General features: G+C 70.9%; 404 protein-coding genes, 7 pseudogenes and 2 riboswitches (2 of these 413 running past the window's edge). Of the genes and pseudogenes, 208 read left to right on the top strand and 203 right to left on the bottom strand.

Features of this window, described 5'->3' with window-relative positions:
- Nucleotides 1–68, top strand: the 3' end of a protein-coding gene (locus OHT77_RS05315; protein ID WP_328826807.1) for a GlxA family transcriptional regulator. Its footprint begins 880 nt before the window's first position; the window shows 68 of its 948 coding nt (coding positions 881–948); the start codon falls outside the window, past its left edge; its stop codon occupies nt 66–68.
- 14 nt (nt 69–82) lie between these two features.
- On the opposite strand, the gene OHT77_RS05310 is transcribed toward OHT77_RS05315, so the two are convergent.
- Complete coding sequence (locus tag OHT77_RS05310) at nt 83–646, bottom strand: TetR/AcrR family transcriptional regulator (protein ID WP_328826806.1); 564 nt, start codon at nt 644–646, stop codon at nt 83–85.
- A complete protein-coding gene (locus OHT77_RS05305) occupies nt 643–1,005 on the bottom strand; it encodes a DUF1304 domain-containing protein (protein ID WP_328826804.1) in 363 nt (120 codons plus the stop codon). The genes OHT77_RS05310 and OHT77_RS05305 overlap by 4 nt, the downstream gene beginning before the upstream one ends.
- 255 nt (nt 1,006–1,260) lie before the next feature.
- Here OHT77_RS05305 and OHT77_RS05300 point away from each other — a divergent pair, with 255 nt between their 5' ends.
- Genes OHT77_RS05300 through OHT77_RS05280 form a run of 5 tightly spaced genes read left to right on the top strand, consistent with a single transcriptional unit; the run spans nt 1,261 to nt 5,581 of the window.
- Nucleotides 1,261–2,967, top strand: a complete 1,707-nt coding sequence (locus OHT77_RS05300) for an ATP-binding protein (protein WP_328826803.1) — start codon at nt 1,261–1,263, stop codon at nt 2,965–2,967.
- Nucleotides 2,964–3,374, top strand: coding sequence for a roadblock/LC7 domain-containing protein (locus tag OHT77_RS05295; RefSeq protein ID WP_328826802.1), 411 nt, complete (start codon nt 2,964–2,966; stop codon nt 3,372–3,374). Before OHT77_RS05300 ends, OHT77_RS05295 begins: the two co-directional genes overlap by 4 nt.
- Nucleotides 3,371–3,742, top strand: a complete 372-nt coding sequence (locus tag OHT77_RS05290) for a DUF742 domain-containing protein (RefSeq protein WP_328826801.1) — start codon at nt 3,371–3,373, stop codon at nt 3,740–3,742. Before OHT77_RS05295 ends, OHT77_RS05290 begins: the two co-directional genes overlap by 4 nt.
- Nucleotides 3,723–4,331 (top strand): GTP-binding protein, encoded by a 609-nt coding sequence (locus tag OHT77_RS05285; RefSeq protein WP_328826800.1) that lies wholly within the window; start codon nt 3,723–3,725, stop codon nt 4,329–4,331. The genes OHT77_RS05290 and OHT77_RS05285 overlap by 20 nt, the downstream gene beginning before the upstream one ends.
- Nucleotides 4,328–5,581: a cytochrome P450 gene (locus tag OHT77_RS05280; protein WP_328826799.1), complete on the top strand. Its 1,254-nt coding sequence runs from the start codon at nt 4,328–4,330 to the stop codon at nt 5,579–5,581. The genes OHT77_RS05285 and OHT77_RS05280 overlap by 4 nt, the downstream gene beginning before the upstream one ends.
- A gap of 106 nt (nt 5,582–5,687) precedes the next feature.
- Here OHT77_RS05280 and OHT77_RS05275 read toward each other — a convergent pair whose 3' ends face one another.
- The 3 genes from OHT77_RS05275 to OHT77_RS05265 all read right to left on the bottom strand — a co-directional run bounded on the left by OHT77_RS05275 (nt 5,688) and on the right by OHT77_RS05265 (nt 10,036).
- Nucleotides 5,688–6,719: a 7-epi-alpha-eudesmol synthase gene (locus tag OHT77_RS05275; RefSeq protein WP_328826798.1), complete on the bottom strand. Its 1,032-nt coding sequence runs from the start codon at nt 6,717–6,719 to the stop codon at nt 5,688–5,690.
- Between the two features lie 175 nt (nt 6,720–6,894).
- A complete protein-coding gene (locus OHT77_RS05270; protein WP_328826797.1) occupies nt 6,895–8,526 on the bottom strand; it encodes an amidohydrolase in 1,632 nt (543 codons plus the stop codon).
- 19 nt (nt 8,527–8,545) lie between these two features.
- On the bottom strand, nt 8,546–10,036 hold the full coding sequence (locus OHT77_RS05265) for an APC family permease (protein WP_328826796.1): 1,491 nt from the start codon (nt 10,034–10,036) through the stop codon (nt 8,546–8,548).
- 133 nt (nt 10,037–10,169) lie between these two features.
- Here OHT77_RS05265 and OHT77_RS05260 point away from each other — a divergent pair, with 133 nt between their 5' ends.
- On the top strand, nt 10,170–10,901 hold the full coding sequence (locus OHT77_RS05260; RefSeq protein WP_328826795.1) for a TetR/AcrR family transcriptional regulator: 732 nt from the start codon (nt 10,170–10,172) through the stop codon (nt 10,899–10,901).
- A 4-nt stretch (nt 10,902–10,905) separates the two neighbouring features.
- Nucleotides 10,906–11,373: a pyridoxamine 5'-phosphate oxidase family protein gene (locus OHT77_RS05255; protein ID WP_328826794.1), complete on the top strand. Its 468-nt coding sequence runs from the start codon at nt 10,906–10,908 to the stop codon at nt 11,371–11,373.
- Nucleotides 11,374–11,382: 9 nt separating this feature from the next.
- On the opposite strand, the gene OHT77_RS05250 is transcribed toward OHT77_RS05255, so the two are convergent.
- Nucleotides 11,383–12,822 (bottom strand): FG-GAP repeat domain-containing protein, encoded by a 1,440-nt coding sequence (locus tag OHT77_RS05250; RefSeq protein ID WP_328826793.1) that lies wholly within the window; start codon nt 12,820–12,822, stop codon nt 11,383–11,385.
- A 170-nt stretch (nt 12,823–12,992) separates the two neighbouring features.
- Between OHT77_RS05250 and OHT77_RS05245 the strand changes: the two genes are divergently transcribed.
- On the top strand, nt 12,993–13,385 hold the full coding sequence (locus OHT77_RS05245) for a VOC family protein (protein WP_328826792.1): 393 nt from the start codon (nt 12,993–12,995) through the stop codon (nt 13,383–13,385).
- A gap of 25 nt (nt 13,386–13,410) precedes the next feature.
- Here the strand turns inward: OHT77_RS05245 and OHT77_RS05240 are convergent, their stop codons facing one another.
- Nucleotides 13,411–13,713, bottom strand: a complete 303-nt coding sequence (locus tag OHT77_RS05240; protein ID WP_266777878.1) for a DUF4235 domain-containing protein — start codon at nt 13,711–13,713, stop codon at nt 13,411–13,413.
- A 213-nt stretch (nt 13,714–13,926) separates the two neighbouring features.
- Between OHT77_RS05240 and OHT77_RS05235 the strand changes: the two genes are divergently transcribed.
- Nucleotides 13,927–14,925 (top strand): cation diffusion facilitator family transporter, encoded by a 999-nt coding sequence (locus OHT77_RS05235; RefSeq protein WP_328826791.1) that lies wholly within the window; start codon nt 13,927–13,929, stop codon nt 14,923–14,925.
- A gap of 78 nt (nt 14,926–15,003) precedes the next feature.
- On the opposite strand, the gene OHT77_RS05230 is transcribed toward OHT77_RS05235, so the two are convergent.
- The gene (locus OHT77_RS05230; RefSeq protein WP_266777882.1) at nt 15,004–15,453 is read right to left on the bottom strand and encodes a nitroreductase family deazaflavin-dependent oxidoreductase; all 450 of its coding nucleotides are present in this window, start codon (nt 15,451–15,453) and stop codon (nt 15,004–15,006) included.
- A gap of 504 nt (nt 15,454–15,957) precedes the next feature.
- Here OHT77_RS05230 and OHT77_RS05225 point away from each other — a divergent pair.
- Both OHT77_RS05225 and OHT77_RS05220 read left to right on the top strand, forming a co-directional pair.
- On the top strand, nt 15,958–17,181 hold the full coding sequence (locus OHT77_RS05225) for a cytochrome P450 (protein ID WP_328826789.1): 1,224 nt from the start codon (nt 15,958–15,960) through the stop codon (nt 17,179–17,181).
- Between the two features lie 13 nt (nt 17,182–17,194).
- Entirely contained in the window at nt 17,195–17,386 is a 192-nt protein-coding gene (locus OHT77_RS05220) for a ferredoxin (RefSeq protein WP_328826787.1), read from the top strand.
- Nucleotides 17,387–17,452: 66 nt separating this feature from the next.
- Here OHT77_RS05220 and OHT77_RS05215 read toward each other — a convergent pair whose 3' ends face one another.
- Nucleotides 17,453–18,322 (bottom strand): sigma-70 family RNA polymerase sigma factor, encoded by an 870-nt coding sequence (locus tag OHT77_RS05215; protein WP_328826786.1) that lies wholly within the window; start codon nt 18,320–18,322, stop codon nt 17,453–17,455.
- Between the two features lie 68 nt (nt 18,323–18,390).
- Here OHT77_RS05215 and OHT77_RS05210 point away from each other — a divergent pair, with 68 nt between their 5' ends.
- Entirely contained in the window at nt 18,391–19,065 is a 675-nt protein-coding gene (locus tag OHT77_RS05210; protein WP_328826785.1) for an FMN-dependent NADH-azoreductase, read from the top strand.
- Nucleotides 19,066–19,067: 2 nt separating this feature from the next.
- On the opposite strand, the gene OHT77_RS05205 is transcribed toward OHT77_RS05210, so the two are convergent.
- Nucleotides 19,068–19,619 (bottom strand): TetR/AcrR family transcriptional regulator, encoded by a 552-nt coding sequence (locus tag OHT77_RS05205; RefSeq protein ID WP_328826784.1) that lies wholly within the window; start codon nt 19,617–19,619, stop codon nt 19,068–19,070.
- Nucleotides 19,620–19,749: 130 nt separating this feature from the next.
- Here OHT77_RS05205 and OHT77_RS05200 point away from each other — a divergent pair, with 130 nt between their 5' ends.
- Nucleotides 19,750–20,208: a nuclear transport factor 2 family protein gene (locus OHT77_RS05200; protein ID WP_328826783.1), complete on the top strand. Its 459-nt coding sequence runs from the start codon at nt 19,750–19,752 to the stop codon at nt 20,206–20,208.
- 9 nt (nt 20,209–20,217) lie between these two features.
- Nucleotides 20,218–20,751: a flavoprotein gene (locus OHT77_RS05195; protein WP_328826782.1), complete on the top strand. Its 534-nt coding sequence runs from the start codon at nt 20,218–20,220 to the stop codon at nt 20,749–20,751.
- A gap of 9 nt (nt 20,752–20,760) precedes the next feature.
- Here the strand turns inward: OHT77_RS05195 and OHT77_RS05190 are convergent, their stop codons facing one another.
- Genes OHT77_RS05190 through OHT77_RS05170 form a run of 5 tightly spaced genes read right to left on the bottom strand, consistent with a single transcriptional unit; the run spans nt 20,761 to nt 25,457 of the window.
- Nucleotides 20,761–22,080: an alpha-glucosidase/alpha-galactosidase gene (locus tag OHT77_RS05190; protein WP_328826780.1), complete on the bottom strand. Its 1,320-nt coding sequence runs from the start codon at nt 22,078–22,080 to the stop codon at nt 20,761–20,763.
- Between the two features lie 40 nt (nt 22,081–22,120).
- Entirely contained in the window at nt 22,121–22,939 is an 819-nt protein-coding gene (locus OHT77_RS05185) for a carbohydrate ABC transporter permease (protein ID WP_369191468.1), read from the bottom strand.
- Nucleotides 22,936–23,898: a carbohydrate ABC transporter permease gene (locus OHT77_RS05180; protein ID WP_328826778.1), complete on the bottom strand. Its 963-nt coding sequence runs from the start codon at nt 23,896–23,898 to the stop codon at nt 22,936–22,938. The genes OHT77_RS05185 and OHT77_RS05180 overlap by 4 nt, the downstream gene beginning before the upstream one ends.
- 22 nt (nt 23,899–23,920) lie before the next feature.
- Nucleotides 23,921–25,216 (bottom strand): ABC transporter substrate-binding protein, encoded by a 1,296-nt coding sequence (locus tag OHT77_RS05175; RefSeq protein WP_328826777.1) that lies wholly within the window; start codon nt 25,214–25,216, stop codon nt 23,921–23,923.
- Between the two features lie 10 nt (nt 25,217–25,226).
- The gene (locus OHT77_RS05170) at nt 25,227–25,457 is read right to left on the bottom strand and encodes a hypothetical protein (protein WP_328826776.1); all 231 of its coding nucleotides are present in this window, start codon (nt 25,455–25,457) and stop codon (nt 25,227–25,229) included.
- A 258-nt stretch (nt 25,458–25,715) separates the two neighbouring features.
- Between OHT77_RS05170 and OHT77_RS05165 the strand changes: the two genes are divergently transcribed.
- The gene (locus OHT77_RS05165) at nt 25,716–26,687 is read left to right on the top strand and encodes an aldo/keto reductase (protein ID WP_328826775.1); all 972 of its coding nucleotides are present in this window, start codon (nt 25,716–25,718) and stop codon (nt 26,685–26,687) included.
- Between the two features lie 14 nt (nt 26,688–26,701).
- Here OHT77_RS05165 and OHT77_RS05160 read toward each other — a convergent pair whose 3' ends face one another.
- Nucleotides 26,702–27,481 carry a phytanoyl-CoA dioxygenase family protein gene (locus OHT77_RS05160; RefSeq protein WP_328826774.1) on the bottom strand — a complete coding sequence of 260 codons (780 nt, stop codon included), beginning with the start codon at nt 27,479–27,481 and terminating at the stop codon, nt 26,702–26,704.
- 578 nt (nt 27,482–28,059) lie between these two features.
- On the opposite strand from OHT77_RS05160, the gene OHT77_RS05155 reads away from it, so the two are divergent.
- Nucleotides 28,060–29,871, top strand: a complete 1,812-nt coding sequence (locus tag OHT77_RS05155; RefSeq protein WP_328826773.1) for a ricin-type beta-trefoil lectin domain protein — start codon at nt 28,060–28,062, stop codon at nt 29,869–29,871.
- 2 nt (nt 29,872–29,873) lie between these two features.
- Here OHT77_RS05155 and OHT77_RS05150 read toward each other — a convergent pair whose 3' ends face one another.
- The 4 genes from OHT77_RS05150 to OHT77_RS05135 all read right to left on the bottom strand — a co-directional run bounded on the left by OHT77_RS05150 (nt 29,874) and on the right by OHT77_RS05135 (nt 33,968).
- Complete coding sequence (locus tag OHT77_RS05150) at nt 29,874–30,371, bottom strand: universal stress protein (RefSeq protein ID WP_328826772.1); 498 nt, start codon at nt 30,369–30,371, stop codon at nt 29,874–29,876.
- A gap of 16 nt (nt 30,372–30,387) precedes the next feature.
- Nucleotides 30,388–31,638, bottom strand: a complete 1,251-nt coding sequence (locus OHT77_RS05145; RefSeq protein ID WP_328834162.1) for an arsenic transporter — start codon at nt 31,636–31,638, stop codon at nt 30,388–30,390.
- A gap of 69 nt (nt 31,639–31,707) precedes the next feature.
- Complete coding sequence (locus tag OHT77_RS05140) at nt 31,708–32,442, bottom strand: DUF4232 domain-containing protein (RefSeq protein ID WP_328826771.1); 735 nt, start codon at nt 32,440–32,442, stop codon at nt 31,708–31,710.
- A 113-nt stretch (nt 32,443–32,555) separates the two neighbouring features.
- Nucleotides 32,556–33,968 (bottom strand): serine/threonine-protein kinase, encoded by a 1,413-nt coding sequence (locus OHT77_RS05135; RefSeq protein WP_328826770.1) that lies wholly within the window; start codon nt 33,966–33,968, stop codon nt 32,556–32,558.
- A 46-nt stretch (nt 33,969–34,014) separates the two neighbouring features.
- Here OHT77_RS05135 and OHT77_RS05130 point away from each other — a divergent pair, with 46 nt between their 5' ends.
- Nucleotides 34,015–34,557, top strand: a complete 543-nt coding sequence (locus OHT77_RS05130; RefSeq protein WP_328826769.1) for an RNA polymerase sigma factor — start codon at nt 34,015–34,017, stop codon at nt 34,555–34,557.
- A gap of 16 nt (nt 34,558–34,573) precedes the next feature.
- On the opposite strand, the gene OHT77_RS05125 is transcribed toward OHT77_RS05130, so the two are convergent.
- Nucleotides 34,574–36,949 carry a SpoIIE family protein phosphatase gene (locus OHT77_RS05125; RefSeq protein ID WP_328826767.1) on the bottom strand — a complete coding sequence of 792 codons (2,376 nt, stop codon included), beginning with the start codon at nt 36,947–36,949 and terminating at the stop codon, nt 34,574–34,576.
- Between the two features lie 256 nt (nt 36,950–37,205).
- Between OHT77_RS05125 and OHT77_RS05120 the strand changes: the two genes are divergently transcribed.
- Nucleotides 37,206–40,298 (top strand): glycoside hydrolase family 2 TIM barrel-domain containing protein, encoded by a 3,093-nt coding sequence (locus OHT77_RS05120; RefSeq protein WP_328826766.1) that lies wholly within the window; start codon nt 37,206–37,208, stop codon nt 40,296–40,298.
- Between the two features lie 67 nt (nt 40,299–40,365).
- Here the strand turns inward: OHT77_RS05120 and qcrB are convergent, their stop codons facing one another.
- Together qcrB and sigJ are read right to left on the bottom strand one after the other, a co-directional pair.
- Nucleotides 40,366–41,862, bottom strand: a complete 1,497-nt coding sequence (qcrB, locus tag OHT77_RS05115) for a cytochrome bc1 complex cytochrome b subunit (RefSeq protein ID WP_328826765.1) — start codon at nt 41,860–41,862, stop codon at nt 40,366–40,368.
- Nucleotides 41,859–42,797 (bottom strand): RNA polymerase sigma factor SigJ, encoded by a 939-nt coding sequence (sigJ, locus tag OHT77_RS05110; RefSeq protein WP_328826764.1) that lies wholly within the window; start codon nt 42,795–42,797, stop codon nt 41,859–41,861. Before sigJ ends, qcrB begins: the two co-directional genes overlap by 4 nt.
- Before the next feature lie 191 nt (nt 42,798–42,988).
- Between sigJ and OHT77_RS05105 the strand changes: the two genes are divergently transcribed.
- Nucleotides 42,989–44,602, top strand: coding sequence for a DHA2 family efflux MFS transporter permease subunit (locus OHT77_RS05105; protein ID WP_328826763.1), 1,614 nt, complete (start codon nt 42,989–42,991; stop codon nt 44,600–44,602).
- Nucleotides 44,599–44,952, top strand: a complete 354-nt coding sequence (locus tag OHT77_RS05100; RefSeq protein ID WP_328826762.1) for a hemerythrin domain-containing protein — start codon at nt 44,599–44,601, stop codon at nt 44,950–44,952. The genes OHT77_RS05105 and OHT77_RS05100 overlap by 4 nt, the downstream gene beginning before the upstream one ends.
- Before the next feature lie 342 nt (nt 44,953–45,294).
- Here OHT77_RS05100 and OHT77_RS05095 read toward each other — a convergent pair whose 3' ends face one another.
- A complete protein-coding gene (locus tag OHT77_RS05095) occupies nt 45,295–45,984 on the bottom strand; it encodes a 2OG-Fe(II) oxygenase (protein ID WP_328826761.1) in 690 nt (229 codons plus the stop codon).
- A 29-nt stretch (nt 45,985–46,013) separates the two neighbouring features.
- Nucleotides 46,014–46,511 (bottom strand): methylated-DNA--[protein]-cysteine S-methyltransferase, encoded by a 498-nt coding sequence (locus OHT77_RS05090; protein ID WP_328826760.1) that lies wholly within the window; start codon nt 46,509–46,511, stop codon nt 46,014–46,016.
- 137 nt (nt 46,512–46,648) lie between these two features.
- Here OHT77_RS05090 and OHT77_RS05085 point away from each other — a divergent pair, with 137 nt between their 5' ends.
- A complete protein-coding gene (locus OHT77_RS05085; RefSeq protein WP_266777933.1) occupies nt 46,649–46,894 on the top strand; it encodes a hypothetical protein in 246 nt (81 codons plus the stop codon).
- A 3-nt stretch (nt 46,895–46,897) separates the two neighbouring features.
- Nucleotides 46,898–47,275, top strand: a complete 378-nt coding sequence (locus OHT77_RS05080) for a toxin Doc (RefSeq protein ID WP_266777935.1) — start codon at nt 46,898–46,900, stop codon at nt 47,273–47,275.
- A 573-nt stretch (nt 47,276–47,848) separates the two neighbouring features.
- Here the strand turns inward: OHT77_RS05080 and OHT77_RS44985 are convergent.
- Nucleotides 47,849–48,703 (bottom strand): annotated as a pseudogene (locus OHT77_RS44985) (helix-turn-helix domain-containing protein); the annotation flags it as partial.
- Between the two features lie 162 nt (nt 48,704–48,865).
- On the opposite strand from OHT77_RS44985, the gene OHT77_RS05070 reads away from it, so the two are divergent.
- On the top strand, nt 48,866–49,744 hold the full coding sequence (locus OHT77_RS05070; RefSeq protein WP_328826758.1) for an oxidoreductase: 879 nt from the start codon (nt 48,866–48,868) through the stop codon (nt 49,742–49,744).
- 387 nt (nt 49,745–50,131) lie between these two features.
- Nucleotides 50,132–51,757, top strand: a complete 1,626-nt coding sequence (locus tag OHT77_RS05065; protein WP_328826757.1) for an RICIN domain-containing protein — start codon at nt 50,132–50,134, stop codon at nt 51,755–51,757.
- A 15-nt stretch (nt 51,758–51,772) separates the two neighbouring features.
- On the opposite strand, the gene OHT77_RS05060 is transcribed toward OHT77_RS05065, so the two are convergent.
- The 5 genes from OHT77_RS05060 to OHT77_RS05040 form a co-directional block, all read right to left on the bottom strand.
- The gene (locus OHT77_RS05060; protein WP_328826756.1) at nt 51,773–52,750 is read right to left on the bottom strand and encodes a 2-hydroxyacid dehydrogenase; all 978 of its coding nucleotides are present in this window, start codon (nt 52,748–52,750) and stop codon (nt 51,773–51,775) included.
- 104 nt (nt 52,751–52,854) lie between these two features.
- Nucleotides 52,855–53,553: an alpha/beta fold hydrolase gene (locus tag OHT77_RS05055; protein WP_328826755.1), complete on the bottom strand. Its 699-nt coding sequence runs from the start codon at nt 53,551–53,553 to the stop codon at nt 52,855–52,857.
- 46 nt (nt 53,554–53,599) lie between these two features.
- Nucleotides 53,600–54,265, bottom strand: coding sequence for a cyclase family protein (locus OHT77_RS05050; protein ID WP_328826754.1), 666 nt, complete (start codon nt 54,263–54,265; stop codon nt 53,600–53,602).
- Nucleotides 54,265–55,860: a purine-cytosine permease family protein gene (locus OHT77_RS05045; protein WP_328826753.1), complete on the bottom strand. Its 1,596-nt coding sequence runs from the start codon at nt 55,858–55,860 to the stop codon at nt 54,265–54,267. Before OHT77_RS05045 ends, OHT77_RS05050 begins: the two co-directional genes overlap by 1 nt.
- 211 nt (nt 55,861–56,071) lie before the next feature.
- A complete protein-coding gene (locus OHT77_RS05040; RefSeq protein WP_328826752.1) occupies nt 56,072–56,623 on the bottom strand; it encodes a hypothetical protein in 552 nt (183 codons plus the stop codon).
- Between the two features lie 359 nt (nt 56,624–56,982).
- On the opposite strand from OHT77_RS05040, the gene OHT77_RS05035 reads away from it, so the two are divergent.
- Entirely contained in the window at nt 56,983–57,420 is a 438-nt protein-coding gene (locus OHT77_RS05035) for a protease inhibitor (protein WP_266777951.1), read from the top strand.
- A gap of 172 nt (nt 57,421–57,592) precedes the next feature.
- On the opposite strand, the gene OHT77_RS05030 is transcribed toward OHT77_RS05035, so the two are convergent.
- Entirely contained in the window at nt 57,593–57,967 is a 375-nt protein-coding gene (locus OHT77_RS05030; protein WP_266777953.1) for an STAS domain-containing protein, read from the bottom strand.
- Nucleotides 57,968–58,228: 261 nt separating this feature from the next.
- Nucleotides 58,229–59,728 carry an MFS transporter gene (locus tag OHT77_RS05025; protein ID WP_328826751.1) on the bottom strand — a complete coding sequence of 500 codons (1,500 nt, stop codon included), beginning with the start codon at nt 59,726–59,728 and terminating at the stop codon, nt 58,229–58,231.
- Between the two features lie 302 nt (nt 59,729–60,030).
- Between OHT77_RS05025 and OHT77_RS05020 the strand changes: the two genes are divergently transcribed.
- Nucleotides 60,031–60,417, top strand: a complete 387-nt coding sequence (locus OHT77_RS05020) for an ArsR/SmtB family transcription factor (protein WP_328826750.1) — start codon at nt 60,031–60,033, stop codon at nt 60,415–60,417.
- A 33-nt stretch (nt 60,418–60,450) separates the two neighbouring features.
- A complete protein-coding gene (locus tag OHT77_RS05015) occupies nt 60,451–60,951 on the top strand; it encodes an SRPBCC family protein (RefSeq protein WP_328834161.1) in 501 nt (166 codons plus the stop codon).
- 38 nt (nt 60,952–60,989) lie between these two features.
- Here OHT77_RS05015 and OHT77_RS05010 read toward each other — a convergent pair whose 3' ends face one another.
- The 4 genes from OHT77_RS05010 to OHT77_RS04995 all read right to left on the bottom strand — a co-directional run bounded on the left by OHT77_RS05010 (nt 60,990) and on the right by OHT77_RS04995 (nt 67,142).
- On the bottom strand, nt 60,990–63,806 hold the full coding sequence (locus OHT77_RS05010; RefSeq protein ID WP_328826748.1) for an NHLP bacteriocin export ABC transporter permease/ATPase subunit: 2,817 nt from the start codon (nt 63,804–63,806) through the stop codon (nt 60,990–60,992).
- A gap of 1 nt (nt 63,807) precedes the next feature.
- Nucleotides 63,808–66,030 (bottom strand): NHLP family bacteriocin export ABC transporter peptidase/permease/ATPase subunit, encoded by a 2,223-nt coding sequence (locus OHT77_RS05005; protein ID WP_328826747.1) that lies wholly within the window; start codon nt 66,028–66,030, stop codon nt 63,808–63,810.
- Nucleotides 66,027–66,833: an HlyD family efflux transporter periplasmic adaptor subunit gene (locus OHT77_RS05000; protein WP_328826746.1), complete on the bottom strand. Its 807-nt coding sequence runs from the start codon at nt 66,831–66,833 to the stop codon at nt 66,027–66,029. The genes OHT77_RS05005 and OHT77_RS05000 overlap by 4 nt, the downstream gene beginning before the upstream one ends.
- A 93-nt stretch (nt 66,834–66,926) precedes the next feature.
- Nucleotides 66,927–67,142, bottom strand: coding sequence for a type A2 lantipeptide (locus OHT77_RS04995; RefSeq protein WP_328826744.1), 216 nt, complete (start codon nt 67,140–67,142; stop codon nt 66,927–66,929).
- Nucleotides 67,143–67,900: 758 nt separating this feature from the next.
- Between OHT77_RS04995 and OHT77_RS04990 the strand changes: the two genes are divergently transcribed.
- Complete coding sequence (locus OHT77_RS04990; RefSeq protein WP_328826743.1) at nt 67,901–69,265, top strand: S1 family peptidase; 1,365 nt, start codon at nt 67,901–67,903, stop codon at nt 69,263–69,265.
- 85 nt (nt 69,266–69,350) lie between these two features.
- Here the strand turns inward: OHT77_RS04990 and OHT77_RS04985 are convergent, their stop codons facing one another.
- Nucleotides 69,351–71,489, bottom strand: coding sequence for a SpoIIE family protein phosphatase (locus tag OHT77_RS04985; RefSeq protein WP_328834160.1), 2,139 nt, complete (start codon nt 71,487–71,489; stop codon nt 69,351–69,353).
- A 234-nt stretch (nt 71,490–71,723) separates the two neighbouring features.
- Between OHT77_RS04985 and OHT77_RS04980 the strand changes: the two are divergent.
- Nucleotides 71,724–72,305: pseudogene (locus OHT77_RS04980) on the top strand (LuxR C-terminal-related transcriptional regulator); the annotation flags it as partial.
- Here OHT77_RS04980 and OHT77_RS04975 read toward each other — a convergent pair.
- The 4 genes from OHT77_RS04975 to lanKC all read right to left on the bottom strand — a co-directional run bounded on the left by OHT77_RS04975 (nt 72,228) and on the right by lanKC (nt 78,799).
- A complete protein-coding gene (locus OHT77_RS04975; RefSeq protein ID WP_328826742.1) occupies nt 72,228–74,165 on the bottom strand; it encodes an ABC transporter ATP-binding protein in 1,938 nt (645 codons plus the stop codon). The pseudogene OHT77_RS04980 and the gene OHT77_RS04975 sit on opposite strands and share 78 nt — an antisense overlap.
- Nucleotides 74,165–75,943, bottom strand: coding sequence for an ABC transporter ATP-binding protein (locus OHT77_RS04970; protein WP_328826741.1), 1,779 nt, complete (start codon nt 75,941–75,943; stop codon nt 74,165–74,167). Before OHT77_RS04970 ends, OHT77_RS04975 begins: the two co-directional genes overlap by 1 nt.
- 88 nt (nt 75,944–76,031) lie before the next feature.
- The gene (locus OHT77_RS04965; RefSeq protein WP_266777975.1) at nt 76,032–76,151 is read right to left on the bottom strand and encodes a SapB/AmfS family lanthipeptide; all 120 of its coding nucleotides are present in this window, start codon (nt 76,149–76,151) and stop codon (nt 76,032–76,034) included.
- A 47-nt stretch (nt 76,152–76,198) separates the two neighbouring features.
- The gene (lanKC, locus tag OHT77_RS04960) at nt 76,199–78,799 is read right to left on the bottom strand and encodes a class III lanthionine synthetase LanKC (protein ID WP_328826739.1); all 2,601 of its coding nucleotides are present in this window, start codon (nt 78,797–78,799) and stop codon (nt 76,199–76,201) included.
- A gap of 220 nt (nt 78,800–79,019) precedes the next feature.
- On the opposite strand from lanKC, the gene OHT77_RS04955 reads away from it, so the two are divergent.
- The 6 genes from OHT77_RS04955 (at nt 79,020) to OHT77_RS04930 (ending at nt 85,636) form a co-directional block, all read left to right on the top strand.
- The gene (locus OHT77_RS04955) at nt 79,020–81,464 is read left to right on the top strand and encodes a SpoIIE family protein phosphatase (protein WP_328826738.1); all 2,445 of its coding nucleotides are present in this window, start codon (nt 79,020–79,022) and stop codon (nt 81,462–81,464) included.
- A gap of 80 nt (nt 81,465–81,544) precedes the next feature.
- Nucleotides 81,545–81,829: a hypothetical protein gene (locus OHT77_RS04950; RefSeq protein WP_328826737.1), complete on the top strand. Its 285-nt coding sequence runs from the start codon at nt 81,545–81,547 to the stop codon at nt 81,827–81,829.
- Nucleotides 81,830–81,919: 90 nt separating this feature from the next.
- Nucleotides 81,920–82,987, top strand: coding sequence for a glucose-1-phosphate thymidylyltransferase (locus OHT77_RS04945; RefSeq protein ID WP_328826736.1), 1,068 nt, complete (start codon nt 81,920–81,922; stop codon nt 82,985–82,987).
- Entirely contained in the window at nt 82,984–83,955 is a 972-nt protein-coding gene (gene rfbB, locus OHT77_RS04940; RefSeq protein WP_328826735.1) for a dTDP-glucose 4,6-dehydratase, read from the top strand. Before OHT77_RS04945 ends, rfbB begins: the two co-directional genes overlap by 4 nt.
- Nucleotides 83,955–84,836 (top strand): dTDP-4-dehydrorhamnose reductase, encoded by an 882-nt coding sequence (gene rfbD / locus OHT77_RS04935; RefSeq protein ID WP_328826734.1) that lies wholly within the window; start codon nt 83,955–83,957, stop codon nt 84,834–84,836. Before rfbB ends, rfbD begins: the two co-directional genes overlap by 1 nt.
- Nucleotides 84,833–85,636 carry a class I SAM-dependent methyltransferase gene (locus OHT77_RS04930; RefSeq protein WP_328826733.1) on the top strand — a complete coding sequence of 268 codons (804 nt, stop codon included), beginning with the start codon at nt 84,833–84,835 and terminating at the stop codon, nt 85,634–85,636. The genes rfbD and OHT77_RS04930 overlap by 4 nt, the downstream gene beginning before the upstream one ends.
- Here the strand turns inward: OHT77_RS04930 and rfbC are convergent.
- The 5 genes from rfbC to OHT77_RS04905 all read right to left on the bottom strand — a co-directional run bounded on the left by rfbC (nt 85,626) and on the right by OHT77_RS04905 (nt 90,905).
- Complete coding sequence (gene rfbC, locus OHT77_RS04925) at nt 85,626–86,234, bottom strand: dTDP-4-dehydrorhamnose 3,5-epimerase (protein ID WP_328826732.1); 609 nt, start codon at nt 86,232–86,234, stop codon at nt 85,626–85,628. The genes OHT77_RS04930 and rfbC overlap by 11 nt on opposite strands.
- Before the next feature lie 78 nt (nt 86,235–86,312).
- On the bottom strand, nt 86,313–88,280 hold the full coding sequence (locus tag OHT77_RS04920; RefSeq protein ID WP_328826731.1) for a glycosyltransferase family 2 protein: 1,968 nt from the start codon (nt 88,278–88,280) through the stop codon (nt 86,313–86,315).
- 137 nt (nt 88,281–88,417) lie between these two features.
- On the bottom strand, nt 88,418–89,011 hold the full coding sequence (locus tag OHT77_RS04915; RefSeq protein ID WP_328826730.1) for a hydrolase: 594 nt from the start codon (nt 89,009–89,011) through the stop codon (nt 88,418–88,420).
- A 38-nt stretch (nt 89,012–89,049) separates the two neighbouring features.
- Nucleotides 89,050–90,447, bottom strand: a complete 1,398-nt coding sequence (locus OHT77_RS04910) for an MFS transporter (protein WP_328826729.1) — start codon at nt 90,445–90,447, stop codon at nt 89,050–89,052.
- Complete coding sequence (locus tag OHT77_RS04905; RefSeq protein ID WP_328826728.1) at nt 90,444–90,905, bottom strand: MarR family winged helix-turn-helix transcriptional regulator; 462 nt, start codon at nt 90,903–90,905, stop codon at nt 90,444–90,446. The genes OHT77_RS04910 and OHT77_RS04905 overlap by 4 nt, the downstream gene beginning before the upstream one ends.
- 121 nt (nt 90,906–91,026) lie before the next feature.
- Here OHT77_RS04905 and OHT77_RS04900 point away from each other — a divergent pair, with 121 nt between their 5' ends.
- Nucleotides 91,027–91,530 carry a metallophosphoesterase family protein gene (locus tag OHT77_RS04900; RefSeq protein WP_328826727.1) on the top strand — a complete coding sequence of 168 codons (504 nt, stop codon included), beginning with the start codon at nt 91,027–91,029 and terminating at the stop codon, nt 91,528–91,530.
- A gap of 149 nt (nt 91,531–91,679) precedes the next feature.
- Here OHT77_RS04900 and OHT77_RS04895 read toward each other — a convergent pair whose 3' ends face one another.
- Entirely contained in the window at nt 91,680–92,786 is a 1,107-nt protein-coding gene (locus OHT77_RS04895; RefSeq protein ID WP_328826726.1) for an XdhC/CoxI family protein, read from the bottom strand.
- Between the two features lie 248 nt (nt 92,787–93,034).
- Here OHT77_RS04895 and OHT77_RS04890 point away from each other — a divergent pair, with 248 nt between their 5' ends.
- The 3 genes from OHT77_RS04890 to OHT77_RS04880 all read left to right on the top strand — a co-directional run bounded on the left by OHT77_RS04890 (nt 93,035) and on the right by OHT77_RS04880 (nt 97,775).
- Entirely contained in the window at nt 93,035–95,002 is a 1,968-nt protein-coding gene (locus OHT77_RS04890) for a translation factor GTPase family protein (protein WP_328826725.1), read from the top strand.
- Nucleotides 95,003–95,087: 85 nt separating this feature from the next.
- A complete protein-coding gene (locus tag OHT77_RS04885; protein ID WP_328826724.1) occupies nt 95,088–96,944 on the top strand; it encodes a cellulase family glycosylhydrolase in 1,857 nt (618 codons plus the stop codon).
- Nucleotides 96,945–97,121: 177 nt separating this feature from the next.
- Nucleotides 97,122–97,775, top strand: coding sequence for a TetR/AcrR family transcriptional regulator (locus OHT77_RS04880; RefSeq protein ID WP_328826723.1), 654 nt, complete (start codon nt 97,122–97,124; stop codon nt 97,773–97,775).
- On the opposite strand, the gene OHT77_RS04875 is transcribed toward OHT77_RS04880, so the two are convergent.
- Nucleotides 97,772–98,758: a helix-turn-helix transcriptional regulator gene (locus tag OHT77_RS04875; protein WP_328826722.1), complete on the bottom strand. Its 987-nt coding sequence runs from the start codon at nt 98,756–98,758 to the stop codon at nt 97,772–97,774. The two genes, OHT77_RS04880 and OHT77_RS04875, sit on opposite strands and share 4 nt — an antisense overlap.
- A gap of 101 nt (nt 98,759–98,859) precedes the next feature.
- Between OHT77_RS04875 and OHT77_RS04870 the strand changes: the two genes are divergently transcribed.
- Nucleotides 98,860–99,258, top strand: a complete 399-nt coding sequence (locus tag OHT77_RS04870; protein ID WP_328826721.1) for a VOC family protein — start codon at nt 98,860–98,862, stop codon at nt 99,256–99,258.
- On the opposite strand, the gene OHT77_RS04865 is transcribed toward OHT77_RS04870, so the two are convergent.
- Nucleotides 99,255–100,481, bottom strand: a complete 1,227-nt coding sequence (locus tag OHT77_RS04865; protein ID WP_328834159.1) for a glycosyltransferase — start codon at nt 100,479–100,481, stop codon at nt 99,255–99,257. The genes OHT77_RS04870 and OHT77_RS04865 overlap by 4 nt on opposite strands.
- Before the next feature lie 178 nt (nt 100,482–100,659).
- On the opposite strand from OHT77_RS04865, the gene OHT77_RS04860 reads away from it, so the two are divergent.
- Entirely contained in the window at nt 100,660–102,618 is a 1,959-nt protein-coding gene (locus OHT77_RS04860; RefSeq protein ID WP_328826720.1) for an RICIN domain-containing protein, read from the top strand.
- Nucleotides 102,619–102,683: 65 nt separating this feature from the next.
- On the opposite strand, the gene OHT77_RS04855 is transcribed toward OHT77_RS04860, so the two are convergent.
- Nucleotides 102,684–103,025, bottom strand: a complete 342-nt coding sequence (locus OHT77_RS04855) for a hypothetical protein (RefSeq protein WP_443048199.1) — start codon at nt 103,023–103,025, stop codon at nt 102,684–102,686.
- Nucleotides 103,026–103,030: 5 nt separating this feature from the next.
- Nucleotides 103,031–104,647, bottom strand: coding sequence for an aa3-type cytochrome oxidase subunit I (gene ctaD / locus OHT77_RS04850; RefSeq protein WP_328826718.1), 1,617 nt, complete (start codon nt 104,645–104,647; stop codon nt 103,031–103,033).
- Between the two features lie 105 nt (nt 104,648–104,752).
- Between ctaD and OHT77_RS04845 the strand changes: the two genes are divergently transcribed.
- Together OHT77_RS04845 and OHT77_RS04840 are read left to right on the top strand one after the other, a co-directional pair.
- The gene (locus OHT77_RS04845; protein ID WP_328826717.1) at nt 104,753–105,274 is read left to right on the top strand and encodes an RNA polymerase sigma factor; all 522 of its coding nucleotides are present in this window, start codon (nt 104,753–104,755) and stop codon (nt 105,272–105,274) included.
- A 132-nt stretch (nt 105,275–105,406) separates the two neighbouring features.
- Nucleotides 105,407–106,306, top strand: a complete 900-nt coding sequence (locus OHT77_RS04840; protein ID WP_328826716.1) for a CU044_5270 family protein — start codon at nt 105,407–105,409, stop codon at nt 106,304–106,306.
- Here the strand turns inward: OHT77_RS04840 and OHT77_RS04835 are convergent, their stop codons facing one another.
- Together OHT77_RS04835 and OHT77_RS04830 are read right to left on the bottom strand one after the other, a co-directional pair.
- Entirely contained in the window at nt 106,307–107,155 is an 849-nt protein-coding gene (locus OHT77_RS04835) for a bifunctional 5,10-methylenetetrahydrofolate dehydrogenase/5,10-methenyltetrahydrofolate cyclohydrolase (RefSeq protein WP_328826715.1), read from the bottom strand.
- Nucleotides 107,156–107,176: 21 nt separating this feature from the next.
- Nucleotides 107,177–107,261: riboswitch (ZMP/ZTP riboswitch) on the bottom strand.
- A 278-nt stretch (nt 107,262–107,539) separates the two neighbouring features.
- Nucleotides 107,540–107,905, bottom strand: a complete 366-nt coding sequence (locus tag OHT77_RS04830) for a nuclear transport factor 2 family protein (protein WP_266778027.1) — start codon at nt 107,903–107,905, stop codon at nt 107,540–107,542.
- A 170-nt stretch (nt 107,906–108,075) separates the two neighbouring features.
- On the opposite strand from OHT77_RS04830, the gene OHT77_RS04825 reads away from it, so the two are divergent.
- Nucleotides 108,076–108,372 (top strand): hypothetical protein, encoded by a 297-nt coding sequence (locus OHT77_RS04825; protein WP_266778029.1) that lies wholly within the window; start codon nt 108,076–108,078, stop codon nt 108,370–108,372.
- Between the two features lie 78 nt (nt 108,373–108,450).
- Here OHT77_RS04825 and OHT77_RS04820 read toward each other — a convergent pair whose 3' ends face one another.
- Entirely contained in the window at nt 108,451–110,205 is a 1,755-nt protein-coding gene (locus tag OHT77_RS04820; RefSeq protein ID WP_328826714.1) for an ABC transporter ATP-binding protein, read from the bottom strand.
- Between the two features lie 180 nt (nt 110,206–110,385).
- On the opposite strand from OHT77_RS04820, the gene OHT77_RS04815 reads away from it, so the two are divergent.
- From OHT77_RS04815 to OHT77_RS04805, 3 genes are all read left to right on the top strand, one after another.
- Entirely contained in the window at nt 110,386–111,474 is a 1,089-nt protein-coding gene (locus OHT77_RS04815; protein ID WP_328826713.1) for an S-(hydroxymethyl)mycothiol dehydrogenase, read from the top strand.
- A complete protein-coding gene (locus OHT77_RS04810) occupies nt 111,474–112,103 on the top strand; it encodes an MBL fold metallo-hydrolase (RefSeq protein WP_266778035.1) in 630 nt (209 codons plus the stop codon). The genes OHT77_RS04815 and OHT77_RS04810 overlap by 1 nt, the downstream gene beginning before the upstream one ends.
- Nucleotides 112,104–112,189: 86 nt before the next feature.
- Nucleotides 112,190–113,104 carry an SDR family oxidoreductase gene (locus OHT77_RS04805; RefSeq protein WP_328826712.1) on the top strand — a complete coding sequence of 305 codons (915 nt, stop codon included), beginning with the start codon at nt 112,190–112,192 and terminating at the stop codon, nt 113,102–113,104.
- Between the two features lie 9 nt (nt 113,105–113,113).
- Here the strand turns inward: OHT77_RS04805 and OHT77_RS04800 are convergent, their stop codons facing one another.
- Nucleotides 113,114–113,641, bottom strand: a complete 528-nt coding sequence (locus OHT77_RS04800) for a hypothetical protein (RefSeq protein ID WP_328826711.1) — start codon at nt 113,639–113,641, stop codon at nt 113,114–113,116.
- 50 nt (nt 113,642–113,691) lie between these two features.
- On the opposite strand from OHT77_RS04800, the gene OHT77_RS04795 reads away from it, so the two are divergent.
- Complete coding sequence (locus OHT77_RS04795) at nt 113,692–114,495, top strand: SDR family NAD(P)-dependent oxidoreductase (RefSeq protein WP_328826710.1); 804 nt, start codon at nt 113,692–113,694, stop codon at nt 114,493–114,495.
- On the opposite strand, the gene OHT77_RS04790 is transcribed toward OHT77_RS04795, so the two are convergent.
- The gene (locus OHT77_RS04790; RefSeq protein WP_328826709.1) at nt 114,469–115,869 is read right to left on the bottom strand and encodes a pyridoxal phosphate-dependent decarboxylase family protein; all 1,401 of its coding nucleotides are present in this window, start codon (nt 115,867–115,869) and stop codon (nt 114,469–114,471) included. The two genes, OHT77_RS04795 and OHT77_RS04790, sit on opposite strands and share 27 nt — an antisense overlap.
- 78 nt (nt 115,870–115,947) lie before the next feature.
- Nucleotides 115,948–117,432, bottom strand: a complete 1,485-nt coding sequence (proP, locus tag OHT77_RS04785) for a glycine betaine/L-proline transporter ProP (RefSeq protein WP_328834158.1) — start codon at nt 117,430–117,432, stop codon at nt 115,948–115,950.
- A 334-nt stretch (nt 117,433–117,766) separates the two neighbouring features.
- On the opposite strand from proP, the gene OHT77_RS04780 reads away from it, so the two are divergent.
- On the top strand, nt 117,767–118,465 hold the full coding sequence (locus OHT77_RS04780) for a L,D-transpeptidase family protein (RefSeq protein WP_328826708.1): 699 nt from the start codon (nt 117,767–117,769) through the stop codon (nt 118,463–118,465).
- 32 nt (nt 118,466–118,497) lie between these two features.
- On the opposite strand, the gene OHT77_RS04775 is transcribed toward OHT77_RS04780, so the two are convergent.
- The 4 genes from OHT77_RS04775 to OHT77_RS04760 are packed head-to-tail and all read right to left on the bottom strand — an operon-like array spanning nt 118,498 to nt 122,997.
- Nucleotides 118,498–119,697 (bottom strand): Gfo/Idh/MocA family protein, encoded by a 1,200-nt coding sequence (locus OHT77_RS04775; protein WP_328826707.1) that lies wholly within the window; start codon nt 119,695–119,697, stop codon nt 118,498–118,500.
- A gap of 59 nt (nt 119,698–119,756) precedes the next feature.
- On the bottom strand, nt 119,757–121,100 hold the full coding sequence (locus OHT77_RS04770; RefSeq protein WP_328826706.1) for an ABC transporter substrate-binding protein: 1,344 nt from the start codon (nt 121,098–121,100) through the stop codon (nt 119,757–119,759).
- 10 nt (nt 121,101–121,110) lie between these two features.
- Nucleotides 121,111–122,064 carry a carbohydrate ABC transporter permease gene (locus OHT77_RS04765; protein WP_328826705.1) on the bottom strand — a complete coding sequence of 318 codons (954 nt, stop codon included), beginning with the start codon at nt 122,062–122,064 and terminating at the stop codon, nt 121,111–121,113.
- A 15-nt stretch (nt 122,065–122,079) separates the two neighbouring features.
- Nucleotides 122,080–122,997, bottom strand: a complete 918-nt coding sequence (locus OHT77_RS04760; protein WP_328826704.1) for a carbohydrate ABC transporter permease — start codon at nt 122,995–122,997, stop codon at nt 122,080–122,082.
- Between the two features lie 171 nt (nt 122,998–123,168).
- Here OHT77_RS04760 and OHT77_RS04755 point away from each other — a divergent pair, with 171 nt between their 5' ends.
- Nucleotides 123,169–124,329 (top strand): ROK family transcriptional regulator, encoded by a 1,161-nt coding sequence (locus OHT77_RS04755; protein WP_328826703.1) that lies wholly within the window; start codon nt 123,169–123,171, stop codon nt 124,327–124,329.
- A gap of 112 nt (nt 124,330–124,441) precedes the next feature.
- Nucleotides 124,442–124,606 (top strand): hypothetical protein, encoded by a 165-nt coding sequence (locus tag OHT77_RS04750; RefSeq protein ID WP_266779712.1) that lies wholly within the window; start codon nt 124,442–124,444, stop codon nt 124,604–124,606.
- A 139-nt stretch (nt 124,607–124,745) separates the two neighbouring features.
- Here OHT77_RS04750 and OHT77_RS04745 read toward each other — a convergent pair whose 3' ends face one another.
- Together OHT77_RS04745 and OHT77_RS04740 are read right to left on the bottom strand one after the other, a co-directional pair.
- Nucleotides 124,746–126,110, bottom strand: coding sequence for a S1 family peptidase (locus tag OHT77_RS04745; RefSeq protein WP_328826702.1), 1,365 nt, complete (start codon nt 126,108–126,110; stop codon nt 124,746–124,748).
- A gap of 130 nt (nt 126,111–126,240) precedes the next feature.
- On the bottom strand, nt 126,241–127,236 hold the full coding sequence (locus OHT77_RS04740) for a hypothetical protein (protein ID WP_328826701.1): 996 nt from the start codon (nt 127,234–127,236) through the stop codon (nt 126,241–126,243).
- 25 nt (nt 127,237–127,261) lie between these two features.
- On the opposite strand from OHT77_RS04740, the gene OHT77_RS04735 reads away from it, so the two are divergent.
- The 3 genes from OHT77_RS04735 to OHT77_RS04725 are packed head-to-tail and all read left to right on the top strand — an operon-like array spanning nt 127,262 to nt 129,018.
- On the top strand, nt 127,262–128,113 hold the full coding sequence (locus tag OHT77_RS04735; RefSeq protein WP_328826700.1) for a type 1 glutamine amidotransferase domain-containing protein: 852 nt from the start codon (nt 127,262–127,264) through the stop codon (nt 128,111–128,113).
- A 10-nt stretch (nt 128,114–128,123) separates the two neighbouring features.
- A complete protein-coding gene (locus OHT77_RS04730) occupies nt 128,124–128,510 on the top strand; it encodes a PPOX class F420-dependent oxidoreductase (protein ID WP_328826699.1) in 387 nt (128 codons plus the stop codon).
- Between the two features lie 37 nt (nt 128,511–128,547).
- On the top strand, nt 128,548–129,018 hold the full coding sequence (locus OHT77_RS04725) for a DUF1003 domain-containing protein (protein WP_328826698.1): 471 nt from the start codon (nt 128,548–128,550) through the stop codon (nt 129,016–129,018).
- Between the two features lie 107 nt (nt 129,019–129,125).
- On the opposite strand, the gene OHT77_RS04720 is transcribed toward OHT77_RS04725, so the two are convergent.
- The 3 genes from OHT77_RS04720 to OHT77_RS04710 form a co-directional block, all read right to left on the bottom strand.
- Nucleotides 129,126–131,912, bottom strand: coding sequence for a hypothetical protein (locus OHT77_RS04720; protein WP_443047923.1), 2,787 nt, complete (start codon nt 131,910–131,912; stop codon nt 129,126–129,128).
- A 196-nt stretch (nt 131,913–132,108) separates the two neighbouring features.
- A complete protein-coding gene (locus OHT77_RS04715; protein ID WP_328826697.1) occupies nt 132,109–132,522 on the bottom strand; it encodes a Zn-ribbon domain-containing OB-fold protein in 414 nt (137 codons plus the stop codon).
- A gap of 162 nt (nt 132,523–132,684) precedes the next feature.
- Nucleotides 132,685–133,359: a TetR family transcriptional regulator gene (locus OHT77_RS04710; protein ID WP_328834156.1), complete on the bottom strand. Its 675-nt coding sequence runs from the start codon at nt 133,357–133,359 to the stop codon at nt 132,685–132,687.
- Nucleotides 133,360–133,562: 203 nt separating this feature from the next.
- On the opposite strand from OHT77_RS04710, the gene OHT77_RS04705 reads away from it, so the two are divergent.
- From OHT77_RS04705 to OHT77_RS04695, 3 genes are all read left to right on the top strand, one after another.
- Nucleotides 133,563–134,693, top strand: coding sequence for a substrate-binding domain-containing protein (locus OHT77_RS04705; RefSeq protein ID WP_328826696.1), 1,131 nt, complete (start codon nt 133,563–133,565; stop codon nt 134,691–134,693).
- Between the two features lie 58 nt (nt 134,694–134,751).
- Nucleotides 134,752–135,588: a hypothetical protein gene (locus OHT77_RS04700; protein ID WP_328826694.1), complete on the top strand. Its 837-nt coding sequence runs from the start codon at nt 134,752–134,754 to the stop codon at nt 135,586–135,588.
- An 87-nt stretch (nt 135,589–135,675) separates the two neighbouring features.
- On the top strand, nt 135,676–136,332 hold the full coding sequence (locus tag OHT77_RS04695) for a peptidoglycan-binding protein (protein ID WP_328826693.1): 657 nt from the start codon (nt 135,676–135,678) through the stop codon (nt 136,330–136,332).
- Nucleotides 136,333–136,583: 251 nt separating this feature from the next.
- Here OHT77_RS04695 and OHT77_RS04690 read toward each other — a convergent pair whose 3' ends face one another.
- The 5 genes from OHT77_RS04690 to OHT77_RS04670 all read right to left on the bottom strand — a co-directional run bounded on the left by OHT77_RS04690 (nt 136,584) and on the right by OHT77_RS04670 (nt 143,191).
- A complete protein-coding gene (locus OHT77_RS04690; RefSeq protein WP_328826691.1) occupies nt 136,584–136,958 on the bottom strand; it encodes a hypothetical protein in 375 nt (124 codons plus the stop codon).
- A gap of 365 nt (nt 136,959–137,323) precedes the next feature.
- Nucleotides 137,324–138,247, bottom strand: a complete 924-nt coding sequence (locus tag OHT77_RS04685; protein WP_328826689.1) for a MurR/RpiR family transcriptional regulator — start codon at nt 138,245–138,247, stop codon at nt 137,324–137,326.
- A gap of 67 nt (nt 138,248–138,314) precedes the next feature.
- The gene (locus OHT77_RS04680) at nt 138,315–140,045 is read right to left on the bottom strand and encodes an ArnT family glycosyltransferase (RefSeq protein WP_328826688.1); all 1,731 of its coding nucleotides are present in this window, start codon (nt 140,043–140,045) and stop codon (nt 138,315–138,317) included.
- 92 nt (nt 140,046–140,137) lie between these two features.
- The gene (locus OHT77_RS04675; RefSeq protein ID WP_328826687.1) at nt 140,138–142,066 is read right to left on the bottom strand and encodes a phosphatase PAP2 family protein; all 1,929 of its coding nucleotides are present in this window, start codon (nt 142,064–142,066) and stop codon (nt 140,138–140,140) included.
- 225 nt (nt 142,067–142,291) lie between these two features.
- On the bottom strand, nt 142,292–143,191 hold the full coding sequence (locus tag OHT77_RS04670; protein WP_328826686.1) for an N-acetylglucosamine kinase: 900 nt from the start codon (nt 143,189–143,191) through the stop codon (nt 142,292–142,294).
- Nucleotides 143,192–143,485: 294 nt separating this feature from the next.
- On the opposite strand from OHT77_RS04670, the gene OHT77_RS04665 reads away from it, so the two are divergent.
- From OHT77_RS04665 to OHT77_RS04640, 6 genes are all read left to right on the top strand, one after another.
- The gene (locus OHT77_RS04665) at nt 143,486–144,619 is read left to right on the top strand and encodes an ROK family protein (protein ID WP_328826685.1); all 1,134 of its coding nucleotides are present in this window, start codon (nt 143,486–143,488) and stop codon (nt 144,617–144,619) included.
- A gap of 277 nt (nt 144,620–144,896) precedes the next feature.
- The gene (locus OHT77_RS04660; RefSeq protein ID WP_328826683.1) at nt 144,897–146,219 is read left to right on the top strand and encodes an ABC transporter substrate-binding protein; all 1,323 of its coding nucleotides are present in this window, start codon (nt 144,897–144,899) and stop codon (nt 146,217–146,219) included.
- 124 nt (nt 146,220–146,343) lie between these two features.
- On the top strand, nt 146,344–147,258 hold the full coding sequence (locus OHT77_RS04655) for a carbohydrate ABC transporter permease (RefSeq protein WP_328826682.1): 915 nt from the start codon (nt 146,344–146,346) through the stop codon (nt 147,256–147,258).
- A complete protein-coding gene (locus OHT77_RS04650) occupies nt 147,255–148,157 on the top strand; it encodes a carbohydrate ABC transporter permease (protein WP_328826681.1) in 903 nt (300 codons plus the stop codon). The genes OHT77_RS04655 and OHT77_RS04650 overlap by 4 nt, the downstream gene beginning before the upstream one ends.
- A 2-nt stretch (nt 148,158–148,159) precedes the next feature.
- A complete protein-coding gene (locus OHT77_RS04645; RefSeq protein WP_328826680.1) occupies nt 148,160–149,878 on the top strand; it encodes a hypothetical protein in 1,719 nt (572 codons plus the stop codon).
- A 51-nt stretch (nt 149,879–149,929) separates the two neighbouring features.
- A complete protein-coding gene (locus tag OHT77_RS04640) occupies nt 149,930–151,762 on the top strand; it encodes a hypothetical protein (protein WP_328826679.1) in 1,833 nt (610 codons plus the stop codon).
- A gap of 6 nt (nt 151,763–151,768) precedes the next feature.
- Here the strand turns inward: OHT77_RS04640 and OHT77_RS04635 are convergent, their stop codons facing one another.
- On the bottom strand, nt 151,769–152,446 hold the full coding sequence (locus OHT77_RS04635; protein ID WP_328826678.1) for a nucleoside/nucleotide kinase family protein: 678 nt from the start codon (nt 152,444–152,446) through the stop codon (nt 151,769–151,771).
- Nucleotides 152,447–152,562: 116 nt separating this feature from the next.
- Between OHT77_RS04635 and OHT77_RS04630 the strand changes: the two genes are divergently transcribed.
- Nucleotides 152,563–152,958: a YybH family protein gene (locus OHT77_RS04630; protein WP_328826677.1), complete on the top strand. Its 396-nt coding sequence runs from the start codon at nt 152,563–152,565 to the stop codon at nt 152,956–152,958.
- A 5-nt stretch (nt 152,959–152,963) separates the two neighbouring features.
- Here the strand turns inward: OHT77_RS04630 and OHT77_RS04625 are convergent, their stop codons facing one another.
- Nucleotides 152,964–153,839, bottom strand: a complete 876-nt coding sequence (locus OHT77_RS04625; RefSeq protein WP_328826676.1) for an LLM class flavin-dependent oxidoreductase — start codon at nt 153,837–153,839, stop codon at nt 152,964–152,966.
- A gap of 161 nt (nt 153,840–154,000) precedes the next feature.
- Here OHT77_RS04625 and OHT77_RS04620 point away from each other — a divergent pair, with 161 nt between their 5' ends.
- Both OHT77_RS04620 and tmpA read left to right on the top strand, forming a co-directional pair.
- Complete coding sequence (locus tag OHT77_RS04620) at nt 154,001–154,612, top strand: TetR/AcrR family transcriptional regulator (RefSeq protein ID WP_328826675.1); 612 nt, start codon at nt 154,001–154,003, stop codon at nt 154,610–154,612.
- 120 nt (nt 154,613–154,732) lie between these two features.
- Nucleotides 154,733–156,391, top strand: a complete 1,659-nt coding sequence (gene tmpA, locus OHT77_RS04615) for a 2-trimethylaminoethylphosphonate dioxygenase (RefSeq protein ID WP_328826674.1) — start codon at nt 154,733–154,735, stop codon at nt 156,389–156,391.
- A gap of 2 nt (nt 156,392–156,393) precedes the next feature.
- On the opposite strand, the gene OHT77_RS04610 is transcribed toward tmpA, so the two are convergent.
- Complete coding sequence (locus OHT77_RS04610) at nt 156,394–157,167, bottom strand: GntR family transcriptional regulator (protein ID WP_328826673.1); 774 nt, start codon at nt 157,165–157,167, stop codon at nt 156,394–156,396.
- Nucleotides 157,168–157,207: 40 nt separating this feature from the next.
- The gene (locus OHT77_RS04605) at nt 157,208–157,600 is read right to left on the bottom strand and encodes a DUF5997 family protein (protein ID WP_266778108.1); all 393 of its coding nucleotides are present in this window, start codon (nt 157,598–157,600) and stop codon (nt 157,208–157,210) included.
- A 58-nt stretch (nt 157,601–157,658) separates the two neighbouring features.
- On the opposite strand from OHT77_RS04605, the gene OHT77_RS04600 reads away from it, so the two are divergent.
- Nucleotides 157,659–158,432 (top strand): LysR family transcriptional regulator substrate-binding protein, encoded by a 774-nt coding sequence (locus tag OHT77_RS04600; RefSeq protein WP_328826672.1) that lies wholly within the window; start codon nt 157,659–157,661, stop codon nt 158,430–158,432.
- 97 nt (nt 158,433–158,529) lie between these two features.
- Here OHT77_RS04600 and OHT77_RS04595 read toward each other — a convergent pair whose 3' ends face one another.
- Nucleotides 158,530–158,907: a BlaI/MecI/CopY family transcriptional regulator gene (locus OHT77_RS04595; protein WP_328826670.1), complete on the bottom strand. Its 378-nt coding sequence runs from the start codon at nt 158,905–158,907 to the stop codon at nt 158,530–158,532.
- A 392-nt stretch (nt 158,908–159,299) separates the two neighbouring features.
- Here OHT77_RS04595 and OHT77_RS04590 point away from each other — a divergent pair, with 392 nt between their 5' ends.
- From OHT77_RS04590 to OHT77_RS04575, 4 genes are all read left to right on the top strand, one after another.
- Nucleotides 159,300–160,640 carry an aminomethyl transferase family protein gene (locus tag OHT77_RS04590; RefSeq protein WP_328826669.1) on the top strand — a complete coding sequence of 447 codons (1,341 nt, stop codon included), beginning with the start codon at nt 159,300–159,302 and terminating at the stop codon, nt 160,638–160,640.
- A 138-nt stretch (nt 160,641–160,778) separates the two neighbouring features.
- A complete protein-coding gene (locus OHT77_RS04585; RefSeq protein WP_328826668.1) occupies nt 160,779–161,651 on the top strand; it encodes a methylenetetrahydrofolate reductase in 873 nt (290 codons plus the stop codon).
- Nucleotides 161,648–162,556: a formyltetrahydrofolate deformylase gene (gene purU / locus OHT77_RS04580; protein ID WP_328826666.1), complete on the top strand. Its 909-nt coding sequence runs from the start codon at nt 161,648–161,650 to the stop codon at nt 162,554–162,556. The genes OHT77_RS04585 and purU overlap by 4 nt, the downstream gene beginning before the upstream one ends.
- Before the next feature lie 221 nt (nt 162,557–162,777).
- Nucleotides 162,778–163,641: a bifunctional 5,10-methylenetetrahydrofolate dehydrogenase/5,10-methenyltetrahydrofolate cyclohydrolase gene (locus OHT77_RS04575; RefSeq protein WP_328826665.1), complete on the top strand. Its 864-nt coding sequence runs from the start codon at nt 162,778–162,780 to the stop codon at nt 163,639–163,641.
- 345 nt (nt 163,642–163,986) lie between these two features.
- Here the strand turns inward: OHT77_RS04575 and OHT77_RS04570 are convergent, their stop codons facing one another.
- Nucleotides 163,987–164,727, bottom strand: a complete 741-nt coding sequence (locus tag OHT77_RS04570) for an SDR family oxidoreductase (RefSeq protein ID WP_328826664.1) — start codon at nt 164,725–164,727, stop codon at nt 163,987–163,989.
- A 104-nt stretch (nt 164,728–164,831) separates the two neighbouring features.
- Here OHT77_RS04570 and OHT77_RS04565 point away from each other — a divergent pair, with 104 nt between their 5' ends.
- Together OHT77_RS04565 and OHT77_RS04560 are read left to right on the top strand one after the other, a co-directional pair.
- Nucleotides 164,832–165,398, top strand: coding sequence for a TetR/AcrR family transcriptional regulator (locus OHT77_RS04565; RefSeq protein WP_328826663.1), 567 nt, complete (start codon nt 164,832–164,834; stop codon nt 165,396–165,398).
- Between the two features lie 293 nt (nt 165,399–165,691).
- Nucleotides 165,692–166,669 (top strand): hypothetical protein, encoded by a 978-nt coding sequence (locus OHT77_RS04560; RefSeq protein ID WP_328826662.1) that lies wholly within the window; start codon nt 165,692–165,694, stop codon nt 166,667–166,669.
- Nucleotides 166,670–166,694: 25 nt separating this feature from the next.
- Here the strand turns inward: OHT77_RS04560 and OHT77_RS04555 are convergent, their stop codons facing one another.
- Nucleotides 166,695–167,537: an SDR family NAD(P)-dependent oxidoreductase gene (locus OHT77_RS04555; protein ID WP_328826661.1), complete on the bottom strand. Its 843-nt coding sequence runs from the start codon at nt 167,535–167,537 to the stop codon at nt 166,695–166,697.
- Nucleotides 167,538–167,596: 59 nt separating this feature from the next.
- Entirely contained in the window at nt 167,597–167,956 is a 360-nt protein-coding gene (locus OHT77_RS04550) for a nuclear transport factor 2 family protein (RefSeq protein WP_328826660.1), read from the bottom strand.
- Nucleotides 167,957–168,071: 115 nt separating this feature from the next.
- On the opposite strand from OHT77_RS04550, the gene OHT77_RS04545 reads away from it, so the two are divergent.
- From OHT77_RS04545 to OHT77_RS04535, 3 genes are all read left to right on the top strand, one after another.
- On the top strand, nt 168,072–168,569 hold the full coding sequence (locus OHT77_RS04545; protein ID WP_328826659.1) for a winged helix-turn-helix transcriptional regulator: 498 nt from the start codon (nt 168,072–168,074) through the stop codon (nt 168,567–168,569).
- A 164-nt stretch (nt 168,570–168,733) separates the two neighbouring features.
- The gene (locus OHT77_RS04540; protein WP_405881438.1) at nt 168,734–171,085 is read left to right on the top strand and encodes an FdhF/YdeP family oxidoreductase; all 2,352 of its coding nucleotides are present in this window, start codon (nt 168,734–168,736) and stop codon (nt 171,083–171,085) included.
- 134 nt (nt 171,086–171,219) lie between these two features.
- Nucleotides 171,220–172,683, top strand: a complete 1,464-nt coding sequence (locus OHT77_RS04535; RefSeq protein ID WP_328826657.1) for a hypothetical protein — start codon at nt 171,220–171,222, stop codon at nt 172,681–172,683.
- Nucleotides 172,684–172,729: 46 nt separating this feature from the next.
- On the opposite strand, the gene OHT77_RS04530 is transcribed toward OHT77_RS04535, so the two are convergent.
- Nucleotides 172,730–174,061: a glycoside hydrolase family 16 protein gene (locus OHT77_RS04530; RefSeq protein WP_328826656.1), complete on the bottom strand. Its 1,332-nt coding sequence runs from the start codon at nt 174,059–174,061 to the stop codon at nt 172,730–172,732.
- Nucleotides 174,062–174,882: 821 nt separating this feature from the next.
- Here OHT77_RS04530 and OHT77_RS04525 point away from each other — a divergent pair.
- From OHT77_RS04525 to prcB, 3 genes are all read left to right on the top strand, one after another.
- Nucleotides 174,883–176,379, top strand: coding sequence for a hypothetical protein (locus OHT77_RS04525; protein ID WP_328826655.1), 1,497 nt, complete (start codon nt 174,883–174,885; stop codon nt 176,377–176,379).
- A gap of 88 nt (nt 176,380–176,467) precedes the next feature.
- Nucleotides 176,468–177,415 carry a lysylphosphatidylglycerol synthase transmembrane domain-containing protein gene (locus OHT77_RS04520; protein WP_328826654.1) on the top strand — a complete coding sequence of 316 codons (948 nt, stop codon included), beginning with the start codon at nt 176,468–176,470 and terminating at the stop codon, nt 177,413–177,415.
- Between the two features lie 72 nt (nt 177,416–177,487).
- Nucleotides 177,488–178,342: a proteasome subunit beta gene (prcB, locus tag OHT77_RS04515; RefSeq protein ID WP_328826653.1), complete on the top strand. Its 855-nt coding sequence runs from the start codon at nt 177,488–177,490 to the stop codon at nt 178,340–178,342.
- A gap of 543 nt (nt 178,343–178,885) precedes the next feature.
- Here the strand turns inward: prcB and OHT77_RS04510 are convergent.
- Together OHT77_RS04510 and OHT77_RS04505 are read right to left on the bottom strand one after the other, a co-directional pair.
- Entirely contained in the window at nt 178,886–179,572 is a 687-nt protein-coding gene (locus OHT77_RS04510) for a phosphatase PAP2 family protein (protein ID WP_328826652.1), read from the bottom strand.
- Nucleotides 179,569–180,174 (bottom strand): phosphatase PAP2 family protein, encoded by a 606-nt coding sequence (locus OHT77_RS04505; RefSeq protein WP_443047921.1) that lies wholly within the window; start codon nt 180,172–180,174, stop codon nt 179,569–179,571. Before OHT77_RS04505 ends, OHT77_RS04510 begins: the two co-directional genes overlap by 4 nt.
- Nucleotides 180,175–180,441: 267 nt before the next feature.
- On the opposite strand from OHT77_RS04505, the gene efeU reads away from it, so the two are divergent.
- The 3 genes from efeU (at nt 180,442) to OHT77_RS04490 (ending at nt 185,138) form a co-directional block, all read left to right on the top strand.
- A complete protein-coding gene (efeU, locus tag OHT77_RS04500) occupies nt 180,442–182,466 on the top strand; it encodes an iron uptake transporter permease EfeU (RefSeq protein ID WP_328826651.1) in 2,025 nt (674 codons plus the stop codon).
- 92 nt (nt 182,467–182,558) lie between these two features.
- Nucleotides 182,559–183,830 carry an iron uptake transporter deferrochelatase/peroxidase subunit gene (gene efeB, locus OHT77_RS04495; RefSeq protein WP_328834154.1) on the top strand — a complete coding sequence of 424 codons (1,272 nt, stop codon included), beginning with the start codon at nt 182,559–182,561 and terminating at the stop codon, nt 183,828–183,830.
- A 147-nt stretch (nt 183,831–183,977) separates the two neighbouring features.
- Nucleotides 183,978–185,138 carry a HoxN/HupN/NixA family nickel/cobalt transporter gene (locus OHT77_RS04490; RefSeq protein ID WP_328826650.1) on the top strand — a complete coding sequence of 387 codons (1,161 nt, stop codon included), beginning with the start codon at nt 183,978–183,980 and terminating at the stop codon, nt 185,136–185,138.
- Between the two features lie 6 nt (nt 185,139–185,144).
- Here OHT77_RS04490 and OHT77_RS04485 read toward each other — a convergent pair whose 3' ends face one another.
- The 4 genes from OHT77_RS04485 to OHT77_RS04470 all read right to left on the bottom strand — a co-directional run bounded on the left by OHT77_RS04485 (nt 185,145) and on the right by OHT77_RS04470 (nt 189,489).
- Nucleotides 185,145–186,104, bottom strand: a complete 960-nt coding sequence (locus OHT77_RS04485) for a hypothetical protein (protein ID WP_328826649.1) — start codon at nt 186,102–186,104, stop codon at nt 185,145–185,147.
- Between the two features lie 10 nt (nt 186,105–186,114).
- Nucleotides 186,115–187,587, bottom strand: coding sequence for an APC family permease (locus OHT77_RS04480; protein ID WP_328826648.1), 1,473 nt, complete (start codon nt 187,585–187,587; stop codon nt 186,115–186,117).
- Nucleotides 187,588–187,809: 222 nt separating this feature from the next.
- Nucleotides 187,810–189,213, bottom strand: a complete 1,404-nt coding sequence (gene sthA, locus OHT77_RS04475) for a Si-specific NAD(P)(+) transhydrogenase (protein WP_328826647.1) — start codon at nt 189,211–189,213, stop codon at nt 187,810–187,812.
- A 69-nt stretch (nt 189,214–189,282) separates the two neighbouring features.
- The gene (locus tag OHT77_RS04470) at nt 189,283–189,489 is read right to left on the bottom strand and encodes a hypothetical protein (protein WP_328826646.1); all 207 of its coding nucleotides are present in this window, start codon (nt 189,487–189,489) and stop codon (nt 189,283–189,285) included.
- Nucleotides 189,490–189,676: 187 nt separating this feature from the next.
- Here OHT77_RS04470 and OHT77_RS04465 point away from each other — a divergent pair, with 187 nt between their 5' ends.
- Together OHT77_RS04465 and OHT77_RS04460 are read left to right on the top strand one after the other, a co-directional pair.
- Nucleotides 189,677–191,512 (top strand): glycoside hydrolase family 15 protein, encoded by a 1,836-nt coding sequence (locus tag OHT77_RS04465; protein ID WP_328826645.1) that lies wholly within the window; start codon nt 189,677–189,679, stop codon nt 191,510–191,512.
- 135 nt (nt 191,513–191,647) lie between these two features.
- A complete protein-coding gene (locus OHT77_RS04460) occupies nt 191,648–193,135 on the top strand; it encodes an esterase (protein WP_328826644.1) in 1,488 nt (495 codons plus the stop codon).
- 64 nt (nt 193,136–193,199) lie between these two features.
- Here OHT77_RS04460 and OHT77_RS04455 read toward each other — a convergent pair whose 3' ends face one another.
- The 3 genes from OHT77_RS04455 to OHT77_RS04445 all read right to left on the bottom strand — a co-directional run bounded on the left by OHT77_RS04455 (nt 193,200) and on the right by OHT77_RS04445 (nt 199,018).
- Nucleotides 193,200–195,932: a SpoIIE family protein phosphatase gene (locus OHT77_RS04455; protein ID WP_328826643.1), complete on the bottom strand. Its 2,733-nt coding sequence runs from the start codon at nt 195,930–195,932 to the stop codon at nt 193,200–193,202.
- Nucleotides 195,933–196,008: 76 nt separating this feature from the next.
- A complete protein-coding gene (locus OHT77_RS04450; RefSeq protein ID WP_328826642.1) occupies nt 196,009–198,552 on the bottom strand; it encodes a SpoIIE family protein phosphatase in 2,544 nt (847 codons plus the stop codon).
- Between the two features lie 241 nt (nt 198,553–198,793).
- Nucleotides 198,794–199,018 (bottom strand): hypothetical protein, encoded by a 225-nt coding sequence (locus OHT77_RS04445; RefSeq protein ID WP_328826641.1) that lies wholly within the window; start codon nt 199,016–199,018, stop codon nt 198,794–198,796.
- A 283-nt stretch (nt 199,019–199,301) separates the two neighbouring features.
- Here OHT77_RS04445 and OHT77_RS04440 point away from each other — a divergent pair, with 283 nt between their 5' ends.
- On the top strand, nt 199,302–200,483 hold the full coding sequence (locus OHT77_RS04440) for a cytochrome P450 (RefSeq protein WP_328826640.1): 1,182 nt from the start codon (nt 199,302–199,304) through the stop codon (nt 200,481–200,483).
- 52 nt (nt 200,484–200,535) lie between these two features.
- Here OHT77_RS04440 and OHT77_RS04435 read toward each other — a convergent pair whose 3' ends face one another.
- Nucleotides 200,536–201,030, bottom strand: a complete 495-nt coding sequence (locus tag OHT77_RS04435) for a MarR family winged helix-turn-helix transcriptional regulator (protein WP_266778176.1) — start codon at nt 201,028–201,030, stop codon at nt 200,536–200,538.
- A gap of 93 nt (nt 201,031–201,123) precedes the next feature.
- Between OHT77_RS04435 and OHT77_RS04430 the strand changes: the two genes are divergently transcribed.
- On the top strand, nt 201,124–202,398 hold the full coding sequence (locus tag OHT77_RS04430) for a multidrug effflux MFS transporter (RefSeq protein ID WP_328826639.1): 1,275 nt from the start codon (nt 201,124–201,126) through the stop codon (nt 202,396–202,398).
- A 72-nt stretch (nt 202,399–202,470) separates the two neighbouring features.
- Here the strand turns inward: OHT77_RS04430 and OHT77_RS04425 are convergent, their stop codons facing one another.
- A complete protein-coding gene (locus OHT77_RS04425) occupies nt 202,471–203,265 on the bottom strand; it encodes an SDR family NAD(P)-dependent oxidoreductase (RefSeq protein WP_328826638.1) in 795 nt (264 codons plus the stop codon).
- A 584-nt stretch (nt 203,266–203,849) separates the two neighbouring features.
- Between OHT77_RS04425 and OHT77_RS04420 the strand changes: the two genes are divergently transcribed.
- A complete protein-coding gene (locus tag OHT77_RS04420; protein ID WP_328826637.1) occupies nt 203,850–205,916 on the top strand; it encodes a hypothetical protein in 2,067 nt (688 codons plus the stop codon).
- On the top strand, nt 205,913–207,454 hold the full coding sequence (locus OHT77_RS04415) for a hypothetical protein (protein ID WP_328826636.1): 1,542 nt from the start codon (nt 205,913–205,915) through the stop codon (nt 207,452–207,454). Before OHT77_RS04420 ends, OHT77_RS04415 begins: the two co-directional genes overlap by 4 nt.
- Nucleotides 207,455–207,486: 32 nt before the next feature.
- Here OHT77_RS04415 and OHT77_RS04410 read toward each other — a convergent pair whose 3' ends face one another.
- The 3 genes from OHT77_RS04410 to OHT77_RS04400 all read right to left on the bottom strand — a co-directional run bounded on the left by OHT77_RS04410 (nt 207,487) and on the right by OHT77_RS04400 (nt 211,830).
- Complete coding sequence (locus OHT77_RS04410) at nt 207,487–208,143, bottom strand: response regulator (protein WP_266778186.1); 657 nt, start codon at nt 208,141–208,143, stop codon at nt 207,487–207,489.
- Nucleotides 208,140–209,450 (bottom strand): sensor histidine kinase, encoded by a 1,311-nt coding sequence (locus OHT77_RS04405; RefSeq protein WP_328826635.1) that lies wholly within the window; start codon nt 209,448–209,450, stop codon nt 208,140–208,142. The genes OHT77_RS04410 and OHT77_RS04405 overlap by 4 nt, the downstream gene beginning before the upstream one ends.
- 142 nt (nt 209,451–209,592) lie before the next feature.
- Complete coding sequence (locus OHT77_RS04400) at nt 209,593–211,830, bottom strand: MMPL family transporter (protein WP_328826634.1); 2,238 nt, start codon at nt 211,828–211,830, stop codon at nt 209,593–209,595.
- Between the two features lie 164 nt (nt 211,831–211,994).
- On the opposite strand from OHT77_RS04400, the gene OHT77_RS04395 reads away from it, so the two are divergent.
- Nucleotides 211,995–212,854 (top strand): IS5 family transposase gene (locus OHT77_RS04395; protein ID WP_443048198.1). Its coding sequence is split into 2 segments (ribosomal slippage): nt 211,995–212,343 and nt 212,343–212,854, totalling 861 coding nucleotides; the frame shifts between segments, so codons are not numbered across the junction.
- Between the two features lie 199 nt (nt 212,855–213,053).
- Here the strand turns inward: OHT77_RS04395 and OHT77_RS04390 are convergent.
- Entirely contained in the window at nt 213,054–213,947 is an 894-nt protein-coding gene (locus OHT77_RS04390) for an MBL fold metallo-hydrolase (RefSeq protein ID WP_328826633.1), read from the bottom strand.
- 115 nt (nt 213,948–214,062) lie between these two features.
- On the opposite strand from OHT77_RS04390, the gene OHT77_RS04385 reads away from it, so the two are divergent.
- Nucleotides 214,063–214,956: a LysR substrate-binding domain-containing protein gene (locus OHT77_RS04385; RefSeq protein ID WP_328826632.1), complete on the top strand. Its 894-nt coding sequence runs from the start codon at nt 214,063–214,065 to the stop codon at nt 214,954–214,956.
- Here the strand turns inward: OHT77_RS04385 and OHT77_RS04380 are convergent.
- A pseudogene (locus tag OHT77_RS04380) lies at nt 214,847–215,203 on the bottom strand (hypothetical protein); the annotation flags it as partial. The gene OHT77_RS04385 and the pseudogene OHT77_RS04380 overlap by 110 nt on opposite strands.
- A 212-nt stretch (nt 215,204–215,415) precedes the next feature.
- Between OHT77_RS04380 and OHT77_RS04375 the strand changes: the two are divergent.
- Both OHT77_RS04375 and OHT77_RS04370 read left to right on the top strand, forming a co-directional pair.
- Nucleotides 215,416–216,609 (top strand): PP2C family protein-serine/threonine phosphatase, encoded by a 1,194-nt coding sequence (locus OHT77_RS04375; protein ID WP_328826631.1) that lies wholly within the window; start codon nt 215,416–215,418, stop codon nt 216,607–216,609.
- A 278-nt stretch (nt 216,610–216,887) separates the two neighbouring features.
- Nucleotides 216,888–218,315, top strand: a complete 1,428-nt coding sequence (locus OHT77_RS04370) for an alkaline phosphatase family protein (RefSeq protein WP_328826630.1) — start codon at nt 216,888–216,890, stop codon at nt 218,313–218,315.
- Between the two features lie 38 nt (nt 218,316–218,353).
- On the opposite strand, the gene OHT77_RS04365 is transcribed toward OHT77_RS04370, so the two are convergent.
- A complete protein-coding gene (locus OHT77_RS04365; protein ID WP_328826629.1) occupies nt 218,354–219,217 on the bottom strand; it encodes a fructosamine kinase family protein in 864 nt (287 codons plus the stop codon).
- Nucleotides 219,214–219,780 carry an AAA family ATPase gene (locus tag OHT77_RS04360; RefSeq protein ID WP_328826628.1) on the bottom strand — a complete coding sequence of 189 codons (567 nt, stop codon included), beginning with the start codon at nt 219,778–219,780 and terminating at the stop codon, nt 219,214–219,216. Before OHT77_RS04360 ends, OHT77_RS04365 begins: the two co-directional genes overlap by 4 nt.
- 123 nt (nt 219,781–219,903) lie before the next feature.
- Here OHT77_RS04360 and OHT77_RS04355 point away from each other — a divergent pair, with 123 nt between their 5' ends.
- Nucleotides 219,904–221,133, top strand: coding sequence for a PP2C family protein-serine/threonine phosphatase (locus OHT77_RS04355; RefSeq protein WP_328826626.1), 1,230 nt, complete (start codon nt 219,904–219,906; stop codon nt 221,131–221,133).
- A 21-nt stretch (nt 221,134–221,154) separates the two neighbouring features.
- On the opposite strand, the gene OHT77_RS04350 is transcribed toward OHT77_RS04355, so the two are convergent.
- The 3 genes from OHT77_RS04350 to OHT77_RS04340 form a co-directional block, all read right to left on the bottom strand.
- A complete protein-coding gene (locus OHT77_RS04350) occupies nt 221,155–224,034 on the bottom strand; it encodes a hypothetical protein (protein ID WP_328834152.1) in 2,880 nt (959 codons plus the stop codon).
- 141 nt (nt 224,035–224,175) lie between these two features.
- Nucleotides 224,176–225,435 (bottom strand): hypothetical protein, encoded by a 1,260-nt coding sequence (locus tag OHT77_RS04345; RefSeq protein ID WP_328826624.1) that lies wholly within the window; start codon nt 225,433–225,435, stop codon nt 224,176–224,178.
- The gene (locus OHT77_RS04340) at nt 225,435–226,823 is read right to left on the bottom strand and encodes a hypothetical protein (protein ID WP_328826623.1); all 1,389 of its coding nucleotides are present in this window, start codon (nt 226,821–226,823) and stop codon (nt 225,435–225,437) included. The genes OHT77_RS04345 and OHT77_RS04340 overlap by 1 nt, the downstream gene beginning before the upstream one ends.
- A 127-nt stretch (nt 226,824–226,950) precedes the next feature.
- Between OHT77_RS04340 and OHT77_RS04335 the strand changes: the two genes are divergently transcribed.
- The 3 genes from OHT77_RS04335 to OHT77_RS04325 are packed head-to-tail and all read left to right on the top strand — an operon-like array spanning nt 226,951 to nt 229,071.
- Nucleotides 226,951–227,373, top strand: a complete 423-nt coding sequence (locus tag OHT77_RS04335; RefSeq protein ID WP_328826622.1) for a hypothetical protein — start codon at nt 226,951–226,953, stop codon at nt 227,371–227,373.
- The gene (locus OHT77_RS04330) at nt 227,370–227,648 is read left to right on the top strand and encodes a hypothetical protein (protein ID WP_328826621.1); all 279 of its coding nucleotides are present in this window, start codon (nt 227,370–227,372) and stop codon (nt 227,646–227,648) included. Before OHT77_RS04335 ends, OHT77_RS04330 begins: the two co-directional genes overlap by 4 nt.
- Nucleotides 227,649–227,694: 46 nt before the next feature.
- A complete protein-coding gene (locus OHT77_RS04325; protein ID WP_328826620.1) occupies nt 227,695–229,071 on the top strand; it encodes a hypothetical protein in 1,377 nt (458 codons plus the stop codon).
- Between the two features lie 2 nt (nt 229,072–229,073).
- Here OHT77_RS04325 and OHT77_RS04320 read toward each other — a convergent pair whose 3' ends face one another.
- Both OHT77_RS04320 and OHT77_RS04315 read right to left on the bottom strand, forming a co-directional pair.
- Nucleotides 229,074–229,655: a hypothetical protein gene (locus OHT77_RS04320; RefSeq protein ID WP_443047919.1), complete on the bottom strand. Its 582-nt coding sequence runs from the start codon at nt 229,653–229,655 to the stop codon at nt 229,074–229,076.
- 209 nt (nt 229,656–229,864) lie between these two features.
- Complete coding sequence (locus OHT77_RS04315; RefSeq protein ID WP_328826618.1) at nt 229,865–231,064, bottom strand: alpha/beta hydrolase; 1,200 nt, start codon at nt 231,062–231,064, stop codon at nt 229,865–229,867.
- Between the two features lie 203 nt (nt 231,065–231,267).
- Between OHT77_RS04315 and OHT77_RS04310 the strand changes: the two genes are divergently transcribed.
- Entirely contained in the window at nt 231,268–231,933 is a 666-nt protein-coding gene (locus tag OHT77_RS04310) for a TetR/AcrR family transcriptional regulator (protein ID WP_328826616.1), read from the top strand.
- Nucleotides 231,934–231,987: 54 nt separating this feature from the next.
- Here the strand turns inward: OHT77_RS04310 and OHT77_RS04305 are convergent, their stop codons facing one another.
- The 6 genes from OHT77_RS04305 to OHT77_RS04280 form a co-directional block, all read right to left on the bottom strand.
- Nucleotides 231,988–232,452 (bottom strand): hypothetical protein, encoded by a 465-nt coding sequence (locus tag OHT77_RS04305; protein ID WP_328826615.1) that lies wholly within the window; start codon nt 232,450–232,452, stop codon nt 231,988–231,990.
- Between the two features lie 19 nt (nt 232,453–232,471).
- Nucleotides 232,472–233,215 carry an SDR family oxidoreductase gene (locus tag OHT77_RS04300; protein WP_328826614.1) on the bottom strand — a complete coding sequence of 248 codons (744 nt, stop codon included), beginning with the start codon at nt 233,213–233,215 and terminating at the stop codon, nt 232,472–232,474.
- Nucleotides 233,208–233,921, bottom strand: coding sequence for a TetR/AcrR family transcriptional regulator (locus OHT77_RS04295; protein WP_328826613.1), 714 nt, complete (start codon nt 233,919–233,921; stop codon nt 233,208–233,210). Before OHT77_RS04295 ends, OHT77_RS04300 begins: the two co-directional genes overlap by 8 nt.
- A 157-nt stretch (nt 233,922–234,078) precedes the next feature.
- Nucleotides 234,079–235,380, bottom strand: a complete 1,302-nt coding sequence (locus OHT77_RS04290) for a ThuA domain-containing protein (protein ID WP_328826611.1) — start codon at nt 235,378–235,380, stop codon at nt 234,079–234,081.
- 25 nt (nt 235,381–235,405) lie between these two features.
- Nucleotides 235,406–237,628: an RICIN domain-containing protein gene (locus tag OHT77_RS04285; RefSeq protein ID WP_443047918.1), complete on the bottom strand. Its 2,223-nt coding sequence runs from the start codon at nt 237,626–237,628 to the stop codon at nt 235,406–235,408.
- 56 nt (nt 237,629–237,684) lie between these two features.
- Nucleotides 237,685–239,055, bottom strand: a complete 1,371-nt coding sequence (locus OHT77_RS04280) for a ricin-type beta-trefoil lectin domain protein (RefSeq protein WP_328826609.1) — start codon at nt 239,053–239,055, stop codon at nt 237,685–237,687.
- A 305-nt stretch (nt 239,056–239,360) separates the two neighbouring features.
- Between OHT77_RS04280 and OHT77_RS04275 the strand changes: the two genes are divergently transcribed.
- Nucleotides 239,361–239,870 carry a hypothetical protein gene (locus OHT77_RS04275; protein ID WP_328826608.1) on the top strand — a complete coding sequence of 170 codons (510 nt, stop codon included), beginning with the start codon at nt 239,361–239,363 and terminating at the stop codon, nt 239,868–239,870.
- On the opposite strand, the gene OHT77_RS04270 is transcribed toward OHT77_RS04275, so the two are convergent.
- The 4 genes from OHT77_RS04270 to mgrA all read right to left on the bottom strand — a co-directional run bounded on the left by OHT77_RS04270 (nt 239,824) and on the right by mgrA (nt 243,898).
- Nucleotides 239,824–240,717, bottom strand: coding sequence for an alpha/beta fold hydrolase (locus tag OHT77_RS04270; RefSeq protein ID WP_328826607.1), 894 nt, complete (start codon nt 240,715–240,717; stop codon nt 239,824–239,826). The genes OHT77_RS04275 and OHT77_RS04270 overlap by 47 nt on opposite strands.
- Nucleotides 240,718–240,819: 102 nt before the next feature.
- Complete coding sequence (locus OHT77_RS04265) at nt 240,820–241,527, bottom strand: NPP1 family protein (RefSeq protein ID WP_328834150.1); 708 nt, start codon at nt 241,525–241,527, stop codon at nt 240,820–240,822.
- A 273-nt stretch (nt 241,528–241,800) separates the two neighbouring features.
- Entirely contained in the window at nt 241,801–242,802 is a 1,002-nt protein-coding gene (locus OHT77_RS04260) for a Dyp-type peroxidase (protein WP_328826606.1), read from the bottom strand.
- 52 nt (nt 242,803–242,854) lie between these two features.
- Entirely contained in the window at nt 242,855–243,898 is a 1,044-nt protein-coding gene (gene mgrA, locus OHT77_RS04255; RefSeq protein ID WP_328826605.1) for an L-glyceraldehyde 3-phosphate reductase, read from the bottom strand.
- Between the two features lie 261 nt (nt 243,899–244,159).
- Between mgrA and OHT77_RS04250 the strand changes: the two genes are divergently transcribed.
- From OHT77_RS04250 to OHT77_RS04230, 5 genes are all read left to right on the top strand, one after another.
- Nucleotides 244,160–244,597: a Fur family transcriptional regulator gene (locus OHT77_RS04250; protein ID WP_328826604.1), complete on the top strand. Its 438-nt coding sequence runs from the start codon at nt 244,160–244,162 to the stop codon at nt 244,595–244,597.
- Nucleotides 244,598–244,633: 36 nt separating this feature from the next.
- Nucleotides 244,634–246,847 carry a catalase/peroxidase HPI gene (gene katG, locus OHT77_RS04245; RefSeq protein ID WP_328826603.1) on the top strand — a complete coding sequence of 738 codons (2,214 nt, stop codon included), beginning with the start codon at nt 244,634–244,636 and terminating at the stop codon, nt 246,845–246,847.
- A 134-nt stretch (nt 246,848–246,981) separates the two neighbouring features.
- The gene (locus OHT77_RS04240; RefSeq protein WP_328826602.1) at nt 246,982–248,589 is read left to right on the top strand and encodes a serine/threonine-protein kinase; all 1,608 of its coding nucleotides are present in this window, start codon (nt 246,982–246,984) and stop codon (nt 248,587–248,589) included.
- A 9-nt stretch (nt 248,590–248,598) separates the two neighbouring features.
- Nucleotides 248,599–249,051: a flavodoxin family protein gene (locus OHT77_RS04235; RefSeq protein ID WP_328826601.1), complete on the top strand. Its 453-nt coding sequence runs from the start codon at nt 248,599–248,601 to the stop codon at nt 249,049–249,051.
- Nucleotides 249,052–249,151: 100 nt separating this feature from the next.
- Nucleotides 249,152–249,388 (top strand): chaplin, encoded by a 237-nt coding sequence (locus OHT77_RS04230; RefSeq protein WP_266778253.1) that lies wholly within the window; start codon nt 249,152–249,154, stop codon nt 249,386–249,388.
- Nucleotides 249,389–249,442: 54 nt separating this feature from the next.
- Here OHT77_RS04230 and OHT77_RS04225 read toward each other — a convergent pair whose 3' ends face one another.
- A complete protein-coding gene (locus OHT77_RS04225) occupies nt 249,443–250,126 on the bottom strand; it encodes a hypothetical protein (protein ID WP_420309642.1) in 684 nt (227 codons plus the stop codon).
- 258 nt (nt 250,127–250,384) lie between these two features.
- Here OHT77_RS04225 and OHT77_RS04220 point away from each other — a divergent pair, with 258 nt between their 5' ends.
- The 8 genes from OHT77_RS04220 to OHT77_RS04185 all read left to right on the top strand — a co-directional run bounded on the left by OHT77_RS04220 (nt 250,385) and on the right by OHT77_RS04185 (nt 257,940).
- Nucleotides 250,385–251,305 (top strand): SGNH/GDSL hydrolase family protein, encoded by a 921-nt coding sequence (locus OHT77_RS04220; RefSeq protein ID WP_328826600.1) that lies wholly within the window; start codon nt 250,385–250,387, stop codon nt 251,303–251,305.
- A 117-nt stretch (nt 251,306–251,422) separates the two neighbouring features.
- A complete protein-coding gene (gene pgm / locus OHT77_RS04215; RefSeq protein WP_328826599.1) occupies nt 251,423–253,063 on the top strand; it encodes a phosphoglucomutase (alpha-D-glucose-1,6-bisphosphate-dependent) in 1,641 nt (546 codons plus the stop codon).
- Between the two features lie 98 nt (nt 253,064–253,161).
- On the top strand, nt 253,162–255,054 hold the full coding sequence (gene nhaA / locus OHT77_RS04210; protein WP_328826598.1) for a Na+/H+ antiporter NhaA: 1,893 nt from the start codon (nt 253,162–253,164) through the stop codon (nt 255,052–255,054).
- A 152-nt stretch (nt 255,055–255,206) separates the two neighbouring features.
- Nucleotides 255,207–255,371 (top strand): 50S ribosomal protein L33, encoded by a 165-nt coding sequence (gene rpmG, locus OHT77_RS04205; RefSeq protein ID WP_328826597.1) that lies wholly within the window; start codon nt 255,207–255,209, stop codon nt 255,369–255,371.
- 125 nt (nt 255,372–255,496) lie between these two features.
- Nucleotides 255,497–255,745, top strand: a complete 249-nt coding sequence (locus tag OHT77_RS04200; RefSeq protein WP_026150279.1) for a type B 50S ribosomal protein L31 — start codon at nt 255,497–255,499, stop codon at nt 255,743–255,745.
- Nucleotides 255,742–255,864, top strand: coding sequence for a type B 50S ribosomal protein L36 (gene ykgO, locus OHT77_RS04195; RefSeq protein WP_014669332.1), 123 nt, complete (start codon nt 255,742–255,744; stop codon nt 255,862–255,864). The genes OHT77_RS04200 and ykgO overlap by 4 nt, the downstream gene beginning before the upstream one ends.
- Before the next feature lie 174 nt (nt 255,865–256,038).
- Nucleotides 256,039–256,869, top strand: coding sequence for a PP2C family protein-serine/threonine phosphatase (locus OHT77_RS04190; RefSeq protein WP_328826596.1), 831 nt, complete (start codon nt 256,039–256,041; stop codon nt 256,867–256,869).
- Between the two features lie 96 nt (nt 256,870–256,965).
- A complete protein-coding gene (locus OHT77_RS04185; RefSeq protein WP_328826595.1) occupies nt 256,966–257,940 on the top strand; it encodes an MASE1 domain-containing protein in 975 nt (324 codons plus the stop codon).
- A gap of 31 nt (nt 257,941–257,971) precedes the next feature.
- Here the strand turns inward: OHT77_RS04185 and OHT77_RS04180 are convergent, their stop codons facing one another.
- Nucleotides 257,972–259,108 (bottom strand): PP2C family protein-serine/threonine phosphatase, encoded by a 1,137-nt coding sequence (locus OHT77_RS04180; RefSeq protein WP_328826594.1) that lies wholly within the window; start codon nt 259,106–259,108, stop codon nt 257,972–257,974.
- Nucleotides 259,109–259,294: 186 nt separating this feature from the next.
- On the opposite strand from OHT77_RS04180, the gene OHT77_RS04175 reads away from it, so the two are divergent.
- On the top strand, nt 259,295–260,023 hold the full coding sequence (locus OHT77_RS04175) for a hypothetical protein (protein ID WP_266778274.1): 729 nt from the start codon (nt 259,295–259,297) through the stop codon (nt 260,021–260,023).
- On the opposite strand, the gene OHT77_RS04170 is transcribed toward OHT77_RS04175, so the two are convergent.
- The 6 genes from OHT77_RS04170 to OHT77_RS04145 form a co-directional block, all read right to left on the bottom strand.
- Nucleotides 259,989–260,522 (bottom strand): TerD family protein, encoded by a 534-nt coding sequence (locus OHT77_RS04170; RefSeq protein ID WP_328826593.1) that lies wholly within the window; start codon nt 260,520–260,522, stop codon nt 259,989–259,991. The genes OHT77_RS04175 and OHT77_RS04170 overlap by 35 nt on opposite strands.
- A 107-nt stretch (nt 260,523–260,629) precedes the next feature.
- On the bottom strand, nt 260,630–261,691 hold the full coding sequence (locus OHT77_RS04165; RefSeq protein ID WP_443048197.1) for a M20 family metallopeptidase: 1,062 nt from the start codon (nt 261,689–261,691) through the stop codon (nt 260,630–260,632).
- Between the two features lie 197 nt (nt 261,692–261,888).
- The gene (argG, locus tag OHT77_RS04160; protein WP_266778278.1) at nt 261,889–263,334 is read right to left on the bottom strand and encodes an argininosuccinate synthase; all 1,446 of its coding nucleotides are present in this window, start codon (nt 263,332–263,334) and stop codon (nt 261,889–261,891) included.
- A gap of 147 nt (nt 263,335–263,481) precedes the next feature.
- A complete protein-coding gene (locus OHT77_RS04155) occupies nt 263,482–264,483 on the bottom strand; it encodes an ABC transporter substrate-binding protein (protein WP_328826591.1) in 1,002 nt (333 codons plus the stop codon).
- 64 nt (nt 264,484–264,547) lie between these two features.
- Nucleotides 264,548–265,609: an ABC transporter permease gene (locus tag OHT77_RS04150; protein ID WP_328826590.1), complete on the bottom strand. Its 1,062-nt coding sequence runs from the start codon at nt 265,607–265,609 to the stop codon at nt 264,548–264,550.
- Nucleotides 265,606–266,424 (bottom strand): ATP-binding cassette domain-containing protein, encoded by an 819-nt coding sequence (locus OHT77_RS04145; RefSeq protein WP_328826589.1) that lies wholly within the window; start codon nt 266,422–266,424, stop codon nt 265,606–265,608. The genes OHT77_RS04150 and OHT77_RS04145 overlap by 4 nt, the downstream gene beginning before the upstream one ends.
- A gap of 159 nt (nt 266,425–266,583) precedes the next feature.
- Here OHT77_RS04145 and OHT77_RS04140 point away from each other — a divergent pair, with 159 nt between their 5' ends.
- Nucleotides 266,584–267,618, top strand: coding sequence for a LacI family DNA-binding transcriptional regulator (locus OHT77_RS04140; RefSeq protein ID WP_328826588.1), 1,035 nt, complete (start codon nt 266,584–266,586; stop codon nt 267,616–267,618).
- A 39-nt stretch (nt 267,619–267,657) separates the two neighbouring features.
- Here the strand turns inward: OHT77_RS04140 and OHT77_RS04135 are convergent, their stop codons facing one another.
- Nucleotides 267,658–267,873, bottom strand: coding sequence for a DUF4177 domain-containing protein (locus tag OHT77_RS04135; RefSeq protein ID WP_019056094.1), 216 nt, complete (start codon nt 267,871–267,873; stop codon nt 267,658–267,660).
- A gap of 274 nt (nt 267,874–268,147) precedes the next feature.
- Between OHT77_RS04135 and OHT77_RS04130 the strand changes: the two genes are divergently transcribed.
- Together OHT77_RS04130 and OHT77_RS04125 are read left to right on the top strand one after the other, a co-directional pair.
- Complete coding sequence (locus OHT77_RS04130) at nt 268,148–268,810, top strand: DUF6629 family protein (protein WP_328834148.1); 663 nt, start codon at nt 268,148–268,150, stop codon at nt 268,808–268,810.
- A 122-nt stretch (nt 268,811–268,932) separates the two neighbouring features.
- Nucleotides 268,933–269,199 (top strand): DUF6959 family protein, encoded by a 267-nt coding sequence (locus tag OHT77_RS04125; protein ID WP_328826587.1) that lies wholly within the window; start codon nt 268,933–268,935, stop codon nt 269,197–269,199.
- Nucleotides 269,200–269,211: 12 nt separating this feature from the next.
- On the opposite strand, the gene OHT77_RS04120 is transcribed toward OHT77_RS04125, so the two are convergent.
- Entirely contained in the window at nt 269,212–270,681 is a 1,470-nt protein-coding gene (locus OHT77_RS04120) for an L-fucose/L-arabinose isomerase family protein (protein ID WP_328826585.1), read from the bottom strand.
- A 51-nt stretch (nt 270,682–270,732) separates the two neighbouring features.
- Nucleotides 270,733–272,031 (bottom strand): MFS transporter, encoded by a 1,299-nt coding sequence (locus tag OHT77_RS04115; protein ID WP_328826584.1) that lies wholly within the window; start codon nt 272,029–272,031, stop codon nt 270,733–270,735.
- A gap of 219 nt (nt 272,032–272,250) precedes the next feature.
- Between OHT77_RS04115 and OHT77_RS04110 the strand changes: the two genes are divergently transcribed.
- A complete protein-coding gene (locus OHT77_RS04110; RefSeq protein WP_328826583.1) occupies nt 272,251–276,180 on the top strand; it encodes a glycosyl hydrolase in 3,930 nt (1,309 codons plus the stop codon).
- Here the strand turns inward: OHT77_RS04110 and OHT77_RS04105 are convergent.
- Nucleotides 276,139–277,164, bottom strand: coding sequence for a LacI family DNA-binding transcriptional regulator (locus tag OHT77_RS04105; RefSeq protein WP_328826582.1), 1,026 nt, complete (start codon nt 277,162–277,164; stop codon nt 276,139–276,141). The genes OHT77_RS04110 and OHT77_RS04105 overlap by 42 nt on opposite strands.
- Nucleotides 277,165–277,322: 158 nt before the next feature.
- Here OHT77_RS04105 and OHT77_RS04100 point away from each other — a divergent pair, with 158 nt between their 5' ends.
- Nucleotides 277,323–278,009: a TetR/AcrR family transcriptional regulator gene (locus tag OHT77_RS04100; protein WP_328826581.1), complete on the top strand. Its 687-nt coding sequence runs from the start codon at nt 277,323–277,325 to the stop codon at nt 278,007–278,009.
- A gap of 36 nt (nt 278,010–278,045) precedes the next feature.
- Here OHT77_RS04100 and OHT77_RS04095 read toward each other — a convergent pair whose 3' ends face one another.
- The 4 genes and pseudogenes from OHT77_RS04095 to OHT77_RS04080 all read right to left on the bottom strand — a co-directional run.
- Entirely contained in the window at nt 278,046–279,125 is a 1,080-nt protein-coding gene (locus OHT77_RS04095) for a CocE/NonD family hydrolase C-terminal non-catalytic domain-containing protein (RefSeq protein ID WP_328826579.1), read from the bottom strand.
- 133 nt (nt 279,126–279,258) lie between these two features.
- Nucleotides 279,259–279,648 (bottom strand): annotated as a pseudogene (locus tag OHT77_RS04090) (CocE/NonD family hydrolase); the annotation flags it as partial.
- Between the two features lie 227 nt (nt 279,649–279,875).
- Nucleotides 279,876–280,607: a GPR1/FUN34/YaaH family transporter gene (locus tag OHT77_RS04085; RefSeq protein WP_328826578.1), complete on the bottom strand. Its 732-nt coding sequence runs from the start codon at nt 280,605–280,607 to the stop codon at nt 279,876–279,878.
- A 338-nt stretch (nt 280,608–280,945) separates the two neighbouring features.
- A pseudogene (locus OHT77_RS04080) lies at nt 280,946–281,047 on the bottom strand (hypothetical protein); the annotation flags it as partial.
- Between the two features lie 250 nt (nt 281,048–281,297).
- Here OHT77_RS04080 and OHT77_RS04075 point away from each other — a divergent pair.
- Both OHT77_RS04075 and OHT77_RS04070 read left to right on the top strand, forming a co-directional pair.
- Nucleotides 281,298–281,504 (top strand): annotated as a pseudogene (locus OHT77_RS04075) (RNA polymerase sigma factor); the annotation flags it as partial.
- 205 nt (nt 281,505–281,709) lie between these two features.
- Entirely contained in the window at nt 281,710–282,042 is a 333-nt protein-coding gene (locus OHT77_RS04070) for a sigma factor-like helix-turn-helix DNA-binding protein (protein ID WP_328834146.1), read from the top strand.
- Here the strand turns inward: OHT77_RS04070 and OHT77_RS04065 are convergent.
- Nucleotides 282,035–282,889 carry a chitosanase gene (locus OHT77_RS04065; RefSeq protein WP_328826577.1) on the bottom strand — a complete coding sequence of 285 codons (855 nt, stop codon included), beginning with the start codon at nt 282,887–282,889 and terminating at the stop codon, nt 282,035–282,037. The genes OHT77_RS04070 and OHT77_RS04065 overlap by 8 nt on opposite strands.
- A gap of 363 nt (nt 282,890–283,252) precedes the next feature.
- On the opposite strand from OHT77_RS04065, the gene OHT77_RS04060 reads away from it, so the two are divergent.
- Nucleotides 283,253–283,687: an NUDIX domain-containing protein gene (locus tag OHT77_RS04060; protein ID WP_328826576.1), complete on the top strand. Its 435-nt coding sequence runs from the start codon at nt 283,253–283,255 to the stop codon at nt 283,685–283,687.
- Between the two features lie 13 nt (nt 283,688–283,700).
- Here the strand turns inward: OHT77_RS04060 and OHT77_RS04055 are convergent, their stop codons facing one another.
- Nucleotides 283,701–284,288 (bottom strand): ester cyclase, encoded by a 588-nt coding sequence (locus OHT77_RS04055; RefSeq protein ID WP_328826575.1) that lies wholly within the window; start codon nt 284,286–284,288, stop codon nt 283,701–283,703.
- 47 nt (nt 284,289–284,335) lie between these two features.
- A complete protein-coding gene (locus OHT77_RS04050) occupies nt 284,336–285,400 on the bottom strand; it encodes a medium chain dehydrogenase/reductase family protein (RefSeq protein WP_328826574.1) in 1,065 nt (354 codons plus the stop codon).
- A gap of 151 nt (nt 285,401–285,551) precedes the next feature.
- On the opposite strand from OHT77_RS04050, the gene OHT77_RS04045 reads away from it, so the two are divergent.
- The 3 genes from OHT77_RS04045 (at nt 285,552) to OHT77_RS04035 (ending at nt 286,941) form a co-directional block, all read left to right on the top strand.
- Nucleotides 285,552–286,199, top strand: a complete 648-nt coding sequence (locus OHT77_RS04045; RefSeq protein WP_328826572.1) for a TetR/AcrR family transcriptional regulator — start codon at nt 285,552–285,554, stop codon at nt 286,197–286,199.
- 62 nt (nt 286,200–286,261) lie between these two features.
- Nucleotides 286,262–286,432 (top strand): hydrophobic protein, encoded by a 171-nt coding sequence (locus tag OHT77_RS04040; RefSeq protein WP_266779645.1) that lies wholly within the window; start codon nt 286,262–286,264, stop codon nt 286,430–286,432.
- A gap of 134 nt (nt 286,433–286,566) precedes the next feature.
- Nucleotides 286,567–286,941, top strand: coding sequence for a PRC-barrel domain containing protein (locus OHT77_RS04035; protein WP_328826571.1), 375 nt, complete (start codon nt 286,567–286,569; stop codon nt 286,939–286,941).
- An 84-nt stretch (nt 286,942–287,025) separates the two neighbouring features.
- On the opposite strand, the gene OHT77_RS04030 is transcribed toward OHT77_RS04035, so the two are convergent.
- The 7 genes from OHT77_RS04030 to OHT77_RS04000 form a co-directional block, all read right to left on the bottom strand.
- Complete coding sequence (locus OHT77_RS04030; protein WP_328826570.1) at nt 287,026–288,630, bottom strand: fused response regulator/phosphatase; 1,605 nt, start codon at nt 288,628–288,630, stop codon at nt 287,026–287,028.
- The gene (locus OHT77_RS04025) at nt 288,620–290,077 is read right to left on the bottom strand and encodes a sensor histidine kinase (protein WP_328826569.1); all 1,458 of its coding nucleotides are present in this window, start codon (nt 290,075–290,077) and stop codon (nt 288,620–288,622) included. The genes OHT77_RS04030 and OHT77_RS04025 overlap by 11 nt, the downstream gene beginning before the upstream one ends.
- Nucleotides 290,078–290,095: 18 nt before the next feature.
- Nucleotides 290,096–291,154, bottom strand: a complete 1,059-nt coding sequence (locus OHT77_RS04020; RefSeq protein WP_405881472.1) for an ATP-binding SpoIIE family protein phosphatase — start codon at nt 291,152–291,154, stop codon at nt 290,096–290,098.
- A complete protein-coding gene (locus tag OHT77_RS04015) occupies nt 291,151–291,489 on the bottom strand; it encodes an ATP-binding protein (RefSeq protein WP_443048196.1) in 339 nt (112 codons plus the stop codon). Before OHT77_RS04015 ends, OHT77_RS04020 begins: the two co-directional genes overlap by 4 nt.
- An 80-nt stretch (nt 291,490–291,569) precedes the next feature.
- The gene (locus OHT77_RS04010) at nt 291,570–291,941 is read right to left on the bottom strand and encodes an STAS domain-containing protein (protein WP_266778343.1); all 372 of its coding nucleotides are present in this window, start codon (nt 291,939–291,941) and stop codon (nt 291,570–291,572) included.
- A complete protein-coding gene (locus OHT77_RS04005) occupies nt 291,938–292,705 on the bottom strand; it encodes an STAS domain-containing protein (RefSeq protein WP_328826566.1) in 768 nt (255 codons plus the stop codon). The genes OHT77_RS04010 and OHT77_RS04005 overlap by 4 nt, the downstream gene beginning before the upstream one ends.
- Before the next feature lie 156 nt (nt 292,706–292,861).
- Nucleotides 292,862–293,221, bottom strand: a complete 360-nt coding sequence (locus OHT77_RS04000; RefSeq protein WP_328826564.1) for an STAS domain-containing protein — start codon at nt 293,219–293,221, stop codon at nt 292,862–292,864.
- Nucleotides 293,222–293,394: 173 nt separating this feature from the next.
- On the opposite strand from OHT77_RS04000, the gene OHT77_RS03995 reads away from it, so the two are divergent.
- The gene (locus OHT77_RS03995; RefSeq protein ID WP_328826563.1) at nt 293,395–293,871 is read left to right on the top strand and encodes an ATP-binding protein; all 477 of its coding nucleotides are present in this window, start codon (nt 293,395–293,397) and stop codon (nt 293,869–293,871) included.
- 11 nt (nt 293,872–293,882) lie between these two features.
- Here the strand turns inward: OHT77_RS03995 and OHT77_RS03990 are convergent, their stop codons facing one another.
- The 3 genes from OHT77_RS03990 to OHT77_RS03980 all read right to left on the bottom strand — a co-directional run bounded on the left by OHT77_RS03990 (nt 293,883) and on the right by OHT77_RS03980 (nt 295,368).
- On the bottom strand, nt 293,883–294,746 hold the full coding sequence (locus OHT77_RS03990; RefSeq protein WP_328834145.1) for a SigB/SigF/SigG family RNA polymerase sigma factor: 864 nt from the start codon (nt 294,744–294,746) through the stop codon (nt 293,883–293,885).
- A gap of 181 nt (nt 294,747–294,927) precedes the next feature.
- A complete protein-coding gene (locus OHT77_RS03985; protein ID WP_328826562.1) occupies nt 294,928–295,137 on the bottom strand; it encodes a hypothetical protein in 210 nt (69 codons plus the stop codon).
- A gap of 60 nt (nt 295,138–295,197) precedes the next feature.
- Nucleotides 295,198–295,368 carry a hydrophobic protein gene (locus OHT77_RS03980; protein WP_266778353.1) on the bottom strand — a complete coding sequence of 57 codons (171 nt, stop codon included), beginning with the start codon at nt 295,366–295,368 and terminating at the stop codon, nt 295,198–295,200.
- A gap of 365 nt (nt 295,369–295,733) precedes the next feature.
- Here OHT77_RS03980 and OHT77_RS03975 point away from each other — a divergent pair, with 365 nt between their 5' ends.
- From OHT77_RS03975 to OHT77_RS03940, 8 genes are all read left to right on the top strand, one after another.
- Complete coding sequence (locus tag OHT77_RS03975; RefSeq protein WP_328834144.1) at nt 295,734–296,414, top strand: HemK2/MTQ2 family protein methyltransferase; 681 nt, start codon at nt 295,734–295,736, stop codon at nt 296,412–296,414.
- Nucleotides 296,395–296,607 carry a CDGSH iron-sulfur domain-containing protein gene (locus tag OHT77_RS03970; protein WP_266778355.1) on the top strand — a complete coding sequence of 71 codons (213 nt, stop codon included), beginning with the start codon at nt 296,395–296,397 and terminating at the stop codon, nt 296,605–296,607. The genes OHT77_RS03975 and OHT77_RS03970 overlap by 20 nt, the downstream gene beginning before the upstream one ends.
- The gene (locus tag OHT77_RS03965) at nt 296,604–297,620 is read left to right on the top strand and encodes an iron-containing redox enzyme family protein (protein ID WP_328826561.1); all 1,017 of its coding nucleotides are present in this window, start codon (nt 296,604–296,606) and stop codon (nt 297,618–297,620) included. The genes OHT77_RS03970 and OHT77_RS03965 overlap by 4 nt, the downstream gene beginning before the upstream one ends.
- A 120-nt stretch (nt 297,621–297,740) precedes the next feature.
- Nucleotides 297,741–298,904, top strand: a complete 1,164-nt coding sequence (locus OHT77_RS03960; RefSeq protein ID WP_328826560.1) for an AI-2E family transporter — start codon at nt 297,741–297,743, stop codon at nt 298,902–298,904.
- A gap of 138 nt (nt 298,905–299,042) precedes the next feature.
- Nucleotides 299,043–300,008 (top strand): LLM class F420-dependent oxidoreductase, encoded by a 966-nt coding sequence (locus OHT77_RS03955; protein WP_328826559.1) that lies wholly within the window; start codon nt 299,043–299,045, stop codon nt 300,006–300,008.
- A 7-nt stretch (nt 300,009–300,015) separates the two neighbouring features.
- Complete coding sequence (locus tag OHT77_RS03950; RefSeq protein WP_328826558.1) at nt 300,016–300,684, top strand: HAD family hydrolase; 669 nt, start codon at nt 300,016–300,018, stop codon at nt 300,682–300,684.
- A 90-nt stretch (nt 300,685–300,774) separates the two neighbouring features.
- A complete protein-coding gene (locus OHT77_RS03945; protein WP_328826557.1) occupies nt 300,775–301,263 on the top strand; it encodes a flavin reductase family protein in 489 nt (162 codons plus the stop codon).
- Between the two features lie 346 nt (nt 301,264–301,609).
- Entirely contained in the window at nt 301,610–302,749 is a 1,140-nt protein-coding gene (locus tag OHT77_RS03940) for an ATP-binding protein (RefSeq protein ID WP_328826556.1), read from the top strand.
- Between the two features lie 35 nt (nt 302,750–302,784).
- Here the strand turns inward: OHT77_RS03940 and OHT77_RS03935 are convergent, their stop codons facing one another.
- A complete protein-coding gene (locus OHT77_RS03935) occupies nt 302,785–304,032 on the bottom strand; it encodes an outer membrane protein assembly factor BamB family protein (RefSeq protein ID WP_328826555.1) in 1,248 nt (415 codons plus the stop codon).
- Between the two features lie 227 nt (nt 304,033–304,259).
- On the opposite strand from OHT77_RS03935, the gene OHT77_RS03930 reads away from it, so the two are divergent.
- Entirely contained in the window at nt 304,260–306,320 is a 2,061-nt protein-coding gene (locus tag OHT77_RS03930) for a GH92 family glycosyl hydrolase (protein WP_328826554.1), read from the top strand.
- Here the strand turns inward: OHT77_RS03930 and OHT77_RS03925 are convergent.
- The gene (locus tag OHT77_RS03925; protein WP_328826553.1) at nt 306,309–306,791 is read right to left on the bottom strand and encodes a winged helix-turn-helix transcriptional regulator; all 483 of its coding nucleotides are present in this window, start codon (nt 306,789–306,791) and stop codon (nt 306,309–306,311) included. The two genes, OHT77_RS03930 and OHT77_RS03925, sit on opposite strands and share 12 nt — an antisense overlap.
- Nucleotides 306,792–306,885: 94 nt before the next feature.
- On the opposite strand from OHT77_RS03925, the gene OHT77_RS03920 reads away from it, so the two are divergent.
- From OHT77_RS03920 to OHT77_RS03895, 6 genes are all read left to right on the top strand, one after another.
- Complete coding sequence (locus OHT77_RS03920) at nt 306,886–307,380, top strand: PaaI family thioesterase (protein ID WP_328826552.1); 495 nt, start codon at nt 306,886–306,888, stop codon at nt 307,378–307,380.
- A gap of 179 nt (nt 307,381–307,559) precedes the next feature.
- Nucleotides 307,560–308,354: a helix-turn-helix transcriptional regulator gene (locus OHT77_RS03915; RefSeq protein ID WP_328826550.1), complete on the top strand. Its 795-nt coding sequence runs from the start codon at nt 307,560–307,562 to the stop codon at nt 308,352–308,354.
- A gap of 158 nt (nt 308,355–308,512) precedes the next feature.
- Nucleotides 308,513–309,739 (top strand): cysteine desulfurase-like protein, encoded by a 1,227-nt coding sequence (locus OHT77_RS03910; protein WP_328826549.1) that lies wholly within the window; start codon nt 308,513–308,515, stop codon nt 309,737–309,739.
- A 212-nt stretch (nt 309,740–309,951) separates the two neighbouring features.
- A complete protein-coding gene (locus OHT77_RS03905) occupies nt 309,952–310,839 on the top strand; it encodes a sugar phosphate isomerase/epimerase family protein (RefSeq protein WP_328826548.1) in 888 nt (295 codons plus the stop codon).
- Nucleotides 310,840–310,984: 145 nt separating this feature from the next.
- A complete protein-coding gene (locus OHT77_RS03900) occupies nt 310,985–311,833 on the top strand; it encodes a sugar phosphate isomerase/epimerase family protein (RefSeq protein WP_328826547.1) in 849 nt (282 codons plus the stop codon).
- A 280-nt stretch (nt 311,834–312,113) separates the two neighbouring features.
- The gene (locus tag OHT77_RS03895) at nt 312,114–313,130 is read left to right on the top strand and encodes a sugar ABC transporter substrate-binding protein (RefSeq protein WP_328826546.1); all 1,017 of its coding nucleotides are present in this window, start codon (nt 312,114–312,116) and stop codon (nt 313,128–313,130) included.
- Between the two features lie 234 nt (nt 313,131–313,364).
- Here OHT77_RS03895 and OHT77_RS03890 read toward each other — a convergent pair whose 3' ends face one another.
- Genes OHT77_RS03890 through OHT77_RS03875 form a run of 4 tightly spaced genes read right to left on the bottom strand, consistent with a single transcriptional unit; the run spans nt 313,365 to nt 317,372 of the window.
- Complete coding sequence (locus OHT77_RS03890) at nt 313,365–314,384, bottom strand: Gfo/Idh/MocA family protein (RefSeq protein ID WP_328826544.1); 1,020 nt, start codon at nt 314,382–314,384, stop codon at nt 313,365–313,367.
- Complete coding sequence (locus tag OHT77_RS03885; RefSeq protein WP_328826543.1) at nt 314,381–315,382, bottom strand: Gfo/Idh/MocA family protein; 1,002 nt, start codon at nt 315,380–315,382, stop codon at nt 314,381–314,383. The genes OHT77_RS03890 and OHT77_RS03885 overlap by 4 nt, the downstream gene beginning before the upstream one ends.
- Nucleotides 315,383–315,413: 31 nt before the next feature.
- The gene (locus tag OHT77_RS03880; protein ID WP_328826542.1) at nt 315,414–316,175 is read right to left on the bottom strand and encodes an SDR family oxidoreductase; all 762 of its coding nucleotides are present in this window, start codon (nt 316,173–316,175) and stop codon (nt 315,414–315,416) included.
- Between the two features lie 18 nt (nt 316,176–316,193).
- Nucleotides 316,194–317,372, bottom strand: coding sequence for a phytanoyl-CoA dioxygenase family protein (locus OHT77_RS03875; RefSeq protein WP_328826541.1), 1,179 nt, complete (start codon nt 317,370–317,372; stop codon nt 316,194–316,196).
- A gap of 108 nt (nt 317,373–317,480) precedes the next feature.
- Here OHT77_RS03875 and OHT77_RS03870 point away from each other — a divergent pair, with 108 nt between their 5' ends.
- Nucleotides 317,481–318,527, top strand: coding sequence for a LacI family DNA-binding transcriptional regulator (locus tag OHT77_RS03870; protein ID WP_328826540.1), 1,047 nt, complete (start codon nt 317,481–317,483; stop codon nt 318,525–318,527).
- 24 nt (nt 318,528–318,551) lie between these two features.
- Here the strand turns inward: OHT77_RS03870 and OHT77_RS03865 are convergent, their stop codons facing one another.
- The 5 genes from OHT77_RS03865 to OHT77_RS03845 form a co-directional block, all read right to left on the bottom strand.
- On the bottom strand, nt 318,552–319,124 hold the full coding sequence (locus OHT77_RS03865) for a YbhB/YbcL family Raf kinase inhibitor-like protein (protein ID WP_328826538.1): 573 nt from the start codon (nt 319,122–319,124) through the stop codon (nt 318,552–318,554).
- A complete protein-coding gene (locus tag OHT77_RS03860) occupies nt 319,121–319,714 on the bottom strand; it encodes an isochorismatase family cysteine hydrolase (protein WP_328826537.1) in 594 nt (197 codons plus the stop codon). Before OHT77_RS03860 ends, OHT77_RS03865 begins: the two co-directional genes overlap by 4 nt.
- A gap of 98 nt (nt 319,715–319,812) precedes the next feature.
- The gene (locus tag OHT77_RS03855; RefSeq protein ID WP_328826536.1) at nt 319,813–321,570 is read right to left on the bottom strand and encodes an MFS transporter; all 1,758 of its coding nucleotides are present in this window, start codon (nt 321,568–321,570) and stop codon (nt 319,813–319,815) included.
- Between the two features lie 32 nt (nt 321,571–321,602).
- Nucleotides 321,603–322,049 carry a MarR family winged helix-turn-helix transcriptional regulator gene (locus OHT77_RS03850; RefSeq protein WP_328826535.1) on the bottom strand — a complete coding sequence of 149 codons (447 nt, stop codon included), beginning with the start codon at nt 322,047–322,049 and terminating at the stop codon, nt 321,603–321,605.
- A gap of 132 nt (nt 322,050–322,181) precedes the next feature.
- On the bottom strand, nt 322,182–322,598 hold the full coding sequence (locus OHT77_RS03845; protein WP_328826534.1) for a hypothetical protein: 417 nt from the start codon (nt 322,596–322,598) through the stop codon (nt 322,182–322,184).
- 134 nt (nt 322,599–322,732) lie between these two features.
- On the opposite strand from OHT77_RS03845, the gene OHT77_RS03840 reads away from it, so the two are divergent.
- The 4 genes from OHT77_RS03840 to OHT77_RS03825 all read left to right on the top strand — a co-directional run bounded on the left by OHT77_RS03840 (nt 322,733) and on the right by OHT77_RS03825 (nt 329,328).
- On the top strand, nt 322,733–323,995 hold the full coding sequence (locus OHT77_RS03840; protein ID WP_328826533.1) for a sensor histidine kinase: 1,263 nt from the start codon (nt 322,733–322,735) through the stop codon (nt 323,993–323,995).
- 50 nt (nt 323,996–324,045) lie between these two features.
- Nucleotides 324,046–324,627, top strand: coding sequence for a response regulator transcription factor (locus OHT77_RS03835; protein WP_328834143.1), 582 nt, complete (start codon nt 324,046–324,048; stop codon nt 324,625–324,627).
- A gap of 271 nt (nt 324,628–324,898) precedes the next feature.
- A complete protein-coding gene (locus tag OHT77_RS03830) occupies nt 324,899–326,170 on the top strand; it encodes an MFS transporter (protein WP_328826532.1) in 1,272 nt (423 codons plus the stop codon).
- A gap of 35 nt (nt 326,171–326,205) precedes the next feature.
- The gene (locus tag OHT77_RS03825; RefSeq protein ID WP_328826531.1) at nt 326,206–329,328 is read left to right on the top strand and encodes an ATP-binding protein; all 3,123 of its coding nucleotides are present in this window, start codon (nt 326,206–326,208) and stop codon (nt 329,326–329,328) included.
- On the opposite strand, the gene OHT77_RS03820 is transcribed toward OHT77_RS03825, so the two are convergent.
- Entirely contained in the window at nt 329,309–330,094 is a 786-nt protein-coding gene (locus tag OHT77_RS03820; protein ID WP_266778415.1) for an ABC transporter permease, read from the bottom strand. The two genes, OHT77_RS03825 and OHT77_RS03820, sit on opposite strands and share 20 nt — an antisense overlap.
- Nucleotides 330,091–331,059, bottom strand: a complete 969-nt coding sequence (locus OHT77_RS03815) for an ATP-binding cassette domain-containing protein (protein WP_328826530.1) — start codon at nt 331,057–331,059, stop codon at nt 330,091–330,093. The genes OHT77_RS03820 and OHT77_RS03815 overlap by 4 nt, the downstream gene beginning before the upstream one ends.
- 232 nt (nt 331,060–331,291) lie before the next feature.
- Between OHT77_RS03815 and OHT77_RS03810 the strand changes: the two genes are divergently transcribed.
- The gene (locus tag OHT77_RS03810) at nt 331,292–331,738 is read left to right on the top strand and encodes an SRPBCC family protein (RefSeq protein WP_328826529.1); all 447 of its coding nucleotides are present in this window, start codon (nt 331,292–331,294) and stop codon (nt 331,736–331,738) included.
- 14 nt (nt 331,739–331,752) lie between these two features.
- Here the strand turns inward: OHT77_RS03810 and OHT77_RS03805 are convergent, their stop codons facing one another.
- Nucleotides 331,753–335,829 carry a discoidin domain-containing protein gene (locus OHT77_RS03805; protein WP_328826528.1) on the bottom strand — a complete coding sequence of 1,359 codons (4,077 nt, stop codon included), beginning with the start codon at nt 335,827–335,829 and terminating at the stop codon, nt 331,753–331,755.
- Between the two features lie 222 nt (nt 335,830–336,051).
- On the opposite strand from OHT77_RS03805, the gene OHT77_RS03800 reads away from it, so the two are divergent.
- The 11 genes from OHT77_RS03800 (at nt 336,052) to OHT77_RS03750 (ending at nt 348,699) form a co-directional block, all read left to right on the top strand.
- Nucleotides 336,052–338,181, top strand: coding sequence for a glycoside hydrolase family 27 protein (locus OHT77_RS03800; protein ID WP_443047915.1), 2,130 nt, complete (start codon nt 336,052–336,054; stop codon nt 338,179–338,181).
- Nucleotides 338,182–338,255: 74 nt separating this feature from the next.
- Nucleotides 338,256–339,548, top strand: coding sequence for an ABC transporter substrate-binding protein (locus OHT77_RS03795; RefSeq protein ID WP_328826527.1), 1,293 nt, complete (start codon nt 338,256–338,258; stop codon nt 339,546–339,548).
- Between the two features lies 1 nt (nt 339,549).
- Nucleotides 339,550–340,485 (top strand): carbohydrate ABC transporter permease, encoded by a 936-nt coding sequence (locus OHT77_RS03790; RefSeq protein ID WP_266778425.1) that lies wholly within the window; start codon nt 339,550–339,552, stop codon nt 340,483–340,485.
- Nucleotides 340,485–341,333 carry a carbohydrate ABC transporter permease gene (locus OHT77_RS03785; protein WP_328826525.1) on the top strand — a complete coding sequence of 283 codons (849 nt, stop codon included), beginning with the start codon at nt 340,485–340,487 and terminating at the stop codon, nt 341,331–341,333. Before OHT77_RS03790 ends, OHT77_RS03785 begins: the two co-directional genes overlap by 1 nt.
- Nucleotides 341,330–343,393, top strand: coding sequence for an alpha-galactosidase (locus OHT77_RS03780; RefSeq protein ID WP_328826523.1), 2,064 nt, complete (start codon nt 341,330–341,332; stop codon nt 343,391–343,393). Before OHT77_RS03785 ends, OHT77_RS03780 begins: the two co-directional genes overlap by 4 nt.
- 67 nt (nt 343,394–343,460) lie before the next feature.
- Nucleotides 343,461–344,234: an SDR family NAD(P)-dependent oxidoreductase gene (locus OHT77_RS03775; protein ID WP_328826522.1), complete on the top strand. Its 774-nt coding sequence runs from the start codon at nt 343,461–343,463 to the stop codon at nt 344,232–344,234.
- A gap of 34 nt (nt 344,235–344,268) precedes the next feature.
- Nucleotides 344,269–345,042, top strand: coding sequence for a FadR/GntR family transcriptional regulator (locus OHT77_RS03770; protein ID WP_266778433.1), 774 nt, complete (start codon nt 344,269–344,271; stop codon nt 345,040–345,042).
- A complete protein-coding gene (dgoD, locus tag OHT77_RS03765) occupies nt 345,039–346,184 on the top strand; it encodes a galactonate dehydratase (RefSeq protein WP_328826521.1) in 1,146 nt (381 codons plus the stop codon). Before OHT77_RS03770 ends, dgoD begins: the two co-directional genes overlap by 4 nt.
- Entirely contained in the window at nt 346,181–346,999 is an 819-nt protein-coding gene (locus tag OHT77_RS03760; protein ID WP_328826520.1) for a hypothetical protein, read from the top strand. The genes dgoD and OHT77_RS03760 overlap by 4 nt, the downstream gene beginning before the upstream one ends.
- A gap of 45 nt (nt 347,000–347,044) precedes the next feature.
- Complete coding sequence (locus OHT77_RS03755; RefSeq protein WP_328826519.1) at nt 347,045–347,692, top strand: bifunctional 4-hydroxy-2-oxoglutarate aldolase/2-dehydro-3-deoxy-phosphogluconate aldolase; 648 nt, start codon at nt 347,045–347,047, stop codon at nt 347,690–347,692.
- Nucleotides 347,689–348,699, top strand: a complete 1,011-nt coding sequence (locus tag OHT77_RS03750; RefSeq protein WP_328826518.1) for a sugar kinase — start codon at nt 347,689–347,691, stop codon at nt 348,697–348,699. The genes OHT77_RS03755 and OHT77_RS03750 overlap by 4 nt, the downstream gene beginning before the upstream one ends.
- 40 nt (nt 348,700–348,739) lie before the next feature.
- Here OHT77_RS03750 and OHT77_RS03745 read toward each other — a convergent pair whose 3' ends face one another.
- The 8 genes from OHT77_RS03745 to OHT77_RS03710 all read right to left on the bottom strand — a co-directional run bounded on the left by OHT77_RS03745 (nt 348,740) and on the right by OHT77_RS03710 (nt 361,603).
- The gene (locus OHT77_RS03745; RefSeq protein ID WP_328826517.1) at nt 348,740–350,467 is read right to left on the bottom strand and encodes an MOSC and FAD-binding oxidoreductase domain-containing protein; all 1,728 of its coding nucleotides are present in this window, start codon (nt 350,465–350,467) and stop codon (nt 348,740–348,742) included.
- 115 nt (nt 350,468–350,582) lie between these two features.
- The gene (locus OHT77_RS03740) at nt 350,583–353,564 is read right to left on the bottom strand and encodes a glycoside hydrolase family 2 TIM barrel-domain containing protein (RefSeq protein WP_328826515.1); all 2,982 of its coding nucleotides are present in this window, start codon (nt 353,562–353,564) and stop codon (nt 350,583–350,585) included.
- Between the two features lie 58 nt (nt 353,565–353,622).
- Nucleotides 353,623–356,352, bottom strand: coding sequence for a glycosyl hydrolase-related protein (locus OHT77_RS03735; RefSeq protein WP_328826514.1), 2,730 nt, complete (start codon nt 356,350–356,352; stop codon nt 353,623–353,625).
- 29 nt (nt 356,353–356,381) lie between these two features.
- Nucleotides 356,382–357,188, bottom strand: a complete 807-nt coding sequence (locus OHT77_RS03730; protein ID WP_328834141.1) for a carbohydrate ABC transporter permease — start codon at nt 357,186–357,188, stop codon at nt 356,382–356,384.
- 77 nt (nt 357,189–357,265) lie between these two features.
- Nucleotides 357,266–358,213, bottom strand: a complete 948-nt coding sequence (locus OHT77_RS03725) for a carbohydrate ABC transporter permease (protein WP_266778448.1) — start codon at nt 358,211–358,213, stop codon at nt 357,266–357,268.
- A gap of 7 nt (nt 358,214–358,220) precedes the next feature.
- Entirely contained in the window at nt 358,221–359,555 is a 1,335-nt protein-coding gene (locus OHT77_RS03720; protein WP_328826513.1) for an ABC transporter substrate-binding protein, read from the bottom strand.
- Nucleotides 359,556–359,811: 256 nt separating this feature from the next.
- A complete protein-coding gene (locus OHT77_RS03715; protein WP_328826512.1) occupies nt 359,812–360,819 on the bottom strand; it encodes a LacI family DNA-binding transcriptional regulator in 1,008 nt (335 codons plus the stop codon).
- Between the two features lie 130 nt (nt 360,820–360,949).
- Nucleotides 360,950–361,603 (bottom strand): ROK family protein, encoded by a 654-nt coding sequence (locus tag OHT77_RS03710; RefSeq protein WP_328826511.1) that lies wholly within the window; start codon nt 361,601–361,603, stop codon nt 360,950–360,952.
- Between OHT77_RS03710 and OHT77_RS44980 the strand changes: the two genes are divergently transcribed.
- From OHT77_RS44980 to OHT77_RS03700, 3 genes are all read left to right on the top strand, one after another.
- Nucleotides 361,533–361,799, top strand: coding sequence for a carboxylesterase family protein (locus OHT77_RS44980; RefSeq protein ID WP_443047914.1), 267 nt, complete (start codon nt 361,533–361,535; stop codon nt 361,797–361,799). The two genes, OHT77_RS03710 and OHT77_RS44980, sit on opposite strands and share 71 nt — an antisense overlap.
- Before the next feature lie 140 nt (nt 361,800–361,939).
- Nucleotides 361,940–362,536 carry a hypothetical protein gene (locus OHT77_RS03705; RefSeq protein ID WP_328826509.1) on the top strand — a complete coding sequence of 199 codons (597 nt, stop codon included), beginning with the start codon at nt 361,940–361,942 and terminating at the stop codon, nt 362,534–362,536.
- A gap of 178 nt (nt 362,537–362,714) precedes the next feature.
- Nucleotides 362,715–363,629 (top strand): expansin EXLX1 family cellulose-binding protein, encoded by a 915-nt coding sequence (locus tag OHT77_RS03700; RefSeq protein WP_328826508.1) that lies wholly within the window; start codon nt 362,715–362,717, stop codon nt 363,627–363,629.
- A gap of 10 nt (nt 363,630–363,639) precedes the next feature.
- Here the strand turns inward: OHT77_RS03700 and OHT77_RS03695 are convergent, their stop codons facing one another.
- Nucleotides 363,640–364,518, bottom strand: a complete 879-nt coding sequence (locus OHT77_RS03695; RefSeq protein WP_328826507.1) for a helix-turn-helix transcriptional regulator — start codon at nt 364,516–364,518, stop codon at nt 363,640–363,642.
- 83 nt (nt 364,519–364,601) lie between these two features.
- Here OHT77_RS03695 and OHT77_RS03690 point away from each other — a divergent pair, with 83 nt between their 5' ends.
- Nucleotides 364,602–365,300 (top strand): SDR family NAD(P)-dependent oxidoreductase, encoded by a 699-nt coding sequence (locus tag OHT77_RS03690; RefSeq protein WP_328826506.1) that lies wholly within the window; start codon nt 364,602–364,604, stop codon nt 365,298–365,300.
- Nucleotides 365,301–365,435: 135 nt separating this feature from the next.
- The gene (locus OHT77_RS03685; protein ID WP_328826504.1) at nt 365,436–367,214 is read left to right on the top strand and encodes an FAD-binding dehydrogenase; all 1,779 of its coding nucleotides are present in this window, start codon (nt 365,436–365,438) and stop codon (nt 367,212–367,214) included.
- A gap of 73 nt (nt 367,215–367,287) precedes the next feature.
- Here the strand turns inward: OHT77_RS03685 and OHT77_RS03680 are convergent, their stop codons facing one another.
- Together OHT77_RS03680 and OHT77_RS03675 are read right to left on the bottom strand one after the other, a co-directional pair.
- Nucleotides 367,288–367,944 carry a maleylpyruvate isomerase N-terminal domain-containing protein gene (locus tag OHT77_RS03680; protein ID WP_328826503.1) on the bottom strand — a complete coding sequence of 219 codons (657 nt, stop codon included), beginning with the start codon at nt 367,942–367,944 and terminating at the stop codon, nt 367,288–367,290.
- Nucleotides 367,945–368,003: 59 nt separating this feature from the next.
- Nucleotides 368,004–368,729, bottom strand: a complete 726-nt coding sequence (locus OHT77_RS03675; protein ID WP_328826501.1) for a TetR/AcrR family transcriptional regulator — start codon at nt 368,727–368,729, stop codon at nt 368,004–368,006.
- A 211-nt stretch (nt 368,730–368,940) separates the two neighbouring features.
- Between OHT77_RS03675 and OHT77_RS03670 the strand changes: the two genes are divergently transcribed.
- The 3 genes from OHT77_RS03670 (at nt 368,941) to OHT77_RS03660 (ending at nt 372,725) form a co-directional block, all read left to right on the top strand.
- On the top strand, nt 368,941–371,172 hold the full coding sequence (locus OHT77_RS03670; protein ID WP_328834140.1) for an MMPL family transporter: 2,232 nt from the start codon (nt 368,941–368,943) through the stop codon (nt 371,170–371,172).
- 156 nt (nt 371,173–371,328) lie between these two features.
- Entirely contained in the window at nt 371,329–371,793 is a 465-nt protein-coding gene (locus OHT77_RS03665) for a MarR family winged helix-turn-helix transcriptional regulator (RefSeq protein ID WP_328826500.1), read from the top strand.
- On the top strand, nt 371,793–372,725 hold the full coding sequence (locus OHT77_RS03660; RefSeq protein ID WP_328826499.1) for an NADP-dependent oxidoreductase: 933 nt from the start codon (nt 371,793–371,795) through the stop codon (nt 372,723–372,725). The genes OHT77_RS03665 and OHT77_RS03660 overlap by 1 nt, the downstream gene beginning before the upstream one ends.
- A 15-nt stretch (nt 372,726–372,740) precedes the next feature.
- Here OHT77_RS03660 and eno read toward each other — a convergent pair whose 3' ends face one another.
- A complete protein-coding gene (gene eno, locus OHT77_RS03655; RefSeq protein WP_328826498.1) occupies nt 372,741–374,024 on the bottom strand; it encodes a phosphopyruvate hydratase in 1,284 nt (427 codons plus the stop codon).
- Between the two features lie 93 nt (nt 374,025–374,117).
- Here eno and OHT77_RS03650 point away from each other — a divergent pair, with 93 nt between their 5' ends.
- On the top strand, nt 374,118–374,984 hold the full coding sequence (locus tag OHT77_RS03650; protein ID WP_328826497.1) for a winged helix-turn-helix transcriptional regulator: 867 nt from the start codon (nt 374,118–374,120) through the stop codon (nt 374,982–374,984).
- A 98-nt stretch (nt 374,985–375,082) separates the two neighbouring features.
- On the opposite strand, the gene OHT77_RS03645 is transcribed toward OHT77_RS03650, so the two are convergent.
- Entirely contained in the window at nt 375,083–375,859 is a 777-nt protein-coding gene (locus OHT77_RS03645) for an SDR family oxidoreductase (RefSeq protein WP_328826496.1), read from the bottom strand.
- Nucleotides 375,860–375,987: 128 nt separating this feature from the next.
- On the opposite strand from OHT77_RS03645, the gene OHT77_RS03640 reads away from it, so the two are divergent.
- The gene (locus tag OHT77_RS03640; protein WP_328826495.1) at nt 375,988–376,617 is read left to right on the top strand and encodes a DUF3887 domain-containing protein; all 630 of its coding nucleotides are present in this window, start codon (nt 375,988–375,990) and stop codon (nt 376,615–376,617) included.
- Between the two features lie 23 nt (nt 376,618–376,640).
- Complete coding sequence (locus tag OHT77_RS03635) at nt 376,641–376,874, top strand: PLDc N-terminal domain-containing protein (protein ID WP_328826494.1); 234 nt, start codon at nt 376,641–376,643, stop codon at nt 376,872–376,874.
- Nucleotides 376,875–376,899: 25 nt separating this feature from the next.
- On the opposite strand, the gene OHT77_RS03630 is transcribed toward OHT77_RS03635, so the two are convergent.
- Nucleotides 376,900–377,649 carry a MerR family transcriptional regulator gene (locus OHT77_RS03630; protein WP_328826493.1) on the bottom strand — a complete coding sequence of 250 codons (750 nt, stop codon included), beginning with the start codon at nt 377,647–377,649 and terminating at the stop codon, nt 376,900–376,902.
- 47 nt (nt 377,650–377,696) lie between these two features.
- Here OHT77_RS03630 and OHT77_RS03625 point away from each other — a divergent pair, with 47 nt between their 5' ends.
- Complete coding sequence (locus OHT77_RS03625) at nt 377,697–378,161, top strand: DUF6194 family protein (protein WP_328834139.1); 465 nt, start codon at nt 377,697–377,699, stop codon at nt 378,159–378,161.
- 28 nt (nt 378,162–378,189) lie between these two features.
- On the opposite strand, the gene OHT77_RS03620 is transcribed toward OHT77_RS03625, so the two are convergent.
- The 5 genes from OHT77_RS03620 to OHT77_RS03600 form a co-directional block, all read right to left on the bottom strand.
- Nucleotides 378,190–379,347, bottom strand: a complete 1,158-nt coding sequence (locus OHT77_RS03620; protein WP_328826492.1) for an MFS transporter — start codon at nt 379,345–379,347, stop codon at nt 378,190–378,192.
- 137 nt (nt 379,348–379,484) lie between these two features.
- Nucleotides 379,485–380,378 (bottom strand): dihydrodipicolinate synthase family protein, encoded by an 894-nt coding sequence (locus tag OHT77_RS03615; protein ID WP_328826491.1) that lies wholly within the window; start codon nt 380,376–380,378, stop codon nt 379,485–379,487.
- A 50-nt stretch (nt 380,379–380,428) separates the two neighbouring features.
- The gene (locus OHT77_RS03610) at nt 380,429–381,772 is read right to left on the bottom strand and encodes an aminotransferase class I/II-fold pyridoxal phosphate-dependent enzyme (protein ID WP_328826490.1); all 1,344 of its coding nucleotides are present in this window, start codon (nt 381,770–381,772) and stop codon (nt 380,429–380,431) included.
- 98 nt (nt 381,773–381,870) lie between these two features.
- Nucleotides 381,871–383,049, bottom strand: a complete 1,179-nt coding sequence (locus OHT77_RS03605; RefSeq protein ID WP_328826489.1) for an aminotransferase class V-fold PLP-dependent enzyme — start codon at nt 383,047–383,049, stop codon at nt 381,871–381,873.
- Between the two features lie 127 nt (nt 383,050–383,176).
- Complete coding sequence (locus OHT77_RS03600; protein WP_328826488.1) at nt 383,177–384,070, bottom strand: LysR family transcriptional regulator; 894 nt, start codon at nt 384,068–384,070, stop codon at nt 383,177–383,179.
- Between the two features lie 101 nt (nt 384,071–384,171).
- Here OHT77_RS03600 and OHT77_RS03595 point away from each other — a divergent pair, with 101 nt between their 5' ends.
- A complete protein-coding gene (locus tag OHT77_RS03595) occupies nt 384,172–384,777 on the top strand; it encodes a TetR/AcrR family transcriptional regulator (protein ID WP_328826486.1) in 606 nt (201 codons plus the stop codon).
- A 34-nt stretch (nt 384,778–384,811) separates the two neighbouring features.
- Here OHT77_RS03595 and OHT77_RS03590 read toward each other — a convergent pair whose 3' ends face one another.
- Nucleotides 384,812–385,477, bottom strand: coding sequence for a TMEM175 family protein (locus tag OHT77_RS03590; protein WP_328826484.1), 666 nt, complete (start codon nt 385,475–385,477; stop codon nt 384,812–384,814).
- A 173-nt stretch (nt 385,478–385,650) separates the two neighbouring features.
- Between OHT77_RS03590 and OHT77_RS03585 the strand changes: the two genes are divergently transcribed.
- Nucleotides 385,651–386,064 carry a DUF6069 family protein gene (locus OHT77_RS03585; protein WP_328826483.1) on the top strand — a complete coding sequence of 138 codons (414 nt, stop codon included), beginning with the start codon at nt 385,651–385,653 and terminating at the stop codon, nt 386,062–386,064.
- Nucleotides 386,065–386,088: 24 nt separating this feature from the next.
- On the opposite strand, the gene OHT77_RS03580 is transcribed toward OHT77_RS03585, so the two are convergent.
- The 3 genes from OHT77_RS03580 to OHT77_RS03570 all read right to left on the bottom strand — a co-directional run bounded on the left by OHT77_RS03580 (nt 386,089) and on the right by OHT77_RS03570 (nt 389,379).
- Nucleotides 386,089–386,889: an inositol monophosphatase family protein gene (locus OHT77_RS03580; RefSeq protein ID WP_328826482.1), complete on the bottom strand. Its 801-nt coding sequence runs from the start codon at nt 386,887–386,889 to the stop codon at nt 386,089–386,091.
- Nucleotides 386,890–387,243: 354 nt separating this feature from the next.
- Nucleotides 387,244–388,245, bottom strand: a complete 1,002-nt coding sequence (locus OHT77_RS03575) for an alpha/beta hydrolase (RefSeq protein WP_328826481.1) — start codon at nt 388,243–388,245, stop codon at nt 387,244–387,246.
- Between the two features lie 210 nt (nt 388,246–388,455).
- On the bottom strand, nt 388,456–389,379 hold the full coding sequence (locus OHT77_RS03570) for a zinc-binding dehydrogenase (RefSeq protein ID WP_328826479.1): 924 nt from the start codon (nt 389,377–389,379) through the stop codon (nt 388,456–388,458).
- Between the two features lie 167 nt (nt 389,380–389,546).
- Here OHT77_RS03570 and OHT77_RS03565 point away from each other — a divergent pair, with 167 nt between their 5' ends.
- The gene (locus OHT77_RS03565; RefSeq protein ID WP_328826478.1) at nt 389,547–389,783 is read left to right on the top strand and encodes a hypothetical protein; all 237 of its coding nucleotides are present in this window, start codon (nt 389,547–389,549) and stop codon (nt 389,781–389,783) included.
- Nucleotides 389,784–389,785: 2 nt separating this feature from the next.
- Here the strand turns inward: OHT77_RS03565 and OHT77_RS03560 are convergent, their stop codons facing one another.
- Complete coding sequence (locus OHT77_RS03560; RefSeq protein ID WP_328826477.1) at nt 389,786–390,202, bottom strand: winged helix-turn-helix transcriptional regulator; 417 nt, start codon at nt 390,200–390,202, stop codon at nt 389,786–389,788.
- A 214-nt stretch (nt 390,203–390,416) separates the two neighbouring features.
- Here OHT77_RS03560 and OHT77_RS03555 point away from each other — a divergent pair, with 214 nt between their 5' ends.
- The 3 genes from OHT77_RS03555 to OHT77_RS03545 are packed head-to-tail and all read left to right on the top strand — an operon-like array spanning nt 390,417 to nt 392,789.
- Nucleotides 390,417–391,136 carry a metal-dependent hydrolase gene (locus OHT77_RS03555; protein WP_328826475.1) on the top strand — a complete coding sequence of 240 codons (720 nt, stop codon included), beginning with the start codon at nt 390,417–390,419 and terminating at the stop codon, nt 391,134–391,136.
- Complete coding sequence (locus OHT77_RS03550; RefSeq protein ID WP_328826474.1) at nt 391,133–391,708, top strand: helix-turn-helix domain-containing protein; 576 nt, start codon at nt 391,133–391,135, stop codon at nt 391,706–391,708. The genes OHT77_RS03555 and OHT77_RS03550 overlap by 4 nt, the downstream gene beginning before the upstream one ends.
- A gap of 19 nt (nt 391,709–391,727) precedes the next feature.
- Complete coding sequence (locus OHT77_RS03545; protein ID WP_328826473.1) at nt 391,728–392,789, top strand: threonine aldolase family protein; 1,062 nt, start codon at nt 391,728–391,730, stop codon at nt 392,787–392,789.
- Nucleotides 392,790–392,882: 93 nt separating this feature from the next.
- Here OHT77_RS03545 and OHT77_RS03540 read toward each other — a convergent pair whose 3' ends face one another.
- Entirely contained in the window at nt 392,883–394,283 is a 1,401-nt protein-coding gene (locus OHT77_RS03540) for a glutamate decarboxylase (protein WP_328826472.1), read from the bottom strand.
- A gap of 285 nt (nt 394,284–394,568) precedes the next feature.
- On the opposite strand from OHT77_RS03540, the gene OHT77_RS03535 reads away from it, so the two are divergent.
- Nucleotides 394,569–395,228 (top strand): MSMEG_1061 family FMN-dependent PPOX-type flavoprotein, encoded by a 660-nt coding sequence (locus OHT77_RS03535; protein WP_328826471.1) that lies wholly within the window; start codon nt 394,569–394,571, stop codon nt 395,226–395,228.
- Between the two features lie 125 nt (nt 395,229–395,353).
- On the opposite strand, the gene OHT77_RS03530 is transcribed toward OHT77_RS03535, so the two are convergent.
- A complete protein-coding gene (locus OHT77_RS03530; RefSeq protein ID WP_328826469.1) occupies nt 395,354–395,953 on the bottom strand; it encodes a TetR/AcrR family transcriptional regulator in 600 nt (199 codons plus the stop codon).
- A 181-nt stretch (nt 395,954–396,134) separates the two neighbouring features.
- Here OHT77_RS03530 and OHT77_RS03525 point away from each other — a divergent pair, with 181 nt between their 5' ends.
- Nucleotides 396,135–397,055, top strand: coding sequence for an NAD(P)-dependent oxidoreductase (locus OHT77_RS03525; RefSeq protein WP_443048195.1), 921 nt, complete (start codon nt 396,135–396,137; stop codon nt 397,053–397,055).
- Nucleotides 397,056–397,115: 60 nt separating this feature from the next.
- Here OHT77_RS03525 and OHT77_RS03520 read toward each other — a convergent pair whose 3' ends face one another.
- Together OHT77_RS03520 and OHT77_RS03515 are read right to left on the bottom strand one after the other, a co-directional pair.
- The gene (locus OHT77_RS03520) at nt 397,116–397,616 is read right to left on the bottom strand and encodes a cupin domain-containing protein (RefSeq protein ID WP_328826467.1); all 501 of its coding nucleotides are present in this window, start codon (nt 397,614–397,616) and stop codon (nt 397,116–397,118) included.
- A gap of 36 nt (nt 397,617–397,652) precedes the next feature.
- Entirely contained in the window at nt 397,653–398,600 is a 948-nt protein-coding gene (locus OHT77_RS03515; protein WP_328826466.1) for an NADP-dependent oxidoreductase, read from the bottom strand.
- Between the two features lie 207 nt (nt 398,601–398,807).
- On the opposite strand from OHT77_RS03515, the gene OHT77_RS03510 reads away from it, so the two are divergent.
- Both OHT77_RS03510 and OHT77_RS03505 read left to right on the top strand, forming a co-directional pair.
- Nucleotides 398,808–399,791 (top strand): helix-turn-helix domain-containing protein, encoded by a 984-nt coding sequence (locus tag OHT77_RS03510; RefSeq protein ID WP_328826464.1) that lies wholly within the window; start codon nt 398,808–398,810, stop codon nt 399,789–399,791.
- A 119-nt stretch (nt 399,792–399,910) separates the two neighbouring features.
- The gene (locus OHT77_RS03505; protein WP_266778544.1) at nt 399,911–400,975 is read left to right on the top strand and encodes a LacI family DNA-binding transcriptional regulator; all 1,065 of its coding nucleotides are present in this window, start codon (nt 399,911–399,913) and stop codon (nt 400,973–400,975) included.
- On the opposite strand, the gene OHT77_RS03500 is transcribed toward OHT77_RS03505, so the two are convergent.
- The 4 genes from OHT77_RS03500 to OHT77_RS03485 are packed head-to-tail and all read right to left on the bottom strand — an operon-like array spanning nt 400,938 to nt 405,571.
- Nucleotides 400,938–402,329 carry a glycoside hydrolase family 32 protein gene (locus OHT77_RS03500; RefSeq protein WP_328826463.1) on the bottom strand — a complete coding sequence of 464 codons (1,392 nt, stop codon included), beginning with the start codon at nt 402,327–402,329 and terminating at the stop codon, nt 400,938–400,940. The two genes, OHT77_RS03505 and OHT77_RS03500, sit on opposite strands and share 38 nt — an antisense overlap.
- Nucleotides 402,326–403,186 (bottom strand): carbohydrate ABC transporter permease, encoded by an 861-nt coding sequence (locus tag OHT77_RS03495; protein ID WP_328826462.1) that lies wholly within the window; start codon nt 403,184–403,186, stop codon nt 402,326–402,328. The genes OHT77_RS03500 and OHT77_RS03495 overlap by 4 nt, the downstream gene beginning before the upstream one ends.
- A gap of 13 nt (nt 403,187–403,199) precedes the next feature.
- Nucleotides 403,200–404,165 carry a carbohydrate ABC transporter permease gene (locus tag OHT77_RS03490; RefSeq protein WP_328826460.1) on the bottom strand — a complete coding sequence of 322 codons (966 nt, stop codon included), beginning with the start codon at nt 404,163–404,165 and terminating at the stop codon, nt 403,200–403,202.
- Nucleotides 404,162–405,571, bottom strand: a complete 1,410-nt coding sequence (locus OHT77_RS03485; RefSeq protein ID WP_328826459.1) for an extracellular solute-binding protein — start codon at nt 405,569–405,571, stop codon at nt 404,162–404,164. Before OHT77_RS03485 ends, OHT77_RS03490 begins: the two co-directional genes overlap by 4 nt.
- A gap of 181 nt (nt 405,572–405,752) precedes the next feature.
- Here OHT77_RS03485 and OHT77_RS03480 point away from each other — a divergent pair, with 181 nt between their 5' ends.
- Complete coding sequence (locus tag OHT77_RS03480) at nt 405,753–407,342, top strand: glycoside hydrolase family 32 protein (RefSeq protein ID WP_328826458.1); 1,590 nt, start codon at nt 405,753–405,755, stop codon at nt 407,340–407,342.
- Between the two features lie 85 nt (nt 407,343–407,427).
- Here OHT77_RS03480 and OHT77_RS03475 read toward each other — a convergent pair whose 3' ends face one another.
- The 5 genes from OHT77_RS03475 to OHT77_RS03455 form a co-directional block, all read right to left on the bottom strand.
- Nucleotides 407,428–408,393 carry an SMP-30/gluconolactonase/LRE family protein gene (locus OHT77_RS03475; protein ID WP_328826457.1) on the bottom strand — a complete coding sequence of 322 codons (966 nt, stop codon included), beginning with the start codon at nt 408,391–408,393 and terminating at the stop codon, nt 407,428–407,430.
- 185 nt (nt 408,394–408,578) lie between these two features.
- A complete protein-coding gene (locus OHT77_RS03470; protein ID WP_328826455.1) occupies nt 408,579–409,466 on the bottom strand; it encodes a helix-turn-helix domain-containing protein in 888 nt (295 codons plus the stop codon).
- 166 nt (nt 409,467–409,632) lie between these two features.
- Nucleotides 409,633–410,700, bottom strand: coding sequence for an adenosine deaminase (gene add / locus OHT77_RS03465; protein WP_328826454.1), 1,068 nt, complete (start codon nt 410,698–410,700; stop codon nt 409,633–409,635).
- A 49-nt stretch (nt 410,701–410,749) separates the two neighbouring features.
- Nucleotides 410,750–411,532 (bottom strand): SDR family NAD(P)-dependent oxidoreductase, encoded by a 783-nt coding sequence (locus OHT77_RS03460; protein WP_328826453.1) that lies wholly within the window; start codon nt 411,530–411,532, stop codon nt 410,750–410,752.
- A gap of 55 nt (nt 411,533–411,587) precedes the next feature.
- Nucleotides 411,588–412,121, bottom strand: coding sequence for a DinB family protein (locus tag OHT77_RS03455; protein WP_328834138.1), 534 nt, complete (start codon nt 412,119–412,121; stop codon nt 411,588–411,590).
- Nucleotides 412,122–412,501: 380 nt separating this feature from the next.
- Here OHT77_RS03455 and OHT77_RS03450 point away from each other — a divergent pair, with 380 nt between their 5' ends.
- On the top strand, nt 412,502–412,975 hold the full coding sequence (locus tag OHT77_RS03450; protein ID WP_328826452.1) for a cytidine deaminase: 474 nt from the start codon (nt 412,502–412,504) through the stop codon (nt 412,973–412,975).
- 139 nt (nt 412,976–413,114) lie between these two features.
- On the opposite strand, the gene OHT77_RS03445 is transcribed toward OHT77_RS03450, so the two are convergent.
- Complete coding sequence (locus OHT77_RS03445) at nt 413,115–413,999, bottom strand: LysR family transcriptional regulator (RefSeq protein WP_328826451.1); 885 nt, start codon at nt 413,997–413,999, stop codon at nt 413,115–413,117.
- A gap of 133 nt (nt 414,000–414,132) precedes the next feature.
- Between OHT77_RS03445 and OHT77_RS03440 the strand changes: the two genes are divergently transcribed.
- The 3 genes from OHT77_RS03440 to OHT77_RS03430 are packed head-to-tail and all read left to right on the top strand — an operon-like array spanning nt 414,133 to nt 415,707.
- Complete coding sequence (locus OHT77_RS03440) at nt 414,133–415,158, top strand: alcohol dehydrogenase catalytic domain-containing protein (protein WP_328826450.1); 1,026 nt, start codon at nt 414,133–414,135, stop codon at nt 415,156–415,158.
- Nucleotides 415,155–415,370, top strand: coding sequence for a hypothetical protein (locus OHT77_RS03435; protein ID WP_328826449.1), 216 nt, complete (start codon nt 415,155–415,157; stop codon nt 415,368–415,370). The genes OHT77_RS03440 and OHT77_RS03435 overlap by 4 nt, the downstream gene beginning before the upstream one ends.
- A 4-nt stretch (nt 415,371–415,374) precedes the next feature.
- Entirely contained in the window at nt 415,375–415,707 is a 333-nt protein-coding gene (locus tag OHT77_RS03430; protein ID WP_328826448.1) for a DUF4387 family protein, read from the top strand.
- Nucleotides 415,708–415,794: 87 nt separating this feature from the next.
- Here the strand turns inward: OHT77_RS03430 and OHT77_RS03425 are convergent, their stop codons facing one another.
- Nucleotides 415,795–416,748, bottom strand: coding sequence for a cobalamin-binding protein (locus OHT77_RS03425; protein WP_443047908.1), 954 nt, complete (start codon nt 416,746–416,748; stop codon nt 415,795–415,797).
- Between OHT77_RS03425 and OHT77_RS03420 the strand changes: the two are divergent.
- From OHT77_RS03420 to OHT77_RS03390, 7 genes and pseudogenes are all read left to right on the top strand, one after another.
- Nucleotides 416,747–417,118: pseudogene (locus tag OHT77_RS03420) on the top strand (acyl-CoA dehydrogenase family protein); the annotation flags it as partial. The gene OHT77_RS03425 and the pseudogene OHT77_RS03420 sit on opposite strands and share 2 nt — an antisense overlap.
- Nucleotides 417,115–418,167 (top strand): enoyl-CoA hydratase/isomerase family protein, encoded by a 1,053-nt coding sequence (locus OHT77_RS03415; RefSeq protein WP_328826447.1) that lies wholly within the window; start codon nt 417,115–417,117, stop codon nt 418,165–418,167. The pseudogene OHT77_RS03420 and the gene OHT77_RS03415, both read left to right, overlap by 4 nt.
- Before the next feature lie 618 nt (nt 418,168–418,785).
- Nucleotides 418,786–420,378, top strand: a complete 1,593-nt coding sequence (locus tag OHT77_RS03410) for an NAD(P)-binding domain-containing protein (RefSeq protein WP_328826446.1) — start codon at nt 418,786–418,788, stop codon at nt 420,376–420,378.
- A 5-nt stretch (nt 420,379–420,383) separates the two neighbouring features.
- Nucleotides 420,384–421,517 carry an alpha-hydroxy acid oxidase gene (locus OHT77_RS03405; protein WP_328826445.1) on the top strand — a complete coding sequence of 378 codons (1,134 nt, stop codon included), beginning with the start codon at nt 420,384–420,386 and terminating at the stop codon, nt 421,515–421,517.
- A complete protein-coding gene (locus OHT77_RS03400; protein ID WP_328826444.1) occupies nt 421,514–422,911 on the top strand; it encodes a cytochrome P450 in 1,398 nt (465 codons plus the stop codon). The genes OHT77_RS03405 and OHT77_RS03400 overlap by 4 nt, the downstream gene beginning before the upstream one ends.
- Nucleotides 422,912–422,924: 13 nt before the next feature.
- Complete coding sequence (locus tag OHT77_RS03395) at nt 422,925–424,202, top strand: cation:proton antiporter (RefSeq protein ID WP_328826443.1); 1,278 nt, start codon at nt 422,925–422,927, stop codon at nt 424,200–424,202.
- Between the two features lie 404 nt (nt 424,203–424,606).
- Nucleotides 424,607–425,746 carry a hypothetical protein gene (locus OHT77_RS03390; protein ID WP_328826442.1) on the top strand — a complete coding sequence of 380 codons (1,140 nt, stop codon included), beginning with the start codon at nt 424,607–424,609 and terminating at the stop codon, nt 425,744–425,746.
- Between the two features lie 138 nt (nt 425,747–425,884).
- On the opposite strand, the gene uvrA is transcribed toward OHT77_RS03390, so the two are convergent.
- Nucleotides 425,885–428,353: an excinuclease ABC subunit UvrA gene (gene uvrA / locus OHT77_RS03385; protein WP_328826440.1), complete on the bottom strand. Its 2,469-nt coding sequence runs from the start codon at nt 428,351–428,353 to the stop codon at nt 425,885–425,887.
- Nucleotides 428,354–428,596: 243 nt separating this feature from the next.
- Between uvrA and OHT77_RS03380 the strand changes: the two genes are divergently transcribed.
- The 5 genes from OHT77_RS03380 (at nt 428,597) to OHT77_RS03360 (ending at nt 435,304) form a co-directional block, all read left to right on the top strand.
- Entirely contained in the window at nt 428,597–429,616 is a 1,020-nt protein-coding gene (locus OHT77_RS03380; RefSeq protein ID WP_328826439.1) for an MDR family NADP-dependent oxidoreductase, read from the top strand.
- A gap of 29 nt (nt 429,617–429,645) precedes the next feature.
- The gene (locus OHT77_RS03375; protein WP_328826438.1) at nt 429,646–430,086 is read left to right on the top strand and encodes a MerR family transcriptional regulator; all 441 of its coding nucleotides are present in this window, start codon (nt 429,646–429,648) and stop codon (nt 430,084–430,086) included.
- A gap of 451 nt (nt 430,087–430,537) precedes the next feature.
- Nucleotides 430,538–431,359: a TauD/TfdA dioxygenase family protein gene (locus OHT77_RS03370; protein ID WP_328826437.1), complete on the top strand. Its 822-nt coding sequence runs from the start codon at nt 430,538–430,540 to the stop codon at nt 431,357–431,359.
- The gene (locus OHT77_RS03365; protein ID WP_328826435.1) at nt 431,360–432,817 is read left to right on the top strand and encodes an MFS transporter; all 1,458 of its coding nucleotides are present in this window, start codon (nt 431,360–431,362) and stop codon (nt 432,815–432,817) included.
- Nucleotides 432,818–433,009: 192 nt separating this feature from the next.
- On the top strand, nt 433,010–435,304 hold the full coding sequence (locus OHT77_RS03360) for an FUSC family protein (protein ID WP_328826434.1): 2,295 nt from the start codon (nt 433,010–433,012) through the stop codon (nt 435,302–435,304).
- A 45-nt stretch (nt 435,305–435,349) separates the two neighbouring features.
- Here OHT77_RS03360 and OHT77_RS03355 read toward each other — a convergent pair whose 3' ends face one another.
- Nucleotides 435,350–436,213 (bottom strand): LysR family transcriptional regulator, encoded by an 864-nt coding sequence (locus OHT77_RS03355; protein ID WP_328826433.1) that lies wholly within the window; start codon nt 436,211–436,213, stop codon nt 435,350–435,352.
- Between the two features lie 93 nt (nt 436,214–436,306).
- Between OHT77_RS03355 and OHT77_RS03350 the strand changes: the two genes are divergently transcribed.
- On the top strand, nt 436,307–437,044 hold the full coding sequence (locus tag OHT77_RS03350; RefSeq protein ID WP_328826432.1) for an SDR family oxidoreductase: 738 nt from the start codon (nt 436,307–436,309) through the stop codon (nt 437,042–437,044).
- Between the two features lie 17 nt (nt 437,045–437,061).
- On the opposite strand, the gene OHT77_RS03345 is transcribed toward OHT77_RS03350, so the two are convergent.
- The gene (locus OHT77_RS03345; protein WP_328826431.1) at nt 437,062–437,655 is read right to left on the bottom strand and encodes an NADPH-dependent FMN reductase; all 594 of its coding nucleotides are present in this window, start codon (nt 437,653–437,655) and stop codon (nt 437,062–437,064) included.
- A 112-nt stretch (nt 437,656–437,767) separates the two neighbouring features.
- Between OHT77_RS03345 and OHT77_RS03340 the strand changes: the two genes are divergently transcribed.
- The 9 genes from OHT77_RS03340 (at nt 437,768) to OHT77_RS03300 (ending at nt 447,825) form a co-directional block, all read left to right on the top strand.
- Complete coding sequence (locus tag OHT77_RS03340) at nt 437,768–438,604, top strand: helix-turn-helix domain-containing protein (RefSeq protein WP_328826430.1); 837 nt, start codon at nt 437,768–437,770, stop codon at nt 438,602–438,604.
- A gap of 160 nt (nt 438,605–438,764) precedes the next feature.
- On the top strand, nt 438,765–438,911 hold the full coding sequence (locus tag OHT77_RS03335) for a hypothetical protein (RefSeq protein ID WP_328826429.1): 147 nt from the start codon (nt 438,765–438,767) through the stop codon (nt 438,909–438,911).
- A 63-nt stretch (nt 438,912–438,974) separates the two neighbouring features.
- The gene (locus OHT77_RS03330) at nt 438,975–439,421 is read left to right on the top strand and encodes an ATP-binding protein (protein WP_328826427.1); all 447 of its coding nucleotides are present in this window, start codon (nt 438,975–438,977) and stop codon (nt 439,419–439,421) included.
- Between the two features lie 296 nt (nt 439,422–439,717).
- A complete protein-coding gene (locus OHT77_RS03325; protein WP_328826426.1) occupies nt 439,718–440,782 on the top strand; it encodes an LLM class flavin-dependent oxidoreductase in 1,065 nt (354 codons plus the stop codon).
- A gap of 112 nt (nt 440,783–440,894) precedes the next feature.
- A riboswitch (SAM riboswitch) is annotated at nt 440,895–441,004 on the top strand.
- Nucleotides 441,005–441,235: 231 nt separating this feature from the next.
- Nucleotides 441,236–442,870, top strand: a complete 1,635-nt coding sequence (locus OHT77_RS03320; protein ID WP_328826425.1) for an ABC transporter substrate-binding protein — start codon at nt 441,236–441,238, stop codon at nt 442,868–442,870.
- A complete protein-coding gene (locus tag OHT77_RS03315; protein ID WP_328826423.1) occupies nt 442,867–443,949 on the top strand; it encodes an ABC transporter permease in 1,083 nt (360 codons plus the stop codon). The genes OHT77_RS03320 and OHT77_RS03315 overlap by 4 nt, the downstream gene beginning before the upstream one ends.
- Nucleotides 443,950–443,952: 3 nt before the next feature.
- Complete coding sequence (locus OHT77_RS03310; RefSeq protein WP_328826422.1) at nt 443,953–444,933, top strand: ABC transporter permease; 981 nt, start codon at nt 443,953–443,955, stop codon at nt 444,931–444,933.
- On the top strand, nt 444,926–446,602 hold the full coding sequence (locus OHT77_RS03305; RefSeq protein ID WP_328826421.1) for an ABC transporter ATP-binding protein: 1,677 nt from the start codon (nt 444,926–444,928) through the stop codon (nt 446,600–446,602). Before OHT77_RS03310 ends, OHT77_RS03305 begins: the two co-directional genes overlap by 8 nt.
- Nucleotides 446,599–447,825 (top strand): dipeptidase, encoded by a 1,227-nt coding sequence (locus OHT77_RS03300; RefSeq protein WP_328826420.1) that lies wholly within the window; start codon nt 446,599–446,601, stop codon nt 447,823–447,825. The genes OHT77_RS03305 and OHT77_RS03300 overlap by 4 nt, the downstream gene beginning before the upstream one ends.
- A gap of 108 nt (nt 447,826–447,933) precedes the next feature.
- On the opposite strand, the gene OHT77_RS03295 is transcribed toward OHT77_RS03300, so the two are convergent.
- From OHT77_RS03295 to OHT77_RS03285, 3 genes are read right to left on the bottom strand one after another with little or no spacing between them, the layout of a single operon-like run.
- Nucleotides 447,934–448,938 (bottom strand): DMT family transporter, encoded by a 1,005-nt coding sequence (locus tag OHT77_RS03295; protein ID WP_328826419.1) that lies wholly within the window; start codon nt 448,936–448,938, stop codon nt 447,934–447,936.
- Nucleotides 448,925–450,478 (bottom strand): class I adenylate-forming enzyme family protein, encoded by a 1,554-nt coding sequence (locus OHT77_RS03290; protein WP_328826418.1) that lies wholly within the window; start codon nt 450,476–450,478, stop codon nt 448,925–448,927. The genes OHT77_RS03295 and OHT77_RS03290 overlap by 14 nt, the downstream gene beginning before the upstream one ends.
- Nucleotides 450,469–451,512, bottom strand: a complete 1,044-nt coding sequence (locus tag OHT77_RS03285; RefSeq protein ID WP_328826417.1) for an FkbO/Hyg5 family chorismatase — start codon at nt 451,510–451,512, stop codon at nt 450,469–450,471. The genes OHT77_RS03290 and OHT77_RS03285 overlap by 10 nt, the downstream gene beginning before the upstream one ends.
- A 202-nt stretch (nt 451,513–451,714) precedes the next feature.
- On the opposite strand from OHT77_RS03285, the gene OHT77_RS03280 reads away from it, so the two are divergent.
- Nucleotides 451,715–452,743, top strand: a complete 1,029-nt coding sequence (locus OHT77_RS03280; RefSeq protein WP_328826416.1) for a helix-turn-helix transcriptional regulator — start codon at nt 451,715–451,717, stop codon at nt 452,741–452,743.
- A 100-nt stretch (nt 452,744–452,843) separates the two neighbouring features.
- Here OHT77_RS03280 and OHT77_RS03275 read toward each other — a convergent pair whose 3' ends face one another.
- A complete protein-coding gene (locus tag OHT77_RS03275) occupies nt 452,844–454,028 on the bottom strand; it encodes a serine/threonine-protein kinase (protein ID WP_328834136.1) in 1,185 nt (394 codons plus the stop codon).
- A 308-nt stretch (nt 454,029–454,336) separates the two neighbouring features.
- Here OHT77_RS03275 and OHT77_RS03270 point away from each other — a divergent pair, with 308 nt between their 5' ends.
- On the top strand, nt 454,337–456,171 hold the 5' portion of the coding sequence (locus tag OHT77_RS03270; RefSeq protein WP_328826415.1) for a discoidin domain-containing protein. The gene runs 1,267 nt beyond the window's last position; only the first 1,835 of its 3,102 coding nucleotides appear in the window; the start codon lies at nt 454,337–454,339; its stop codon lies off the right edge, out of view.

Here is a 456,171-nt window from a genome sequence, read left to right as displayed (position 1 = left end):
AGCACCTGCACGCGGCGATCGGAGTGTCCCCGCAGGCGTACCGCCGCACGTTCCAGGAAGCCCGCTGACCCCTGGGCCTCCGTCACCGGCTCATGTGCAGCGTGACCAGCAACTGCCATACCTGGTCGGCGATCTCCTCCGGCGTGCCCTCCAACAGCCCGTGCAGCCAGTCGGCTAGGACCCCGCCGAACGTACCCGCGACGGCCGAGGCGACCAGCGGGGCGTCCGCCGCACCCGCGAGCTCCCGCTCGCGCAGGCTGTAGGCGCGCAGGTCCCGGTGCAGCACCCGGCCGAGCGGGCCACCGCCGCCGGGGCTCAACAGGGCGCGGTACAGGGCCGCGTGGGGCAGGAGTCCGGCGAAGAACTCCGGCAGCGCGGGCGGCGCGTGCACCGGATCGGGCCGGCCGCGCCACGCGTGCAGCGCCTCCACCGCCTCGCGTACGACATCCGCGCAGGCGTCCACCGCAAGCGCTTCCAGGCCGTCGTAGTGGACGTAGAAGGTGGCCCGGCCGACCCCCGCGCGACGCACCAGGGCGGCGACGCCGACCTCCGCCAGGGGGTGTTCGGCGCACTCGTCGAGGAGGGCCTGGCGCAGCCGTGCCCGGGTGCGGGCGGCCCGCCGGTCCTCGGGCTCGGCGCGGCTCACCGGGCGATCAGGAGGGCGGCCAGGGCGACCGCGCCGGGCAGTGCCTGGGCGAAGAGGATGCGCCGGTTCGCCGTCACCGCGCCGTAGACGCCCGCGATCACGACGCAGCCGAGGAAGAACACCTGGGCGCGGAAGCCCGTCGGGTCGGCGGCGATCAGGCCCCAGACGAGACCCGCGGCGAGGAAGCCGTTGTACAGCCCCTGGTTCGCCGCCAACGGGGCGGTGGCTCTTGCCATTTCGGGGTCGAAGCCGTGCAGTCCGCGGCCGGGCTTCTTCGTCCACAGGAACATTTCCAGCACCAGGATGTAGACGTGCAGCGCGGCCACCAGTCCGACCAGCACGTTCGCGAGCGTTTCCATGATCGATGGGCTCCTCATAGTCGTGGACAGGTGTCCACTATAGCTGGACACCTGTCCAGGTCGAGGCTTCTCGGACCGTGACGGAACCCTCACTTCCGCACCGCCTCGAGGTTGATCTTTTACGGTTCAAACCCGATAAGCTCCCGTGCGGCGCAGCGAGTTGGCGTGATCGTGACCGGTCGGCCCGTGGTGCGTCCTCCTGAGTGCGGTCTGTCCTCGCACCCCCGTACGTTCGTGTCGCTTCGAAGGATGCAGATGGAACTCGCCACTCCGCCACCGGCGGCGCGGGCCCCTGGCGCCTGGTACGGCTGGTGGCTGATGCCGTTGGCTCTGGGGGGTGGGACGGTCGCCGCCACGTTCACGAGCCCGGAGCGAATAACCGCGGCCGCGGCCGGAGCGGCGGCCACGGCGGCCAGCGCCGTGTGCGTACGACTGCTGGTCCGGAGCCGGGCTCAACTGCGCCGTTCTGAAAGCGATTTCCGCACCGCGCAGGCCGAGCACTCCCAGCAGTGGCAGCAGCATGTGACGGTCCTGGAGCGGAAGTTCAGCGCCGACCGTGCCGCGCTGGAGGCGCAGCTGACCGAGCACTCCGGCGTGTACGAGGTGCGACTCGCGGACCTGACCGGCGCCTACGAGGCCCAACTCGGCGAACAGGCGCGGGCGTTCGAGCAGCGGCTGACCGACCAGGCCGCGTCCTACGAGGCGCAGCTCGCCGCCCAGGCCGAAGTGTGGCAGGAGCAGCTGGCCCACCAGCTCGCCGCCGTGGCCCGGCTCGCCGACGAGCAACTCCCGAAAGCGCTACGGCAGTTACGTGCCGGTGACGCCATCGACGACCTGCTCCCGGCCGCGAGCCAGTGCGCGAAGGTCAGCGCCGAGCTCCAGGCCGAACTGCGCAAGGTGCTGCGGACCTCGCTCATCGGCGTCGAGGAGGAGTTCAACCGCTCCACCTCCGCCGAGCAGGCCGTCATCAGCATCGGCAACCGCATCCACGTACTGACCAGCAAGTTGCGCGGCCGGCTGCACGAACTCCAGGGCGAGCACGGGCAGTTGCCCGCCGTCGCCGGTGGTCTGATGGAGCTGGACCAGGAGATCGGCCCCGCCGACTGTCTCGCCGCGAGCATCGGTGTGCTCGGCGGCTCGGACCGGCCCGGCCGGCAGTGGCAGGAACCGCAGCGACTGCTCAGCGTGGTGCGCGGCGGCATCGGCCGCATCAAGGACTTCCACCGCGTCGAGGTACGCCATCTGCCCGAACTCGGCGTCGACGGCGGTCTGGTGGACCACCTCACGCTGATCTTCGCCCACCTCCTCGACAACGCGGCCCGCTACTCGCCCCCCACCGAGCCGGTCGTCGTCTCCGGCAAGGAGGTCCCGAACGGCGTAGGCATCGAGATCCAGGACTCCGGCAAGGGCCTCAGCGAGGAGGCCAAGCGCGAGGCGGAGCAGGCCCTCGCGGGCACCGGAGCGGGACCCGGACTCGGCGGTGTCTCGGAGGACGCCAGCATCGGCCTGCGCGTCGTCGGCACCCTCGCCCGCCGCTACGGCATCCGCGTCACCTTCGCCGACTCGCCCTGGCTCGGCACCTCGGTGGTCGTCGTCGTACCGCACAAGTTCTTCAGCCGGCTGCCCGCGTCCGCCCCGACCGGAACCACGTCGTTCCAGGCCGCCGCGACCGCCGCGATGACACGTGTCCCGGACGACGGGACCCCGGCCGAGGCCGCAGCGGCGGAGGACACCACACCCGGCGGACTGCCCAGGCGCCGCAGCAGGCGCGGCGATCCCGCGCGGGACCAACAGGCCGTGCGCACCGGCGAGATGGCCGTCTCCGCCGTGCCGCCGGACGCCTCCTTCGCCGGTCTGGCGGCCTTCGCCACGGCCGGCCGGGAGACCCCGGGGGAGGAACCGGCGTCCGCGGGCCGCGAGTTCACCGAGCACAGCACTGAAGAGAGCGACGAGTCCACATGAAGCAACAGGGAACCGACGTGAGCTGGGCACTCCGCGATCTGGTGGAGAGCATCCCGGAGATCCGCTTCGCCCTCGTGGCCTCCAGCGACGGCAAGGCGATCACCTCGTTCGGCGCGGAGGACCCCGACGACGTGGACCGCTTCGCGGCCGTGGTGGCAGGCCTGCAGGCGCTGGCCCAGCCGGTCGCCGAACAATTCCCCAAGTACGCCGGGCAGTTGAGGCTGGCGATGATCGAGGTCGACGGCGGCCATCTCTTCGTCGTCCGCGCCGGCGTGGAGACGTATCTCGGCGTACTGGCCCGGGAGGGCCTCGACCAGGGCCTCCTCGGACACCAGATGCGGGACCTGGCCCGCAGGATGGGTGAACTCCTCGGCACCACCGCGCGCCTGGAGGAGCACTCTGGATGAGTGCTCCCCGCCGGCCGACCGATCCGTCCGGTCTGGAGCGTTACTACGTCCTCACCGGCGGACGCAGCGGACCGGGCGGCGCGGCGTCGAGCCTTGACGTGGCGACCCTCATCGTCTCCCGCGCCACGCCCGTCCCGGGCATGCAGCACGAGCACGAGGAGATCCTCCGGCGCTGCCGCCAACCGCTGTCGGTGGCCGAACTCGGAGCCCACCTCGGACTGCCCTTCAACATTCTCGCGGTGCTGCTGGCGGACCTGCTGGAGGCAGACCGCGTCGAGGCCCGCCACCCCGTCCCGGCGCAGGGTGCCGGTCGCGGGCCCGACCTCGCGCTCCTTGAGGAGGTACTCAGTGGACTTCAAAGGCTTTGACCGGCCCGGGTTCCCGGCCGGTGGCGGCACCCGCTCGGTGAAGGTGATGATCGCCGGCGGTTTCGGCACCGGGAAGACCACGATGGTCCGCTCGGTCAGTGACATCAAGCCGCTCACCACCGAGGAGACCCTCACCGAGGCGAGCGCGGGCGACGACCGTCTGATCGGGGTGACCGACAAGACGGAGACCACCGTCAGCCTCGACTTCGGCAAGATCGTCATCAGCGACGAACTCGTCCTCTACCTGTTCGGCACGCCGGGGCAGGAGCGGTTCTGGTTCCTGTGGAACGGCCTGTTCAAGGGCGCGCTCGGCGCGGTCGTCCTCGTGGACACCCGCCGGCTCGCGTCCAGTTTCCGGGCGATCGAGGAGATGGAGCGCCAGGACGTGCCGTTCGTCATCGCGCTGAACATCTTCCCCGACTCCCCGAAGTTCCCGGTCGACGAGATCAGGGACGCCCTCGACATCTCCCCGGACATCCCGGTCGTGGCCTTCGACGCCCGCGTCCGTGCCTCCAGCCGTGACGTACTCGTCGCGCTGATACGGCACTTGAAGGACCGCTCGGCCGTCGGCGCGGTGGAGCCACGATGACCGAGCAGGCTGTGAACGGCCCGGATGCCCCGCGCGGCTGCCCCGTCGCGCACGGTGCGGGCGACGGCCTCACCCGGCTCTACGGCCCGGAGGCGGCGACCGATCCGCGCGGCATCTACGAGCGGCTGCGCGAGGAACACGGCTCCGTGGCACCGGTGTTGCTCGAAGGCGATGTCCCGGCCTGGCTGGTCCTCGGGTACCGCGACAACCGGCGGGTGCTGGACACGCCCCGGCAGTTCACCCGGGACGCGCGGATCTGGCGGGACTGGCGGGAGGGGCGGGTCGCGGACACCTCGCCGATCATGCCGATGGTCGGGTGGCGGCCCGACTGTGTCTCCCAGGACGGGGAACCGCACCGTCGGCTGCGGGGTGCGGTGACCGACGGGTTGCTGGCGGCGTCCGGGCGGGGGGTGCGGCGGCACGCGGCGTACTTCGCCAACAAGCAGATCGACGCGTTCGTGGACGCCGGCCGGGCCGACCTGGTCGCGGACTATGCCGAGTATCTGCCGATGCTGGTGCTGACCCGGATTCTGGGGCTTCCCGCGGGGGACGGGAATCGGCTCGTGGAATCCAGTGCGCAGGTTCTCAAGGGTGGGGAGGACGCCCTGCTGCACAACGGCCGCATCATCGAGATTCTCGGTGAACTCGCCGAGCGCAAGCGGGCGGAGCCGGGTTCCGACTTCACCACCGCGCTTCTTCAGCATCCCGCGGGGCTCGATGCGGAGGAGGTCGTCATGCATCTGCGGCTGGTGCTGATTGCCGCGCATACGACCACCAGCAATTTGTTGGCTCGGGTGTTACAGCGGATTCTGACTGATACCTCGCGGCTTTCCGGGCTGGTCAGTGGGCAGTTGACCGTCTCGGCCGTGGTGGAGGAAGTCATGTGGGACACACCGCCGTTGGCCGTGCTGCCGGGGCGGTTCGCCACGGCGGATCTCGAACTCGGGGGGCATCGGATCGAAGAGGGGGATCTGCTGGTCCTTGGGCTCACCGCGGGGAATGTCGATCCGGAGGTCCGGCCCGATGCGGGGGTGTCCGTGCAGGGCAACCAGGCGCATCTGGCGTTCAGTTCGGGGCCGCACGAGTGTCCGGGGCAGAGTATCGGGCAGGCGATTCTTGAGGTGGGAGTGGATGCGTTGCTGCATCGGCTGCCGGGGTTGCGGTTGGGGGTGGCGGTCGAGGAGCTGACGTCCACGGCGTCCACGTGGGAGTCGCGATTGGATGCGCTGCCTGTTGAGTTTGCCGTGTGAGTCGGTGGTTCTTCGGGTGCGGGTGAGTGGGGGCTGGGCGCGCAGTTCCCCGCGCCCCTGAAGGCGGGCCGGCTGCCGGGCCCTTGGCCGGGCAGCCGGCCTTGGATCAGACGGCCAACAGATCGTCCACTGAACCCTTGCCTGCCAGTTCCGCTGTGACCGCCGGGCCTTCTTTTCCTGCCGTGTATCTGCCCGAGACCAGTGCCCACTCGTAGTTGCCGTTGATCCAGTGCTGGATGGCCTCCACGCCCTGGCGGACGCGGACGCGTTCGTCCTGGGTGAGGCTCAACTCGTCGCACATCTGCGGGACTTGGGCCTCCAGCTCCAGGTACTCGGTGAGGCGGGCGTTCGTCATGCGGTAGGCCTCGTCGGCCGCTGCCTCCCAGGACAGGCCGCGCTCCCGGTGGAGCACGGCTATCAGGTTGTGGCCGTCTCCCCGGCGCCGCTCGCGCTCGAAGGAGTGGATGTCGTTCATGAAGCCGATGGTGTCGGCGGCCAGGTCACGCATGCGCTCCATCAGCGGATGGGCCTGCACCTGGGCCGGTACCTCGAAGCCCCGGCTGCGCTCGCCGGCGTCGATGCTGTGGTGGATGCCCACCGTGCGGCGGCGGAACTCCGTGTACTCGGCGAGGTCCAGCGTGCCCGCGATGCCCCGGGCCGCGAGGTCGACCTCCTCGCAGTGCGCCACCAGGAACCGGCCCCAGGACGCGGCGAACCGGGTCCGCCAGGTCAGGGACATGCCGTCCGAAAGGTGGTCCCACACCTGCGCCCAGGCCACCGTGATCGGGCAGACCACCCGGGGCCTGCTGCCCGTCGGACGCAACGGCGTGACGATCAGCTCCCGCGCCACCTCGAGTACGCGGTCGGCGCGGTCCGGCCGGCTCGCGTCGAACTGGTCGTCGAAGAGGAACGCCAGCGAGAACCAGTTCATCAGGACGACCATGTCGGCGGGCGACGCGTGCGGATAGGTACGGGCCGCGGCCTGCGGGAGATCCCACGACCGGTACTCCTCGAACCCGGCCTGGCTGCGCACCAGACCCATGTCCCAGATCCAGCGCAGATGCCGGGCCCGGGCGTACTCCAGGTGATCGCTGACGGGGGTGTCGAAGGGGAGGTCGAAGGTGACGTCCTGAGGCATGCGCTTTCCTTTCGGGAGACGGACACGGAGTCCCCCCTGCGGTCGGGCGGCCCTTTCGACCGCCCGCGCCCTCGAACTACGCCTCGTGGTGCGCGAGTTGGCCCCAGAAGCGGTGCGAGACTGCCCAGAGCCTAGATGATCTACGCCGCGTCCCGATCGTGATCCCCGTTACTGCTCATGCCTCCTGAGCTGCGTACACTTCCTTGCCGCCCACGTAGGTAAGCGCTACCCGCGTCTCACCGATCTCCTCCGGCGGAGCGGCGAACGGGTCGCGGTCCAGGACCACCAGGTCCGCCAGCGCCCCTGCCGTGACGCGCCCGGTGTCGTCCAGGTGGTTCGCGTAGGCCGAACCCGCCGTGTACGCCGTGAGCGCCGCCGCGAGGTCGAGTCGCTCACCCGGCAGGAACACCGGCCCCGCGCCGCCGGGTTCGACCCGGTTGACGGCGACATGGATGCCCGCAAGCGGGTCGGGGCTGCTCACCGGCCAGTCGCTGCCTGCCGCGAGCCTCGCCCCGGAGCGCAGGAGCGACGCGAACGGGTACTGCCACAGGGCCCGTTCGGGCCCGAGGAACGGAATCGTCAGCTCGTCCATCTGCGGTTCGTGCGCGGCCCACAGCGGCTGGATGTTCGCCACCGCGCCGAGCCGCGCGAAGCGCGCCACGTCGTCCGGGTGCACCACCTGGAGGTGCGCGAGATGCGGTCGGGTGTCGCTCGGTCCGTTCGCGGCCCGTGCCGCTTCCACGGCGTCCAGGGCGTCCCGTACGGCCCGGTCGCCCAGTGCGTGGAAGTGGCACTGGAAGCCTAGCGCGTCCAACTCGGTCACGTAGGAGGGGAGTTGCTTGGGGTCGATGAAGCTGGTGCCCCGATTGGCCGTGGCGCAGCCGCACTTGTCGAGATAGGGGTCGAGCAGGGCGGCCGTGCCGGTCTCGGCGACCCCGTCCAGCATCAGCTTCACGCTGCCCGCGCTGAACCGGCCGTGGGTCAACCGGGCCCGCCGCTCGACGAGTTCGGGGATCTGCTCGGCGCCGCGCTCCCGGTCCCACCACAGCGCGCCGACGACCCGCGCGGTGAGCGAGCCGTCCCGGGCCGCCGCGAGATACGCGTCCGAGGGATCGTCCATCCCCAGGAACTCCCCGACCAGGGCGTCCTGCCAGGCCGTGATGCCGAGCGCGTGCAGATGCCGCTGGGCGTGCAGCAGCGCGGCGAGCCGGTCGGCCTGGGTGGCCGGCGGGGTCAGGCGTCCGACGAGCTGCATCGCTCCTTCCTGGAGCGTCCCGGCCGGTTCCCCCGACGCGTCCCGCTCGATGCGCCCGTCCGCCGGGTCGGGCATGTCCCGTGTGATGCCCGCGAGTTGCAAGGCCCGGCTGTTGACCCACGCGCCGTGATGGTCCCGGTTGGGCAGATACACCGGGCGGTCCGGTACGACCGAGTCCAGCAACTCCTTGGTGGGCGTGCCCCCTTCGAACGCCTCCATCGACCATCCGCCCCCGGTGATCCACTCCCGCTCGGGATGCGCGTCGGCGTAGGCCCGTACGGCGGCGATCGTGTCCTCGGCCGTCTTGGCCCGGGTGAGGTCGCACTGGGTCAGCTCCAGTCCCGCCGGCACCGGGTGCACATGCGCGTCCTGGAAGCCGGGCAGCAGCAACCGCCCGGCCAGATCGACGACTTGGGTGTCCGGTCCGGCGAGGTCGTGCACCTCGGCACGGCCCACGGCGGTGATCCGGTCCCCGGTGACGGCCACGGCGGTGGCGGTGCGGCCCTCGGGGGTGAGGACGGAGCCGTTGGTGAAGAGGAGGTCTGCGTGCATGGTTCGTATCCTTGCGGGGTCAGCGGGAGGTGGCGAGGAGCTGCGGTGCGTCGGCGTCGGTGCCTCGGCCGGAGTCGAAGTAGGGGGATCTGCGCACCCACTTCGCCCACGCGGCGGCCAGGAAGCCGGACGCGATCATGGCCAGCGGGGTGAGCAGCAGGAACCAGCCGTTGTCCGCGCTGACTTCCAGGTGGTCGGTGGAGGTGTAGAAGGACCAGCCGAGGTAACCGCCCAGCGCCAGCAGTGAGATGGCGCTCAGCGTGGGCAGCACGACCGCGCGTATGCCCTGCCGCCAGTCCTCCTTGAGGAGCGAGCGGAAGCGGACGGCGGCGGCCAGCGCGGTGAGGGCGTAGGAGAGGGCGACGACGATTCCCACGGCGTTCACCGTGGCCATGATCATGTCGGCGAGGCGGGGGATCACCAGCGCCAGGGCGGCGACTGCCGTCGCCAGCGCGCCGATCAGGAGGGTGCCGAGGGCCGGAGTGCCGTAGCGGGCGCTGACCTTGCCCCAGACCGGGTCGAGGGTGCGGTCGCGGCTCATCGCGAACATGCCTCGGGCGGTGGGGATGACACCGGCCTGGAGGGAGGCGACCGCCGAGAACATCAGGGCGACCAGGGGGAGCGCGGCCAGTGGCTGGGAGGCGAGGCGGTCGCCGAAGTAGGCCAGGCCCTGGGCGCCGTGGCCCGCCAACTCGTCCTCGGACAGCACCCGTTGGAAGGCGATCGAGCCGAGCAGGAACAGGCCCAGCATCGTCACGAGGGTGATGAGGCCGGCCCGGGACGCGTCGCGTGGGTCGCGTATCTCCTCGTTCACGGTGAACGCGGCCTCGAATCCCCAGTAGCAGAACACCGACAGCAGCAGGCCCTGCGCGAGCGCCGACGCCGAGGGGATCGCGAACGGGTCGAACCAGCTGAGGCTGAAGGCGTGCGGGCCGGTGACGATGCCGTAGGCGCAGAAGCCGAGGAGGACGGCGTACTCGAAGATCAGCAGGCCCGTCTGGAGGCGGGCGGCGGTGCGGACGCCGGTCACGGCGGTGAGGGTGACGGCGACGAGGATCAGGATGCCTATGGCCGTCGTCTGGGCCGTCGAGTCCGGGTCGAGGGTGAGGCCGGCGACCCGGTGCACTCCGGCCTCGCCGGCCAGCTGGATCATCGCCGAGCCGGTGACCGCCGTGGTGTACGCGAGGAACGCGATCGTGGCGACGATGTTCACCCAGCCGACCAGGAAGCCCAGCCACGGAGTGAGTGAACGGCCCACCCACACATAGCCGTTGCCCGCGTTCGGCTCGACCCGGTTGAGCCGGGAGTAGGCGCCCGCGATGCCCAGGATCGGCAGGAACGCGAGCAGCATGATGGCCGGCAGATGCAGCCCGACCACCCCGGCGGTCACGCCAAGACCGATGCCGATGCTGGTGGTCGCGGCCGTGCTGGACGCGGCGATGGCGACGCCGTCCAGCAGACCGAGGGACTTGCGCAGTGCGGGCCCCGACGGGGGTGGCGTGTCGTTCATGGCGTGCTCTCCGCTCGCACCGGGGGGCCCGGACGGCCCCGGTGAACGCACATGAAACTGCCCGCGCACTTAACAGGTCAACGGTGTTGTCGTAAGGTGCGGACACCCGGACGGACCATCGAGGAGGTGCCGTATGAGCGAGCGAGTCGTCCCGGCCGCCGCCCGGCAGCGCAGGCGCCCCACCAAGCAGGGCGTCGTCCTGTCCGAGGAACTGATCGTCGAGACCGCCCTCAGGCTCATCGAGGAGCACGGGACCGAGGCACTGTCCGTACGGCGGCTCGGGCGCGCCCTCGGCGCCGATCCCAGCTCCCTGTACCGCTACTTCCGGCACACCGACGAGCTGATGCTCGCCGTCGCCGACGAACTGATCGGCCGGACCCTGCGCACCTGGCGGCCCACCGGCGACTGGCGCGCCGACCTGCGGGAACTGGGCCTGCGTGTGCACGCGGGGGCGCTCGCGCACCCCCGGGCCGCGGTGCTCAGCTCCTACCGGGTGACCGGGCGGGTGTACGAGATCCAGGCCGTGGAGACGATTCTCGGGGTGCTGCGCGGGGCCGGGTTCCCCGACGTCGAGGCGGTGCGGATCTACCACGCCTACGTCGACCAGGCCCTCGCCTTCGGCGCCCTGGACTCCGCGAACACGGCGCTGCCGAAACCGGCCCGCGAGGCGGAGGCGGCCGTATGGCAGGCGACGTACGCGCGGCTGCCCGCCGACACGCATCCGCACATCGCGGCGACGTCCCGGCATCTGGTGGCCACCATGCGGCACAGCTCCTACCCGGCGGCCCTCGATCTGCTGCTCAGCGCGGCGGCGGCACGCCTCGCCGAGATCCGTGCGGCTGCGGGGGACCGGGCGGCAGACTGAGGCCATGACACCAGAGCCCGCGCGCACCGCGAAGCAGCGCAAGCAGGACACGCTCCGTCGGCTGGAGGAGGACGAGGACGCCTGGGTCGCCACCGCTGGCGAGGACGGGGGAGCGCCCTATCTCGTACCGCTGTCGTTCGTGTGGGACGGCGCGACCCTGCTGTTCGCGACCCCGGCCGCGAGCCCCACCGGCCGCAACCTCGTCTCCACCGGCGTCGCCCGGCTCGCCGTCGGACCGACCCGGGACGTCGTGATCATCGAGGGCACCGTCGTGACGCTGACGGCGGACGAGCTGCCCGAGGAGGACGCCGAGATCTTCGCCGCGAAGACCGGCTTCGATCCGCGCCAACTCGCCACGCCCTACCTGTACTTCAGGATCCGCCCGCAGCGCGTCCAGGCCTGGCGCGAGGCGAACGAGCTGAAGGGGCGGGACCTGATGCGCGACGGGGAGTGGCTGCCGGCGGCCGACTGAGCCCGCGCGCTACGAGGAGCGCGGGGCGAAGTCCGTCGTCGTGAACGTCGCTTTGTTCGCGGGTGTCGTGCCGGCGGTGATCCACCAGCGCGTGGGGCGCTCGCCGTAGGTGCCGAACCTCGTGTCCGCGCCCCAGTTCAGGACCAGTTCGTCCGTGCCGTCGCCGTCGAAGTCGGCGGCCCCCGCGGGCCGGGCGTGCCGCCACTTCGCCGGGGTCTTCGTGCCGTCCTCGGTGGCGGGCCCCTCACGCAGGACCGTGGTCCGCCGGGTGCCGTCGATGAGCGTGGCGCCCTCGTAGGTGGCGACGAGGATGCCGTCACGGCCGTCGCCGTCCGGGTCGGCAGAGACGTAACCACCGGGGCCGTACTGGGTGCGCGCCGACTTCGGCGCCTCGGGGAGCCGGTTCGTCACCGGACTGCCGCCCGCGCCGGGATACACCGCGAGCGAACCGTCGACGTCGGCCGGCTCGGTCTCGTAGCCCGGTTCGTCGTTACGGCTGCCGTCGTCGCCCACGGCCACATCGCGCCGCCCGTCACCGTCGAAGTCACCGAACGCGTGCGCGTTGCCGCTCCGCAACTCCTGCCCCTGAGCCGAGAGTTGGGCGCCCTTGCGGGCGGTGTAGAGCGTGTTGCCGGACTGCTCGCCGTCGCTCACCGCGTGCATCAGGAGCGAGGTCGCGCGGGGCGTGCCGGACGGGGCGATGGCGTCGGCGGTCAGGTCGCCGTCCGACCACGGGAGGCTCGTGTCGGTGCGGGCCGGTGTGCCCGAGCGCGAGAACGGGCCGTACAGCACCACCAGGGACGACTGGTTGTACGCGAAGCCCGCGAGGTCGTGGTGGCCGTCGCCGTCGAAGTCGCCGCGCACCACGGACTCGACTCCCAACTTGGTTGCGCTCTGCGGGAGGTGGACGGGGGTGGCGGCGGTCTTCGCGGTCGGTCCGCCGGGGCCGCCCCACGTGATGTACGGGAGCGTGCGTGGGGCGGTGACGTTGTTGTCCGACGTCATCGCGCCCTGGACGGTGGTGACGAAGTCCGGGAAGCCGTCACCGTCCAGGTCGGCGGTGGTGAGGTCGGCGGCGGACAACGAGCCCTTCGGCGACTGGAGTTGCCTCCCCGGTGCGGGCAGGCCCAGGTCGTCACGGCCGTAGACCGTACGGGTCGACGGGTCGAGGCCCTTGGCCGATCCGTAGACCACGCCGACGCGTTCGTCCGTCGCGCCCTCACCGCCACCGACGACGATCGGCACCACGAGGTCGCGGTGACCGTCGCCGTTGATGTCGTCGGGGTCCTCGGAACCCTTGCCCGGAGCGGGAGTTCGGCTCGCGCCCGCCGTCGTCGGCTCACCCGGTGAGGGCGACGACCCGCGGGTGGAGGTGCCGCTGCCACAGCCGGCGAGCGGAGCGAGAGCGGTGCAGACGGCCAGGGTCACTACGGCGATACGGGGCTTCACCCGTCCCACTCTCGCATCTCGCGTCACAGCCGAACCAGACCGTCCGCGCGGTTGTTGCACGTTCGTTGATCGACTCCGCTTCTCGGCATCAACTCGCCGAAGCGGGATATCCGTTGGATGCGTGGCAACCGGAATCGACGCTTGCGCGCCCCAATCCTCGGAGGAACACAATGGCACTGGTGAATGCGAGCTTCTTGGTGCTCGACGCGGTCGATCCGGAGAAACTCGCCGTGTTCTACACGGAGTTGCTGGACGGCGAGCAGACCGACATCAGCCTGGACCAGGTGGAGATCCGGGGCGCCGACGGGACGCGGCTGGCGTTCCGCCGGGACCTGAGCGCCACCCCGCCGCTGTGGCCGCGCTCCGAGAGCAACCAGCAGGTCCACCTGGACTTCCTGGTGGAGGACCTGGACGAGGCCGAGCGCCGGATAGTCGGCCTCGGCGGACGCCCGGTGGAGACCAAGGACCTGCCGGGCCCGCACGAGGAGCGCATCTATTCGGACCCGGCCGGGCACACCTTCACCCTCCGCCCGGTGCCCGGCACTGTCGCCGAACAGCTCTGAGCAGAAGCGCTCCCGGGCGGCCGGCTCACTCCCGGCCGCTCTTGTCCTTCGCCGGCCAGATCCCGGTCGAACGCTCGATCGCCTTCGCGCCGGTGCGGTCCGCCGCGCTGCGCGCCACCGCGAACAGAGCGCCCTGGAGCGCGGAGGCGAGCAGGATCTCGCCCCAGCCGCGGTCCCGGTCCAGCGCGTCGGGGGCGTTGTCCTCGTGCCGTATCGCCTTCCACGCGGTCCGGAAGGCACGCCCCGCGAGGGCGCCGCTCACCAGGCCCAGGACCAGACCGACGGGCTTGTAGACGAGGGGGAGTTTCTGCTTCTTGGTCTTGGCCACGGGGATCTCCTTCTGCGGACGAGCGGACCGGCACCCCGACGGTGTCACCGAAACCGGGCCTTCGGTAGAGGGTGTGAGCAGCACCTTCAGGGGCAGTCGGCGAAGATGAGCGACGCACCTGCCGACCAAGAGTCTGACCGCAAAAAGGATCACGAAACCGACGAATTCACGGACCGGGAGTCCGAGGGCGCGCCGGGTCGTGAATCCGAGGGCGTGACCGACCAGGAAGCCGACGACCCGGCGGACCAGGAGTCCGACGCCGCCGCGGACCGCAAGACCCGGATCACCGTCCTCGTCGCGCTCGCCGCCAACCTGGTGATCGCGGCCGCCAAGGCCGTCGGCGGACTGATCGCCGGATCACCCGCGCTGCTCTCCGAGGCCGCCCACTCCGTGGCCGACAGCCTCAACGAGGTCTTCCTCCTCGCGGCCCTGCGCCGCAGCCGCCGCCCCGCCGACGACCGGCACCCCTTCGGGTACGGCAAGGAGCGGTTCTTCTGGTCGCTGCTCGCGGCCGTGGGAATCTTCGTCATGGGCGCCTGCTTCTCCGTCTTCCAGGGCGTCGAGGCCCTGCGCAACGGCGCCGAGGAGACGTCCACGGGCTACATCGTGGGCCTGGTCGTCCTCGTCGTGTCCCTGATCGTGGAGGGCATCTCCCTGCTGCGGGCCCTGCTCCAGGTGCGTGCCCAGGGCGGCGGCATGGAGGCGCTGCGCGACCCCGCGCTGCGGACCGTCGTCGCCGAGGACGGCACCGCCGTGCTCGGCGTGACCCTCGCCATCATCGGCATGGTGCTGCACATGATCACCGGCCAGGTGGTGTGGGAGGCGTCCGCGTCGATCGCGATCGGTGTGCTCCTCGGCTACGTCGCCTACCGGCTGGGCCGGGATGCCCGCGACCAGCTCATCGGCGAGGCCGTGGACCCCGAACTGAGCGACAAGATCAGGGAGTTGCTGGCGGCCGAGCCCGAGATCGACAGCGTGGAAGCGCTGTTCACGATGCGGATGGGCCTCGACTCGACGATGGTCGCCGCCCGGATCGACCTCGTCCCCGGCATGGACAGCGAGCAGGTCGAGGAGGTCTCCGTGCGGATCAAGCGGTCTCTCGGCCGGGCGGTGTCCGAGGCCGGCGAGATCTTCCTGGACATCACCGACCGGCCGGCGGAGCGGGAGGCACGGGAAAGCCCCGCCGCGACGGGGGAGCGCGGCGGGGCCTGAACGTCGGGTGCCCGACGCGTAGGGCTTCATGCGCCCGGGAACGAGAAAAGTTCGCCGGGCCCGGTCAGCCTCCGGGACTCAGCTGCCGTCGGCCGGTTCGAGGACGAACACCGGGATCTGGCGGTCCGTCTTCGTCTGGTACTCGGCGTACGGGGGGTACGCGGCGACCGCCCGCTCCCACCACGTGGCCTTCTCGTCGCCGGTGACCTCGCGGGCCGTGAGATCCCACTTCTGCGGCCCGTCCTGCAGCTCGACGTGCGGGTCGGCCTGGACGTTGAAGTACCAGACCGGGTGCTTGGGCGCGCCACCCTGCGAGGCGACGACGGCGTAGACCCCGTCGTGCTCGACCCGCATCAGCGGCGTCTTGCGGATCTTCCCGCTCTTGGCGCCCACCGTCGTCAGCAGGATGACGGGCATACCCGTGTCCGCCAACGTCGTCCCCTTGGTGCCGCCGGAGCTCTCGTACAGCTCGACCTGGTCGCGTACCCACTGCGACGGGCTGGGTTCGTACTCACCCTCAAGAGGCATGTCATTCGTCCCATCTCGCGTTCTACGGCTGTCTAGCACCGAGATTCAACACCAGCCGGTGCGTGATTCATCCATACCTCGGCTCTCTTCGGCCATGCCCCCTCCACCGGGTGACGACCCGGGCGGCGAACGCACGGAAAAGATCCACGACGACATGCCCGCGCTCGGCGAGATCCGGCTGACCGCCGGGACCACCGGACGGCCGTATCGAGCCAGGTTCGTTTCTTTACCCCACTGCCCGGGGTCTGTTGACCGTCCGTCATCGCGTGGCCAAGGGCGGCCGCGCCGGGTCCCTGGCCTCCGCAGGGGCGGACGGAGGGACTCCGCTCACGGGTGCGCGACACCCGGCCGTCGTGTGCCGGTGATCGCCGATCATGGCCCGGACCATCAGGTTCGGCCAGATTGTAGGTACCACCGATCTGGCCGAACTTCCGGTGGCCCCATAGGTGCCTCGGGCATCTAATGAAGATCGGCACGACGCACTCTTCGTCTGCGAGGTCTTCCATGACGGATCTGACGGATCTGACGGAATCGAAGGACCGGACCGAACCCGTCGCCTTCCCCCAGGACCGCACCTGTCCCTACCACCCGCCCGCCGGCTACGACGCCCTCCGCGCCAACCGCCCCCTCTCCCGCGTCACGCTCTTCGACGGCCGCGAGACCTGGCTGGTCACCGGACACTCCACCGCCCGCGCGCTGCTGGCCGACCAGCGGCTGTCCTCCGACCGCACCCACCCCGACTTCCCCGCGACCAACGCACGGTTCGCGGCGGTCCGGAACCGGCGGGTCGCGCTGCTCGGCGAGAACGACCCCAAGCACCGCACCCAGCGGCGGATGATGATCCCCGCCTTCACCGTCAAGCGCGCCACGGTGATGCGGCCCGACATCCAGCGGATCGTCGACGAACGGCTCGACGCGATGATCGCGCAGGGCCCGACCGCCGACCTGGTGTCCGCGTTCGCGCTGCCCGTGCCGTCGATGGTGATCTGCGCGCTGCTCGGCGTCCCGTACGCCGACCACGAGTTCTTCGAGGCCCAGTCCCGGCGTCTGCTGCGCGGGCCGAGGGCCGAGGACAGCCAGGACGCCCGCGACCAACTCGACGCGTATCTGGGCGCCTTGATCGACCGCAAGCAGCAGGAACCCGGCGAAGGACTGCTGGACGAGCTGGTGCGCGAGCAGCTGAGCGAAGGGGCCCTGGACCGCACCGAGTTGATCTCCCTCGCGGTCATCCTCCTCGTCGCCGGCCACGAGACCACCGCCAACATGATCTCCCTGGGCACCTTCACGCTGCTGCGTCACCCCGAGCGGCTGGCCGAACTCCGCGCGGATCCCGACCTGTTGCCCGATGTCGTCGAGGAGCTGATGCGGTCGCTGTCCATCGTGGACGGGCTGATGCGCATCGCCCTGGAGGACATCGAGGTGGACGGCACGACGATCCGGGCGGGCGAGGGCGTGCTCTTCTCGACCGCGGTCATCAACCGTGACGAGGCCGTCTACACCGACCCGGACGACCTGGACTGGCACCGGCCCACCCGGCACCATTTCTCCTTCGGCTTCGGCATCCACCAGTGCCTCGGCCAGAACCTGGCCCGCGCCGAACTGGACATCGCCCTGCGCAGCCTCTTCGACCGGCTGCCCACGCTGCGACTGGCCGTTCCGGCGGAGGAGATCCCCTTCAAACCCGGCGACACGATCCAGGGGATGCTGGAACTCCCCGTGACCTGGTAAGAGGCTGCGCCCCATGCACACGGAAATCCACATCGACAAGGACGTCTGCATCGGGGCCGGCCAGTGCGCGCTGGCCGCCCCGGGCGTCTTCACCCAGGACGACGACGGGTACAGCATGGTGCTGCCGGGCAAGGAGCACACCGACGACCCCATGCTCAAGGAGGCTGCCCGGGCCTGCCCGGTGAGCGCGATCACGGTGGACTGAGCGGGTTCGCCCTGCTCGTGGGGGTGGCCGGTCCGTCAGGTGCGGCCACCCCCACACCCGAGCCGATCACCCCAGCAAGCCCACCTCGACCCCGCGCAACCCCTCCCGCCCCGCGACCACTTCGTACGTGGCGACGCGCCCGCCCTCGACCCGCACCCGGAGCGCGAGCAGCAGCCGTCCTCCGGGAGCGACCACGATGCCCACGTCCCCGTCGACGAGGGCCACGGCCGCGGACCGCGTCCGCTCCCGCAGCAGCACCGTCCCCTCCGCGACCGCCCGGGCACCCCGCAGCTCCGCGGCCACGCCCGGCGGCAGCACGGCCGGGTCGGCACGCCGGACGACATCGGGGGCGAGCACGTCGAGGAGCGCGCCGAGGTCACCGCCCCGCGCGGCGGACAGGAACGCCTCGACGACCTCCCGGTGCCGGTCGAGTTCGGCGCCCGGCACCACCGGCGTGCCCCGCACCTTGTGCCGGGCCCGGCTCGCGAGCTTCTTCGCGGCGGGCAGGGACCGGTCCAGGACCGCCGCGACACGGTCGAACGGCACCGCGAACAGATCGTGCAGCACGAACGCGACCCGCTCGGCGGGACCCAGCGTGTCCAGCACCACCAGCAACGCGAGCCCCACCGAGTCGGCGAGCACGGCCTCGTCCTCGGGCAGCTCACCCGCGGCCGGCTCCGGCAGCTCGTCGCCGTAGGGGTCCTCCCGCCGGGACGCGCGGGAGCGCAGCATGTCCAGGCAGACGCGGGAGACGACCGTGGTCAGCCAGGCGGTCAGGTTGTCGATGCCGTCGCCGCCGGTGCGGTCGAGCCGCAGCCAGGCCTCCTGTACGGCGTCGTCCGCCTCGCCGGGCGAACCCAGCATCCGGTACGCCACCGCCCGCAGCCGTCCGCGCCGCTCCTCGAACCGCTCCGCCAGCTCGTCGTGCCCCCGCATGGGTCACCTTTCCTCGTCGTGCTCCGTCACCTGTCCGACGTACCGGAACCGACCGAGGTGACCACACCATGCTGCTCCACATCGACTCCAGCGCCGACCCGACCGCCGACTCCGTGACCAGGCAACTCACCGAGGGCTTCGCCCGCGCGTGGCGCACCGCGCACGGTGCGGCGGACCACCGTCACCGCGATCTGCTGACGGACCCCGTGGCGCCACTCGGCCCGGCGTACACCACCCTCGGCCGCCGCGTGGAACGCGAGGGATTCGTCCCGCCCGCCAAGGTCCCCGCCCTGATCGAGACCGCCGCCGAGCGCCACGAGTGGGCGCTGACCCTGCCGCTGATCACCGAACTCCTGGGCGCCGACACGCTGTTGCTCGGTGTCCCCATGTACAACTTCTCCGTGCCCGCGCCCCTGAAGGCGTGGATCGACCGCGTCACCTTCCCCGGCGCGCTCACCGACCCGGACACCGGCGAGAGCCTCCTGCGGCACACCCGCGTGATCGCGGTCATGGCACGCGGCGGCGGCTACGGCCCCGGCACCCCACGCGAGCACTTCGACTTCCAGACGCCTTACCTGCGGGCCTACTTCGGCAACCTGGGCGTCCCACCGGAGAACCTCCACCTCGTCGCCGCCGAGCTGACCCGGGTCGACGTCCTGCCCCAACTGGCCGGTCTCGAAGGCCTCGCGGCGGCCTCCCTCGACCGGGCCCGCGCCGAGCTGACGGAACTCGCCGCCGCCTGAGGTCAGTTGAGGCGCGACAGGGCGAGAGCCGCCTCGCGCGCCTCCGCCGCCGGCTCCGTGGTCCCGGTGATGCCCGCCGTGACCATGGCGCCCTCGGCCAGCAGGAACAGCTGCCCGGCGAGCGCCTCGGGCAGCCCCGCGTCCGCCATCAGACCGGCGAGATATGTCCGGAACGCCCGCTTGTGCGACCGCACTTGGGCCACCACCCGTTCCGAGGTCGCGCCCAGCTCGCCGTACGCGTTGATCCATGCGCAGCCGCGGAAGTCGGCCTCGCCGAACCACTGCTCGAGCCAGTCGAAGACGGCCGGGATCCGCTCCCGCGGGTCGGTGTGCCGTGCGACGTGCGCGGCGAGGCGTCCGCGCCAGCGCAGGTCACGCCGTTCGAGATACGCCTCCACCAACTCCTCCTTGGCGGGGAAGAGTTGGTAGAGCCGCTTGAGGGAGAGTCCGGACGCGGTGCGGACCGCGTCCATGCCGACGGCCTGGACGCCCCGCCCGTAGAACAGCTCCTCGGCGGCGTCCAGCGCCCGCTCCCGGGCGACCGCGCTGTCCATGACCGGCACCACTCGACACCACTCCTCGATCGACTGCTCCTTGACTGGAGAACGGGCGTTCTCTACGTTAGCAGTCACCTCGGAGAACGCACGTTCTCCGCCCTGTGAAGCCGAGTTCCCGGAGACGACCATGGCCGACCGCCCGCCCCTCCCGCCCTTCACCCGCGAGACCGCCGCCCAGAAGGTCCAGGCCGCCGAGGACGCCTGGAACACCCGCGACCCGCAGCGGGTGGCGCTCGCCTACTCGGAGGACTCCGTCTGGCGCAACCGCGACACCTTCGTGACCGGCCGCGCCGAGATCGTCGCCTTCCTCACCGCGAAGTGGGCGCGCGAGCGCGAGTACGCGCTGCGCAAGGACCTGTGGGCCTTCGACGGCGACCGCATCGCCGTCCGCTTCCAGTACGAGTGCCAGGACACCGACGGGCAGTGGTGGCGCTCCTACGGCAACGAACTGTGGGAGTTCGACGCGCACGGCCTGATGACCCGCCGCGAGGCCAGCATCAACGACCTCGCCATCCAGGAGGAGGACCGCCGTCTCTTCGGGGCCCGGCCCGAGGAGGAGCGCGGCCGGTCCTTCCCGCTTCAGTAGGCTCCCCGGATGACCGAACAGAACTCCAAGCCCTTCCTCTACGTCGTCGTCTGCGCCGCCGGGATCGCCGCGGGCGTCGGCCGACTGATCGCCGCCGCACAGGAGTTGGGCTGGGAGGTCGGGGTGATCGCCACCCCGGTCGCCGCGTCCGGCTTCTTCGACGTCGGTGCCGTCGAGGCGCAGACCGGCCGCCCCATCCGGTCCGCCTGGCGCACCCCCGGTGATCCGCGTCCGTTCCCGCCCCCGGACGCCGTGCTGGTGGCGCCCGCCACCTTCAACACGATCAACAAATGGGCGGCCGGCACGGCGGACACCCTCGCGCTCGGCACCCTGTGCGAGGCGTACGGCCTCGGCGTCCCGACCGCCGTACTCCCGTGTGTGGGCGAGGCGTTGGCCGCCCATCCCGCCTACCGGGCCAGCCTGGTACGGCTCGGCGAGATGGGTGTGAGGTTCGGGGAGCCGTACTCCGGCGAGGTCCAGGAGGACGGCGGGCGGCCGGAGTTCGGGTGGGAGGCCGGGCTGGCCCTGCTCCACCGGGCCTAGTCGCCGGCGTCAGTGGCCGAGCAGGGCCCGCAACTCCGGTTGCAGCAGGTCCCCGTGGGCCTTGACGAGGTCGTCGCACAGGTCCCAGATCCGCTCGACCGGCAGGGCCGCCGCCGTCGCCGGGTCGGCCATCGCCGCGTGCCGGATGTGGCGCGGGTCGCCGTCCGTGGCCGCGCGGACCACCAGGTCGGTGACGGAGACGTAGGCGCTGTTGAGGGCCGCGCACTGCGGGGGCAGGGCGCCGACCCGGGTCGGCTGCACGCCCAACGCGTCGACCAGGCAAGGGACTTCGACGACCGAGTCGGCGGGGAGGTTGTCGATGAGCCCGCGGTTCGGGACGTTGCCGTAGATCGTGCGGGGGGTGCCGGTCGTGATGCTGTGGATGATCTGCGGGGCGTACTCCAGCGTGCCCTCGACGGGGAGCGGGGTGCCGGAGGCGAGGGCGTCGCGGGTGCGTTCGTAGCTCGCGGTGTTCTCCTCGATGATCTCCAGGTAGGCGCCGACGGGGAGCCGTAGCCGCTCGATCTCCTCGGGGTGGTGCAGATACCAGGGGACGTACTCGGCGGAGTGCTCGCTCGTCTCGGTGGGGTAGTGGCCGAGTCTGCGGTACATGTCCACGCGGACCCGGCGCAGAAGTTCGGGGTCCTTCGCGATCGTCTCGTCGAGGAGCGGGTGGAGGTTCTGCCCGGCCCGCTCGAAACGCAGCACCCACGCCTGGTGGTTGACCCCCGCGGCCAGATACGTGACCTCCTCGAAGGGGACGCCGATCAGCTGGGACAGGTCGTGCATCGTCCAGTACACCGAGTGGCACAGACCGGTCGCCTTGAGGGCGGGGGAGATGCGGCTCAGGTAGAGCAGGTTCATCGCCATCGGGTTGGTGTAGTTCAACAGATGGGCGTCCGGGCAGAGTTCGGCCATGTCCTCGGCCAGCGACCGCAGCAGCGGGAAGGTGCGCAGGGCGCGGAAGATGCCGCCGATGCCGAGGGTGTCGGCGATCGTCTGGCGCAGGCCGTAGCGGGCCGGGACCGCGAAGTCGGTGCGGGTGGCCTCGTTCATGCCGACCTGGACGATGTTGACGACGAAGTCGGCGTCCGCGAGCGCCGCCCTGCGGTCCAGGTGCGCGGTGATCTCCGGCTCGGCGCCCCGCACTTGGGCGATGTGGCGGGCCGCGCCCTCCGCCGTCGCGAGCCGGTCCGGGTCGATGTCGTGCAACGCGACCCGGGCGCGGGCGAGTTCGGGGAAGGCGAACAGGTCGGCCAGCAGGCCCTGCGTGAACACCACACTGCCGGCGCCGACGAAGGCCACCTTCACAGCGCTGCCGTCTGTCATCAAGAACCTTTCGGAGAAGACGAGTTGGAGAAGGGGCGGCTCAGCCCTTGAGTCCGCTGGACGTCAGCGACTGGATGAACGTCTTCTGCGCCAGCAGGAACGCCACCAGCACCGGCAGCACCGTGATGACGTTGCCCGCCATCACCGCCGACCACTGGGTGTGGTGCTGCCCCTGGAACGTCGTCAGGCCCAACTGGAGCGTGTACCGGGTGTCGTGGTTGATCGCGATCAGCGGCCACGACAGGTCGTTCCAGGTGGACAGGAAGGTGAGGACGGCGACCGTGGCGAGCGCGGGCCGGGCCAGCGGCATCACGATGGAGAACAGCACCCGCAGCCGTGAACACCCGTCGATCCAGGCGGCCTCCTCCATCTCCCGGGGCAGCGCGAGGAAGAACTGCCGGAACAGGAACACCGCGAACGGCGTCACCAGCGACGGCAGGATCAGCGCGCCCAGCGAGTCGATCAGCCCGAACCACTTCATCACCAGGAATGTCGGGATCATCGTCAGCTGGAACGGCACGACCATCGTCGCCAGCATCAGCCCCAGCAGCAGCCGCGACCCGGCGAACCGCATCCGGGCGAACGCGTACCCGCCGAGCGACCCGAACAGCAGATTCGACACCACCGCGACCGACGCCACGATCAGCGAGTTGGCGAACCAGCGCGGGAACATCGCGTTGCCCAGCACATAGCGGTAGCCGCCCAGGTCAATTCCCTTGGGCCACAAGGCCGGTGGGAAGCGGTTGATCTCCGCGTTCGACATCACCGAGCTGAGCAGCAGCCACACGAACGGCAACGCGAAGCACAACGCCAGCGGCGCCAGCACCAGATGCCACGCACTCATCCGCCGCGCGCTCATCGGACGCCTGCTTCCGTACGGCCCTGCCGCCGCCGTACGACCCGCAGCGCGCCGCCCGCCACCAGCAGCGCCACCGCGAGGACGTAGGCCGACGCGGCGCCGTAGCCCGCGGTGAACATCTGGAAGGCCTGCTGCCAGACGAAGTAGACGATCACCGTCGTCGAGCCCAACGGGCCGCCCTTGGTGGTCACATAGATCAGGTCGAAGACCTGGAGCGAGGTGATGAACTGCCACAGCAGCAGGAACACCGTCACCGGCGTGAGCGCGGGCAGGATCACATGGCGCAGCACCTGCGCGCGGCCCGCGCCGTCGATGCGGGCGGCCTCGACGAGTTCGGGCGGCACGTCCTGGAGCGCGGCCAGATAGACGACCACGCAGAAGCCCACCCCGCTCCACAGCGAGATCAGCACCAGCAGGTACAGCGCCTGGTCCGGGTCGGCGAGGAACCCCTGCGCTGAGATGCCGAGATGGTGCAGCAGCGCGTTGGCGACGCCGAACTCCGGGTCGAGGATGAACGAGAACAGCACGCCCTGCGCCGTCGCCGACACCACGAACGGGATGAACACCAGCGTGCGGTACAGCCCGATGAGCCGGATCCGGCGGTTCAGCGCCAGGGCCAGCGCGAGGCCGCCGACCAGGCTCAGCGGCACGTACAGGGCCGCGTACAGCAGTGTGTTGCCCACCGCCGTACGGAAGGTGGGGTCCTGGGCCAGGGCGCGGTAGTTGTCGAGGCCGACCCAGCGGCCGGGGGTGACCAGGTCGTCGGCGCGGAACGACAGCAGCAGCGACCAGACGACGGGCACGACGCTCAGCCCGAGAATCACCACGACGGACGGAGCGATGAACGCCCAGGCGGTGGACCGCTCTCGGCGGGCGCGACGGCGGGCGTCGCGGCGCGCGGCCTGGGCGGTCGCGGCGGGCTGCGCGGGAAGGGTGAGAGCGCGGGGCAGTGTGGACATCGGGTCTCCCGGAAGGGGGAAGTCACCTGGGGATCAGCAGGGCCGCGTCGGCCTTGTCGGCACAGGAACGGAGCGCCTTCTCGGGGGAGTCCCGGCCCAGCAGGACCGAGACGATCGCCTCGCCCAACGCCTGCGAGATCTGCGGATACGCGGCGTGCACGGGCCGCACCCGGGCCGAGCGCAGGGTGTCGGTGAAGACGTCGAGCCCGACCGTCCGGCCACTGTGCTCCCGCCACTCCGGCCGGGCCGCGGTGCCCGTGCTCAGCGGCAGACCGCCCGCAGAGATGTCCCACCGCACGTCCTGCGCGGGCGAGTTCATCCACTGCACGAACTCCACGGCCGCCCGCGACCGGGCCGAGCCGTTGTCGAAGACCGTCCACGTGTCGGGCCCGGAGATGGTGACCGCGTGCCCGCTGTACGTCGGCAGCGGGACGACCCCGTAGTCGATCTTCGCGGTGATGATGTCGGGGAGTTCCCAGGGACCGGTGGCGACCATGGCCATCCGGCTGTTGAGGAACACCTGGTAGAGCTGCTCGCTGCCGGGCTTGGTGTCCAGGTACACGCTCTTGTCGTGGCCGAGTCGGGCGAGCGTCGTCAGGGCCCGCACGCCCTGGTCGGCGAAGCCGATGTGCTTGCCGTCCGGGGCGACGACCTCGCCGCCGAGATCCCACAGCATCGGCCACAGCCGCCACACCGTGTCCTCGTCACCGACGGCCGGCCAGCCGGTGCCGAAGACACCCCGGTCGTGGTCGGTCAGCTTCCGCGCGGTGTCGGTGAACTCGTCCCAACTCCAGCCCGGCTTCGGGTAGTCGAGCCCGGCCTGCCGGAACAGCTTCTTGTTGTAGACGACGGCCAGCGAGTCGAGCACCGCGGGCGCGGCCCGCACCCGCCCGTTGACGGTGACCGCGTCCCGTACCGGCTTCCAGAAGGAGTTCCACGGCGTCGGCCCCTCGCGCATCGCGGACGTCAGATCGACGACACGCGGGCTGCGCGCCACGCTCGCGAGGTCCGAGCCGAAGATGTAGGCGATGTCCGGATAGGACCCGGCGGCCAGCGAGGCGGTCACCTTCTGGAGCATCGCGTCGGCCAGCACCCCGCCGCCACCCGCGTCCACGCGGATCTTCGGATGGGTCCGGTTGAACGCGTCGACCAGCGCCTCCACCGCCTTGCGGCCCGTGTCGGCCTGCCCGTGCCACAGCTCCACGGTCACCCGCCCGTCCGCACCGACCCCGTCCGACCCGCCGCCCGCACACCCGCTCGCGGCCCCGATCGCGGCAGCCCCGAGCAGCAGCCCTCGGCGTGACATCCCGTTCCCCATCACAGCCTCCTCACCGCACCGTGCGGACGTGGTCGACGCTGCCGGGAGTCGACCGGTTCGCCGACGGGGCGGGGCTCTTCGACGGCGTGGCGCTGCTGGACGGTGCCGTGCGCGACGGCTGTTCCGGGGCAGCGCTGTTCGAGGTTCCGCGCGAGGTCAGGACCGCTGCGGTCGCGACGGTGCCGGTCAGGACCACGGCCGTCCCGGGACCTTCGACGCGGGAGACACCCTTGGCGGGCATGTCCGCTCCATCAATCGCGGGTACGACCCCGCCTCGGACCGGATGGAGCCGCGGTCCTGGCGACTGTGGCCGGGCTTGGAACCTGTCCGCTACCGGCTGGGCGCACCTCTGCGTACCGCGCCGCACGCGCGGGCACGTCCAGGATCAAAGCGCCCGGCCGCGCCACTCGTCAAGGGTGCGCGCACACGCGCCGCTTCGAGCACCCACGAAGTCGTACGCTCCGAAGCGGTACCGAACTCGAAGGCAGGAGCAGCAACGATGCAGTACGTGAAGCTCGGTTCGACCGGCCTGGACGTCTCGCGGATCTCGCTGGGCTGCATGACCTACGGCCTCCCGGACCGCGGCACCCACGAGTGGACCCTCGACGAGGAGGCGTCGCGCCCCCTGATCAGGCAGGCGCTGGAGGCCGGGATCAACTTCCTCGACACCGCGAACGTCTACTCCGACGGCACCAGCGAGGAGATCACCGGCAGGGCGCTGAAGGACTTCGCCCGCCGTGACGAGGTCGTGCTCGCCACCAAGGTGCACGGCAGGACCCGCCCCGGACCCAACGGCGCCGGACTCTCCCGCAAGGCGATCATGTCCGAGATCGACCACAGCCTGGAGCGGCTCGGCACCGACTACGTCGACCTCTACCAGATCCACCGCGCCGACCCGCACACCCCCGTCGAGGAGACGATGGAGGCGCTGCACGACCTGGTGAAGGCGGGCAAGGTCCGCTACATCGGGGCGAGTTCGATGTACGCGTGGCAGTTCGCCAAGCACCAGCACGTGGCCGAGCGGCACGGCTGGACGAAGTTCGTGTCGATGCAGAACCACTACAACCTCCTCTACCGCGAGGAGGAGCGCGAGATGCTGCCGCTCTGCGCCGACCAGGGCGTGGGGGTGCTGCCGTGGAGCCCGCTGGCGCGCGGTCGGCTCACCCGGGACTGGGGCACCACCACCGAGCGCAGCAGCACCGACAACTTCGGCAACCGCCTCTACCAGGACGGCGACCGCGCGATCGTCGAGGCGGTCACCCGGATCGCCGGCGACCGGGGCGTCCCGCGCGCCCAGGTGGCCCTCGCATGGCTGCTGCACCAGAGCACGGTGGCCGCGCCGATCGTCGGCGCGGCCAAGCCGCAGCACATCGAGGACGCGGTCGCCGCCGTCGAACTGGAGCTGAGCGACAAGGAGTTGGAGGAGCTGGAGGCGCCCTACACCCCGCACGCGATCAGCGGGCACTCCTGATCCCTGACGGACCGTCAGTGCGGGCCGTGCGGTGCGAACTCCGTGCCGCACGGCCCCGCGCCGACGCTCTCCGCGAGCGGCACCCGTTCGCCGCTCATCGAGATCGTGCGGTAGAAGCTCCCGATGCGGTCGGCGGAACGGCCCACGTAGTGCCCGATGAACGAACGGCGGAAGCGGTCCGCGCTGTGATTGGGCTGCGAGCCGTGCACCAGGCTGCCGTTGAAGAACAGGACGTCCCCCGGTGACATGTCGACCGGCACGGGCGTGAGCCCCGGCGGCGGTGGCACGTACTCGCGCGCGAAGGACACCCCGGCGTCCGCCTCCTCCGGACAGAACAGATCCATGCGGTGGGTGCCGGGCACGACCTCCAGGCCGCCGTTCTCCCGGTCGATCTCGTCGCAGGCTATCCACGCGGCCACGCAGGTGCCCGGCTCGGCCCGCAGATAGAAGTTGTCCTGGTGCAGCGCCTGACCGCGCGCCCCGGGCGGCTTGAAGTAGAACATGCTCTGCGCTGCGAGCACTTCCTCGCCGAACAGCCGCTCCAGGACGGTCCGCAGGCGTTGGTCCAACAGGAACCGCAGGGCGAGGTCGCTGATCTCGTGCGGGTGCATCACCCGCGGATGGGTGCGGAGGGGATCGTCGGAAACGCTCGGCGCGAAGTGCCCGGGAACCGGTCCGGCCGCGTGCAGCGCCGTGAACTCCGCGCAGAGCCGGTCGATTTCGTCGTACCTGAACAATCCGCGCGCGACCGTGAACCCGTCCTCCTCGAACGCGCCGATGTCCGTGGCCGTCATACGGGGACCTCCTCGGTGAGATGTCACTCCACGGTCCCAGGAGGAGCGGCGCGTGCCTATTGGTTCGGCATGAACTTCGTCATCGGGTGCGTTGTGGAAGTCGCCGACTGCCGCGACGCCGCCGTCCCGTTCGGCAAAGCACCGGGCCGCCGGAACATGACCTGGGAAAACCGGAGGAAGAGCGTCCTGGTGTCGGTCGTGCGGGGTGGTCCCGGTGGCCCCTGGTCAATGGTTTCGGGATTTCCCGTGTGGATGGGACGGCAATCCCTTTACGGGCCTGTTTGACAAGACGTCAAATAGTGGGGCCCGGACCGCAATGCACAAAACTGAGGCAGACCTTGTTACGCCTCGCTGACCTGTGCAAAGGTGTGCCTGTCGGCGCGCGGGCACATAGATGATTCCCCTCCGCGCGCTCGAGGCCGCTCCCGTACGTCACCCCCCTTGCTTCAAAAGAGCTGCCCCCAGGCGGACGTCCGGGATGCCATCCATCGGACGGGTGGACTTTGTCGACCTGTCGACGGGGTCGCATACCCGCCGGTATGGACCGAATTCCGCGTTTCACCTGGAGGAATGCAGCCGTGAAGGACGCCGGTCCCTCGAATTCCCCTAGTTCCGCTCACCACTTCGAAGTGACCGACGAGCAGCTCAGCGCCGAGCTGAAGAAGTGGACGGGGACGACGCCCGCGCTGCAACCCGTCGGCGAACTGCTGGACCGGCACTGGGAAGCGGCCTTCTCCTATGCGCGGCTGTGCACCGACGGACCGCACCACGCCGGAATGCTCACCACGGCCGCATTCACCCGGCTCTTCGGGGAATCCCTGCGGCAGTCCGGACCGACCGCCGCCTGGCGCCCCCAAGTCCTCGTCACCGTCCGCCGGATCGCCGCGGAATGGGTCGCCGACCGCCGGCAGGACATGCTCCACCCCGATCTGCGCTCGGCGGCCGGAGAGGGCGACCGGGCCGCCGCCCGGCTGCTGCCGGTGCCCGAACGGCGCCTGCTCTCCAGGGCGTTCCAGCGGCTGCCCCAGTCGGCCCGCACCCTGCTCTGGCACATCGAGGTCGAGTCCGAGCCGTTCGCGATACCCGCCGGACTGCTGGGCCTGGACGAGGAGGGCGCCGAAGTCGAACTCGGCCGCGCCCGGGGCCGGTTGCGCGAGGAGTGTCTGCAGGTCCACCGCGAACTCGCGCAGGACGACGAGTGCCAGCGCTACATCCGGCTGCTGGACGTCACCTTCCGGCGCGGCGGCGCGGAGGTCGACCCGGACCTCGCGATGCACCTCAGCGTCTGCAAGCACTGCCGGTACACCGCCGACCAGTTGAACCAGTTCAACGCCGGGCTCGGCATCGCGCTCGCCGAAGCGGTCCTCGGCTGGGGCGCGCGCGCCTACCTGGAGGTCAGGGTCGGCAGCCGCCCGCTGCCCCCCGAGGTGCCCGTCGCCGCCGGCGAACTCGCGGTGCGGCCCGGCCCGCGGCGCGGCGAACTCAGATCGGCGCACAAGGCCGCCCGCCGGGTCCGCCGCCGCAACCTCGCCGTGGCCGTGCTGACCGTGAGCGGCCTGGTCGTCCTCCCGCTCGTGCTGTGGTCCATCGGCGGCTCCGGCGGCGGCAGGACCGGCACCGAGAGCAAGTCGGCGGGCGCCGCCGGCACCGGCAAGGAATCCGCCAACCCGTCCTGGGTCGGCAAGAACGACACCACACAGGGCACGCTCAGCGGCCGGCTGCACAACGTCGAGTCCGGCCTGTGCATCGGCGTCGTCGGCAACAAGCCCCTCCAGGGCGCCGAGGCCGAACTGCAGAGCTGCTCCTCGGCGGCCGGCCAGCAGTGGTCGTACGAGACGGACGGCCAGCTGCGCAGCACCGCCGACCCCGGTCTCTGCCTCGACTCGCACCTCGCCTTCGAGGTCCAACTCGCTCCCTGCACGAGCGCGTCCTCGGCGACCGGGAAGAACATCCGCTACGACTTCACGCTGCAGGGCATCCTCGTACCGCGCTGGAACCAGGACCTGGCGCTGACCCCCGCCTCCACCGCCGGCGGCGGCGCGCTCGTCCTGAAGACGCGGGCGGACGGTTCGGCGCAGCGCTGGGTCTTCGACACGTCGAAGGCGGACCCGCAGATGCAGGTCGTCAACTGGGACACCGACAGCACCGGCTCGCCGGCGCCCACCACCAAGTCGGCCGCCCCGGTGCCCGTCAAGACCCCGAAGGCCACGCCCACTCCGACACCGACGCCGACCGCGTCGACCCCGCGGACGACGCCCACCACCGCGGCCCCGACCCTGGACTACTGCGACTACTACCCCTCGTACTGCGCGGGGGGCGGCCAGGGCGGCGGTGGCTGGGGCGGCGGCGGTGGCGGCTACGGCGGTGGTGGCGGGCACCGCGGCCACTGATCTCAGGGGTGGTGGTGCGGCGGCGGTGGCGGCGGCATGGTCGAGATCCCCGGCGCCGCCTCCGGCCACACCAGCAGCACCGGACAGGGCGCGTGATCGACGGCGAACCGTACGGCGGGCCCGAGACTGTGCGGGCCGAGCCGGGCCCGGTCGCCGTCGCGGGCCAGCACCAGCAGATCCGCGTCCCCGGCGGCGGCCACCACCTCGCGCTCGACCCGCCCGGTCCGCTCCATGCGGGTGCACGGCCGCCCCAGCCGCTCGGCCGCCGCGTCCAGCAACTCCGCGGCCGACGTGCTGCCCAGGTCCTCCAGCCGGGTCCCGGGATCACGCGCGGGACCACCCCGGCCGAGCAGCCCGGCGAACGCCCCGTGCGCCACGCCGGGCACGTCAGGCCCGCTGACATGCAGCAGCACCACCTCGTCCGCCTCCGGCGCATGCGTCCGTACGGCGTCCACGCAGGCGGGCCATGTGCCCTCGACCAGCCAGGCGATCACACGCATTCGGCCTCCCTCGGTGTCAGAGAACCTGGAGCGACACCCACAGTGCCACCACCGCGGGGACGAGCGCCGACGGCACGGCGATCAGCCCCAGCTTCGTGAACTCCTTGAGATCCACGTCGTGTTCGTGCTGATGCACGATCCGCCGCCACAGCAGCGTCGCGAGCGAACCGGCGTAGGTCAGGTTCGGCCCGATGTTCACCCCGAGCAGCACCGCGAGCACGGCCCCGGGTCCGGCCTGCGCGGTGAGCGGCAGCAGGACCAGGACGGCCGGCAGGTTGTTGATGAGGTTCGCGAGTACGGCGGCCAGTGCGGCGATCCCGAGCAGGGCCGCGATGCCGGTGCCGCCGGGCAGGAGGTGCCCGAGCGCGTCCGAGAGCCCGTTGTCGACCACGGCCCGCACCACGATGCCGAGCGCCAGCACGAACGCCAGGAAGGACGGCGCGGCGGCCCGCACGACCGTCAGCGGGGTCGCCTGCCGTCGTAGCATCGCCCGCCCGGCGAGGACGAGCGCGCCCGCGAGCGCGGCCCACGCGGGGTCGATGCCGATCGCCGAGGTCAGGACGAACCCGGCGAGGGTGCAGGCGACGGTCGCCAGAGCGAAGACCGGCAGCTCGGGCTTGTCGCCGGAGACCGGTGAGGGGGCCGCCGCCGAGAGGTCGCGGGCGAAGAAGCGCCGGAACACCAGGTACTCGGCGCCGATCGCCACCAGCCAGGGCAGCACCATCAGGCCCGCGAAGCGGGTGAAGCTCAGGCCGCTCGCCGCGAAGGCGAGGAGGTTCGTGAGGTTGGAGACCGGCAGCAGCAGGGAGGCCGTGTTCGAGAGGTGCGTGCACGCGTAGACGTGCGGCTTGGGACGGACACCCATCCGGGACGCCGTCGCGAACACGACCGGCGTCAGCAGCACGATGGTGGCGTCCAGGCTCAGCACGGCCGTGATCAGCGAAGCCAGCGCGAACACGGCCGTCAGCAGGCGGCTCGGGCTGCCCTTCGCCCACTCCGCCATCCAGGCTCCGCAGGCCCGGAACAGCCCCTCCACATCGCAGAAGTGGGCGAGCACGAGGACCGCGGCGAGGAACCCGACGACCGGGCCGAGCTGCTCGGCCTCGGCCCGCGCGTGGTCGAGCGAGATCGCCCCGGTGGCCACGGCGATCCCGGCGGCCGGGACCGCCATCACCGCCTCCGGCCACCCGAAGGGACGGACGACGGCCCACACGAGGACGGCGACGAGCAGAACGACGGAGAGAGTCTCCGCGAGGGGGGTGTTCAGGGGACGGTCCTCCAGGACGCGATCAGTGGTGCACGCCCATGAAACCAGGCCGGACCACGAACTCCGGGGTCAGGCGCCCGTGCCCGCGCTGAACACCGACAGCCGGACCGAGGACGAGTTGCCCGACACCGGCACCGTGCCGTTCGTCCACTTCACCTTCAGCGGGTCCTTCTCGTCCGGCGGGGTCACCACCAGCGTGGCGGGCGTCGCCGTCTTCGCACCGCTGATCTCCGGGTTGGAGAACGACAGCCCGGCCCAGGCGCTCTGGCCCGGCTTCAGCGTGACGGTGGTGACGGTCGTGCCCGTCTCGCGCTGCGGGTCCGGGCCCAGCTGCTGGCCGGACGCCCTCGCGAACGCGGCGCCGGGATAGCCGCGGACCGTGCAGGTGCGGCCGGACGCGTTCGTGAGGACGATCGGGAAGTTCTCCTGCCCGGCGCCCGGGTCGTTGCCGCCGACCTTCGCGTTCAGTTCGGAGGTGTGGCACCGGCTGCTGCTCGCCGTGCCGGAGTTGGTGCTCGTACCGCCGGAGCCGGAGGACGTGGAGGTCGAGGTGGAGGAACCCGACGCGGTCGGGTGCGATCCGGTGCTGGCACCGGTGCCGGTGTCGGTGCCGCTCGACGTGGCGGCCGGCGTGCCGGAGCCGTCGGCCGTGGTGTCGCCGCCCGCGGGCGCCGCCGTACCCGACTCGGTCTGCGGGCTGCTCACCGTGCCGCTGCCGTCGCCGCAGGCCGTCGTCAGGCCCAGTACGGCGACGGCGCTCACGAGCAGGGCCGCCCGGCGCAGGGACTGGGACGAGTTAGCCATCTTCGACACTCCTGGAAGTTCTTCGCTCAGCGCCTCGCGCGCTGTCATAGGGGTCCGATGCGGGCACGCGCCGAAAAGTTCGCGGGATCAGCGGAATTCTTCTCCGACAGTGATCAGGTGACCCGGAGCGAGCGGAGTATGCGTGCGGTCGCGTCACCGCTGTGCTGCCGGATCTGTACGTAGACCTGCGGCTGGGCCGCGCCGCCGACCTCGCGGAGCGCCGTCTCCGAGAGGGTGCCCGTGGAACCCGAGCAGTCGCTCCAGGTGCGGATCGTGCCGCGCCAGGTCGCGCTCGAGTAGGCGCGGCTGCCGTCGTAGCGGCACCCGGAGTGGGCGAGGCGGTCCACCTCCGTCGTCACGCTGCCGTGCTCGCTCACGCCGATGAACACGCCGTTCACGTCCGACGACAGGTCCGACCACTGGGACAGGTCGTCGGCGACGGCAAGCCCCGGCTCGTGCCCCGCCTGGAGACCGAGGGCGTGCGGATCCCAGCCCGAGTCGCGCAGCTGACGGCCCCAGGAGGCGGGCACCTCGGCGGAGACCCGGCCCGTGGTGTCCTTGACCCGCAGGCTGGAACTCCCCGACGGGGACGAGGGCAGGTTCAGCACCGCGACGCCCGCGCCCGCGGCCACCACGACGAACAGCCCCGCCATCAGCGCGAACCCCCGGTGGCGGCTGCGCGGCTTGTCCGCCGGGATCTCGCCGGCCAGCCGACTGCGCGGCTGCTGCGCCGGGGCCTCCCCGGCCAGCCGCTCCAGCTCCTCCGCGAACTCCCGCGCCGTCGGCCAGCGCCGCTCCCGGTCCGGCTCCAGCGCGCGCAGCACCGCCCGCTGCACCTCCGGGGACACGTCCGGCCGCAGCCGGTCCGGCGGTACGACCTGACCGGGCGCGCCCGGGACCGTGCCGGTGAGCAGCTCGTAGGCGACCGCGCCCAGGCTGTACACGTCGGCACGCTCGTCGATGCCCGAGCCGGGCTGGGCCTGCTCCGGCGGCTGGTAGCCCGCGGAACCCGCGGCCAGCGTGAGGCCCGACGCGTGCGCCAGGCTCTTGGCGAGCCCCAGGTCGGCGAGCAGGACCCGGCCGGTGCCGTCCGGGGTGGTGCGCAGCAGCACGTTCGTCGGCTTGATGTCCCGGTGCACGATCCCCGCCTTGTGCAGCGCGGCGGCGCCCCGGGCGGCCAGCGCGGTCAGCCGCAGCGCCTCGGCCACGGGCAGCGGACCCGCGGCGAGCAGATCGGCGAAGGTGCCGGCGTCGGCGTACTCCATCACGAAGTACGGCCGTCCGTCGGGCAGCTCTCCGATGTCGTAGACCTGTACGACCCTGTTCGAGTCGGCCCTGCGCAGCAGCCGGGCCTCGGAGAGGAAGCGTTCGACGACGTCGAGGCGGTGGGCCCAGTTGTCGGCGAGGACCTTCACGGCCACCGGGGCCTCGAGGACGTCGTCGTGCGCGAGCCAGACCGTGCCGAACGCGCCGGTGCCCAGGCGGCGTTCAAGGCGGTAGCGGCCGATCTGTTCGACGGAGTGCATAGGACTATCATGCCTGCTCGGAGATCGAGGCGGAGGAGTGGATCCAGTGCGCGAAGCGGCGCTGACCGAAGACCTGGCCAGGCGTGCCGCGGCCGGTGACCCGGTGGCACTGGACGAGCTGCTGCGGACGATCCAGCCGGAGGTCGTACGGCGCTGCGGGCGCTTCCTGCCGTGCCGCGAGGACGCCGAGGAGGCGGCCCAGGACGTGCTGCTCCAGGTCGCCCGGAAGATCGGCACGTTCGAAGGGCGCAGCCTCTTCAGCACCTGGCTCTACACGGTGGTCGCCAACGGCGCCCGGCAGAAGTACCGCGAGCTGAAGCGCCGGGCCGCCGAGCAGCCCGCCGTGATCGACGTGAGCCAGCACGTCGACCCGCGCACCACGAGCGTGATCGCCGGGTCGAAGATCGACCTCCTGGAGGCGCTGGAGCGGCTGGAGCGCGAGCAGCCGCACCTCGTCGCGCCGCTGGTGTACCGGGACATCTGCAACCTGGAGTACGCCGACATCGCCGAGCGCCTCGGCATCCCGCTCGGCACCCTCAAGTCCCGGCTGCACGAGGCCCGCCGCCAGGTCAGGCCCTGGCTGACCTGACCTGTTCCGCTACGGCTCACAGCTCGTCGAAGAGGGACAGCTCCGCCCAGATCGTCTTGCCGTCGGTGGTGTGCCGGCTGCCCCAGCGCTGGGTGAGCTGGGCGACCAGCAGCAGACCGCGTCCGCCCTCGTCCCAGGTCTTGGCGCGGCGCAGGTGCGGGGCGGTGTGGTTGGTGTCGGAGACCTCGCAGATCAGCGTGGCCGCGTCATGGATCAGCCGGAGCCGGATGGGGTGCGCGCCGTAGCGGATGGCGTTGGTGACCAGCTCGCTCACCACCAGCTCGGCCGTGAACCCGGCCTCGCTCAGGTTCCAGGCGTCGAGCTGCTCGACGACCTGCTTGCGGATCGGCGCGACGAGCGAGGGGTCGGCCGGGATGTCCCAGGTCGCGACCTGTTCGGCGGGCAGCCCCTGGGTGCGGGCCACCAGCAGTGCCACGTCGTCGGCGGCTCCGCCCGGCGGGAGCACGGCGTGCAGGACGCGGTCGCAGGTCTCGTCCAGGGAGTCCGAGGGCGCGTACAGGGCGTCGAACAGCAGCCGTTGACTGCCGTCGAGGTCCCGGTCGCGGTTCTCGACCAGCCCGTCGGTGTACAGCGCGAGCACGGTCCCCTCGGGCAGCTCCAACTCCGTCGACTCGAAGGGGAGTCCGCCCAGACCGAGCGGCGGGCCCGCGGGCAGGTCGACATGCTCGGGCGGGCCGCCGGGCCGGATCATGATGGGCGGCGGATGACCGGCGCGGGCCAGCGTGCAGCGGCGGGACACCGGGTCGTACACCGCGTACAGACAGGTCGCGCCGACCTCGCCGGGACTGCCCTCGCCGCCGGCCTCCGCGGAGAGCCGTACGACCAGGTCGTCGAGGTGGGTCAGCAGTTCGTCCGGGGCGAGGTCGATGTCGGCGAGGGTGCGGACCGCCGTGCGCAGCCGGCCCATCGTCGCGGAGGCCTGGATGCCGTGGCCGACGACATCCCCGACGACCATGGCGACGCGCATCCCGGACAGCGGGATCACGTCGAACCAGTCGCCGCCGACCCCGGCACGCGCCGCCGGCAGATACCGCGAGGCGGCCTCCAGGGCGGCGGTGGGCGGGAGTTTGCGGGGGAGCAGGCTGCGCTGGAGGGCGAGCGCGGTCTCGCGTTCGCGGGAGAAGCGGCGGGCGTTGTCGATGCAGACGGCGGCGCGGGCCGTGACCTCCTCGGCAAGGAGGACGTCGTCGGCGGTGAAGGGGTCCATGCGCCGGTACCGGGTGAGGACCGCGACGCCGAGGGTGACGCCGCGGGCCTGGATCGGTACGGCCATCGAGGAGTGGATGCCGTACTCCTGGACGCGTTTCGTGCGGGTCCTGTCCCAGGCGAGCCAGAGTTCGAGGGCCCGGCCGGAGGCGACGAGGGTGCGGCCCGCGACCAGCGCGTCGGCCTGCGGGGAGTGCTCCGGGTACAAGTTGAGCTGGCCCGGCTTCGCCACGGCCTCGGGGCTGCCCTCCTGCATCGACTGGTGGGCGGCCCGACGGAGTCTGATGGGTGCGGTGATCGCGGTGGGGGGCTCGCCGCCGTGCTCCTGCGGGTCCAGCAGGTCGATGCTGACGAAGTCTGCGAGCGCCGGCGCGCAGACATCCGCCAGCTCCTGGGCCGTACGGGTGACGTCGAGGGTGGTGCCGATGCGGACGCTCGCCTCGTTGACGAGCTGCAGCCGCTCCCGCGCGAGGTAGTTCTCGGTGAAGTCGTGCGCGGCGAGACACACGCCCCGCACCCGGCCCTCGGCGTCGGTGATCGGCGCCATCCGGGCCAGCCAGGCGTGCGCCGCGTCCTCGCCGCCGGTGCGCATGTAGATCTGGAAGTCCTGGGCGGTGCCGGAGGTGAGCACGTCCAGCATGTGCTGCTCCAGCTCCGAGCTCGCCGTCTTCCCGCCGATCTCGGTGATCCGCAGCCCCTTGACGCGCTCCTCGGGCAGTCCGATCACGTCGGCCATCGCGTCGTTGACCCGGCTCAGCCGCAGCCGCTCGTCGTAGACGGCGACGGCGCACGGCGACTGGATCAGCGCGGCCGTGGCGAGCGGGTCCTCGGCGGTGCGGGGGCCGCCACCCTCCAGCGGGGTCACGATCAGCCAGTCGCCCGGGCCGCCGCCCGGGGGGCGCCGGTGGTGGGCCAGCAGCCACACGGGCAGCGTGTGGCCGTCGCGGTGCCGCAGGGTGACCGTGCCGTCCCAGCGGGCGCCCGTGATCGCGGGCAGCGCCTCGGCGCCACCGGCCAGCAGCCGCACGGCCGGGCGCCCGACGACCTCGTCCGCGGTGTGGCCGAGGAGCCGCCGGGCTCCCTCGCTCCACCCCGTCAGAGTTCCGGCATCGTCGATGACAACCCGCGCCGTCGCGGCATCGTCGAACGGGTAGACCGGACTCATCGTCGCCACTCCATCGCGCACACTCACAGTGAACAGACCCGTCACTTGTGTTCCAGCCTAGTGCGTCCCGGTGCCGCGCGGACGAGAACCCCCAGGGCTGGGGAGCGCGGTCGGCGAGGGAGAAATCCGGCCGAAGTGACCGACAGGGCACCTGTCCGTCCCCGCACCCTTGACGGCCCGGCGTGGCACCCCGTCAGAATCTGTTCGGTCACGATCAGTTGTGAGTACTTCTGGGCCCTGATGAGGGAGAGCCGCCATGACGGTCACTCGCAGATCGGTTTTGATCGCTTCCACGGCCGCGCCGACGGCCGCTTCACTTCTGTCCTCCACGACCGCGCACGCCGCCCCGACGGCCGCCACCGGCCGCCGCACGGTCCCCCTGCGGGACGGCTGGCGTTTCGCGCTGGTCAACCCCGGCGGGATCACCGACCCGACCGGCGCCTACGCCGAGGCCGCCGCGCCGGACTACGACGACTCGACCTGGCGCCGGGTCGCCGTTCCGCACGACTGGAGCATCGAGCAGACCCCCACCACGGCGAACGGCACCACCAGCGGCACCGGCTTCTTCCCCGGAGGCCTCGGCTGGTACCGCATCGCCTTCACCCTGCCGCCCGCCGTCGCCGGCAAGCGCGTCTCGATCGAGTTCGACGGCGTCTACATGGACTCGTACATCTACTGCAACGGCACCGAGGCCGGCCGCCACCCCTACGGCTACACCGGCTTCGCCCTCGACCTGACCGACCTGGTGCACACCGACGGCACCACGGAGAACGTCATCGCGGTGAAGGTGCAGAACCAGCTCCCCAGCAGCCGCTGGTACTCCGGCAGCGGCATCTACCGCGAGGCCCGCCTCGTCCTCACCGAGCCCGTGCACGTCGAACGCTGGGGTACGTACGTCACGACCCCGGACGTCACCGCCGACCGGGCCGTCGTTCAGGTGCGGACGGCCGTGCTGAACGAGTCGGGCACCGCGAGCGAGGTCGAGGTCAGATCGCGGGTCGTCGACCCTGGTGGCCGGACGGTGGCCCGCACCCACTCCACGGTCACGGTCGCCGACCGCAGCACCGAGAGCCATGAACTCACCGTCCCCAAGCCCAAGTTGTGGGACATCGGGACCCCGGACCACCGTTACACCCTGGAGACCGAACTACGGGTGGCCGGCAAGACGGTCGACACGTACAGCACGCCCTTCGGCATCCGCACCTACCGCTTCGACCCCGACGAGGGCTTCTCCCTCAACGGCACCCCCACCAAGATCAAGGGCGTCGACCTCCACCACGACCAGGGCGCGCTCGGCTCCGCGATCAGCTTCGATGCCGTGCGCCGCCAGCTGGCCATCATGAAGTCGATGGGCGTCAACGCCTTCCGCACCTCGCACAACCCGCCCTCGCCGCAGATCGTCCAGGCCTGCGAGGAACTGGGCATCGTGATGATGGTCGAGGCGTTCGACTGCTGGCACACCGGCAAGACGACCTACGACTACCACCGGTTCTTCGACGACTGGTGCGAGCGCGACGCCACCGAGATGGTCCTCGCCGCCCGCAACTCGCCCGCCGTGGTGCTGTGGTCCATCGGCAACGAGATCCCCGACTCCACCTCCACCGCCGGTCTCGCGATGGCCGACCGCATCATCGGCGCGATCAAGGCGGCCGACGCCGGCAGACCCCTCGTGATCGGCTCCGACAAGTACCGTTCCGTGCCGGCCAAGGGCTCCGCCGCCGACCTCATGCTCGCCAAGCTGGACGGGCTCGGCCTCAACTACAACACCGCCAAGTCGGTCGACGGCCTGCACGCCGCCTATCCCCACCTGTTCCTCTTCGAGTCGGAGTCCTCGTCCGAGACCTCGACCCGGTCCACCTACCAGGAGCCGGAACACCTCAACACCGGCGAGAACCACACCCCGGGCAGACGCGCGACCTCGTCCTACGACAACAACCTCTCCTCCTGGACGATGAGCGGCGAGTACGGCCACAAGAAGGACCGGGACCGGAAGTGGTTCGCGGGCCAGTTCCTGTGGTCCGGCATCGACTACATCGGGGAACCCACGCCGTACAACGTGTTCCCGGTCAAGGCTTCCTTCTTCGGCGCCGTCGACACGGCCGGCTTTCCGAAGGACATGTACCACCTCTTCCGCAGTCAGTGGACGAGCGAGCCGATGGTCCACCTGGTGCCGATGAGCTGGAACCACGAGCCGGGCGACACCGTCGAGGTCTGGGCCTACGCCAACGTCGACACCGTCGAGCTGTTCCTCAACGGAAAGTCCCTCGGCACACGGGAGTTCGACACCAAGAAGACCACCGACGGCCGCACCTACCTGGAGACCACCGAGGCCACCGGCGACGACAAGACCTTCACCACCGGCCCCTACCCCGGCAGCTACACCAGCCCGAACGGCAGCGCGGGCAGACTCCACCTGAGCTGGAAAGTCCCCTACGAGCCGGGCGAGTTGAAGGCGGTCGCGAGCCGTGGTGGGAAAAGGGTCGCGACGGACGTCCTGCGCACCGCCGGACCCGCACACGCCGTACGCCTCACCGCCGACCGCAAGTCCTTCGCGGCGGACGGCCGTTCACTGGTCTTCGTCACCGCCGAGATCGTCGACGCCCACGGTGTCGTGCTGCCCGACGCCGAGGACCTGATCGCCTTCGACGTGAAGGGCGGTTCCCTCGCCGGTCTCGACAACGGACGCGAGGAGAGCGCCGAGCGCTACCAGGCGAGCAACCGAACCGCCTTCCACGGCAAGGCACTTGCGATCGTCCGGTCCGGTACGTCGGCGGGTGCGCTGAAGGTGACGGCACGTGCGGAGGGGCTACGCACGGGCACGGTCACGGTCCGTACGACACCCGCCCGGGACGTGGCACTCACCCCGCCCCCGCGCTTCGAGGCCGACCATCCCGCTCCGCCCAACTACCCGTACGCCGACGCCAGTTACTCGGGCCGCCCCGACACCCTCCCGGCCGCCATGCTCGACGGCGACGCGGCCACCGGCTGGTCCAACGCCTTCGCCAAGTCGGCCACGGCACTGCTGCCCGCCTTCAACGGCGCGCGCGGAGAGGACTGGGTGTCGGTGGACTGGGGGAGGAGCCGCTCCTTCGACCGGGTGGAGGTGTCGTTCACGGTGGACGCGACGCACGCGCTGCCCGCGACGGTGACGGTCACGGTGTGGAACGGACGCGCGTGGGCGCCGGTCAAGGGGGCCGCCGTCGACTGGGCCACGGCTTCGGACGCGCCGACCGTCATCAGCTTCGGCGCGGTGCGTGGATCACGGCTGCGGTTGACGCTGACGAGCAGCCATCCGGGGACACCTCAAGGGGCCCTGCGGATCAGCAAGTTGGAGGCACCGGCGGGGTAGGGAAGCCGTTGGCGGCGCGGACGGGCACGTGGCCTGTCCGGGCCGCCGACGCGATGGAGCCGCTGAACTACGGCTCGCGCTCCACGAGTTCCCTCTGCCGCTTGTGTGCGGTCAGGGTGTGCAGTTCGGCCTGGTCGAGCGGCCGGTGCAGTTCCACGTACTCGCCGTGCGGCAGGCGCTTGATGAGGCCTGTCTCGCGGCCGTGCAACACCAGTTCCGCGTCGCGGAGTTGGAGGCCCAGGCAGATGCGGCGGGTCACGACGAAGGCCAGCGCCGGTACGACGAACACCGCCACCCGTACCGCCCACGTCACCGTGTTGATCGACAGGTGGAGGCGGGTCGCCACGATGTCGTTGCCGCCGCCGGCCAGGAGGATCAGGTAGAGGCTGATCCAGGCCACGCCGATGCCGGTGCGGGTGGGGCGGTTGCGGGGGCGGTCCAGGAGGTGGTGCTCGCGTTTGTCGCCGGTCCGCCAGGACTCCAGGAACGGGTAGACGCCGATGAGGACCAGGAGGAGCGGGAAGACGACGATGGGGATGAGCACGCCGAGCACCAACGTGTGGCCCCGGAGGGTGACTTCCCATCCCGGCATGACCCGGACCAGGCCCTCCGCGAAGCCCAGGTACCAGTCCGGCTGGGCACCCGTCGAGACCTGGTCGGCGCGGTAAGGGCCGTAGGACCAGACCGGGTTGATCGAGGCCACCGCCGCCAGGGCGGTGAGGGCGCCGAAGACCAGGAAGAAGAAGCCGCCCGCCTTGGCGAGGTAGACCGGCATGAACGGCGCGCCCACCACGTTGCGTTCGGTGCGGCCGGGGCCCGCGAACTGGGTGTGCTTGTGGTAGACGACCAGGAGGACATGGACGACCACGAGGGCCGCCATGATGCCCGGGATCAGCAGCACGTGGAGCGAGTAGAAGCGGGACACGATGTCGTGGCCCGGGTACTCGCCGCCGAACAGGAACATCGAGAGGTAGGTCCCGACGATCGGGACCGACAGCAGCGCGCCGTCGACGAAGCGCATCCCCGTGCCCGACAGCAGGTCGTCCGGGAGCGAGTAGCCGAAGAGACCCTCGAACAGGCCGAGGAACAACAGGGTCCAGCCGAACAGCCAGTTGAGCTCGCGCGGCTTGCGGAACGACCCCGTGAAGAAGTGCCGCATCATGTGCGTCAGCATCGCCGCGATGAACACCAGCGCCGCCCAGTGGTGCAGCTGCCTGACCAGCAGCCCGCCCCGCACGTCGAAGCTGAGATGGAGCGTCGAGGCGTAGGCGTCGGACATGCGGATGCCGTTGAGGGGGACGTAACTCCCGTGGTACGTCACCTCGTTCATCGACGGGTGGAAGAACAGGGTGAGGTAGATGCCCGTCAGGATCAGCACCACGAAGCTGTACAGACAGATCTCGCCGAGCAGGAACGACCAGTGGTCCGGGAACACCTTCCGCAGATACTGCTTGCCGAGGGTGTGGATGCCGAGGCGGCCGTCGAACCAGTCGGCGACGCGTTCGCCCCGCGAGGCGCCGGGAGTTGAGGAGGCGGGCGTCGAGGACTCGGGTGTCGTGGTCACTGGCCCTCCTCGTCCTTGTGCACGTGCGTGAGCTTCTCGGGGTTGGTCACGATGTAGACCCCGGACACCTGGTCGCCCTCGGGCGTGAGGTCCATGACCATCACCGCGTACGGCGCGTCGCCGTCGAACAGCACGGCCGCGTCGTCGCCGTTGACCCGTCGGTAGGTCAGCTCCAGTTCCTGTGGGCCGCGGCGCCGGTTCGCGAACGAGTTGATGAGCCGGACGGCCTTGTCCCGCCCGTGCACCGGGCGCAGCCCCGCCGGTTTCCGGTTGCCGCCGCTGTCGGTCCACACCGTGACGTCCGGCGCGAGGATCTCCATCAGCGCGGCGATGTCCCCGCCGACGGCGGCCCGCACGAACCGCTCGGTCGCCTCCCGGCGCACCCGGGGATGCGCCTCGTACAGCGGCCGGCGCGCGTGCACATGGCCCCGCGCCCGGTGCGCGAGCTGCCGTACGGCGGCCGGGGTGCGGTCGATGATGTCCGCGATCTCGGTGTGGGCGTACCCGAACACCTCGTTGAGGACGAAGACCGCGCGCTCCAGCGGGGTCAGTGACTCCAGGACGACCAGCATGGCCATCGACACCGACTCGGCGCGCAGGGCGGGGTCCTCGGGGTCTCCGTCGGCGGTCTGGTCGACCAGCGGCTCGGGCAGCCACGGGCCCACGTACGTCTCGCGACGGCGGCTGATCGTGGCGCGGCGCTGGAGCGCGTGGTTGACGGCGATGCGGACGAGATAGGCGCGCGGGTTGGTGATGGTGGCCAGCGGGGCGCGCCGGGCGCGGGCCGTCCAGGACAGCCAGGTCTCCTGGAGGACGTCGTCGGTGTCGGCGACGCTGCCCAGCATGTTGTAGACGAGGCCGAACAGCAGCTCGCGGTGGTCCATGAAGACAGTCGTCGCCTCATCGTCGACAGCGATCCCGGAAGTCTCGGACATGTATGCGCCTCCCCAGTGCCGTGCTCACTACTGCGAGGGGTGGCGGGGCGCGGAATGTGACGCGCGACGGCCTGAATGTGACGTACGTCTCGGGAAAACGGGGCCGTGTCACACCCGTCGACGGCCCGGCCCTCTTGAACGCGAGTCCGGTGCACAGCCGGACCCGCAGTCGGACGTAAGGAGTCGACCTCGTGTTCAAGAAGTGGCACGGCAACCCCTGGGCGATCCTCATCACGCTCTCGCTCGGGTTCTTCATGACCCTCCTCGACCTGACGATCGTGAACATCGCGATCCCGCAGCTCGGCGAGGACCTCGACGCGTCCCTGGACGAGATCCTGTGGGTCGTCAACGCCTACACGCTGGCGCTGGCCGTCCTGCTGATCACCGGCGGACGCCTCGGCGACCTGCGCGGCAAACGCAATCTGTTCGCCGCCGGAGTCACCGTCTTCACCCTGGCCAGCCTCGCCTGCGGCCTCGCACAGGACCCGGCCCAGCTCATCGGGTTCCGCGCGGTGCAGGGCCTGGGCGCGGCCCTGCTCATGCCCCAGACCTTGTCGATCATCGCCGAGGTGTTCCCGGCCGACCGGCGCGGTGTCGCGATGGGCATCTGGGGCGCCGTGGCGGGCGTCTCCGGCGCGCTCGGCCCGATCCTCGGCGGGGTGCTGATCACCCATCTGTCCTGGCGCTGGATCTTCTTCGTCAACCTGCCCATGGGCGCGCTGGTGCTCGTCCTCACCATGGCGATCATCCCCGGCTCCCGGCACACGGTACGGCGCCGCTTCGACACCCTCGGCGTCATCCTCGCCTCAACTGCCCTGTTCTGCCTGGCCTTTGGACTGACCGAGGGGCAGCGCTACGACTGGAACGCCTGGATCTGGAGCCTGTTGGGCGCGGCCGGTGTCGTCTTCGCCGCGTTCCTGCTGCACGAGCGCGGCCAGCAGGACGGTGAACCCCTGGTCCCGTTCACGCTGTTCAAGGACCGGGACTTCTCCCTCATCAACTTCGTCGGCGTCACCGTGTCGTTCGGCGTGGTCGGGATGTTCCTGCCGCTGACGATCTACCTGCAGTCCGTGCTCGGCTTCAGCGCGCAGAAGGCGGGGCTCGTGCTGCTGCCCGTCGCACTCGGTTCGTTCGTCATGGCCGGGCCCGCCGGGGCGCTCGCGGACAAGGTCGGCGGCAAGTTCATCCTGATGGGCGGGCTGCTCGCCTGGGCGGGCGGACTGGTCTGGTTCGTCGGGGTCGCGGACGTCGGCACGGGCTGGCTGACCGTCGCGTTCCCGCTGTTCCTCACGGGGCTGGGCGTCGGCTGCACCTTCGCGCCCATGGCCACGGAGGTCATGCGCAATGTGCCGCCCCGGCTCGCGGGCGCCGCGTCCGGTGTCACCAACGCGCTCCGGCAGGTCGGTTCGGTGCTCGCCGGTGCGGTGATCGGGGCGGTGCTCCAGGCGCAACTCGCGTCGTCCCTGACCGAGCAGGCTCGGGCTCGGGCCGGTCAACTCCCCGCCGCCTACCGGGAGTCGTTCGTCGGCGCGTTCTCGAAGGCCGAGTCCGACGTCAGCGCGGGGCAGCAGGGCGGTGCGCCCGCCGGGGTGCCGCGCGGTGTCGCCGAGCGGATGCGTGCCCTCGGGGACCAGGTGTTCGGGCACGGCTTCGTCCATGCGATGGGGCCCGCCGTGTACGTCGCCGTCGCCGTCCTGCTGGCCGGCGCGCTCGCCTGTCTCGCCGTACGGCGGCACAACGGGCCGTCCGCCAATCCGCATGCCCTGCCCATGTCCGAACCCGAGTTGGAGGAAGCGGCGCGATGAGTATCGACTTCACGGCCATGTACGCGTCCCACGATGCGTTCCGGCGCGATCTGGAGCGGCTTGCCTCGGCGGTCTCTCAGAGGCGGGCGTTCACCTTGCCGGTGCGTGCGGGGTGGGACAACTTCAAGCATCAGCTGCATGTCCATCACACCGCCGAGGACAGCGACTTGTGGCCCCGGGTTCGGGAGCGGGTTGCGGGGCGAGGACGGGATCTCGCGCTGCTCGATGACATGGAGGCGGAGCACGTATTGATCCGCTGCTGGACGCCGTCGACGCTGCTCTTGCCGAGCGGGCCTCCGAACTGCCTGACCTTGTGCGGGCGTTGCTTGCGACGCTTGATGATCACCTGAAGCATGAGGAGGACAGGGCGTTGCCGTTGATGCGGGAGGCGTTGACCGGTGGGGACTGGGCGGCGTTTACCGGGCGGGTGCGGAGGGAGCAGGGGGTGCGGGGGGCTGCGGTGTTCGTGCCTTGGCTTGTTGACGGGGTGTCGGGGGAGGAGCGGGAGAGGGCGCTGGGGGCTTTTCCCGCGCCGGTGCGGGTGCTCAACCGGGTGTTCTGGGAGGGGAGTTATCGGCGGCTGGGGCTGTGGGGTGGGTAGTCGGGTGCGGCGGCGTGGGGGCTGGGCGCGCAGTTCCCCGCGCCCCTGAAAGCAGGACCGGCTTCGCCGGTCCGCTTTCGGAGCGCCGGCCTCACGTTGCGTCGTGGAACACCAGGCCCAGGGCGTGACGCTTGCCGGAGCGTACGGTGCTCACCCCGTGGCGCATCGGGCCGGTCGACCAGCCGCGTTTTGTTCTCACCGGGCGGTCTCGGGTGGTGAAGACCAGGCCGTGGCCCTGTTGGAGCGGGGTTGCGGTGGCTCGGGACTGGGCTCGGGGGCGTTGTTCGACCATGAGGAACTCGCCGCCGGTGTAGTCGGTGCCGTACTCGTCCAGGCCGATGACGACCTGGAGCGGGAAGACCAGCTCGCCGAAGACATCGCGGTGCAGGGCGTTCCAGTCGCCCTCGCCGTACCGGAGGAGGATCTGTGCCGAACGGTCCTGGCCGGCCGCGTGGCACTGGGCGAGCCATTCGTCCAGGTCGTCCGGCCAGGGGGACGGGCGGTCGAGGCGGGCCGCCCAGTCCCGGGCGATCGGCAACAGACGCGGGTAGAGCGCGGCGCGCAGGGCGGCCACCGGTGCGGGCAGGTCGTGGGTGAAGTAGCGGTACTCGCCGGAGCCGAAGCGGTGGCGGGCCATGTCCACGGTGGTGCGGAACAGCTCCGGCTTCTCGTACAGGGCTGTCAGGTCGCGGCACTCCGCGGGGGTCAGCAGTTCGGCGGTCGGCGCGCTGCCGTACTCGTCCAACTCGGCTGCCAGGGCTGACCAGTTGGTGCGGTCCATTGCTCCTCCTTCCGGGTCCCGGGTCCGCGTCAGCCGAGCATCGGCTGCAACGCGCCCTCGTGGGTGAGGAGGTGGACCTTGCGCTCGACTCCGGCCGCGTAACCCCGCATCGAGCCGTCCGCGCCGATCACCCGGTGGCACGCGCGCACCAGCAGCAGCGGGTTGGCGCCGAGCGCCGCGCCCAGTGCCCGGACCTCGGCGCGCGGCACGCCCAGGCGCTCGGCGAGGGCGCCGTAGGTCGTCGTGGTGCCGTACGGGATCTCGTCGAGGGCCTGCCAGACGCGCTGCTGGAACTCCGTTCCCTCGGCGGCCAGCGGGAGGTCGAAGCGGGTGAGGTCTCCGGCGAAGTACGCGGACAGCTGGCGGGCGGCCTCGGTGAAGGCCTCGTCGTCGCGTCGCCAGTCGGCGGGGACGGTCGGCTGGTCCGGCATGGTCAGGGAGGTGAGGGTGGTGCCGTCGGCCGTCTTCTCGCCGGTCAGGAGCAGCGCGCCCACGGGGCTGTCGATGAGTGTGCAGACCGTGTTCATGGAGACGAGTCTGCTCCGCGGAGGCGGTCATCACCGGCGGGATTCGGACATGGTGTTGGGGCCGGTTCGGTACCGTCGGGTGTGCCTCTTGACCTGGGGGTATTTACGGGTAAGTACCCGAGCGGTACCGTGTGGGCATGCCAGCTCTCAACGTGGAGTTCAGCGATCGCGAGCTAGAGGACCTGCGGCAGATCGCCAAGGAGCGCGGTACGTCGATGAAGGCGCTGGTGCGTGAGGCCGCCGCCGCCGACATAGCCCGGCACCGGGCGCTCCAGGAAGGGGCCGAGGCCTTCCGCCGGTTCTTCGCCACGCACGCCGACGAGTTCGCCGCCGCGTTCCCGGACGACGAACCGGCGACCAAGGGCGAGGGGCGGGTCGCCTGACGCATGCCGGACGCCATCCATATCGACGTGCCCTGGCTGCTCCAGCGTCATGAGGAAGTCCTGCCGGACCAGCCCACCATCAACGACTTTTCGGCGTTAGTAGCTGCCGTCGCCCGGCACCGCGTCGACCCGCCCCGCCTCGGCGTCGACTCCGACCCGGCCTGGCGTGCCACCGCCCTCCTGCACACCCTCGCCCTGCTCAAGCCCCTGCCCTCGGCCAACGCCCGCTTCGCCTGTGCCACGGCGGTCGCCTACATGTTCGTCAGCGGCGTCGGCATCGACCCGCCCTACGGCGCGCTCGTCGACCTCGCCCGCGATCTGATCTCCGGCAAGACGGATATCTACGGAGCGGCGGACCGGCTGCGGTCCTGGCAAATCTGAGGGGAGGTCTCACGAATAGGCCTCACTGGGCGGGTCCGGCTAGCGGTCCTCGTCACGGCGAGCGGTCTCGTCGCGCTCCAGCGGGATTCCCCGCGGGGGTGCTTCGCCGCCGGCCACGGCCCGGCCGTCGCCCTGGCGGGACGTCTGGGCCGACGTGTCCCGCAGGTCGTCGGGCAGGTCGTCCCGCAGGTCATCCTGGCGAGAGGGCTCGCCGCGCGCCGTCCGCAGTTTTCCCTCCGGGGGCGTTTCGCTGGACGGCGCCTGTGAGTCTTCCTGCCGGGGTGGAGTGCCGGACGCGGCCCGTGAAGCTTCCTGCCGGGGTGGAGTGCTGGACGCGGCGCGTGAGTCTTCCCGCCGGGGTGCAGCGCTGGACGCGCCGCGTGAGTCTTCCTGGCGGGGTGGAGTGCTGGACGCGGCGCGTGAGTCTTCCCGCCGGGGTGGAGCGCCGGAAGCGCCGCGTGAGTCTCCCTGCCACGGTGGAGTGCTGGACGTGGCCCGTGAGTCTTCCTGCCGGGGTGCAGCGCTGGATGCGCCGCGTGAATCTTCCTGCCGGGGTGGCGCGCCCGACGCGGCCCGTGAATCCTCTCGCCATGGTGGCGTGCCGGGCGCCGTCAGGCTGCCCAGCAAGCCCAGTAGTTCCGCGCTCCGGCTCCCGGGCTCCGCGTGGAAGACGACCAGGCTCAACGCGTCCGTGCCCGGGATCTCGAACTTGTTCGACCGGAGTTCGAAGTCACCGACCAGCGGGTGGCTGAGGAGACTGGTCCGGCCGAGCATGGGCCGTACCTCGTGGCGGCTCCACAGGTACCGGAAGCGGTCGCTGCGTACCGACAGCTCGCCCACCAGCTCCACCAGCCGGGGATCGTCGACGTCGGGCCCGATGTGGCCGCGCAGGGTCGCCACGCCCTCGGCGGTCAACTCGTCCCAGTCGCGCCGCAGTTCGTGTTCGGCGGGGTCGAGGAACACCGCCCGCAGCAGGTTCACACCCGGTGTGTAGTTCGGGGACAGCGCCGTGCACAGCGCGTTGGCGGCGAGGCAGTCCGTGAATCGGTTCTGCACGTACGCCGGGTGCCCGGACCAGGTGTCCAGCAGCTCGCGGACGCTGGCCGGTACCGCCTCGGGCCGCCTCGCCCGCCTGCGGGACACGGCCGGCCGCTCGGGCTGCGCCAGGCTCAGCAGGTGGGCGGTCGCGGAGGCGTCGAGGCGCAGCACCCGGGCCAGCGCCTCCAGCACCTGCACCGACGGGTTGCGGTCGCGGCCCTGCTCCAGCCGGAGGTAGTAGTCGGAGCTGATCCCGGCCAGCAGGGCGACCTCCTCCCGGCGCAGCCCCGGCACCCGGCGCAGCCCGCCGCCGCTCAGGCCCACGTCCTCGGGCCGGACCCGCTCACGGCGGGCCCGCAGAAACTCGCCGAGCGCGTTCTTGCTGTCCACGTCACCACCGTAGGTCCGAATCCTCCGCGGTGCGTGTCCCTGTCACTACCAGGAACATCCGGGTACTGCCTGCCCGGCCGGGACAGGCGCAGTGTCGATGGCAGGACCGGACCGCACACCGCGGATCCCCCTTGGTCCACCCTCATCGAAAGGCGCGCCATCATGGCCGACACCGTCTCCGGCGGCACCCTCACCCCCGCCGAGGGCCTCACCCTCACCCGCATGGGATACGGCGCCATGCAACTCGCCGGCCCCCACGTCTTCGGCCCGCCGAAGGACCGCGCCGAAGCGGTGGCCGTCCTCCGCGAGGCCGTGGAGCGGGGCATCACCCACATCGACACCAGCGACTTCTACGGCCCCGTCGTCGTCAACGAGATCATCAGGGAGGCCCTCCACCCCTACCCGGACGACCTGCACATCGTGACCAAGGTCGGCGCCCGGCGCGGCGCCGACGGCGGCTGGATCATGTCCCGGCACCCCGAGGACCTCAAGGCGCAGGTGTACGACAACCTCCGCAACCTCGGGCTCGACGTCCTCGACGTGGTGAATCTCCGGCTCGGCGCGCAGGACACCGCCGACGAGGAGTCGATCGGGGAGAAGTTCGGTGCCCTCGCCGAGCTGCGGGAGGCCGGGCTGATCCGGCACCTCGGGCTGAGCACGGTCTCCGCCGCCCAGCTGACCGAGGCCCAGGCCATCGCGCCGGTCGTGACCGTGCAGAACCTGTACAACCTGGCGAACCGGCAGGACGACGCCCTCGTCGAGCGCTGCGCCGCGGAGAACATCGCGTTCGCCGCCTACTTCCCGCTCGGCGGCTTCACCCCGCTCCAGTCGAGGACCCTCTCCGACGTCGCCGCCCGGCTGGGGGCCTCGCCCCAACAGGTCGCGCTGGCCTGGCTGTTGCAGCGGTCGGCGACCACCGTGCTGATCCCCGGCACTTCCTCCCGCGCGCATCTGCGGGACAACATCGCCGCGGCGGACCTGGTGCTGCCCGACGACGTGATCGCCGAACTCGACGGCATCGGGCGCGCGTTGGCAGCATGAGGGGAGGGCGGGGGTGGGCCGCCCCCGCCCTCGGGGCCGCCGACCGAGGGCGGGAGGAGCAGGGTCGGCGGCCGATTGGCGCGGGAGAGCCGCCGTCCGGCGCTAGGCCTCCGAGAAAGGCCGATTCCAGTGGACCCCGGTGAGCGGTGTGCCGGGAGCGTGCGTGACGCACCGGTGTGTGCGCGTGGTTCACACGGGGCGCATGGAAAGTCGAAAGCCCGTGCAGGTGAAGCGAGTTGGCACCGCCTCTGACTTTCTTTCAATGGGAGGGATGTTACCCAAGCGCCTTGTTGGGTTCCGTGGGTTGTGCGAGGGTGAAACACCCGCGCGGGGGCAATGCCGGGGCTCATTGAGCTGTTGATGAACCGAATCCGAGGAATCCACTCCGTGTCCATCCCTCACCCCCCTCGTCCTCCTTACCCGCCGCCGGACGGCGGGGCCCCCGAGGAATCCGACGAGACCCTGGCCGCCCGGCTGCGGGGCCGCCCGGAGGGGGAGGCCGCCCATTCGGTCGCCCTGCTCATGACACGGCACTGGCGGCCGGTCCAGGATTACGCGGGCATCTGCCTCGACGCCGAGGGGGCCATTCCCGCGATGGCCGCGGCGGCGGCCTTCCACCAGGTGTTCGACCGGCTGACATTCGGTGAACACGGAGTGGCCCTGCGGCCCCGACTGCTGCTGACCGTGCGCGACACGCTCCGGGAGTGGTCCACGGAAGAGCGAATATCGAGTGTCCTTCCCGATCTGGAGAAACCCTCCGGGGGCCGCGCCATGCGGGCCGCGAAGTCCATGACGGCGGAAAATCGGAAGCTCGCGGAGCGCTCTTTCCAGACGCTTCCGCCGCTCGCCCAGTGTCTGCTGTGGCACACCGAGGTGGAGGCCGAGTCGATAACCGTGCCGGCGGCCCTGCTCGGCATGGACACCGACAACGCGTCGGCCGCTCTCCAGGAGGCGCACGAAAAATTCCGGCAGGGCTGTGTACGCGCCCACCGGGAACTCGCGCCGACCCAGGATTGCCGCTACTACAACCGGCTCCTCGACGCCCCGATTCGCCGCGGCGGCACCCTGCTCCCCGATGTCCAGCAGCATCTGACGCAGTGCCGCTACTGCCGTTTCGCCGCCGAACAACTCGGCTATTTCGAAGGCGGCCTGGGCGTCCTCCTCGCCGAGGCGGTACTCGGCTGGGGAGCCCGCCCGTACCTCGCGTCGCGGCCGGGACGCGTCGGGCACGACCCCCAGGCCAAGGCGGCCTCCCGGCACGGCGGGCACACCGGCGGCGGCACGGGACGGCACCGACTGCTGTCCCGCCTCCCCGCGCCCGGCCGCCGGATCGTGGACGCGGTCCGCTCGTCCCGGGCGCTGTTCGCCGGCGTCGGCCTGGTCGGTGCCGGGGTCGTCACGCTGGTGCTCGCCGTCGGCCTGTGGCCCGGCCACGGCGGCGGCACCGCCGGTCCCGTCGCCTCCAGCACCACGAACAGCGGCTCCGGACACGTGTCGTCCTCGGCACCCGGCACCGCCCGGCTCCCCGCCGCACCCCAGCGCACGCGGCTGCGCAACGCCGCCGCCGACCTGTGCCTCGACATCCAGGGCACCGTGAAGGCAGGCGCCGGCACCAGCCTCGCGGTGTGCTCGTCGGGCGCGACCCAGCAGTGGTCCTACGACACCGACGGGCTGCTGCGCAGTGCGGCGGACCCCGCGCTGTGCCTGGACTCGCACGCCGACGCCGGTGTCGTCGTCCTCGGCACCTGCGCCGACGCGAAGGCCGCGCGCGGCAACGATGTCCGCTACGCCCTCACCGCGCAGGGCGAGTTGCTGCCCCGCTGGAATGCGGGGCTGGCGCTCACCTCCACCAGCAAGGACCCGGGGGCGGTGATCGTCCTCAAGGTCCGCGACCACTCCACGGCGCAGCGCTGGCTGACCAACGGGGTGACGGCCAGCCCCGGTTCACTGTCGATCGCCGGCACGGGAGCGCCGTCGGCGCGGCCCGCGAGGGTCTCGGACCGGATCGGCTGAGGACTGTGGACCCGTTCAACTGACGACGTCGGCCGGGGCTTTGCCGGTCAGATGGTCGGCGGCGTTCCGCACGGCGGCGAGCGCGATCCGGAGGACCGTCTCGCGGGTCACGCCGCCGACGTGCGGCGAGAGGACCACGTTCGGCGCCTTGAGCAACCGCAGGGCGGGGGTGGGCGGTTCGGGGTCGAAGACGTCCAGGCCCGCACCCGCGAGGGCGCCCGCTTCGAGAGCGTCCGCCAGGGCGTCCTGGTCGATCAGGGCGCCCCGCGCGGTGTTGATGACGAACGCGGTCGGCCTGAGCAGCGCGAGCCGCTCCGCGTCCAGGAGATGCCGGGTCTCGTCGGTGAGCGGGGTGTGGAGGGTGACGTAGTCGGAGAGGCGGAGCAGTTCGTCGAGGGGGACATGACGGGCGCCGCCCAGCCGCGCGGTCGTCTCCTCGGGGACGGGGCGCCGCCCGGCGTAGACGACGGTCATGTCGAACGCGGCTGCCCTGCGGGCGACTTGCTGCCCGATCGCGCCCAGGCCCACGATGCCGAGGGTCTTGCCGGACAGCTCGGTCAGGGAGCGCTGGAGTCGTGGGAGCGCCCAGTCGCCCTGGGCGAGGGCGGTGTGCGCGGGGACGATCTGCTTGGCCAGCGCCAGCATCAGGGCGAAGGTCTGCTCGGCCACGTTCTGCGCCTCGGCGCCGCTGGAACCGATGGTGCAGACGACCACTCCCTGGGCGCGGGCGGCATCCAGGTCGACGTAGTCGAAGCCGTGGCTCGCGCACTGCACCAGCTCCAACTCCGGTGCGGCGACGATGTGTTCGGCCGTCACCGGGGAGAGCGCGGTGATGATGACGTGTGCCGCGCGCAGCGCCTGGGGGTCCTCGCCGACGGTCTCGACGACGGTGACGTCCACCCCGTCGGGCAGCAGCGTCGCCAGGCCGGCTCCGGCTGCGCGACCGCCCATGTGGGGTGGGACGACGGCCAGGACGTTCTTCGTGGGGGGCATGCGGAGTCCTTGAGGAGAGGGGCGGGGCTTTCGTCGCCGAGCATGCACGACCGGCGGCGGCGTCGGTGAGTGGGCTCGGGTCAGGACGACCGGTGGGCGTGGGCTCAGGAGGATCTGGCGGCCGATTCGCTTAGCACGCGGGCCAGTTCACGGGGCTGCGAGAACATCGGCCAGTGGCCCGTGTCCATCCGGACCAGCTCCCAGCGCCCGCTCCCGACGAGTCCGTCCACCGGGGGCATCAACTCGTCGCCGTCGAGCAGGCACTTGACGTAGGTGGCGGGGAGGTCGGCCAACGGGTGGGCCAGGACGGCCGGTTCGGTGAGGGAGGCACCCGGGTGCGCGGTCCCGTCGGTGACGATGCGCGTGATCTGCTCGTCCGTGAGGCCCTGCCCCGCGTAGTCGGCGGGGTCCAGGGGCGGCCAGGCCCCGCCGTGCTCGTCGAGCGTCTTCCTGATGTGGTCGCTCGGGAAGCCGTCCAGGAACGACGTCCCGTCGACCGGCACGTTCGCGTCGACGAACACCACCCGGGCCAGCCGGTCGCCGATGCGCTCCGCCGCCTGGCCGACCGGCACGCCTGAATAGCTGTGGCCGACCAGGACGACGTCCCGTAGACCGAGGCGCTCGACCTCGTCGACGATGTCCCGCACATGGGTCCGCTGCCCGGCCGGGACCCCCTGCTTCTCCGCAAGACCGGACAGGGTCAGCGCATGCGCCTCGTGCCCGGCCGCGCGCAGCTCGGACACCACCTCGTCCCATGCCCACGCCCCGAGCCACGCCCCCGCCACCACCACGAATCGAGTCATGCGCCCAACGTAACCGCCGGGTCCGACAACGACCTTCGCGGACCGATCAGACCGCCCGCGCCACGGCCCGTACCGGCGCTCCGTCCGCCCCGGGCAGCCGCAGCGGGAACAGGAACAGCTCCATGTCCGGGAGTCCCACCAGCTGATCGAGACCGGTGAGGTTCTCGGCGATCACCCCGCCCGCGCCGCACAGCACCCGGTGCGCGGGCAGGCCGAAGTCGGCCGTCCCGTCGCCGGGTTCGGGCGTCGGGTCGACACTCAGGGCATCGACGGCGACCGTACGGACCCCGGCCGCGACGAGCGCTTCGGCCGCCTCCGGGGTGAGCCAGGGGTGGGCGAGATAGTGGTCGGTGCCCCAGTGCGCCGACCAGCCCGTGGCCAGCAGGAGGAGCGACCCCGGCCGCAACTGCCGTAGCGCGGGCGCGAGCAGGTCGGGGGCGATCGGCGCGCGGTCCGGCAGGCCCCGTACGTCGGCCACCACCGCGTGCCCGGCGAAGCGGTCCAGGGGGAGTTCGTCGAGGCGGGGCCACGCGTCGTCCACGTGGTAGGGGGCGTCGACATGGGTGCCGGACTGCGAACCCATGTGCAGCCGAAGGACGTTGACGCCGTCCCGGGGTGCGCGCAGGGCGACCGAGACCTCGACGGCCGGGTCACCGGGATACACGGGCATCCCGGTGACCACGGGCACCGACAGGTCGAACCAGCCCGGCATCAGCCGGCCTCGGCGGCCACGACGGGTGCCTCGATCGCCGCGCCGGGACCGGTGATCGGCGGCACCGGGACCTCGACGGTACGGGCCAGGCGCGCGCCTTCCGGTCCGTACGCGGCACGGGGTTCCGGGAACAGCCGGAGCAGACCCAGGAACAGCACGGCGGCCACGGCGAGTGAGAGCGGCAGGCTGATGTCGACGCCGTTGGCGAGGTCGCCGAGCGGGCCGACGAACTGGCCCGGGATGTTGGTGAACAGCACACCGACGACGGCGGCCACCCACCAGGCGGTCATCCCGCGCCAGTTCCAGCCGTGCGCGAACCAGTAACGCCCGCCGCGCTGACGGCGGTTGAAGACCTGGAGCGCGTCCGGGTCGTACCAGCCGCGCCGGGTGTAGAAGCCCAGCATCATCACGACCATCCACGGTGTCGTACAGGTGATGATCATCGTGGCGAACGTCGAGATCGACTGCACGAGGTCGAGGCCGAAGCGTCCGATGAAGATGAAGGCGATGGACAGGACACCGACCAGGAACGTCGCCTGCACCCGGGACAGCCGGGGGAAGACCGAGGAGAAGTCGAGCCCGGTGCCGTAGAGCGAGGTCGTGCCCGTCGACATGCCGCCGATCAGGGCCAGCAGACAGACCGGCAGGAAGAACCAGCTCGGTGAGATGGCGAGGAGCCCGCCCACGAAGTCGGGGGCGCCGGGGTCGACGTACTTGGGGGCCTTCGTGGCGATGATGCTCGCGGTCGCCAGCCCGAAGACGAACGGCAGCAGGGTCGCGATCTGGGAGAGGAAGGCGGCGCCGACCACCTTGCGGCGCGGGGTGTTCGCGGGGATGTAGCGCGACCAGTCGCCCAGGAACGCGCCGAAGGACACCGGGTTCGAGAGCACGATCAGGGCGGCGCCGATGAACGACGGCCAGAACAGCGACTGGGTCGCCGCGTCCGCCGAGGACGTGAAGACACCGGCGTACGACGGGTCGAAGTCACCGGCGAAGGCGATCGCGCCGAGCAGGAACAGGACCGTCGCGGACATCACGGCGATCTTGTTGACGAACAGCATGAACCGGAAGCCGTAGACGCACACGGCGAGGACGAGCACGGCGAACAGCGCGTACGCGACGACGTAGGAGAGCGTGCTCTGCTCCAGGCCGAACAGGCGGTGCGCGCCGCCGACCAGGGCGTCGCCGGAGCTCCACACCGAGATGGAGAAGAAGGCGACGGCCGTGAGGAGGGACAGGAACGAGCCGACGACCCGGCCGTGCACGCCCAGGTGCGCGGAGGAGGCGACGGCGTTGTTCGTGCCGTTGACCGGGCCGAACACCGCCATCGGGCAAAGGATCAGCGCGCCGACGACGACTCCCAGGAGCGTGGCCGCGAGCCCCTGCCAGAAGGAGAGGCCGAACAGGATCGGGAAGGCGCCCAGCACACAGGTGGAGAAGGTGTTGGCACCGCCGAACGCGACCCGGAACAGGTCGAGCGGGGTGGCGGTGCGGTCCGCGTCGGGGATGCGCTCGACGCCGTAGGTCTCGACCTCGGTCAGGGACTGGCTCGGCGCGGCGGGGGAGGAGGCGGGCTGCTCGGACGAGGAGGACAAGGGAGGCTCCAGCGGGGGACGGCGGTGGAGCGCGTTGTAGCGCGGTGGCGGTGGGGACGGGCGTCACGCGCGCGGGGTGGGCGGGGTGAGCGGATGCCGTCCTCAGGGTGTTCGCCGACGCTATGGCGGCCGTGACACCCGCACCAGAGGACGGTTCATCCATCTTTCGTGCCGTGGGTGGAGGAATCATCCACCCCGGAGTCGTGCGGAGTCAGTCGGAGTCGCCCGGGGCGTCCTCCGGTTCGGCGTCGGGGCCCTGGGCGCGGACGCGCTGGACGTGTTCGAGGGAGTCGCGCAGTTCGCCGAGCCAGTCGTCGGTGTTGCGCTGGACGAGCCGGACGCACCAGGCGAGCGCGTCGCTGCGGCTGCGGGCGACGCCGGCGGCGATGAGGGTGTCGAGGACCTGGCGCTCGGGCTGGCGCAGCCGGGTCATCACGGGCGCGGCGATGTGCGTGAACAGAGAGCGCTCCCCGGCGCACTCCACACCCCACGAGACCTTCCTGCGGAACCGGTGCTCGGCCTCACGCGCGAGGGCGATCCGGGTGTCCCGGGTGCGCTCGCGGAACTCCTGGACGCGGCCCTGGACGGCCGCCTCCTTCTCGGCGTCCGAGACGCCCTCGGCGAGCTTGGGCGCGGGGATGCGGCCGATCACGGTGACCTCCTCGCGGTCGACCGTGACCTCGACCAGCTCCTCGAACAGGTCGTCGGGCAGACGGCCGGTGAACCAGCCGCGAAGCTTCTCCTGCTGCTCTGTCGTAATCATGTAATTACCATTACTCGGCGACAGAGCGAACGCAAGGGACCGCGGCGGAGTGTGCCGAGAGCTGAAACGGAATGTTTCGGGACTGTTTCAGGACGATTGGCGAGCACGGGTAAACCGGCCATCCGACCCGCTTCGACGATCAAGAACCGTGTGGTTACCGGGTCGACGTGTTCGAATTCCGTGACTTCACGCCACTGATTCAACACGCAAGGTTACTGAAACCTGTGGGTGGGATGTGAGTTTCCGCGAGGGACTCGGCAGAGTGGCGCCCGCCGGTCCGGCACCGACCGAGCGGGACCGGCACCACTCCGAACCGATCGCATCGTGATCGGTTCGCATCGAGCGGAAGGATGCACACAATGCGGAACACCGCGCGCTGGGCAGCGACCCTGGGTCTGACGGCCACCGCCGTCTGCGGACCCCTGACCGGGTCCGCCCTCGCCACCCAGGGAGCCGCCCCGGCCGCGCTCTACGCCCCCTCGGCCCTGGTGCTCACCATGGGCCACGGCAACGACGCCGCCCTCGCCACACCGGAACGCGCGGTGACCCTCACCTGCGCGCCCACCGCCTCCGGCACCCATCCGGCAGCCGCCGAGGCCTGCGCCGAACTGCGCGGCATCGGGGGCGACTTCGACGCCCTGACGGCCCGGGACGACGTGCTCTGCAACAAGCTCTACCACCCCGTCGTCGTGACGGTCGACGGCGTGTGGCAGGGCCGACGCGTCTCCTACGAGCGCGTCTTCTCCAACGAGTGCGTGAAGGACTCCTACGGATACGGAGGCGTCTTCACGTTCTGAGAGACCGGGGTCGCACCGTCTCCGTGAGCAACAGGGAGGGTCCGTAGCTGGGGAGTGCGTGCCCCTGTCGCGGAGTACTGCGATCCCGCACCAGGGGTCGGCCGGGCGGTGTGGGGTCGCCCGCGCCGGCCCCTGGCATTGTCATGACCCGGCCGCTTCCCGCCTTGGCTCATTACGGCCGTTCGGCCCGGGCCGGCAGCACGCGCAGCGGCGGGAAACGGCCGAGCAGTCCCGAGGCGCGTAACAGCCGGTCGATCCGCGGTCCGTCCGAAACGATACGCAGCCGGCCACCGCGCTCCTTGGCCCGCCGCTCGGCCCGGCACAGCACCCGCAGCCCCGAGCAGTCGAAGAACTCGACGGGCCGCAGATCCACCAGCACATCGGGCTCCTCGACCGCCGTCGCCGCGTCCAGGTGCTCCACGACGAAGCCGGCCGTCGCCATGTCGATCTCGCCCGACACCTCGACCACAGTGAAGGGGCCCCCGGACCGCGTACGGGCACAGGAGTTGGCCGCGGGGCTGTCGCGTTCGTCCGCTTCCGCTGTCATGGCCGCTCCACCTCGGCACGGGGCGTATTCGGTCTCGGTAGTTACCCCGGAGGGGGCCCGAGCATCCCCGACACGCCGTCCGCAAGATCTGGTTCACCCGAGAAGGTGAATTTCGGTTCTGGAGGTTGACTTCCGTCCGGTCGTCACTTCGACGAAGAGCCGTCATGTGCAAGAGGACCTGAAAGAAGAGGGGCCGCCGTCTCCCTGCGGACGGCGGCCCCTCGGTCCGTGCGGCTCAGGCCCGGGCCCGGGCGGAGCCGGTCACATGTGGACGACGGGTGCGGCGTCCTCGTCCTGCTGCGGGACCCCGCGACGGTAGAGCACCAGCGCGATCAGCGTGCCCGCGGCGAAGAAGCCGGCCGACCACCAGAACGCGGTGGTGTAGCTCTCGATCGTCGCCTGCGCCTGGACCAGCTTGTTGCGCGCGTCCTTCCCGGCCAGGTAGTCGGTCGCGGCGCTCGCGGCCAGCGTGTTCAGCAGCGCCGTACCGATCGAACCGCCCACCTGCTGCATGGCGTTGACCGTCGCCGAGGCGACACCCGCGTCCTCGGCGGCCACTCCGCCCGTCGCCAGCTGCATCGCCGGCGGCATCACCATGCCGAGGCCCGCGCCGATCACGATCAGCTGCGGCAGCACGTGGCTCACGTAGGACGAGCTGACGCCGATGTCGGTCAGCCAGGCCATGCCGACCATGGCGATGGCGAAGCCCAGCGGAATGACGACCTTCGGGCCGAGCCGCGGCACGAGCATCGTGGTGCCGAGCTGCGCCATAACCATCAGGGCACCGATCATCGGCAGGAACGCGACACCGGTCTTGGTCGGGCTGAAGCCCAGGTTCAGCTGGAGGTAGTAGGTGAGGAAGAGGAACACACCGAACATGCCCGCACCGGTGATCAGCACGGCGAGGAACGAGGCGCCCCGGTTGCGGTCGAGCAGGATGCGCAGCGGCAGCAGCGGGTGCGCGGCGCGGTTCTGCCACCAGGCGAAGGCCGCGAGCAGCAGACCACCGGCGATCAGGAAGCCCCAGGTCTGCGGTGAACTCCAGTCGTGCGTCTCGGCGTTGGAGAAGCCGTAGACCACGGAGAAGAGACCACCGGCGACCAGGACCGTGCCCGGCACGTCCAGCTTGGAGCCCGCGGCGTCACGGTGGTTGGTGAGCAGGACCCAGCCGCCCGCGAAGGCGACGAAGGCGATGGCGACGTTCACATAGAGGGTCCAGCGCCAGTCGAAGGCGTCGGTCAGCACACCGCCGAGCAGCAGGCCCACCGCACCGCCGGCGCCGGCGATGGCGCCGTAGACGCTGAACGCCCTGGCGCGCTCACGTGCGTCGGTGAACGTTGTGTTCAGCAGGGACAGCGCCGCCGGTGCGAGCAGTGCGCCCGCGACACCCTGGAGGGCGCGTGCGGTGACCAGCATCTCGAAACTCGTGGCGGCACCGCCGAGCGCGGAGGCGGCGGCGAAGCCGACGACACCGGCGAGGAAGGCGGTCTTCCGGCCGAACAGGTCGGCGATGCGGCCGCCCAGCAGCAGGAGGGAGGCGAACGCGAGGGCGTACGCGGTGACGATCCACTGCCGGTTGCCGTCGGAGAAGCCGAGGTCCTTCTGGGCGGACGGCAGGGCGATGTTCACGATGGTGGCGTCGAGGACCACCATCAGCTGAGCGATGGCGACGATCGCGAGGATCCACCACCGCTTCGAGGAGGCCGCCTGCGCCTCCGCGGCACCCGGGCGGGTGCCTTCGGTCAGAGTCTTCTGGGACATCGGAACCACTCCAGGGAAGTCGTTCAGGGTTTACCAAAACGTAAACGAAACGGTTTCGTACACATCGAGATTAGAGCACTTTCAGCGAAACGGCAACGTTTCGCTGGGGCGGGGAGTCGGCCCGCGCGGCGGCGACTTGGCGGGCGTGGGGCCGGGCCGCAGGGTGAGGTGTGTGGCGCTCGATGCTCGTGTGGCGTCGCCGGGACCCTTTCGGACCCATTCATGGTGATCTCGTACGGCCGGGGCGGCAACTCGCTCTGTATTCCTTGACGGGAATATAACCGGCGAGGCATATTGGGGTCATGTCCGACGCCGCGCTCTGGACCGCCCTCGCCGATCCCCATCGGCGGGCCATCGTCGGCCTGCTCCTGGAGCGGCCCCGGCCCGTCGGGGAGATCGTGGAGGCATGCGGCCTGAGTCAGCCGAGCACGTCGAAGCACCTGCGGGTGCTGCGCGACGCGGGTCTGGTCCGTGTACGGCAGGACGCGCAACGCCGTGTCTACGCCCTCGACCCCGCGCCGATCGCCGAGCTCGACGCCTGGCTCGCCCCCTACCGCGCGCTGTGGAACCGCAGCCTGGACCGGCTGGGCCGGCGCCTCGACGAGACGTCGGACGACATGGACGACACCCCTGCGGCCTGCGACACCGACCGCACCGACGTCGTCGAGGAACCCACCCCGAAGGACTGATCCGCCAGGTCCGCCGATCTCACCGGCACGTATCTGACCCTGGAGGACGGCCGCCCCGCCGTCCGTTTCAGCCGGACCTACGACCAACCCCTCGCCCGCGTCTGGCAGTTCGTGACCGACCCCGACGAACTCGCGCAGTGGTTCCCCTCGCGCGCCGAGTTCGAGCTGCGCCCCGGGGCCACGGTCACGTTCAGCGGCGACCCGAACATGCCGGAGTTCACCGGCCGGATCATCGCCGTCGACGCACCCCGGCACCTGTCCTTCGAGTGGGGCGACGACGAGCTGCGCTTCGACCTCGAGGAGATCGACGAGAAGCGCACCCGGTTCACGCTCACCAACGTCCTGAGCGCCGCGAACACCGCGTCCCGCAACGGCGCGGGCTGGGAGGTCTGCCTCGCCGCCCTGGACGCGACGGCCCGAGGCGAGCGGGTCGCGGGGCCGCACACCGGGGCGGGTGTGCCCTGGAAGACGTTCTACGAGGGCTACGTGGCGGCCGGGGTTCCCTCCGGCGCGGCCGTCCCGGGCCAGGACTGACCTGTCGGGCGGGGCGACTCACCCCACCGACCGGCTCGTCACGCCATCTGCCGCCGCACCAGCTCGTGCAGCCGCCCGCCCGTGTCCGCCAACAGCTGGGCGGGCGGCCCCTGTTGGGCGACCTTGCCGTCCTCCATGACGACCACCCGGTCGGCGTCGAGCACCGTCGACAGCCGGTGGGCGATGACGATCCGGGTCGCGTTGAGCGCCTTCGTGCTCTCGATCACCGTCCGCTGGGTCTCGTTGTCCAGCGCGCTGGTCGCCTCGTCGAAGAAGAGGATGCGCGGCCTGCGGATCAACGCCTGGGCGATCATGAGGCGTTGACGCTGGCCGCCCGACACCGCGCCGCTGCCGGAGACGATGGTGTGCAGGCCCATCGGCATCCGCTTGATGTCCTCCGCGAGCCCCGCCATCTCGGCCGCCGCCATCGCCTCCTCCGGCGTGAACGGCTCGGTGCCGCAGATGACGTCCAGGATGGAACCGGTGAACGGCTGGGCGTGCTGGAGCACCACCCCGCACTGCCGCCGCACCGCCGACTGGTCGAGGGCGCCGAGGTCCTGGCCGTCGTACAGCACACTGCCGGAGACCGGTTTGTCGAAGCCGATGAGCAGGCGCAGGAGGGTGGACTTGCCGCAGCCGCTGGGGCCGACGATCGCCACGAACTCGCCCGCGCGGACGTCGAAGGAGACGTCGTCGAGGACGAGGGGGCCGTCGTCGGTGTAGCGGAAGGAGACCCGGCGGGCCTCGATCGCGCCGGAGAGCCGGCCGGGGCGGGTGCTCGCGGTACGGACCTCGGGGGCCGCGTCCAGGACCGGCCTGATCTCCTCGAAGAGGGGGAGCGCGGACACCGCAGAGACGAAGGCGCCGGTGAGGCTGGTGACCGAGGTCAGGAGCATCGTCACCGAGGTGTTGAAGGTGAGGAAGGAGGACGCCGACATCGAGCCGCGTGCCGGGCCCGCGAGGAGCATGAACATCAGCAGGGTGCAGACCGGCAGGTACACGGCGCCCATCACCGTGGTGAGGTTCTTGATCCGGCCGACCCGCTGCTGGAGCTCGCGGCTGCGGGCGAACTCGGAGGCCCAGGCCGCGTAGGCGTAGTTCTCGGCCGCGGCGACACGGAGCTTGGGCAGGCCGCGCAGGGTCTGGAAGGCCTGGTTGTTCAGCTTGTTGCTCAGCACGACCAGCCGGCGCTGCCAGCGCACCTGCCACAGGCCGAGCCCGAGGAAGACGGCCGCGATCACGACGAGCATGCCGATCGCCGCGAGCGCCATCGAGGGGCTGTACCAGAACAGCAGGCCCAGGTTCATCAGGCCGACCGTCACCGACTGGGCGACGACGGGCCCGACTCCCGCCAGCAGACGGCGGATCGAGCTGATGCCCATCGCCGCGCTCGCCAGCTCTCCTGTCGAGCGCTCGGTGAAGAACTTCGTCGGCAGCCTCAACAGGCGGTCCCAGACGGCCGGTTGGAGCGTCGCCTCGATCCGGCCCTCCAGGCGGAGGATCGTGAGGTTCTCCAGCAGCATGAAGGCCGCGGCCACCACACTCGTGATCATCACGGCCACGCAGACCTGGACGATCAGGTTCGTCTGGGCCTTCGGCACGAACTCGCCGAGCACCTTGCCCGTCGCGATCGGGACCAGCGCCCCGATGGCGACCGTCACCAGTCCGCTGATCAGCAGGTTGGAGAGGTCGCCGCCGGTGCCCTGCATGGAGAACCGCAGCAGCCTGAGCGGACTGAGCCGCCGCTCGGGCAGCGGACGGTAGAACATCACCGCGCGCGGCTCGAACTCCTCCGCGTTCGCCTTCTCGATCGGGGTCTCCCGGCCGGTCGCCGGATGGACGGCGACATAGCCGCCGCGCCGCCACAGGAGTGCGACCGGCGCCCCGGACAGCGCCCGATGACCCACCAACGGTCCGACGTCGTCCCGCCACCAGCGCCCGTCGAGCCGTACGGCCCGCACCCGGACCCGGGAGGCGAGGGCGATGCGCTCGACCGGGTCGAGACGGTCGCTCTCGCTGCCGCTCCGGGAGGGTTCGGCGAGGGTGATCCCGGCCGCCTCGGCGACCAACTTGCAGGCGGCGTACGACGCGTCGGCATCGGCGGCGGTCGTGCGCCGGGCCGAGGACTTGCCGATCGACGCCAGCAGCGTCCGGTCGGCCTGCGCACGTACCGCCTCACCGGCCTTGATACCGGCGGCGGTTCGCGTCTCGTGGGTGCGCTCCAGCTGCTCGATCCACTTGTCCAGCGTGGACAGCAGCCGGTACTGCTGGTCGACCATGCCCTGCCAGACACCGGGGTCCATCAGCAGGTCGGCGGCGGCCTCGGCGCCGTACATCGAGCCGTACTGCACGCTGCCCGGCGGGACCTGCATCCAGAAGACGTCGTCGTCGGTGGGCGCGGCGGCGCGTTCGCTCGCCATCGGCGCCTGGAAGAGGATGGAGAGGCCGCGGCCGACACCGAGGGCGAGGGCGTACTCGAGCGGGCTCGAAGTCGGGGGCACGTACTGGGGGTTGCCGTACTCGTCGTACGACCAGGTCTGGGTGTTGGCGGGCTGGTACAGCTCGCGGAGGTTGATGCGGTGCACCACGCAGTCCCGCAACGGGCGGGCGACCAGGGTGTGTTGGGGTCCTGCGACCGGGCCCAGCAGCAGCGAGCCCGCCTCCAGGCGGCCGAGGTGGTGCCAGTGGCCCTGCTGCACGGCGTCCACCGCGAACAGGTCGATGGCGCCCGACGCGACGAGCCACAGCACCTGCGGGCCTTCGAGGTCGAGGCGGTTGGATCCGGCGCAGTCGATCGGCGTGCCGAGGTTTCCCAGCGCGCCGAGGACCAGGTCGCCCTCGTGAACGGACGTCATCTCAGCGCTCCTTGACCAGCGTGGCGTAGGCTCCGCCGGCCGCCACCAGGGCGTCGTGCCGCCCGCGTTCCACGATCGTCCCGTGCTCCAGGACGACGATCTCGTCGCTGTCGCGCACGGTGCTCAGCCGGTGCGCGATCACCACGCAGGCGCAGCCGCGCTTGCGGAGGTTGTCCATCACGACCAGCTCGGTCTCCGCGTCCAGCGCGCTCGTCACCTCGTCCAGCACCAGGATGCTCGGCCTGCGCACCAACGCCCTCGCGATCTCCAGGCGTTGACGCTGACCGCCGGAGAAGTTGCGCCCGTCCTGCTCGACCCGGCTGTGGATGCCGCCGGGCCGCCGCATCACCACGTCGTACAGGGCCGCGTCGCGCAGCGCGTCCTCCACGGCCTCGTCCGGGATCGACGGGTCCCACAGCGCCACGTTGTCGCGGACCGAGCCCTCGAAGAGGAACACGTCCTGGTCGACGAAGGACACGGAGGCGGCGAGCGCGCCGCGCGGGATGTCCTCCAGGCGGTGGTCGTCGATGCGGATCACGCCCTCCCAGGGTGTGTAGAGACCCGAAATCAGCCTGGACACCGTGGACTTGCCGCTGCCGGAGCCGCCGACCAGCGCCACCTGCTGGCCCGGGCCCACCGTCAGGTCGAAGCCGGTGAGGAGTGGCTTGTCGAGCGGGCTGTAGCCGAAGGTGATGTTCTCCAGCTCGACGTGTCCCTGGAGCCGGCGGGTCGAATCGGCGCCGCCCGCACGGGAGTAGAGGGCATCGGCCTGGAAGTTCTCGACGTCCTTCAGGCGGGCCACGTCGGCCGCGAAGTCCTGGATGCGGCCCGCGACGCCGTTGAGCCGCGTGATCGGCGCGGTGAAGCGGGTGACCAGCGCCTGGAAGGCGACCAACAGGCCTACGGAGATGTGCCCTTCGACCGCGCGCATACCGCCGATCCACAGGATCAGCGCGCTGTTGAGCGAGGCGAGCGTCGGCGCGACCACACCCAGCCAGGCGCTCGGCACCCCGAGCCGCTGCTGCTCCTCAAGCGTGGTGGCGTGCTGCCCGGCCCACTTGCGGAAGTAGCCGTCCTCACCGCCGGTCGCCTTCATCGTCTCGATCAACTGGAGCCCGGTGTAAGCGGTGTTGGTGAGCCGCGCGCTGTCGGCGCGCAGCTTGGCCGTACGGGTCGCGCGCAGCCGGATGACGACCCGCATCGCCACCACGTTCAGCAGCGCGACTCCTATGCCGACGTAGGTGAGTTGGGGGTCGTACGTGTAGAGCAGGAACGCGTACAGCACCACGACCACCGCGTCCACGCCCGCGGCCGAGAGGTCGCGGGCCAGCGTCTCGGCGACGGCGTCGTTCGACTGGAGGCGCTGCACCAGATCGGCCGGGCTGCGCTGGGAGAAGAAGGTCACCGGCAGCCGCAGCAGATGGCGCAGGAAGCGGGCGCTGGAGAGGGTGGAGGAGATGATGCGGCCGTGCAGCAGGTTCGCCTGCTGGAGCCAGGTCAGTGCCAGCGTGAGCAGGACGCAGGTGCCCATCGACGCGAACAGGACGCCCAGCAAGGACGTCTGACCGCCAATCAGGAACATGTCGATGTAGGTCCGGCTGAGCGCGGGCATCGCCGCGCCGACCGCCACCAGCAGCAGGCTCGCGAGGACGGCGGCGGGCATCGTGCCCGCGGTGCCGCGCAGCCGGGCCGGCATCGCGCCGAGGACGCCCGGCTTGCGGCCGCCCTTCTCGAAGCCGTCGCCCGGTTCCATGACGAGGACGACACCGGTGAAACTCGCGTCGAAGTCCTCCATGGGCACGAACCGGCGCCCTTTTCCGGGGTCGTTGATGTACACCCCGCGCCGGCCGAACCGGCGGCCCATGCCGTCGTAGACGACGTAGTGGTTGAACTCCCAGAACAGGACGGCGGGGGAGCGGACCTCGGCGAGGGCGGCCGTGTCCATCTGCATGCCCTTGGCCGTCAGGCCGTAACTGCGGGCCGCCTTCAGCAGGTTGCTGGCGCGGGAGCCGTCGCGGGAGACACCGCAGGCGATGCGGAGCTCCTCCAGCGGGACATGGCGGCCGTAGAAGCCGAGGACCATCGCGAGGGAGGCGGCGCCGCATTCGACGGCCTCCATCTGGAGGACGGTCGGGGTGCGGACCGTCTTCACGCGGCCTTTGGGGACCGGGCGCTTCGGCGGTGCGGACCGGCGCCGCGAACGGGTGTCCTGAGCGGGGCTCACGGCAGCAGCCAATCGAGGGGGCGTTGATCGGCCAGCCGGATCGAGGCCGAGGCCATGGTCATGGAGGTGAGGGCGAACGGCGGTCCGTCGGCGGACGACCACGTGTAACCGCTCTTCGTCTTCCGCGACTTGTCGAGCCTCACCAGCACGGCCACCGGCCGGCCCTTCTTGGTGAACTGCTCGCCGAGCTGGCTGTCGCCGAGGAACGCGGAGATCTGCTGCGCCGACTGCGCCGACCGGTCCACCGCCTTCACCTGGCCGCGCAGCACGCCGTACGTCTGCGTCGGCACCGAGGAGACGGTCAGGTCGACGGCGGCGTTCGCGGGGATGGAGGCCGCGTTCTCGGCGGGGACGTACACCGTCGCGTAGAGCGGATCGGTGGCGTGCGCGACCTTCTCCACGGCCGCGACGTTCGCGCCGGTCTGGATGATCTGGCCGATGGTGGCGGCGAGCGCGGTGATACGGCCCGCGGCGACCGTGCGCACGACGGAGTCGCCGTCGCTCGTACGGACCTTCAGCACAGGGGAGTTGGCGGGCAGCCGCTCACCCTGCTGCGCGAGGACGGCGGTGACCTGCCCGGCCACCGGGCTCTGCAGGATGTAACTGCCCTCCCCGTGCGTGAGGACGGCGGACGCGCCGACGGTCGACGCGACCGAACCGGTCACCGCCCACACGGACGCGGCGGCCACCACGACCACCGTCACGGAGAGCACGAGCCAGCCCTGCGGACGCGCGAAGCGCACCGGAAGATCCAGCTCTTCGGGCGACTGGAGCTTGGCGAGGGCCTGTTGGCGGAACTGCACGGGACTTCCCTCACCTAGGGGAGAGATCTTTTACGGCATCCAAGAGTCCCGGAGCCGGGAAACGGCTCCGGGACTCGGTGGAACAAGGTGCGATCAGAGACCGGCGACCAGGTTCGTGACCGGGGCCACGTTGAGGCCGGTGACACCCTCGACGGTGCCGACGACCGTGTCGACCAGGCCGGAGACCGGGGCAACGCCGTCGACCAGGCCGGTCACGGTGCCGAGCGCGTTCACGGACAGACCACCGGAGACGTTGTCGAGCTCGGCGTCGGAGATCTCGACGGTCTCGACCTGGGGGGTGGAGTTCATGGGGGAACTTCCCTTCATATGGATATTCACAAGGGGGGAGCGGCCCCCTCTGGGGACAGACGACGGCCGCGACCGCAGGCGCCGGGCGCCGTTTCCGGAGCCCTCTCGGCTCCTGCGATGCGATGGATCAAAGCACGGTGCGGGTGGACGCAGCCAATCAAACTCCTGTCCCACCAGGGCACTTGAGCCTCAGGAGGCACGAACCGTGCAGGCCCGGGCACGAGGTGTCGGCGACTTCTTCACACGCTGCACGACATGGTTCCGCGCGAGAGCTTGCGGCGCCGAAGCGGAATGGGGCACTCCTCGCCAAAGGCGTGCCGGGGGGCGTGCGCATGTGCAGATCCGTCGAGTGCCGTGACTTCGTTGGGTACGCGCTGTGCAGATTCCCTGAAGCGAGGATTCCGCTCCCCGATCTCGACGGACGGTCGCCGACCGGTCGCGTTGTGTGGTGATCGCCGGAGGGTGTGAACGGGGGCCGCGCGCGGGCGAGTTCGGGCGGCACCGATTCGATCAAGACATCCGGAACGGGTGAAGTCTGCCGGGCGCATATGCCCGGGCGCGTGGTCGGCGCGGGTGCGGGGCCGTCGCACGCCGCCGCGGGGTCAGAGCTTGGACATGGCCGATTCGCGATTTTGCAAAGGAAGTTGAGAAACGGAATTGAACGGCCCACGTGACACGTGCGTATCAACGGGCATCCAGGCGCCCCCCATCGCCGCCGCACGGCGGCGCAGACCCCGGTCCCCAGGAGGTCGAGCAGTTTGAGTCACAAGCGAATCCCGAAGCGTAAGGCCGCGATAGCCATCGGCGGTGTCGCCGCCCTCGGAGCGGCGGCGATCCTGCTGCCGAACGCCAACGCGTCCCAGGACAATTCGGCAGGCGCCGCCACCCCCAAGACCTTCAAGGCGACGGGTGCCTCGGACCTCTCCTCGCAGCTCGCCGGACTGCTGGGCGACGCGTTCGCCGGGTCCTACTACGACAGCGCCACCCAGCAGCTCGTCGTCAACGTGATCTCGGGCGACAACGACAAGGTGGTCGTGCAGGCGGAGAAGGCCGGCGCCAAGGTGCGCAAGGTGCAGAACAGCACCGCCGAACTCACCGCCGCCGCAAAGGTGTTGAAGACCAAGGCGACCGTGCCCGGCACTGCCTGGTCGGTCGACCCGAAGACCAACAAGATCCAGGTCCTCGCCGACAGCAGCGTCACCGGCGCCAAGTGGGACACCGTCCTGTCGACGGTCAAGAGCCTCGGCACGAACATGGCCACCGTCAAGAAGACCGCGGGCTCCTTCAAGACGCTGGTCTCCGGCGGCGACGCCATCTTCGCCCAGACCGACCAGGGCGGGGTCCGATGCTCGCTGGGCTTCAACGTCACCGCGAGCGACGGCACCCCCGCGTTCCTGACCGCCGGACACTGCGGCGTCGCGGCCAAGCAGTGGTCCGACTCGCAGGAAGGCCAGCCGATCGCCACCGTCGACCAGGCCACCTTCCCCGGTAACGACTTCTCACTTGTGAAGTACGACGACCCGGCCACGCAGACCACCAGTGACGTCAACGTGGGCAACGGCCAGACCGTCCAGATCACCCAGGCCGAGGACGCCACGGTCGGCACCCAGGTCTTCCGGATGGGCAGCACCACCGGTCTGCACGACGGCACGGTCACCGGGCTCGACGCGACCGTCAACTTCCAGAGCGAGACCGACCCCAACGGTGTCGACACCGTCAACGGCCTCATCCAGACGGACGTCTGCGCCGAGGCGGGCGACAGCGGCGGCTCGCTCTTCACCCAGGACGGCGGCGCGGTCGGCCTCACCTCCGGCGGCAGCGGCGACTGCACCAGCGGCGGCGAGACCTTCTTCCAGCCGGTCACCGCCGCGCTCACCGCGACCGGCGCCACCCTCGGCGACGGCGCGGCCGGCGCGGGTGCGGGCGCGGGCGACGACACCGCCACGGCGGACCCGTCGGCGACCGCTGCCGACCCGTCGGCCACCGACGGCACCGGCGACCAGTCCGGAGCGGTGGACCCGTCCGCCACGGACGGCACCGGCACCGGCCAGGACCAGAGCGGCACGGGCCAGGACACCGGCACCGGAGCCGACGACGGTTCCTCGCTCACCTCGAACCACTGACCCGACCGCTTTCAGCGACTCAGGTCGGCGGTGGACCGGTCCGGCCCTCCGGCGGGAGGGCCGGACCGCTCTGCTTGTACCGCGGTCAACGCGGTCCCGGCTCCCGGGCCCGTAGCAGCAACAGCGCCACGTCGTCGTTCCGCTCCTGTGCCGCCGCACTGTGCCGCACGAGTTCGTCGGCGAGCTCCTCCAGCGGCAAGTCCCCTGCCGCCGCGAGGCGTTGGCCCAGTTCGGCCAGGGCGTCCTCGATGTCGACGCCCGGCGACTCGATGAGCCCGTCCGTATAGAGGGCGAGGACGGAACCCGGCGCGAGATCGACCTCCGTCGTCGGATAGACCGCGTCGGCGTCGATGCCCAGCAGCGGACCGCCCGCCAGGTCCAGCACCCGTACCCGCCCGTCCGGGCGGCGCAGCAACGGCGGCGGATGCCCGGCCCGCGCCATCACGGCCGTACCGCGCGCGGGATCCAGCCGTAGATACAGACAGCTCGCGAAGAGTTCGGAACCCAGGTCGATCAGCAGCCTGTTGGTGCTGCGCATGACCTCCGCAGGCGCCTGGCCCACCGTCGTGTACGCGCGGACGGCGGTCCGGATCTGGCCCATCAGCCCGGCCGCGGTCACGTTGTGCCCCTGCACATCGCCGATCACCGCCGCCAGTCCCTCCGAGGCCACCAGGTCGTAGAAGTCGCCGCCGATCTCCATGCCCCGCGTGGCCGGGAGATAGCGGGCCGCGGCCTCGATGCCCGGGAGCGGCGGCAGCGTGTGGGGCAGCAGCGCGGCCTGGAGGCCGTGGGCGAGCTGGTTCTTCGCGTCGTAGAGCAGCGCGCGCTCCAGGGCCTGCGCGATCAGGCCGCCGAGGCTCGTGAGGACGGCCCGCTCGTCGGCGGGGAAGGGGTGCTGCTCGGGGTAGGCCAGGACACAGGTGCCGACCGGGCGGCCGGACGCGATCAGCGGCAGATACGCCCAGGCCGCGAAGCCGTCCGGGGTCGCGTGCCGGCTCGGGTACAGCCGTTCCAGCTCCTGCCGGGAGTCGAAGAACGCGGGCACACCGCTGTTCAGCGCGGCCGTCCCCGGCGTCGGCTCCGTCAGCGGCATCCCGTCGAACCGCTCCACCACATGCGGGTCGACATAACCCCGGTGCCCCAGCACATGCAGCCGCCCGCCGTGCGAACCCAGGACGACCAGCGCCTTGCTGCCCACCGCCGGCGCGACCTCGTCCGCGATCAGCTGCACCACGTCCTCCACCCCGACCGCCTCGGTGAGCGCCCCGGCCAGGCTCAGCACCTGCGAGATGGTCACCAGGCGCGCCGGTCCTTCACCCGGCTCGGGCACCGCACGGCTCAGCTCCGTCACCGCCCGCGCCCGGCTGATCCGGACGCTCAGGCCGGTCGTGTTCGGATACAGCCGGAACGACAGCCACTCGCCCGGCGGGCGCAGCGCCACGAACGACGTGACCTGCTGACTGAGCAGCGCGGCCCGGTAACGGTCCTCGTACACCGGGTCGTTGAGCCAGGGCACCGCCGCCCACAACTGCGTGCCCAGCAGCCGGCTCACCGACAGGCCCAGCAGCTCCCCGGCCGCCGCGTTCGCGAAGCCGACCCGCCCGTGCAGATCCAGCGAACACAGCCCGTACGGCAGCCGGGCCACCATCCGCGCCGCCTCGACCGTGCCCAGCGTCCCGGCCACACTCGTCGCGGGCCCGGTCGCCAGCAGATCCGGCTCGGCCCGCACCGGCCGTCGCTCCGCTGCGGCCCGCTCCAGCCGCAGCGCGAGCCGGTCGCAGGCGGCGGTCAGCTGCTCGCGGTCCCGGTCGGAGAGAACCGGCGGATGCGAACCCGGCCAGGTCACGAAGACCGCGCCGTAGACCGTCGACTCCGTGGCGATCGGCACCGCGGCCAGGGCGAAGGGGTACGGCAGCACCACCGCGATCCGCGGATAGCGCCGCGCCATGTCCTCCTCGCCGCCCACCCAGATCAGCCGCCGCTCGCGCACCGCCTCGGCGACCGGGATCGGCGCGCTCAGCCCGACCCGCTCCCAGGGCGCCGCGAACGCGCGGGGCAGCCCGGCCATCACCGCCATCTCCAGCACCGGATCCTCGGGCGTCAGCAGGTACACCGCGCCCGAGTGCGCGTGGACGCCGTCCATCATCGCGGCCAGCGCGAGCGACAGCATCGGCCTGCCGACCGGCGCCTGCCTCGACGCCCCTCCGTCGGACACGCCGACCACCTCCTCGTCCGGCCGTGCGGTCCCGGTCCCCGTGATCAGGCTCCACCCAGGGCGCCCGACGCGCACGGCGAGCGAGGCCCTCCCTCGCCCGGGCGGGGCGTGTCCGTACCCCCGAGACCCGGGTCGTATACCCCCCGAATCGAAGCGCGCGGCGGCGGACGGGCGCCCCGCGTGCGCCCCCGCGCACCCTGTTGGCCGGAACTCCGGCCCCAGACGCGGTCGCGGTCGCGAACAATGGGGCACCCGTGTAACCACCGTGGAACCGGCGAACAGCTAGTTGAGGGGACGGCAGTGATCCGGCTACTTCTGGTGCACGACGCCTGTCTGGTGCGATCGGTCCTCGCGGAATGGCTCCGCCGCGAACCCGACCTCGGGGTCTACGACACCCCGTGGCGCACCGCACCCGGTCGCGTCCGGTCCGTCCGGCCGGACGTCTGCGCGGCAGACCTCGACTGCGCCGACACGTACGGCATCCCGCCGCTCGGCGAAGTCGGCCCGCGCGGCACCGGCCCGACCCCGCCGGGCCTCCTCGTGCTGGCCACCGCGCACCGCCCGGGCCTGCTGAAACGCGCTCTGCAGGAGGGAGCGCTCGGCTATGTCGACAAGGCGAGCCCGCCGGACCGGCTGGTGCACGCCATCCGCCGGGTCGCCGCGGGGAAACGTTTCGTTGACGACTCCCTGGGCTTCGGATTCCTCAAGGCCGCGGAGATGCCGCTGACACGAAGAGAGCTGAGCGTGTTAACCCTGGCCGCCGAGGGGGCCTCCATCGCGGAGATCGCCGGGAATCTGCACCTGTCCCACGGGACCGTGCGCAACTACATGGCGGCCATCACCCGCAAGACCGGAGCCCGCAACCGCATCGACGCGATCCGTATCTCCCAGGGCGAGGGCTGGCTCTGACGACCAGCTGCCGACCAGGTCCCGATAGAGCGGAGAGCGACGGAGCAAATCGTCGTGCGTGCCGAGCGCGGTCTCCCGCCCGTCCATCACCAGCACCCGCCCGGCCCGCCGCGCCGAACTGATCCGATGCGCCACGACGACCAGCGCCCCGCCGGGCCGCTCCCGCGCGGCGAACGCCCGCTCCGCCCGCTCCTCCGCCTCCGGATCGAGATGACAGGTCGCCTCGTCGAGAAGAGCGAGCGGCGCGTACGACAGATAGGCGCGCGTCAGCGCGATCAACTGCCGCTCACCGGCGGAGAGCGCCGAAGGGTCGACCGGGGCGCCGGGCCCGCCGAGGCTCTTGAGCAACGCGGTCAGCCCTACGGCCTCCGCCGCGGCCAGCAGCTCCGACTCCGGGACCGGGTCCGGCCGCAGATGGCCGAGGTTCTCGGCGAGGGTCCCGCTGAAGACGTAGGCCTCCTGGGGGATCAGCACGCGCTGGGCGTGGGTCTCGGACACCGGTCGGCCGTACATCCGGATCGTGCCGTGGCCGGGTCGCAGCAGTCCGGCGGCGAGAGCGGTGAGCGTGGACTTTCCGATACCGCTCGGGCCTACGACGGCCAGGTGGGCGCCTTGAGGGAGGGCGAGGGTGAGGTCGCGGAGGACGGGGTCGCCGCCGGTGCCGTAGGCGAAGGTCACGGAGGTGAGGGTGAGGGCGGGTGGGGTGATGAGGTGGGGGACGGGTGTCTCAGGCGGTGTCGGCATCGGGGGTGGTGTGACCGACGCCGGTGTCAGGCGGCGCAGGACGACCGTGAGGCGGGAGCCGCTGGTGCCCAGGCCGTGGACCAGGTTCTGGAGGGCGGGGAGCAGGGACTGGGTGACGTAGGCGAGGGCGCCGACCAGGCCGCCCGGGGTGACGCCGTGACCGAGGAGCCAGGGGGCGGTGGCGAGGAGCAGCACGATCGGCAACTGGCCGCCGATCGCCAGGGCCGCGACGCGCAGGACACCCCAGCGGGCCAGGGAACGGGCGGCGCGGAACTCGGTGTCGACGAGGCGGGCGGTGTCGGCGGCGACCTGTTCCTCGGCACCGGCCGCCGTGATGTCGCGCAGCCCTGGGCAGACCGTGCCTAGGCCGTCGGCGAGGGCTTCGTCGGCGAGGAGGAAGGTCTCCTGCCGCCGGGCCAGCGGACGCAGGGTCGCCGCGAAGAGGGAGACCCCGGCGAGGAGCGGGGGTGCGACGACGAGCAGGAGCAGCGGGTCGAGCGAGCACAGTCCGGCGAGCGCGCCCACGGCGGTGAACAGGAACGACCGGGACACCATCACCAGCCCGGCGAAGGTGTCCCGGGCCAGCTCCACCTGCTGGGTCAGCCCGGACAACGCCCCGCCGTTCCCCTCCCGCACCCCGCGCACGACGACCCGCTCCACGAGCCGGTCCCTGAGCGGTTCGACGAGATCGGCGACACCGCGATAGACGCGCCCGGTACCGAACGCCCCGACGACCACCCCGATCCCCGCCAACCCGAGCCAACCGAGCCCGACGGCACTTCGCCCGACGAGAAACCCCGCGTCCAGCGCACGGGCGAGCCCGTAGCCGACGAGGAACGTCTGCCCTGTCTCCAGCACGGACCAGAGGGCGAGACGGATGAGCACGGGGCGGCGGGCGAGCAGGAAGCGGAGGCCGCGGTGGGGGAGGGTGCCGGTGTGGTGAGCGTCGGTGGGTGGTGTGGCCTGCGTCGACTCGGCAGGGGCGTTGCTGTGGGCGTGGGTCCCGGTGGACCGCGTGGATTCGCTCCGCATCAGGCCGCCCCGCCCTGTGCACCCGCTTTGGGCAATGCCCTCGCTGAACGGCCCGATTCCCCGGCGCCCCCCACCCCCTCGGCCTCCCCGAACACCCCCCGATAACCCGCCGACCCCCACAACTCCGTATGCGTGCCCACCGCTCGCACCCGCCCCCCGTCCAGCCACGCCACCAGGTCCGCGCGGGCCGCCGTCGTGGCGCGGTGGGCGATGAGGAGACGGGTGCCTGTGGTGTCGGGGCCGGTGAGGGAGTTGGTGATGCGGTGTTCGGTGATCGTGTCGAGGCTGGAGAGGGCGTCGTCGAGGATCAGGACGCGGGTGTCGTGGGCGAACGCCCTTGCCAGGCCCAGGCGTTGGGACTCGCCGCCGGAGTGGGGCGCGTCGGCGACGCGGGTGGCGTAGCCGTGCGGGAGGCGGCGGATGAAGGGGTCCGCGTGGGCGAGACGTGCCGCTTCTCTGACGCGGGCGGGGGACGGCGGGTGCGGGCCGAAGGCGATCGTGTCCTCGATCGTCGTGCCGAGGAGCGCCGGGCGGTCGAAGGCGTAGCCGATCGCGGTGCGGAGCGCGTCGTGGCGCAGGGCGTGCAACGGGACGCCGTCGAGGAGGACTTCGCCCGCGTCCGGGTCGGTCAGACGGCCCGCGATCGCCGCGAGGAGTGACTTGCCGGCGCCGGAGCGGCCGACGACGGCGAGGGTCGTACCGCCGGGGATCACGAGGTCGATGCCGTCGAGGACGGTGCGTTTGCCGTGCCGGGCGGTCACGCCTCGTAGCTCCAAGTGGCCTGGACCCGGGGGGAGTTGTCGGTGTCCGTGGGCGGGGGTCGGTACGGTCAGGATCTCGTCCAGACGTCGGGTTGCCGCCTTCGCGCGGACGAGGCCCGACAGTTGGCCGACGAGGACGCCGACTCCGGTCGCCAGTACGGCGTATCGGGACGCGGCCAGCACCTCGCCCACCGTCAGGCGGTGTCTGGTGAGGAGGTAGCCCGCCACGGCGACGACGGACAGTTGCAGCAGGGGGGCCACGGCGACCGCCTGTGCGGCGGCCCGGCCCTGTACCCGCCACATGCGGTGGCCCGCGCGGGAGAGGTCGGGGAGCGGTCGCAGGATGCGTGCCGCCTCACGGTCCGCCGTGCCCGCCGCCTGGATCGTGCGGAAGCCGCCGATCGCCTCTGTGAGCGCCGACGCCATCCGTCCCTGGATCTGTTGGTACCGGGTCACGCACTCCGAGGTGTCGCGGGCGAAGGCGCGGAGCAGGAAGGTGAGGATCGGTGCCCCGGCCAGGAACACCGCTGCCAGCCATGGGTCGATCAACGCCAGCGCGACCACGCCTCCGACCGGTCCCGCCAGCGCCGCGAGCAGGGCTGCCACCGCACCCGGTGCCGTCCCGGCCTGTGCGGCGTTGCCCACCAGTCGGGCCACCAATTCCCCTGAGCCGAAACGGGTGTTGGCGCGGGGTCCGAGGGCAAGTACATGTCCGGTGACGCGTCGGCGCAGCCATGCCGTCGAGCCCGCCGCGACCGTGCCGCCGAGCACTGTTTCGCAGGCGTCCAGCAGTCCGATCAGCAGCACGAGCCCGGCGCACCCCCACACCCAGCGCGCCGCCGGGGCGTGCGCCAGCAGGTGGTCCAGGGTCCGCCCGAGCACGGCGGGCAGCAGCAGCGCGGCCGCCGTGGACGCCGTACCGACCGCGCCCAGCACCGCACAGCGCACCCCGGCGGCACGGACGGCCGACCGCAGCAGCGGACCGGTCACCGGGTCGCCCTCGGCCTGTGTCGTCATACGGCGGTCCCTCGGGGTGACATGGCGTGGACCCCGGGCGGCCCCCTCGAAGGAGGGGGTCGCCCGGAGCCGTGGACTCACCGTGTTGTCAGAGACACAGCAGAATGCTCGCGGCGCTGACGCAGGAGAGCAGGCTGACGGTGCTCGCGCCGCCGCCGCCGTTGCTGTTCTCGTCGGATTCCATCGTCTGCAGGTCGAGAAGTGCCATGAGATGTCCTTTCGTTGTGGGGACGGGGTGGTGGTGTCACGACTCCGTCAGATCGCGGAGCCGCGTTTGAGGGGCCGCCGGAGCGGCGGCAGGAAGGGCAGCCCGGGGGCCGACTCGGCATCGCCGAAGGCCGCGCCGAGCGCGAGCAGACACCCGGCGGTACCGGTGCCGAGGTCCATGGAGAGCCGCATCATCTGGTGCCCGGGGAAGGCGAGTTGGCCCTCGTACGACATCGCGAACCAGCCCAGGCCCGCGACCTGTTCGGCGAGCCGGTCGGCTGCGGCGCCCGGCGCGGTCGTCCGGGCGAGATGCAGGACCATCCCGGCGCGGCCCTGGAAGAGACCGGGCTGCGCGTAGAAGCGGGAGGTCGCGGCGGCGAGGATGCCGGCGTGGGCGCGCTCGAACTCCCCTGTCTCGTCGGGGACATGGGCCAGGAGGTCGTCCAGGACCATGCCCAGGCCCACGCTTCCGTCGCCGAGGTACGGCAGCGTCCGCCAGCCCTCGTCGACCTCCAGACCGCCGCCGCGCTGCACGACACAGCACTCAAGGTCCTGGCGCAGAGCGGCAGTTGCCGCGTCGAGCAGGCCCTTGTCGCCCGTCGACTCGTACTGCCGCAGCAGGAACAGCGCGGGACCGCTCGCACCCCGGAGCAGTCCGGCCCGTCGCTGGGGCGAGGCGGGACGTGGTTCGGCGAGGCGCCGTACGAGGATGTCCGAGGCCTCCGCCGCCCGCTCACGCAGCTCCGACTCGCCGGTGTCGGCGGCCAGTTGGCCCAGGACCAGGCCGAGCCCCGCGAGACCGCCGTGCAGGTCGGAGGAGAGGTTCTGCCAGCGCTCCGCGAGGATGCCGTCGATCAGGTCGAGGGCGCGTCGGCGGTGGCCGAGCCGGTCGAGGACGTGGGCGACGCCCGCGAGGCCGTCGTAGAGACCGAGCGGGGTGCCGACCGGGGGCGGTGCGGTGCGGTCGAGGAGCCAGCGTTCGCCCTCCTCGTGGCGGTCGGCGCCGGTCGCGTCGAGGGCGTACAGGACACCGGCAGCGCCGTGCGCCAGGCCGAGTCCGCCGCCGTCGGAGAACTGGGCGACATCGCCGGGGAAGAGCCGGTCGTCGCGGTCGGGGGTCGCCGAGGCGAGGATGGCCTTGACCATCGAGTCACGGCTGTAGGGCCAGTCGCCGGGGCGTACGAAGGCCGGGGCGACCGTGTCCGTGCCCCGGGTGATCTCCGTGACCGCCTTGTCCAGGAACTCCTTCGGCACGTCCGGGAATTGGCCCGCGATCACCTCGGCCAGATGCGCCGCCTTGCCGCGGTCGACGACGAACAGCGTGGTCACCGGCAGGAACAGGGCGAGCCGCAGACAGGCCAGTGCGTACCGGTCGATGTCGATGCCCCGACGGTCCGGCGGCGCGAAGAAGCCCGGATGCGCGACGACCTGTCGGCCGTTCTCCTCGGCCGGAGCCGCCGCCTCGAAGTCGATGAGGAACACCGACTCCTCGTCGGGCGCGACGATCACGTTGAAGATGTGCAGGTCGTTGAAGACGATCCCGCGCTCGTGCACCGCCTCCATCGCCCGCTCGACCGCCGCGTGGATCCGCAGCGCCCACGCCGTGTACGCGGCGACCGCGTCCGGGTCGGGGTCCGGGGTGAGCAGCGGATGCCGTTCCGCGAAGAAGGAGTTGAGGGGGCGGCCCTCGATGAAGTCCATGACCAGGAACCGGTGTTCACCCAGCAGGAACCAGTCCCGCACCTCGGGCACCACCCCGGTCCCGGCGACCCGCTCCAGCGCCAGCTTCTCCCGCTCCAGGCGCACGATCGCGTCGGCGCCGTCCGAGGCGAGCCCCGCGTGCGGACGCCCCTCCTTGAGGACGACCTTGCGGCCGTCCCGGGTGTCGGTGCCCGCGTAGACCCCGCCGCCGTTCGAGAAGTGCAGCGCCTTCTCGATGCGGTACGGGAGTTCGCCCACCGTCGTGGTGTTGCGCGCCGCGAGCTGCGGCTCCAGGAACGCCGGCAGGGTCACCCACTCCGGGACCTGGAAGGACGGCGCCCGCCGGTCCGGCACCAACGCGCCCGAGCCGTCCCGCACCGCCGAGACCAGCGAACCCCGCTCGTCGACGACGAAGGCGCGGGCGAACGCGCCGTAGCGGACGTAGAGCGGGCCGTCGTTCCAGCGGAGGTCGGTGAGGATGTACGGGCCCTCGAAGCCCTCCAGGAGCTTGCCCAACTCGCCCAGAATCTCTTGGAGTTGAGCCTCGTCGGCGGGGTAGATCGTGACGAACTTGCCGCTGGTGTCGCGGCCCGCGTACTTCGTGTTGCGCAGGTGCAGCAGGTGCGGGCCCGGGACGAACTTGAACGGGATGCGGCGCGGCACGCAGTAGTCCCACACGATCGCGGCGACACGGTCCGCGTTCGCTCGAATGGCCGAGGCGTGGATCTTCCAGCCCTGGGCCGGCCCGGCCAAGGGGCCGCCGTCCTCGTCGAGCGGGGTCAGCGTCAGCCAGTCGCCGATGCGGGCCGAGCTCCAGCCCTCCGGGACCTCGCGGCGCGCCGTCTCGAACAGGGGCGCCGCGGTCTCCGCGCCGGCTGAGGACAGGCGGTCCGGTGTCTCGTAGAAGTGTCTGTCGGCGAGCGCGTACACCTCGTACCGCTTGTCCATGTCGTCCCCCTCTGTGGCCCGGCTCGAATCTCCCAGCCGGGCCACGGAGGGGGACAGTCACGCCTGTCACGAGAAACCCGTGCGGTACGCACGCGTAAAGACTTGTTCGGCACCTTTCGAGCCCGAGAAGGGTCCATCTGGTCCCTCATCGCCACGGAACGGTCACACGGAACGGTCACAGGGGCTGCGCAGTCGGCGCATAAGCGCTGTAATTGCGGACGTGGTCAGTGAGGGCGCTGAGGGACGCGGAACGCGAACGCTGCGTGCCGAACTTGCCCTCAAAACGCTCACCGTCGACCTCGACCCCCGCGAACGGCTGCGCCGGGTCCTCGAACAGGCCCTCGTCTTCGCCGGTGCGAGCTTCGCCGGGGTGTACACCCCCGGAGCCGACGGCGACCTGCTGTGCCTGGTCGAGACGGTCGGGGTGCCGCGCACGCTGTACGGGCTGCGGGACGGGTATCCGGCGTCCGGGGGAGCGCCGGCCGCCGAGGCGTGGCGGGCCGGACACGCGGTGTGGCTCGGCCCCGCCGAACTGGCCGCCGGCGGCGACTCGCGGCGGCTGCCCTCGGCGGAGTTCCACCTGGCGGCACTGCCCGTGCACGATGACGGGGGCGGCGGCTGCCTCCTCGCGGTGAGCGAGCGCACGGAAGGCTTCGACGCCGACGACCGCGCGTGCCTCGCGCTGATCACCGAGGCGGTCGCGATCCCGGTGCCCGACCAGGCCGCCGCCGGCGAGGACATTGCGGCGGGTGCGTTCGACCTGGCCATGGACACCGGGCGGGTCGAGATCGGCGACGAGGTCCTGGACCTGTTCGGACTCGGCCCGGACGAGTTCGACGGCCGGGTCGAGACCCTGCTCGGGATGACCGTCCCGGAGGACCTGCCCTCCCTGATGTCCGTCGTCGAGGCCGACCACATGGCCATCGGCGACCGCGAACTGGAGTTCCGGGTCCTGCAGCCCTCCGGAACACCCAAGTGGCTGCGGCTGCGCGGGCGGCTCCTGCCCGGCGGCGACGGCCGCCCCGCCCGCCTGGTCGGCACCGTCGGCGACGCCTCCCAGCTGCGCTCCGGCGTCAACGACGTGGCCCGCGTCCAGCGCCTCGCCGCCGCCCTCGCCATGGCCGGCACGGTCCGCGACGTCAGCCAGGCCGTCGTCGCCGCCCTGCGCAAGCCGCTGCGCGCCGACCGGATCGCGCTCGCCGAACTGGAGGGCGACCGGCTCGTCGTCACCGTCCTCGACCCGCCCGAACCGGAGGCCTGGCCCGAGCTGTGGCGCCTGGAGTGGCGCAGCGAATGGCCCGACGCGCCGGTCCGCGCGATGCCCACCCTCGCCGCCGCCCTGCGCGAGGGCCGCGCCGCGATCTGGCCCGCCGGCACCGACCTGGAACCCGCCCTCGCCGAGGTCGGACCCGGTGGCCTCGCCGTCCTCCCGCTGTCCGCCGGCGGCCGGGTCTCCGGCGCCTGCCTCATCGGCTGGGACGCCCCACACGTCTTCGGCCCCGACGAGCGCGCCCTCCTCACCGCCTCCGCCGGTCTCGCGGGCCAGGCCCTCATGCGCGCCCACGCCTTCGACGCCGAGCACGAACTCGTCGGCATGCTCCAGCGCCAGCTGCTCCCGCGCCGCCTGCCGAAACTCCCCGGCGCGGTCGCCGTCGCCCGCTATCTGCCGACCACCGCAGGGCTCGAGGTCGGCGGCGACTGGTACGACGTGATCCCGCTGCCCGACAACCACGTCGCCCTCGTCATCGGCGACGTCCAGGGCCACAACGCGGGCGCCGCCACCCTCATGGGCCAGATGCGCACCGCGCTGCGCGCCTACGCCGTCGAGGGACACCCCCCGGACGTCGTCGTCTCGCACGCCAACCGCCTGCTCATCGACCTGGAGACCGACCTCTTCGCCACCTGCTGCTACGTCGACGTCGATCTGGAGGAAGGTTCCGCCTGGTACGTGCGGGCCGGTCACCTGCCACCCGTCCTGCGTCACCCGGACGGCAGCACCGAGATCCCCTACGCGGAGGGCGGACCGCCGCTCGGCGTGGTCGTCCAGGGCGAGTTCCCCATGAGCCCCCTCCGGCTCCAGCCCGGCACCGTCGTCGCCCTCACCACCGACGGCCTCGTCGAGTCCAAGGAGGCCGACATCGACGAGGGCCTCGACCGCCTCGCCCACGGCCTCGCCGTCTCCGACCCCGCCCACCTCGGCCTCGTCGCCGACGCCCTGCTCGGCAACGCCCGCCGCGAGGACGACGTCGCCCTGCTCCTCATGCGCTACGACGGCCTCGCCACCCGCCCCCGGCGCGAGAACTGGACGGTCTGGCGCGTCCCCGAGGCCGCCCGGCACGCCCGCCGCTTCACCCGGCGGACCCTGCGCACCTGGGGCGTCACCGAGGAGACCGACACCATCCTCCTGGTCGTCTCCGAGCTGGTCACCAACGCCCTGGTGCACACCGACGGCCCCGTCCGCCTCGACCTCACCCTCGTCAACCGGCGCTTCCGCGTCGCCGTCGCCGACTCCTCGCCCCGCACCCCGGTCAAACCGACCAGCATCGGCTGGGAGGCCACCGGCGGCCGCGGCATCCTCCTCGTCGAGGCCATGTCGGCGGCCTGGGGCACCGTGCCGGTGAGCGGCGGCAAACAGGTGTGGGCGGAGATCGCCCTCGACCGCTAGACGGCCGCACGGGTGCCTCTACGGCACGTAACGGCAGGTCGGGACGGTCGCGCGGGCCCGGTGTGATGAGGTGCCTGCTTGTGGCACACACCTTCGAAGAACTGGTCGAGAAGCAGCGCGCGGCCCAAGCGGCACGCGCCCGGGTCCAGGAGATGCGCGACTCCCTGGGAGCCCCCGCCCACGAACCCTGGACCGAGTTCCAGACCGACACCTACGAGACCGCCTGGCGGGCCTGGCGCGACCTCGCCCGCGACGCCCAGGCCGCGCTGAACGAGTACGCCAAGGACGAGGACCTCGACCGGGCCGAGGTCGAGGCGGACGTGCAGCGCGCGGCGGGCGGCACCTCCGGCCCAACCGCACCCTGACACCTCGCGTTCGGCTCATTGTTGGCTGGTCGTAACAAACGAACACAGGGGGGAACGATGCGCGTCCAAAGATGACGCTAAGGTGAAGCGATGAAGGCTCTCGTTCTCTCCGGCGGCACTGGATCCCGCCTGAGGCCGATCACACACACATCGGCAAAACAGCTCGTCCCGGTGGCCAACAAGGCCGTCCTCTTCTACGGGCTCGAATCGCTCGCCGACGCGGGAATCACCGAGGTCGGCATCATCGTCGGTGACACCGCGGCGGAGATCGAGGAGGCGGTGGGTGACGGGTCGAAGTTCGGCCTGCAGATCACCTACATCCCGCAGGACCGTCCCCTCGGACTGGCCCACGCCGTACTGATCGCGCGCGAATACCTCGGCGACGACGACTTCGTGATGTACCTCGGTGACAACTTCATCGTCGGCGGCATCACCGGACTCGTCGAGGGCTTCCAGTCCAACAAGCCCGACGCGCAGATCCTGCTCACCCACGTGCCCGACCCCCGCTCCTTCGGCGTCGCCGAACTCAGCGAATCCGGCCAGGTCATCGGCCTGGAGGAGAAGCCGGAGCACCCCAAGAGCGACCTCGCTCTGGTCGGTGTCTACCTCTTCACGCCCGCCATCCACGACGCCGTGCGCGCCATCAAGCCGTCCTGGCGCGGCGAGCTCGAGATCACCCACGCCATCCAGCAGCTGATCGACGACGGCGCCGACGTGCGCTCCTCGGTCATCCACGGCTACTGGAAGGACACGGGCAACGTCGTCGACATGCTCGAGGTCAACCGGACCGTCCTGGAGAGCATGGACCGCCGGATCGACGGCGAGGTCGACGACATCTCCGAGACCATCGGCCGCGTGGTCATCGAGGAAGGCGCGCGCATCGAGCGTTCGCGCATCGTCGGACCCGTCGTCATCGGTTCCGGAACCGTCGTGAGCGACTCCTACATCGGACCGTTCACCTCGGTCGCGGAGAACTGCCGGATCACGGACAGTGAGCTGGAGTTCTCCATAGTGCTGCAGGACTCGTCCATCGCCGGGGTGGGCCGGATCGAGTCCTCGCTCATCGGCAAGCACGTCGAAGTGACCCCCGCTCCGGGGGTACCCAGCGCCCACCGCCTCGTTCTCGGAGACCACAGCAAGGTGCAGATCCGTTCATGAATCTCCTCGTCACCGGCGCCGCCGGCTTCATCGGTTCCACGTACGTCCGCACGCTCCTCGCCTCGGACGCCCCTGACGCGCCCCGCATCACGGTGCTGGACAAGCTCACGTACGCCGGCACGCTCGAGAACCTCGAACTCGACCATCCGCGCCTCGAGTTCGTCCAGGGCGACATATGCGACGCCGAACTGGTCGACAAGCTGATGGCCGAGGCGGACCAGGTCGTCCACTTCGCCGCCGAGTCCCACGTGGACCGCTCGATCAACGGCGCCGCCGACTTCGTCCGCACCAACGTGGTGGGCACCCAGGTCCTGCTGGACGCGGCCCTGCGCTACCGCACCCCGTTCGTGCACATCTCCACCGACGAGGTCTACGGCTCCATCGAGTCCGGCTCCTGGCCCGAGACCCACCCCCTCGCGCCCAACTCGCCGTACTCCGCGTCGAAGGCGTCCTCGGACCTGCTCGCCCTGGCCTACCACCGCACCCACGGCCTGGACGTCCGCGTCACCCGCTGCTCGAACAACTACGGGCCGCACCAGTTCCCCGAGAAGGTCATCCCGCTGTTCGTCAGCAACCTCCTCGACGGCAAGAAGGTCCCGCTCTACGGCGAGGGCCTCAACGTCCGCGACTGGCTGCACGTCGAGGACCACTGCCAGGGCATCGAGCTGGTGCGCACCAAGGGCCGCGCCGGCGAGGTCTACAACATCGGCGGCGGCACCGAGCTGAGCAACAAGGAGCTCACGGGTCTCCTGCTCGAGGCCTGCGGCGCGGACTGGGACCGGGTCGAGCGCGTCGAGGACCGCAAGGGCCACGACCTGCGCTACTCCGTCGACTGGTCCAAGATCCACGACGAGCTCGGCTACACCCCGAAGCACGACTTCACCACGGGACTGGCCGACACCGTCGCCTGGTACCGCGACAACCGGGCCTGGTGGGAGCCCCTCAAGGCACGGGTGGAGCGCGGCTGATGAAGTGGCTGGTCACCGGTGCCGGCGGGATGCTCGGCCACGATGTGCTGGAGGAACTCGCCCGGCGCGGTGAGCAGTTCGTCGGTCTCGACCGCGCCGCCCTGGACATCACCGACCCCGCGTCGGTGGACCGGGCGTTCGCGGAGCACCACCCCGACGTGGTGGTGAACTGCGCGGCGTACACCGCCGTGGACGACGCCGAGACCGACGAGGAGCGGGCCCTTCGCATCAACGGCGAGGGGCCCCGGCTCCTCGCCCGCGCCTGCGCCGCCTCGGGCGCGCGGCTGGTGCACGTCTCCACCGACTACGTCTTCGACGGCGAGGCCCGCAGCACGCCGTACCCGGAGACCCATCCCACCGCGCCCCGCACCGCGTACGGCCGGACCAAACTCGCCGGAGAGCAGGCCGTGTTGGCCGAACTGCCCGGTAGGAGCGCGGTCGTGCGCACGGCTTGGCTGTACGGAGCCAGTGGGGGTAACTTCGTCCGCACGATGATCGGGCTGGAGGCACGTCGCGACACTCTCGACGTCGTCGACGACCAGCGCGGTCAACCGACCTGGACCGCCGACGTCGCCGTACGGATCGCCGATCTCGGCGCCCGTATCGGCCAAGTCGAAGGCGCGCACGGGGTGTTCCACGCGACCAGCTCCGGCGAGACCAGCTGGCACGGTTTCGCACAGGAGGTGTTCCGGCTCATCGACGCCGATCCGGAGCGTGTCCGCCCCACCACCAGCGCGGCCTTCGTCCGTCCCGCGCCCCGCCCCGCCTACAGCGCCCTCGGGCACGAGCGGTGGCGGGAGGTCGGTCTGGAATCGCCGAGGGACTGGCGGTCCGCCCTGCACGAAGCACTTCCTCACATCCGCAAGGAGATTTCTTCGTGAAACGTCATGAGTTCCTGCGGGGGCTCCACAAGTCAACCGCGAACCGCAACTACCTGGAGATCGGCGTCAACGACGGCCGCAGCCTGACGCTCTCCCGGGTGCCCAGCGTCGCGATCGATCCCGCGTTCAAGGTGGTCACGGAGATCCGCTGTGACGTCCACCTGGCCAAGGCGACCAGCGACGACTTCTTCGCTCGGGACAACCCGCTGGTCCACCTGCGCGGCGGTCGGCACCCCCTGCGTCAACTGGCCCGCAACCGCAGCCCGTTGGGCTGGTGGCGGACCACCACGCTGGACCTGTCGTTCATCGACGGCATGCACCTGTTCGAGTACGCGCTGCGCGACTTCATCAACGTGGAGAAGCACTCGGACTGGGCCAGCGTCATCGTCTTCGACGACATGCTGCCGCGCAGCATCGACGAGGCCGCCAGGGACCGGCACACCGACGCCTGGACCGGTGACGTCTACAAGCTGGTCGAGATCCTCGCCCGCTACCGTCCCGACCTGGTGACGGTCCTGGTCGACACGCAGCCCACCGGCCAGCTCGTGGTCTTCGGCGCGGATCCCACCAGCACGGTCCTCAAGGACAAGTACGACGAGATCGTCGCCGAGTTCGAGGTCCCGGACCCGCAGAAGGTGCCCGAGGCGATCCTGGAGCGCACCACCGCGGTGAAGCCCGAGGCGCTGCTCGGTGCCGGCTTCTGGGGCCCCCTCGCCAAAGCGCGGGACCGCGGGACCAAGCGGTCCCGCGGCTGGGAGCCCCTGCGCCGCTCGGTGGAGCAGCTCAGCGTCAGTCGCTGAGCTTTCCACTCCGCAGTCGCTCGTAGTAGGCGGAGCAGTCCGCGTAGGACGGAAGAAGTCCTGACTGCTCCGCCTCTGCCAGTGTCGGCGCCTCGGCGTCCTTGTCCGACAGCACCGGCTCGAAGCCCTCGGGCCAGGCGATGCCGAGCGCCGGGTCCAGCGGGTTGATCCCGTGCTCACGGCCGGGCGCGTAGCCCGTGGAGCAGAGGTAGACGACCGTCGCGTCGTCGGTCAGGGCCATGAACGCGTGCCCGAGACCCTCCGCGAGGAACACGGCGTGCCTGTTCTCGTCGTCCAGCCGGACGGCCTCCCACTGACCGAACGTGGGAGAGCCGACGCGGATGTCCACGACCACGTCGAGGACGGCGCCGCGCACGCACTTCACATACTTCGCCTGGCTCGGCGGTACGTCGGAGAAGTGCACTCCGCGCACCACACCGCGCCGCGAGACCGAGCAGTTGGCCTGGGACAGAGCCAGGTCGTACCCGGTGGCCTCGCGGAACTCCTCGCCGCGGTACCACTCGTGGAAACTGCCCCGGTCGTCAGGGAAGACCTTGGGTTCCAGGACCCAGGCGCCTTCGATTCCCAGTGATCGCACGTTCTCTTGTCCTCCGACTTGCTCGGGCACTGCTGCTTGGTGCTGCTGGTTCGGCCACCGCTGCTCGTGCGGGTACCGCTACTTGTTCAGGGCGCGCTTCAGCTTGCGGGCCACCCGGCGGGCCAGCCCCGGCTTGGGCTTGGCTGCCACCGGCTTCGGCGCGGGCTTCGGCTCGGCGGACTTGGGGGCCTTCGGCGCCGCCTCCACCCGGATACCGCCCGCGTCACCGGTCACCCGGACCGGCAGTGCCAGGAAGCGCTGCCCGGTGGCGGACGGGGTCAGGCACACCGACGCGTTCCACGCCGCGTCCTTCAGCTCGGCGGCCGGGACCTCGGCCGCGAGCCGTGCGCCGGAGGACTCGGGGGAGACCACACCGGGCACGTCCAGGGTCGTACCGGACGACTTGTGGGTCAGTCGCAGCAGTACGTCAGTGGTGGCGGGGACGTAGAAGGGGAGCAGGACGCCGACGCGGGCGCCGGTGACGGTGAAGTCGCCGGGCTTGAGGTCGGCGAGGCCGAGGCGCTTGCTCGCCTTGTCGACGTCCAGGGAGAAGTTGCCGTGCGGCTCCGTGTAGTACGGGAGCAGGACCTGGCCGCTGACGACACCGGCGTGCCCGGCGTTCTCGCCGTGCTGCGGGACGGGGCCGAGGCGGCACTCCTTGTTCCAGGAGCCGATGACGACACGGACGTACGTGTCCCAGAGGCCGCTGCTCAGCGGGGAGCCGCCGGCCGCGGTGGCCGGGTCGACGGTGGCCGTGGCGTGCAGGACCAGCCGGACTCCGTCGCCGTCGGCGACCGTCTCGTGCGAGATCTGCACGGGCTGGAAGTGCGAGGCGGCGCTGGTGCGTTCGCGGACGACGAAGTCGGCCGTGGCCTTCTTGAAGACGTGGGTGGCGTCGGCCGTCAGCATGTGGGTCGCTTCGGCGAGGGTCTTCGGCTCCGGGTGCTTGGGCGCCGGGGCGCCCTCGGCGGGGAAGATCGCCGGCTTGCCGTCGATGACGAACTCGGCCTGGTAGTGCACCAGGAGCTTGCCGTCCCGCCACTCGATCTCGCCGGGGGCCGCCTTCGGCTTGAGGGAGGCCTCCCACTCGGCGAGGTCGACGAGGTCGTCGTAGCGGTCGGCCGCGGCGAGGGCGGCGACCACGCGCAGGCGCGGGCCGAGACCGGCCGCGACGCCGGGGCCGAAGCGCTCGGTCATGACACCGCGGATCTCCTTGAGGAGTTCACGGCGGTAGTCGTCAGGGGCCTTGAGGAGACGGCCGCCGCCGAGGCGCTCCATCATCTCGACGCGCAGCCAGCGGCGGAAGATCTTGTCGCGGGCCGCACCGGGCTCGGTGTACTTCTCGACGACGTCGAGGGCCTCTCGCAGGTTCTTGAAGTAGCCGACGGGGTCGAAGCGTTGGAAGCCGGCGTTCGAGGCGTCCTCGCGCTTGATGTGGTAGTAGCAGACGTAGTCGCTGAGCACGGCGACGTTGTCCGCGGCGAGGTAGGCCTCCGTCACGAAGACGTGGTCCTCAAGACGCCGACGCCCTTCCGGGAACCGCAGGTTGATGCGGTCGAGGAAGGAGCGGCGGAGCATCTTGTGCGGGGTGAGGCTGTCCATCAGCGGCGCGGTGGCGACCGACGCGTGCGGGTAGTTCTTGCGGAACAGCTCCACCGGCACGGCGCGGCCCTTGCCGGCCATCTTGCCGACGATGACGTCGGCGCCGTTGGCCACGCCGTAGTCGTACATCCGCTCCAGGGCCTCGTCGCCGAGGTAGTCGTCGTTGTCGACGAACATGACGAACTCGCCCTGGGACGCGGCGATGCCGACGTTCCGGGGCTTGCCGGACCAGCCCGACGCCTCCTGGTGGATGACGTGCATGTGGGGGTGCTCGGCGGCGATCTCGTCGAGCCGCGCGGGCGTGCCGTCCGTCGAGCCGTCGTCGACGAAGATCGCCTCGTACTCATCGTTGGGCAGCGACTGCCTGAGGAGAGAGGAGATGCAATCCTCGATATAAGGCCCTGGGTTGTACACAGGGACGACGACACTGACCTTTACCGACATCCGGCTACTAGCCCCCTTGTTTGCGCCGCCCGTCCCCTGTTTGTGGAACGGCGCGGTGGGCTGATGCTAACCCGGTCCGTCCCGATGCCGCCCATTGGGCTGGTGTTGGGCAACGGTTTACCCGGCGTAGGCGGAAGTCAGCTCTCGCCGTGGGTCTTGGCCAGAAGTTCCAGGACCTCGGCGGAGGTGCCCGTCTCGCCCAGCCGCGGGAAGATCCGCTCGATGCTGTGGGTGTGCGCGACCGCGTCCAGGTCGCTCATCGCGTCCGTGGCGAGGGTCACGTGGTAGCCGTGCTCGTGGGCAGCGCGGGCGGTCGACTCGACGCCGATGCTGGTGGCGATGCCGGTCAGCACGATCTGCGTGACGCCGCGACGGCGCAGCTGCACGTCGAGGTCGGTGCCGTGGAAGGCGCCCCAGTTCCGCTTGGTGATCCGGATGTCGGCGGGGTGCCCGGCCAGGTCGTCCACGATGACGTCCCAGCCCTCGGGACGGGTCCCGCCGCCGGCGCGCTGCTGCTCGGTACGGCCGGGCACGGCGTCCGCGCCGTCCTCGGCGAAGGAGACCCGCACCAGGACCACCGGAAGGCCGGCGGCCCGGAAGGCGTCGGCGAGTTCGACGGTACGGGCGACGACCTCGGGACCGCTGTACGGCTGGGTCGGGGCGCCGACGATGCCGCCCTGGAGGTCGATCACGACGAGGGCGGTACGCGGGTCGAGCGTGGTGAGTGCCATGGGAGGAGCCTTTCAGGAGATACGGGGGATTTCGTGGGTCAGGCGGCGTGCGGGGTGAGGGTCCGCAGCGAACGGTCGGGCAGCGTGATCACGAGGAGCAGCGCCGACCCGACGGCCATGAACAGGGCCAGGCCGTGCAGCCCCGGGGTGTCGGCGCGGTGCGGGAAGAAGGCCGCGGTGGCCGCCGACGCGGCCAGTGCGCCGAGGTACATGAAGGTGCGCAGCAGCCCGGCGGCGGACGCGATGCGCGCGGGCTCGGCCTGCCGGTACAGCGCGTTCTGCGCGGCCAGCCCGAGCAGGCCCTGCGGTACGCCCAGCACCGCGCCGACGGCCAGCAGCAGCCAGACCGGGCTGCCGGAGTTCACCAGCAGCAGCGAGGCACAGCCCACGACCTGCACGGCACCGCCGACGAGCAGCTTGGCGCGGACCGCCTCACGGCGCCCGGTGAGGGAGGAGATGCCGAGCGCGGTGGCCGACAGCGGCAGCAGGATGAGCCCGGCGGTGGAGGCGCTCAGCCCGCGCCCCTCCTCCAGCCACTGCGTGTAGCCGTAGAGGAAGGCGTACGACGTCGTGTACGCGAGGAACTGGCGGATGTACGTGGTCACCAGGGGGAGGTTGCCGCCGAGGACGCGCAGGTCCACGAAGGGTTCCGGGACGCGCAGTTCGCGTCGCGCGAAGGCGACGGCCGCGACGGCGGAGAGGGCCGGGAGCCACCACTCGGAGAGCTTCGGGGCGGTCAGGAACATCATCAGCGAGACCAGCATGACCGCGAACAGGAGCATGCCGGGCGGGTCCACGTCGCGCCGGGATTCCGCCGTGTCCTTGCTCAGCCTCGGGAGCCGCAGCGAGCCGAGGACCAGGCAGGCCAGGGACAGCGGCACGTTGACCGTGAAGATGGCGCGCCAGCCGCCGACGCCGATGAGGAAGCCGCCGAGCGTCGGTCCGATCACCGACACCGTCTGCGCGGACACGGCCAGCGCGGTCAGAACACCGGCGGGGCTGTCCTTACCGGTGCGCTCGGCCTCGCTGCGGGTCAGCTGCATCGCGGCCGGATACGCGGCCGAGGTGCCGAACCCGAGCAGCACCCGGGCGGCGATCAGCACGCCGAGCGACGGCGCGAGGGCGCCCATCACACCCGCGACGCCGACCAGGGCCGTACCGATGAGATAGAGCCGACGCGGCCCGTACATGTCGACGAGCCGCCCGATGACCGGCTGCCCCACGGCGGTGGCGAGATACAGCGCCGAGACCAGCCACACCGTCTCCGAGGGCGGGGCCCCGAAGGCGACGCCGATCGGCACGAGGGCCACGGCGATCATCGAGGAGTTGATCGGGTTCAGCACGGAACCGAGGACCATCGGCGCGATGAGCCGCCGGTCGAAGCCGCTCGGCGCGGGGCGCGCGGCCCGGGGTTCCTGGGTGAGCTTCGGTATCACTGCTCCGACAGCCGTTCCATCAGCCCCAGCGCCTTGATGATGGTCTGCCGCTCCTGCTCCGTGTACCGGTCCTCGAAGGCGCGGGCCAGCCACTCGGAGCGCACCTGCATGTTGTCCTCGATGCGTGCGCGGCCGGCCTCGGTGAGGGTCACGAGGTGCCTGCGGCCGTCGTCGGGGTCGGGGCTGCGGCGGATGAGGCCGTGCTGGTCGAGGGCGGCGAGCGTGGCGGCCATCGACTGCGGCCTGACCCCCTCGGCGGACGCCAGCGCGCTGGCCGTCGCCGCGCCGTGCTTGCCGACCAGGGTGAGCGCCGACTCCTGCGATGGGGTGAGGTCCTCGTCGGTCGCCACCTCCCGGATCCTGCGGCGCAGCCGACTGAGCACCACCCGGAGATCGCGGGCGGACCGCGCCGCCGAGTCGGAGACGCCGGCCGGCGTCTCGAGGGGTTCGTGTGCCATGCCTCCACCGTAGAACTGGCCAGGGGAAACTGTCCAGCCGCAACTGAACAGTCTGGCCTGTAGATCTCGTACGGCCCCGCGCGCCCCTCCGGAACGACGTCCGCGCCCCTACCCTGGGACCGTGCGCCTGCTGCTCATGTCCGACACCCACCTCCCCAAGCGCGCGAAGGAACTCCCCGCGCAGCTCCTCGCCGAACTCCCGCGCGCCGACGTCGTGTTCCACGCCGGCGACTGGGTCGACACCGCGACCCTCGACCTGCTGGAGAGCCGCAGCCGGCGCCTTGTCGGGGTGTACGGCAACAACGACGGCCCCGCCCTGCGCGCCCGGCTCCCCGAGGTGGCGTACGCCGAACTCGGCGGCCTGCGCTTCGGCGCCGTCCACGAGACGGGCTCCGCCCAGGGCCGTGAGGCGCGTTGCGCGGCGCGCCATCCCGACCTGGACGTGCTGGTCTTCGGGCACAGCCACATCCCCTGGGACACGACGGCTGCGGGCGGGCTGCGCCTGCTGAACCCGGGGTCCCCGACGGACCGGCGTCGGCAGCCGTACTGCACGTACATGACGGCGACGGTGGACGGGGGAGCGCTGACGGACGTCGTACTGCACCGGTTGCCGCCGAGAAGCTGACCGGGGTCGTGGGTGCGGCTCCGGGTGGGCGGGACGAGGGAGACCTGGCGGCAGCCGGCACGCAGGCATGCTGGGCGTCCTCCTCCGGGGCACCGGCTGCGGCCTGCTCACCCCTGAGGTCGTCGCCGCGGCCCTCGGCACCGCACGCGTTAGCGCCCCACGCCCCGGTGGATCGCCCCCGCCGCCTCCGTCAACGGCACCCCCGTCCCGCCCCACCGCAGCGCGACGATCTCGGCAGCCACCGACACGGCCACCTCCTCGGGCGTACGGGCACCGAGGTCCAGCCCGACCGGTGACCGCAGGCGGGCCAACTCGCCCTCGTCCAGGCCGGATTCGAGCAGGCGCCGCATACGGTCGTCGTGCGTACGGCGGCTGCCCATCGCCCCGATGTACGCGGCGGGCCGACGCAGCGCCTCCTCCAGCAGCGGTACGTCGAACTTCGGATCGTGGGTCAGGACGCAGATCACCGTGCGCTCGTCGGTGTCCGTGCCGTGCAGATAGCGGTGCGGCCAGTCCACGACCACCTCCACCCCCGCCGGGAACCGCTTCGGCGTGGCGAACACCGGCCGGGCGTCGCACACGGTGACCCGGTACCCGAGGAAGTCACCGATGCGGGCGACCGCCGCCGCGTAGTCGATCGCGCCGAACACCAGCATCCGGGGCGGCGGAGCGAAGGAGTGCAGAAACACGGCGACGGAGTCCTCACGCCGCTCACCGCGCGGGCCGTAGTGCCGCAACCCCGTTGCCCCGAGGGCGAGTTCACCCCGGGCGTCGGCTGTCACCGCGATGTCCAGGCCGGTCGAACCGAGAGTTCCGCATACTTTGTCCGGCCAGACCGCGAGGGAGGCCCCCCGAACCGCAGGCCCATCGACGACCGTCGCCACCGTCACCGGTTCACCCGCCGCAACCGACCTGGCCACCGCCCCGAACCAGGGGTCGACCTCGGGAGTCACGGGCCGTACCAGCACGGTGATCTCGCCGCCGCAGGTGAGTCCGACCGCGAAGGCGTCCGCGTCGCTGTACCCGAATGTCTCCAACCGGGCCTCGCCGCTCGCCACGACCTCCCGCGCCAGCTCGAAGACCGCTCCCTCCACACAGCCGCCCGAGACGCTGCCCACGACCTCGTCGCCCGGCCCCACCGCCATCGCCGCCCCGGGATCACGCGGTGCGCTGCGGCTGACCGCGACCACCGTGGCCAGGCCGAACGGGGCGTGCGCGGCGTACCAGCCGCTCAGTACCGGGAGAAGGTCACGCATGCTCGGCTCCTGTCACCGCCGCCCATCGCCGGACGCCGCAAGCCTCGCATCCGGGCCCTGGCCTGCGCCGGAGCGCCACGCGCCGACCTCCCGGGCCCCCGGACGGGCGTAAATCCGTTGCCGCTGCCCGGCCGGTCCTGCTGGACTACCGAAGACCAGTCGACGACGACCGAGGAGTCCTGAGATGCGCGCACCGCTCATGTCCACCCAGAAAGGAACGCCCCCCTCACCAAAGGACATGACACCAGGTGCACTTGCTCAACCTCGGGATCCTCGCGCACGTGGACGCAGGTAAGACCAGCCTCACCGAGCGCCTGCTGCACTCGGCCGGCGTGATCGACGAGATCGGCAGCGTCGACGCGGGGAGCACCCGTACCGACACCCTCGCGCTGGAGCGCCGGCGCGGCATCACCATCAAGTCGGCCGTCGTCTCCTTCCCGGTGGACGACGTGACCGTCAACCTCATCGACACCCCCGGCCACCCGGACTTCATCGCCGAGGTGGAGCGCGTCCTCGGCGTGCTCGACGGCGTCGTCCTGGTCGTCTCGGCGGTCGAGGGCGTCCAGCCGCAGACCCGCGTCCTGATGCGCACCCTCCAGCGCCTCCGCATCCCCACCCTCCTCTTCGTCAACAAGATCGACCGACGAGGGGCGCGCTACGACGACCTCCTCGCCGAGATCTCCGAGAGGCTCAGGGCCGCCGTCGTGCCCATGGGCTCGGTCGACGGCCTCGGGACACGCGACGCGCGGTTCGTCCCGGCTCCCGATCCCCGCGCCCCGGCCGTCCTCGCCGAGCACGACGACGAACTGCTCACCGCGTACGTCGAGAACACCGTGTCCCCCGACCTCCTCCGCGCGGCCCTCGTCGCCCAGACCCGCCAAGTCCTCGTGCACCCCGTCTACTTCGGCTCCGCCATCACCGGCGCCGGCGTCGACGCACTGATCACCGGCATCAGGGAACTCCTCCCCATCGCCGAGGGCGACCCCCAAGGCCCGCTCTCCGGCACGGTGTTCAAGGTCGAGCGCGGACTCGCGGGGGAGAAGATCGCCTACGCGCGGATGTTCTCCGGCACCCTCCGCACCCGCGACCGGATCACCTTCGGCGGCTCCGGCGAGGAGGGCAAGGTCACCGCGATCAGCGTCTTCGACCACGGCACGGACACCGAGAGCGACGCGGTCCCGGCGGGCCGGATCGGCAGGCTGCGCGGTCTGGGAGACATCAGGATCGGCGACTCGATCGGCGTACCGCAGAAGGAGGTCGGGCATGTCTTCGCGCCGCCGACGCTCGAAACCGTCGTCGTTCCGGGCCCTGACGCCGACCGTCGCGCCCTGCACCTCGCGCTCACCCAGCTCGCCGAGCAGGACCCACTGATCGGCCTGCGCCACGACGAGGTGCGCGGGGAGACCGCCGTGTCCCTCTACGGCGAGGTCCAGAAGGAGGTCGTCCAGGCCACGCTGGCCGACGAGTTCGGGGTGCACGTCACCTTCCGTGAGACGACCCCGCTGTGCATCGAGCGACCCGTCGGTGAGGGCTCGGCGGTCGAGTTCAACAAGAAGGACGCGAACCCCTTCCTCGCCACCGTCGGCCTGCGTGTCGCACCCGGCCCGGTCGGCTCGGGCGTCCGCTTCGAGCTGGAGGTGGAGCTGGGCGCGATGCCGTACGCCTTCTTCAAGGCGGTCGAGGACACCGTGCGCGAGACGCTCGGGCAGGGACTGCACGGCTGGCGGGTGACCGACTGCGTGGTCACGATGACGCACTCCGGTTACTCGGCCCGGCAGAGCCATGCCCACCAGGGTTTCGACAAGAGCATGTCGAGCACCGGCGCCGACTTCCGCGGCCTGACCCCGCTGGTCCTCGTCGAGGCGCTGCGGCGCGCGGGGAGCCAGGTGTACGAGCCGCTGCACCGGTTCCGTGCCGAGGCCCCGGCCGACACCCTGGCCGCCCTGCTGCCGGTGCTGGCCGCGGTGCGCGCCGTACCGCAGACCACCGAGACGCACGGGTCCGTCTGTGTGCTGGAGGGCGAGGTGCCCGCGGCTCATGTGCACGGGCTGGAGCGGCAGTTGCCGGGGCTGACGCGTGGGGAGGGTGAGTGGGAGAGCGCCTTCGACCACTACGCCCCCGTCGCGCACGGCACAGTGCCGGAGCGGGCGCGCACGGATCACAACCCGCTGAACCGGAAGGAGTACCTGTTGCATGTGACGCGTCGGGTCTCCTGATGTGTCAACAGGGCTGGTGGCGCGCGTACTTACCCGTGAGTCAGAAGTGTTGACAGTGTCCGGAATTCCCCGGACTGTAGTGGACATGACGAATGTCCGGGCACGCTTGATCGTGATCCTGGTTGTCCTCTGCGGATTCCTGTCGGTGGCGGGCGCGGGCCCCGCCTCCGCCGCCACCCCCACCGACTCCCTCTGGTTCGACGGCTCACCCCTGACCGTGCAGAACGGCAGCTTCGTCGACGGCTACGGCCGCCAGGTCGTGCTGCGCGGCTACAACGTCTCCGGTGAGACCAAACTGGAGGAGAACAGCGGTCTCCCCTTCGCGTCGGTCGCCGACGCGAAGAAGTCCGCCACCGCGCTGCGCGCCCTCGGCGGCGGCAACTCGGTCCGCTTCCTGCTGTCCTGGGCCCACGCCGAACCCGTACGCGGCCAGGTCGACACCGCCTACCTGGCCGCGGCGACCGCGCAGATGCAGGCGTTCCTCGACGCCGGGATCCGCGTCTACCCCGACTTCCACCAGGACCTCTACTCCCGCTACCTGTTCAACAGCGGCAGCTGGTACACCGGCGACGGCGCCCCCAAGTGGGCCGTGGCGCTGGGGAGTTACCCCCAGGAATCCTGCGGGATCTGCCTCTTCTGGGGTCAGAACATCACCCAGAACTCGGCCGTGACCAAGGCGCAGTACGACTTCTGGCACAACAACTACGGCGTCCAGGACGCCTTCCTCGTCACCGCGCAGTCGACGATGGCGTACATCCAACAGCACCTGACCACCGACGAGTTCGCGGGTGTCGTCGGCTTCGACCCGTACAACGAGCCCTTCGCGGGCACCTACGACTCCGGTCAGACCAGCCGCACCTGGGAGCAGACCCTGCTCTGGCCGTTCTACGTGAAGTTCCGGGCCCGGATGGACGCGGCCGGCTGGAGCGCCAAGCCCGCGCTCGTCGAGCCGAACCTGTTCTGGAACTCCAACATCTCCACCCAGGTGCAGGAGGGCGGACTCCTCGACGCGGGTACGCTCGGATCGCGGTACGTCTTCAACACCCACTTCTACGACCAGAAGGCCATCTCCGGCATCCTGATGTGGGGCAACGCGGCCGACGGGCAGTACTCGACCGACTTCGGGAAGGTCCGTGACCGGGCCGCCGCGGCCGGTACCGCCGCCGTCGTCAGCGAGTTCGGGCACCCGCTCTCCGGTACGGTCGCGGGCAAGGCGCCCACCGTCCTCAAGGCGATGTACCAGGCCCTCGACTCCCGCCTCTCCGGGGCGAGTTGGTGGTCCAACCCGGCGACCTCCGGCCCGGTCCTCTCCGGCACGCAGTGGCAGTGGGACATCTACAACGGCCGCCACGACGAGCTGATGAACGACAACCCCGACAAGGTGCTCACCTCCGGCGACGCCTGGAACGACGAGGACCTCTCGGCGGTCGACATGACCGCCTCCGGCACGGTGACACTCCGTCAGGACGCCCGGCTGCTCGACCGGATCTACCCGAGCGCGACCGCCGGCACCACCGTCGCCTTCACCTACGAGGACCGCTCCCGCGACGGCTCCACGACCCTCACCTGGAACCCGGTCCCCAGCTCGCTCCCGAACACGTCCTCGCTGGTCGGCTCCGGCCAGTACGGCCTGCTGATGTGGCGCTCCAACAGCTCCACCGCGCCGACCGAACTCCACCTCCCGGCGTCCTTCCCGGCCGCGTCCACCACCGTCGTCTCCGACCTGGGAGCGATCTCGGGCGTCCCGGCGTACACCTCGTCGACCCCCATCGGCTACGCCGACGAACCGGGCGGTACAGGCAGTCACCGCCTGCTGCTCTCCGCCACCGGCTCGGGAACCCTGCACTACGCCCTGATCACCAACGGCGCGACGAGCCCCTCCTCGACGCTCCTCAACGCGGCCAGGTCCGAACTGACCGCATGGGCGGCAGCGCACAGCTGAGCACCGCAGGGGCGCCGGTCCTCCCGCAGACCGGCGCCCTTTCGCATTCATGTGAAGACATACGAACAAACACAAATTCGGAGTGAATTTGCTGAGAAGTGAGGAAGGAGTGCTCTTTTCCGCAAGACCACGGACACGACAAGATTGGCCGGTGGGCAACGAGACAGGGGTGTGACAGTGGCGGGCAGGCTCAAGGCGCCGACCGGTCGTTACGGCGGCAAGTCCGCCGAGGAGCGGCAGGCCGAGCGGCGCGGACGCTTCCTGGACGCCGCGCTCCAGCTGTTCGGCGACACCCCCGGCTACCGCGCCACGACCGTCGCCGCGCTCAGCGAGGCCGCGGGCCTGTCCACCCGGCAGTTCTACGAGGAGTTCCGCAGCCTGGAGGACGTCCTCGCCGCCCTCCACCTTCTGGTCAACGACTGGGCCGAGGAAGCCGTCCGCACCGCGCTCACCGCCGCCGAGGGCCTCCCGCTCGCCGAGCGCTCCACCGCGATCTTCCAGGCCTACGCGGCCAACGTCACCGCCGACCCGCGCCGCATCCGCATCACCTTCGTGGAGATCATCGGCGTCAGCCCCCGGCTCGAGGAACAGCGGCTGGCCCGCCGCGCCCGCTGGATCAATCTCATCTGCGGCGAGGCGAGGGCCGCCGCCCGGCGCGGCGAAGCGGCCCGCCGCGACTACCGCATCGCGGCGACGGCCTTCATCGGCAGCGTCAACGGTCTCCTCCACGACTGGAGCGCGGGCTGGGTCGACGCCACGCTCGACGAGGTCGTCGAGGAACTCGTCCGGCAACTCCTCGGCATCATGCAACCGCCGGGCTGGAACGGCTAGTTCGGGACATCGTCGGCCGCCGCGTACGCGTCCAGACGGCGGGCCAGCGCCCGTACGAGATCCCGCAGCGCGGCCGGGCGCTCGACGACGAACGGCCGGTCCACGGCGGCGAGCACGGCCGGGATCCACTCCAGCCGCTCGGCCCGGATCCGGACGTGGACCCAGTCGTCGTCCGCCGCGTCGGCGGGCGGGGACAGGGTGGCGATCCCGGGCGGGAGATGCGCGCGGATGTGCGGGACACCGCCGCGGATCCGCACCGCCACATCGTGCGTCCACGGCGTGCTCGCGAGACTGTCCAGCACCGTGGCCGCCGGTTCGAAATCCGCCGGTACGTCGAACGAACCCGATTCCACGCGCAGGCCCGTGATCCGGTCGAGCCGGAACGTGCGCACTTCCCCGTCGGCGGGGTTCGCACCGGTCAGATACCACCGCCCCGCATGCGCCACGAGGCCGTAGGGCAGGACCGTGCGGTCGCTCGCCCGGCCCTTCCGGTCGGTGTAGCCGATGGCGACCGGCCGCCGGTGGAGCGCGGCCTCGGCCAGTTCGAGGAGCACCTGCGTCTCCGGGGCGGTGGCGGTACGGGAGCGTGCGGTGAAGTCGGCCGTGTCCAGCAGCGCGTCCAGCCGTCGGCGCAGGGCGGCGGGCAGTACCCGCAGCAGTTTCGCCGTGGCGCTCTCGCCCGCTGCCATGGACGTGGTGACGAGCCCCGCCCGACGGCCGGCCAGCAGCCCCAGTACGACGGCCAGCGCCTCCTCGTCCGTCAGCATCAGCGGGGGCATCCGATAGCCGGGAGCGAGCCGGTAGCCGCCGTAGCGACCGCGCACGGAGTCGACCGGCACGCCCAGTTCCAGCAGATGGCCGACGTAGCGGCGGACCGTGCGTTCGTCGACGCCCAGCCGGGCGGCCAGGTCGGGGACGGTACGGAGGCCGCCGCCCTGGAGGATCTCCAGCAGGGCGAGCACGCGCGCGGTGGAAGTGGTCACCCCGAAAGTCTGTCTCGGATACCGGGCGGAAGCTGTCCGGTATCGGTCCTAGCGTGGGAGACGTCCCTTCACGCAGCACCGCAGCCGACAGGAAGACCCTCATGAACTTCGTCTCGATCCGTGTCATCACCGACGACGTCGCCCGCCTCGTCGCCTTCTACGAACAGGTCACCGGCGTCACGGCCGCCTGGTCGACCCCCGACTTCGCCGAACTCACCACGCCCGCCTGCACGTTGGCGATCGCGAGCACGCGTACGGTCGCGCTGTTCGGCACCGGCTCCGCGCGCCCCGCCGCCAACCACTCGGTGATCACCGAGTTCCGCGTGGCCGACGTCGACGCCGAGTACGACCGCCTGGCACCCCTCGACTGCGAGTTCGTCCAGAAGCCGACGACGATGCCCTGGGGCAACCGTTCGCTCCTCTTCCGGGACCCCGACGGCAACCTGATCAACTTCTTCACCCCGGTCACGCCCGAGGCGCTGCGGCGGCAGGAGCGCTAGGCGTACGCGTCGAGCGCGGCGAGCACGGGCGCGACTCCGTCCTCGGCGCGCACCCGGGCGCCGAGAGCCGCGGCACGCTCTGCGTGGGCAGGCTCCCGGACGGCCCGTACGAGCGCGGCCGACAGGGACTCGGCGGTCAGTCCGCGCAGCGGTACGGCGCGGGGCGCCACGCCCAGGGCAACCAGGCGCGCCGCCCAGAAGCCCTCGTCGAACTGGATCGGCACCGGCACGGCGGGCACCCCCGCACGCAGCCCGGCAGCGGTCGTGCCCGCGCCGCAGTGGTGGACCACGGCCGCCATCAGGGGGAACAGCGCCGCGTGCGGGACCTCGCCGACGGTCAGGACGTCGTCGCCGATCGCTTCGAGGCCGCCCCAGCCGCGCTGGATCACCCCGCGCAGCCCGGCCAGCCGCAGCGCCCGCACGATCTCGCCGCTCAGCCGCTCCGGATCGGGCACGGTGGCACTGCCGAGCCCCACGAAGACCGGGGGCGGACCGGCGTCGATGAAGTCCCTCAGCTCTGACGGGAGTTGGGCTTCGCCGTCGTACGGCCACCAGTAGCCCGCCACCGTCAGCCCGGGGCGCCAGTCGGCCGGGCGGGGCACGATCAGCGGGCTGAAGCCGTGGTGGACGGGCCAGTTGCGGCGTTCCCGGGTGCGCAGGGCCGCGCCGGGGCGGGTGCGGGGAAGGCCCAGGCGGGTCCTCAACTCCGGTACGGCGGCGGCGAAGACGTGTTCCACCGTGCGGTTCACCCCGCGCCCGGCGACCCGGTTGCCGACCGCGCCCCAGGAGCCGCCGCCGAGCACCGGCGGGGCGAACTCCCGTGTGGGGGCGATGGGTTGGAGGTAGACACCCATGCTCGGCAGCGACAGCCCCTCGGCGATGGCGTGCCCCAGCGGCCCCAACGAGCTGGACAGCAACAGCACTTCGCTCGACCGGGCCGCCGTCAGCAGGTCGTCGGTCATCCGTCCGACCAGTGCCCGCGCCATCCCGACGACCCGCAGCAGCTTGCCCGCACCCGAGGCGCTGCGGTGCAGCCCGCGTCCCCGCGAGGACTCCAACTCGGCCCGGGGATCCACCGGAAGGGGATGGAAGCCGACGCCGGACCCCGCCACGAGGGGCGCGAAGGCCGCATGGGTGACGAGAGTGACCTCGTGGCCCGCGCGGACCAGGGCATGCCCGAGTCCGGTGTAGGGGGCCACATCGCCCCGGGATCCCGCCGTCATGATCGCTACGCGCACGCCGGTCAGTATCCCGTCCGGTGGACGACGAGTGGGGGACGCCAAGTGCCCCTCGTGTCACAGCCGTTGACTTAGTTCTCCGGTGGCTCTACTTTCAGCGCGCCGTCTGGTTCGATAACCCGATCCTTGTTCGAGATCTCGAAAATATCGGCAAAGGAGCCGTATGTTTCGCACCCTCGTCCTGCGCGCCCTGGCGATGGCCGCAGCAGCGCTCACCGTGCTTCTCATCGCCGGACCCGCGCCTGTGGACCCCCTCCGGGCGGCCCCGGTCGCCTCGACGACCCGTCAGATCGCCGTGCCCACCGCCCCGATGGGCTGGGCCTCCTGGAACAGCTTTGCCGCGAAGATCGACTACACCGTCATCAAGCAGCAGGTCGACGCGTTCGTCGCCTCGGGCCTCCCGGCGGCCGGCTACAAGTACATCAACATCGACGAGGGCTGGTGGCAGGGCACCCGCGACAGCGCGGGCAACATCACCGTCGACACCAGCGAGTGGCCCGGCGGGATGAGCGCCATCGCCGCCTACATCCACAGCAAGGGTCTCAAGGCCGGCATCTACACCGACGCGGGCGCGAACGGCTGCGGCTACTACTACCCGACGGGCCGCCCCGCCGCCGCGAACACCGGCAGCGAGGGCCACTACGACCAGGACATGCTGCAGTTCTCGCAGTGGGGCTTCGACTTCGTGAAGGTCGACTGGTGCGGCGGCGACGCCGAGGGCCTCGACGCGGCGACCGCGTACAAGGCGATCAGCGCCTCGGTCACCAAGGCCACCGCCACCACGGGCCGCGCGCTGACCCTCTCGATCTGCAACTGGGGCGACCAGAACCCCTGGAACTGGGCCCCCGGCCTCGCCCCCATGTACCGGACGAGCACGGACATCATCTACTACGGCAACTCGCCGTCGACGACGAACATGCTCTCCAACTTCGACCAGGCCCTGCACCCGGCCGCCCAGCACACCGGCTCCTACAACGACCCCGACATGCTGATGGTCGGCATGCCCGGCCTCACCGCCGCCCAGAACCGCACCCACATGGCGCTCTGGGCGATCTCCGGCGCCCCCCTCCTCGCAGGCAACGACCTCACGACCCTCACCACCGAGACCACCGGCATCCTCACCGACCCCGAGGTGATCGCGGTCGACCAGGACCCGCGCGGCCTCCAGGGCGTCAAGGTCGCCGAGGACACGACCGGACTCCAGGTGTACGGCAAGGTCCTCTCCGGCCTCGGCAACCGCGCGGTCACCCTCCTCAACCGCACCTCCGCCGCCCAGAACATCACCGTCCGCTGGTCGGACCTCGGCCTGACCACCGCGTCCGCCACCGTCCGCGACCTGTGGTCGCGCACCAACATCGGTTCCTACGGTACGAGTTACACGGCGAGCGTCCCGGCCGGCGGCTCCGTGTTCCTGAAGATCAGCGGCGGCACCGAGGCGCCGAGCACCACCTACACCGCCACCTCCGCCGGCAAGTACACCGGCGTCAGCGCGGCGAGCACCGGCCTGAACGTCGTCGACGTCACCTACACCAACACCGGCTCCACGGCCGTCACCGGCACCCTCTCCGTCAACGGCCAGACCGCCACCACGGTCTCCTTCCCGCCGACCGGCTCCAGCGCGGGCACGATCTCGGTAGAGGCCGACCTGTCCAAAGGGTCGGCCAACTCCCTCACCCTGAGCGGCAGTTCACTCCCGACCCTGGGCACCGTCAACGTCCAGCCGATCCCGGGCACGAACGGCTCCCTGGTCGTCGGCAAACAGTCCGGCCGCTGCGCCGACGTCTACAACAACACCATCACCAACGGCACCCAGGCCGAGATCTGGGACTGCAACGGCGGCCAGAACCAGGCCTGGACGTACACCTCCCGCAAGGAACTCGTGGTCTACGGCACCAAGTGCCTGGACGCCTACAACAACGGCACCACCAACGGCACGAAGGTCGTCATCTGGGACTGCAACGGCCAGAACAACCAGAAGTGGACCGCCAACTCCGACGGCACCCTCACCAACGTCAACTCCGGCCTCTGCCTGGACGCGTCCGGCGCCGCCACGGCCAACGGCACCCAGCTGATCCTGTGGACCTGCGGCACGGCGGACAACCAGAAGTGGACGCTGACCTAGCCGCACCGGCCGGCTGAGCGGCCCATCGTCCCGCCGGTCGTCAGGACCGGCGGGACACGCGCCCCTTAGGTGAGCGCGAAGGCGACCAGCCCCGTCGCCGCGAGCAGGGCACACGCCAACAGGCAGTACGCGACGGCACGTTGCCGCAGTCGCCGGTACGTCTCCTCGTACTCGTCGCGCAGTTGACGGCCCCGCTCGGCCGTCCGCTGCCACGAAAGCCTGGTGAGAGCCAGGCACTCCGCCTCGAACTCCCGCTCCACCTCGGCCCGTTGCCCCTCGGTGAGCCAGTCGAGCCGTGCCGTGAACCGGGCGGCGGCGGTACGGCCTTCCGCGTGGGCGGCGGCGATCAGCAGATGGCCCTCGATGTCGTTGAGGAAGGCCCCGGTGTCGACGGGGTGCTCGTCCATCGCGGTCACCGGGACGTCAACTCCCGTTCCAGGGCCGGGATGTCGGCGTGGTGGAGGTCGAAGGCGGGGGACTCGCTGCGGATGCGGGGGAGCGTGACGAAGTTGTGGCGCGGTGGCGGGCACGAGGTCGCCCACTCCAGTGAGCGGCCGTAGCCCCAGGGGTCGTCGGACTCGACCTTCTTGCCGTACTTGGCCGTCTTCCAGACGTTGTAGAGGAACGGCAGGATCGACAGACCGAGCAGGAACGAGAAGATCGTCGACACCGTGTTGAGCGTCGTGAGTCCCTCCACCGCCAGATAGTCGGGGATCCGGCGCTGCATCCCGTTCACGCCCAGCCAGTGCTGGACCAGGAACGTGCCGTGGAAGCCGATGAACAGCGTCCAGAAGGTGAGCTTGCCCAGACGCTCGTCGAGCATCTTGCCCGTCATCTTCGGCCACCAGAAGTGGAAGCCGGAGAACATCGCGAACACGACCGTGCCGAACACGACGTAGTGGAAGTGGGCGACGACGAAGTACGAGTCGGAGGTCGAGAAGTCGATGGGAGGGGCGGCGAGCATGACGCCGGTCAGGCCGCCGAACACGAAGGTGATCAGGAAGCCGGTGGCCCAGAGCATCGGGGTCTCGAAGGACAGGGAGCCCTTCCACATGGTGCCGATCCAGTTGAAGAACTTCACACCGGTCGGCACGGCGATGAGGAACGTCATGAAGGAGAAGAACGGGAGGAGGACTCCGCCGGTGACGTACATGTGGTGGGCCCACACCGTCACCGAGAGACCGGCGATCGAGATCGTGGCCGCGACCAGACCCATGTAGCCGAACATCGGCTTGCGGGAGAAGACCGGGATGACCTCGGAGATGATGCCGAAGAACGGCAGCGCGATGATGTACACCTCGGGATGCCCGAAGAACCAGAACAAGTGTTGCCACAGCAACGCACCGCCGTTGGCAGCGTCGAAGACATGCGCGCCGAATTTCCGATCCGCCTCCAGCGCGAAGAGCGCGGCGGCGAGGACGGGGAAGGCCAGCAGGACCAGGACCGCGGTCAGCAGCACGTTCCACACGAAGATCGGCATGCGGAACATCGTCATGCCCGGTGCGCGCATGCAGATGATCGTGGTGATGAAGTTGACCGCACCGAGGATCGTGCCGAAGCCGGAGAAGGCCAGACCCATGATCCACATGTCGGCGCCGACACCGGGTGAGCGGACCGCGTCCGACAGCGGGGAGTAGGCGAACCAGCCGAAGTCCGCGGCGCCCTGCGGGGTCAGGAAGCCGCCCACCGCGATGGTCGAGCCGAACAGGTAGAGCCAGTAGGCGAACATGTTCAGCCGGGGGAAGGCGACGTCCGGGGCGCCGATCTGCAGCGGCATGATCCAGTTGGCGAAGCCCGCGAACAGGGGCGTCGCGAACATCAGCAGCATGATCGTGCCGTGCATCGTGAACGCCTGGTTGAACTGCTCGTTGGACATGATCTGCAGGCCGGGTCTGGCGAGTTCGGCGCGCATCAGCAACGCCATGACGCCGCCGATCAGGAAGAACCCGAACGCCGTGACCAGGTACAGCGTGCCGATCGTCTTGTGGTCCGTGGTCGTCAGCCACTTGATGCTCTTGAGGTCTCTCACGACCCGCCTGTGTCCGCGCCCGGCCCGCGCGTCACACTTGACGGACGCGAGGAGAATCACGGAATCGGGTGTGACGATCGCCCCGGTGCCGGACATGAACGGGACATGAGCAACGACGAGAACTTCGCCGCTGCCTATCGCGAGCACTACTGGGCGGTCAGCCGCTATGTTGCGCGGCGACTGGACGGGCGGAGCGGCGAGGTCGAGGAAGTGGTGGCGGAGGTCTTCACCGTCGCCTGGCGCCGCCGTGCGGATCTGCCGGCGGTTCCGCTGCCCTGGCTGTACGGGGTGGCCCGCAACTGCCTGGCCAACGCGGTGCGGGGGTACGGGCGGCGGCGTCGGCTCGTCCACCGGCTGGGCAATGACGAGGCCGCGCACGGGCGACAGGTCGAGGTGGGTCCCGAGGCGGATGCGCCCGGGGGATGGGTGCACGAGGCGTTGGCGCGGCTGTCGTCTGCCGATCAGGAGGTGTTGCGGCTCACGGCGTGGGAGGAGCTGGGGGTGGAGGAGGTCGCCGTGGTTCTCGGGTGTGGTGTGCGGGCTGCGGCGATGCGGTTGCATCGGGCTCGGCGGAGGTTGAGGGCGGAGATCGATCGGCTTGCGGTGCTGGGAGGGGCCGGGTGCTGAGTATGTATTCTGCGGCGCCGTCGTGGCTGGTCGCGCCCACGCGGCGGAGCCGCAAATTGATGCCGCCCGCGCCCCTTTGGGGCGCCCCAGTTGAGGCGCGTTTCGTGTACCGACCCTCTAAGGACCGTCGCCATGGCTGATGAACTTGAACTCCTGCGTGGCGCCAACCCGGTCACTGCCGACGGGCCTCTCTACGGCGACGGGCCGCTCGACCATCACGCGGAGCGTGGGCTCAACAGGCTGCTGCACGAACGGCGTTCACGGCGGCGCCGGTTGCAGTGGAGCCTTGTGGCCACCGCTGCCGTTGCCGCGACCGTGCTCACACTGGTGCTGGGTGGGCCGAGCAGTGCCCCGGCAGTGGCGGCCCCCCGCCCCCTGGTGGTGCAGGCGCACTCCACCCCCGTATCCCTGAAGCAGCTCGCGGCACTCGCGGTGGCCGTCGCGGTCGACGGAACTCCCGCTCTGCGCAGGGGAACCCATGTGCAGTCGTGGAGTCTCGGGATGTCCGACGACAAGCCGCCGGTGACCGTTCCCGAGGAACGCATCGTGCGGTGGAACGCGGACGACAGTCACACGGAGCGGCTCGTCGAGCACGGGCGTGTGCTCAAGGAGACGACGTTTCCGCCGAGTTGGAGCGATGTCCCGCCCGATGCCCGGCCGCCGCACGACGTGGCCGGGCTGCGGGCGTATCTCCAGGAGACGGCGTACAGCAAGACGCCGTTGACCACCCCCGAACTCCTCAGTGCCGTGGGGGAGTTGCTGGACCACTGGACGCTCGGGGCGCGTGAGTCGGCCGCGTTGGCGCGGCTGCTCGCGGGGGCCGACGGGCTGCGGCCGGTGGGCGAGGTGACCGACCGGCTCGGGCGGAGCGGGCAGGCGTATGTGTACCAGCGGTCGGGCAGCCGGCTGATGCTGATCATGGACCCGGCCACCGGCGCCGTCCTCGGTATGGAGAACACCTTCACGAAGGACCAGCCCGAGTACGGCGTCAAGGCCGGGGACGTCATGGAGTACAGCGCGTGGACGCGCTGATCACACCCCGAGCTGCCGGGCCGCGGCGGTCACCGTCTGCTCCAGCAGCGTGGCGATCGTCATCGGGCCGACACCGCCCGGCACCGGGGTGATCAGCGAGGCGCGCTCCGCGGCGGAGTCGAAGTCGACGTCGCCGACGTTGCCCGCGTTGTAACCGGCGTCGATCACGACCGCGCCGGGCTTGATGTCCTCGCCGCGGATCAGCCGGGGGCGGCCCACGGCGGCGACCACGATGTCGGCCTCGCGGACCACGTCGGACAGGTCCCGGGTGCGCGAGTGGCAGTAGGTGACGGTCGCGTCGCGGGCCAGGAGCAGCATGCCGGCCGGCTTGCCGAGGATCGCGCTGCGGCCCACGACCACGGCCCGCTTGCCGGACGGGTCGACGCCGTACTCGTCGAGCAGCCGCATGATGCCGCCGGGCGTGCAGGACACGAAGCCCGGCAGCCCGAAGCTCATCGTCGCGAACGACGCGAAGGTGACGCCGTCCACGTCCTTCTCCGCCGCGATCGCCTCGAACGCGGCCCGCTCGTCGATGTGTTCACCCATCGGGTGCTGGAGCAGGATGCCGTGCACGGCAGGGTCGGAGGAGAGTCCGTCGAGGGTGGCGACCAGTTCGGCGGTGGTCGTGGCGGCGGGCAGTTCCACGTGCCGGGACTCGATGCCGGCCTTGCGGCTGCGGTTCTGCTTCATCCGGACGTACGTGACGGAGGCCGGGTCCGCGCCGACCAGGACCGTCGCGAGACAGGGCGCCGTACCGGTGCGCTCCGTGATGTCGGCGGCCTGCTTCGCGGTGTCTTCGACGATGCGCCGGGCGAGCGCGGTGCCGTCCATGAGCCGTGCCTGGGACATGATCCACTCCTGAGCTGGTTGACCAATCGCCCAGGCGCACGGCATCGACTCCGCGTGGGCCGCTCCACGGTGGTGCTCCACCTCAGCGCCAGTCACGACCCACGAACAGCCTAACCGACAGTTTTACGACAGCCTCGGCCGGTCACCGACGGTCCTGGTCCGCTCATCGATGGCGGAAACCCCGTGTCCGAGCGGCGGGCGGTGCCGGGAGCGAGCGGGAGCGTGCCGCCCGGAGCGCCGAACCCAGCAGGGCGGCGGACGCGCGCAGGCCCGCTGCCGTGACCGGGGTCCGCCGTCGGGCGGCAGAAGCGCGCGCGGGTGCCGTGGTCGCCGAGAAGGTCCAGGTCACACGGGTGCTGATCCGGACCCTCGGCACCATCCGCGCTATCCGTCCCATGCCTGGATCATCGTCTGCCGGGTGATCTTGCCGTCGCGCAGCAGCAGCATCGACTCGGCGAGGACTCGCGCCCCGTCCGGGTACTGACACGACTCGCTGTAGGCGGCCCGGTCCCCGTCCACGACGCACTCCTCCAGCTTGTGCGTCATGTCGCGGCTGTAGACGTCGGCGAGCATCGCGCCGATCTCGTCCCGGCCGTGCAAAACCTTGGGATGGCTGGGCTGGGCCTGGTGGTCGACGACGTGGATCTCGGCGTCGTCCGCGTACAGCGACAGCAGTGTCGCCGCAGTGTGGTCCTCGATGCCCCGGCGCAGTGCTTCGGTGTCGAAGCCGGGGCGTGCCGCGGTGCCCATGATGACCTCCTCAGAGGGCGCGGCCCGAACAGGGACGAGCCGCGAAGGGCCTCTCCTACGAGACTCCTCCGCCGCGCCGGGCTCGGCAAACCGGGGGGCGCGATCCGCCTCACGGGTGAGCGGCGGCCGGTACCCGTGACCGCGCGGGGACCGGCCGCGTTGCTGAGGGCATGATCTCAACACGACGTATTGCCGCCGCCGTTGGTCTCGCGGTCGGGGTCACCGGCCTCGTCGCGCCGATGGCGAACGCCGCCGACGCGCCCGCCTTCAAGGACGGCAAGGTCAGCCCGGTCGCCCTCCTGGACTCGCTCGCGGTGAGTGAGATCCCCGCCGAGCACCGCGCGGAGGTCCCGCGGGTCGCCGGCCAGCTGCAGGGCCTGAACCACCTGAACGACCTCCAGCAGCTCCACCAGGTCACCGACATGGCCGCGCCGGTCACGGGACTCCTCCCCAGCATCGAGCCGTGAGCCTGCGGTACTGATCCCGCGGAGCACGCGGACCTCGAGGGCCGTCCGGAAACGGGCGGCCCTCAGCCGTTCCCGGGATCAGCCCGTCGTCGCCAGGAACTGCGTCGCCGCCAGCTCCGCGTACAGCGGGTCGGCGGTCACCAGCTCCCGGTGCGTGCCCACCGCGCGGACCCGGCCCGCGTCCATGACCACGATCCGGTCGGCCATCGTCACCGTGGACAGCCGGTGCGCGACGACCAGGACCGTCGTCGTACGGGCCACATCGGCGACGGTGTCGCGCAGGGCCGCCTCGTTCACCGCGTCCAGCTGCGAGGTCGCCTCGTCGAGGAGCAGCAGCCGGGGCCGGCGCAGCAACGCCCGTGCGATGGCGACGCGTTGACGTTCGCCGCCCGAGAGCCGGGTGCCGCGGTGGCCGACCAGGGTGTCGGCACCCTTGGGGAGCCGGGCGACCAGGGCGTCGAGGCGGGTCGTGCGCAGGACGCGGGTGACGGCCTCGTCGTCCGCGTCCGGGTTGCCGAGCAGCAGGTTGTCGCGCAGGGAGCCCGACAGGACCGGGGCGTCCTGCTCCACATACCCGATGGCGGACCGGAGCCGGGGCAGGTCCCAGTCCGCGAGGTCCCGGCCGTCGAGGGTGATGGCGCCGGACTCGGGGTCGTAGAAGCGCTCGATGAGGGAGAACACGGTGGTCTTGCCCGCGCCGGACGGGCCGACGAACGCCGTCATGCCCTGGGCCGGTACGTCGAAGGTCACGCCGTGGTGGACGTAGGGCAGGTCGTCGGCGTAGCGGAAGCGGACGTCGTCGAAGGCGAGGGCGGCGGGTGCGGCGCCGGGGGAGGGCAACTCGGCGTGCGGGGACGGGGGTTCGGCAGGAAGCTGGAGCGCCTCCTGGATGCGGGAGAGGGCCGCGGCGCCCGTCTGGTACTGGGTGATCGCGCCGACGACCTGCTGGATCGGCTGCATCAGGTAGAAGACGTAGAGGAGGAAGGCGACCAGCGTGCCGATGTCGATCGCGCCCGTCGCCACCCGCGCCCCGCCCACCGCGAGCACGGTGATGAACGCGACCTGCATCGACAGCCCCGCCGTATTGCCCGCCGCAGCCGTCCACTTGGCGGCCCGCACGCTCTGCCGCCACGACTCCTCGGCCGCCGCGTGCAGCGTGCGCTCCTCGCGGTCCTCGGCGCCGGACGCCTTCACCGTGCGCAGCGCGCCCAGGATGCGTTCCAGCGAGGCGCCCATCACGCCGACCGCGTCCTGCGCCTGCCGGCTGGCCCGGTTGATGCGCGGCACGATCAGGCTGAGCACGGTGCCCGCACCCGCGATCACGGCCAGCGTGACACCCAGCAGCACGGGGTCGACCACGCCCATCATCACGACAGTTGCGACCAGCGTGAGGCCGCCGGTGCCGAGGCCGACCAGCGAGTCCGTGGTGACCTCGCGCAGCAGGGTGGTGTCCGAGGTGATGCGTGCCATCAGGTCGCCGGGCTCGCTGCGGTCCACGGCGGGGATCCGCAGCCGCAGCAGATACGACGACAGGGCGCGCCGCGCGCCGAGCACCACCGACTCGGCGGTGCGCCGCAGCACATACGAACCCAGCGCGCCCAGCGCCGCGTTGGCGACCACCAGCGCCGACATCGCGAGCAGCGCACCGGTGATGGCGCGGTCGTGCGACAGGTCGTCGATGAGACCCCGCGCCACGAGCGGCAGCAGCAGCGCGGCGCCTCCGGTGACCAGCGAGAGCAGCGCGCCCGCCAACAGGGCCCAGCGGTGCGGTCGTACGTAGTCGAGGAGCAGTCGCCAGGCCGGCGCTCCGCTCTGAGTCCCTGCGACGCTCACGGCACTCCTCGGGAGTCGGTCGGAGCATTCAGGCTACGTCGGCCACCGCCCGCGACGTCGACCGGTCCCGGGCCGTGCGGAGTCCGCCGGGCGGCGACGCCGGGCCCTCGGTCGTGCCCTTACCGATCAGTCACGCGTAGGGTCGGAGGGGTACAACGGCCGACGAAAGGGTTCAGGACCATGGCGCAGGAAGTACGCGGCGTGATCGCACCGGGCAAGGACGAACCGGTCCGGGTCGAGACGATCGTCGTACCCGATCCCGGACCCGGCGAGGCCGTGGTGAAGGTACAGGCCTGCGGGGTCTGTCATACCGACCTGCACTACAAGCAGGGCGGCATCAGCGACGACTTCCCCTTCCTGCTCGGCCACGAGGCCTCCGGAATCGTGGAGTCCGTCGGCGAGGGCGTCACCGACGTGGCCCCCGGCGACTTCGTGATCCTCAACTGGCGTGCCGTGTGCGGCAATTGCCGCGCCTGTCTGCGCGGTCGCCCCTGGTACTGCTTCAACACCCACAACGCCAAGCAGAAGATGACCCTCGCCTCGACCGGCCAGGAGCTCTCCCCGGCCCTGGGTATCGGCGCCTTCGCCGACAAGACCCTGGTCGCCGCCGGACAGTGCACCAAGGTCGACCCGGCCGTCTCCCCGGCCGTCGCGGGGCTGTTGGGCTGCGGGGTGATGGCCGGTATCGGCGCGGCCATCAACACCGGGAACGTCGGGCGCGGTGACACCGTCGCCGTCATCGGCTGCGGTGGCGTCGGTGACGCGGCGATCGCCGGGTCCCGGCTCGCGGGTGCGGCGCGGATCATCGCCGTGGACATCGACGACCGCAAGCTCGAGAAGGCCCGTTCCATGGGCGCCACGCACACCGTCAACTCGAAGACGAACGACCCCGTCGAGGCGATCCGCGAACTCACCGGCGGCTTCGGCGCCGACGTCGTCATCGAAGCGGTCGGCCACCCCGAGACGTACAAACAGGCCTTCTACGCCCGCGACTTGGCGGGCACGGTCGTCCTCGTCGGTGTGCCCACGCCGGAGATGAAGCTCGAACTCCCGCTCCTGGACGTCTTCGGACGCGGTGGCTCACTGAAGTCGTCGTGGTACGGCGACTGCCTGCCCTCGCGTGACTTCCCGATGCTGATCGACCTGCACCAGCAAGGGCGCCTGGACCTGGCCGCGTTCGTCACCGAGACGATCCAACTCGACGAGGTGGAGAAGGCGTTCGAGCGGATGCACGGCGGCGACGTGCTGCGTTCGGTGGTGGTGCTGTGATGGCCGCTCGCATCGAACACCTCGTCACCTCAGGTCAGTTCAGCCTCGACGGCGGCACCTGGGACGTCGACAACAACGTCTGGATCGTGGGCGACGACCACGAGGTCGTCGTCATCGACGCGGCCCATGACGCCGACGCCATCCTCGCGGCGATCGGCGACCGCAGGCTGACCGCCATCGTCTGCACCCACGCCCACAACGACCACATCGACGCGGCGCCCGAACTCGCCGACCGCACGGGCGCGACGATCTGGCTGCACCCGGACGACCTGCCGCTGTGGAAGCAGACCCACCCGGACCGCGACCCCGACGCCCATCTCGCCGACGGCCAGGTGATCGAGGCCGCGGGCGCCGACCTGAAGGTCCTGCACACGCCCGGTCACGCGCCCGGCGCGGTGTGCCTGTACGACCCCGGCCTCGGCACGGTCTTCACCGGCGACACCCTCTTCCACGGCGGCCCGGGCGCCACGGGACGGTCGTACTCCCACTTCCCGACGATCATCGACTCCATCCGCGACCGGCTGCTGACCCTGCCGCCGGAGACGAAGGTGCTCACCGGGCACGGGGACTCGACGACCGTCGGGGCCGAGGCAGGTCACCTGGAGGAGTGGATCGCGCGGGGTCACTGAGACACCGGCGAATACCCGACAGAAGATGTCCGGCTTCTCCTGCACGATCGGCATGACACAGGTCGAACGAGCACGGGAGGTCGGACATGCCGGGTCCACTGGAGGGCAAGGTCGCGCTGGTCGCGGGGGCGACACGCGGAGCGGGGCGCGGGATCGCCGTGGAACTGGGCGCGGCCGGCGCCACCGTCTACGTGAGCGGCCGCAGCACCCGCGCGCAGCGCTCCGAGTACGACCGGCCCGAGACTGTCGAGGACACCGCCGACCTCGTCACCGCGGCGGGCGGCCGGGGCATCGCCGTCCCCACCGACCACCTGGACCCCGCGGCCGTACGCGCCCTCGTCGACCGCGTCGACGACGAACAGGGCCGCCTCGACGTCCTCGTCAACGACATCTGGGGCGCCGAGCACCTCTTCGCCTGGGACGCCCCCGTCTGGGAACACGACCTCGACAAGGGGCTCCGCCTCCTCCGGCTGGCGGTGGAGACGCACGCGATCACCAGCCACCACGCGCTGCCCCTGCTGCTGCGCGGGCCCGGCGGCCTGGTCGTCGAGATGACCGACGGGACCGCCGAGTACAACCGCGACACCTACCGCGTCTCCTTCTTCTACGACGTCGCCAAGTCCTCCGTCCTGCGCATGGCCTTCGCCCTCGGCCACGAACTCGGCCCGCGCGGCGCCACCGCCGTCGCGCTCACCCCGGGCTGGATGCGCTCCGAGATCATGCTCGACCAGTTCGGCGTCCGCGAGGACAACTGGCGCGACGCCCTGACCGAGGTCCCGCACTTCGCCATCTCGGAGACCCCGCGCTACGTCGGCCGCGCCGTCACCGCCCTCGCCGCCGACCCCCGACTGGCCCGCTGGAACGGCCAGTCGCTCTCCAGCGGCGGACTCGCCGGGGTGTACGGCTTCACCGACCTCGACGGCAGCCGCCCGGACGCGTGGCGGTATCTGGTGGAGGTACAGGACGCGGGGAAACCGGCGGACGTGACCGGCTACCGGTGACGTGCGGGGTCAGATCCGGGTCACCGGCCAGCGCCCCGAGTGGCCCGGCGGCAGCGCCAGGTCGTCCCGCACGGCCGCGTAGTAGCCCTCGCGTCGGGCACGCTGACGCTCCATCAACTCCCGCCAGGCATCCGGGTCGCGGGTCTCCGCGCGCATGAACCGCTCCATCGCCATCACCGCGCCGACCCACGCCCGGGCCTTGTCGACCACCTCCGTGCTCCCCAGCAGGAGCAGCGCCTCACCGGGCGGATCCCGGTCCACGGTCGCCTCGGCCAGCAGCGGTTCCGCCTCGGCCGGGGACAGCGGGTGCGGATGCGGGTCGTTGCCGAAATGGGAGGCGACCCGGTACGTCAGGGTCACCGACTTCTTCAGCGACCGGGCGTACTCGGCGTACACCTCCAGCCGCCGCTCCTCCCAGCGGGCGTCCCGCTCACGGCGGAACCTCGCCTGGTCGCCCCGCACGATCGCGACGTACGAGCCGAGGGCACCGATCACCACACCGATCAGCGCCGGGAGTTGCTGGATGAACGTGTTCATGTCCGCACGGTATCTGCCGAGTTGATCGTTCCGGCAGTACGTTCGGGTGCATGACTGACACAACGCGCTTCGAGGGGTACGGAGTTCTCGTCACCGGTGCGGCCCGCGGCATCGGAGCGGCCGTCTCACGGCGTCTCGCGGAGGAGGGCGCGCGGGTGTTGATGACCGACGTGGATCTGCCCGAGGCGGAGAAGACGGCGGCCGGGCTGCGTGAACTCGGCCTCGCCACCGAGGCGTTCGGCTGTGACGTGGGGAGCCAGGAGTCGGTGGAGCGGGCGGTCGCGCGGGCCGTCGAGTCGTTCGGGGCGCTGGACGTCCTGGTCAACAGCGCCGCGCACTGCACGCCCGACCGCCCGCTCTTCGAGGACGAGCCGGACGACGAGTGGGCCAGTGACCTCGACATCACGCTCACGGGTCCCTACCGCTGCTGCCGGGCCGCCCTTCCGCACCTGGTCGCCTCGGGACGCGGGGCGGTCGTCAACATCGGGTCCGTGAACGGCGGTCAGGACTTCGGCAACCACGCCTACAGCGCGGCCAAGGCCGGACTCGCCTCGCTGACCCGCACCCTCGCCGGGCACGCCGGCCCACGGGGTGTGCGGGTCAACCTGGTGATGCCGGGCACGGTACGGACCTCCGCGTGGGAGGGCCGGGACGCCGAACTCGACGCGGTCAGGGGGCTGTACCCGCTCGGAAGGGTCGGCGAGCCCGAGGACATCGCCGCCGCCGTCGCCTTCCTCGCCTCACGGGACGCGTCCTGGATCACCGGCACGGCCCTCGCCGTCGACGGCGGGCTCACCGCGGTCAACTCCGCTTTCCGCCAGTCGCTTTCAGAGCGCCGGGCCGAGAGGCAGTGACGCGAGTGCCGCCAGCACCCGGTCCGTATCGGCCTCGTCCGTACGCCAGTTGCTGAACGCGGCCCGCAGCGCCGGTGTCCCGTCGTGGACCGTGGAGGTGAGGAACGCCTCGCCGGTGGCCGCGACCGACTCCGCGACGGCCGCCACCCGCTCCTGCGTGGGGTCCTCGGCGAGCGTGAAGCAGACGACGTTCAGCCGGACCGGTGCCGACAGCCGCAGGCCCGGGAGCGCGGCGATGCCCTCGCCGAGCCGGTGCGCGAGGGCCACGTTGCGCTCGACGATCTCGCGGTGCCCGGCCCGGCCGTAGGCCATGAGGGAGAACCAGGCGGGGAGGGCGCGCAGGCGCCGGGAGTTCTCGGGGGTGAGGTGGAGGAAGTCCGGGTCGCCGGTCGGCAGGCCCAGGTACGGGGACGCGTTGTGGAACACCTTGACCTGGAGGTCGCGGCGGCGGGTGAACTGGACGGCCGCGTCGTAGGGCACGTTGAGCCACTTGTGGAGGTCGACGCAGACCGAGTCGGCCGCGTCGAGGCCGTCGACGAGGTGGGCGTAGGTCGGGGAGAGCGCGGCGAAGCCGCCGAACGCGGCGTCCACGTGCAGCCAGAAGTCGTGCCGTTCCTTGAGCGCGGCGATGGCCCGCAGGTCGTCGAAGTCGACGGTGTTCACGGTGCCCGCGTTCGCGACGACGATCGCCGGGCGGCCCTTCAACCCGGCCAGCGCGGCGTCGAGTCGGGCCACGTCGACGGCCTCGCGGTTCCCGGCGAGCACGGGCACGTGACGCAGCCGGTTGCGGCCGATGCCCAGGACGGAGAGTGCCTTGGTGACGCTGGAGTGGGGGCTGCCGGAGAGCACGTCGACCGGGCCGAGCGCGGCGGCCCCGTCCCGCGACACGTCGACGCCCAGGCGCTCGCCGAGCCACTCGCGGGCGACGGCGAGGCCCACCGTGTTGGACACGGTCGCGCCGGTCACGAAGGCGCCCGAGTGTGCCTCCCCGAGCCCGAACAGCTCGCGCAGCCAGTCGACCGTCTCCCGCTCAAGGGCCGCCGCCCAGGATCCGGCGGCCCCGGACACGTTCTGGTCGTAGGCACTGGTCAGCCAGTCCCCGGTGACCGACGCGGGGGTCGCGCCGCCGGTCACGAAGCCGAGGTAGCGCGGGCCCGCCGAGCCGGAGAGGCCGGGCGCCCACCGTTCGGCGAACCGGGTGAGCGCCGCCTCGCCGCCGGCGCCCTCGGCCGGCAGCGGTTCCCGGTCCGGCGCTTTGTCGAGCCGGACGACCGGGCGCTCGGCGACCCCGGACAGTTCGCGGGCGGCGTGGTCACGGGCGGACCGGAGGAGGTCGGGGAGCCGGGCGAGGTCGTCGGCGAGGGTGCGGTGCATGGTCGGCAGCGTACGCGGAGGCCGCGGGCCGGGTATCGGGCCACTTCGGCGGAACTGGACTGAATGAGGGCGACGGTGTCAGTCGTCGTGCCGTGAGCGGTGCGGAAGGTGGCCCTGGCGCAGCCGCAGCCAGGTGTCGCGGGCCCGGCGGCCCGCACGGGTGCGGCTGTGCGCGACCATCTCCCGCGCCTCCCGCTCGGACGCGGCCATCGCCGACGAGCCCCGCAGCGGCTTGCGCGCGGTCTCGCGCAGGAACAGGGCGGCGATCACCCCGATCACGCCGGTGACCATGAGGTAGTAGGCGGGGACGAGTTCGTTGCCGGTCACGTCGACCAGCGCGGAGGCGATCAGCGGGGTCGTGCCGCCGAACAGGGAGACCGAGAAGTTGTACGCCAGGGACAGGCCGCCGTAGCGGAGATGGGTCGGGAAGAGCGCGGGGAGGGTCGCGGCGCTCGTGCCGGCGAAGCAGACCAGGAACAGGCCGAGGATCGCGCAGCCGATCGCGGGGAGCACGATGCCGCCCTGGCGGATGAGCTGGAAGACGGGGATCGAGAAGACGACCATGGCGCCGCCGCCCCACAGGAACAGCGGCCGTCGGCCGTAGCGGTCGGAGGAGCGGCCGACCACGGTGATGGTCAGGACGACGAGCACCATCGTGCCCAACACCAGGAGCTGCGCGGTGAGTTCGGACTCACCGAGGGTGGAGCTCATATAGGTCGGGAGGTACGAGGTGACCATGTAGTTGGTGACGTTGTAGAGCAGGACCAGGCCGACGCAGACCAGCATGGCCTGCCAGTGGTCGGTGAACAGTTCCTTGAAGCGGCCCTTGCCGGACATCCGGGCCTCCTCGCCCCGCTTCTCCTCGACCTCCTGGAACGCGGGCGTCTCCTCCAGCCGGAGCCGCATGTAGAGGCCGATCAGCCCGAGCGGTCCCGCGACGTAGAACGGGATGCGCCAGCCCCAGTGGACCATCTGGTCCTCGGACAGGGCGGCGGTCAGCACGGTGACCAGGCCGGAGCCGAGGGAGTAGCCGATGAAGGTGCCGAAGTCGAGCCAGCTGCCGAGGAAGCCGCGCATCCGGTCCGGCGAGTACTCCGCGATGTAGGTGGTGGCACCGGCGTACTCGCCGCCGGTCGAGAAGCCCTGCACCAGGCGGCAGAGCAGGAGCAGCAGCGGAGCGGCCACGCCGATCGTGTCGTAGCCCGGCAGGAAGCCCACCGCGAAGGTGCTGATCGCCATCATGATCATGGTGACGGCGAGGACCTTCTGCCGTCCCACGCGGTCACCGAGCGGCCCGAAGACGAGCCCGCCGAGCGGCCGGACCAGGAAGGCCGCCGCGAAGGTCGCGAAGGTCGAGATGACCTGGGAACCCGGTGAGCTGGACGGGAAGAAGACCTTGCCGAGGGTGGAGGCGACATAGGCGTAGACGCCGAAGTCGAACCACTCCATCGTGTTGCCGAGCGCCGCCGCCGACACCGCGCGCCGCACGGCCGGCCGGTCGGCCACCTTCACGTCGCTCGCGCCCAGGGACTTCTTGCGCCGCCGCAGCAGCGTGCGGACCATCCGTTCGGTGCGCGCGTTCCCCGAGCCGAGTCCGCGTCGTGGATCGCCCTGGCGTGCGGGATCCCGCCTGTTTGGCCTCATGTGCACCTGTGCATGTCGTCGGGGTTCCGCTTCGCGCGCCGTGCGGTCCGCGGAGTGCTGATTGATCACGCCTAACCGGTGCAGGCCGCCCGGAAACCCGCCGTCCGCTTACCGAGGCCGTCTTCCGCCGGGACGGCCGAGCGGCGGAGAATGTCACCGTTTCGTCGCGGTCCGGCCCGGGCCACAACCTCGCGGCCCGTGTGCCGGTCTAGGTGGCAGAGATCGCAGTACAGGCTGAGGGGGAGGGTCCGACATGAGGGACATACGCAGACGAGGTGTCATAGCGCTCGGTGTCACCGGGCTGGTGGCGCCGCTGACGCTCGCGCTGGGCAGCGCTCCGGCGCAGGCGGCGTCGAGCTGTACGACGCAGAAGGGGCCTTACCAGAAGCAGGTCGAGAAGTTTCTCGGCCGGCCGGTCGACGGGAAGCAGTCCGCCGCCGACTGCAAGGCCATCAAGGCCTTCCAGACCAAGCACGGCATCACGCCGAACATCGGCTACGCGGGATCCGTCACCTGGGGCGTGATGGACCTCATGAACAAGCAGAAGGCCGTGGGCACCAAGCCCAACGCGGCCGGCAAGTGCCCGACCAACAAGGGCCGCATCGCCTGCGTCAACCTCACGCTGCAGATCAGCTGGATCCAGGACGGCAGCCGCCTGGTCTACGGCCCGGTCCCGGTCCGCACCGGACGCAACGGCTACGAGACCCGCACCGGTCTGAAGAAGATCTACTGGCGGGACATCGACCACGTCTCGAACATCTACGACGTGCCGATGCCCTACAGCCAGTTCTTCGACGGCGGCCAGGCCTTCCACTCCGTCAACCTCAGCATGTGGAACCCGCCGGGCTCGCACGGCTGCGTCAACATGACCCCGGCCACCGCCAAGAAGTACTGGTCGCTGCTGAAGAACGGCGACGACGTCTTCGTGTACGGCCGCAAGCCGGGCACCTGACAGTCAGTCACCCGGCTTGCTCAGCAACGCCGTTACGCGGGCGCGTCCCCGAAGTCCGGGATCTCCAGCCTCGCTCCGCCCTGCCGCGCCGAGTCGTGCGCGATGATGCCCGGCAGGGTGTAGCGGGCCGCGACCCACGCGTTCACGGACGGCAGGGTGCGGGAGTTGACCGCGGTCACGAAGTCGTCCGCCAGGAAGTGGTGGCTGCCCTCGTGGCCGTTGTGCAGGGTGTCGAACTCCCGCGGCAGCCGCGACCGGTCGTGCACCGGCGCCGAGCCCGAGGTGAAGGCGGCCCGAAGATCCGGCGCGATGTGCTGAAGTGACGGATCGTCAGGAGACATGGTGGGCTTGGGCTCCAGCAGCTCGCTGATGTCCTGCACCCCCTTCTTGTCCTGCCAGAACGCCACCGTCGCGAGCTGCTCCATGCTCGCGTCCGTGCCGAAGAACCGGAAACGCGACTCCCGGATCTGCGAGGGATAGCCCACCCGCCGGAACTCGTTCGTACGGAACGAACCGCCGCCCGCCACCTCGAACAGCGCGGTCGCGTTCGAGAAGTCGTTGCCGAACTGGCTGACGTCCTTGTCGAAGACGCCGTCCCCGCGCTGGTCCACCACGCCGATCGCGGACACGCTCACCGCGTGCGTCTGCCACGCGCCGAGCACCCCGCCCACCGAGTGCGTCGGGTAGAGCAGCGGCGGATAGCTGGCGGTGGCCTTCCAGTTGTCGCCGCCGCTGTACTGGTACGCCTCGTAGAACCCCAGATCCATGTCGTGGACGTAGTCGCCCTCGGCGTAGAAGATCCGCCCGAAGGCGCCCTCCGCGATCTGGTTGCGGGCGTGCACGGTCGCCGGGTTGTACTGGCTGGTCTCGCCCATCATGTACGTCAGTCCGGTGGCCCGGACCGCGTCGATGATCGCCGCGATCTCCTCCGTGCTGATCGCCATCGGCACCGCGGAGTACACGTGCTTGCCGGCGCCGAGCCCCTGGAGGACCAGGGGGCCGTGGGTCCAGCGCTGGGTGAAGATCGCGACGGCGTCGACGGCCTTCGACTCCAGCATCGCCTCGTAGGAGGGGAAGGTGCCCGCCAGCCCTTGTTCGGCGGCGAGTTGCTCCGCGCGCTCCGGCAGGAGGTCGGTCACATAGACCTCGCTCACGCCGGGATGGGCCTGGAACAGTCGGGCGAACTGGCCGGAGAACTGGCCTGCTCCGACGATGCCGAGGGAGAACGTCATAGGTGCGTGTCCTTCTCTGACGGGGGTGTGACGGACCGAGCGGTCGCCGACCGGAGGGGTCACTGACCGAGGATGAAGTTGATCTGCTTGTTGGTCTTGCCCAGGCCGCTGACGGGCGCGTCATTGGCGTAGACGTCCTGCATGGCGGGGTGCATCAACGCGTACACGTCCGCCGCGTAGTTGGTGATCGGATAGGAGAAGGTGGTGAAGTCCTTCTTGTCGGCCACCGGCTTGGTGAACGCCGTGACGTCGATGCCCTTCTTCTTGTACGCGGCGACGGCGGTGTTCGTGCCGTCAGGGGTCGCGGGGAACACGATTCCGTAGCTGCCGACCGTTTTCTGGCAGTCGTCGGAGGAGAGATACTTGACCCATTTCTCCGCGCCCGGTTTGTTGTGCGCGTTCTTGGTGATGGAGTCGGCGAGGCCGTTCATCATGGTCGCCCGCTCACCGCTCGGACCGGTCGGCGTGTAGGCCGTGCCGACCTTGATGCCCTTGGCCGCGGCGTACGTGGAGATCATCCACGCCCCGTCGAAGGAGGTGGCCGCCTTGCCCGCCGCGACCTGCGCGTTGGCGGGGTTGGCGCCGTCGCTGTAGTCCGTGTACGGCGCGAGATAGCCCTTCTTCGCCAGCCCGAAGTACCACTTGACCACGGACTGGAAGGTCTTGCTGTCGTACTGGTACTTGGTGCCCCAGCGCGTCTTGTCCGTGTAGTTCCAGCCCGCCGAGCCGGTGAACGGACTCCAGGTCGTCTGGCCGTCCGCGTCGCCCGCGCCGCCGCTGGCGAGGCCGTAGGTCTTGACGTGGTTCTTGTCGAAGCCCGGTTCGTCGCCGCGCTTGCCGTTCCGGTCGACGGTGAGATGGGCGATGGTCTTCTCGAAGGTGCCGCCGTCCGTCGGGTTCCAGGACAGGGTGTTGAGCTGGTCGGCGGTGAGTCCGGCCGACGTGACCATCTTCTGGTTGTAGAAGAGGGCGACCGTGTCCCAGTCCTTCGGGGCGCCGTAGCGGTGGCCGTCCTGGCCCACCCAGTTGGCGGCCAGTCCCGGCTGGTAGTTGGCCGCGTCGATGCCGAGGTCGTCGAGCGGCTGGAGCACCTTCAGGTCGGCGAACTGGCCGAACTTCTGGATGTGGTCGGTGAACACGTCCGGCTGGGTGCCCGCGATGAAGCTCGCGGTGAGCTTGGTCCAGTAGTCGGCCCAGCCCAACTGGGTGATCTTCACCTTGAGTCCGGGGTTCTCCTGCTGGAAGCCCTTCGCGCAGGCCTGGTAGGCGGGGAGCTGGTTGGAGTCCCACAGCCAGTACGTCACCGTGTCGGACCCCGACCCCACGGAGTCGCCGTTGGCGCAGCCCGCCGTCAGGGACAGCGCGAGTGCCCCGGCCAGTGCCGCGACCGTACGAATACGCATGCCCGTCCCCTTACTTGATTCCGGTGAAGCTGATGGAACTCACGATGCGGCGCGCGAACACACCGAACAGCACGAGCATCGGGAGCGCGGCGATCAGGGTCGCCGCCATCAGGCCCGACCAGTCGTAGCCGGTCTGCGGGGTCTGCGACCGGAAGATGGCCAGGGCCACCGACAGCACCCGGGAGCTGTCGCTGTACGACACCATCAGGGGCCAGAAGTAGTCGTTCCAGGACGTGATGTACGTCAGCACGCCCAGGGTCAGGATCGGCGTCGAGGCCATCGGCAGCAGGACCCGGAAGAAGACCCGGACCTTGCCCGCGCCGTCGAGCAGCGCGGCCTCCTCGACCTCGCGCGGGATGTTCATGAAGAACTGCTTGAGGAAGAACACCGCGAACGGCGTCATGAACATCGTCGGCAGCGCGATCCCCAACAGGGTGTCCACGAGCCCGAGTTGCTTGATGAGGACGAAGTTCGGCAGCAGCGTGAAGATGGCGGGGACCATCAGCCCGGCCAGGAAGAGCCCGAACACGCGGTCCCGGCCGCGCCAGCGGAGCCGGGCGAAGGCGTAGGCGGCCATCGCGGAGAAGAACACCTGGCAGACGGTGATCAGGGTCGAGACGATCACCGAGTTGAGCAGATAGCGCCAGAAGGTGAGCCCGCCGCCCGAACCGCCTTGCGCTATCGCCTCCTTGGTGGACTGGAGGCCCAGGGCGCGTTCGAAACCGCCGGTGGTGAAGTCGACCGGCAGCGGGTCCGAGGGGTGGGCGGCGAGACCGGTGTTGGTGGACAGCGCGGTGCGCAGGATCCAGTAGAAGGGCAGCAGCGTGATCAGCATGATCGCGGCCATCACGATCCAGGCGACGACCTTGCCTGCCGAGAGCGGGCGCCGGGGCGGCCGTACGGTCTGCCGTTCGGTCGTCGTGGGGGTGTTGGGCACGTTGGGGGTGGTGGTCAGGGTGGCCATGTCGACTCCTTCCCGTCAGCCGAGGTCGGTCTGGCCGGCGCGGGTGAGCCGGTACTGGAGGAATGTGATCGCGCTCAGGACGACCAGCAGCGCCACGGACATCGCGGACGCGTAGCCGAACTGGAAACGCCCGAAGGCGGAGCCGTAGATGTAGTACTGGAGGACGTTCGTCGCGTTCGCCGGGCCGCCCGCGGTGGTCACCGCGACCGTGTCGAACACCTGGAACGAACCGATCACCGTCATGATCAGCACGACCGCGAGGACCGGTCGCAGCAGCGGCATCGTGATCCGCCAGAACATGCGCCACTCGCTCGCGCCGTCCACCTTCGCCGCCTCGTACATGTCGTTCGGGATGGCCTGCAGTCCGGCGAAGAGCAGCAGCGCGGTGTAGCCGACGTGCCGCCACACGTTGATCAGGGCGATCGTCGGGATCGCCCAGGTCTTGTCGGCGAGGAAGGGGATGTGGTCGAAGCCGAGTCCGCCGATGATCTCGTTGCCGATGCCGAGCTGGGTGTCGAGGATCCACAGCCAGACGATGCCGGCGACGACGTTGGACATCAGGTACGGCGTGAGCACGATCCCGCGCAACAGGGCGGACTGGGTGAGCCGTTGGAGCAGGACGGCGATGGCGAGGGCGGCCACCGTCTGGATGCCGATGTTGATGATCACGTACTCGACGGTGACCTTCAACGACGACCAGAAGATGGGGTCGTGGACCATCCGGTCGTAGTTGTCGAGGCCCACCCACTTCGCCGGCGTCAGCAGGTTGAAGCGGGTGAAGCTCAGGTAGATGCCCCGCAGGGTCGGCCAGAGCAGGAAGACCAGGAAACCCAGCAGGGCGGGGGCGATGAAGACCGCCGCCAGCCGACCGTCGCCCTCGTCTTCACGGGCCCGTGGCTTACGGGTCGGGGGACTGCTTGAGGCGATGGTCATCTGGAGACTCCCTTGTCTGCGCCGGCTCGTCCTCGGGCCACATACTTTTGAGGCGGAAGAATCCCTGCGTCAAGAGTCGTGCAGACATCTTTTCCAAGCCACTGTTCCGGCCATAGAGTGACCGCGTTAGTTCCAGAGTGAAAAAATCTTGCTTATGGGAGTCTGACGCTCATGACCACACGTGCCGCCAGCTGGCAGCCGCTGAGCCCCGGTGAACGCTCGGTGGCGATCGAGGTGCTCGTCCACGGCCCGCTGTCGCGCACCGACATCGCCCGGCGGCTCGACCTCTCCGCGGGCAGCCTCACCCGGCTGACCAAACCGCTGATCGAGTCGGGCCTCCTGGTCGAGGTCCCCGACGGCGGCGGCCCGGCCGAGGTCCGCCAGGGCCGCCCCTCACAGCCCCTCGACGTGGTCGCCGAGTCCCGCACCTTCCTCGGCTTCAAACTCACCGAGGACATGGTCTACGGCGTCGTCACCACCCTCAGGAGCGAGATCGTCGCCCGCCTCGACCGGCCCCTCACCACCCACGACCCCGGCCAAGTGGCCGACGTACTGGCCGAGATGACCGGTGAACTCACCGCGCGCTTCCCCACGCTCACCGGCATGGGCATCGGTGTCGGCGGACTCGTCCAGGACCGCGCCGTGGTGGGGGAGTCGCCCTTTCTGGAGTGGAGCGACGTCCCGCTGGCCGAACTCGTCGAGCGGCGCACGGGGTTGCCGGTCGTCGTCGAGAACGACGTGGCCGCGCTCGTCGAGGCCGAGACCTGGTTCGGCGCCGGCCGCGGCCTCGACCGCTTCGTCGTCCTCACCATCGGCGCGGGCATCGGCTACGGCCTCGTCCTCGGCGGCAAGCGCGTGCCGTACGCCGAGGAGGACCGCGGATTCGGCCGGCACTGGATCCTGAACCCCAACGGCCCGCTCACCCCGGCCGGTGAACGGGGCAGCGCCGTCTCGCTGTTGACCATCCCCAGCATCCGCTACCAGGTCCAGGCGGCCACCGGCCGCGATCTGACGTACGAGGAGATCCTCGCCCGCGCCGCCGCAGGTGAGCCGATGCCCGCCCGCGTCATCGACGAAGCGGCCCGCGCGCTGGGCACGTTGGTCGCCCAGATCGCCAACTTCGTGCTGCCGCAGAAGATCCTGCTCGCCGGAGAGGGCGTCGGCCTGATCGACGTGGCGGGCAAGACGGTGGACGACACCCTCCGCGCCCACCGGCACCCGCTGGCCGTCCCGCTCGACGTCGAGACGAAGGTCTCCGACTTCCACGACTGGGCACGCGGCGCCGCCGTGTTGGCGATCCAGGTCCTCGTGCTGGGTGTGTCCGAGGTGTGAATTGCGTTACGGGGCTTGACAGATGGACGTGATCAGTAACACGGTCCGATATGTCCGATTGGCTCGTGATTACTCACATCGCCTTCACCTTCGGCGACGTATGCTTCACACCATGTCCACCAGTGTTGAATCAGCCACCGAGCGATCGGCAGCCGAGGTCAACGAGGAGATCAGAGCCCTGTGGCTCCGATCGGGCGGGACACTGAGCGTCGAGCAGCGCGAGGAGTACCGACGGCTTGTGATGGAGTGGGCCGCCGCAGCTCCGCCGGCGGCCTGAGGGCCGCCCAGCCGACCGACGCAGGTGTCGTTGGGATCCCGTCGCCCGGCCTTCCTCGTGACCTTCGGCCGACCGGTCGATTCCCGTCACCCCCTGTTGAACCCCTTTCCACCCTTCCCCGCTGACCTCCCTCGAGTGATCAGCCCCACATCGCCGAGTAGTGCCGCTGGAACGCCTTGCGGTCCTGCTCCGCGCGGATCCAGCGCGTAGCCACCAGCGCGATCAGACTTCCCGCGATCACCAGCAGACCCGGGCCCACGTTCTTGGGGTCGGTCAGCCGGGACGCCAGCGTCGTCGCACCCGATGTGGTGTTCGTCGCGGGCGCCGAGGTCCCGGGCGTGGCCGCACCGGCCGCTGCCGCACCGGCGGGCGAGGCGGCAGGCGCGGGCGACGCGGCCGTCTTCGGCGCCACCAGCAGCTTCACGTTCAGCGCCGACAGCGCCTTCGTGAGCGGCTGGAAGAACGTCGTACCACCGGCCGTGCAGTCACCGCTGCCGCCCGAGGTCACACCCAGCGCGATGCCGTTGGCGAACAACGGGCCGCCGCTGTCGCCCGGTTCGGCGCACACCGTGGTCTGGATGAGCCCGGTGACCGTGCCCTCGGGGTAGTTGACCGTCGCGTCCAGCGCGGTCACCTCACCGTCGTGCAGCCCGCTGGTGCTGCCGCTGCGGAACACCTTCTCCCCTACGGCCGCGTCGGCCAGGCCGGTGATCGTGACCCCGCTGCCGTTGCCGATCGCGACGACGTCCGCGCCGTCGCCCGCCGAACCGCTCGCGTACTGCACCAAGGAGAAGTCACTGCCGGGGAAGTTGTCGGAGACCGTCTTGCCCAGCTGCTGGTCGCCCTGGTTGTTGGCGAACCAGATCGACCCGACCGGCCCGCAGTGCCCGGCCGTCAGGATGAAGTCGTCCTGCCCGTTGGTCACGTTGAAACCGGCCGAACAGCGGCCGCCGGTCGACAGGATGGGCTGCGCGCCGTTGATGCGGGTCGTGAACTTGCCCTGCGTGCGCTGCATGTCGACCGAGGCGCCGATCCCCTTCGCGACCTTCGTCATCGCGTTCCAGCCGGCGCTGGAGACCGAACTGTCCGCCTCCACCAGCACCCTGTTGTTGCGGTAGTCCATCGCCCACGCGGTGCCCGGCACCTTGGGCGCCGAACTCAGCGTGCCGGCCGCCGACTTCAGCACGTTCATGCTGTACGGCACGACCTTCGCCTCGGCGCCCGCCTTCTTCACCTCGGCCGCCGTCTTCTCGTCGGTCACCGCGACGACCGTACGGCCGCCGGTGTCGACCCAACTGCCCGCCGTACGCGCCGAACCGAGCTTCGCCACCAGGGCGGACCCCTTGTCCGCGGGCGTCTGCGGCGCGCTGAGCGTGGCGGCGGACGTGCCGGGGGACTCGCTGGCCATGGCCGCCTGGGTGACCATGGCGCCTCCCAGCAGGAGTCCGCCGACGGCCGCCAACCGTGTAACCCGCCGGATGACCCGTCGTCGTGCGTGCCTCATGCCTGGCTCCCGAACCCCGAACGTGCGGTGACTGCACCGCGGGGCTCTCCGGTCGTCGAGTGCCCTTCCTCCATACGTGGCCCGGCGCCCTCCTGTTCACCCGACGGCGGACCGGCTTCAGTTCTTACCGTCAACAGGCCCGCTGCACGGCCGAGTTGGCCCCGGCCGTACCCAGCCGGAGCCCGGTGGCCACGTCGCCCCAGACGGAGTCCGGCCCGAGGTACGGGCGCAACAGCGCGGTGAGGACCGGGTCGCCGCGGCCGTTCAGCTCGTCGGAGGCGACCTTGCGGGCGATACCGGCGAGGAAGTCGGCCAGCTGCACCCGCGCGTCGGACCGGGCGGCGACGAGCTCCACGTCGATCAGGGGCGCCGCGTCCATGATCCAGGCGATGCGCTCCGGCGTGAGCATGTTCTGCCGGTCGTGCACCAGCCGCACCCTGCGGCCGTCGGCGATCCAGTACCGGGCCGTGCTGACGATCGCGGGCAGCAGCGGATTGAGCACGGGGAACAGCACGGGGGAGTCCCGCATCCGCTCCCGGTACGACTCCGCGCGCGACCGCGCCGCCGCGAGCCGGCCGACGATCACCCCCGCGGTCGTATCGGCGTACGCGTCGCGCAGGGCGTCGACCGTGTGGAAGAAGACATCGGTGGGAACCGTCGGCGCCCCGTCGTTCCGGACCCGGAGCAGTTGGTTGGACGCGGTCAGGAAGTCCCGCCAGCCGCGGTCGCCGAAGGTCCCCGGCCCCTCCCGGAACAGGGTGGCCGCCTCGGTGCCCTCGCCCGCCCCGCCGAGCAGCAGGTCGACCGCGCGGTCCACGACGAAGTACGTCTTCTCGATCAGATGCACATGCGCGTTCCCGTCCCGCACGGGTCCGGCGGGGCCGAGGAACGACTCCAGCACCGCCCGGTGCTTCTCCCGCAGCAGATGGTTCGCCTTGTACTCCTCCGCGGGCGAGCGGATCCGGCGCCGTATCTCCCGCACATACTCCGCGGCCGTCTCCTGGGGCAGCCGCACACTGGCGTGCGCGAAGACGTCCGTGTTGCCGCCGGTGAGGTTCTCGCCGTCCGAGCCGGACTCGTCGCAGGCGATCTCCATGACGACGCCGTTCTCGGGATTCCCGGTCATCGCACATCCCCCTCAGTCGTGCCTCATGACCAGCATCCCGCAGGACACGTCCGGCGAACCGGATCACCTGCGCGCCCGCGCTGTCATGGACACCCGACCCGGCTGCCATGATGACCCCATGCGCGTGCTGATGCCGGTCCCGGACCGCGACTTCGACGTCACCGAGGTCGCCGTGCCCTGGCGAGTGCTCACGGATGCCGGACACGAGGTGGTCTTCGCGACCGAGCGCGCCGGGACCCGGCCCGCCGCGGACCCCCGGCTGCTCACCGGCGTCCTCTTCGGACAGCTCGGCGCCGAGGACGAACCCAAGCGGTTCTACCAACAGCTCACCCAGGCACCGGAGTTCGGCCACACTCTCGCGTGGACGGACCTCGACGTCACCGGCTTCGACGGGCTGCTGCTGCCGGGCGGACACGCGCCCGGCATGCGCCAGTACCTGGGATCGCCCGAACTCGGCGCCAAGGTGGGGGAGTTCTGGAAGCTCGGCCGCCCCGTCGGCGCGATCTGCCACGGCGTCCTCGTGCTCGCCCGCACCCAGGACCCGGACACCGGCCGCAGCGTGCTCGCCGGTCGCCGTACGACCTGCCTCCCCAAGTACATGGAACGCACCGCCTACGTGACCACCGCCTGGCGCCTCGGTCGCTACTACCGCACCTACCCGGCCTACGTCGAGGACGAGGTGCGGGCCGCCCTCGACGACCCCGGCGCGCAGTTCGAGCGCGGTCCCAGGGAGCTGACCCGGCGCGGCACCGCGAGCGACGACACCCACGCGTTCGTCGTCCAGGACGGCGCCTATCTGTCGGCGCGCTGGCCCGGCGACGCATACCTTTTCGCCCGCCGGTATCTCGATCTGCTGCGGGGCGCGCCGGGTGCTTAGACTGCCGACCATGGACGAGACCCCGCTGGACCGGCTCGGCGCAGGCCAGTACCTGCTGATCACCAGCTACCGCAAGAACGGCACCCCGGTCGCCACCCCGGTATGGGTCGTGCGCGACGGGGACACCCTCGGCGTGTGGACGGTCGCCGACTCCTGGAAGGTCAAGCGCATCAGGGCCCGTGCCGATGTCCTCGTCGGCCCCTGCGACCTGCGCGGCAACCCCACGGGCAGCCCCGTCCCCGGCACCGCCGAGATCGTCGACGCCGAGACGACCGCCCGCTACCGCGCCCTCATCAAGCGGAAGTACGGCCTCACCGGCCGCATCACGCTCCTCGGCAGCCGGCTGCGCCGCGGTCTCGACGGCACCGTCGGCATCCGCGTGACCCTCACGCCCTGACGGCGATCCCCTCACCCACCGACATCAGGGAGCGCCCGTGGACCCCGCGCTGAACCCGGACGACCTGCCGCTGCGGCAGGAGCGCGTCGTCTTCGCCCGGATGCGCGGTACCCAGGACCGGGTCGCCGACGCGATCACCGCCTTCGCCGGCACCATGCTCTTCGTCTACATCCACGCGCTCTGGTTCGCCGTCTGGATCGCCCTCAACGAAGGACTCCTCGGGCAGGCCGGGATCTTCGACCCGTACCCCTACGGGCTGCTCACGATGATCGTCAGCCTGGAGGCGATCTTCCTGTCGACCTTCGTCATGGTGAGCCAGAACCGCCAGGCGACCCGCGAGAACGTCCGCGCCGACCTCGACTTCGAGACCAACCTCCGCTCCGAGGTCTGGTCCGCCCACATCGGCGCCGCCCTCGGCCTCGACCCCCGCGAGGTCGAACAACGCGTCCAGGAACTCCTCACCGAGAACCACGCCAAGATGAACGCCGGTGCGCAGAAGACGAGTTGAGCACCGTCGCGACGCGATCAGCCGCACGACGAAGGGGCCGCAGCTCTCGCGCCGCGACCCCTTCACTTCCTAAGGCGTCCTGGCGGACGTTCCGTCACGGCCTTCCGCTACGACGCATCGAGCACCGTTCCGGTCAGCTCCGGTCCGCCGCTCTGCGGGTCGCCGTTCTCGTTCACGGCCACGAACCGTACGGACTCGGGCTGTTCGGTCACCTGGTCCGTGATCGTGGGCACGCTGACCTCGCCGCTGAGCTGCCCCGCCGGGACGGACGTCCACAGGAACAGGCCCGGCACCTTGGACAGGGCCCGCTCCGGCGCGGGTTCCTCACCGGAGTTCTCGCTGAGCCAGCTCGGGTCGACGTCCAGGGTGGACAACTCCGGCCCCGTGGTGACCGGTTGGACGATGAACGCGGGGTTCAGCTCCACGTCGGCGGGCGCGGACAGCGTCACCTTCCACGTGAGAGGCCGGCCCTCGGTGACCCGGTCCGCGACCGGGGTGACCTTGAACGTGGGCATCGGGTCGTCGTTCTCGGCGGTCACGCCACCCCGGTGGGCGCCGACGACCGCGCCGTGCACCGCCTTCACGAAGATGTCGTGCTGGACGCCGTAGTCGAAGCGGGTGTTGCCCACCACCTTCACCGGGACGTCGATGGTGTTGCTGCCGGGCCGCACGGTCACCAGTCGTGAGGTGTCCTCGTTCGTGACGGGGTTGTTGACGTAGAGCCGGACCTGGCCGCTGCCCCGGCCGGAGACCTTGACGGGAATGCGGTACGTCTTGACGCCCGAGTCGCCCTCCTTGACGGTGAGCCGGCCGATGTCGACGCGGGGGAGCGCGGCCGGGACGGCGGCCGGGGTGCCGTGACGCCAGCCCCAGGCGTCCATCAGCCAGGCCTGGCCCGAGCGCGAACGCGGGGTCAGGTCAAGGGACTTGACGTGCCGCAGGTCGAGCCGGGCGCGGGTGGCGGCGGTCAGGGGTACGCGGACCTCGCTTGCCCAGTACGAGGCGGTGCGCTCGGTGCCGGGGAGGCCGTCGACGCGGACCCTGCCGAGGGTCGCGCGGTGACCTGCGGTGTCGGTGACGGACACGTCGAGCTGGGTGCCCGTGGTGTTGGGCGGCACGATCACACGCAGGGCGAGATCCTTGTCCCCGCCGAGGGAGACCGGCTTGCCCGGACGCACGGTCACCTTCGAACCGGCGGCGGACCAGCGCAGGGCCACGGCACGGCGGCCGACCTCCTTCGAGGTCTCCCAGCCCGCGAAGTGCGGGGAGCTGCCCTTGGTGTCGGGGCCGAGGCAGGCGACGGCCGGGTCCGGGTCGACGGCGGAGCACAGCGTGCCGCCGGAGACGGCGACTTGGCCGTCCGGCAGGAACCCGGCGTCGCGGTTCGCGCCCACCGCGTGGGTGAGGACCCGCGCGGGGTCCGCCGAGGGGGCGCGGCGGCCGGAGCCGTCGAGCAGTGCACGGGCGCGGTCGTCCCCGGCGACGAACAGCCGTGCCGCCGTGGCGATGTAGGTGGAGCCGGCCTGGTGCTGCTGGTCGGCCGTCAGCCGGGTCGCGGCACCCGGCGAGCACACCGGGTCCCGCTGGTCGGGGTCGTCGTAGAAGTCGTCGGACGCGGGCGCCTCGGCCTGGCCGGGCGTCCACTCGGTGTTGAAGAAGTTGTGGTCGGCGCCCTCGACGTAGACCGCGGTGTGCAGGGCGGTGCCCTTGCTGACCCCGCGGGTGCCGTCGACGTAGACCTCGCCCTGGAGGTCGGAGACGTCGCCGTCGCAGCCGGGCAGGATCGTCGCCGAGGGGACGTCGGCCACCGGGTTCTGGCCGAAGATCGTGGGGCCGATGAGGACGGTGCCGCGGATCTTCCAGCGGACCGGGCCGCGGTAGCCGTCCTGGGCGGCCGGTGGCGGGTAGAGGCTGTCCATCGCCGCCCGGTTGACGCCCTCGCCGCCGCGCGAGTGGCCGACCAGCAGGACGCGGGAGAGGTCGGCGCGGGGTGCGTCGCGGACGACCGCAGGAGCCGTCGCCGGGTGCGCGGACCACTCGGCCCAGTGGGCCAGGTGCAGCCGGACCAGCGAGGAACGGGCCTGCGCGCCCGCGTCCTCGACGTCGGCGTCCTGGGCGTTGATGCCGTTCGCGGAGATCGACACCGTCACATAGCCCTGGGAGGCCAGGAGTTGCTGGTCGCGCAGGTAACCCCGGTAGCTCGGCACCGACTTGAGGCCGGTGGGGCAGGGCCAGTCACCGGTGATGTCCTCGGTGCCCGGCTTGTAGCAGGTGTAGTGGCGACCGTGCAGGAACAGCGCGAGGGGCCGCTTGCCGGTGGCGCCCTTCGGCGCGACCACGACGGCCCGCATCTCGATCGGCGTGGGGAACCCGGGCAGCTTCACCGAGTCGAGCGCGTACTCACCGGTCGTCGTACGGTACGAACCCGGCTTGCCGGGGTCGATCGCACCGGCGGGGAGCGGGGCCGTGGGCTGTGCGGCGGCTCCTGAACGCCCTGCGTCGGAGCCGGTGTTGTCGGCCGCCGCGTCCAACCGGCGCCCTGCGGCCAGTACGTGGAGGTCCGTCAGCTTCTTCGGGGCGACGGCACCGAGGCCGAGCCGGAACGTGTGCCCGTCCTTCGCCGGTCTCGGCACACCGAGGAGTCGACCACCGGCGTGGAACTCCACCCGGGCGTCCCCCATGGGCACCCGCGTGCCCGAGCGCCAGACCAGTTGCTGCGCGGAACCCTTCCCCGTGATCCGCCAACCGGGCGGAAGCGTACCGTCGTCGGCTGCCGCCGTGGCCGTGAACGGACCGGTGTCCGAGACCGGCGCGGCCTGCGCCGACCCGGACATCCCGCCCGCCACCGCGAGCACCGTCGCGGCCGTGACCCATATTCGCCGGGCACGGAACAAAGTGTTCTCCTCCTCTGACCCCAGGCTCAGGCGTCCCGTCGATCACGGGAGCCCCTCGCGCCCCGGAGGACGGCGGTCGGAGCCTGTGGGTTGCCTGTGGAGGAGGATTCGTCCGGTCTTCGACGGCCGGGCTCGAACTCGGGCCCGCGCTACGGCCGTTCGGAGAGCGTCCGTCGAGCGGCGCGGGGCGGGGTGGTCAGTGCCAGGCCCGGTACGGCTCGTCGACGAGCTGGAAGACCGGCTCGCCCCGCACCGGGTCCTTCGCCGTGGACAGCCGGACGCGGTCGCCGCTGTGGATGCCGATGGGCGGGCCGATGACCCGGCCGCGCACCACGAAGCCCTCGGCCATCTCGATCAGCGACACGTTGCGGGCGGCCGGGGTGTTGCGGTGCACGATCGTGGAGTGGCGGACCGTGCCGGTGCCCTCGCTGCGCTCCGTACGCAGGTCGCCGCCCTGACAGACCGGGCACAACAGCCGGTGGTACATGGCCGTTCCGCACCAGGTGCAGCGCTGGAAGTGGATGGTCTCGCCGTCCGGGGCGGGCGCGTCGAGCACGCCCGTCGGGGAGCCGCCTGCCGGACGGGTCGCGAATCCTGAGTGGTGGTACACGCTGTCAACTCCCTGCGCTCGGCCGGAATCCCGCGTGCGCGGCCGAGCCGGGCACGCATGTGCGCGGTACCCCGTGCCACCGTGCACGGCCTCAGCGTATGGCACTCAGTGCCAGGCGTAAAGACACTGCGTACCCTTGGCTGTTCTGTTTCCGGTCGTGCTCTAGCCGTGGTCGAGCGCGGTCTCTATCTCCTGGACGACCCGCCACAGCGGGGTGCCGCGCCGGGAGACGACCACCACGACGTCCTCGGGGCCCTGTTCGGCGATGACCGGCGGTGCCGCCTGCTGTCCGAAGGCGGACTGCACATACCCGAGCGCGTGGTCCACCTCGGCGCCCGCGTCGCGCTCGCCGTCCGAACGCAGCCAGGAACGCAGGGCGTTGTTGTGCGCGGCGACCACGGCGGCGGCGATCACGTCGGCGTGCAGGGTGCCGTCGTGCTGCCCGGCGAAGCGCCCGCGCAGATACTCGGCGAGGGCACGCTCGTAGCGCCACACGACCGAGAGTTCGTAGGCGCGGAGCCCCGGCACCTTCTTGGTGAGGCGGTAGCGCTGCACGGAGAACGTCGGGTTCTCGTTGTACATCCGCAGCACGAGCCGGGCCGCGTCGCAGACCCGCCGCACGGGTTCGTGCTCGTCGCCGGAGGAGGAGAGGAAGGCCGTCATGTCGGCGAGGCAGCGTTCGTGGTCGGGGAAGACCACGTCCTCCTTGGAGGGGAAGTAGCGGAAGAACGACCGCCGTCCGACCCCCGCCAGCGCCACGATGTCGTCGATGGTGGTCTGTTCGTAGCCCCGCTCCAGGAACAACTGGAACGCGGCCGCCACCAGGGCGTCCCGCATGGGCGGCTTGGAGCTCATGGACGGGAACGTAGCACCAGGTCGGCACGGATGGCACTGAGTGCGCTGCCGGTGGGGAACTGAGTCCCCTCACGGGTTCCGGTCGGCAGGTGATCGATGCGGTCGGGACGATCGAGACAGTCGATACGGTCGATACGATCCGCGGCATAGAGTGACCGCGACCAGCACGGCTTTCAGGGGGACCCTTGCGACTCCATGTCGACCAGCGCCATGAACGGGTGCTCGCACTCGTCCGCGAGCGCGGCAGCCTGCGCGTCGCCGAACTCGCGGCCGAACTCGGCGTCTCCGCCGTCACGTTGAGGCGCGATGTGGAGACGCTGGCCGGCCGGGGCCGGGTACGGCGACTGCACGGCGCGGTGGTGTGGCCCGGCGGCGAAAGCGCGGTGGAGGCGCGGGCGCGGCAGGAACCCGCCGTGGAGAACGAGCGATCCGCGCGGGCCGCGTCCGCCGAGGGCGTCGTGATCGGAATGATCGTTCCGACCACCGCCTCGCTCTTCGCCGACATAGTGCGCGGCGCCCGCGAGGCCGTGGCCGCACAGGGCGGCCGACTCGTCCTCGGGGTCTCCGGACACGTCGACACGGAGGACGCCGTCCAGGCGGGGCATCTTCTCGCGGGCGGCGCCGAGGGGCTGCTCGTCGCGCCGAGCTGGTCGACGGGCGTACCCGTAGGCGGCCAGGAACAGTGGCTCCTCGACCGGGGCGTGCCCACCGTCCTCGTCGAACGCGCCGCCCCGCCCGGCAACCCCGCCGCCGCCCTCGACCGGGTGCGCACCGACCGCGCCCACGGAGCCGCCGCCGCCGTCGGCCACTTCGCCGCCCTCGGCCACCGCAGGATCACCGCCGTACTCCAGGAAGGCCCGCACGCCGACCGGATCCTCGCGGGCTACGAGTCGGCCGTATGCTCCCTCGGTCTCGACGACGCCCGGGGTGCCCCCTCCGTCCGCGAACACGGTGACTACGAATCCAGCGTGGACTACCTGGTCGACGCGGTGCGCGAGCGCGGAGTCACCGCCGCCCTCGTGCACGGCGACGAGGACGCGATCGTGCTCGTGCCCCGCCTCCAGGCGCGCGGCATCCGCGTCCCCGACGACCTGGCGCTCATCGCCTACGACGACGAGGTCGCGGGCCTCGCCGACGTCCCGCTCACCGCCGTCGCCCCGCCGAAACGGTCGGTGGGGGAGTGGGCCGCGAAGCTCCTGCTGCGACGGCTTGCCGAGCGCGGCAGCGGACACGGGCCGAACCCACGTCAACACATCGAGCTCCTCCCCGAGTTGAGGATCCGCTCGTCCTGCGGAGCGAAAACGCTCGCCCATTGACCACGGGCCGACCGTTTCGATCATTCCGCGCGAACGCTCTCGACCAAGGAGAACCAGCATGCCCACCACCCCCCTCGCCCGCCCCCGCGTCCTGTACGTCACCGACCTCGCCTACCCGGCGCGCGGGCGCCGCTACTGCGACGAGGACATCGACCTGACCTCCCGGCTGCGCGAGGACTTCGACCTGGCGCTGTGTCATCCGCTGGACGCCGCCGCGCTGATGGACGGCTTCGACGCGGTCGTCGTCCGCAACAGCGGGCCCGTGCTCGGATACCAGGCGGAGTACGACGCCTTTCGCGAGCACGCGTCGCGCACCGGGGCCCGTGTCTACAACCAGCTGTCGGGCCGGGCGGACATGGCGGGCAAGCAGTACCTCCTCGACCTCAGCGCCGCCGGGTTCCCGGTCATCCCGACCGTCGACCGCGTCGAGGACCTGGACCGGCTGCCCCGCACGGACCGCTACGTCGTGAAGCCCAAACTCGGCGCCGACTCCATAGGCCTGGAGATCGTCCCGGCCGACCGGCTGCCCGCGCTGGCCGACGGAAGCGTCCTGGTCCAGCCGTGCGTCGACTTCTCCTACGAGGTGTCCTTCTACTTCGTCGACCACGACTTCCAGTACGCCCTCTACGCCCCGGACACCGAGAAGCGCTGGCAGCTGGAACCGTACGAACTCGCCGCAGGGGACCAGGAGTTCGCGCAGCGGTTCATCGACTGGAACGGCATCGACCACGGCATCCAGCGCGTCGACGCCTGTCGCGCCCCGGACGGCGAGCTGCTCCTCGTCGAACTGGAGGACCTGAACCCGTACCTCTCCCTGGACGCGCTCGACGACACCCGGCGCGACGCGTTCGTCACCGCGCTGAAGGCGTCCCTGCACCGGTTCGTGCGCGCGTGACGCAGCGCTGAACTCCGGCGGCCGTACGCGCGTATCTCATGCCGGGGACCGTGGACGTCCGTGCGCGCGGAACGGAAGGAGAGCAGTGTGTCTACACCGCCCGAACCGGGATCCTCGTCAGGTGGCCCGGTCCTGGAACCCGCACGTGTACTGCGCCGCCGACGCTCCGACAACCTCGCGGCGCTGATGCGGGAGCCCCGCCGCGACTCCTCCGTCTTCGAGTCGGTGCCGGTGCCCCGGCCGTTCTTCGGCTCCGAGGCCGAGACAGAGGAACTCCCGCCCGTACCCAGCGAGTTGCACCCGCTGCCGACCCCGAGTCCCTTCGGTCCCGGGCTGCGCCGGGCCGCGATCGTGGTGGGCGTGAGCGCCGCCGCGTTGGTCGGCTTCGCCTGCGCCCTCCTGCTGCCGGGCAAGGGGGAGGCGAGCACGTCCCAGCCGGTCAGTACGCCGACCCCGGTGACCTCCGCCCCGGCCACCCCCGCGGGGACGGCCGACCCGGACGGCGCCGGCACCCTCCGCGAGGGCGACAGCGGACCCCAGGTGACGGAGCTGGAGCAGCGCCTCCTGCGCATTCCCGACGTCTACGAGAACGGCTCGACCAGCGGCCGGTACGACGCGACGCTCACGGCGGCGGTCGCCCGCTTCCAGCTCTGGTACGGCATCCGGGGCGACGAGAACGGCGTCTACGGCGACGACACTCGCAAGGACCTGGAGTCCCGCACGACCCTCGACAATGGCCAGTAGGCGACCGGGGTTTCGAACGCGCGGCAAGACCTGGGAAAAGTCGCTGCTCGTGGGGCCGCAGAGCCTCATCATGGACAGCGCGGCGCCGCAGGTCGGCGGTGTCGTGCCCGTTCCGAACCGAAGGCCACGCCGATGAACGGCTCGCGCGTCCCGGGTCTGATCCTGCCCGCAGTCCTTCTGCTGGCCCTCGTCGTGGGCGCGTTCTGGTACTGGCGGCACCGCGACGACGACTGACCTCGACCGAATCGGGGTCAGCGTCCCGTGCTGTGTCCGACCAGGGCCTCGGTCACCGCGCGGACGCTGCGCGCGATGTGCTGGAGCTGGAGGACCTCGGCCGCGTACAGCTTGATGGTGTGCTCGATGACCGACTCGGGGAGGCCGACGCCTGGCAGGTCGGCGCGTGCGGTCTGCAGCGCGGTGCGGGCCACGCGGATCTCGTGCTGGACCTGGATCTGCGCGTGCCGGGCGAGCAGCACGGGGTGGCGGATGAACGCGGGGTAGCTGGCGTAGCGGGCCGGCACCAGCTCGCGCAGCCACTTGGCCGCCGAGCGCTCCCAGTCGTAGCTGCCGGGTGTCTTGACCTGACAGGGCCAGTCCTGGCTGATGCGCGTGGTGGTCAGTTGCATGTCATCGCTTCCCGGGGTGCGGCGTCGCGGGGGTGGGTCGACGGTGTGAGGCGGCCCCGGCCCAGGGGATGACCGAGGCCGCCTTGGGCGCTCGCGGAGGCGATGCCCTACCGAACACGCCCGGCGCCGAGGCGGGTAGGAGTCGGCGACGGGGAGTGCTCGTGCAAGAGCCCCGGGAGGCGGTGTTCGCCGGCGCGGCGGGTCGAGCGGAGGTGCGCATGGGCGGACCGGGCTTTCTCGGGGCGGGTGCGATCCGTGAGCAGTATTTATATATGCCGTCCGCTTTGCAAGGCGTATGAAAACATTCATGCGGGAAATGGGCGGAATCGCCCCCGTGTGTATGGCTATGAGGGGGGAGTGGCGGGTCAGTCCCGCATGAAGAACTGGTGCTGCTCGGCGATCTGCTCGTAGTCCTCCAGGCGGGCCTGGGTCCGTTCGGGATCGGCGTCCGTCATGGCCTGGAGCAGGGCCGAGGCCATCACGCCGGGGGCCGCGTACGAGTCGAAGACCAGGCGGGAGCCGGTGCCGGTGGCGAAGGTGACGTCGGCCTCGTCAGCCAGCGCGCCCAGCGCCAGATCGGTCACGAGGGCCACCTTGAGCCCGGCGCTGCGCGCCACCCGGATCGCGGTGAGCGTCTCGTGCGCGTGCCGGGGCATGTCGAACGCGAGCAGCCAGGTGCCGCCCGCCTCGCGTGACTGCAGGATCGCGTCGTAGGCGACGCTGCCGCCCCGGGTCACCAGCCGTACGTCGGGGTGGATACGGCGTGCCGCGTACGCGAAGTACTCGGCGAGCGAGACGGAGATGCGCAGGCCGAGGACGGTCAGCGGGGTGGACGCCGACAGTTCGCGGCCGACCTCGATCAGCCGGTCGGGGTCCGCGAAGTCGCGGCGCAGGTTCTCCAGGTTCTCGATCTCGGCGTCGACCGCGGCCTGCAGTTCGTTGCTGCGGTTCACCTCGGCCGCCGCCGGGCCGCCCGCGAGGGTGCGCAGGGCGATCGCCTGGAGCCGCTCCCGTAGCGCCGGGTAACCGCTGAAGCCGACCGCCGCCGCGAACCGCGTCACCGAGGGCTGGCTGACGCCGACGCGTTCCGCGAGATCGGTGATGGAGAGGAACGCGGCCTCGGTGATGTGCTCGATCAGGTACTGGGCGATGCGCCGCTGACCCGGTGACAGCCGTGGTCCGTCGAAGAGTTCCCTGAGTTGGGACGTCGGTGCCGCGCCGACTTCCGGGTCGGTTTTTCCCGAGGTGATCGCCGATGCCTGGGCGCGTGCCTGCTGCGGCGATGGCACCGGTGCGCCTCCTTTGTCTCCCACAGCCACTCAACATAGCTCACAGAGCGTTGTGACCAGAGAGTGATCAGCGCCGGTAGATCGTGATCGAATGACCGACTTGATCGATCGGACGACTGCTTGCGATCAACTCGGCCAGTTTCCCCTGGGCTTTGTCGATCGCGGTGTCCGAGACGATCAGCAGCCCGTGCACATCGCGCACGCCTACCTTGCGCGGATCGGACGACTCGATGCCGTAGTACGACGGCACCCCGCTCCCCTTGTAGACGAGCCAGACCCGCTCGCCCGCGTACCGCTCCCGCAGCCGGTCGGCGAGGCGGCCGAGGTCCTGGCCCCAGTCCACGTTGGAGTCGTGCAGCCGCAGATAGGTCTTCGAGGGGCCGCCGAACGCCTCGTTGGAGTACGGCAGATAGAAGGGGAACGTCCGCAGCGAACTGACCGCGACGAACGCCACCAGCAGCCCGGCGGTCAGCGGAACCCACCGCCACCACGAGCGCAGCGCCGGCACACCGGCCGCCGCGACCGCCAGGAACATCGGCACGAAGATCGCGTACCGCGTGCCGAAGTCCCGCGAGCCGTCCATCGCCGTGGCCAGCAGCACGGCGGTCGGGACCAGCAGATACGGCGCCGCGGGCCGCAGTCGCCGTACCGCCACGACCGCGACGGCACCGGCCGCCCACAGCGCGATCATGCCGAGCGGTGTCTTCACCAGCAGGGCCGCCGGGAGGTAGTACCAGTGCGACCCGGTGTAGAGGTGCCCGAACAGGAAGCCCTGCCACGGGTAGTCCTCCATGCCGAACTGGATGAGCATTCCGTCCCGGAACGCCCGCGGGAACGGCAGCAGCGGCACCAACTGCCCGCGCAGGCCGTGGATCACGGGCACCGGCTCCGTGGACGTGAACCGCAGCTGCGGATCGACGACGAGATACGACGCCCATACGACGGCCAGCGCGACGACCGCCATGACGGCCGCGCCCGCCGCCCCGAGCGCCAACACCCGCAGCCGGGCGGCGCGTTCGGCCGGGCGGCGGGCGGACCACACCGACGCGACGGCGAGCAGCATCAGGACGGGGACGGCGGGCAGGGCGCTCATCTTCGTCGCCACGGCGGCCCCGAGCGCGGCCCCCGCGAGCGGCAGATACAGCTTCGGGCGCCGTCTGGCCCGCCACAGCAGCCACACCGACGTCAGCAGAAAACCGGCCTCGGGCACGTCGAGCGTGGCCAGCGAGCCGTGCGCGATGACGTCCGGCGAGAACGCGTACAGCGCGAGCGCGATCAACCCCCGTGCGGGGCCCACGAGTTCACGCGCGAAGGCGAAAACGACCAGCCCGAAGAACAGGGTCAGCACGATCACCGGCAAGCGGGCCCACAACATCAGCCGCCAGGGGTCGTTCCCCGACTCGTAGAGCAGATGACGGCCCAACGTGCCTTGATCGCCTTGGTAGTCGGCGTCGAAGTGCGGGTCGGCGATCGCGATCCCGGCGGCGATCACCAGCTTCCCGAGGGGCGGGTGCTCGGGGTTGTAGTCGAGGGTGTGCTCGCGAAGATAGGCGGTGGCCGTGGCGACGTACACCGGCTCGTCGATGGTCGGTGTCTGCTGCACGGCGGTCGTGATCATCACGGCGGCCATCTGCGCGAGGAGCACCACCACGAGCAGGGGCAGCAGCCAGCGCTTGCGGCGCCTGAGCCCGGCGTAGAGGCGTGTCGACCGCGAGGCCACGGGGCGCGGCGGCGAGTCCCCGCCGCCGTCGTCGAGCGTGCCGGGGTCGAGGACCGAGTGCTGTTCGCGCGCCATCATCCGCCCTGCGGTGAGGCCGGCCGGGTGGTGGCGGGAGCGGTGCGGAGCCGGGGCATGGCCCTACTGTCGCACCGCTCCCGTCACCAGGGGCGTCACCGCTTCAGGAGTCGTACCGACAGACCTTCCGCCGTATACACCGGTACGGCCCGCAGCTTGTCCGAGTTCACCGTGACGGTGTCGAACTGGCCGCGCAGCGAGGACGCGCCCAGGACCCGCACCGTGGAGTCCGCGGCCGGCGGGTGCGCGGCGTCGAACCGCAGGGACAGGGCGCTGCCCCGGCCGAGGGTCGCGCGCCGGGTGATCTCGACGGCGGGCTGGTGGCCCGAGCGGAGCGTGACCTCAAGGGTGGCGGACTGCTGGGCGTAGGAGCCGTGGATTTGCGCGGACTCCGCGACCCGCAGCGAACCGCCGAGCACGCTCACGTCACCGTGGCCCAGCGCGTGGGCCGAACCGGCCACCAGAGCACCGGACTTGAGGACGGTTCCGCCGGTGTAGGCGTTGTGGCCGGTCAGGGTGAGCGTGCCGGTGCCCCGCTTGGTCAGGCCGCCGCAGCCGTCGATGTCGTTGCGCCAGGCGTCGGCCGCGCCGAAACCGCCGGCCGCCGCGTCGAGGGCGACGACGACATCGGAGTCGAAGGAGCCGTAACCGTCCGCCGCGGCAAAGAGGTTGAGGCGGCCCCACTGCTCGAACCCGTCGAGCAGGACGTACCCGGACGGCAGCGCGGTGGTGCGCAGCACCTCGCGGCGCTGTGCCGCGTCGAGGTAGGGCAGCCGCGTCTCCAGCAGCACCTCCGCGCCCTTGGGCACGGTCAGCGCCTTGTCCCGCCCGCTGCGGGTCAGCACATAGGTGAACTTGGGCTCCACCAGACGGGAGTTGGCGGTCCGGTCCGCGTACGGGTCGGTCGCGGTGGTCGCCGAGTGGGCGTACGCGTACAGGGTGTCCGCCGTCGCGCCGGTCTTCGCCTCGAAGTAGGCGAGGGCCTGGGCGCGTGCCGCCGCCTTGAGCGTGGCGTTGGCCGGGTCGGCGAGCGTGGCGGCGGCCAGCGCGGTGGCCATGATGCGGCCGCCGATGACGTCGACCGTGGAGTGCATGCCGGCCATGATCCGGGTGTGGCTCAACTGGAAGGTACGGGTGACCAGTTCCTGGAAGCGCTCCGGCACGGCGTACGCGTAGGCGAGGCCCGCCAGGTGGAAGGCGTTGGTGTGGCCGCTGGGGAAACCGCCGTCGTCGACCGGTGACGTGCTGCGCTGGCGCAGGAGTTGAGGGGCGACGACGACCTTGGAGTCGTAGACCGGGAAGCCGAGCGCGTCGACCCTGCCGGTGTCGACGACCTCGCTCCTCTCGTTCATGCGCCACGGACGCGGGTACTGGTAGGCGTACTTGCTCGGGTTGCCCGACGCGTAATTGCCGCGCAGCGTGTCGACGAGTTCGGCCACCTTGCCGAGCGCCGAGTCGTGCGAGCCGGCGCCGAGCGCGGCACCGGCGGGCGCGTCGGCGGGGACGGCGTCGTTGATGGTGGTGGCGGGCGTGCCGTCGGGGGCGCTGGTGATCGAAGTGACCGCCAGGGCACCGGACTTGTAGAGGTCGGCGAGTGGACCGAGGCCCGCGATCATCGCGTAGCTCTGGTGCTGGCGGTCGTAGAGGAACGCCTCCTTCGCCTGCGCCTGGGTGCGGTGGGTGGTGAGGTCGATGCAGTACCGCATGTTGGCGCGCAGGATCTCGGGGCGCAGCGGGGTGCCGGTGTTCCAGGCGCCGCCGGTCTTCCATATCCGCGCCATGCCGTCGAGGGCGCGGACCACGGCGTTGGTCTCGGGCGTCAGGTTGGTGCTGACGTTCGTCCGGTAGTCGTCCACGAACGGCAGCGGAACCGTGGTGGCCTTGGCGTCCGCCGCGGCCAGCCAGCTGACCAGCGTGGGCGCGGCGACCACGGCGGCCGAGGCGCCGAGCGAGGTCTTGAGGAAACCACGTCTGTTCACGGCGGGTCGAACGTCGTTCGTGCGCTGCCCGGCGGGTGACGGCATGGGTGTGCCTCTCCTGAGTTCTACGGCGCTGAGGCCGGCGGGGTCGTGCGATCGGCTGTGGTGGTGCGAGGTGCGAGGTGCGAGGTGCGCGAGGTGCGCGGTGCCATGCGAGAAAGCGCGTACGTCAGGTGGCGCGTACGTGCGAAGGTTTGCGGCGGGCCGTGTCCCGTGGGAAGGGGTCCGGCGTCCGGCACATGGCCCCCGGGTGAACGGGGGCCGTGCGGTTCACAGGATCGATCGGGCCAGTGCCACCGCGCCCTCGACGGGCGGTACTTGGATGGGCTGCGGCCGCGCTCCGGGCAGTCGCTCGGCGAGCGCGGCGGTGAGGGCGTCGTACAGGCGGGGCTGGGCGAGGACGGTGCCGCCCGAGACCACCACGTCGTCGACGGGAACGCCGCGTTCGGCGAGCCGTACGACGAGTGCGGCGAGGGCCTGACCGGCCTCCGCTATCACCTCGCGCGCGAGGAGCGAGCCGGCGTCGGCCGCGGTGAAGACGACGCGGGCGTGGCGGCCCCAGTCGGCGGAGACGTCGGAAGCGCTTTCCAACGCGGCGCCCAGCGCGGGGACTTCGGCCACGGCGAACGCCTCGACGAGTCCCTGGGCGAGTTGGTCGGGGGCCTCGCCGCGGTCGTGCGCGGCCCAGGCGGCGCGGGCCGCCTCGCGGACGACTCCGGCGGCACCGCCCTCGTCGCCGAGTACCGCGCCCCAGCCGCCCACTTGGAGCCGGCCGCCGTCCGCGAGCAGGCCCACCGCGACGGAACCGGTGCCGGCCACCAGGCCGACGCCTTTGTCCAACCCCGCTGCGGGGACGAGGAGTTCGGCGTCTCCCACCACGAGCGCGGGTGTCCCGAGACGTTCCTCCAGCGCGGCACGGATCTCGGCGCACTGCCGGGGTGTCTCGCAGGCGTGTCCGCCCACGGCGACCGCGGACGGGCGCGCGTGCTCGGGAAGGGCGTCACGGACGGTGGCGGTCAGCCAGTCGGCGGCGGCCACGGGGTCGTGCGGCCGCCAGCCGCTGCTGGCACGGACGTGGTCGGCGACGACATCCGTACCCGCGCAGGCGCGCAGATGTGTCTTGGTGCCACCCACGTCGATGCCGACCACGAGGGGCATGGAGTCCTGCACGGAACCTCTTTCGTCGTTGCGCGGTGCTGCGACGGTGGGCGAACCGTGTCCGGGGGAACGGTGGTTGGAGCACTAGGGAAGCCCCGGGACGGGCTTCTGACGGACCACGGCAGGCGAGTACCGTGACGTTCGTTAGGAAGTTAACTAACGAAGTACAGTGCGTCAAGAGTCATTGCGAACTCGGTCACAGGGACCCTCGTCCGGTCCCGCGTGACGTCAGGACATCCCATCGCCGCGCCCCACGGACACCCTGCGGAGCGCGGCCCGTGAACTGGGGGAAGTGTGGAACACGTCGTGGCGCGGGAGTCTCGGCTGACCGAGAGCGCGAGCGCGGTCTTCGAGGTGCTGGCAAGAGCCGGCAGCGCTACCCGGCCGCAGCTCGCCAGCCTGGCCGGCCTGTCCAAGCCGACGGTGTCCTCCGCCGTCGCGGAGCTGGAGCACGTCGGGCTCGCAGCCCACTCCGGCACCGCCTCCGGCGGCACGGGACGCAACGCCGCCGTCTACCGGCTCGGCCCGGCCGCGGGCGCCGTACTCGCCGTCGATCTCGGCCCCGCCCTCACCCGGGTGCGCGGCTGCGCCCTGGACGGCACCCTGCTGGCCGAGGCCACCGGCTCCCGGGAGGACGCCGCCGACGCCGTCCGCGAGGCCCTGGGCGCGCTGCCCGCCGGCACCCCGCTGCGCACGGTCGTCGTCGCCGTCGGTGATGTCGCCGCCCGGGACCGTGCCGGCGCCGGCATGCGCCCCGCGACCGCCAAGGCGGGCCCGGTGTTCGACGCCATGACGGTGGCCCTGCCGCCGGGCGTGCCGGTCCACCTGGAGAACAACGTCAACTGCGCCGCCCTCGCCGAGCTGCACGAGGGCGCGGCCCGGGGTCGTACCACCTTCGGTTATCTGCGCATCGGCGTCGGTATCGGTCTCGGCATCGTCGTAGGCGGCCATGTGCTGCGCGGTGCGAACGGCGCGGCCGGTGAGCTGGCCCGGCTGCCCTATCCCTGGGACGACGCCGTGGAACCGCGCCGGGAGGCCCTGGAGGAGTACGTGGGCGCCCGCTCGCTGCTGCGCCGGGCCGCGGCGGCCTGGCAGGACACCGACGGACCGCGTCCGGGCAGCGCGGACCGGCTCTTCGCGCTCGCCCGGCAGGGGCACGGCACGGCGGCCGAACTGATCGGCCGGCACGCCGCCGACGTGGGCCGGCTGGCCGCCGCAGTGGCCGCCGTACTGGACCCGGGGCTGATCGTCCTCGGGGGCAGCACGGGCACGGACCCGCAGCTCCTGCCCGGTGTGCGGGCCGAGCTGGGGCGGCTGAGCTGGCCCACCGAGGTGGTCAGCAGCACGGTCGGTGATCTGGGCACCGTGGTGGGCGCCGCCCGGCTCGCGGTGGCCAGAGGAGTCCAAACCGTGACCGATGGTGCGGGGGTCAAGGATTGACGGCCTCCGACTTGGTCTGCCAATGTCCGGACAAGCGCTTTCTAAGTCGGCCGGGACGCCGACTTGGGGTGAGCCTCTCAGCCCGTACGCGACGTACGGCAACCGCATGAGGGTGTGCTCGTGCGGTGACGGCCACGACGGCCGGGGACCTCGCCCCGTGTGGAAGACGCGGCCGGGCGAGGCCGCGCCCCCGGAAAGCGAACTTTCTTGCAAAATGCACCCGTGCCGCATCGGTCGGCGCCGTGCTCCGTCCCCTACGACGAAAAAGGGATCGAAGATGACCACTGTGGGTGTGCGGCGCTCCAGCCGACTCGGCCGCGGCGGCATGCGCCGCCTTGTTCCCCTCGCTGCCGTCGCCACGGCAGGTGCCCTGCTGCTCTCCGCCTGCGGATCGGGCTCCGGCTCCGGCGGGAACGCGAAGTCACTGACGTTCTGGATCTCCACGGTTCCCGGGCAGGACGCGGGATGGAAGAAGCTGGTGGCGCAGTACAAGAAGGAGACCGGCGTCAACGTCAAGCTCGTCAACATCCCCTACGACGGGTACCCGACGAAGCTGCACAATGCCGCGCAGGCCAACTCGCTGCCCGACGTCGCGGACGTGCCGGCGCTGGACCCGATCTGGTCGAGCAAGCTGATCGACCTCAGCTCCATCGCGAACAACAAGAGCTACAACATCAACTCCAACTTCCTCGCCAAGGACTCGTCCGGCAAGGTGCTGGCCATCCCCTCGGACGTCACCGCGTCCGGCCTGTTCATCAACAAGTCGCTGTTCGAGAAGGCCGGCGTCGCCGTCCCCGCCTCGCCCGAGAAGACCTGGACGTGGACCGAGTTCATCGCGGCCGCCAACAAGGTCCGCGAGAAGACCGGCGCCAAGTACTCCCTCACCTTCGACCAGTCCCCGTCCCGGCTGCGCGCCATGGTGTACGAGATGGGCGGCAAGTACATCCACGCGGACTCCTCCGGGAAGTTCTCGGCGGACGCCGCGACCAAGAAGGCCGTGGAGTACTTCGTCGGGCTGAACGACGACAAGGTCATGCCGAAGTCGGTGTGGACCAGCGGCGCCGACCCGTCCGCCATGTTCCAGAGCGGTGACGTCGTCGCCTACTGGTCCGGCGTGTGGCAGGTGCCCGCCTTCGCGGACAGCATCAAGAAGTTCGACTGGGCGAGCGTCCCGACCCCGGCCCAGCCGGTGCAGGCCAGTGACGTCAACAGCGGCGGCATGATGGTCGGCTTCAACAACAACGGCGCCGCGGCCACCGCGGGCAAGAAGTTCATGTCCTGGGTGTACGAGCCCAAGCAGTACACCGAGCTGGTCGAGACCTCCGGCTTCCTCCCGGTCGAGAGCGGCCTGAGCCCGAACTACCCCTTCAAGTCCGCCGCGGCACAGGCGGCCTTCAAGCTCTACAACGAGGAGATCCCGCTCTACGCGCCGATCTCGGGCTACTTCAACAACGCGCAGACGAACTGGGTGCTGAAGGGCAAGAGCCTCACCACCGACCCGACCAAGACGGAGCTCGGCAAGGCGATCAACGGCCAGCAGTCGGTCGACAAGGCCCTGCAGAACATCGTGGACGGCTACAACCAGGCGGTCGGCGGCTGATCGTGGGCCACAGGGCCGGGCGGCGGGATTCCAGACGCCGCCGCCCACCCTGGTCGCCCACGTCATGCCGGGCTCACGGGATGAGCCCACAGCGATCCATTCCACCAGCACGGAAGTCAGGAAGATGACACATAGCGCCGCGGACGTGTCCGTGAGGCCGCCCAGGAAACGACGTAGCACCTACACCCTCGCGCCGCTCGTCCTCATCGCGGCCAATGTCGTGCTCTTCGCGCTGTTCTTCGTGTGGCCTGCGGTGATCGGGCTGGTCTACTCCTTCACGAACTACACCGGGGTGGGGGCCTTCCAGTTCATCGGACTGGACAACTACCAGCACCTGTTCGGCGATTCCACCTTCTACGACGCGCTGTTCCGGACGCTGCTGTACACCGTCCTCGTCGTCCCGCTGAACTTCGTGCTGTCGCTGTTCATCGCCAACCTGGTGGTGAGCAAGCAGGCCAAGGGTGCCTCGATCGCGCGTGTCGTCTTCTTCATCCCGTGGCTCATCTCACCCATCGTCGTGGGTGTCCTGTGGCGGTGGCTGTTCGGCGAGAACTTCGGACTGATCAACTACGTCATCGAGAAGTTCGGCGGGCACGCCATCGCGTGGCAGTCGAACGCGGACCTCTCGCTGGGCGTGGTGGTGATGGCCGGTGCCTGGTGGGGAACGGCCTTCTCGATGCTGCTGTTCATCGCGGCGATCAAGAACGTGCCGGTGTCGTACTACGAGGCGGCCTCGCTCGACGGCGCCGGTCCCTGGCGCCAGTTCATGAGCATCACGCTGCCGAGCATCGCGCCCACCTCCTTCATCGTGATCCTGCTCAACACGATCAACGCCATGAAGGAATATCCCCTGTTCGTCTCCCTCAACAACGGCGGACCGGGCACCTCGAACAACCTGCTGGTCCAGTACATCTACGAGACCGGCTTCAACCGGGGCCAGATCGGCTACGCCAGCGCCGCGTCGTTCGTCCTCATGCTCATCCTGATGGCCGTCGCGATCATCCAGCTGGTCGTCAACCGACGGGTGGAGAACCGATGACAACCACAGACACGCCGCGCCCGGTCGACGCCAAGTCCGTCCGGACCGTCTCCAAGAGGCAGCGGCGCAACGGCCGCGACGGCGGGCTCCGGAGCGCGGTCCCCGCGACGACACTGCTGTGGATCCTGGCCGCCCTCTACGGGCTGCCGGTCGCGTGGTTCGTCCTCAGCTCCTTCAAGCCGGCGGGGGACCTGTTCTCCCTCCCGCTGACGGTGCTTCCGCACAACCCCACCGTGTCGGGCTACAAGGCGGCGTGGGACAGCGCCAACTTCTCCCAGTACTTCATCAACACGGCCCTCGTGTGCGTGATCACGACGATCCTCACCGTGGGGGTCAGCTGCTGCACCGGATACGCGCTGGCCAAGTACAACAACCGGTGGCTGAAGTTCTTCTTCCTCTGCATCCTGGCCACCACGATGCTGCCGTCCGAGGTCATGCTCGCCCCCGAGTTCCTCGTGGTCCGCGACCTCGGCCTCTACAACTCGTTCGCCGGCATCATCCTCCCGGCGGTGCTCACCGCGACCGGCTGCTTCATGTTCCGCCAGTTCTTCCTGACGGTCCCCGACGAACTCGTCGAGGCGGCGCGCATCGACGGCGCCCGTGAACTGTCGATCTTCCTGCGGATCATGGTGCCGATCTCCCGGCCCATCATGCTGACCCTCGCGATCCTGTCCTTCCAGTGGCGGTGGAACGACTACATCTGGCCGCTGCTGATGCTGAACGACCCGAACAAGTTCACCGTCCAGATCGGCATCCAGAGCCTGGTCGGCGCGCAGAACATCAACTGGTCGGTGCTGCTGGGCGGTTCGGTCATCTCGATGATCCCGCTGATCGTCATCTTCCTGGTCTTCCAGCGGTACGTCATGAGCGCCGACATCAACGCCGGACTGAAGGACTGACTGTGCCCACCGCGCTCGACCACGCGTTCGTCCGGTCGGCGGCCCGCGCCGCCGACCGGACGGCCGTCCCCCTGGCGGCCGTCCCCGACGAGGAACCCGCCGGTGTCACCCACCGCGTCCTCGCGCGCCGGGTGAAGACCCTGGTCGCGGCGTACCGTTCCCCGGACTCGGCCCTGCACGGCAGCGCACAGGCCGTCGCCGCCGCGCTCACCCACCTCCGCGCCCTCCGCGCCGCACAGACCGGCACCGGTCTCTTCGCGGGCGGCGACAACGTGCAGTCGCCGCCGGACTCCGCGTTCACCGTTAACGACGTGTGCGACGCGTACGTCCTCGCGGCGGCCGCCGGCCCGGAACTGGGCGAGGTCGCCGCCGCCCTGGCCGAGATCGCAGGCGCCGCGTCCGAGAGCCTGCTGACCGGCGGGGTGCACACCCCGAACCACCGCTGGGAACTGAGCGCCGCACTGGCCCGGCTGCACCGCTCCTTCCCCGACGACCGGCTCCTCGACCGCGTCGGGCAGTGGCTCGCCGAGGGCGTCGACATCGACGCGGAGGGCCTCTACTCGGAGCGCAGCGCCGTCTACGCCTCCCACGTGTCCAACCCCTCGCTCCTGCTGCTGGCCGACGTCCTCGGCCGCGCCGACCTGCGGGACGCCGTCGAGCGCAACCTCACCGCGACCCTGGACCTCATCAGGCCGGACGGCACCGTGGAGACCCTCCACTCGCGGCGCCAGGACCAGAAGCACCCGTTCCCGCTGGCGCCCTACCTGGCGCACTACCGGCTCCTCGCGATCCGCACCGGCCGGGGCGACCTCAGCCGAGCGGCACACCTGGCGGCTGCCGACGGCATCGACGACGCGAACCTCCTCGCCGAGACCCTCCTCACCCCCGACCTCTGCCGCGAACTGCCGACACCGGAGCCCGAACTCCTGCCCCGAGACCGGTACTTCACGGCGGCATGCCTCGCCTCGCACGCCTCCGCGACCGCGCTCGGCGTCGTCTACGGCGGCTCGGACGTGCCCGAACACCGGCGCATCCGTTCGGGGCTGGCCTGCAACCCCACCTTCCTGCGCCTGTTCGCGGGCGACGCCGTCCTCGACGCGGTCCGCCTCTCCCGGGGCTTCTTCGACCTGGGCCCGTTCCGCGCCGCCGACACGCAACGCCTCGCGGACAACCGGTACCGGCTCACCGAGACCCAGTCGGCCGCCTACTACCAGCCCCTGCCGCCGGACCTGCGACGCGAGGACGCCGCCTACCGCCTGGAGGACGAGGGCCGCTTCTCCGCCGCGCTGTCCTTCGCGGACCGCCCACGGGACGAGGTCTCCCAAACGACCCGCGTCGACGTCGGGTTGCGGGACGACGGCGCCGACCTGCGGATCGACATCAGCGGCCCCCAGGTGCCCTGGTCCCTAGAACTCACCTTCCGGGCAGGGGGTGTTGTGGACGGCGCCGCACCGATCGGCGACACCCGCTGGTGCCTGACGGCCGGCCCGATGACCTACCGGGCCGGTGACGACGAGATCCGCGTCGAGGCCACCGTCGAGGCGGGCGAACCACTCGCGGGACCGGACCGGGCCGACGTACTACGGTACGACCCGGGGCAGGACCACACCGTGGTCGGCGGCACCGACGCGACGACCGGGAACCGCGTCTACCTCGGTGGACACGGCCCGCAGACCCTGACCGTCGCCCTGCGCACCCGCCGCTCCGCACCCGCCTCCTGACCCCGACGACCCACGCCATGGCCACCTCAGGCATGAAGGGCTGACCCACCCGTGCACCTCCTCCACCAGCGCGGCCCGCTGCACCACCTCCCCGACACCCCGGAGGCCTACGACGCGGTCCTCGCCGACGTCGCCGAACAGGCCCTCCGCCGCATCACCCCCGAGGGCAACCTCGAACACCCCGACTGCCAGGACGACATCGGGGACACCTCCCTCGGCATGACGTCCCTGCTGGCCTTCGCCTGGCAGCGCGGCAAGGACCCGCGGCTGCCGGAGGCGGTACGGCGCAGTCTCGCCTTCCACCTCCGCGAGCGCGTCTACACCGAGGACAACCCCGGCTACCCGAACCTGAAGGTCCGCAACTCCGGTCTGCCGTACGCCCGTTACGTGTTGGAGGCGGGCGCCCACCCCATCGGTGACTGGCCGAGCACGGCATGGGCGCTGCTCCAGGCCGTCAACATCCTGGACACGACGGACGGCCTCGTCGACGACGAACAGCGCACCGCGCTCGTCGAGTTGGCGCACGGCTACTGGCGCTGGCTCACCGAGGCGACCTTCTTCAACCCGCAGGAGGCAGGCAACCAGGCTATCGGCTGCGTGGTCGGCGGCCTGATGCTGGCCCGACATCTCCCGCCGGGGAAAGGGGAGTCGGTCCGCGCGCGTGCCCTCCGTGTGTACGCCGACGAGATCCGCGCCCACCGCGTGAGCGACCGGGGCGCCCTGCTCCCGCCCGAGCACGGCGGCGCCTACGACAACAACTACGGGCCGATCTCCCTGTCGTTCCTCGCCAAGGCCCACATCGAGAGCGGGGATGACGTCTTCGCCGAGGACGGGGAGGCGCTGGCCCGCTACATCGACGCCCGCCTCACCAACGGCGGCTTCGACAACGGCGGTCCGCGCTACAGCGAGCAGCACTCCGGCTTCGAGTCGGTCCTCGGCCTGCGCTACTTCGGCCGCCGTATCGGCTCGGACATCGGACGCTACCGGGGCGACAGCCGCTGGGGCCGGCACGCGGTCAAGCCGGACGGGGGAGTGGACGGACACTTCGCGTGGATGCTGGTCTGGCAGATCCAGGACAGCACACAGTGGCACCGCACCCCGTCCACGCAGGCGGCCCGCCACCAACTCCGCGCCGGCACCGTGTCGGTGGCCTTCGACAGCAGGATGACCCCGTCGGTGATCGAGGCGGACGGCACCTACTACCTCCCCGCCGCCGTGAACCGGCAGCACGGCTTCGGCCCGGTGCTCGACGGCTTCCTGCTGTGCCGCCCGATGGGCGCGGTGCGGGTCAGGGACGTCCAAGTCGACGGCCTGAACGCCAAGTTGGTCACCGAGCCGGTCGTCGGCCGCGATCACGTCCTGCGGCACATCCAGTCCCTGTACGTCACCGACGGCACGCGGCTCTGGACCACCGTGGCGGTCGAACGGCTCGACGGCGCACCGTACTTGCTGGCCGGGCTGCCCTACGCGGCGGACGACGGCGAGCGGGTGCGCAGGACCGCGGAGGGCGACGTCACCTCGGCGGGCGCCCTGCGTCTCACCCACCCGACGGCCGAGGGCGCCGAGCACTTCGACGCCCGCTCCGAACTCACCCAGGAACAGGCCGCGTTCGCCCTCGCCGCCGACCCGCGCGGCTACGGCAACCCCGACGAGGGCTGGCGCCACCTCGTCAGCTCCTCGGCACTGGAGGCCGGACCGGCGCCGGGCGCCCCGGAGCACCTGCACGTGTTCGCCGTACGGTACGGACCCGGCGACGCCGCCTTCACGCCCGCGTTCGAGGTGGGCGAGGACGGTCTGACCGTGCGCACCGAGGCGTTCACCGCGGTGATCGGGGACGCGGCGGGCGACGCCGACGCCGAGCCGGAGCTCACCCTGCGCGCCTGAGGACCCTCAACTGCCTGCCCGCGCCGCCGAGTTCCGCTCCGGCGCGGGCAGCGCACCGACCGGCACGACCAGGTCCGCCCGGTCCCGTGTCGTCGCCACCAGGTCGGCGTTGCGCTGATCGGTGCCCGCCACCCAGGCCACCGCCGTGTCGTGGTCCTTGCCGAACTGCTCGTGCCGGGCCACGAGTCGGCGGACGCGCTCACCCTCGTCGACCTCGCAGAACCACACCTCGTCCAGGTGCGGCCGCACCCGTGCCCATGAACCGGTGTGCAGCAGAAGGTAGTTGCCCTCCGTCACCACCAACCGGGCCGTGGGCGGCACCGGGATCGCACCGGCGAGCGGCTGCTCCAGCACCCGCTCGAAGCCCGGCGCGTACACCACCTCGCCGGTCTCCTCGCGCAGCCGCCGCAACAGCGCCGCGTAACCGGCCGCGTCGAAGGTGTCGGGGGCGCCCTTGCGGTCGCGGCGGCCGAGGCGGTCCAGTTCGACGTCGGCGAGGTGGAAGCCGTCCATGGGGACGTGTGCGACCCAGGTTTCCCCGGCGCCGTTCAGTTCCCGCACCAGGTGCTCGGCGAGGGTCGTCTTGCCCGCGCCGGGGCTGCCGGCGATCCCGAGGACGGCGCGTCGGCCGGGGGCGGTGAGCGCGGTGGCACGGGCGAGGAGATCGTCGAAAGTCAGCGGCACACCGAGAGTGTGCCATCCGTCTCCGCTGCCCGGCCGGGGCGATGATGTGCCGAAGATCGGGGAGACGGGTCGGGAGAGCGACCATGGAGGGGGGGACAGGAACAGGAGCCGACGCCATGTCCGACGACGCGACACAGATCCGTACCCTCATCACCAGCTGGGCCGAGGCCGTCCACCGGGGCGACCTCGAAGGCGTCATGGCGGACCACGCCGAGGATCTCGTCATGTACGACGTCCCGCCCCCGCACGCGGGCATCCACGGCCTCGCCGCCTACCGCGCCAGCTGGCCGCCGTTCTTCGACTGGCAGGCCCAGGGCGCCTGCTTCGACATCGACTCCCTCGACATCACGGCCGGCACGGACGTCGCCTACGCCCATGCGCTGCTCCGGTGCGGCACCCCCGAGGAGTTCGCCGAACACCCCACCCTGCGCCTGCGGCTCACCTTCGGCCTGCGCAAGGAACGCGGCCGGTGGCTGGTCGCCCACGAACACCACTCGTTCCCGCACGACTGACCCGCTCACCCCGCCTGGTGGATCAGCTCGTCGGCGACCCAGTGCGCCACCTCGTCGGGGTACGGCGAGGAGAGCCCGAGCACGATGTGGTGGAAGCCCGCGTCGAGCGCCTCGCGGATCGCGGCCCGGGTCTCCTCGGGGCGGTCGTAGGAGACGGAGAGGTGGATGGAGCGGGTGATGGCGGCGGGGTCGCGGCCGATCTCGGCGCAGTAGCGGTCGAGGAGGGCGCTGCGGGAGATGGCGTCGGTGATGTCGCCGCCGGGGATGTTCCAGAGGTCGGCGTGCTCGGCGACCACGCGGAGTGTCGCGGCCGAGCGTCCGCCGATGAGGATCGGCGGGTGGGGGCGCTGGACGGGCTTCGGGTTGCCGAACGCTCCGGTGAGCCGGTGGTGGGTGCCCTCGAAGTCGAACGGCTTCTCCTCCGTCCACAGTCGCCGGATCAGCGTGCAGGCCTCGGCGAGGCTCGCGACGGCGTGCGCGGAGTCGTGGAAGGGGAGGCCGTGCGCCGCGTACTCCCGCCGGGCCAGCGGATGGTCCGGGCGCGAGCCGACGCCGATGCCGAAGTCGAGCCGCCCGCCGGAGACGATGTCGACGGTCGTGGCGATCTTCGCCAGCAGCGCGGGCGGCCGGAAGCGGTTGCTGGTCACCATCACACCGAGCCGCAGCCGCCTGGTCTGGGCGGCGAGGGCCGAGAGCAGCGTCCAGCCCTCGAAGGCGGGGCCGTCGGGCTCACCGCCGATCGGCATGAGGTGATCGAACAGCCAGGCGTGCTCGATCTCCGGCACGGTGTCCGCCTCGCGCCAGACGCGGAGGAGGTCGTCGTAGCCGACCTGCATGGGGGCGGTCATGATTCCGAAGCTGGGGCGGGGTGTGTCGGGCATGGTGTCGTCCGTTCCTCGACAGGGCGGGGCGGCGGGCCCGGGCCGGCGTGGCTTGGTGGGCCGGCCTCCGCTCTGGCATCATGGGCAAGCGGAACCTTGTTCCGGAAACGATACGGAACGCTGTTCCGGTTTGGCAAGTCGTGAGGTGGAGGAGTTGCGCGGTGAGTGAGAACGGGACGGATGCGGGCCCTGCGACCCCGTCGAGGGCGGCGGACGGCCAGTCCAAGCGCGCCGACGCCCGGCGCAACAAGGAGACCCTCCTCGACGCCGCCGCCAAGGTCTTCGTCGCGTCGGGCGTCGACGCTCCGGTGCGGGACATCGCCCGCGAGGCCGGGGTCGGACTCGGCACGATCTACCGGCACTTCCCGACCCGCGCGGACCTCGTCATCGCGGTCTACCGGCACCAGGTCGAGGCCTGCGCCGAAGCCGGTCCGACACTGCTGGCGAACAGCGCGACGCCGTACGCCGCACTGCGCGAGTGGATCAATCTCTTCGTCGACTTTCTGGTCACCAAGCACGGCCTCGCCGCTGTGCTGAGGTCCGACACGGCCGGTTTCGAGGCCCTGCACGGCTACTTCCTGGACCGCCTGCTGCCCGTCTGTGCCGAGCTGTTCGACGCGGCGATCGCCGCCGGTGAGGTCAGGTCCGACCTGTCGGCCTACGAGATCATGCGCGGCGTCGGCAACCTCTGCGCCGGTGCGGAGGGCGACGACCGCTACGACGCGCTCCGCCTCGTCGATGTCTTCGTCGCGGGCATGCGCCTGCCCCGCTGACGGAGGCGCCGCTCTCGTTCATGACCGGGTCGCCGGAGTGTCATCTTCCGGTCATCCGGCGCTGAGACGTTCCCTCTGTCGCTAAAGTTGGCTATACAACTTAGAGAGGGAGTGACTGCGATGTCACCGTCCGTAGAAGATCGCACCGAGGTCCGCATAGAAGACCTGCCGCTCACCTGGCTGCGGGACAACTGCCCCTGCCCCCGGTGCCGCGACCCCCGCAACGGCCAGAAGCTGTTCCAGATCACCGAACTGCCCACCGACCTCGCGCTCGACGCCGTACGGCCGACCGCCGACGGTGTCGAGGTCGACTGGGCGCCCGACGGACACCGGTCCGCGTACTCCGCGCGCTGGCTCACCGCCAACCGCCCCGAGGCCAGTGACGACTCCGCGGACCGGCGCGGCGAGAACGGCAAGACCCTGTGGACCGCCGCCGACCTGAACGGCCGCCTCCCCGAGGCCGGTTGGGCGGAGTACCTGGGCGACCCGGCGGTCAAGGCGCAGGTGCTGGAGTCGGTCCTCGGACTCGGCTTCGCCGTGCTGCGCGATGTGCCGTGCCGCGAGGGGCAGGTCCTGGAGGTGGCGGAGACCTTCGGCTACGTCCGCGAGACCAACTACGGGCGGCTCTTCGACGTACGGGTCGAACCCGACCCCAACAACCTTGCCTTCACCGGCGCCCGGATCACCCCGCACACCGACAACCCGTACCGCGACCCGGTACCCACCCTCCAACTCCTGCACTGCCTTACCAACGCGGCGATCGGCGGCGACTCCGGGCTGGTCGACGGATTCAAGGCCGCCGCGCTGTTGCGCACCGAGGACCCGGAGGCGTTCGGCGTACTGACCCGCACCCCCGTCCCCTTCCGCTTCAGCGACGCGCACACCGCACTGGCCGCCGACCGGCCGCTGATCGACGTCGACGGACGCGGCCGGATCCGCGAGGTGCGCTTCAACAACCGCTCCATCGGCACCCTGTTGCTGCCCACCGCCGAACTGGAGGCGTTCTACCGGGCCTACCGCGCCTTCGCCGAGATCACCCTGCGCCCCGAACTCCAGCTGGAGTTCCGGCTGTTGCCCGGCGACTGCCTGATCTTCGACAACGTCCGGCTGCTGCACGCCCGCACGGCCTTCGAGGAGAGCGGCGCCCGCCACCTCCAGGGCGCCTACGCCGACATCGACGCCCTGGCCGGCACATTGGCCGTACTGCGCCGCGAACGGGCCGCAGCCGCAGGGGAGTTCGTGGACGAGCTGGCCGAACTCTTCGAGGGTGAGGGCGCGAGCGCCTACCTGGGGGAGGAGGTGACGATGGCCCAGCACATGCTGCAGGCCGCCATGTGTGCCGAACGGGCCGGTGCACCCGACGCGTTGGTCGCCGCCGCCCTGCTGCACGACCTCGGGCACTTCCACGGGCCGGTCAGCGGCGAGGAGTTGATGGAGGGCACCGACAACAGGCACAGCCACACCGGGGCGGACCGGCTGGCCGAGTGGTTCGGACCCGAGGTCACCGAGCCGATCCGGCTGCACGTGGCGGCCAAGCGGTATCTGTGCGCGGTCGAGCCGGGCTACTTCGACCGGCTCTCCCAGGCGTCGGTGTACACGCTGGAGGTGCAGGGCGGCCCGATGTCCGAGGCCGAGGTCGCCGCGTACGAGGCGAATCCCTACGCGGCCGACGGGGTCGCGGTGCGCCGCTGGGACGACGAGGGCAAGGACCCCGAGGCGCCGACCCCGGACTTCGCACACTTCCGGCCGCTGCTCACGGCCCTGCTGCGGACCGCCTGAGGTCAGGCGTCGTCGGCCGGGCGGCGGGCCAGCGAACCGGCCGCGGCCGAGCTGTGCACGGTGAACGCCACCGTCTCCGGGAGGTACCGGTCCTCGGACCATTCGACCGGGGTGCCCGCCGGATCCGTACTGCACCGGCGCTCCCGCAGCAGCGGGTCGCCGGGCCGACAGCCGAGCAGCCGCGCGTCCTCCTCGTCGGCCCGGCACAGGTCGATCGTGTGCTGGGCGTCCGCGATGAGCACACCCGACTCCTCCAGGGCGACGGTGTGCGACACGGTGTCGGGCGGCAACGCGGCGATCAACTCACCCACGGCGGGCGGGTACACGGTCCGCTCGATCATCACCGGCCGCCCCGAAAGGGTGCGCAACCGCCGCACCTCGTACACCTCGGCCCCCGCCGCCAGCCGCAGCTGCTCGCGCTCGGTGCGATCGGCGAGGCGGGCCTCCACGCTGACGATCCGGCCGCCGGGCTCCTCGCCCGTCGACCGCGCCCAGCGGGTGAAGCTGAGGAGTTCGCCGAAGCTCTGCGGCCGGGGCGAGCCGATCACGACCCGGCGGGTGCCGCGCCGGGAGGCGATCAGGCCCTCGGCGCGCAGAAGGGCCATCGCCTGGCGGACCGTGCCGCGCGAGACGCCGTAGCGCTCGGCGAGTTCGCCCTCGGCGGGCAGCCGGCCGCCGGAGCCGTAGCGGCCCTCGCCGATCTCCCGGCCGAGGTCGGCCGCGACCTTCCGGTACATCGCCGGGGGCTTTCCCGTGCCGGCCGGGCCGTCCGTCACCGCGTGGATCTCCGTCCTGAGCGCTTCGGTCCCGGAGCCGTCAGCTGTTGTCGGCGTTCTCCGCGCTCTTCTTGTTCTTGATCCGCTCGGCTTCCTTGCGGACCTCGGCCTGGGTGGCGCGCTCCTTCTCCAGCCACTCGGGGCCGGCCGTCTTCAGCGCGTCGATCTGCTCGGTGGTCAGGGGCTCGGTGACCCCGCCGCGGGCGAGACCGGCGATGGAGACGCCGAGCTTGGCCGCGACGACCGGGCGCGGGTGCGGGCCGTTGGCGCGCAGCTCGCGCAGCCACTCGGGCGGGTTGGCCTGCAGCTCGTTCAGCTCGGCGCGGGAGACGTCACCCTTCTGGAACTCGGCGGGGGTGGCCTCGAGGTACACACCCAGCTTCTTCGCCGCCGTGGCGGGCTTCATGGTCTGGGTGGTCTGGTGCGACTTCATACCGTCAAGAGTATCGACCGCGTTCGAGACCTCCGACCACGGCGGGTAACCTTGCGGGGTGACAGGCTCGGAAGAATCCCCCACGTTCCGGCTCGCGTACGTCCCCGGGGTGACGCCCGCCAAGTGGGTGCGGATCTGGAACGAGCGCCTGCCCGACATCCCTCTGACCCTCGTACCGGTCCCGGCCGCCGACGCGTCCGACGTCCTGCGGCGCGGTGAGGCGGACGCCGGACTCGTACGACTGCCGGTCGACCGTACGGTCCTCAGCGCGATCCCCCTCTACACCGAGGCGACCGTCGTCGTGGCCCCGAAGGACCATGTCGTCACGGCGGCCGAAGAGGTGTCCCTCGACGAACTCGCCGACGAGGTCGTCCTGCACCCGCTCGACGACGTCCTCGGCTGGGAACAGCCGCCGGGGGAGCCCGCGTTCGAGCGTCCCGCGACCACCGAGGACGCCATCGAACACGTGGCGTCGGGCATCGGCATCCTCTACGTCCCCCAGTCCCTGGCCCGCCTGCACCACCGCAAGGACCTCACCTACCGGACCGTCCTCGACGCACCCCAGTCGGACGTCGCCCTGTCCTGGCCCGAGGACGCGACCACCGACCTCGTCGAGGACTTCATCGGCATCGTGCGCGGCCGCACGGTCAACAGCACACGCGGCCGTACGCCGACGCCCCCGCAGCCGAAGACCAAGGCGAAGCGCGCCGAGCCCGCCGGGAAGCGGAAGCCGGCGGCGGGGAAAGCGGGGAGCAGGTCGACCGGCAAGAACCCCCGTGGTGCTTCCGGCGGGGCGAAGGGCGCGAAGCGCGGCAAGCCTCGGGGTCGCTGACGGGGCGGGGGACAGAGGCACGCTCGCGGTCCGCCGGGACCGACCTCGCTGTCGAGCCCCGCACCACGAGAACGACCCGATGGTCGCCCCGTGCCGCTCACCCCCCGGCGAGCAGATCGCGCAGGGCTCGCTCCTCCTCGGGGCTCAGGCCGGTCACGAACTTCTGCAGCGCACCGATCGGATCCGGCCCCCGGTCCAACGCCTCGAGCATCGCCTGGGCGGTCGACTCGGCCGCGTTCTTCGCCGGCCGGTACGCGCCGCGCCGCCCCTCCGCGTCCCGCAGGACGAGCCCCTTGTCGTAGAGGCGCTTGAGGATCGTGTGCACGGTGTTGTACGCGAGGGGTCCGTCGATCCCGGACTGGATCTCGGCCGGGGTCAGAGGCCGGTCGGTCGCCCACAGCGAGGCGAGGACCTCGCTCTCCAACGCACCGGCGCTGCGCCGCTCGGCCCGGGTCCGCGGGTCTGTGCCAGCCATGTGCGCCACCTTACAGCGTGTAGGGCGGGGCTTGCCTAGCGTCGACGCTCTGACCAGGGGCTTTGCCCCGGTTGGGGGCGATCGGTGCGGTGAGGGGCGAAGTGGAAGGGGCTGCGGTCGTCGATCATGTGGCTGTCGCGCCGAGTTGGGCCGGGATCGACTCCGCGCCCGGTGACCGTGACGCGGCCACCGCGCTCGGCGCGTTCGGAGGGCGTGCGCAGGAGTGGAAATGCGCCGCACGAGGCTCGCCAAGCCCCGAATCCGTCTGCTAGCTTGCGCTAGATCGTTCTAGCGATCCCCTTTTTCTCTCCCGAAGTGCATCGATCGTGACGACGAGCCGCGCTACTAGATCGATCTAGCAATGCAGGGAGATGGCGTTGAGAGGAGCCGCAATGGCAATCCCCAGTCTTCAGGACGGCATCGACAAGGCCGGTTCGCCCATCGGGCTGCTGTGGCAGCCGAACGCCGAGCCGTGGACCCCGGAGGTGGTGGACAGGGAGTACGTCGGCTGGCGCCAGGAGCAGGCGGCCTGGCACGAGGGCGTCGCGCTGCTGAACCTCTCGCACCACATGTACGACATGTGGATCGAGGGCCCCGACGCCACCCGCGTGCTGGCCGAGTACGGCGCCAACAACTTCGAGAAGTTCGCGGTCGGCCAGGCCAAGCAGTACGTACCCGTCACCCGCGACGGCAAGATCGTCACCGACGGCATCCTCGCCCGGCACGCCGAGAACAAGTACCTGCTCAGCGGTGTCCCCGCCTCCCAGCACTGGGTGCAGTACCACGCCGAGAAGGCGGGCTACGACGTCGGCTTCGAGACCGACGCGTCCTCCGCCTTCCGCCCCGGCGGCGGTGACCCCAGGCTGTTCCGCTATCAGATCCAGGGTCCGCTGGCCCTGGAGCTGATCGGGAAGGTCTTCGGCGGGCCGCTGCCGGAGACCAAGTTCTTCCACTCGACGCCGGTCACCCTGGACGGCCGCGCCTTCGAGGCCCTGCGCCACGGCATGGCCGGACAGGCCGGCTACGAGTTCATCGGCCCGTGGGAGCACGCGGCGTACGTGCACGAGGCGTTCCTCACGGCCGGTGAACCGCTGGGCCTGGTCCAGGTCGGCGCGCTGGCCTACACCACGCCGAGCGTCGAGAGCGGCTGGATCCCCTCCCCGGTCCCGGGCATCTACGGCGACCCCGACCTCGCGGAATACCGCGCATGGCTGCCCCTGTTCGGCATCGAGGGGAAGCGTCCCCTCAACGGCAGCTACTTCTCGGAGGACATCGCCGACTACTACGTCTCCCCGTACGAGCTGGGCTACGGCAAGCTGATCCACTTCGGGCACGACTTCCACGGCCGTGACGCCCTGCTCAAGGCCAAGGACGAACCCCGCCGCACCAAGGTCACGCTGGTGTTCGACGCCGATGACGTGCGCCGGGTCGTGGGCGGGGGAGAGGACCCCGGTTTCGTCCTCACCTACGCCCGCCACCGGGTGGAGACCTCGGCCGGACTGGTCGGTACGACCATGCAGACCGCGTCGATCGACCCCGTCGGCACGGTTCTGGCGCAGACGCTGATCGACTCCGCGCATGCCGAGCCCGGCACCGAGGTGACCGTGGTGTGGGGGGAGCATCCGGGGCTCGGTACCGACCCCGAGGCCGACCTCGGGTTCCCGCGCATCCGCGCGACCGTGCAGGTGAGCCCGTTCGATCGGCATGCGCGCACCGAATACCGGCGCGGGTAGCTCCGCTGGTTACCGGTCCGTCGGCTGCGGGTCCGTGGGGGCTGGTCGCGCGGTTCCCCGCGCCCCTGTGGGGCGCTGCACATCGCCGGAGCTGCTCGGGCACGCCGTTTCCCCCTCTCTCTATCGACAAGGAGCACGATGAACCCCCTCGGCACGGCCTCGGCGGCGGTGAGTACATCGCTGCTGGAGGACTTCTCCCTGGAGATGACGGGCAAGGACGTCCCGAAGCTCGAAGAGGCCCAGGACACCATCCCGCAGGGCACCCGCATCAACGTCACCTTCCTCGGCAACGAGAACCTGGAGATGCGTCTGGCGGCATCCCGGGCGGTGAAGCGCCTCGGCTTCGTGCCCGTGCCGCACATCTCCGCCCGTCGGCTCGGTTCGCAGGACGAGTTCGAGGAGTTCCTCGCCGCCCTGCGGGCCGACGGCACCGGCGCGAACGTCTTCACCGTCGGCGGCGACCCCACCCGGCCCGAGGGCCCCTACGAGGACTCGCTCGCGCTCATCGACACGGGACTGCTGCGGGAGTTCGGCGTCCGGCACGTCAGCATCAGCGGCTACCCCGAGGGCCACCCGGACATCGCAGGCGCCGCGCTGTGGTCCGCGCTGCGCGACAAGACCGCGTCCATCGCAGCTCAGGAACTCGACGGCAGCGTCATCACCCAGTTCGGCTTCGACGTGGACCCCGTCCTGGCCTGGCTGGAGAAGGTCCGTGCCGAGGGCATCACGCTTCCCGTCCGCATCGGCGTCCCCGGCCCCGCCGGCGTACGGCGACTGATGTCGTACGCCACCCGGTTCGGCGTCGGCACCAGCGCCTCGATCGCCAAGAAGTACGGCCTGTCCCTCACCAACCTGATGGGGACCGCCGGGCCCGACAGATTCCTGCGGGCGCTCGCCGAAGGCTACGACCCGGCCCGCCACGGAGACATGAAGATCCACTTCTACACCTTCGGCGGGCTGCGGGCCACGTCCGAGTGGATCGCCCGGTTCAGGAAGGACAACCTCGTATGACCGTCACGCAGGCCGCGCCCCACGACATCGCCAAGAAGACCGGGGGAGCGGGGCACCAGGCGTCGCTGATCGTCCAGGGCGCCGACGCCACCGGCATCGTCGCGGCCGTGACCTCGGTGCTCGGCCGGCACGGCGCCAACATCGTCTCCCTGGACCAGTACTCCGACAATCCGCAGGGCGGTGCCTTCTTCCAGCGCACCGTCTTCGGACTGGACGGTCTGCGGGCCCAACTGCCCGGTCTGCACGCCGACTTCGACAAGGATCTGGTGAAGCCGTACGGCCTCAGCTACACCCTGCGCGACCTGTCCGTGCCGAAGCGGGTGGCGATCTTCGCCTCCAAGTCCGACCACTGCCTGCTCGACCTGCTCTGGCGCCACCGTCAGGGTCAACTCCCCGTCAGCATCGCCATGGTGATCTCCAACCACCCCGACACGGCCGAGGAAGTACGGTCGTTCGGCATCCCCTTCTTCCACGTGCCGTCCATGGGCGCGGACAAGTCGGCCGCCGAGGCCGAACACCTGCGGCTGCTCAAGGACAACGTCGACTTCGTCGTCCTCGCCCGCTACATGCAGATCCTCTCCGGCGACTTCATCGAGCGGGTCGGCGTGCCGATCATCAACATCCACCACTCCTTCCTGCCCGCGTTCATCGGCGCCGGTCCGTACGCCAAGGCCAAGGAACGCGGCGTGAAGCTGGTCGGTGCCACCGCGCACTACGTCACCGAGGACCTCGACGAGGGCCCGATCATCGAGCAGGACGTGGTGCGCGTCAGCCACGCCCACACCGCCGCCGACCTCACCCGTCGCGGCGCCGACGTGGAACGCGCCGTCCTCTCCCGCGCGGTGCTGTGGCACGCCGAGGACCGCGTCATCCGCAACGGCAAGCACACGATCGTCTTCGCCTGAAGCGTGTGTCGGCCCAACGCCCGTGCGGCGAAGGGTGGTTGCGCCGCGCCGCCCGCGGTCATCGGCGGCGGTGAATCCGGCAATCCCCCGCGTCCGACGCGCGGTCTCGGTCCCGGTCCCGGTGCCGTACGGCCACACATCCGTGGTCGGCCCGCCGCGACCTCGGCAGGCAGTCCTCCGCACCGGGTGAAGAGGTCACCAGCAGAAAGCGGTTCGCCATCATGACAACCACCATCGACGGCACCCGGATCGCACGTGACATCCGGGCCAGGGTCGCTCAACGGGTCGCCGAGGTCGCGGCCCGCGGACGGGTGCCGGGGCTGGCGACCGTCCTGGTCGGCGACGATCCCGCCAGCGCCGTCTACGTCGCGGCCAAACGGCGTGCCATCCGCGAGGCCGGTATGCGGGACTTCCACCGACACCTCTCCCCGCACGCCCGTCAGGAGGAAGTCGCCGCGGTCATCGACGAGTTGGCGGCCGACCCGGACGTCTCCGGCATCCTCCTCCAACTGCCCCTGCCCACAGGCCTCGACGCGGCGACCCTGATCGACCGGATCCCCGCCGCCAAGGACGTCGACGGTCTGACCACAGCCAGCGCCGGCCGACTGGCACGCGGGGAACGGGGGTTGCGCCCCTGCACCCCGAGCGGGGTCGTCGAACTCCTCGACGCGGAGGGCATCGACATCAAGGGCGCGTGTGTCGCCGTCGTCGGCTGGGGCGGACTCGTCGGCCGACCCCTGGCCCAACTGCTGCTGCGGCGCGGCGCCACCGTCACGGTCGCCCACGAGTTCACCGCCGACCTGGCAGCCGTCACCCGCCCTGCCGACATCGTGGTCGTCGCCACCGGCGTACAGGGTCTCGTCGGCCCCGAACACGTCAAGCCCGGCGCCACCGTCATCGACGTCGGCATCCACCGCACCCCCGACGGCCTGACCGGCGACGTCCGCGCCGCCGAACTGGACGGCATCGCCGGCCGCATCACCCCCGTACCGGGCGGGGTCGGCCCGATGACCATCGCCATGCTGATGGTCAACACCCTCCAAGCGGCCGAGTGGAACGCCGAGTTCGAGGCTGTGCCCGCATAGGCGCGGGAGCACTCGGTGCGCGGGGCCGTGCGTGCCGCCCGTCTGGGCTCAGGAAGGTGCTGGACGTGAGGCAACTTGCCCTGCTGGCAAGGCTCTTGGGCCGGGTGCCGGCCGGACTGGCCGACGTCATGCCGTGCCCCGCCGCGCGACACGCGGCCCGCGCCGGCCGAGGGTACTGGCCCGCGCCCGGACTGCCTTTCGCGGTCCGCGCAACACGCCAACCGAGCCCCGATGCAGCCGCGTTGCCGAAACTCGGCCCCAACTACGCACACCACGAGAGCGGTTGTGAACAGCCTCGCCCCCCAAACCACCGACCCCCGTCTCAACTGACCAGCAACAGAAGGGTCATCCCTGGACGGTCGGACGGACGTTGATCTCGCCGATCTCGACGTCCTGGGGCTGCTCGACGGCGAAGGCCACCGCGCGGGCGACCGCCTCCGGGGAGATGCCCATGGCGTCCATGTTCTTGCGTGTCACGTCACGGATGTCGGGGTCCGTCATGGAGTCGGCCAGCTCGGTGCGGACGTATCCCGGCGAGATGGCTGTCGTCCGCACCACCCCGTCGGTCGACTCCCTGCGCAGGCCTTCGTGGACGGTGCGCACCGCGTTCTTGGTCGCGGCGTAGACGGCCATCGAGGGGGGCGTGGTCAGGCCGGCCACGGAGACGATGCTGACCAGGTGGCCCGACCCCTGCTCGTGGAAGACGGGCAGTGCGGCGGCGACGCAGTTTAGCATACCGCGGAGGTTGACGTCGATCATGGCCGACCAGCCCTCGGTGTCGAGGTCGGCCAGCAGGCTGATGGGGGCGACGCCCGCGTTGTTCACGAGTACGTCGATCCGGCCGTACTCGTCGACCGTGGCGGACACCAGGCGCCGTAGGTCCTCGGCCTTGGTGACGTCGACGACGCAGGTGGCGGCCCGGCCGCCCTCCTCCCGGATGTCCCGCGCTATGGCGTCGACGCGTTCGCCGCGGCGGGCCGCGAGGACGACCGCGGCGCCGCGCCGGGCGAGCAGACGGGCCGTGGCCTCGCCGATGCCCCCGCTCGCTCCGGTGATGGCGATGGTCTTGTCGTGTAGCGAAAGCACAGCTGCCTCCCGATAAAGTGGACACGTGTCCGCTGTGTCATCCACCATACCGGACACGTGTCCACTTGTCGGGGTCGGAACATTCGGAACATGAGGAGAGACCCATGAACGCGCCAGCACGCCGTCCGGACGCGGCGCGGAACCGGATCCGCATCGTCGAAGCCGCCCGCGCTGCCCTCGCCGAGTCCCACGACGTCCACCTCAACGAGATCGCCAAGCGCGCCGGAGTAGGACAGGGAACCCTCTACCGGAACTTTCCCAACCGCGAGGCCCTCCTCGCCGAGGTCTACCGGCGCGACGTCGAAGAACTCGTGACCGCCGCCCCCGCCCTGCTGGCCGAGCACGAGCACGAGCCCGTGGAGGCCCTGCGGCACTGGCTCGACCGGGTGATCGACTACGCCGAGATCAAGTACGGCGTCCTGGCCGCGCTGGAGCCGGCGGCGTGGCAGGACCTCGTCGACCACAGCCAGAACCCCATCGAAGCCGCCCTCGCGCACCTGCTGGACGCCGGTAAGGCGGCCGGTTCCCTCCGCACGGACGTGGACGCCCGCGGGGTCCTGCTGCTGATCGCCTACCTCGGCCGAGTGGACCGGGACGAATGGGAGTCCAAGGCACGGCCTCTGATGAACGTCATCCTCGACGGCCTCCGGCGACACGTCGCGGAAGAGTGAGGGGACGTTCGCCGCTGAGATGTCCATGTGCCCAATGTCGTTGCGCCGAGGGCTTGTTGAGGCCTCGGACGGGATGGCATGCTCCGGGCCATGGTCAAAAGAAATGAGTCCTCCGTCCGCCGATGAGCGAGACGGCCGGGACGAAACTGCCCGGATCACCTACGACACTGTTCGACCACGCGCTCCGGCTGCACCGGTTGACCCCGGGAGAGCCGCTCCGACGGAACGGGGAGCCGTTCCCCGACGAAGCGTCGCATCGCCGACGAGGCGTGAAGGCGCCAGATGACCGGTCCTTGGCCGGCAAGGACGCGGCACTCATCCTGGACGCGCACTTCGCACGGACCTCCGCACCTCCCGGTGAGCTCGCCGACGCGTTCCACGACGTCTACGTCCCGGCGCACCCAAACAAACACCTCGCCTCGTCGGCCGCGCGGGCGGACCCGGAACGCGTCCGCCGGACGGGGCGCTGGCTCGTCCGGGAGGGGACCGATCGCTGCGCGGTCACCGTGGGGCTCGCCCTGCTGGCCGCCGCGGGAACGGCCGACGACATCCCGTTGATCCAGACGATCGGGCTGCTCTCCGATCAGTTCGGACCACTGGCGGCGCACGCCTTCGAGAGGTTGCCGGGAGGCGTCGAGGCGCTGCTCCGGCTCGCCGAGCGCGTCACGGGCTGGGGGCGCGTCTACGTCGTCGAAGCCCTCTGCCGACTCGACGACCCGGCCATCCGCCCATGGCTGCTCCGCCGCGCCTGCGACGGGGACTTCCTCAACGGGTACTTCGCAGGGAAGGTCGCCACTGTCGCCAGGCTCCATGAAGCGCTCGCGGAACTCGACACGGACAGCGAGATGGTCGAACACGTCGGTCGGCTGCTGTGCCTTATGAGCGACTGCGGGGGGATGGGACGCACGCTCGCCCATTACCCCCATGCGGGAGTGGTGCTGGAAGCCCATGCCCGCCGGGCGGGCTCGCTCGGCCCCAGCATCGAGCGGTACTTCACGATCGCGGTGCTCACACAGCACCTGACCACGAAGTCTCCCGAGGGCATGGGGTGTACGGCGGCACAGAGCGAGGCGCTCCGGGCGACCTACCTGGAGGTGCTCGACCGGGAGGAATGGACCCTGACCGCACGCGCCGGGTTCGCGGCCGACGAACGGCGGATGCGGTGGCTCGCCGACCACCGGGCGCCGGAGTTGAGGCTGCGCGCGTTCCCCGATCGGGAGCCGGCCGCCGAGGAACAGCGCAGGCCGGGACCACGTGACCGCCCCCGGTGAGCGAGGGGAACGCCCCGCACTCTCCCTACGGCTCGGGAGGGAAGTCCGCGCTCCGTGAGGCGGCTTCGTAGGTGCGCAACTCCTCGATCATGCCGGTCAGTTGGCCGTGGACGGCGTCGTAGCCGGCCGCGCCGAGGACGAGCCGGTGAGGAGGGTCGTCCTGGTCCATCGCGTCCAGGACGGCCCGCACTCCTCGGCGGGGATCACCGGGCTGCGTGCCGTCCTGGCCGACCATGGATTCCCGGACGGACTCGATGAACGGCAGGTAGGCGTCGACCGTCTCGGACACGGGCTCGTCGGTGAAGCCCGAGTAGGCGCGGGTGCGGAAGGGGCCGGGTTCGACGGCCAGCACGTTGATGCCGAAGGGTGCCACCTCGCGCCGTAGCTCTTCGGTGAGGCCCTCGACGGCGAACTTCGCGGCGCTGTAGTAGCCGAAGCCGGGTGCGCTCCGCAGGCCCGCGACGGAGGACATGTTGACGATCCATCCGCTGCCGCGGGCCCGCATGTCGGGGAGGACGGCGCGCAGCAGCTCGGTGACGGAGAAGAAGTTCAGCTCGAAGGACCGTCTGACCTCGGCGTCGGGCGTGCCTTCGACCGAGCCGTACCAGCCCCGGCCGGCGTTGTTGACCAGGACGTCGATACCGCCGAAGCGCTCCTCGGCGGCACGGACGGCCGTACGGATCTGCTCGGCGTCGGTGACGTCCAGCGGCAGGACGAGTGCCCGCTCGCCGTAGGGGCGGGCCCACTCGTCGAGCAACTGCGGGCGTCGGGCGGTGAGGACGACGTTGTCGCCGCGCTCCAGGGCCAGGTCGGCGTAGGTCGGGCCGAAACCGCCCGGGGTGCCGCCGGTGATGAACCAGGTCTTCATGCTTCCTCCGAGGTCTGAGGGCGGGCCGATCGATGGGTTCCGTGGCCGGGCGGCGGCCGTCAGGGGGCGATGGCGAGCCGGTTGATCCGGCCGTCCGCGTCGAGGACGAAGCGGAACCTCAGATCGACCTTGCCGCCGGGGAAATCTCCTTCGAGGCGCTGGACGACGGTGTACTCGTCGGGACCGTGGCGCTCGGCTCCGAGCGGCGTGGTCGTGTAGGTGTACTGGGAGCCCTCCCGCTCCAGCCAGCGCCTGATGGCGGCCTGTCCCTCGTAGGTGTGGCCGTCGTCCGTGACGGTGGCCTCGGGGGCGAGGGCGGTCTCGGCGGTGGGGATGTCCCGTACGTCGTGGGCGCGGAGATAGCGGCTGACGACCTCCGGGAGGTCGGCGAAATCGACGGTGTCGCGGTGTTCGGTCATGTCTGCTGCCTCGCATGTGTGCTGGATGGTGGAGGCCGCTCAAGGTGCGCAGCCCTGGTTACTGCTAAAATAGAAGCCAGTGACTTTCACTTTAGCAGTAATTCGGGAGGGTGCCATGCCGAGCAGAATCCGACTGGAGGACCGGGAGTGTCCGCTGTCGACGACGGTGCAGCACGTCGGAGAGTGGTGGACGCTGCTGATCCTTCATGACGCCTTCGACGGCTATACGCGCTTCGACCAGTTCCAGCAGAGCCTGGGCATCTCCACCAGCATGCTCACCGCCCGCCTGAAATCCCTGGTCGGCGATGGCCTGCTGGAGCGTCGGCCGTACCAGACGAACCCGGTCCGCCACGAGTACGTCCTCACCGAGCTGGGGTACTCCCTGCGGCCCGTGATCGTCGCCCTGGCCGCCTGGGGCAACCGGCACCTCGACCCGCAGGACCGGTCGATGATCCTGGTCGACGCGGAGACGGGCGAGGAGGCCGAGCCGGTGGTGGTCGACGCCCGCACCGGGAAGCGGCTCGACGACAGCGAGGCGTACGTGTTCACCGCCGGGCCGGCCGCGAGCGAGGGGATGCGGGCGCGGTATGCCGAGTTGGAGCGGGGACGGTGAGCGGAGATCGGCCGGGTTCCATCACCCTGGGCGGTCAATCCCTCCCCTCGCTCCGCCAGGTGCGCCTGCACCCCCAGCGGTAAAATCCAACCAAACCGGACAGGTGTGGGCGTCGTCAGCACGCGTAGTCGATGGCCGCCGTCGTGACAGCGAAGGGCAGCACCATGGACCGCTCGGATTCCGGAGGCCGTCCCGGGGACGACTTGGGGCGTGGAGCGCCGGGGGTCGAGGCGCGCGGCCGTGGGCCCAATCGGCCCGGGGACATCTCGCAGGAGGACGACACCGCCCCCTCAGCGGGGTGGGGCGCGGCACGGAGTGTGACGCGGGTGCTGGCCAAGACGCGTGAGCCGGTCAGCGGGCCGCTGGCGATCGTGAAGATGAACCATGAGAACGGCGGGTTCGACTGTCCGGGATGCGCGTGGCCGGACGACCGCAAGGGCCTGCATCTGGACATCTGCGAGAACGGGATCAAGCACGTCACGTGGGAGATGACCCGAAAGAAGGCCGGCCCGGAGTTCTTCGCCGCGCACACGGTCACCGAGCTGGCGGGCTGGTCGGACTACGCGCTGGAGGACCAGGGCCGGCTGACCGAGCCGATGGTCTACGACGAGGCCACGGACAAGTACGTACCGATCTCCTGGGCGGACGCCTTCGCGCTGGTCGGGCAGACACTGCGCGGCCTGGACAGTCCTGACGAGGCCGCGTTCTACACGTCCGGGCGGCTCAACAACGAGGCGACGTTCCTCTATCAGCTGTGGGTGCGCGAGTTCGGCACCAACAATCTGCCGGACTGCTCGAACATGTGCCACGAGGCCTCGGGCCGTGCGCTGCAGGCCGCGCTGGGCACCGGCAAGGGCACCTGCGACATCGGCGACTGGGACGCGGCGGACCTGCTGATCATCATGGGCGTGAACGCCGCGTCCAACGCCCCGCGCATGCTCACGACCCTCGCCAAGGCACACCGGCGCGGCGCCGGGATCGTCCACGTCAACCCGCTCCTCGAGGCCGGCGCGCGACGGACCATCGTGCCGCACGAGTTCGCCGCGATGGCCACCTTCCACGCCACCGAGACCGGCGACCAGAACGTCCAGGTCGGCATCGGCGGCGACCTCGCCCTGCTGCGCGGGATCGCCAAGGCGGTGTTCGAGCGGGCCGAGGAGGACCCGGCGGTGCTCGACACCGACTTCATCGAACGCCACACGGCGGGCTTCGCGTCGTACCGCGACCTGGTGCGCGCCACCGACTGGGCCGAGCTGGTGCGGCAGTCCGGGGTGGGCGAGAGCGAGATCCGGCAGGTCGCCGAGCGCTACCTGGGCGCCGACCGCACCGTCATCTCCTGGTGCCTGGGCGTCACCCAGCAGGACCACGGGGTGGACACCGTCCGCGAGATCGTGAACCTGCTGATGCTGCGCGGCAACCTCGGCCGCGAGGGCGCCGGACCCTCGCCGGTGCGCGGCCACAGCAACGTCCAGGGCAACCGCACCTGCGGCATCGACCACCGCCCCGCGCCCGCGTTCCTCGACGCGCTCGACGAGGTGTGCGGGATCTCCGCGCCCCGAGAGCACGGACTCGACACCGTCGGCACGATCAAGGCGATGCGGGACGGCCGGGTGAAGGTGTTCGTCGCGATGGGCGGCAACTTCGTCCTCGCCGCCCCCGACACCGACGCGACCACGGCCGCGCTGCGCACCACCGAACTGACCGTGCAGGTGAGCACGAAACTCAACCGCAGCCACCTCGTCCACGGCCGCCGCGCCCTCATCCTCCCGTGCCTCGGACGCACCGAGAAGGACACCCAGGCGACGGGCGAGCAGGGCGTGACCGTCGAGGACGCGATGAGCGAGGTGCACCTCTCCCTCGGCATGCGCAAACCACCCGCCGACACCCTCAGGTCCGAGTGCGCGATCGTCGCCGGAATGGCACGGGCGACACTGCCCGACTCGGCAACACGGTGGGAGTGGTACGTCGAGGACTACGACCGGATCCGCGACACCATGGCCCGCGTCCTCCCGGGCTTCGAGGACTTCAACCGCCGGGTGCGTGAACCGCTCGGCTTCCGCATCACCCAGCCCGCCCGCGAGCGCGAGTTCCACACCGCGTCCGGCCGCGCCGAGTTCCACGCGAGCGAACTCCCCGACGTGACACCGCCGGAGGGCATGCTCGTCCTCTCCACGATGCGCTCGCACGACCAGTGGAACACCACCGTCTACTCCGACGACGACCGCTACCGCGGGGTCAAGAACCTGCGCACCCTCCTCTTCATGAACCTCAAGGACATGGACGCGCGGGGCCTGGTCGAGTTCGACCTGATCGACATCACCAGCCACGCCCGCGACGGCAGCACCCGCTCGGTCTACGGCTACCGCGTCATCGCCTACGACATCCCGGCCGGCAGCGTCGCGGGCTACATGCCCGAACTCAACATCCTCTGCGGGCTCGACGACTACAGCAGGCAGAGCGACCAGCCACTGATGAAACACCAACTCGTCACCGTCACCCCGGCACAGGGCGGCTGACCGCGCGTTCGGTGGAGGCGGGGCGGGCGAACACTATGAACTCAATGATCGACGGGTAGTCCCCGCACGCGGCGGTTCCTAGCATCACGGTTCGCAGGGCAACTTCGCACAGCGAATTCATAGGAGCCGCTCCCGTGACGACACTTGACGCGCCCGAACCGGTACGCCGGAGACGCCACGCCCCCCGCCACCGTCGGGCCGTACTGGCCGCCGGTGTGGCCGCGGCACTCCTCGGCACACTCGGCAACGCCCCCGCGCCCCCGGCGCGGACCGAGCCGCCCGTCGTAGCCCCGTGCCCGCCCGACCTGCTCGGGAAAGCCACGTGTTACACCGGCAAGGACAGCAACGGGGCGTACTACACGATGGCCGTGCCGACCCGCTGGAACGGGTCCCTCGTCGTGCACGCGCACGGCGGACCCGACCTCGGCGACTCCTCCGACCCGGCCCGCAGCACCGACGACCTGAACCGCTGGGCGGTGATGGTCGAGGAGGGCTACGCCTGGGCCGGCTCGTCGTACCGCCGCGGTGGCTACGGCACCCGGATGGCCGCCGCCGACACCGAGAACGTACGCAAGCTGTTCGTCGCGGAGTTCGGCAAGCCGAAGCGGACCTATGTGCACGGCCAGTCCTGGGGCGGCGACGTCGCCGCCAAGGTCGCCGAGACCTACGGCAGACGCCCCGGCGCCTACGACGGCGCGCTGCTCACGAGCGGTGTCCTCGGCGGCGGTTCACGCGGCTACGACTACCGCGTCGACCTGCGGGTGGTCTACCAGTACTACTGCCACAACCACCCCCGCCCGACCGAGCCGCAGTACCCGCTGTGGGAGGGCCTGCGCCCGGACTCCACCATGACGAGCGCCGGTCTCCGCGCCCGACTCCAGGAGTGCACGGGATTCTCCTCCGCCCCCGCGGAGCGGACCGCGCTCCAGCAGCGCAACCTCGACGACATCCTCGCCGTCACCCGCATCCCGGAGCGCGCGCTCGAATCACATCTGCGGTTCGCCACCTTCACGTTCCGCGACATCGTGTCGACCCGCCTCGGCGGCCGCAATCCCTTCACCAACCAGGGTGTGCGGTACTCGGGTTCACACGACGACAAGGCACTCAACGCGGGCGTCGAACGGTTCACGGCCGACCCCACCGCGCGCCGCGACCTCTCCTACGACAGCGACCTGACGGGCAAGGTCTCCATCCCGGTCCTCACGATGCACGCGATCGACGACCCGACGGCATTCGTCGAGCACGAGGCGGCCTACCGTGCCACGCTCCAGGGCGCGGGCCGGGGCGGCAACCTCGTCCAGAGCTTCACCAAGGAGACCGAGCACAGCGCGCTGAGTGACTCCGAGTACGCCAACTCCATTGCTGCGCTGGACACTTGGGTGCGTCACGGGCGCAAGCCGACCGCGCGCTCGCTCGCGGCGTCGTGCGCGGCCTTCGACCGGAAGTACGGCACCGGGTGCTTCTACGACCCGGCGTTCCACCCCGCGCCGTACGCCTCACGCATCCGGCCCCGGCCCGGCGGGCTCGTCTGGCCCGCCATGACCGCGGCGCAGGAGCGGGCGTGGAGCCGGATCCCCGGGGTGGGGATCGCTCCCTAGCGGCCGGCCGGGACCGGGCTGGTCCTGTCGGACCAGCCCGGGAGGCTCACTGGGTGTAGGTGTAGTGCGGACTGTCGTACTGGGGTCCGTTCTTCTCGTAGGTGAACCAGTAGGTCAGGGTGGAGCCGGTGGCGATGGTGACGTTCTGGGTCCAGGTGCCGCCGCTGTTGGTCATCCGGACGTTCTGCTGGTTGGCGCCGTTGACGAGGTAGTGCACGTCGACGTACGTCGCGGGTGTGGTCGGAGTGAACGTGATCTGCGCCTGATTGGCGCTCACCCGCGTCACCCCGGCGGTGTAGTCCGGCGTCGTCGTGGTCCCGCCGGTGGTGCCGCCCGTCGTGGTGCCACCCGTCGTACTGCCGGTGGTGCCGCCGGTCGTCGTGCCGCCGGTGGTGCTGCCGCCCGGGTTCTGCTGGTAGACGGCGAACCAGTCGACGCTCATCGCGGCACCCGAAGTGATGCTGCCCGCCTGCGCGGCCGAGCTGCAGCCGCAGACCTTGTCGGGATAGGAACCGGCGATCGCCAGGTCGAAGATGGCCATGAACCCGTGGTCGATGGCCGCCTGCCAGGTCCCGACGGACACCTGGTTCTCGTTGACGGTGAAGGTCAGATTGCCGTCGAGGTAGAAGCGCAGCTGCTCCGCGGAGGTGTTCGTGCGGTCGATGATCGCGGAGTACGTGTGGTAGCCGGTCTGGCAGCCCCCGCACGGCTGGAGGTTGCTGGTGATGCCGTCGGGGTCATGGCACTCGCCCGCCCACACACCGCAGTGGAAGGTGGTGGAGTGCTGGCTCAGCGCGTTGACGTCCTCCATGATGTCGTACTCGCCGATGCTCGGCCAGTTCGTCGCGCCGACCGGCCGGGCCGCTCCGCCCATCGCCCAGAACGCGGGCCAATAGCCCAGTCCGCTCTGCGGGTTGGGCTGCAGGATGGACGCGCTCATCTCCAGCTGTCCGCCGGCCGGGGCGGCGAAGTCGGTGCGCTGGGTCTCGATGCGCCCCGAGGTCCAGTGGCCCGACCCGTCCCGGATCGCCTTGATGACCAGGTGCCCCTGGCCGTCCTGGTAGACGTTGTTCGTGGAGTCTGTGGCCGATTCGATCTCGCCCGTGCCCCAGTTGGCGGCACCGCCCGCGTAGCCGGTGCCCAGGTCGTACAGCCAGTTGGCCCGGTTCAGCGCGCTGCCGGACGAGCCGTTGAAGTCGTCGGAGAAGACGGTGGTCCAGCCGGTCGGAGCGCCCGGTACGGCGGCCGAGGCGCTGCCGCTGGTGCCGATCAGCCCCGCGAGAGCACCGATGAGCAGCAGCAGGGCGCTGCCCAGAACGAGGGGGACGGTTCTCTGTCGGCCGGCCGGCGCGATGGCAGGCGGTGGGGAGGTTGTCATCGTGGTGGTTCTCCCTGTCAAGCGTGCGGGTGGGGAGTGCTGCAGGGGCCTGGCTCCTGGTGGGGCTGGGGATCAGGTCGTCTCCGCCGTCGGGTCAACTGCCCCGGAACATGCGGGTGTTGGCGTCAGCGGGTCCTGTCGGCACGGTCTGCTGATGCTTTTGAGAGCGCTCTCAGAGGGATCATGGTTTCGCGGTGTGCGCTGTCCTCCTCTGTGTCGACGCCGCCGCAGCACGGTGGATCCCGGTGCGCGCGGCTGAACACGGACGATCCGTCATCTCGTCCGGTACCGGCCTGAGTTGGCTGCTCACCGGGCAGGGATCGCCGTTTCAATGCAGGAGTGTCCGGCGCGGCCCTTCGTGCGTCAATGGCTTCAACGTGATCCGTTGAAAAGCAGAACTACTGACGACGCTCTTTGGAGCCCCGGAACTGGTCCGAACCAAGCTCCGCCGAACCGTGGAGCGCTCTCCGGCGATCGGTCGAGCGCGACCCCGTCCCGTTGAACTGCGGTTCTGTGCCGACAGCGCCGGAGGGGCGGTCCGGTCGTCCGGGCGACGACCTTCGATGGCGCCCGCGGACCTCGCGCAGCGGCTTCAGGAGTCGAAGGTGCCGAGGAGGTGCGGAGCCCGACGGGAGCCGGCAAGCCACGCCGCGAACGGGTCGCCGCCGACGGGGTCCGTCATTCGCTTGGCTGAATCAGAGCCACCGGTCACGCCCGTCGCGCGGTAATTTGTCCGTGTTTCCACAGGCTCCCGACTTCACTGCTACTACGAGCTGTAGGGTGCTGGAAACCCTACAAACTGTAGGGGGAGGGGTGGGCAGATGTCCGGCAGTGCGTACGCCACACTCGCCGGGACGCGACGGATCGGACCGCCGACCGCGTCCCGCCGATCGGAGTCCCCGCGCGGCGCGGGACCCCTCGCGGCGGTCGCCGGAGCCTTCACACTCGCCCAACTGGTGCTCGTACGCCCCGGATTGGGCCTCGGCTGGGACGAGACGGTCTACGTCAGCCAGCTCAGCGCGCACGCCCCCGCCGCCTTCTTCAGCGCACCCCGCGCCCGAGGCATCTCCCTCCTGGTCGCGCCCATCACCTCCTGGTCCTCGTCCACCCCGCTCCTGCGCGTCTACCTCGCCGTCCTCGCGGGCCTGGCCCTGTACCTCGCCCTCCGCGCATGGCGCGGCCTGTTCCCCGTCCGCGTCCTCGCCCTGGCGGGCGCCCTGTTCGCGTCCCTCTGGGTGACCCTCCTCTACGGCCCGCAGGCCATGCCCAACTACTGGGTCGCCGTCGGCGCGCTGGCCGCGACCGGCTGCTGTCTGCGCGCCTGGGCCGACCGTTCCGACCGGGCCGCGCTGTGGGGCCTCGGGGCGAGCGCGTCCCTGATGGCGTGGATGCGGCCGACCGACGCGGTCTGGGTGACGCTGCCCCTGCTCGTCCTCGCCCTGTCCGTCCGTCACCGGCGCCTCCTGGTCGCCCTCCTCGCCGGGCTCGCGTCCGGCGCCGTGGAGTGGGTGATCGAGGCCTACGTCAGTTACGGCGGCCTGACCGAGCGGCTGCACGCGGCCTCGGCGATCGAGGGCGGACTGGGCTGGCATGTCGCGGTCGCCGACCAGCTGCGCAGCCTCGGCGGACGCGCGCTGTGCCGCCCGTGCACGGGGGCGATGCCCAACCCGGCGGTCGGCGTGTGGTGGCTCGTGCTCCCCGTGCTCGCGGTCGTCGGCCTCGTCGTGGCGGTCCGCGCACGGCGTACGGCGGCCACCCTCGTTCCGCTCGCGTGTGCCGCGACGGCGGCCTTCCCGTACCTGTTCATGATCGGCTACGCGGCTCCGCGCTTCCTCCTGCCCGCCTACGCGCTGGTGGCGATCCCGGTCGCCGACGGCCTGATCCACCTGGTCACCGCGCCGACCGGGGCATGGCGCCGGGTCGCCGTGACCCTGCTCGTGGTGGGCCTCGCCGGGCATCTGGCGGTCCAACTCGCCGTCCTGGAACGCACGGTGAGCCGTACGAACGCTCAGCACCGCGACTGGTCCCGCACCGCCGCCGAACTCCACCGCCTCGGCGTGACCAGACCCTGTCTGCTCACCGGCCAGGACGCCATCCCGATCGCCTTCTACACAGGCTGCGCCTCCGCCGCCACCGGCGGCCACAACGCCAACACGTCCCGGACCGCCCTCGACCGCACGGCCCACCGCATGCCCGTCGCCGACATCACCCCGGTCGGCAGCCGCCCGCCCGCCTACGCCCACGACTGGCCCGCCCACCGCTACGGCGGCCTGGACCTCCGCATCGCCCCGGCCACGAAGGGCGGTGACGCCGGATGACGGCAGGATCCACCACTGTCCCGACACCGACGCGCGGACACCTCAGCCGCTACGGCATCGCCCCCGCCCCGGCGAACGGCGGTCGCGCATGACGGCCCCGCCCGCCCTCACCCCCACGACCACCCGCAAACGCGCCTACTGGCAGGCCGCGTTGACGCTCGCCGTCCTCGTGACCGTCGTTTGTCTGGTGCGGCGGCACTGGTCCGTTCTCGCGAGCGGCGCCGGGCGGCTGGCCGGTGCCGACCAGGGATGGATGCTGGTGGCGGCGACCGCCGCGCTCGGGACATGGGTGTCGTCGGCGCTCGCCCAGCAGGGAGCGGTGCCCCAACGGCTGCCCGGTCGACGGCTGGTGGCCGCGCAGCTCGCCGCGTCGGCCGCCAACCACGTACTGCCCGCAGGCCTAGGCGCCGGTGCCGTCAACCTGCGCTTCCTCATGCGCTGCGGGCTGCCGGTCGGCCGCTCGGCCAGTGCCCTCGCCGTCAAGGCGACCGCCGGTGTGGTCGTCCGGATCGTGCTCATCGGTGTTCTCGCCGCGGTCTGTCCCGGTGTGCTGCGCCTCCCGCCCGTCTCCCTGGGCGTGGTGGGCGCCGTCCTCGCGATCGTCGTGCTCGTGACCGTGCTGCTCAACTGCCCGCTGTGGCCCCGGTGCCGGCGCGCGCTCGGCACCGTACTGGCCGACATCCGGGCCGTGCACGCCCGGCCGCACCGGGCCGTCGCCCTGTGGGGCGGCTCGCTCGCCTTCGCCGCGCTGCACTCCCTGGTGCTGATCTGCGTCACGCAGGCCATCGAGCTCCCGCTGTCCCCGGCCCGGGTGGCACTCCTGTACCTCGCCGCCAGCAGCGCCGCCGCCCTCTTGCCCACGCCGGGCGGCATCGGGTCGCTCGACGCCGCCCTGGTCTTCGCGCTCACCGAGTCGGGGACCACGGCGTCCGCCGCCGCTTCCGTCGTCATCGGGTACCGGCTGCTGACCGTGTGGCTGCCGCTGATCCCGGGCCTGCTGGTGCTCGGGATGCTGGTCCGGCGCAAGTCGCTCTGACCTCAACCGCGTTTCCCGCGCGACGGGTTCAGGTAGGACTCCGATATCTGTCCACGGGCCAGGGGGAGTTGCATGGCGGAGAACGACAACAGTGGCCGACTGCCGGACGAGTTCTTCACCCCCGGCATCTCGTCCTTCACCGAGTTCCTCGCCGGTCACCGGCCCGCACTGCTGCCCACCCGCCGCCCCTTCCCGGGCGGGGTCCGCGCCGGAGTCGACCAATTCCCGCACGGCACCACGGTGTTGGCGCTCACCTACCGCGACGGCGTACTGATCGCTGGCGACCGCAGGGCCACCATGGGCAACGTCATCGCCCAACGTGACCTGGAGAAGGTGCACCCCGCTGACGACTACACCGCGGTCGCGTTCGCCGGGACGGTCGGGCTGGCCGTCGACATGGTGAAGCTGTACCAGGTCGAGCTGACGCACTTCGAGAAGATCGAGGGCATCCCGATGACCCTCAACGCGAAGGCCACCCGCCTCGCGGGCCTGCTCCGCCAGAACCTCGGCCAGGCCATGCAGGGCCTCGCCGTCGTACCGCTCCTCGTCGGCTACGACCCCGCGGCACCCGAGGGCGCCAAGGGCCGCATCTTCACCTTCGACGTCGTCGGCGGCACCTACGAGAAGCCGGACTTCCACGCCGAGGGCTCCGGCTCCCCGTACGCGAGAGGCGCCCTGAAGAAGCTGTTCCACCGGGGCATGACCCGGCGCGACGCGGCCCTGACCGCGCTGCAGGCGCTGTACGACGCGGCCGACGACGACTCGGCCACCGGCGGCCCCGACATCAACCGCCGTATCTTTCCCATCGTTTCGGTCATCACCGAGGACGGTTTCGAACGGCTCCCGGAGCCGGAGACCGAGGCCCTGACCCGGGAGATGGTCGAACACCGCAGCAGCCACCCGGACGGTCCGACCGTCGCACCCTGAGCGGCACGGGTGGCCGCGGCTCGGTCAGCGGACGGGGGCCGGGTTGCCGTAGGACCTGGGGATTTCGTCTTTCGGACCGTCCCAGAAGGGGAACCGCGTTGGCCGGTGTCATAGGAACAGTCGAGGGGTCCCGCATCTGGTCGCATCCGGCGCTCGGGCTGCACGCCGTCGTCGATGCCGCCGGAGCGGTCCGGCTGGGCGAGCCCGGCCGGGACCGGGGCAGCCTGGTGCCGCTCGTCGAGGTCACCGCCACGGGGCACGGGCGCATGTGGTCGGGGGAACGCTTCGTCGAGACGGTCATCGGTGACCGTCTGACCTATCGCGACCACGAGACCGTGCGAGACGGGGACAGCGACCGTACGACGATCAGGCTCACGGACCCCGTGACCGGACTGCTCGCCGAGGTCACCCTGGAGACGGCCGCCGACGCGGGCTTTCTGCGCTCGCGGGTGCGGCTGGTCAACGAGGGCCGCCCTGTGCCGGCGGCCGGCCGCCTTCCCGTCAGCATGCCTGTCATCGGTCGCCGTCCCCGCTTGAGCGCGGCTACAACTGGGCCCGTTCCCCAGGCAGTTCGGCCGCCTCGGATATCAGTCGTGTCGGTACCCACCAGGCCGCCGCGCACAGGCACACGCCGAGCCAGCCGATGGCGAACAGCCAGCCGCCGATGATGTCCGTGAACCAGTGCACGCCCAGATAGACCCGGGTCAGTCCGACCAGGACGCCCCAGCAGCCGACGGCCAGGCAGAGCGGGGTTCTTCCGTGCGGGGAGCGCACGCATATCGCGAGGATCACCAGCCCGGCGGTGAGCGCCGCCGTGGTGGTGTGGCCGGAGGGGAAGGACCAACCCGACGCGGTCCCCGCCCAGTTGCTCAGTGCCGGGCGCGGGCGCGCGATCAGGGACATCACGCCGTAGCGCAGGGCCTGGCCGGTGGCGAGGCAGGCGGGGGCCAGGGTCGCGGCGAGGACGCGTTGGCGTGTGGTGCGGCCGGTGAGGAGGGCGGCGAGGATCACCAGCGCGTACGGGACGACGCCCGTGCCGGTCGCGGTCAGTCCCCGGGCCAGCGCCGGCGCGATGTCCGGGCGGTGGGCGACGGACCAGGACAGGGCGTCCTCGTCCCCGAACAGCGGGGCGCCGTCGTGTCCGATCACGACCATGGCCAGCACGCCGAACGCGGTCCAGGCACCGAGGCCCGCGCTGCCCGCCAGCTCGGAGATGTCCTTGCGTTTCATGACACCAGCAGGGGTCGAAGCCGGCCGGCCGTGATCCGCCGGGCCAGGGATTCCGGCCGCCGTCTCAGCAGCGCCATCGCGCCGAACGCCAGCAGCGCGCCGACCGCCACACCCGCGACGACGTCGTGCGGATAGTGGACCCCGACCCAGACCCGGGAGAGCGCCATCGCGAGCGCGGCCACGGCGGCGACCGCGCCGAGGCGGCGGGAGACGAAGAACAGGGCGACCGCGGCCGCCGCGGCGATCGTCGCGTGGTTGCTGGGGAAGGACCAGTCGCCCTGCGCCGGACACGCCTCGAGCGTCACCACCCGCAGACTCTGGCACGGCCTGCTCTCCCGCACCGCGGACTTGAGCAGCGAGTCGATGCCGAACGCGGCGACCACGACGACCGGCACGGCCAGCGCCGTCATCGCCGCCTCCGCGCCGACCCGGCGCGCCCGCCACCAGCCCACGACCATCAGCACGGCGAACACGGCGAGCCCGTACGTCGACCACACCGACACCGCGCTGTCGAACCAACCGGGCGCGTGGTGGGCCGAGTCGACCACATCCGTATAGGCCTCGCCGTCGATCGACGATCCCTGGAAGGCGACGAGGATCATCCGCACACCTCCTCGCCGAGCGCGCCCACCGCCGCCGCGACGAGCAGGGGCGCCGGGTCCAAGAGTGCGGTCATCGTCGTGAACCCCTTCGCCAGTGTGACTACAAATCTGTAGACGGTCTACTCAACTGTAGACGATGGGCGTGAGGGGAAAGTTCCGTGGTTTTGCCCGGTCGTTGCCACTTCATGACTGATCGACTACACGCATGTAGTCATGATGGTCCGCGAAGTAAGGCATGCCTGCACTAACCAGGAGGGGTCGCACCCGATGTGGGACGACGCGTTTCCGAGTTTTCTGATCGGGCTGCGGGAGGGGCTCGAGGCGGGACTCATCGTCTCGATCCTGATCGCCACCCTCGTCCGCGCCGACGCCAAGTCCCGCCTGCCGCAGGTGTGGACGGGCGTCCTCGCCGCGATCGCCCTCGCGATGAGCTTCGGCGCCGTCCTCACCTTCACCGCGGCGAACCTCTCCGCCACCGCTCAGGAGGCCTTCGGTGGCGTCCTCAGCGTGATCGCCGTCGCCTTCGTCACCGCGATGGTCTTCTGGATGCGCCGTTCGGCCCGCACCTTCTCCGGCGAGATCAAGGAGAAGGTGACCGGCGCGCTCACCATGGGCGCGGGCATGCTGATGCTCACCTCGTTCCTCGCGGTGGGCCGCGAGGGCCTGGAGACGGCCCTGTTCCTGTGGACCACCGCCCGCGCGGCCGGCGAGTCCTCCGGCCCCCTGACCGGCGCCGCCATCGGCCTCGTCCTCGCGGCGGCCCTCTGCTGGGGCCTGTACCGCCGGGTCCTCAGGATCAACCTCACGAAGTTCTTCACCGCCACCGGCGCCGTCCTCATCGTCATCGCGGCCGGCGTCCTCGGCTACGGCCTGCGCGACCTCCAGGAGGGCGGCGTCCTCCCGGGGCAGGCCGCCTACGCCTTCGACCTCAGCGGCAGCGTCGACGCGGGCTCCTGGTACAGCACCCTCGTCCAGGGCGTCCTCAACCTGATGCCCACGATGACCTGGCTCCAAGTGGTGGCCTACGTCGGCTACCTCGCCGTCGTGATGCCCCTGTTCGTGCGCGGGGTGAAGGCCGAACCGGCCGCGCCCGCCGCCCCCGAGACACACGAACCCGTACCGGCCCCGCGCCGCCGTCCCGTCTGGGTGCTGCCGGTCGCAGTGGTCGCCGTACCCGCCGTCGTGGCCGGTCTCGTCGTCGCCGTCTCCCGCCCCAAGCCCGCGAGTTCGGAGACCGTGGCCGTCTCCGAGACGGAGTGCGGCAAGGGCTTCACCGCGCCCGACACCGGCCGGCAGGCCTTCCAGATGCACAACACCGGCGACAAGACCGCCGAGGTGTACCTCATCGACCCGGCGACCAGCGCGGTCTACGGCGAGGTCGAGGGCCTGGCTCCCGGCACCACCCGGGACCTCGTCGCCACCGTCGCGGGCGGCTCGTACGCCTGGCGCTGCGTGCCCACCGGAGCGAAGGCCGTCACCTCCGCGACTGTCCACGTCAGCGGTGGGGCAGGCGCGGTGAGGGCGGTCGTCCCCGTCTCCGAGAACGACCTCGCCGCACCCCTGAAGGCCTACAAGGCGTACGTCGACCAGGGCCTGGCCACGCTCGTCACCCAGACCCGGCAGCTCAGCGACGACATCTCCGGCAACCACCTCGCCAAGGCACGCACCGACTGGCTCACCGCGCACCGCACCTACTCCTCGCTCGGCGCGGCCTACGGCACCTTCGAGGACTTCGACCAGAAGATCAACGGCCGGGCCGACGGGCTGGCCGGGGGAGTCCAGGACAAGGACTTCGCAGGGTTCCACCGCATCGAGTACGGGCTGTGGCACGGGCAGTCCGCGGGCGAGTTGAAGGAGCCCGCGCAGCAACTCGCCGCCGCTGTCGTGGGGTTGCGCACGGCGTTCCCCACCCAGGACTTCGACCCCGGTGACCTGCCGCTGCGGGCCCACGAAATCCTGGAGAACGCCCTGCAGTTCGAGCTGACCGGCGACACCGACGAGGGCAGCGGCACCAACCTCGCGACCGTCGACAGCAACCTCGCGGGCACGCGCGAGCTGCTCACCGTACTCAAGCCGCTCCTGACCAAGGAGTCCCCGCAGCTGCTCCCCGGCGTCGACGCGGACATCGCCCGGCTGCAGAAGCTGCTCGACTCGGCGCACCAGGGCGGGAGTTGGACACCGGTCGAGCAACTGGACGGCACGGCGAAGGCCCGACTCGACGGCGCGACCGGGCAGTTGCTGGAGGCCCTGGCGCCGGTGCCGGACCTGCTGGAGATCAGGAAGTCGGCCTGATGAGCACCGAGGACACGCAGGGTGCCGACCGCACGCCCGGCCCTCACATCAACCTCCCCACCCAGAACCCCCGCAGTGAAGGGACCCCGCCCATGCCGTCCGCCGAAACCCCTCGCTGTCCCGCCGGGGCCGGTCGCCGTTCCTTCGTGCGGACGGCGCTCGGTGCCGGGGCCGCCGGGGCGGTGCTTGCGGGTGGCGCGTTCGCGCTCGCCGAGACCGGTGGCAGCGGGCGGGCGCAGGCGGCGGACACGACGGACACCGGCAAGGTGCCCTTCCACGGCACCCATCAGGCCGGCATCCTCACCCCCGCCCCGGCCGCCGCGACCTTCGTCTCCCTCGACGTCATCGCCGACAACCGGGCCGAACTGACCGACCTGCTGCGCACGATCACCGAACGCGCCCGCCTCCTCACCTCCGGCGGCACTCCCGCCGACCTCGGCGTCGGGGCGCCGCCCGCGGACAACGGCATCCTCGGACCGGACGTACCCGCCGACGCCCTCACGGTCACCCTCGGTGTGGGCGCGTCCCTCTTCGACGACCGCTACGGACTCGCGAAGGCGAAGCCGAGTCGGCTGACCCCGATGAAGACGTTCCCGAACGACAACCTGCGCGCCGCCGAGTGCCACGGCGACCTCTCGCTCCAGCTGTGCGGCGCCCGCCAGGACACGGTGCTGCACGCGCTGCGCGACATCGCCCGGCACACCCGCGGCGGCATGCAGATCAAGTGGCGCATCGACGGCTTCCAGAACACCCCGCGCCCCACCGGCACCCAGCGCAATCTGCTCGGCTTCAAGGACGGCATCGCCAACCCGGATGTGACGTCCGCCCGCGAGACCGACCGGCTGATCTGGGTCGGCGACGGACAGGGCGAGCCGGCCTGGGCGAGCGGCGGCAGCTACCAGGTGATCCGGATCATCCGCATGCTCGTCGAGTTCTGGGACCGGGTCTCGCTGAGCGAGCAGGAGCTGATGTTCGGCCGCCGCAAGGACACCGGCGCTCCGCTGGACGGCGCCAAGGAGACGGACATCCCGCACTACGCGAAGGACCCCAAGGGCACGGCGATCCCGCTCGACGCCCACATACGCCTCGCCAACCCGCGCACCGCCGCCACCGACACCTCGCGGATCCTGCGCCGCGGCTACAACTACGACCGGGGCATCGACGCCGTGGGCAATCTCGACATGGGTCTGGTCTTCTGCTGCTACCAGCAGGACGTACGCCGACAGTTTGAAGCGACCCAGACCAGGTTGATCGACGAACCCCTCGTCGACTACATCTCCCCGACGGGCGGCGGCTACTTCTACGCGCTGCCCGGCGTGAAGGACGCCAAGGACTGGCTCGGCCAGGGAATGATGGCCGTCTGACCAGTCATTTTCCCCTCCTTTGGGCAAGACCTGCCGTGGACTTTACTGACCGTTACTGCGAATGGGTTGCAGGTACGGGAGGATGGCACGAGGTTGCTCGCAGCAACCGCGCAGCCACACCCGTACCCGGAAGAAAGACCCTCCTAGATGACGGCCGCCCCAGAATCCACGTCGACCCTCCCCGCCACGGCCGGCGCGAAGCCCTCGCTCTGGTACCGCGTCCGTACGTCCATGACGCGGCAGGAGTGGACCCGGGTCGGCGGGATGGCCGCGTTCGTGCTGGGGTTGCACGTGATCGGCTGGTTCACGCTCGTGTGGATCGTCGCGCCGGGGCACTACAGCGTCGGTGAGAAGTCCTTCGGCATCGGCATGGGCGTGACCGCGTACACGCTCGGCATGCGGCACGCGTTCGACGCGGACCACATCGCGGCGATCGACAACACGACCCGCAAGCTGATGAGCGAGGGCAAGCGCCCGCTGTCGGTGGGCTTCTGGTTCTCGCTGGGCCACTCCAGCGTCGTCTTCGGCCTGACCCTCCTGCTCTCCCTCGGTGTCAAGGCCCTCGCCAACCCGGTGCGCGACGACAACTCCCAGCTCCACGACGTCACCGGTCTCATCGGTACGACCGTCTCGGGCACCTTCCTCTACGTCATCGCCGGCATCAACCTCGTCATCCTCGCCGGGATCTGGAAGGTGTTCCGCGGGATGCGCTCCGGGCACTACGACGAGGCCGCGCTGGAGGAACAGCTCAACAACCGCGGCTTCATGAACCGCATCCTCGGCCGCTTCATGAAGTCGATCACCAAGTCCTGGCAGATGTACCCGCTGGGCCTGCTGTTCGGCCTCGGCTTCGACACGGCGACGGAGATCGCGCTGCTGGTGCTGGCAGGCTCGGGCGCCGCGTCCGGGCTGCCCTGGTACGCGATCCTGTGCCTGCCGGTCCTGTTCGCCGCCGGTATGTCGCTGCTCGACACGATCGACGGCACGTTCATGAACTTCGCCTACGGCTGGGCCTTCTCCAAGCCGGTCCGCAAGGTCTACTACAACCTCACGATCACCGGCCTCTCCGTCGCCGTCGCCCTGATCATCGGCACGGTCGAACTCCTGGGCCTCTTCGCCGAGAAGCTCGACCTCCACGGCTTCTTCTGGGACTGGGTCGCGGGCCTCGACCTCAACATCATCGGCTTCGTCATCGTCGGCCTCTTCTTCGCCACCTGGATCATCGCCCTGCTGGTCTGGAAGTTCGGCCGCATCGAGGCCAAGTGGACAGCCGGCCTGGCTCAGACGGCGGAACAGCCCGCCGAATAAGGTCCGTCAGGCCCGCACCCCCAGATCCTTCCGCCACTTCACGATCTGCTTCTCCGCGTCCCCCGTGTACGACCACGGAGTGGGGGTCGCCCGGCGTCCCATCATGCCCAGCACCGCCGCCGAGATGTCCGTCGTGCCCGCGTAACACGCGGCGTGGGCGAGGTAGTTGAGGTCGCGGAGTTCGCCGGGTGGGACGGGCCCGTCCTCGCGGGCCGCGATCCAGCGTTGCCAGGTGCGGCGGACGTCGCTGACGGCGCCGTCGTGGGTCCAGTGCTGGCCGAGGCCGACCGCCGCCTGCCGGCCCTGCGCGGCGTCGAGGGCGTAGCGGTACTCCTCGACGCGGGCGTACTGCACCAGGACCGGCAGGGTGCAGCCGGCCGGTGCGACGCCCGCCGCGTCGCGGGCGAAGTCGTACATCAGGCCGTGACTGCCGTGCCAGCGGGACGAGTAGTAGTGCAGGACCTGGAGATGGCCCTCGACGCTGTACGGGTCGCGCCGGTGCAACTCGTCCCACCAGCGGGCGAGTTCCTGGCGTCGTACGCCCGACGGATAGAGGCGGGCGACGGAGATCAGGGAGATCCACGGGGTGGGGTCGTCCGGGTACGACTCCGAGGCCTGGAGGCAGGCCATCACGGCCGAGTCGATGCGGTTGCGGTCGATCGGCACACCCCGGCCCGCCGCGATGGCCACGTTGAACGCCCGCGCCGTCTCCGTCGCCGCCCGCAGGGTGAGCGCGTCGGCGCTGTGCGGCTCGGCGGCGAGCCATGACTCGACGGTCGAACTGCTCGCGCAGGCCTGGGCGAGTGTCCGCACCCGGTGGCCCCGGGGGAGCCAGTGCGCGCCGGTGTTGCGCAGCAGGTCCCGCAGGCCCTGCCAGCGGCCGATGACGATGTCGTGGCGGGTCGAACTGAGGGGCGCGTCCCCGCAGTCGGGGTCGAAGTCGGGGGTGAAACGGTCTCGCGCCATCGGGTGCCCCTCAGAAATCTGTCGGGAGACCCTGATGGACCCGGGACTGTTCGGGCACGAAGTCGTCGGGGACGTAGTCCGTCTCGACGGTGTGCGTCGCGTCGAGGCGCGAGGACCGGTAGTAGTCGCTGCCCCGCTTCCAGTACCAGAGCATCGGGATCAGCCCCACGGCCAGGCCGCCGATGCCGATGGCGATCGCCGCGTCGCTCAGGTCGCCCAGTGACTCGACGAAGATCCAGAACATGAACAGCGCGCCGAACAGCGGCCACACCCCGCCGAAGAGGAAGTTCGCCGCGGACTTGAACAGCATCTTGCGGTAGGCGACGACGACCGCGAGACCCGCCAGGCCGTAGTACACGGCGATCTGCAGACCGATCGCCGAGATCGCGTCGGAGAGGATCTCGCCCACCGAACCGAGCGCGTTCGAGGCGATGAACATCGCCAGCGCCACCCCGCCGACCACGGTGATCGCGACCCAGGGCGTGTTCCACGTGCGGTGCACCCGGCCGAGCGCGGCCGGCATCGTGCGGTCGCGGCCCATCGCGAACAGCGAGCGCGTGACCTGGATGAGGGTCGTCTCCAGGGTGGCGATGGTGGACAGCATCACCGACACGATCAGCAGCTTGCCGCCCCAGCCCGGCCAGATCTCGTCGCCGAGGACGGCCAGCACATTGGCGTCGTTGCTCTCGATCTGCCGAGAGGTGAGGATGATGTTCACCGCGATGGTGAACACCTCGAAGAGCAGGAAGACGATGCCGACGCCGATCAGGCCCGCGAGTCCGGTCGTACGACGGCTGTTGCGGGTCTCCTCGCTGAGGTTGCTGGTGACGTCCCAGCCCCAGTAGTAGAACGCGGCGATGAGCGCGCCCGACGCGAAACCGGACACCCCGTCGAAGTGACTGAAGCCCAGCCAGGACCAGTCGAAGGCGCGGGCGTTGCCGGTGTGGACGACGGCGAACACGGCGAACAGCGCCAGGATCCCCAACTCCACGCCGGACATGATCAGTTGGGCGCGGACGGTGAGCCGGGCCCCGCCCAGCACCACCAGCAGCATGAGGACGAACCACGCGGCGCCGACCACCGTCGACAACGCCGTGTCGTCCGCGAGGCTCTGATCGAAGAGGGACAGCGTCATCGAACCGGCGGGCAGTGACCCGGCGATCATGAAGATGGTCGCGGAGACCACCAGGGCCCAGCCGCTGATGAAGCCGAGAAAGGGGTGCAGGGTGCGGCCCACCCAGGAGTAACTCGCCCCCGCGTTCACGTCGATACGGCCGAGATAGCTGAAGGCGAGCGCGATGCCCAGCATCGGTATCGCGCAGTAGAGGAGGGCCGCCGGACTGGCCAGCCCCACCGCGCCGACCAGGACCGCGGTGGTCGCGGCCAGCGAGTACGCCGGGGCGCTGCCCGCCACGGCCATCACCACGGTGTCGAACGTACCGAGGGCATTGGCCTGCAGCCCTCTGCCCCTGTTGTTGCTCATGGATGCGCTGCTTTCCGTCTTGCACGACGTGGGGGGTTGAGCGGACCGGCCCCGGACCCGGAGAGGGATGGCCTCGGGTCAGTGACCGGTCGGAACAACAAAGGGAAGGTGGATACCCGTTTAACCGCTGCGTCGGCGGACGGTCACACCGTGTGTGGGTGTGATGATAGCCCTACCTCTTGACCTTTCAAGATTGACCAGCCAGTAATCTCCTGTGAACGGTCAGTCGCCGAGTCGGTCGATCTGCCGCAGTTTGTTCGTCGCGTCGAGGGCGGCGACCTTGTAGGACTCAGCGAGAGTCGGGTAGTTGAAGACCGCGTCGACGAGATAGTCGACCGTGCCGCCGCAACCCATCACCGACTGGCCGATGTGAATGAGTTCCGTCGCGCCGGTGCCGAAGCAGTGCACGCCGAGCAGGGTCCGGTCCGTGGGGGAGACCAGCAGCTTCAGCATGCCGTGCGAGTCACCGATGATCTGGCCGCGCGCGAGCTCGCGGTAGCGGGAGATCCCGACCTCGAACGGCACGCACTCCTCGGTGAGCTGGTCCTCCGTCTTCCCGATGAAACTGATCTCCGGGATGGTGTAGATCCCGATCGGCTGCCGGTCGTCGATCCGGTGCACCGGCTCGCCGCAGGCGTGGTACGCCGCCGTACGGCCCTGTTCCATCGAGGTCGCCGCGAGGGCCGGGAAGCCGATGACGTCACCGACGGCGTAGATGTGCGGCACGGCCGTACGGAAGTTCTCGTCGACGTCGATCCGGCCGCGCCGGTCGGCGGACAACCCGGCCTTGTCCAGGTCGAGTTCGTCGGTGAGACCCTGCCGGCCCGCGGAGTACATCACGGCGTCGGCCGGGATCTTCTTGCCGCTCTCCAGCACGGTCAGCGTGCCGTTGGCGTGCCGCTCGACGGCGGCCACGGTCTCGCCGAAGCGGAAGGTGACGGCGAGGTCCCGCAGGTGGTACTTGAGCGACTCGATGACCTCCAGGTCGCAGAAGTCGAGCATCCCGGCGCGTTTCTCCACCACGGTGATCTTGCTGCCGAGCGCCGCGAACATGGAGGCGTACTCCATGCCGATCACGCCCGCGCCGACGATGACCATGGACCGCGGGACCTTGGGCAGGTCCAGGACGTTGTCCGAGTCCATGATGGTCTGCCCGTCGAACTCGACGGTGTCCGGGCGCGCGGGGCGGGTGCCGGTGGCGATGACGATGTGCTCCGCGGTCAACAGCCGTTCGTGGCCGGTAACTTCGGTCAGCGCGACGGTGTGCGGGTCGACGAAGCGGCCCGTGCCGGCGAACAGGGAGACCTGGTTGCGGGACAACTGGTTGCGGATGACGTCGACTTCACGGCTGACCACGTGCTGCGTGCGCGCGGTGAGGTCGCCGACGGTGATGTCGTCCTTGAGGCGGTAGCTCTGGCCGTACAGATCGCGCTGGGTGAGGCCGGTGAGATACAGCACCGCCTCGCGCAGCGTCTTGGACGGGATGGTCCCCGTGTGGATGGAGACCCCGCCCACCATGTCGGGGCGGTCGACGACGGCGACCCGGCGGCCGAGCTTGGCCGCGGCGATGGCGGCCTTCTGGCCACCCGGTCCTGAACCGATGACAAGCATGTCGAAGTCGGGCACCTCCGGAGTCTGTCAGCCGGGGTGCCGTCTCCGAAAGGGTGAACGGGTAACCAGGTGCCGACAAGACGTCTAAGGCAGCAGTTTGTCCAGCGCGGCCGCCCCCTCCGCCGCGATCTTCCGCCGCGCCCACTCCAGATTCTCCGGCGTCACGTCCCGCCCGGCCGCCAGCACCACGTCCTCCGGCGCGACCTCCGTCCCGGTACGGGTGTGCAGCAGGTCGTCCGGGGTGGCGCGATCCTCGGGCGGGACGGACGCGTCCGACTCTGACATCGACATGGGGCCTCCTCCTCAGGACCGGCCCCGCACAGGACCGGCCGGCTCACCGGCATCGTACGAGTGCCGTGGGTCCCACTCCCACGATTCCCCGCCCGATCCCAGTACGCATCCGGAAGAGTGGCCGATCGAGAACCTGAACCTAAGCTGGAACCGGCCCGCGCGGGCCCGAACCAGGGAGGCTGCCGCGATGGTCGAGACCCCGCCCGAGCAGGACACCCCCACCGGACCCGGATATCTGCCCATCGCCGAGCACGGACTCATCGGTGATCTGCGGAGCGTGGCGCTGGTGGGGACGAACGGCACGATCGACTGGTACTGCTGCCCGTCCTTCGACGCCCCCAGCGTCTTCGCCGCGATCCTGGACGCCGAGCGCGGGGGCTCCTTCGAGCTCGCGGCCTCCGTCCCGGCCCGCACCAAGCAGTTCTACTTCCCCGACACCAACGTCCTGATCACCCGGTTCTTCACCGAGGAAGGGGTCGGCGAGGTCCAGGACTTCATGCCGGTGACGGGGGAGACGGACGAGTCCGCCCGGCACCGGCTGATCCGGCGTGTGGTGTGCGTACGCGGCTCGGTGCCGTTCCGGACGCGGGTCGCCCCGAGGTTCGACTACGGCGCCAGCCCGCACACCGCGCGCATGGTCGGCGACGTCGCGCTCTTCGAGTCCGCCGACAAGTCCCTCGCGCTGACCGCGACCGTCCCCCTGGAGTGCGACGACGTCGACGTGTGGGCCGACTTCAAGCTCGACGAGGGCGAGTCCGAGGTGTTCGCCCTCGACCAGGTCGACGGCGAGGTCACCTCCCGCCCCTGCGCCCGCCAGGAGGCCGAGGACGAGTTCGCCGCGACGGTCGCCTACTGGCGGCGCTGGGTCTCCCAGTCCCGCTACCGGGGCCGCTGGCGCGAGATGGTCCACCGCTCCGCCCTCACCCTCAAACTGCTCACGTACGCCCCGACGGGCGCGATCGTCGCCGCCCCCACCACCAGCCTTCCCGAACAGCTCGGCGGCGAGCGCAACTGGGACTACCGCTACGTGTGGATCCGCGACGCCGCCTTCTGCGTCTACGCCCTGCTCCGCCTGGGCTTCACCGGGGAGGCCGAGGCGTTCATGAAGTTCGTGACCCGCTACATCAGCCCCGGCGACGGCAACCCGTCGGGCCCGCTCCAGATCATGTACGGCATCGACGGCCGCACCGAACTCACCGAACGAGAGCTCCCGCACCTGGAAGGCCACCAGAAATCCGCCCCGGTCCGCGTCGGCAACGCGGCGGCCGACCAGCTCCAACTCGACATCTACGGCGCCCTGATCGACTCCATCTACCTCTACGACAAGTGGGCCCAGCCCATCTCCAGCGCCCAGTGGGACGACGTGTGCGCCCTCGTCGACTGGGTCTGCGAGAACTGGGACCAGCCCGACGAGGGCGTCTGGGAGACCCGCGGCGGCCGCAAGAACTTCCTCTACTCACGCCTGATGTGCTGGGTCGCGATCGAGCGCGGGATCCGCCTCGCCAACCGCCGCGGCCTGCCCGCCGACCTCCCGCACTGGCTCAAGTGCCGCGACACCATCTACCGCCGGATCATGGACCGCGGGTGGTCGGTCAAGCGGCAGGCCTTCGTCCAGTACGAGGGCAGCGACGTCCTCGACGCCGCCCTGCTGATGATGCCGCTGGCGAAGTTCATCGCCCCCACCGACCCCAAGTGGCTCTCCACACTGGACGCGTTGACCGAGGAACTGGTCTCCGACTCCCTCGTCTACCGCTACAACCCGCAGGCCAGCCCCGACGGCCTGCGCGGCGACGAGGGCACGTTCTCCATCTGCTCGTTCTGGTACGTCGAGGCCATGGTCCGGGCCGGCCGCGTCGACGAGGCCCGCCTCGCCTTCGAGAAGATGCTCACCTACGCCAACCATCTCGGCCTGTACGCCGAGGAGATCGGCCGCACCGGCGAGCAACAGGGCAATTTCCCGCAGGCGTTCACCCATCTCGCCCTGATCAGCGCCGCGTTCAACCTGGACCGCGCCCTGGGCTGACCGGTCCGTGCCCGTCCGGGTCCCGCAACAAGTGTCACCGAGGTGTCACAGCACACCGGGGCACCACAACTCCCTGGCTGTGACCCGTGTCGAACCCCCTGACCGCACCACCTATGACCCACGGGGGAACACACCATGAAGAACGTTTCGCGCAAGAAGGTCTCCGCCGCCGTCGCGTCCGCGACCTTCCTGCTCCTGGCCGGCGCCGGCATCGTCGCCGCACCGGCCAGCTACGCGGGCGTCCCCGGCGGCACCAGCGCCGTCGACCGCAACAGCGACTTCAACGGTGACGGCTACGACGACGTCCTCATCGGCGCCCCGGACGGCACCGTCGACGGCAAGCAGGGCGCCGGCTACGTCACCGTCCAGTACGGCGCCCCGAACGGCATCGCCACCAACACCACGGTCCCCAAGGGCCACACCGCCGTCATCAGCCAGTCCACACCCGGCGTCCCCGGCAACTCGGTGGCCTACGACTCCTTCGGCCAGGCCATCGCCACCGGTGACGTCAACGGCGACGGCTACGACGACGCCCTCATCGGCGCCCCGGGCAAGGACGAGGGCAGCGCCGAGAACGCCGGCCGCGTCACCGTCCTCTACGGCTCCAAGGCCGGCCTGGGCGCCGAGGCGAACACCTCCTTCGCCTCCACCAAGCCCACCGCGGACGCCCGCTTCGGACAGGCCCTGGCGGCGGCCCGCTTCACCGGAGCCACCGACGCCGACGAGATGGCCGTCCTCGACAACGACGGCGCCCAGATCTTCGCCTTCCACACCGACATCCTGCACCTGATGGGCACCCTGAACACGACCACCCAGCCGGGCGGCCACCGCATCCAGCCCGCCTACCTCACCACCGGCGACTACGACCGCAACGGCTTCGCCGACCTGGTCATCTCGGGCTACAGCCCCGACGACGACTACCAGCAGGGCTGGTCGGCCCTCTACGCGGGCGGCGAGACGGAGTTGACGTACCGTCAGGACCTGAACGGCGGCCTCGGCACCGCGTCCGGCGACATCAACCACGACGGCTACGACGACCTGGTGGTCGGCCAGCTCAGCAGCGCCGACGACAAGGCCGAGGGGGACGACGGCGGCAAGATCGCCGTGTACTACGGCAGTTCCGAGGGCACCACCGGTCCCGCGGACTGGTGGTCGCAGAACTCCCCCGGCGTTCCCGGAACGTCGGAGCACGGCGACGCCTGGGGCAACGACCTCTCCGTCGGTGACGTCAACGGCGACGGCTACGCGGACATCGCCGTCGGCGCGCCCGGCGAGGACATCGGCACCGTCCAGGACGCGGGCGCCGTATGGCTGCTGCGCGGCTCACGCGACGGCGTGACCGCGACCGGCGCCCAGTCCTTCGACCAGAACACCGCCGGCATCCCCGGCACCGCCGAGGCCGACGACGCCTGGGGCTCCCAGGTCCGGCTGGCCGACACGGACGCGGACGGCCGCTCCGAACTGGTCGCCTCCGCGCCGGGCGAGAACTCCGGTGACGGCTATGTGTGGCTGCTCCCGGCCGGCCCCAACGGCCTGCTCGCCGATGGCTCTTCGCTCTACGGCGCGGCGGACCTCGGCGGTGCGCCGAAGGGGGCGCGCTTCGGGGCCGCCATCGACGAGTAGGGGGTGGGGCGGCGCCCGTACCGGCTCGGTGGCCGGTACGGGCGTTTCCCATGAACCGGGTTGGTCACAGCGCCTGTTCGGCCCAGATGACCTTGCCCGCCGGGGTGTACCGGGTGCCCCAGCGCTCGGACAGCTGGGCCACCAGGAACAGGCCCCGGCCGCCCTCGTCCGTCATCGCCGCGTACCGCAGGTGCGGCGAGGTCGTACTGCCGTCGTAGACCTCGCAGATCAGGGTGCGGTCGCGCAACAGACGTACGCGGACGGGGTCGTTGCCGTAGCGGATGGCGTTGGTGACCAGTTCGCTGAGGATGAGTTCGGTGGTGAACGTCAGCTCGTCCAGGCCCCAGTGGGTGAGCTGGCGGGTGACCGAGGAACGCATGTCGGAGACGGCCGCCGGGTCGGACGGGACGCGCCATTCGGCGATGCGGTCGGCGCCGAGCGCGCGGGTGCGGGCGACGATCAGGGCGATGTCGTCGCTCGGCCGCACCGACAACTCCGAGTCGAGGACGGCCCGGCAGGTGTCCTCGGGGGAGTCGCCGGAGTGGGTGAGCGCGCTGCGCAGCATCTCCAGGCCGACGTCGATGTCCCGCTCGCGGTCCTCGACCAGGCCGTCCGTGTACAGGACCAGCCGGGTGCCCTCGGCGAGCTCCAACTCGGCCGTCTCGAAAGGGAGTCCGCCGAGACCGAGTGGGGGTCCCGCCGGGACGTCGGGGAAGTCGACGGTGCCGTCCGGCCGGATGAGCGCGGGCGGCGGATGTCCGGCGCGGGCGACGGTGCAGCGCAGGGTCACCGGGTCGTAGATCGCGTACAGGCAGGTCGCGCCGGTGACCGGGGCGACACTGTCCTCGGTCGTCTCGTCCTGGTCGATGCGGCCGACCAACTCGTCCAGCAGGCCGAGGAGTTCGTCCGGGGGAAGGTCGAGCGCGGAGAAGTTGTGGACCGCCGTGCGCAGCCGTCCCATGGTGGCCGCCGCGTGCAGACCGTGGCCCACCACATCGCCGACGACCAGGGCGACCCGCGCGCCGGACAGGGGCAGGACGTCGAACCAGTCGCCGCCGACCCCGGCCTTCGCCGGCAGATAGCGGTAGGCGACGTCCAGCGCGGTCTGTTCGGGCAGCCGGCGGGGGAGCAGGCTGCGCTGGAGGGTGACCGCCATGCCGTGTTCGCGGGTGTAGCGGCGGGAGTTGTCGATGGAGACGGCCGCGCGGGCCACCAGCTCCTCGGCGAGGGCGAGTTCATCGCTGTCGAAGGGGTCCGGCTTGTCGGCGCGCCAGAAGTTGACCACGCCGAGGATGAGGGCACCGGCCCGCAGCGGCACGGTGATCAGCGAGTGGATGCCGTACTCGACGACCTGCGCGGTGCGCTCGGGGTCCTGGGTGAGCCAGCCGGGGGCGTCGCTGAGCCGGGGTTCGACGACGGCCTCGCCGGTGTCGAGGCTGCGGGCCTGCGGGGAGGACGCGATGAACTGGATCTGCTTGCCGACGGGGTAGAGCGGGACGTCGTCGCGGACCCCGCTGGAGGCCGTGCGGCGCAGCTCGGTGCCGGGCTGCGGTTCCTCGCCGCTCAGGACCGCGTCGTAGAGGTCGACCGTGACGAAGTCCGCGAAGCGGGGGACGGCCAGTTCGGCGAGTTCCTCGGCGGTGCGGGTGACGTCCAGGCTGGTGCCGATGCCCACTCCGGCGTCGTAGAGCATGTTGAGGCGTTCGCGGGCGACCTCGGCGCGGCCGGAGAGGGCGCGGAGTTCGGTGGAGTCGCGCAGGGTGGTGACGCTGCCGGGCGGGCCGCCCTTGAGGTCGGTGGGGCGCTGGTTGACGGCGAGCAGCCGGTCGCCGACCCGGTGCACCTCGTCCGTCGCGACCCGAGCGGAGGCCAGCAGGGCGGTCATGTCGGCGTCGAGTCCGAGGTCGAGGACCAGGAGTCCTTCGGCGTTCTCGGGCAGGTCGAGGAGCTGGCGCGCCTCGTCGTTGGCGAGCAGCAGCCGGCCCTCGCCGCTGACGATGATCACGCCCTCCCGCACGGCGTGCAGGACCGCGTCGTGGTGCTCGTACATCCGGGTCATCTCGTGCGGGCCCAGGCCGTGCGTCTGGTGCTGCAGGCGTCTGCTGACCAGGGCCGTGCCGCCGGTGGCGAGGAGGAGTGCCGCTGCCGCCGCGGTCAGCAGGAGCGGCAGCTGCTGGTCGGCGGCGCCGCCGACGTTCGCCTTCGTCACCCCGGCCGAGACCAGGCCCACGACCTTGCCGCCGGCGCCCCGGACGGGAACGACGGCCTGCACCAGCGGTCCGATGGTGCCGGTGAGTTCCTCGGTGACGACGTGCCCGGCCAGCGCTGGGGCGATGTCCCCGACGAACTTCTTGCCGATGCGGTCCGGCTTGGGATGGGTGTAGCGGATGCCGTCGGTGTTCAGTACGACGATGAAGTCCACCTTGGACGCCTTGCGGGCGGCCTCGGCGCGCGGCTGGAGGATCGCCGTCGGGTTGGGACTGCGCAGGGCGGCGACCGTGCCCGGCGCGTTGGCGAAGGTCTCCGCGACGGCCACCGACCGGTTGCGGGCCTCCTGCGTGCTGTCGCGCCGCACCTGGAGGACCTGCGCCACCACGGCCGACACGACCAGCAGCAGCACGATCACCACCTGCAGCATGAACACCTGCCCGGCGACGCTGCGGCCGCCCAGCTTCCCGCCCAGCGGGGCGCGCCGGTGTCCGCGCGCCCGACGGGCACGGTCGTACGGGCGCTGTGCACGCAGACCGTCGGGGCGGGGGGTCGGCCGGGCCCTTCTCCGACCCGTCAGGCGGACCATGTGCCCATGTCTACACTGCCCGACCTCAGGAGGCGAGGGGCGTCACAGGCGGTGACAGGGCGTGGCCTGCCGCGGGTCACGGGTGCCGTCCGGGCTTGGTGCGCCGGGCGGCGAGCAGCAGCGCGATGTCGTCGGGGCGGTCGGCCGCGTGCCGGGCCGCCGTGGTGAGCCGGTCGGCGACACCGGCCAGGGACCGTCCGCCCGTCCGCGCGGCGGGCCCGGCCGCTTTCGCGAGGGCGACCCGCAGGGCGGCGATGCCGTCGTCGATGTCGACACCGGGGCGCTCGACGAGCCCGTCGGTGTAGAGCGCGAGGATGGAGTCCGGCTCCAGCTGGAGCTCCGCGACCGGGTACTGGGCGTGCGGGTCCACCCCGAGGACCACGCCTCCGGGGATGTCCCAGACCCGGGTGCGGCCGTCCGGGGTACGGATCAGCGGCGGCGGATGCCCGGCGCGGGCGACCCGGACCAGGCCGCTCGCCGGGTCGAGCCGGAGATAGCAGCAGCTCGCGAACTGGCCGGGGTCGAGGTCGATCAGGAGATGGTTCGTGCCGCTCATCACCTCGTCCGGCGGCCGGTCCCCGAGCGCGAACGCCCTGACCGCACTGCGGAGTTGGCCCATCGTGGCGGCGGCCTGCACGCCGTGCCCCTGGACATCGCCGATGACCAGGGCGAGACCGTCGCCCGCCTCGACGACGTCGTACCAGTCGCCGCCGACCTCCATGCCCTGGGTGCCCGGCAGATAGCGCCCGGCCGTCTCAACCTGCGGGTGGGCGGAGAGCCGGCGGGGGAGGAGGGCCTGCTGGAGGCCGCGGGCGAGGGCGGCCTCCGAGTCGTAGCGCTGGGCCTTCTCCATCGCGTGGGCGATCAGGCCCGCGAGGGCGGTGAGCACCGCGCGTTCCTCGGTGCTGAAGCTGCGGGAGCGGTCGAAGCCGAGGATGCAGGAGCCGACCGGACGGCCGGACGCGATCAGCGGCAGGAACGCGCGGGCGCCCTCCTCGGCGTCCAGGGGGATGCCCGGGTAGGCCTCCGCGAGCTGCTGCATGGAGTCGAAGAAGAGCGGGCGTCCGCTGGTGAGGGTCTCGACACCGGGGAGTCTCGTGTCGAGACCGACGCCGTCGAAGGGGGTGAGGAAACCCTGCGGGAAGCCGTTCTCCCAGGCCAGGTACAGGTGCCGGTCCTGGAGCAGGTAGATCGCGAGACGGCGGCCGCCGAACGCGGGCAGCAGCTCCTTCATCACGACCGCCGACACCTGCCGGGCGGTGACCGCCTCCGTCAGCGCGATGGCGAGCACGATCGGCCGGTACAGCGGGGCAAGCGAGGTGACACCGGCCGCCGCCGCGCCGTTCCCGTCGGTGTGCGCGGGCAGCAGCGGCAGCGGCGGCCCCGTCACACGGTTCGACGGGGCGACCGTGCAGGTCAGCCCGTCCCGGCCGGGATGGACGGCCATCGCCAGCCAGTCGCCCTCGTACGGCTCCTGCCGCTGCTCCGGGTCGTCCGGGCGCCGGACGTGGAAGTGCACAGGCTCCAGCGACAGCAGGGCGCCGCGCAGCTGGTCCTCGCAGCCGATCTGGTTCAGCCAGGGCACGCCCTCCCACAGCGGGCGGCCCAGCAGCTCCTGCCGGTCCCGGCCCAGCAGCTGGGCGGCGCGCGGATTGGCGTAGGTGACCAGGCCCATCCGGTCCAGGCAGAACACCCCGTCCGGGAGCAGATCGGCCGCGCTGTCGTACGTCGACGCGGCGCCCGGGTCGACGACGACACCGCTGACCGGCGGGCCGCCGCCGGGCGGGACCGGGCCGGTGGCGGGTGTCCACAGGTCCAGCAGCCGGATCGAGCCGTCCGCCGCCCGCACCCGCAGGGGCAGCGGAGGCGGCTTCCCGGCGGCCGTGGCCCGCAGCGCGGCCATGACCTGGTAGGTGTCGCCCGGCGCCACGACGTCCGCGATCGCCTGCGCGCTGTCCAGAGCCGTCGCGGGCTCCACGCCCAGGAGTGCGTGCAGGGCACCGTCCCCGGTCACGGCCGCCGTCACCGGATCCCAGACGAACCGCGCCATCCGGCCCTCGGGGCGGTACGTGGCCGTCGCCTGCACGCACACGGCCTCGCCGTCCCAGGCGACGTGCAGCCCGTCCTCGTCCTTGTGCTCGTCCTCCAGCTCCCGCAGCGCCGCGCCCAGCTCCTCGGCCAGCCGGGTCATCCGGTCCAGGCCGGACAGCACCTCGGTGGCGTCCGGGGCGGAGGGGCGCAGCACGGTCAGCACGCCGTACGTCGTGGAGCCGCTGATGACGGGCACGTACAGGGACCCGAACTGGAAGGGCAGGCTCGCGGCGAACTGGGGGTAGCGGCGCATGCACTCCGTGGCGTTCGGCAGGACCACGTGGACGCCGAGGCGGTAGGCGTCGGCGACGGGGAACTTGCTGTCGGCGTGCAGCCGGCCCCAGGGGCGGAACAGCGGCCCGGGCAGTCCCGCCAGCACGGCGAGACGCAGCAGGCCGGGCGTGTTCGACCGCAGGTAGACGCCTCCCGAGTGGCCGCCGGCCGCGTCGATCGCCTCCGTCGAGGCGTCGATGAGCAGCTCGGCGAGCCGTCCGGGCGTCCCCTTCTCGCGCTCGGCACTCCCAGTCATTGGGGCCCTACCTCGTCCCTGTGGCACCGGGTGGGTGACACAGCAAGAATGCGCCAGGACGCGGCCGGGGTCACCTGGGCGGACGCGACGGACCGGTGAGGCACGGGTATCGCCGGGCCGCCGGTGTCTGATGAAGTGATCAAGAGTGACTCAAAGGTCGATGTCGGGTGCGGGGTGCGGTGCGGTGTCGCCGGCTCCTGACGGAGGCCCCTCGGCGCGGGTGCCGGGGGCTTCTGGTGGGTCAGGCGACGAAGGCGTGCGGACCGGTACCGGAGCGGTGACCGGGCCCGCCGAAGGTGGTCCCGCAGGGGAGGCCGTCGGCCCCCGCGCGGTCGGTGTGCCCGTGGCCGGTCGTCCGCGGTCCGACGGGGCCGGAATCGCCGGTCGCCGTGGAGCGGTCGTGCGTCGTCCGGCCGGTGCGCCCGTGCACGGCGGGCGGCCTCCCGGCGGACTGGGGTGTGGCCATGGGGCGGTGCCCTTTCGGAACGACGCGTGGAGTGGGCAGGCGGAACAGGGGAGTTGAGGCCGACCCGCGTCAATGGTCGGTCCCCGCCCCGTGCCGTTCAGGATGGCGCAAACTACGCCTCTCGCGGGGCGAATTCGATCTGTTGCCCTCACCGATCCCCCCGGACCGCCGGACATCGGCGCCGGCCCGGCCCGGCCCCGACATCGACCCCGGGGACCCCGCCGCCACCGCGATTGTTAGCCTCGCTCATGACCAAGTTCCCCCTGCCCCGACATGGAGCGCGATGAGTACCGTCGCCGCCGCCTCCTTCCCGCTCGGCGCGGGGACGACGCTCGCCGAACTCGCCCAGGACCCGCACGCGCGGCTGGCGCGGCTCCGGGAGAGCGAACCGGTGTCCTGGCTGCCCGAGTTGAACGGCTGGCTGGTCACCCGGCGCGACCTCGCGCTGGGGGTGATGCGGGACGCGGTCACCTACACCGTGGACGACCCGCGCTTCTCCACCGCCCAGGTCGTCGGCCCGAGCATGCTGTCCCTCGACGGAGAACGGCACGCCCGCCACCGCGAACCCTTCACCGCCCCCTTCCGCCCCCGCGAAGTGCACGACGGCTTCGCCTCGTTCATCGAGTGCGAGACCGACCGCCTCGTCAGCGCGCTGCGCCCGGCCGGCGCGGGCGAACTGCGCCGCGCCTTCGCGGGCCCGCTCGCGGTCGCCGTCGTCACCGAGGCGCTCGGCCTCACCGGCACCACCCCGGACACGGTCCTCACCTGGTACGACGCGATCGTACGGTCGGTCTCGGACATCACCGCGGGACACGAGGCCGGAGCCGCCGGCACCTGGGCCTACGCCGAACTCCGCGCCTCCGTCGAGGCCACCGTCGCCGACCGGACCGCGGCCTCGCTCCTCGTCTCGGCCGCCGGACAGCTCACCGTGCCCGAAGTGGCCTCCAACGCCGCCGTGTTGATGTTCGGCGGCATCGAGACCACCGAGGCGATGATCACCAACGCGCTGCTGCACCTCCTGCGCCACCCCGGCCAACTCGCCCTCGTCCAGGCCGACATGAACCTGCTGGACGGTGCGATCGAGGAGTCGCTGCGCCTCGAACCCGGCGCCGCCGTCGTGGACCGCTACGCCACCCGCGACACCGTCCTCGGCGACGCCACGATCCGCGAGGGCGACCTGGTCACCGTCTCCCTCACCGGCGCCAACCGCGACCCGGCCGTCTTCCCCGACCCCGACCGCTTCGACGTCCGCCGCGAGAACGCCCGCCTCCAACTCGCCTTCGCCCACGGCCCGCACTACTGCCTCGCCGCGCACCTGGCCCGCCTGGAGACCCGGATCGCCCTCCGGTACCTCCTCGAACGCCTCCCGGCCCTGCGCCTCGACCCGGACCGTCCGACCGCCCCGCACGGCCTGGTGTTCCGCAAGCCGCCGACCCTGCACGTCCTGTGGGACGCCACAGCCTGAGACGGATGTCCCGTCGCGGATGTCCCGTCAGTGACGTGCCGTCAGAAACCCTTCACTCGCGCCCCACTTGACGCTCCATGACCTCCACCAGCCGCCCCAACGCGCTCAGCACCCGCTCCCGGTCCTCGCCCAGTCCCGCCAGCAGCTGTACCTCGGCGGAGAGTTGGCGCGGGAACAGGTCGTCCACGGCCTTCGCGCCGGCCGGGGTGATGGTCACCAGGGCGGCGCGCCGGTCGGCCGGGTTCGGGGTGCGGGCGATGAAGCCGCGCCGTTCCAGCTTGCCCAGGGCCTTGCTGACGCCCGCCCGGGACAGGCCGAGCCATTCGGCGAGACGGCGGGCGATCACCGGCTCGGTGGCGTGCCGCAGCGGGATCAGCATGTCGACCTCGGGGGCGGTCAGCTCGGCGCCCGCGTAGAGGGGTTCCACCGCGCGGTTCAGGAGACCGGTGGCGTGCTTGAGCAGGCCGATCAGCTCCATGGGGGAGGTGTCGAGGCCGGGGTTGTGCTCGGTCCACTGGGCGCGGACGTCCGCGGGGGAGGGGGACATGTGGCTCGTCTTCTCACTTCCTGGCTCGGGCCTTCGCCGGCCGTCACTCGTCCGTCATTGTTAACCGGTGAACCATCGGTTACCGTTACGGTCATGGTATCGCCGTCCCCCTCCCGACCCACCGCCGCGAGCGACTCCGCCCCGGCCGAGTCCACCGACCCCGCGCGGCGCGCGGCCGTCGCCCTGGTCGCCGTCCTCGCCGCACTGACCGCCGTCGCCCCGCTCGCGACCGACATGTACGTCCCCGGTTTCCCCGCGATGGGGCACGCGCTCGGGGCGAGCAGTTCGGCGGTCCAGCTGACAATGACCGCGTTCCTGGCGGGACTTGTCGTAGGCCAGCTGGTGATCGGGCCGCTCAGCGACAGTCTCGGACGCCGTGGTCTGCTGCTCTCCGGCACGGCCGCCTTCACGGTCTTCTCCGTCGCCTGTGCCGTAGCCCCCGATATCGGAGTGCTCACCGGTGCCCGGTTCCTCCAGGGCGTGTCGGGCGCGGCGGGCATGGTGCTGGCCCGCGCCGTCCTGACCGACCGCTTCCAAGGGGCCGACCTGCCGCGGTACTTCGCGGTCCTCTCCCAGATCATGGGCGTCGCGCCGGTCGCCGCACCGGTGCTCGGCGGGGCGGTCCTCGCCGTGTCGACCTGGCGCGCGGTGTTCGTCGTACTCACCGTCATGGGCGGCCTGTTGGTGCTCGGCGTGCTCCGCAAGGTCCCGGAGTCCCTGCCGCCGGAGCGACGGCACGCGGGCGGGATCACGCAGACCTTCCGCGCCATGGGGGAGTTGCTGGGGCGCCGGACGTTCATGGGGTACGTCCTGGTCCTGGCGTTCATCTCGGCGGCGCTGTTCGCCTACATCAGCGGCTCCAGCTTCGTCTTCGAGAACCTGCACGGCGTGTCGGCCACGACGTACTCCCTCATCTTCGCCAGCAACGCCGTCGCGATGCTGATCGCGGGCGCGGCCTTCTCCCGACTCGCCGGGCGGGTACGACTGAACACACTTCTCACGGGCGCGGTCGTCGTCGCCGGGGTCGGTGCGCTGGCACAGGTGCTGCTGGTGCTGACCGTGGGGGAGACCCTCGCCGGGACCTGGATCACCCTGTTCGTCACGGCCGGTGGCATCGGCATGGTCTTCCCGTCGACCCTGAGCATCGGCCAGGCCCTCGGCCGCAACGCCCCCGGCGCCGCCTCCGCCCTCCTCGGCGGGCTGCAGTTCCTGTTCGGCGCGCTCGCGGCGCCGCTGGTGGGGGTGTTCGGGGAGGACAGCTCGCTCCCGATGGCGGTGATCATGCTGATCGCCGTGGCGGCGGCGGGCGGCGCGCTGGTGGCGCTTGCCAGGCCCTGGGAGGGGCGAGGGGAGCCGACGGAGGAGTAGGGGAGACGACCTGGGGCGGGCCCGGCGAACCGCCTGTCGCTCGCCGGGAGTCGGAGCCGGGCCCGCGCCCCGTCAGGGCAGGATCGAGTCGATGTAACCCCCGTCGACGCGCAGGGCGCCGCCCGTCGTGGCCGAGGCCTGGTCGGAGCTGAGGTAGACGACCATGTGGGCGATCTCGTCGGGCTCGATCAGCCGTTGCAGCAGGGACTGCGGCCGGTGCTCGCGCATGAACTCGCGCTGGGCCTCCTCCCAGGGCAGGTCCCGGTCGACGAGTTCGTAGACGAAGTCCTCGACACCGCCGGTGTGGGTGGGCCCGGCGATCACCGAGTTGACCGTCACGCCGGTGCCCGCCGCCTCCTTGGCGAAGCCGCGGCCGACGGCGAGGAGCGCGGTCTTGGACATGCCGTAATGGATCATCTCGGCCGGGATGACGACCGCCGAGTCGCTGGCGATGTACTGGATGCGGCCCCAGCCGCGCTCGGTCATGCCCGGCAGGTACGTCCGGGTCAGCCGGATCGCGGCCAGTACGTTCACCTCGAAGTAGCGCCGCCACTCGTCGTCGCTGATCTCCAGCGGGTCGGCCGAGCCGAAGATGCCGAGGTTGTTGACGAGGATGTCCACCTGCGGCAGCGCCTCCAGGGCGCGCCGCGCGCCCTCCTCGTTCGCCACGTCGGCGGCCACGGGCACGAGGTCCGCGCCCGGCACCTCCGCCTTCAGCCGCTCCACGGCCTCCGCGACCCGCTGCTCGTCCCGGCCGTTCACGCCCACCCGGGCACCGGAGCGGGCGAGTCCGGCGGCGATGGCCGCGCCGATGCCCTGCGTCGAGCCCGTCACCAGGGCGGTGCGTCCCGTCAGATCGATCTGCATGGTGGAACCAGTCCCCTTGTCGCGTATCCCTGTCCTACGTGCGGTTACGTCCCCTGTCAGCCTGGCGGCAGGGCCATCGGCCCGCCACTCCGGCCGGCTCGGACGAGTACCCGCGTCAGGACGAGATCCCGGGACTTTTTCCAATCCTGGTGCCGGAGCGGGCTGAAACGCGAAGTCGGGGGCACTCGGTCTCTGCGGCACCGATGGGCGCCGCTTCCCGAAGGAAAAGAGATAGCCGTGTACATCGGTCTCGGTACCGTCGTCCTCATCATCGTCATCGTCGCCGTCGTCATGATGCTGCGCCGCGGCTGACCCGTACCTTTCGCGCAGCACGCGCAGCCATGACCAGCCCGCCCTGGATCGCCTGTTCCGGATCCCGTGGCGGGCATGGGCATGTACGGCGCGTCAGCACGACGGGTGTCGGGAACGGTCGGGAAACCGCTGCCATCCGCCGCTTCGATCGTGGAAGAAGCGCAGAAGCCGTCATATCGGGGATGACGCGGATTTTTCCCCTGCTCTGCCCCTAACTTCAGTCCCCCGGCGCCGAGGCCGCACGGCACCGGCGCGAGGGGGGCGAGGGAACAGTGGGCGAACGGCTCTACGGGATGGACCCGTTGTTCGACGAGTTGGTGCCCGGCCTCGTCGGCCTCGACCGGAAGGGCGGCCGACGCCCCCGGGTGGCAACCCCCGGGGGCACCTCCGTCATCGAACTCGTCGGCGGCCGGTGCAGCGGCAGGACCAGCCTGCTGGCCGCCCTGTCCGCCGACTACGCCCCCCTCGTCCCGCTGGTCCGCGCGGACCTCGCCGTGCCGGGGTTCGGGGACCCGTTCCTCGCCGGTCTGCCGGACGCCCGCCCTGACGGCTCGCACCTCACCGACCTGCTCTACCTGCTGTCGTACAAGCTCGGCCTGCGCGTCCGCAGGACCATGCAGCGCCTGCGGTTTCCCCGGCTGTCCCTGGGGCTGCTGGTGGTGACGGCCTGGCGCGCGGACGAGACGTCCGCCGCCGCCACCACGGTGTCGCCGCAGGACCTGCGCCGCGCGGAGCAACGCCTCCGCGATGTCATCAGCCGGAACGGCGACGACCAGGGTGAGCGCCGGGCACGGCTCGCCGAGTGGATCCAGGCCCTCGAACGAGACCTTCCCGCCGGGGCGACCGGACTCGGACCGCTGGAGGGCGCGGGCCGGGCCGCACTCAGGACCGCCGCGCCCCGCCTGCTGCCGTCCCAGGTGAACCGCGGCGCACTGCGCTGGTGGGACGACCACCTGAGGCACGAGCAGGGCGACGCCGTACAGAAACTCTTCGGATTCGTCCGGGACTTCCGCCGCCCGGGCGGCGACCGACTCCCCCTGGAAGCGAGCCTGATCGCCGCCTTCCTCGCGGACATCACGCACCACTACGGCCCCTTGCGCCGAGGGAACGACGTCCCCCCGCCCCTGATCCTCCTCGACAACACCCACGCACCCCTCGGCGCCCGCCTCCTCGGACCGTTGCGGCGCGAGGGCACCGCCAAGGGCGTCATGGGCCCGGTCGTGGTGGCCGCCCGGTTGGGTGACGCGCGGGCCCATCGCGCGCTACGGCAGGTCGCCGACCCGTCGGCCGCCCTCGGGCAACCGACCGACGGCGTAGTGCGGTTGGGCCTGCCCGAGCTCGAACGCGGAGACATCGACCGCCTCCTCGGAGACGCGGACCGGCCGCCGTATCTGCCGTTGCTGATCGACCGGTTCGCCGGCTGCCGGGCGGGCAGCTCCCGGACCCTCGCCGGGGCGGCGGACGCCGTAGCCCTCGACTGTGTGCCCGACGCGTACCCGGGGGCTCCGCTGCTCGACGCCGTCGGGGCGGACGGCGGCGGTTCCACGGTGGACAGACTGCTGGCCGTGCTGCTGCCCGAGTCCGCTCAGCGTTCCCGACTGGCGTTGCTGGCCTCGGCGTTGGACGTCGCCGCCGCGCGTCGGCTGTGGAGCGGGCTGTACCCCGAGGACCCCCTGGACGGGCGGGTGGAGAAGGCGCTCGAAGTGCTGGAGGGCGTCTGCCGGGCACCCGTGTCGTGGCCCGGCACCGACGGTTCCGTGCCCTTCGTCACCGACCCGGCCCTGCGGCTCCTGCTCCTCCACCGTCTGCGGACGCGGACCGCACCCGAAGGCTGGCGCGTGATCCATCAGCACCTGCGGAGCGGCTACGCGCCGGACGGCGGGGCGGGCTCGGTCCCGGCCGCGTATCTGCACCACACCCTCGCCCTGGGGCTCACCGGCGAGGTCGTCCGCTCCCTGCACCACTGGCTCGCCCACAGCACACCGGCCGCGTGGCTGGCGGCCGTGAACATCGTCTGCGCCGCCCCGCATCCGCCCGCCGAGTTCGAGGCCGTACCCGTCGACGGGCCGTGCGGCGGCTGCGGTCAGGGCGCGTCGGCCGCGCGGGACGAGGTCGTGCACCGGGCCGTGGCCCGGCTGCTGGAAGCCCTGTGGGAGCAGTCGGACCCGCTGAACGCGCCCTGCTCCGACCGCATCGACCAAGTGGAGTCCGCGTTGCGCACGTTGTACGAGAACGAGCCCACCGACGCCTTCCGGCAGGCCCGCCGGCACTGGTCCGCACGACTGCGCGAGGGTGTCCAGGCCCCGCACCTGACCGTGCCGGAAGGAGGCGCGCGATGACGTTCCGCAGGCCGGGCCGCCTGACCCGCAAGGCCCTGTTCGTGGCGTTCCTCCTCGTCGTGTCCCTCGGCGGCTTCTACGGCTGCCGTGCCTACGACGACGACTCCTGCGGCGCCGGCGTGCACGAGGAGTCGTCCGGGCGCGAGTGCGTCGGCGTCACCGACGGCAGCGTGAGCTTCGACCCCGCCCTGGACCAGGTGTCCGCCCGCGTCAAGGCAGAGAACAACAGGGTGGCCAGGTCCGGCGACCCGTACGCCACCATCGCGCTGATGATCCCGATGGACTTCGCGGAACAGACCGGCGCGGTCGACCGCAAGCATGCCCTGTGGGAGGTGCAGGGCGCCTACTTCGCCCAGTACCGCGCCAACCACCAGGACAACCGCCGGGCACCCGCGATCCGCCTGGTGCTGGCCAACCCCGGTGTGGGAGGCGGCCATTGGCGCAGCGTGGCCGACCAGCTCGCGGACATGGCGGCCTCGCCCACGCACCGGCTGCGCGCCGTTTTCGGCTTCGACATCAGCATCCCCACCACCGAGCGGACCATCAGGTATCTGACGAACGAGCGGAAGATCCCCGTCGTCGGCGGCGCGCTCACCGCCGACGACATCGCCAACACACCTCAACACCCGCACGCCTACGAGGGGTTGGTGCGGGTCAACCCCAGCAACACCGACCAGGCCGCCGCCCTCGCCCACGCCGACCGGGGTGTCGGGGCACGGGAGACGGTGCTGGTGGAGGACGCGCGGGACGACGACAACTACATCACCAGCCTCCGGAAGGTGTTCGAGGCACGGACCGCGGGAGCGCCGCTGGCCCCCGAGCAGTACCGGTCCCCGCAGGACATCGGCGTGGCGGGCACGACCTCGAACGACTTCCGGCAGATCGTCGCCAACATCTGCGAATCCCCGGCCAAGGAGATCTACTTCGCGGGCCGGCCGGTCCAACTGCGCCAGTTCCTCAACGAACTCGGCCACCGCGGCTGCCACGCCCGCTCCTACACCGTGATCACGGGCCCGGCCGCCAACGCCCTGCCTCTGGACGACCAGTTGGAGTGGGACACCCTGCGCCACGGCGTCACGCTGGAGTTCACCGCCTCCTCGCACCCGGACGCCTGGACCGGCCCGCACGCCCCGGCGACGGGCGGCTCACCGGCGGACTTCAGTACGCTGAAGAAGCTGACGAACCCTCAACTGACGGGCCCCGTAGGCCCGGTGGACCTGAACGACTCCCGCGCCATCATCACCTACGACTCGGCCCAGACCGCCATCCAGGGCATCCGCGACGAGGCCGTCCAGGGCCACGCCGTCCCCTCCACCGACGCGGTCCGCGACGCCTGGCTGCACCTGCACGGCATCGGCCGCGTCGAGGGCGCCAGCGGCTGGATCTGCCTCGACAACCAGGGCAACCCCTACGACAAGGCGGTGGCCGTCGTACGCCTCGACCCCACGACCCACACGGACCGCTTCGTCACCCTTTCCTGGCCGACCGGCCAGCCCCTGAAGGGGAGTTGCACGGCACCACGCACACCGACATCCTGACCACACCGGCCTGAGAGCAACCCGCGGTCGCCTCAAGCCGGCCGTACCAGCCCGGCGTCGTACGCGAAGATCACCGCCTGGACCCGGTCCCGTGCGCCGATCTTGGCGAGGATGCGGCTGACGTGGGACTTGACGGTGGACTCGGCCAGGCTGAGGCGTTCGGCGATCTCGGTGTTGCTCCAGCCCGCCGCCATGACGGTGAGGACCTCGCGCTCCCGTTCGGTGAGGGCGTCGAGGCGGCGGTCCTGTTCGGGGGTGCGGCCGGGCATCCGGTCGGCGAACGCGTCGATCAACTTGCGGGTCAGGCCGGGGGAGATGACCGCGTCCCCCGCGGCCACCGCGCGGATGCCCGCGACGAGTTCCTCGGGCAGCGCGTCCTTGAGGAGGAAGCCGCTGGCCCCGGCGCGCAATGCGGCGTACGCGTACTCGTCGAGGTCGAACGTGGTCAGCACCAGGACGCGTGAGCGGCCGCCGGACTGCACGATGCGACGGGTGGCCTCGATGCCGTCCATGCCGGGCATGCGGACGTCCATCAGGACGACGTCGGGCCGGAGTTCGGCCGCGAGCCGGACGGCCTCGCCGCCGTGCGTGGCCTCGCCGACGGTGCTCAGATCGGGGTACTGCTCCAGGAGCATGCTGAAGCCGAGGCGTTGCAGGGCCTGGTCGTCGACGATGAGGACGGTGGTCATGCCGGGTGCTTCTCCGTGAGGTCGGGGGCGGTGGGGAAGGGGACCAGGAGGGCGCGGACGGTCCAGCCGCCACGGGAGTTGGGGCCCGCGACGACCTGGCCGCCGTAGAGCGCGGCCCGTTCGCGCATGCCGACCAGGCCCTTGCCCTGTTCGCCGGCGGCGGTCGCGCGGTGCGGGCCGGTGTCCTCGACGGTGACGACGACCGCCTCCGGGGCGGCCGTCACGCTGACCTCGACCGTCGTGTCCGGTGCCGCGTGCTTGAGGGTGTTGGTGAGGGCTTCCTGCACGATGCGGTAGACGGCGAGCTGAAGTCCCTGGGGGAGACCGGTGAGTTCGCCCTCGAGGCGCAGGGTGACGGCGGGGCCGGCGGCCCGGACCCGCTCCATCAGGGCGTTCAGGTCGGTCAGTCCGGGCTGGGGTGCTAGGGGGGTGTCGTCGGGGTCGTCGTCGTGGATGACGGCGAGCAGGCGGCGCAGTTCGGCCAGGGCACCCCGCCCGCTCTCGGCGATGATCCGCAAGGTGTCGGCTCCGCGCTTCGGTTTGGCCTCGGCGAGTCCGGCCGCGCCGCCCGCGAGACCGACGATCACGGCGAGGGTGTGGCCGAGGATGTCGTGCATCTCCCGTGCCACACGGGCGCGTTCGGTCGCCGCGGCCAGCTGCGCCCGCTGGTCGCGCTCCCTCTCCAGCCGTACGGCGTGCTCCTGGAGGGCCTCGATGTAGGCGTTCACCAGCTTTCCGGCCAGCCCCAGCGCGGCCATCGACAGGATGGCGACCACGGCCAGGAACGCCAGCACCGGAGTACCGGCCTGGCTCGACCCCTTCAGGCCGTTGAAGAAGACGATCGACACGAAGGTCTGCAGGAGGTTGTAGACCACGCCGACGGCCAGCTGCCCGGGAGCGCCGAAGCGTCCCAGGTTGAGCAGTGCCACCAGCTGGGTCGCGCTCGACCCCGAGTCCACGCCGAGGAACAGGGACATCTCGGAGAGGACGACCAGGAAGGCGAAGACCAGCACGGGCCGCTGTCTGCGCCACAGCAGCGGCACGGTGTACCCCGCCGTGATGGCCAGCACCAGCAGGAAGTGCGGGCCCGAGTCCTGGGCCGCGCGGACCAGCGCCGGAACACCGCCGAGGGCGTACAGCGCGGGCACACCCCACCGCCGGGCCCGCGGATGCGCCACGTCCGCGGCCCGCACCCGCCCCAGCCAGGTGAGCAGCCGGACGACGGACCGGTACTCGGAGTCGCCCAGCCGGGTCTCTCCGATCAGGATCTGGGGCTTGACGGTCCGTTCCGTCGGCGGTGCGGTCACGGGATACACCCTCCATGGTGCAGGCGGGCCGCCCGCCGGTCCCGGGGGGAAGGGGACCGGCGGGCGGGGACGGTGTGGTCGACAGGGGCGGCAGCCGTACGTCCGTGCTGGGCGACCTGGACTGGATCGTACGGCCGCCGCCTCAGCTCCGGCCGGTGGCGCCGGACGACACGGGCGCCTTGTCCGGGCCGGTGGAGCCGTCGTCCGGGGTCTCGGCCAGCAGGTGGCGGAGCCGTTCGCCCTCGACGTCGACGTTGGGCAGCGCGCGGTCGAGCCAGCCGGGCAGCGCCCAGGCGCGCCGGCCGAGCAGGGTCATGATCGCGGGCACGAGCGTCATCCGGACCACGAAGGCGTCGAAGAGGACGGCGGCGGCGAGACCCAGGCCGATCGACTTGATCAGCGCCACGTCGTCCAGCAGGAACCCGGCGAACACCGAGATCATGATGACCGCGGCGGCCGTGACCACCCGGGCGCTGTGCCGGAAGCCCGCGATCACGGCCTCCGTGGGCTCGGCCCCGTGGACGTACTCCTCCCGCATCCGGGTCACCAGGAACACCTCGTAGTCCATGGCGAGTCCGAACACCACGCCGATCATGAAGATCGGCAGGACGCTCACGATCGGTGAGGTCTGGTCGACGCCGAACAGGTCCGCCAGCCAGCCCCACTGGAACACCGCGACCACCACACCGAGCGTGGCGAGCACGCTGAGCAGGAAGCCGAGGGCCGCCTTGAGCGGGACCAGGATCGAGCGGAAGACGAGGAGCAGCAGGATCAGGGCCAGGCCGATGACCACGCCCAGGTAGGGGATCAGGGCGCCGCTGAGCTTGTTGGAGGCGTCGATGTTCAGCGCGGTGGTGCCGGTGACCATCAGTTCGGCGCCGGTGTCGTCCTTCAGGGCGGGGCCCCGGTCGCGGATCTCGGAGACCAGGTCGACGGTGGCCGCGCTGGTGGGCGAGCTCTTCGGCACGACGGAGATGAGGGCCACGTCGCCGCTCTGGTTGAACACCGCGGGGCGTACGGCGGCGACGTCGGACATCTTGCCGAGCTGGGCGACCGCGTCCTGCGCGGCCGTCCTGGCGTCGCTGCTGCCCTGGCCGTCGATGACCACGGTCAGCGGACCGTTGTAGCCGTCGCCGAACCCCTTGGTGATCGTGTCGTAGGCGATGCGCTCGCTGGTGCCGGGCGAGGACGTGCTGTCGTCGGGCAGGGACAGGCGCATCGACAGGGCGGGGATGGCGAGGACACCGAGTCCGACGACGGAGACGATCAGCATCTTCAGCGGGTTGCGGGTCACGAACCGGGCCCAGCGCACGCCCGTCGTCTCCCCCCTGCCGCCCGCCTGCAGGGCGCGCATACGGCGGCTGGTGAACCGGTCGCCCATGATGCGCATCCCGGCGAAGCCCAGCACCGCGGGCAGCAGCGTCAGCGCGATCAGTACGGCGACGACGACCGCGAAGGCGGCGCCGAGGCCCATGGTGGTCAGCATGCTGATGCCGATGATGCTCAGACCGGCCAGGGCGATCACGACGGTGAGACCGGCGAACACCACCGCGGAACCCGCGGTGCCCAGCGCACGGCCCGCGGCCTCCTCCGGTTCGTGGCCCTCCCGGATCTCGCTGCGGTACCGGGAGACGATGAACAGGGCGTAGTCGATGGCCACCGCGAGGCCCAGCATCAATGCCAGTGTCGAGGCGGCCGAGCTGAGGTTGAAGACCGAGCTGGCGAGCGTGATGGCGGCGACCGCCGTGCCGACCCCGAAGATCGCCGTCAGCAGCGGCAGCCCGGCCGCCAGCAGCGAACCGAAGGTGATGACGAGCGCCACGGCCGCGATCAGCAGACCGATCAGCTCGGTACTGCTGCTGCCCGCCTTCTCCTGTACGGCGTTGCCGCCCATGCTGACCGCGAGGCCGGCCTTCTCGCCCCGGTCGGCCACGGAGTGCAGCGCGTCGCGCGCGGCATCGGTGACGTCGGGCTGCGCGACCTTGTAGGTGACCTGGGCGTAGGTGATGGTGCCTGACTTGCTGATCAGGCCGCTCTGGTACGGGTCGGAGACGTTCGCGACCTGGGGCGCCTTCTTGAGGTCGGCGATCAGCGACTGGACCTCGGTCCGGTCGGCGCCGGACGCCAGTGTGTGCCCCTTGGGCGCCTCGAACACCACGCGTGCCGTGGCGCCGGAGGCCGATGCCTGCGGGAACTCCTTCTCCAACAGGTCGATCGCCTTCTGCGACTGTGTGCCGGGGAGGCTGAAACTGTCGGACGTGCTCGTCGAGACGTTCATGGCACCGATGCCGACGACCGCCAGGACGGCGATCCACAGCATCAGGACGAGCCGTCGCCGCCTGAACGAGAACCGGCCCAGCCGGTAGAGGAAGGTGGCCATGGGGTACTCCCACCAGGTTCGATAGAAAGAGGAGGGCCTGCGCGACCCACGTCTTCACGCTAGGAGCGCCCTGCCTGCCGACCGCAGCACCGGGGAAGTGAAAACGGCCTGCGGGACTAGGGTCCGTCTTCAAAGATCATTGAGTGGTGGATCATGGTCGGGTGATACGCCGCCATGAACTCACCGACCTGGAGTGGGAGTTACTTGCTCCTCTCATACCGCGTGCCGCGACGGGACGACCGCGCGTGCCAGACCGGCAGGTCATCAACGGGATGGTCTACAAGATCCGGACCGGGGTCTCCTGGCGTGACCTGCCGGAACGCTACGGGCCGTGGCAGACGGTCTACACCCGCTTTCGCCGCTACGCGTTGGACGGCGTGTTCACCCGGGCACTCCAGCAGATCCAGGCCGACGCGGACGCTGTCGGCGACATCGACTGGCTCGTCCAGATCGACTCCACCATCGTCCGCGCCCACCAACACTCGGCCGCCACCGGCCGAAAAGGGGGATCAGCCGGCCGGACGAACCGGACGATCACGCCCTCGGCCGATCCCGAGGCGGACTGACCACCAAAATCCACCTCGCCTGCGACGGCCGCGGCAGGCCCCTGGCCGTCCTGCTGACACCCGGACAACGCCACGACAGCACCTGCGCGCGTCCCCTCCTGGAACGCATTCGCGTCCCGCGTATGGGACTGGGCCGACCCCGTTGCAGACCCGACCAGGTCGTCGCCGACAAGGCTTACAGCTCTCGTGGTTTCCGCGCCTACCTGCGCAAACGCGGAATTGCATGCACCATCCCGGAAAAGACCGACCAGAAGCGTCACCGCCACAATCGCGGCTACCGAGGAGGCCGGCCACCCGCTTTCGACCGCCAGCTCTACCGTCGGCGCAACGTCGTCGAGCGCTGCTTCAACCAGCTCAAGGGCTTCCGCGGCATCGCCACCAGATACGACAAGACCGCCACCTCCTACGAGGCAGCGGTCAATCTCGCGTCATTCCTACTCTGGGCAAGATCCGTTTGAAGACGGACCCTAGTACCGGGGTACTAGACCTCCTCCACCCTCCAGTCGAGGTGAGCGCCCCGTCGGCCGGGACCCGTCGCGGTGGACGCCGTGATCCGCCCCACACGATCCGGGGCAAGAGCCGGTTATGGTGACCAGGCGAATCGAACGTGGACAGAACCGGCGGAGCCCCACGACCCACGTGGTGTAAGTCCCTTTCTCACGCCGGGTGTTCGGCGCACAGGCAGCCGACTCCCTTGTCGATCCAGTCCCGTTCGGCCCACTCCGGATGCCGCTCGACCATCAGCGCCCTGACCTCCTCGACGATCGTCTCCTCACTCATCGCCGAGTCGCGCCGCACCCACGTCTCGTCCCGCAGCAGCCGCAGATAGTCACGGACGTCCGCGAGCAACTCCGGCCCGCCGACGGCCCCGTGGCCCGGTACGACAACCCGTGCCCCCTCACCCGCGAGCCGCTCCATCACCGCGATCCAGCGCGTGCCGGACACATCGGTGTCGTACGGCGGGAACCACGGGAAGATCGCGAACTGCCCCGCCTCCACCAGGTCCCCGGTGAACAGCACGCCCGCGTCCGGCACCCGCACCACCTGGTCGCCCTTGCTGTGCGCCCGGCCCGTCGCCCTCAACTGCACGACACGGCCGCCGAGTTCGAGGTCGTAGGCGACGTCGTAGACGAGGTCGGGCTCCGGCAGGACGACCCCTTCGAGCTGTCGGGCGACCGGCGCGCCGAGCCCCCGGAACATGTCGAGATAGCCCGCGCCCTTCACCTTCAGGTCCTCGGCCTGTGCGCGGTTCACGAGGAACGTCGCCTCGCCCGCGAACGCCTGCGCCCCGAAGGCGTGTTCAGGGTGGAAGTGGGTCGTCGTGAGATAGATCCTGCGGCCCCTGGCGTACTCGGCCGCGAACTCCAGCACCCTCTCGGCGTTCCGCGGACCCAGGCCCGTCTCCACGACGAGCACCGCGTCCCGGCCGCCGATGACACCGATGTTGGGCACCAACTGCACCCGCCCGTCGGGCACGACCACCACGTCGCGGTCCAGTTCCCGGACTTCGGTGATGTGCACGACGGGGTCGTGCGACACGGGGTCGGCCATGGTGACTCCTCAGCGGTACGGCGATATCGTCCGCCCACCACTCCACCGCCGGGCCCCCGGAGCTGTCCAAGACCGATCCCGCACGGCCGATACCGGGTCGGTATCATCGCCGGTCATGGAGCTACGCACGCTGCGCTATTTCGTGGCGGTCGCCGAGGAACTCCACTTCGGCCGGGCCGCCGTACGGCTGCGGATGACCCAGCCGCCGCTGAGCCGGGCGATCAAACAGCTGGAGGCCGACCTCGGCTGTGTCCTGCTGCTCCGCTCACCGACCGGGGTGGCGCTGACCCCGGCCGGAGTCCTGCTCCACGAGGAGGCGTGCGCGCTGCTGGCGCAGGCCGACCGGATGCGGGAGCGCGTGGCCGAGTTGGCCGGACCGGTCACGCTGACCGTGGGGACCCTCGCCGACAGCGCGGAGGCGTTCGGGACCCGGCTCGCCGCCGCGTACCGGGAACACCATCCCGCCGCCCGCATCCTCATCCGTGAGTCGGACCTGACCGATCCGACCGCGGGACTGCGGGCCGGGCTCGTGGATGTGGCGCTGACCAGGGCACCCTTCGACGACACCGGCATCGCCACCCGCACCCTGCGCTCGGAACGCGTCGGCGTGGTCCTCCGCACGGACGACCCCCTCGCGCAGCGGGACAGCCTGCGCCTGGCCGACCTCGCCGGGCGTCGCTGGTTCCGCTTCCCGGACGGCACGGACCCGGTGTGGCACGCCTACTGGACGGGCTCGGCGGACGACGGCCGACGCCGTGACGGGCCCGTCGTACGGACGGCTCGCGAGTGTCTGCAGTCGGTGCTGTGGAACGGCACCGTGGGGCTGATGCCGCTCGGGCACGACCTTCCGGAAGGGCTGACGGTGGTGCCGCTGACCGACATGGCGCCGAGCCGGTTCGTCATCGCGTGGCGCACGGCCGACGCCGGTCCGCTGATCCGGTCGTTCGTGCGGATCGCCGAGAGCGTGCATCGCGGCACGGGTCGGTTTCCCACGGGTCGAGCCGTGTGAGAGGGGCGTGCGGCGGTCTTCCCTCCGTGGCCGGTCCGAAGGATTCTCGGATGTGTGCGTTGAACTCGTCCAGCTCCTCGGCCGGGACCCACAGCTCCAGGATCGTCCGGCCGCCCGCCTGCTGGACGGGGCAGCGCGACAGGAACTCCGCGTCCACGTCGAAGCGCGTCACGAAACCGGCACCGTCGTGCTTGACGTTCCAGTCCCGCGCGATCCTGATCGCGTAGTCCTCGTTCAGGACCGGGTAGGGGGGCACGGGATCGGATCAAGGGATCCGACCGGACGATATCGGCGGTACGAGCCACCGGCCACGGAGTTTCGCCCCCCCCGTGACCAGCCTTCGCCCCAACCGATCACGCCCCGCCACGGGTCGCTACCGCCCGAACGCCCGCGCGGGTGTTGGGATGGGGGCGGCAGAAAGGGACGGGTGTGGACGGCGACGGGGTTGACGGGTCAGAGGTGGGTTCGGCGGATCGGTTCGTGCTCGCGGAGCGGGCCGTCTCGGCCATCGGGTCGACGCTCGACGAACGCAGGACGGCGGCGGAGTGCGCGCGGTTCCTGGTCGACGGGCTGTGCGACGCCGCGGCCGTGGACCTGTTCGCGCAGGACGAGGCACGCCCGGCCCCGCACGGCATGCTCCACCCGATGGCGGCCGAGGGCCACAAGGAACTGCTCGACAGCCTCCGCACCGCGCCCCGCGAGGACGTCATGGTCCGCGCCCTGGACGCGGGCCACCCCATCACCACGTCATTCACCACGAGCGACCACGGCGTCATCGCCGCCCTCTCCGTCCCGCTGACCGCCTGGGGCAAGGCCTACGGCGCCCTTCTCGCGATCCGCGCCGGCCGCGCCTTCACCGACGCCGAGGCCGCATGCGTGCACTACGCGGCCCGCCTCACCGCCGCCCACCTGCACCACGCCGTCGAACACCACCGCCTGCGCACCACCGCCCTCAACCTCCAGCAGGTCCTGCTCACCGAACCCAGCCGCCCCCACCCCAACGTCGACATGGCCACCCGCTACCTCCCCGCCGGCACCGGCACCCTCGTCGGCGGCGACTGGTTCGAGGCCGTACGACTGCACTACGGCCGCACCCTCCTCGTCATCGGCGACGTCATGGGGCACGGCCTGGACGCGGCCGTCGACATGAACGCGTACCGCTCGATGCTGCGCTACGTCGCCTCCACCGACCTGCCGCCCCACCGCATCCTGCGCCAGATGGACACCGCCATGTCCGAGGAGCACAACCGCCGCCCCGCGACCTGCCTCCTCGCCCTCCTCGACCCGGAACGCGGCACGGCCGCCTTCGCCAGCGCCGGCCATCTCCCGCCCGCCGTCTTCCACCGCGACGGCGCCGGCGAACTCATCCCCGTCCCCGTCGGACCGCCCCTCGGCACCGGCCTCGCCGACTTCGAGATGACCACGCTCACCCTCACCCCCGAGGACACCCTGGTCATGTTCACCGACGGCCTGGTCGAGCGCCGCGGCGAGGACATCGACGTCTCCCTCGCCCGGCTGGCCCGGCTCCGCCTCCACCCCGGCCAGGGCGTCTCCCGCCTCCTCGACGACATCGTGCTGCGCCTCCACGTCCAGGAGGCCGAGGACGACGTGGCCGCGATCGCCGCCCGCCTCCGGCCGAGAGGTCCGGCCTAGCCACACCGTTCGAGGCGTTCGGCGAACTTCGCGTACGCGAAACGAATCCGGCCCCGGAACCGCCGAGTTCGCCGGCTCATGCGGGACCCACCCGTCCCCCAAGGTTTGGCAACACCCGAGCAACGCCCCGATGTCGCCGGTCACGGCTTGGCCAACCCCTTTCCGCACGTTGGCCGCAAATTCACCGCACGCCCCTGACAGCCCCCACCTGAAGGGGCGGAGAGTGATCCGAGGTCTGGTCCACGAGATCCCTCGAAGCTCTTCAAGAAGGGGCAGTCATGGCCGAGTTGACACGTCGCAGACTCCTGGGTTCCGCCGCGGGCGCGGTGGGCGGCGCCGCGGCACTCTCCCTCCTCCCGCCGAGCGTCCAGAAAGCCGTCGCCGCCGAGCCGCCGAAGAACGGCTCGCTGCGCGACATCGAACACGTCGTCATGCTGATGCAGGAGAACCGGTCGTTCGACCACTACTTCGGCACCCTGTCCGGCGTTCGCGGTTTCGCCGATCCGCACGCACGCAAACTCGACACCGGGCGCAGCGTCTTCTACCAGCCGGACGCGGTGAACCCCAAGGGCTACCTCCTTCCGTTCCACCTCGACACCCACACCTCCAGCGCGCAGGCCATCCCGTCCACCAGTCACGCCTGGTCGGTGCAGCACCAGGCCTGGAACAACGGCAAGATGGACCAGTGGCTGCCGGCCCACCGTGCCGCCGACGGCGTCAACGGCCCCTATGTGATGGGCTATTACACGCGCGAGGACATCCCGTTCCAGTTCGCGCTCGCCGAGACCTTCACCATCTGCGACAACTACTTCTGCTCGGTGTTCGGTCCCACCTGGCCCAACCGACTGATGTGGATGACCGGTTCGATCGACCCCGGCGGCACACAGGGCGGCCCGATCATCAGCAACGTCGCGCCGACGCCCTACCGTTGGACGACGTACGCGGAGCGCCTCCAGAACGCCGGCGTCAGCTGGAAGGTGTACCAGGAGGAGGACGACTACGGCACCAACATGCTGGAGCAGTTCGCCTCGTTCAAGAACGCGCAGCCCGGCTCCGACCTGTACGAGCGGGGCGTACGCCCGCAGCCGCACGGGACGTTCGAGGACGACGCGCGCAACGACCGGCTGCCCACGGTCTCGTGGATCTGCCCCACGAGCTACCAGTCCGAGCACCCGGACTACCTCCCGGCCGCCGGCGCCGACTACGTCGCGTCGAAGATCGAGGCCATCGCGTCCAACCCGAAGGTGTGGCGCAAGACCGCGTTCATCCTCAACTACGACGAGAACGACGGCCTGTTCGACCACGTCGTGCCCCCGACGCCGCGCGCGGGCACGAAGGACGAGTTCATCCAGGGTCTCCCGATCGGCGGCGGGTTCCGCGTCCCCGCGATCATCATCTCGCCCTGGACCGTGGGTGGTTGGGTCGCCTCGGAAGCCTTCGACCACACCTCGGCGCTGCAGTTCCTGGAGCGCTTCACCGGTGTCGAGGAGCCGAACGTCACCGACTGGCGCCGTGAGACCTTCGGCGACTTCACCTCCGCGTTCCGCTTCCGCGACGCCCGCCCGCGCTCGCCCCGGCTCCCCGACGACACGGCGGAGCAGCTGGAGAAGGCGAAGGAGGAAGTGGCAACCCTCCCGAAGCCCACCCTCCCGGGCGCGGACCAGAAGTTCCCCCACCAGGAACGGGGCCGCCGCCCGCACGTCTGACCGGAGCGGAGGGTGGTGACGGGCGGCCCCGGCCGGTGTTACCCGGCCAGGGCTCCCCGCGCCGCAGCCACCGCCCGCTCCGCGTAACCCCGCCCGAACAGCACCACATGCACCAGCAGCGGAAACAGCTGGTGCAGCCCGATACGGTCGGCCCAGCCGGGGGCGAGCGGGGCGGCCTCCTGGTAGCCGGCCAGCACGTCGGACAGGTGGGGGCAGCCGAAGAGGTGCAGCATCGCGAGGTCGGTCTCCCGGTGGCCGCCGTGTGCGGCCGGGTCGATCAGCCGGACGTGGCCGTCGGCGCCCCAGAGCACGTTGCCGTTCCACAGGTCGCCGTGGAGTCGGGCGGGCGGCTCGGCGGGACCGGCGAGGAGGGGCAGCCGTTCGCAGACCGCCTCCACCGCGGACGCCTCGGCGGGCCGCAGGGTGCCCGCGTCGACCGCGCGCCGCAGATAGGGCAACACCCGTTGCCCGGCATACCAGTTGGGCCAGTCGTCGGCGGGGACGTTGCGCATCGGCGCGAGCCCGATGTACGCGTCCGTAGGGCCGCCGGGCGGTGGCGCCCCGAACGCGGGTGCGCCCGAGGCGTGCAGTGCGGCCAGGTCACGGCCGAACCGGACGGCTGCCCGCGCACTCGGCGGCCCGGTGCGGACGAGGTCGGTGACCAGCCAGCGTTCGTCCACCCCGCGCACCGCGGGCACACGCACCGTCCCGGCCTCCGCCAGCCACCGCAGCCCCGCCGCCTCGGCAGCCACGGCGCCCGGCGCGTCGTCGCCCTTCACCACCACCAAATGCCCACCGTCGAGGGCGACTTCGACGACCGCCCCGGACAGCGGACGCTCACCGATCACCGCACACCCGGTGAGCCGAGCAGCCGCGCCACCCGCACTCTCGCCGTCGATCACGGTGCCGGCGTACGAGCGGGAAGAGGGCGCACGTGAGCGCACGGTGAGACACAGAGCCCGGACTCGTGCAGCACCCGGTCGACCGTCTCCTCCAGCGGACTCGCGGCCGGGATCACCGTCTCGACACCGCCCGGCAGCAGGTCCAACGGCGTGTACCACTCACGGAGTTGCTCCTCGGTGACCTCGTCCGCGATGGGTTTGGTGGCGTGCCGGGCGAGGGTCTCCTCGAAGGGCACGTCGAGGTAGTAGCAGTGCGTGCGCCCGGGGTGGTCGGCGAGCAGCCCGGCCAGCATCCCGCCGTAGTGGGGGAAGTGGAGGATGCCTTCCAGCACGGTGTGGAAGCCGTGCGCCAGGGCGTGCCGGACGGTCAGGTCGATCAGGCCGATGTTCGCGCCGCCGGGGATGTCGCGCTCGCGCAGCACCTCGCGCCGCAGGACGTCCTGGCGCACCAGGGCGATCCCGCGGCCGTACCGCTCGCGCAGACCGGTGGCGACCGAACTCTTGCCGGAGGCGCTGTTGCCGCGCAGGACGATCAGCCGGGTGGGGGAGGAAGGGGTGGTCACCGGGGCACCCTATCGACCATGTGGCACTGAGTGATCGGGTGACCGCGAAGTGCGCCCTGGAGAGCGTCCGGTCTGCCTATATCGTAGGAAAATGGTGTGATAGCGGCGATTGGTGGCAGGGCCATGGCGGACGCGGAGATCGACTACGCGGCGGTGTTCCAAGGGCTGCCCGGCATGGTGGCCCTGCTGACCCCCGACCTGGTGTACGCGGACGCCAACGAGGAGTTCCTCCGCATGTCCGGCCGCACCCGCGAACAGGTCGTCGGCCGCTTCCTCTTCGACGTCTTCCCCGACAACCCGAACGACCCGGCCGCCACCGGCATGCGCAACCTGGAGACCTCACTGCGCCGCGTCCTCTCCACCGGCGAACGCGACGCCATGGCCCTCCAGCGCTACGACGTCGAGTCGACGGCCTGCCCCGGGGAGTGGGAGCAGCGCTACTGGAGCCCGGTCAACGCGCCCGTGCTCGGCCCGGACGGCAAGGTCGTCCTCCTCGTCCACCGGGTCGAGGAGGTCACCGAACTGATCCGGGCCCGTGCCGGCGCCGGCGGCGGCCGCACCCGCGTCCTGGAGGCCGAGCTGTACACCCGCGCCCGCGAACTCCAGGAGCTCAACGACCGGCTGCGCAGCGCCCACGCCCGCGAACGCGAGGTCGCCCTCGCCCTCCAGGACGCGATGCTCCCCACCCGCCGCCAGCGCGCCCGCCACCAGATCGCCGTCCGCTACCGCCCCGCCGTCGGCTCCCTGAACGTCTGCGGCGACTGGTACGACGTCGTCGACCTGGTCGGCGGCAACCGCATCGGCGTCTCCGTCGGCGACGTCGTCGGCCACGGCCTGGCCGCCGCCGGCGTCATGGGCCAGCTGCGCAGCGCCCTGAGCGCCACCTCACGCGTCGCGGCCGGCCCCGCCGAGGCCCTCGACGTCCTGGGCCGCTACGCCAACGTCGTCGACGGCGCCGAGTCCGCCACCGCCGTCACCACGTTCGTCGACTTCGACCGCCTCACCATCACCTACAGCAGCGCCGGCCACCCACCGCCCGCCCTGGTCCACCCCGACGGCCGCGTCGAATTCCTGGACCGGGCCACCGATCCGCCCCTCGACGCCCGACCCGACCCGATGCGCCGACCCCAGGCCACCACCACGTTCTCCCGCGGCTCCACCCTCGTCCTCTACACCGACGGCCTCGTCGAACGCCGCCGCGAGGACATCGACACCGGCCTCGCCCGCCTCGCCGACTCCCTCCTCCGCCACCTCGACACCGACCCCGAGGCCCTCGCCGACGCCGTACTCCTCGAACTGCTCCCGCACGGGGGCGCCACCGACGACACGGCCCTGATCATCGTCCGGCTCTGACCCGCGCCGCGATGCGGTGGGTCATACGACGATGGAGGTCATCGCCGCCCACAACAACGGCGCGTGCTCGATACGGCCCTCCGCGCGCCAGCGGTCCAGCTGCCCGCGCTGCCAGCCGCCGAGGCTCCGCACGGGGTCCTCGTGCTCGTGCGCGATGTCGACGGCGACGATCGCCTCCGTCAACGGGCTTACGGACGCGGGCAGTTGGGCCAGCCGGTGGAAGGCGAAGCTGGTCGGCAGGACCCAGCGGGTGGCGGTGACCAGTTCGGCGCCGTTGTGCAGCATCGCCGTCGCCAGTCCGAACGACTCCGCGAACCGCAGATCCCCGCCGCTCTCACAGCCGATGAGGGCGACCCGGGGCGGCGCGGGCCAGATCCGCGCACCCGGCTCACCGTCCGCACGCAGCGGCAGCGAGCCCAGCAGGAGGTCCTTGGCGGAGAGCGGACGATGGGTGCGGAGAGGTTCGGCGAGCCCGGTCGCGCCCGCGCCGCAGCACAGATGCAGGGTGCCGTCCTCGCTCTGGCCGCCCTCAACCGGCGCACCGCTCACATGCCCGACGTACAGCAGCCTCCGCGCACCCCTGCGCAGCACGTCGCTCAGCCAGTCCCGGTCCAGATCGGTGCGGCGGAAGGCCTCGGCCGGGTCGGTCACGGACGGTACGACGGGACCCGCGTCGAGACGGGTCCGGACCAGGGACGACAGCTCCGGGTCGGAGCCGGGCGGCCCCAGGACCGAGCCGAGCGCGGAGTCGGCGCGGAAGCCGGGGACACGGGGGTCGAGGACGAGGACGACCGGGCCCGCGTCCGCGCCCTGCGGCCGAGGTGCCGCCGGGGTCCGTGGCCGCAGGGACGCCGGTGCGGTGGTCACGACGTCCGCGAGATCGATGAGCCGTACGTCGGTGTCGGCGTCGACGGCGAGCAGTTCCCACGGGACCTGGGCAACGCGGGGCGACGGTTGGATCCGTACGAGGGGACGGCCCGCCCGCTCCGCCACCCGGCGCAGCTGCGCGGTCAGTTGCTCCGGCCACAGCGCCTCGGCCAGCGCCCGCGCGAGTCGGCGTTCCCTCCCGCGCTCGGTCAGCGCGCCCGTGTCGAAGGCCTGCCTCATGCCTTCAGCGCCGTCGCCCGCCCCCGGCAGTGCGTCCGCCAACTCCCGCACCGCCTGGTCGACTTCGGCGCCAGGCCCCTGACCGGTACCGAAACCCCGGGCCCCGCCCACCCACGTCCAGGTCATGAACAGGTCGCCGGCGTCGGCCAGTCGGACCTGGACCACCGGGCGGCTCGTCATGTCGTCGGTGATCCAGAACGGCACCTCCTCCTCGTGCACGATCCGCCGGCGGTACCGGAACTCGGCCGCCGCGATGTACTCCTGGAGCGCGACCCGGCCCGGGCCCGACTGCGCCGGCATCCGCACCTTCGGCGGCGGCGCCACCCGCAGCCCGGCCGAAGCGGCGGCCTCCGCCGCTACCCCGCCGAGCGTCATCGAGCCCTCGGTGTGCTCGGGAGGTCCGTACGACTTCATGGCCGCGCCGGGGAAGACCGACGTCACGTCGTCCGACGGTTGGGCGGGCGACGCGTGGTCCAGGGCCAACGAGGCCCCCGCGCAACGGTGTTCGGCGAGTTCGAAGAGCAGACCTTGGTCCTGGCGGCGGATCGCCAGGCGGAACACCAACTGCATCGCCTCATCGGCCAGTTGGAGCCACTGGCTGCGGGCGTGGGCGGTCGTGAAGTCGTAGCGTGCCGCCTCCAGGGCCAGGGCGGCGGGCAGGGCGAGGGACAGCGCGGTGTCGACGGACCGCCGTTCGTGGTCGCCGCGGTCGGTCCGGCCGAGGTTGTCCTCAAGGGTGCGCGCGAGCATGAGGTCGACCTGCGCGCACCGCTCGTACACCTCCCGCTCCTGGTACACGTCACGGGCGCCCTGGGCCAGCCGCTTCATCTCGTCGATGTCGCCCCGGTCGTAAGCGTGTTGGGCGCCCAGCAGCATCGTGTCGGCGGCGCCGATCGAGGCACCGAGCCGCTCGAACCGGGCCAGGCTCGCCGCCAGCAGGTCCTCCGCGCCGAGCGCGTCACCGCGCCGCCCGGCGAGAAAGGCACGGGCCTGCTCGCACACCGCCAGGTCCCCGAACCACCGCTGCCGCTCGAAGAACGCGGACGCCTCCGCGAACAACCGCTCCGCCAGGCCGAGTTCACCCCGGTGCAGCGCCACGTACGCCCGGTGCGCGAGCAGCGTCCGCTCGCCGCCGGTGTCGCCCACCGCCCGGAAGTGGTCCTCCGCGCGGGCGAAGTAGTCCTCGGCCGCGTCGAACCGCCCGGTGGAGGAGCAGATCAGCCCGAGGGCGACCAGCAGTCGGGGGACTGTCTCCACGGCGGTCGTCGGCGTGGTCGACAGCAGCGCCGACGCCTGGTCCTCGGCGGCTCCCCACTCACCCCGATCCATCAATAAGTGCACACGGTTCAGACCGAGTTCAGAGGTACGCAGTCCGTCGGGGTCGTCGAACTCGGGCAGCCTGAGCGCCGCTTCGTCGAGACAGGCCAACGCCTCGTCCAGCCGCCCGGTCCTGCGCAGGAGATCGGACCCGGCGATCAGCGTCCGCAGCAGCATCTCCAGCCACAACTGACGGCCACGCGGGCCCATCGGCGCCGACGCGATGCCGTCGAGGAGTTCACGGGAACGCCGGTTGGCCTCCTCCGCGCCTTCCAGGTCCGTCGCGGTGAGGCGGACGCTCGTGATGTCCGACAGGAGGTGTGCCCGTAGGAACTGCACGTCGGGGGAGTCCTCGATGGACTCGGCCAGGGTGAGCAGTTCCTCGTAGACGGCGATCGCGGTGGTGAGATCGGCGGCCAGCTGGAGCCGCTCGGCGCGGGCGAAACCGCTGTCGAAGGGCTCTCCGTAGAGCCGCATCTCCCCGTCGGCCGGGGTGTGAGCCGCTTCGGTGTCGGCAGGGCGGTCCACGCCGGTGTCCGTGCTGCGAACCGCCTCATCGTCCGTCGCGCGGTTCACTCCGTCGCCCACCGGCGGGTTGGCTCTCTCGTCCGGCATCCGTCAGTAGTCCTCGTCGGTGGTGGCGGCGGCGATCTCGGCGAGGAAGGGTGCCGAAGTGCCGTCCTGCGGTGGCGAGTCGGGTGCGTCGAGTGGGGTTGGTGTTGCCGCTGTCGCGAGGCGTCGCCGGACCAGTGCACGGATCGCCTCGCGGTCGGCGCCGCTGTCGGAACCCGGCCCCGGGTCGAAACCGGGCAGCAGCACACCGAGTTCGATGCGCGGCTCCGTCTCGCCGGCCGGGAGGTCCAGGTCGGCCCGGCCGGACCACACGTCGGCCCGGCGGGAGAGGGGCACCCGACTCCGGGGCCCGTCGTTCACCCGGACCTCCGCCGCGAGGGGCACCTCGGCGACCGGCGCCGCGATGTGCGCGACGACCTCGACCTCGATCTGCCGCCGTGCGCCGAGTGCGCGGGCGGTCCAGGACACGGCGGTCTCGGAGGCGTCGACGAAGCCGGGCGGACAGCGCCGCCAGTCGTTGGTGCCCCTGCCCCGCGCGATCACCCGGCCGCCTGTGACAAGGGGTTCACCGGCGGCGAGGGCGTAGTCGTCGTGTCGTGCGAACAGCGCGGTGGCATCGACCGGAGTGCCGTCAGGGCGGGGCCGATCCAGGGCCGCGCGGAGATGGCGCAGCGGCTCCCCGTCCAACCCGGCGCCGTCCGCCGCGTCGTCGACCGTCCGCAGAACGTGCTCCAGCCGGCGTGCCGTGTCGCTCGACGGCGGTGTGGAGTGCCACCACTGGATCAGCGTGTCGAGACCGGCCTCGTGGTCCCCGATCAACTCGGCTGCGCAGTCGTCGGGTTGATCGTCATCCGCGTCGAACAGTTGCTGGCATGTGTGGGTGAGCGCGGCCAACTCCAGCCCGAGCACGTCCGGTTGGAGGGTGGGGATCCCGTCGAGGTGCGACGCGGGCCACCACCGCGCCGCCCAGTGCCCGAAACCGAGCCGGGCGGCGCTGCTCGCGAGGGCGGTCGGCTCCGTGGCCACCCGCGCACTCGCCAACTCGCCCACCGCGCAGGCGTGTACGGCAGCGGCGACCTGCTCGCCGTAGACCACCCATAGCCACTGTTGCGCGCGCTGCACGTCATGGATCTCGGCTGTAGGCAACCCCGCGCCCCCGAGAACGGGCCAGGTGAGGACCGCCCCGGTGACGTCGAGTACCGCGCGGGTGAAGTCGGAGGTGGCGACAGGACCCCCGGTGACGTGGACTGTGCCGTCCTCGTCCCGCGAGACAACGACCTCGCCCTCGCTGGCCCCCCGCGCCATCACGCGCTCCTCGCCTCGGCCGCCCGCGCAAGGTCAGGCGCTGCCACCGACCCCACCGACAACGACCGCAACGCCGCCCGGACCCGAGCCCGATGGTCCATCATCACGGACCGGGCGACCCCGTCGAGCACAGCCCAGGCCGCCCCCGCATCCGCAAGTCCCGCGTCCCGTACGTCCCGTCCGTGCAACCGCACCCAGAGCCGCCGCATGTACGCGGTCCACGGCGTCCGGAGGTCCTGGGCGAGCGCGTCCAGGGCGCCGCCGTCCGGATCGGGGCGCGGCGAGACGGTCATCCGGCGGGCGCGCAGGACCGAAGCCTCCCTGCGCCAGCGGCTGTTGACAGCCCGGTGTGCCGAGGTGAGACCCGGTGTGGGCGCCGCAATGCCCAGCGGGTCGAGACCCACGGCGAGTCGCCCGCCGAGGACGACGGCGACGCGCAGGCTCTCGTCGTACAGCCCGAGCGGAGCGCAGCTTCGGCCGACCTCGCGCCCGACGAGTTCCGGCACCGTGGGCAACTCCTCGCGCCGGGGCGACGATTGGAGCACGACGAAGAGCCGCTCGAAGAGCGTGCGGTCCAGCGGCGCGGGCAACGTGGCCGTCGAGGCACCCCGGCCGACCTGAGGGAGCGGCGGCAACTGCCGTTCGGTCAGGCCGAGATGGGCGGGGAGATCCGCACGCCCCCAGACCCCGCCCGCCTGCGCCCACAGGGCCCGCCCGAGCAGCCCACCGTGTCCCGCCGTCACCATGGACGCGTACGCCGGTGAGTCCCGAGGCCCCTCCGCCCCGCCGCAGGCCTCCAGAACCTCGCCCGCCAGCGCGACCGCAACGGCCGTATCACCGACCGGAGTCGACGCCCGCCCATCCCACGCGACGGCCAACTCCCGCTCCAGCTGGGCATATTGAGCGGCATCCGCCAGATACCGCTTCAGCGCGTCCACCGTACGGCCGCAGTCCGCGTCCGCGACCTCCTCGACGACCGCCCTGGCCAACGCGCCCGCAGCGGGGCCGGGTTCACCGTGCTCGGCGGCCAGTTCGAAGCACCGCTGGAAGTACAGGTCCTGGGGGTGCCCCGCGACGATGCCCAGCGCCCGGCGGGTCCGTTTGAGCAGGGTGAACCACTGTGCCGTCGCGACGAGCCGCCCGCCGGACTCCCGTAGCAGCGCGTCGAGGCGCGCGGCGGGTTCCGGTGCGAGGAAGTCCGCGGCGAGGTCGGGGTGCAGGGCCGGCCTGACGACCAGCGGCAGCAGGATCAGCTTGACCGTCCGGGTCAGCGGGGCGCCACCGGGGCCGCTGAGCGATTCCAGCCCGGGACCGAGCGCACGCCACGCGCCGTCGATGACCATGGCGCGCGGTCGGCGCTCGCCCGTCGGCTGGCTCGGAAGCGGCATGTCAGGAGGGTACGTCGTCCGAGTTCGGCCGGGCGAACCTGGGATCGGTAGGCGTTCCGGGCCACCTAGCGTCCACAGGGACAGCGGGAGACACGGGCATCCGCCCCCACCAGAAGGAGCAGTCGTCATGGGAATCTTCGGGCGTCGCAAGAGCCGCGAGGAGCGGGCCGCCGAGATCGCGGGCCAGGTGGCCAGCGGCAAGGGTTTCTACGGCCGGACCACCCGCGCGTTCCTCGGCAACGAGGACTACGCCAGGGTCCAGCAGTCGATCGGCGCCTACAACTCGGGCCTCGCGGTACAGCAGTTGCTCGCCGCTGGGGCGCCGACCATCACCGCCGTCGTCGTCTCGATCGGCGACACCGGCCAACTCGTCAACCACGACCCGGTCGTCGACCTGGTCGTGCAGCCGGCCGGGCGCACCGACCGGATCGCCCTCCAGACCGTCGTGTCGAAGCTGCGCATCCCCCGCACCGGCGACCAGGTCCTGCTGGTGGCCGACCCGGCCCACCCCGGCGCGTACCTCTACGCGGGCGACGGTGTCACCCCGTGACCCAGCCACCGCTCCTCGAAGTACCGGCGACCGACTCCGTGCTCCTCTCCTTCGACGGCCGGGTGCTGGAGGTGTTCGGCTACGCCGACGCCGCCCGCTACCACGTCTGGGAGGAGCCCCGGATCCAGTTCCGCACCGGCCGCCTCCGCCGCCTGACGATCACCACCAAACACGGCAGAAGCCACTCCCTCCTCTACGACGCCCACCGCCTCCCCGACCTCCAGATGTTCGCGGAGCGGCTGGAGTCGACCGCGCGGCCGGACCCGGAGCACTGACCCGTCACCCCGGCCTGCGCGTGGGGGACAGAGAGAAGCAGGGGACATGCGCAGCTACACGAGTGTGTTCGTGGGCCAGTTGGTGCTGGCCACGGTCTGCTGTTCGGCCGGTCTGTTCTTTCTTTTCGTCGGGTACGACGCGTGGAGCGACGCTCCCGGTTGGGGCTGGCCGGTGCTCGTGTTCGGGTCCGGGCTGGTCATCACGGTCGTGATCCCCGTCGCGGCGACCGCCGCCGCGCGCCAGATGTTCCCCCGGATCACGCGCGGGCACCGCGTGAAGGGCGGGCGTACCTCGTACGAGGACGACACCTTCGTGATGTGGGCGCCCAGGTCCCAACAGGGCTCCACGCAGGCGCGGTTGGCACGGGCGGACGTACTGGAGGCCTCACTGTCCCGGTACAGCCCCGACGGCGAGTCGACCTTCACGACCCACCACGGCGACTACACCCCGGACGAGTTCACGCCGCTGATCAAGCTCAGACTGCGGGTGCACGACGCCGAGGTCACCGACGCGGCCACCGCCTTCGAGGTCACGGGCGAATGGCGGGTGCCGTCCCTGTGCCTCTCGGCGATCACGGCGGGCCGCATGGTCGTCCTCGTCGACCCGTCCGCTCCCGGGGATGAGCGGGCGGTCACCCCGCACTGGCCGCGCAGCGCCCTGCTCGCCGGCACGCGAACCTGCCGGGTGACGGACCTCGAAGGCCGAACGGCCGCCGTGACGAGGCGAGTTGAACGCCAGCTCCAGCAGATGCGCATCTCCCGGGAGGCCGGAGGCGTCGTGATGAACGGCGACACGATCGACCTCCGGCGCCTGGACCCGCGCACTGCGGCACGCTACGCCGCCCTCGCCGACCGGGACCGTGCCCACCCCGAGGAACAGGCGCCGGTGAGTGAACCGGGCGAGGAAGCGCGCCGACTCGCCGACCAACTCCCCGGTGAGCAGGGGGCGTTCGGCTCGGTCGGCCGAGGATGGTCGCGCCGGGGCGGTGTCCTGGCGCGCGCCCACTTCCTGGAGCTGCGCGCCCGGACCACCTTCCAGGACCACGGCCCCGTCCTGGACACGGTCCTGCGCATCCAACCCCCGGACGGCACACCCCCGTTCGACGCCACCCGCCGGCTGACGGTCCCCATGAACTACTTGACCGCCCTCCACCGCACCAAGGAAGTAGTCCTCAGCGTCAGCCCCAGCGGCGCGTCCTACGACGTCGACTGGGCCCGCACCAACCTCCTCGCGGGCGTCACCGAGGCCACGGTCATCACCCCGGACGGCCGTGAACTCCCTTTGACGGAACGCCCCGACACCATCTGGGCCCTGATGAACCTGCTCGCCTCCCACGGCCTCTCGAACCCGAGTCCGGTACTCGATCTGCGCACGCGCCGGATGAGAGAGGTGGCGGGCGTCGTACTGGACGCATGTGTGTAGTGCTACGGGCAGGACTCCCCGAACTTGACCGCGGAGAACTGCACCGGCTGCCCACTCAGCTTGGTCCCGGCGGGCGGTTTCTGGGAGCACACCTGCCAGTTCGACTCCAGGAGGACGTAACGATCCTTGCCGGAGGCGTCCTTGACGCTGATCGACGTACTGGAAGGGAGTGCGTGGCGGGCGGTGTTGACCGCCTTCCCCTTGAAGTCCGGCATCGTCCTGCCGGCCGCAGTGGGCGCGGACTGATCCTTCGCCGGGCAGGTCTCGTCGACCTTCACCGCGCCGAAGTCGAGGCGCTTGTCGGTGGAGACGGTGGTGCCGGCCTTCACGTTCTGGGAGCAGACCTTCCAGTCCCGGTCGAGGATCTGGTGACGGTCACGGCCGAGCGAGTCGTGCGAGGTGAGGCTGTAGAACCCCTGCTTCTGGGCGGCGTCCTGGGCGGCTTGGAGACCCATGCCCACGAAGTGGGGGACAGACCTGCTCTTGCCCCCGGTCTTGGCGTTGCCGCTCGCACCGGTGGTACGGCCTCCGGTGGTGGTGGCGTGGCAGCCGGAGCCGAGGGCGCCGATGACGAGAATCCCCACGGCGACTCCACCGACGAGCTTCCAGTCACGCTTCCTCTTCGACGGCACAAATAAGGAGTTGGACACGGTACGCCCCTGATGTCTGGATGAAGGGCCACTGTGTCAGACATGCCCACCCGCCCGCACGAAGTGTGACGAACCGTGACGGGTTTGGGGGCGGGGTGCCGCGGTGGAAGCCGGGTCGGCTCGTAACTCGGCCTTTTCCTGGGCTACTTGAGGTGTTGCCCCAAGAAGTCGACGATGTGGCCCATCGTCTCCTGCGTGGACCAGGGAAGTCCGGCCGAGGTGTTGCCGGTGAAGGACAGGTCGCCGTGTCCCGCGCCGGTGAGGACGTAACGGGTGCTGTCGATTCCCTTGGCGCGGAGGGCCGTGTGGAGGTCCAGGGTCTCGCTGGGGGAGACCAGGTTGTCGGCGCTGCCGTGGAACAGGACGAAGGGTGCCGTCCTGGAGCTGATGTGCGTCGCGGGGTCGGCGGCCGCGACCTCGCTGGTGCGGTCCGCGATCGACTTCTTGGTACCGGGGCCGTAGACCCATTGGGCCGCACTGTTGCCCGGCGCGTAGTTGGCCTGCTGTGCCGCCGTGTCGTAGTCGGCCGCGAGCTTGGACAGGTCGGCTGGCCCGAACTCGTCGACGACGCCCTGCACTTCACTGCTCCGGTTCAGGTTGCCGCCGACGTCGAAGGACTTCTCCCCGTTGGTGGCGCCGGTCATCGCGGCCAGGTAACCGCCCGCGGACTGGCCCCACACGGCGACGTGGCCGGTGTCGATGGAGTACGTGTCGGCGTGGGCGCGGAGGTAGCGGATCGCGGACTTCACATCGGCGACGGCGTCCTTGTACGTGGCGCCGTCCTTGGTGGTCCGGTACTGGATGCTCGCCACCACGTAGCCCTGGTCTGCCACGTAGGTGCGCTGGCTGAGATTGGCGGTGCGGTCCGCCATGACGAACCCGCCGCCGGTCAGATACACGACCAGCGGCTTCTTTCCCGGCGTGGAGGTGGGCACCTGGATGTCCAGCTTCAGGTCGCTCTTCCTGCCGTCGGTGGTGGGCGAGGAGTACGTGATGTCGTGCGTCGTGGTGATCCCGGAGGCGGGGCACCGGATCTGCGCGCCGGTGGGGTCGATCACGGTGCTGGTGCCGGTGTCCGACTTCTTGATGGTCTTGGCCGTGGCGATGCCTCCCGCGTTCGCCGAGGGCATCGCGGTGGGTGCTCCGGCTGCGGTGGCGGTCGTGCCCGTGGGGCAGGCGACTGTCTTGGCGTTGGGGCTGGATGTCCCGCCCGTGGAGCCGGTGCCGCCCGACGAGCAGGCGGCCAAGGTCAACCCCGCGACCACGGTGACCGTGATGACGGCGCTGCTCTTTCGTCGGCCTGTACGGGCTTTCCCTTGGGGTGCCGGGTTCTCTGCGTGCATGTCCTCTTCTCCCGTCGATGCGAAGCGGCAAGCGGAGATGCTATCTCCGCTTTCCGATCCCACCGTAGCATCAAACGGAGATATCATCTCCGCTTAGGCTCGACGGGTGCCCCACGCGGTCGAACCTGATCAAGGGGCGCCCAGCTCGCGTCGGTACGATGAACCGGACGATCCGACACCATCCGGAAGGCGTGGCGACTGGCATGGCGGAGCGCGCTGAACCCGGCAGGCCGCCGCTGCGGCGCGACGCCGAGCTGAACCGGCGCCGTCTGCTGGCCGCGGCCCGTGAGGTGTTCCGTGACCGGGGTCTGGCCGCGACCCTCGACGACGTCGCCCGCCACGCGGGGCTCGGTGTGGGCACCGCCTACCGGCACTTCGCCAACAAGGAAGAGCTGGTCGACGCGGTCTTCGACGCGATGATCGACCAGGTCGAGGCGTCCGCCCGCGAGGCGGCCACCGATCCCGACCCGTGGCACGGGCTGGCGTCCAGCCTGGAGAAGGTGTGCGAACTCCAGGCGCACGACCGCGGGTTGCGCGAGGTCATGCTCGGCACCGGCAAGGCAGCCCAGCGGCACGCCGTCGTCGACCGGCGGATCAAGCCCCTGGTCGATCCGCTGATCGCGCGCGCCAAGGAACAGGGGGCGCTGCGCCCCGACATGGAGCACCTGGATCTCCCGATGATCCAGCTGATGGTGGCCGCGGTCACCGACCAGACCGGGGAGCCCGACCTGTGGCGGCGCTATCTGCGGCTGCTGCTGGACGGTCTGCGCATCCAGCCCGAGGGGACCCAACCGCTGCCCCCGGCACCCGAGTTCCGCGGCTTCGGACCCGGCGCCTATCCCGGCGGGACGACGACGCCCCGTTCCTGAAGCGGGTTGGCGCGGCCCTCGTCGCCGGGTACCGGGACAGCGGTGGCCAGGTCGTCACGAGGCTGCGGCAACCCAGCCCGCGTGGTCCCGATGGCGGTCCAGGCCCACGGCCGTGAACTCGTCCTGGCCAGGTCCGCTCGTGGCACCGAGCCGCCGGAGGGCCTGTGAGATCGGGCTGAGTCCCATCGCTCGGTCGTCCGACGGCCCCCACGCGAGCGCTCCGTCAGCCCAGACGGCGGCTCGTTGCTCGCCGGTCCCGCCGAAGTACTCGGCCTCCACATAGGCGACCGGTCCTCCGGCGGACCACTCGGCGAGGGCCCGGTCGAAGCCGCCCGGCAGCCGCCAGAACCCCAGGGGGCTCGCGCCGCTGCCGTCGGTGACGGCGTCGAAGAGCTCGTCCGTCATCGGCAGCAGCGACAGACCCTGGCCCAGCGATGCCACGCGGGCATCGGACACGTTCCGTGCGGAGGCGCGGAGGAGTTCGGCTCCGGCGATCACCGCCTGGAGGACGTAGGCCATGTCTGTGGTCCTCTTCCCGTTACGCCAACCCGCCGTTGGCGAACAGTACTTGACCGTTGACCCAGCGCGCGGGCCCGGCCAGGAACGCCACCGACTCGGCGATGTCGTCCGGGGTGCCCAGGCGTTCCAGCGGGGCGGCCTTGGCGAGGTTCTCGACCGTGGTGTCGTCCTTGCCGTCGAGGAAGAGGGGCGTGGCGGTCGGGCCGGGGGCGACCGCGTTGACGGTGATGTCCTTGCCGCGCAGCTCGCGGGCCAGGACGAGGGTCATCGCCTCGACCGCGGCCTTGCTCGCCACATAGCCGCCGTACGTCGGGAACTTGGTGCGGGTGACGGTGGTCGAGAAGTTGATGATCGCGCCGCCCGCGCGCACCCGGCGGGCCGCCTGCTGGGAGACGACGAACGTGCCGCGGATGTTGGTCCGGTGCATGCGGTCGAGGTCGTCCAGGTCCATGGTGGCGATGGGGGAGAGGGCCATGATCCCGGCGGTGTTCACGACCACGTCGATGCCGCCGAACTCCGCTTCCACGGCGTCGAACGCGGCGGACATCGCGTCCTCGTCGGCGACGTCACCGCCGACCGGGATCGCCCGGCCGCCGGTCGCGACGATCGCGGCGACCGTCTCGTCCGCCCTGGCCTTGTTGCCGGCGTAGTGCACGCCGACCGCGACGCCGTCCCGGGCCAGCCGCTCGGAGACGGCGCGGCCGATGCCGCCGGAGCCGCCGGTGACCAGGGCGACGCGGGTTGAGGTGTCGGTGTCAGTCATGGTGAGGGCCCTTCCGGGTGGTGGAGGTGGGGATCTGCGTGAGCCACTGCCCGAGCAGGGCCGACTCCGCGGAGGTGAACGGTTGAGGGGTGAGATCGTCCAGGGACGAGAGCAGCGTGGTCGCGGCCGCCGCGCGGGCGTCGCCGGGTGCCGTGTCCGCCGCCGGGTCGAGCAGGATCGCCTGCACCATCGCGTCACGGACCTGCGTCGACAGGGCGGTGTCCGGATACAGCGCGGGGCGCATGATCAGCCCCAGTGCGACACCCGTGGTCGCGGTCATGATCATGCGGGCCGCGATCTCGGGGGCGATGCGCATACGGCCCTGCGCGGCGAGCCGCTCCAGCACCGCGCGGAGGATCCGCAGCGCCTCCTGCGCCGCCTCCGGCATCGACCGCAGCGCCGGGGCGAACATCAGCTTGTAGGCGTTGGGATGCGCCAGCGCGAACGCCACATGGCTGTCCCAGCCGGCGAGCAGGTCCTGGAGGGGGTCCGCCGACTTCTCCGCCGCGCGCTTGGTCTCCAGGTACTGGTCCCAGACGTGGTCGACGGTCGCCGCCAGCAGTCCGTCCTTGTCGCCGAACAGCCGATACAGCACGGGCTGTTGGACCCCCGCCGCCTCGCACACCGCCCGCGTCGAGACGTCGCCGCTCGGCGACTGCGCGATCAGCTCCGCCGCCGCCTCGATTATCAGCGATCTCGTGTTCATGTGAGCGACGATAACACCGACGCTTTATCGATGACAACAGTTTTGCGTTAGCGGTGAAAACGGGGGTGCGGCGAAGGCGGGGGGTACGGCCACAACAAGGGGCGCCCCCGCCGTATCGCGTGGATACGGCGGGGGCGCCCCTCGGCGCCGTGCGGACTCAGGACTGCACGGCGAGCTGGAAGGACTGCGCGGTGGAGCCGTCGCAGGTCCGTTGGGTGAGCTGGACACTGTTGGTCGCCGCCGTGGGGGCGGTCAGGCACTTGCCGCTGTGCCGGGCGACGAAGTGGTAGCGGCCGCTGGTCTCCTTCACGGGCTGCCACTGCTGGTTCGTGCCGCCGGAGTAGGCCCACAGCTGCAACGGCGCGTTGTCCGCCGTCGAGCGGTCGGTCACGTCGATGACCTGTGCGGGGTTGCCGCGCGCGGTGATCTCCATGTACCCGCTGTCGGTCGAGCGGAACTGGTACTGCTGCGCCGCCGTACCGTTGCAGGCGTACTGCTGGATCGCCGTGCCGTTGGCCGTGGCCGCCGAACGGGCGTCGACGCAGGTGCCGTTGCCGCCGTTCTGCACGGAGTACCAGGACGTCTCGGAGATCGGTGTGTCCGTCGGAGGCGTCGAAGTGCCGCCCCCGCCGAGCCACTTGAGCCCGTTCAGCAGGAACTGGTTCTGGGTCGGGCTCGCGAACGTCGACGACAGACGCGTGTTGGTCGTGTAGTTCATCGCGTTGTGGCCGAAGTTCGCGTACAGCATCTTGTACTTCGTGTTGGTCCAGATGATGGGGTAATACCCGCTGTACCAGGACTGGTTGGGATCCGTGCCGACCGGGAAGCTGCTCGGGTCGATCGACGCGAGGATCTTGATGTCCGGGTTCTGCCGCAGGTCGTTGGACCAGCTGTACCACTCGCTGACCGACGAGGTGAACGTGGCCGGCAGGCCGGCGGTGGGCGGGATCGAGTGGTCCTCCACCTTCAGGGTCACCGCCGTCGGACCCCAGGTGTTGGACACGAAGTTCCCCGAGCCGAGGAACGTGTTGTGGTACCAGGACCAGCTGGCCGCGTCCGTGGTGAAGGCGGAGACATGGAAGCCCATGAAGCCACCGCCGTTGCGCATGTACGTCTCGAAACCGCTGCGTTGGGCGGACGTCTGCGGCAAGTCGTCGAGGAACAGCACGACTTGGTAGGCGTTGACCCCGCCGTTGGCGAGCAGGTCCCAGTTGGTGCTGGACGTGTAGGTGAAGCCGTTCGCCGCGGCCTGCTGCGGGAACCAGACGTTCGCCTCCTTCTCGAAGTCGATGTGCGCCGCGTCGTACGTACCGCTGTACAGGCCGAGAACCTTGAACGGCGTTGCCGCGGTGCTCGCGTGGGCGGCGGGCGGTGCCACCGCGAAGCCCAGCACCGTCGCGAGGAGGAGCAGGACCCGCAGGGCCACGCGGGTGGAACCGGATCTGATGGTGGTGTTCATCGGTGATCGAATCTTTCCGTGCGGTCTACGGGTAGTTGGTCAAGTAGGCGGCGTTGTTACTGGAGTTGGACGGTCCGCCGGTGTTGTTGATGATGTGGCTGATCGTGCCGACCCCGCCCAGCGAGACGGTCACCATGTCGTGGAACTTGACCCCGGACACGCTCGGCACCTCGAAGGAGTGGTCGGCGACCACGCTCGAATTGCTGCTGAAGTAGCAGTAGCTGCCAAGTCCCCATGCCTCGTGGGTCGTCACGTTCGCGGCGACCTTGTAGGCGGGATAGCCCTTGCCGCTGCCGTTCATCCACGAGGCCTGGTTCGGCGGGTCGTAGGGCATCTCGTTCTGGAAGAAGTAGGTCCGGCCGCCGTTGCCGTTCCAGACGACCTGGGTCTTCTGGAAGTGCTCGACGAACAGGCCGTACGCCGTGACGTTGGCGCCGTTGACGATCAGCCCGGTGTCGGCGGTGTTGGTGGTCCAGCCGACCGTGCCGGAGTTGCCGTGGTCGGCCCGCCAGATCCAGGTGTGGTCGATGATCGTGTTGGCGCTGTTGACCACAAGGGAGTTGGTGGCCTTGCCGACGGTGGCGCCGCCGATGCGGACGAAGACATCGGACAACTGCGTCGGGTCGGAGGCGTGGGAAGCGGTCGAACCGGCCGGGCCGATCTGCACCAGGGTCCCGGAGTTGGTGGTGCCCGCGTCGACCAGCAGGCCCGCCAGCTCGATGCCGTCCACGTCGGCGGTCGAGATCGCGGTGATCCCGCCGTCCGGCACGAGGGTGGCGAGGCCCATGCCCAGCACGACCGTGTCGGGGCGGGTGATGTTGAGCGTCTGGTTGAGGTGGTAGACGCCGGGGGTGACCAGCAGGTTCTTGCCGGCCGCGAGGGCGGCGTTCATGTCGGCCGCGGTCGCGCCGGGCTTGACGATGTAGAACTGGTCGATCGGCAGGGACTTGCCCGCCGGGGTCTTCCCGCTCCACGTCGTACCGACGGCGTTGGACTGCAACCCCGGTACGAACACCTGGTAGTTGCCCGCGCTGTCGACGTACAGGAAGGGCTTCTCACGGATCGTGGGAGAGCTGGCGACGTTGGTGTACGTCGGGAAGGACTGGGCGGGTGCGCCCTGGTCGCCGACGAAGACCATGTTCCAGTTGGAGCCGGACCAACTGCCCATCGTGGAATTCCTGGTGAGGAACTGCTGCTGGGAGCCGGACTGGATCTGGCCGTCGACCTTGGTGTCGGAGATGAAGCCGCCGCTCGACCAACCGCCGTCGTCCAGCGCCAGGTTGCCGCGCACGTGCATGCGCCGGTAGGGGGCTGCCTGCGAGACGGCCCAACGGTCGGTCCCGCCCGTGGGGTTGACCGACAGGTTCTCGGCGTCGCGCCAGAAGTTCTGCGTCGCGTTGCCCTGGAACCAGTCCGCCTCCGCGTGCACAGCGCCGTTGATGGTCACGTCGTCCGGCGAGAAGCCGAGCCCGGCGACCTGCGTGTAGAAGCCGACGTTGGCGTTCGCGCTGTACGTGCCCGGCTTGAACAGCAGGGCCTGGCGGGCCGAGCCGAACTGGTTGGTCTCCTGCTGGGCGAAGACGGAGTTCAGCTTCGACTGGATGCTCGACGACGACATCGACGGGTCGAACACCGTCACGTTGGGGCCGAAGTCCGGGGTGCCCGGCGGGTTCGTCGAGACCGTGCCGAGGGTGAAGGACTGCGCGGCGGTGCCGTTGCAGGTGTACTGCGCGAGCTGCACGCTGTCCGCGGTGGAGGCGCTCGGGACGTCCAGGCACTTGCCGCTGTTGCGGTTGACGAAGTGGTAGGCGCCGTCCGCCTCGGCGACGGGCAGCCACTGCTGGTTGGCACCGCTGGAGTACGTCCACAGCTGGACGGGCGCCGAGTCGGCGGTCGAGACGTTGGTGACGTCCCAGGCCTCGGCGCCGTTCAGGTTGCTGTTCACCCGGTAGTAGCCGCCGTCGGTGGCGGTCAACTGCCAGTTCTGCGCGGTGCTTCCGTTGCACGTGTACTGCTGGACGGCGGTGCCGTCGGCACTCGCGGCCGAGCGGGCGTCGACGCACTTGCCGCTGCCCTTGTTGACCACGGTGGTGTAGCCGGTCGGGATCGCGGCGGCCGCGGTGCCCGCCGCGCTCGCCGAGGCCTGCGCGGCGAACTCGATGCCGGTCACGGTGGTCGCCACGAGCGCGATCGCCGTGAGCGCTCTCGGAACGGGATGGCGTACGGACAGTCTCTTCCGTCTGAGCACGGATTCTCCTGTGGTGATGGGGGGTTGGGGCAGAGAGGTCGGAAGGGGGGCGTCCGTCAGCCGGTGTACTTGGCGAAGATGCTGGTGAACTGCCAGTTGCTCTGGCTCACGCCCGAGCACGTGTCGTCGTTCGGGTAGGCGCCAGGGCAGGGCCGGTCACGGTTGGCCGACCAGAACGTCAGCCGCGCGAGGTGGTGCGTCTGCGCGTAGCCGAGGATGGTCTGGAAGTCGGCGGTGGTGACGGTCTCGTTGTTGTCGGTGATGCCGTTCATGGACGAGATGCCCATGTCCCGGTAGGCGGCGTCGTCGCTGTAGCCGTACGCGTTCTTCAGCGCGGTCTTCAGGCCCTCGGCCGCCCGCTGGGTCAGCGTGCCCATGTTCTGGCCGGCGCCGCCGAAGTCGAACGGCATGATCGTCCAGGCGTCCACGGTCAGCCCGGAGGACGCGGCCCGGTTGATGAGGCTCGTGTCCGGACCGCTCTGGCCGGTGCCGATGGTGACGTACACCTTGATGCCCGGGTTGTTGGCCTTGACGGTCTTCAGCGCGTCCACGGTCCGCTGCTGCACAGTGCCGTTGCTGTACGCGTCGGCCTCGATGTCGATGTCGATGGCCTTCAGCGAGTAGGCGCTGATGACCTTCTGGTACGCCGCGGCCAGCTCGCCCGCGCTGGAGCAGGAGCTCTCCAGCTTGTTGCCGCTGTAGCCGCCGAAGGACGGGACGACGTCACCGCCGTTGGCCCGCACGGTGTTGATGGTCGACTGGTCGACACCGCCGGTCAGCGCCCGGCCGCCGTCCCACTGCGGGTTGCAGTAGCCGTTGCTCAGCACGAAGGCCAGCGTGAACCACTTCACGCCGGTCGCGTTCATGACAGTCGTAGGGCTGGGCGGGTTTCCCCAGCCGTTGTACAGGTACGGGGCCACCGCCATCGGGGAGTTCGTGGGCGGGGTCGTGCCGCCGCCGGAGGGGGCGGTCCACTTCTGGTTGGCGGCGCCGGTGCAGGTCCAGATCTGGGTGCGGGTGCTGTTGGCCGTGGAACTGCCCGTGACGTCGAGGCACTTGTTGGCGGCCGGGTTCACGATGTCGTGCGCGGCGGACACGGTCCACTGCTGGTTGGCGCTGCCGCCGCACGTCCACAGCTGGAGCTGGGCGCCGTTGGCGGTCGAATTGCCGGTGACGTCAAGGCACTTGCCGAGGGCCCTGATGGTGCCGTCGGACCCGACCGTCCACTGCTGGGCGGCCGTTCCGTTGCAGTCGTAGGTCTGTACGGCGGCGCCGTCGGCGGAACTCCCGCCGGCGACGTCGAGACACTTGCCGCCGAGGCCGGTGATGGTGCCGGTGGCGGCCGAGGCGGAGGGGGCTGCGAGGGTGCCGACGGCGGTGAGACCGAGGGAGAGCGCGAGGGCGCAGCGGAGGGCGAGGCGTTGCATGACGAGGGCCCTTTCGTCCTGGGGTGGGGGGTGGACGCCGCCGGCTGGAGGGCGGTGAGAGGTGAACACGGGTGTTCACATATGTGAGTGCCAAATGCATTCATGGGAGGTCTGCTGGCTGGTGAACCTAAAGGTCTGCACCAAAGGCGTCAAGAGGTGCGACCGGATAAGTCCTGGGAGGCAGGGGTGAGTTGAGAAGTTGTAGGCGAAGGAAAAGAAATCACCAGGACCATTGAGCGGCCGGTTCCCACAGGTCACACTGTGCAGGCTTCGTGATGATCGTCGGGACGTGCGTCGGAGGAGCCATGAGCGCAGCGGGTACCACGGAGGTCGCGGTCCGGCACATACTCAGCGACAAGGTGACGGGCGGACTCCTCAAGCCGAGGACGCGCACGATCACCTGGTCCGCCGCCCACTACTCGGTGAAGCGGCCCCCGTCGGGCAAGCACACGGTGGAGCTGACCTGCACCGAGTGCTCGGCGTCCCTGCTCGCCGAGGTCCGCGACCAGGCCACCACCCGCAGGCTCGCGACCGTCATGCTGGTCGCCGCGGCCGTGTCCCTGGTCGCCTTCTTCGCCGCCCTCGGCTACGCCGTCCACGAGGGCGGCAGGACCCTCCCCGAAGGCCAGTCGCTCCCCGTCCTCTTCCCGATCAGCGTCGTCACCGTCTTCGTCGCCTTCGTCGCCGCGCCCACGTTCTACGCCCGCGGCCGGAACTACAACGGCGTCAGCATGCTCGACGCCCCCAAGCCGCGCCGCGGCCACCAGATCAGGCCCGTGCGGGCGGGGCGGTCGCGCGTACGAACTCGCCGATGAGCGCGGCCAGTTGGGCGGGCTGGTCCAGCGGGAGCAGCGTGTAGCCGTCGGCCACCTCCACCAGCCGTCCCCGGGGCAGGAGTTCGGCCAGCCGGCGCCCGTGCTCCGGCGGCATCACCCGGTCCTCGCTCGCCCACACCATCAGCGCGGGGCGGTCGAACTCCCCCAGCCGCAGGGCGGTTTGCTCCAGCAGGCGGCGCCCGTCCGCGGCCGCGGCACGCAGCACCCGTACGGCGTCACGGCGGATCTCCGGCTGCCGTCGGACCGGTTCCGTCCAGCGCGCGGTGACCGCGTCCCCGCGCTTGGTCAGCCACCCGAACGCGAACGGCAGGCGGCGCAGCGCGCGCACCCGCATCTGCCGCATGAACTGCCCGAACAGCCACGGCGAGAGGCGCCCCGCGAGCACGAGCGTGCGGCCCGTCAGCCCCGGCGGGAAGTTGTCGTACGCCTCGCAGGAGACCAGCACAGCCCGGCCCACGCGCGCGGACCCCTCCGCCATCAGCAGCTGCACCAGCGCGCCGCCGGTGTCGTTCCCGACGAGTGTGACGTCCCGCAGGTCCAGCCGGTCGAGGAGTTCGGTGACGAGCCGGGCCACCCCGGGCAGCGACAGATCGGCGTCCGCGCGCATCGGCCGGCGGTGTGCGCCGAGGGGAAGGGTGGGGGCCACGCACCGGTGTGCGGCGGCCAGTTGGGCGATCGGGGCCGCCCACAGCGAGGCGTCCATCAGCAGCCCGTGCAGCAGCACCAGGACGGCCCCGTCGCCGCCCGTGTCCTCGTAGGCGACGGGCCCGGCCGAGAGTTCGATCAGGTGCTGTGTGGACGTCGCGGCCGGTTCGGTCCTGGGCATGAGCGCCTCCCGTGAGTGTCTGCACTCAAGAGGGCCGCGAGGTGCGGAAGTGTGACACGGCGCCGACGGGGTGACCCGCCTGCGCCGGTGCCTGGCCGACCGTCAGGCGTTCGGGTCGAAGGAGATCCCGGACGGCTTCGCGATGGACAGGGCGTAGTTGAAGTCGACGTCCCTGATCTTCAGGGTGGCCGAGCCGAAGTCGGCGGCGAGGAGCTTGTCCTTGAGGCCGGCCGGGTATCCGTTCCAGCCCACCAGGCGAGGGTAGAACCAGTTGCCGGTGGCGTTCTCGGCGGGCTCGTCGTTCGTGTTGGCGAAGCGGAAGTCGTGCGAGCCGATGCCGTCCTTGTGATAGACGATCTTGGGGTGCGTGCCGTCGAACCGCACCCCCGAGGCCGCCGACACCTGGTACGAGGAGTGCTGCGACACCGACACGTACTGCACCGTGTTGTCCTTGATCCAGACGACGACGTGCTCCCAGTCGTGGGTGTGCCCGATGGCCGCAGGACCCAGGGTGACCTGGTCCTTCTCGAAGTAGCTCGCGTACATCACCGCGCACCAGTCGTTGTTGCACTTCTCGCGGGAGTACGTGTTGGAGTTGTTCAGCTGCGCGAGGTCGTGGCAGTGCCCGTTGACGTCGCCGCCGAGCTTCAGCCCGGGGTTGATGGTGCCGTCGGTGCCGATGGCGGCCGTGGCGTAGCAGCCGTCGCCGTCGTAGTCGTAGGCCGGGGAGAAGGTCTGCTCCAGACCGTCCGCGTTCTGCGGGAGGGCCGTCAGTACGGAGGCCTGGGCGGCCGTCGCCTGTCCGACCACGAGGGCCAGCGCACCGAGGACGGTGACGACGGCGGAGCGGCGAAGACGCCGGCTCCGGGGCTTCGCGGTGCTGTCGGTGGGGGGTGTCAGTTCAGGCACGCCGACTCCAGTTCTTGGCTGTGGGGGCGCTACTGGATGCGCCAGGTCCAGACCTTCGCAGTCGGGTGTGTGCACGTCAACACCCTTGCGGTGTACGGATCTTGGCCCGTCGCTGAATTCTGTCGCGCCCCCGGCGCCGCACTCCGGAAACGGCTCGTCAGCCGTGCGCGGAGGTCACCCGTCGGATCGGTCGGGAAGGTCCGGAAGGTCGTCAAGGAAGTCCGCCGAGGGGACGTAGAAGAGACTTCCGGTGACGGCCGTCGAGAAGTCCAGGATGCGGTCGTGGGACGCGGTGTCGGTGCCCAGGAACATGTTGCGCAGCATCTGCTCCGTGACCGAGGGCGTCCGCGCGTACCCGATGAAGTAGGTGCCGAACTCGCCCTGGGCCGCGCTGCCGAAGGGCATGTTGTCGCGGAGGATCTTCCGCTCGGTGCCGTCCGGGCCGGTGATGACGTTCAGCGCGAGATGCGAGTCGGCCGGCTTGACGTCGTCGTCCATCTCCATGTTGGTCAACTTGCTGCGCCCGATGGCCCGTTCCTGCTGCTCCACCGGCAGCGCGTTCCAGGCCGCCATGTCGTGGACGTACTTCTGCACGATCACATAGCTGCCGCCCGCGAACTCCGGGTCCTCGCCGCCGATGACCACCGCGTCGCGGGCCGTCTGCCCGACGGGGTTCTCCGTGCCGTCGACGAAGCCCAACAGGTCCCGCACGTCGAAGTACTGGAACCCGGACACCTCGTCGCGCACGGTGACCGCGCCGGCCAGCCGGGCCATGATCGCGGTGGCCAGCTCGAAGCACAGGTCGGCCCGTACGGCCTTGATGTGGAAGAGCAGGTCGCCGGGGGTGGAGACGGCACGGTGGCGGTCGCCGACGAGTTCGCGGAACGGGTGCAGCTCGGCGGGGCGCGGGCCGCCGAACAGGCGGTCCCACACCTCCGAGCCGATGCCGGTGACACAGCTGAGCCGTCCGTCCGGCGCGCGGAACCCGACGGACCGCGTCAACCCGGCCAGATCCTCCAGGAGTTGGCGGACCGCGTCCTCGCCGCCGGGCTCCACGGTGACGACGAGGAAGGTCGCGCTGGGGGTCAGCGTCTCCAGTACCGCCTGCGAGGTCGGGACGGTGCCCTCGCCGCCGACGCTGCCGTCCGTGCCCTCGACCGAGCCGTCAACTGTCATGTACTCCACGCCTCCGCTGTGTCCTGGGAGGTGCCGGCCGGCACCTCCAGCGTCAGCCGAGTTTCCCAGTCCGCGCGTCCTGCCAGAGATCCACCCCGCCGTCGACGGCGTACGAGTCGATCTCCGCCAGCTCCTCCTTGCTGAAGTCGAGGTTGTCCAGCGCGGCCACGTTCTGTTCGAGCTGCTCGGTGCGGGACGCGCCGATGACCAGCGAGGTGACCCGCTCGTCGCGCAGCGCCCAGGCGAGCGCCATCTGCGCGAGGGTCTGCCCGCGCCGGGCGGCGATGTCGTTCAGCGCGCGCAGCCGGCGCACCATGTCGTCGGTCAGCCAGCCCGCGTCGAACGACGTGCCCTGTGCGGCCCGCGACCCCTCCGGGATGCCGTCCAGATACCGCCCGGTCAGCAGCCCCTGCGACAGCGCGGTGAACCCGATGACCCCGAAGCCCTCGTCCCGCGCGACGTCGAGCAGCCCGTCGTCCTCGATCCACCGGTTGAGCATGTTGTACGACGGCTGGTGGATGAGGAGCGGCGTGCCCAGGTCGCGGAGGATCGCGGCGGCCTCGCGGGAGCGGTCGGCGTCGTAGGACGAGATGCCGACGTAGAGCGCCTTGCCCTGGCGGACGGCGGTGTCGAGCGCGCCCATCGTCTCCTCGAGCGGGGTGCCCGCGTCGAGGCGGTGGGAGTAGAAGATGTCCACGTAGTCCAGGCCCGTGCGCTTCAGCGACTGGTCGAGCGAGGCGAGGAGGTACTTGCGGGAGCCGCCGCCCTGGCCGTACGGACCGGGCCACATGTCCCAGCCGGCCTTGGTGGAGACCACCAGCTCGTCCCGGTACGGCGCGAGGTCCTGCTTCAGCAGCCGGCCGAAGTTGGCCTCGGCCGCGCCGTAGGGCGGGCCGTAGTTGTTCGCCAGGTCGTGGTGGGTGATGCCGAGGTCGAAGGCGCGCAGCGCGATCTCCCGCTGCGTCTCGAACGGGCGGTCGTCACCGAAGTTGTGCCAGTAACCCAGCGACAGCAGGGGCAGGTCGAGCCCCGAGCGGCCGGTGCGGCGGTAGCGCATGGTGCCGTTGTAGCGCTCAGGATCTGCGACGTGGTTCATCGGGGGCTCTCCGCGAGGTGCATGAGGGGGCGGTGCGGCCGGGGGTGGCCGCCCTGCCTACTGTGCCCCCGCGCGAATTCGGCGTCCAACTGTTCCCCGCCATCGGATTCAGCAGTGCCGTCACTGAATCCGGAAGCGGATCGGTGCGCGGGGCACCGGCGCCACCTGGGACGGCTCCACATCTCCCACCCCGGCAGGACATCAAACTTGAACCGTTTGTTTTCTTGAATCGTTCGTGTTTAAGGCTGTAGGTTGATCGGCATGACCGCATCCCAGCCACCGACCACCGCTGAGGAGCTGCGCGGTGCCGGCCTGCGGGTGACGGCAGCCCGCGTCGCGCTGCTCGAGACCGTCCGGCACGGTGACCACCTCGATGTCGAGGGAGTCGCCTCCGGGGTCCGTGACCGCGTAGGACACATATCGCTCCAGGCCGTCTACGACGCGCTGCACGCGCTGACCTCGGCCGGACTCATACGCCGTATCGAACCGGCCGGCAGCCCCGCCCGCTTCGAAGGACGCGTCGGCGACAACCACCACCACCTCATGTGCAGGTCGTGCGGTGTCGTCGCCGATGTCGACTGCGCGGTCGGCGAGGCACCCTGCCTGACCGCCGCCGACGACCAAGGCTTCTCGATCGACGAGGCCGAGGTCATCTACTGGGGCCTGTGCCCCGCCTGTACCGACGCCCCCCGTACCTGAATCACGTGTTCCCCCAGTTCGGAAGGATTCCCATCCATGTCTGAGAACCACGACGCAATCGTCACGGACGCGAAGTCGGAGGACGCAGGGGGCTGCCCCGTCGCGCACGGGCGCGCCGCGCACCCCACCCAGGGCGGCGGCAACCGTCAGTGGTGGCCCGAGCGCCTCAACCTGAAGATCCTCGCCAAGGACCCGGTCGTCGCGAACCCGCTCGGCGCGGACTTCGACTACGCCGCGGCGTTCGGCGCCCTTGACCTGGCGGCCGTGAAACAGGACATCGCCGAGGTGCTGACCACCTCGCAGGACTGGTGGCCGGCCGACTTCGGCAACTACGGCCCGCTGATGATCCGTATGGCCTGGCACAGCGCCGGCACCTACCGCATCAGCGACGGCCGCGGCGGTGGCGGCCGCGGCCAGCAGCGCTTCGCGCCGCTGAACAGCTGGCCGGACAACGGCAACCTGGACAAGGCCCGCCGTCTGCTGTGGCCCGTCAAGAAGAAGTACGGCCAGTCGATCTCCTGGGCCGACCTCCTGATCCTCACGGGCAACGTGGCGCTCGAGACGATGGGCTTCGAGACCTTCGGCTTCGCCGGCGGCCGCGCCGACGTCTGGGAGGCCGACGAGGACGTGTACTGGGGTCCCGAGACCACCTGGCTCGACGACCAGCGCTACACCGGCGACCGCGAGCTGGAGAACCCGCTCGGCGCCGTCCAGATGGGCCTCATCTACGTCAACCCCGAGGGCCCGAACGGCAACCCGGACCCGCTGGCCGCCGCCCGCGACATCCGTGAGACCTTCCGCCGCATGGCGATGAACGACGAGGAGACCGTCGCCCTCATCGCCGGTGGCCACACCTTCGGCAAGACCCACGGCGCCGGCCCGGCCGACGCGGTCGGCGACGACCCCGAGGCCTCCCCGCTGGAGCAGCAGGGCCTGGGCTGGAAGTCCACCTACGGCACCGGCAAGGGCGGCGACGCGATCACCTCCGGCCTCGAGGTGACCTGGACCACCAAGCCCACCCAGTGGAGCAACGACTTCTTCGACATCCTCTTCGGCTACGAGTGGGAGCTGACCCAGAGCCCCGCCGGCGCCAACCAGTGGGTGGCCAAGGACGCCGAGGCGATCATCCCCGACGCGCACGACGCGTCGAAGAAGAAGCTTCCGACGATGCTCACCACCGACCTCTCGCTGCGCTTCGACCCGATCTACGGCGAGATCTCCAAGCGCTTCCACGAGAACCCGGCCGAGTTCGCGGACGCCTTCTCCCGCGCCTGGTTCAAGCTGACCCACCGTGACCTCGGCCCGAAGTCCCTGTACCTCGGCCCGGAGGTCCCCGCGGAGAGCCTGCTGTGGCAGGACCCGCTGCCGCAGGCCGAGGGCGAGGCCATCGACGCCGCCGACGTCACCGCGCTCAAGGCGAAGATCCTCGCCTCCGGCCTGACCGTCCCGCAGCTCGTGTCCACCGCCTGGGCGTCCGCCTCCACCTTCCGTGGCAGCGACAAGCGCGGCGGTGCCAACGGCGCCCGTATCCGCCTGGAGCCGCAGCGCGGCTGGGAGGCCAACGACCCCGACCAGCTCGCCTCCGTGCTGCGGGTCCTCGAGGGCATCCAGCAGGAGTTCAACACCGGCGCCAAGAAGGTCTCCCTGGCCGACCTGATCGTCCTCGGCGGTGCCGCCGCGGTCGAGAAGGCCGCCAAGGACGGCGGCGTCGACGTGGAGGTCCCCTTCACGCCGGGCCGTGTCGACGCCACCGAGGAGCACACGGACGTCGAGTCGTTCGCCGCGCTGGAGCCGACCGCCGACGGCTTCCGCAACTACCTCGGCAAGGGCAACCGCCTGCCGGCCGAGTACCTGCTGCTCGACCGCGCCAACCTGCTCACCCTGAGCGCCCCCGAGCTGACCGTCCTCATCGGCGGCCTGCGCGTCCTCGGCGCCAACCAGGGCCAGTCCACCCACGGTGTCCTCACCGACAGGGTCGGCACGCTGACCAACGACTTCTTCGTGAACCTGCTCGACCTGGGCACCGCGTGGACGTCGACCTCGGCGGACCAGCAGACCTTCGAGGCCCGCGACGCCTCCGGCGCCGTCAAGTGGACCGGCACCCGTGCCGACCTCGTCTTCGGCTCCAACTCCGAGCTGCGCGCGCTCGCCGAGGTCTACGCGAGCGACGACGCGAAGGAGAAGTTCGTGAAGGACTTCGTCGACGCGTGGGTCAAGGTCTCCAACCTGGACCGCTTCGACCTCGTCTGAGACTGAGTCCTGGTTCCGGTCCCACGGGAACGGACCACTGACGTCCGGGTCGGCCCTCACGGGTCGGCCCGGACGTTTCTCGTCCTCCGAACTCGGCGCACAGGAGGGCACGTTCGTCACATAAGCTCCTCCGCATGAACGAGGGGGAGCCCGGCAGACGGGTCGTGGACGGCCGCTTCGAGCTGGAGTCCCGGCTCGGCGGCGGTGGCATGGGCACGGTGTGGCGCGCCCAGGACCTGCTGCTGCACCGCTACGTCGCGGTCAAGGAGGTCCGGCCGCCGGACATCGACCTCGCCGAGTACGACCCCGCCGCCGCGGAGATGCTGCGTCAGCGGGTCCTGCGCGAGGCACGGGCGCTGGCCCGGGTCGAGCACCCGAACGTGGTGACGATCCATCACATCGTCGACGGCGGCCCGGGCACCTACCCCTGGCTCGTCATGGAACTCGTCCAGGGCGGCTCGCTCGCCGACCGGCTGGCCCGTGGCCCCATGTCCCCTGCGGAAGCAGCCCAGTTGGGCATCGGCGTGCTCGACGCCCTGAACGCAGCGCACCAGGCGGGTGTCCAGCACCGGGATGTGAAACCCGCCAACGTCCTGCTGCGCACCGACGGCCGCCCCGTCCTCACCGACTTCGGCATCGCCGCGATCCGCGACGCCACCGCCCTCACCGCGACCGGTTCCATCATCGGCACCCCCGACTACATGGCCCCGGAACGCGTCTCCGGCCAGAGCGGCGGTCCCGCCGCCGACCTCTGGTCGTTGGCGATGATGCTGTACGTCGCCGTCGAGGGCCACCACCCGCTCCAGCGCGGTACGACCCTGGCGACGCTGGCCGCCGTACTCCAGGAGGACGTGCCGCCGCCGATGCGGGCGGGATCGCTGACACCGGTGCTGTCCCTGGTGCTGGTCCGCGATCCCGAGGCACGGCCCGACGCCGGGACGGTCGGCCGGATGCTGGCCGCCGCCGCGGCCCAGCCCGAGGACCGGCGCCCCGAGTCCACCTCGTACCGGATCGCCCCGCCCGTGCCTCCGTCGCTGCCGCCCACGAACGGCATGCCGACGACTACCGGTCGGCGCCGTCCTCCGGGGAAGCGGTCCCGAGGGGTTGCGGTCGCTTCCAGCGTCGTAGGCGTCCTGCTGGTGGGGACACTCGCCTGGAAGGTGCTGCCGGGCGGCAACGACAAGAACGACACGAGTACGTCGTCACCGGGGGCCACAGGTCAGACGCAGCGGCAGAGCGACACGCCCACCGCGTCGGCGAGCCAGAGCAGTGCCGCCGTGAAGACGCAGGACATGCTGACCCCGGCCGGTATCCGGACCGCGATCAAGGCGTTCGAGGAGAAGACCGGGAGCGACCGTTTCGCGGACTTCTCCGTCTACCCCGGGTACGTCATCGCGGACGTGATGGTGAAGGGCAGTCAGACGAAGTTCGACAGATACACCTATCGCTCCGGCACGGGCTTCGACGAGGGCGTCACCAAGAGCACGCTGGCGGGCGGCGAGGAGCCGACGAAGCTGGACGACTTCAACTGGGACGCCGTTCCAGCACTGTTGGCGCGTGCGAAGAAGGAACTGAAGGTTGAGAAGCCGACGTCTCGATACCTGCTGCTCCGGTCGCCCGACAGCATCTTCGACACACCTGCCGGCATGGCGATCTATCTGAGCGACGACTACGACGTCGGCGGCTACATGGAGGCCAACCCCAAGGGCGCCGTGACCAGGGTGATGCCGTCCGACGGGTAGGTTCGCCCCGTGCCCACCTTGCTGATCGTGCATCACACGCCCTCGCCCAACTGCCAGGCGATGTTCGAGGCCGTCGTCTCCGGGGCGACGGCACCGGAGATCGAGGACGTGCGCGTCGTACGCCGTGCCGCGCTGTCCGCGACCGTGTCGGACGTGCTGGACGCCGATGGCCTGCTGCTGGGCACGCCCGCGAACCTCGGGTACATGTCCGGGGCCCTGAAGCACTTCTTCGACCAGATCTACTACCCGTGCCTGGACGAGACCCGAGGACGGCCCTTCGGCTACTACGTGCACGGCGGGAACGACGTGACCGGAGCCGTGCGCGGCATCGAGTCGATCACGACCGGGCTCGGCTGGCGGCGGGCCGCGGAACCCGTGACGCTGACCGGCGAGCCGGACCGGGCCGGTGTCGAGGCGTGCTGGGAACTCGGGGCGACGATCGCCGCCGGACTGGAGGCCTGAGCGGGCGGCCGCCACCCGTTTGGACCCCGAGAAGTGTCGTGACCCCCCGGAGGACCCGCAGCGTGGAGGGACATGCCCCTCTGAGTGACAGGAGTTCTTCATGAGGAAGCGTCTGACGGCCGCGGTCGGTCTCGCGGGTGCGGCGTTGCTGCTCTGCGCCGGTACGGCGAGCGCGGACCCCGACCCCACCGGTTCCGCCGCCGACAGCCCGGGCGTGCTCTCCGGCAACGTCGTCCAGGTGCCGGTCGACCTCGACCTGAACCTGTGCGGCGACTCGATCGACGTCATCGGTCTGCTCAACCCCGCGCTGGGCAACCAGTGCCAGAACTCCGACTGACGAGCCGTACCGTGAACGAGCCGCGGGCCCTGTGCCCGCGGCTCGTTCCGTGTGTCAGGGGACGTCGGTCAGCCGGTGCAGGGGAGTGCCGTGGGCCCAGCGCCGCAGCCGTGAGCCGTCGATCAGCTGGATGCCGCCCTGCCGCCGCGCCCACTGGACGTCACGCCGGCTGAAGGTGCCCCGGTGGACGACGATCCGGAGGTGCGGTCCTTCGCCGGGCGTACGGGCTGAGCGCGTCGGTGTCTCCTCGCCGGGCAGCGGTTCGGCGACCGGCCGGAAGGCCACGTCCAGCCGGTGACCGAGCCGGTTGCGCGCCCGGACCCGGGGCAGGCCCTGTGCGTCGGGCCTGGCCAGCGCCCGCCAGCCGTCCCGGCGCAGCATCCGGGACACGGCCAGGGCGAGCCCCTCCACATCCAGGTCGGCGATCTCGTCGGGCGTGTAGTAGCCCAGGCGGCGACGGGCCCGGGGCCGGTTGTGCCGGACCACGGCCGCCGTGATCACCGCGAGCAGCGCCAGGCCGCCGGCGAGCGCTCCGGTGCCGAGAGTGCGGTACGCGACGGCCAACCCGGCCACGATCCCGCACACGACCAGGACGACCAGGAGCAGGGCGGGCAGCACCTCGTGCAGGGCGGGACCGTAGCGCCCCTGGGCACGCAGCGCACGGATCGCCTCCCGTCGACGGGAGCGCTGCGACTCATGCCTCTCGTGCCTCCGCAGCCTCTGTGGCAACAGAGCCAACTGCCCCCACCCCCAAGCGCGTTGACGCCTGCGGTAGGGATACCCGCCGGATGTGCTCCACGTGCGCGGGGACGGGAACCGGCCACCAAACCGGCCGAACTGTTTCGGCGGGGTGCCGTGACCCCACGGGCAACGAACTCGTCCCTCCAGACCTCTGGCCCCCGGGACTTACCGACCGGTATACAAGGCCAGTTGAACGAGAGACGACCGCACCGGGTGTGTCCCGTCGCGCCGTCTCGGACCTGGGGGAGGAACTCCATGAAGCGTGAGACGCATCAGGCCACGACGGCACACCAGCGCGGCAGGGCCGTGGCGGTCGCGGCGGCGGTCAGCGGCTGCGCCCTCGTCGTCGCGTCCGCGGCACCCGCGGCGGCGCACAACTCCGGCCAGGGGCACGGCCGTTCGACTCGGTACGTGGCGCTCGGCGACTCCTACACCTCGGGGCCGTACATCCCGACCCAGGTCGACGCCAACTGTGCGCGTTCCGACCACAATTACCCCTCGCTGGTGGCGGCGGACCGCAGAGGGACCGTGCTCAAGGACGTGAGCTGCAGCGGGGCGACGACCGCCGAGATGTGGAAGGCGCAGGGCACGAACGGGCCCCAACTCGACGCCGTGCAGCGGAACACCGACCTGGTGACGCTTCAGATAGGCGGCAACGACATCGGGTTCAGCACCATCATCGGCACCTGCGCCAAGCTCAGCGCCACGGACCTCACCGGCAACCCCTGCCAGCGCTACTACAACTCCACCGGCGCCGACCAGTTGGTGCTGAGCATCCTCAACACCGCGCCCAAGGTGACCAAGGTGCTGCGGGCCGTGCACAAGAAGGCACCGCACGCGCGCGTGGTCGTCGTCGGCTACCCGGACCTGCTGCCGAACGACGGCAGCGGCTGCTACCCCTCCGTCCCGTTCGCCGCCAAGGACTTCCCCTACCTCCGCGACACCGGCAAGCGCCTCAACCTGATGCTCCGCGTGGTCGCCGCCCTCAACGGCGCCGAGTACGTCGACACCTACGGCCCGACCGTCGGCCACGACATGTGCAAGGCGCCCGCGGACCGCTGGATCGAGCCGCTGCAGCCCGCCTCCCCGGCGGCTCCGGCGCACCCCAACGCGAAGGGCGAGGCGGCCATGGCGGGCGCGGTGCTCAAGCAGCTGGACCGGCGCCACCGGTACTGACGGACAGCCCGCGGCCCGGGTTTTCCACAGGCGGAGGGGGTGTACTCGCTAAAGACGCCCCTGACGAGGAAAGATGGGGGCCGTACGCGAAGCAGTTCGATACGGAGGAGCGGGCACATGCCACACGAGCGAGCGGGCGAACAGGCCCGACCCGAGGATCTCGTCGACGTCGCCCGCCTGGTCACCGCGTACTACGCGCTGCACCCGGACCCCGCCGAGCCGGGGCAGCGCGTAGCGTTCGGCACCTCGGGGCACCGGGGCTCGTCCCTGGCGACCGCGTTCAACGAGGACCACATCGCGGCCACCAGCCAGGCCATCTGCGAGTACCGCGCGGACCAGGGCACCGACGGGCCCCTCTTCCTCGGCGCCGACACGCACGCGCTGTCCGAGCCCGCGAAGGTCACCGCGCTGGAGGTGTTCGCCGCCAACGGGGTCACGGTCCTCATCGACAGCGCCGACGGCTACACGCCGACCCCGGCGGTGTCCCACGCGATCCTCGCCCACAACCGCGGCCGCACCTCGGGCCTCGCGGACGGTGTGGTGGTCACCCCGTCCCACAACCCGCCCGCCGACGGCGGCTTCAAGTACAACCCGCCGAACGGCGGCCCGGCCGGCTCCGAGGCCACCTCGTGGATCCAGGACCGCGCCAACGACATCATCACGGGCGGCCTCAAGGACGTACGCCGCATCCCGTACACCCGCGCGCTCGCCGCCCCCGGCACGGGCCGCTACGACTTCCTCGGCACGTACGTCGCCGACCTGCCGAGCGTCCTCGACCTGGACGCGATCCGTACGGCGGGGGTGCGGATCGGCGCCGACCCGCTGGGCGGGGCGTCCGTCGCCTACTGGGGACGCATCGCCGAGGAGCACCGGCTCGACCTGACCGTGGTCAATCCGCTCACGGACCCGACCTGGCGGTTCATGACGCTGGACTGGGACGGCAAGATCCGCATGGACTGCTCGTCGCCGTACGCGATGGCCTCGCTGATCGCCCAGCGCGACCGGTTCGACATCGCCACGGGCAACGACGCCGACTCCGACCGGCACGGCATCGTGACCCCGGACGCGGGCCTGATGAACCCGAACCACTACCTGGCCGCCGCCATCGCCTACCTCTACGCCCACCGCGAGCGGTGGCCCGCCGACGCGGGCGTGGGCAAGACGCTGGTGTCCTCCTCGATGATCGACCGGGTCGCCGCCGACCTCGGGCGCCGGCTCGTCGAGGTGCCCGTCGGCTTCAAGTGGTTCGTGGACGGGCTGGTCGACGGCTCGCTCGGCTTCGGCGGCGAGGAGTCCGCCGGCGCGTCCTTCCTGCGCCGGGACGGCTCCGTGTGGACCACCGACAAGGACGGCATCATCCTGGCGCTGCTGGCCAGCGAGATCACCGCGGTCACCGGGAAGACCCCGTCCGAGCACTACAAGGGGCTCACGGACCGCTTCGGCTCGCCCGCCTACGCCCGGATCGACGCCCCCGCGAGCCGCGAGGAGAAGGCGCTCCTCGCCAAGCTCTCGCCCGCGCAGGTCACCGCCGACACCCTGGCCGGCGAACCTGTCACCGGCGTCCTCACCGAGGCACCGGGCAACGGCGCGGCCCTCGGCGGCATCAAGGTGACCACCGAGAACGCCTGGTTCGCGGCGCGGCCCTCCGGCACCGAGGATGTCTACAAGATCTACGCCGAGTCCTTCCACGGCCCCGAGCACCTCGGCCAGGTCCAGGAGGAGGCGAAGGCCGTGGTCGGGGCGGCGCTGGGCGGCTGACACGGTCGGCCGGGTACCGGCTGTCACCGGAATGAACCGTGTGGCGGCCGGTGTTGGGCGACACGTGAGTGACGACGCAAGGTGGATGTGAGCCCCGTATGTCCATGGAAACGACCGACTACACGGGGCAGACGTCGTGCGGGGACGACACGCGCTCCCCGCTGCGCGACTTCCTGCGCACCGAGACCGGAAGCGCCGCCGTGCTGGTCGCGGCGGCGCTCGTCGCGCTTGTGTGGGCCAACGCGGCACCGTCGGCGTACGAGACGTTCTGGGAGACCCATCTCTCCGTGCGGCTCGGCTCGCACGGGATCTCGCTCGATCTGCGCGAGTGGGTCAACAGCGGGCTGATGACCCTGTTCTTCCTCGTCGTCGGGCTGGAGGCGCGCCGGGAGTTCGACATGGGCGAGCTGCGCGAGCGGCGGCGGCTGGCCCTGCCGGTGGTCGCGGGCGCCAGCGGGATGCTCGTGCCGATCGCCATCTACCTGGCCATCAACAGCGGCCACGGCTCGGCGAACGGCTGGGGCGCGGTGATGTCCACCGACACCGCGTTCGCCCTGGGCATGCTCGCCGTCGTGGGCCGCCACATGCCGCCCGGGCTGCGGGTCTTCCTCCTCACGATCACCGTCGTGGACGACTTCCTGGCGCTCGTGGTGATCGCCGTCTTCTACAGCGACCACATCGCCGTACCGGCCCTCCTGGTCGCCGTCGCCATGTTCGCCGTCGTGGTGGTGCTCCGGCGGTTCAGAGTGCGCAGGGGTCCGCTGTACGCGCTGCTCGGGGTCGTCGCCTGGGTCGCCCTGCTCAAGTCGGGCGTCGACCCGGTCGTCATCGGCCTCGCCATGGGCCTGATCACGTACGCCTACCCGGCGGGACGCGACGACCTGGAGCGTGCCACCGGCCTCTTCCGGCTCTTCCGCGAACAGCCGACCCCGGAACTGGAACGCGACGTACGCGCAGGCATCGCCTCCGCGATCTCCCCGAACGACCGCCTCCAGCGCATGTACCACCCGTGGGCCAGCTACGCCGTCGTCCCGCTGTTCGCGCTGGCCAACGCCGGTCTCCACCTCAGCGGGGAGCAGCTCGCCCGGGCCTTCACCTCACCCGTCGCGCTGGGCATCCTCATCGGGTACGTCGTCGGCAAGCCGCTCGGCATCGTCGCCTCGACCGCGCTGACCAGCGCCCTGTCCCGGGGCCGCATCCGGCCGCCGGTCGGGTGGGGCGCGGTGACCGCGGGCGGCACGCTGGCCGGCGTCGGCTTCACCGTCTCCCTGCTGATCGCGACCCTCGCCTTCGACGGGACCACCCTGGAGGACGCGAAGACGGGCATCCTCAGCGCCGTCGTCTGCTCGTTCATCGTCGGCCGACTGGTCACCGGGGCGATCGGACTGCTCCCGCCGCAGATCCGGCCCCGCGTCCTGTTCGGCCGCGCGGAGACCATCGTCGACCTGTCGGTCCCGGTCGACCCCGACCGCGACCACCTGCGTGGCCCGCGCCACGCGCCGGTGACCGTCGTGGAGTACGGCGACTACGAATGCCCCTACTGCGGCCAGGCCGAGCCGGTCGTCCGCGAGCTGCTCGGCGCCTTCGGGGACGAGGTGCGGTACGTGTGGCGGCACCTTCCGCTCACGGACGTCCACACCCACGCCCAGCTCGCCGCCGAGGCGTCCGAGGCCGCCGCGCTGCAGGGCGGCTACTGGGAGATGCACGACCTGCTCCTCAGCCACCAGGGCGCCCTGCGCTTCAACGACCTGCGGGACTACGCCGGCCAGATCGGACTCGACGTCGCCCGCTTCGCCCGCGACATGATGGCCCACGCCGGGGCGGGCCATGTCGCCGAGGACGTCGAGTCGGCCGACCTCAGCGGGGTCGCGGGCACCCCGACGTTCTTCGTGAACGGCCGCAGACACCATGGCGCGTACGACATCGAGGGTTTGTCGCAGGCGGTGCGGGCGGCTCGGGAGCGGGCGGCGGTGGCGGTTCAGGTGTCCTGACGGCGGGGCCCGATGAGGGTCGGCAGACGGCATCGTCCCAGTTCGGCGAGGGCATCGGGCGGCGGGAATGGACTGCTGGGTGCCGGTGTTAAGACGCATGTAGCTGACATGCTCGGGACAATATCCCGGGATGTGAGCGGAAGGAGGTCCTCATGGCACGCACCACGAACCGTCCCGTCGTCACCCTGAAGTCGACGGCCGGAACCGGCGTCACCTACGTGACGCGCAAGAGCCGTCGCAACGACCCCGACCGGCTGGTCCTGCGCAAGTACGACCCGGTGGCGGGGACGCACGTCGACTTCCGCGAAGAGCGTTGAGTCGAGTACGGCAGCTGTCCCGCGAGGCCGGCCCGGCGGTCGCACCGCGAAGCCGGCCGAGCGGTGGTCCCACGAACGAAGCAGAGCGGCCGTCCCGCGGCGGACGGCCTGAGGAAGGAAGCACCATGAGGTCTGGCATCCACCCCGTGTCCCGTCCGGTCGTCTTCCGCGACCGTGCGGCGGACACCGCGTTTCTCACCACCTCGACCGCGCAGTCGGCGCGCACGATCGAGTGGGCGGACGGGAACACGTACCCGCTGATCGACGTCGAGATCTCGTCGGCCAGCCACCCGTTCTACACCGGCAACACGCGCGTCGTGGACACCGCGGGCCGTGTGGAGCGCTTCGAGCGCCGCTATGGGAGGACGTCATGAAGGTTCGCAACTCGCTTCGTTCGCTGAAGGCCAAGCCCGGCGCGCAGGTGGTACGGCGTCGCGGTGTGACGTTCGTGATCAACAAGAAGGACCCGCGCTTCAAGGCCCGCCAGGGCTGACGCGGCGCGTACGACCGGCGGATCCATGGACGGATCCGGCACTGTCGACGGATCGACCGGCCCGGCTCCCGCTTCTCGCGGGGGCCGGGCCGCTGTCGTTCCCGCGCCGCGTTTCGGAGGGGGAGAAATACGTTCTTTATGCTTATAGCGGTACCAACCCCCTTGGAGTGGTCGATGTCCCGCAAGCGCCCGACGGACGACGGTGACGAACTGCTGGCCAGACTCGGGACGCTGACCGCCCAGGCCCGCGAGCGGGCGGAGCTCCAGCGCTCCCTGCTCGAACTGGCCGTCGCCCTGCAGCGCGGCATGCTGCCCGGCGACATGCCCGTGACCCCGCGGTTCCACCTCGCGGTCCAGTACTCGCCCGCGAATCACGGCCTCAACGTGGGCGGCGACTGGTACGACGCCTTCACGATGCCCGACGGGCGAATAGGCCTGTCCATCGGCGACGTCCAGGGGCACAACATCGAGGCCGCCGCCTTCATGGGCCAGGTCCGGGTGGGGCTGCGGGCACTCGCGTCCGTCACCAGCGAGCCCGGCGAACTCCTCTGCCTCACGAACGATCTGCTGCTCTCCCTCGGCACCGAACTCTTCGCGACCTGCACGTTCATGCGCCTGGACCCGGTCACCGGCGTCCTGGAGAGCGCGCGGGCCGGACACATACCCTCCGTCTGGGCTACGGCGGACGGCCGCTCCGGCATCACTGACGACGAGGGCGGCCCGCCCCTCGGCATCGTCGCGGGCCAGCGGTACCCGGTGACCGAGCACCGCCTCACCACCGGCGGCGTCTTCGTCCTGGTGACCGACGGCGTGGTGGAAGGCCCCTCGATGAACGTCGACGAAGGCCTCGACCAGGTCGTCCGCCTAGCCGGAGTGGCCGCCGTGGCGGGCATGGACGCGGGCTCCCTCGCGGCAGCCGTGATCAAGGGCGCCGAGCGGGTGGGCCACGAGGACGACGCGGCGGTACTGGTCGTGGGGCACGACGCGCCCGAGAGCGAGGCGTAGGGCCTGTCGGCGATGCCCCGGCTGCGGCCCTGCGCGCGGACACCACCCCCCCACCCCGCCCTTCTCGCCTCGCCGACAAAGCCGCCTCAGTGTCTGATGGCTGCTGTGGTGGGTTTCGAGGAGCTGCGGCGGCCGGGCGGGTACGTCCTGCTGACGTTGGCCGTCGCCGGGGGCTACTTCGGCGCGGGGCGGCTCGGGCTGCTGCGGGAGCTGGTGGTCGACGGGGCCGTGTTCACACCCATCTGGCCGCCCACCGGGGTCGCGGTGGCCTGTCTGCTGATCTTCGGGCTGCGGGTACTGCCCGGCATCGCCCTCGGCGCCCTCCTCGTGATCATGTCGATCACCTCGCTCCACCCGACCGTGTTTGTCATCCTGGTCGGCAACACCCTCGCCCCCGCCTGCGCCTTGCTCATGCTGCGCCGGGTCGGCTTCCGCACGGACCTCGGACGGCTGCGTGACGGCCTCGCCCTGGTGTTCCTGGGCGCCCTGTCCGCGATGCTGGTCAGCGCGACCTGCGGGGCCGGACTCCTCGTCCTCACCGACAAGCTGGCCGCGCACTCCTTCTGGCCGGTCTGGCTCGGCTGGTGGGTGGGCGACGCGATGGGCGTCCTGATCGTCACCCCGCTCCTGCTCCTGCTGCGGACCGTGCGCCTGCCCCTGGACCTGCACCGGTGGAGGGAGGCCTGTGGGCTCGCGGCGGCCATCGGCGTGATCGTCCCCCTGGTCACCCACAACCGCATCAGCCTGCTGTTCCTGATCTATCCGCTGCTGATCTGGGCGGCCCTGCGCTTCCGGTTCGCCGGCAGCATGCTGTGCGCCCTGTTCGCTTCCGTCATGGCCACCATCGCGGCGACCCAGGAGACGGGCCCGTTCGCGGACCTGACCCACGTCGAGGTCATGATGAAACTCCAGGCGTTCAACGGCACGATGGCCTTCACCGCCCTGCTGCTCTCCTCGGTCATCACCGAGCAGCGCAACACCCGGATCTCGGTGGAGAACGCCTGCCAGGAACTGGCCGAGGTCCTGGAACACCTCACCGCGGGCGACCCTCGTCAGGGCGGCCGACCGTGACCGTCCCGCCCCGGCCGGCCCTTCCGCCCGGTCAGAGGAGACCCGCGTCGCCCCGCCTGCGCAGCACCAGCAGCGCGGTGTCGTCGCGGGGCGTGCCCGCCGTGTGGCGGCGCAGATCGCCGTAGACGGTGGCCGGTACGTCCTTCGGGAGGACGTCGCCCCAGGCCGCCGCGCGCTCCTCGAGCGGATAGAACGCGCCGGACGGATCGCGTGCCTCGGTGACCCCGTCCGTGCAGAGCAGCAGCGTGCCGTCCGGCGGGAAGACGAACCATTCGACGGTACGCGGCTCAGGGGCCAGCGCGTCGAGGCCCAGCGGGACGCACGGTTCCTGCCGGAGCACCGGCGTGGCCCGCTCGTCGTGCAGCAGCAGCGGAGCCACGTGACCGCAGTTGATCGCCTGGACCTCGTCCCCGCCGTCGACGCCCAGCACGATCGCCGTCACGAAACGCTCCCGCTCACCGGTCTGCGCCGCGAACGAGTTGTGCCGTAGCACCGCCTCCTCCAGGGCGTCGACCACGGCGGTGAGGGTCGGCTCGGCGACGGCCGCCTCGCGGAAGGCGCTCAGCACGGCGAACGCGGCGCTGATCGCCTGGAGGCCCTTGCCCTGGACGTCGGCGATGAACACCCGGCTGCCGTACGGCGAGGAGACCACCTCGTAGACGTCACCGCCGACCCGGCTGTCCTCCTCCACGGGCTGGTAGAGGCCGTGCACCAGGAGCTGGTCGGTCATCAGCGGGAACGGGCGCAGGATCTGGCGCTGCAGGGCCGCGGCGGCGGAGCGCAGCCGGGCGATCTCGCCCTCCCAGCGGATCCGCTGCGCCGCCCGCGCCACGCTGAGGCCGTTGAAGACCAGGGTGAAGGCGATGACGGCCGCGTCGGCGCCCGCCGTGCCCAGCGGGGTGTCGACGAGGGAGGCGGCGATGACGAGCGTCACCCACGCCGAGGCGACGACGGTCTGCCGGACGGTGCCGCGCCCGGCGAGCAGCGCGGGCAGCACCACGAGAAAGGGGGCGGGCCGGGTGTCCCGGCCGAGCACGACACCGGTCACCGCCACGATCAGCGTGACGACGACGAGCCAGAACACCACGACGGCCCAGCTGAGCGGAGGCGTGGAGCGCTGCCCTGCGTCTACCACGGTGGAACCGGCCGGATCTCTCGAGGTGCGCACCGGCCCTCCGCTTCCTTCAGTCGTCGAACAACCGTCGGGAAAGCTTCCCACTCTTCAATATCAGCCCCACGTGTACCGTCCGCGAGCTGCGACAACAGCTCCGGCCGACCCGGGACACACAGGACCCGCACAGGGGGGCTACATTCCGATCCGTATGTTCGACCGAGGTGGGGGAGTTGGGGACCGTTGTTCATCTGGCGCACACTGCGGGGTGAATGGCAGGGCATTGTCGTCGATCCGGTACGACAGCTGCTGCGGCGCGGACTGATGGGGGTGTCCCTCGCGTTCGTCGCCGCCTTCGGTGTGATCTTCTTCCACGCGGTGGCACAGAACCCGACCGGCGCCGAGATCGTCCGGGACATCGGCGGCGTCCAGGGCGACCTGCCGCTGTGGCTCGCCCTGGTGCGCACCCCCATATCGCTGTACGTCCCCGCCCTCGACCTCCCGGTCTGGGCCGGCATCACCCAGCTGTTCCTCGCCTTCGCACTGGCCGAGCTGGCCCTCGGCCGGGCCCGCACCCTCGTCGTCGCCTACGTGACCACCCTGGCCGGCACCCTCACGGTGCGCGTGATGCTGCTGATCGGACCCGGCTGCGGCGGCATCGGGCTGCGGCCGGAGATCGGGCACGTCCTCGACACCGGGCCGTCGGCGGCGGTCGTAGGACTGTTCACGTATCTCGCGGTCGTCCGGCGCGCGCCCGTCGTGTTCTTCCTCACCGGGGGATCGATGGTGTGGGAGTCGATCGTGAAGCCCAATCTGGCCGGGCGGGAACACCTGGTCGCGGTGGCCGCCGCCGTCGTCCTGGGCCTGGTCCACGAGCTGCGGCACCGGCGGCCGACCGTCACGACGCTGCTGCCGCAGTACAACGCCGAGCAGCCGGTCAGGGCCGAGACGCGCTGCCCATCTCCGCACTGAATCCGGCCGGTTCGCTGTCGAACCCCCGCACCATCGGGCGGAACTCCCAGGCGCCGGAGGCGTCCTTGGTGAACTCCGCGACCGTCGCGGCGGTGGATCCGGCCACCCCCGTGAAGTCGTCGGACAGCAGCTCCTTGTACCCCTCCACGACCAGCGTCCTGGCGTGCGACAGCTCGCCGAACGTCCTGGCCCCGCCGTTCTGGTGGATCGCCACCCCGACGACCACCCGCGCGAACGACCCGGCGAGACGGTCGAGTTCGAGGACCATCACCTCCATGTACCCGTACCCCTGGCCGCTCTCGCTGTGCCGGCTCATGTTGATCGTGCCGTCCGGCGAGCGGCTCTCGGAGTTGACGACGTACACCGGCCGTCCGTGCGGGGCGTCGGCGGAGTAGGTCGCCGCGACGATGTCCAGATGGCGCGGCTGCTGCCCCCAGGGACTCGGATCCCAGCGGAGCCGTACCTCGACCTTGCCCGCAACTGTGCTGACACTGCTCACTGATCGCCGCTCCCGTATCAGGCCATCACGGGACAATCCCCGCACGGTCAAGTATCGCTCCCCGACGGCCTGTTGATGCCGCCCGGACGGGCCCGACAAACCCGGGGTCAGGCGCTCCGGATCACGTCCACCAACCCCGCGACGAGACACGCCCGCTCGGCCATCGCCCCGACGAGCAGATACTCGTGGTCGGCATGCGCCCCGCCCCCGACCGCGCCCAGCCCGTCGAGCGTCGGCACCCCCAATGCGGCCGTGAAGTTCCCGTCACTCCCGCCGCCGACCGCCCGCCCTTCGAGCCCGGGCAACAACTCCTGTGCCACGGCGAACAGTCCGGCCGCGGCCGACTCGGGCATCGGCGGCCGACCGACACTTCCCGTTACGGTGATCACGGCCTCGTCGAGATGCGGCGCGAGGTCGGCGAACGCCGACTCGACGCGTTCCTTCTCGTCGGCCGACTCGACCCGGACGTCCACGACGACGGTCGCCTGCGCGGGCACGACGTTGTCCAGGGTTCCGGCGGACGCGACGGTCGGCGTGACCGTCGTACCGATCTCGGGCCGTGCCAGCGCCGTGATGTCCAGCACCTGATGCGCCGCCTCGATCAGCGCGTTGACCCCGGCGGCGGGCTCCAGCCCCGCGTGCGAGGCCCGCCCCGCGACGGACACCTCGAAGGTGCCGCATCCCTTACGGCCGGTCTTCACCGCCCCGCCGTCGGCGGCACCCTCGGCCACGAGCACGGCACCGCAGGCCAGGGCGCGTTCCTCGATGAGCGCCCGGGAGAAGTGCGAGCCGACCTCCTCGTCCGCGGTCACCAGGATCTCGACACCGGACCGGTCCTCCAGCCCCGCCAGCCCGTGGATCGCCTGCACCAGACCGCCGAGCATGTCGAAGACGCCGGGTCCGGTCGCCCGGCCGTCCTCGATCAGGAAGGGACGCCGAGCGAGGGTCCCGAGCGGGAACACGGTGTCGTGGTGCCCGAGGACCAGCACCCGGGGTGTCCCACCGCCGGACCAGTGGACGTGCGGCCCGCCCCCGCTCTCGACGAGCGTCGCCCGCCCGCCGAGCCGCGCCTCGATGACACCGGCGACGGTCTCGGCCGATTTCCGCAGGGCGTCCAGGTCACGGGAGGGGGACTCGACCTCGACGAGGGTCCGGAGGTCTTCGAGCATCGCTTCGACGCTCACGGCGATGGTGTTGTGCGTGGTCACGGAGGAAGGCTACGCGGTCAGCGCCGGGGAGCAGGTGGCCGATCGGCGGTCGTGACCAGCGCCTGCGGTCTCCCGTACTCCGCTCCGGACGACGAAGGGCCGGCCCGACGGCGAACGCGTCGAACCGGCCCAACGGCGGTGCAAACAAACGCGGTTGATCAGTCGGTGCCGGACTCCATCGCCGCGCGGTCGAGCAGCGCGTCGTCCTCGGAGACCTCGCCGCGGGAGGCGATGGCCTCGGCGCCGCCCTCGGGCATGCTGCCGATGAGACCGGTCGCGGCGGCCTGCGCGGCGCCGATCGCGGTGTTGCCGGTGCCGATCAGACCGAGGCCCGCGTACTGCTCCAGCTTGGCGCGGGAGTCGGCGATGTCGAGGTTGCGCATGGTGAGCTGGCCGATGCGGTCGACCGGGCCGAAGGCCGAGTCCTCGGTGCGCTCCATGGACAGCTTGTCCGGGTGGTAGCTGAACGCCGGGCCCGTGGTGTCGAGCAGCGAGTAGTCCTCGCCGCGCCGCAGCCGCAGGGTGACCTCACCGGTGATCGCCGAGCCGACCCAGCGCTGCAGGGACTCCCGGACCATCAGGGCCTGCGGGTCCAGCCAGCGGCCCTCGTACATCAGCCGGCCCAGGCGCCGGCCCTCGTTGTGGTACTGGGCGAGGGTGTCCTCGTTGTGGATCGCGTTCACGAGCCGCTCGTAGGCCGCGTGCAGCAGGGCCATGCCGGGGGCCTCGTAGATACCGCGGCTCTTGGCCTCGATGATCCGGTTCTCGATCTGGTCGGACATGCCCATGCCGTGGCGGCCGCCGATGGCGTTGGCCTCCATCACCAGGTCGACGGGGGAGGAGAACTCCTTGCCGTTGATCGTCACGGGGCGGCCCTGGTCGAAGCCGATCGTCACGTCCTCGGTGACGATCTCGACCGACGGGTCCCAGAAGCGCACGCCCATGATCGGCTCGACGGTCTCCACGCCGGTGTCCAGGTGCTCGAGCGTCTTGGCCTCGTGGGTGGCGCCCCAGATGTTGGCGTCGGTGGAGTACGCCTTCTCCGTGCTGTCGCGGTACGGCAGCTCGTGGGCGAGCAGCCACTCCGACATCTCCTTGCGGCCGCCCAGCTCGGTCACGAAGTCCGCGTCCAGCCAGGGCTTGTAGATCCGCAGATGCGGGTTGGCCAGCAGGCCGTAGCGGTAGAACCGCTCGATGTCGTTGCCCTTGAAGGTCGAGCCGTCGCCCCAGATCTGGACGTCGTCCTCGAGCATCGCCCGGACCAGCAGCGTGCCGGTGACGGCACGGCCCAGCGGAGTGGTGTTGAAATAGGCGCGCCCGCCGGAGCGGATGTGGAACGCCCCGCAGGTCAGCGCGGCCAGGCCCTCCTCGACCAGCGCCGCACGGCAGTCGACGAGGCGCGCGATCTCGGCGCCGTAGGCCTGCGCGCGGCCGGGCACCGAGGCGATGTCGGGCTCGTCGTACTGGCCGATGTCGGCGGTGTAGGTGCAGGGGACGGCACCCTTGTCGCGCATCCAGGCGACCGCGACGGAGGTGTCGAGTCCGCCCGAGAAGGCGATGCCGACGCGCTCGCCGGTGGGGAGGGAGGTGAGGACCTTAGACATAGGAAGATTATGCACCCTCGCGCATGGTCATGCAAAGTCCCCATTCCGATCCCCTTTTTCGACGAGGCTCGATCCCCCTTCTGATACGCCGCTGCCGGGCGCCCGTGACACACGCGGGCACCCGGCAGCAACGGCGGAGGGGTGTGCTCAGCACCCCGACTTGTAGAAGTACTTGCTGATCTCGGGCTGGTTCATGTTCGCCTTGGTGATGGCGACCATGTTGGTGCCGATCGACTTCTGGACCGACTTGCCCTCGAAGGCGGCGGCGAGCTGGTCGACGGCCTCCTTGCCGATCGCCGCCGGGTCCTGCGCGACCAGGACCTGGAGGGTGCCCGCCTTCAGCGAGGCGATCTCGTCCGGCTCGGCGTCGAACGCCGCGACCTGCACCTTGCCCTCCTTGCCCGCCTGCTTGAGGCCGGTGGCTATGCCCTGGCCGGTGTTGGTGTTGCCCGCGAACACACCGCCGAGGTCGGGGTGGGCCGCCAGCGTCGACTGGATCTGCGAGGCCGCGGTGGCCGGCAGGTCGTTGTCGTAGAGGGTGGGCAGCATCTTGATGTTCGGGTACTTCTTCATCTCCTCGGTGAAGCCCTTGATGCGGGCGTCCGTCGTGGAGACACCGGGCTTGACGCTGATGACGATGGCCGAGCCCTTCTCGTTCATCAGCTTGGCGAGCGCGTCGGCCGCGACCCGGCCGCCCTTCTCGTTGTCGGACGAGATCCGGGTCATGCCGATCGAGTCGTCGGTGACCGTGGTGTCCACCAGCGCGACCTTGGTGCCCGACGACTGGATCTGCTTCAGCGACGGGGTGAGCGCGCTGGTGTCGACCGGCGAGATCAGCAGCCCGTCCGGCCGCGACGCCGCCACCGAGTCGAGCAGGGGCCGCTGCACGGAGACGTCCCACTGCGCGGAACCGTCCGCCGAGAAGTCCATGCCCTTCGCCTTGGCCTCGGTCTGCGCCGCACAGGTCATGGTGATGTAGAAGGGGTCGCTCTTCACGCCGGTGATCAGCCGGACCTTCTTGCCGGAGGCCCCTCCTTTCGACCCGGAACTGCCGCTGTCGCTCGACGAACTGCAGGCGGCGGCGCCGGTCAGGAGCAGCACGGTGCCCGCGGCGACGAGTGCTTTGCGCGTGATGCGGATGTTCGACATAAGGGTGTCCTCCTGGGTGGTACGAGGGTCGGGACGAAGGTCGGGGAGGGGAGCGGGGTGGCGGTCACGCACGCTCTCGGGTCTTCCTGCGCATCTGGTCGATGTAGACGGCGGCGACCAGGACGACACCGACGGCGACGTCCTGCCAGTACTGCTGAACGCCGATGACGATCAGCCCGGTGGTCAGCACCGCGGGGATGAACACACCGATCACCGTGCCGAGGACCGAACCCCGCCCGCCGAACAGGCTGGTGCCGCCCAGGACCACCGCGGTGATCACCTTCAGGTTGTCGGTGGAGTGCCCGGCGATCGACGTCGTGCCGTACGACGCCAGCCACATCACCGCGCCGAGACCGGCGAGGAGGCCCATCAGGCCGTAGACCTTGATCAGATGGCGGCCCACCGGGATGCCCGCGCGGCGGACGGCCGTCGGGTTGGAGCCGATCGCCAGGGTGTGGCTGCCGAACTTCGTGGCGCCGAGGACCGCGCCGAACAGGGCGGTGACGATCGCGGCGAGGATCACCATCCAGGGGATGCCGAGCAACTTGCCGAATCCCAGGCTGTTCTGGAGATGCGCCGCGGATGCCCCGGAGGGGTCCTGGCCGCCGGTGGCGAGTTCGGCGATGCCGAGTGCCGCGCCCAGACCGCCCAGGGTCACGATCAGCGGCGGCACCTTCCCGGTCGCCACCACCGCGCCCTGCAGAGCACCCCAACCCGCCCCCACGGCAAGGGCGATGACCACACAGACCGCGACCGTGAACCAGCCCGCGGTGGGCCCGCCGTGGTGGATGTTGTACTCACCGGCGGCCACCGCCGCCAGCACCAGCACCGAGCCGATCGACAGGTCGATGCCCGCGGTGATGATCACGAACGTCATGCCGACGCCGAGCACCAGGTAGATGGCCGCGTTCACGGCGATCTGCGTGATGTCGTACGTGGTGAAGAACTTGCCCGGCGCCGCGATCGTGAAGAACGCGACCAGCGCGACGAGGATCACGAAGGTCCACAACTCGCTGATACCGGCGGCCCGTCGGAGCCACGGCGGTATCGCGAGGCGTCCCTCCTGGGCCGGGGGCGGCTCCTGCGCCGGGGCGGCCGGCTTGATGTCCTGGCTGTTGGCGCTCATCGCCCGTCCTCCGCTTCCGTCGCGCCGACCGGGTCGTGGTTCCCGTTCTGCGCGGGCTCGTCCAGCGATCCGGTCATGGCGCCGACGAGTTTCTCGATCGTGGCGTCGGCCGCGTTGAACGACGCGACCCGGCGGCCCAGCCGCAGTACTTCGACCCGGTCCGCGACCGACAGCACCTCGGGCATGTTGTGGCTGATGAGGACGACGCAGATGCCCCGGTCGGCGACCCTGCGGACGGTCTCCAGGACCCGGGCGCGCTGGACGACGCCCAGGGCCGCGGTCGGTTCGTCCATGAAGATGACCTTGTTGGCGAACGCGACCGCGCGCGCCACGGCCACGGACTGCCGTTGCCCTCCTGACAACGTTGTCACAGGAGCCGTCACATCTTTCAGCTCCACACCGAGTTCACCGAACGCCGCGATCGCCTCCCGGCGCATGGTGGGCCGGTCGAGCACGCCCAGCCGGCCGAGCAGGCCTCCGCGCACAAGTTCCCTGCCGAGATAGAGATTTGACGCCGCGTCAAGATCCGGCGCCAGGGAGAGATCCTGGTAGACGGTCTCGACTCCGTGCCGTTGCGCGTCCATGGGCCCCGTGAAGCGGACCGGCGTCCCGTCCAGGCGCACCTCGCCCTCGTCCGGGGTGAGTACGCCGGAAAGTACGTTCACCAATGTCGACTTGCCGGCGCCGTTGTCACCGATCAGTGCGACGACCTCGCCGGCGTACGCCGTGAAGTCGGCGCCCGAGAGCGCCTGGACATGGCCGAAACGCTTGACCACACCGTGTGCCGCGAGAAGGGGTTCTCTTGCAGAGGCCATGTTGTGCCTTCTGGTTGGTATCGTTAACAGCTCGTCGATTCTGGGAGGCCCGTGGGTGGGCGTCAAGGGTCGTGAACGAACGGGGATTTGGGCGGACACCGTCGGCCCGTCGGACAGACTGCTGTCCGGTCGCGCTGGATGACCTCGGGAGGACACGGCGTGACCAGTCGTCCCAGCCGTCCGCGGATGAAGGACGTGGCCGCGGAAGCGGGCGTCAGCGTCATGACCGTGTCCCGCGTGGTCAACGGCGAGGCGGGCGTGGCACCCCTCACCGCCGCCCGGGTGGCGGCCGCCGTCCGCAAGCTGGGCTATCAACGCGACGACGTGGCACGGCAGTTGCGCCGTACGGACCGGTTGAGCCAAACCATCGGACTGATGGTGGACAACGTTGCCGACCCCTTCATGGCCGCCGTCGCCTCGGCCACCGAGGACGTCGCGCACCGGCGCGGCAACATGGTCCTCATCGGCTCAAGCCGCGCCGACCTCCGCCGCGAACGCGAGGTGATCGCGGCCTTCACCGCCCGCAGGGTCGACGGGCTGATTCTCACCCCGGTCGCGGGCGACCACCGCGTGCTGCGCTCGGCGCAGGCGCGGGGTACGAAGATCGTGTGCGTGGACCGGGTGGCACCCGGCCTCGACGTGGACACCGTGGTGGTGGACAACTTCGGCGCGGTACGGCAGGCCGTACGCCACCTGATCGCGCACGGCCACCGGCGCATCTGCTACCTCGGCGACAAGCCGGAGATCTGGACCTTCGGCGAACGCCACCGCGGCTATCTGGCCGCCCTGGACGCCGCGGGCATCGCCGCCGATCCGGCGCTCGTCCGGCACGACTTACGGTCCGGCGCGGATGCCGCCCGGGCCGTCACCGCGCTCCTCTCCGCACCCCGGCCGCCCACGGCGGTCCTCGCGGGCAACGAGGTGCTCGCGTTCGGCGTGCGGGCCGTGCTGCCCGCGGGCGTCGCGTTCGTCGCCTTCGACGACTTCGCCCTCGCCGCGCAGCTGACACCGCCGGTCACGGTCATCGCGCAGGACCCGGTCGCGCTGGCGACGAGCGCCGCGCAGCTGTTGTTCGCCCGCATCCACGGGGACACGTCACCGCCGCGCAGGGTCGTCATGCCGACCGAACTGATCCCGCGCGGGTCGGGGGAGATCCCGGGCCCCGGCACGCCGATCGCGACTCCTCGGCGCTGACGAGTCCGGGCCGCCCCCGTCCCGCGTACGGCACGGGTGTTACGCGCGAGGCCGCTCGAAGGTGAGGAGCAGGCCCTCGACCGCGCCGGGACCTATGCGGCCCTTGACGTCGGCGGCGGTGATGGCCTTGAGGCCCCAGCCGTCCTCGGCGTGCTTGTTGAGGACCTTCTCCAGCTTGTCGCTGTCCAGCGCGTCGCCGATCAGCGACTCCCGGAAGCTGACGACCTTGTACTCGAACGTGTAGGCATTGCTCATGGCTGCGGTGTCCTCCTGCTGCGTGCGCACGGTGTGCGGCGGGCGGGGTCAGCCAATCATGGGGGGACCTTCCCGCGCAGGCCGGGGGTGGTTTCGTGGCGACGCCGTCAACTCCGCACGCAGGCACGGCTGTTGTCCGGACCGGGCATCGGGGGAGGGTCCGTGGGTACGCCATCACGGCACACGCGGCCGTCGTGTCACCCGGGGTGCGGCGGGGCGGAGACGTAGCGTGGCCGGTGACCCGTGGACGCTGACGGAACCCGTGGAGGTGCCCATGTGCTGGAGTGCGAAGGCCGACCTCGTGGCGGGCGCGGCGGTCGCCGCCGTAGGAGTCGCGTGTGTGGCCCGGGCGCGGCGGCGGACCGATCTGCCGCTCGCCGCACTGCCGTTGCTGCTGGGCGCCCACCAGATCGTGGAGTCGGCGGTGTGGGACGCCGACGGGGGATCCGGGCCCGCCACCCTCGCCTGGGCCGTCATCGCCATGCCACTGCTGGCGGTCTGGGTCCCGGTAGGGGCGTGGTGCGCCGCGTCACGGCGGGCCCGGACCCGGCTGAGCGTGTTCGTCGTTATCGGCGCGGCGACGGCGGCGGCACTCGGCCACGCACTCGCCGCCCACTCCGTGACGGCCGAGATCCGAGGCCACACCCTCGGCTACGTCGTCCACCTCCCACACCCCCAACTGGTCATCGCCGGCTACCTGGTGGCGACGATCGGCTCACTCCTCCTCTCCGGCGAGCGCGGTCTCGTGGTCCTGGGCGTGCTCGTCACCATCGGCGCCCTGATCTGCTGGACCCTGTGGGAGCTGGAGTTCGTCTCCACGTGGTGCGCGGTCGCGGCGCTGTCCTCGGTGGTCCTGTTCTTCTGGGTACGCGGGCGGGACAGCGAGCCGGGAGTGCGGCCCTATGTCAGTGCGGGGCGGGGCGGGTCCACGGGGTGAGGCCGCTGCCGAGTCGAACGGAATTCGACAGTGGCCAGTTATGGGTGTCTCCGTGCCGTGTCCAAAGTCCGTGCCGTACAAAGTCGTTGATGTGCGACGGTGATGTCGCGTTGGATGGCTGCATGGAGCGTATAGACGCAGAGCTGTTCACTGACGGTGGGAACGACGCCGTGGTCCGTCTGCCCGGTCGTCGGTTGCCCGGCGTGCTCATTCAGGGCGACTCGCTTCACATCCTCCGCGGTGATGTGGCCGAGGTGGTCGAGGCCTGCGAGCGGGGCGACCTGGCCGACGCGGGGGAGGCGGCGGGGCTGCTGCTCGCGGGGTTCGACGCGCTGCTGAGCCGGTACTCCGTGGCGTTGGAGAAGCACCGGATTCAGTTGCCGTACTGAGCCGGCGTGCCCTCACGCCTCCCGGTGCTCGATCCCCAACAGGCTCGCCGCGGCCCGGAAGTCCGCCGTGTGATGGCCTAGCGCGAGGGACCAGTGGTGGCCCACGCCCGTCGCGCTCCACGCGTCGACCCACTCGCCGGGGTCGCGGCCGAAGTCGACGCGGCTGGTGGTGTTGCCGATGGCGAGGTGGGGGCCGGGGACGACGGTGCCCTCGGAGGTGACGAAGGAGAGGGTGCCGTCGGCGTCCTGGCCGAGGCCGAGGAGGGTGACGGGCCCGTGCCGGACGTCGAACTCGACGCTGACGCCCCAGCCGCGCTTGCCGTGGTAGACGCCGAGGCCGCGCAGCAGCGGATCGCGGGCGCTGACGGCGAGGTGGGCGGGACCGTCGTGGCCCATCTCCACCACACCGGCCTCGAAGTCGAGGGCCTGGATCTCGGTGAAGGAACCCCCGGCACCGATGCTCTGGGTTGCCAACTGGGCCAGGCTGGTGCGGAGTTCGTACTCACCGGCGGCCGGTACGCCCCGGGCGGTGAGCAGCGAGGCGCCCAGGATCATGCCCGCGCCGATCCGTTCGTGCAGCTCGCCGTCGAGTCCCCGGTGGTAGTACGCGAGGGTGTCGAGGCCGAAGTCCTCGACGAGCCGGTCCAGGGCGACGGACACGGTCGCCCCCCACGCGAAGTCCTCGTCCACCACACTGTCGTCGACGGCGAAGACCCGCCGGGCGAGGGCCGTGCGCTCCCGGGTCTCGGCCTCGCTGACCTGCTCGACCCGGTGCCGCAGATCGTCGAACTCCAGCACCTCGACGTGCGAGCCGAACGTCGCCGGGAGCAGCGTCAGATCGGTCGACACGTCGAGCATGCCGGGATACAGATGCCCCATCAGTCCGTGCCGCGCGTGCCGGAGCGAGGCCCGCACATGGGCGGCCCGGATCCACTGCTCGATGCGCCGCCACGCCGACTCCTGGCGCAGCCAGCCCGACACCGACCGGAAGGGGATGCCCGCCCGCCGGAACACGTTGCCGACCTCGGGCACCGGGCACTGCCCGCAGTAGGCGAGCCAGGCACCCGTGTCGAAGGAGGCGTGGTCCATGCGCTCGGACGGCTGGAGGTCGATGACCAGGACCGGGGTGTGCGAGCGCTGGGCGATCGGCAGCACCATCGACGAGGTCAGATACGTCGTGAGGAACAGCACGATCAAGTCGCAGTCCGCGCGCCGCAGTTGCTCCGCCGCTGCCGCCCCCTCCACGGCGTCGGAGATGAAGCCGACGTCGGTCACCTCCGCGTCCATCCGCTGGAACCGCTCGGCGACGTAGGCGGACGACTCCTTCAACTGCGGGAGCAGGTCCGGGAATTGGGGCCAGTAGGCGCCGAGGCCGCCCGCCACGAGTCCGATCCGGGTACGGCGACGGGGTGCCGGTGGGAGCAACTCGCGCAGGGCGGCGGCGTGTTCGTCGGTCACGGTGGTGGGCTCGGTCGTTGTCATGCGCGGTGTCCTTACGGTGTCCGGTGTGCTGTCCGGGGGCCGGTGCCGGACTCAGGTCCTGGCCACGCCCAGGGTCTCCGGGGCCACCGCGGTGTTGGGGGAGCGCCGGATGAGGACATGGATGACGTACACGCCCGCGACCCCGGATGCCGCCATGCAGAGCGTGATCAGCCACAGCAGGAGCGAGGCGCTGTAGTCCATCAGCGCCGGCGTGACGAACGCGACGCCCGCGAAGACCCCGCGCGAGAGGGCGTAGGTGAGGCCCTGGGTGGTGCCGCGGGTGTCGGGGGGCAGGGTGAGTTGCGACCAGACCTTGTAACTGGCCTCTCCCGCAAAGGGGTTGGAGATCTGGTACAGCACGAAGAAGACGAGCATCCCGACGAGCGCGCCCGCCGTGAGGGAGGCGATGCAGAAGGCCACGACCTGCACGACGGTGAAGACGTAGAACAGCCGGTCGCGCCACGGGGTGTCGGCGACCCGGACGAAGACGAAGGTCAGCACCAGTGCGATGGGAAGGAAGGCCAGGTTGATGCCGGTGGCCAGGCTCTGTGAGGCGCCGCTGACCGTGACCAGGAGGTAGGTGCCGAACTGGCCGAAGGTGTTGGCGCCGATGCCCCAGGTGACGTAGTAGACGAAGGTCGCGATCATCGGCAGCAGCGCGGCGCGGTTCCACACGTTCTTCAGCTCGATGCCGCGCGGGGCGGCGAGCGCTGCCGCCTCCTCGCGTTGTGCCGCCTCGGACGGGTCGGCCAGCTCCAGCCGGGCACGGAGCAGGAAGGTGACCAGTGCGGCGACGACCAGGTGGCCGGTGATGAACCGTGCCCCGGTCATGCCGGTGTCCGACAGGACGTAGCCGAGGAAGATGACGACGACGATGCCCAGCACCCACATGACCTGCGTGAACGACACGAGACGGGCCCGGCCGTCGGCGGGCGCCGCGTCCGAGACCACGGCCAGGGAGGTCGGCAGGTCGGCTCCGGCGGCGAGGCCCGCGACGAGTACGCCGACGAAGAGGACGATGTCGTTCGGGGCGAGGGTGATGACGATGGCGCCCACGGCGTAGCAGAGGATGTCCAGGTTGTAGACGCGGCGGCGCCCGAACATGTCGGCGAGCCGGCCGCCGACGAGGGAACCGACGGCGATGCAGCCGGTGACGATCGCGCTGATCGCGCCGGCCATCCACACGCCCATGTCGTAGTGGTCGCGGTAGATGGCCAGGTTGACGGCGATGCTGACGATGAGCGCGGCGTCGAGGTAGGACGCCATGCCCGACAGGGCCGCGACCTTCCACAAGTGCCGGGGGATGGGCGGCTGTTCCGCGTGTTCCGGTGGGGACGGGAATCGGATCATGATGCGGCTCCTCGCGGCTCTGGGCCGGGGTCGCAGTGAATATAGGGTCCAAAAAACGTTCCAACAAGCCCTCTCGCACGTATCCGGGCGAAGACGGGTCCGCCTCCTTCCCGGCCTACGGATCCGGTGCCAACATTGCAGGTGACAGACGATCGAGCCGACATAAAACGTTTTTTGACCCATGAGGATGACGGAGCCTTACTCGGAAGGACCAACGCCGTGATCTCGCCCGCGCTGCACCAGCTCTTCGACGCCCCGCCCCGGGACTTCGGCCCCACCCCGCTGTGGTGGTGGTCGGGCGCCAAGGTCACCCGCGAGCAACTCGACTGGCAGCTGCGCCGGTTCGCGGCCGGCGGCGTCCACAACCTCGTCGTCATCAACCTCGCCCCGGCCGGTCCGGCCTTCGGCGCCCGCACCGACGACCCGCCGTGGTTCGGCGAGGAGTGGTGGGACCGCTTCACCGACACCTGCCGCATCGCCCGGGACATCGGCACCCGCCTGTGGTTCTACGACCAGATCGGCTTCTCCGGCGCCAACGTGCAGGGCGCCGTCACCCGCCACCACCCGGAGACGGCCGGCCTCGCCCTGCGCTCCCGGAGAGCCACCGTCACCGGCGGCACGATCGCCCTGCGCGGTGCCGAAACCCTCGTGGCCGCCTACGACATGGAGGGCCACCTCCTGCCCACGGTCCCCGAGGGCGAGGACGTACAGCTCGTCGTCGCCGTCCCCACCGCCTTCGACTACCTGGACCCGCACGCCGTCAGCCTGCTGCTGGACACCGTCCACCACGAGTACGACCGCCGCGTCCCCGAGTACCTCGGCAACGTCATCGCGGGCAGCTTCCAGGACGAGCTGCCCGGCACCAACTCCTGGAGCCACCGCTTCCCCGGCGAGTTCCGCGCCCGCCGCGGCTACGACCTCCTCGACCATCTCCCCGCCCTGTTCGGCCCGTTGACCGCCCGCGCGGCGAAGATCCGCGCCGACTACCACGCGGTCCGCACCGAACTCACCGAAGAAGCCCTCTTCAAGCCGCTCGCCGCCTGGCACGACGAACGCGGCATGCTCGTCGGCGCCGACCAGAGCCACCCCGCGCGGGCGGGTTTCCCGGCCCAGTCGACGCAGATCTACACCGACTACTTCCGCACCCACCGCTGGTACGGCGCCGCGGGCAGCGATCACCACGGCGACTCCAAGGTCCACTCCTCCATGGCCCACCTCTACGGCCACGAGCGCGTCTGGATCGAGGCGTTCCACTCCTCCGGCTGGGGCGGCACCCTGGCGGACACCTACGACTGGCTCCTGCCGTTCCTGCGCAGCGGCGCCAACCTGTACAACCCGCACGCCAGTTACTTCGGCACGGCGGGCGGCTGGTTCGAGTGGGCGCCCCCGTCCACCGACTGGCGCCAGCCCTACTGGCGGCAGTACCCGGCGTTCTCCCGTGCCGTCGCCCGGATCTGCTCGATCATGTCCTGGGGCACCTACAGCGCCGACGTCGCGGTCCTGCACCCCACCGCCACCATGCAGTCCCTCATCCCGCTGGACGCCCCCGTCCAGCACTTCGGTGACGGCCGCCTCGGCGACGACCACGCCGACGTCGACGAGACACAGCGCGACTACCTGGACCTCTGCGGCACGAACAACTGGCTCGGCCCGCACGTCGGTTCGCTTGACCGCCACCGCATCGCCTTCGACGTCATCGACGACGCCTCCGTACAGCGTGCGACCGCGGCCGAAGGCGCCCTGCGCGTCGCGGACCTGTCGTACCGCGCGGTGCTGCTGCCATCGGCGAGCGTCCTGGAGGAGGAGACGGCCCGCCGACTGACCCAACTCCTGGACGCGGGCGGCCGGGTGGTGGTCGTGGGCCGCCCACCGGCGACGGCCGCGGGGATGACCGGGGACGACTCCGTCGTCGCGGCCCTGCTGAAACACCCGCGCCTGGAGCGGGCGAGCGACGCCGAGGCGGGCGCGGCGGCGGTCGCCGACACAGCCGGACACGCGACCGGCGAGGTCCCCTTGCTGGTCAGGAGAAGGGGAGTTGAGGCGGTCGCCCTGGTGACAGGCACCTTCCCCGACGCCCGCACGCTGCCTGGAGACGCCCACCACGAGGCGGACCCGGCGCGTTACGCCCGCCACTCGACCGTCACCGTCCAGGCCGAGGTCACCGAGGCCGAGATCTGGAACCCGGCGACCGGCACCCGGCAACCGGCCCAAGTCGCCGTGGCCGACGGCCGTTCGACCATCGAGGTCCCCCTCGAAGGCGCCCCCGCCGTCCTCGTCGTATGGCGGGAGGGCACCCCGCGGACCCGCCAGCCGGCCACGCCGACTCCCGTGCCGGAACGGACGATCGACCTCTCGACCGGCTGGGAGGGACGCTTGGTCCCCACCATGGACAACACCTGGGGCGACCTCGCCCTGCCCGCGGGCTCGTCCGTCACCGCACCCCAGATCTGGACCATGCGGTGGACCGAGACCGAGGACCCCGACGCCAACTGGCAGCAGACAAAGGCGACTTACGGCAACCAGGTCCGCGTGCTCGCTCCGGTGCCGTCCGCCGGGGCCCCCGATCCGCTCGACGTGCCCGCCGTCGAACAGGTCCTCGCGGGAGACCTCCCCCTCACCCCCGACGACTGGAGCGTCTCGCGGTACTCCACCAGCCGGGGCATCCCGGACCCGGACGGCCTGCTCGGCAACAAGGGCCTGGTGACGGAGGAGTTTGTACGCGTCCCCGTGCCAGGACCCGGATCGATCGCCCGGGTCCGGGCGATCGTGGATACGGACCACCGAGGCCCCGCCGAGCTGCACATCGGCGCCGCGGCCACCAAGCGCGTGTGGTGGAACGGCCGGCGCCTGGACATCGGCACCGGGTATTGCACCACCGCCCGCGTGGAGATCGGCCGGACCCGCAACGTCCTCGAATACGAACTGGGAGACGCCCAGGACAGGCCGATGCTGATCTCGGGCGCGGCCGACACCCCGTTGGGCAGCTACTTCTGCCTGAGCCGCCCGGACGCGTTCGGACCGCGCCCGCAGTTCATGTGCCTGCCGGAGGACGTACGACCGGCCGGCGGGGTGACCTACCGAGGGCGCCTGAACGCCGTCGGCCGGGCGGCACTTGTCGTGGGTGCTGCGGTGGGCGTGACGGTGCTGCTCGACGGAGCGGTGGTCGCCCGGCAGGAGAAGGTGGAGTACTACGAGTCCGACTGGGGCGCGGTGCCGATGTTCTTCCGGCATGAACTGGCCCTGGGTGAAGGCGAACACGTACTGGAAGTGGTGGCCGACGCCGTCGACCCGCGCGAGGCGGTGTTCATCGACTGCGTGGCCGATGCGGCGAACTACCTGGTGAGCGGAGCGGGTTGGGAGGCAGAGGCGGGAGAGTGGCGCGGTCGTACCGTCGAACACGACGGCCGCTGGGGGGAATTGCAGCACTGCTACGCGGCCGTCCGACCGCACCCGCTGCCGGACACCGAGTGGCTCACCGGCGCGCCGGTGCTCGGCGGTGCCGTACTTCCGGTGCGGGCCACGGACTCCGTGCGCGAACGCGCCCAGCGCTTCCGCTTCACCGTGCCGCCGGGGACCGTATCGCTGGACCTGCCACTGGAGTTGGCGGCGAGGGTGCGGGTCGGTGACGGTGAGGAAGTGGGGCTCGACGGTTCGGTCCTGACGATGGACCAGCCGCTTTCCGAACCCACGGAGGTCGAAGTCGTGACCGTGCCCACGGCCGTCCTGCGGGGCGGTTCCGGGTGGCGTGGGCCGGTGCGCGTCCGTACGGTGGCGGCCCAACTGCCTCTAGGTGACTGGAAGTTGCTCGGCCTGGGCGGCTGGAGCGGCGGTGTGACGTACTCGCGGGAGGTCGAAGTGCCTGCCGGGGCCGACGCCGTACTGGATCTGGGGCGGGTGCGCGGCAGCGTGTCGGTGGAAGTCGACGGGGTGGAGGCCGGGGAGGCGTTCTGTCCGCCGTACCGCTTTGAACTCCCGCGCACGGCAGCGGGGTTGGTGCGGGTCGAGGTGACCGTCAATAACACCCTGGCGCCCTATCTCGCCGAGGCTACGCCCACCGCCTGGGCGTTCCCGGCTCAGCTGTCGTCGGGACTGCTGGGGCCGGTGACGCTACGGGTTCGGGACCGGCAGGGGACGGGTGGAGTCGCGTAGGACGAGGTCGGGGGCGAACACCCTTGTCTCGTGGGCGTGTTCGGCGCGGGCCTCCACCTCGTCGAGGAGCATTCCGACGGCGGCTCTGCCGAGTTCCTCGACGGGTTGGCGGACCGTGGTGAGGGTCGTACCGACGAAACTCGCGATGTCGAGGTCGCCGTAGCCGACGACCTGTATCTCCTCGGGTATGCGGACACCCCGCTCGCCGAGGCCGCGGCACAGGCCGGCGGCGAGGAAGTCGTTGGTGCAGAAGACGGCGTCGGGGAGCTCGTCGAGGGTGCGGGCGATCTCCAGGCCGTAGGCGACCGTCATCTCGTCGGCGACGACCTGGCGGACCCGGGCCTCGCGGCGGGTGCGGACGGCCTGGCGGGCGCCCTGGTAGCGCTCGGCGCACTGCACGATGCCGCGCTCGCCGTTCACGACGAGGATGTCCCGCGCCCCGCAGTCCAGGAGGTGCTGCACGGCGACCCGGCCGCCCGCGATGTCGTCGACGGAGACGGAACAGCCGTCCTGGGCCGACAGCGCGCGGTCGGCGAGGACGAGCGGGATGCCGCGCTCGCGGAGCCGGGTGAGGCGGGTGGGGTCGGCGCCGAGCGGCACGACCACCGCCCCGACCGCCCGCTGCTCGATGAGCATCGTGAAGTAGCCCTGCTCGCGCTCGGGGGCGTCGCCGCTGTCGCAGAGGACGAGGGCGTAGCCGTGCTCGTAGGCCGCGTCGGCGGCGCCGCGTGCGATGCGGGAGTAGAAGGTGTTGGTGACGTCGGGGAGGACCAGGCCGATGGAGGAGGAGTGGCCGGTGCGCAGGCCCGCGGCTCCCGGGTGGGGGACGTAGTCGAGGGCGGCGACCGCGTCGCGGACGCGCTCGGCGGTGCGGGCGTTGACGCGCTCGGGCCGGTTCAGGACGTTCGAGACCGTGGACACCGAGACGCCCGCGGCGGCTGCGACGTCCTGGATACGGGCGGGGCGAACCTGAACGGCGTCCACCCCCTCGCTGTGACAGCCGTGCGACCAGGCACGACGCGGTTCTCCTGGGCGGCGTCAGTGTACCCCGGTGGTGGTTGCAACGTTTTCCGCGGGGTGCCGTCGGGAAGGGGCGCGGATCGGCCAAACCGGCCTGTGATCAACAGGGTTAACATGAGGTTATGGCTGAGGGTTCCGGGGCTGGTGCTCCCACGGAGGGCGACCGCCCGCTGAGGCGCGACGCCGCCCTCAACCGGGAGAAGATCCTGCGGGCCGCCCGCGAGGTCTTCGGCCGGCACGGGCTGAGCGTCACGCTCGACGACGTGGCCCGGCACGCGGGGGTCGGGGTCGGCACGGTGTACCGGCGCTTCCCCGACAAGGAGACCCTGGTGCGGGCCCTGTTCGAGCAGGACCTCGGGATGCGGCAGGCATCCGCGGAGCGGGCACTCGCGCACCCCGATCCCTGGGAAGGGTTCGTGGACTTCCTGACGGAGATGGGCGCCGACCTCGCCGAGAACCGCGGCCTGCAAGAAGTGATCATGCTGGGGAGCCACAGTTCAGAGCCCATGGAGACCGTGCGGGGCGGGATGCTCCCCTTCCTGGAGGCGCTGATCCGGCGGGCGCAGGAGAGCGGGGACCTGCGTCCCGAGATCACACCCTCGGACATCCCCGTCATGGTGCAGATGCTCAGCGCCGCCAGCCAGTTCACCCAGGGCAAGCGGCCCGACGTCTGGCGCCGCTACTTCGAGATCATGCTGAACGGCATCCGGCAGCGTCCCGACAACCTGCCGCTGACGACACCGGGTCTGAGCAACGAGACGGTGGAGCAGGTGATGGGGCTGGTACGGCCGGCCCCGACGGAGGAGTAGCAGGCCTGTCCGTACGACAGACCTGCCACCCGTGATTCAGGAGGACGGTCCCCAGTTGTCGCGGCTCGGGGTGGCCGAACTCGGCTTTGTGAGCGGCAGGTTGACGAAGGACGCCGCCTGCGGGGAGTGTTCCACGGTGTAGACGCCACCGGCCAGGTTCGCCAGTTCCTGCGGGGTCGGGGCGACGGGGGAGTGGAAGTCGGCCGGGGGTTGGCTGTTGACGCTGATCTGGATGCGGTAACCGGCCGGGATCCTGGTGAAGTTGGACAGCAGCGAGATGTCGTAGCGGGTCGTCTGGCCCGGGGTGACCGGGCGCTGCGACGCCTGCGTGAAGGGGTGACTGGGCTTGAGGAGGCTGCCGTTGGAGCCGTACCAGCTCTCCCCGGTGTCCAGGGCGCGCTGGCTGCCCAGGAGGATGCCGTCGGCCTGCTTGGTCACCGTTCCGTCCGGCGCGACGATGCTCAGCTTCGCCGACAACTCGGCTTCGGGCGTTGTCGACTTGGCGTAGAGGGTGACGTCGGTCGGGCCGTTGAGCAGGGCCGCCTTGGTGAGCGGGGCGGTGGTGTACGTCAGGGTGTTGGCCGTCGTCGCCGCACTCCACGCGAGCGAGTCGCTGCCCTGGGCCTTCGGCCTGCCGGGGGTGAGGGAGCCGTCGCCCAGGTAGTAGGTCTTGGCGTCGGACGACAGGGGCCAGGCCGCGCTGTCGACCCAGGTGTTCGCGCCGTTCTCGAACAGGTGCAGGGGAGTCGACGTGTTGGCCATGCCGGTGGGCGCGTTCTTGAGCCAGGTGTCGAACCACTCCAGACGGATGGCCTGAAGGGTCTCCTCGTTGACGTGCTCGCCGTGGGTCCAGGGGCCGACGATCGCCTGGTAGCGGCCGGTGACGGCCTCGCCGGAGGTGATCGGCTCGGTCAACGGCCGGTGGTGGTAGGCGTTTTGGGCGGCCACGTAGGCGCCCAGGTTCCCGCCGGGGAAGAGGTCGTTCCAGCCCGCCTCGGTCAGCGCCGGGATGTTGTTGGCGACGATCTTCGGCATGAGCTTCTGCACGTCGAGGGACTGCCAGTACGCGTCGTCGTACGAGCGTGAACCACCCGTCGCCTGCTGGGCGATGGTCACCGACTGCGGGTCGGTGGCGGGGTCGTCCCTCGGGGCCGCGCGGCTCGGCCTGTGCGATGCCGGCGACGAAGGGGGTGGGGATACCGCCGTCGGCCGTGAGGTCGTTGTAGAAGTCCGAGTCGGTGCAGAAGGGGGTGATGGCCTTGAGCGCGGAGTCCTTGCCCACGGCCGCCGCGGTGAACCACTGGTTCACCCCGAGGTAGGAGCAACCGTCAAGCCCCACCTTGCCGTTGGACCCCGACAGCGTGTGGGCTGCCCAGTCGACCAGGTTGGCCCCGTCCTTCCCCTGCCGGGAACCGAACCAGTCGACCTGCCCGCCGGAGTCGCCGGTCCCGCGGATCGCGGAGGCCACGTAGATGTAGCCGCGCTGCACGAAATAAGTGCCGCTGTCCGCCGGGTCGGAGCGCTGCGCGCCGTACGGATTCTGCGTGAGGAGCACCGGGAACGGGCCCGAGGCGCGGGCGCCGGTGGCCGGGTCGGTCGGGTAGACGACCTCGACGGCGATCTTCACCCCGTCGTCCATCGTGACGGTGGTGTGGACGGGAGCGCTCGCGGCGTAACTGGCGGCCGGTGGCGTCCAGTTGGCCTTGTGCGCGGGGAGTGCGGTGGCCGTCGTCCGGCCTGCGGCCAGGAGGAGGAGCACCGCGGAGGCGCTGCTCAGGACGGAGACCCTGCGGGGAGGCTTGAGCCGTGCTCTCGCCTTGGGCTTCTTCATGCGGCTCCTTGAAGTGGATGCGGGTGCCACGCCGGTCAGGCGGCTTGCGCGGCGGCCTGCGGGGCGCGGTTCAGGGCGAAGAGCGGGAGCACGGCACGCCCGCGGATGTCGTTGGTCAGCTCCGCCAGGACCAGGTAGAAGGCGACGGCGGCCAGCACGATCTCGACGTAACCCGCGGTCTTCAGCACCGAGTCGCTCGGCACGCCCGCGCTGGAAGCGCCCAGATAGGCGGTCACCAGCAGCACGATCGTCAGCGTCAGCAGGGCGAACGCGCTCACGATCACGCCGTTCGTGCCCAGACTCGCGATGCCGAAGACCAGCGTCACGACCAGCCAGCCGATGAGGAACAGCCCCAGCGACTGCATCACGGCATGTCCGCCCGCCGCCGCCGAGGCCTCCGCCGACGCACCGCCGGCCTTCGCCGCGGCCGCCGCCGCTCCGGCGATGTGCGGCGCCGCCCAGAACTCGATGACGGTGTAGCCGAGCCAGAACGCCCCGTACGCCGTCAGGAACGCCGCCGCGAAGGTCGCGCCGGACGCCAACGCGAAAAATCCCGCCACGAGTTGGACGATGCCGCCGTAGAAGAACGTGCCCGCCAGCACGATCGTGCCGTCGGCCGCGTCGATGATCCCGGCGGTGTGCAGGCCCAGGATGAGCGAGCACCACGCGAACCCGGCCGCCCCCACGGCTGTCGCGTGACCGATGTGAGACGTGGTGACTGCGCGAACCGGCGGGCTCTGGGCATCGGGAAGCGACACTTCAGCCATGGTGATCACCCTTCTGGAAATGTCGACGGCGGGGGCATACGACCCAGGCCGTCAACCGAATGGTCGGTAGTTTGGGAACGGCCTGATGGCACTGTCAAGGGATCGAACCGAAGTGGAAAACGCCCCGGACGCGGCGTCGGGGGCGGCCGTCGACGGGGCGGGGACGGCTTCAGGGGTGCGTCGTCAGCGCGCGGATTTCGCGCATCGTCGCAGGTGGGAAGGGGTGCTCATCGCATCGCCCGGAGCGGGCGGGTGAGCGTCGGGGAGAGTCGCGTCGCGGGGCTTCCCGGGCCGAAGAAAGTGGAGATATATTCTCCGAAACGAGGGTGGGGGTGCCCTCAGGGAAGATCCTTTCCCGGGATCTGCTCGCGGAGGCCGCCGAGGATGAGCCCGAGTCCGAACGCGAAACGGTCGTCGAAGTTGAGGATCTCCTCGACGGGGGTGGAGAAGAGTTGGGATGACGCCGACGAGGCGTTCCCCGAGGGTCAGGCTGTGCCGTTTCGCGGCGTAGCTGCCGCCGACGATCCTGGCGCCCTCGCGGTGGGCGAGCAGGGCTTGCCGCAACCGCAGTTACCTGGTCGTACTCGACGCCGACCACCTCTCCCAGGAGCCGGTGGCCGCCATCCACCTGTCTCGACGGGTGCCCGCCGGGGTGCCCGGAACCAGCGGAACCAGGTGCCGAAAGGGCTCATGATGGGGGACGTCGCGGGGGCGGTATACAAGGAGGACGCGGCGCTCACCCGCGCGGCACAGGCGGGTGAAGTCGCCGCGCTGGGACTGCTGTTGGAGCGGCACCGGGCCGGGATGCGTGCCGTCGCGGTGAGTATCCTCGGTCCGGGTGCGGACGCCGACGACGTGATGCAGGAAGCCGCGCTGACGGCGTTGCTGCGGATCGGCGACGTCCGTGAACCGGCGGCGGTGGGCGCGTGGCTGCGGATGGTCGTGCGCAACGCCGCCCGGCTGGTGCAGCGGGAGTCGGCCGCGGTCCGGCCGGTGAGCGAACTGCCGCTCCCGTCAGCGCACTTGGGACCGGAGCAGTGGCTCGAACGGAACGCGCTGCGGGACTGGGTGTGGGAGGCACTGGCGGAGCTGTCCCCCGGTCCTGCGCACGCCGCTGGTACTGCGCTACTTCGCCACCGGGATCACCTCCTACGAACGGATCGCGGAGGTCTGCGGCACACCGGTCGACACGGTCCGCAGCCGCCTCAGCCAGGGCCGGGCCAAACTGGCAACCGCCCTCGCCGCCACGGCGGATGCCCCGCACGGAGATGCCGCGCAACGGCTCCGCGCCAGCCGGGCCGAGGTCCACGAACTGCTGGCCGCCGCGGGGCCGGTCCGCCTCGTGGAGCGGCGCCAGGACCCGTACCCGAAGGCCCTGGCGCCGCTCCGTCCGCTCGCGCTACCGCTCAACGAGCGGGCGGGAAAGGTCAGTTGATGGTGTAGCTGTCCCCGTACACCTTCCAGGTCAGCGGTGTGTTGAGGTCGAAGTTGCCGTTGCGGAGGAAGACACGCTGCTCGGTGTCGACGCGGGTGGTGTCACTGTGGGCCTCCTCCTGCTTCATGGCCCACACGCGCGCGTCGAGGAAGGCGTTGAGGTACGTCGTCTCGTTGCCGCCCTGGGCCGGCGGCTTGGCCGAACGCAGCGCGCGGGCGCGGATGTTGCGGAAGCTGGTGGGGTCGTCGCCGTCGCCGTGCATGACGATGGCGTCGTAGTACGTGAACTGGCCCAGCACCCGCAGCCCGTCGGTCTTGCCCTGGCTGACGGCCGGGTTGAAGTACACCCGGTCGCGCTCGTCGTTCTGCGCCTGCTGGAACACCGTGTCCTGGGCCGCGGTGCGCCAGTCCTTGGGGAAGTTCGGGTCGAGTCCGGAGTGCGAGTCGGTGCCGTTGACGTTGCGGAGCGCGGGCAGGTACTTGGCGAGGACGTTGCCGGGCTTGCGGGTCGCGTAGAGCTGGACGAGGTCGAGCATGTCGCCGGTGCCCGAGCAGAAGCCGATGATGCCGGCGGTGTAGCCACGGCCGTCGCCTATGTCCTCGATGTACTTGTACTGGGCCTTCCAGTCGAGGGAGGAGTTCTCGGCGCTCGACACCAGCTTCATGGCGATCTCCTTCTTCGCCGGGTCGTCGAGGCCGACCGCCGCGGCGGCCGAGGGAGCGGCCGAGGCCTGCGGGGCGCGCAGCAGAGGCGCCGCCGCGAGCGACACGCCGATGAGCGCGAGGAGCGTCCGACGCGAGGGGCTCGTCGGCTCGGAGGGCGCAGCGTCGTGGAACGGGTGGACCACGGGGACTCCAAAGGGTGGTGGGGGGTGGGGAGTTGGTCGTACCGCCGAACTGATAGGAAAGTTAACTATCAGAGGTTCGGGGTGGACGGCACCCACCGGGAGCCAAGTTCGTAGCTATGAACGAGAGTCGCGTGGGTGTGCGAGGGCGATGCTTGACGGTTTGCCCGCCCTTGTCGCACCGGCCACCTCGGCGACGCTCCGACGCCGGGTGTCGATCACCGGGTCCCGGGAGGCGTGCCCCTGGTCGACCGGCGACGGCCGCAACGGTGAAGTTTGCCCCGTGCTCCGCCGTGGACCGGGACACCCGGTACTGGCACGCGGCTTCGGGGGTGAACTGCCGCTCGGCCCACTACCGTTGAGGGCATGAGGGTTCGTCACAAGGCGCGGGTCGTGCTCCTCGACGACGGTCACCTGGTGTTCCTGAAGCGGGGCTGGCCCGGCGGCGATCCGTACTGCACGACGGTCGGCGGGAGTGTCGAGCCCGAGGACGCGGACCTCGAAGCGGCCCTGCGCCGCGAGGTGTTGGAGGAGATCGGGGCCACGATCGGTCCGGCCACCGAGTTCCTGACGCTGACCGAACCGCGCGGGACGAGCACCGTCGTCCAGCATTACTTCCTTGCCGACCTGGTTGCCATGGACCTTGATCTCCGTCACGGTCCGGAACTCGACGACCCCGACACGGGCCTCTTCGAACCGGTGCGGGTCGACGTCAGCCGTTCCGCCGTGGCGGCCCTGAATCTTCAGCCGCCCGAGCTGGCCGACTACGTGCTCGCGCATGTCGAGGACTGGGGCGCCTGACGGCCACACGGGGTCACAACACCTTGAGCTGGGTGAGGAGTTGGAGGGTGTCGGTGTTGACCCAGTATTCCACGAACCTGCCGTCGCGCATCCGGAGTGTGTCGGTGCCGGTGAAGGTGACCACCGTCCCGGGCTCGGCCTTGGCTCCGGGGAAGCCGCCCGCGTAGGTCCCGGTGGCCGTCCACCGCACGGAGGCGTGCCGTTTGTCGATCAGCGGGGTGACCTGCTCGGTGAAGCGGAGGTCGGGGAAGGCGGCGCGGGTCTGCTTGATCCATGCGACCAGGCCGTCGGCACCCCGGATCGAGCTGCCGTCACCGCCGTCGAGCAGGGCGGCATGGACGCGGAAGGCGGGGGAGATGATGCCCGGGGCCCGGTCGTAATCGCCGTTCCAGAGCCGGAGCCAGTTGTCGAGCATCACCTTGGGCCGCTGGACGTCGCCGTGGCTTCGGGCGGTCGTGACCGTGGTCGTCGTGGTGCTCTTCGGGGACGCGTCCGAGGCCGTGGCGGTCATGGCCGTGCAGGCGAGGGCGGCCAGCGCCGCCGGGACGAGCAGCCGGGCGCGGTGGTGTCGGGTGGTGCGAGTGGGCGGGACGCTGGTCACGGCGGGGCCTTCCGGGCGAGATGGGGGAGTGGGCAGGGAACGGCGCGTCACGGGATCAGGACGACCTTGCCGGCGACCGTGCCGGACTCGGCCAGGCGGACGGCGTCCGAGACGCGGGCGAGCGGGAGTTGAGCCGCTATCCGGGCGTTGACCTCACCGCGCTGGAGGGCCGCGAAGACCTGCGTGAGGTCGGCGCTCAACTGGGCGCGGAACTTGTTCTTGTTCAGCGCGCGCCCGGCCCAGACGTTGAAGAAGTAGGCGTGACGGCCGTTCGGCAGCGCGTTCCACGTCCAGACGCGGCCCAGGATCTTGAGCACCGGCAGCTGCTTGGAGCCCCCGTCGTCACGGGTGGAGGCGCTGCCGTAGGAGACGAGCGTGCCGCCGGGGGCGAGAAGGTGCCAGGAGCGGACGACGCTGGGGCCGCCGACGTGGTCGAAGACGGCGTCCACACCGCGCGGGGAGAGCTCGCGGACGCGGGCCGCGAGGTCCGGGGTGCGGTAGTCGATGGGCTCGACGCCCTGCTCGCGGAGCGCGTCGTGGTGGCGCGGGGAGGCCGTGCCGATCACGTGCACCCCCGCGGCGTGGGCGAGTTGGACCAGGACCGTGCCCACCCCGCCGTTCGCCCCGTGCACCAGGATCGTCTGGCCGGTGCGGACGCGTGCCTTGCGGTGCAGCATCTGCCAGGCGGTGATGCCGTTCACGACGACCGTCTCCGCCTCGGCCGCGCCGATCCCCTCGGGCACCGGCACCACGTCGGCCGCGTCGACCAGCACATGGCTGGCCCAGCCGCCGACCTTGACCAGTGCGGCCACCCGGGTGCCGGCAAGGCCCGGCTCGACACCGGCGCCGGTGCTCTGGACGGTGCCCACCAGGTCGTAGCCGGGGACGAACGGGAACGGCGGCTGGTCGTAGTACTTCCCACGCCGCATCTGCTGCTCGGCGAAGGACACCCCGGTCGCCTCCATCCGGACCACGACCCGGCCGGGGCCCGCGACGGGAACCGACCCGTGCCGGACCTCCAGGCCCTCGGGCTCCACCTTGCCGGGCAGGACGACCTCGACGAGTGCCTCGGTGGTGCTGTCCGCGCCGTGCGTGCTGTCGGTGCTGTTCATGGTGACCTCCACTGCGATCCGCTGCGAGCTAGGTGTCTTCGTGTTCGTTATAAGTTGTAACTCACGCGAGAAGGGGTCGTCAATAGCAATCGTGATAGCTTCTAACTGAAGCTTCAGTGTGTAGTCGAGTGGGAGCGGAAGGCGGCCGGTCATGGCGGAAACGGGCACGAAGACCCCACGCGAGCGCTATCGCGAGCAGGTCCGCGCGGAGGTCAAGGAGCACGCACGCGAGCAGATCGCCACGGCGGGCGCCTCCGCGCTCTCCCTCAACGCGATCGCCAAGCGCATGGGCATGAGCGGCCCCGCTCTCTACCGGTACTTCGCCAGCCGCGACGACCTGATCACCGAACTCATCCGGGACGCGTACCGCAGCCTCGCCGACGTCTTCCACGCAGCCGCCGAGTCCGGCACCGACATGTCAGGCCTGGCCCACGCCCTGCGCGACTGGGCCCTCGCCGACCCGCAGCGCTACTTCCTCATCTACGGCACACCGGTCCCCGGCTACCACGCGCCCGACGACATCACCGGGATCGCGTCCGAGATCATGGCGTTCCTTCTGGACGCGAGCACGGAACTGTCCGCGGACGGTCCCGCGAGCGCGTTCGAACTCGACCTCCAGGCCCACCGGCACTGGGCGGGCGACCACCCCGCCCCGCCCGCGGCCCTCCATCGCGCCCTGACCTTCTGGACCCGCCTGCACGGCGTGCTGTCCCTCGAACTCGCGGGCCACTTCAACGGCATGGGGTTCGACCCGGCGATGTTCTTCGACGCGGAACTGGCCGGGCTGGCGGAGCGGTAGGGGAGGGCGGGCGGGTCATACGGAAAAGCGGGTATCGCGGCCTTTCGGAAAGGGGAATCGACATGGCTGTGTTGATTCTTGTACTTCTCCTCGCCCTGATATTGGGCGGCGCCGGATTCGCCCTTCACTTTCTCTGGTGGGTCGCCGTCGTCGTAGCTGTTCTGTGGCTCCTGGGATTCGTCTTCCGCAGTGCCGGAAGCGGTGGTTCGAGGGGCCGTTGGTACCGGTGGTGACCTCATGCGGAGCGTAGGCGAACAATAAAATTGTGTGGGACGGAAAACGGTGGGCACTCGACCTGCCGAGGGACGCCCACCGCAATACCGGACGGGCTTCCTCGGTATTCACGCACTGCAAGGGGAGGTTTCGCATGACGGACAACGTATGGGGTTACCAGGCCGATTCGGGCCACCAGCCGGGCACCGACCTGACGGGATTCAAGGTCGAGGCGACGGACGGCAGCATCGGCAAGGTCGACAAGCACTCCGACGAGGTCGACGACTCCTACCTGGTGGTCGACACGGGTGTGTGGATCTTCGGCAAGGAGGTCCTGCTCCCGGCGAGCACGGTGGTGAGCATCGACCCGAACGAGAAGAAGGTCTCCGTCGGCCTCACCAAGCAACAGATCAAGGACGCCCCGGAGTTCGACCGGGAGAAGCACCTCGGCGACCGGGGTTACCACGACCAGGTCGGCACGTACTACGGCACAGGCCGAGGCGGTCCCTTCGGCGGCCCGCTCGTCTGATCCGGCAGCTGCCGCGAGCACCACGGCCCCGGGATTCCGCAAGGAGTCCCGGGGCTTTCGCATGTCGTCGGCGAGGTCGCCCGCCTACGAGAACAGGGCGGCGATCAGGGCGATGTCGTCGTCCTTGTTGTGACCGAAACGCGCGAGCAGCACCTCGCACAACTCCTCGAGATCGGCGGGGCCTTCCATGACCGCGTCGCTGAACTCGCCGAGCGTGGCGTCGAGATGGGCGGTGCGCACCTCCACGAGACCGTCCGTGACCAGGAGCAGACGGGTGCCGGGCGGGGCCGGCAGGACGGTGGGCGGCGGATGCGGGAGTCCCAGGCCGAGCAGCGGACCGTGGGGGTGGTGGAACCGCGGGCCGTGCTGCGGGTCGATCACCAGGGGCGGGATGTGGCCGGCGTTGGCGATGTGCAGCCGGCGGTCGTGCGGGGTGACGAGGACCAGGCAGAGGGTGACCGTGACACCGGGCTGCGACTGACCGAGCAGGGTTTCCAGGCGTTCCAGGATGCGGTGCGGCGGGTGGCCCTCGATGGCGTAGGCGCGCAGCGCGTGCCGTACCTCGCCCATCACGGTCGCGGCCGTCACCGAGTGCCCGACGACGTCCCCGATGGCGAGCAGCAGGCCGTCGACCGTCCGCACCGCCTCGTAGAAGTCCCCGCCGATCTCGGCGTGTTCGGAGGCCGGGACGTAGCGGAAGGCCAGTTCGACGCCGGGGACCGTCGGCAACTCCTTTGGCAGGAAGGAGCGTTGCAGCGCCAGACCCAGGGTGCGTTCCTCGTTGTACGTGCGCAGGGCCTCCAGGGCGAGGGCGCTCGCGTTGGCCAGCTGCTGGAAGAGCTGCTCGTCGTCGGCACTGCCCAGGGCGGTCGCGGGGACGGCAAGACAGACCGGGGGACGGCCGCGCTTGGTACGGGCCACCGCGAGCGCGATCTCGCCGGGCAGGTGGTCGCCCGGCAGCAGCGCTCGCCACCGGTCGTGCGGGATGCGGACGACCGCGACCCCGGTGTCCTGGTTCAGGCCCTGGGCCGCCAGCTGGTCCAGGAGGCCGGCATGGGCCGGATGCGTGCGCACGGGGGTCCGCGGGTCGTCGATCATGCTGTGCACGGCCTGCGCCTGGGGCGAGAGGAACACCGCGCTGGCCGGAGTGTCCAGCACCCCGGCCGCGCCGCCGGTGGCCGCAGAGGCGAACGAGTGGAAACCCACGGCGCTGTACACGTCCAGCGTCGCCGCGTTCAGGGCGATGAGGCGTCGCGCGAGCCGTTCGGCGCGCTGGCGGGCCCGGGCGTAGCGCAGGGTGGCGGTGACCGTGGCGAGGAGTTCGCCGGGGTCGATGGGCTGGTCGAGATAGGCGTCCGCGCCCCGGCGCAGCCCCTCGGCATGGTCGTCGGCGCTGGTGGCGGCGGCGGAGATCTGGATGATCGGCAGATGGACCGTCCGCGGGTCGCCCTTGAGGCGTTCGCTGACCTCGAAGCCGCTCATGTCGGGCAGCAGCACATCGATGATGGCGAGGTCGGGCAGCGCGCTCTCGGCGGAGTTCAGCCGCGCGAGTCCCTGTTCACCGGTGGCGACGCCGATGACCGTGTGTCCCGCGCGCCGGAGCCAGCTCGTCAGGACGTAGCGGTTCGTCTCGTTGTCGTCGATGACCAGGACGGTCGCGGGTGAGGGGTCCTGGACCCTATCGGGCATGGTCCGAACCTCCGCTGTCCGGTTCCTGGGCGGGTTCCCGGCCGAGGTCCGGCAGGCGCACCTGGACCCGGGTGCCGACCCCCGCGGTGCTGGTGAGGGTGAGGGAGCCGCCGAGCAGTTCGGTGAGCGTGCGGGCGTAGGGCAGGCCGAGGCCGGTGCCGGGGCGTCCCTTCTGGTGGGGGCCGCGGACTTGGTAGAACGCCTCGAAGACCCGGCCTAGTTCGTCGGCGGGGATGCCCACTCCGGTGTCCGTGACGGTGAACAGGACGGCGTGCTGGGAGAGTTCGGGGTCCACGGCCACGTCGAGGTGCACCTCGCCCCGCTCGGTGAACTTCAGGGCGTTGGACAGCAGGTTGCGCAGGATGCGGATCAGCAGCGTCTCGTCGGTCACCAGGGACGGCTGCTGTTCGAGACCGGGGGTGACGAGGGTGACCTGGTCCGGGTTGGGGCTGCTCAGCAGGAGAGTGCCGAGGTGGGCGAACAGCAGCCGCAGATCCACCGGTTGAGGATGGATGTCGACGTGACCCGCCTCGGCCTTCGCGACGTCCAAGAGGTCGTTCACCAGCGACAGGAGGGTGCGGCCGGAGGACGCGATGAGGTCGACCTGTTCCCGCTGCTCCCCGGTGAGCGGTGGCGAACTGGGCGCCAGCAGCAGGGCGGAGAGCGCGACCACGGAGTTCACCGGAGTGCGCAGCTCGTGGCTGATGTTGGTCCAGAAGCGGGTCTTGGCCTCGCTCGCCTCCAGCAACTGGTGCCGCTTGTCCTCCAGTTCGGAGTGCAGGGCCAGCACACCGCTGTTGGTGGTCTCCAGCTCCTGGGTCAACTCCGAGTAGAGCGCGAGCACTCCGCGGTTGGTCTCCTCCAACTCCTCGTTCAGACGCAGGAGTTCCTCCCGCTGCGCGCGGGTCTCCTCCAGGGCGGCGACCAGGTCGCGGGTCTGGGCGCGCAGATCGTCCGCCTCGGTGGACCGGGCGCCGCCCGCGAGCACCTTGACCAGGCGGGCGCGCACGTCGGCCGCCGTCAGCCCGGGCGCGGTGAGCGGCTGGGTGACGACGATACGGCTGACCGTGGCGCCCGCCTCGTGCTCGATCCGTACGAGCTTCGCCGCCAGGTCCAGGGTGTCCTGGGCCGGCGGCGGCCCGCCGATCCACACGAACGTGATGACGAGGGCCATCGGCTGCGCCGAGGTGTCCAGGGCGAACACGACTTCCAGGCCGCGGCAACCGAGCCGGTCGCGGCCCAGTTCACTCAGCGCGGTGGCCAGCCGGACCTGGTCCTGCTGGTCCAACGCCACGGCAGCCGCGGCCTGTTGGGCGCTGCGCCGCAGGCCGAACACGTCCTGGGGTGTGGTGAGGCCGAGGGACGCCACCCGTCCGACCGCGTCCGGCGGGTGATCGTGGCGCAGCACTCCGCCGCGCGGGCCCGGCTCAGCCGTGTCGGTCGGCATGCCCGCCCCTCTCCCCGGTCACCATGCGCCCTTGATCACGACCGCACACGCGTCGTCCAGCCGGACCGCGGCCTCGCGCAGCAACTGCCCGGCCATGACGAGCGGCGAGTGACTCAGAAGACCCGGCAACGCCGTCGGGTCCCAGCGCTCGGTCAGCCCGTCGGAGTGCATGACCAGCGCGCCGTGCGCGGGCAGCGGCTCCTCGAACGTCCGCAGCCGCCGCATGTGCGCGCCCACGATTCCAGGGGCCGACAACAGGGCACGGCGGCCACCGTCGTCGACGAGGAAGCCGCTGACGTTGCCGATGCCGCAGTACAGCAGCCGCCCCGCCGCGGGTTCGATCCTTGCCACCGCGACCGCCCCGCCCCGCGTCCCGCGCAGCGCGCGGTGAACTGCGCCGAGGACACCCTCGGGACTGAGATCCTGCGTGGCGTGGAACGCCCTGACGGCGGCCTGGCTCGCGCGCTCCGCGAGCGGCCCGTGGCCCAGGCCGTCGCAGAGCATGACCAGGAGCACGGGGTGCTCCCCGCCGCCGTCACCGTCCACCGCGCGGACGGCCCAGGCGTCACCGCACACGGTCTCCCCGCTGATCGGCCTGGTCACCCCGGCGGCGAAGGGGTCGTCGGGGAAGGACACGGCGGCCCTGCCGTCGCCGGTGCGCGGCCAGAACCGGGCGGCCATGACCGTCCCGCGGCCGGGCACCGAGTGCAGGTCGAAGCGGTCCGCCAGCCGGGAGACCGCGCCCAGACCTATGCCGAGCGTGCCCGCGCTGGACGTCCCGTCGGCGAGGGCGGCGGGCACGTTCGTCATCCCGGGCCCCGAGTCCACGGTGAGGAACTCCACCCCGGCCGTGTCCCCGGAGCGCACCACCCGCAGCAGCAGGGCACCGTCCTCGGCGTGGCGCTGCACGTTCGTGGCGGCCTCGGTGACGGCGAGGGCGACCTCGCCCGCCCGATGGCTGCTGAGCCCGATGCGCCGGGCCAGCGCGGTGGCCGCGCCCCGGGCGGCCACCGACAGCGAGGGTCCGTCCCGGAACCACGCCAGGTCCTCGGACTCCAGCAGGGTCGGGGTAGTCATCTCGCCCACTTGATGATCGTGACGGCCGTGCCCTCGCCGGGCGCGGTGCGTAGCCGGAAGTCGTCGACGAGCCGCTTGGCGCCGCTCAGTCCCAGCCCCAGGCCGCCGCCCGAGGTCCAGCCGTCCGTCATGGCCTGTTCGATGTCGGGGATGCCCGGGCCGGTGTCCTCGAAGACCGCACCCACACCCCGTCTGCCGTTCGCGCTCACGAGCCCGGCCCTGACCGTGCCCCCGCCGCCGTAGGTCAGCGTGTTGCGGGCGAGTTCTCTGGCCGCGGTGATCATCTTCGTCTGGTCGACCAGGGACAGACCGCACCGCTGGGCCAGTGCCCGGATCGCCTGGCGGACATGGACGAGATCACCGCTGCGCTCGACGGCGTAGACCTGCGGCTCTTCGTCGACTGTCCAGGGCGCTGTCACCTGGGGCCCGTATCGGAGGGCCGGCTCAGCTTCGCCAGCCCCTTCTCCAGGTCGAGAGCGGTGCTGACACCGCCGAGCGAGAGCCCCAGCTCGACCAGGGTGATGGCGACGGCCGGGCGCATGCCCACGACGACGGTCCTGGCGTCCAGGACCCGCGAGATGGCCGCCACCGTCGCCAGCATGCGGCCCACGAAGGAGTCGACGATCTCCAGAGCGCTGATGTCGATGATGACGCCCTGGGCCGACTTGGCCACGATCTGGTCGGCCAGGTCCTCCTGGAGGTTGAGGACCGTCTGGTCCTCCAGGTCGAACTGGACGGACACCACCAGGGTGTCGCCGATCCGCAGGATCGGAATGCGCTCACTCATCGCTGCGCGCCGGTGTGCGCGACCATGTCCACCCCGGACCGGCGCAGGGCCAGCTTGAGGGCGTCGGCCAGGCTCGCCTTCGTCACGATGCCGTCGAACTCGATCCCCAGCGCGACGATGGTCTGCGCGATCTGCGGGCTGATGCCGGACACCGTGCACTCGGCGCCCATCAGCCGCGCGGCGACGATCGTCTTCAGCAGGTGCTGGGCGACCTGGGTGTCCACCGCGGGAACGCCCGTGATGTCGATGATCGCCTGCTCCGACCCGGTGTCCACGAGGGCCTGCAGCAGCTTCTCCCTCACCACCTGGGTCCGCGCCGAGTCCAGGGTGCCGACCAGTGGCACGGCGATCACCCCGTCCCACAGCCGCACCACCGGCGTGGACAGCTCCAGCAGCTGCTCCGCCTGCGCCGTGATCAGCTCGTCCCGCGTCCGCGTACAGGTCTCGATCGTGAAGAGACCCAGACTGTCGAGTATTCGGGACAGCCGCAGATAGGCGCGTACGTCGTCGGCGGTGCCCCTTTCCAGCACGGGTTCCAGGACCCGTTTCAGCGCGAAAACACTGACGGCGGTCTCACTCGGCGAGAATCCTTGCCGGGCCCGGTTCCTCGACAACTCCGTCAAATGGGCGCGGACTTCGGACATGTGCTCCGAGTGGACATCCGTGGCCCCCTTTCGGAGCGCGTCCACCAGAGCTTCGTACAGCTCGCGCAGCTCTCGATTGAGCTCTGCCGCACTGACCCGGCCGCCGAGTGATCCGGTCACCTCTCCGACTCATGACGCGGCCAGATCCTGCCCTTCGACCGACAGGAGCCCCACGAGGTCTACGGCATTTTCTCGCTTCACCATTCAGGTGCTCCTTCGATATTCACATGTAGGTGTCAGGACTGACCGGTGCAGCCTGCGGCACATGCTCGCAGGTCATTTCTCCACCGCCTGGCGCACGGTGGGCACGCAGGAAATGAGGGTGTCGACGCCGACGATCTGCAGCACGCGCAGCACGGACGGCTGGGTACCGGCCACCCGCAGCCAGCCCTGGGCGTCCACGGCCGCACGGTGCGCGGCGATGAGCGCGTTGATGCCGCTGGAGTCCATGAACGTCAGGTCGGTGAGATCGGCGACGGTCCGCGGCGGACCATCGGCAGGCGGTCTCAGCGCCTCCTCGGCGAAGTCCCTTGCGGCGTGGTCCAGTTCGCCGCGCAGGGCGACGATCCGGACGCCGTCGAGGGTGGAGTGATGGACCGTCAGATGGCCGGGCCGGGCGGGGAGTTCGTCTGTCACCGTGTCCTCGACTGCGTTCGCTGGTGCGACTCGGACCGGTCCCTGTGCCGAAGCCGGGCCGGATGGCAGGGGGGAGCCGCGCACGGAGGCGCGATCGAATCGCCTGGCGAGAACATGAGGTACGTCGGGCCGGGTAGGCGTCGCCCGACGACGGGAACGGAAGGTGACACGGAGTGGAGCCTGCCGACAGTGACGGCGATGGTGAGCTGAGCTCCCGTCACCTGGCCGCTTCCGTCACCTTGAGCGGCGACGACACCTGCATCGCCGAGGCACGCGACCTCGCCGCGGACTTCCTCGTCCGCGTCGGCGTGGACCACGGGGTGGCCGTCTCCGCCCGCGCCATGGACCTCACGCGCCTGGTCGTCAGCGAGCTGGTCACCAACACCGGCCGGCACGCGCCCGGCCCGCTGCGGATGGAACTGCGCATCCTGGACGACGCGGTGGAGGTGACCGTACGGGACACCGTCCGGGTGCAGCTGCTTGCCCGCCCGGTCGATCCGCGCAGGGTCGGTCAGCACGGTCTGGAGATCGTCATGGCCGTGGCGCAGGCGTTCCAGGTCCGCCTCGAACCGGACGGCAAGGCCGTCACCGTCCGCATCGCCCTGGCCGACGAGGTGCTCGGCAGCGGATCCCCGCTCGGCGCTCCGTGAGAGCGGTGTGTTCATCCGGCCAGCAGTCCGCTGCGGAGTTTGCCGAGCGTGCGGGTCAGGAGACGGGAGACATGCATCTGGGACACATTGAGTTCGCGGCCGATCTCGGCCTGGGTCAGCTCCCGGCCGAAGCGCATCTCGATCAGGGCGCGCTCCCGCTCGTCGAGCCGCCGCAGCAGAGGGGCGAGCGTGTGCAGGTCCTCGAAGAGTTCCAGGGCGGGATCGGTCTCGCCCACTGTGTCCGCGTACTTCGGTGCGCCGTCGTCGGCCTCGGCCTCGCCGCCCGGGGTGTCGAGCGAGCCCGCGGCGTAGCCGTTGGCCGCGACGAGGCCTTCGATGACCTGGTTGTCGGTCAGGCCGAGGTCGGCGGCGAGTTCCTTCACGGTGGGCGCGCGGCCCAGCGTGGTGGTGAGGCTTTCCTTGCTCTTGACGAGGTCGGCGCGGAGTTCCTGAAGGCGGCGCGGGACGTGCACGGCCCAGGTGGTGTCACGGAAGAAGCGCTTGATCTCGCCGACGATGTAGGGAATGGCGAACGAGGTGAACTCGACCTCGCGGCTCAGGTCGAACCGGTCGATGGCCTTGATGAGGCCGATGGTGCCGACCTGGACGATGTCCTCCATGTCGCCGCTGCCCCGGTTGCGGAAACGCCGTGCGGCGAAGTGCACCAGGGACAGGTTCATCTCGATGAGGGTGTTCCGCGCGTACTGGTACTCGCGGGTGCCCTCCTCCAACTCCTGGAGCCGGTCCAGGAACAGGCGTGAGAGCACGCGCGCGTCCTTGGGGGCGACCTTGCCGCCGTTCTCGATCCAGGGCAGGTCGTCCGTCGGTTCCGGGGTTTCCCCGATGGCGGGGGTCGTCGGTCGGCGGACATGCACGGAATGGGTCACGGGGCCGCCTCAGGTGGAAAGCAGGATGAAGATCTCCTGCCCCCCAACATCGCATACATGTTCGATCAGTGTGGTGAGGGGGAGGGGGAGGACGGAGATCAGGTGGATCGCAGACGGCCCTCGCTGTCGATCCGGTTCTCCGCACGGCCGACGAACCGGACAGCTGCCGCTATGCGCCCGACGCGTCCGAGCCGGCAGCCTTTGTGCCGTCCTCGGAGGGACGCCGCTCACCACTGCCCGCTGCCGAAGCCTTCTGGGCCTCGTCGTCCTGCGTGCGGGGACGCGCCGCGTCCTCCGCGTCCTTCCGGGCCTCGGCGTCGCCGCTCTCCCCGGGAGCCTGCGACGGAGGGGTGGGCCGTGCGTGCTCGTGCTTGCTCATCGTCGCTCCAGGTGGTGCGTGAGATCTGTCCGGCCCGCGTGCGGGCCGCCGTGCCGTGGGCTACCAGCGATACCAGCGCCCCCGGCTTCCGCTCGCGTTCGTCCCGCGCACCAGGAACCCCAGGAGCCAGAGGACGAGAACGACCAGAGCGATCCACCAGAGAACCTGGACCGCGAAACCGGCGCCGAAGAGAATCAGCACCAAGAGCAAAACCAGCAGAATGGGAACCATGATTGCGCCTCCTGGTCCCCGAGTGCCCTGAATCGCCGAGATCAGACGCGCTGAAGGCAGCGGATCTCGGCGGCCCCGTCGACAGATACCGCGCGAGCCCGGGCGACAGGTACCTCGCGGACCGGGAAAACGCGCCTGGAGTCACCGCTGCGGCCCGCCCACGTGCGGTTGCGGCGCCCGAAAGATCGCGGAAGTGTCCATTGTGCCGTGTGAGGTCCGAATCGCCGGGCACTCGGAGCGTGACGCATTGGTCGGGTGTGCCCCATGAGGTCCGCCCGTAAAGCGCCCCCTCGCATGGAGCCACCCGACGGGTGCGTCCGGTGACACGCTCGGGGCGCGGGCTGTGAGGTGGACGAGTGATCGACATGACAGCGCGGGACGACGGCGGAGGCGCCAGAGTACTGGCGCCATGGCGGGTGTACGCCCCACAGCACGACACCCGACTGCTGACACAGGCACTGGACCGGGAGCGACTCGACGCCGCGGCCGCCGTCCTCGACGTGGGAACCGGCTCCGGTGCCCTCGCCCTGGCCGCCGCCCGCCGGGGCGCCCGCGTCACCGCCGTAGACCGGACCTACCGGGCGGTCCTCGCCGCCCGCCTCAACGCCCGGCTCGCCCGGCTGCCCGTCGAGGTCCTCCACGGGGACCTCTTCGGCCCGGTCACCGGCCGTCGATTCGACGTCGTCGTGAGCAACCCGCCCTACGTCCCGACGCCCGGGGCCATGCCCCGCAGCCACCGCGCCGCGATGGCATGGGACGCGGGTGCCGACGGACGTCTCCTGCTGGACCGGATCTGCCACAGGGCGCACACGTCGCTGCGTCCCGGCGGCGTCCTGTTGCTCGTGCACTCCACCCTGTGCGGCATCGCGCCGACCCTGGCCGCCCTGGAGCGGTCCGGACTCGAAGCCCGGGTGACCGACCGGCGTCTGGTGCCCTTCGGTCCCGTACTCCGCTCCCGCGCCCCGTGGCTGCGGGAGCAGGGGCTCGTCGACGCCGACGAGGAGAAGGAAGAGCTGGTGATCATCCGTGCCGAACGGACCCGTTGAGTCCTCGCACCGCGTCACGCTGACGAACGACGGACCGATCCTGCTCGAAGGACCGGTCGAGGTGGTGCTCGACGACGGCACCACCGTGCGCTCGGACCGCTTCATCGTCGCCCTCTGCGTCTGCCGGCGGAGCCGCTCCTACCCCTGGTGCGACACCAGCCACCGTGCCCGAGCCAGGAAGCGCACCCCATGACCACCACCGCACCGCCCGCCCACGACCACACCACCGGCCCAGCGCTGCCCCGCAGCAGGGGAGAACTCTCCCGCACGGTCCGCCAGGCCCTGACCCGCCCCGCCGGGACACCGCTGCCCGAGCGGGTGACGGCGGCCTACGCCGAGCCGTACGGGGACGATCTGCAACTCGCGCTCTACCTCTGCTACGAGCTGCACTACCGCGGCTTCGCCGGCGTCGCCCCCGCGTGGGAGTGGGACCCCGGCCTGCTGCGGCTGCGAGCCGAGATGGAGCAGCGCTTCCTGTCCGCGCTCCGTGCCGACGTCGGCCCGCCGAGAAGGGCCGAGGACGCGCTCGCGGACCTTCTCGTGGAACCCGCCGAGCCCGCAGGTGCCTCCCAATTCCTCAAGGAACAGGGGGAGTTGTGGCAGTTCCGCGAGTACGCGGCGCAACGCTCCCTCTATCACCTCAAGGAAGCCGATCCGCATGCCTGGGTCATCCCGCGGCTGACCGGACGGGCGAAGGCCGCGATGGTCGCCGTGGAGTACGACGAGTTCGGCGCCGGACGGGCCGAGCGCATCCACGCCCGGCTGTTCGCCGACCTGATGACGGACCTCGGTCTCGACACGACGTACGGGCACTATGTCGACGCGGCCGGCGCGGAGATGCTGACGAACGTCAACCTCATGTCCCTGTTCGGACTGCACCGGGCGCTGCGCGGAGCCCTGGTGGGCCACTTCGCGGCCGTGGAGACAACCTCGTCGCCCGGCTCCCGACGCCTCGCCCAGGGGCTGCGCCGGGTCGGCGCGGGTCCTGCCGCCGTCCACTTCTACGCCGAGCACGTCGAGGCCGACGCGGTCCACGAGCAGATCGTCCGCCGGGACGTCGTAGGCGGCCTCCTCGAAAGCGATCCCTCCCTCGACGAGGACATCGCCTTCGGTGTCGACGCCACCGAATGGACCGAGAACCGGCTCGGGAACCACCTCCTCACCGCCTGGCGGGACGGCCGTAGTTCCCTGCGCACGCCGTTGTGACCTGCGCCCGATTCATCGGCGGGACAGACAGGCCCCTCGCTCACGCGGTACGAGCGCAGTGCCTGGGTACCCGGGACGGGTGCCACCCACCGGGGTGAGGCACCGAGGAGAGGCGTCGTGATGTCTGCGCAGTCCGAGTCCGGGTCCGCCCGGGACGAGCACGACGGGCCGGAAGGGGCGGACCTGAACGGCTCCGACAGCGGACCGGCCGACGCCATACGGGAGTTCCGGCCCCCGCAACGGGAATCACGCGGCGCGCGCAAGCGGTCCTGGGTGACGATCGGCTTCGCCCTGGGTCTGGGGGCGAGCCTGGCGTGGCTCACCGTCCAGACCGTGCTGCGGGTCAGCTCGATGCTGACCCTGCTCCTGCTGGCCGTGTTCATCGCGATCAGCCTGGAACCGCTCGTCGTCTGGTTCACGCGCCGGGGTCTGCGGCGCGGCTGGGCCGTCGCGATCGTGCTGACGGGGTTCGTCGTCGTGCTCGCCGGTTTCCTGGCGCTGGTCATTCCGCCGGTCGCCAAGGAGATCAGCGCGCTGATCGACGCGGTGCCCGGCTGGCTGGAGCAGCTCCACAACCACCAGTCCACGATCGGCCGACTGGAGGACCGCTACCACGTGGTCGAGAAGGCCAAGCAGCAGATCGGCTCGGGATCCGGGGCGTCCGGTCTGGCCGGAGGCGTCCTGGGCGCCGGGCAGCTGGTCCTGAGCACGGTCACGTCCACGGCGATCGTGGTCACGGTGACCCTGTACTGCATGGCGGCCCTGCCGACGATCAAACAGTTCGGCTACCGGTTCGTGGCGGCCAGCCGCCGTGAGCGCGTCGAGGGCGTGGCCGAAGAGATCATGAACCGGATCGGCAAGTTCATGCTCGGCAACCTGGCCACCTCGGGGATCGCCGGCGTGGCGACCTTCGGCTGGTGCGCGGCCACGGGCGTCCCGTACGCCGCCGCGCTGGGCATCTTCACCGCGCTCATGGACCTGATACCGATCGTGGGCTCCACCCTCGCCGGAATCGTCGTCAGCCTCGTCGCGCTGTCCGTCTCCCTGCCCATCGCGATCGCCACCGCGGTCTTCTACATCATCTTCCGGGTCGCCGAGGACTACCTCATCGTGCCCCGGGCCATGAAGTTCGCCGTCGACGTCCATCCGCTGGTCACCGTCCTCGCGGTGCTGGTCGGCGGCGCGCTCCTCGGCATCATCGGCGCCCTCGTCGCCATCCCGGCGGCCGTCGCGGCCGGCCTGCTCCTCGACGAGTACGTCTTCCCCGAGAAGGAACGGAAGTGAGTGATGCGCCCCGGGGGGGCTGGTGATAAGTAGAGGATGCCGGGTACGCGTGCAAACGTCAGGAAACGTACGCAAAGGCGAAGACGTGGATCGGATCGACCCCGCCCCGGCAGGGCGAGCCGCGAGGAGAGGAGCGCCATGGTGAAGATCGGGTACACGATGATGACCGAGCAGGCAGGCCCACGGGAGCTGGTGGACCACGTGGTCGGCGCCGAGCGCGCCGGTTTCGACTTCTCCGTCACGTCCGACCACTACTTCCCCTGGCTGGAGTCCCAGGGCCACGCCTCCTACGCCTGGAGCGTCCTCGGCGCCGCAGCCCAGGCCACCGAACGCATCCCCCTGATGACGTACGTGACCTGCCCGACGACCCGCTACCACCCGGCGGTCGTCGCCCAGAAGGCCGCCACACTCCAGCTCCTCTCCGAGGGACGGTTCCGCCTCGGCCTCGGCTCCGGTGAGAACCTCAACGAGCATGTGGTGGGCGGCGGTTGGCCCGCCGCGCACGTCCGCCTCGCGCGACTGGAGGAGGCCGTGGAGATCATCCGCGCACTCCTCGCGGGAGAGAACGTCAACCACCACGGCGCCCACTTCGACGTGGAGAACGCCAAGTTGTGGGACCTGCCCGACACACCCCTGCCGATCGGAGTCGCCGTCTCCGGCGACAGCTCGTGCGAACTCGCGGGCCGCCTCGCCGACTTGCTCATCGCCACCGAACCCAAGCCGGAACTGACCTCGGCGTTCGACGGCTACGGCGGCGCGGGCAAGCCCAAGGTCGGCCAACTGCCCATCTGCTACGACCGCGACCGCGACGCGGCGATCACCCGCGCCCACGACCAGTTCAGGTGGTTCGCCGGCGGCTGGCCGGTCAACTCCGAACTGCCGGGCCCGGCCGCGTTCGAGGGCGCCACCCAGTTCGTGCGCCCCGAGGACGTGGCCGAGTCGATTCCCTGCGGCGACGACGTGCAGGCGGTCGTCGAGGCCGTACGGCCGTACGTGGACGCCGGGTTCACCGAGATCGCGCTCGTCCAGATCGGCGGCGACCACCAGGAGCCGTACCTGGAATGGGCCGAACAGAAGCTGCTGCCCGCCCTCCGCGAACTGTGAGCCCACGATGACCACGAAACGCGCCGCCATCTTCGACGTCGACGGAACCCTCGTCGACACCAACCACCTGCACGTCGTCACCTGGTGGGAGGCGTTCAGACAGGGCGGCCACCGCGTCCCCATGCGGGACATCCACCGGGCCGTGGGCCTCGGCGGCGGCGACCTCATCGAGCACCTGCTCGGCAAGGACCGCGACCGTGACGAGGACGAGCAGTTCGTCGCGGCCCACCACGCCCTCTACGCCACGTACTTCGAGCGCCTGCCTGCCCTGGCGGCTGCGGGCGACCTGCTGCGCGAACTGGCCGGGCAGGACTGGACGATCGTCCTGGCGACCTCGGCGAGCGGTGCGGAACTCGCCGCGCTGCGCCGCGCGATCGACGCGGACGACGTCATCCTCGGGGCGGCCAGCGCGGACGACGTCTCAGACGGCAAGCCCGCCCCCGATCCCGTCCAACAGGCCAGGGAACTCGCGGGAGTTCCGAGCGAGCGTGCCGTGTTCGTCGGCGACACCGTCTGGGACATGAAGGCCGCCGTACGGGACGGAGTGACCCCGGTGGCGCTGCTGTCCGGCGGGATTCCCCGCGCGGACCTGGAGGCGGCCGGCGCCCACGCGGTGTACCGCGACCCCGCGGACCTTCTCGAACGGCTCGACACGAGCGTCTTCGCCGACCGGTGACGCCATGAGCCCGCGTACGGGGAGCGGGGGAGTGGCCCCGAGCGTGACGTCGACGTCGTCCCGGACACTCGGCCAGACACAGGGAGCGCCATGACAGAACTCGACCCGTTCACCGATCTGCTCGACCCACCGATGTACGTCGTGACCACCGAGGCCGACGGTGAGCGGGCCGGGTGTCTGGTCGGATTCGGCTCGCAGTGCTCGATCGAGCCCGCCCGGTTCATGGTCTGGCTGTCCAAGGCCAACCGGACCTTCCGGGTGGCCGAACACGCCGAACGGCTCACCGTCCACCTGCTCCGCCGCGACCAGGTGCACCTGGCCCGGCTCTTCGGCGGCGAGACCGGCGACCACATCGACAAGTTCGCGGACGTCCCCTGGCACCCGGGACCCGGCGGCTCTCCCGTCCTGGACGAGGCCCCCGCCTGGTTCGTCGGCCGCGTGGAGAACCGCATCGACGGCGGCGACCACGTCGGATTCCTCCTCGCCCCGGAGACGGCCGCGAACACACAGGACGACACCGTCACACCCCTGGCGCTGAGCGACGCCCTCGACATCGACCCGGGCCACCCCGCGAACTGACGGGCGGGGCACGATGCCGAGGATGAACCAGGAGACACTCGACGGCGCGACACACGCCGCCAAGGCAGCCGGACGGGGGTAGTGGAACACCCCTCCGGCCGCACCCCGCAATTGGCCTGCCGCGCACCGGAATCGATGCCCTCGGCTGCGCCCGGAACCGGGCCGTACGCGGCTTCGGCGGCCCCTCGTGCACGTTCCGGGTGCGGTCTGCCGCTGCCGTGCCGCCTGCTCGCCGGCACGCCCTCACCGGCCCGTCCGCGGCCTCGCGGCAACCACTCTGACCTGGTGTTTCTCGCGAATCCGCCTAGGGTGGAGTCATCCACCGAACGCCATGGGAGGGGTCTTCGTGAGCGCGGAAGGCATGGAGTACGACGCTGCCGACATCACGGTGCTGGAGGGGCGGGAAGCCGTTCGGAAGCGACCGGGGATGTACGTCGGCTCGACCCGTCAACGCGGGCTGCATCACCTCGTGTTGGAGGTCGTCGACCGGGCGGTGAACGAGGTCCTGGCGGGCCGTGCAGGTTCGGTCGACGTGACGCTGACGTTCGACGGCGGTGTGCGGGTGGCCGACGACGGGGTCGCCGACGGCGAGTCCTACGGGGCGGACCTCGAAGCGGAGTTGACGAGCTTCCGCGTCGGCTCCGGGTTCACCGGCCGGAGGACCGCCGTCGTCGGGCCGTTCGGCGTAGGGCTGTTCGTCGTCAACGCCCTGTCGAGCCGCCTTACGGCCGAGGGGACCCGGTGGGCCAGGGAGTACGCGCGCGGTATCGAGGTCGAACCGCCCGCCACCGCGGGGGCATCGCGCGGCAACGGGACCACCATCTCCTTCTGGCCCGACGCCGAGATCTTCGAGACGACGTGGTGCTCCTTCGCCGTGCTGGCGGAGCGATTCCGTCAACTGGCCTTCCTCAACCGGGGTCTGGCCATCTCGCTGACCGACGAACGCCCGGCGGACGGGGTACGCGCGGTGCTGTTCCGCTTCCCGGACGGCGTACGGGACTTCGTCGCCGCCCTCGACGCGGAGGCGGGAGGTGCGACCGACCCGGAGGTCATCGGCTTCGAACGGGAGGACCCGCGCATGGCGGGGACGATGGAGGTGGCCCTGCGGTGGTCGGGCTCCCCGGCGCGGATACGCGGCTTCGTCAACAGCGTCGCCCCCCGCGAGGGCGGCACCCACGTGGACGGTTTCCGCGACGGCGTGGTCGCCGCCGTCACCACGTACGCAAGGGAACGGGGACTGGCGAGCGCACCCGACCTCGAAGCCTGTGCCGAACGGATCGTCGAGGGACTCACCGCGGTCGTGTCCGTGAAGCTCGACGCACCTGAATTCCTCGGCGCCACACGGCAGTTGCTGGGCAACGCCGACGTGCGGGGCTGCGTGGAGGAAGCCGTCCGGGAGCACCTCCGCGACTGGTTCGCCGCACACCCGGAGCAGGCCGCACGGGTCGTCGACGACCACGTCACCCGTGCCGTGCGGCGGGACTGAGCAACAGCGCGCCGCCGTCCCGCCGTCGGCCTGCCCTAGGGCAACGGCAGGGACCGCAGGATGTGGTGGACCATCGTCTCGATGACGATGTGGTCCGGGTCCCCACCCGGCAGGACGAGCGCCGGATACGCGCTGCCCACGGTCTCCGGGTAGGCCGGTGCCATGCGCGGTGCGGCATCCCCTGTCGCGTGCGGGCCGGCGTGCAGGTCGATGCTGATCAGGTGTCCCCGGGTGGCGCGGTCGTTGCCTGGGGTGAAGGTCAGGAACCGCCCGCCGACCAGGCCGGCCTGCGCCGTGGTCGTGGTGTAACTCCACAGTTTCTTCTGGTGATCGAGGTCGTAGGCGTTCCAGTCCCCGCCGCCGGGATCCTCCGCACTGACCTCGAAGAGCATCAGCACACCGTCGGCCGAGATCAGCCCACGCTCGGGTTTCTGCCCGCTGTCCTTGGCGGTGGGGAGCGGTCGGAGGTCGGCCGGGTCGAGTCGCCGCAGTGCGGGGAAGGTGTCCTCGGCCGTGTTCGCGGAGCCTGAGCACACGAGGTAGCCGCCGCCGGCGATGAGGTGCGGGCACGTGGTGCCGGAAGTGGTGGTCGCGAGCGCGTCGCCGGTACGGGCGTCGCGCGCCGTGACCTTCGAGGAGCCGGTCGTATAGACGCGCCCGCCGAACGCGACCGGGCTCTCATCGCGGTCGGCGTCCACGGTCCGGTGCCACAGCCTCTTGCCGTCGGACGCGCGGTACGCGCCGAGCGCCACATCGGCCTCGCGCGTGAAACTGCTCCAGGTGTCCAGCGCGTAGACGACCCCCTGCGACGCGACGAACCCGGCGTACACCCGGTCGGCGGGCAGCCGGAGGGTCCAAGCCGCCCTGCCGGTACGGAGGTTCGCGGCGCGCAGGGTGCGACCGCCGCTGGTGACCGCGCGTTCGGCGGCCTTGTCCACGACCAGGCCGAGGTTCTTGCCCGCGCCGGTGGCGGGCACGGTCCAGGTGACCGCGCCGTCGGTCCGGGACCGCCCGACGACACCGTCCGCACCCGTGGCGCACACGACCTGGTGGGCCGTGGCACCGCAGACCCGCACCCCCTCCGAGCCGGAGAGGTCCTTGGTCCAGCTGCGCCATGAGCCCTGGACCGCCGTGGCGTCGGAGGCCGACGCGTCGTGCTGCGAGGACGCGGCCGTATTTCCCGTCTCGGCGGGCCGCGCGTCCCCGGAGCCCGTGCAGCCGACCGCCGTCACTCCGAACAGGACCGCGCCCAGCACCCCGCGCACCACTCGAACCCGTCGCATCAGCCACCCCCGGCGTGTGAAGCGCCCATGGTCGCAGACGCCGCGCATCCGGCACCATGCCCACGTCACACCCGGTCCGCGCGTGCGACCGGCGGGGAAATGATGACCCGACCGGTTGGTCCTCACGGCCGGACGGTGTGGCGGCACGGGAGCGGAGGCCGCGTTGGGGACACTCGCGGTCCGGCGCCGCGCGGGCGGCGGGTTCCCTGTCTGGCTGGAGAAACGTGGTGCGACTTCCCCTGTTTCGGGCCGTGCTTGCGGCCTCGGTGCTCGTGGCGTCCGGAGCGGCCGCCGCCGCCCCGGTCCGGGCCGACGGGACGTCCCGGCCCCGGGCCGTCGACGATCTCGCACGGTACGTCAACCCGTTCGTCGGCACCGCACCCGGCGGCCCCGACTTCGGCCACGGCGGCGGCGCGGGCAACACCTTCCCGGGCGCCTCGGCACCGCTCGGCGGGGTGCAGTGGAGCCCCGACACCGTGACCTACCAGCACGGCGGCTACTCCTACGGCGACAACCGCATCCTCGGCTTCAGCCTCGCGCACATCTCCGGAGCGGGCTGCGCCGCCTACGGCAACGTCCCCTTCATGCCCACGCAGGAGACCGCACCGCCGGCGTACGCCACGTTCTCGCACGCCAACGAGCAGGCGGCGCCGGGCAGTTACCACGTCACCTTCGACAACGGCATCGGCACCGACCTCACTACCACCCAGCGCTCGGGCATCGCCCGCTTCACCTACCTGGCGTCCGACACCCGCCCGGCCGCCGTGAGCATCGACGCGGCCAAAGCGTTCACCGCGGCCACCGGATCGGTCGACATCGGCACCGACACGCTCTCCGGGTACAGCGACAGCGGCGCCTTCTGCAAGGCCAAGAACCGCTACCGGCTCTACTTCCACGCCACCTTCGACCAGCCCTTCGCCCAGGCCGTCCACCCCGACGGCAAGGCGGGCTCGGCCATGGTCACCTTCGCCCCCGGGGTGCGCACGGTGACCGCCCGGGTCGGCGTCTCCTTCGTCGACGTCGAGGGCGCCCGCCGCAACGCGCTCGACGAGCAGAAGGCGCAGTCGTACGACACGATCCGGCAGGGCGTGCGCGACGACTGGAACCAGTGGCTGAACCGGATCACCGTCGGCGGCGGCACGGACGCGCAGCGCCGGATCTTCTACACCGCGCTCTATCACGCCCTCCTGCACCCGAGCGTCTTCAGCGACACCGACGGTCGCTACACCGGCATGGACGGTGTCGTCCACCGCACCGAGGCCGGGCACGTGCAGTACGCGAACTTCTCCGGCTGGGACGTCTACCGCTGCCAGGTCCAGCTGCTGGCGCTGCTCGCCCCGCGCGAGGCCTCCGACATCGCGCAGTCCGTCCTCAACCAGGGCCTCCAAGCGGGCTACTTCGACCGCTGGACCCTCGCCAACGGCGGCAGCGGCGTCATGGTCGGCGACCCGCTGCCCGCCATCGCGTCCGCGATCCACGCCTTCGGCGGCACCGGCTTCGACGCCGCCACCCTGCTGCGCACGGCCCTCGCGGACCGCCAGGACAACCGGCAGCGCCCCGGCCACGAGCAGTACGACACCCTCGGCTACGTCCCCGCCGGCACCAAGGGTGTCTGGGGCTCGGTCTCCACCACCCTCGAATACGCGGTCGCCGACTACGCCCTCGCCCAACTCGCGCACCGCCTCGGCGACTTGACGTCCTACGACACCCTGCTGCGGGCCTCCGGGAACTGGCGCAACCTCTTCAACCCCGCCACCGGCTACCTCCAGCCCCGCGCCGCCGACGGCACCTGGCCCGCCTTCACCCCGGCCCAGAAGACCGAGTACGTGGAGGGCAACGCCGCGCAGTACACGTGGATGGTGCCGCAGGACCTGCCCGGGCTGTTCGCCGCGATGGGCGGGGACGCCGCTGTCACCGGGCGCCTCGACACCTTCTTCACCAACCTCAACGCGGGCGCCGACCAGCCCTACGCCTACCTCGGCAACGAGCCCTCGTTCGGCACCCCTTGGGCCTACGCCACCGTCGGGCACGCGGACCGCGCTGCGGCCGTCACCCACCGCGCGCTGGCCACCCTGTTCACCGACGCACCCGGCGGGCTCGTCGGCAACGACGACCTCGGCGCCATGTCGTCCTGGGCGGTGTGGGCGAGCCTCGGCCTCTACCCCGAGGTCCCCGGCACCGCCCAACTCGTCCGCACCGAGCCCGTGTTCACCACCGCCACCGTCCACCGGGGCGACGGCACCTCGCTCACGGTCGGCGCCGGGGCGCGCAGGCGCTCACTCCGCTAGCAGGGCTCGTACCGGACGGGCCGCCGATCCGGGAGCGGCCGTCACCTCGGTCGGCTTCAGGGCGCCGTGCGGCCCGTCGCACTCCACCACCACCCGCACCGGCGCGCCGCACTCGGTGTGCCGTACGTCGAGCACCGGCCCCTCGGGGTCGGCGGCGTACGTCTCGCCCCACTGGCGCAGGGCCATGAGGACCGGCCACAGATCGCGGCCCTTGCTGGTCAGCCGGTACTCGTGCCGGGTCCGGCTGCCCGCCTGCTGATAGGGCACCGTCGTCAGGATGCCGGCCGCCACCAGCTTGCGGAGCCGGTCGGCGAGCACCGCGTCCGAGAGCCCGATATGGCGCCGGAAGTCGTCGAAACGGCGGACCCGGATGAAGGCGTCCCGCAGGATCAGCAGGGTCCACTTCTCGCCGACGAGATCCAGCGTGCTCTGGACCGGGCAGTTCTCCGTGCTCACGTCGAGCCATTCCATGCCGCCAGCCTAGCCACCTGGCTCTGTCATTGACAGTCAGCTGCCGCGAGATCTAGCTTCTCTACAAGAAGCCAGCTGGGGAGGTAGCGCCGTAATGGGACGGTCACGCACGTACGAGTGGGACGACCCGGGCGTCTCGGCAGCCGCCGTGGGACAGACCACGGGTCTGGAATTCCTGCGGGAGCTGATCGGCGGGCGGCTGCCCGCGCCGCCCATCGGGGCCACCCTGAACTTCGCCCTCGACGAGGTCGAGCACGGCCGCGCGGTGTTCTCGCTGGTGCCGGGGGAGGAGCACTACAACCCCATCGGCAGTGTCCACGGCGGGGTCTACGCCACCCTGCTCGACTCCGCCGCCGGGTGCGCGGTGCAGTCCACGCTGCCGCAGGGCATGGGGTACACGTCCCTCGACCTGACCGTGAAGTTCCTGCGCCCGATCACCGCCGACACCGGGCGCGTCCGCGCCGTGGGAACGGTTCTGAACGGCGGACGGCGCACCGCGCTCGCGCAGGCCGAACTCCTCGACGAGAAGGACCGGTTGCTCGCGCACGCCACCAGCAGCTGCCTGCTGTTCCCCGTCCCGGGGGTGTGACCCCGGGACGGCGGAAATCCGCCTGTCCCCCGCGCAGGCGGATCCGTACCGTCAACTCCCTTGATCCCCATGGACGAAGGCGCTGCCGGAACGCTGTGCAGTTTGCCTGGCGCGGCTGCCGTGGTGGTATGGGGAGAAGTACGTACGTGGACGTGACACACGCGGGATCGTGAGGACGTATGACGGGCGGGCCTGCCGGGGCGTACGAACGCATGCTGGCGGTGGCGGTGGCGGCGCTGCACGAACGGGACCCCGAGCGGCTGTGGCCGCTGGTCGCCGCGTCCCTGCCGGAGCTGTGCGGGGGCGAGGCGCTGATCTACAAACTCGGCGAATGGACGGACCGGACCGGCGCGATGGGCCTGTCGCCCGCCGCCGCGGCGCACCTCGGGCGGATCGACGACGACGCGATGGCCGTGCTGCGCCGTGGCTACCCCTTCGCCGACCACTACGCCACCGCCGGTGCCGCCCGCCGCCCCGGCACCGCGCACCGGATGGCGGGTAGAGGGTGGGCGCGCAGCCGGACCGCGGGCACGGTCAGCCGGCTGCTGGACGCCGACCACGTCCTGGCGATCCCGCTGCCCGGCACGGCCACCCCGGTCACCGGCTGCCTCGTCTACCGCGCGGGCACCGACTTCACCGAGGACCAGGTCAGGGCCGCCGAGCAGCTCCAGCCCCTGCTGGCCGGGGTGGAACAGCAGCGGCAGCTCCTCGAACGCTGGCGCGCGACCACGGCACCTGCCTCTGTGTCGGAACTCCCGACGGACTCCCGGCTCACACCCCGCCAGGTCACCGTCCTCATGCTCCTCGCGGACGCGCTCACGGCCTCGGCCATCGCGCACCGGCTGGGGATCTCCGTACGGACGGTCCACAAGCATGTCGAGGGCCTGTACCGGAAGTTGGGCACGCGGGACCGGGTGAGCACGGTGCTGCGGGCGCAGGAGATCGGCTTGTTGCCGGGGCGCGCGGGGCGCTGAAGTGAGGGGCAGCTGCCCTCCGCGGGCTCGCCGATGTGCGGCCCGCGCCGGACACCGAGGCCCCCGCCCCCTGCCCCCGGCTCCCTCGATGTCCGATGATCGTCGTGGACACCCGGGTCCCCGTGGCCCGCACTCGGCATCGACAGGAGCTCACCCCCGTGACGTACGACATCACCGCCCTGCGCGCCCTGTTCCCCGCCCTGAGCAGCGGCACCGCCCACTTCGACGGGCCCGGCGGCACCCAGACGCCCCGGCCGGTCATCGAGGCCATCACCGAGGCACTGGCGAATCCGCTCTCCAACCGCGGTCAGGTGACGGCGGGGGAGCGCAACGCCGACGCCATCGTCACCGGGGCCCGCGCGGCCATGGCCGATCTCCTCGGGGCGCAGCCCTCGGGGATCGTCTTCGGCCGCAGCGCCACCCAGCTCACCTACGACTTCTCCCGTACGCTCGCCGCGAGTTGGGCGCCCGGGGACGAGGTCGTCGTCACCCGTCTCGACCACGACGCCAACATCCGCCCCTGGGCGCAGGCGGCCGAGCGGGCCGGCGCCACCGTGCGCTGGGCGGACTTCGACCCCGCGACCGGCGAGCTGACCCCGGACCACCTCCGCGCCGTCCTGTCCGACCGCACCCGCCTGGTCGCCGTCACCGCCGCCTCGAACCTGATCGGCACGCGCCCCGCGGTCGGTGAGATGTCACGCCTGGCGCATGAGGCCGGGGCCCTGTTCTGGGTCGACGGCGTCCACTACACCGCGCACGCCCTGGTCGACATCGACGCACTCGGCGCGGACTTCTTCGTCTGCTCGCCGTACAAGTTCCTCGGCCCGCACCACGGCGTCCTCGCCGCCCGCCCCGAACTGCTCGACACCCTGCGCCCTGACAAGCTCCTCCCGTCCTCCGACGCGGTGCCGGAACGCTTCGAACTCGGCACGCTGCCCTACGAGTTGCTCGCCGGCACGCGCACCGCCGTGGACGTCCTCGCCGGCCTGGACGCCGACGCCACCGGCAGCCGCCGCGCACGCCTGGCCGCGAGCGTCGCCGCGCTCCACCGGCACGAGGAGACCCTGCGCACGCTCATCGACCACGGGCTCGCCGACCTCGACGGGATCACCGTCCACTCGAAGGCCGCCGAGCGCACCCCCACCGTGCTGCTGACCTTCGACGAAGCCTTCGGCGAGACCGCCACGCAGGACGCCTCCCGCTTCCTGGCGGAACGCGACGTGCACGCGCCGTCCGGCACCTTCTACGCCATCGAGGCCTCCCGGCGGCTGGGCCTGGGCGACTCCGGCGGCCTGCGTGTCGGCCTCGCGCCCTACACCGGCACCGACGACGTCGACCGGCTCCTGACGGGACTCGCCCTGTTCCTGAAGCAGGCGTCCCGCTGACCACAGGGACCGGCCATGGCATCGGTTGAGGGAGAAAAGACGTGCCCAATGACGGGTTAATGAGGGATTCCACCCCTTCAACATTGCCCCGTACTCCCTCTAGCGTTGCGCCCATGTGAACGGCCTGGTCGTCGGCCGATCAGTGCGTACGTCGCGGGGCGGCCGCCGGCCGTGGTCGCCCACCCCCACCGGAAGCCCGGAAAGGCCACAGCATGACCACCTCGTCCCTGAACAGGATCGCCGGCGCCCCCATCTCCTGGGGTGTGTGCGAAGTGCCCGGCTGGGGCTACCAGTTGACGCCCGAGCGGGTCCTGAACGAGATGCGCGAGGTCGGCCTCGCCGCCACCGAGTTCGGCCCCGAGGGCTTCCTGCCCAGCGCGCCGGACGCCATGGCCCGCACCCTCGCCGAGCACGACCTGCACGCCGTCGGCGGCTTCACCCCGCTGCTCCTGCACGTCCCCGGACACGACCCGCTCCCCGAGGCCGAACAGCTCCTCGCGGGCTACGACGCCTCCAAGGCCGAGGTGCTCGTCCTGTCCGCCGTCACCGGTCAGGACGGCTACGACTCCCGCCCCGAACTCGACGCCGACGGCTGGAAGTTGCTGCTCTCCAACCTCGACCGGCTGGCCTCACTGGCCGCCGAACGCGGGGTGCGCGCGGTCCTGCACCCGCACGTCGGCACGATGATCGAGAACGGCGACGAGGTCCGCCGCGTCCTGGAGCACTCGGCGATCTCGCTCTGCCTCGACACCGGCCACCTCCTCATCGGCGGCACCGACCCGGCCGAGCTGACCCGCCAGGCGCCCGAGCGCATCGCCCACACCCACATGAAGGACGTGGACGCCTCCCTCGCCGCCAAGGTCCAGGACGGCAAGCTCAGCTACACCGACGCCGTCCGCAAGGGCATGTACCGCCCGCTGGGCGCGGGCGACGTGGACGTCGAGGCGATCGTCACCCACCTCAGCGCGCGCGGCTACGACGGCTGGTACGTCCTCGAGCAGGACACCATCCTCACCGAGGAGCCCACGGCGAAGGGCCCGGTCGAGGACGTGTGGGCCAGCGCCGAGCACCTGCGGTCGGTGCTGCGCGGTGTCGCGTAGCCGTATACGGGCCTGATGCGCTTTTGATGGCCTCTGAGGGATTGACCGGTGTGCGAGGACCATCCAAGAATGCCGGAGCGATCGGTTGCCGCTTCCTTTCGATTCTCTTCTTCCCTTCCGAGTCCGATGAATCCAGGAAACAGAAATGACCGCTGACCAATTTCTGGCCACTTGTTGGACCACGGCGGGCGACACCGCTCCCGACGAGGAGGACCAGCGCAGTCCGCTCAACCTGCGGGAGAGGGTGGAAGCGGCACGGGACGCCGGATTCACCGCCTTCGGGCTGCTGTACGTGGACCTGGTGGAAGCCGAGCGCGAATACGGCATCGCCGGAATCCGGTCCCTGTTCGCGGACAACGGAATCGACCACGTCGAACTGGAACTCCTCACGGACTGGTGGGCCGACGGACCCCGGCGCGCCGCGTCGGACACCGTCCGCACCGGCATGCTGAGAGCCATCGAGGCGCTCGGCGCCCGCACCTTCAAGATCGGCCCCGACGTCGCGGACGAACCCTGGGAACTCGACGTCTGGGCCAAGGAGTTCGCCGTACTGGCCGCCCAGGCCGACGACGTCGGCGCCCGCCTGGGAGTCGAGCCGCTGCCCTGGTCCAACCTCAGAACCGTGCACGACGGACTACGGCTCGTCGAGGCCGCCGGTCACCCGGCGGGCGGGCTCATCATCGACGTCTGGCATGTCGAGCGCGCCCACACCCCGCCGGCCGAACTGGCCGACGTACCCGGGTCACGGATCGTCGGCGTGGAGCTCAACGACGCCCACAGCGACGTCGTCGGCAGCCTCTTCGAGGACACCGTGCACCGCCGACTCCTGTGCGGAGAGGGCTCGTTCGACCTGCCGGGGATCGTCGCCGCGCTCCGGACAGCAGGCTTTCGCGGCCCCTGGGGTGTGGAGATCCTCTCCGACACACACCGCGCCCTGCCGGTGCGTGAGGCCGCGGCGGCGGCATATCGGAGTGCCGCGGCACTGGTGAACTGAGAAAAAGAGCCACAGGGGTGGCGGGAGCGAAACCACGGTCGCTCCCGCCACCCCTGTTTCCTTTCCCAATTCGATGTACGGGACATGTTTTAGCGGCCGTCCAAGAATTGTCCAGACATCTTTTCGTGATGGACAAATGATGTCATGACAAGCGTTGACCCGGGGGTGGCGTGACGGTTCTATCTCGTCATAGGCAACAGCCGTGTGAACGGCATGTGATCCGCGGTCTTCGCACGATCAGCCGCCCCTTTCCCCTGCAGCACAGTGAGGTGCCGGAAAGATGGACCGTACTTCCCACCCCCGCTCCCGCAGAATCGTCCCCGTCGTCGCGGCGGCAGCCGCCGCACTCCTCGTGGCCGGCTGCTCCAGCAGCTCCGGAGGCAAGCAGTCCACCGAGAGCGGCGACGGAGTCTCGGCGGGCAAGGCCACCACGCCCCGCATGACGATCGCGATGATCACGCACGCGGCCCCCGGCGACACCTTCTGGGACACGATCCGCAAGGGCGCCCAGGCCGCGGCCGCCAAGGACAACGTCAAGCTGGTGTACTCCAGCGACCCCAACGGCCCGAACCAGTCGAACCTGGTCCAGAACGCGATCGACCAGAAGGTCGACGGCATAGCGCTCACCCTCGCCAAACCCGACGCCATGAAGGCCGTGGTCGGCACCGCCGAGAAGGCGGGCATCCCCGTCGTCGGCTTCAACACCGGTGTGCAGGACTGGAAGAAGCAGGGCCTGCTGGAGTACTTCGGCCAGGACGAGAGCATCGCGGGCGAGGCGTTCGGCCGCAAGCTCAACTCGGTCGGCGCCAAGCACACCATCTGCGTGATCATGGAGCAGGGCCAGGTGGCCCTGGAGGCCCGCTGCGCAGGCGTGAAGAAGACGTTCACCGGCAAGACCGACATCCTGTACGTCAACGGCACGGACATGCCGTCGGTGAAGTCGACGATCACGGCCAAGCTCACACAGGACAAGACCATCGACTACGTGACGACACTCGGCGCCCCGTTCGCGATGACCGCCATCCAGTCCATCGCCGACGCCGGCAGCACCGCCAAGCTCGCCACCTTCGACCTCAACAAGGACGCGGTCGGCGCCATCAAGGCCGGCAAGATCCAGTGGGCCGTCGACCAACAGCCCTACCTCCAGGGCTACTTGGCGGTCGACTCGCTCTGGCTCTACAAGACGAACGGCAACTACAGCGGCGGCGGCGAAGCGCCCGTCCTGACCGGCCCGGCCTTCGTCGACAAGACCAACGTCGCCAAGGTGGCCGAGTTCGCCGCCAAGGGGACGCGGTGACCACATGACTCAGCTCACGGCTCCGGCGACGGGTTCCCCAAGACACCCACCTCGGGGCGGGCCAACAGCCTTATGGGCAGGGCCCTTTCAGATGTGCGCCCGTCCGTCTCAAGGACCGGCGGAGCCGGCGAAGTCGCACTGAAGGCCGGCTGACTCGGTCGGGCCTCCAACCAGCGGGCCGTACGCGGGGGTTGGGGGCGGTACCGATCCGGTACCGCCCCCAACCGCCGTTTGTCAGCCGACCGGAAGCACCGTGCGCGGTCGGACCGGGAACCCGGCCGCGCGGTAGCAGTCGTCGATGAGGCGCATCGTGGTCAGCGCGTCGTCGACGTCCAGTGCCAGCGGCTCGCCGCGCCTCAAGTGAGCCGCGAATGCCTCCAGTTGGTACGTGTACGACGAGCGGCGGCCGAGTTCCTCGGTGCGCTCACCGGCCGTCGTACGCACGATGACGCGGTCGTCGAGGTGGGGCTGCACGAAGTTCACCACCGTGGCCTCGCCGCGTGAGCCGACGACGCGGCAGCTCATCTGCCAGGTGTCGTGCGCCATGTGGCAACGGGCGCTGCCCGTGGCGCCGCCGGGGAACTCCAGGTCGGCGTCCAGCCATTCGTCGATCCCCGGAGCGTCGGCCTTCTCGCCGCCGCGTGCGCTGACCAGCCGGGGTGCGCCGCCCGCCCAGGGGGCCAGCATGCGCTGCGCGTGCAGGCTGTAGCACCCGAGGTCCATCAGCGCGCCGCCCGCCAGCGGAAGCGACCACCGTACGTCGCTGTCCGGAGGCGCGGGCATCGCCACCATGGTGTCGACGTGCCGTAGCTCGCCCAACTCCCCGCTCTCCAGCAGCTCGTGGAGCCGCAGGACGACCGGGTGGAACAGGTAGTGGAAGCCCTCCATGAACACCGTGCCCGCCTTGGCGACGGCCTCGTGGACCTCGGCCGCCTCCTCCGCGTTGCTCGCCGACGGCTTCTCGGTGAGGACGTGCTTGCCGGCCCGGAGCGCGGCCAGGTTCCACGGCGCGTGCAGGCTGTTGGCGAGCGGGTTGTAGACGACCTCGACCTCGGGGTCGGCGACGAGGTCGGCGTAGGAGTCGACCACCCGCTCCACACCGTGCCGGGCGGCGAAGGCCTCGGCGCGGTCGCGGTCGCGGGCGGCCACCGCGACCAGCCGGTGCCCGGTGGCCCGGGCCGGGGAGACGATCGACAGTTCGGCGATCCGGGCCGCGCCCAGAACGCCGATCCGCAGGGGTTCGTCCGTTGTCACTTGCGCACCTCGTCGAGTCGTACGGCACGGTGTTGTTGGAGCGACAGGGTGCACGCGTCGGCGATCCGGCTCGCCTCGATGGCGTCGGCGACGGTGCAGGGGGAGGTGCGGGCGCCGGCCACGACCTCGGTGAACGCGGTGAGTTCGGCGCGGTAGGCGTCGGCGAACCGGTCCATGAAGAAGGTGTGCGGCACTCCCGCGGGGAAGCTCGCGCCCGGTTCGACGGAGCGCAGCGGGAGCTTGTCCTCCAGGCCGACCGCGATGCTGTCCTTCATGCCGTGGAGTTCCAGGCGGACGTCGTGACCGCGGGCGTTGTGGCGGGAGTTGGAGACGACGGCGATGGTGCCGTCGTCGAGGGTGAGCAGCGAGGACGCCGTGTCGGCGTCGCCCGCTTCCTTGATGTAGTCGGCGCCCCGGTTGCCGCCGGTGGCGTACACCTCGACGACCTCGCGGCCGGTCACCCAGCGCACGATGTCGAAGTCGTGCACGGCGCAGTCGCGGAAGATGCCGCCGGACGCGGCCACGTAGGCGGGCGGCGGCGGGGCGGGGTCGAGGGTGGTGGACCGTACGGTGTGGAGGTCGCCGAGTTCGCCGCCGACCACGGCACGGCGCGCGGCGACGCAGCCCGCGTCGAAGCGCCGGTTGTAGCCGATCTGCACTTCGACGCCGCCGCCCTCCACCGCGCGCAGCACCTCCAGGCTCTCGGCGACGCCCCGGGCGACGGGCTTCTCGCAGAACACGGGAACGCCCGCCTTCACGGCGGCGACGATGAGCTGGGGGTGCACGTCGGTCGCGGCGGCGATGACGACACCGTCGACCCCCGCGGCGAGCAGCGCCTCGGGGGAGTCGGCGGGGGTGGCTCCGAAACGTTTGGTGGCCGAGGTGACGGCGGCGGCCACCGGGTCGGTGACCACCAGGGAGTCCACGGCGTCGAGCCCGGCGAGGGTCTCGGCGTGGAAGGCGCCGATGCGGCCCAGTCCCATGATGCCTATACGCATGAGCATCGTCCTTCTCTTGCCGGGGTGCGGGTCAGTCGAGGGCGCCCAGGACGTTCTGGTCCCAGTCGATCACCGAGCCGGTCACCACACCGCTGCGGTCGGAGAGCAGGAACACGACGAACGCGGCGATCTCGTCCGGCTGGCCGAGCTTGCCCATCGGCTGGCGTGCGGCGGCTTGCTCCCGCCAGTCGTCGCCGGCTCCGTGGAAGGCGCGTTGCGTGGCGTCCTCGCCCTCGGTGTCCGTCCAGCCGATGTTGAGCGTGTTGATGCGGATGCGGTCGAAGCGGTGGGCGTGGGCGGCGTTGCGGGTGAGGCCCGCGAGTCCGGCCTTGGCCGCGGAGTAGGGGGCGAGGTAGGGCGGGCCGCCGTGGGCGCAGTTGGAGCCGATGTTGACGATGGTGCCCGGTGCCTCGCGGGCGACCATGTCGGTCACGGCGGCCTGCATCGCGAAGAAGGGGGCCTTGAGGTTGATGGCCATGTGCTGGTCGAACAGTTCGGGTGTGGTGTCGAGCAGCGAGCCGCGTGATGTGAGTCCGGCCGCGTTGACGAGGCAGTCGATGTGGCCGTGGGCCTCGACGGTCCGTACGACGCTGTCGCGTGCTTGGGCCGGATCGGCGAGGTCGGCGCGCACGAAGAGCGCGCCGGTGTCGGCGGCCAGCTTCTCGCCGACCTCGGGGCGCCGCCCGGTGAAGACGACGGTCGCGCCTTCCCCTGCGGATGCCCGTACGACACCGGCGCCGACGCCCTGGCTGCCGCCGTTGACGAGGACGACTCTGTCCTCAAGCAGTCCCATGTGTGTGATGTGTCCTTCTCAGCTCTGGCGGCGCTTGGCGGCGGCCTGCAGTTCCTGGCGCAGCCGCTCGGGAGCCCACTCCTCGGCGACGGCCTGCCGGAGGGTGTCCGCCTGGGAGGGCGGGGCGAGGCCCTCGACCGGCGGGTCGAGGTCGAGGTTGGTGGGGAAGGGGTAGCCCTCGGCGGTCGCGGCGATCACATGGCGCAGCCAGTCCTCGGTGACACCCTCGGCCTTGCGCTTGAGCAGCACCGGGAACAGGGCGTTCGACATCGCCTCGCGGTCCACCGTCTCCATGGCGCGGCCGAAGGCGGAGGAGATCTGGAGCAGGTTGGCCATGCGCTTGATGTCGGCCGAGACGTTGTGGCCCGCGGCGTGGAAGAGCGCCGGGTTGAAGAACACCGCGTCGCCCTTCTCCAGGGGCAGCTGCACGTGGTGCGTCTCGAAGTACTCGACGAACTGCGGGAGCCGCCAGGCGAGATAGCCGGGCTCGAACTTCTGCGAGTGCGGCAGATAGAGCGTCGGGCCGGACTCCACGGGCATGTCGACGTGGGCCACCGCGCCCTGCAGGGTCAGCACCGGCGAGAGCCGGTGGACGTGCGCCGGGTAGGCCGCCGCCTGCTCCTGGGAGAGGAAACCGAGGTGGTAGTCACGGTGCACGCTCTGCGCCGCGCCGCCCGGGTTGACCACGTTGACCTGCGAGGTGACCTGGTAGGCCGGGCCCAGCCAGGCCTCCGAGATCAGCTCCAGGATGTCGTTGGCGTAGTAGTCGGCGAACGCCTCGGGCGCCCGTACGGCCACCTTGTCCAGGGCGTTCCACACGCGGTCGTTCGCGCCGGGCTTGGCGAAGTGGTCGCCGCGGGCCGTGCCGCTCGCGCGCTCCTCCTCGATCAGCGCGCGGAAGGCGTCGGACGCCCGGTCCACGATCGCCTCGTCCGGGAAGGCGCCCTTGAGGACCACGATGCCGGGTCCGTCGAGCAGGGCACGCACCAGTTCGCTCTGCACGTCCCGGCGGCCCTCGGCGGTGGCCGCGAGATCACGCAGCCGACGGCTGTCGTAGAGCGGGACATTCTGTTCGATCCGCTCGGCCAGGGGGTGATCGGCGGGGTCGGTGTTCTGCTCGACGAGTGCGCGGAACGCGTCGAGATCGCAGTCCGCCTCGGTCAACCAAGTCCGCGTCCCTGCGGTTGTGGGAGACATCCGGGTCCTTTCGCTGTCAGGGCGTTTCTGCCAGTCTTGGTAACTCAAACCCATCATTCAATGCTTACCGCTACATCAAAAGTGCATCATCGGTCTGGGGGATCACTCATGCGACATCGGTACCCGATCAGGGAAATCGCCCGGCAGGCCGGACTGAGCACGGCCACGGTCGACCGCGTCCTCAATCAGCGGGGCAACGTCACCGAGAGCACCATCAGGGAGGTCCAGGAAGCCATCAAGGACCTGGACCGGCAGCAGAGCCAGGTCCGGCTGGGCGGCCGCACCTTCATGATCGACATCGTGATGCAGACGCCGGAGCGCTTCTCCACCGCCGTACGGGACGCCCTGGAGGCCGAACTGCCGTCCCTGCACCCCGCGTTGGTGCGCTCACGCTTCCACTTCCGGGAGACCTGCCCACCCGCCGAACTCATCGGGACCCTGGACCGGATCGCGAAGCGCGGCACACAGGGAGTGATCCTCAAGGCGCCCGACGAACCGGAGATCGCCGCCGCCGTCGGCCGGATGGTCGCGGCCGGCATCCCCGTCGTCACCCTGGTGACCGACCTGCCGCACAGCGCCCGCCTCGCCTACGTCGGCATCGACAACCGCGCGGCCGGCGCCACCGCCGCCTACCTCCTCGGACAGTGGCTGGGCAGACGGCCCGGCAATGTGCTGACCACCATCAGCAGGGGCTCCTTCCGCGGCGAGGAGGAGCGCGAGATGGGGTTCCGCAGCGCGATGCGGCTCGCCGACCCCCGGCGCTCCCTGGTGGAGGTCACCGACAGCGACGGCCTGGACGCCACCCAGCACGAACTCGTCCTGGAGGCGCTCAAGCGGGACGAGGACATCATCGCCGTGTACTCCGCGGGCGGCGGCAACGTCGCCACCCTCGACGCCTTCGACACGCTCGGCCGGGAGTGCGCGGTGTTCGTCGCCCACGACCTCGACCACGACAACACCCGCCTGCTGCGCGAGCGCCGCCTGTCCGCGGTTCTCCACCACGACCTGCGCCAGGACATGCGCCGCGCCTGTCAGATCATCATGCGCGCGCACAAGGCACTCCCCGACGACGGCCCGTCGCTGCCCTCGGTGATCCAGGTGGTCACACCGTTCAACATGCCGCCCGACGCGCCGTCCGTACCGGTCGTCGACTGATACGGAGGCGCGTCGCGCCCGGGATCAGCGTTCGTAGACCCCGGTCAGCCGCCCCCGGCCGAGCACCGGCGCGGTGACGGTGGGCAGGAAGGCGCGGGGCCGGGCCCGGTCCACCGGTGTGGTGCCGGCGGTGTCGGCCACGGGAGCCGCGAGGGCGAACAGCTCGAAGACGTAGCGGTGCGGGCCGTGGCCCTTGACGGGTGCGGGGCCGTGGTAGCCCCGGCCGATGGTGGAACGGAGGATCCGCACCCCCGGGCCGGGCTGACGTGCGGCCAGGGCGCCGGGCTCCAGATGCACGGTCGCCGGGTCGATCAGGGCGACGCAGTGGACGGCCGGCTTGGACATGGGGACGTCGATGTCCTCGACGACCAACAGGAGTTGGGCGGTGCCGGGCGGCAGCGCGGACCAGGTCAGCCCGGGGGAGAGGTCGTCGCCGCGGATCTGCTTCGCGCAGTGCTTCAGCGACAGGGTGTCGCCGTCGCCGAACTCCTGGCTGGTGAGGGTGAGTTGACCGGGGCCTTGGAGGTTGGGCAGGTTCCATGCCATGTGCGTCTCGCCTGCCCGGCGGTTCTTCAGGAGTCGGCCGAGCAGGCTCATCGGGTCGCCTCCACCATGGCGGCGATCTCGGCGGTGGTCGCGGTCTCGCCGAGCTTGGGGAAGATGCGCTCGACGCTGTGGCGATGGGCCTCGGGGTCGGGATCGCCCATGGCGTCGGTGGCCAGGACGACGTGGTAGCCGTGGTCGACGGCCGAGCGTGCCGTCGACTCGACGCCCGAACTGGTCGCGACGCCGGTGAGCACGACCTGCGTGACGCCCAAGTCCCGCAACAGCGTGTCGAGTCCGGTGTCGTGGAACGCGCTGCGCCGCCGCTTGGTGATCAGGTGGTCGGTCGGCTGTACGTCGAGTTCGTCGATGAGGTCGGCCCAACCGGCGGGTTGAGCAGTGGTGTTGGCGGATGTGCCGGTGTCGATGCGTACCCGGGCGGGGCTGTCCGTACGTCCCGGCGCGCGGCCGGTGACGTTGACCAGGACCACAGGGAGACCGTGCCGCCGGAACTCGGCGGCCAGGTGGGTCGCCTGCTGGACGGCGGTGGTGACCTGGGTGTTGTCGGTCAGGGCGGAGACGATGCCCTTCTGGAGGTCGACCACGACGAGCGCGGCGGTGGGGTCGATGGTGGTGAGTGGCATGGGAGTTGGTGCTCCTAGGGGCGGCTTGGGATGTCTCGGACGTCGGCAGGTCGCCGTGCTCGAGGCGGGGCGGTGCGGGGCGGGCTCAGCCGTGGGCGCTACTTGTCCGGCCGGGCGAGGGCGTCGCCGGTGACGGCCGTGCTCGGCTCCGGCTTCCTGGCTGCGGGTCGGGTGCCGGTGCCGCGCAGCATCGACGCGATGGCGGCGAGGAAGGCGAGACCGGCGCCGAAGGCGAACACGACGACCAGGCCCGAGTGGAACGGCCCGGATATCAGGCTCGGGAAGAACTCGCTCCCGGTGAGGGTGTGTTGCTGCGCGGCCGTCAGATGGGGGAGGACACCGCTGGGCTGCAGCAGGTGCTGGATCGGGTTGACGCCCAGCTGTGCGGCGAACAGGGAGGAGACCGGGGGCAGTCCGGCGACCTGGGACGCCACGTGGGCGGGTACGCCCTGCTGTTGGAGCCCGGTGGTGAGGCTGGCTGGCAGTGTCCTGGCCAGTCCGGCGATCATCAGGGAGAAGAAGACGCCGATGGAGACGGCGGTGCCGGAGTTCTGGAAGGTGGCGCGCATGCCGGAGGCGACTCCGCGCAGCCGTGGGGGCACACTGCCCATGATCGAGGAGGAGTTGGGGGAGGCGAACATCCCGCTGGCTATCCCGTTGAGCGCGATCAGCAGCGCGAAGACCCAGTAACTGAAGTCGATCGGCAGGCACATCAGGCCCAGGAAGCTCGCGCCGAACAGGACCGCGCCGCCGGTGGCGAGGCCCCGTGAACCGAGCCGGTCCGACAGATACCCGGAGACCGGGCCCGCCGCGAGGAAGCCCGCGGTCAGCGGCAGCATGAAGATGCCGGCCCACAGCGGGGTGTCGCCGTAGTCGTAACCGTGCAGCGGGAGCCAGATGCCCTGCAGCCAGATGATCAGCACGAACTGCATGCCGCCCCGGCCGATCGAGATGGCCAGGCCCGCCAAGTTGCCGAAGGTGAAGGCCCGTTGGCGGAACAGGCTGAGCTGGATCATCGGTGCGGAGACGCGGTTCTCGATGACGACGAAAGCGGCCAGGAGCAGCACTCCGCCCGCGATCAGCACGTCGACCAGGGGGTTCGTCCAGCCCATGGTGTGGCCGCCGTAGGGCTGGAGGCCCGCGGTGATCGCGATCAGGGCGGCGCTGAGGCCGACCGCGAAGGTGATGTTGCCCCACCAGTCGATGCGGCCGCCGTCGCGGCGGGCGGTCTCGCGGAGGGTGCGGTAGGCCCACACCGTGAAGAAGACGCCGACGGGCACGTTGACCCAGAACACCGCCCGCCAGTCCCAGGCCGACAGCAGACCGCCGGCGACGAGACCGATGAACATGCCGCCCAGCGCGGCGACTTGGTTGATGCCGAGGGCGAAGCCGCGCTGTTCCTCGGGGAAGGCGTCGGTGAGGATCGCGGCCGAGTTCGCCGTCAGCATCGAGCCGCCGACGGCCTGCAGCAGCCGCCAGGCGATCAGCCACATCGCGCCGTGGCCGCCGTCGAAGGGGTCGAAGGAGAGCAGGATCGAGGCGAAGGTGAAGACCGCGAACCCGGAGTTGTAGATCCGGACCCGGCCGTACATGTCGCCGAGGCGCCCCACCGTGACCACCAGGACGGCCTGGACCAGCCGGTAGCCCATGATCATCCACAGCAGGTAGGCGATGTTGCCCGGCGCGAGCGGGTCTAGGTGGATGCCCCGGAAGATCGCCGGCAGGGCGATCAGCACGATGGAACCGTCCAGCGCGGACATGAAGACCGCTGCGGTCGTGTTCGTCAGCGCGGTCCACTTGTACCGGTCGTCGGCGGCCGGGCGGCGCGGGGCACGCACCTTGAGAGGGTCTGTCATGGGTCTGCTTTCTCGTGGCTCCGTCGCCGCCGTCAGATGTGCTGGGCCAGGCGCTCCAACAGCGGTGCCACCGCCGCGAGTTGTTCTACCTCGGCCTGGGTGAACGCGCCGCTGGTCAGGGCGCGGGCGAACAGTTCCGCCCGGGCGTTGCGCTTGTCCTTCAGCGCCTGCCGCCCGGCCTCGGTCACCGTCAGCACCACGCGTCGGCCGTCCTCCGGATCCGGCCGGCGTTCGACCAGGCCGCGGTTCCGCAGCGCGTTGAGCGTCGCCCCCATGGCCTGCGCGGTGATCTGCGCCTCACGGGCCATCGCCGAGGAGGTGGCGGGCCCGCCCCGGTCCAGCCGCGCCAGCGCGCTCCGCTCGGGCATCGTCAGCCCACCCTCGACCGGCACTTGCCGGGCCCGCCGCACCAGCACACCAAAACTCGCGAGCAGCGCGGAGGCGACGGCGGTCGGATCCAGATCCTGGTCGTCGTTCATATGCTAAGGCTACTTTATAAGTCTGCCTTAGTAAATTGCCACCGCACGCTGCCGCTGATCCCCCAGGGGTTCTCCGCGGACCCGAGCGTCGTCCGGGTGTCGTCCACTACCCCCCTCAGCACCCCAGGAAGATCAGCGACGACCGGCACCTGCCCGCCTGCCGGGTAGCTGGTTCCGCACCTGGCGTGGCAGTGCCCGCAGCGCATCCCGTGCCACTGCCGTGCACAGCACGGCGAGGGGCAGTTCGAGGCATGTGGCCATCAGGATGGCCGTGAGGACCGTGCCGGGGTCGGCGGTCAGTACGTCGAACCAGGCGTCGACCGTCAGGAGGACCGCCGTCGCCGGCGCCACGGCGACCCGGCGGGGGTCGCACCGGGCCAGTAAGAGGCCGGTGCCTATGAGGCCGGTCGCCTCCATCACGTCCAGGCCGATCCACGCCACGGGGTGTTCGCCCGCCACCCACGCCAGCGCGAAGATCCAGGGGACGAGGGCCAGTCCGGCGGTGGCGAGCACCCGGGACGGCCAGTTCCAGTTCGTTGTCGTTGTCATGCGAACAAGGCTTCTCGGGATGAACTCCCAGGTCAGTAACGTGGAGTTCCGACCTGAGGGTGGCGCTGGGTACAGCCCGGAACGGGAGCCACCTCCATGGCCGTCCGGTCGACCCGCGCCCTACCGTGGTCCGCATGGGCCTTCTCACCGCGTTGCGCGGCACGTTCGCACGCGTGGGCCGTGCGACGGCCTTCAACGTCACCGGCGTACCACTGCAGTTGCTTCCGCTCGTCCTCCTCGCCCAACCGTGGCTGCTCTTCCATGACCTGGACGCCGTGCCGGAAGTCCAACTCGCCGTCCTCGCACCGCTGCTGCTGGTCGTCTACGGCGTCGGCGCACTGACCGCCGCCCAGCGCCGCAGATTCGCCTCGCTGGCCGGTGTCGACATACCGCTGCTCCCCGTCACGCGACGCAGGCCCACGCTCCGTGGCGCGGTGAACTGGGCGCGCGCCGGGGCGACTTGGCGGCAGGTCGCCTACCACCTGCTCGTGGGGCCTGCCGTGCTGTGCGGGACGGCCGTCACCTTCGTGCTGTGGGGCTGGGGCGTGTTCGCGGGGACCGCCCTGGTGTGGATGTGGGGCGTGCCCCCTGAGCAGCTGCCGAAGTTCCTGGAGTCCTCCACGGAAGCCGTGTACATCAACGCCTCAGGTCTCGCCGCCCTGTTGGCCGCCCTCTGGCTCACCCCCGTCCTCGTCCGCCTCGACACCCGCGCCGCCCTGGCCCTGCTCGGCCCCAGCCGCACCGAACAACTCGCCCGCCGCGTCGAGGACCTCACCGAGAGCCGGGCCGGCGCGATCGACGCCGCCGATGCCGAACGCAGGCGCATAGAGCGGGACTTGCACGACGGCGCACAACAGCGCCTGGTCTCCCTCGCCGTGAACCTCGGCATCGCCAGAGCCACCCTCACCGACCTCTCCGTCGAGGCCAGACAGGTCATCGACGACGCCCACCGGGAGGCCAAGGAAGCGATCGACGAGCTGAACAACCTGGTCCGGGGCCTCCATCCGGCCGTACTCGACGACCGGGGCCTGGACGCGGCCCTGTCCGGCATCGCCGCTCGCGGCCCGCTCCCCGTGAGGCTGCACGTCGACGTGCCCCGGCGACTCGCCCCGACCGTCGAGGCCGTCGCCTACTTCACCGTCTCCGAGGCCCTGGCCAACATCACCAAGCACGCCCCCGAGGCATCCCGCGCGGACGTCACCGTCGGGATCCACGACGGTAGGCTCAGGGTCACCGTCGCGGACGACGGTCCCGGCGGCGCCGACCCGGCCCACGGCTCCGGCCTGGCAGGACTCGCCCGCAGGGCGGCCTCCGTGGACGGGGTGTTCGCGCTCAGCAGCCCCGTCGGAGGCCCGACCGTCATCACCGTGGAGTTGCCGTGCGCCGTCTCGCCGTGATCGCCGAGGACTCGGTCCTGCTCAGGATCGGCCTGGTCAAGGTGGTGGAGATGGCGGGCTACGACGTCAACGCCGAGGTCGGCGACGCCGACGCCCTGCTCGCCGCCGTCGCCGAACACCGCCCCGCCGTGGCCGTCGTGGACGTCCGGATGCCGCCCGCCCAGTCCGACGAAGGGGTGCGCGCGGCCCTGGTGATCCGCCGCGAGTGGCCCGGCACGGCGGTGCTGCTGCTCTCCCAGTACGTCGAAGAGCGGTACGCAGCCGACCTGTTGACGACGAACACCGGTGGCGTCGGCTACCTCCTCAAGCAACGCGTCGCCGACGTCGAGGAGTTCATCGACGCCCTCCACCGGGTCACGGCGGGCGGCACCGTCCTGGACCCCGAGGTCGTGGCCCAACTCCTCCTGCGCCGCTCCAGCGACCCACTGGACCGGCTCACCCCGCGCGAGCGCGAGGTACTGGCCCTGATGGCCGAGGGGCGCTCCAACTCCGGCATAGCCCGCCAACTGGTCGTCAGCGACAGCGCCGTGGCCAAGCACATCAACAGCATCTTCACGAAGCTCGATCTGCCATCGGTCGACAGCGACCATCGCCGGGTACTGGCGGTCCTGCGGTTCCTGAGCGCCGGATAGGCGCTGCACTCCGGGTGCGGCCACTAATTGCCTTTCGCGGAAGGCCCTCGCCGAGTTACGTTCCCCATCGCCCCTGAACGCCGAGACGTTGGAGCCCAGAGATGCCCGGTCGTCCGGGCGCGCGTTGACGTCGTAGACCGTGATCGGTCCGTCATCGCGTGCCGCCCTTGATGCTGCGGCACAGCGAGCCCTTCCCTCCCCGCTCGAACCCTGAGCGCGTCTTCCGCGCGCCGGTTCGCGGGTCTCGTTGTCGGCAAGTCAAAGGGTTCTCGTGCCGTCCTCCTCCGTACGCGTTCCGTCGAGCCTGTGGCGGGATCGCGACTTCCGCAGGCTCTGGCTGGGGCAGACCGCCTCCCAACTCGGCGAGCAGGCGAGCCTGGTGGTCCTACCGCTCTTCGCCGTGCTGACGCTCGGCGTCGGTGCCGGACAGCTCGGCGCGCTGCGCGCCGTGGAACAGGCGCCGATCCTGCTGCTCTCGCTCCTTGTCGGCGCGTGGGTGGACGGCTGGCGGACGCGCACCGTGATGGTGATGGCGGACGTGGGCCGGACCGTGGTGCTGGGCGCCGCGGCCGTGGCCGGACTGCTCAACCGGCTCGGTCTGCCCGCGCTGTTCGCGGTGGTCTTCGCCGCCGGCGTCCTCTCCGTGTTCTTCGACATGGCCTACCAAACGTCCCTGGTACGGCTGGTGACGCGAGATCAACTGGTGCGCGGCAACAGCGCGTTGGAGGGCAGCAGGTCCGCCGCGCAGATCGGCGGACCCGCGCTCGGCGGCACGCTGGTGACCCTGCTGTCGGCGCCGATCGCCGTGGGCTCCAGCGCGTTGCTCTTCGCGGTGTCGTGCCTCTCGATCCGACGGATCCGCCGGACCGAACCCGTCCCGGAGCGCTCGGGACGTCCCCCTCGCGTGTGGCGGCGGATTCATGAAGGTCTGCGTTTCGTCGGCGGCGAGGCGTTGCTGCGCGCCGTGTGTCTTGCCGCGGCCGCCTTCCAGTTCTTCTTCGCGGCCACGATGACCGTCTATCTGCTCTTCCTGCCACGGGAGTTGCACCTCTCGGGCACCGCCGTAGGCCTGGCGCTCGCCGCGACCGGTCCGGGTGCGCTCGTCGGCGCGCTGCTGGCCGCGCGGCTGCCGCACCGGTTCGGATACGGTCCGGTGATCGTGGGCGCGGCGGCACTCGGCGACGGCGCGTTCCTGTGCGTGCCCGCGCTGCACGGGTCGTCCGGAGCGACGATTCCCGTACTCCTCGCGGCCAACTTCGTGTTCGGGGTCGGCGGACAACTGGTGAACGTCACGGTCATGGCCGTCCGGCAGGCCGTAACTCCCCACGGGATGCAGGGGCGTGTGGCCGCGACGATCAATTTCGCCGGCATGGGGATGACACCGCTGGGCTCGCTGCTCGGCGGGTTCCTCGCGCAGGAGTGGGGGCCGCGGACCAGCCTCCTCGTGACGGCCGTGGGCATGCTGCTGTCGCCGGTGGTGATGTCGGTGTCCCCGTTGGCGCGGCTGGGAAGGGATCTCCACGGCCTCGCGGGTACCGAGTAGGGAAGCGGCGGCGGGACCTTGGTTAATCTGCACGGGTGACCATTGACCTCACCCTGCTGCCGCGTGTCGCCTGCCGAAGACAGGAGGTCACCGCGCCCCGGCTGCGCGGGCTGCTCGCGTTGCTCGCGGGGGACTTGAGGACCGGGTGCAGCACCGAGCGGCTCGTGGAAGGGCTGTGGCCGGACGAGCTGCCGGAGCGGCCGGGGAAGGCGTTGCAGGTCCTCGTGTCGAGGGCGCGGGCACAGCTCGGTGCCGACCTCATCGTCAGCACACCGACCGGATACCGGCTCGACCTCACCGCCGACCAGGTCGACAGCTCCGCCCTGCTGTTGCACGCCGCCGCGAGCGCGGACCGGGCGAGGGCGGGCGATCACGCGGGTTCGCTGGCCGCCGCCGAGGCCGGGCTCGCCCTCTGGGAAGGCACCCCCGACCAGGGCGCCGACAACGACGACCCGGTGGCCGCCCTGCGCGCCGAGCGGGCCCCCGTCCACGACACGCTCGTCCGCGCGCGGGCGCTCGCGCTCGCCCGCCTCGGACGCCACGCGGAGGCCGCGGGACCGCTGGCCGTCGCCGCCGCGGCGCATCCGCGCGACGAGGAGGTGCTCGGTGAGGTGCTGCGAGGGGAGGCGGCGACGGCCGGTCCGTCCGCCGCGCTGACCCGGTACGAGGCGTACCGCCGTGAGCTGCGCGACGAGCTCGGCACGGACCCGGGGCCCGGACTCAAGGCCGTACAACAGGAGTTGCTGCGCGGCGAGGCGCCCGTGGCCAGGCACGGGGTGCCGCACGAGCCGAATCCACTGCTCGGCCGGGACGACGACATCGCCGCGGTGGAAGGGCTGTTGCGTGTCTCACGCGCCGTCACCGTCGTGGGACCCGGCGGACTCGGCAAGACCCGGCTCGCGCACGCCGTCAGCCGCCGGGCCGAACAGCGTCTCGTGTACTTCGTGCCGCTCGCCGGTGTCACCGACGACGCGGACGTGGCCGCCGAGGTCGCTTCCGTGCTCGGCGCCGGTGCCATGAACGGGCCCGCCTCGGGCGACCCGGTGTCCGGCATCCTGGGCGTGCTCGGCTCCGGGCCCGCGCTGCTGGTCCTCGACAACTGCGAGCAGGTCGTCCGGGGCGCCGCCGACCTCGTCCAGGCCCTGGTCTCGTCCTCCAAGGACCTGCGGGTGCTCGCCACCAGCCGCTCCCCGCTCGGCCTCACCTCCGAGGCGGTCTACGCGCTGCCCGAACTCGGACTCGCCGTCTCCGTAGAGCTGTTCACCCAGCGGGCCCGCGCCGCGAGAAGCGGCGTGGAACTGCCGTCGGACGCGGTGGCCGAGCTGTGCCGGCACCTCGACGGGCTGCCCCTCGCGGTGGAGCTGGCGGCGGCTCGGGTGCGCGTCCTGTCGGTGCCGGACATCGCCCGCCGCCTCGGCGACCGGTTCGCGCTGCTGCGCGGCGGCGCCCGGGACGTGCCCGAACGGCACCGCACCCTGCACGCGGTCGTCGAGTGGAGCTGGAACCTTCTCGACGAGGACGCCCGGGCGGCGCTGCGCACCCTGTCCGTCTTCCCGGGCGGCTTCTCCGGCGAAGCGGCCGAACAGGTCCTGGGCGAGGACGCGTTGCTGCTGCTGGAGCAGCTCGCCGACCAGTCGCTGCTCACCGTCGCCGACACCGCGGCCGGGGTGCGGTTCCGAATGCTGGAGACCGTAAGGGAGTTCAGCGCGGCCCGCCGCACGGAGGCCGGTGAGGACCAGGCCGTCGTAGACCAATTCCTCGTCTGGGCGCGGGAGTTCGGGGTCGCGCATCACGATGTGCTGTTCGGGTCCGACTCGCAGTCGGCGTGGGAGCGGATCAAGGCCGAGCAGGACAACCTCGTGGCGGCGCTACGGCATGCTCAGGCACGCCTGGACCATCCCGCGACCGCCGCGCTCGCCGCCGTCCTCTCCAGCCTGTGGTCCACCGGCACCAACTACCCCCGCCTCATCGCCCTCACCGCCGACACCGGCCCGGCGCTCTCGCACTACCACCCCGAGCCCGAATACCTCGAAGTCGCCCGTACAGCGGCGGTGTTGGGCACGATCACCGTGTTCATGGGCCAGGGCCCACGCGCCGTGCGCCAGCTCGTCACCCTGCGGCGGCTCCCGGCGGCCCCGCCGGACTCGCTGATGCGCGCCGCCTCCGTCGTGCTCAGCGCGATCCCCGAGATTCGCCCGCCCGGCTACGACGTGCTGCGCAGGCTGTCCGAGGACCGGCAGCCTTTGCTCTCCGGCATCGCCGAGTGCGTGGCCTGCTACGTCTGGGAGTTCGAGCACCACATCGAGCGCGCCCTCGTCTCGGCCCGCCGAACGGTCGTCGGACTCGCGGCAGTCGACAACCCGTCCATCCAGCTCATGGTGCACTCCCGGCTGAGCGAACTGTGCCTGCGCACCGGGCGGGGCGAGGAGGCGTACGAGCATCTCAAGGCGTCCCTCGCCGTGTTGCCGCGGCTCGGTGACGGGCACGACCACATCGGCGTCCGCTCGCTCCTCGCCCTCGCCTGTCTGCAGCGCGGGGAGGTGGACGAGGCCGAGTACTGGCTGCGGCAGACGGAGAGCGACAACCCGCCGCCGGAGGACGACTTCTACCGCCCCGACCTCGGCGGGCGCGCCGAGATCGCGCTCGCCCGTGGACTGACGGAGGTCGGACTCGGCCTGTGGCGGGGCGCCGTGGAGCGCATGCTCGCGGCAGGATCGTCGCGCGGCGCCGAAGTCCGCCCCGATCCATGGGCGTTCATGGTCCAGTCGGTGGCCGTGACGGCCCACGCACGCGCCGGCCGGCTCGCGCTGGTCGCTGACACCGTCGACCGGTTGCGCGGGGGGCTGGGGACCCTGCTCGCCGAGTCGTACGGCTCACCCTCCGAACTCCCCCTGCTGGGAACGATGTTGCACGCCCTCGGCACGGTCGGGTTCACGGAGGACGACCCGTCCGCCGCGCGGATGATCGCGCTTGCCGAACGGCTGGGCGTGTTCCGGGAGTTCCAGCCCACGATGTCAGCGGACCTCGCCCGGCAGGCGGCCGAGGACGCCGACAGGGCGGCGTACACCGACGCGGTGTCGGAGTACGCCGCCCTGGGGCGGGACGAGTTGCGGGACGCCGCCCGCGCTGTCATGGCGACTACTTCGGGTCGCGGTTGAACGAGGCGGTGGACCAGCGGTAGCCGAGCACGGTGAGCCCGACGCACCAGGCGATGGCGATCCACCAGTTGTTGCCGATCTCCGTGCCGAGCAGCAGACCGCGCAGGGTCTCGATGGCCGGGGTGAAGGGCTGGTACTCGGCGATCGGCTGGAACCAGCCCGGCATCGTGTCGGCCGGGATGAACGCGCTGGAGATGAGCGGGAGGAGGATCAACGGCTGCGCGCTGTTGCTGGCCGCCTCCGCGGTCGGGCTGGCCATGCCCATCCCCACGGCGATCCAGGTGAGCGCCAGGGAGAACAGGACGAGCAGACCGAACGCGGCCAGCCACTCCAGCGGGGTGGCGTCGGTGGACCGGAAGCCGATGGCCACGCCGACCGCGCCGACCAGCACCACGCTGGCGACACACTGCAGCACGCTGCCGACGACGTGCCCGACGAGCACCGAGCCGCGGTGGATGGCCAGGGTCCGGAAGCGGGCGATGATGCCCTCGTTCATGTCGGTGGCGACGGAGACCGCCGTGCCGATCACGGTGCCGCCGATGGTCATCATCAGGATGCCCGGGACGATGTAGGCGATGTAGTCGGAGCGGTCCGCGCCACCGATGCCCGTGCTCATCACGTCGCCGAAGATGTAGACGAAGAGCAGCAACAGCATGATCGGGGTGAGGAGCAGGTTCAGGGTGAGCGACGGGTAGCGGCGCGCGTGGAGCAGGTTGCGGCGCAGCATCGTGGACGAGTCGCGGACGGCGAGGGAAAGAGTGCTCATCGGACGTTCTCCTTGGACTGGTGGGGGACCTTGGCGCCGCCGGTCAGGGCGAAGAACACGTCGTCGAGGTCGGGGGTGTGCACGGTGAGTTCGTCGGCCTCGATGCCGGCGGTGTCCAACTGGTCGAGAATGGCGCGCAGTTCGCGCTGGCTGCCGCCGCTGGGGAGCTGGAGCGAGAGCGCCTCGTCGTCGCGGCTGACCTCGCGGAGGGCGGTCGCGGCGGACTGGTAGGCGCCGGGGTCGGTGAAGCGCAGCCGTACGTGTCCGCCGGGCACGAGCCGCTTCAACTCGTCGGCGCTGCCTTCGGCGGCGATGCGGCCGTCGTTCAACACGGCGATGTGGTCGGCGAGTTCGTCGGCCTCGTCCAGGTACTGAGTGGTCAGGAAGACCGTCGTACCGCCGGAGACCAGTTCGCGGATGATGCCCCACATGTTGTGGCGGCTGCGGGGGTCCAGACCGGTGGTCGGTTCATCCAGGAAGATGATCCGGGGGCTGCCCACGAGCGTCATCGCGAGGTCGAGACGGCGCTTCATGCCCCCGGAGTAGGTGGACGCGGGCTTCTTGGCTGCCTCGGTGAGGTCGAAGCGTTCCAGCAGCTCGGCGGCGACCTTCCGTCCCTCCTGCTTGGAGAGGTGGTGGAGGTCGGCCATGAGGAGCATGTTCTCCTCGCCGGTGATCAGCCCGTCGACGGCGGAGAACTGTCCGGTGACGCCGATCGTCGCCCGCACGGCCTGCGGATCCACGGCCAGGTCGTGTCCGCCGACGTGCAGCTGGCCGGCGTCGGCGGTGACGAGGGTGGAGAGGATCTTGACGGCGGTGGTCTTGCCTGCGCCGTTGGGGCCGAGCAGGGAGAAGATGGTGCCGGTGGGGACGGTGAGGTCGATGCCGTCGAGGACTGTCTTGTCCCCGTAGGCCTTGCGCAGCCCGGTGGCTGAGATCGCTGGTTCGTGGGTCGTTGTCGTCATGCCGCAGAGCTTGTGGCAGGGCGCCTTCAGCTCGGTTTCACCGCGGTTTCAGTGCCCTGGAACCGGGTGCGGGCGAGCCCTTCGGCGGTGCCCGGGCGCGGCCCCGCACCGCCGACGAGGAGCACGGACGGAGCCACGCCGATAGGCTGACGATGTTCGGCGCAGCAGGGCGCACCCAGCCAGAACTCCCATCGCAGCACAGCAGGACTCCCACCGCAGCACAGGAGGAATCATGGCCGGACAGTTCGAGGCGACAACCGAGGTCGACCGCCCCGTCGAGGAAGTCTTCGCCTTCCTCGCGGAGGGCACGAACGACCCCAAGTTCAGCCCGCGCGTCCAGGAGATCACCAAGACCCCCGCGGGCCCGACGGCCGTGGGTACCGTCTTCACGAGCACCGTCAAGGACGCCGGCATGAAGACGGGCCGGACGTTCCGGATCACCGAATACGAGGCGCCCCACCGCATCCGCTGGACGGAGACGTCCAAGAACACCGTGACGGCCACCGAGGGCGGCTACGACCTGGAATCCACTGGTCCGGGCACGACCAGGGTCCGGATCTTCAACGTCCTCGAAGGCCACGGCGTCGGCAAGCTGCTGGTGGGCTTCGCCCTGGGCGCGGCCCGTAAGGACGCGCCCGCGTTCGGGCAGCGCATCAAGACGGCGGTGGAGGCGTCCTGACGGACCGGCTGGTACTAACTCGCGCTTGCCGGGCGGCTGTTGTATGCCTCCACTTCCAGGAGCGGACGACCTGAGGTCAGGGCCCGGGTCGGCCAGGACAGAGTGACGGTCTGGGACTCGCCGGGCAGCAGCCACAGGTAGTTGTGGCTGTACAGCGTCGGCAGCACGCGATGGCCGGTCGCGCCGTTCTTCAGCGAGAGCCGGACCATCGCGGCGACGGCCGGTCCCTGATTGCGGACGGTGGCGGTCAGTTCGGTCCGGTCTCCGGAGCGGGACACGCGCCCCAGCTTCGTGGAGACCTTCGTCTTCGGTGCCTGGCCCAGTGCCTGCATGGCGGCCGGTGTGCGATAGCGCCAGTAGGTGTTGCGGGACAGGACCCGGCCGTCGCCGCCGGTCAGGGTCAGGCGGAGGAGATGCAGGTCCGGCAGGTCGTCGGTCCAGGCCGTGGTGAACGCCTTCGTGGTCGCGGCCGGTGCGACGTCCAGTCGGGCGGTCTTGTTCGCACCGAGCCGACGCCCCGTCAGATCGAGCAACTGGGCGGTGACCACAGCGTTCTTGAGGTCGTCGCGCGTGTGGTTGGCCGCGATGACCCGCCCCTCGGGATCGGCCTGCACATGCAGCGGTTCACAGGCCGAACGGGCGCCGTAGTACGTGCCGTTGACGTCGAAGTCGTAGTCGTACGTCTGCCAGACCGTGCTGTGCCACGCCGGGTGGGACATCCACAGCATCAGCCCGCTGGCGTTGTCCCACAGGTTCGCGTTCCACGCCTCGAACATGGCCCGCGTGTTCTCGTAGTTGACGAACTGCGCCTTGCGCGCGAAGTCGTCCAGGCCGGTGGTCGCCCCGAGACGCGCTTCTACGGCCGCCTTGTACGTCTGCGGTGCCTGGTTCCCGCGCTCGCTCCAGTCGTGGTAGTACCACGCGCCCTGGATCGGCCACTCGGGCTCGTCGCCGGTCATGTTGCGCATGCTGGCGGCGGTGGAGACGACGGGCATGCCGATCTCCGTGTGGAATCCGAAGTCCTTGCTGCCGTAGGTGCTCGGGTCGAAGTACTTCTCCGGCTCCACCCAGCCGTAGGGACCGCCGCCGGTGATGATGCCGCCGGCGGAGTTGTTCTGGTAGAGGATGCCGGGGGCCTGGTCCTGCACGGCCTCGCGCATGCCCTGGTCGATGGCGGCGGGTGGGTTGCCCTCGTTGGCGCCGCACCAGATCGCCACGCTGGGGTGGATGCGGTAGCGCAGGACGGTGTCCCGGGCGATCGAGTTGAAGGCGTCGTGGTCCGGCGGGTCCATGCCCCACGCGTTGGGGAAGTCGTTCCACACCAGGATGCCGTGCTCGTCGCAGGCGGCGAAGAACTCCTCCCGGTCGGACGTGCCCACCCAGTTGCGGATCATCGTGAAGTTCATGTCGCGGTGCATCCGCACGGCCGCGTCCATGCGCTCCGGCGGCATCCGGCGCAGGAGTTCGTCCCAGCCCCAGTTGCCGCCGCGGGCCAGCACCCGCACCCCGTTGACGCTGATCTTCAGCGGATCGGGCGTGTTGGACACCGACTTCACGTTCGTCCACGTGTCGCCGTCGTCCGACACCTGGATCACATATGTCTTCGGGTAGGCCGACTCCCACAGGATGGCGACCCGGTCGAAACGCTTCGAGGCCCCGAGGTCGACCTGGATCCACTGGTTGTCCGCGTACTCCGAGGACCAACGGGTGCTCGTGTCGCCGTCGGTGGCGTGCGCCGCCGGGTGGTCGGGGTCCTCGGTGGACGCGGTCGTCTTCTGGTGCAGGGCCAGGTCGGCCGAGGAGGCCGTGCTGTCGACGACACCGAGCGACCACAGGGAGTTGCCCCAACTGGTGTTGCGCAGCCCGCAGGAGATACGCACATAGCGTGCCGTCCGGGCGCTGAAGTCCTCCACCTGCAGGCTCGCGTTGGCGTTCCCGAACGGCAGCGGCACCGCGCTGTTGTCCACCGACGTGGCATCGGTCCAGGTGGAGTTGTCGGTGGAGACCTGCACCAAGTAGGTCTTGGCGTACGCCTGTTCCCACACCAGGTCGACCTGGTCGAGGGACTGCACGGACCCCAGGTCGACCCGGATCCACTGGTCGTCCGTGTAGGCCGAGGACCAGCGGGTGCCGGGATCGCCGTCGGTCACGTTGGCGGCGCCGTGGTCGTCGCCGTCCGTGGTCGACGCGTCGGCTGGAGCGTGCAGGGCCAGGTCGGTGCCGGCCCGCGTGCTGTCGCGTATGGCCAGGGTCCACAGGGAGTAGCCCCAACCGGACGCCCGGGTAAGGCACTTGACGCGCACGTACCGCGCTTGTTGCCGGCCGAAGGTCACCGTCTGGGTGTACGCGTCACCGGAGTCGACGAACGGCAGCGGCACCTCGTACGCGTAGCCGAACTGACGGATGCCGAACCGGGTCGTGCGCCGGTCGCTCTCGGCGCCGTCGAGGGTCGCGACCAGGGTGAGTTCATGGAGCGTGGGGTCGCCGAGGCCGTTGGGCCACCACAACTTCGGGTTCTTCAGACGCAGTTGACCGAAGGTATCGGGACTGAACGTGACGTCGACGCTCTCGCCCGCGGGCACGGTGACGGCCTTGCTCACGCGTACGTTGTCGAAGGCCGCGGAGACCGTCACCTTGTGGGCGCTGGTGTCGGCGTTGCGGACCGGCACGACGATCGTCAGTTCGGCGACCGACACCTGGGGCAGGTTCGGCAGCGCGGTGTCGACGCGCGGGTCGCCGATCACGACATGGCCGGTCGATCTCAGCCGGACGTGGTTCCAGATGCCGGCGGCCCTGTCGCGTACCGCCGGCATCCAGTCCCAGCCCGAAGAGGCCAGGTAGGTGGGGGAGTTGAGGTTCATCTGGTTGGCGCCCGCGTCCACCCAGGACTCACCGGCGGGGCCCTTGTCGCCGGGGCTGCCGGGCACCGGCATGGGCGTGATCTTCACGGCGAGCGCGTTCGCCCCGTGCGCCGCGAGGGACGCGGTCACGTCGTGGGCCGAGCGGGCGAAGGGGTAGGTCAGACCGCCCACATGGCTGCCGTTGAGCCAGATGTCGGCGGTGTGGTTGATGCCGTCGAACTCCAGCCAGATCCGGCGCCCCGACCCGGTGCGCAGACCGTGCGGCAGCTCGAAGTCCCGCTTGTACCACCAGGAATGGCGTGACAGGGCCTCGGGGATGTGGAGGTTGTTGAGTCCGGCGACGGGGTCGGGCAGCTTGCCCTGGTCCACGAGGGAGCCGAGGACCGTGCCCGGGACGGTGGCCGGGAGCCAACTGCTGGTGTCCACCGTCGTCTTGGACAGCTTCGCGCCGTCACCGTCGGCCCAGTCGTCGAGCGTCAGCCGCCAGCCGGACTCCACCGGGACCGTGCCGTCCTCGGCCACCGCCAGCTTCGGCGCGGGTCCCGAGTGGGTGCCCCAGTCGGTCCAGCCCGTGGCCGACGGGCGATGGCCCCGGGCGGTGCCGTAGACCTCGAAGCCGTTGAGGCCGAGGGGGTTGGGGCTGGAGCGGCGGGTCGAGGTGAGGCGTACCCAGCGGGCGGTGACCGGGCGGGGCGGCTGGATGGTCACGACGCCGCCGGTGCCCGCCGTGGTGCGGTGGACGCTGGTCCACGACGTGTGGTCGGTCGAGGTCTCGACGACGTACTCGACCGAGTAACTGGACTGGATCTCCTTGCCCGTGGTGCCGTCGGCCGGGTTGCCCGTGGTGGGAGGGGTGAACACCGGGTCGCTCGCGTCGCCCTCGAAGGTGAGGCGGATCGAGGTGACCTCGCACGCGGCCTGGAGGTCGACCGAGATCCACTGCGGGTCGCCGGCCCCGGCACGCCAGCCGCTGCCCCGCACGCCCGGCGAGCTGAGCCGGTCCACCACGAACGAACCCGGGGTGGGCGCGTAGGCCGTCGAGGAGACCGACACCGGGCGGTGGAGGGCGAGTTCACCGGTGGAGGAGGGTGTGGCCGACCGGGCGGAACCGGCGGCGGTGGCGGTCGACATGGGCAGGACGGCACCCAGGCCGAACCCCGCCAGCAGGGTCGAACCCGTGGTGACGACGGAGCGGCGCGACAGGCGCGGCGCACCCGATTGATCTGTCATGAGCGTGATGTCCCATCAAGAACCAGCGGCACTGACAACGTTGCCAAAGGCTGTGACGCGTGATGGACTCTGTCAACCCCTGATGCAGCCTTCTAATAAATTAGGAATTAATATTGACAGGGTTTCGGCCGCACGCCACAGTCGTCGCCGTGACGCCGGAAGCCCCTGTCGCAGTGCGGCCCGGGTCGCGTCCTCCTGCTTCCCAACCTCCGGGAGAGGCAAGTGACTTCACATCCGCAGGTCCGCACACCCGCGGCATCGAGACTGACCCGCCGAGCCACCGCGATCGCCGTCGTGACCGTGCTGGCCGCCACCACGGCCCCCGCGGCCATGGCCCGCACCGGCACCGACCAGGGAGCCCCCGCCTACTACGACAGCGGCCTCGCGCCGACGCCCTACATGGGCTGGAACACCTACTACGGCCTCGGCGCCCCCACCGAACAACAGGTGCGCGCCGTCGCGGACAAGCTGGTCAACAGCGGTCTGCGGGACGCCGGTTACGACATCGTGTGGCTCGACGGCGGCTGGCAGGCCGACAACCCCCGCGACGCACAGGGGCGGTTGGTCGCCAACCCGGACCGCTTCCCCTCCGGCATCCCCGCGTTGGTGTCCTACCTGCACAAACGCGGCCTCAAGGCAGGCATCTACACCGACGCCGGCACCTACGACGGCGGCAAGAGCTGCGGCCTGGGCAGCAGGGGCCACTACGACGCCGACGCCCGGCAGTTCGCGGGCTGGAAGATCGACGCGATCAAGGTCGACTTCCTGTGCGGCATCGGGGCCAAGCTCGATCCGGGCCCTGCGTACAAGGAGTTCAGCGACGCGGTCGCCAAGTCCGGCCGCAAGATGCTGCTCAACCTCTGCAACCCGCTCACCGACGACTGGGGCCTGCCGCACACACCCGAGCAGGACGCGCACAACACGTACGTCTACGCCCCGACGATCGCCGACTCCTGGCGCACCGGCACGGACATCGCCTGGGGCACCCCGAGCCCCGGCCAGTGGCCCAACATCCTGCGCAACATGGACGCCAACGCCTGGCACCCCGAGGCGCAGGGACCCGGGCACTACAACGACCCCGACTACCTCATCCCCATGCGCCACATGACCGACGGCACGCTGGAGTTGACCCAGGAGGAGTCCACCACGCAGTACGTGATGTGGGCCGAGATGGGCTCGCCGCTCGTCCTGGGCTCCGACCCGCGCACCCTGTCCGACTCCATGCTCGCCACCCTGCGCAACCCGGAGATCATCGCCGTCGACCAGGACCCGCTCGCCGTCCAGGGCGTACGCGTGGCCAGTGACTCCGTCGGCGATGTCTACAGCAAGGTGCTGGAGGGGCACGGGCAGCGCGCGGTCGTGCTGCTCAACCGGTCCGACCAACCCGCCCTGCGCACCGTGCAGTTCGCGGACGCCGGGCTCGGCGGCCCGGTCCGGGTCCGCGACCTGCGGGCCCGCGCCGACCGGGGCACCCACACGGGGTCGTACACCGTCGAGGTCCCGGCGCACGGCACCGCGCTCCTGAAGCTGACCGGGGCGGACGCCGTGCCCGGCACGAATCTCGGCCAGAAGACCACGGCAGGTCCCGCTGTCGTGCGCGACGGCGACACCCTGACCACCTTCCTGCGCGGCCCGCACGGCTCGCTCGTCCAGCAGGCCGGCGGCAGGACGAGGGACCTCGGCGGACCCACGAAGGGCGAGATCCTCGGCCAGCCCGCCGCCTACGCCTCGGCAGGCGGCCGGATCGACGTCTTCGTACGCGGCGCCGACTCCCGGGTCTACCGGCGGGTCTACGCCGCCGGGCGCTGGAGCGGGTGGCAGAGCCTGGGCGGCCGGGTCGCCGACGCGCCCTCGGTGGCGTTCACCGACCCCGCGCACTGGACGCTCTTCGCCACGGGCACCGACGGGCAGGTCGTGCAGCGCGGCCCGTCCACCGGCTGGTCCTCGCTCGGCGCACCCGGCGGCAAGGCGGTGTACGGGCGCCCGTCCGCCGTCGTGGACGCGCAGGGGCGGGTCCAGGTCGCCGTACGCACCGCGGCCGACGATGTGTGGACGCGGACCCGGGAGACGACGGGGGAGTGGACGGACTGGGCGTCCGTCGGCGGGACCGTCAGCGGGAGCCCGACGCTGGTCGCCGTAGGGGACGCCGTGGTGCTGTACGCGCGGGCCGCCGACTACACGCTCTGGCAGGAGCGGTACGAGAACGGTGCCTGGCAGGGCTGGACCAAGCAACAGGCCTTCCCCAGCGCGGCGTTCGACGGCGCGCTCGGTGCCGTGGCCGGGCCGGGCGGAACGGTCGACGCGGTCTTCCAGGGCGTCGACGGCTACGTCCATCGGACTCAGTTCAACTAAATTAGTAATTATTCTTGACGTGGTGGGGACGCCACGTGAACCTGGATCCGCGCGGGATCCACAAGGAGCCATCCATGACGAACCACCAGCCAGACCGACGCCGGTTCCTCGCCGGACTCGGCGCCGCAGGGGCGACGGCACTGCTCAGCGGCTGCGTCACCTCCACCTCCTCCGGCAAGAGTTCCTCCAAGGGAGCGGTGACCCTTCAGTCCAACCTGTCCGCCCCGCAGGCCAAGGCGGCCATGGAGGACCTGGTCGCCGCCTACGCCAAGAAGGGCTCCGACCGGGCGAGCCTCAACACGGTCGCCGCGGAGACCTTCCGCACCCAGCTGCCGACGTACCTCACCTCGGCCAACCCGCCGGACGTGTACACCTGGTACCCCGGCTCGGTCGCCGACGCCTACGCCAAGAAGAACCTGCTGCTCGACCTCGACGCGGCGTGGACCTCCTCGCCCGACCTCAAGCGCTACTCCAAGGCGCTCAACTCGCTCTGCACGTCGACGAGTTCGGGCAAGAAGGTCTTCGTGCCCACCACCTACTACTGGTGGGGCATGTTCTACCGGAAGTCCAACTTCGCCAAGTGGGGCGTGAGCGAGCCCAAGAGCTGGGACGACTTCCTCGACCTGTGCGACAAGCTCAAGAGCAAGGGCGTCACCCCGATCGGACTGGGCGCCGGCGGCGGCACGGCCTGGGTCGCGTCCGCCTGGTTCGACTACCTCGACATCCGCATCAACGGCGCCGAGTACCACCGCCAACTCCTCGCCGGGAAGCACCGGTTCGACGACCCCGAGGTGCGCAAGGTCTTCGACCGCTGGCAGGAGGTGCTGCCGTACATCGACCCGAACGGCACCGCCGTCGCCTTCCAGGACGCGTCGACCTCCCTGCTCAACGGCCGCAGCGGCATGATGCTCATCGGCACCTTCTTCGCCGACGCGGCGCCCAAGAACGCCCTCGACGACGTCGACTTCTTCCGCTTCCCGATCATCGACCCGAAGGTCCCGCTCGCGGAAGAGGCGCCCACCGACGGCTACTTCGCCAGCGCGCGCACCGGACGGCACGACCAGGTGATCGACCTGATGAAGTACCTCGCGACCGCCGAGGCCCAGGAGATCTACATCAAGGGCTCCTCCGGCACCGTCCTGCCCTGCAACCCCGACGCCAAGGACGCCGGCACCGCCCTGGTGAAGAAGGGCCGCAAGCACGTCGAGGAGGCGGCCGAGGTCACCCAGTTCTTCAACCGGGACTCCAGCGACGCCCTCCAGCCCTCCGCCGACAACGCGCTGACCAAGTTCCTGGCCAGGCCCAAGTCGATCGGGAGCATCCTCACGGACTGGCAGCGCGACGCCGAGAAGATCTGGAACGCCTGACATGGCCGTCCTGACCGCGCCCGACCGGACGTCCCCGGCCCCGACTCCCGCCAAGGGCAGGCGGGTTCGGGGCCCCCGGCGGACACCCCCGCTGGTGCTCGCGTTCGTCCTCGTCCCGCTGCTCGTCGAGGCGGTGTGGGTGTTCTGGCCCGCCGTGCAGGGCTTCTACCTGGCCCTGACCAAATGGGACGGCGTCTCCCCGCCGCAGTTCATCGGCCTGGGCAACTTCCGGGAGATGGCCCACGACGACGTCTTCCGCAGCGCGACGATCCACACGGTCCTCTGGCTCGTCCTCTTCGGCGGCCTGTCCGCCCTGCTCGGCCTCGCCGCCGCGCTGCTGCTCCAACAGGAGCGCCGGGGCGTCGGGTTCTACCGCGCGGCCCTGTTCCTGCCGGTCGTCTTCTCCCTGGTCGCCACCGCCCTCGTCTGGCAGGCGATCTACCAACCGGACGGCGTCCTCAACCAGCTCCTGCAGTCCGTGGGCCTCGGCAGCCTCCGGCACGCCTGGCTCGCCGACCAGGACACCGCCCTGTACGCGGTGATCGTGCCCGCGCTCTGGCGCCAGATCGGCTACGTGATGGTCCTCTACCTGGCCGGCCTCAAGGGCATCGACCCCGCCCTGTACGAAGCCGCCAAGGTCGACGGCGCGAGCGCCCTGCAACGCCTGCGGCACATCACCCTGCCCCAACTGCGCAGCGTCAACGCGGTGGTTCTGTCGGTCATCGTGATCGACTCGCTGCGCTCCTTCGACGTCGTCTGGTCCCTGACCCGCGGCGGCCCCTACCACTCGTCAGAGCTGCTGAGCACCTACATGTACTCCACCGCCTTCCAGTCCCTGCGACTCGGCTACGGCTCCGCACTCGCCGTCGTCATCTTCGTGCTGGCCTTCGGCGTGATCTGCTCCTACCTCGTCCGCGCGTTCCGGGAGGCCGACTGATGTCCGCCAACTCCACGGCCCTGCGCCGCAAGAGGGCCGCGACCGCCGGATTCCACCTGGGCGCCGGGGCGCTGGCCGTCCTGTGGCTGCTGCCCATCGTGCTCGTCCTGGTGACCAGCCTGCGTTCCTTCGACGACATCGCCGCCCACGGCCTGGGCAGTTGGCCGCACTCCTTCACCCTCGGCAACTTCCGCCAGGCCTGGGTCGACGGCGGCCAGCAGCGCGCCCTCATCAACAGCCTGGTCGTCACGATTCCCTGTGTCCTGATCACGCTGGCCCTCGCCGCCATGGCCGCCTTCGGCCTCAGCCGCTATGAACTCCCCTTCCGTCGCTCCCTGTTGCTCCTCATGCTCGGCGGCAACCTCCTCCCACCGCAGATCCTCCTGATCCCGGTGTCCAAGCTCAGCGAAGTCATGGGCATCTACGACACCCTGCCCGCGCTCATCGGCGTGCAGATCGGGTTCGGCGTCGGCTTCTACGTCTTCGTCCTGCACGGCTTCATGCGGTCGATCCCGTCCGAGATCCAACAAGCGGCGGTCGTCGACGGCGCGGGACCCTGGCAGATCTTCTGGCGGATCATCCTCCCGCTGACCCGCCCCGCCATGGCCGCGCTCAGCGCCCTGTCGTTCACCTGGATCTTCAACGACCTGCTCTGGGCGATCACCGTGCTGCGCAGCGACACCAAGATGCCGATCACCGCCGCCCTCATCGGACTTCAGGGACAGTACGTGTCGATGTGGAACGTCATCGCGGCCGGCTCCGTCATCGCCGCCGCCCCCACGGTCGCCGTCTTCCTGCGCTTCCAGCGGCACTTCGTCGCCGGACTCAACCTCGGAGCGGTCAAGTGACCCACGAGCGCTGGACCTTGCGCACGGAGAACACCAGCTACACCGTGCGCCTCTCCCTGGACGGCCCCTGGGCCGAACTCGACGCCTGGGGCCCGCTCGGGGTCGAGGACGGCCCCTCCGCCCTGGACTGGTCGCGACGCACCCACTTCATCACGCCCGCCGACGCGGCCCCGGCCGAGTATCTGCCCTACGGACTACGGCCGTTCACCGGCTCCGAGCTGGTGGCCTCGCGGCCGGACGGCGACGACCGGGGCACGTGGTGGGAGTTCGCGGGCGCGGAAGCGGACGAGGGCGCGCTGCAACTAACCTTCCAGGACGAGCAGTTGGGCCTCCGTACCACCCTCCACTACGAGACGGTCCCGGGCACGGACGTGATCCTCCGCTGGACGGAGTTCACCGCCACCCGCGAACTCCGCCTGGAGCGACTCGACTCGGCCGCCGTGAACATCCCCGTGACCGGAGTCGCCCGCCTGACCTACCTCACGGGCCAGTGGTCGCAGGAGTTCCAGCGCACCCAACTCGACCTGCCCAGAGGCACGTTCACCATCGGCAGCCGGCAAGGTGTACCGGGGCACGCGTACGCACCCTGGCTCGCCGTGCGGGACAGCGACGCGCAGTCGGCGTACGGCATCGCGCTCGCCTGGCCCGGCAACTGGCACATCACCGCCGAGGCCGAACCCGGAGGCGCCGTACGGGTGCGGGCGGGCCGGGTCCCGCACGAGGGAGCGGTGCGCCTCGCCCCCGGCGAGACCCTCGCCACCCCCCAACTGGCCTGCGCCTTCAGCCCGGACGGACTCGACGGACTCTCCCGCGTCTGGCACCGCTACGAGCGGCACCTCACCGGCGAACGCCTGCACCGCCCGCGCAAGGTCCTCTACAACTCCTGGGAGGCCACCGGCTTCGACGTCGACGCGGCCGGACAGCTGGAGCTGGCGAAGACGGCCGCCGACATCGGGGCCGAGCTGTTCGTCGTGGACGACGGCTGGTTCACCGGGCGCGCCGACGACACCGGAGGACTCGGCGACTGGTGGCCGGACCCGGCGGCCTTCCCGCTGGGCTTCGACCAATTCATCGCGGACGTAGGGGCGTTGGGGCTGGACTTCGGCCTGTGGATAGAGCCCGAGGCCGTCAGCCCGGGGAGCCGCCTGCACGCCGAGCACCCCGAGTGGGTCTACCGGATCGAGGGCCGCCCCGGCCGGCTGGTCCGCAACCAACTCCTCCTCGACCTCGGCCGGACCGACGTCCAGGACTTCGTCATCGGCACGCTCGACCGGCTGCTCGGCACCTACGACATCAGCTACCTCAAGTGGGACATGAACCGCCCGCCCACCGAGCGAGGCCGCCCCGGCGCGGACCGCGTGGACCTCGACGCCGAGCACGTCGCCGGCTATCTGCGCGTCCTCGACCACCTCCGCGCCGCCCACCCGGACGTCACCGTCGAGGGCTGCGCGGGCGGCGGCGGACGCATCGAGCACGCGACGATCGCCCGCACCGACGTGGTCTGGCCCAGCGACAACACCGCACCCCTGGACCGGCTTTCGATCCAGTACGGCTTCCTGCACGCCCACGCCCCGCACGTCATGAGCTCCTGGGTCACCGACGCCCCCGGCGTCTTCGACCCGCGCCCGCGCAGCCTCGCCTTCCGCTTCGTCAACGCCATGTGCGGGGTACTCGGCATCGGTGCCGACCTGCGCGCCTGGACGGCGGAGCAGCGGGCCGAGGGCGCCCGGTGGATCGCCCGGTACAAGGAGGTACGGGACGTGATCCACCACGGTGAGGCCCGGCTCCTCGGGTCGCCGGACGCGCCGAGCTGCGGGGTGCAGTACGACGCCGGGGACCGGACCGTCGTCGCCGCGCTCAGCACCGGGCGTCTCGACGGCGCCCCGCTGGTGCCGGGACGCGCCGACCGGCTGCGGCTGCGGGGACTCGAACCGGCGGCGCGCTACCGGGACACGGCGACGGGGACGACGTACAGCGGAGCGCATCTGCTGCACCACGGGCTGCCGTTCGCCTGGACCGCCGCGCGCGACGCCGACCTGATCGTGCTCATGCGTGAGTGAGCCCCGTATGTTTCCGGCAAGCCCTTTCTCGCGAGAAACGCGCAGGACGCGAAGGAGTCGAACCCCGATGGACCAGTCCGTACGACGGCACGGCGCCCGTTTCACCGGACGCACGGCCGTGGTCACCGGCGCGGCCTCCGGCATCGGAGCCGCCACGGCCGTACGCCTCGCCGAGGAGGGAGCCGCCGTCGTGCTCGCCGACATCGCCGAGGAGCGCGGCGAGGCGGTGGCCGAGCGGATCCGGAAGGACGGCGGACGGGCATGTTTCGTGGCCGCCGATGTCGCGGCCGAGGAGGACTGGGCGCGGATCGTCACCGCAGCCCACACCTTCGGGCCCGTCGACGTCCTCGTCAGCAACGCCTTCACCGTCGACGTCACACCCGCCCACGAGATGACCCTGCCGTCCTGGCGGCGGCAGATCGACGTCAACCTGACCGGCAGCTTCCTCGGCTTCCGGGCGGTCCTGCCCGACCTGGAGGAGCGACGCGGCGCGGTCGTGCTGACCTCGTCCGTGCACGCCCACAAGGGCATCCCCGGGCACCCCGCCTACGCCGCAGCCAAGGGCGCCCTGCTCTCCCTGTGCAGTCAACTCGCCGTGGAGTACGGGCCCGTTGTGCGCGTGAACGCCGTCCTGCCCGGGCCGGTACTGACCGGCGCCTGGGACCGGGTGCCGCCCGAGGAACGCGAACGCAGCATCGCCGAGACGGCCGTACGCCGCTTCGGCACACCCGAGGAAGTCGCTGCGGCCATCGCCTTCCTCAGCGCCGACGAAGCTTCCTTCATCACGGGGACGAGTCTCGTGGTGGACGGCGGCTGGAGCGTCGTCAAGGCCTCCGCATGACCACGCTCCCCAACCAGCAGAAAGGCTCTACGACATGACGCCCTATGCCCGTCGCGGCGTGCACGGCCAGACCGTGGAACTCCTCGCCCGCCGCATCCTGGGCGGCGAGATCGCTGAAGGCGCCACGCTCGATCTGGTGGGCCTGCAGAGCGAGTTGGACGTGAGCCTGACCGCGTTGCGCGAATCGCTCAAGGTGCTCGCCGCCAAGGGGATGGTCGACGCCCGGCAGCGCCGCGGCACCTTCGTGCGCCCCCGCGCCGAGTGGAATCTCCTCGACGCCGACGTCCTGCGCTGGCAGTTCGAGGGCGCCTCCACGTCGGAGTCCGACCGGGCGCTGCTGCACAACCTCGCCGAGGTCCGCGCGATCATCGAACCCGCCGCCGTACGCCTCGCCGCCGAGCGCCGCACCGACGCCGACCTGGCCGCTCTGGACGGCGCCCTCGACGCGATGGGGGAGCAGGGCACCGACGCGGCCCACGCCGTCGAGGCCGACCTCGCCTTCCACCGCGCGCTGCTCACCGCCACCCACAACGAACTCCTCGAACGCATGGAGATGGTGATCGAGTCCGGCCTCGCGCACCGCGACCGCATCGTGCACAGCGCCCCGCACAGCGAGGACCCGGTCCCCGCCCACCGTGCCGTCCTGGACGCCGTACGCGACCGGGACCCGCAGGCCGCCGAGGCCGCGATGCGCGCCCTGCTCGACCAGGCGGGCCGCGACCTGGACCGTCTCGGCGACTCCGAAGAGGACGCCCCGGCGGACTCCCCGCTGGGCTCCGAAGAGACGGAAGGTTCCCGCTCTCAGTGAAGATCACCCGTGTCGAGACCTTCCTCGTCCCGCCCCGCTGGCTGTTCTGCCGCGTCGAGACCGACGAGGGCGTGGTCGGCTGGGGCGAACCGGTCGTCGAGGGACGCGCCGAGGTCGTCCGCGCCGCCGTCGACGTCCTCGCCGAACTCCTCGTCGGCCAGGACCCGTTGCGCATCGAGGACCACTGGCAGGTCATGTCCAAGGGCGGCTTCTACCGGGGCGGCCCGGTCCTCTCCAGCGCCGTCGCCGGCCTCGATCAGGCGCTGTGGGACATCGCGGGGAAGACCTACGGCGCCCCCGTGCACGCCCTGTTGGGCGGTCCCGTGCGCGACCGCGTCCGGGTCTACGCCTGGGTCGGCGGCGACGAACCCGCCCAGCTCAGCGAGCAGATAGCCGCCCAGGTCGAGGCCGGCTTCACCGCCGTGAAGATGAACGCCGCCGGAGCCACCTCACCGATCCCCACCCCCGCCGAGACCGCCGCGATCGTCGCCCGCGTGGCCGCCGCCCGCGAGGCACTCGGCCCCGGCCGCGATGTCGCCGTCGACTTCCACGGCCGCTTCACGGCGGCCGGTGCCCGCCGCGTCCTCGCCGAACTCGCCCCGCTGCACCCGCTGTTCGTCGAGGAACCCGTCCTGCCCGAGCACAGCCACCAGCTGGCGGGCCTCGTCGCGTCGAGCCCGGTACCGCTCGCCACCGGCGAACGCCTCTACGGCCGCGCCGAGTTCCTCCCCGCACTCACCGCCGGCATCGCCGTCGCCCAACCCGACCTCTCCCACGCGGGCGGCATCTCGGAGGTCCACCGCATCGCCTCCCTCGCGGAGGCCTACGGCGCCCAGCTCGCCCCGCACTGCCCCCTCGGCCCGATCGCCCTGGCGGCGAGTCTCCAGGTCGCGTTCGCCACCCCCAACTTCCTGATCCAGGAGCAGAGTCGGGGCATCCACTACAACAAGGACGCCGACCTCCTCTCCTACCTCGTCGACCCGGCGCCCTTCAGATTCGTCGACGGCCACGCCCTGCGCGGCGACGCCCCCGGCCTCGGCATCACCGTCGACGAGGCCGCCGTCCGCGCCGCCGACCGCACCGGCCACGCCTGGCGCAACCCCGTGTGGCGGCACCCCGACGGCTCCTTCGCGGAGTGGTGACCGTGCCCCTCCACATCGTCACCGACCTTGCCCACGGCGGGCGTTGGACCTCGCTGCGGTCGGCGGGGCGCGAGTGGCTGTGGCGGCGCGAGACCCCGGAGCGCGACAACGTTTCCCCCGGCGATGCTTTCGTGGACGCGGGCGGACTGGAGGAATGTGTCCCCACGGTCCGGGGTGCTCCCGACCACGGGGACGCCTGGGCCCGGTCCTGGACGCGAGAGGGGGAGGCGGACGTCGTTCACTGCGACCGGTTCGCCTTGGCGCGCACGGTGCGGCGTACGACGGAAGGCGCCGAGGCCGACTACGTCCTGACGGCCGACCCGGGCTTCCGCTTCGTATGGGCCGCCCATGCTTTGCTCGACCTCTCCGACCGCGCGTCTGTGCACATCCGGGACGGAGCGCGGGCCCGGCTGTTCCCCGAGGCGGCGCCGCTGCTGGACCGGGTGTGGCCGGAGGGCGCCGCATGGGTGGAGGGCGACTGGCCCGCGCCGGGCGGGCTGCGCCTGGACCGGTTCGGACCGGGCGACGGGACGGCCGTAGGAGCAGTTGTGGACGCCTCCCGGTGCTGCGTGCACGACCGGGAGGACCGGCTCTCCTTCGCCCTCGAAGCCGACGGACAGTCCATGTCCATCGCCCTGTGGCGCAACTTGGGCGGCTTCCCGACCCAACACCCCTACCGCAGCACGGGTGTTGAACCCATGCTCGGCCGCGTCTTCGACCTCGCCGAGGCGGGGCCCGACGACGCCGCCCGGGTACCCGCGTCGGGTGAAGCGCGGTGGCGGCTGACGCTGACCACGAACTGCCGTTGTGCCTGAACCGGCTTGCACAGAAAGGGAATTCGTCCCATGGATCGTCGAGGCATGGATCTTCGAGCGGCGCTGGCCACCCACCGCCTGGTCGCGATCATCCGCGGCACCGACCCCGAGGCCGCCGTGCGCACCGTGCTGACCCTCGCCGAGGAGGGCGTCGAACTGATCGAGGTCTCCCTGACCGGCACCGACGCTCTGTCCGTCATCGAGCGGGCCCGCAAGGAACTCGGCCCCGACCGGCCGCTCGGCGCCGGTACGGTCCTGACCGCCGAGGACGCCCGCGCCGCGCACCGGGCCGGCGCGAACTTCGCCGTCACCCCCGCACTCGGCGACGGCATCCACGAGGCCCACCGGCTCGAACTGCCCGTACTGGCCGGGGTGTTCACCCCCACCGAGATCCTCGCCGCCCGCCCCTACGGTGTCGCCGCGCTGAAGATCTTCCCGGCCGCCGAGGCCGGTGGCCCCGCCTATCTGAAGGCGTTGCGCGGCCCGTTCCCACACGAGGTGTTCGTGCCGGTGGGCGGTGTCGACGCGGTCGCCGCGCGGGAGTACCTGAACGCCGGGGCGACCGCCGTCGGCGTCGGCTCGCCCCTGGTCGGCGACGCGGCCGACGGCGGCAGCCTGACCGCGTTGCGGGAACGAACTCGCGCTCTGCTGAACGTCGTTGGCGAAGCCTCGGCCGTGCGGGAGGTTTCGTGACGAGCGGGGGGCAGTCCGCGGAGAGCGGATGGCGGCCTGCGAAGGGCGGTGTTGTCTGCATCGGCGAGACCATGGCGGCCCTCGCCCCCGACCCGTCCTCGTCGCTGGAGTACGCCGACGATCTGCGGGTGTCGGTGGCCGGGGCCGAGTCGAACGTGGCCATGTATCTGGCGGACCTCGGGGTTCCCGCCGCGTGGCTGTCGGCGGTCGGCGACGACCCGTTCGGGCGGCGCGTGCTCGCCGGGGTCGGGGCTGCCGGCGTCGATGTGAGGGGTGTCAGGGCTGATCCGGGGCGGCCCACCGGACTGCTCGTGAAGGAGCCGACCGGTTCGGGGACCAGGGTCCACTACTACCGGGGCGACTCGGCGGCCTCGGCGATGGGCCCCGACATCCTCGCCGACGACAGGCTGAAGTCGGCCGCCGTCCTCCACCTCACCGGTGTGACCCCGGCGCTGTCCGCGTCCTGCCGGAACCTGGTGACCACCGCGCTGACCGTCCCGGCCGGCGAACGGCCGTACGCCATCAGCTTCGACGTCAACCACCGCCCCGCGCTGTGGCCGCCCGGTACGGCCGCCACCGTACTGCGTGAGCTCGCGGATCTCGCCGACATCACCTTCGTGGGACTCGACGAGGCGCAGGAGTTGTGGGGCGCGGACCTCCAACCGGCGGACGTGCGGGCGTTGTTGCCGGGACCGCGCCTGCTCATCGTGAAGGACGGTGGTCATGCCGCCATCGCCTTCAGCGACGAAGGGGTACGGATCGTGCCCGCGCTGGACACGGATGTGGTGGAACCCGTCGGCGCGGGCGACGCGTTCGCGGCCGGGGCGCTGAGCGGGCTGTTGCGCGGTGAGGGCTTGGAGCGCGCGCTGCGGCTCGGGCACATCACGGCGGCGTCGGCTCTCAAGGTCACGGCCGATCATGGTCCGTTGCCGGACGGTTCCCGGATCGAGCGGCTCCTCGCGCTGTCGACGGACGAGTGGGCGGCCGGGAGCAGTCTCTGCGGGTGACCCGGTGCGTCATCGTTTCTACGGGCGTGCGCGCGTCCCCCTACATGTCCAGGACGACGTCCGTGTCGGGTCGTGCGCAGCAGATCAGGATCTCGCCGTCGGCCGGTGGCTCCAGCGGGTCGGGGGAGTAGGTGATCGTGCCGGACAGAAGGGGCGTGACGCAGGTGTGGCAGACGCCGGTGCGGCAGCTCCAGCGGGTGGGTACGTCGCAGGCGTCGGCGAGTTCGAGCACGGTGCCGTGGGTGTCGGTGTCGAAGGGGACGGCGATGCCGCTGCGGGCGAAGGTCACCAGGGGGCCGGTTCCGGGCGGGCCCGGGGGCTGGTGCGGTGCCCGGGTGGGCCGGTCGGTGAGGCCGGGGTTGATGGCGCCCAGTGTTCCGAACAGTTCGGTGTGGATGCGGTCGGGGTCGACGCCGGCCTCGGTGAGGGCCTGGCGCATGTCGGTCATGAAGGGGGCGGGGCCGCAGATGTAGGCGGTCGCGTCGGAGGGGACGGACAGCGCGATGAGCCTGTCTTTCGTCAGGCGTCCCGGGGTGGCGTGGGCGTGCTGGAGTTCCTCGGGGGTGGCCGCGCTGTAGTAGACGTGCTCGTGCGCGTCCGGCAGTGCGGTGAGCAGGTCGTGTGCCTCGGCGGCGAGAGGGTGTTCCTTGGGGCCGCGGGCGCCGTGGATCCACCAGACCTCGCGCTTGCTGCCCTGCGCGGCCAGTTCGTGCAGCATCGACAGCACCGGCGTGAGGCCGATGCCGGCGGAGACGAGGAGCACCGGGCCGCTGTCCTCGGCGTACACGAACTCCCCACGGGGCGCGGCGACTTCGAGCTCGGCGCCCGGTCGTAGCCGCGTGGTGAGGTAGCCGCTCGCGGTGCCGTGGGGTTCGTGTTTGACGCTGATGCGGTAGCTGCCGGCGTCGGGCGCGGCGGACAGCGAGTAGCTGCGCACGGGGGCGGGGCCGGTCGTAGCGGGAAGGCGCAGGGTCAGGTACTGGCCCGCGCGGGCGGTCGGGAGCGGGGAGCCGTCCGGGGCGGTCAGCCGGATCGAGGTGACCGTCGTGCTCTCGGGGACCACGTCCGTCACCCGCAGCGCGCGGAAACCGGCCCAGGCCGGGCGGGCGGTGGTCGTCGTACCGTCGGCCTCGGCGAGCAGCTCACGGAACGAACCCTGCCAGCCGGGGCTCAGCGCGGGCACGTCCAGCGCGAGGCGCAGCTTGGCGGGGTCGCGGCCCGGGAGATAGAGCAGCGCGTCGGTGTCGGCGACGCTCAGCGCGCCCGGGCCTGTCCTGGTCCGTACGATGCGGTCGCCCGCCTGCACCTGCCCCTCGCGCACGACCCGCATGTAGAACCCGGGCCGGTGATGGCTCACCAGCAGCGCGGCCAGCTCGGGCTCGCCGAAGCGCATGCCGACGCGGTAGCAGGTGACGCGGGGCTGGGTGACCTCGAACTCGGCCTCGCCGATGCGGTACCGGTCGCCGATGCACACCTCGTCGTCGAGCAGCCCGTCCACGGTGAGGTTCTCGCCGAACTGGCCGTAACCGAGGTCGTCGCGCCCGAAGTGCCGCTGCCAGTGGCGGTACGACTGGATCTGGTAGACGAGGACGGCCCGCTGCTCGCCGCCGTGACCTGCGGTGTCGCCCTGGCCGTCGCCGTCGATGTTGAGGCGGCGGACCATCGCCGGGCCGACCACCGGAAATTTCCATACGCCCGTATAGACGGTCTTGCCCTGCCACGGAACGTCCTTCGGCATGCCGACATTCACCGACAGCAGGGTGGGCATCGGAGCGCTCCTTCCCACGGGGTCGGCCGGATGCGGTCGCGGCCGGGGCAGTCGTCTCCTTCCATACTGAGGGTGCGGCCGTCGCCGTGCGAGACCGCACCCCCGACCCGTCGGCCTACTCCGGTGCCGTGATCCGGAGCCTGATCGTGCGGGACTCCGGGCGCAGCGCGAACTCGGGCCACACATCCGGACCGCAGGCCCGCGAGCCGAGACCGTGCTGGGCGGCGTCGACGAAGAGCCGGCTCGTCCGCGAGACCGGCAGCTCGTGCGGGTGTCCGGCCTTGGCGATCTCCTGCGGGGTGTGGCGGCTGAGCGTGAAGCCGGGACGGCGTCCGTGTGTGTCGGGGAGCGCCTCGACCCGCAGGACCGTGACGTTTCCGCTGGTCAGGGCGAGCCGGCGGAGTGCGGAGCGGTGTCCGGTCTCCTGGGGGCGCGCGTAGTCGACCGAGAGATCGCCGATGGCGGCGGTGAAACGGCCGGTGCGGGCAGCGCGGACACTGTCCGGGTAGGACTCCAGCGGGCCGAGGCCGAACCACTCGGCGCCGTCGACCGGAGCAGTGCCGTCGGGCAGGTCGAAACGCACCCCGATCCGCGGCCACACCGTCTTCCAGCCGTGCGAGGGCTGGATCTCCACCCGCAGCTCCACCTCGCCGTCGGCCTCCAGCGACCAGACGGACTCCACCAGCACCGACAGACCCGAGTCGGCGGCCGACACCTTGTCGACCGTGCGCAGCGCGTCCGCGCCCTGCTCCACGGAGACCCGGCGCGAGGTCAGCCGGTCGAGTCCGTCGCGGAACCACAGCTCGGCGTTGGACACCCCGAAGACGCTCGCGTCGCTCTCGCCGACCTCGCCCCACGCGCCCTTGTCGTTGTCGGTCGGCGCCCGGAACAGCTCCAACCTCGGTCCGGCTACGGCACGTTCGCCGAGGCTGACGAGCGACCCGCCGACGAACTCGGCGATGCCGAGGGCGAGGGTGCCGTCGCCGCGCCGCCAGTCGAACCGGCCTCGGGCCGTGGGCACGGGACGCCGAACGGAGCGGTCCAGCTGGGCAGTTGCGACGACATGACCCTCCGCGGCCCACGCGGTGCCGGTCGCCAGCACCGCGTCGATCGTCAGCCAGGTCTCGGCGTCGGGCGACACCTGGACCGCCGGCAGCGACACCCGGCCCGAGTCCCCGGCGGCGACGGACGGGACCTCCAACTCCCCTGACTCCACGGCCACTCCGTCGTGCTCGACCCGCCAGCGGAAGCACAGGTCGGACGTGTCGGCGGTGTGCCGGAGGTTGGTGACCGCGACCTTGTCGCCATCGAAGGAGAAGTGCACCGGCGCCACGACCGCCTTGAACTCGTGGAGGCTCGGCGTCGGCATGTCGTCGCTCAACACCATGCCGTCCATCACGAAGTTGCCGTCGTGGACGACCTCGCCGAAGTCACCGCCGTACGCGTAGTACGGCGTCCCGTCCGGCGTGGTGGCGAGGATGCCGTGGTCGCGCCACTCCCAGACGAACCCGCCGTGCAGGCGCGGGTGTTGGCGCACCAGCGCCTCGTACTGGTCGAACGCGCCCGGTCCGTTGCCCATCGCGTGGGCGTACTCGCAGAGCAGGAACGGCTTGGTGCGCTGCCGGGCGCCCTGTGCGGGCGTGCAGTTGAGCAGCGGGGCACGGGAGCCGTCGGTGCCGATCTGTTCGGTCTCCAGCACGGACGCGTACATGCGCGAGTAGATGTCGGTGTACTCGCCGGTGTAGTCGCCCTCGTAGTGCACGGGGCGTTCGGCGTCGCGGGCGTGCACCCAGGCCGACATGGCGGCGAGGTTGCTGCCGGTGTCCGCCTCGTTGCCCAGCGACCAGATCACGATGCTGGGGTGGTTCTTGTCCCGCTCCACCGTGCGCTCGATGCGGTCGAGGTACGCCTCGCGCCAGGCCGGGTCGTCACTGGGGTTGCCGACCCAGTCGACCTTGCCGAAGCCATGGGTCTCCAGGTCGCACTCGAGGATCACCCAGAACCCGAGCTCGTCGGCGAGGTCGAGCAGCCGGGGGTGCGGCGGGTAGTGGCTGGTGCGGATCGCGTTCACGTTGAACCGCTTCATCAGCGCCAGGTCCTCGCGGGCGTGCGCCTCGTCGAAGACACGGCCGCGCTCCGGGTGCGTCTCGTGCCGGTTCACGCCGTGGAAGACGACCCGGCGCCCGTTGACCAGGAACTGGTCCCCGCGGATCTCGACCGTGCGGAAACCCACCCGCAGCGAGACGGTCTCCGTGGCCGACGACACCGTGGCGTCGTACAGGCGCGGCACCTCGGCCGACCAGGGCTCCACGGCGTCGATGTCGACGGCTGCCACGTCGTCCGGCGTCGCCCAGACCTGCTCGACACCGAGTTCCGGAATGCGCAGGGTGACCGGGAACGCCGTCGCGGCGGCGGTGACTTCGGCCTCGACCCGGCCGCGCCCGGCGTCGAAACCGGTCCGCAGCCAGACGTCCTCGATGCCGCCGGCCGGGCGGGCGGTCAGGGTGACATCGCGGAAGATGCCCGGCAGCCACCACTGGTCCTGGTCCTCGACGTAACTGGCCGCGGACCACTGGTGCACGCGCACGGCGACGACGTTCTCACCAGGGCGTACGGCGTCGGTCACATCGAATTCGTGGGCGAGGCGGCTGCCGCTCGCGCCGCCGATCCCGACCCCGTTGACCCAGACGCGGAACAGCGACTCGACACCGTCGAAGCGCAGCAGGACCCGCTCGGCGTCCGACCAGTCGGCGGGGACGTCGAAGGTGCGGCGGTAGTCACCGGTCGGGTTCTCGTCCGGGACGTACGGCGGGTCGATCGGGAACGGGAACTGGATGTTCGTGTAGATCGGGCGGCCGTAGGCGCCGTCGCCCTCGAGCACCCAGTGGGCGGGGACGGGGATGGTGTCCCAGCCCTGGTCGTCGAAGCCCTCGGCCGCGAAGTCCTCCGCCGCCGATGCCGTGGGGGACAGACGGAAGTGCCAGGACCCGTTCAGGGAAAGCGACTTCGCGTCGGAGTGCAGCCACGAGCGCGCCGGTCGGAGTGCGCCGCGCCCGGGTGCGAGGTCGGAGACATGGGGGGAGAACTCGGGAAGCAAGAGGTCACAACGCTTTCGTGAGGGCGGAACGGGGGGCATCGCAGGTGATCATGGCGGCCTAGCGGAGCACGACGGTGCGGATCTCCCAGGGGCCGAGGGCGAGTTCGAGCTCGTCCCGGACCTGGACGCGGGAGATCGGCCGGCCCAGCAGATCGACGGTGGCGGCCTCGGTGAACGTGCCCGCCACCCGGACCGTCGACCCGGAGTCGCTCATCGCTGTCAGTCGCACCTCGGTGCCCGGCCCGTGCTCGGCGTCGGTGACACGGCGGACGGTCGAGACGAGGACGTCGTCGCCGTCGACGCGCAACCCGGGCCGGTCGGACGGCAGTTGCCGCCCTGCGGGAGCCGTCCCCCGGGTGACCAGGACGTCGTTGCGGAACTCCTCCGCGAGCGCCACCGCGTCCGCACCGCGCCAGCCGGTGGCCGACGGGAGGACGGCGAACCGGTTCTCGATCCGCATCCCGAGGTCCTGCGCGCCGGGTACGGGGATCTCGCTCGCCGCGGGTTCGTCGCGCAGAGGGTGGATGTTGACGCTGATCGAGCCGATCGCGCGCAGCAGCGTGACGGCCAACTCGGCGCCGTCGCCGACGAGTTCGTACTCGCTGGAGTGGTCGAGCAGGACGGTGGCGGCACCGGCCGACACGAACGACTCGGCCGGGAAGGTCGGCAGCGGATACTCGCCCCAGCCGCCCTCGGCGGTCAACCCGCGCTCGGTGACGGCGAACTGACCGGCCGACGCGGAGGTGGCCACCGGCTCGGGCAGCGGCACATGGAAGCGCAGCCGGTGATCGGCGGACTGGTTGAGGAAGGACGTGGAGACCCGCACGAACGGCTCGCCCGCCCGCACCTCCACCAGCGTCTCCACCGGAGTCGGCACGGTCCGCTCGGCGCGCACGTCGCGGTCGTCGGAGAGCGCGGTCGGCCACGCGTAGACGCGGGTGACCCGCAGCCGTGCGCGCAGCGGGCCGTTCTCGACGACCTCGACGGCGATCTCCGTCGGCTCCGACACGAGGACGTCGTGCGCCGGGGGAGCGTAGTTGTAGCTGTCGCCCCGGTCGCCGCCGTCGACGAGCCGCCCGACGCCGTGCAGCACGGTGCCGTCGGGACCGGTCAGGTCCAGGGTGCCGTCGGCGGCGACCGCGACCTCGACCAGGCCGTTGGAGAGGGTGCGGTCCGTCGCCGTGGCGGGCGCGTGCGACGGTACGGCGGGGGTGGCGGCCCCGGTCGGCCCGACCCGGAAGGACGCGAGCCCGGAGGCGGGAACGTGCACAGGGACAAGTGCGGTGGCCCGTGCCTCCTCCAGGGTCAACACCCGCCACTCGCCCGGGTGTCGGGCTGCCGCCTCGGCGGCCTCACGGCGCAGGATCAGCAGGTCGAAGGGGCCCGCGGTCGGCACCTCGGCGAGGTGGAACACCAGGGCGCCGGGGGTGAGTTCGTAGTGGTCGATCTGCCGGCCGAAGAGCTCACGGCGGTGGATACGGCGCAGGACGCGTTCGAGCTGGGAGGCGTCCATGCGCTCGTCGCTGAGGACGGTCGGCGCCTCGGAGATCAGCTGCACGGGGGCCGTCGTACCGTCGGCGGCGGTCGCGACGAGCGCGGTTCCCTCCGGCGGGGCCATGACGTCCACCTCGACCAGCACCGCGCGGTCGAACGGCAGCGGGTTGGCGACCAAGTGGCCGTCGCTCGGAACGAGTTCGGCGGGCTCGGTGAGTGCCGCGTCCCGTACGGCACGCGCGGTCTGCGCGGCCTCGGCGAGGCGGGCGGCGACCTGGTCGCAGGTCTCGTCGGTGCCGGAGCCGACGACCGAGTCGTGCGCCGTCGACTCGATGATCTTGTGCCAGGCCAGCGCCAGGAACGGCGAGTCGTCGCGCCGCGACCACTGGGCGTTCACGCGCTCGGCGTGGTCGATCGTGCGCTCGGCGACGGCCATCCGCTGCTTGAGCCCGAGCCGCACCGAGAGCACACCCGGGAGGATGTTGCCGCGCACATGGCTGCGCAGCTCGCCGGTGACGGTGGCGGAGACCTCGTCGCGGACGTGCTTGCGGAGGTACTCGTCGAGGGTGGCGATGGTGATCGGGCGGCCCTCGGCGGCGGCCTGCCGCAGCCAGGAGGCCAGTTGGGGGTCGGGCGCGTTGTGGTCGGTGCCCGCCATCGCCAACACCGGGTCCGTGCCCCAGCGTTCGGCCGTCATCTCGGCGTAGTCGCCGAGCGCGCGGCCGATCCGGTCCGGCACCAGCAGGACGTCCAGGCCGTTGTCGTAGCCGTCGAAGAGGAACTCGGTGCGGACCTGGGAGCCGTCCGGCGCACGCCAGTTGAAGGCGTGGCCGTCGACGGAGCCGGGCACCCCGCGCCACAGCGCCGCGTGCTCGATGCCCGCGCGCGCCAGGATCTGCGGCATCTGCGCGACGTGGCCGAACATGTCCGGGAGATAGCCGATCGGCATCGCACCGCCCAGGTCGGCCGCGGCGGCCCAGCCCATCCGGAGGTTGCGGACGATGGTCTCGCCTGAGCAGAGGAACTCGTCGAGCAGGATCAGCCACGGGCCGACGGCGAGCCGGCCCTCGGCGACCAGGGCCGCGACCCGCGCGCGGTTCTCCGGCCGCATCTCCAGGTAGTCCTCGACCGCCGCCATCTGGCCGTCGACGGTGAACCGGAAGTCCGGGTCCGTCTCCGCCGTCTCCAGCACCGTGTCGAGGGCGGCGACGAGCCGGTGCCGGAACACCTGGAAGGGCTCGTACCACTCCCGGTCCCAGTGGAAGTGGGGCACGAACACAGCGGGGTTGGGCATGACGTGAGACACCTTCTGTGCGGGGACGGTCACTTGAGGGAACCGGCGGCGAGTCCGGTGCGCCAGAACCGCTGGAGCAGGATGAACACGATGATCACGGGCACGATCGACACGAGCGAGCCGGTGATCACGGACTCCTGGAGCAGTGGGGCGCGGGCCGTCTGGCCGTTCCACTCGTACAGGCCGAGCGTGATCGGGAAGAGGGACTCCTTCTGCAGCATCACCATCGGCAGGAAGAAGTTGTTCCAGATCGCGACGAACTGGAACAGGAAGATGGTCACCAGCGACGGCGACATCAGCTTGAACGCCACCGAGAAGAACGTGCGGAACTCCCCGGCGCCGTCGAGCCGCGCCGACTCCAACAGCTCCTGCGGAACAGCCGAGTTGGCGAAGATCCGGGCGAGATAGACGCCGAACGGGCTGACGATGCTCGGCAGGAACACCGCGAAGTACGTGTTCACGATCCCGGTCGCCGAGAACAGCAGGAACAGCGGGAGCGCCAGCGCGGTCGTCGGCACCAGGACACCGCCGAGGATCACCGAGAACAGGAACTCCCGTCCCCGGAAACGGAACTTGGCGAGCGCGTACCCGCACAGCGCGGAGATCAGCGTGCCCACGAGCGCGCCGAACACGGCGTAGATCACGGTGTTGACGATCCACTTGCCGAAGATGCCGTCGCTGCGGCTGAACAGGACACGCAGGTTCTCGAACAGGTTGAAGTGCGAGAACGTCAGGCCGTTGGTGGCGGCGAGGTCGCCCTGCGGCTTGGTGGCGGCGACGATCAGGAAGTAGATCGGCAGCAGGAAGTAGATCGCCAGGAGCAGCATCAGGGCCATGGCGGCCGTACGGCTGACCTGGCTCTCGCGGTTGACGGAACGCCTGCCCGCGGGGCGGTTGTCGACGGTTCGGTTGTTCACAGGCCGGCCCTCTTCGACGTCAGTCGCATGAATCCGAAGCTCAGGACGAAGGTGATGACGGCGATGACCACGGAGATCGCCGCGGCCTGCTGGTAGTTGTTCCCGGAGGCCACCGCGTAGGCGAGCATGTTCGGCGTGAATGTGCTGGAGATGTTGGAGGAGATCTGCCGCAGCACCGCCGGCTCGGCGTAGAGCTGGAGCGTGCCGATGATCGAGAACACCGTGGTGAGCACGATGGACGGGGCGATGATCGGGACCTTGATCCGCCAGGCGATGGTCCAGTTGCCGGCACCGTCGAGCCTGGCCGCCTCGTACAGCTCCTGCGGGATCGACTGCAGCGCCGAGAACATGATCAGCATGTTGTAGCCGGTCCACAGCCACGTCGAGATGTTCGCCGCCGACCACAGCACGGCACCCGGGCCGAGGAAGTCGGGCTTGAGCCCGATGTCGTTCAACAGGTCGACGACGGGGCTGAGTTGGGGCGAGTACAGGTACGACCACATGATCGCGGCGATCACACCGGGCACCGCGTACGGCATGAACGCGGTGATGCGGAAGACCGACTTGAGCTTCAGCAGCGGAGTGTCGAGGAGCAGCGCGATGATCAGCGCGACGAACAGCATGACCGGCACCTGCACGATGCCGAACAGGCCGATGCGGCCGACGCTGGACCAGAACTCGCTGTTCTGGAGGACCTTCTCGTACTGGTCGAAGCCGCCGAAGGTCGTGTACGAGGTGCCGTACTGGCCGCCGGTGCGGCGGACGACGCGGACGCTCTGCCACAGCGCGTAGCCGACCGGGACCAGGTAGAACAGCACGAACGGGAGGAAGAACGGGATCACGAAGGCGACGATGGTGCCGGCCCGGGGGCCGCCGCCGTTGAGACGGCGACGGCCCCCGGGCGATGCCACCACGCGCGTCGCGCGGGGTGCGATGTCGGTCATTGCGCGGTCACTTGCCCGCCTCGGCCGGGATCGCCTGGTCCTTCATGGACTTCAGCGCGGCCGCCTGCGCCGCCGACAGCGCGTCGTAGAGCGTGCCGTCACCGGCCGCCGCCTTGGCCATCGAGTCCTGCAGCGCCAGGTTCACCGTCTTCTGCGTGGGGCCCCAGGCGAAGCTGGTGTTGATCTTCTTGGACGAGTCGGCGAAGACGTCGAAGATCTTCTCGTTGTTGTAGTACGGAACTCCCTTGGACAGCGCGGGCAGTTGAAGCCCCGCGTTCGCCGCCGGGTAGAGGCCGCCCAGCTGGTTCTCCAGGGCGAGGGCCTCCGGGTCGGTGTTGAGCCAGGTGTTGAACTTGACCGACTCGTAGAGGTGCTTGCTGCCCTTCATGAACGCGACGGTCGAGCCGCCCCAGTCACCGGAGGCGCCGTCGGAGCCCCACGTCGGCATCGGGACGATCGACCACTTCCCGGACTGCTTGGGGAGGTTGTCGCGGAACATGCTGTAACCCCAGGCCGCGCCGACGTAGCTGGCGATCTGGTCCTTCTGGTACGCCGCGTACATCTGCGTCGAACCGTTGGCGAGGTCGGTGCGCACGAGCTTGCCGGCGATCAGCTTCTGCCAGTAGTCGGCGACCTGCTTGCTCTGCTTCGAGGCGACCGTGACCTGCCACTTGTCGCCGGAGTAGCTGTACATCTGCGAGTTGTTCTGCCACAGCAGGCCGTTGAACCACTCGGCGTTGTTCGGGTCGAAGAACGTGATGTCCAGGCTCGAGTCCGCCTTGTGCAGCTTGGCCGCGGCGGCGGCGTACTCGTCCCAGGTCTTTGGGATGGCGATGCCGTGCTTCTTGAAGATGTCGGTGCGGACGTAGAGGGCCATCGGCCCGGTGTCCTGCGGCAGGGCGAACACGCCGGTGTTGCCGAAGCTGCTCTGCGACCAGGTCCACGGCACGAACTTCGACTTGGCGGCGGTGGCCGCCGAACAGGCGGAGGCGTCCACGAACGCGCTCTGCGTGCGCAGGTTGGGCAGCTCGTCGTAGCCGACCTGGGCGAGATCCGGCGCCTTGCCCGCCTTGAGGGCGTTGCCGAGGGTGCCGTACTGGTCGTTGGAGATGTTCTTCGTCTCGACCTGGATGTTCGGGTTCTTCTTGTTCCACAGGGCGACCACCTTGTCCATGCCCGGAACCGTGTTCCAGTACTGGAGGGTGACCTTGCCCTTGGCGGGTGCGCAGGCGGCCGCGGAGGTCTTCGTCGACGGCGAGGACGACGAGCATCCGGCGAGTACGGCGACACTGGCGGCCACGGCTACGGCGCCGAGGCGGATGCGCGTGATTGTGCTGCTCATGGTTTCCGTTCCAGACAACGACTAGCGGCGGTGCTAGGCGGCTCGATGCTGATCCCTGGGGCTGGATGCCTTCTGGGTGGAAGGGACGTTGGGCACACCGTTTTCCTGGGGTCTAAGAGCGTCCCGTGAGCGCTCCCGTGAGCGCTCACGGGACTGCTTGCAGATAGACCTCGACATGCGTTTTGGAATGTTCGGAAGTCTGCGCTCCGGTGCGGGGGAGTGTCAAGACATTCGGGTCTGACGGGTATCGGTCGGGTTAAGCGGAGCCGCTCAGCCGCAGTTCACCGCGGACCACGAGGTCGTCGGCGGCCAGTTCCTCCACCCCCGACAACAGCCGCGCCACCTGCTCGATGGCGAGCGCGCCGAGCCGGCGGGTGTCCAGCGCGACGCTGGTGAGCGGGGGTTCGACGAGCGCCCCGAGCTGGAGACCGTCGAAGCCGATGACCGCCAGCTCCTCCGGGACGCTCCTGCCGAGCCTGCGCGCCTCGCGCAGCGCGCCGATCGCGATGATGTCGTTGAACGTGAACACTGCGGTGATGTTGGGATGGTCGCCGAGCAGTTCACGGAGCGCCGCTCCGCCGCCGTCGGCCGTCTGGTCCGCGCCGACGACCATGCCGCCGTCGATCCCGTGGGCCGTCGCCGCCGTGGTGAACCACTCGTGGCGGATGCTCGGTTCGGCCCGTGTGTGGTGGTCGAGCATGCCGATCCGGGTGTGCCCCTGCGCGACCAGGTGGGCGACCGCGGCATGCACGCCCGCCGTGCCGTCGATCTGGATCGCGCTGAACCGCGTGCGCTGTTCACGCCCGATGAGCACCACCGGCATCCCGCGCGTGAACTTCTCCAGTTCGCTTTCGGGACAGCTGAAGTAGCCGATCACCGCGTCCACCTGCGAACTGATCACCTGGAGTGTGCCGCGCTCCTCTTCGGCCCGGTCGCCGGTGTCGTACACGACGACCTGCCAGCCCCGGGTCCTGGCCGCTTCCAGCGCCGCGGCGGCGACCTCGGTGAAGAACGGGTTCAGCAGATCTGGGATCACCAGGCCGATCGTCATGGTGTCCTGCCGGACCAGTCCGCGGGCGAACCGGCTCGGCCGGTAGCCCAGTGCGCGGGCCGCGTCGAGCACCCGCTGTTTGGTGTCGCTGTCGATCTCGTCCTTGTCGTTGAGCGCCCGTGACACGGTCTGCCGGGACACCCCGGCCGACTTGGCGACGTCATTGATCGTGATTTTCCGGGGTTCCGTCCCCGTTGCCGACGGCACCACCATCGCCCACCTCCCGCTTCTCGCGAACGCCGGTGCGCGCGCAGAGCCCGAGTATGCATGTACGGGGGCGGCGGGACGAAGCCACGTCCCGGGATTCCGGCGCCGTTCCGGACGCCGGCGCCGGATCGGATCGCTATGGCAAAGGCGTGGCGACCGGTGCCGCGGGGGCCGTCGGTACGCTGGTGGGGTCGTCGAGCAGTGCGTCGCTACACGTCTGGAACGCGCCCCGCAACGTGGCCTCCGCACCGAGAACGCCGAAGGTGATGAGCGGCTGCATGTCCGGCGCCAGTGCGCGGCGCCCGGCGAGCCGTGCGTCGAGTCCGGGCCGGAGCCATTCCGCCCAGGTGGCGAGGTAGCCGCCGAGGACGATCTCCCCGGCGTCGGTGACACCCACCACGCCGAGGACGGCGGCGCCGAGCGCGTGCCCGGCGGTCTCGAGCGCGGCGACCGCGTCCGCATCGCCCGCGCGCAACCGCCGGTCCAGCTCGGCCAGCGCCGCTTCGCCGCCCTCGGTCTCGGCGAAGCGGTCCAATCCGGCGGCGTGGAGGAGGGGTTCGGGTCCGATGCACACGGCTAGGCAACCCTGGCTGCCACACAGGCAGTTGGGCCCGTCGAGCGCGATCGGCAGATGACCGATCTCGCCCGCCATGCCGTGACTCCCGCTGTGCACACGGCCGTTGACGAGCAGACCGCCGCCCACTCCGGTGTCGGCCTTGATGTACGCGACGGTGTCGGGGTGCTCCACACCCTCGGCCGCGAGCGCGTGGTACTCGGCCAGCGCCGCCATGTTCCTCAACGTCTACACCCCGGACCCGACCTCAGGCACCGGTCTGCCGGTACTCGTCTGGATCCACGGCGGCGGCTACGTCGCCGGCTCCGCCGCCAGTCCCTGGTACGACGGAGCCGCTGGGTCGCCTTCATCCGCGACCTCGACCCGGGCCCACAGTGGCCTCGCTACACCAGCAAGTGCCGCACGACGATGACTTGGGACGCCGTACCGGAGGCGCTTGACGACCCGCTGAGTGCTGAGCGGCGTGTCTGGACCGCGCCGTGAATCGGCTGAATGTCCGCCACCGCGACCGTGTGCCTATGCTGCGCTGAGGCAGGGCGACGGGAGGCGTGTATGCACAGGCCCGGCATTCAGGTGCTGGTCAGGGCGGCGGCAGCGGTGTCGGTGGTGATCGCCGCGGCGGCATGCGGCGGTCACCAGGACTCGGCGACCACAGCTCCCTCGGCGAGCGCCTCCCCGGATACCTCCGTCTACACCGCCGAGTTGGAGAAGAGCGACCTCCCCTGGAGCGGCAGCCCCAGTCCGTACAACGCCGTGGCAAATCTCGACGACGGCCGCCGCGTGGCCCTGCACTATCTGCGCGGTAAGGGTCTCGTCGAGCAGCACTACAGTCCCCGGGCGAGAGCGTGGACCGCGCCGAAGGTCATCTACCGGACCAAGATCGACGCGTGCCAGGGCATCCACCTGCGCACCAAGAGCGGAACCGTCGCCGCGATCGCGGACTTCGGCTCCTACTGCTACGACGGGGAGCCGCCGACCGAGTCCCTCGCGGTCGTCGGCACCGGCAGTCTGGCCGAGTGGAGCGTCAACCTCACGAAGGACTTCGACGGTTGGGAGCAGGCGACCGTCTCCGAGGACGGGCAGCGGGTCGTCTTCGGGAGGGGCACCACGCTGCGGTGGAGCCGGGCCGACGGTTTCGAGCGGGAGTAACTGCCGTCAGGCAGGCGGGGTTCGGTCGTCTGCATCAACAGGCCCGACAGCACGGTGAAGCCCCAGCTGTCCCCCAACTACGCTCCTGGAGAAAGGGCTTGCCGCTGTCCCGCCGAGGCTGGCACGCTCGCCTCCTCCATCACTCCGAGCGACGGATGGTGGCCATCAAGGAGGTCCGGTGTCCAAGCGGTGGCTGTTCCTTTCGGCGGCCGCGATACTCATCGTCGTCTCCCTGGCGCTGGTGCTGCTGCCCGGCCACAAGAGCGACGACGAGGACGCGACGTCGGTGGCGGCACGCGCCGGGACCGAGCCCTCCGCCACCGTCCCAGCGTCGAACTCGCCCTCCGCGAGGGGCACTTCGAGCCCCTCTCCACGAGCTACTGCCGCCTCGAAGAAGCCGTCCCCGACGCCGACCACCCACGCGACCACCGCCCCGGCGGCCACGAAGGCTCCACAACAGGCGTCCGGTACCGCCTCGTTGGCCGGACGCATCCGCCCCGGTGTCACCTACCGGGGCCTCGCCACCTTCTACGACGCGGACGGCGGCGGCGCCTGCATGTACGACCCGAGCGGTGACGTGCTGACCGGCGCGATGAACACCACGGACTTCGAGTCGTCCAAAGCCTGCGGGGCGTACGTGTCCGTCCACGCGGCGAGCGGCGCCACCGTCACCGTCCGCATCACCAACGAATGCCCGGGGGAGTGCGCGGTCGGCCAGATCGACCTCAGCGCCCAGGCCTTCGCGAAACTCGCCGCTCCTTCGGCGGGCCGGATTCCGATCAGCTGGAACCTGGTCAGCCCCAGCACCACCGACACGATCTCGATCCGCTACAAGACCGGATCCACCCGCTACTGGTGCGGCATCCAGGCCATCGGTCACCGAAATCCCCTGGCCCGCCTGGAAGTTCGCGCCGGCAGTGGCTGGCGTCGGCTCCAGCGCGCCGACTACAACTACTTCCTCTCCGAGGACGGCAGCGGCTGCGGCGGCGCGCTCCGGCTCACCGACATCTACGGCGAGCAACTCACCGTCCCGCCACTCGCGGTGCGGGCGAACGTCACGCAGTCGACCCGGGTCCAGTTCGCCAAGCACTGATCCATTCCGGTCAGGAGGTGGGCGCGCGGAAGGCGTCGCGGGCCACCGTCCGCCGCAGCCTCTCCTCGTCCGAACTCCCGGGCGCGGCCGTCAAGATGACGATCTTCAGGTCGGAGTCGCCGTCCGTCAGGACATCGCAGTCGACCTCCACGGGTCCCACCTCGGGATGCTCGACCGTCTTGCGGTCCTCCCGGTGTGCGCCCACGGTCCCGCTCGCCCACAGTCGCGCGAACTTCGCGTTGCCCGCGGCGAGTTGACGGATCAGCTCGGCAAGGCGGACGTCCTGCGGGAAGCGGGCGGTGGCGCGCCGCAGGTCCGACACGACGGCGAGGTCCGAGGCGTCGCCGTTTCGCACGAGCACCGGCCACGCGGCGATGCGTACGTCGTCGCCGGAATCGACCGGGAACCGCTCGCGGGCGAAGTTCCGCTGCTCGGGCGGCTTCTCCGACGGGTCGCCGAGCAGCGCCGCCCACCCGGCGTTCCACCAGATCAGCTGCCAGTCGGCGGCGAACACGGCGACGGCGACATCCCCGAGCCGGTTCAGCACGCGATGCACCCCCGCCGGGAGGTGGTCCGGGATCGGCTCCTCGTTCGGCGAGACCAGCCCGGCCATGCGGTAGAGGTGATCCCGTTCCACGGCGGTCAGCTGGAGGGCCCGCGCGAGCGAGGCGACGACCTGTGCCGAGGGCGCCGTGGACCGCCCCTGTTCCAGGCGCACCACGTAGTCCACCGACACTCCGGCCCGCTCGGCGAGTTCCTCCCGCCGCAGACCGGCCGCACGCCGGGGCCGCCCGGACGGCAGCCCCACGTCCGACGGGGAAAGCCGCTCCCGCCAGGCACGGATCGTCGCCCCCAGCCCGAGCCCCTCGTGTGTCGCCATGTCCTCCATCCTGCCCCACCTGCCCTGGTACTGCCGTTCCTACGGTCGAAGCGTCCCTGGCAGAGCGGCGGCGCGGTGGGGACGATCGACGCATGACCACCACGTTCATCACCGGAGCCAACAAGGGCCTCGGCCACGAGACCGCCCGCCGTCTCCTCGCCCTCGGCCACACCGTGATCGTCGGAGCCCGTGACGAGGAGCGGGGCGCGGAGGCCGCCGCCGCACTGGGTGCGCGGTTCGTCCGTATCGACGTCACCGACGACGCCTCCGTCACGGCCGCGGCGGCCGACGTCGCCGCCCACGAGGGCGTACTCGACGTCCTGATCAACAACGCCGGTGTGCACGGCCCGCACGGCGACCCCGCCGACCTCACGGGCGCGGACGCGCTCGGCGTCTTCGACGTCAACGTCTTCGGCGTGGTCCGGACGACCACCGCGTTCCTCCCGCTGCTGCGCCGCTCGGCCGACCCCGTCGTCATCAACGTCAGCAGCGGCATGGGCTCGCTCGCCATCACCCACGACCCGGCGCGCGTCGAGTCCTCCGTCGTCGCGCCGCTGTATACCGCCTCCAAGGCGGCCCTCACCATGCTGACCACTCAATATGCCAAGGGAATCAAGGGAGTTCGCGTCAACGCCGTCGATCCCGGCTACACCGCGACCGACCTCAACGGCCACAGTGGCCCGCAGACCGTTACCGAGGGAACGGACGCGATCGTCCGGCTCGCGACCGAGGAACCCGGGGCAGGATCGGGCCGGTTCGTCGACCGTCACGGGCCCATCGACTGGTCCTGAACCTGGTCCCCGCAACACGGCCGACACAGCTTGGTTTCCCGGGGTGCTACCGGCGGTAACAACAGAGGTGTCGCGGCACGTTCCACGTGTCGAACACCTCTCCCGCACCTCCCGTACCGACCCGGAAGGCACCCCATGGAGAATTCGGCCCCCACCACGATCAGCCGACGAAGAGCCCTGACGGTGGCCGGCGGTGTCGCCGCAGGCGCCGCTCTGGCGGCGCACGCGGTACCGGCGTTCGCGGCTGGCACCTCGGACGCCGACGCCATCGTCGTCGGCCACGGCCTCGCCGGCCTCGTCGCGACCGCCGAACTGGTCGCAGCCGGAAAGAAAGTACTGCTCCTGGACCAGGAACCCGAGTCCAACCTGGGCGGCCAGGCGTTCTGGTCCTTCGGCGGGCTGTTCCTGATCGACTCCGACGAACAACGGCTCATGGGCATCAAGGACTCCCAGGAGCTGGCCTGGCAGGACTGGTTGGGCACGGCCGGCTTCGACCGAGGTGTCGACGACCCGACCGGGCAGGACTACTGGGCCCGCAAGTGGGCCGAGGCGTATGTGGACTTCGCGGCCAACGAGAAGCGGTCCTGGCTCTACGGCCTCGGCATCCGCTGGTTCCCGATCGTCGGCTGGGCCGAGCGCGGCGGCGGCCTCGCCGACGGCCACGGCAACTCGGTGCCCCGCTTCCACGTCACCTGGGGCACGGGACCGGCCGTGGTCGAGCCGTTCGAGAAGCAGGTGCGGGCCGGGGTCGCGAGCGGCAAGGTGACCTTCAAGTTCCGGTACCGCGTCGACGAGATCGTCCGCACCAACGGTGCCGTGACGGGTGTGCGCGGCGCGATCCTCGAACCCAGCACCGCCCAGCGCGGCAAGGCCACCTCCCGCACCGTGGTGGGCGACTTCCAGCTCAACGCCCCTGTGGTGATCGTGACGTCGGGCGGCATCGGCGCCAACCACGATCTCGTACGCCAGAACTGGCCCGCCCGGCTCGGCAACCCGCCCAAGACCATGATCACCGGTGTGCCCGCCTACGTGGACGGCCGGATGCTCGGCATCACCGCGTCGGCGGGCGGCCGTATCGTCAACCCCGACCGGATGTGGCACTACACCGAGGGCCTCAGGAACTACGACCCGATCTGGCCCGACCACGGCATCCGCATCCTCCCGGGACCGTCCTCGATGTGGTTCGACGCCACCGGCAAGCGGTTCTCCGCCCCCGACATGCCGGGCTACGACACCCTCCACACCCTCGGCTCGATCACCGCGAGCGGCTACGACTACTCGTGGTTCGTCACCACGAGCAAGATCATCGCGAAGGAGTTCGCGCTCTCCGGCTCGGAGCAGAACCCGGACCTCACCAACAAGGACATCCTGAAGCTGCTCTCGCGCATCTGGCAGACGCCGGAGCCGATCGAGAAGTTCAGGAAGAACGGCGTCGACTTCATCACCGCCACCACCCTCTCCGAACTCGTCCTGGGAATGAACAAGTTGACCGGCGACGGACTGATCAAACTCCCCGACCTGCAACGGCAGATCGAGGCCAGGGACCGCGAGATCGACAACCCGTACTCGAAGGACGCCCAGGTGATGGGCATCCGCAACGCCCTTTCCTACACCGGGGATTCGCTCAGCCGCACGGCCGCGATCCACAAGATCCTCGACCCGAGCGCCGGACCCCTGATCGCCGTCCGCCTCAACATCCTCACCCGCAAGACCCTGGGCGGCCTGCAGACCGACCTCTCGGGCCGCGTCCTCGACGCCACCGGCACCGCGATTCCCGGTCTGTACGCGGCCGGTGAGGTCTCCGGCTTCGGCGGCGGCGGAGTCCACGGCTACCGCTCGATGGAGGGCACCTTCCTCGGCGGCTGCCTCTTCTCCGGCCGCCAGGCGGGCCGTGCGGCGGCCGCCGCGCTCTGAGTGCCACGGCCGCTCGTCGTTCTCTCGGCAACTCGGCCGCCCTCGGGCCGAGTTGCCGGGGGAGGGAGCGGGGCTATCCCAGGACGAGCGGCAACTTGGCGGCCAGTGAGCCCAGTTGGGCCTTCTCCTCGTCGGCCGGCGCGCGCCGGCCGGTGCCGACGAGCAGCGCCGCCGTATCGGAGAACGAGGACGGGAACGCGGCACCGGCGATCCTCTCCAGCAACTCCCGTGCCCCGGCGAGCACTTCTGCCGACGGCCCCGCCGCGTCCGGGAGGTGCGCGACCAGGTCGAGATGGTGCAGGGCCCACTCCAGGACGTACGCGGAGAGGTAGTCGCCCGCGGTGAGGACCTCGTCCTGCGTGCTGACCCGGAGGTCCGGATCGGCGAGCCGGGCGGCGCGGCCCGCTGCCGAACCGACGTCGTCCAGGTGGAACTTGAGCAGCCGGGGCTCCTCGTACGCGGCGGCCAGCCGGACGATCAGCGCATCGAGCGGGTCGTCGCCGGTGGGCGGTGTCTGGGTGACTGTCCAGTAGGTGACCGCGTCGCGGGTCGGTTCCGTGTCGGCGGGAGTGACGAGGGTGATCAGGACGTCCTGGGCGTCGATGACCAGATGACAGACCAGGTCCCGTACCAGCCAGCCGGCGCAGCCCGACGGCCGCGCGAAGTCCTCGTCCGAGAGGGCCGCCACCGCTGCGAGCAGCGCCGTCCAGGAACGCGCGAAGAGATCCACGTCGGCAAGCTAGTGCGACGTCAACGCGACCGGCAAGCAACGGCGTTCACGTGGGCGTGTCACGGGATCCTGCGGTGCATGTCCGCCAGCAGGTTCCGCATGGCCATGCGGAACAGCTCGGCCTGATGGTCACCGAGGAAGGATGTGTGCCCGAACACCTCCAGGGCGACCAGGCCGTGCAGATGTCCCCACGCGCTCATGAGCAGCGCGGTCGCGGGGGCGGGCAGGTTCCCCTGGCCGTAGTGCGGCAGCTGCTCCAGGTAGCCGCGGAGTGCGGGGGAGAGCACGGGGGCGTCGATCGCGGCCAGTTGCTCCGTGCTGTACCCCGCGAACAGCTCGCGCTCGAAGATCGCGCTCATCCGGCGTGAGGCCTGCGTGGTCGGGCCGTCGGCGGGTGCGGCGTAGTCCCGGAGCGGTGTGCCGTAGAGGAGTTGGAAGCGTTCCGGGTTGGCGATGCCCCACCGGCGGTACCCCTCGGTCGCGAGCACCAGGCGGGGCAGGTCCGGATCGTCCGACGGGGCGTCGACGGCGGCCTGCACGGCATCGGCCAGGTCCTCGTACCCCTTGGTGACGAGCACCGTCACGAGGGCGTCCCGGCTCGGGAAGTAGTGGTAGAGCGCCTGCACCGTCATGCCGAGACTGCGGGCGACCGCGCGCAGGGACAGCGCCGCGGGCCCGTGTTCGGTGAGGTGGCGCTCGGCCGCGTCCACGATCTCCTGCGTCGCGGCGGCCCGGCGCCGCTCACGCAGAGAGGGCGGGGCGGTGGTGCGTTCATCGACGGCCATGAGACGACCGTACGACGCCAACTCCGTCCACGCGCCTCAAAGTTGCAAGGTGTGAGGAAAATCTAACACTGCCAAATCTTCTTGGTCCTCACTAACGTCGTGCCCGGCGACGAAGAGTGCCCCCTTTCCTCAACTCCGGCTGTTTCGCGCCTCTTTCACTGTATAGACAGCAAATTATGGATATCCAAGGAGATCAGGCGTTTTTGAACGCATAGCCGAACTGGCCATCCGCCGCTCCCGGTTGGTGCTCGTCGTCGCCGTCCTGGCTGTGGCCCTCATGGGAGTCCTGGGCGCCGGCGCCTTCGCCAAGCTGCTGGGAGGCGGCTACGACGACCCCGCCTCCCAGTCCTCCCGGGCCGAGAAGGTCATCGACCGCACATTCGGCGGGGAGACGAACCTGGTCCTGCTGGTCAGCGCCTCGGACGGCCGCGTCGACGCCCCGGCCGCGCGGCGGAGCGGCGAGGACCTGGTCGCCCGCCTCAAGAAGGACCAGAACCTCGAGAACGTCATCTCGTACTGGGACACGGGCAGTTCGGACCTCCGCTCCACGGACGGCCGTGACGCCATGGTGCTCGCCCATGTGAAGGGCAACGACACCGAGCGGGACGAGAACACGAAGAGCGTCATCGACACCTACACCGGAACCTACGAGAAGACACTCACGGTCCGGGCCGGCGGTGGTGCCGCCGTGACCAGCGGCATGGGCACCCAGTCGGCCAAGGACCTCGTCCTGGCCGAGTCCATCGCCGTACCCCTCACCCTCGTCCTGCTCCTGCTCGTCTTCGGCAGCATGATCGCGGCCCTGCTGCCGCTCGCCATCGGCACCATCGCCATCGCGGGCACCTTCGCCGAGCTGTACCTCCTCGGCAGCGTCACCGACGTCTCCGTCTTCGCGATCAACCTGACCACCGCGCTGGGCCTCGGCCTCGGCATCGACTACGCGCTGCTGATGGTCAGCCGGTTCCGCGAGCAGCTCGCGACCGGGGCGAGCGTCGACGACGCCGTACGGCGCACGGTGAGCACGGCGGGCCGTACGGTCGCGTTCTCCGCGGCGACCGTGGCCGCCGCGCTCGCCGCGCTGCTGGTGTTCCCGCAGTACTTCCTGCGCTCATTCGGCTACGCCGGTGTCGGCGTCGTCGTCATCGCCGCCGTCAGCACCCTGTTCGTCATGCCGGCCCTCTTCGCCGTCCTCGGCCACCGGGTCAACGGCGGCCGCCTGCCCTGGGCGAAGCGCGAACACTCCACCACCCGCACACCCTTCTGGGGGCGCCTGGCCGCCACCGTCATGCGGCGCCCCGCCCTCACCGCGCTGCCCGTCCTCGCGGTCCTGCTGGTCGCGGCCTCCCCGCTCCTCGGCATCACCTTCGGCACCCCGGACGAACGCGTCCTGCCCGAGAACGCCGCCAGCCGCCAGGTCTCCTCGCTCCTGCGCGAGAAGTTCCACGGCAGCGACGACTCCGCCGTCCACATCGTCATCGACACGGCCGTGAGCAAGACCCCACTGGAGTCGTACGCCACCGAACTCGCCGGGCTCAAGGGCGTCGCCCGCGTCGAGACCAGCACGGGAACCTACGGCGACGGACAGTCCGCGGCGACCGGCCCCGGCACCGCCGCCCTCGGACGGCCCGACGCCCAGCAGATCAACGTGGTGAGCACCCTGACCCCGAAATCCGACGCGGCCCAGGACCTGGTCCGGGACGTACGGGCGGTTGCCCCGCCCGCCGGAACTCGCGCCCTGGTAGGGGGAGTTGACGCCGTCCTGGTCGACTCCAAGCACTCCGTCGGCAGCCGGCTCCCGCTCGCCGTGGCCCTGGTCGCCCTCACGACCTTCCTCCTCCTCTTCCTGTTCACCGGAAGCGTCGTCCAGCCGCTGCGCGCACTGTTCCTCAACGTGGTCAGCCTCGGCGCGACCCTCGGCGTCATGACCTGGATCTTCCAGGACGGCCACCTGTCCTCGCTGCTCGGCTTCACGGCCCAGCCCATGGACGTGTCGATGACCGTGCTGATGTTCTGCATCGCCTTCGGCCTCTCCATGGACTACGAGGTCTTCGTCACCAGCCGGATCAAGGAACTCCACGACCTCGGCGAGGACAACGAGTCCGCCGTCACCAACGGCCTCGGCCACACCGGCCGCATCGTCACCGCGGCCGCCTGCCTGCTCGCGGTGAGCTTCTTCGCCTTCGGCACGGCCAAGCTCAGCTTCATGCAGCTCTTCGGCCTGGGCAGCGGGTTGGCGATCCTCATCGACGCCGTCGCCGTACGCGGCATCCTCGTCCCCGCCGCGATGCGCCTGCTCGGCCGCGCGGCCTGGTACGCGCCCGGCTTCCTGCGCCGCTTCCACGACCGGTTCGGCCTGAGCGAGGGAGGCCCGGCGCACGAGCCCGCGAACGCGCCGGCTCTGGTGGCCGAGCCGTCGTACGGGAAGAACTCGACGCAGGTCTGACCAGGGCGGATCGCTGCGGGTGAGCTGCCGCGGTTGCGACCAGTTGCGACTGAGTGCATTAGGGCTAAGATGATTAGCGCTAATGCACTCAGTCGTCTCAGTCGGTTTGGTTCGGCTGAGCCGGTTCGGTCGATTCCGTCGGAAGGACTTCCGCCCGTGGACCTACGGCAGCTCTTCGACGACCTGGTGCGCTTCGAGACCGACCTGTGGAACGGGATCGACGCCCGGCTCCGCCAGGACTGCGGAGTGACCCTGGGCGGGCTGAACGTGCTGCTGGTCGTGGAGCGCGCGGGTTCCTGCCGGGTGAACGACATAGCCGCCGCCCTCTCGATCACGGTCGGCGGCGCGAGCCAGGCCGTCGACCGACTGGAGAGAGCGGGCCACTGCACCCGGCGACCGCACCCGGCGGACCGCCGCTCCTCGATCGTCGAACTCACGGCAGGGGGAAGGGAGTTGGTGCAGGAGTCGGGACCGGTGTTCGACAGCGAACTGATGGCAAGGCTGTCCGCCCCACTCCCGCCCACGGCGCTCGGCCACCTGGCAGACGCCCTTGCCGTACTCCGCGCCACCACCCAGCGAACCCCGGCCGCAGACCCAACACCCCTGACAAAGGAGCCCTGATGAGCCCCGCACCAGTACGAGCAGTGCGCTTCGACGCATACGGCGACCGTGACGTCCTCCAGGTCGTCGAGGTGCCGATGCCTGTTCCCGCCGCAGGTGAAGTCCTCGTCGAGGTCCGCGCGGCGGGCATCAACCCCGGTGAGGCGGCGATCCGTTCGGGCGCGATGCACGACATCTTTCCCGCGACCTTCCCCTCCGGCCAGGGCAGCGACCTCGCGGGCGTGGTCGCCGAAGTGGGCGACGGCGTAACGGAGTTCAGCCCCGGCGATGAAGTCCTCGGCTTCTCCTGGCAGCGCTCGAGCCAGGCCACGCACGTCGTCGTACCGGTGTCCCAGCTCATCCTCAAGCCGGCCGCCCTGAGTTGGGAGGTGGCCGGGTCCCTCTACGTCGTCGGCTGCACCGCGTGGGCCGCCGTCGAAGCGGTCGCCCCCAAGCCCGGCGAGACCGTCGCCGTCTCCGCCGCGGCCGGCGGTGTCGGTACCGTCGTCGTCCAACTCCTCGCCGTACGCGGCGCGAAGGTCCTCGGCATCGCCTCACCCGCCAACGCCGACTGGCTCACCGCCCACGGCGCGACCCCGGCCCCGTACGGCGACCACCTCGCCGAAACCCTCACCGCGTCGGCACCCGCCGGAATCGACGCGTTCATCGACCTGTTCGGCCCCGAGTACGTCCAGCTGGCCGTGGACCTCGGCATTCCCCGCGACCGCATCGAAACGATCATCTCCTTCCAGAAGGCCCAGGAACTCGGCACGAAGAGCGCGGGCAGCGCGGACGCGTCGACCCGCGAGGTCCTCACGGAAATCGCCGAACTGGTCGCCTCGGGGCGCATCGAGATTCCCATCGCGGCCACGTACCCACTGGACGAGGTCCGCGACGCGTTCGCCGAACTGGAGCGGCGTCATACGCGGGGGAAGATCGTGTTGATTCCCTGAGGCGGGATCGCGCGGTCAGCGGCGCAGCCCCAGTGCCTCGCGTCCCGCGTACCGGGCCTGGTTGCCCAAGTCCTCCTCGATGCGGACGAGTTGGTTGTACTTGGCGGTGCGGTCGGAGCGGGAGAGGGAGCCGGTCTTGATCTGGCCGCAGCCGGTGGCGACGGCGAGGTCGGCGATGGTGGTGTCCTCGGTCTCGCCGGAGCGGTGGGACATGACGACGGTGTAGCCGGCGCGGTGGGCCGTCGCGACCGTGGCGAGGGTTTCGGTGAGGGTGCCGATCTGGTTGACCTTCACCAGGATCGAGTTGGCGATGCCGTCGCGGATGCCCGCGCTCAACAGCGTCTCGTTGGTGCAGAAGACGTCGTCGCCGGTGAGCTGGCAGCGCTCGCCGAGCCGGGCGGTCAGCGCCTGCCAGCCGGCGTGGTCGTCCTCGGCCATCGGGTCCTCGATCGACGCGACGGGGTAGCGGTCGACCAACGTCGCGAGGTAGTCGGCGTGTTGGGCCGGGGTGCGGCGGACGCCCTCGCCCGAGTAGTCGTAGACGCCGTCGTGGAAGAACTCGGACGTGGCCGGGTCCATGACGAGGGTGATGTCGGTGCCGGGCTTGTAGCCGGTCTTCTCGATGGCGTGGACGACGAAGTCGAGGGTCTCGTCGGCGGTGCGCAGATCGGGGGCGAAGCCGCCCTCGTCGCCGACGTTCACGCTGTGGCCGGCGGCGACCAGGTCGCGGCGCAGGGTGTGGAAGACCTCGGAGCCCATCCGGACGGCCTCGGCGAAGGTGGCCGCGCCGATGGGCGCGATCATGAACTCCTGGAAGTCGAGCGGATTGTCGGCGTGGGCACCGCCGTTGACGATGTTCATCATCGGCACCGGCAGCAGCCGGGCGTCGACGCCGCCGATGTAGCGGTACAGGGGCAGACGGTGGGCGGCCGCGGCCGCCTTTGCGGTGGCCAGGGAGACGCCGAGCAGGGCGTTGGCGCCGAGCCTCGACTTCGTCTCCGTACCGTCGAGTTCGATCATCGTGCGGTCCACGGTCGCCTGGCTCTCGGCGTCGAGCCCGATCACCGCGTCCGAGATGCTCTCGTTGACGGCGTCGACGGCGCGCCGAACTCCCTTGCCGTGGAAGCGGGTTGGGTCTCCGTCGCGGAGTTCGACCGCCTCCCGGGCGCCGGTTGACGCCCCCGACGGTACGGCGGCTCGGCCGAGCGAGCCGTCCTTGAGTACCACGTCCACCTCGACGGTCGGATTGCCCCGACTGTCGATGATCTCCCGTGCGACGACCCGGCTGATGACGGTCACGGTGCAGCTCCTCACGCTGGGCCCGCGTAGCCGCGGGCGGTAAGTTCCACTGAGAAACAAAGTGAGTCCTGAAAAAGAACTTACTATGGGTGCATGAGGATGCACAACGCAGACGAGACCTGCGGAATCGCCGGAGCCGCCGTGGTCCTGGGCGACTGGTGGAACGTCCTGGTCCTACGGGAGATCGCCCGCGGCCACGTCCGCTTCGACGCGCTCGCCGCCGAGATCGGCCTGTCCCGCAACGTCCTGACCGAGCGGCTCGGCCGCCTCGTCGCCCACGGCGTCCTGCGCCGCAGCCTCTACCAACGACGACCGGTCCGCTACGAGTACGTCCTCACCGACGCCGGGCGCGCACTGCTGCCCCTCCTCGTCGCCATGCAGGACTGGGGCGACCGCTGGATCCTCGGCGACGGCAGCCTCACCGCCACGGCCGACACCGACAGCGCCGAACACGCCCGCGTACACGCCCTGACCGGCACCCGCCTGCCCTCGGACCTCCAACTCCCCGGCACCCAGGGCGCCGACGTGCCCGTCGTCTCCCCGGACGCCGCCGCGACCGTGCTGTTCACCTACCCCGGCACGGGAGTCGACTGGAACGAGGAGATCCCCGGAGTCCACGGCTGCACCCTGGAAAACCGCCTCTTCCGCGACGCCTGGCCCGCCTTTCGCCGTGCGGGCGTCGACATACGCGGAATCAGCACCCAACTCCCGCACGAACAGGCGGAGTTCGCCCGCGCGGAGGACGTCCCCTACCCCCTCCTCTCCGACGCCCACCACCAACTCGACGCCGCCCTACGGCTACCCACCTTCCGCGGCGCCGGCCGCCTCCGCCACAAGCGCCTGATCCTGATCATCGACGCGGAACGGGCCGTACGGCATGCGCTGTTCCCGGTGGACGACATCCCGCATGCGGTGGCGGAGAGTCTGCGGTTGGCGGAGGGGTGCGTTCGTGGTGCTTGAGGGGGCTGGCGCTACTGAGAACTCCTGACGGAGCACGGAGGTCTGGGGGTCGCGTGAGCCGTCAGGAACTTCCGCCTCGCAGTCCGCAGTGTCACCAGCTACGCCAACCCCCCATTGCTCATGAGGAGTTGGCCGTTGACCCACTGGCCCTCCGGTGAGCAGAGGAAGTCGACGAGGTGGGCCGTGTCCTGTGGGGTGCCGAGGCGGTGGAGCGGGGTCTGGTGGAGGACCTGGGCGCGGACTTCGTCGGTCATCCAACCGGTGTCCACCGGGCCCGGGTTGATGACGTTCGCGGTGATGCCGAGGTGGGCGAGCTCGTGGGCGGCGGCCAGGGTGATGCGGTCGAGGGCGCCCTTGCTGGCGCCGTAGGGAAGGTTGTTCACGGTGTGGTCGCTGGTGAGGGCGATGATCCGGCCGGTGCCCGGGGTCGCGGTGAACCGGCGGCCGAACTCGCGGATCAGCAGCCAGGTGGCGCGGGCGTTGACCGCGAAGTGGCGGTCGAAGCTCTCCACGGTGGTGTCGAGGAGGCCGGAGTCGACCGACTCGCAGTGGCACATCACGAGGGCGGTGACGGTGCCCAGGCCGCGTTCGACCTCGTCGAAGACGTGGGCCGGGGCGTCCGGGTCGGCGAGGTCCGCCTCAACTGCCCTGGTGGCGGCGCCGTGTTGGGTCAGGGTGTCGGTGATGGCCTGGGTCGCGCCGGTCTCGGGGCCCCAGGTCATGCGTGCGTCGTAGGGGGTCCAGTAGGTGAAGGCGATGTCCCAGCCGGAGGCCGCCAGACTGCGCGCGACACCCGCGCCGATGCCTACGGTCCGCCCTACTCCGGTGATCAGGGCGAGTGGGCGGGCGGGTGGGGTGGTCGGGCTCGTCGTCATGGTCCGAGATCGTTCAGGAGCGGGGGAGGGGCGGCAACTGTGTTTTGTTGCCATAGGGTTCCGGTGCCATAGGGCCCCCTTGTAAAGGATTCCTTGACGCCGTCTCCCTGTAAAGGCATCCTTTACGTGTGACCGATACCCCTCAGACTCTCGCCGACCTCACTGGCCTGCTGGCAGAGCAGGCCGCGGTTCTGACGCGGGCGGTGGGCAGCCCGGTGGCCGCGCCCGCCTATCTGGATCTGGTTCGGCGGGCTCGCGACGTCGACGGGCTGGCGGAACAGGTGCTGAAGCTGTGTGTGCAGCAGAGCCGCGACGCCGGTCATACCTGGCAGGAGCTCGGAGACCTGCTCGGAGTCACCCGGCAGGCCGCCTTTCAGCGGTTCGGCAAACCCATTGATCCCCGTACGGGAGAACCCATGGACAAGACAGTGCGCATGACCGACGCGGGGGAGCGGGCGACCGCGATCGTCACAGCCGTTCTCGAAGGACGCATGGACGAGGCCAGGCGGTCCTTCAACGCGCAGGTGCTGGAGGCTTTTACCGATCAGGTCAGGGGTGACGGCCTCGCCGCGGTCACCGGGCTCGTCGGCGAGTTCGAGGGCTTCGGCGAGGGCGAGCCGTTCGTCCGCCGCATCGGCGACCACACGGTCGTCGACATCCCGCTGAACTACGAGGCCGGCGAGATGAAGGCCCGGGTCGCGTTCGACACGGACGAGAAGGTCGCCGGACTCTTCATCCTCCCTCCCGACACGCCATGACACCGGTAGTTGGGGACCTGGCCGTGTTCGATCCCGTGTTCGCCGGTTCCGCCGGCCTCGGGTCGTCGCCTTCCGGCCTGTGGGCCGCGATCGTGCCGTTGATCGCGATCCTCCCCGCAGTCCTCTGCATGCTCGACATCGCACGCCATCCCCGCACGCGGCAGTTCCCGCCTGGAATCTGGCTCGCCATCTGCGCCTTCGGGAACGTCTTCGGGCTCTTCGCCTACGTCAGGTTCGGGCGCAGCGAGGACGCATGACGGCGGCGGTGCCTGCCGGAAGGGATCAGCCGGCCGTCGGGTCCTGGTCGGCCGCGACGACAGCCGCCAGATCTGCACCCGCTCGGAGCAACTCCACTGTCCGCAGGGCGATGTGGTCGAGGCGGTCACGCAGGATGCGCAGGGCCTCGTCCGTGCCGTCGAGGCGGTGCAGGGAATCCACGATCGCGCGTACCGCCGGAATGCCGTAGCCGGTGTTGCGGAGGGCCGCGACGATGCGGGCCGTCCTGATGGCGGAGAGGTCGTAGCGGCGGGCTTGCAGGGAGGTCACCCGCTCGGGGGTGACGAGTCCTTCCTGTTCCCAGAAGCGGAGGGTCGACGGGCGGACACCGAGGGCTCTGGAGAGTTCGGTGATCGTCATCGCGTCGCTGTCCTGCTCGAACTCCGGTGTGTCCGCCTCTGTCTGGATCGCGCGCAGTGCTTGTTCGGCGAGCAGCGCCTCCTCGCGTTCGCGCGCGAGCCGCACATGGACCTCGTTGATCGCCGAGGCCGCCTCCGTGATCGTCCCCGTGCGCAGCTCGGCGAGCAACTTCCTTGCCACGACCGGCCCGACAGCACCCGCGAGTCCTCGATAGGCGCGCAGGGCGTGGATGTGCAGCGGTGTGTAGGCGCGGTAACCGTTGCCCATCCTGGCAGCTGCCGGGATGACTCCCGACTTCTCCAGGTCGCGCACCTGTTGGACCGAATACCCCGACTCGCGGGCGACATCGGCGGTGCGAAGGGTTCCCCGCCGCCCACCGCTCATCGGCTCGTTCATCCGCCAACCCCACATAAGCACTTGAAGGTCATGCTTGAACCATGAGTATGGAACAGATCATCGCGACCGTACGAGATTTCGGCGGCGCCCTCGTGGTCGTGCCGGAACCGGGCGGCGACTTCCCCGAACTCGCCTGGGGAGACGCCTTCTTCTACTACGCCCCCGACGGGCAACTGCCGAAGAACGTCCAGCCGTACGGCACCGTCGTCACCAAGAACTACCCCGACGACACCGCCTCCGACCTCGACCTCCCGGATCGCCGGCGCGTGAACATCCACGTGGACCGGACGACGTTCCGCGAACTCACGGGGGAGGAGCCGGGCCGTCTCGACCGGATCTACGACTACGCCGTCACCGACTGCGTGATGCCGCACCCGGTGTACGGGGCCCTCGGGTGGATCTCTGTCGTCAACCCCGCAGAGAAGACAGGGGAGTTGGTCGTGAAGTTGTTGCGTGGTGCCCATGAGGACGCCCGGGCGAGGTTCGCGCGACGGCAGGAACACGGACGGTAGTCCGCCTCGGTCGCCGCTCCGCGATTCGTCACGCGCGCTTCTCGGGGGCTCTCGCCAGACGTGTCTCTACGGTCGCAGCGGTGACGGCGGCAGAAATGGCCAAGAGGCCGACGATCAGCGGGAGTCGGACGGTCACGCCGGTCAGGGAGCCTGCCAGCGCCGTGCCTGCGGAGCCGGACGTGATCTTCAACGCCGCTACCCAGATGAAGACTTGGCTGCGCGCGGTGCTCGGCGCGTACTCCGTGCGGGCCGCGAGCGTGGAGGCGAAGAAGAAGGAGTTGAGGATGCCGGTGAGCGCGTAGGCGGCGACGGAGATCGCGAAGGCGGGGCTCGCGGTGACGGTGAGGAGGCCGGCGACGACGCCCAGGGCGAGGCGGCGCATCAGCCGGTCCGGGGCGCCGGTGAGGGGGAAGACCATGACGGCTATGGATCCGGTGAGGTTGCCGAGGCCGTAGGCGGCGGTCAGCACGGCTGCGGTGGCCGGTTCGATGCCGAGGATCCTCGTCATGTGGACGGCGGTGATCGGCAGCGCGGCGACACTCAGGGCGACGATCATCGTCAGGTAGACGGTCCGCCGAAGGTGCCCGGTGCGGGCGATCAGCGCGAGGGTCGCACCCGGCTTGAGGATCGCCGTCCTGTCGCCGCCGTGTGTCGGCTCGGCGAACGGCAGGAGCAGTACGGCGCCCGCCGCCGCGACGGTTCCCACCGCGAGGGCGAGCGCTGCCGCGGTGGGTGAGACCCAGGCGGAGAGGGCCGCCACCAGGGACGGGCCGACGGTGCCGCCGATGCCGTAGGTGGCGACGTCCCAGCCCTGCGCCCTTCGCTGCGTGCGGAGTTGGGGTCCGACGATGGCCGGCAGACGGCTGCTGATGCCCCCGGTCAGCAACGGTCCGCACGTGCCGGCCGTCGCCAGCAGTACCCCGGTCACTACGGCGGGTGCGTGCCCGTATGTCAGCACTCCTGCGGCGAGCGCGGTGGCGTATAGCAGGCAGGCTGCCGCGAGCACCTTCCGGCCGTCCCGTGCGAGGTCCAACGGCCTTGCCACGAAAGGGCCGAGGAGGTGCGGGGCGGTGATGCAGGCCCCGAGTATCCCGGCGAGCGTTCCGGAGCCGCCGGACGAGGTGACCAGGAGGACGACGGCCACCACCGCCCCGCCGTCGGCTGTGCGGGCCAGGGCCGCGGCCACGACGTAGCGGGCGAGGCCGCGGCCACCGATTCCGGGCGAGGGCAGGGCTTCCCGCGCCCTCGGGACCCCTGGGGGCCTCTCAAGGTCCTTACTCCTAGGCGTACTTGATGCGTGCTGCCGGTTCATCGGGTTCGTGTTCAGGACGTGAGTCCGGCGGCGTCCAGCGCTGTTACGACCTCCTGGCGGGCGGCCTCGTCCAGGCTCCGCAGGGGACGCGGCAGGTTCGGTTCGCCGACCAGGCCGAGGTGCGAGGCGGCGGCGGAGATGACGCGCAGGCTGCCGTGGCGGCGGAACAGGGTCCACAACGGTTCGAGCCGGTCGGACAGTTCGGCCGCCTGGTCCGCTTGGCCGGCCTGGGCGGCGCGGACGATGGCGAGAGCCGTCTGCGGGAAGGTGCCGCCGAGAACCGAATACCAGGCGTCGCAACCGGAGTTCAGGCCTCGGGCCGCCGTCCAGTCGCCGCTCACCCCGATCGTCACGGTGTCGGGGATCAGCGCTCGGAGTGCGGCGACGCGGAGTTCGGCCTCGCGCGGGTCGTCGGGCACGCCGGGAATCTTGATCGAGCCGACGTTCGGCAACTGGGCGATGCGGCCGTGGAGTTCGTCAGTGAAGCGCACATGCGTGGTGCCCGGGTTGTCGTAGACGCACAGCGGCACGGACAGCTCCCGCGTGACGTCCTCGTACAGGCCGAATACCTCGTCCTCGGTGAGGAGTTGGTACGTCATGGGGGCGAGCAGTACTCCGGAGGCGCCCGCCTTCTGTGCGTCCTCGGCCAGCTCCAGCACCTGCGAGGTGCGCAGCGCGCCGATGCCGACGATGACGGGGACCCCGTCGGCGGCCTTGACCGCGATCCTCGCGGCCCGGGCGCGCTGCTCCCGGGTGAGATAGGCGTAGCCGCCGGTGGAGCCGAGCGCGCCGATGGAGTCCACACCGGCGGCGGAGAGGCGGGCGACGAGCGCCGCGTACGCCGTCTCGTCGATGCCCTGCTCCGTGGTGGGTGTGAGGGGGAAGGCACTCAGGCCGCGGAACATGGAGGCTCCTCGAGTTGGGGGGAGGGTGGGGAATCGGGCTGGTGGGCTTGTCAGCTGGGCGTCCAACCGGCCGTAGTGCTGGTCGATGAGCGCAACTCCGCCACGACAGCGGCCAGTTCGGCGGCGAACTCCTCGGCCTGCGGTTCGGTGAGGGTGGAGGAGGTGATCCGGATCGCGCCCTGGTGGGCTGCCGGGTCCGGGGTGAAGAGATGGCCTGGTCGTACCGCCCAGCCTCGCTGTGCCAGGGCCGCGACCGTGGCACGTCCGTCGACGTCGAGGTCGACCCATACGTTCAACCCGTCGGGTTGGTAGGGGACTTCGATGCCGTGAGATCGGAGTTGCTCGACGAGCAGGGCGCTGCGTCGGGCGTAGAACTCGCGGGCCCGTTCGTGGAGTTCGTGGACGCGGGGGTCCAACAGGAGTTCGCGTGCGGTGTGTTGCAGCAGGTGGCTGACCCAGGTGGTGCCGGCGCTGAGCCGTGCCTCCAGGCGCGCGGTGGTCTCGGCGTCGGCGGCGACGATGGCGAGACGTAGATCAGGGCCGAGGAACTTGGACACGGAACGGACCAGCGCCCAGCGTGCGCTGCTCGGTGGTGTGATGCGGTGGTACGGGCGCGCGGAGACCGCCGAGAAGTGGTCGTCCTCGATGACCAGGACCCGGGGATGCTCGGCCAATACTGCGCGCAGGTCGGCGGCCCGTTCCTCGGTGAGGCCGGCACCGGTCGGGTTGTGGGCGCGGGGTGTGCAGACGACCGCGCGGGCACCGGCCTCCAGGGCGGCTCGCAGCGCGTCGGGGCGCATGCCCGCGCCGTCGACGCGGACGGGCGCCGAGCGGTAGCCGTTCAGGCGCAGGGTGCCGATGCTCGCGAGGAAGCACGGGTCCTCGATGGCGACCAGGTCCCCGCGGGTGAGGTGGGCGTTCAGCAGGCGCTCGGTGGCGTCCACCGCCCCGTGCGTCACCAGCGTGCGGAACGCGTGGTCGATGTCCTCGGCGAAGTCGGCACGGGCCCAGGCGTCCAAGCCGGCGTCGAGGGCGGGGGCGCCGTACAGCGGCCGGCTGTAGCTGCCGCTGCGGGCGGCGGCCAGGATGTCGGGCAGCAGGCTCGGGTCGGGGTTGCCGCTGGCCAGGTCGACGCAGTCGGCGCCGACGCCGACACCCTCGCGCGCGAGCTGCGGTACGGCCGCGACGACCGTCCCGCCGCGACCCCGCGTCTCGGCCACCCCCGCCTCGACCAGCCGCCGGTACGCGAGGGCGACCGTGTTCCGGTTCACCCCCAACTCGGCCGCGAGGACACGTACCGGGGGAAGACCCACCTGCGGCGCCAACTCGCCCGAGGCGACCTGATCCCGCACGCTTCCGGCGATCTCCGCCGCGGTGGTGCCCTTGATGCGCACGTGATTCAGCTCCGCCCGACCCGTAGGTTTCGTCCTATGCCAAAGTTTGTCCTAGGCCAAAGATAGATCACGGGTGGGGGATGACACCAGGGGGTCGGTCAGGGGGCGGGTACCAACTCGGCGACCGCCTCGACCGCCTGGTCGAGTTCGGCCTCGGTGTTGTAGTAGTGCGGGGAAAGCCGCACCAAGGGGTGGACGCCCCGGTTCTCGGTGTCGAGCTGGGAGTGTTCGGCCACCGTCGTGGAGACGTTGATGCCCTGCTTCGCGAGCGCCGCGGCGACATCGGCCGTAGGGACGGCGTCGACCTTCATCGTGACGATGGCGCAGCGGTCGCGGCCGAGGTCGTAGGTGGTGACACCGGGCAGCGCGTCGAGGCGGGCGCGCAGATCCGCGCCGAGGGCGACGGTGCGGCGGCCGATGGCGTCCATGCCGAGTTCCAGGGCCTGTTGGACGGCCTCGCTCAGGCCGAGGACGTTGGAGTAGCTGACTTCCCAGGTCTCGAAGCGCCGGGCGCCGTCGTGCCAGTGGAAGCCGCGCTTGCCGTCCCAGGTCGCGGCCTCGATCTCGGTGACGTGCGGGTCCAGGTACTCCAGGGCCTCGGGACGCACCCACAGGAAGCCCGTGCCGCGCGGGCCGCGCAGGAACTTGCGGCCGGTCGCGGTGAGCATGTCGCAGCCGATCTCGGCGACGTCGACCGGGAACTGGCCGACGGACTGGGTGGCGTCCAGCAGGAAGGGGACGCCGGCCGCGCGGGTGATCCGGCCGATCTCGGCCGCCGGGTTGACCAGGCCGCCGCTGGTGGGGATGTGGGTGACGCCGACGAGCTTGGTCCGCTCGTCGATCAGGTCGGCCAGGGCCGCGGTGTCGAGCTGCCCGTCCTCGTCGTCCGGCACGACGACGATCTCGGCGCCGTGCCGCCGGGCGGTCTGCAGATAGGCGAGCACACTGCTGCCGTACTCGTCCCGGCCGGTGAGGATGCGGTCGCCGGGCTTGAACGTCATGGAGTAGAAGGCCGCGTTCCACGCGTGGGTGGAGTTGTCGAACAGGGCGATCTCCTCGGCCTGTCCGCCCACCAGCCGGGCGATGTGCCCGTGGGTGGCGTCGATGCGGTCCCGTTCCTGATCGGCGGCCTCGTAACCGCCGATGGCCGCCTCCAGCTCCAGGTGGGAGGTCATGGCGTCGAGCGTTCTGCGGGAGAGGAGACCGGCGCCCGCGTTGTTGAGGTGTACCCGGTTCATGGTGCCCGGGGTGTCCTGGCGGAGCGCGTCGATGTCCATGTCCTCTGCTTCCCGTGTGTCCGAAGAACCCGTGCTTTCACGTTCTCAAGCCGCACCCGTTCAGTAAAGTGAATGTTTCTGGAGGTGAAAGGTTAGGGATACTGATGAATGCGGCGGCCCGGCGAGGTCACCCCGTGCGTGCGGGCAACCTGCCGACCGCGTACCCCAGGGCGGCGAGGAAAGTCCGGATCAGGGGATGCTCCCCGGCACCGGCGCGCACGGTCGCGAGCACCGTGCGGACATGGACGGCGGAGGTGTCGAGCGCGAGCCGGGGCGTGCGGTCGTACCAGAGCATGTCGGGGAGGAAGGCCACCGCGTGGCCCTGCTCGACCAGCCGGGCGTGGGCCAGCATGTCCGCGGAGACGTAGGCGACGTCCGGCTCGAACCCGGCCGTGTGACAGACGGCGGTCGCCCAGGCGCGGGCGGGTGTGCCGGCCGGTTCCATCACCCAGGGGTGCTCGGCCAACTCGGCCACGGACTCGACGGGTTGGGGGGTCGCGAGCCGCATGGCGTCCTCGTGGAGACGGTGGTGCTCGACCTCCGATGCCCGCGCCGGTCGCGGGTGACCGGGGAACGTCTCGTCGATCACGAGGTCGAAGTCCCGGGTGAGCAGCCCCGGCAGCGAGGTGTCCGGCTCGGCCTGCGTGGCCTCCACCCGCACCCGGGGATGGTGCTCGCGCAGCCAGGTCAGCGCGGCGGGCAGCAGCGCGAGCATCGCCGTCTGGAAGGCCGCGACCCTGAGCGTCCCCGACACCTCCCGCAGCGAGGCCGCGATCTCCGTCTCCGCGCGCTCCAGTTCCCGTAGGGCCTTCTCCGTACGGGCGACGAGGATCTCGGCCTGCGGTGTCAGCCGGACTCCGCGCCCCTCGCGCTCCAGCAGCGGCGCGCCGACCTCGGACTCCAGGAGCGTCAGCTGCTGGGAGACGGCCGAGGGGCTGTACGACATGGCGGTGGCGACGGCGGCCAGCGTGCCGCGGTACTTCAACTCCCGCAGCACCTCCAGGCGGCGCAGGTTGTACATGCCCCTCACTCCGTCCGTCCGGCAATGTGCCCTTCCCCTGCGGAAGTTCACGTCACTTCACTGAACGATACGAACGCGGTCCGCGTGGCAGACTGGCCCGCATGAGTGCCGCAGGCCCATCCGAAGGGACGCGACCGGCTCGTCCCAGTGGGCGCGGCGTACCCCGTCCCAAGGACTCCGCCGCGACGCGCGACGACATCCAGCGAGCGGCGGCCCGACGGTTCGCGGAGCGCGGCTACGCCCATGTGACCCTTCAGGACATCGCCGACGACGCGGGCGTCACACCGGCACTCGTCAACCGCTACTTCGTGTCCAAGCGGGCCCTCTTCGACCTTGTGGCCCAGTCCCACACCGACGAGGTGGAACCCCTCACGGAGGTCGACGAGTTCGCGGCGGACCTCATGGTCTATTGGCAGGACGTCGACCGCAGGACCCCCGCGCTGGCCCTCGTCCGCTCCATCGACCTGGACGGCGGACAGCTCCTCGAGCACGAGCTGGAACGACGGATCCGCGGCCCCTGGCGCGAGCTCCTCGCGGACGACCCCGAGGCCGCGGCCAAGATCCGGCTGCTGGAATCCCTCACCCTGGGCCTCGGCCTGTTCGGCCTCGGCGCCCTGCTGGGTGAGGACGACGGCCCCTCGCCCGAGACCCTGACCGTGATGGAACGCCGCCTCGCCCGCATGATCAAGACCTGCCTGAGCGACTGACGGCGGCCGTTCCCGCACATGCCTGATCCTTCTTCTACGACCCGGTCGGCGGAGTCGCGTCGTCGTGCGGGTGGGTGTGCCGGGCGCGCAGGCGGGTGACGAGCGGCCCGCCGTAGGAGGCGGCCAGCGGTGCGAAGAGCCACAGGACGTAGGCGTAGCCGAACACCCAGGCGAGGCCCAGGCTCAGGACGAACCACAGGCCCACGGCCCACGAGGCGTCGGCGTGCCGGCGGGCCCGGGCGACGTCGCCGATGACGAGACCGCCGTCGGCCGAGACCTCCTTGAGGGCGACCTCGCAGAAGACGATGCCCGCCATCGTGCCGGCGAAGAGGGTCTGCGCCATCGGGTTGGTGATCGAGGAACCGATGACGGCGGTGGGGAACGGGAGGAACGCGACCAGCAGCAGGAACGGCGCGTGCCAGAACACGAAGGTCGGTGACAACACCCGGATCTGGTCCGTGAGTTGGTGATGCCGACGCCATACCGACCACAGCAGGATGAACGCCAGCACGAACGCCAGATACGAGTTCCGCTGGTCCACCAGGAAATGCCCGAGCGCACCGGCCGACGCCCGCTCCTCCTCGCCCGGGCGCTCCAGTTCCACGGCCAGCAGCGTCATCGCGATCGCGAAGATCGCGTCCGTGAAGAAGACCAGCCGCTCCGGCGAGAGCCCAGGCTCCGGCCGCACATCCTCGCTCATCCGCACTCCCAGGGGTCAAGATCGTGGACCCGATCCTAGGGAGCGCGGGGCCCACAGTCGGGAGGCGCGCTTGAAGTTTCAAACGGAGTTGGTCAGACTTCCGTTTGAGTCTTCAAACGTTTCCTCGCGGGACTGTCCGAGCCCCCGCCCGCGATCCCCTCCCTGGAGCTGTCATGTCTGTTGCCTCTGACGCCGTCGCCGTCCGCCGTGGTCCGCTCGCCGTCGCGGGAGGTCTGCTCGCCGCGATCGTCCTGGCCGCTGCGGCGGACACCGTCATCGCCCAACTCGCCCTGGCCGCGGGCGCACCCGACGACTTCCAGCCCCTGAAGGCACCGTCGTACATCTTCCTGACGACGCTCGGCGTACTCGCCGGAGCCCTCGGCTGGTCGATCGTGCGCAAGGTCTCGAACGACCCCCGGGCGCTGGTCCGTTGGCTGGTACCGACCCTCGTCCTGGTGTCCTTCGTCCCCGACTTCCTGCTCTACGGCGACGGGGGCGCGACCGGTGTCGGCGCGCTGCTGCTGATGCACGTGACGGTGGCCGCGGCGGCCGTGGTCGCGTACCGGAAGGTGATGCCCCTGTCGTAGGGGCATCACCTTGCCGCCGATCCGCTAGGCGGCCCCGACCGTCGTACGCCACAACTCCCCGGCCTCCGCCGCCGCTTCCGGTGCCACGAGCAGCAACGGCTCGCCGTACGAGGGGAGTTGAGGCATGGCGACGGCTCCTGCCTCGGTCGCGATGAGGAGGGCGGGCAGGCCGTCCACCGGGTGGAACTCGCCGATCGCGGCAGCTGTCGCCCGGCCGGCCGCCACCTGGACCAGGGACAGCGCGGTCGAGCCCATCACGCGGGCCGTGCAGTGCCGTTCGGACAGCCGCGCGAGGAGCGCGTCGAGGCCCGGCCAGTGCGCGTGGGCCGCCCACTCCGTCAGGAAGACATGGCCCGTGAGCGTGGTGTGGTCCGCCGCGTGGATCGGGGTTCCGTTCAGGTGGGCGCCCTTGCCCCGTACCGCCGTGAAGACCTCGCCGCGCCACGGGTCCGCCACCAGGCCGAGCAGCGGGGAGCCGTCCGGTTCCGCGAGGCCCAGGGAGAAGGAACACCAGCCAAGTCCGTGCGCGTAGTTGGTCGTTCCGTCGACGGGGTCGATCACCCAGTGCGGCGCGTCGGCGGACGTGCCCTCCTCGGCGCCGTACTCCTCGCCGTCGATGCCCCAGTCGGGGAACTCCCGCCGCAGGACCGCGCGTACGTGCCGTTCCACGGCCTCGTCCGTGTCGGTGACGATGTCGGCCGGGCTCTCCTTCTCCCGGACCGGACCCGCACCCCCTCGGTTCCCGCTGCGGATCGCCTCCGACGCCCACTCGGCCAGCTCCAGGGCCACCCGCAGAGCACCGTCCAGGTCAAGCTTGTCCGTCACAGCTCTTCACCACCCCGTTCACGTCGTTGCTCAGGATCGCGTCCACACCCCAGGAGAACAGTTCGGCGTCCCGCGTGCGCTGTGTCGATCACCGAATCCCCGGTGTCCAGGAGCAGCGGCACCCCGGCGGCGGCATCCAATGCCTCCTGAGGCGGAACGCCTTGGTCCGGCGCACGATAGGCAGGCGTGGCGGTGGGGTTCGGGAACGACCGGATGAACGCGGACTTTTTTCGGGACGACACTTCGGCGGGGCGGACGGGGTGCGGGGGTGCGGTCCGCGGTGTCGTAGGGGAGTAACTCGTCGGCTGGGGTGGCGTGTTGGCCGTCGCGGTCGCCGACAACGGACCGAGTCGCCTACTTCGGCAGGTCGGCGCCGTCGAGGTGGCGGTGCAGGAATTCCGTGATGACGTTCGTGACGGTCGCGGAGGACCACGCGCGTGCCGCGGCTGAATCCGGGAGGACTCCGAGGTCACCGTGGTTCGCCCCGGCGACGACGTAGCGCGTGCTGTCCACGCCGGCGGCGCGGAGCGCCTGGTGCACGTGCTGTGTCTGGGAGGGCGAGACGAGCGTGTCCTCGCTGCCGTGGAGGAGAAGGAACGGCGCTGCCGACTCCGTCACATGGGTCGCGGGATCGGCGTCGGCGACCGCTTCGGGGATCTCCGAGAACAGGGCACCGGCCTTGCCGACGTAGGCGGAGAAGTGTGTGGGCGTGCGCCGGTAGTGCAGTCGTGCCGCCTCGTCGAAGTCGTCGGCGATCGCGGAGAAGAGGGAGGTGCCGAAGGCGTCGACCACGGCCTGCACGGTGCTCAGGGGGTCGGTGCCGGAGAACTCGGGCCGACCGTTCGTGACACCCGTCAGCGCCGCCACGTGCCCGCCGGCCGACTCGCCCCAGAGGGCGGCCTTGCGCGGGTCGATGCCGAAGTCGTCGGCGTACTGGCGCAGTTGGACGAGGGCGGCCCGTACGTCGTGCACGGAGTCCAGGTAGGTGCCGCCGTCGGGGACGACGCGGTATTCGACACTCGCGACGACGAATCCCGATGCGGCGATGTGCCGGCGCACGTCGTACGCCATCGCCTTGTTGCAGCGCAGGAACGCGCCGCCGGGGAGGAACAGGACCAGCGGAAGCCGTTCGTCCGTCGCGGGGCGGAGGATGTCGGCCTTCAGCTCGCGGGATGTCCCGTCGGGCAGGTCGACGGTGCCGACGACGACATCGGGGTGGCTTGCGATGTCGACGGAGCCGAGGGACATCTGCGGACTCGAACTGACGTCGAGCAGGGTGCTGTCGGTGAGGTCGGGCGGGGCGATGAACTTGGCGGTGGGGACGGGGAGTTGGGGAGCGGACGGAGGCCTGGTCATGTTCTCTCCGATCGTCGTCGACTCGCTGCGTGCACACCGGGCGAGCGAGGTGCCGTATAGCGACTCTGTCACGGTCGTAAAAAAACATCAATAGACGTGGAGATGCTTCCTCCACTTCCGTCCGGTCCCCTGGTCGGCGGAGGGGCCAGGGACCTGCCCGGAGTCGGTGAACTCTGTTGCCCCTCCGCTGCCGTAGGGCCGTCTCGCCTGTCAGGGGATCAGGACGATGCGGCCCCGCTGGCCGCCCCGGGCGAGCTGGGCGTGGGCTTCGGCGGCTTCCGAGAGGGGGAACGTCTGCGCGACCCGTGGGGTCAGGACGCCCACCTCGGCGAGGGCGGACAGGAGGGCGAGGCGGGTGGGTTCGGGGCCGGCGCTGGTGTGGCGTACGACCACGCCTCGCTCCGGGGTCGGGAGCGTGTCGATGCGCACGCTCACGTAGATGCCGCCGTCACGTGCGGCCGCCAGCGCGGGTGCGCCGAGCGCCGCCGCGTCGAGCACGCCGTCGACGCCGTCCGGGACCAACTGACGTACGGCAGAGTCGAGTTCCTCGTCCCGTGACACGAACCAGGTGGCGCCGAGACCGCGCAGGAACTCCTCGTCGTCCGGGCGGCCCTGAGCGACGGTCCGGATGCCCCGGGTCCGTGCCAGCTCGACGGCGTAGCCGCCTACGGCACCGGCGGCGCCCGTGATGAGGAGGGTGTCGTGCGGGCGCAGCGGGAGGTGGTCCAGGGCCATGAAGGCGGTCGTCGCGTTGAGCGGGATCGTCGCCGCGAGCGTCAGGTCCATGCCCTCCGGGGCGGGGGCGATGGAGTTGAGGTCGCTCACCAGGTATTCGGCCTGGGCCTTCGTGGGACGGTCCACGGGGGCGTCGAACGCGATGACCGGCGTGCCGACTTCGAGGAGCACACCCGGGCCGACCGCGTCGATCGTCCCGGCGGCGTCCAGGCCGAGGCCCGTGAACTCGACCCCGTCCAGCGGCCCGAAGAACCCGCCCCACACGGCGGCGTCGGCGGGGTTGAGCGCGGCGGCCGCGACCTTGATGCGGACCTCGAAGAGGCCGGGCACCGGGAGCGGGACCTCCACGACCTCGACGTCCTCGGGTCCACCGATCTTCCTGACGACTGCGGCACGCATGATCTCGCTCCTTCGTTTGCGATCTCGAACACCACAGACGCTAGGGGAGTTACGATCGATTAGTAAGTAGGCACTTTAAAGTGCGTTACACCCCTGGGTGGATTCCCGCTCTGATTCACCGGTGGCGTCCCGTGCGATGCCGACAAGCCTCGAAAATGTGCTGACCTGTGATCCGATCCCCGGCAGAGCGCCCGCGCCGTTCATCCGCCAGGGAGACCTGTCTGCCCCACATCTGGAATTACCAGGCGTTCGCGGCCTGGATCACCGACACCATGCACAACGCCGGGTTCACCGGCTACGAGGGCGAGTTCCGCAAGCAGGTCGCACGGGCCCAACTCCGGCGCCAGTTCACCTCGGACGCCGCGAACAAGCTCTTCGGTGAACTCATCGCCGGCACCAACTAGCGCTACCGGTCGGTCTGTCGGGCGTCGTACTGCGCGCGCGCCTCGTCGACCTCGTCGGTCTTGAGGGCGGCCCAGTCGCGCACTTGGGACAGCAGCGCGTACAACCCCTGTCCGAGCGGGGTCAGTTCGTAGTCGACGCGTACCGGCACGGTCGGGGTGACCGTCCGGCTGACCATGCCGTCGCGTTCGAGCATCCGCAGGGTCTGGGTGAGCATCTTCTGGCTGACGCCCGGGATCTCGCGGCTGATGTGGCTGTAGCGCATCGCCTCACCGCGGGACCCGAGGGTGCACATGGTCAGGCTGACCCACCGGTTGCTGATCGTGGAGAGCAGCGCCACCGCGGGGCAGTCGTGCATGTACGCCTCGTACGTGCCCGGTTCGATCTCACGCGCCTGCGCCCGCTTCGCCGTGGTGGCCATCCGGTTCTCCCGCCAGGAGTGCAACGCACCCGAGAGTGCCTACTTACGAATCGAGCGTAACCCGCCTGGTGATCGTGGCGATCGTGGTGTTCGGCCAGTACTCCGAGTAGCAGCCGATGTCGCCGTTGAGGCCCGAGTCGGCGGGCAAGCGGAAGCGTTGACTAAAACGAACGATGCGTTCAGTATCTCTCGTATGGTTCGGTATAGTGAACGCATGGTTCATTCGATCGTGGATTCACGGGTCGGCACGCAGAACAGCGTGTACCTCGACGACACCTACCTGGAGCAGGTCGACACGCGCGTGATCGCGGTCGGCGAGAGGGACGGCGCGCCGTGGGCGGCCGTAGCGGACTGTCTGTTCCATCCGCAGGGTGGTGGGCAGCCCGCCGACCGGGGGTGGGTGGCGGACGTGGAGGTCGTGCCGGTTCGGGAGGCCGGGCTGGTCGTGGTGATGGCCGCCGGGGGAGGTGCGCTTCCGGAGTTCGCCGTGGGGGAGGGGGTGCGGGCCCGGATCGACCTTGAGGTTCGGGCGGCGCATGCCGCGCTGCACACGGCCGGGCATCTCATCGAGGCGGCCGGGCGGGCGCAGGGGTGGGAGATGGCCGCGAGCAACCACTTTCCCGGGCAGGCGCGGATCGAGTTCCAGGTGCCGGAGGCGGATGCGCGGCTGGCCGATCCGGAGGGCCGGGAGGCCGTGACCGCCGAGTTGCGTGCCGCCGTAGCGTCCGCGGTCGCCGACGATCTGCCGGTCACCTCGCGGTACCTTCCGGACGGACGGCGCTCGGTGAGTCTCGGGACGCTGCACTCCGCGCCCTGCGGGGGCACGCATGTGCGCCGGCTCGGAGATCTCGCCGAGGTGGTGCTGCCGACGCTGAAGGTCAAGAAGGGCCGCATCCGCGTGTCCTACAGCGCGACCCACCGGAGCTCCCGATGACGCCCCCGCCGCCCGCCCGTCGGCCGGTGAGCAGTACGGCGGCCGCGGTCGGCGCGAAGATCCGGCTGCGGCGTCAGCAGCGCGGGATGAGCGCGGCGGAGATGGCCCGGCGGGCCGGGCTGAGCAAGGCGACCCTGTCGCAGCTGGAGGCCGGGAACGGCAACCCCACGATCGACACCCTGGACGCGATCGCCATCGCCCTGCGCATCCCGATCGCCGACCTGCTGGCCCGCGACGCCGACACCGGCCCCGTCTTCCGGCCCGGCACGGACATCGAACCCGGGGAAGTCTCCCGGGAGTTGCTGCGCCGGATCAGCAGCGGCAACAGCCTGGAGATCTGGCGGCTGCGCATCCCGCCGGAGACGGAGCTGGCCGGCGTCCCGCACGCCACCGGCACCATCGAGCACCTGCTCATCGCCACCGGACACGTCACCGCGGGACCCGTCGACGCCCCGCAGGACCTGGGCCCGGGCGACATGCTCGCCTTCGCCGGGGACGCCCCGCACTTCTATCGCACCGGCGCCGAGGAAGTCGACATCACCGTCGTCTTCGCCTCCCCCATCAGCACCTGACACCGAGGGACCCCCGCCCATGAGCACCACCATCGCCACCACAACGTCCAGCCGTGCCTTCATCAGCGACAACATGGCCGGAGCGTCCCCGCAGATAGCCCGCGCCGTCGCCGACGCGGCCGAGGGGCAGGTCCTGCCGTACGGCAACGACCCCTTCACCGAGAGCGCCCGCCGCAGGCTCGCCGAGATCTTCGAGCGGGACGTCGACGTCTTCCCCGTCTCCACCGGCTCCGCCGCCAACGGGCTGAGCCTGGCCGCCCTCACCCCGCCCTGGGGCAGCGTGCTCTCCCACCCCGGCAGCCACATCAACACCGACGAGTGCGGTGCGCCGGAGTTCTTCACCAACGGGGCCAAGCTCGTCGGTGTCCCGGGTGACGACAGCAAGATCGACCCGGACGCGCTGCGGGCGGCGGTGCGGCGCCGGGCCGGTGACGTGCACAGCGTGCAGCCGTCCGCGGTGAGCATCAGCCAGGCCACCGAGAGCGGCAGCGTCTACACGGTCGCGGAGATCCGGGAGCTGTCCGCCGTCGCCAAGGACGCGGGCCTGCGCGTCCATATGGACGGGGCGCGGTTCGCCAACGCCCTGGTCCAACTCGGCGTCACTCCGGCCGAGATGACGTGGAAGGCGGGCGTCGACGTGCTGTCGTTCGGTGCGACCAAGAACGGTGCGATGACCGCCGACGCGATCGTCTCCTTCGATCCCGCGCTCACCGCCGAACTGGCCTTCCGGGCCAAGCGCGCGGGCCAACTCGCGTCCAAGATGCGCTTCCACACCGCCCAGATCGACGCGTACCTCACCGACGACCTGTGGCTGCGCAACGCGCGCCAGGCCAACGCGATGGCCACCCGCCTCGGCGACGGCCTCAAGTCCCTTGCCGGAGCAGGCCTGTTGGCGACTCCGCAGGCCAACATCCTGTTCTGTCGCCTGCCCCAGCAGGTCACCGAGGGCCTGCTCGCCGAGGGCTACGCCTTCTACCACGACCGCTGGGAACCGGGCATCGTCCGCTTCGTCACCGCCTTCTCGCACAGCGCCGACGACATCGACCAACTCCTCGACGCGGTACGTCGACACACCCACTGAGGGGCGTGCCGGCGTACCGAAGGGAAGCGTGGCGTCGCAGAGCGAAGGGGACGGCGGCCGGTTACGGAGACCGTGGCGTGCCGTGCGGGGTCGTCAGGTCGCGACGAGGGGCTTGATCAGCGGAGCGAGCGACGGCCGGACGGTGTGGAGGTTGCGGGTGACCTCGGTCAGGTCGGCGATGAACATGCCAGCGAGTTCTGCGGTGAACCCGGTGCGCACCACCAGGCGCAGCACGGAGACGTCCTGGCAGGGGGCGGGGAAGTCGTACGCGGGCAGGTGCCAGCCGCGGGCCCGCATGGCGTGGGAGACGTCGAACACCGTGAAGCCCTGCGTGCCGGGCGCCAGCCGGAAGGCGAACGCCGGGAGTTCGGAACCGTCGGTGATCAACTCATAGGGGGCGATGGTCCGGATGCGGGCGGCGAGCGCGCGGGCCGTGGTGCGGCTCTGGTCCGCGAGATTGCGCAGCCCCTCGAAGCCGTAGCGGAGGAAGCTGTAGTACTGGGCGACGACATGGGCGCCCGGGCGGGAGAAGTTGAGGGTGAAACTGGGGGAGCTGCCGCCGAGGTAGTCGACCTCGAAGACCAGGTCGTTCGGGAGGGCCTCGGCGTTGCGCCACAACGCCCAGCCCAGGCCGGGAAAGACGTGCCCGTACTTGTGGCCCGACGTGTTGATGGAGGCGACGCGTTCCAGCTGGAAGTCCCACATCAGACCCGGGTCGAGGAACGGCGCGACCATCGCGCCGGACGCGCCGTCGACATGCACGGGGATGTCGGTGCCGGTCGCGGCCTGGTAGCCGTCCAGGGCCATGCAGATGTCCGCGACGGGCTCGTAGGAACCGTCGTACGTGGACCCGAGGATCGTCACGACACCGATGGTGTTGTCGTCGCAGTACGCGGTGAGCGTGTCCGGCGTGAGGTGGTAGCGGCCCGGCTCCATCGGGACGTAACGCGGCTCCACCTCGAAGTAGTTGGCGAACTTCTTCCAGCACACCTGGACGTTCGCACCCATCACGATGTTCGGCCGCGCGGTGTCCTTGCCCTGGGCGCGGCGGCGTTCCTGCCAGCGGCGCTTGAGGGCGAGCCCGCCGAGCATCGCTGCCTCGCTCGAACCGGTCGTGGAGCAGCCGCGGACCTGCCCCGGCTGCGGCGCGTGCCAGAGCCGGGCGAGCATCCGGACGCAGCGCTCCTCCATCGCCGTGATCTGCGGGTACTCGGCGCGGTCGGCGAGGTTCTTCTCGGCGGTCTCCGCCATCAACTCCCTTGCCTGCGGCTCCATCCAGGTCGTCACGAAGGTGGCGAGATTGAGGCGGGCGTTGCCGTCGAGCATCAGCTCGTCGCGTACGCGGCGGCAGACCAGGTCGGGGGAGGAGGACAGCTCGGGCAGTTCGTCGACCGGCGTCAACAGGTCGACGGCGGGCGGCTGCCCGACGCCGCGGGCAAGGGTGAGGGTGTCGAACTCGGCTTCGGGCATGACGTCGGTATGCGGGATGGGCATGAGTGTCTGGATGCCTTTCTGGTCCGTGCGGCCCCGTGCACTCAGACGCTAGATCGCCGGGAGGCGCGGCGTATGTGCCGATTACACCGATCCAGTGATCGATTTGCGGACTGATGAACTGGATTTTCCCTTGTACATACTGGGCATTACTTTTTGCAGGACAAGAGAGGGCTGCCGACGGTGCTGACCTGGTCCTTTCGTCAGTTGATCTCGGTCCGACCCGGCGGATACGTCCCGGGGTCCGGTCAGGTCCGCCCGGCGGGGCGGCTGGTTAGGCTCGTAGGCATGACGTCACTTCTTGCCGGCAGTGCCTTCGACTCGCTCCGTCCCGATGCCGTACGCGACCAGGACACGCTGCGCCAGGTCTACGGACTTCCGCGCGAGACCGCCGTACGGAAGCAGATGACCGAACTCACCGAGCAGACACGGCAGTTGATCGGCTGCTCGTCGCTGGTCCTGGTCGCAAGCACGGACGCCGAGGGCAACTGCGACGTCTCCCCGCGCGGCGGCCCCGCCGGGTTCGTGGCCGTCCTGGACGAGCGGACGCTGGCGATTCCGGACGCGACCGGCAACAAGCGGCTCGACACCCTGCAGAACGTCATCGCCACCGGCCGGGCCGGGCTGCTGTTCGTCATCCCCGGCCGCACCACCACCCTCCGCGTCAACGGCAGAGCGTGCGTCTCCACCCGCCCCGACCTCCTCTCCCAGTTGACCGCCGTGGGCAAACCGCCCGCCAGCGCGCTGGTCCTGGGCATCGAGGAGGTCTACCCGCACTGCCCGAAAGCGCTTCTGCGCAGCGCCGCCTGGAAGCCCGACCAGTGGCTCCCGGCGGACGCCCAGCCGACCTCGGCAGAGGTGACCCTGGCGCAGCTGCGGATGCCCGAGCTGACCATCGCGGATGTGGAGCAGTCGGAGGCGGATTCGTTGAAGTACCGGTACGAGTGACGGGGTGGTCGTCGGAGCTTGAGGTTGTGCGCCGTTGCCCCGGTAGGCGGTGATGGTCCAACGAGTGTGGTTCCAGGGCCCGTTGGCGTGCGACGGCGTCACTGCGGCCACGGCTTGGCGACCGGTCAGCCGGCCTCGTTCGTCGCCGAGTCGAGAAGCGGGCCCAGTTCGCGGGCCACGGTCGTCAGGGCGCGGACGTCCTGCTCGGCCCGGGCGATGAGGACGGCGCCCTCCAGGGCGCTGATCATGAGCGTGGCGAGCGAACCCGCCCGCTTCGTGGGCACGCCCATGTCCACCAAAGCGCGGGCCACCGGGCCGGACCAGGTGGCGAACGCGTCGGCCGCGGCCTGCCGGGTGGAGGCGTTCTTCTCCGCACAGTCCACCGTCGCGGCGGCCACGGGACAGCCGCCCGCGAAACCCGCGCTCTCGTACTCGTCGGTCCACTGGCGGACCATCTCGCCGAACAGTCCGCTGGGTGTCGGTTCGGGCAGCGCGTCGAGGAAGCGGGCGACGCGCTTGCCCGCATAGCGGCCCGCCCAGCCCACCGCCTCGTTGACCAACTGCTCCTTGCCGCCGGGGAAGTAGTGCTGGAGCGAACCACGCGGCGCGCCCGCGTGCACGGCGACCTCACGCATCCCGGTCGAGGAGACGCCGTCGCGCCGGATGAGCTGCGCCGCGCTGAAGACCATCCGCTCGCGCGGACCGTGTCCTGACACCTCAGTCATCGCTCTCCCTGGCCTTCGTCGCTGTTCCGTCCGCTGTGCAGGGCTCAGTCTATGACGGCTGTCATAGAGTGGATTACTATGACGACCGTCATAGTCGGCGGTGGGGGCAGGCTCCGGCTGCTCCGCCGGACGGGAACGGTGGTACATCGTGCGGTACGTGGGTTTCGTCGGCCTCGGGGTCATGGGGCAGCCCATGGCGCTCAACCTCGCCCGCGCGGGCACACCGCTCGTGGTCTGGAACCGCACGCCCAGCCGCTGTGAACCCCTGTCGGCCGCCGGTGCCGAGGTCGCGGCGGACCCCGCCGAGGTCTTCGACCGGGCCGACGACATCGTGTTCCTCATGCTGGCCGACGAAACGGCCATGGACGCGGTGCTCGGGCGCGGCACCGCGGACTTCGCGGCCCGGGTCGCCGGACACACCGTCGTCCACATGGGCACGACCTCCGCCGAGTACTCGGCCGGCCTCCAGGACGACATCAGGGCCGCGGGCGGGAGATACGTCGAGGCTCCGGTCTCCGGGTCCCGACTCCCCGCCGAACAGGGGGAGTTGGTGGGGATGCTGGCCGGGGACGCCGACGCGGTGGACGCCGTACGGCCGCTGCTCGCGCCCGTCTGCCAGGAGACGTTCGGCTGCGGTGCCGTACCGGGCGCCCTGCTGATGAAGTTCTCGGTGAACCTGTTCCTGATCACGCTCGTCACCGGACTGGCCGAGGCGTTCCACTTCGCGGACCGGCACGGGCTCGACCAGCGTCTGCTCCGGGACGTGCTGGACGCGGGACCGATGGCCAGCTCCGTGTCCCGGGTGAAGGGGCCCAAGCTGGTGACCCGCGACTTCGCCGTTCAGGCGGCGGCAGCGGACGTACTGAAGAACAACCGGCTGATCGCGGAGGCCGCCCGCGAGGCGGGCCTCGCCTCTCCGCTCCTCGACATCTGCCATGCCCTCTACGGCGAGACCGTCGCACAGGGCCACGGCGGTGAGGACATGGTGGCCGTCCTGCACGCGCTGGAGGCCAGGACCGAGGCCCGCCCGCACTCCGTGGGGGAGCGTGGACGGGCCGGACGATCGAGCGCTACGGCCTGGTCGTCGACGTCGGGGCGGTGACGTCCCGTCCGGTCGACGCCCGGGATCACACGGTCAACCAGGTGCTGACCGGCAGTCCGATCACAGGAACTCGCTGCGGTAGTCCGCCGCCAACTCGGCTGCGCGGCGGCGGCGTTCAGCGAGTTCGTCCTGCGTCAGCTGCGGTGGCGGAGCGTCCTTGCCCGCGACGACATCGCCGATGCGGGTGAAGTACTCGTCCTGGCCGGCGGGGGTGCACATGCACAGCATGCGGGCCGGTGCGCCGGACGTGTTGCGGAAGTTGTGCGGGGCGTTGGCCGGGATGTTGACCGTGGAGCCGGCCCGTACCGTGTGCTGCTCGCCGCGGAAGGTGAACTCGATCTCGCCCTCGAGGATCGTGAACATCTCCTCGAAGTCGTGGCGGTGCGGGGGCGGCCCGCCGCCGTCGGGGACGCGCATGTCGATCAGGCAGTACCGGCCGTCGGTCTGTTCGCCGGTGATCAGCATCGCGTAGGTGTTACCCACCAGGGAGATGTACGTCGTGGCGGGGTCGTCGGGATCCGCCACGGTCAGCGAGCGGGTCGGATCGTCGTCGGGGATCATCGGGGTCGCGTCCTTCCGGGATCGGTCGGGCGGGAGTCAGTTGCCGGACGCGATGACGACGACCTTGCCGCTGGGCAGAGCGCCCGCGGCGGCGTCGGCGTGCAGGGCCGGGAGTTCGGCCAGCGGTACCCGCCGGGCGACCTCGACGCGCAGCTCGCCGCCGTCGACCAGCTCCACCAGGTGCGCGAGCTGCTCCGCGTCGCTGCGGACGAAGAGGTCGATGCCCCGTACCGAGCGCTCCTCGTCGCTGGGCGCGGGCATCCACACCGTGGTGTTCACCAGGACACCGCCGGGGCGGATCAGGCCGAGGAGCGCGGTCAGTCGGGCCGGCTCGACCGGTGCGAGGTTGAGCACGGCGTCGACCGGCTCGCTCACCGCCGTGACGACATCGCCGGTCGTGTGGTCGATGACCTCGTCCGCGCCCGCCGCCGTGACCCGCAGGTCGCTGCGCGGTCCGGCGGTGGCGATCACATGGGCGCCTGCCTGATGGGCCAGCTGCACGGCGTAGCCGCCGACCGCTCCGCCCGCGCCGTTGACCAGCACGCGCTGCCCGGCCGTCAGCCCGGCGTGCTCGAACAGCGCCTGCCACGCGGTCAGTCCCACCAGCGGCAGCGCGGCCGCGTCCGACAGCTCGATGCTCTTGGGCGCCGGCGTCAGGACCTCGGCCGGTGCCACGACGTACTCCGCGGCGGCGCCGGGTCCCGCCATCGGCAGGAAGCCGATGACCTGGTCGCCGACCTGGACGCCGGTCACGCCCTCGCCCAGCGCGTCGACCGTGCCCGCGACGTCGATGCCGGGGGTGTGCGGCAGCGTCACCGGGATCGGCCCCTGCATGAAACCGGCGCGGATGTTGGCGTCGACCGGGTTGAAGGACGTCGCCGCGACCCGGACCCGCACCTCCCCGGCACCGGGAACCGGCTGCTCCACGTCCTCGTGACGCAGGACGTCGGGGTCGCCGTACTCGTGGAAACGCACTGCCTTCATGGTTTTTCTGCCTTCGTGCGAGAGGTCGTGACAGCGCCGTCCGGAGAGAGGCGGCGCGGAGTGGTGTGGCGCCGGGGCAGCCGACGGGTCGTAGATCGTCGGCGGGTCGAAGCGCAGCCCAGCGTAGGAACAGCCGTACGGCGAAAGCGTGTACGTTCGCGACACGGGATGGGATTCCGGCGACATCCTCACCGGGGCGGAGGACACATGACGAGCAGGCCGCGCTTTCTCGGGCCGGGCCGCAAGGTGGGCACGTTCACCGTCGACGCCGACTCCACCGGCCCGGGCCGGGGCACGTGGGAGCCGTTCATCGACACCTGGAACGACCGCATGGGGGACCTCTATCCCCTGCCGGAGTTCAGCGCCTCCACGGTCGACGGCTTCCGGGGAACGATGCGCTCGGTCGCCCTGGAGGACACCGCCGTCAACGAGATGTGGGCGTCCTCGGCCGTGAGCACCCGCGCGGTCGGGACCCACGAGCACGATCAGGTCCGGCTGTACGTCGGTCTGCGCGGCGCGGTCGCTCTTCAGGACCCGCACGATCAGGGCGGTGACGCGCACGTCTCGGCCGGCACCTATTTCATGCACCATGTCGTGACGGAGAACCACTTCCACACCACGCCGGTGATCGGCACCCGCATCTTCATCTTTCCTGGTGATGCCCTGCGGTCCCTCGTCGCCGGGAAGCCGCGCACGGGCCGGGCCGACTCGCCCGCCGCGCAGATCCTCATGGCACACACGAGCACGGTGCAGCGGATCGTGGGCGACCTCGGCCCGGCGGGTGCGCACGCGTCCCGCAACTCGCTGCTCGAACTCGCCAAGGGCCTGATCCTCGACCGGTTCGACGACCATGAGCCCGTCTTCACCCCCGCGCTGGCACAAGCGGCGAAGAACCTCGCCGAGGCCCGGCTCACCGACGCCGAGCTGTCGCCCGCCTCGGTCGCCGCCCAACTGCACGTCTCCGTACGGACGTTGCAGCGGGCCTTCGCGAGTCTGGACGAGTCGTTCAGCTCCTACATCCGCCGCCGACGCCTGGAGGAGGCGGCAGAGGCGCTCACCGCCTCCGGCTCACGGCTCGGCGTCTCCGAGGCCGCAGCGCGCTGGCACTTCACCGACAGCAGCCACTTCATCCGCGCCTTCAAGAAGCACTACGGCGCGACACCGGCGCACTTCGCCCGCCGGTCGACGTGACGCCCCAGCCGACCGCCGCGTCGTTTCCGCCCTGAGCATCTCCTGTGTGCCGTGGCGCTCCCCGCGGATAGGGTGGGCAATGATCGACAGGGACGAACCGGGGGAGGACGGCGGACGGCGTGGGCGGTGCCGAGGACAGCAGAAGCACGGGCACCGGGCGCCCGACGTCACGGGACGTCGCCCGGATCGCCGGTGTGTCGCACACCGCGGTGTCCTTCGTGTTCAACGGCCGCGCCGACGGCAACCTCTCGCCCGCCACCCAGGAACGCATCCGGCAGGCCGCCGCCCAGCTGGGCTACCGCCCCGACCCGGTCGCCCGCGGACTGCGCCGCCGCCGTACGGCCGTGATCGGGCTGGTCACCGACGAGATCGCGTCCTCGCCGTTCGCCGGCCGGCTGCTGCGCGGCGCGATGGAGACCGCCTGGGACAGCGACCACCTCGTCCTCACCGTCGACTCCGGCGGTGACCCGGCCAAGGAGGACGCGGCCGTCGCGGAACTCCTCGACCGGCGCGTGGACGGCATCATCTACGCCGCCATGTCGCTGCGCCGGGTCCGCGTCCCCGAGGGCCTGCACCGCACCCACTCCGTGCTGGCCAACTGCCTGCCCGACGACGACTCCCTGCCCGCCGTGGTCCCCGCCGAGCGCGCCGGTGGCCGTACCGCCGCCCGGCTGCTGCTCGGTGCCGGCCACCGCCGGCTCGCCGTGATCGGGGGTCTGGACGACATCGCCTCGGTGGAACGGACCCGCGGCTTCCGGGACGCGCTGCGCGCCGAGGGCGTCACCGTGCCCGCGGAGTGGATCGTGCGCGGCGGCGGCGAGATCTCCACCGGATACGCGGGGGCGCTGCGCCTGTTCGACGGGGTCGAGCCGGGCCGTCGTCCCACCGGCGTCCTGTGCTACAACGACCGGGTCGCGGCGGGCGTCCTGCACGCCGCGACCCGGCTCGGGATCGACGTGCCCGCCGATCTGTCGGTGGTCGGCTACGACGACCAGGAGCACATGGCCGCGTTCCTCACCCCGCCGCTCACCTCCGTCGCGCTGCCGCACCGGGCGATGGGTGAGGCGGCGGCCCGGCTGCTCCTGGACGCCATCGAGGCGGGCCGTACGCCGCCCCCGACCGTCCGGCGCCTGGCCTGCCCTGTCGTCAGCCGCGACTCCGTGGGTCCTGCGCCCACCCGGTGACCCGGGCACCCGGTCCGTCGACGACCAGTTCGGCGATGTCGCCGGGGCGCCGGTAGACGCGCTCGGTGACCATGGCCCGTTCCGCGACGAAGAGTTCGAGGAGCGAGCCGTCCACGAGCAGCCGGAGCGTGAGTTCCGGTTCCTTCGGGACGTGCACGGTGATCGGGGCTGAACCCTCCCTGCCGGTCCGGGGCCAGGCGCTGCGGTCGAGGACGACGGTCCCCGAGGCGGGGTCCGCCCGGACGGTCAACTCCCGGCCCGCCGCGTCCCGGAGCAGGGTCACCGTGGTCGGACCGCACGCGGTGACCGTCAGGTCGTACGCGAGGGGAAGCGGAACCCGGCCCGGCGCGGTGACGAACGGCTCGGCCGGGCGCAGGAGTTCGAGTTCCGAGGCCGGACTCACCCGCAGTGAACCGTCGGGGTGGACGTCGACGACCCGGGGCGCCGTGAGGACGCCTGCCCAACCGGCTCGCAGAACCTCCTCCTCCGGGCGGGCCTCCCACGACCAGCCCCACAGCAGTGCGCGGTCCGGCTCCTGGAGCACGGCGGGAGCGTAGAAGTCCCGGCCCTGGTCGAGCCGGCCGCCGATGCGCGGTTCGAACCTCAACGCGCCCTGTCCGTCGGCCTCCAGACGGCCCGTCAGGTAACCCGTGGAACAGGGGTCGCCGTCCCACAGGGACACCAGGAGTACGTGGTCACCGCCTGCTGTGCGGTACAGGTGCGGGCACTCCCAGCCCACCGACTTGTCGCCGAACGCGTCGGCGGCCACCGGGTCCCTGCCGTCCAGCAGCACACCGGCGAAGCGCCAGTCGGTCAGGTCGTCGCAGTCGTAGAGCAGGACCGACGGTGTGCCGTCGGCGTGCCCGGCGCCGACGAGGGCCCAACGCCTGTTCGCGCAGCGGAAGATGAACGGGTCGCGGAACATCACCACGTCAAGTCCCGGCGGTGGCCCGGTCACCACCGGCGTGGGCAGCGGCTGCCACTCGGTCAGGAGGTCGTCGTCCGGGTCGGCCGCCCGTGCCACGCAGATGGTGCCGAGTCCGGTGTGAGTGCGGTCAACTCCCGTGTACACGGCGGTCGGTGTGCCCGCGTCGTCGGTCACGCAGCCCGACCAGCAGCCGGCCTCGTCGGGGCCGCCGGGCGTCGGGGTGAGGGCGATCGGGTGGTGCTCCCAGTGGGCGAGGTCGGCGCTGGAGGCGTGGCCCCAGTGGACGTTCGCGTGCACCGGGGCGTCGGGGTTGTGCTGGTAGAAGAGGTGGTAGCGGTCCCGCCAACGGAACGGCCCATTGGGGTCGTTGATCCAGCCGGCGGGCGGACGGACCCTGAAACGCGGCACGTTGGGGTCAGGGCTCAACGGTTGACTCCTGCGGACGTGATGCCCTCGCGGAGAGGGCGCTGACCGACGGCGAACACGGCGACGGCGGGAAGCATCGAGAGCACGACCCCGGCCAGGACCACCGAGATGGACCCGGTGCCGAGGTTGCCCTGGAGCGAGACCAGACCCAGCGGCAGCGTGTAGTTCTGGCTGGAGGTCTCCAGGATCAGCGGGCGGAAGAACTCGTTCCAGTGGTAGTTGAAGGCCAGCACGCCGACGATCGCCAGGCCGGGTGTGGCCAGCGGCGCGTACACCGAGCGGAAGATCCGCCAGGGTCCCGCGCCGTCCAGCATGGCCGCCTCGCCCAGGTCCTTCGGCATGCCGAGGAAGTACTGGCGCATCAGGAACGTGCCGAAGGCGGTCGGGAAGGCCGGGATGATCAGGCCGAGGAGTGTGTCGGTGAGGCCCATCGTCTTCAGCACCAGGAACACCGGCACGATGGTGACCTGCAACGGCACCATCATCGTCGCCAGGACCAGGCCGAACAGCGGCCTCTTGAAACGGAATTCGAGGCGGGCGAAGGCGTATCCGGCCAGGCCCGCCGTGATCATCTGGCCGACAGCGATCAAGGCCGTCACCAGCGTGGAGTTCAGGGCGAGCAGCCACACGTCGATCTGCTGGAAGACCCCGCGGTAGGCCGAGGCCGTCGGGTGGGTCGGGATGATCTGCGGGGGCAGGTCGAAGGACTGGGCCGGAGTGCGCAGCGAAGTGGCGACGGTCCAGATGACCGGGCCCAGCGTCAGCAGGGCGCACACGGTCAGCCCGGCGATGCGGGCCCAGGGGGAGAGTGAGTGACGGACACGACTCAGGGTCAGGGGCGGGGTTGCTTGGCTCATGCGGCTCACCGGCTCACTGGTAGTGGACGAAACGCCGGCTGAGCCGGAACTGGAGGGCGGTGACCGCCATGATCAGCGCGAAGAGCAGCACGCCCACCGCGGATGCCTCGCCGAAGTCGAGCTGCTCGAAGGCCCTTTCGTAGATCACCATCACGACGGTGCGGGTGGCGTCGCCGGGGCCGCCGTCGGTGAGGACGTAGGGCTGCTCGAAGACCTGGAGGGCGTTGATGATGCCGACCACCGACGCGACGAGCAGCGTCGGTGACAGCAGGGGCAGAGTGATGCCGAGGTGCTTGCGCAGGCCGGTCGCGCCGTCGAGGGCGGCGGCCTCGTGGATCTCCTTGGGGATGTTGTTCAGACCGCCGATGAACAGCAGGAACGAGAAGCCGAACTGCTGCCAGACGTAGACCAGGATCACCGTGGCCATCGCCGCGTGCTCCGAGGTCAGCCAGGGCACTGGCGCGATGCCGACCAGGCCGATCAGCCAGTTCACCACCCCGAAGTCCTGGTTGAACAGGTACTTCATCACCACCGAGATGGACGCGGCGGACAGCACCAGCGGGAAGAAGAACGCCGAACGGAACAGCGACCGCAGCCACACCGGCATCCGCCCGTTCAGCGCGAGCGCCAGCGACAGCGCGATCAGCAGTTGCAGCGTGACCGCGAGGACCATGAAGACGAGCGTGTTGCGGAAGGAGACCAGGACGGTCGAATCCGTGAACGTCGTACGGTAGTTGGCGCCGCCGGCGAACCGGGGCGGGTCGATCACGTTCCAGTGGAACAGGCTCAGCACGACGGACCCGACGATCGGCACCACGGTGAAGACGACGATGCCGACGACCGTGGGCGCCAGGAACAGCGTGGCCAGCAGCCGGGTGCCCCGGTCTCGGACGGACGGTCGTACGGAAGCGGCGGATGGTGTGGCGGGCCGCGAACTCACGTCCGGGACGTGGGAGTTGGGGACCTGGGTGTTCGTCATACCTCACGCTCCATGGCCTGCTCCAGGTCGCCCTGCATCCGGCGCAGCGCGGGACCCACCGCGCGCGGCGAGGCCAGCGCGGTGCCGGTGTACTTGAGCAGGACGTCGGTCACCTCGGCGACCTGCGGCGGCGCGGGGATCGGGCCGGTGTCGGGAAAACGGTCGAGAGTGTCGTAGAAGACCCGCCAGTGCGCCGGGCCGCTCGCGGCGTAGCGGGCGGCATTCAGCATCGAACGCCGGGCAGGGGTGGTCTGGTTGCTCCGGAACAGCCGGGTCATGGTGTCCTTGCGGGCCGCGTACTTGATGAACTCCCAGGCGGCTTCCTGCTTCTTGGAGGTGCGCAGCAGCGCGTAGCCCGCGGCTCCGAACTGGTGGCGCTGGGTGCGCCAGCGCGGGAAGTACTGCACGTCGTAGTCGGTGGCCCGCATGCCGGCCAGCTGCAGGCCGCCCGCCCAGAAGCCGCCCGCCGGGGTGACACCGACGCGGCCGGTGGAGAACACGCCGACCAGGTTGCTGCCGTTGCCGCCCTCGGGCCGGGTGCACAGGTCGTCCCGGACGAGGGAGGCGAGATAGTCGTACGCCTCCTCGACCCGGTCGGTGGTGGCCTGCGGGGTCGTCCAGCGGAAGCCGCCGCCGCGCCCCCTCCGGTCGGCGGCCGGGTAGAAGGTGTCCCACAGCCAGGAGCCGCCGGGTGCCTTCGACTCCTTCAGCAGGTTCGTGCCGTTCGCGAAGAGCCAGGGCACCACCCCGCCCCACAGACGGTTCGTCCAGAAGTACGGCGTGAAGTGCGAGCCGCCGCGACGCTTCAACTGCCGCAGCAGCGCGGTGAAGTCGTCACGGTTCCAGTCGGCCGCGGGGAAGTCCGCGCCGGCCCGCTTCAGCACCTGCTTGTTGAGGTACATGTCGGCGGCGTTGAACTCCATGGGCAGCTGGTAGAGGTTGCCCTCGTACATCATCGACTCCACCAGTGAGGGGTGGACGTCGGCGAAGTACTCGCGCAGCTCCGTCGCGTCCCGGCGCACCCAGCGGTCCAGGGGCACGCCGAGCTGCCGGGCGAACAACTGCACGCCCTCGGTGGCCACATACACCAGGTCGGGCGCGGTGCCCGCGGCGATCTGGGTGAGGATCTTCGCGAAGAAGTCCGACCAGTCGACGGCCTGCACCGCGTTCACCCGCAGCGGGATGTCGGGATGGAGCCGGTGGAAGCCCTTGGTGAGGGCGTCGACGGTGGCCGGGTCGAAGGCGGAGCCGAGGGTGGCGACAACGAGGGAGCCGTCGTCACGGCCGGGGATGTCGGCTCCGGTGAGCCGGTCCCAGGACGCGGCGGTACCGGCCAGGGCGGCTGCTCCGGCCCCGTACGCGCCGTACCGCAACAGGGTGCGGCGGGGGAGGTGCGAGTCAGTCATCGAACGGGCCTAACTCGTGTTAGTTCAGGGCTGATGACCCAGATGATGGGAACCGGGCGGCGGACCTGTCAAGGGTCGGGAACGCTTGACCTTTAACGAGTTAGGTCTACAGTCCTCGTTCAGCCGAGCCGCTTTTTCACGCCCTCCGCGTCGTGAGCCGCCACGAGAGGAACGATGTGTCATGCCCGGAACGTCGGGGATATCCAGGAGATCACTGCTCGCGGGATCGGCGGCGGGCACCGCCGCCGCGCTGCTGTCCACCGGAACGGCCGAGGCCGCCCCGAGGCCCAGGCCCGGAGCCAAGGGCGGGAAGAAACCCAACTCCGCCGCGAACGCGGCGAGTTACCGCGCCGGATACCACTTCACGGTCCCCGACCAGTGGAAGAACGACCCCCAGCGACCCGTCTGGATCGACGGCGAGTACCACTACTACTACCTCTACAACGCCGACTACTTCACCGGCGTCGTCGGCACCGCGTGGCGCCTGGCCACCACCAAGGACCTGGTCTCCTTCACCGACCGCGGGATCGCCGTGCCCAAGGACACCACGGTCAACGGCGATCTCTGGTCGGGCTCGGTGGTCGTCGACACCGGCAACACGGCCGGATTCGGCGCGGGCGCGGTCGTCGTCATCGTCACGATGTCCCCCGGCGGCGGCACCGACCACCAGGAGCAGTTCCTGTACTACTCGACCGACGGCGGTCTCACCTTCACCAACTTCGGGACCGACCCCGTCCTGCCCAACCCCGGCGTCGCCGACTTCCGCGACCCGAAGGTGATCCGCGACGAGGACCGCGGTCGTTGGGTGATGGCTCTCGCCGAGAACGACAAGGTCGGCTTCTACCACTCCGACGACCTCAAGTCCTGGACGTACGCGAACGGTTTCGTCCACGACGGCATCGGCGTCCTGGAGTGCCCCGACCTGTTCCGCATCACCGCCGACGACGGCACCGTGAAGTGGGTGCTCGGTGTGAGCGCCAACGGGAAGAGCTCGGGGCTGCCCAACACGTATGCCTACTGGACGGGTTCCTTCGACGGCAGCGCGTTCACCGCCGACGCGAGCGCCCCGCAGTGGCTCGACCACGGCTGGGACTGGTACGCCGCCGTCACCTTCGAGAAGCGGGACGCGAGCGGCGCGGTGGACCCGGCCGCCCGGTACGCGCTCGGCTGGGTGAACAACTGGGACTACGCCGACACCACCCCCACCATCGATTGCGACGGCTTCAACGGCACCGACTCCGTCGTCCGCGAGATCGCCCTGACGAAGGCGTCCGACGGCACGTACTACCTCGCCTCCCAGCCCGTCGCCGGCCTCGACGCGCATGTCTCCCGCACGGTGAACCTGGGGGACGTCACCGTGGACGGCACGAAGGTGCTCGACTACTCCGGTATCTCCTACGAGCTGACGACCGAGATCACCTGGTCCCAACTCATCGGCGCGGGCGTCCAGTTGAGGCGCTCTCCCAGCGGCGGTCGGCACATCGACGCCGGGATCTACGGCAACTACGCCTTCCTCAACCGGCGCAACACCGTCAACGCCGACACGTCCGGCAACTGGCAGGAGAGCCACACCCCGTTCGACCCGTCCGCCGGCACGGTCAAGCTGCGCGTCCTGGTGGACCGCACGTCCGTGGAGATGTTCGTGGACGACGGCCGCCATGTGCACACCAGTCAGGTGTTTCCGTATCTGCTCGACACCGGGCTCGCGCTGTTCACGATCGACGGCAGTGCGGTGTTCCGGAACACGGTGATACGGGAGTTCTCGGTCTGAGGCCGGGTGGAGGGTATGCGGAAGCGGCCCGTCGCCGGTCCACCGGCGACGGGCCTGTCCCGATCCCCAACTTCCATTACCTCGCTCAGTCGTTCAGGTGGGCGCGGAGGAGGTTGGGATCCTTGGCGGTGACGTAGGCGGCGCTCAGTACGTAGACGGTGTCGCCGCGCAGCGCGACGGACGTGGGGTTCTGCAGGCCGTCGGCCGGGGTCAGCACGATGGAGTGGCTGCCGTCGGGCCGGACCAACGCGACCTCGCTGGGGCCGTTGAGGGCGGCCAGCAACTGGTCTCCGTGGCCGGTGAATTCGAAGTCGTCGATGCCCGGCAGGCCGGTGGCCTCGGTCCGGACCGAACCGGCGCGCCCGTCATGGCGGATGGGGATGCGCAGGATCGTGCCCTTGTCGAGGTTGGTGGCCCAGACCGCCCCTCGGTGGATCTTCAGACCGTTGGCGCCGAGGAACCCGGTGGAGGCCAGTTCGGGTGCGGTGGACCAGGCGGTGGGGGTGCCGCCGGTGGTGGGCACGCTCCAGATGGTGCCCAGGACGGAGTCGGTGACGTAGAGGGTGTGGGTCCTCGCGTCCAGCGCCAGGCCGTTGGGAAGTCCGTCGGCGGGCAGCGCGGCGATGCGCTCCGGTTCGCCGCCGGGGCGCAGGCGCCACACGCCGGTGAGGTCGGGGGTGCCGGTCGCGTAGAGGAAGTACAGGGTGCCGTCGTGGGCCCGGACGATGCCGACGGTCAGGGGGAAGCCGAGGACCGGGGTGTGGACGCCCCCGTCGGCGGGCTGGGGCAGGGTGGCCAGGATCTTGAGGGTGCCCTTGGGCGCGATCTCGGCGATCTGACGGCCCGCGGCGAGCGTGACGTAGGCGGTGCCGCCCGGTGCCAGGGCGATGTTCTCCGGCGTCTGGCCCTTGGCGAGGTCGAAGTGTGTGGTGATCCGCGCACTGCTCAGCGGGGCGGAGACGGCCGACGCGGACGCCGGAGTGAGCGCCGCGGCAGAGGCCGCGACGAGGATGGCCGCGGACAGCGCGGGCGTGGAGAACTTCTTGAACATGGTTCCTTCAGTGGTTTTCGGGCATGCGGCAGCAACGCGCCGACGCATGGGTCGGGTTGGTGTGTGGGTTCCGCCGGGGAGGGCGTACGGCCCCGGGGTTACGCGCGGCGGCAGGTCGTCATCCGTACATGGGCGGGACGGGTACGTGCAGGCACCGGCCGAACGCCCGTTGGCATGGAGCGGGTTCAGGCAGTGCTCGGCCGGGACTCCCTTCGCGCCGGGTCGGCCGCGACGGTGCTCTGGGCGAGCAGGGTCAGCGCGGCCCGGGAGGCCGATCCCGTCTCCGTGGTGGCGACGACGACGGTGGGGCCCGGCCCGTGGCTCAGGGTCTGCTGGACGACGGTCAACGGGCCCACCAGCGGGTGCCGCATCTCGTAGGTGGCGACGGCGCAGGCCTTGACCCGGTGGTCGGCCCACATCGAGGCGAACTCCCCGCTTTTCGCGCTCAGTTCACCCAGCAGCGCGTGCAACGCGGTGTCCTGCGGATGCTCGGCCGCCACCAGGCGCAGATTCCCCACCACCGCCCTGGCCTTGCTCGGCCAGTCCGCGTACAGGTCGCGGGTGTGAGAGTCGAGGAACACCAGCCTGGCCATGTTGGGACGCCGCGCCGCCAGGTCCGGTGCGTGCGGATCCAGGTGCCCGGCGAACAGCGCGTGCCCCAGGCGGTTCCACGACAGCACGTCACTGCGCCGGCCGAGCACGATCGCCGGGACGTCCGCCAGCACCTCCATCAGCTGAGCCGCCGCCTCCGTCAGCCGCTCCGGCGCAGGCCGCCGGCCCCGGGTGCGCGACCTGTCCGCCTGGGTCAGGTCGTGCAGGTACCGCCGCTCGGACTCGTCCAGCCGCAGCGCCCCGGCGATCGCGTCCAGCACCTCGGGGGAGGCGCTCAGTGACTGCCCCTGTTCGAGCCGGGTGTAGTAGGACACGCTCACACCCGCCAGCAGCGCCAGCTCCTCGCGCCGCAGACCCGGCACACGCCGGAGGTCTCCGTAGGTGGGCATCCCGACATCCTCAGGACGCAGCTGCGAGCGCCGCGCCTGCAAGAAGTCCCCGAGCTGCGATTTTCCGGTCATGGATCCGAGTATGGGCCGACTCGAAGAGCGCAGCCTGCCCCAACTGTGGGTAGGCACCGGCCGGTCTGGCGCCTGCCTCCACCGGGTGGGTAGGGGGCGCTGCCGTATCCGCACGGCTGTCTGGTGAAGCTCCCACGAGGTGGCTGGCCTTCACCTGGGCGGCCTTCTAGGGAAGGTGCTGCTTCACTTGTGTCTCAAGGCGGTCGAGGAACGCCTGTTGTGCGGCCGGCGGCAGGAAGGCCGAACGGATCGCGTTGGCGGCCAGGTTGGCGAGGCTGGGTCGATCGAGGCCGAGGGTGGCCGCGGTCGATGCGTACGTGTCGGTGAGGTAGGACTCGAAGTAGGCGGGGTCGTCCGAGTGCAGCGAGACGTTGAGGCCCCTCGACAGCATCGCGGGCAGCGGGTGGGCGCGCAGGGACGGTACGACGTTCAGCCTCGCGTTCGAGGTGGGGCACACGGTGAGCGGCGTTTTGGCGGCGGCGACATCACGGACCAGGCGCTCGTCGTCGAGAATCGCGACGCCGTGGTCGATACGGTCGGGCTCCAGGAGCTCGAACGCCTGGCGTACGTAAGCGGCGGGGCCCTCCTCACCGGCATGGACGCACGTCTTGAAGCGCTGCCGTCGAAGTTCCGCGAAGTAGCGGGTGAACTTCTCCGGCGGGTTTCCGATCTCCGCGCCTCCCAGCCCGAATCCCGCGATCCGGTCGGCCCCCGGCGCAACGCTGTCCAAAAGCTCGAAGGCGTCCTTCTCGCTGCGGTGGCGGTGCGCGCTGACGAGGAGGGAAGCACTGATCCCGGACCGCTCACCCGCGTCAGAGATGGCGTCAAGTACGCCGTCCAGGACGGCACTTGTGGCAATGCCGCGGTCGGTGAAGCTCTGCGGACCGAGGAAGATCTCGGAGTGCACGACGCCGTCCGCGTGCGCACGGTCCAGGTAGGCGGTTGTGTGGTCGTGGAAGTCCTGCCGGGTGCACAGTACTTGGCAGCCGGCGAAGTACAGCTCGAGGAACGAGGAGAGGTTCTCGAAGCGGTAGGCGGCGCGGAGTTGCTCGGCCGTTTTCCACGGCACGGCAACGTTGTTGCGCCGGGCCAGCCTCATCAGGAGGTCGGGTTCGAGGCATCCCTCGAGGTGGACATGGAGTTCGACCTTCGGCAGATCCCGGCAGAACCGCAGCGTCTCGGCATCGGGGACGGCTGGTGCCGCACGGTTCTGTGTCGGGTCGTCGCTGTTCACGAGGCAAGTGCCTTTCTGCCGGGACGGGCGGGCCTTGGGTGGGGGGACGTCAGTTGCGGCCGGCCATGACACCGCCGTCGACGTCCCAGACGGCCCCGGTGACCCAGTCTGTCCTGTCGGACAGAAGGAACGTGACAGTGGAGGCGACGTCGTCGGGGGTACCGGTCCGGCCGAGCGGGTGGAAGCCGTTGAAGCCGTCGAGTGCGGAGTCGACATCCTGCTTGGGGATGAACTCCTCGTAGATCGAGGTGCGTACGACGGCGGGGGCCACCGCGTTGACGCGGATGCCGTGCGGGGCGAGTTCCATGGCGAGATGCTGGGTGAGCGAGTGCAGCCCGGCCTTGGCCATCGAGTACGCCGACGAGGGGGTGGCGGCGACGGCCTGGTGCGCCCACATGGAGCCGATGTTGACGACGGAGCCCTTCGTGCCGCGGGTGACCATGTTGGCGGCGACGGTCTGGGTGAGGAAGAAGAAGGCGCGGTTGATGGCCTGGTAGCGGTCGTAGTCGGCGCCCGTGTTCTCCAGGAAGGGCTTGGGGGCGAAGACGCCGGCCGCGTTGACCAGGAGGGTGGCGTCCGCGTGCTCGTCGGTGAGGGTCCCGCGCAGGCGCTCGACGGCTGCCGGGTCGGTCAGGTCGGCTGCCAGCCCGACGGCGTGGCCGTGTGCGGACAGGGCGGAGGCGGCCTCGTCGGCGCTCGCCCGCGAGCGGCCCGTGACGACCGCGGTGCCGCCTCCTTCGGCGACCATACGGGCGACGGCCCGGCCGATGCCGCTGGTACCGCCGATGACGATGACCTTGTGGCCGGTGAAGTCGAGGGTGGTGCTGGACATGGGGTGCTCCGGATAGCGAGAGTCCCGGCGGGGGACGGGGTGTGCGGTGCGGTGATCAGGAGTACGGAGTGAGGACCAGGTAGCCGTCGACGCGGCTCAGCCCGTCGGCGGATGGATCGGGCGGGAGGGCGTGACCGAGACTGTGGGCACGTACCTCGCTGATCCACTCGTCGTGCTGGTACTCGTGGTTGATGAGCGCGGTCAGCAAGTGGCCGCCGACGATGGTCATTTGGTCGGGTGCGCCGACCCGACCGACGGCGATGTCGCCGATGCGCGCGTGGACGCGCTCGGCGACGGTGTCGCGGAAGGTGGTGAGCCGGCGGACCGTGGGCAGCGCACCGCGGAACCGCTCCGGGTTCGCCGAGTCCATGAGGCCGTCGAGTTCCGGGTCGGGGCTGGGCTCGGCCGCGGTGAGGTTGCGGATCATGAAGTGGGCCACGTGGGCCTGGTGGCCCAGGTGCCAGCCGATGGCGCTGGAGTTCTCGTTCGGGCGCCAGGTCACCTCGTCGGCGGTGAGGTCCTTCCAGAGGGCGTCGGTGTGGGCGCGGGCGCGGTCGTATTCGCGCAGCAGCCGGTGCAGTTCGTACATGGCCATGGCTCCGCCAGTCGGTGGTGAGGACACGGGGTGCGTGCCCGGGTTCGGCGCCCGGACAACGGGCAGCACAGGCCGGGAAGGTTCCTGGTCTCAGTCCTGGGCGCCCCCGGCAGGGAACGGGATACCCCATGGCTATGTCTCTCCCGTGCGACGGAGACGAATCGAGGTAGGGGTTTCCGTCTCCTGCCCGGCAAGTTAGGCACTTGGTCCGAGATCCGGTAGGGGATCACGCTGAATCGCACCATAGGCTGCGGTTATCGCCGTGACCGACGGTCGGCCGCTGTCGCCGACGGGTCACTGCCGCTCCCCGCGGTCTCGTACGCTGATCAGCCCCGCGCGCCGGTTCTCACCCGACAGGAAGCGAAGGTCCACGCATGCTCGATCCCACCGTGTCCGCCAGTGACCTGACCCGCACGGAGACCCGTCTGCTGGAGCGGGCTCGCGAGGTCGCACCGCGGGCCCTGAATCCCGTGTCGCGCTTCCATGTCGGAGCGGCAGTACAGGCCACCGACGGGGGGTGTTACACGGGGACGTTCTTCGAGTCGTCCTCGTTCCCGCTGGGAGTGTGCGCCGAGGCCGCGGCGCTGTCCGCCGCCGTAACGGCTGGAGTCCGTGACTTCGACGCGATCGCGGTTGTTGGAGGCGACCCGCGGAAGACGGGGCCCGGGCAGCCCGTCACCCCGTGCGGCGGCTGCCGGCAGCGCATCTTCGATGTCACCGGCGCGCCCCAGCGGAACGTGACCGTGCTCTGTGCGGACCTGACGCTGTCGCGGATCTACCGGATCGACATCTCCACGCTGCTGCCCCTGCCCTTCAGCGCGGAGGATCTGCCGTCCTCGTCGGCATGACCGTGCGCGGGGCACGCGGGGGAGAGGGGCCGGATGCGAGTCCGGCAAGGCACCTGCCCCCCTGAATCCGGGGGTGGCCCGCAGCCTTCCGAGGATGGCCCACTGCTGTCACTACGACTGTGTCGGCGACGGGCGTGTGTCAGCGCCGGGCGGCTGTCAGACCGTCGGCCAGGCGGACCAGGTCGGCACCGAGCGCGGATTCGGAGCTCCAGACCGCCTCGAAGGAGATCTGCACCTCGCGGCCCTGGTCCGTCAAGTGACGGTGGGGGACGTCGGGTGAGGTGAGTTTGGAGCGGGGAACCATGGCCGATCCCAGACCCAGCCGCGTCCAGTCCTCCAGGACCTGGTAGCTGGCGGCTTCGCCCGGATACGCGCGCAGGGGCATCTCGTGGGCCTGGAAGAGCTGTGCGGTGAACGTGGTCAGGCCGCAGGTGTCGGGGACGAGGATGAACTGCTCCGCTCCGGCCTCCTCGAGTTCGAGGGGGGCGGTCACGTCGGGGTCGGGGGTGATGACGACGACCGGTTCGACATCGATGACCCGGTGCTCGAAGCGCGGCATCGCGCGCACGGCGGGGATCAGGATGATGTCGAGCCGGCCGGCCTGCAGACCGTCCCGCAGCTCCTGCATGTCGGCCTCGCGCAGCACGAGATCGCGAGGGACCGGCAGCTCGCGCACCATGCTGAAGGCCCGGGTGACCAGCGAGGAGCTGATCAGCGGGGAGAGGCCCATCCGGATCTTCCGCGCGCCGGGTTCGGTGAGCCGCCTGGCTTCGACGGTGACCGCGTCCAGCGCGACCAGGGCCTGTTTGATCAGCGGCAGGATGCGGGCCCCGAAGGCGGTCTGGGTGACCCCTCGCGGCGAGCGGTCGAAGAGCCTGTCACCCAGACGTTCCTCCAGCTTCGCGATGCCGTTGGACAGGGCGGGCTGGGTGACGCCGTACGCCCGGGCGGCGGCGCTGAAGGACTTCGTCTCGGCGACCGCGTGCGCGTACCGGAGCCCTTCGAGATTCACGCGTTCTGCCATAGCCGTTCCTTATCGCCGCATTCGCTGATGTCTCCTACCGGGCAACTCCATCAGTGCCTACGGTGGGGTCCGTCCTGATCCAGCATAAGCATTTCCTATAGGCGCAGACAGCTCCGGAAAAGGGGTGAGGGCCATGTCGGACACCTCAGTGACCATGGTCGTGAACGAGCCTCGGGGGGCTGTGCGCACAGCCAGCGGTACGCCTGCACCGCCCGCCGCTCAGTGGGTACGTGTGTCGGTCACCGCGAGCGGCGTGTGCAACGCCGACATCGCCACCGCTGCGGCCACCGGCCCCGGCACCGTCTTCCCGGTCACCCCCGGGCATGAGGTAGCCGGTGTCATCGCCGATGTGGGTGATCAGGTGGAGGGCTGGTCGGTCGGGGACCGGGTCGCGGTCGGCTGGTTCGGCGGCAGCTGCGGGCACTGCTCGTTCTGCAGGACAGGCGACGTCGTCCACTGTCCTGAACGCAAGGTTCCCGGGCTGTCCTATCCCGGCGGCTGGGCCCAGAGCATCACGGTGCCCGCCGACGCCCTCGCACGTGTCCCCGACGAACTCGACCTGTTCGACGCGGCCCCCTTCGGCTGTGCGGGCGTGACTGCCTTCAACGCCGTGCGCAAGGCTCGCATCCGTGCCGGCGGACGGGTCGCGGTGTTCGGCATCGGCGGGCTGGGGCATCTCGCCGTGCAGTTCGCGGCCGGGCTCGGCTACGAGGCCGTCGCCATCGCCCGCGGTGCGGAACGCGGGCCACTCAGCCGGGAACTCGGCGCCCGTCACTACATCGACAGCGACGCGCACGCCCCCGGAGCCGCCCTGAAGGAACTCGGCGGTGCCGACCTCATCGTCTACACCGCATCCTCCACCGCCCCGGTGAACGAGCTGCTCACCGGACTGAACACCCATGGCCGGCTCACCCTGGTCGGGGTCGACGCGGGCTCGGTCACCGTCCCGGCGGCCCAACTGGTCATGAACGCCCACACCGTCACCGGCCACCTCACCGGGAGCGCACAGGAGACCGAGCAGGCCATGGAGTTCGCCGTCACCAACGACGTCCGTCCCATGACCGAGCGCATGCCCCTGGAACAAGCCGGTGACGCCGTGACCCGACTGCGCTCCGGAGCACCGCGGTTCCGCATCGTCCTCGACGCGGGCGGCGATTGACCTTCCCTGTCACCTGTCGACTCCCCTTCACCCGACCCCTCACGGCCGCCGCCAACAGCAGGACGCGGACCGACGGCCTGGTCTCCACCCTCGCCTACCCCTACTCACCGCCCGAGATCGACCGCGGCGCGCTGTACCGCTTCACCCTCAACCACGTCGCCACCGGTGTCACCCCGACCGAGCTGTTCCGCACCACCATCGAGGAGCTGTAACCCCATGGCCACCCTGCTCGACCACTGCTCCCTGGTCCGCTCCAAGAACGCCGGCCCCTTCACCCTCACCTTCGACTTCATGTGCCACGACCAGAACGCCTACGACACGCTCGTCGCCACCGGCTTCCTCAACCAGCACCTCTTCGCCACTCTCTTCGACACCGACCCCCAGAAGATCCTCGTCGTCAACCACCCCCTGGCCCTCGCGGTCAAGGTCTCCCTTCCGCGACCCACCGTCCAGGGCGACCTGCACGACAGCGACTGCTATGCCGGTCAGCAGTACGCCCCGCTCATGGACATGGACATGGACATGGACATGGACATCGGCCCGGCCTGAAAGGCACGCCTGAGCCGAATCCGAAATCGAGGACCTGCCGGCACGCCTTCGCCCGCACCGCCCTCGCGCTCACCGCACCGCACCGCCTCACTCGGCCCCGTCCAACAAGCGACGCGCTTCGCCCGACGTCACCGCCGCCCCGGCCCGCACCCCGTGCAGGACATGCGCCAGCACCTCCGCGCCTCGCACCACGCGCGGGCCGGGGCGGTTGAAGTACGCCGGGCCGTCCAGCACCCACACACGGTTCGTACGGACCGCGGGCAGCTCGTCCCAACCCGGCAGCCGGGTGAGCAACTCCCGCTCCCGCAGCGTCCGTTCGGGCGCGAAGCCGCACGGCAGGACGAGGACGACATCCGGCCGGGCCGCCCGCACGGCCTCCCACGTCATGGGCTTCGTGTGCTCACCGGGCGAGGCGAGCAGCGGCTCGCCCCCGGCGCAGGTGATCTGCTCGGGGACCCAGTGCCCGGCGGGCCACAGCGGGTCGAGCCACTCGATCGCCACGACCCGGGGCCGGGGCCGGGCCCGTCCCGTCAGCCGGGACACCTGCTCCAACCGGCCCCGCAGCGCGGCCCGTTGACGCTCGGCGCGGTCCCGCACACCGAGCAGGTCGCCGACCGTGACCAGACAGTCCAGCACGTCGTCGAGGGTGCGCGGCTCCAGGCTGAGGACGCGGGTGTCGGCGTCGAGGAGTCGTACGGCCCGACTGACCTTCTCGTACGACACCGCGCAGACGTCGCACAGGTCCTGGGTGAGGACGACGTCCGGGCGCAGCGCGGCCAGCGCGTCGGTGTCGAGCGTGTACAGCGACGACCCGGAGTGCGCCGAACCGCCCACCGCGTCGGAGATCTCCCGGCTGGTGAGGTCGTCCGGCGTGAACTCCGCGCCGGTGACGACCGGCACCGACGCCACCGCCTCCGGCGGCCAGTCGCACTCGTGGGTGCGACCGACCAGCCGGTCCGTCAGGCCGAGTTCGGCGACGATGTCCGTCGCGGCGGGCAGCAGGGAGACGATGCGCATGCCGTGACTGTAGGCGGTGCGCATCGTCTCGCTCCTTGTCGCCAAGGACGACCCGGTCTCAGGTGGTCCTGACTGCGCGGGGCTGCCCGCAGACCGGCTGTTCGGCGGGGAGGGCACAGGATTCCGTGTCGCTATGGACGGCCTGAACGGCTTGAACGGCGGTCGCCTCGGCATTGACGCCCGCTCGCTCGGCGGCGCTCACAGGGCCCTCGACCGCAACCTCGTCCACCTCGCCGGCGCCCGCGCCTTACAGCCGCACGTCGGGCACGGCTGCCTGAGCGCGTACGGTATCGAGAAGATCGTCCGTGACCTGCGGGTCCACCGGATCCTGGAAGGAACCAACGAGATCATGCGCGTCATCGTGGCCCGCGGCCTGACGGAGGTAGTCGGATGACCGACGTCGAGTTCCACACCACGGGCCGGGCCGCCCGCATCACCCTGAACCGTCCCAAGGCCCTCAACGCTCTCACCCACGACATGGTGCTCCGCATCGACGAAGCGCTCACCGGCTGGGCGGACGATCCTGACGTGGAGGCCGTCGTCATCACCGGCGCCGGAGAACGGGGTCTCTGCGCGGGCGGCGACATCCGCGCCATCCATGACGACGCCCGCGACGGGGACGGTTCGGCGTCGGCGGCCTTCTGGCGCGACGAGTACCGGCTCAACGCCCGCATCGCCCGCTACCCGAAGCCCTACGTGGCCGTCATGGACGGCATCGTCATGGGCGGCGGCGTCGGCGTCTCCGCGCACGGCAGCTTCCGCATTGTCACCGAGCGTTCCCGGGTCGCCATGCCCGAGACCGGCATCGGCTTTGTACCCGACGTCGGGGGTACCCACCTCCTCGCCCTCGCGCCAGGCGAACTCGGCACCCATCTCGCCCTGACCGGCGCCCAGTTGGGCGCGGCCGACGCCCTGCACTGCGACCTCGCCGACCACTACGTACCGTCGCACTCGCTGCCGGAACTGCTCACCGCGCTCGCCCACGCGCCGGTACGCGAGGTCATCGGCCGCTACGCCCGCGAGGCGCCTCCCGGTGAACTCGCCCTCGCCCAGGCCTGGATCGACGACTGCTACCGGGCACACACCGTCGAGGGCATCATCGAACGCCTCCTCGACCACGGCGACAGCGCGGCGAAACAGACCGCCGAGACGCTGCTCACCAAGTCACCCACCGCACTGAAGGTCACCCTCGCCGCACTGCGCCGAGCACGCCAACTCGGCGCGCTGGAGGACGTGTTGGACCAGGAGTACCGCGTCTCCTGTCACGCCCTGACCACCCCCGACCTGGTGGAGGGCATCTGCGCCCAGGTCATCGACAAGGACCGCGACCCGCACTGGTCACCGCGCACCCTCGCGGAGGTCACCGACGCGGACGTCGAGCGCTTCTTCGCACCCCTCGGCGACCGCGAACTCGGCCTCGCCGTACCGGACATCACCCAGTAACCGCGTACGAGACGATCCTCGTAGAACGCACGCGCCGTACCGCCCTGTTGACCCTCAACCGTCTCGCGGCCCTCTCGCGCTGAACCTGCCCTGCATCCCGGCCGGGCAGGTGCGCGATCCGTGCTCGGCGTTCCTGTCGAATCCCTGTCATCCCTGGTGCTGCTGTTGCCCGTTCGTGTCGACCGTCACTACGGTGCTCATTGAACCTTCACAGGGATTTCCGATGGAAGGGTCTGCCATGCCCCTGCCAGAGTGTCAGGCTGCACCGTTCCCGGCCGTGACTGCTTCCCGAACCGCTCCACCTGGCTGCTGAGCACGGCCGCTCCGGCCGATCCCGACTCGGTTGAGCCGCTCGAAGGTACGGTCCTGGGTCCTCGCCCTTCCCTCAACTCGGCCCCGTTCAAGCGGGTTTGACGCCGTGTCGCGCAGCACGGCATCCGCCGAACCCGTCGGGTCGTGGCCCACTCAGGTGTTCGCCGCCGACGCGTTTCGGCTTGCGGCCCGACCCCTGCCGGGCCTTACCCGGACGCCAACAGCCGCCGCTTGACCGGATCTTGCCGGTTCTCACCCCCCACCCGTCTTCAGGCATGTCCTCGCCCGGAGCAGAAGGAGAGATCCATGGACTCCACGCACAGCGAGCCTTTCGACTACCTCGTGATCGGCGGCGGCCCGGCCGGTCTTCAGCTCGGGCAGTTACTGCAGGAGGCCGGGCACGGGTACCGGATCCTGGAGAGCGGCCACGCGCCCGGCACGTTCTTCCGCACCTTCCCCCGGCATCGCAAGCTGATCTCGATCAACAAGGTCTACAACGGCACCGACGATCCCGAGCTGAACCTCCGGATGGACTGGAACTCCCTGTTGTCCCCGGACCCGAACCTGCTCTTCAGCCGGTACAGCAAGCGCTACTTCCCGCACGCCGACGATCTGGTGCGCTATCTCGCCGACTTCGCCGAGGCGTTCAAGCTGGACATCGCCTACGACACCCGGGTGGAGCGGATCCGCCGTGACGAGGACGGCTTCACGGTCACCGATCAGCACGGTCACGAACACCGCGCCCGGCGACTGGTCATGGCCACCGGACTGACCCGGGCCAACACCCCCGACATTCCCGGTATCGAGACCGCCGACGACTACTCCGTGGTCTCCGTGGACCCCGAGGACTTCACCGATCAGCGGGTCCTGATCATCGGCAAGGGCAACTCCGCCTTGGAGACCGCTGACAACCTTGTCGAGACCGCCGCGGTCATCCATGTCGCCGGCCCGCACTCCATCCGCATGGCCTGGAACACCCACTACGTCGGTCACATCCGCGCGGTCAACAACAACTTCCTCGACACCTATCAACTCAAGTCGCAGAACGCCCTGTTGGACGGAAATGTGCTGTCCGTCGAGAAGGACCCCGACGACGGCATGTACCGCGTCCGCTTCAGCTTCTCCCGGGCCGACGAGGTCGTGAAGGAGCTGCGCTACGACCGGGTGATCGTCTGCACCGGATTCCGCTTCGACGCCTCGGTGTTCGACCCGGGGTGCAGCCCCAACCTGGTCATCGACGACCGCTTCGCCGAACTCTCCCCGGCGTACGAATCAGTGAACGTGCCCGGCCTCTACTTCGCCGGAACGCTCATGCAGCAGCGCGACTTCAAGAAGTCCACCGGTGGCTTCATCCACGGCTTCCGGTACGCCGTACGTGCCCTGAGTCGCATCCTCGGCGAACGCCATCACGAACAGCCTTGGCCGCACCGGCAGTTGGAGAGCGACCCGGCCGCGCTGGCGGACGCCGTGGTGGCCCGGGTCAACCGCAGCTCGGCACTGTGGCAGCAGTTCGGTGTGATCGGGGACCTGATCGTCACACCACCCGGCGAACCGGCCAGGTACCACGAGGAGGTGCCGGTCGCGTACGCCCACGAAGCCCAACTCACCGCGAACGGCGACTACTTCACGGTCACGCTGGAGTACGGCCCCGATCACGACAAGGTCGACCCCTTCGACATCACCGTGCGCCGCACCGCGCAGAACTCGGTCGACGACGCCTTCGACGCGGCGTACCTCCACCCGGTGATCCGGCACCACGGCGGCGGCGAACTTCTCGGCACCCATCACATGGCCGAGAACCTGGAGAACCACTGGGACCACCCGGAGGCCCACCGCGCCCCGCTGGTCGCGTTCTTCGCCCGTGAGCTGGACCGTCGGCCGACTCCGGCGGGGCGGTGAGCGGCGTGCAGTACACCGTCCGCGACTTCGAGACCGCGGCGCGCGCCGAACTGGACCCCGTGTACGCCGACTTCATCGCCGGCGGGGCGCGTGACGAGATCACCGTACGGGCCAATGAGGCGGCGTTCGGGCGGCTCCAGCTGCTGCCCCGGGTGCTGCGGGGAAGTGCCGTACGGGAGTTGGGCATCACCCTGCTCGGCAGCCGGGCGAGCCTGCCGGTCCTGATCTCCCCGACCGCCTTCCATAAACTGGTCGACCCGGAAGGGGAGTTGGCGACCGCCCGGGCCGCGGCGGCGGCCGGGGCCATCATGATCGTGGCCATGGCGTCCACGGTGGCGGTGGGCGATATCGCCGACGCGGCCCGCGCGGCCGGCGACGACCCCACCCTGTGGTTCCAGCTCTACATCCAGCCCGACCTGGACATCACCGAGACGCTGGTGCGGCGGGCCACCGACGCGGGGTGCACCGCGCTCGTGGTCACCGTGGACTCCCCGGTGCTGGGCGCGGGCGAACGCAACCGGCGCAACGGCTTCCATGACCTGCCGCCGGGCCTTCGCTGCGAGAACCTGGTGGACCTGCGCGACGGAGAGCGCGGCCACGTACGCCAGATCGCCATGTCCCCGGAGCTCAACTGGGAGCACATCGACTGGCTGCGCGGCATCACGTCGCTGCCCATCCTCCTCAAGGGTGTCCTGCACCCCGAGGACGCCAGGCTCGCGGTCCGGCACGGCGTCGACGGGCTGCTGCTCTCGAACCACGGCGGTCGCCAACTCGACACCGTCCCGGCCACGTTGGAGCTGCTGCCCGAGTTCGTCTCCGCGGTCGAGGGACGTATCCCGGTCGTGATGGACGGGGGAGTCCGGCGCGGCACCGACGCGGTCAAGGCGCTGGCGCTCGGCGCGTCCGCCGTGGGCATCGGCCGGCCCGTGATGTGGGCCCTCGCCGAGGGAGGCGAGAAGGGCGTACGACGTCTCCTCGAACTGCTGCGGGACGAGCTCGACGACGCGCTGGCCCTGTGCGGGGCGACGGGGCTCGCCGACCTGACGCCCGATCTGGTGCGGGTGCCCGCGTGGGGTCCCGTGCCCGGTCCCGCCGTGACACCGGGGGCGGACCGACGATTCGGCGGGGTGGGCGCGTGAGCCCCACCGGTTGGCTCGTCGCGGGCCTGGCCGTGGTCCTGGTGGCCGGTCTGCCGTACTGGCTGCCCAGAGCGGTGATCGCGCTGCGCGTGCGCATCTTCGCCCGGGTCGGCGGCGAGGAGGGGGTCAGGGCACCCGGCCGGGAAGTGCCCGCCGAGGAGTTCAAGAAGGTGTACGGGCATCCGGCGGCCGACGGCCGCAGCCGGGGCGCCGCGCTGTCCGACCTGTTCTGGTACTGGCTGTCGCCCGGCCCCGAAGTGCACCAGGAGCACCTGGAACCCGGCCCGCGCTACGACGACGTGGCCCGCACCACCCGGCAGATCCTGGCCGGGCTGTCCAGGGAGCAGTGGACGGAGCTGGTCGGCCGCTGCACCCGCCGGGTGCTCGGCGAACTCCACGGCCACGCGCGGGTGCACCAGGTCAGGCTGCGCGACCTGATGATGCCCGTCTGGGCGGAGGTCTACTACGAGGTGGTCTTCAGGGAAGCCTGCCCGCGCCACGTCCGGGACCTGATCACCGGCAACGCGAACGACGTGGTGAGCGCCCTGAAGTGCACCGGCCTGCGGCACATGGACCGCCGGGCACGGCTGACGGAGTACCTGCGGGCACGCCTGGCGGATGACCCCCCGCCCGTGCCGCTGCCGTCGTCGCTCACCGCGCGGGAGCAGGCGTACTACCTCCAGGGCACGTTCTTCAACACCGCCGTGGTGCAGATGTCGGAGGCGATGGCCCATCTGCTGCTGGCCCTCGCGACGCACCAGCCGGTCCAGGACCGGTTGGTGGCGGGGGAGGAGCAACCGGACTTCCTGGACGGGGTCATCAACGAGACGCTGCAGCACTTCCCGCTCTTCGGGGTGGCCCACCGGATCACCTCCGGGGAGATTCCCCGCGACGGGCAGGACCCCATCCCGGCCGGCTCCGTGCTGCTCTTCAACTACCCCGAGTACCAGGGGTCCGGTGGAGACGTGTTCGACCCGGACCGCTGGCTGAGGCCCGACACCAGGCCGACCGCCTTCATCCCTTTCGGGGTGACCGCCAACCGTCCCTGCCCGGCGCGTGGTTTCGCCGTCCTCACCATGCGGGTCGCCGCCGAAGAGGTGCTGCGCGGCTTCCGGCTGGAGTCCTCGGTGGAACACACCCGCTCGCTGCCCAGCCGCGGCCCCTGCCTGCTCGTCGCGCGCACCGGCGCGGCGGCGCCCGGAAGCCCGGCGCGCAGTGGGCCCCGGCTCACGGCGATGCGCCTCGCCGATCGCTGGGCCGCGGTCCCCCGCAGCCTCACCCAACTCGTCCTCGGCAGCTACATGGTGTGGGACGCCCGGCGCCAAGGGCTGTGCCGGAACTACTTCGCCGCCGCGCCCGGCGGCTCCGCCACCTCCGTCACCGCCGGCCGTTGAGAGGAACGAGACCATGACTCCTGTGGAGCTCGCTCCCGCCTTCTTCCTCGCCGTCGTCGTGATTCTGCTGACGTGCCGTCTGGTCGTCCTGGTGGCGGGCCGGTTCGGCCAGCCACCCGTGGTCGGCGAGATGATCGCCGGGGTGCTGCTGGGACCCTCGCTGTTCGGACTGGTCGCCCCGGGGATCTCCGCCCACGTCTTCCCGCCGGAACTGAAACCGGTGCTGTACGTGGCGGGTCAGATCGGTCTGGTGACCTTGATGTTCGCCGCCGGCTACGAGTTCAGGGCCCATGCCGGGCGCGGTCTGGCGGGCACCGCCGTCGCCGTCTCCTCGGCGGGCGTGGGGATCCCGCTGGTGCTGGGCGTGGGACTGACCCTCATGGCCCACGGCCACGTCGGCATCTACGTCGACGGGGTCTCGGTCTGGGTGACGGCCGCGTTCGTCGGTGTCGCCCTGTCGATCACCGCCTTCCCGATGCTGGCCCGGATCATCACCGAACGGGGGCTGGCCGGTTCCCGGTTCGGCTCCCTCGCCCTGGCGTCCGGCGCCACCGACGACGCCGTCGCCTGGATCATGCTCGCCGGGGTGCTGAGCGTGGCCTCCGGCAAGGTGGAGCCCGTCCTGAAGGCCGTCGGCGGTTCCCTGCTGTTCGTGGCCGTACTGCTCCTGTTGGGACGCCGCCTGCTGGCCTGGGTCGTGACCCGGCCGGGTCTCGGTGCCGACACCCGGATCCTGTTCACCGTCGCCGTGCTGTTCTGCGCGGCCTGGTTCACGGACATCATCGGCCTGTACTCCGTGTTCGGGGCGTTCTGCGTCGGCATGGCCATGCCGCGCGGCGAGGCGTCCGAACGGCTCGTGCGGACCATCCAGGCCGTGACCCAGGTGGTGTTCGTGCCGATGTTCTTCACCTACTCCGGCCTGAACACCCGATTCGACGTGTTCGCCGACCCGTCCGTGCTCGCGTTCGGGGCGGCCGCGGTCGTCCTGGCGGTGGCCGGCAAGTTCGGCGGCTGCTGGGCCGCCGCCCGGCTGCGCGGCGAACCCGCCTCGGTGGCCGTCCGGGTCGGCGCCCTGATGAACGCCCGCGGGCTCATGCAGCTGATCGCGCTCAACATCGGGCTGGCGGCCGGCATCGTCAGCGAGTCGCTCTTCGCCGCGCTCGTCCTCGTCGCCCTGGTCACCACGGTCATGACCGTTCCGCTGCTGAACCGACTGGACCGCCGCGACGCCCGAGCCCGGCCGGCCGAGGAGACGCACGAGGGCGAGGAACCGGTGGCGACCCTGAACTGAGCGGAGCGTGCGGCAAGACCTCGCTGCACCTCCTTCCCAGGCGCGCGGGACAGCAGGCTGAACGCAGCGGCCAGTTGTGAGACCGGGGTCTGGGTCGCGTGCTCGCGAAGAGAAGCGGCGCCTTCACGCCTTGAGCTGCGGCAAGAGACACGGACAGCAGCCCAGTCGGTGACCTACCGCATGCCCCGCCGTCCGGAACGGCTGGACACTCCGCGTCGAAGCCGACCCTGAGCTCCGTGCGCGGCCCGTCCCCGGTCCGCTGCCAGGGCTCGGGCCGGCAGCCCTGGTCAAGCCAGGCTGTCTCCGGTGCACGCGTGTCACGGGGCGAGAGTCCGCCGCCGGGGCCATCCTGCTCGTGGGGGTGTTTGCGCCAGCGAGCGCAGCCGAAGGGAAGGGGCCGATGAATGTCGTCCAAGGGTGTGACCGTCGTGGCTCTGCTGGCGGATCCGGATGCGCCGACGGAGATCGCGCGGCGCATGGCCCGGATGCTTCCGGCCCGGCTCGCCGACAAGGCCGGGAAGGGGCGACGGTTCGAGGTCAGGGTTGCCAGCGAGCCCTTCACCGCGGAGTCCGAAGACCTCTCCATCTTGATGGGCCGGATCACGGACCGGGCGAGCGAGGAAGGATGGGACGTTGTGGTGGCCCTCACGGACCTCCCTCTGCACACGCAGGGGCGGAAGCTCGTCGTGAATCTGGATCACGAGCACGGGCTGGCCCTGCTTTCGCTCCCTGCGCTGGGGGGATTCCGGCTGCAGACCAGAGCCGGGCGAGCCGTGGTGGAAACCGTGATCGCCCTGGCCGAGCCGCGCGTCACCGCCGCCGCGGAACGACAGCAGAGGCAGCCGTCCCAGGCAGCGTTCGCCGGCCGGCTCACCCCCGTCCATCCGGGTCCGGTCGATGAGGACGAAAGCACTGATCTTCGCTACGTCGTCAGTGGGCCGCGCGGATATGTGAGGGTGCTGGCGGGCATGGTCCGCGCCAACCGGCCGTGGCGGCTGGTGCCCGGTCTGTCGAAAGCGCTGGCGGCCGCACTCGCCACGGGAGCCGTGGCGACCGTGAATTCGACCGTCTGGAGCCTGGCGGGCGCATTGAGCGTGCCGCGCCTCGTGATTGCCACGGTCGGATCCATCGCCCTGATGGTCGGCTGGCTGATCGTGGACGCGGAGCTGTGGCACCGGTCGACGGAGAACTCACCGGAAGCGAGGCTGCGAGCGAGGCTCTACAACGTGTCGACCGTCGTGACGGTGGGGATCGGAGTGCTCGTCTGCTACGCCGGTCTGCTCGTCATCAACTTCGTGTGGGCGCTGTTCATCCTCAACGACCGGGTGTTCGCCTCCATGACACGGGCCCCGCTGGATGCCACCGGGTACCTGACGTTGTCGTGGTTCGTCGCTTCGACCGCCACGGTGGGTGGCGCCCTGGGCTCAGGCCTGGAAAGCGACGAGGCGATCCGGGCGGCCGCCTACTCCAAGCGCGAGCAGGAACGACGGAACATGCTCCAGAACCAGGAACAGCCGGTCCCTGCCGGAACCGATGTCCGCTGATCGGCAGTAGAACCACAGCCACGGTCACGGTGAAGGACGTGCCGGAAGCGAAGATCGAGCACCCCTGCTTCGGCCGTCTACGAGCACTTCGTCGCACGCACCTTCTCCGGGGAAGCCGGTGGCCTCAGGGGCCGGTCGTCAGGAGCGCGCGAGCCGGGCCGCGAGGTAGGGCGCGGTGGCGCTGCGGCGGGACCTCGCCACCTTGGCCGGCGGGCCCGACGCGACCACCCGTCCGCCCGCGTCGCCGCCGCCCGGCCCTAGGTCGATCACCCAGTCGGCCGTGGCGATCGTGTCCAGGTCGTGCTCGACGAGGACGACGGTGTTGCCGGCGTCGACGAGCCGGTGCAGCTGCCGCAGCAGCAGTGCGATGTCCGAGGGGTGCAGCCCTGCCGTCGGTTCGTCGAGCAGGTAGAGCGCGTGACCGCGGCGGGCTCGCTGGAGTTCGGTGGCCAGTTTGATGCGCTGCGCCTCACCACCGCTGAGTTCCGTCGCGGGCTGCCCCAGCCGCAGATATCCCAGTCCCACCTCGCGCAATGTCTCCAGACTGCGGGAGGCGGCCGGGACGGCGGACAGGAACTCGGCGGCGGCGTCGACGGACAGCTCCAGCACTTCCGCGATGTTCTTCCCGCGATAGGTGACTTCCAGCGTCTCGGCGTTGTACCGGGCGCCGTGGCACGTCGGGCACGGCGCGTACGTGCCGGGCAGGAACAGCAGCTCGACCGCGACGAACCCTTCGCCCTGACAGGTCTCGCAGCGCCCTTCGGGCACGTTGAAGGAGAACCGTCCGGCCGAGTAGCCGCGCGCCCTGGCCTCGTCCGTCGCCGCGTACAGCTTGCGCACCGCGTCGAACATCCCCGTGTACGTGGCCAGGTTGGACCGGGGAGTCCGGCCGATGGGCCGTTGGTCGACCCGGACCAGGCGGTCGAACGACTCGACCCCCGACGCGTCCTGGACGTCGACCTCCAACTGCGCCTCGTCCGGCTCCTCGGGTGCGAGTCCGAGGTGGCCGCGGACGACCTCGGCGAGGACCTGCGTCACCAGCGTCGACTTTCCGGAACCGGACACACCCGTAACCGCCGTCAGCACGCAGAGCGGTACGTCGACGGACACGTCGTGCAGATTGTGGCGGGAGACGCCGCTCAGGCGCAGCCAGCCCTGCGGTGTGCGCGGGCGGTGATCGAGCGGTCGGGCGCGCCCGAACAGGTATTGGCTGGTGGCCGATTCCCGGACCTTCTCAAGACCGGCGACCGGGCCGCTGTACAGCACGCGTCCGCCGCCCTCACCCGCGCCGGGGCCGATGTCGACCACCCAGTCCGCCCGCCGTACGACGTCCATGTCGTGTTCCACGACGAACAGCGAGTTGCCCGCCGCCTTGAGGCGGTCCAGCACGTCCAGCAGCGGTTCGGCATCAGCCGGGTGCAGGCCCGCGGAGGGTTCGTCGAGGACGTAGACGACGCCGAACAGCCCTGAGCGCAGTTGGGTGGCGATCCGCAGGCGCTGTGCCTCGCCGGGCGACAGCGTCGTCGAGCGGCGCCCGAGGCTGAGATATCCGAGGCCAAGGTCGAGGAGTACGTCGACCCGGGCGACGAGGTCGCCGCAGATCCGGACCGCGACCTCGGTCGTCTCCCCGGAGCGGGCGGTCGACGTGGTGGCGTCGGCCTCGGACCGCCCCGCGACGGGCCGCAGCAGCGTCACGACCTCGGTGAGCGGCATCGCGTTGACCTCGGCGATGGAACGTCCGGCGAAGGTCACGGCGAGCGCCTCGGGCCGCAGTCCGCTGCCATGGCACTCGGGGCAGGGCACGCTCCTGACGAACCGGAGTGCCCGCTCGCGCATCTTCTCGCTCTTGGAGTCGGCGAGGACGTGCATGACGTGTTTGCGGGCGCTCCAGAACTTGCCCTGGTAGCCGTAGTCGACGCGGTCCTCCTCCGGCTCGATGTACACGGAGGGCTGCTCGTCCGTGTACAGCAGCCAGTCCCGGTCCTTCTTCCTGAGCCTGCGCCACGGCCGGTCGATGTCGATGCCCAGGCCGCTCACCACGCTGCGCAGGTTGGCGCCCTGCCAGGCGCCCGGCCAGGCGGCGATCGCCCCTTCGCGGATGCTCAGCGAGGGGTCCGGGACGAGCAGGTCCTCGGCGACGTCGTGCACGACGCCCAGTCCGTGGCACTCCGGGCAGGCCCCGGCAGCGGTGTTGGGCGAGAACGACTCGGCCTCCAGCCGTGCGGCCCCGGGCGGATAGGTGCCGGCGCGGGAGTACAGAATGCGCAGCAGATTGGACAGCGTGGTGATGGTGCCGACCGTCGAGCGCGAGCTGGGCGAGCCACGTCGCTGTTGCAGGGCCACGGCGGGCGGCAGTCCGGTGATCTCCTGCACGTGCGGTGCGCCGACCTGCTGCAACAGCCTTCGGGCGTACGGAGCTACGGACTCGAAGTAGCGCCGCTGGGCCTCCGCGTAGAGCGTGCCGAAGGCGAGCGAGGACTTGCCCGAACCGGAAACGCCGGTGAAGGCGACCATCGCGTCCCGCGGAACGTCGACATCGATGTTCCGCAGGTTGTTCTCACTGGCGCCCCGGACATGCACGAAGGGGTCGGTCTCGTCCTTGTTCACCGTTCCTGATTACCTGATCGCACCGGCAACCGCGCGGCAGGCACCGCCACAGGGCCCTGCCCGCGGACGCCCTCAGGAAGCCCGGACCATCGTCGCGGACGCGCCGGCCGGACCCGCGAGGAACTGGTGCGGGGCGTACGGACGACCCGCTCCGGCTTGACCTTGACGTGCGCGTCAACTCTTACCGTCGGTGGGCGCCGCGCGAGGTGTGCGGCGCTTCGGCAACCCGTCAGGAGCCCGCAGATGTCTCCGTCGACCATCCCCGCCACGCACCGCGAGGTCCGTCTCGCCTCCCGTCCCCAAGGCGCCCTGGAACCAGCCCACTTCACGGTCGCGGAGGTCCCCGTCCCGGAACCGGGTCCCGGTCAACTGCTGGTCCGCAACAGCCTGATGGGTGTCGCGGCCTCCCTGCGCACCCTCATGGGGGAGCACGCCGGACTGCCGATGCCGCCGTTCGAAGTCGGCAGGGCGCTCTCGGCTCCGGCCGTCGGCGAGGTGGTGACGGCACCCGAGGGCGGGACCCTGCGCCCCGGTGATCCGGTGTCGCACTGGGCCGGGTTCCGTGAGTACGCCGTGGTCGAGGCGGACGCGGTGCAGCCCGTCGACCTGGCGGTGTTCCCGGACCCGGTGGCCTACCTCTCGCAGGGTCCGGCGGCCTGGATCGGTGTCGTCCGGGGCGCCGAAGTACGCGACGGTGACACGGTGTTCGTCTCTGGCGCTGCGGGCGGACTCGGCACTCTGGCAGGGCAGTTCGCCCGGCAGCGCGGAGCCGCCCGCGTCATCGGCAGCACCAGCTCCCGGCGCAAGGCCGACTACCTGATCGAGAAACTGGGCTACGACGCGGTCGTGCTGCGCGGCGCCGAACCCATCGAGGAACAACTGCGCAAGGCGGCACCCGACGGCATCGACGCGGTCGTGGACAACGTCGGCGGAGAGCAGCTGCGGGCCGCGCTCGCCCTGGCCCGGCCCGGAGCCCGGGTGGGCCTGATTGGCGCGCTCTCCGCACAGGTGTCGGGCGAGATCACGGCACCGGTCGAGATCGACACGTACTCCCTGATCGTGCGCGGGATCCAGCTCCGCGGCATCAGCGGCGCGCGCCATCGGGACGCGCTGGCGGAATACCCGGAGACGTTCGGCCGTTGGCTGCGCGAGGGCTCGGTCACCGTCCCGCACACCCGCCTGTCCGGAATCGACCAGGCACCCCGCGCCCTGATCGAACTGCTCGAAGGACACCACATCGGCACGGTGGTCGTGGAGTTGTAGTCGTCGGCCACCCAAATCCTGGAGGACGGATGCGCATCGGCGACGCGGCGGCTGCCCTGGGTGTCACCACCCGCACCCTGCGCTACTACGAGCAGCGCGGACTGGTCACGGCACGGCGTACGCCGTCGGGGCAGCGGGAGTACGACGAGGAGGACGTACGCCGGCTCCACGCCGTACGCGAGCTGTTGGACTCGGGGCTCACCATCGGCGATGTGCGCGTCCTCATCGAAATCCTCGACGCGCTGCCCGGGCGACCGAAAGTGCCGCCGGTGCGCACGGGGCCCTACGCGGACAGCTGTGTCGTCCCGCAGGTGGCGATCCGGCGACTTGCCGAACTCGACGCCCGCATCCGGGGGTTGACGGAGGTACGGGACCGGCTGGCCGACCGGCTCGACCTGCGCTTCGGAGTGCTGGTCGGTGAACTCATCGGCCTGGACGCGCCGATGAGCGAGGCGTCCGCCGGCTCCTGACACCGGCGAAGCGGACAGTCCGCGTGCGGCCGGATGTGCCGCGCCTCGTCGCAGTCGGGGGATCAACTCCCCGACCGGCGGGGCGCGTTCGCTCGCCTGGATGCCATGCCGTCGTCTCAACCGTCGGGACGCCCGGTGGACGCACCCGTACCCGTGTGCTTTGATCCGTTCATGGAGACCGCTGGCCAGGCACGCACGGTGCTGCTCGACCCGTTCTGGGTGAGCCGCCGCGCCGACCAGTTCGACCAGATCTGTCGTTGACCCTCGGGCAACGACCGCGATCACATCCCGCCCTTCCCCGGCCCACTCCCGGCACACCCCTGCGCCCTGCCGCCAACTGACCGCAGATTCACGGCAGTTGCGACGCCCGTGCGTACGGCCGTGTCCGGGTCCGCCACCCCCGTACAGACGTTGACGACCCGTCATCTCCCTCTCTCAGGAGGAGTACGTCATGACCACTGTCGCCCCTCTCCACATCGTCAGGGCAGGCCCCCTCTTCGGCGCCGAGATCTCCGGCGTCGATCTGACCGCCCCCGTCGACGAGGCCACCGCCGAGGAACTGCGCCGGGCCTTCCGCGAGCACAAGGTCCTGGTGTTCCGGGGCCAGAACCTGACGCCCGATCAACAGGTCGCCGCCGTCGGCGTCTTCGCCCGACCCTTCGACCACCCGACCGCCGTGAAGGACGCGGCCAACCCGCTGGTCTACCCGTACAACGTGAAGCAGACCGGCAAGGCCAGCACCTGGCACATCGGCGGGCTGTGGCGCGACCCGGTGTTCGCGATCGAGTCCCTGACCTATCAGGTGGTGTCCGAACTCGGCGGCCACACCCTCTGGGCGGATCTGCAGGCGGCGTACGACGACCTGTCCGAGCCGTTCAAGGTGCTGCTGGAATCGGTGAGCGCCGTCTACGACGGCAACGCGCAGAACTACGCGCAGGGCAGCAGCAAGAACGCGCCCGGTGAGCCCGTCGAGCACCCCGTCGTCCTCACGCACCCGACCACCGGCCGCAAGGGCCTCTTCATCAGCAGCTCGGCCAAGCACCTCACCGGTGTGACCCCCGCGGAGAGCAGGGTGCTGCTCGACCATCTGCTGCGGCACGCCTCCTCGCCCAACTACACGATCCGGTTCGGCTGGCACCCCGGCGACTTCGTCCTCTGGGACAACCGGGCGACCTGGCACTACGCGGTGGACGACTACGGCGACGGTGAGCGCGTCTACCGCAAGGTGATCGGCGTGGAGCCGGAAGCCGGTGGCACGGAGCGGCACGGCTGAATGCTTCCCGGAGAAGACCGTGCGGCCCGGCGCGTCCTGCTGGTGTGCATGGCGGCAGGGGCAACCACCCTGCTGGACCAGGCAGTTCTGAACATCGCCATCCCGAGCATGCGGCACTCGCTCGGGGCCGGCGCGGCCGATGTGCAGTGGATCGTGGCGGGTTACTCGCTGGCGTTCGGGCTCGCGCTCGTCCCCGGCGGCAGCCTCGGCGATCTGCACGGGCGCAAGCGGCTCTTCCTCGCCGGCGTGGCCGTCTTCCTCCTCGCGGGGGTGGCGGCCGCGACCGGCGGCGGGCCCGGGACCGTCATCGCCGCGCGGCTGGTGCAGGGTGCGGCGGCGGGGCTCGTCAACTCGCAGGTGATCGGCACCATCCAGGACGTGTTCCGCGGCGTGGACCGGGGCCGTGCGCTGGGCCTGTACGCGGTCACGTCCGGTGTCGCCACCGCGCTCGGCCCGCCGCTCGGCGGTGCGCTCGTCGCCGGACTCGGACCCGGGGTCGGCTGGCGGTACTGCCTCCTGCTGAGCGCGCCCTGCGCGGTGACCACCCTCGTCCTCGCGGCCCGCTGGCTGCCACCGCCCCGGCCCACCGCCCGCGACGCCCGGCTCGACGTGCTCGGCCTCGTCCTGGCCTGTGGATGCACGCTGACGCTGATGGTGCCGTTCATCCGCACCCCGGACAGCGGGGGAGAGGCGGCCCTGTGGGCGGCCGGCGTGTGCGCCCTGGCCTGCGCCTTCACCGCGCAACAGCGGCTGCGCGCCCGCAGGGGCCGTGGCCCGCTGGTCCACCCGGCGCTGCGGTCGTCGAAGCCGTACATGCTGGGTACGGCCGTCGCCATGGCCCAGTTCGGGTCCTCGCTCGCCGCGTCCCTCGTCCTCACCGTCTTCCTCCAGGACGGGCTCGGTCTCTCCGCGCTTCTCACGGCGGCGGTCGCGCTTCCCTCTGCCCTCGCGATGGGCGTCTCGTCGGCGCTGGCATGGCGTGTGGTCCGGCGGATCGGGCCGCGCACGGTGAACGTCGGTCTGACCCTGGGGATCTTCGCGGCCCTGGCCGGAGCGGCGGCCGCGCTCCTCGTGCCGGACGCGGGGCTGCCGCTGGCGTTCGCCGCCACGCAACTGCTGTCCGGTGCGGCCGGCGGGCTCGCCGTCTCGCCCAACCAGACACAGGTGCTCCAGCACGCCCCGGCCCAGGCCGCCGGAGTCGGCGGCGGGATTCTGCAGATGGCCCAGCGCATCGCGGCGGCGGTCTGCCTCAGCGCCGTCTCGGCGGTCTATCTGCACACGGCCACCGCCTCCCCTCGGGCCGCCTACGCGCTGGCCTCCTGTGTCTGCGCGGGCCTGCTGGTCGTGGCCCTGGCGCTGTCGCGGCTGCGGCGGGCGGCCACCCCGTCACTCGCGTCGGCTTCCGCGTCCGAGGAGGCACGTCCTGCCGTCAACCTCCGTGTGCCGGGGGCGCGTTGACGCGTGGCGGGCTCCCCGAACCGGTCGTCCGCGACGAACCGGTCCTGCGTCGACTGCGGCCCTAGACCCGGTGACCCGGCTCGGTTCCGTTGCCGCTCGGTGAGAGAGCACGGTGTGCGGGCACGGGGAATGTCGGATACTCGTGATCGGCGGGGCACGTGGGTGCTGTGCCTACAGGAGGTGCGCGGGCGCATGGAGAGACCTCGGCGCGTCCGGGACGGGCGGATCCCCACCTGGCTGCGCGACCATGATCCGGGACTCGCGGCGACCCGCAGGGCCGCGCGCACCGCGCTCGTGATGCCCCTCCTGTTCGCCGTGTGCACTCAGGTGCTGCATTCCGCGACGATGGCGACCTACGCGGCGTTCGGGTCGTTCTCGATGCTCCTGCTGGTGGAGTTCACCGGACCCATGGTGCAGCGGCTGCGCGCCCATGTGGGTCTGGCCGTCGCCTGGGCGGTGCTCATCTGCCTCGGCACCCTGGTGGCCCGGACGACCTGGCTCTCGGTGACCGCCATGGTCGTGGTGGGCTTCCTGGTGCTCTTCTCCGGTGTGGTCAGCTCCGTCCTCGCGGGCGCGACGACCGCGCTGCTGCTGGCCTTCATCCTCCCGGTGACCTCGCCCGCCCCGCTGTCACAGCTGCCCGACCGGCTCGCCGGAGCGGGCCTCGCGGCGGCGGCCGCCCTGCTCGCGATCTCCTTGCTGTGGCCCCGGCCCGCCGCGGACCCGCTCAGCGCACCCGCCGCCCGGGTCTGCCGCGCCGCCGCCGCGCAACTGCGTACCGACGCCTCCTGGCTGGCCGGCGGGACGGACGCGCCCACCACCCAGCAGTGCGCGGTCACCGCCGGTCAGGCCGCCGCGGCGGCGGCGGAACTGCGCACCGCCTTCGACGCCACGCTCTACCGGCCCACGGGTCTGTCCGCCGGGTCCCGCGCCCTGGTCCGGCTCGTCGACGAACTGACCTGGCTCAGCGCCATCGTGGCCGACAGCGGCCCACCCCTCGAGGAGCACCAGGCCTGCGACGCCGACGCGCACACCGTCCGGCGCGCGGCGGCCACGGCCCTGGACGCGGCGGCCGACATCCTCGAAGCGCCGCGCACCTCGCCCGACGCACTCCGTGCCGCCCTCGCCGAGCTGCGTACGGCCATGGACGGCATGGAGGTCCGCGCCACCCACCGGCTCCCCGTGCACCTGCCCAAGCCCGGTACGGAGTCGGAGGTCCGCGCCTTCATCGAGACCCTCGATCTGTCGTTCCGCGCCCAGGAGTTGGGGTTCGCCACCCTCCAGATCGCCGGCAACGTCGACCTGGCCGCGGCCGCCGAGCGCCGCAGCTGGCCCGAACGGCTGCTGGGCACCGAACCCGGCGCACTGACCCAGCCGCTCGGATCCGCCGTCGAACGCGCCGCCGCGCACCTGGAGCCGCGCTCCGTCTGGCTGCACAACAGCCTCCGGGGTGCTCTCGGCCTCGGCATCGCGGTGGCGCTGGCGAACGAGACCGGTGTCCAGCACTCGTTCTGGGTACTGCTCGGGACGCTGTCCGTGCTGCGCTCCAACGCGCTCAACACCGGGCAGAACGCGCTCCGGGCGCTGGGCGGCACACTGGTCGGTTCGGTCATCGGGACCCTGCTGCTCCAGCTCATCGGGCACCACAGCACCGTGCTCTGGTTCCTGCTCCCCGTCGCCGTGCTCATCGCCGGCATCGCGCCCGCCGCCATCTCGTTCGCCGCGGGGCAGGCCGCCTTCACCGTCACCCTGGTCATCCTGTTCAACATCGGCCAGGACCCCGACTGGCACATCGTGCTGCTGCGGATCGAGGACATCGCCCTCGGCTGCGGGGTGAGCGTGCTCGTGGGCCTGTTCTTCTGGCCGCGTGGCGCGGCGGCCGCCGTGGACCGGGCACTGTCGGCGGCGTACACCGAAAGCGCCCGCTACCTGGCCGACACCGTGGAGTACGCGGCGAGCCGGTGCAGCATCGGCTGCATTCCGACCGATGCCCCGCTGGAGGCGGGACGGCAGGCCGCCGCCGCGTCCCGCCGGCTCGACGACGCCTTCCGCAGCTACCTCGCCGAACGCGGAGCCAAGCCGGTACGCCTCTCCGACATGACCACCCTGGTCACCGGGATCGTAGGACTGCGTCTCGCCTCGGACGCGGTGCTGGAACTGTGGCAGCGCAACGGCGGTGAGGAGCGGATGGAGCCCGACCGTTCCGAGGCCCGGCTCACGCTGCTGGACACGGCCGACCGGGTGGCCGACTGGTATCGGGGCCTGGCCGAAGGGCTCAGCCGGCACACCGCTGTTCCCGCGCCGCTGTCCCGTGACCCCGACGAGGAGGCACGCCTGGTCCACTCCCTGCGCCGTGACCTGCGCGGCGACGACGGACACGCCACGGCCACCGCCGTCCGCATCATCTGGACCGCCGACCACCTGAACGCGGCCCGTCGCCTTCAGTTCAGCCTCGCGGCGGCGGCGAAGCCGAGCGATCCTGCCTGACGGCGCCGGCGTCCATGGCACGGGACCGGTGGCGGCGGCGCGGGGTCAGAGCCGCGTGGCCGTACGGACCAGTCCGGCGAGGGCGACGGAGCGGCTGTGCGCGGGCCACGCGATGTGGGTGACCACGGGCGGTGCGTCGACCACGGTGACAGCGGCGTGCTCGGTCCACAACCAGGCGCGGGCGGATTCGGGGAAGACCGCCATGGTGCGGCCGAGGGCGATCAGCTGGGCCAGCTGCGTCTGGTCGTGGATCTCGGGGCCCGGGCCGGGCGGGTAGCCGCCGTTCCGGGGCCAGCGGGCGTGCGGAAGATCCGGAACGTCGGTGACGTCGGCCATGGAGAGGGACTTCCGCGCGGCGAGCGGGTGCCCGGCGGGCAGGACGGCGATCTGGCCCTCGGTCATGAGTTCCTCGCTGTCGAACCCGGCGAGGGAGTTGAACGGCGCGTGCATGAGGGCCACGTCGGCGCGGCCGTCGCGCAGCATGTCCTCCTGTTCGCACATGCCGCTCGGCAGCACCTCGATCTCGGCGGCGCCGGGCTCGGCCGCGTAGGCGCCGAGGATCTTCTGCAGCAGCTCGTGGGAGGCGGCGGCCTTCACCGCGAGCACCAGACGGTTGCGGGAGCCGCCCGGACCGTCGGCACCGCCGGCGCGACGCGTACGGCGCGCGGCGGCGGTGGCCGCGTCGAGGGCCGCGCGTCCCTCGTACAGCAGCACTTCCCCGGCGCCGGTCAGGGAGACGCCTCGGCGGTTGCGCTCCAACAGGCGGACGCCCAGGCGCCGTTCGAGCTGCTGGATCGCCCGGGACAGGGGTGGCTGGGCCATGCCGAGGCGCTCGGCGGCGCGGCCGAAGTGCAGTTCCTCCGCGACGGCCATGAAGTACCTCAGCTCGCGGCTCTCCAGGGTGTCCACGGAGCCAGCCTACCCCTGTGATACCTGCCGGGTATGACAGAGCACCGTATCGGTGTTGGATGCTCCCCGCCTCCGCGGGCGACCATCGACGACATGAGCGAAACGAAGATCGCGCTGGTCACCGGCGCGAACAAGGGAATCGGGTACGCCATCGCCAACGGGCTGGGCGCCCTCGGACTGCGCGTCGGTGTGGGAGCCCGCGACGAGGTCCGGCGTGAGACCGCGGTCGAGAAACTGCGCGCCGCCGGGGTGGACGCGTTCGGGGTGCCGCTGGACGTCACCGACGACCGCAGCGTCACCGCGGCCGCCGAACTGATCGAGCGGCAGGCCGGGCGCCTGGACGTCCTGGTCAACAACGCCGGTGTATCGGGGGAGATGGACCCGGGATGGGTACAGGACCCGACCACGCTCGACCTCGAACTGGTCCGCACCGTCGTGGAGACCAACGTCCTCGGTGTCGTCCGCGTGACCAACGCGCTGCTGCCGCTGTTGCGGCGCTCGGCGTCGCCCCGCATCGTCAACGTCTCCAGTTCCGTCGCCTCCCTGACCCGGCAGGCCGACCCGGACATCGAGATCGGGCCCATCATGGCGGCCTACGCGCCGTCGAAGACGTTCCTGAACGCCGTCACCGTGCAGTACGCGCGGCAGTTCGCCGACACGGGCATCCTGATCAACGCCGCCTGCCCGGGCCTGGTCGCGACGGACTTCACCGGCTTCCAGGGGCCCCGCACCCCGGAACAGGGAGCGGCCACGGCGATCCGGCTCGCCACACTGCCGGACGGCGGCCCGACCGGTTCGTTCTTCGAGGACGCCGGGGTCGTTCCCTGGTAACCGTGCACCCGCCGTGCTCACCCCGGATACGGCACGGCCTCGCGCGCCGACCGGAGGGTGACCGCCCACCAGGCCAACAGATCGAGCACCGTCCGCGCGTACACAGGGGACTGGGGATCGAGCGGCCGGCCGTCCTGCCACGCGGTGAAGCAGTTCGGGAAGGCGAGACCGTCGCGGATCGTCACCGCGTGCAGTTCGGTCAGCACGTTCTCCAGGTGCAGGACCGCGTGCCGACCGCCTGCGGCACCTCCGTAGCTGACGAAGGCGACCGGCTTGGCCGCCCACTGGGTGAAGTGCCAGTCGATGGCCGCCTTCAGCGACGCGGGATAGCTGTGGTTGTACTCCGGGGTGACGACGACGAACGCGTCGGCGCGCGCCAGCGCCGAGGTCAGCGCCGCCATCCCGGCCGGGCGGGGATAGTCGTCGCCCGCGAGCTTCGGCGAGACCGCCGGCAGCGCCAACGGGACGTCGAACTCGGCCAGATCGACGACTTCCGCGTCGAAAACCCCGTGCGGGCCGACCTGTTCGGCCACCCACGAGGCCACGGCCGCCCCGAACCGCCCCTCCCGCACGCTTCCCACGATGATCACCAGTTGAGGTCTGTTCTCCATGCCCACCACGATCGGACAGCACCCCGCGACCAACCAGACCGTGCTCAGGCTGGCCCCCGCAGGGCCACGCTGACCACTCGGCGACGAGCGGGCGACGCCGTAAGCTCGCGCCATGGGTTCGCCGTTGGGGGATTTCATCCGGACCAAGCGGGACAGCATCCAGCCCCGGTCGCTGGGCCTGCCCGATCGCGGCCGTCGCCGGTCGCCCGGTCTGCGGCGCTCGGATCTCGCCACGCTGGCCGGTATCAGCGTCGAGTACCTGACCCGTATAGAACAGGGCCGTGACCGCAATCCCTCGGTGGCGGTGGTGAGTTCCCTCGCCGACGCGCTCGGCCTCGACCCGTCGGAGCGCGAGCATCTGCGCTATCTCACAAAGATCACCGGCGGCGAATGCTCCGCCCGCCTCCACCCCGGGCCGCCGCCCCGCGAGGTCCGACCGCCGGTCCTGGAGACGCTCCGCCTCCTCGAACCCGGGATCGCCCTCGTCACCAACCGGCTCGGGGACGTCCTCGCCCGCACCAGCGGCTACGAGTCGCTGACGCGCGGAACCGGGCTGCTCGACTCCGACACCCCGAACCTCACGCACTACGTCTTCACCGACCCCCGCGCCCGTACCTTCTTCACGGACTGGGACGACATCGCGGACGAGCAGGTCTTCGACTTGTGGCTTGGGCCATCCGTGGGCCATTACGAACGGTTCACTTCGGAACTCGCCCGCACCGCCGGACCCGATTTCACGCGCCGCCTGAACCGGCACGTGGTGCCCCGGCGCGGGACGCTCCGCCTCGCCCACCCGTCCGGGTGCGAACTCCACCTCCTCCGCGAGACGCTCGAACTCACAGCGGACGCACAGCAGTTGGTCGTCCTCCTGCCCGCCGACGACAGCACGGCCCAAGCCCTCGACGAACTCCGCCGGCGCTCGCACGGCCCGCTCCGCGCCATCTCCTGACCCACCCGGACCCCCTGCGAACGGCCCTCTGCCACCCCGTCGTCGCGGGGTGGTCGCGCGCTCTCCACCAGGTGACAGGGCTGAGTCGACGGGGCCGGGGTAGTCGGGACAGTGACGGAACGCAGCGCGATGAACACGGTGCCACGAGGAGAGGGGCGTCATGTCGGGCGTACTGGAGCGCATCAAGCGGTTCGCGAGAAGTCCGCAGGGGCAGCGCACGGCCGAGCAGATACGCCGAGCGGCCGCCGACCCGCGCCGCAGGGCGCAGGCACAGCGCCTGTTGGGCAAACTACGCGGACGCCGCTGAGCACATCCGCCCCACGGGGAAGTGGGGCGAGCGGCGCACACTACCGAAGGAGGATCGATCGCCATGGACAGTTCGTCACTCCGGGCAGTGGGCTGGGCCCGCACGCTTCCCTTGAACAGTGAAGTGAAGTCGGCCCGTGACTGGGCACGTCGGCACCTGGACGCGCTGGGCTGGACCACCACCGCGCCGGAAACGGCGGACGCCGTGGTGCTCACCGTCTCCGAGCTGGTGACCAACGCCCACCGACACGCCCACAGCAGCGCCCAGTTGGTGATGACGTGCGACGACAACTGTCTGCACGTCTCGGTGCACGACAGGTCGAGTGAGATGCCGACTCCCCGCGACGCCGACATGGAGCGCCTCGGCGGACGCGGCATGCTCCTCGTGGACGCCGTGGCCGACACCTGGGAGACCCGGCCCTGTCCGCACGGCAAGTCGGTCAGCGCCTGTTTCCACGCACCCGGGGCGAAGCCGCAGACGGCCGGCTCGCAGCGGACGCCGAAGGACTGAAGGCCGTTCGAGCCGCCGATCGGGCGGAGCCGACCGCGGCGGCCGTGGCGCGGCCGTCGCGAGGCCATTGACTTCCGGACCGAGGCCTCGGAAACTCGATCACATGCCCGAGGTCCTGCTGCTCACCAGCGAGCGTTGTATCGACCTCGTTCGCGTGGGCAGCGCGCTGTGTTGATCCCCTGATCCACTCCGCGATCCACAGTGCGTCCCCCTTTTTCGTGACGTACTCCCGTACGCACCGGCCCGGACGGTCAGTCGACGCTCCGCCGTCGGTCAATGCCGCGATCGGAAGCACGATGAGCCCGGAATTCCTCTGGTACATCCCCAACACCGTCGAGCCGGGTCACCGCGGCGACGACACGACGGACGGCTGGGGCTCCGTCGAGTACTCCACCGACCTCGCCCGCACGGCCGAACGCCACGGCTGGGGCGGCGCGCTCCTGGGCACCGGATGGGGCCGCCCCGACACCTTCACCGTCGCCACCGCCCTGGCCGCCAGGACCACCACCTTCAAGCCCCTCATCGCCGTCCGCCCCGGCTACTGGCAGCCCGCCCACTTCGCCGCCGCCGCGGCGACCCTGGACCAGCTCAGCCGCGGCCGGGTCCTGGTGAACATCGTCAGCGGCCTCGACAACCTCGCCGCCTACGGCGACGGACGCAGTGATCCCGCCCAACGGTACGAGCGCACACAGGAGTTCATGCGTCTCGTACGGCGGCTGTGGACCGAGGAGGACGTGACGTTCGACGGCGAGCACTTCCAGGTGAGCGGGTCGACCGTGGCCCCGCATCCCTACCGGACGGACACGAGAGCGCACCCGACGCTCTACTTCGGCGGCGCCTCCGAAGCCGCCGAGCGGGTGTCCGCGGCGGAGGCGGACGTCCAGCTCTTCTGGGGCGAACCCCTCGCCGGACTCGCCGAACGCATCGACCGCCTGCGGGAGTTGAGCAACCAGGTCGACCGCCGACTCAAGCCCCTCCAGTTCGGCCTGCGCATCACCACCGTGGTCCGCGACACCACGGAGGAGGCATGGCGGGCGGCCGAGGAACGCGTCGCCCGGATGGCGTCCGGCCCGGGCGACGAACTGACCTGGACCGGGAACCGCAAGACCGCCGTCGGACAACAGCGCCTCTACGACCTCGCCGCCCGGGGCGAGGTACTCGACACCTGCCTCTACACCGCGCCGGGCAGGTTCGGCGGCGGGGGAGCGGCGACGACCTGGCTGGTCGGCTCCGCCGCCGACGTCGCCACCGCCCTGGACAACTACCGCAAGCTCGGCATCACCCACTTCGTCCTCTCGGACACGCCCTACAAACAGGAGATCGCCCGCGTGGGCGACCAACTCCTGCCCCGGCTGCGCTGACCCCACGCAAGGGGGCTGCGTACAGGATTCGCCCCAACTCCCGTACTCCTCACCTTTGTTGCTCCCTGTGCGCCCTTGACGTCGGCAGAACAGTCGATCTACGGTGAGCGCGAGCTACGAGTACCGGTGATCAAGCCCTGGCTGGCCGGTCGGCAACCCTCGACGCGGCGGGGTGCTCCAGGTGACGGCTCGGCGGATGTTTCTGTTCTGCAAGTGCGTTTCCACCGGCCCCAGTTGCCGACGACACCCCTAGGAGGACGGCGTGGCCACTGCCCTCGTGCTGTGCTCCCGGCGTCACGTGGATCTGCTGCTGGTCTCCAGCTGTCTCTGTCACAGCTGACCCGTTCTTCACGCAGCCCACCACCCTCACCTTCACGCGACAGCGCGCGTCCGGCATGTCCTGCCTGCCGCACCCCTTTCGCGCACTCATCCATGCGGAGACAGAGACCAGCCATGGCACACTCCAGCACCGGCAGACCCCTTCGTTCCCTCGGCGCCGTATCCCTCGGCACCGCCTTCCTGGTCGCCGTCACCGGCTGCACCAGCAGCAAGACCACCACCGCGTCCGGCGGTTCGACGATCACCGTCGGCACCACGGACCAGGTGACCAGCCTCGATCCGGCGGGTGCCTGGGACGCGGGGTCCGGCACCATCGAGAGCGAGGTCTACGCGACCCTCCTCAGCGTGAAGAACGGCGCGACGGAGGTCTCCCCGGACCTCGCCGGCGGCATCAAGCTGACAGGGCCGAAGGACTACACGGTGACGCTCCGGAAGGGGCTGAAGTTCGCCAACGGACACGAACTCACCTCTTCCGACGTCAAGTTCAGCTTCGACCGCACCCTGAAGATCGCCGACGAGAACGGCCCGTCGTCGCTCCTGTACAACCTCGCCTCCGTCGCCGCCCCCACCCCGACCACGGTCGTCTTCACCCTCAAGTCCGCCAACGACACGCTGTTTCCCCAGGTGTTGTCCACCGCGGCCGGCTACATCGTCGACGAGCAGACCTTCCCGGCGGACAAGATCCTCGACGACAAGTCCATCGTCGCCGCCAAGCCGTGGAACGGCCCGTACGGTGTCACGAGCTACGACAAGAACTCGCTGGTCTCCTTCAGTGAAAACAGCGCCTACGGCGGCCAGTTGGGCACGCCGAAGACCAAGAACGTCCAGCTCAAGTACTACACCGACGCCAGCAACCTGAAGCTCGACGTCCAACAGGGCACCGTCGACGCCGTCTACCGCACCCTCACCACCGCCGACCTCTCCGACCTGGCCAAGAAGAAGGACATCAAGGTCCACACCGGCTCCGGCAACGGCATCCGCTACATCGTCTTCGACTTCAACACGCAGCCGTACGGCACGAAGACCAAGAACGCCGACAGGGCCAAGGCACTGGCCGTACGGCAGGCCGTCGCCGACTCCGTCGACCGGGCCCAACTCGCCCAGCAGGTCTACAAGAACAGCTACCAGCCGCTCTACAGCTCGGTCCCCGACGGCCTCACCGGCGCCGATGACTCCTTCAAGGCGCTCTACGGCGACAAGAAGGGCGGCCCCGACAAGGCAGCCGCAACCGCGCGGCTGAAGGCGGCGAAGGTGAGCACCCCGGTCACCCTCAACCTGCAGTACAACAGCGACCACTACGGCTCGTCCTCGGCCGACGAGTACGCCCTCGTCAAGACCCAGCTCGAAGCCACCGGGCTGTTCAAGGTGAACCTGCAGTCCACCGAGTGGACCCAGTACGGCAAGGACCGCGTCAAGCATCTCTACCCGCTCTACCAACTCGGCTGGTACGCCGACTACTTGGACGCCGACAACTACCTCTCGCCCTTCTACTCGGCCAACAGCTGGGTCGCCAACGACTACGACGACCCGGCCGTACGCGCGCTGATCAAGAAGGAGGAGACCGAGACCGACGCCGGCAAGCGGGCCGAACTCCTCAAGGAGGTCCAGGACAAGGCCGCCGCGCAGGTGCCGCTCCTGCCGCTGCTCCAGGGGTCCACGGCGATCGTCACCCGCGGCGAAGTCAGCGGTGTACCCGCCGAGTTGACCAGCGCGTACACGTTCCGCTGGGCGGGACTCGCGAAGAAGTGAGCGCCCTGACACAGGACACCCCCGGCGCCGTCGCCACCCCGGCCGACGGCGCCGCCGGGTACGGACTCGCCCGCTATCTGCTGGTCCGCTTCCTCCTCATCGTCCCCACCGTGTTCGTCCTCGTCAGCCTGGTCTTCTTCCTGATGCGGGCCACCGGCGACCCGATCAGCGCCGCCTTCGGCGACCGGCTCACCCCGGACCAGCTGCACGCCAAGCTCCATCAGGCGGGCTACGACCGGCCGTTGCTCACCCAGTACCTGGACTACCTCAGGTCCTTGGCGACCGGCGACTTCGGCCGCACCGTCACCGACAACGAGCCGGTCACCCACGTCCTGGGCACCTACGGCGCCGCGACCGTCGAACTCGCGGGCTACGCGCTTCTGGTGGCCCTCGCCGTCGGCGTCCCGCTGGGCATGGTGGCGGCCTCGTACCGGGACCGCGCGCCCGACGCGGCGCTGCGGCTGTTCGCCGTCCTCACCTACGCCACCCCCGTGTTCTTCGTAGGACTGCTGCTGAAGCTGGTCTTCGCGATCCAACTCGGCTGGCTGCCCGCCTCCGGCCGGGCCAGTACCGACGTGCAGCTCTTCCTCCAGAACCAGACCAGCACCACCGGCTTCAACCTCCTCGACGCCCTCCGCAGCGGCAACGGGGCAGCCGTGGCGGATGTGTTGCAGCACGCCGTGCTGCCGGGCGTCGCGCTGGGCCTGCTCGTCGCGGGCATCCTGCTGCGGCTGGTGCGCACCAACCTGATCGGCACCCTCGGCGCCGACTACGTCGAGGCCGCCCGCTCCCGGGGTGTCGCGCCGTTCCGCCTGGTCACCCGGCACGCCACTCGGCCCGCCCTGATCCCTGTCGTCACCGTTCTCGGACTCCAGGTCGCCGGGCTGCTCGGGGGAGCGGTGCTGACCGAGACCACCTTCGAGTGGAAGGGCCTCGGCTACGAGCTCGCCCACTACCTGACGGTCCGTGACTTCCCGGCGGTGCAGGGCATCGTGGCGCTGTTCGCCGTCGTCGTGGCGGTGACGAACTTCCTCGTCGACGTCGTCGCGGCCCTCATCGACCCCCGAGTGAGGTACTGAGCCGTGGCCCAACTCCTCGCACGACGGCCCACGGTGCTGCCGGACCGGCTGCGCGCCCGCCTGCGCACCGGCGGCCCGGTGCAGCGCGCCATGCTGCTCACCGGCGCCGCGCTCACCGTCCTGTTCCTCCTCACCGCCCTCCTCGGCCCGCTGCTCGCCCCGTACGGCTATGCCCAACTTCAGGACGGGGGGCGGCTGCTCGGGTCGCAGCAGCACCCGGGTGGGGCGCATCCGCTGGGCACCACCATCGCCGGGTACGACGTGCTGTCCCGCACGGTGTGGGGTGCCAGGACCGCGCTGGAGATCATCCTCGCCGCACTGCTGCTCTCGGTCGTCCCCGGCACCGTGCTCGGGCTGGCCTCCGGCTATCTCGGCGGCAGGCTCGACCGGTTGCTGGTCGGACTGGCCGACGCGCTCTACGCGTTCCCGCCGCTGCTGCTCGCCATCGTCATGTCGATCGTGATCAGCGGCGGCCAGTCCAGCCTCGCCGGCGGCCTCGGCGCGGCGGCCTGCTCGGTCGCCGTCGCGTTCGTGCCGCAGTACTTCCGTGTCGTACGCGCCGAGGTGATCCGGGTGAAGGCCGAGCCCTTCGTCGACGCGGCCCGGGTGATCGGCACCGGCACCTGGCGGATCATGTTCCGGCACGTGCTGCGCAACTCGGTGCGTACCCTCCCGCTCATCTTCACCATCAACGCCTCCGAGGCCATCCTCACCCTCGCCGGACTCGGCTTCCTCGGTTTCGGCATCGAACCCAACGCGGCCGCCGAATGGGGCTACGACCTCAACCGCTCGGTGGAGGACGTCACTTCGGGCCTGTGGTGGACCGCGATCCCACCCGGCCTGGCCATCGTGCTCACCGTCCTCGGCACCACCCTGCTCGGCGAGTGCCTCACCGACCTGGCCGACCCGCGACTGCGCAGACGTGGCGGTACGGCCACGAAGGCGACCGCCACCGGACCGGACGGAGGCGCGGACGATGACTGACCTCCTGCGCATCGAGAACCTGCACGTCACCTTCGCCACCGACGCCGGCCCCGCTCCCGCCGTGAAAGGCGTGAGCCTGTCCGTCGCCCCGGGGGAGGTGCTGGCCCTGGTCGGCGAGAGCGGCAGCGGCAAGACCGTCACCGCGAGGTCGGTCCTCGGGCTGCTGCCCGCCACCGCGACCGCCCGCGGCCGGGTCCTGCTCGGCGACGGCACCGCAGACCCCGCCGAGGACGTCCTCACCGCGTCCCCCGCCCGGCTGCGGGCCCTGCGCGGCACCCACGCCGCGATGGTCTTCCAGGAACCGTCCACCGCGCTGAACCCGGTCTACACCATCGGCTGGCAGCTCACCGAAGGCCTGCGCGCCCACGGACACGGCGGCACCAAGGCACAGCGCCGGGCCCTGGCCGTCGAATGGCTCGACAAGGTCGGCATCCCCGACCCGGCCACCCGCGTGAACCACTACCCCCACCAGTTGTCCGGCGGCCAGAAGCAGCGCGCCGTCATCGCCATGGCCCTCGCCCTGGGCACGCGCCTCATCGTCGCCGACGAACCGACCACCGCGCTGGACGTCACCGTCCAGGCGGAGATCCTGGAACTCCTGCACCGCTGCCGCACCGACTTCGGCACCGCCGTGCTCCTCATCACCCACAACATGGGCGTCGTCGCCGACCTCGCGGACCGGGTCGCGGTGATGAGCGAGGGCGAACTCGTCGAACAGGCCCCGGTCCGCGACCTGTTCGCGGCACCGGAACACCCGTACACCCGCGAACTCCTCGTCGCCGTACCGGTGTTCGGTGAGCAGTACCGCACACCGGCGCCCGCGGCGGACGACGCGCGGCCCGTCGTACGGGCCGCCGGTCTGACCGTGGACTACCCGGGGAGACTGGGCAGGAAGGGGTTCCGGGCGGTCGACGACGTGAGCTTCGAGATACGGCCCGGCGAGGTGCTCGGCCTGGTGGGGGAGAGCGGCAGCGGAAAGACCACCATCGGCCGGGCCGTCGCGGGACTCACGGACGTGACCGGCGGCCGACTCGACGTGTTCGGCGAGCCGTTGACGACCCGACGGCGGACACACGGCCGGGCCGGCCACATCGGCTACGTGTTCCAGGACCCCGCCGCCAGCTTCAACCCACTGCTGACCGTCGCCGACAGCATCGCGGAACCCCTGACCGTCCACCGGCGTGAGCTGGGGGCCGCCGCGATCCGCGCCGAGGCCGACGCACTGCTGGAGTCGGTCCACCTGCCGCGCGGCTTCGGCGACCGCTATCCGCACGAACTCAGCGGCGGCCAGCGGCAGCGGGCCGCCCTGGCCCGGGCGCTCGCCCTGCGGCCCCCGCTGATCGTCGCGGACGAACCGACCTCGGCCCTCGACGTGTCCGTCCAGGCGAAGGTCCTCGACCTCTTCGCGGATCTGCAGCGGGAGTTGGGCTTCGCCGCGCTGTTCATCAGCCATGACCTCGCGGTCGTCGAGCAGGTCGCCGACCGTGTCGTCGTCCTGCACCGCGGCCGGATCGCCGCATCCGGTTCCACCGCCCAGGTGTTGGGCAGTCCACAGGACGACTACACACGACGGCTGGTCGCCTCCCTGCCCGTCGCCGACCCGGTACGGCAGAGCCGCCGCCGGGACCGGACCACCCAGACGCTGGACGAAGGAGTCGCGACCGCATGACCGACACCGTGACCGATGTGGTCGAAGAGGTGCTGAGAAGCACCCCTGTCTTCGACGGCCACAACGACCTGCCCTCGGCGCTGCGCGCCCGCTCCGGCTACAGCGTCGAGGGCCTGGCCGACGGCCGCCCCGACCTCCACACCGACCTGCCCCGGCTGCGCGCCGGCGGGGTCGGCGCACAGTTCTGGTCGGTGTTCGTGCCCTCGAACCTGCCCGAACCCGAGGCCGTGGTCGCCACGTTCGAGCAGATCGACGCCGTGTACCGGCTCGTCGCCCGCTACCCGGACAGCCTGCGGATCGCCTACACCGCCGACGACGTCGAGCGCGCGCACGCCGACAGACGCATCGCCTCGCTGCTCGGCATCGAGGGCGGCCACAGCCTGGCCGAGTCCCCTGGCGTCCTGCGGTCGTACGCGCGTCTCGGCGTCCGTTATGTGACCCTCACCCACAACGACAACACCACGTGGGCGGACTCCGCCACCGACGAACCGGCCGTCGGCGGCCTGAACGACACCGGCCGCGCGATCGTCGCCGAACTCAACCGCACCGGCGTCCTCGTGGACCTCTCGCACGTCGCCGACTCCACCCAGCGCGCGGCCCTCGCCGCCTCGACCTCACCGGTGCTGTTCAGCCACTCCTCGGCACGCGCCCTCAACGATCATCCGCGCAATGTCGCCGACCCGGTCCTGGAACTGCTGCGGGACAACGGCGGGGTCGTCCAGCTCACCTTCGTCCCGTACTTCATCTCCGCCGAAGTCGCCGAATGGGGACAGGAGTTGCAGGCGGAACGCGAACGGCTCGGGCTGTCCGCCCAGTCCTGGACCTGGCCGCGCGCACCACGCCCGGGCGAGGACCCGGCCCGGGTCGCCGAGGAATTCGCGACGGCCTCCGCCGCGTCCGCCGACGACCGGCTGCGGCGCTGGACCGAGCAACACCCCCACCCCGAGGTGACCGTGGCGCAGGTCGCCGATCACGTCGAGCACGCCCGCGAGGTGGCGGGCCGGGACCACATCGGCCTCGGCGGCGACTACGACGGCGTCGACCACCAGCCCGTCGACCTCGCCGACGTCTCCGGCTACCCGGTGCTGCTGCGCGAACTCGCCGACCGGGGCTGGTCCCGGGCCGACCTGGAGGCACTGACGGGCCGCAACGTCCTGCGCGTCCTGCGCGAGGCCGAACAGCGCGCGACGGAGCCGTTGTGGCCCACGGTCCCGTTGCGCTGACACACCCGCTGACATACCCGCCGACACACCAACTGACGTACCCGCAGAGCCCATTGATCCGCCCGCGCCGTGGAGGGGGACCGGCGCGGGCGGAGTCTCGGGCGCGGGTCAGTCCTGCGCCGCCCGCGCCGGTCCTGAGACGTCGACCGGCTCGCCGACGGCCGCGGGCTCGGCGAACGGTGGCTCCTCAGGGGCCGGCGGCGAGGCCGACTCGGGCGCGCTCTTCGGCTGACGGCGCGACAGCCCGACGCCGACCAGGCACAGCGCGCCGCCGGCGAGCGCCAGGCCCGAGGGGAACTCCCCGAGGGTGGGCCAGGCCAGCAGCACGGTGATGGCGGGCACGATGTATGTCACCGCGCCCAGCCTCCCCGCCGGCATGTGCGCCAGCGCGTACGACCAGGTCCAGAAGGCCAGTGCCGTCGGCAGCAGTCCCAGGTACACGACCCCGGCCCAGTTCCCGGCCGACGCGTGGCTCAGGTCGGTGAAGAGCTGGCCCGCGAAGGGCAGGCAGGCGATGGCGCCGATCGTGCTGGCGTAGGCGGTGATCTGCAACGGTGACGCGTGGGACAGCGCGGGCTTCTGGAAGATGACGCCGACCGCGTGACCCGCAGCCGCTGCCAGGCAGAGCAGCACACCGAGGACGGCCGAGTCGCCGCCCCCGCTGGAGGCCCCGGCCAGCGCAGCGCCCACGAAGGCCACCGCGAGGCCGATCAACAGGGGTCGCGGGAAGCCCTCGTGCAGCAGGAACCCGGCGAGCAGCGCCACCAGGAGCGGACCGGCGCCGATGAGCAGCGCCGCCGTGCCCGCGTCCGTGTGCTGCTCGCCCCAGTTCAGCGCCACCATGTAGAGCCCGAACCAGAACACGCCCATGCCGGCGATGCCGGGCCACGCGGCCCGCGGCGGCAGTCCCTCGCGGCGGAACGCCACGACGGCGAGCAGCGCGACGGCACCGATGAGCAGCCGGCCGAGCGCGAGGGGGCCGGGCCGCACGCTCTCGCCGATGTGCCGGATCGCCACGAACGCCGAGGCCCACAGGACCATCGTGAGCAGCGCGGCGGCCAGCGCCGAGACCGGCGTTTTCGCCGGGGAGGGGGACGTCTCATGCTGTGCCATCGGGCAACTCCCTGTTCGCTCCGCGCAGGACGCGGCGGAGAATCTTTCCTGTGCTGTTGCGGGGCAGCGCGTCGATGAACTCGACATCCTCGGGCACCTTGTACCAGGTGAGCTTCGCCGCGGTGGTCGACCGGATGGCGGCCGCCAGCGCGGCGTGCCGGTCCACCCCGGGCTCGGCGACGACGTAGGCCCGCAGACTCGTCGTGCCGTCGGCGCGGCGCACCGAGCAGACGGCGGCCTCGCGGACCCCGGCGATGCCCGTGATGAGGTCCTCCACCTCGATGGGGTGGACGTTGGCCCCGGCGACGATCTCGATGTCGTCCACCCGGCCGAGCAGCCACACCAGGCCCTTGGCGTCGACGCGTGCGGAGTCCCCGGTGGCGAACCACTCGTCCGGGCCGAGCCGGTGCGGCGGCAGACCGCCCCGTCGTACGCCGGGGCCGATTCCCGGTCCGGAGATCTGCAGCCGCCCGACCTCGCCCTCCGGTACGACCTCGTCGGCGTCGTCGACGACCCGCACCCGGTACGGCGGAAGGACGCGGCCCAGGCTGTACGGGTGGATCTCGTCCGGGCCGTTGGCCAGGACGGCGTGCCCGATCTCGCTGGTGCCGCAGATGTTCAGCAGCCGGGGTCCGAGGACCCGGCGCAGTCTGTCCTCCAGCGGGCGGGGCAGCGACTCCCCGGCCACGAGCGCCAGCCGGAGCCGGCCCAGCAGGTCGGTGGCCTGGGGGCGGGCGAGCAGCCGGGCGTAGAAGCTGGGCTGGGCGTAGAAGACGCTCACCCCGTGGCGGTCGAGGAGTCGGGGGACGTTCGTCTCGTCGGCGCGCTGCGGGGACAGCACGACCACCGCGCCCCGCTGGAGCGGGAGAAGGACCGAGTTGCCCAGGCCGTAGGCGAAGTACATCCGCGACACGGAGTAGCAGACCTCGCCCTGACGGAGCGCCAGGACACCGCCGATCGCCCGGTCGAAGTGCTGGGCGTCGCCGTGCGCGTGGAAGCACAGGCGGGGTGCGCCCGTGGTGCCGGACGTGAAGACGGCGAAGGCGGGGGCATCGGACGCGACCCGCTCCGCAGCGCCGGGGTGGGCGGGGTCGTAGGCCTCCGTCAGTTCTCTCGGGGTGACGCTGCGGCCGTGGAACTCGCCGCGGAGCGACGGGTCGGCGACGACCAGCGAGGCCTCGGCGATCTCCTCGCTGGAACGCAGCTCGTCGGCGTGGAAGAACGTGTTCACCGGGACGGCGACGGCGCCGACCCGCAGGACGGCCAGGAACGTCACCACGAACGGGACGCTGTCCGGCAGGGCCAGCAGCACCCGGTCCCCGCGCCCGACACCGAGCCGGCGCAGCGCGCCCGCGGTGCGCCGGACCTGCTCGTAGACCTCGCCGTAGGAGTAGCGGTGCGTGCCCTGGAGGTACGCGGTCCGGCCGAGCCAGCCGTTGCGCCGCGCGAGCTCCTCCAGCCGGACGGACAGGTTGCCGTCCGCCGGTATTGCCTCGGCCGGTACGGCGGGTATGTCCGTGAGGATGTCCGTCACCTGCATACTCCCTCGATCTCGACCAGCAGGTCGGGCCGGCAGACGGCGACGTTGAAATACGAGATGTCCGTGTCGGCGGGGAGTGTCGACTCGCAGATGTTCCGTACGACGGGCAGGTCCTCGGCGTCGCGGACATAGACCTTGACCTGGGCGAGGTCCTTCACGTCGTACCCGGCACCGTCCAGGCCGTGGTCGCGGAGGTTGTCGCCGTCGGCGAGCGCCCCGATGTTGCGCAGCGTCTCCTCGGTCTGCAGGGCGACGTCGTCGATGTGGACCGTGTCGTCGCCCAGGATGCTGGCCGTGCCGGAGACGAAGAGGGTGCCCGTCACGGACTCCGGCGCGGCGGTGTCCTTCAGGAACGTGGCCCGCGCGAAGCTCGGCGACTTCGGTCCGTACTGCGAGGGGTACTTGTAGGCGGGCGTCTGCCGGGGGTTCTCCAGGTGCACGGCACGGCCCGGCTTCGCCGCGAGGAAGGCGACGTCGACGCCGGGGCTGAGGGTGCCGATGCCGGTGGCGGCGGAGAGCTGGGGGAAGCGGTCGGCGAGGGCGGAGAACGCCTCCGCCCGGCCTATGCAGAAGTCGCGGTAGATCTCCAGGCCGTCCGCGTTCGGGCTGGTGATGCCGCCGATGAGGTTCCACATGCGGACCAGGTCGGTGTAGCCGTGGTCCCAGGCGAACCGCAGGGCGTTCTCGTACAGTTCGCGCACCGGCTCGCGGTACACGGGCTGCGGGCCGAGGCGTACCGCGTAGAAGAGGTGCTCGCCGTCCTCGGCGAAGACGGCGTCGCCCGCGGTGCCGGTGCGGACCGGGAGGGCGGTCCGCCAGATCTCCTCGACGGGCGGGACGTGCTCGTTGGTCATGTGTGTGGTCAGGAGCGGAGTGGCGTCGTCCAGGGCGGCTTCGGCAGGCGCGTCCGTGAAGCGGATCCGCCCCAGGATGTTGCCGCGCGAGGCCGCCGGCTCCCGCGGTGCGGCGGTGGTGACGGGAACCAGGTCGGACCAGAGGCCTCGTGAGCGGGCCTCGGGCTGACGGTTACTCATGGATCTCCTTGTCTCTGCCGCTGCCGTCCGGTGTGTGATGGACGCGGTCGACCGGCATGCGCTGCCCGGGTGTTGCGGGACGGTGAACAAAGCGCGCGAGGGTCCGGCGCAAGATCTGTTCCTGTTGAAGAATCCATGGGTGAGACCGTGACCAGGCACCCACGGACTTGCGTCTGTCACGATTACGAGGGGGAGACGAACCGTGAGCTTCGACGACATAACGGATCTGCCGGATGTCCCGCAGGCGGGCACAGCGACCAACGACGTCTACACATTCGCCTTACGAAGCGAGTACATCGACATCAAACGGTGCGTACGGGATCTCGGGATCTCCGAGGCGGAGGCGGCGGCCGCCATCGACGATCTGGTACGACTGCGACTCCTGCACCTGGTGCACGGCTGCACCTACGCCTACGTCGCCGTCAACCCGCTGTCCGCCTCCCTCCAGCTCCTGGCCGTGCAGGACGAGGCGCTGCGCCAGCGGCAGCACGAACTGGAGCGGCTCCGGCAGCAGATGCACAGCCTGCTCCCGCTGTACCGGGAGAACTTCTCCGGTGAGCCACAACACCCGCACGTGCAACGGGTGGAGGACCCGCGGGCCGCCCGGGGAATCCTCACCACCATCACCGTCGAGGCGAAGCGGGAGATCCTCTTCTCCCTCTCCACCCAGGACCCCTGGGAAGAACCGGCGGACCTGGACCGCGGCGGATGGCTGCGCTGCGCGGGCACGCGTTCCGAACTCCTCAGGGTGCTGCTCCCGGAGGCGGCCAGATTCGACGTACGGGTGCGCGAGCGGGTGGAGACCCTGCTCGGCGACGGAGGCCAGGTGCGCACCGCCGTGTCCGTCCCGGCATGGCTGCTGATCGTCGACGCGGAGGTCGCCGTGGTCCCCGTCGCGGACGGCCCGGGACTCAGCGTCGTACGTGAGCAGTCCGTGGTCGCGGCGCTACGGCACACCCTGACCGGCGCGTGGGACGAGGCACGGCCCTTCGACGGCAGCTACGACCACGACAGCGCCCGCTCCACCTCCGCGCTCATCGACGAGGCCATCCTGCGCATGCTGCTCAACGGCCTTGAGGACAAGGTGATCGCCCGACGGCTGGACATCTCCCTGCGCACCTGCCAGCGACGCATCGCCGAACTGATGGACGCGCTGGGCGCCAGGACGCGCCTCCAGGCCGGCTATGTGCTCGGACAGCGCGGCCGGGAGGAGGAGCGGAGGGCGGCGTAGCCGGAGCGGGGGTCCGGTCGGCAGAGGCCGCGCGTGACGCCGCTCCGCCTGTTGCCGCGTCACTTCGCCGGTCGACCGCGCGTGCCGACCGGCGAAGTGGTCAAGGCTGCGGCGCCGACCGGGAGTTGCTCGCCGTGCCGGACGGACCGGTCGACGGAGTGTCCGCCGAGCTGTGGGCGGGGGAGAACCACGCCATGCCGATGAGCAGCGCGGCGAGGAAGACCACCACGGCGGCGACCGTGCCCACCGCCCGCGACCGCTTCCGTGGGACGCCGCGAACTCCCGTCGGCTGGCGGCGTCTTGTGCGGTGGGACGCAGTGGTGCTGCCGGTGGCGGTCGGGAAGGCGTAGACGGTCGCGGCGCCGGGAGCAGGGGTCGGCGAGGGTGCCGACGGCGCGTCCCAGGCGGCCGGGCGCGGTTCCGGCCGGGGGTGCGGCGCGATTGCCGGGAGCGGTTCGGGGCGTCCGCGCCAGTTGCCCGCGCCGAACCAGTCGGCCACCTGGTGCGCCGTAGGACGGTCCTCGGGTCTCTTCGCCAGGAGTCCGAGTAAATAGTTCTCGAAGGCCGGCGGGAGGGCGACGCCGAGTTCGCGGGGCGGCACCGGGGCCGTGTCCAGGTGGTGGTGGAGGACGGCGATGGGGCTGCCGGCCCGGAACGGCGGCTGTCCGGTGAGGAGTTGGTAGAGCACGCAGCCGAGGGAGTAGACGTCGGACGGTGGTCCGGCGGGCTGGCCGAGGGCGCGTTCGGGGGCGATGTACAGGCTGGTTCCGACGATCTGGCCGGTCGCGGTGAGCGCGCCACTCGGGTCGTTCATGAAGTGCGCGATGCCGAAGTCGCCGATCTTCAGGGACCCGTCGGCGTCGAGGAGCAGGTTTCCGGGCTTGATGTCCCGGTGCACGATGCCCTGTTCGTGCGCGGCGCCGAGCCCGGCGGCCGACTGGGCGGCGATCCGGGCCACGTCCTCGGCCGGGAGGGGGCCGCTCTGCGCGAGGACGCGGGCGAGGCTGTCGCCGTCGACCAGTTCCATCACCAGGAACAGCCGTCCCTCCTGCTCCCCGAAGTCGAGGACGCCGACCACATGGGGGTGGCTGAGCAGGCCCGCGGTCTGGGCCTCCAGGCGGAAGCGGGCGGCGGCGGTGGGCTCGGAGTTCTGCGCGTGCAGGAGCTTGACGGCGACCGGCCTGCCGACCGACTCGTCGTACGCCTGCCAGACCTCGCCCATCGCACCGCGTCCGATGGTGTTGTTCAGCCGGTACCGGCCCGCTATCAGCACCTGTTGCTTCATCCTCACGCAGGGAGACGACTCGACTGCTGCGAGCCATCTCCCCTTGAAACAACGGGTGTTGGCGGGGTGGCGCAGCCGCCTCAGCCTACTGCCGGGCGGGCCGCGACCGACCACGATCCGGAATCGCGACGCTCGGGCAGGACGTCGGGACACCGCGTCACGTTCCATCGATTATTTACGTACTCTCCGCAAGAAACTTGCAGCTGCTTGCGTAATTCATTCTTTACTTCGTCGGAATCTAGCGGGGTGGTTGAGGTCTCTGTACGGTCGGGGCGCCGGTCTCCCCCCACTCCGTGAAGGAGCCCCCCATGCTGACGATCCTCAGACCCCGGCAACTGGCGGTGACCGTCGTCGCGGCGGTCGGCGCGCTGTGCGTGTCCGCCTTACCGGCCGCCGCCCTGCAGAAGGCGCCGCCTGCCAGAACGGCGGCGAGCGCGGCGGTGGGCGCGACGACACCGTTCTCGGTCTACGAGGCCGAGGGAGGAACTCCCGGTGGCGGCGCGGCCGTTCGCTCGCTGACCTCGGCGCCGACGACGCAGTACTCCAGCGCCGCCCTGGAGGCCTCGGGCCATTCCTATGTCCATCTGGGCGGCACGGGCCAGTCGGTACGGTGGACGAACACCACCGGGCAGCCCATCTCCTTCCTCAACGTCCGGGCGAGCATTCCCGATTCGGCATCCGGCGGCGGCACCACCGCGACCCTGAACCTGTACGTCAACGGCGTGTTCCGGCAGGCCCTGAACCTCAACTCCCGGCAGAGCTGGGTGTACGAGGGCAACGACAACTACAACACCAGCGACAACCAGAACCCCGCCGACGGCGACCCGAGGGTCTTCTGGGACGAGTCGCACACCTTCGTCACCGGCACCCCGATCCCGGCGGGCGCCACGTTCGCGCTCCAGCAGGACTCCGGCAACAACGCGACCTCCTACGACGTGGACTCCGTCGACGTGGAGAACCCGCCGGCGCCGCAGCCGCAGCCCGCCAACTCGATCTCGATCACGAGCTGCGGCGCGGTGTCGGACGACACCCCGACCAACGGCGCGGCCGACAGCGCGGCCGTGGACAGCCGGGCCGCCATCCAGACGTGCATCGACCAGGCCCAGCAGCAGAACAAGACCCTGTGGATCCCGCGGGGCACCTTCTACGTGAAGGGCACCGCGGGACTGACCGCGCAGGGGATCACCATCGCGGGCGCCGGTCTCTGGTACAGCACGGTCTACCGTGACGTCCCGGTCCCCAACAGCACACCGCTGGCAGCCCTGTTCGACCTGACGTCCTGCACGGTGCGTGACTTCCACATCGACGCCAACGCCGTCAGCCGGAGCACCATCGGCGGGGACGGCGGCGCGATGGACACCACCGGCACGAACTGGCTGGCCGACGGCATCTGGACCCAGCACACCATGTCCGGCTTCTGGGCCTCCGGCACCGGCGGCACGGTGCGAAACAGCAGGCTGACATCGATCTGGGCCGACGGGATCAACGTCAACAACGTCTCGCTGAACGCGGACACCGGCAACAACCTGACGGTCACGAACAACTTCGTCCGCGGCACCGGCGACGACGCGATCGCCATCAACTCCGTCGCCTACAACACCAACAGCGACGGATCCCAGACGCACTACAACCCGATGACCGACATCACCGTCAGCAACAACACCTCGATCGCCCCCTGGGGCGGCAAAGGCATCGGGATCTACGGCGGCAGCGGCCACCAGGTCAAGAACAACTACATCAGCGACACGGCCCGCTACATCGGCCTCGGCGCCGGCCGCTTCGGCGTCAACGGCAGCGACCTGCTCTCCGCGACCGTCACCGGCAACACCGTGGTCCGCTCCGGCGGCAACGCCTACAGCCAGGGCCAACCCGCCCTGCACATCGGCAACGGCGGCGACGGCCAGAACACCGGGACGGTCGACAAGGTCACGGTCACCGGCAACACCGTCACCGACTCCCTCTACGACGGGATCGGCTTCTCCACCTCGACCAACACCCTGCTCCAGGACAACACGGTCAGCAGTCCCGGCCGCAACGGCATCGCCATCTCGCCCCCGTTCTACCCCGCGCCCACCGGCTCGGCGACGATAACCGGCAACACCGTCACGGAACTCGACCCCGGCACCTCGGCCTTCGTCAACAA

The sequence above is a fragment of the Streptomyces sp. NBC_00252 genome, from assembly GCF_036187565.1.
Classification (GTDB): Bacteria; Actinomycetota; Actinomycetes; order Streptomycetales; family Streptomycetaceae; genus Streptomyces.
This window is presented reverse-complemented; position numbering and strand designations above follow the sequence as displayed.

Bases quoted from the DNA above. Each gene is read 5' to 3' on its own strand.
- OHT77_RS05305 (WP_328826804.1), bottom strand. From the start codon at position 1,005: ATGGAAACGCTCGCGAACGTGCTGGTCGGACTGGTGGCCGCGCTGCAC.
- OHT77_RS05300 (WP_328826803.1), top strand. From the start codon at position 1,261: ATGGAACTCGCCACTCCGCCACCGGCGGCGCGGGCCCCTGGCGCCTGG.
- OHT77_RS05295 (WP_328826802.1), top strand. From the start codon at position 2,964: ATGAAGCAACAGGGAACCGACGTGAGCTGGGCACTCCGCGATCTGGTG.
- OHT77_RS05290 (WP_328826801.1), top strand. From the start codon at position 3,371: ATGAGTGCTCCCCGCCGGCCGACCGATCCGTCCGGTCTGGAGCGTTAC.
- OHT77_RS05280 (WP_328826799.1), top strand. From the start codon at position 4,328: ATGACCGAGCAGGCTGTGAACGGCCCGGATGCCCCGCGCGGCTGCCCC.
- OHT77_RS05275 (WP_328826798.1), bottom strand. From the start codon at position 6,719: ATGCCTCAGGACGTCACCTTCGACCTCCCCTTCGACACCCCCGTCAGC.
- OHT77_RS05270 (WP_328826797.1), bottom strand. From the start codon at position 8,526: ATGCACGCAGACCTCCTCTTCACCAACGGCTCCGTCCTCACCCCCGAG.
- OHT77_RS05265 (WP_328826796.1), bottom strand. From the start codon at position 10,036: ATGAACGACACGCCACCCCCGTCGGGGCCCGCACTGCGCAAGTCCCTC.
- OHT77_RS05260 (WP_328826795.1), top strand. From the start codon at position 10,170: ATGAGCGAGCGAGTCGTCCCGGCCGCCGCCCGGCAGCGCAGGCGCCCC.
- OHT77_RS05255 (WP_328826794.1), top strand. From the start codon at position 10,906: ATGACACCAGAGCCCGCGCGCACCGCGAAGCAGCGCAAGCAGGACACG.
- OHT77_RS05245 (WP_328826792.1), top strand. From the start codon at position 12,993: ATGGCACTGGTGAATGCGAGCTTCTTGGTGCTCGACGCGGTCGATCCG.
- OHT77_RS05230 (WP_266777882.1), bottom strand. From the start codon at position 15,453: ATGCCTCTTGAGGGTGAGTACGAACCCAGCCCGTCGCAGTGGGTACGC.
- OHT77_RS05225 (WP_328826789.1), top strand. From the start codon at position 15,958: ATGACGGATCTGACGGATCTGACGGAATCGAAGGACCGGACCGAACCC.
- OHT77_RS05220 (WP_328826787.1), top strand. From the start codon at position 17,195: ATGCACACGGAAATCCACATCGACAAGGACGTCTGCATCGGGGCCGGC.
- OHT77_RS05215 (WP_328826786.1), bottom strand. From the start codon at position 18,322: ATGCGGGGGCACGACGAGCTGGCGGAGCGGTTCGAGGAGCGGCGCGGA.
- OHT77_RS05210 (WP_328826785.1), top strand. From the start codon at position 18,391: ATGCTGCTCCACATCGACTCCAGCGCCGACCCGACCGCCGACTCCGTG.
- OHT77_RS05205 (WP_328826784.1), bottom strand. From the start codon at position 19,619: ATGGACAGCGCGGTCGCCCGGGAGCGGGCGCTGGACGCCGCCGAGGAG.
- OHT77_RS05200 (WP_328826783.1), top strand. From the start codon at position 19,750: ATGGCCGACCGCCCGCCCCTCCCGCCCTTCACCCGCGAGACCGCCGCC.
- OHT77_RS05195 (WP_328826782.1), top strand. From the start codon at position 20,218: ATGACCGAACAGAACTCCAAGCCCTTCCTCTACGTCGTCGTCTGCGCC.
- OHT77_RS05190 (WP_328826780.1), bottom strand. From the start codon at position 22,080: ATGACAGACGGCAGCGCTGTGAAGGTGGCCTTCGTCGGCGCCGGCAGT.
- OHT77_RS05185 (WP_369191468.1), bottom strand. From the start codon at position 22,939: ATGAGCGCGCGGCGGATGAGTGCGTGGCATCTGGTGCTGGCGCCGCTG.
- OHT77_RS05180 (WP_328826778.1), bottom strand. From the start codon at position 23,898: ATGTCCACACTGCCCCGCGCTCTCACCCTTCCCGCGCAGCCCGCCGCG.
- OHT77_RS05175 (WP_328826777.1), bottom strand. From the start codon at position 25,216: ATGGGGAACGGGATGTCACGCCGAGGGCTGCTGCTCGGGGCTGCCGCG.
- OHT77_RS05170 (WP_328826776.1), bottom strand. From the start codon at position 25,457: ATGCCCGCCAAGGGTGTCTCCCGCGTCGAAGGTCCCGGGACGGCCGTG.
- OHT77_RS05165 (WP_328826775.1), top strand. From the start codon at position 25,716: ATGCAGTACGTGAAGCTCGGTTCGACCGGCCTGGACGTCTCGCGGATC.
- OHT77_RS05160 (WP_328826774.1), bottom strand. From the start codon at position 27,481: ATGACGGCCACGGACATCGGCGCGTTCGAGGAGGACGGGTTCACGGTC.
- OHT77_RS05150 (WP_328826772.1), bottom strand. From the start codon at position 30,371: ATGCGTGTGATCGCCTGGCTGGTCGAGGGCACATGGCCCGCCTGCGTG.
- OHT77_RS05140 (WP_328826771.1), bottom strand. From the start codon at position 32,442: ATGGCTAACTCGTCCCAGTCCCTGCGCCGGGCGGCCCTGCTCGTGAGC.
- OHT77_RS05135 (WP_328826770.1), bottom strand. From the start codon at position 33,968: ATGCACTCCGTCGAACAGATCGGCCGCTACCGCCTTGAACGCCGCCTG.
- OHT77_RS05125 (WP_328826767.1), bottom strand. From the start codon at position 36,949: ATGAGTCCGGTCTACCCGTTCGACGATGCCGCGACGGCGCGGGTTGTC.
- OHT77_RS05120 (WP_328826766.1), top strand. From the start codon at position 37,206: ATGACGGTCACTCGCAGATCGGTTTTGATCGCTTCCACGGCCGCGCCG.
- sigJ (WP_328826764.1), bottom strand. From the start codon at position 42,797: ATGTCCGAGACTTCCGGGATCGCTGTCGACGATGAGGCGACGACTGTC.
- OHT77_RS05100 (WP_328826762.1), top strand. From the start codon at position 44,599: ATGAGTATCGACTTCACGGCCATGTACGCGTCCCACGATGCGTTCCGG.
- OHT77_RS05095 (WP_328826761.1), bottom strand. From the start codon at position 45,984: ATGGACCGCACCAACTGGTCAGCCCTGGCAGCCGAGTTGGACGAGTAC.
- OHT77_RS05090 (WP_328826760.1), bottom strand. From the start codon at position 46,511: ATGAACACGGTCTGCACACTCATCGACAGCCCCGTGGGCGCGCTGCTC.
- OHT77_RS05085 (WP_266777933.1), top strand. From the start codon at position 46,649: ATGCCAGCTCTCAACGTGGAGTTCAGCGATCGCGAGCTAGAGGACCTG.
- OHT77_RS05080 (WP_266777935.1), top strand. From the start codon at position 46,898: ATGCCGGACGCCATCCATATCGACGTGCCCTGGCTGCTCCAGCGTCAT.
- OHT77_RS05070 (WP_328826758.1), top strand. From the start codon at position 48,866: ATGGCCGACACCGTCTCCGGCGGCACCCTCACCCCCGCCGAGGGCCTC.
- OHT77_RS05060 (WP_328826756.1), bottom strand. From the start codon at position 52,750: ATGCCCCCCACGAAGAACGTCCTGGCCGTCGTCCCACCCCACATGGGC.
- OHT77_RS05055 (WP_328826755.1), bottom strand. From the start codon at position 53,553: ATGACTCGATTCGTGGTGGTGGCGGGGGCGTGGCTCGGGGCGTGGGCA.
- OHT77_RS05050 (WP_328826754.1), bottom strand. From the start codon at position 54,265: ATGCCGGGCTGGTTCGACCTGTCGGTGCCCGTGGTCACCGGGATGCCC.
- OHT77_RS05040 (WP_328826752.1), bottom strand. From the start codon at position 56,623: ATGATTACGACAGAGCAGCAGGAGAAGCTTCGCGGCTGGTTCACCGGC.
- OHT77_RS05035 (WP_266777951.1), top strand. From the start codon at position 56,983: ATGCGGAACACCGCGCGCTGGGCAGCGACCCTGGGTCTGACGGCCACC.
- OHT77_RS05030 (WP_266777953.1), bottom strand. From the start codon at position 57,967: ATGACAGCGGAAGCGGACGAACGCGACAGCCCCGCGGCCAACTCCTGT.
- OHT77_RS05025 (WP_328826751.1), bottom strand. From the start codon at position 59,728: ATGTCCCAGAAGACTCTGACCGAAGGCACCCGCCCGGGTGCCGCGGAG.
- OHT77_RS05020 (WP_328826750.1), top strand. From the start codon at position 60,031: ATGTCCGACGCCGCGCTCTGGACCGCCCTCGCCGATCCCCATCGGCGG.
- OHT77_RS05010 (WP_328826748.1), bottom strand. From the start codon at position 63,806: ATGACGTCCGTTCACGAGGGCGACCTGGTCCTCGGCGCGCTGGGAAAC.
- OHT77_RS04995 (WP_328826744.1), bottom strand. From the start codon at position 67,142: ATGAACTCCACCCCCCAGGTCGAGACCGTCGAGATCTCCGACGCCGAG.
- OHT77_RS04975 (WP_328826742.1), bottom strand. From the start codon at position 74,165: ATGCGGAGCGAATCCACGCGGTCCACCGGGACCCACGCCCACAGCAAC.
- OHT77_RS04970 (WP_328826741.1), bottom strand. From the start codon at position 75,943: ATGACGACACAGGCCGAGGGCGACCCGGTGACCGGTCCGCTGCTGCGG.
- OHT77_RS04965 (WP_266777975.1), bottom strand. From the start codon at position 76,151: ATGGCACTTCTCGACCTGCAGACGATGGAATCCGACGAGAACAGCAAC.
- lanKC (WP_328826739.1), bottom strand. From the start codon at position 78,799: ATGGACAAGCGGTACGAGGTGTACGCGCTCGCCGACAGACACTTCTAC.
- OHT77_RS04945 (WP_328826736.1), top strand. From the start codon at position 81,920: ATGAAGGCTCTCGTTCTCTCCGGCGGCACTGGATCCCGCCTGAGGCCG.
- rfbB (WP_328826735.1), top strand. From the start codon at position 82,984: ATGAATCTCCTCGTCACCGGCGCCGCCGGCTTCATCGGTTCCACGTAC.
- rfbD (WP_328826734.1), top strand. From the start codon at position 83,955: ATGAAGTGGCTGGTCACCGGTGCCGGCGGGATGCTCGGCCACGATGTG.
- OHT77_RS04920 (WP_328826731.1), bottom strand. From the start codon at position 88,280: ATGTCGGTAAAGGTCAGTGTCGTCGTCCCTGTGTACAACCCAGGGCCT.
- OHT77_RS04915 (WP_328826730.1), bottom strand. From the start codon at position 89,011: ATGGCACTCACCACGCTCGACCCGCGTACCGCCCTCGTCGTGATCGAC.
- OHT77_RS04905 (WP_328826728.1), bottom strand. From the start codon at position 90,905: ATGGCACACGAACCCCTCGAGACGCCGGCCGGCGTCTCCGACTCGGCG.
- OHT77_RS04895 (WP_328826726.1), bottom strand. From the start codon at position 92,786: ATGCGTGACCTTCTCCCGGTACTGAGCGGCTGGTACGCCGCGCACGCC.
- OHT77_RS04885 (WP_328826724.1), top strand. From the start codon at position 95,088: ATGACGAATGTCCGGGCACGCTTGATCGTGATCCTGGTTGTCCTCTGC.
- OHT77_RS04870 (WP_328826721.1), top strand. From the start codon at position 98,860: ATGAACTTCGTCTCGATCCGTGTCATCACCGACGACGTCGCCCGCCTC.
- OHT77_RS04865 (WP_328834159.1), bottom strand. From the start codon at position 100,481: ATGACGGCGGGATCCCGGGGCGATGTGGCCCCCTACACCGGACTCGGG.
- OHT77_RS04860 (WP_328826720.1), top strand. From the start codon at position 100,660: ATGTTTCGCACCCTCGTCCTGCGCGCCCTGGCGATGGCCGCAGCAGCG.
- OHT77_RS04855 (WP_443048199.1), bottom strand. From the start codon at position 103,025: ATGGACGAGCACCCCGTCGACACCGGGGCCTTCCTCAACGACATCGAG.
- OHT77_RS04845 (WP_328826717.1), top strand. From the start codon at position 104,753: ATGAGCAACGACGAGAACTTCGCCGCTGCCTATCGCGAGCACTACTGG.
- OHT77_RS04840 (WP_328826716.1), top strand. From the start codon at position 105,407: ATGGCTGATGAACTTGAACTCCTGCGTGGCGCCAACCCGGTCACTGCC.
- OHT77_RS04835 (WP_328826715.1), bottom strand. From the start codon at position 107,155: ATGTCCCAGGCACGGCTCATGGACGGCACCGCGCTCGCCCGGCGCATC.
- OHT77_RS04830 (WP_266778027.1), bottom strand. From the start codon at position 107,905: ATGGGCACCGCGGCACGCCCCGGCTTCGACACCGAAGCACTGCGCCGG.
- OHT77_RS04825 (WP_266778029.1), top strand. From the start codon at position 108,076: ATGATCTCAACACGACGTATTGCCGCCGCCGTTGGTCTCGCGGTCGGG.
- OHT77_RS04815 (WP_328826713.1), top strand. From the start codon at position 110,386: ATGGCGCAGGAAGTACGCGGCGTGATCGCACCGGGCAAGGACGAACCG.
- OHT77_RS04810 (WP_266778035.1), top strand. From the start codon at position 111,474: ATGGCCGCTCGCATCGAACACCTCGTCACCTCAGGTCAGTTCAGCCTC.
- OHT77_RS04805 (WP_328826712.1), top strand. From the start codon at position 112,190: ATGCCGGGTCCACTGGAGGGCAAGGTCGCGCTGGTCGCGGGGGCGACA.
- OHT77_RS04800 (WP_328826711.1), bottom strand. From the start codon at position 113,641: ATGAACACGTTCATCCAGCAACTCCCGGCGCTGATCGGTGTGGTGATC.
- OHT77_RS04795 (WP_328826710.1), top strand. From the start codon at position 113,692: ATGACTGACACAACGCGCTTCGAGGGGTACGGAGTTCTCGTCACCGGT.
- OHT77_RS04790 (WP_328826709.1), bottom strand. From the start codon at position 115,869: ATGCACCGCACCCTCGCCGACGACCTCGCCCGGCTCCCCGACCTCCTC.
- proP (WP_328834158.1), bottom strand. From the start codon at position 117,432: ATGGTCCGCACGCTGCTGCGGCGGCGCAAGAAGTCCCTGGGCGCGAGC.
- OHT77_RS04780 (WP_328826708.1), top strand. From the start codon at position 117,767: ATGAGGGACATACGCAGACGAGGTGTCATAGCGCTCGGTGTCACCGGG.
- OHT77_RS04775 (WP_328826707.1), bottom strand. From the start codon at position 119,697: ATGACGTTCTCCCTCGGCATCGTCGGAGCAGGCCAGTTCTCCGGCCAG.
- OHT77_RS04770 (WP_328826706.1), bottom strand. From the start codon at position 121,100: ATGCGTATTCGTACGGTCGCGGCACTGGCCGGGGCACTCGCGCTGTCC.
- OHT77_RS04765 (WP_328826705.1), bottom strand. From the start codon at position 122,064: ATGGCCACCCTGACCACCACCCCCAACGTGCCCAACACCCCCACGACG.
- OHT77_RS04760 (WP_328826704.1), bottom strand. From the start codon at position 122,997: ATGACCATCGCCTCAAGCAGTCCCCCGACCCGTAAGCCACGGGCCCGT.
- OHT77_RS04755 (WP_328826703.1), top strand. From the start codon at position 123,169: ATGACCACACGTGCCGCCAGCTGGCAGCCGCTGAGCCCCGGTGAACGC.
- OHT77_RS04750 (WP_266779712.1), top strand. From the start codon at position 124,442: ATGTCCACCAGTGTTGAATCAGCCACCGAGCGATCGGCAGCCGAGGTC.
- OHT77_RS04745 (WP_328826702.1), bottom strand. From the start codon at position 126,110: ATGAGGCACGCACGACGACGGGTCATCCGGCGGGTTACACGGTTGGCG.
- OHT77_RS04740 (WP_328826701.1), bottom strand. From the start codon at position 127,236: ATGACCGGGAATCCCGAGAACGGCGTCGTCATGGAGATCGCCTGCGAC.
- OHT77_RS04735 (WP_328826700.1), top strand. From the start codon at position 127,262: ATGACCAGCATCCCGCAGGACACGTCCGGCGAACCGGATCACCTGCGC.
- OHT77_RS04730 (WP_328826699.1), top strand. From the start codon at position 128,124: ATGGACGAGACCCCGCTGGACCGGCTCGGCGCAGGCCAGTACCTGCTG.
- OHT77_RS04710 (WP_328834156.1), bottom strand. From the start codon at position 133,359: ATGCGGGACGCCCTGGTGGCGGCCGCGTTCCAGTTGTTCCTGGAGCGG.
- OHT77_RS04700 (WP_328826694.1), top strand. From the start codon at position 134,752: ATGCCCACCACCCCCCTCGCCCGCCCCCGCGTCCTGTACGTCACCGAC.
- OHT77_RS04690 (WP_328826691.1), bottom strand. From the start codon at position 136,958: ATGCAACTGACCACCACGCGCATCAGCCAGGACTGGCCCTGTCAGGTC.
- OHT77_RS04680 (WP_328826688.1), bottom strand. From the start codon at position 140,045: ATGATGGCGCGCGAACAGCACTCGGTCCTCGACCCCGGCACGCTCGAC.
- OHT77_RS04675 (WP_328826687.1), bottom strand. From the start codon at position 142,066: ATGCCGTCACCCGCCGGGCAGCGCACGAACGACGTTCGACCCGCCGTG.
- OHT77_RS04660 (WP_328826683.1), top strand. From the start codon at position 144,897: ATGACCACTGTGGGTGTGCGGCGCTCCAGCCGACTCGGCCGCGGCGGC.
- OHT77_RS04655 (WP_328826682.1), top strand. From the start codon at position 146,344: ATGACACATAGCGCCGCGGACGTGTCCGTGAGGCCGCCCAGGAAACGA.
- OHT77_RS04650 (WP_328826681.1), top strand. From the start codon at position 147,255: ATGACAACCACAGACACGCCGCGCCCGGTCGACGCCAAGTCCGTCCGG.
- OHT77_RS04630 (WP_328826677.1), top strand. From the start codon at position 152,563: ATGTCCGACGACGCGACACAGATCCGTACCCTCATCACCAGCTGGGCC.
- OHT77_RS04625 (WP_328826676.1), bottom strand. From the start codon at position 153,839: ATGCCCGACACACCCCGCCCCAGCTTCGGAATCATGACCGCCCCCATG.
- tmpA (WP_328826674.1), top strand. From the start codon at position 154,733: ATGTCACCGTCCGTAGAAGATCGCACCGAGGTCCGCATAGAAGACCTG.
- OHT77_RS04605 (WP_266778108.1), bottom strand. From the start codon at position 157,600: ATGAAGTCGCACCAGACCACCCAGACCATGAAGCCCGCCACGGCGGCG.
- OHT77_RS04595 (WP_328826670.1), bottom strand. From the start codon at position 158,907: ATGGCTGGCACAGACCCGCGGACCCGGGCCGAGCGGCGCAGCGCCGGT.
- OHT77_RS04590 (WP_328826669.1), top strand. From the start codon at position 159,300: ATGGCAATCCCCAGTCTTCAGGACGGCATCGACAAGGCCGGTTCGCCC.
- OHT77_RS04585 (WP_328826668.1), top strand. From the start codon at position 160,779: ATGAACCCCCTCGGCACGGCCTCGGCGGCGGTGAGTACATCGCTGCTG.
- purU (WP_328826666.1), top strand. From the start codon at position 161,648: ATGACCGTCACGCAGGCCGCGCCCCACGACATCGCCAAGAAGACCGGG.
- OHT77_RS04575 (WP_328826665.1), top strand. From the start codon at position 162,778: ATGACAACCACCATCGACGGCACCCGGATCGCACGTGACATCCGGGCC.
- OHT77_RS04565 (WP_328826663.1), top strand. From the start codon at position 164,832: ATGAACGCGCCAGCACGCCGTCCGGACGCGGCGCGGAACCGGATCCGC.
- OHT77_RS04555 (WP_328826661.1), bottom strand. From the start codon at position 167,537: ATGAAGACCTGGTTCATCACCGGCGGCACCCCGGGCGGTTTCGGCCCG.
- OHT77_RS04550 (WP_328826660.1), bottom strand. From the start codon at position 167,956: ATGACCGAACACCGCGACACCGTCGATTTCGCCGACCTCCCGGAGGTC.
- OHT77_RS04545 (WP_328826659.1), top strand. From the start codon at position 168,072: ATGCCGAGCAGAATCCGACTGGAGGACCGGGAGTGTCCGCTGTCGACG.
- OHT77_RS04540 (WP_405881438.1), top strand. From the start codon at position 168,734: ATGGACCGCTCGGATTCCGGAGGCCGTCCCGGGGACGACTTGGGGCGT.
- OHT77_RS04530 (WP_328826656.1), bottom strand. From the start codon at position 174,061: ATGACAACCTCCCCACCGCCTGCCATCGCGCCGGCCGGCCGACAGAGA.
- OHT77_RS04525 (WP_328826655.1), top strand. From the start codon at position 174,883: ATGTCCGGCAGTGCGTACGCCACACTCGCCGGGACGCGACGGATCGGA.
- OHT77_RS04520 (WP_328826654.1), top strand. From the start codon at position 176,468: ATGACGGCCCCGCCCGCCCTCACCCCCACGACCACCCGCAAACGCGCC.
- prcB (WP_328826653.1), top strand. From the start codon at position 177,488: ATGGCGGAGAACGACAACAGTGGCCGACTGCCGGACGAGTTCTTCACC.
- OHT77_RS04510 (WP_328826652.1), bottom strand. From the start codon at position 179,572: ATGAAACGCAAGGACATCTCCGAGCTGGCGGGCAGCGCGGGCCTCGGT.
- OHT77_RS04505 (WP_443047921.1), bottom strand. From the start codon at position 180,174: ATGATCCTCGTCGCCTTCCAGGGATCGTCGATCGACGGCGAGGCCTAT.
- efeU (WP_328826651.1), top strand. From the start codon at position 180,442: ATGTGGGACGACGCGTTTCCGAGTTTTCTGATCGGGCTGCGGGAGGGG.
- efeB (WP_328834154.1), top strand. From the start codon at position 182,559: ATGCCGTCCGCCGAAACCCCTCGCTGTCCCGCCGGGGCCGGTCGCCGT.
- OHT77_RS04490 (WP_328826650.1), top strand. From the start codon at position 183,978: ATGACGGCCGCCCCAGAATCCACGTCGACCCTCCCCGCCACGGCCGGC.
- OHT77_RS04485 (WP_328826649.1), bottom strand. From the start codon at position 186,104: ATGGCGCGAGACCGTTTCACCCCCGACTTCGACCCCGACTGCGGGGAC.
- OHT77_RS04480 (WP_328826648.1), bottom strand. From the start codon at position 187,587: ATGAGCAACAACAGGGGCAGAGGGCTGCAGGCCAATGCCCTCGGTACG.
- OHT77_RS04470 (WP_328826646.1), bottom strand. From the start codon at position 189,489: ATGTCGATGTCAGAGTCGGACGCGTCCGTCCCGCCCGAGGATCGCGCC.
- OHT77_RS04465 (WP_328826645.1), top strand. From the start codon at position 189,677: ATGGTCGAGACCCCGCCCGAGCAGGACACCCCCACCGGACCCGGATAT.
- OHT77_RS04460 (WP_328826644.1), top strand. From the start codon at position 191,648: ATGAAGAACGTTTCGCGCAAGAAGGTCTCCGCCGCCGTCGCGTCCGCG.
- OHT77_RS04455 (WP_328826643.1), bottom strand. From the start codon at position 195,932: ATGGTCCGCCTGACGGGTCGGAGAAGGGCCCGGCCGACCCCCCGCCCC.
- OHT77_RS04450 (WP_328826642.1), bottom strand. From the start codon at position 198,552: ATGACTGGGAGTGCCGAGCGCGAGAAGGGGACGCCCGGACGGCTCGCC.
- OHT77_RS04445 (WP_328826641.1), bottom strand. From the start codon at position 199,018: ATGGCCACACCCCAGTCCGCCGGGAGGCCGCCCGCCGTGCACGGGCGC.
- OHT77_RS04440 (WP_328826640.1), top strand. From the start codon at position 199,302: ATGAGTACCGTCGCCGCCGCCTCCTTCCCGCTCGGCGCGGGGACGACG.
- OHT77_RS04435 (WP_266778176.1), bottom strand. From the start codon at position 201,030: ATGTCCCCCTCCCCCGCGGACGTCCGCGCCCAGTGGACCGAGCACAAC.
- OHT77_RS04430 (WP_328826639.1), top strand. From the start codon at position 201,124: ATGGTATCGCCGTCCCCCTCCCGACCCACCGCCGCGAGCGACTCCGCC.
- OHT77_RS04425 (WP_328826638.1), bottom strand. From the start codon at position 203,265: ATGCAGATCGATCTGACGGGACGCACCGCCCTGGTGACGGGCTCGACG.
- OHT77_RS04415 (WP_328826636.1), top strand. From the start codon at position 205,913: ATGACGTTCCGCAGGCCGGGCCGCCTGACCCGCAAGGCCCTGTTCGTG.
- OHT77_RS04410 (WP_266778186.1), bottom strand. From the start codon at position 208,143: ATGACCACCGTCCTCATCGTCGACGACCAGGCCCTGCAACGCCTCGGC.
- OHT77_RS04400 (WP_328826634.1), bottom strand. From the start codon at position 211,830: ATGGCCACCTTCCTCTACCGGCTGGGCCGGTTCTCGTTCAGGCGGCGA.
- OHT77_RS04390 (WP_328826633.1), bottom strand. From the start codon at position 213,947: ATGGCCGACCCCGTGTCGCACGACCCCGTCGTGCACATCACCGAAGTC.
- OHT77_RS04385 (WP_328826632.1), top strand. From the start codon at position 214,063: ATGGAGCTACGCACGCTGCGCTATTTCGTGGCGGTCGCCGAGGAACTC.
- OHT77_RS04370 (WP_328826630.1), top strand. From the start codon at position 216,888: ATGGCCGAGTTGACACGTCGCAGACTCCTGGGTTCCGCCGCGGGCGCG.
- OHT77_RS04355 (WP_328826626.1), top strand. From the start codon at position 219,904: ATGGCGGACGCGGAGATCGACTACGCGGCGGTGTTCCAAGGGCTGCCC.
- OHT77_RS04350 (WP_328834152.1), bottom strand. From the start codon at position 224,034: ATGCGGCTCTACGGAGAGCCCTTCGACAGCGGTTTCGCCCGCGCCGAG.
- OHT77_RS04345 (WP_328826624.1), bottom strand. From the start codon at position 225,435: ATGGCGCGGGGGGCCAGCGAGGGCGAGGTCGTTGTCTCGCGGGACGAG.
- OHT77_RS04340 (WP_328826623.1), bottom strand. From the start codon at position 226,823: ATGCCGCTTCCGAGCCAGCCGACGGGCGAGCGCCGACCGCGCGCCATG.
- OHT77_RS04335 (WP_328826622.1), top strand. From the start codon at position 226,951: ATGGGAATCTTCGGGCGTCGCAAGAGCCGCGAGGAGCGGGCCGCCGAG.
- OHT77_RS04325 (WP_328826620.1), top strand. From the start codon at position 227,695: ATGCGCAGCTACACGAGTGTGTTCGTGGGCCAGTTGGTGCTGGCCACG.
- OHT77_RS04315 (WP_328826618.1), bottom strand. From the start codon at position 231,064: ATGCACGCAGAGAACCCGGCACCCCAAGGGAAAGCCCGTACAGGCCGA.
- OHT77_RS04310 (WP_328826616.1), top strand. From the start codon at position 231,268: ATGGCGGAGCGCGCTGAACCCGGCAGGCCGCCGCTGCGGCGCGACGCC.
- OHT77_RS04305 (WP_328826615.1), bottom strand. From the start codon at position 232,452: ATGGCCTACGTCCTCCAGGCGGTGATCGCCGGAGCCGAACTCCTCCGC.
- OHT77_RS04300 (WP_328826614.1), bottom strand. From the start codon at position 233,215: ATGACTGACACCGACACCTCAACCCGCGTCGCCCTGGTCACCGGCGGC.
- OHT77_RS04295 (WP_328826613.1), bottom strand. From the start codon at position 233,921: ATGAACACGAGATCGCTGATAATCGAGGCGGCGGCGGAGCTGATCGCG.
- OHT77_RS04290 (WP_328826611.1), bottom strand. From the start codon at position 235,380: ATGAACACCACCATCAGATCCGGTTCCACCCGCGTGGCCCTGCGGGTC.
- OHT77_RS04280 (WP_328826609.1), bottom strand. From the start codon at position 239,055: ATGCAACGCCTCGCCCTCCGCTGCGCCCTCGCGCTCTCCCTCGGTCTC.
- OHT77_RS04275 (WP_328826608.1), top strand. From the start codon at position 239,361: ATGAGCGCAGCGGGTACCACGGAGGTCGCGGTCCGGCACATACTCAGC.
- OHT77_RS04270 (WP_328826607.1), bottom strand. From the start codon at position 240,717: ATGCCCAGGACCGAACCGGCCGCGACGTCCACACAGCACCTGATCGAA.
- OHT77_RS04260 (WP_328826606.1), bottom strand. From the start codon at position 242,802: ATGACAGTTGACGGCTCGGTCGAGGGCACGGACGGCAGCGTCGGCGGC.
- mgrA (WP_328826605.1), bottom strand. From the start codon at position 243,898: ATGAACCACGTCGCAGATCCTGAGCGCTACAACGGCACCATGCGCTAC.
- OHT77_RS04250 (WP_328826604.1), top strand. From the start codon at position 244,160: ATGACCGCATCCCAGCCACCGACCACCGCTGAGGAGCTGCGCGGTGCC.
- katG (WP_328826603.1), top strand. From the start codon at position 244,634: ATGTCTGAGAACCACGACGCAATCGTCACGGACGCGAAGTCGGAGGAC.
- OHT77_RS04240 (WP_328826602.1), top strand. From the start codon at position 246,982: ATGAACGAGGGGGAGCCCGGCAGACGGGTCGTGGACGGCCGCTTCGAG.
- OHT77_RS04230 (WP_266778253.1), top strand. From the start codon at position 249,152: ATGAGGAAGCGTCTGACGGCCGCGGTCGGTCTCGCGGGTGCGGCGTTG.
- OHT77_RS04220 (WP_328826600.1), top strand. From the start codon at position 250,385: ATGAAGCGTGAGACGCATCAGGCCACGACGGCACACCAGCGCGGCAGG.
- pgm (WP_328826599.1), top strand. From the start codon at position 251,423: ATGCCACACGAGCGAGCGGGCGAACAGGCCCGACCCGAGGATCTCGTC.
- nhaA (WP_328826598.1), top strand. From the start codon at position 253,162: ATGTCCATGGAAACGACCGACTACACGGGGCAGACGTCGTGCGGGGAC.
- rpmG (WP_328826597.1), top strand. From the start codon at position 255,207: ATGGCACGCACCACGAACCGTCCCGTCGTCACCCTGAAGTCGACGGCC.
- OHT77_RS04200 (WP_026150279.1), top strand. From the start codon at position 255,497: ATGAGGTCTGGCATCCACCCCGTGTCCCGTCCGGTCGTCTTCCGCGAC.
- ykgO (WP_014669332.1), top strand. From the start codon at position 255,742: ATGAAGGTTCGCAACTCGCTTCGTTCGCTGAAGGCCAAGCCCGGCGCG.
- OHT77_RS04190 (WP_328826596.1), top strand. From the start codon at position 256,039: ATGTCCCGCAAGCGCCCGACGGACGACGGTGACGAACTGCTGGCCAGA.
- OHT77_RS04185 (WP_328826595.1), top strand. From the start codon at position 256,966: ATGGCTGCTGTGGTGGGTTTCGAGGAGCTGCGGCGGCCGGGCGGGTAC.
- OHT77_RS04165 (WP_443048197.1), bottom strand. From the start codon at position 261,691: ATGCTCGAAGACCTCCGGACCCTCGTCGAGGTCGAGTCCCCCTCCCGT.
- argG (WP_266778278.1), bottom strand. From the start codon at position 263,334: ATGTCTAAGGTCCTCACCTCCCTCCCCACCGGCGAGCGCGTCGGCATC.
- OHT77_RS04155 (WP_328826591.1), bottom strand. From the start codon at position 264,483: ATGTCGAACATCCGCATCACGCGCAAAGCACTCGTCGCCGCGGGCACC.
- OHT77_RS04150 (WP_328826590.1), bottom strand. From the start codon at position 265,609: ATGAGCGCCAACAGCCAGGACATCAAGCCGGCCGCCCCGGCGCAGGAG.
- OHT77_RS04145 (WP_328826589.1), bottom strand. From the start codon at position 266,424: ATGGCCTCTGCAAGAGAACCCCTTCTCGCGGCACACGGTGTGGTCAAG.
- OHT77_RS04135 (WP_019056094.1), bottom strand. From the start codon at position 267,873: ATGAGCAATGCCTACACGTTCGAGTACAAGGTCGTCAGCTTCCGGGAG.
- OHT77_RS04130 (WP_328834148.1), top strand. From the start codon at position 268,148: ATGTGCTGGAGTGCGAAGGCCGACCTCGTGGCGGGCGCGGCGGTCGCC.
- OHT77_RS04125 (WP_328826587.1), top strand. From the start codon at position 268,933: ATGGAGCGTATAGACGCAGAGCTGTTCACTGACGGTGGGAACGACGCC.
- OHT77_RS04120 (WP_328826585.1), bottom strand. From the start codon at position 270,681: ATGACAACGACCGAGCCCACCACCGTGACCGACGAACACGCCGCCGCC.
- OHT77_RS04115 (WP_328826584.1), bottom strand. From the start codon at position 272,031: ATGATCCGATTCCCGTCCCCACCGGAACACGCGGAACAGCCGCCCATC.
- OHT77_RS04100 (WP_328826581.1), top strand. From the start codon at position 277,323: ATGGCTGAGGGTTCCGGGGCTGGTGCTCCCACGGAGGGCGACCGCCCG.
- OHT77_RS04085 (WP_328826578.1), bottom strand. From the start codon at position 280,607: ATGGCTGAAGTGTCGCTTCCCGATGCCCAGAGCCCGCCGGTTCGCGCA.
- OHT77_RS04060 (WP_328826576.1), top strand. From the start codon at position 283,253: ATGAGGGTTCGTCACAAGGCGCGGGTCGTGCTCCTCGACGACGGTCAC.
- OHT77_RS04050 (WP_328826574.1), bottom strand. From the start codon at position 285,400: ATGAACAGCACCGACAGCACGCACGGCGCGGACAGCACCACCGAGGCA.
- OHT77_RS04045 (WP_328826572.1), top strand. From the start codon at position 285,552: ATGGCGGAAACGGGCACGAAGACCCCACGCGAGCGCTATCGCGAGCAG.
- OHT77_RS04040 (WP_266779645.1), top strand. From the start codon at position 286,262: ATGGCTGTGTTGATTCTTGTACTTCTCCTCGCCCTGATATTGGGCGGC.
- OHT77_RS04035 (WP_328826571.1), top strand. From the start codon at position 286,567: ATGACGGACAACGTATGGGGTTACCAGGCCGATTCGGGCCACCAGCCG.
- OHT77_RS04030 (WP_328826570.1), bottom strand. From the start codon at position 288,630: ATGCCCGATAGGGTCCAGGACCCCTCACCCGCGACCGTCCTGGTCATC.
- OHT77_RS04025 (WP_328826569.1), bottom strand. From the start codon at position 290,077: ATGCCGACCGACACGGCTGAGCCGGGCCCGCGCGGCGGAGTGCTGCGC.
- OHT77_RS04020 (WP_405881472.1), bottom strand. From the start codon at position 291,154: ATGACTACCCCGACCCTGCTGGAGTCCGAGGACCTGGCGTGGTTCCGG.
- OHT77_RS04010 (WP_266778343.1), bottom strand. From the start codon at position 291,941: ATGAGTGAGCGCATTCCGATCCTGCGGATCGGCGACACCCTGGTGGTG.
- OHT77_RS03985 (WP_328826562.1), bottom strand. From the start codon at position 295,137: ATGAGCAAGCACGAGCACGCACGGCCCACCCCTCCGTCGCAGGCTCCC.
- OHT77_RS03980 (WP_266778353.1), bottom strand. From the start codon at position 295,368: ATGGTTCCCATTCTGCTGGTTTTGCTCTTGGTGCTGATTCTCTTCGGC.
- OHT77_RS03975 (WP_328834144.1), top strand. From the start codon at position 295,734: ATGACAGCGCGGGACGACGGCGGAGGCGCCAGAGTACTGGCGCCATGG.
- OHT77_RS03965 (WP_328826561.1), top strand. From the start codon at position 296,604: ATGACCACCACCGCACCGCCCGCCCACGACCACACCACCGGCCCAGCG.
- OHT77_RS03960 (WP_328826560.1), top strand. From the start codon at position 297,741: ATGTCTGCGCAGTCCGAGTCCGGGTCCGCCCGGGACGAGCACGACGGG.
- OHT77_RS03955 (WP_328826559.1), top strand. From the start codon at position 299,043: ATGGTGAAGATCGGGTACACGATGATGACCGAGCAGGCAGGCCCACGG.
- OHT77_RS03950 (WP_328826558.1), top strand. From the start codon at position 300,016: ATGACCACGAAACGCGCCGCCATCTTCGACGTCGACGGAACCCTCGTC.
- OHT77_RS03945 (WP_328826557.1), top strand. From the start codon at position 300,775: ATGACAGAACTCGACCCGTTCACCGATCTGCTCGACCCACCGATGTAC.
- OHT77_RS03935 (WP_328826555.1), bottom strand. From the start codon at position 304,032: ATGCGACGGGTTCGAGTGGTGCGCGGGGTGCTGGGCGCGGTCCTGTTC.
- OHT77_RS03925 (WP_328826553.1), bottom strand. From the start codon at position 306,791: ATGGAATGGCTCGACGTGAGCACGGAGAACTGCCCGGTCCAGAGCACG.
- OHT77_RS03920 (WP_328826552.1), top strand. From the start codon at position 306,886: ATGGGACGGTCACGCACGTACGAGTGGGACGACCCGGGCGTCTCGGCA.
- OHT77_RS03915 (WP_328826550.1), top strand. From the start codon at position 307,560: ATGACGGGCGGGCCTGCCGGGGCGTACGAACGCATGCTGGCGGTGGCG.
- OHT77_RS03905 (WP_328826548.1), top strand. From the start codon at position 309,952: ATGACCACCTCGTCCCTGAACAGGATCGCCGGCGCCCCCATCTCCTGG.
- OHT77_RS03900 (WP_328826547.1), top strand. From the start codon at position 310,985: ATGACCGCTGACCAATTTCTGGCCACTTGTTGGACCACGGCGGGCGAC.
- OHT77_RS03895 (WP_328826546.1), top strand. From the start codon at position 312,114: ATGGACCGTACTTCCCACCCCCGCTCCCGCAGAATCGTCCCCGTCGTC.
- OHT77_RS03885 (WP_328826543.1), bottom strand. From the start codon at position 315,382: ATGCGTATAGGCATCATGGGACTGGGCCGCATCGGCGCCTTCCACGCC.
- OHT77_RS03880 (WP_328826542.1), bottom strand. From the start codon at position 316,175: ATGGGACTGCTTGAGGACAGAGTCGTCCTCGTCAACGGCGGCAGCCAG.
- OHT77_RS03875 (WP_328826541.1), bottom strand. From the start codon at position 317,372: ATGTCTCCCACAACCGCAGGGACGCGGACTTGGTTGACCGAGGCGGAC.
- OHT77_RS03870 (WP_328826540.1), top strand. From the start codon at position 317,481: ATGCGACATCGGTACCCGATCAGGGAAATCGCCCGGCAGGCCGGACTG.
- OHT77_RS03865 (WP_328826538.1), bottom strand. From the start codon at position 319,124: ATGAGCCTGCTCGGCCGACTCCTGAAGAACCGCCGGGCAGGCGAGACG.
- OHT77_RS03860 (WP_328826537.1), bottom strand. From the start codon at position 319,714: ATGCCACTCACCACCATCGACCCCACCGCCGCGCTCGTCGTGGTCGAC.
- OHT77_RS03855 (WP_328826536.1), bottom strand. From the start codon at position 321,570: ATGACAGACCCTCTCAAGGTGCGTGCCCCGCGCCGCCCGGCCGCCGAC.
- OHT77_RS03850 (WP_328826535.1), bottom strand. From the start codon at position 322,049: ATGAACGACGACCAGGATCTGGATCCGACCGCCGTCGCCTCCGCGCTG.
- OHT77_RS03845 (WP_328826534.1), bottom strand. From the start codon at position 322,598: ATGACAACGACAACGAACTGGAACTGGCCGTCCCGGGTGCTCGCCACC.
- OHT77_RS03840 (WP_328826533.1), top strand. From the start codon at position 322,733: ATGGGCCTTCTCACCGCGTTGCGCGGCACGTTCGCACGCGTGGGCCGT.
- OHT77_RS03835 (WP_328834143.1), top strand. From the start codon at position 324,046: ATGGCGGGCTACGACGTCAACGCCGAGGTCGGCGACGCCGACGCCCTG.
- OHT77_RS03820 (WP_266778415.1), bottom strand. From the start codon at position 330,094: ATGAGCACTCTTTCCCTCGCCGTCCGCGACTCGTCCACGATGCTGCGC.
- OHT77_RS03815 (WP_328826530.1), bottom strand. From the start codon at position 331,059: ATGACGACAACGACCCACGAACCAGCGATCTCAGCCACCGGGCTGCGC.
- OHT77_RS03810 (WP_328826529.1), top strand. From the start codon at position 331,292: ATGGCCGGACAGTTCGAGGCGACAACCGAGGTCGACCGCCCCGTCGAG.
- OHT77_RS03805 (WP_328826528.1), bottom strand. From the start codon at position 335,829: ATGACAGATCAATCGGGTGCGCCGCGCCTGTCGCGCCGCTCCGTCGTC.
- OHT77_RS03795 (WP_328826527.1), top strand. From the start codon at position 338,256: ATGACGAACCACCAGCCAGACCGACGCCGGTTCCTCGCCGGACTCGGC.
- OHT77_RS03790 (WP_266778425.1), top strand. From the start codon at position 339,550: ATGGCCGTCCTGACCGCGCCCGACCGGACGTCCCCGGCCCCGACTCCC.
- OHT77_RS03785 (WP_328826525.1), top strand. From the start codon at position 340,485: ATGTCCGCCAACTCCACGGCCCTGCGCCGCAAGAGGGCCGCGACCGCC.
- OHT77_RS03775 (WP_328826522.1), top strand. From the start codon at position 343,461: ATGGACCAGTCCGTACGACGGCACGGCGCCCGTTTCACCGGACGCACG.
- OHT77_RS03770 (WP_266778433.1), top strand. From the start codon at position 344,269: ATGACGCCCTATGCCCGTCGCGGCGTGCACGGCCAGACCGTGGAACTC.
- OHT77_RS03755 (WP_328826519.1), top strand. From the start codon at position 347,045: ATGGATCTTCGAGCGGCGCTGGCCACCCACCGCCTGGTCGCGATCATC.
- OHT77_RS03745 (WP_328826517.1), bottom strand. From the start codon at position 350,467: ATGCCCACCCTGCTGTCGGTGAATGTCGGCATGCCGAAGGACGTTCCG.
- OHT77_RS03735 (WP_328826514.1), bottom strand. From the start codon at position 356,352: ATGCCCAACCCCGCTGTGTTCGTGCCCCACTTCCACTGGGACCGGGAG.
- OHT77_RS03730 (WP_328834141.1), bottom strand. From the start codon at position 357,188: ATGGCCCTGATGCTGCTCCTGGCGATCTACTTCCTGCTGCCGATCTAC.
- OHT77_RS03725 (WP_266778448.1), bottom strand. From the start codon at position 358,213: ATGACCGACATCGCACCCCGCGCGACGCGCGTGGTGGCATCGCCCGGG.
- OHT77_RS03720 (WP_328826513.1), bottom strand. From the start codon at position 359,555: ATGAGCAGCACAATCACGCGCATCCGCCTCGGCGCCGTAGCCGTGGCC.
- OHT77_RS03715 (WP_328826512.1), bottom strand. From the start codon at position 360,819: ATGGTGGTGCCGTCGGCAACGGGGACGGAACCCCGGAAAATCACGATC.
- OHT77_RS44980 (WP_443047914.1), top strand. From the start codon at position 361,533: ATGTACGCGACGGTGTCGGGGTGCTCCACACCCTCGGCCGCGAGCGCG.
- OHT77_RS03710 (WP_328826511.1), bottom strand. From the start codon at position 361,603: ATGGCGGCGCTGGCCGAGTACCACGCGCTCGCGGCCGAGGGTGTGGAG.
- OHT77_RS03705 (WP_328826509.1), top strand. From the start codon at position 361,940: ATGCACAGGCCCGGCATTCAGGTGCTGGTCAGGGCGGCGGCAGCGGTG.
- OHT77_RS03695 (WP_328826507.1), bottom strand. From the start codon at position 364,518: ATGGAGGACATGGCGACACACGAGGGGCTCGGGCTGGGGGCGACGATC.
- OHT77_RS03690 (WP_328826506.1), top strand. From the start codon at position 364,602: ATGACCACCACGTTCATCACCGGAGCCAACAAGGGCCTCGGCCACGAG.
- OHT77_RS03685 (WP_328826504.1), top strand. From the start codon at position 365,436: ATGGAGAATTCGGCCCCCACCACGATCAGCCGACGAAGAGCCCTGACG.
- OHT77_RS03675 (WP_328826501.1), bottom strand. From the start codon at position 368,729: ATGGCCGTCGATGAACGCACCACCGCCCCGCCCTCTCTGCGTGAGCGG.
- OHT77_RS03660 (WP_328826499.1), top strand. From the start codon at position 371,793: ATGAGCCCCGCACCAGTACGAGCAGTGCGCTTCGACGCATACGGCGAC.
- OHT77_RS03650 (WP_328826497.1), top strand. From the start codon at position 374,118: ATGAGGATGCACAACGCAGACGAGACCTGCGGAATCGCCGGAGCCGCC.
- OHT77_RS03645 (WP_328826496.1), bottom strand. From the start codon at position 375,859: ATGACGACGAGCCCGACCACCCCACCCGCCCGCCCACTCGCCCTGATC.
- OHT77_RS03630 (WP_328826493.1), bottom strand. From the start codon at position 377,649: ATGAACGAGCCGATGAGCGGTGGGCGGCGGGGAACCCTTCGCACCGCC.
- OHT77_RS03625 (WP_328834139.1), top strand. From the start codon at position 377,697: ATGGAACAGATCATCGCGACCGTACGAGATTTCGGCGGCGCCCTCGTG.
- OHT77_RS03615 (WP_328826491.1), bottom strand. From the start codon at position 380,378: ATGTTCCGCGGCCTGAGTGCCTTCCCCCTCACACCCACCACGGAGCAG.
- OHT77_RS03605 (WP_328826489.1), bottom strand. From the start codon at position 383,049: ATGGACATCGACGCGCTCCGCCAGGACACCCCGGGCACCATGAACCGG.
- OHT77_RS03600 (WP_328826488.1), bottom strand. From the start codon at position 384,070: ATGTACAACCTGCGCCGCCTGGAGGTGCTGCGGGAGTTGAAGTACCGC.
- OHT77_RS03595 (WP_328826486.1), top strand. From the start codon at position 384,172: ATGAGTGCCGCAGGCCCATCCGAAGGGACGCGACCGGCTCGTCCCAGT.
- OHT77_RS03590 (WP_328826484.1), bottom strand. From the start codon at position 385,477: ATGAGCGAGGATGTGCGGCCGGAGCCTGGGCTCTCGCCGGAGCGGCTG.
- OHT77_RS03585 (WP_328826483.1), top strand. From the start codon at position 385,651: ATGTCTGTTGCCTCTGACGCCGTCGCCGTCCGCCGTGGTCCGCTCGCC.
- OHT77_RS03575 (WP_328826481.1), bottom strand. From the start codon at position 388,245: ATGACCAGGCCTCCGTCCGCTCCCCAACTCCCCGTCCCCACCGCCAAG.
- OHT77_RS03570 (WP_328826479.1), bottom strand. From the start codon at position 389,379: ATGCGTGCCGCAGTCGTCAGGAAGATCGGTGGACCCGAGGACGTCGAG.
- OHT77_RS03560 (WP_328826477.1), bottom strand. From the start codon at position 390,202: ATGGCCACCACGGCGAAGCGGGCGCAGGCGCGTGAGATCGAACCGGGC.
- OHT77_RS03555 (WP_328826475.1), top strand. From the start codon at position 390,417: ATGGTTCATTCGATCGTGGATTCACGGGTCGGCACGCAGAACAGCGTG.
- OHT77_RS03550 (WP_328826474.1), top strand. From the start codon at position 391,133: ATGACGCCCCCGCCGCCCGCCCGTCGGCCGGTGAGCAGTACGGCGGCC.
- OHT77_RS03545 (WP_328826473.1), top strand. From the start codon at position 391,728: ATGAGCACCACCATCGCCACCACAACGTCCAGCCGTGCCTTCATCAGC.
- OHT77_RS03540 (WP_328826472.1), bottom strand. From the start codon at position 394,283: ATGCCCATCCCGCATACCGACGTCATGCCCGAAGCCGAGTTCGACACC.
- OHT77_RS03535 (WP_328826471.1), top strand. From the start codon at position 394,569: ATGACGTCACTTCTTGCCGGCAGTGCCTTCGACTCGCTCCGTCCCGAT.
- OHT77_RS03530 (WP_328826469.1), bottom strand. From the start codon at position 395,953: ATGACTGAGGTGTCAGGACACGGTCCGCGCGAGCGGATGGTCTTCAGC.
- OHT77_RS03525 (WP_443048195.1), top strand. From the start codon at position 396,135: ATGGGGCAGCCCATGGCGCTCAACCTCGCCCGCGCGGGCACACCGCTC.
- OHT77_RS03520 (WP_328826467.1), bottom strand. From the start codon at position 397,616: ATGATCCCCGACGACGATCCGACCCGCTCGCTGACCGTGGCGGATCCC.
- OHT77_RS03515 (WP_328826466.1), bottom strand. From the start codon at position 398,600: ATGAAGGCAGTGCGTTTCCACGAGTACGGCGACCCCGACGTCCTGCGT.
- OHT77_RS03510 (WP_328826464.1), top strand. From the start codon at position 398,808: ATGACGAGCAGGCCGCGCTTTCTCGGGCCGGGCCGCAAGGTGGGCACG.
- OHT77_RS03495 (WP_328826462.1), bottom strand. From the start codon at position 403,186: ATGAGCCAAGCAACCCCGCCCCTGACCCTGAGTCGTGTCCGTCACTCA.
- OHT77_RS03490 (WP_328826460.1), bottom strand. From the start codon at position 404,165: ATGACGAACACCCAGGTCCCCAACTCCCACGTCCCGGACGTGAGTTCG.
- OHT77_RS03485 (WP_328826459.1), bottom strand. From the start codon at position 405,571: ATGACTGACTCGCACCTCCCCCGCCGCACCCTGTTGCGGTACGGCGCG.
- OHT77_RS03480 (WP_328826458.1), top strand. From the start codon at position 405,753: ATGCCCGGAACGTCGGGGATATCCAGGAGATCACTGCTCGCGGGATCG.
- OHT77_RS03475 (WP_328826457.1), bottom strand. From the start codon at position 408,393: ATGTTCAAGAAGTTCTCCACGCCCGCGCTGTCCGCGGCCATCCTCGTC.
- OHT77_RS03470 (WP_328826455.1), bottom strand. From the start codon at position 409,466: ATGACCGGAAAATCGCAGCTCGGGGACTTCTTGCAGGCGCGGCGCTCG.
- OHT77_RS03460 (WP_328826453.1), bottom strand. From the start codon at position 411,532: ATGTCCAGCACCACCCTCGACTTCACCGGCCACAAGGTCATCGTCATC.
- OHT77_RS03455 (WP_328834138.1), bottom strand. From the start codon at position 412,121: ATGTACGAACTGCACCGGCTGCTGCGCGAATACGACCGCGCCCGCGCC.
- OHT77_RS03450 (WP_328826452.1), top strand. From the start codon at position 412,502: ATGCTCGATCCCACCGTGTCCGCCAGTGACCTGACCCGCACGGAGACC.
- OHT77_RS03445 (WP_328826451.1), bottom strand. From the start codon at position 413,999: ATGGCAGAACGCGTGAATCTCGAAGGGCTCCGGTACGCGCACGCGGTC.
- OHT77_RS03440 (WP_328826450.1), top strand. From the start codon at position 414,133: ATGTCGGACACCTCAGTGACCATGGTCGTGAACGAGCCTCGGGGGGCT.
- OHT77_RS03430 (WP_328826448.1), top strand. From the start codon at position 415,375: ATGGCCACCCTGCTCGACCACTGCTCCCTGGTCCGCTCCAAGAACGCC.
- OHT77_RS03425 (WP_443047908.1), bottom strand. From the start codon at position 416,748: ATGCGCACCGCCTACAGTCACGGCATGCGCATCGTCTCCCTGCTGCCC.
- OHT77_RS03415 (WP_328826447.1), top strand. From the start codon at position 417,115: ATGACCGACGTCGAGTTCCACACCACGGGCCGGGCCGCCCGCATCACC.
- OHT77_RS03410 (WP_328826446.1), top strand. From the start codon at position 418,786: ATGGACTCCACGCACAGCGAGCCTTTCGACTACCTCGTGATCGGCGGC.
- OHT77_RS03395 (WP_328826443.1), top strand. From the start codon at position 422,925: ATGACTCCTGTGGAGCTCGCTCCCGCCTTCTTCCTCGCCGTCGTCGTG.
- OHT77_RS03390 (WP_328826442.1), top strand. From the start codon at position 424,607: ATGTCGTCCAAGGGTGTGACCGTCGTGGCTCTGCTGGCGGATCCGGAT.
- OHT77_RS03380 (WP_328826439.1), top strand. From the start codon at position 428,597: ATGTCTCCGTCGACCATCCCCGCCACGCACCGCGAGGTCCGTCTCGCC.
- OHT77_RS03375 (WP_328826438.1), top strand. From the start codon at position 429,646: ATGCGCATCGGCGACGCGGCGGCTGCCCTGGGTGTCACCACCCGCACC.
- OHT77_RS03370 (WP_328826437.1), top strand. From the start codon at position 430,538: ATGACCACTGTCGCCCCTCTCCACATCGTCAGGGCAGGCCCCCTCTTC.
- OHT77_RS03365 (WP_328826435.1), top strand. From the start codon at position 431,360: ATGCTTCCCGGAGAAGACCGTGCGGCCCGGCGCGTCCTGCTGGTGTGC.
- OHT77_RS03360 (WP_328826434.1), top strand. From the start codon at position 433,010: ATGGAGAGACCTCGGCGCGTCCGGGACGGGCGGATCCCCACCTGGCTG.
- OHT77_RS03350 (WP_328826432.1), top strand. From the start codon at position 436,307: ATGAGCGAAACGAAGATCGCGCTGGTCACCGGCGCGAACAAGGGAATC.
- OHT77_RS03345 (WP_328826431.1), bottom strand. From the start codon at position 437,655: ATGGAGAACAGACCTCAACTGGTGATCATCGTGGGAAGCGTGCGGGAG.
- OHT77_RS03340 (WP_328826430.1), top strand. From the start codon at position 437,768: ATGGGTTCGCCGTTGGGGGATTTCATCCGGACCAAGCGGGACAGCATC.
- OHT77_RS03335 (WP_328826429.1), top strand. From the start codon at position 438,765: ATGTCGGGCGTACTGGAGCGCATCAAGCGGTTCGCGAGAAGTCCGCAG.
- OHT77_RS03330 (WP_328826427.1), top strand. From the start codon at position 438,975: ATGGACAGTTCGTCACTCCGGGCAGTGGGCTGGGCCCGCACGCTTCCC.
- OHT77_RS03325 (WP_328826426.1), top strand. From the start codon at position 439,718: ATGAGCCCGGAATTCCTCTGGTACATCCCCAACACCGTCGAGCCGGGT.
- OHT77_RS03320 (WP_328826425.1), top strand. From the start codon at position 441,236: ATGGCACACTCCAGCACCGGCAGACCCCTTCGTTCCCTCGGCGCCGTA.
- OHT77_RS03305 (WP_328826421.1), top strand. From the start codon at position 444,926: ATGACTGACCTCCTGCGCATCGAGAACCTGCACGTCACCTTCGCCACC.
- OHT77_RS03300 (WP_328826420.1), top strand. From the start codon at position 446,599: ATGACCGACACCGTGACCGATGTGGTCGAAGAGGTGCTGAGAAGCACC.
- OHT77_RS03295 (WP_328826419.1), bottom strand. From the start codon at position 448,938: ATGGCACAGCATGAGACGTCCCCCTCCCCGGCGAAAACGCCGGTCTCG.
- OHT77_RS03290 (WP_328826418.1), bottom strand. From the start codon at position 450,478: ATGCAGGTGACGGACATCCTCACGGACATACCCGCCGTACCGGCCGAG.
- OHT77_RS03285 (WP_328826417.1), bottom strand. From the start codon at position 451,512: ATGAGTAACCGTCAGCCCGAGGCCCGCTCACGAGGCCTCTGGTCCGAC.
- OHT77_RS03275 (WP_328834136.1), bottom strand. From the start codon at position 454,028: ATGAAGCAACAGGTGCTGATAGCGGGCCGGTACCGGCTGAACAACACC.